The following is a 461,373-nucleotide window of genomic DNA, read 5'->3' on the forward strand; positions in this document are numbered from 1 at the left end:
GCGGCGGATAGATCGGCCAGTCGCCAAGTGAGGGAGACCGGAAAGCCCAGGTTGCTCATGGCATCATTCCCTCCAGACTAGGCGGCGGGGATCGCAAAAGCGGCGGGTCGGACCGGTTCTTCCCAGACTTCCGGCATTGCCTCCTGCGCGATTCGGTCAATCCGCCGCGCTTCCAGCGCCATCCGCGCCGCCATGCGCTGAACGAAGGCGGGATTTATGCGCTCTGGCAGGCGGCGGAACCGGGGGCCGGCCGCGAAGTATCCGGGTTCGATTGTCAGCAAAGCGTTGTACATCTCGGGTCTCCTCCTAAACGGTGAACTTTCTCTCGATAAAGCAATAGATATGCCATATAGAGAAGATCGGAAGACCACGTTGTGGTATTCTCTTACTGATGCTCAAGACAAGGAAATGAGTAACAGTAGAATCCTGGTAGAGCCGTTATGAAGGGGTTGGCATTCGACCCAGTGGGTCAAATCGAGTTGGCCCGGTGAGATTCAGCCGTTCAGAATGACCGGTAGGGTACAAGCGACTGACCAGAAGGGGCACATCAGTCGTTGTAGCGACAATATGTCGGATCACCAGTATGAATATACTCTGCGAGCGCAATTGGAAGATGGCGCAGTGCTTTTTCCAAAGCTCCCGAGCCGAAGCCTACTGCATCTTGGCATCGGCTACGCCTTTGGTGGCGGCGATCTGCTTGCGCGTCTGGAATTTCTCCACCGCCGTTTGCGTTTTATAGTTCAGGATAGCCCACAATAAATCGCACGTCCGTGGCCAGCATTCCGGCGCAACGGGCAGCTTCCAGACCGGAATCGGCATCCTCGAAGACCTGACAATAGCAAGGTTTGACTTGGAGGCGGCGCGCGGCCTCCAGAAACAGATCGGGTGCCGGTTTGGGCGGCAGGCCATCGTCCGCGGTCAGCGCTACGTGAAACAACGTCCACAATCCCGCCGCTTGCAGCGCCCGTTCCACATTGGCGTGGTTACTGCCGGAAACTACGGCCATCGGCAAATGTCCGTAGTATCGCCGGGCCAGGGCCGCGACCGGTTCCAGTGGCCGCGCCTGATCGAGCAGGGCGTAGGTTCGACGCTCCTTATTTTCCGTGAACTTTTCAATATCAAGCGCCTGGCTGAATTCAGCGTTGTACAGGGCAACAATCAGATCCGTCGGTTTGCCGTTGTGGCGGAGCAGGAATTCCAATGGGCACGACAGGCCCTGTTCAGCAAAGGTTTCCTCCCAAGCGGCGTAATGCAGGGGCAGGGTGTCCACCAGCGTCCCGTCGCAATCGAAGATCAGACCCCGAATCCAGGCAGGCACATCAAATTCCGGCAATGCGCCCCCTGTCGCCGTACTCATGCTCCCGCCGGTCTGGACAGGGCGCGCGGAGCAGCGGCGGGTGCCGCTGGTTTCTCCTCTTCTTCCTCGGGTTCGGCCAGCGCCTCCAGTGACAATCCCGAACCACCTGATTTTTCGGCGCCCGGCGCTCCGCTAGACAGATTAATACGCAATCGCAGATTGTTGGCGGAATCAGCATTCTTGATCGCTTCCTCGAAACTGATCTTGCCTGCTTTATGCAGATCAAACAACGCCTGATCGAAGGTTTGCATACCTATTCCGGTCGCTTTCTCCATAATTTCCTTAAGACCGGCTACCTCGCCGCGCTTGATCAGGGTTTCCACCATCGGCGAATGCAGCAGAATTTCGATGGCTGCAACCCGCTTGCCGTCCACCGTCGGAATCAGTCGTTGCGAGATAAACGCCCGCAGATTGGCGGACAGATCACTTTGCAATTGCGGACGCCGTTCTTCGGGGAAAAAGTTGATGATGCGATCCAATGCCTGGTTAGCGCTATTCGCGTGCAGGGTGGAAATCGCCAGATGCCCGGTTTCAGCGAACGCCAGCGCATGTTCCATAGTTTCCCGGTCGCGGATTTCGCCGATCAGAATGACGTCCGGGGCCTGGCGCAAGGTATTTTTCAGCGCATCGGCATAACTCAGGGTATCCACGCCCACCTCGCGCTGGTTAACAATTGAACGCTTATGGCGATGGACGAATTCAATCGGATCTTCAATAGTGATGATGTGTCCGCCGCTGTTGGTGTTGCGATGATCGATCAGCGCCGCTAGCGAGGTGGACTTGCCGGAACCGGTGCCGCCGACGAACAGGATCAGGCCACGTTTGGACATAATCACGTCAGTCAACACGGGTGGCAATCCCAGGTCTTTGACATTGGGCAGATCGGTCTTGATGTTGCGGATCACCATGGACACTTCGCCGCGCTGCTTGAAGATGTTGACCCGAAAGCGGCCAACATTGGGTTCGCTGATCGCCAGGTTCATTTCCAGCGTCTTCTCGAATTCCTCAATTTGCGCCTTGTCCAGAATGGAGTAGGCAATTTCCTTTACCCGACCATGCGGCAAGGGTTCCTTATCCAGCGCCCGCAGCACGCCCTGGAATTTGGCGCAGGGCGGCGCGCCCGTGCTGAGATAAATGTCGGACCCGTCGCGGCGGGCCAACAGTAGCAAATAGTCCTTGAGTTCCATGCCATGTCCTCTTGCGGATATTGGTTTTTGCGTAATTGTTCAATTCCCTCGCCCACTTGCGGGAGAGGGGTTAGGGGTTAGGGGAGAGGGGAGAGGGAGGTAGATTCAATCGTTGCTGCATGACCGCCGCGTCGGGGATCGCCTGCGCCTTGGCCATCGGGTGTCGCCGCATGAGTCCCGCCAAAGTAAACATCCTGGATCGGCCACTGATTGAGCGGCCAGCGTTTCATTAACACCGCTAGCGCCGCTTCGCTAAAGCCGGGTTCAACCTGAATTTGCTGGCCGTCCCAGTGCAGGCGCGGCGCTTCAACCGCCTGTCGGAGATTCATGCCAAAATCCACGCTGTTACTGATGACTTGCAGTAGGGCGGTGCGAATCCGCTTGCTGCCGCCGCTGCCCAGCGCCAGTCGAAGCTGGTCGCCCTCCAGCAGCAACGACGGCGCCATCATCGATGCAACTCGCACGCCAGGCGGACTGACGTGGAAGCCCTCCGGATGCAGGTCGTCCTCACCCATCATGTTATTGAGCATGATGCCCGTATCCGGCGCGAAGTAGCCGGAACCCTCGCCGTTGGACGTCGTCATGCTGGCGGCGTTGCCTTCGGCGTCGCAGATGCTGACATGGGTGGTGCCGCCCGAAACCTGACGCACCCGCTCCAGGCTTTCAGTCAAACCAGGCTGGCCCAGATCAGCAGGACTCAGATAACCCTCAGCGCGGCGCCGCTCGACTTCCTGCATCACCGCGGTTAATAACGCCAGATGCGCGGGCGAGCCAAATTCAAGTTCGCCCGCCTCGCGGGCTTCCAGCAGACGCAGCGATAAAGCGATGAGCGAACCGCCAAATGAAGGGGGTGGATTAGTGAGTAACCGGAAGCCGCGATAATCCGCAGGTAACGGTTCACGCTCAATGACCTGATAGGCGGCCAGATCGGCGGCGGTGAGCAATCCATTGCCCTCACGCATATCCTGGTCAATTCGCTGCGCCAGTTCGCCTTCATAGAAGGCGTGTTCGCCATCGCCGGGCAGCGTTTCCAGAAAAGCGGCCAGTTCCGGGTTGCAAAAAAGGTCACCCTCGCGCAAATAACGTCCTTCCGGCTGAAACAACGTCCGGCCTACGCCGGTCAATGTCATGACCGGAATCAGTAACGCGAGGAAATAGGCTTGGGCGCGATTAATCGTCACCCCAGTGCGCGCCAAGTCGATTGCCGGCGCGAGCACCTCGGTCAATGGCAAACGCCCCAGCCGACGGTGGATATGCAGGTAACCACGCAAGACGCCGGGCGTCGCCGCCGACCCCAGACCCACGTTAAAAATCTGTTCGCAACTGGGAAAACGCACGGTGATCGGCAGGAAATGCGGCTGCAGCTCACCGGCGCGCAAGCCGTGGCCGGGGGTGTTGACAAAGAAATCGAACAGCACCACCCGTCCCTGCGCCGTGCGCGCCAGCAAAAAACCGCCGCCGCCCAGGCTGGTCAGGGTAGGTTCGGCCACCGCGCCGGCAAAACCCGCGGCCACGACCGCGTCGAAGGCATTGCCGCCGGTGCGTAAGATAGCGCAGGCGGCTTCGGTCACCTGGGGATGGCCGCTGGCCACACTGCACTTGGAGGATGAAAGTGAAGTCATGAGCGTAGCGTTTCAATTGCGATTCGCCGGCCGCCGGTGATGAGGCGCGCGACCACGGCCGCGCGATTCGCCGCCAGACAAGGGCGGACGGCGGCGCTCCAGTCGCTTGGGCGGTTTATATTCCAGCAGCAAGTCTTCGGTAATTGGCAGCACGGGTATTTTCTGGCCGATGAATTCCTCAATCTCCGGCAGCGAGTACACATATTCCTCACAAGCGAAGTTGATGGCGTCGCCGCTGGCGCCAATGCGGGCCGTGCGGCCAATGCGGTGGACATAATCCTCCCGGTCTTGCGGCAGATCAAAGTTGATGACGTGGGTCACATCCGGAATGTGCAGGCCCCGCGCCGCAACGTCGGTGGCCACCAGGATGGGCAAATCGCCGCGCTGGAAGGCTTGCAGCAGGTGCAGGCGCTTGTTCTGGGGAATATCGCCGGACAAAACGCCTGCTTCGTAGCCATTGCCCAGCAGGTAGCCGGTCACCCGGTCTGCGGCGCGTTTGGTGTTGACAAAGATCATAGTGCGCCGGGGATCCTGCTGGCGCAGTATGCCCAGCAGTAGCGGAATCTTGTCGTGCGCGGAAACATGGTAAAGCGCCTGCCGCACATTTTCTGCAGTGACATGTTCAGACTCGATCCGAATCACTTGGGGATTGTTCATGTGTTCATAAGCCAGCTCCATCACCCGATTGCTCAGGGTGGCCGAGAATAGCAGGTTAATGCGTTGACCAGGCGCTGGCATCTTGCGCAACAGGTAACGGATATCGGCGATGAAGCCCAGATCGAACATCCGGTCGGCTTCGTCCAGAATCACCACTTCGATCTGGTTAAGCTTGTAGACGCCCTGTTTGTAATAATCGATCAGCCGTCCGGGCGTGCCGATGAGTACGTCGACGCCGGCTTCCAGTTGGCGGCGCTGGCTGTCATAACCGGTTCCGCCGTAGACGACCGCGAACTTGAGGCCGGTGTAGCGACCCAATAATTCAGCATCCCGGTGAATCTGCACCGCCAGCTCCCGGGTGGGCGCAATGACGATGGCCCAGGGGCCGACCGCGTCCTCGGCAACCGGCGTTTCCATCAGATGATGCAATGCCGCCAATAGATAGGCTGCCGTTTTGCCCGTGCCGGTTTGCGCCTGACCGGCAATATCCTGACCTTTGAGCGCGAGAGGCAGCGTGGCGGCCTGAATCGGCGTGCAATAGGCAAAACCGGCGTCCTCCAAGCTTTCCAGCAGCGAATCGGTCAGACCCAGCGAGGAAAACGGGACATGAGTGAGATGATCTTTTTGCATGATTGTGCGACTATCCCGAGTGAGCAGGGGTGAGTGGGGCTAACACGAGCGCTCATCCAGGCGCAATAGGAAGGAAAGATTTGTGCCCCGATAGAGTATTTTGCCACAATATGCCTTGTTGAACGCCGCGCGCCGCCGATTTTCGCCGGTTGCGTCCCGGCGGCGGTTCCCTCAAGTATGCATGACAGTTGCGCGCTGTACCTGTATCCCGCCTGTCCCGCCGCCTTGTTCCTACTTTTGCATCGGAGAAAATTCCATGAGCGAAAATATCATGCATGTCACCGACGACACATTCGAGGCCGAGGTTCTCAAGGCTGAGCAGCCCGTTCTGGTGGATTATTGGGCGGAATGGTGTGGCCCCTGCCGAATGATTGCGCCGATCCTGGACGAGATTGCCACGGAATACGGCGATCGCGTCAAGATTTGCAAGCTGAACGTGGATGAGAATCAGAATACCCCACCCAAGTACGGCATTCGCGGCATCCCGACCCTGATGCTGTTTCGTGGCGGCAATGTTGAAGCGCAAAAGGTTGGCGCGCAATCCAAGTCGCAATTGACCGCCTTTCTCGACAGCAATCTGCGCTGAGACGCGCAGCGCGGCGTCAGCCTCAGGCTGGACGCCGTTTCCCAACCGTGCTAGTTTTCATCTGCCAATCGCGGCGTTTGCCTTGCCTCAATTCTCGTTCCTTGTAATACCCCGGCTGTCCCCAGCCCATTTCCCGACTCCCTCCCCGCGGATGCGTCCTGCCGACGCCCGTCTGTTTCGAGCAAGTTTCCATGAATCTAACCGAACTTAAAAAGAAATCCGCCGCCGACCTGATCGCCATCGCGCAGGAACTGAAGCTCGAAGGCACGGCGCGGTCCCGCAAACAGGATGTGATCTTCGCCATTCTCAAGGCGTTGGCCAAGAGCGGCGAGGATATTTACGGCGATGGGGTGTTGGAGATTTTGCAGGATGGTTTTGGGTTCCTGCGCTCCGCCGACAGTTCCTATCTGGCCGGTCCTGATGATATCTACGTCTCACCCAGCCAGATTCGCCGTTTCAGCCTGCGCACTGGCGACACGGTGAGCGGCAAAATTCGCCCGCCGAAGGAAGGGGAGCGCTATTTCGCCTTGCTGAAGGTGGGCGATATCAATTTTGAACCGCCGGAAGCCTCCAAGAACAAAGTGCTGTTTGAGAATCTGACGCCGCTGCATGCGACCGAACGCATGCAGTTGGAGCGCGGCAACGGCAGCACCGAGGATATTACCGCACGGGTGATCGATCTGATCGCGCCGATCGGCAAGGGCCAGCGCGGTTTGATCGTCTCGCCGCCCAAGGCGGGTAAGACCATGATGTTGCAGAACATCGCGCAAAGTATCGCTGCCAACCATCCCGAATGCTATCTGATCGTGCTGCTGATTGACGAGCGACCGGAGGAAGTGACCGAGATGCAGCGTTCGGTGCGCGGCGAGGTGGTGTCCAGCACGTTTGACGAGCCGGCGACCCGCCATGTCCAGGTTGCGGAAATGGTGTCGGATAAGGCTAAACGGCTGGTGGAGCATAAGCGCGATGTCGTGATTCTTCTGGATTCTATTACCCGCTTGGCGCGAGCCTACAACACGGTAGTCCCGGCTTCGGGCAAAGTGTTGACGGGCGGAGTGGACGCCAATGCATTGCAGAAACCGAAGCGATTCTTCGGCGCGGCGCGAAATATTGAAGAAGGTGGTTCACTGACCATTCTCGCCACAACCCTGATTGACACCGGTTCGCGCATGGACGATGTGATCTACGAGGAATTCAAGGGCACCGGCAACATGGAGATTCATCTGGACCGGCGCATTTCCGAAAAGCGGGTCTTCCCGGCTATCGACATCAACCGTTCCGGCACCCGCCGCGAGGAGCTGCTGACCGAGCCGGATGATTTGCAGAAGATGTGGATTCTGCGCAAGTTGCTGCATCCGATGGATGAGTTGCAGGCGATGGAGTTTCTACTAGAGCGGTTGAAGAATACCAAGACCAATAAGGAATTTTTTGAATCGATGAAGCGCTGAATGAATGGAGTTAAGCCATGAATGCAGTGATCGAACCCCGCCGCCACTGGATCACGGTAGAGGAATATCATCAAATGGGCGAGGCCGGCATTTTTGATGAGGATGCCCGGATTGAGTTGCTGGAAGGAGAGCTGTTCGATATGGCCCCGATTGGAAGCAAACATGCGAATACAGTGGCCCGACTGGTGCATTTATTTTACGCTGCCAGGGATAGCGCAGTGGTGTGGGTGCAAAACCCCATTGCTCTAGCCCGTTCGGAGCCCGAACCTGATGTGGCCTTGCTTAAATCTGGAAATTATTGGGACCATTTGCCAACCGTCGACGACGTGCTGTTGCTGATCGAAGTGGCCGACAGTTCCATGCAATATGATCGGGAGAAAAAGATTCCGGTATATGGCCGTTGCGGAATTGCTGAAACCTGGCTGGTGGATGTCAACGCCCGACAAGTGGAGATTTACCGGGAGCCGAGTCCAGCCGGTTATCGCACGGTGCTGATTCGGAGTGAGCAGGATTGCATCGCGCTGGTGGCCTTGCCAGAGTTGGAAATCGCGTTGGGGGAGATTTGGAGGTCTTCATGAATCAGGCACCTGCGCCCTGTCCTTTGCCGGTGACCCGGTTGGAGTCCTGTGAGCAGAATCCGAGCGCTGGTTCAGGAGTATCTTACGATAGGATTTTTTCATTGAATCAATGTCTTCCAGGTTATCGATGTCATTGCCTAGTTTGATATAGGCGCCCGGATTTTAATAATGCGCCAGGAATTCATCGAACGACCGTTCATCCGCTGCTTCGATGGCCTGTTGTGCGCGCCGTGATTGTTCGGCTATTCCGGTGAGAAAGCGTATTCTTTCTTCGGCTAGGGGCAGCGACTCGAAGTGGCGACGATGTTGCTCCGATAGCCGTCGAGCGCAACGAAAAAAGTTTTCGCCGCTGGCGTGCATTTCCGCCAGCATCCGGGCCGAGGGCGTCCGGTCGGGATCAACCAGCGCTTTCCGCTGTTCCGCCAGCGTCGCTGCGTAAGGCCGTCCCTCCTGACCCCGGTCCAGCAACTCACTAACAGGTTGCATCTGCAAAAAAATCTCGTCCGCCCATTCGCGCATTAGCAGCGATGGACCGCGCCGCCGATGCAGAACCAGCGCTGGATCACGGCCAGTCAACGCCACCGCCATCTGATTGTCGTCGATCAGACTGCGCTCCTCAGCGTCCAGAGGCGGCGATTCAGCCAGCAAGCAAAACAGCAGAAAAATTTCCAGAAACTGCAATTGCGGGACATTCACTCCTAGTGGCTCCAATGGATTGATATCCACCGAGCGCAGCTCCACATAGCTTACCCCGCGCTCGCGCAACGCCAGGGTCGGTTTCTCATTACCCTGGGGCGGTTGTTTGGGCCGCATCGAGGCGTAATATTCATTCTCGATTTGCAGAATATTGACGTTGAGCTGACGGTATTCGCCGTCTACTTTGACGCCGATTTCCTCATAAGGCGGCCAGGGTGTGACCGTCGCTTGGGTCAGACTGGCGATATATTCGGCCAATGAGTTATAGCAGACATTAACGCCACTCTTCTTCTCGGTGCGGTTGGTGTAACCGACGTTGCTCATGCGCAGGGAAGTCGCATAGGGGCCATAACAGGTATGGTCATCGAATGCCGGCAAGGTCGTGGTCTTGCCGTCCAGGAATGACTTGCAGACTGCAGGCGATGCGCCAAACAGATAAAGAATCAGCCAGCCAACGCGTTGCAGATTGCGAATCAGCCCAAAATAGGATTCAGAGCGAAAATCCTGGAGCGTGCGCTGGTCGCCTTCCTGATCCTGGAAGGCGGCCCAGAATGCGTTAGATAGAGAGAAGTTAAAGTGAATGCCAGCGATCACCTGCATGATTCGCCCATAGCGCCAAGCCAGTCCGCGCCGATAGACATGTTTCATCAGGCCGAGGTTGGAGGAACCGTACTCGGCGATGGGAATGCTGGCTTCGCCCGCCAGGATACAGGGCATACTGGCCGCCCATAGCAGTTCATCGCCAATGTGTGGATAAACAAAACGATGCAGATCGTCCAGGAAACGCAGCGCTTCGCTGGCATCGGGCAAGGGGGGAGTAATAAACTCCAGCAGTGCCTCGGAATAGTCGGTGGTGATATAAGGATGGGTCAGTGCCGAACCCAGTGGCGCGGGATGGTGGACTTGCGAGATATAGCCATCCGGGGCAACCCGCAGCGCCTCCCGCTCCAGACCCAGCAGGCGACCGTCCAGCAAGGCGCGCGCATCGGCGTTGAACAACCGGGTCAGGCGCTGGTCAAGCATTCGGTACACAATTTTTGCCTCCACTATCATTAATCCTGGAATCCCGGTTAAGGGAGAGAGAAAAACATGGCTAGCATTCCTTTGCTTGCATTTGTGGTCGCCGCTTACACCGTACTGGCGCTGGCGGCGCCGGGTTGGCTGGCGGCGACGTTGTTTGGCCTGCCGCTGTTATCGGGCGTCGTTCTATGGTTCCGGGGCGGCGACTTGCTACTGGTCATCGGGTTGCTTCTGCTGTGTGTTGAGATTTATCGCGCGACCAGTAGTTCGACCGCCGCCATTCTCAATCACGTCCTGTCGCTGGTGGTGTTTATTATCGCATTGATCGAGCTGATCATAATGCCACAGATGGCGAATATGACTTTTTTTCTGATTGTGCTGATGACAGTGAGCGATGTGATCGCCGGTTTTACCGTGACGATCTCTACCGCCCGACGGGATATTCAACATTCGCCATAATCAAGGTCGTTTGAATGACCGGATACAGTGTTTGCCATATCAGCCAAGATGATCGCTGACAGGTTGAAAATTGCAGGCGCGACGGCCTAAAGTGACAAGGTCAGCAAATCATCCAGAGGAGCACGGTATGACCTCGATCATCAAAGCTGACTGGTTATTTATGGGGATACTTTGCTTGGGCGCGTCTTCCAGCGCTTGGGCGGCTTTACAGACGGCGCTTGAAGGGCCAAGCGATGAACAAACGGTCTCCGGCATCGAAGTAATCCGCGGTTGGGCGTTTTCTGATCTTGAAGGCGTGCAGATTCATCAGGTGACCTTGTCAATCGATGGCCAGGAGATCACCACGATCCCCTGTTGCAGCGCCCGGTCCGATGTCGCCAGCGCCTTTCCGGATTATCCTGCGGCGAATACGCGGCAGAGCGGCTATGGCTTGACCTTCAATTTCAATAGCCTGTCCACAGGGACGCATACCGTCGAAGTAGCGATTCGCGATTCCAGCGGAGCAGAGTTGCGCAACACTCATCAGATTCATGTGGTCAAGCCGGGGACTTTCCCCTTCATCGACCGCGTCGATTTATCGGTAGCCCGCGCCGAGTTACAGGGTCAGGACATTGTGTTGAATGGCGCGCGCATCCGGGATCAAGGCAGTCAACAGGAAGAATCCATTAGCGTTCGCTTACGCTGGTTTCAAAATATCCAGCGATTGGGGATCATCGATGCGGCTTCTTCTGCAGGTTTAAGCACGCGCGCGGGTACTGCCACCGCTAATGTCACCCCGGCCGCTTTTACCAAGACCCAGTCGGGCGATGTCTCCGGGATTCGCTATGCTGCGCTGGAGAGTCCCAACGAGGGCGATACGGGTTCGGGCATCGCCGTCATTCGCGGTTGGGCGATTGCGCCCGCCGAGCGCGCCATCAACCGAGTCCAGTTATTGATTGATGGCGAACCTTCCATCACGTTGCCCTGTTGCTCGCGACGGACAGATGTGGCCGCCGCCTTTCCCGATGAGCCGAATGCCGCCAACAGTGGGTTTGGAGCGACCTTCAACTACGGCAATCTCACGCCGGGCAATCACAGCCTGACCCTCGAAATCGAGGACAGCAGCGGCGCGGTTCGCACCTTTACCCGAGGTCTGCGGGTGCGCAATCCCGGCAATTTTGCCTTTCTGGAGAACCTGGATTTGGGTGCGGCTTCTGTTGACATTGTCGCAGGGCAATTGGCGGTTCGCAATGCGCAGGCCCAGGATCGGGTGAGTGGGCAAGTGGTTCGCCGCAACCTGCGTTATCAATGGGATGTTCCCTCCCAGGGCTTTGCTTTGGTCGATGAAGGACTCCGGGACGTCAGGATTGCCAATACCGGATGCGCGATGAACGGCGACACCTCCAGCCTCGATGCCTTACTCGGCGATTCTGGACCGGATGGAGTGTCGCTGGTCGAGTTGCTCACCGCGCTTCGCGTCTCGCCGGTCCTGGATCGGGTGCTGGCCGATTTTCAGGAAAGCGGGGTCGTGCAGTGCAGGGAGTCCTTGCCGTCCGTGCAAGGACCGCTGACCCTAAATGGCGATGTCAACGGCGATGGGAATCCCGATGTAGTGATCAATGGGACACGGGCTGAAGCAACCGTTCATGGAACCACACAAACCGGCGATACCCTGCCCTACGGATTGGAAATCAACGGAAACGATGTCACCGTTCGCGGCCTTTCCCTGACGAATTTCACCGGGACTGGGATACGAATCGCTTTGTCCGATACCCGCGAAGTAGCCAACATCGCGATTCTGGACAGTGCGATTTCCCACGCGGAGACCGGTGTCGGCGTTGGCTCTTTTATCGAAGGAATCGCTAACGCGAAACCGATTCGCGATCTTCTCATCAGCCAGAATCGCATCAACGATACTACAAATGGTATTAAGGTTGAGGTTGACGGTACGACTAACGCCCGATTGGAAAGGATTACCTTGGCAAGTAATCGGCTCGAAAATCTTATCGAAAACCCTGACAGCGCTTCATACGGCTATGGGATCGTCGTTGGCCCCGGTTGGGACAATCAAGGTAGTGTCTTCCATCAGATACATATCGTCGGTAATATGGTTAAAGCCGCAGCTAGTGATGGTATCCTGATTAAAGGAGGTGAAGGCGAATCAGAGAACAATCTGCTTGAGTCGTTCATCCGTCAAAATGAGATCAGTGACTGTAGCAACGGAATCGTGTCCGTCGGCGGGTTTTATGACAACGCCAACAACAATACTCTGCTGATGGATATCAGTGATAACCGCTTAAAGGGAAACCATGATAACGGGATTATCGTGATTGGCGGCATCGCGGGTGGGGCCCGAAACGCCATCGACATTACGATACAAGGCAACGTTTCGACGTTTGATGGAACAGGCGTTAGTGTTCGCGGCGGTAACGACGAAGGCGCCATGGAAAATCAAATCCTGACGGAAATTCGCGACAATGAATTACGTGAGAGTGGATACGCCGGGATTCAAATGGAGGGTGGAGGATCGGCTGCGGATGGCAATACGGTTGATGGTGCGGTGATAAATAACTGGGTTTCCAACAATTATGATGGCGTGGTTCTCAACGGAGGATTTGAAGCGACGAATAATCTGTTAAGCAGCCGGGTGGAGAGCAACACGCTGCAAGATAGTCTAGGAGCGGGCGTGGCGATGCGGGGGGGTTGGTCAGCTACCGCGAATGTGCTCAACGCCGAAGTCCGAGACAACACAGTCAGCGATACCCATGATGGCTTGTTTGTCTGCGGCGGATCGGCCAAGCAACGCGGAAGCAACACAAGTTCTGCAAACAATAATTCTGCCCTAGTCGATCTGCTGTCGAACGTCGTACAGCGCACTGCAGCCCTTGGCATCGCCGTGTTCGGTGGTTGTGAACCCGAAGTAGGTGACGTCGCCAATAATCGCGTTGAAGCTATTCTGGCGGATAATCAAGCGGACAGCATTGATTGCCAGAACAACATTGCGAGCAATACCGCTGATTGCACGCTTTCCGGCAGCGCTCAAACTCGTGACGGTGCGGTATCCGAACGGGCAATGAGAGAGCGAGTCACCTGGTTACCACGGCTGTCCACGGCTGCGGTTAATCGGGTGCGCAGTCATCAAATGTGGGTCCAGGCCAGGGAAAAGCGTTTGCGCGCCTTGGCGGCGGACGTCCAAGATCGCCGGTTGAGCCAGCGGTTGTTGCGGTTCAGCGACCGATTGCGCCGCTTGGACGACAGGCTGGGCGGCTTAACCGCTGCGATAGAACGTCTTAATCCTTAGCGCGCCTGATGCTGTGACGCAACTCTATAGTTTTGTCACTTTTTAATATGGCCTGTTCACGCGATGCTTCTCTCTGAATTCGCGCTAATTGATTGTTATTTTGCCGCACAGGATGTGCGGCGTTCTGACGTAGCGCTGGGCATCGGCGATGATTGCGCCCTGCTGGTTCCTCCGGTTGGCCAGCAGTTAGCGGCGACGGTGGATACTCTAGTAGCCGACGTGCATTTCTTCGCCGCTGCCGATCCAGAAAGGTTGGGTCACAAGGCGTTGGCGGTGAATTTGAGCGATCTGGCGGCGATGGGCGCAACTCCGGCCTGGGCGACCCTGGCGCTGACTTTGCCCAAAGCCGATGAAAAATGGCTGGAGGCCTTTTGCCGGGGACTGTTCGCTTTGGCGAATCGGTATGAAGTGCAACTGATTGGCGGTGATACAACGCGCGGTCCAGTGACGGTCATCACGATTCAAGCCCATGGCTTCGCACCGCCTGACCGGGCGTTGCGCCGCGACGGAGCGCGTCCGGGCGATTGTGTCTATGTGACTGGGACGCTGGGCGATGCCGGTTTGGCATTAGCGGTTGAGTTTGGCGAGGCCACGGTGGCTGACAAAGATGCTGAGTATCTGCGGCTACGGCTGGAGCGACCGGAGCCGCGCATCGCACAAGGTCTGGCGTTGCGCGGAGTGGCCAACGCCGCTATCGATGTCTCCGACGGCCTGGCGCAGGACCTGGGCCATATTCTGGAACGTAGCGGAGTCGGGGCGTGGCTTGATGTGGAGCAGTTACCCTTGTCGCCGGTGCTGTTGGCTTCTCTGGATCGGCAGGCGGCGATCACGACCGCCTTAGCCAGCGGCGACGATTATGAACTCTGTTTCACGGTCCCGCCGGAACAGGTTGAGCGATTGGAGCAGCTTGCCGTGAACTGGAATTGCCGTTGTACGCCGATTGGCGTTATCACGGCGGAGCCGGGATTGCGGTTGCTCCAGGCGGATGGTTCCGCTTTTCGCCTGGAGCAACCGGGTTATGACCACTTTGGCTAATGTCGTTGTCTCGTCTTCTTTTTTGCGCCTTCCGACGGCGACAGCGACGTCAGTTTCTGAGAATGGCTATATCACCAGCATCCCTACCACTGCCCCGCTCATCAAGGTCGCCAAGGTTCCCGAGAGAATGGATTTGGGACCCAGGGCGACAATAGCGTTTCTCCGCTCCGGCGCCATCGCGCCCAAACCGCCGATCAGAATGCCAAGACTGCCCAGATTAGCGAAGCCGCACAACGCATAGGTCATGATCAATCGGCTGCGCGGACTGAGCGCAGCCGCCGGTAGCCGCGCCAAATCCAGGTAGGCGATCAACTCGTTGAGTACGGTTTTAGTCCCCATTAATCCACCGGCGGTGATCGCCTCGCTCCAGGGAATGCCGATCAGCCAGACCACTGGGGCCATTAATCCCCCTAACAGTCGTTGCAAAGTCAATGGCTGTCCTTGCCACGCCGGCAACAGTCCCAGGATGGCGTTGATCAAGCTAACCAGCGCCACGAACACGATCAGCAGCGCGATAATATTCAGGAACAGTTCTATTCCGGCCAGCGTGCCCTGCGTCACGGCGTCCACGCTGGAAGAAGCGGTTTGAGGCGGGGTCAATTCCCCAGCGGTCGTCTGCGGGTCAGGAGGAACCATGATCGCCGCGATCAGAATCGCCGCTGGCACATTGATCAGCGAGGCGGTGAGAATATGGCCGATGGCGTCCGGCACTACTGGAGCCAGAAAGCTGGCGTACAGCACCATGACCGTGCCGGCGATGGTGGCCATGCCACAAGTCATCACGGCAAACAGTTCGCCGCGACTCATCGCTGTGAGGTAAGGGCGCACGAACAGCGGTGCTTCGACCATGCCGACAAACACGCTGGCCGCTGCTGACAGACCGACCGCGCCGCCGACGCCGAGGATTTTGCGCAGAATGGCCGCCGCCGCGCGCACCAGCCAGGGGAGAATGCGCCAGTGAAACAGCAGCGCTGACAGGGCGCTGATCACCAAGACCAGCGGTAATGCGCGAAACGCCAGGATGAAACTGGAACCCGCGCCGGTTTCGGCAAAGGGCAGGGGAGCACCGCCCAAGTAGCCGAATACCAAAGCGGTTCCCTCCTGTGTAGCGCGCTCCAGGGCCAGCAACGCCTCGTTCAGATGCAGAAAGAATTGCCGGAATGCCGGTATTTTGAGTAAGGCCGCCGCCAACAATACCTGCAATAACAACGCTGCGCTGGCTGTTCGCCACGGAAATCGGCGGCGATTTTCGCTGATCGCCCAGGCAAAGGCGATAAAGATGATGAGGCCGAGAAGGCTTTGCAGAATCGTTGGCATGACAGAATCTTCCGTAAGGCAGGATAATGACGACCGATGATCTCTTTCACGATAACGGGTAATCCACGATGAACCCCTGGACGCATTTCGAGCGTAGCGCGGGGTTGCTGCGTTCGGTGTTGATGTACCACGGCATTCCATTCCGCCGACGTCGGTTGACCCGGTTTTACACTCAGTTTATCCGTCCGGGCGATTTATGCTTCGATATCGGTGCGCATGTTGGCAGCCGCCTGCGGGCCTGGACGCCGTTGGGCGCGCAGATTGTAGCCGTGGAGCCACAACCGGCTTGCATGACGCTGTTGCGTCGCTGGTTTGGCCATCGGGCGCAGATTACTCTGATCGAACAGGCGGTGGGCGCTAAACCCGGCGTTGCCGAACTGCTGATCAGCTCCCGCACGCCGACCGTGACCACACTGTCGCCGGCCTGGATTGCAGTGGTGAAAAAGGACAAGGGATTTGCCGGAGTGCGCTGGAATGAACTGCTGCCGGTTCCAGTGACGACTCTGGATGAACTCATTGCTCGTTACGGGGCGCCGGCATTCTGCAAGATCGACGTGGAAGGTTACGAGTTGGAGGTTTTACAGGGGCTGTCCCAGCCTCTTCCAGCTCTATCCTTCGAGTATCTGCCGGCCTGCCTGGACACCGCACGCGCTTGCGTGGCGACGCTGACGGCGCTGGGGCCGCATGTCTTCAACTGGTCGGTGGGGGAAGCGCAGTGTTTGCGATCGGCGGACTGGCTGAGCGCGCCGGAGTTTCTGGAACAGCTTGAGGTCGAGGCCCGCACCGGTCGGTCCGGGGATATTTACGCCTGTTCCCTAAACAGCGGTTAGCAACAACAGCGGCGCAACTAGTGGGCTGACACAGAAGTTTTGACAGGTAGCGGTGGGTGCCCTATGGTTGAGATCAACAGGAGGAATCACCATGGCCCACAAGTATCTGGTTGATCTAACTGAAGAGGAGCGGGAAGACCTGCTGAAGGTCATTCATAAAGGCAAGGCAGCGGCGCGCAAGGTTGCCCGTGCCCATGTGTTGCTGCAGGCTGCGGAAGGGGCGACGGATGAGGCCATTGCCCAAAGCCTTCACTTGGGGATTTCGACCGTTCATCGTACCCGTCAACGGTTTGTCGACGAAGGGTTGCTGGCGGCGTTAAGCGAGCGGCCACGAGTCGGTTTGCCCCCGGCCTTGACCGGCAAACAGGCCGCCTTTCTGGTCGCCTTGGCCTGTAGTACCCCGCCCGCTGGCCGTTGTCAGTGGACTCTCCAATTGTTAGCGGACCGCTTCATGGAACTCCGGCCCATCGAAGCCATTTCCCGTGAGAGTGTGCGGCGCATCCTTAAAAAAACGACCTCAAACCCTGGCAACGTCAAGAATGGTGTATTCCCAGTGTCAGTCCCGATTATGTTTGGCATATGGAGGATGTGTTGGACCTGTACGCCGAACCCGATGATCCTCAATACCCCCAAGTGTGCTTCGATGAAAGTCCGGTGCAATTGACCAGCGAAACCCGCTGTCCTCAACCCGCCCGCCCGGGTCAACCGGCGCGCTATGACTGTGAATACAAACGCGAAGGCACCGCCAATTTATTTCTATTCGTACAACCCTTGCGCGGGTGGCGTCATGTTAATGTCACGAAACAGCGCACCAAACGCGATTTTGCCCAGCAAATGCAGCAACTCGTTGATGTGTACTTTCCGAAGGCGGAGCGAATCCGGTTGGTCGTGGATAACCTCAATACCCACACTCCTGCGGCCTTGTATAGTGTCTTTTCTCCAGAGGAAGCCCGCCGGATCACCCGCAAGCTCGAATTTCATTACACCCCCAAGCATGGCAGTTGGCTCAATATGGCGGAATGTGAGTTCGCTGTTCTCGCCGGCCAGTGTTTGAATCGCCGCATTGCGAACCTCGAAACTTTGCGGAAGGAAATCGCCGCTTGGCAAGGCCCACGCAACCTACGTCAGACCAAAATCCACTGGCAGTTCGGCACCGACTTGGCCCGGGTCAAACTCAAGCGCCTCTATCCTCCCTTGAAATCTTCTGAAACCCCGGTGGACCTAGAAACCTCTGAACCTGTCAAAACTTCTGTGTCAGCCCACTAGCAACAGCCACCCTTTTTTTACCCCTACCCCTCGCCTGCAAGCGGGCGAGGGGAGTGAAAGTTACTCGGTTAAACGAGCGGCAACTCCGGCAACGGTTGCAGTTTCCAGATTTCCGCGTTGTACTCGCGCATGGTGCGATCGGTGGAGAATTTGCCGCTGCACGCGGTGTTGAGAATACTCATCTTCGCCCATTTCTCCTGGTCCTGATAGGCCAGGGCGGCCTGATTCTGAGCGTCAATGAAGGCGCGAAAATCGGCAATGGTCAACCACGGATCGTGCGGGCTGGTCAGCGTGTGCAGGATCGGATCGAAGATGCCCTGCTCGAACTGATTGAAGTGATGGCTCTCCAGCAAATGCATGACCCGAGCGATATCAGAATCGCCATGGATGATCCCGACCGGATTGTAGTCCCGCCGCTGTTCTTCCACCTGTTGCGCGGTGAGACCGAACAGGAAGAAGCTATCGTCGCCGACTTCCTCGCGGATTTCGATATTGGCGCCGTCCAGCGTGCCAATCGTGACCGCGCCATTCATCATGAACTTCATGTTGCCAGTGCCTGACGCTTCCTTGCCGGCAGTGGAAATTTGCTCGGACAGATCGGTGCCGGGGCAGATGACTTCCATCGCCGTCACCCGGTAGTTGGGCAGGAAAGCGATCTTCAACTTGTCGCCGACTTCCACATCATTGTTGATCACCTTGGCGACGTTATTGGTCAGCTTGATGATCTGCTTGGCCATGTAATAGCCCGGTGCCGCCTTGCCGCCAATCAGTACGCAACGCGGCGTCCAGTTGGCGGCGTCGCCACGCTTGATGCGGTCATAAAGATGAATGACGTGCAGGATATTCAGCAATTGGCGCTTGTATTCATGCATGCGCTTGACTTGCACGTCGAACATGGCTTTGGTGTTGAAAACCACGCCGCTATCCGCCTCGACCAGGCTGGCCAGGCGGACCTTGTTTTCCTGCTTGACCGCCCGCCAGCGCGCCCGGAACTTGGCGTCGTCGGCGTAGGGAATCAGCTTGCGCAGTTCGTCCAGATTCGTGACCCAGCCGGGACCGATGGTTTCAGTCACCAGCTTGTTCAAACCGGGGTTACAGCCGGCCATCCACCGACGCTGGGTCACGCCGTTGGTTTTGTTATTGAACTTCTCCGGCCACATTTCATAGAAGTCGTGGAACAGTCCTTTCTGGAGCAGATCCGAGTGCAGCGCAGCGACGCCATTGACCGAGAAGCTGCCGACGATGGCCAGATAGGCCATGCGCACCTGCTGCTCGTAGCCTTCTTCGATCAACGACATGCGGGCCTGACGATCCATGTCGCCGGGCCAATGAGTAGCGACTTGGGCGAGGAACCGGGCATTGATCTCGTAGATAATATCCAGCAGGCGGGGCAGCAGTTGCCGGAAAAGCCGCACTGACCAGCGCTCCAGCGCTTCCGGCAGCAGCGTATGGTTGGTGTAAGCCATGACATTGCTGGTGATTTTCCAGGATTCGTCCCAACCGATGCCATGCTCATCCATGAGCAACCGCATTAACTCGGCTACCGCGATGGTCGGATGGGTGTCGTTCAATTGGAAGCAGTTTTTGGCGGCGAACTCGCTGAAATCCTCGCCGTGGATGCGCGTCCACTGCCGAAGGACATCTTGCAGGCTGGCTGAAGCGAGGAAGTATTGCTGGCGCAACCGCAATTCCTTGCCATTCTCGGTGGCGTCATTGGGGTAAAGCACCATGGTGATGTTTTCCGCCATGTTCTTGGCGCCCACCGCCTGGTCATAGCTTCCCGCGTTGAAATCTTCCAGATCGAACTCGTCAGTGGCCTTCGCGCCCCACAGGCGCAGAGTGTTGACCGCGCCATTGCGATAGCCGGGGATCGGGAGATCGTAAGGCACCGCCAGTACGTCATAGGTATCCAGCCAGCGCCAGCCCATATCGCCGTTGGCCTTGAGATAGCCCTCGGTGCGTCCGCCGAATTTGATGCGCTGCGCATATTCGGGCCGCTCCAGATCCCACAGGTTGCCGCTGCGCAGCCAGTGATCCGGCTCCTCGACCTGATAGCCGTTTTCGATCCTCTGCCGGAACATGCCGTAAGCGTAGCGGATGCCGTAACCGACGACTGGCAGCCGCAGCGTGGCACAACTGTCCATGAAGCAGGCGGCCAGGCGACCGAGACCGCCATTGCCCAAACCAGCGTCATTTTCGCATTCAGCCAGTTCTTCCATGCTCAGGCCCAACTCGTTCAAAGCCTTGTGAACTGGTTCGTCCACGCCAAGATTCAGCATGGCGTTGCTCAGCGCCCGCCCCATCAGAAATTCCATGGACAGGTAATAGGCCCGGCGTACGCCGCCATCTTCCTCGTAGGCATAGCGCGTGTTCTTCCAGCGCTCCCACAACCGGTCGCGCAGGGTCAATACCAGCGCTTCGTACATATAGTGCGCGTAATGGGTGTGCCGGTCACGGCCCAGGGTATGGCTGAAATAGCGCCGGAAATCGGAGGCGATGCTCTTAGCGTCCATGCCCAGGGGGGGAAGTTCCGTCAGCCAGGAGGCTGGAGTGCTCTTTTCCAGGATTTTAATCGACATAAGATAAGGTCCGTTTCTGGTGGCTTTGAAAAAGGAAAATGCCTGACATCGTAAACAACGATAGTCGGGGGATCGCCAAATTCAAGTGGCAAACGGAGATCGCTAGGATTCAATGAGTCGAAATGACTCAATGCGTCCACCCGAGACAGCAGGCCGCCTGCTCCCGAGTGTAGAAACAGCCACAATGGACAAAACCGGCGATTACGCTGGCTTTGACCGCGGCGACCCGACCGGTCGGATCGCGGGCAAGCACCAGATGATCGGGTAATCCATCAAGCGCATGGAAGGGCGCGGGGCGGCCGTCCGCCCAGCAGGAGAGGTAAACCTCGCCGGTGTCCTGATCCAGAAACCCAGGCCGGAAACCACTCTGTCGATTTTCCTGACTGACGCCGCCGGTGCCGGCGAAAAATCGGTTATCGGCGGCAAGTGTGTGCAAAGAGAGCGTCTGCGCCATAGTTGATGTCCTCGCGTTCGGGTGAATGAGGAGGTTGCGACGCCTATTTCCGTAAAATTTTCGTGGCTTAAAAACTACTAAAGCAATTTTTTGCCAAAACGAAACGGATTTGTTGTATTTTTAGTCTAGGCACTTCGAATCCATGAAGCAAGCGGCGCGGCAAAAAATTTACGTAGAGTGAAATGACCTGTAATTCGCATGTCTATCTGGCTCTGTCCGGGCATGGTTTCGGCCACCTGGCGCAAATTGCGCCGGTGCTGAATGAATGGCGACGGCGTTTCCCGGCAGGACGGCTGACCGTGCAAAGCGCATTGCCGGAAGCCGTATTGCGTAGCCGGATTAGTGGAGAATTCACAGTCGTTTGGGGCGTGGCGGACTTTGGCATGGTGATGGTCGATGCGCTGGAAGCCAAGGTTGCGGAAAGCCTGGCGGCCTATCGCGCATTCCATGCCGACTGGGACGCACGGCTAGCTTGGCAGGAACAGCTCCTGCGCGCTGCCGCCCCGAATGTGTTGCTGGCCGACATTCCCTATCTGAGCCTGGCCGCAGCGGCTCGACTGCACATCCCGGCGCTGGCGTTGTGCTCGCTCAACTGGGCGGATATTCTCGCCGGGTATGGCCGCCACGCAACGGATTTACAGGAATTGCGCGCGCCCATGCTGGCCGCCTACAACAGCGCAGTAGCTTTTCTGCAGCCGGCGCCGTCCATGCCCATGCCTGAATTGAGGAACACGCAACCCATTGGCCCCATTGCCGCACCGGGTCAGGATCGACGGATGGAAATTAACCAGCGGCTCGGTTTGCGTGGGAACGAGACACTGATGCTCATGGGGCTGGGAGGGGTCGACACGCGTCCGCCGCTCGAAGCATGGCCGCAACTACCGGGGGTGTGCTGGCTGACGCCGCCGGCCTGCAATGCAGCGCGACCGGATATGTTCGATTGGTCAGTGCTGGCTGATTTGAGCATGGTGGATCTGATCTGCTCCTGTGATGTGTTGTTTACCAAACCTGGCTATGGCACGTTCACCGAGGCGGTTTGCAACGGAGTGCGGGTGCTTTATGTCGCACGGGACGACTGGCCAGAGGAACCGTGGTTAAGCCGCTGGTTGCAGGAACATGGCAATGGGGTCAAGATCAGCCGCCAGCAACTGGCGACGGGTGAACTGGCTGAATCTTTAGGAGAATTATTGGCGCAACCCCGCCGGCCATGTTTGGCACCGACCGGTATTGACGAAGCAGTAGACTGGCTGGAAACGCTATGACGCTTAACTGGAGCGCCGGTGCTGATTCAAGTCAGATGAAGAGAGACATTGCGGCGATGGCAAAGGTCACCATGATTGTAAAAAAACAACATATTGATAGATAGTGAATTTATGATGATTGAAGCGATTTTGACCAAAATTACCTATAATTAAAAGATTTATTTGTGCATAACCCCCCTGAAGCGTGAGGAGCTTTAATGTCGGACGTTAAAAAAGTTGTGTTGGCCTATTCGGGCGGCCTGGATACTTCGGTGATCCTGAAATGGTTGCAGGATGTGTATCAATGCGAAATTGTGACCTTTACCGCCGATCTGGGACAGGCTGAGGAAGTGGAGCCGGTGCGACAGAAGGCGTTGCAGTTTGGCATCAAACCGGAAAATATCTTCATCGATGATCTGCGCGAGGAGTTCGTGCGCGACTTCGTGTTCCCTATGTTCCGGGCCAACGCTATCTATGAAGGCGAGTATCTGCTGGGCACCTCCATCGCCCGGCCCTTGATCGCCAAACGGCAGATCGACATCGCGGTGCAAACCGGTGCCGATGCCATTTCCCACGGCGCAACCGGCAAGGGCAACGATCAGGTGCGCTTCGAACTTGGAGCCTACGCGCTAAAGCCGGATATCAAGATCATCGCGCCCTGGCGGGAATGGAATTTACTGTCACGCGAGAAACTGCTGGCCTATGCGGAAAAACACGGCATTCCGGTCGAGATGAAGCGCGGAACCCAATCGCCTTACTCGATGGACGCCAATCTACTGCATATCTCCTACGAGGGCGGCGTGCTGGAAGATCCGTGGAACGAGCCGGATGAAGCAATGTGGCGTTGGTCGGTCTCGCCGGAAAAGGCCCCAGATCAGCCGCGCTCTGTCGAACTCAGCTACCGCAACGGCGACATCGTGGCGATTGACGGCGAGGCGCTCAGTCCAGCAGCGGTGCTGACCCGGTTGAATCAATTGGGTGGCGAGCATGGCATTGGTCGGCTGGACATAGTGGAAAACCGCTATGTCGGTATGAAATCGCGTGGTTGTTATGAAACTCCCGGTGGGACGATCATGCTCAAGGCTCATCGTGCGATGGAGTCGCTGACCCTGGATCGGGAAGCAGCGCATTTGAAGGATGAGCTGATGCCGCGTTACGCCAGTCTGGTCTATAACGGCTATTGGTGGAGTCCTGAGCGCAAGTTGTTGCAGACCCTGATTGACGCTTCGCAGGCACCGGTGAATGGAACGGTGCGGGTCAAGCTGTACAAAGGCAATGTGATTATCGCCGGTCGCCAATCCGATGACAGCCTGTTCGATATGAACATCGCCACTTTTGAGGATGACGCCGGCGCTTACGATCAGAAGGATGCCGGAGGTTTCATCAAGCTCAACGCCCTGCGGATGCGGATTGCGGCACTGAAGGGGCGGCAATGAGCCGTTGAAGGTTATCCATAAGAAAGCCAGCTTGCGCCGGCTTTCTTATTCAATGCCTGAAAAGAATCAGGCCGCCGTTACCGACTTCAACTCCCAGGTATCCGGGGTACGGTTGAGGCGCGAAATCAACCGATCACGTTCCAGTTCCATCTCGGGCGGCAGATGCTCGCCGACCTTGGTGAACCAGTCTTCTTGATCCACCACTTCCTGACGGGCCAATTCGCGGTTGATCGCCATAATTTCGTAGAACTTCTCTTTCGGGAAGTCCTCGAGACCGGTCCAGTTGAGTTCCTCATAGCTGGGCACCCAGCCAAGCGGGCTTTCGATACCCAGGCCGCGTCCGCGCACGCGATCGACAATCCACTTCAACACCCGCATATTATCGCCAAAGCCCGGCCAAATGAACTTGCCGTTCTCGTCCTTGCGGAACCAGTTGACGCGGAAGATACGCGGCGGGGTAGCGACATTGTTACGCCCAATCTTCAGCCAGTGCTTCCAGTAATCGCCCACGTTGTAGCCGCAGAACGGCAGCATAGCCATCGGATCGCGGCGCATGGCGGCCTGACCGACCGCAGCGGCGGTGGCTTCCGAACCCATCGTAGCCGCCAAATAGACGCCGTGATCCCAGTCGTAGGATTGGAAGACCAGCGGGAAGTTCTTGCTGACGCGACCGCCGAAGATCATGGCGCTAATCGGCACGCCTTCAGGATTCTCCCAACCGGGGTCAATCGATGGACACTGACCGGCAGGAGCGGTGAAGCGGGAGTTCGGATGGGAAGAAGGACGACCGCAATCCGGGGTCCACTCTTTGCCGGTCCAGTCGATCAGGTGCGCTGGCGGCTCCTTGGTCATGCCTTCCCACCACACATCGCCGTCATCGGTCAGCGCGACGTTGGTGAAGATGCAGTTGGAATGCAGGGTCAGCATGGCGTTCGGGTTGGATGACATGGACGTACCGGGGGCAACGCCGAAGAAGCCTGATTCGGGATTAATCGCGTAGAACTTGCCGTTTTTGGGCTTGATCCAGGCAATATCATCGCCGATGGTGGTAACCTTCCAGCCCTCGAAGCCTTTCTCCGGCGGGATCAGCATAGCAAAGTTGGTCTTGCCGCAAGCGCTGGGGAACGCCGCCGCGACGTAGGTCTTCTCGCCTTCCGGAGATTCCACGCCCAGGATCAGCATGTGCTCGGCCAGCCAGCCTTCGTCGCGAGCCATGACTGAGGCGATGCGCAGCGCAAAGCACTTCTTGCCGAGCAGGGCGTTGCCGCCGTAACCGCTGCCGAACGACCAGATTTCGCGGGTGTCCGGGAAGTGCGAGATGTACTTGGTGTCGTTGCAGGGCCAGGGTACGTCCTTTTCGCCCGGCGCCAGCGGTTTGCCCACCGAATGCAGGCAGGGCACAAATTCGCTGTCGCCCAGGATGTCCAGCACTTTTTGACCCATGCGGGTCATGAGGCGCATGTTGACCACGACATAGGGCGAATCGGTGATTTCCACGCCGATATGGGCGATGTCGGAACCCAGCGGACCCATGCTGAACGGGATGACGTACAGCGTCCGCCCCTTCATGCAACCGTCAAACAGACCGGTCAGGGTGGCGCGCATTTTATCCGGGGCCATCCAGTTGTTGGTCGAACCCGCTTCTTCCTTGGTCTTGGAGCAGATAAAGGTGCGGTCTTCGACCCGCGCCACATCGCCGGGATCGGAGCGGCACAGGAAGCTGTTGGGGCGTTTAGCGGGATTGAGGCGAATAAAAGTGCCGCTCTCGATCATCAATTCGCAAAGCCGGTCATTTTCTTCCTGCGAGCCATCGCACCATTCAATCTTGTCGGGCTTGCACAGGGCTGCGATTTCGTCGACCCAGCCTAACAACTTGGCGTTGCGGGTGCGGGTTGCGCCGTCATGAGTGATTGCCATCGATAAAATCCCCTCTGATGTTAGGTGATTCGGGTTGAAGAGCCTCTGGACGGGAGTCATTCACTCGCGCCCAAGGAGGAGTGTGATTGGAAACATTCCTCGTGGGAATGATCTTACCATTGAGATGTGAGGTTATCATTAAGCGATTCGGGTTACCACTAGGATTAAAGGGTTACCAGGGTGGAAATCGGCGGTTCATGGAGCGAATGCTCCCCAGGGCAATGCCCTGGGATGCTCTCATTCTTACTGCATCAAGCGGCCAGTTTGACCTTCTCGGCCACTTCGCGATATTCCGGTGTCTGATCGAAATTCAGATAGCGGTAGATTTCGGCGCCCTTGGCTCCAATTTCACCCATGTACTTCATATATTCGTCAAAGGTCGGAATTTTACCCAGCAATGCGCAGACCGCCGCCAGCTCTGCGGAACTCAGATAGACGTTGGCGCCCTTGCCCAAGCGGTTGGGGAAGTTGCGGGTCGAGGTGGACACCACGGTTGCGCCGTCCGCCACTCGCGCCTGGTTGCCCATGCACAGCGAGCAACCCGGCATTTCCATCCGCGCTCCGGCTGCGCCATAGATCGCGTAATAGCCTTCCTCGCTGAGTTGGTGCGCATCCATCTTGGTCGGCGGGGAAATCCACAACCGGGTCGGGATGTTGGCCTGACCGCTGAGCACCTTGCCCGCCGCGCGATAATGACCGATATTGGTCATGCACGATCCGATGAACACCTCGTCGATCTTGTCGCCGGCCACGTCAGCCAGCGTCTTGACATCGTCCGGGTCATTGGGACAGGCCAGCAGCGGCTCCTTGATCTGATCAATGTCGATGTCGATGATCGCCGCGTATTCGGCGTCGGCGTCCGGCTCCATTAACGTCGGATTAGCCAGCCAATCTTCCATACCCTTGATGCGCCGCTCCAGGGACTTGGCGTCTTGATAGCCGTTTGCGATCATCCACCTGAGCAGGGTAATGTTGCTGTTCAGGTACTCGATGATTGGCTCTTTGTTCAGCCGCACCGTGCAACCGGCGGCGGAGCGTTCCGCCGAGGCGTCGGACAACTCGAACGCCTGTTCCACTTTCAGATCGGGCAAACCCTCGATTTCCAGAATGCGGCCTGAGAAGATGTTTTTCTTGCCTTCCTTCGCCACGGTCAGCAGCCCCGCCTGTATCGCCGCGTAGGGGATGGCGTTGACCAGGTCGCGCAGGGTCACGCCGGGTTGCAGCTTGCCCTTGAAGCGCACCAGCACCGATTCCGGCATGTCCAGCGGCATGGAGCCGGTGGCAGCGGCAAAGGCGACCAGGCCGGAACCTGCGGGGAAGCTAATGCCAATCGGGAAGCGGGTATGCGAGTCGCCGCCGGTGCCCACCGTGTCAGGTAGCAACATCCGGTTCAGCCAACTGTGGATGATGCCGTCGCCGGGACGCAGCGCGACGCCGCCGCGACTGGAAATAAAGTCAGGCAGAGTGTGATGGGTTTGCACATCGACCGGCTTCGGATAGGCGGCGGTGTGGCAGAACGATTGCATGACCAAGTCCGCTGAGAAGCCCAGGCAGGCCAGGTCTTTCAACTCGTCGCGGGTCATCGGGCCGGTGGTGTCCTGGGAACCCACCGTGGTCATCTTGGGTTCGCAATAGGTGCCGGGGCGCACGCCCGCGACGCCGCACGCCTTACCCACCATCTTCTGCGCCAGCGTAAAGCCTTTGCCCGAATCCGACGCCGGAACCGGACGCCGGAAAACCTTGGAAGGCTCCATATCCTGCACTTCGCGCGCCCAGTCGGTCAGGCCGCGACCGATAATCAGGTTAATGCGCCCGCCCGCCTGCACTTCGTCCAGCAACACATCGGATTTGAAGCTGAAGCGGCTGAGTTCAGCGCCGGAGTCATGATTTTTGACGACGCCTTGATAGGGGTAGATGTCGATGACATCGCCCATGTGCATCTTGGTCACATCGCAATCAGTGATCGGCAATGCGCCCGCATCTTCTTGAGTGTTAAAGAAGATCGGCGCGATCTTGCCGCCCAGGCAGTAGCCGCCATAGCGCTTGTTGGGGACGTAGGGAATATCCTCGCCGGTCCACCACAGTACGGAATTAGTCGCCGACTTGCGGCTGGAGCCGGTGCCGACCACATCGCCCACGTAGGCTACGGGATGACCCTTGGTCTTGAGCGACTCGATCAGTTTCAGCGGGCCAAGCTTGCCGGGTTCATCGGGTTCGATGCCGGGGCGAGCCATTTTCAGCATAGCCAGGCCGTGCAACGGAATGTCGGGGCGGCTCCAGGCGTCCGGGGCGGGCGACAGATCGTCAGTATTAGTTTCGCCAGTGACCTTAAACACCGTAACCGTCACTTGCTCCGGCACCTTGGGGCGGCTGGTGAACCACTCGGCTTCGGCCCAGGACTGCATGATTTGCTTCGCGTAATCATTGCCAGCATCGGCTTTTTCCTTGACACCGTGCCGATAATCAAACATCAGCAGGGTATGCGACAACGCCTTGGCGGCGGCTGGGGCGCATTCCGCATCGTCAAGCAGGTCAATCAGCGGCTGGATGTTATAGCCGCCCAGCATGGTGCCGAGTAACTCGGTCGCGCGAATCCGGGAGATCAGCGGCGATTGGGCCTCGCCCTTGGCCACGGCGGCCAGGAAGGCGGCTTTGACGTAGGCAGCCTGATCGACGCCCGCCGGTACGCGGTGGGTCATCAATTCCAGCAGGAAATCTTCTTCGCCTTTCGGTGGGTTCTTGAGCAGCTCGACCAGGTCGGCAGTCTGCTGGGCGCTCAGCGGGAGCGCGGGAATGCCCATGGCGGCGCGTTCGGCGGCTTGTTGGCGGTAGGTATCGAGCACGGAGAAAGCCCCTTTAATAGTATGGTTGCGGTGAATTCCCGCGATGCGGGGAAAATCTTTAGAAAATTATACCTTGAAAGGGTGGTATCAGGATAGAAGAGTCATTTGCGACAATCATTCTCAATTCTCCAGGGCTGGTTCCAGCAACTCCCAACAGAGCTTCAGCACTTTTTCCGGCTGGAGTCCATGAAAACAGCTTCGCTCGTGTTCGGGCATCCGCAGCGCGTTGCAGGAACACCTTTTTGCATCTTCACGGGCAATGCGAAACTGTGGGCCTGTATGACCATACTTTTCGTGATCCGTCGGGCCAAAAATCCCTACGGTTGAAATGCCTAGTTCAAAACCTAGATGCATGACGGCACTGTCATTAGCCAACGCCAGCGTAGCTCTTGACAACAAGGCAGCCGTTTCATTAATACTGGTTTCCCCGCACAGCACAGCGGCCATTCCCGATAGTTCCCGCGCGACCGCTTCCGCAATGGGCCGCTCGTTTGGCGCGCCGACCAGCACAATGGGTCGGGAGGCGCGCTTGCTCAGTTCACCCAGCACGGACTGAAAAGATTCGACCGGCCAACGCTTTTTCTCGCTGGCCGCGCCCGGTGCGGCAACGATCCAGCCGCCGGTTTCCAGAATGCCCTTGGCGCGTAACTTCTCCAGACCCGCGTAAACGTCGGCTTCATCAAAAAATTGAAAGACTAGCGGGCGGGGCGAATTGAAACCCATCATTTCCAGGATTTCCCAATGGCGATCCCGCTGATTGGTTTTACGGAAGCGGCGAAGCAGCGGACTGCGTTGATTACAGCGCAGCAGCCAGGGAATCGGGGTATGGCGCAAGTCGACTACACAATCGTAGTGGACTTGGCGCAACTCGCGCAGCAAGAGCCATTTTCCGCGCCAGTCGGTTTTCTTGTTGTAAACCACGACCTGGTGAATCTGCGGGCTTTTGTTCAGCAGATCGCAGGCTTTCGGGCCGACCAGCACGGTGAGTTTTGCGGACGGGAACCGGGCGGCCAGCGCCATAATCACCGGCGTGGTCATGATTACGTCGCCCAGATTGCTAAGCGTGATAACCAGAATGTGTTGCATAGGTTTTTCAGGGCCGTAAGCTGTGGCTCAGCCCCAACGGATAGTGTATGTGGCCCCTTGGCCAGGCGACTCGTCGATGCGCAGGCTGACGGCAATGATCCGCTCCCGCCAGCACACCGAGCGGTCACAGGTCAGTTCGGTCCAGAACCGCTCGAACAGTACTTCGGCCAGATTCTCAGCAGTCACGTTCTCTATCGCCAATACTGCGACCTCATCAGCAGGCAGCACATACCGCTTGCCACAAAGCCGGAAGGCATACTCGCCTGGTTCGGTAGGCAAAGTTTCCATCCAGGGATTGTCGCCCGCGATGAGCACTTTCTCATCCCATTCCGCGCAAACGGTCCGTAACGCCTTTTTAAAAGCTTCGTAGCTGAGCATGCGCGGCAGCGCCGGTTCGGTCAATTCCACCGTCAGTTCCGCCTGGTAATTATGACCATGCAAACCTTCCTTCGCGCCATCGGGAAAGACCGTCATGTGCGCCGCCGCGAACTTGAGAGTGTCCTTGCGGATATGAATGATCCAGCTCCGCATGTCATGCCCAGCCATACCGTTGCTCCCGGTTAATCCATTAGTTGCGTAGCGACTGCCCACAGCCAACCATCAAGCGCCTTTGCTTAACCGCCGCGTTCAGCGAAGGGTTCGACGAAGCCAGGTTGGTCAGTGTACTTAAAGGATATTGGAAATAGTGTGTCAAAAGCAGGGGCAGTCCATCATGGGAAAAGTTCAAGGTACAATTTTCGTTCGCCCCCTATTCCTTAGTCCACGTCTGGCCCAATGCATGGCGATCTCTATTTCAATGCGCAAGTGAACCGCCTAATCGAATAGGCAAATCTGTTTCCGGGCAGGTTTTTATGAGAAAATGAGTCATCAATTTGACAAATTAATGACTATGACCGGCGTCAATGATGCCTGCTGACAACACAGTCGCTGCTCACGTTCGATCTGTGCGCCGAGTTTAATCATTCTTATAAGGACATGAATAGCATGGAAAAGACACCTTTGGTGGGCTTGATCATGGGGTCTACTTCGGACTGGAGCACTTTGGAGCATACTGCGAACACCCTGGACGCGCTCGAAGTACCTTACGAGGTTCGCGTTGTATCAGCCCATCGCACTCCTGATTTACTCTTTGACTACGCCGCCAGCGCCGAGGCGCGCGGTTTGCAGATCATCATCGCCGGGGCCGGCGGCGCCGCGCATCTACCCGGCATGGCGGCATCCAAGACGATATTGCCTGTATTGGGCGTACCCGTGCAATCCCAGGCGCTCAATGGCCTTGATTCGTTGCTGTCCATCGTCCAGATGCCGGGTGGCGTTCCGGTCGGGACGCTGGCCATTGGAAAAGCCGGCGCGATCAACGCGGCATTGCTGGCTGCGGCGATGCTGGGTCATCAATATCCCGCCATTCGCGAAGCCGTGCGCGCTTTCCGCGATCAGCAGACCGCAAACGTGCTGAGTCAGCCCGACCCCCGGAGCAGCGCACTGTGAACGTCGGCATCGTCGGTGGCGGTCAGTTGGCGCGGATGCTGGCGCTGGCCGGTTATCCGCTGGGCTTGCGTTTCCAGATCCTCGATCCGGCGGTGGATGCGTGCGCCGGGCAGGTCGCGCCCCTGATTCAAGGTGACTATGACGACCCTGTGCAATTGGAGCGACTCGCCGACTGGGCAGACGTAGTGACGTTTGATTTCGAAAATGTGCCGGCAGCAGCGGCCCACGTTCTGGCGGGACGGGTCGAGTTTCACCCGCCCGCCGAGGCGCTGGCGAGGGCGCAAGATCGGTTGTCCGAAAAAACCTTGTTCTGGGAGATGGGCATTCCAACGCCGAATTTCACCACGATTGATAGCCTGGAGGAATTGCAGGATGCGGTGACGCGGATGAGTCTGCCCGCCGTATTGAAAACCCGGCGGCTGGGTTACGACGGCAAGGGGCAGCGCATTTTACGTATCCCCGAAGATATGGAAGCGGCTTGGCGAGCGCTTGGCGGCGTTCCTCTGATTCTGGAAAGCTTCGTTCCTTTTGAACGCGAGGTGTCGGTGCTGGCGATTCGCTGCCGTGATGGCGCAACCGCTTTCTATCCATTGGTGGAAAACCATCATCGCGAGGGGATTCTGCGTTTGTCGCGAGCGCCCTATCTCATGCCGAAGCTGGAGCAGGAAGGTTGGGATTACGCCCACCGGTTGCTGGATCGGCTGAATTATGTCGGACTGCTGGCCATCGAGTTTTTCGTCCAGGCGGGTCGCTTAATCGCTAATGAAATGGCGCCGCGCGTCCATAATTCCGGGCACTGGACTATCGAGGGCGCTGAAACCAGTCAATTCGAGAATCATCTGAGAGCGATTCTCGGTCTGCCGCTGGGATCGACGACGGCTATTGGCCATTCGGTGATGTTGAACGCCATTAGCGATTTACCCGAACGGTCAGCGGTGCTGGCGTTGCCAAATGCGCATTATCACGACTACGGCAAAGCTTTGCGCCCTGGACGCAAGGTTGGGCATATTACCTTGCGTGGGGATGATTCCGATGCAGTATGGAAAGAGTTGCAGCAGTTGTTGCCGCGAGTTGGATTCGGACCGGAAGAGTTTGGTTAAAGGAATAGAAGGATTTCATCATCAGTCGACGAGGCGATGGCTACGGTGTGTTGGTCCCGCTGTTCAAGAGGAATCAGGTAGGGTGAAGCGGGTATGGGGTGACATCAACAGGCTGGAATGCTTCAGAGGTCGAGGATCCCGGGAATAGATGGGGCAGCATGGGCAGAGAAATCTCATTCATCGTTTTTTCGAGGAGTGAAAAGGGACGATAGACTAATGTCTTGCGATCAAACATGTCCCGGATCGCTATTGATCGCCGACACAGCGCCGTCCTGCTGGCCTGGACATCGAGGAGATAGGGTGTGCGCCAACCTCGATGTTCAACAGAAACGCCGGCCTGATGCAACACTATGCCTAATCGGCGCGATAAACGTGCGAGGGCGGCGGTGACTAATATATAGTAATGCTTGATCTCTCGATGAAGGCCATAAAGGATAAAAGCGCGAATAAGGCCAAGAAAGACTTCGGATTCACCATCTTTACTGACATGGCCAAAGTCCCAACCGAGGTACGGATTGAGTGCATGGGCATTGCAGGACCGAATGATGCATACTCGGGAAATTTCACCCAGTTCACGGCGAGGTAAATGGCGATTCGGATGAGTCGAGGTCAAACATTGCAAGGCTTCAAGGGGAAAGCAGGGCGCATTCGGGAGGATGACCCGCATGGCGGCGACCCATTGATCTGATCGGCGATGTCGGACAATGAAATGAGTGGTGTAGTGTTCATCATCCCAGCGATCGTGCTCTTCGCCAAAGGGAAAATCGTCAGGATTTTCAAAGCGGCGCTCCACACAATAAACATGATAACGAATCTTTCGATGGATGGCGCGAGCGGCTTCTGTGTCGGCCAGGATTGCTTCATAGGTGTAATCAAACATCAGTTATCTCGTGATTTGATGGTGGTGGCTATAGCTTTACTCACTGACAGCCTACATTCCGCAATTCCCTCCTTTCAAGAAGGAGTGGCGCGAAGCGCCGGGATAGTTTGGAATATAGGCTAATCTGATTGCGAGACTATAACGACTTGGCCTGTCAGCCGACAAACAGGCTCCTGAATAACAACCTGGTTAGCAACTAGGATTGTTACATGATTCGTAAACTTACGCAAATTTCACTCCATGTAACTGAACCTGTTCCTGAATATTTTTCTATTAGACTTGTTCAAATTGCACGCTGGCAAAAGGGAGACTGAACGGTTACTCCAGGATCATTCACCGAGCGCACGGGGAAATAAACATGACACGCGATTTCGATTATGCCGAGGCGTTCAGCCGCAATATCGGTTGGGTAACGGAAACCGAGCAGGCTTTGTTGCGCAGCAAGCGGGTGGCGATCGCCGGCATGGGCGGGGTCGGCGGCGCGCATTTGCTGACCTTGGCTCGGTTGGGCATCGGAGCGTTTCACATCGCGGATCTGGATGCCTTTGAATTGGCTAACTTTAACCGGCAGGCCGGGGCGATGCTCAGTACGCTGGGCGAGCCGAAGGTAGAGGTACTGGCTCGTCAGGCGCGCGATATTAACCCCCAGTTGGATCTCCAGCTTTTTTCTCAAGGAGTCAGCATCGAAAATATGGATGAATTTCTCAGCGATGTCGATTTGTTCGTGGATGGACTGGATTTCTTCGTGCCGGAGGTGCGTGCTTTGGTGTTTGGGCGTTGCTACGAGCTAGGCATTCCAGCCATCACCGCCGGGCCGATCGGGATGGGCGCGCCGTATTTGATTTTCTTGCCGGGTGGGATGAGTTTCGAGGAGTATTTCCGCTTGGAGGGTTTGCCGGTCGAGCGGCAGTATGTGAATTTTCTGTTGGGGTTGACGCCGAAAGCCTGGCATCGTTTTTATTTGGTGGATCCGCATCGGTTGGATTTAGCGCATCGGCGAGGGCCATCGACGCCGATGGCCTGTCAGTTGTGCGCCGGGATTGTCGGAATTGAGGCGCTGAAGATTTTGCTGCATCGTCAGCCGGTTTACGCAGCGCCCTGGTATCACCTGTTTGAATGTTACCGGGGGGAGTATGTGCGCAGTCGGTTGCGCTGGGGGAATCGAGGGCCGCTGCAAACCCTGAAACGGCGTTTGGCGTATCGGGCGGTCGGGCAGCGTCTGGCGCAGGAAGCTGTACGGCCACAGCGCGAGCCGGAATTTGTTCCACAAACCGAGTTGGAGCAGATCCTGGATTTGGCGCGCTGGGCGCCGAGTGGGGACAATACGCAACCGTGGCGCTTCGAAATTCTGAATGAACGGCGCCTGGTGGTGCATGGGTTCGATACCCGCGATGAAGTCGTTTATGACTTGCAAGGTCACGCTAGCCAACTAGCGCTCGGTGGGGTGCTGGAAACGATCAACATTGCAGCGCAAGGACAGGGTTTGCGGTGTGAAGCACAGCGGCGGGAAGGGTTGCCGGAAACCCGGCCTACGTTCGATGTAAAATTTTCCGACATTTCCCCTGAACGACATTTCCTGGAACACGCGATTCGCGCCCGGGTGACTAACCGTCGTTCCTTTAGCCGGCAACCTCTCGACGCGCAGCGACGGAGCATACTGGAAGCCTCGGTTGGGGCAGGTTATCGAGTGCTCTGGCTGGAAGGTCGCGGGACGCTGCGGCAGATGGCGCGTCTGTTATTCGACAACGCGGAAATTCGCCTGACGATGCCAGAAGCCTATTCAGTGCATAAAGCTATCATTGAGTGGAATGCGCAATTTAGCCGGGACCGTATTCCTGATCAGGCGGTGGGTTTGGATCCGGTGGCGCTGCGGCTGATGCGCTGGGCGTTGCAGAGTTGGGGACGGGTGCGTTTTCTGAATACCTATTTGGGGGGTACGCTGTTGCCACGCCTGCAACTGGATGTACTACCGGCTTTGAATTGCGCGGCGCATTTCGTGATTGTGGCGGAAACACCGTTGCAGACGGTGGATGATTACGTGGCCGGCGGGCGGGCGATGCAACGCTTTTGGCTGACGGCGACCGATCTTGGCTTGCAATTTCAGCCGGAGATGACGCCGCTGATTTTTGCTTCCTATATTTATAATGACGTTGCGTTCAGCGCGTCGCCGCGATCGTTGGAACGAGCGCGGCGGCTGGTGAAGCGAATGGAGAATCTGATGGGGCTGGAAGCCTGTCGGCAGGGCGTTTATATGGGACGGGTGGGTTTTGGGCCGGCACCAGTGGCGCGGTCGTTGCGGTTGCCGTTGGCGCAATTAATGGCGGCGAACTGATGAAATCCATGTCGCCCAAACGCATTCTCTTTGTCGGCGAGGCTGTGACCCTGGCGCATGTTGTGCGGCCGGTGGTGTTGGCGCGGGCGCTGGACCCGGCTTGTTGCGAAATCACCTTGGCTTGTGATGATCGTTATCTGAAGCTGTTTGGGGAATTGCCTTTCGCTTGGCGGCCAGTCGAGACCATCCCTACGGTAAAATTTCTCGACAATCTGGCCAAGGGGCGGCCAGTTTATGATCTCGATACGTTGCGGGGCTACGTCCAGGCTGATCTGGCGCTGCTGGATGCGGTGAAACCCGATATCGTGATCGGTGATTTCCGCATTTCGCTGGGGGTGAGCGCCCGAGTGGCGGGCGTACCCTACTTCACGATTACCAATGCCTATTGGGGACCTTATTCACAGCTGCCGTTCCCTTTGCCCGAGCATCCGATGACCCAGGCGTTCGGCGTGGGTTTGTCGCAGGCGCTGTTTAGTCTGGCGCGGCCCTTGGTGTTCGCGCTGCATACGCTGCCGTTGAACCGGGTGCGGCGGGAGTATGGGTTGCCCAAGCTGGGGTATGACTTGCGGGCGGTGTATACCGATGCCGATCAGACCTTGTATGCGGATATTCCAGAATTGATCCCCACCACGCCGCTGCCGTCGCACCACCATTGGTTGGGGCCGGTGCTGTGGTCGCCTACGGTCGAGCCGCCGGTGTGGTGGGATGCGTTGCCGAATGATCAGCCGATTATCTATGTCGCTCTGGGTAGTTCCGGGGAAAATGAACGGGCCTTGCCCGTGATTTTGCGCGGTTTGGCGGAATTACCGGTCACAGTGATGGCGGCGACCGCTGGGCAACCCTTGGGCAGCGCGCCGCCGCAGAATGCCTATGTGGCGGATTTCCTGCCAGGTGTCGAGGCAGCGGCCCGTGCGCAACTGGTGATCTGCAATGGTGGCAGTCTGGCGGCTCAGCAGGCGCTGGCGGCAGGAGCGCCGGTGTTGGGTGTGGTCAGCAACATGGATCAGCATTTGAACATGCTCTGTCTGGAGCAGGCGGGGGTCGGTGTGCGGCTGCGGGTGGGGCGATTGACCCCAGAAGTCGTTAAGACGGCAACCCGACGCTTGCTGGAGGATGCGCATTGTCGACAGGCAGCGAGCCGGTTCCGGCAGGTCATCGAGAAATGGGATACGGGGCGGGTTTTCGGGGAACAAATCGCTAAATAGCGTCGGTTGGGCAAAAGCGGAGCGTTGCCCAACATTCTGGACGGGAGCCAGCGATGAGCGAGGATGTAGCGGAAACTACAGGCGGAAGAAGAGGCAAGAAAGATGCAGTATGTCAGCAGTGTAGAGCGGATCGGGCGGCAAGAAGGTTTGCAACAGGACTTGCAGCAGGGCTTGGATTTTGAGCGGCAATTGCTGTTGCGGTTGGTGCAGCGCTGCTTTGGCGAAAGAGTGGCGGCGGACAGCGCGCCGTAGTTGGCGCAGATCAGTGAGCCGGCAGTGTTGAAGGATTTGGGCGAGGCGTTGCTGGATTGCGCCGATGGTGCGGCGTGGTTGGCGCGGTTAGAATCGGCGAGGTCACGAAACCATTGTGCTATGTTTTCGAAACCCATGCTATTTCTATTTGTAGATGGCATCGTCTTTCTGATTTGTGGAGTAAATTCACTTAATGAATCTCAGCCAGATGTATCTTTCAACAATGGAGCAATCGTGATGAGAGCAATTACCCCACCGCAGATTGCCTGCTTTTTCTCACTTCTGGCCATTATCCTGGTCCTGAGCATTGTAACTACCGCCTTGTTGCTTGGTTCCGCCCCACTTGGAGATTTCCGGGGTGTGACGTTGGTCATTGGCGCAGTGATATTTGGTTACCTCTGGGCTTTTGTGGTTTATCGGTTGTTTCTCCATTTTTTCCCCCTGGTGGAGGGTGAGATCCGCCCAGGCTCTCGAGAAGAATTTGCCGCCCAAGTCAATATTCTGTTTTATCTCATGTTATTTAATGCACTGATTCGCACCCATTTTCTTCCTGTTCCTATCATGCGTTTAGTGTATCTGGCGTTGGGCGCGCGACTGGGACAAAATACCTACAGCGCTGGCGCAATCCTCGACCCACCGCTCACCGAGGTGGGCGCCAACTGCATTATCGGTCATGATGCTGCTTTTTTCAGTCATGCCATTGAAGGTCAGCGCTTTGCGCTGTCCCGCATACGGATCGGCAATAATGTGACGATTGGCGCTACGGCAGTCATTATGTCTGGAGTGACCATTGGCGACGGCGCCATCGTGTCGGCTGGCGCTGTAGTGCGCAAAGATACACAGATTGGTCCGAATCAAATTTGGGGTGGGGTGCCGGCCAAGCGTTTACAATGAGACCGAGAGTCCGTTGATTGCACTCACCCTCAAATAGCCTCCTTATAAACTTTTGTTCAATCTTCTACAGATACCATAATTTAAGGAACTTGATGCTATGTATGATCTTCGCCGTTTTGCGCTTTTAGCAGTTTTGGTTCTTGCAGGCTTGTTTCAATTGGGCGGTTGTAGACAAAGTCTGACCCCCGCTGAGTATGTGAGCAAAGCTCAAGAGCATTTGCACAAGGGTGAATTACGCTCGGCCTTTATTGAATTATCCAATGCGCTCCAAAAAGATCCGAATACATTGGAAGCTCGGTGGTTGATAGCTAAGGTTGCTCTCAAACTGGGCGATGCGGCTAGGGCGGAAAAGGAAGTCCGACGGGCGATGGAACTGGGGTTGGCGCAAGCTGAGGCGCAGCCGGTTTTAGTCAAGAGTATCTTACTCCAGGGTGACTTTGATCGAGTGCTGGCGGAAACCGAGTCGCTGCCCCCTGACACGTCCCAGGCGAACCAGGCGCTACTTTTCAGTTTACGCGGCCAGGCGTATGTCTTGAAAGGACAATTCGAGCAAGCGCGCCTGGTTTTGGAACGGGCGTTGGAACTGGAGCCAAAGACCACGGAAGCGCTGGTTGGTATGGCGATCATGCAGGCCATGCAGCGGGAATACGACGCCGCGCGGCAATCGGCGGCGCTTGCCCTGGAGGCGGACCCAGACTCCCCCGAAGCGTGGAGTATCCTGGGAGAACTGGAATGGAGCCAGGGCAAAGCGGCGGAAGCGGAAACCGCGTTTGGCAACGCAATCCAGAATCGAGCTTATCCCACCCTGGATCGGGCGAAGCGCGCTTTGGCGCGCATCCAGCTTCACAAGTTTCCGGATGCCGAAGCTGACATTCAGGAGTTAAAGAAGAATGGCTGGAAGGACCATTCTTATGTGAACTATGTGGCGGGACTGATTCGCTTCCGGCAGAAGCAATACGCCGAGGCGGCTGATGCTTTTGAAGCCAGTTACAATGCAGACCCGAGTTTTATGCCCAACCAGATGTATCTAGCCATCAGTCGCTTCCTGCTCGGGCAGACGCAACAGGCGCGGCAACACGCGCAAGCGGTGTATGCTAAAGCTCCCCACGCGCAAGCGGTGGGACGATTGCTTGGGGCAGTGAACATCAGCCTTCAGGAATATGCCGCGGCCCAGGACGTGTTGCAAGCTACGTTGCGGAATGCGCCTGAGGATAAAGCGACCTTGCGCATGTTGACCACGATATCTCTGCTCGAAGGCGATGCCGCGCAAGGCATGGAGTATTCCAAACAGCTTGCCGCTCTTGAGCCAGAGTCCAAACAGGCGCAGGAAATGTTCATGGTGGCGAAGTTGATGGCCAATCAACCCATCGATGCGCCAGACGCCAAAAAGCCAGTGGACGAAGCGGGGGACTATTCGCGCGAATTTCTGCTGGCGCTCGAAGCGTTCCGCAACAATCAATTCGAAGCAGCCCTGGAGCAGGCGAAAAAACTACATGCGCTCTATCCGGATCGGATCGATCCGTTGAATCTGATAGCGGCCTGTTATCTGGCAACCGGCCAGTGGGATCAAGCGAAGGTTGAGTTGGACAAGGTCCTTGCGCTGCAGCCCAATGAACCTTCGGCGACCCGCAACTTGGCCAAGGTCGAAGCGCAACGGGGTCATCTTGATCAGAGTAAAACGCTTTTGCGGTCCCTGCTGAAAGAACAGCCTGGCGACGAGGAAGCAGCGTTGTTGCTCGCCGAGATTGAGACCCGCCTCGGAAATCCGGAGGCCAGTCTCGTGGCGCTGGAGCAGGCGCTGGAAAATAATCCGAGCGCGCTGGTGGTGCGCGCCAAGCTTGCGCAAGAGTATTTTCGCGCCGGTCGCCCAGCGGAGGTGCTGAGGTTAACAAAGGATTTGACCCACGCGCAGTTCCAGGCTCAGCCGGTGCTGCTGGAGCTTCAGGGCAAGTCACAAATGCAGTCCGGTGATTCGGTTTCCGCTAAGCACTCTTTTGAGCGCTGGGCCGCAGCGGCGCCGGACTCAGTAGAGGCGCACTTTCTGTATGGCGACAGTCTGGCGCGCAGTGGCCAAACTGAAAAAGCGGGTGAGGAGCTCAGGCGCGCGCTGCAGATCAATCGGAGCTATCTACCCGCGCGAGTCGGCGAAATCAAGCTGTTGGTCCATGAAAATCAACTGGAGCAGGCGAAAACAGCGCTTGGCGCGTTGCGCAAGGAATTCGGGGAGCGACCCGAGGTGTTGGGTATTGCGGGGTGGTTTGCTCTAGGTACGCGAGATTATGCAGGCGCGGTCACGAGTCTGTCGGCTGCCCGCGCCCAGAAGCCGGATACGGAGCTCACCCTTCTGCTGGTCCGGGCGCTGTGGGCGCAAGAAAAGCACGATGAGGCGATTGAGGTTATGCAACGTTGGTTGCAGACGCATCCACAGGATTTGGCGGTGCTGATGCACTTGGCCGGGGGGTATCTGACCCTCAAGCGCAACGAAGAGGCCCTGGCTACCTATGCCCAGGTGGTGGAACACTACCCCAACCATGTGCCGGCGCTGAACAACCTTGCTTGGCTGAGCCAGGATCGGGAGCTGAAGCAGGCTATTGAATACGCTAAGCGCGCCCGGCAAGCATCGCCGAACGATCCTTACGTGCAAGATACGCTGGGCATCTTGTTGGTGAAGAACGGCGACACCCTCTACGGAGCCGAATTGATCCGCAGCGCGGCGGAGCAGCTTCCGGAGGATCCGCAGATCCAATTGCACTTCGGGCGCGTCCTGGTTCAGCAGCAGCAAAATGTCAAGGCGCGGGAAGTCTTGGAGCGGTTGATTGAGAAAGCGCCTGACTCGGAGCCGGCTAAAGAGGCCAAGATGCTGCTTGAGTCGCTGCCGCCGATGGAGGATTAGGATACAATATAATCAACTTTTTATATCAGGTTATAATGGGGCAGTGGATTTCCATCCGCTGCCCATTATCATGCCCGCGCAGCGCCTGACTGCGACAACACAACCATCAGATTATAAATAAATTATACCTGCTACTGAGTATCCTGCCTTGCTCAACAACCGCCAGCTGAAGGCTGGTATGTTGAAGCTCAGCGGGCTAATGCCAAATGAAGGGAAGTAACAGAATAAAAGACATCAGTCGTACACCTCTTTGGAGCTACCGGTATTCGCCTGTTATGTTATGCTAAAGTGGTTCTGGAAAACAATAAGTTCGGGTGGAACGAATGGGAACTAGCTCATCTTTGTTAGTGTGTGTTTTAATCTCTTACGGGTCTAATTCCCCGCAGCTTGCTATGTACCATCTCGCTTTTGATACCCCGCAGCTTGCTGCGGGGTCTTTCATTAAAATGAAAGGTATTCGTTTTGGCTCAATATGGATTCCAGGCTGTTGAAGATGGCTCGCCCTGCCAAGGGACAGGAGCTACACTGAAGAGGTTTTGAACCGCCGCGCTCCAGGTTTCCCGTCGATGATCAACCTTCAGAATCTACTGGACGATGTCCGGTGTTACGAAACGGTCCGCCAACTGCGCTGGCCCGATGGGGTTCACTGCCCCCATTGTGGGGCGGCGAACATGACGAAGCAGGGTCACGACACGACCCAACCGGCGCGACAGAAATATCGGTGTGCCGGGTGCCATCGCTCTTTTGACGATCTAACCGGGACGGTGTTGGCCGGCCACCACCCGCCGTTACGAATTTGGATATTATGTTTATATTTTATGGGTTTGAACTTATCTAATGCCCAGATTGCCCAAGAGTTGGCGTTGAATCCGGACGACGTGCAGCGGATGACCGAGCAACTGCGCCAAGGTATCGTCGCCCGCCAACCCGAACCCACCTTGGCGGGGGAAGTGGAATGCGACGAGGTCTATATGGTGGCCGGGCATAAAGGGCATCCGGACGCGGTGAAAAAAAAGGCCGCCGCGGGCGGCGTCGCCGGCTGAAGGGGGCACGGGGTCGAGGCACCCTGGAGCAGGAAAAGCCGCCGATTCTCGGCATGATTGAGCGCGGCGGCGCGGTGGTCGTCCGGATGCTGGATAATGTCCAGCAAGCGACCATCCAACCGCTCCTTCAGACTTTCATCGCCCCGGGAACCCGGGTGTATACCGATGAATATGCAATCTATAACCCATTGAAGGATTGGGGCTTTGATCATCATACGGTGTGTCACAGCCGGGGTGAATACGCCCGCGACGACGATGGCGATGGCTTCCATGAGATTCATGTTAATACCGCTGAGGGTTTCTGGTCCCTGTTGCGTTCCTGGTTGCGACCCCATCGAGGAATTTCGCAAGAAAAGCTGCCGCTCTACCTGGGCTTCTTTCAGTTCGTGCATAACCGTCCGCATTCGGGGCAAAGGCTTGCTCAGACCTCTCTTGGAACTGCTGGTCGCCTAACAACGCCAACTGACTGGAATCCATATTGAGCCTTCGTTTATGCACGGATACCCTCTACTCATGGATTAAAGCATCTATGACGCCATATCAATGTTCCTGGGTGAGAATATGGAATAGTCTGGCGAATTTATTGCCTAGGCACATGAGTTCTCAGCTATTTTCCAGCGATGCGCTAATGCAGTCAGCACAAAAAGCTGCTGGATATTCTGATTTTGGCTGCACTACTTTCCTAGAACCGCTTCAAAAATTTTTAGAAGCATTGGAAGAAACTGGTGACTTACATCCTTTTGGAAGATTTTATGTAAAAAAAGTGATCACTGGGCTTCTGGTTCATCGGTTAAGGCTTACAGCCCTTTGGCAAGGTCATCCCCAGATATTTGATGAAACCATACGCAAGCCGATTATCATTCTCGGGTTACCGCGCACTGGCACATCGTTTCTATTTAATCTGCTTGCTCAAGACCCAGATCATCGGTTTCTATCGAATTGGGAGGCTACTATATCTCAAGTTCCCCCAGAAGGGAGCTATGTCTTTCAAAGCGACCCGCGACGGAAACAAGCCATGACGCTCATGAAATTACAAGACCGTCTGGCCCCAAACTTGAAGCATATACACACGTTTTATCTCGACGGTCCTGAAGAGTGTACTCCCCTTCTCCTGCAAGGGTTCACAACGCTGGCGCTCGTTGGTATGTTTAATGTCCCTCGCTATTCACTGTGGCTTGATACAGCATCACATCTTTCCACATACCATCACTACAAACGTATACTGCAAACTCTACAGTGGAAATACCCTGGAGAGAGATGGTTAGTGAAATCACCTGCTCATATCGAGGCTATAACAGCGATCCTGGACGTTCTCCCGGATGCATGCATTGTTCAGATGCATCGAGATCCAGTGAAGTCCATACCATCTTATGCAAGCCTTTGTGCGACATTTCGCGGCATTTACATGCAGCATATCGATGTTGAGGCATTGGGTTCTCAAGTCTTGACTCGCCTCGCTGCTGATTACGATAACTATTTAATACAGCGCCAGCAGTGTGACTCATCAAGATTCATGGATGTGCAGTACCATGAACTTATAGATGATCCATTTGGAACGGCATGTCGTATATATGAGCGGTTTGATTTGCAACTTTCGGCGGAAGCCGAGAAAAACATGGGTGCCTTTCTAGCCAAACAGCCCAAGGAGGGGAGTGCTCACAGGTACCGCCCCGAGGATTTTGGGCTCTCGCATCAACAGATTCGTGATCATCTGCGCGACTATATCCTTGCTTTTAATGTACCTGATGAGATTTAGTTGAAAACGGTTCAATAGTTAGGCAGCTAGCTTGGTCTTTTTTTTACTCAATAAAGATAAGGTAAATGGTTGTGAAGCATGATATAGCACGCATGGTTCATAGTTGCAGGGTTAACCGGTGTTGATGACCCATGGGGCTTGTCACGTCTACTTATAATAGATTGATTACACAATATAATTCATAGGTATATTGCTTAAAACAGCGCGAGGCTATCAGATGGCGGCGAGATGGATGATGCTTGTTTCTATGTTTTCTATTGCTGGTTTCGTACTGACTCGCGTCCTTGCTAGTCCAACCAGTTTAAGTATCTTGTTTTTTGGATGCGCCGTAACTGCGCTCGCGGTTCTGCTGGGTTGGACTTATGCATTAGTCGCCAGGACCAAGGATCAGGAAAATTGCGGAATCGTATTTTCAATGCGCGCTCATATTCTTTTGCACTTAGTGCCATTTAGTTATGTGGTCATGCAGTTTTTTATTGAGATGTCGCCGTTGACGAATGGACTCTTTCTCGGACCTCTCATGTTGTTTTTCCTGACTGGAAGAAACACTTGGAGAATAATGTCTGAGCAGTTTGACTGGAAAATGTACCGACTTTTCTATAGAGGCAACACGGGGCTATTAACCGTATTACCAATACTAGCAATATTGGGCGCTTTAATGCATGAAGGCTCTGTAGGCGGCGAAGCGTTCAAACGGGTAGTGCTTGTATATTCCTATGGTCATGCGCTGCTGATTGGCATTGCTGTCATCAGAATTGAGCAAGACATACGTAACCGATTTCAAGTTAGCACTCCTTAGCTTGTGGGTTAGTAAGGAGCAACCAAAGAAGGGAAGGCTAAACTGCCTTTCCCCCATCTTTGGCTCACTTGCTAAAAAGGGTTTAGAGTCACACGCGCTTGTTGCGGCGCTTGGCGGCTCCAATGCCGAGTAAACCTATCCCCAGAAGAGCCAGCGTAGCGGGTTCTGGTACTGATTCTATTTGCACTACACTCACGGACGAAGTGCCCGCCAAAGTAAGCGAGTAGGTTCCTGCACCAAGGCTACCGAGCGTTATGCTGAAGTTTGATAAACCATTGTCGTTACCACTCCGGATATCGCTGATGCCATCGCTTCCCGGAACAGAGGGAAGACCGACTGTGTTATTGAGGCTCTCATCGTCATCGTTCTCAGTACATGTGGCGCCAACACAACTGCTGAACCCACCCGCTAACCCATCAGGGTTCCATCTTACGTTAACGCCTGCGTTGGTGCTGCTAAGTCCGAAACTAAGACCTGTATTTGCTTGGGCAAGCGCAATGAGCGGGGTGGGTACGGTGTCATCCGACACGTAAAGAGATGGATTAGCCTGAAATGACAGTGTTAACGAAGCAGGTCCTACCGTCGTGAATACGAAATTCAAAGTAGTGTTTGATTGGACATTCGTGGAAGACTGTGCGGTACCTGTCCCCGCAATTTCAGCTTCGCTGATCTGAACCGTGCTGGTTGGAACACCGTTCACCAACTGAGCAGTTTGAATCTCGGAATCCGAGTTTGCATAGGTTTGAGCTACGCCCGGTCCGAAAAAATCCCAATTGTTTGCTGCACCATCAACACGTGACGGCGCACCACCTGGAGCATTGGCCGCATGAGCCGCTAGGGGAGGGGTGCCAGGAGTTGTGCTGCATGTAGTAACGGAAGTCGTGACGGAACCAAAGCAACTTGTACTGATTCCAGCGGTAGTATCGGACACGCCATTTAGAGTGGCCGTGTTGTCAAGATTAAAGCTGTAAGACGAAACTGCCGGCGCGTTAACACCCGTTATAACGATCGTAAGATCGCTGATCTCAAGTTTCGACCCTGCGTATACGCTAGCAGCTGCTTGCCCTGCTGCTCCCATCGCAAACACGCCTGCTATTGCTGCCGCTAAGGCGGTTTTTTTCAGGTTCATGAGGTTAATCTCCTAAGTTAGGACTGATAGGCTGTAAGTTAGTCCATCCGTTTTCTAAAGCTGGATGAGTCGCGATTTATATAAGCAAAGGTTAGGCCAAAAAAAAAATTATATTAAAATATATAGTTATGTTTCAATCAAATCAGCTAACCCAAAAAAATGTAAAATTTTCCGACATTGAGCTGATGCAGACATCGTCAGATTTTAGGGGGGATTTTTGCTATGCCGCTTAATATTATTATAAAATATTAAAAATATTCAGTCAGTTAACTTGTTGCTATGCTGATCAAAAAACCATAGAACCAGCTTCCCCCAAGCGAAAACGATCTATTAATGGTGTAAAGTTTTCTGACGCGGCTAATCTGGTCAGCCACGAACGCATAAGAAGATATCTTGAAACCCTCGTAGGATGGGTTGTTGTAGCCATATCTTCCAAAGAGACTTTTTTCTATATTTTCAAAGAGAAATATATCGTGGTTGGCTGTTTGCCGATTTCGCGACGGGTTAGCCATGTCATTCTGGGTAAAAAAATGCCTTCTAACTGTGTAAAATTTTCCGACAGCAATGCCATTTTGCTACGAGCATTACTCGGGGTCGAACGTCATTCTACCCTTCGACTAACTGTAGAATGTCGTCGAACGCTGTTATCGCCGGATATTGGCATAACGCACTTAACCCTCTTCCAATTCACAACTGATTGACCGGGGCAAAGTTCGTTGCACGCCTTCCAATACGGCGGTGATGCCGGTTAGGATGATGGTGGACGGATCCCAAACCAAATGACATACAACGCTGGCAGCGCTAAACGATCAAGAACGGTCGCAATCAGCAACCCACCTATGATAGCCGCCGCCATAGGCGCCCAGAAGGTACTCTGGGTTAAGGGAATCAAAGCCAGAATCGCCGTCAACGCGGTCAACATAATGGGCCGGAATCGACGCACCGTCGAACTGATCACTGCCTGCCAAGGCGGCAGCCCTGCCGCCTGATCCTGGTCAATCTGATCCAGCAGAATCACCGCGTTGCGCATGATGATCCCCGACAGCGCAATCATCCCTAGCATAGCTACAAAGCCAAACGGCAATTGCGTAATCAACAAAAATAGCGTAACGCCAATGATGCCTAGCGGCGCCGTAAGCATCACAATCAGTGTCCGCTGGAAGCTCCGCAGTTGGAGCATCAGCAGGGTCAGGATGACCGCCATCATCAGTGGCGCGACTGCAAAGATCGACCCTTGCGATTTGACGCTAGCTTCCTGGGCGCCGCCAATCTCGATGCGATAGCCATCGGGCAACCGGGCGCGCAATGGGCCTAGCATATGGTCAATCTGCAAGGTCACATCCGGCGCCTGTACTCCATCAACAATCCCGGCTAGTACGGTGATCGTCGGAAAACGGTCGCGTCGCCAAACAATCCCTTCTTCAAAGGCACGTTCAATATAAGCAATCTGCCCTAAGGGAACGAAGCGATGATTTTCAGTATAAATATAAAGATCCTTCAGATCACTCAAGTTGCTACGCTCCTCCCTGAGCGCGCGCAACACGATATCAATGACCTTGTCGCCTTCCCGGTACTGTGTGACCGATAAACCACTGACGAGGGCGCTGAGATTGCGCGAGAGATTCTGAATATTGAGACCCAGCGCGCGCGCCTTGTCCGGATCGATGCGCAATCGCACAACCTGAATCCGCTCTTTCCAGTCCGTGTTGATATCCCGTGTGTAGGGGTTGGCTCGCATGATCTCAATCAGTTCGTTGGCAATGGTTCGCAGCCGACGCGAATCGCGTCCCACAACTCGAAACTGCACCGGATAGCCGAGGGGTGGGCCATTTTCCAGCCGCGATACGCGAGCGTGCACCGTTGGAAAGCCCTGCTCAAACTCATGATTCAAGCGCTGCAGAACTGCCTCACGAGCATCCTCATCGCGACTCATGATGACAACCTGGGCATAATTGACGCTATCTTGCTGAATGCGCATCGAAAGATAGAAACGGGGAGAACCGCCGCCCACATAACTGACAAGATTTATAACATTTTCATCCCCTATGACCCGTGCTTCGAGTTGCCTGACTTGCTCTTCGGTTGCAGCGAACGAAGAGCCCTCTGGTAACCACATGTCTACTAACAACTCAGGGCGAGATGAGGAAGGAAAGAATTGCTTTGGCACGAAATGAAAGCCCAAGATGGCAGCGATAAAAGCCAAAAAAGTAAACACAAGTACCCTTCGATGGTGGAGCAAACACCATTCCACCAAACGCAATAACCCATCGTTGATCACCTCTTCCCAACGGATTACCCCGTCGCGGTAGCGTTGTACCCACTTTCCGAACCCGCCGCTACCTGAGAAAAAGGATTGAGGAAGTATCATCCCGTTGCCAGCAGGCTTTTCCTGCCTATTTAAAAATGTGTAAGCCAAATAGGGCGTGAAGACTACAGCAACGATCCATGACGATATCAAGGCGATGCTAACCACCGCGAAAATGGAAAAGGTGTATTCGCCCGCATTAGACTGGGCCAACCCAATGGGCAGGAAACCGGCTACCGTTACCAGTGTGCCGGTCAGCATCGGAAAAGCGGTGCTGGTATATGCAAAGGTGGTGGCCTTGGTCCGATCCCAACCTTGCTCCATTTTGCGATCGATCATTTCCAGGACAATGATGGCGTCGTCCACCAGCAAACCCAGGGCGATAATCAACGCGCCTAGCGAAATGCGATGCAGGTCAATGCCGAACAACTTCATACCCAGGAAAGTCATGGCTAGCACCAGTGGAATGCATAAAGTTACGACCACGCCAGCGCGCCAACCCAGGCTGAAGAATGTCACTCCTAGCACAATTACCAGTGCTTCAAGAAAAGTCTTCATGAATTCATTAATCGCCGCTTTCACGACGCGCGGCTGATCAGCCACTTGGTGAATGTCGATACCAATCGGTAGTTCAGCTTGTAGCTGATGTATGGCCTGGCGCAAGTCCGCACCCAATTTCAAGATGTTGCCGCCCTTGGTCATGGAAACCGCCAAACCAATGGCTTCCTGACCCATGTAGCGCATCTTGAAGATTGGGGGGTCTTGATAACCTCGCCGGATTTCTGCAATATCGCTCAGACGGAAAATCCGATCATTGACGCGAATACCGGTAGCGCGGATGCTGTCCAGGGAGGCAAAGTTACCGTCCACTCGCAGCGGTATCTGGATCTGCGAAGTCGCTATTGTACCGGCGGATTCCACCGAATTTTGCGTTGTCAATGTGGAAAAAATCAGCAGGGGATCGATTCCGATTGCGGCCAACTTCTTATCAGAGCCTTCAATATAGATTTTTTCCTGTTGAGCGCCGATCACGTCCACTTTACTAATGTCATTCAGCCCTAATAGTTTCTGACGTGCATAATCTACATATTCTTTGAGTTCCGCGTAGCTGAAACCATCTGCAGTAAAAGCGTAGATCGAGCCGAAAGTGTCACCAAATTCATCATTGAAAAACGGTCCTTGCACTCCGACAGGAAGTTTGTGCCGTATGTCGGCGACTTTTTTGCGAACTTCGTACCAGATGTCTGGCACTTCATCGGGAGGTACAGATTCCTTGAGTAAGATAATTAGGACCGCTTCTCCAGGTTTGGCATAGCTGCTGATAAAGTCCAGCCAAGGAGTTTCTTGCAGTTTTTTTTCAAGTGGATCAATAATCTGCTGCTCAGTCTCCAGACTTGTAGCACCTGGCCAGTAGGCTTGGATTACCATCCCTTTCATAGTAAATTCAGGATCCTCCATTTGCCCGAGGGTGAAATAGGCATAGAAACCGCTCAACAGCAACAAACCGATCAGATAACGAATGAACGGTTGATGGTCGAGCGCCCACGCTGAAAGATTTGGGCCAGTCATAAAGGGTTATCCAGGAAAACAGGCAATACCAGGATGGCAAGAGCGACAATTATCATTAGCAAATTTATGGCTTGATGCAGATATATAGAAGCTGATGGATCAATGGGCAATTGTAAAACCCTATTTCGAAGTATAGTGTAGTTAAAGGGATTCTCGACCGCCGGTTTCCTGCTCGCTTGGGCGATGTTCGCCGCCGCCGTACTCGACATGATGGAAAATTACGCGCTGTGGCGGCTCCTGCTCGGTTCAACGAACGCTCACTAGCCCGCGCTGGCAAACCTTTGCGCAACCCTGAAGTTCGGCATCGTCCTAGCTGGAGTCGGGTACATCATCATTAGCCTGCTGACCCTGATTGGGCGTGTGCATTGATAGAAATTATTTTAAAAACATCATCTTTTAGAGAAGAAGGCAGTACGCTGTTGTTCGTCAAAACCGATCTTAATTCTCAGAGGAGTACAACAAAGTGACCGTAGCCGAACGAGTTGATCATCTGGATGAAGCGCTGAGCGCATTCATCACCAGTGTTGGTATCGAATTTAACAAACTGTACAACTCGCAAATGCGCACCGAAGCCGAGTTGCGGGCATTCAAAGAAGATACCCAGGCTTTTAAAGATGAAATGCGCGAATTCAAAGATGAAATGCAGGCTTTTAAAGATGAAATGCAGGCTTTTAAAGATGAGATGCGCGCTTTCAAAGAAGAGGGCCGTCAGCAAAACCGTGAGATGAACCGGCGCTGGGGCGAACTCGCCAACAAGCTTGGCACACTGGTTGAGGATCTGGTCGCTCCCAGTCTGCCGCGTATTGTACAAGAAATGCTTGGACAGGAGGTCATGGATCTGTCCGTGCGGCGCAAGCGCAAGCGGGCCGATGGCCGGCAACAGGAATACGACGCCCTCGCTGTTACCCTGGAAACCGTTTGTCTGGCCAGCGTTAAGAGCACCCTGCGCAGCGCCGACATCGACCATCTCCTGAATGAAGAACTGCCCGCGTTTCGCACCTTCTTCCCTGAATACCAAGCCCTGCCCCTGGTGGGCCTGATCGCCAGCCTGGCCGTGGACGACAGCGTCCTGCGCCATGCCGAGCGCCAGGGCTTGATCGTACTGGCCATTGGCGATCAGATCATGGAAGTGAAAAACACCCCCGGCTTCGTCCCGCGCCGCTATTAAACGCTTTTGTTTACTGGGCGCGGCCATCATTCTCAGATTAACAAAACATAGCCATGAGCACCCTCGTTACCCTTGACGACATCTGGGCCTTGTTTCGTGAAACTGACCGCAAGTTCCAGGACACTCGCGAAGAAACCCCTCATAGCGCGATAGCGCGATTGCCTTGGCGGTTCATCCGTTTTTCGGGCTAAACCTAACGGGAATTGGTATAATATCTGCTTGACAGAAATCGCAACAGAACTATCCCAAAAATCCCTATCAGCTACGCACAGGTGCAAGCTGTACCCTTACAAACCTGAAACCCAAGCGCAGCTCGCGAGGTTTTTGGAAGAATATAGGTAAAGACCAAAAACTAACGTAGCAGTCGACAACCGCGGAGGGTTTAAAGTGGCTGAAGACGACTCACAGAAAATAGCAACATCTTTCCTAACAGGATCAAACCAAGCGAGTATCATTTTTATTCTCTTACTATTCGGTTTAAGCCTAGCTACAATCATTAGCTTGCTGGTATTAGTATCTTTTAAAATGGATAATTTGGCACAGAAAGATTTATACAATCGTGTCGAAATAGCTCTGAGTGTTGAGACCCGTCATCTACAGGATCTCATCCAGGAATATTCCTACTGGGATGAAGGTCACCAGAACTTAATTGTGCAACCAGACTACAAATGGGCTGACGAAAACATTGGTAGCTACTTAACTGACAACTATGGTGTGGATTTTTCAGGGGCAATCCTGAAGAATGGATCTCCTACCATTGGGTTTATTAATGGAGTCAAGGCGCCTCTACCAATTTCATTATGGATGGAGAATGGCTTAGGTCAAATCATTACAGAAGCTCGCAACAACTTATCTGGGCGATGGATTAGCAGCCATTACCTTGATATTGAAGGCGCCATTTATTTAGTCAGTGTCGGTCTGTTCCGTGACGAAAGCAGTGAAATGCCCAAGGGCGATGATTCTTTTTTATTAATTGCCCAGCTTTTGGACGACGCCTTCATACAGCAGTTATCTGATACTTATCAACTCAATAGTTTGCATAAACTAGAAGCAGGCGCCAAACGGGTAGATGCCGATATGTATCTACTCAATCCCATGGAAAAGCCGATTGTAGCACTCGCTTGGACCAAGCCAACGCCAGGCGAACATTACCTCAGACAGATTTTTTTACCGATAATCTCAGTTTTCATAGTGATGGCCACACTTACTTGGTCTATGCTGGTGCATGAGAGGAAAAGACAGGACAAATATATAAAACATCTCTACTTACTTGCTAGTAAGGATTATCTAACAGGTATCAGCAACCGAAGAGAATTTTTTTCTATCGCTAATCGGGAAATGGCGCGTGCAAAGCGCGCCGGCACTACATTATCGTTGATCATATTCGATATTGATTACTTTAAGCAGATTAACGACAAACTAGGTCACCACAACGGCGATGCAGTACTATCTGAGTTGGCTCGACGAATTAGCGAAAACCTACGCGATTTCGATGTTTTTGCCCGAATTGGTGGAGAGGAGTTTGTCGTATTGCTACCGGAAACGGGATGCCATACCGCGATGGAGATAGCTGAAAGATTACGACAGTTGATCCATGATAGCGATTTTTTCTCCTTCGACAATCATGAAACCATTAAATGTACAATCAGTTCTGGTGTTGCTGTCTGGAAGAACCAAGAGAGTATCGATGCTCTACTAAACCGTGCTGATGATGCGCTTTATGCCGCCAAGCGCTTAGGTCGCAACCGTACTCAGAGCGCCGAGATTTACTGCCCTACAGAGTATGCAGTTACGCCCGCATGTGGCGGATAAACTCCTACTTAGCTCTGGCAGTGAGTACGAAAGGCGGGTGAGTTACGCATTCCAGCAAACCCCGTTCGGAGAGGACGCCGCTTCACGGGTTACGATAATCGATCGTCACACCTTTGAATTCCATCCGCAAGATCGGATCGACGAGTTCCTGAAATGAGCGTGCGCCAAACTTCTGTCAAGTCGCTAGGCCGCTATTCAGAGCGCCCTGCGTTGCCGCATAAATCTCATGAATCGGTACGCCATGTTCCAGTGCCAGCCGCTTGCAGTCCTCATATTCCGGTTTACGGCGCAGCGTCCGGCCTTGATGGCAGGCCATCTTAACCCTGACTTCGCCATAAGGGGTCGTTACCTGCACGATCTCTCGAACCAACTCAGCGCGCTTGACTGGATAATGACGCACGCCCAGCGTTGTGGTTTCGATCAGCAGCAATTCTGCAAGATGCGGCGTCTTTTCCATCGCGCAAAGGACACTCAACAACGCACCGGGCCGGTTTTTCTTCATTTGCACCGGCGTCAGCCAGGCATCCAGAGCGCCTATCGTGAACAGCCGCTCCAGCAGATAGTCATACCACTCCGGGTTCATGTCGTCGATATTGCACTCCAGAACATGCAATTCCTCCTCCGCGCGCTCCGGCGCCGCTTGTTCGCCCAGGCAAGCCCGCAGCACATTAGGAATGGGGCCATCGCGATGACCGATGCCATAACCGATGCGCTGCACGGAAAACGCCGGTCGCTCCACAAACGCATCAACAAACGTGGTTAGCAATGCAGCGCCGGTCGGCGTGGTCGCCTCAAACGGAACGGCTCCCAGCCGCACGGGGACATCTTTGAGCAACTCCAGCGTGGCCGGGGCTGGCACAGGCAATACGCCATGTTCGCAATGCGCCACGCCACTGCCCAGTTCAACCGGCGAACACAGCACCCGATCCACTTTCAGCCAGTCCAGCGCGATAGCCCCACCCACAATATCCACGATCGCATCCAGCGCCCCCACTTCGTGAAAATGAATGCGATCCAGAGTGGTGTCATGAATACGTGCCTCGGCCTCCGCCAAGCGCCCGAATACGCCCATTGCCTGCGCCTGAATCGCGTCGGGCAAGGCGCTGCGACCGATCAGCGCCTCGATCTGACGCAAGTTGCGAGGTTCTGGCTGATGAGAATCAGCGATGACATGCACCTGAGTACCGCTAATCCCTTTGCGGTTGGCGCGGCGAATTTGCACCTGGTAACCCTCCAGGTTCAGCTTGGCCAGTTCCTGTCGCCAGGCATGGTGATCCACACCCAAATCCAGCAAGGCCGCCAAGTGCATGTCGCCGCTGATGCCGGCGAAACAGTCATAATAAAGGATCTTCATGGAGCAGGCATTAACTCTTCAGGGGAAGCCGGTCTACCGTTTACACTCTGATCAACTCGGTGCTGTAAACCATCGCTCAGTTGATACCAGTCCACTTTGCGGGTCAACACCATCGCCAGCGCCAGGAAGCCAAATAGGGTCAGCGACCCGGCCAGCAAGGCATAATCTTCGAGACTGATCAATACATACAGAATGCCGAATACGCCGCCGAGCAACGCGCCAAAACTCAGCCCCCAGCCGATGCCGCCCAGGACGTAAACCAGATAATAACTGACCAGGGCGACGCAGGCGGCGGTCGCAACCCCATACGCCAGCGCAAAACCCAGGTGTTCGGACAAGGACAGCAACAGCAGATAGAACAACACCAGCGCCGCGCCGGTCAACCCGTATTGCAAGGGATGGATCGCCAGTCGCTTGAGCACCTCGAACAGGAAGAAGGCGGTAAAGCTGAGACCGATAAACAGCAGACTGTACTTGAGTGCGCGGTCGCTTTGCACATAGCTGTCGGCGGGTTCGATGAAGCGCACCCCGATCAGCCCCTGCAGCAGACCCTGGTTACCGCGCAGATAAGTATTAATCTGGTGATCCATGTTGGCGGCCAGCCGGGTCGTGGCCCAGGTAGCGGTGAAGCCTTCCGGCGTAACCTGGCGGGTTTCCGGCAGAAATTGACCGAAAAAGCTGGGATGCGGCCAGCCGCCCTGCATAGCGATATGGGTCGCATCGCCGACCGGCGCGACACTGAAGGACTGGGTGCCGCGCAAATCGAGCGAAAAGGCGAACTCCGTCGTCCAGGGCTGTTGCGGGTCAACGCTCGGCAGGCGCGCCTGAATGCCGTTGGCCATGCGCTCTTCGCCCGTACCCGGCAAAAACTCCAGGCGCTGTTCCGCCCAGTGCAACGCTGGCGCGCGGAGGATGCCGCGTGGATCGCTGACGCCCACGATCAGGCGCGGTTCGCCATAGGTAATGCGCTCGTTTTCCCCAGGCTGGAGGGGCGCGCCCTCGGCGATAAAGCGGCCCTTGAAGGCGAGAGTGGCGCTGAACACCACCGCCTGGTAAAGCCCACGGCGAACTGTTTCCGTATTCAGTCGGGTCTGAATATCCAATTCGGCAGGCAGCAACAGTAATCGATCCGAACTACGCTTTTCCACTTCGATCATTTTCCCTTCCTCCTTATCAGCCGGTTTCAGGGTCTTGATGATGCGGGTATAGGGAACCACCAACACCGGTCCCACCAACACCTGACCGCGGGCGGTGGACGCGGCGATCTCAGCGACAACCCCGTCTCGCCGCGCCATGCGTTCGCTGACCAGGAAACTGATTTGCGCCAAGCCAATGGCTAGAACCAGCGTCACCAGAAAAATCAGAGCAATTTTGACAAACAGGCCATATTTCATGGCAAGACTCCTCATTATGTGGAATGGATAGCGAGAAGCCTATTCCTGTTGTTTGGGGCGATGATGTGCGGAAGATGGGGATTCGGTGGAAATTGCGTGAGGAACTGAACAGGACTCCCAGAATCCTCCGAAGGCTGTCGGAACCGTTAATCCTTAAGCGTCGCCAGAAATTCGATGATCGCCGTCCGTTCCTCAGCGTTCGGTAGACCCGTGATGGTTTTACTGGTTCCTGGCAGGAATCGGTCCGGTTTGGCCAAATACTGATCCAGCTCTTGTTTCGTCCAGACCCCGCCCGCTTTGGCCAGCGCCTGGGAATAACCATAACCGTTGGCTCGGGCTTTTGGCGCACCGACAATATTCCAAAGATTGGGGCCGACGCGCGGGAAACCGTCCTTCTCCAGGCTGTGGCAAACGACGCATTGTCTGGCAGGGCCGTTCCAGCCCGTGGGTTGCGCGGCATAACGCTCCTGCGTCTTCGCCGAGGCGCTCCAGAATGTCCCAGCTTCGGGAACAATCGTCCAGAACAAACTCCCTGTGCCCAGCAGGCTTATCGCGAGGGTCAGGCTCAGTGGTCGTAAATGTTTTGACATGATGTATTCCTCTTTACATTGTTCATGAACTATAGTTTATAAATCTTAAAACTTGGGTTTAATCCAGCTATCGTTGCTGAGAGTTTCTTTGCCAACGAGGTCAGAGAACTCAATAACGCGCATGATAAAAAAATAGAGCGGAAGGAGGAGTGGAGGATGGTCGAGCGACGTCAAGCAATGCCGGGCGCTAACTGTCTTGAGTGCCCAATGCGTCAACGCAATGAATGGCGCGTCCTGGCCAAAGAGGACGTCAAACTCCTTGCCCAGGCTCGCAAAAGTCGTCGGTACCGTGCGGGGGAAGCGATTTTTACAGCAGGAGAACCCAGTTACGGCATCTACTGCATTGTCTCCGGCGCGACAGCCATGCGTCGGATCGATGCCGAAGGCAACACCGTACTTATTCAAATCAGCTATCCCGGCGACACTTTGGGCTACCGGGGATTGCTGCTGGGAGAAAGACGCCGCTTCAACGCTGAGGCGCTCGGCCCGAGTCGGGTTTGCTTTATCGATCAGCAGGTTGTCAAAACTTTAATGGACCGCAATCCCGCGCTGGGGCTGCAATTCCTGCGACGCATCAACACGGATCTGGACGATGCGCACAACAAACTGGTGCAAAACGCTACCCTGTCTAATCGAGACAAATTCGTCCATCTCCTGGCTAACCTGATGGACCGTCACGGCCATGCGGCGCCGGATGGCAGTCGTGTTATTAATTTGCCGATCTCAAGGCGCGACATGGCGTCGATGATTGGCGCCCGGCACGAAACGCTGTCACGGATCATTAGCCGGTTGGAGGAAGATGGCGTAGCGCGGTTTTCCGGACGTACGGTCTGCGTCAGCCGACCGCATTCGCTGATGCAAGAGATTCGTCCATCGTAAGAAGCGGTCTCGACGACTATCGTTGAAGCGATGAACGGTTACAATAGCACTGAAAAACGGTCAATCGGATTTAATCCCCGGTGGAAACCGTCTTGGCGCGACGATTCGCCAACGCTTGTCTCGCCCGGTTTCGCCAGCGAGCAGCGTTATCCGACTCTTTGCCACGCCGAACAAGTCCGCAAGGAACGCGCGTAGATGCGCATTCGCCTGGCCATCCACAGGTGGAGCCGTGATGCGGACATGAAAACGATCCTCGCGCAAGCCCAGCCACTCATCGCGATGGGCGCGTGGTTGCGCCCGCACACGCAGGATCAGGTCCGCACCCTTCCAGACATAACCCGTTTCGGTCATGACGTCAGCGCGTCACTCCCCACAAACTGACGAAATCCTGCAGCAGCAAGCTCACGAAAATCAACGCAATGACCACCAGCATTGGCGCCAAATCCACTCCGGAAATTGGCGGCAGCAGGCGCTGAGCCGGACGCAACAACGGCGCGGTCAACTGGGTCAACACGCGCGCTGCCGGATGGTAGGGATCGGGATTGAACCAGCTCAGCACCGCCTGGATAATGACGCCCCAAAGATAAATGTTGATCAATAGCTTGAACAGTTCCAGAACGGTTAGCAGCAACAGACCGCCGATCCCGACCGGCTGAATGGACAAGGCGTTGAGCAGCACGATCTCGATGAGTTGCAACAGGGACGCCAACACTATCGCCGCAAGATCCAATCCCCGGTAACCGGGCACGATTCGGCGCAGCGGCAACAAAGGGGGGTTCGTGATGCGCACCAGGAATTGCACCAGGGGATTGTAGAAATCGGCGCGCACGCATTGCAGCAGAAAGCGCAGCATCACCGCCAGGATGTAGAAACCGAACAAGGTCTGAATCAGAAAAGCGACGGCAGTCACGGCTGCCCTCCCAATAGGTTTCCCAGTTCCTGAGAGCGGTGATGGGCGGCGTCCAGCGCTTTGCTCACCAGTTCATCCAATTGTTCGGTGAGCAGCGATGGCGTTTCCATGATGGCCAGCGATGCGGCCAGTGATCGGGCGATCAATTGGTCAAGTTGTTCATCCTGAAATACGCTGATCGCTCGTTCGGTAGTGCCGCCGGGCGAAGTGACTCGCTCGCGCAGAATGGCGGCGTTCTCCGGGCTTTCCAACGCCATTTTGGCGGCGCCGAACGCGGTTTGCACGGTCAGCAGGCGTGCGGTTTCCGGCGCCAGCCCGAGGCGGGTCCCGGTTTTTTCCAGCGCTTCCATGAGCAGGAAAAAGTAAGCGGGGCCACTACCGGACAAGGCGGTGACTGCGTCCAGCATCCGCTCGCTGTCCACCCAGACCGTCAGCCCGACCGAGCGCATAATTGATTCGGCGATTTGTCGCTGCTCGTCATTCACCCAGGCGTTGGCAAACAATGCGGTCGCGCCGCTGCCCACCAGTGCTGGCGTATTCGGCATGGTGCGAACGATGGCGGCGTCATAGCCCAGCCAGCGCCGCAAATCCGGTTCGCGCACACCGGCAGCGATGGAAATCACCAGGGGTTGGCGCTGCTGTACGCTCTCGGCCAGCTCCTCGGCGACCAGTCGCAAAATCTGAGGTTTGACCGCCAGGATGATCACCTGGCCTTTGGCCGCGATCTGACAGTTGTCAGCGCTGGTATGAACGCCAAAACGTCCGCGCAGCAGTTCGCGCTGGCCCGCGTCCGGTTCAGCGACCCAGATATGATCGGCATCGCCGCTGTTGATCAGCAGACCGCTAATCAGGCAGCGCGCCATATTGCCGCCGCCGATGAATGCCAAGGGGATGTTTTTCATCGCCACCTCTGTACTAAGCAATCCTGAATCAGTCATGGATATGAATTGGGTTTGCATACAACGCATAACCCAACGAGATTAAATTGTGCGTTATAACCTGTAGCCTCACCCAGCGGATCAAGCTATTCTGATTTGTTTCAAGGTTTGGCGCTCAGCAGTTGAATCACTTGTTCGCTGATACTCGCAAGCCGATTATCTTTCTGGTAGAACACATACACGGCTTGTCTGCGCGTTGCATCGAACTGCTGGTAAAGCGCATAAGTGCCCGGCAAGGTTTCGCGCAGCGCTTGTTCAAACTCTGTTTGATCCAGGCTGGGCGCCAATCGGTCTGCATAGATCTCCCCTGGCTTGGTCACAGGCGTTGCGGGTAGACTGGATGAGGTCTGATCAATGGTTAATGTGGCGGCCTGGCGTTTCGCTTCTTCTTCGATTTCACGCAGGTAGCCATCATTTGCGCCAAGCAGGAGAGGGATAGCCAACAACAACAGACTGGCCCACCCAGGATGAGCAATATCTTCTGAAAGAGGATTGAGTAACGACATGTTGGTGGGTTTCTCAGAATGCACAACGGCCTTGGGTGGTTGCCCGGCTGAATTGAAAAGCAAACCTTAGTAGCATACTGCAAAGCGACATTATCAGGCGCGTGGTCCGAATAGGGCGGCGCCAACTCGCACCAGAGTCGCGCCTTCGGCAATCGCAGCTTCCAAATCATCGGACATGCCCATGGACAGGGTATCCAGCGCCAGTCCGTCGTCGGCATTCAAACGGTCCCGCAGTTCTCGCAACCGGGCGAACGGTTGGCGCTGGCGGTCAAAATCGCTAGCGGGGGCGGGAATCGCCATCAAACCGCGTAATCGTAATCGCGGCAGCGCGGCGATCGTCCGGGCAGCCTCGGCAACCGCGCTCGGGTCCAGACCGTGTTTGCTGGGTTCCTGATCAAGATTGACTTCCAGGCAAATGTTCAGCGGCGGCAGCTCGTCTGGCCGCTGTGCATTCAAGCGCTCGGCGATTTTCAGCCGGTCTACGCTGTGGACCCAGGCGAAGTGCTCGGCGATGCCCCGGGTTTTGTTGGTCTGAATCGGCCCGATAAAATGCCATTCCAAATCCAGCGCCTTCAGTCCGGCCATTTTATCCAGCGCTTCCTGAAGGTAGTTTTCCCCAAAACGACGTTGACCGATAGCGGCCAGGGCGGCGATCGCGGTAGCCGGCTGGGTCTTGCTGGCCGCTAACAACTGTACCGAATCCACCGGCCGCTGGAAGCGCCGTTCGGCGTCGCGGATCCGGGTCAGCACGGTTTGCTGGCGCGTGGCGAAATCAATACTCATGGTCAATGCTCCTGATCGATGGCGGTGCAGCGATCATGGTTTTGCACGATATACTATTGGAAAGCCAGCTTAGCAGAACTGCCCGCTATCGGGTGCTTTCTCTTTCTTCCCTTGCTAGAGCAACCGCTATGAATCTCGACGAACTATTGACTTTTTCCGTACAGAATAATGCTTCGGATCTGCATTTGTCGGCGGGTTTACCGCCAATGATCCGGGTGGATGGCGATGTGCGCCGCATCAATGTTCCTCCGCTGGATCACAAACAGGTGCATGGACTGATCTATGACATCATGAACGACAAGCAGCGTAAGGACTACGACGAATTTCTCGAATGCGACTTCTCGTTTGAAATCCCTAAATTGGCCCGGTTCCGCGTCAACGCCTTCAATCAGGATCGCGGCGCGGCGGGCGTGTTTCGCACCATTCCCACGGTCATCAAAAGCCTCGAAGAACTGGGTTGCCCACCGGTATTTCGGGATCTCATCGCCGTCCCGCGCGGTTTGATTCTAGTCACCGGTCCCACCGGTTCGGGCAAGTCGACCACTTTGGCGGCGATGATTAATCACATTAATCAAAATGAATACGGCCATATATTGACTATTGAAGATCCCATTGAATTCGTCCATCAAAGCCAGCGTTGCCTGGTGAACCAACGCGAAGTTCATCGTGACACCCTGGGCTTTAGCGAGGCGTTACGCTCGGCGTTGCGTGAAGACCCGGACATCATTCTGGTTGGCGAAATGCGCGACCGGGAAACCATCAGTCTGGCGCTGACTGCTTCCGAGACCGGACACCTGGTGTTTGGCACCTTGCACACCAGTTCCGCGCCCAAGACCATCGATCGTATTATCGACGTGTTCCCCGCCGGTGAAAAGCCGATGGTGCGCTCGATGCTGTCGGAATCACTACGGGCGGTAATTTCCCAGGCGCTGCTTAAGAAAAAAGGCGGTGGACGGATGGCCGTGCATGAAATCATGGTCGGCGTTCCCGCTATCCGCAACCTAATTCGCGAGGATAAGGTGGCGCAAATGTACTCATCGATTCAAACCGGCGCTGCTTTTGGCATGCAGACGCTTGATCAGGGGTTGCTGGAATTGGTTAAGAAAGGCACGGTGACCCGTGAAGAAGCGATAACCTATGCCCAGAACAAGGCGTCGTTCAAGCAGCAGATGTGACGAATTCAGGGGATAGGGAGATAGAGTTATTAACCATGTTTCCCTGTCCCGCTCTTCACGAGGAGGCTAATGATGGCTGAAGTTCTGGCGCCGATCCATCGATGGACCCGGCAACAATACGACGACATGGTGCTACACGACATTCTTCGACCGGAAGAGCGGGTGGAATTGATTGAGGGAGTGATCTTTGATATGTCGCCGCAAAAAAGTTTTCATGCAACCGCCATCTCTTTGATAGAAGAAATACTAAGAAGCGTTTTCAGGAGCGGCTATATCGTTCGCACTCAGATGCCCTTAGCGCTTGATGAACACTCCGAACCAGAGCCGGATGTCGCGGTGGTTCCTGGCCAGGCGCGGGATTACACTCATGCCCATCCGACAAAGGCGGCGCTGGTCGTCGAAGTGGCCGACACGACATTACGGTTGGATCGTAAAATCAAGCAGGCCGTCTATGCTCGCAACGACATTGCCGAATACTGGATCGTTAATCTTCAGGACCACTGCCTGGAGGTCTACCGGAATCCTCAGGGAGAACAGTACCAATCCCAAACGGTTCTGCAACGAGGAGAAACCCTAGCGCCGCTGACCCGACCTGATTATCGGATTGCCGTGACTGATTTGTTGCCGTAGCGTATTCAGCTCTCGTCATAAACCACGCGCCCCTCCAGCAAGGTATGGGTGACTCGACCTTGCAATTCCCAACCGAGGAATGGCGTGTTCCGGCCTCGGCTGTGGAGAACGTCCAATTCCACCGTCCTGTCGATCTCGGGATCAAACACGCAGACATCGGCCAGCGCCCCTACGCCCAGATGACCGCAGTCCAGCCCCAGAATCCGCGCCGGTCCCCAGGTCAACCGTTCAATGAGCGCCGGCAGGGATAACACCCCATCCCGGACCAGCCGCAGGCTCAGCCCTAACAAAGTATCCAGCCCGGAAATACCCGGTTCGGTGTCACCAAATGGTGCTTGTTTCGCATCCGGTTCATGCGGCTGGTGGTCCGAGCAGATCGCGGTCAATACCCCACTGACTAGACCTGCACGCAATGCTTCAAGGTCACGCCGCCCGCGCAACGGCGGGCGAACATGGCAACGGCTGTCGAAGCGCGCCAGGTCCATTTCGGTCAAATGCAGGTGGTGAACCGCGACATCGGCGGTGACCGGCAGACCTTCCGCCTGGGCGCGAGCGATCAGCTCAACCGACCGACCGCTGGACAGTCGGCCAAAGTGCGCCCGCACCCCCGAATCATGAATCAGCTCCAAATCACGGGCGATCATCCCGGTTTCCGCCGCAACCGGGATGCCGGGCAGACCCATCCGGGTTGCGACCGGCCCCTCATGCGCCAGTCCGTTCCCCAATTCAACGTCGAGCGGGGTCAAAAATACCGTCAGATCGAATGTCGCCGCATACTCCAGCGCCCGGCGCAACACCCGGCTGTTAGCGACTGGACGTCCGCCATCGCTGACGCCGACGCAACCGGCTTCCCGCAACGCCGCCATTTCCGCCAGACGCTCGCCGAGCAGACGGTAGGTTAAAGCGCCCATCGCTAATACACGAGCGTGACCAGCGAATTTGGCGCGGCGGCGAATCCATTCCACCACTGCTGGTTCGTCGACCACTGGTTCGGTGTCGGGTGGACAGACCAGGGTCGTAATGCCGCCTGCCGCCGCCGCCCAGGTTTCACTGGCAATGGTGGCTTTCTGTTCCTGGCCGGGTTCCCGCAGGCGGGCGCACAGATCGATCAGTCCGGGACAAACGATGCAGTTGCGAGCATCGATAACCCGTTCCGGGATGAAGCTCGCGGGCGGCTCGCCAAGGCTGGCAATCCGGCCATCGGCGATGTACAGGTCAGTCACTTTGTCGATCTGGTGCGCCGGGTCAATCACCCGGCCGCCTTGAATCACCGTGCGCATCAGGCGTCCTCTCCGCTCGCTTGGGCGTGATGACCGAGTGTGATGGACATGATCGCCATGCGCACTGCAATACCATTGGTCACCTGCTCCAGAATCACTGAATGCGGTCCGTCGGCCACGCGGGAGTCGATTTCCACACCGCGATTGATCGGGCCAGGATGCATGACAATGGCGTCCGGTTTGGCCAGCGCCAGCCGCTCCTCGGTCAGCCCGTATTGCTGGAAAAATTCTTGTTCGCTGGGCAGCAGCGCGCCTTCCATACGCTCCCGTTGCAGGCGCAGCATCACGACAACATCCACATCGCGCAGACCTTCCGGCAAGCGGTAAAAGACCTGTACGCCCAGATCCTCCACGCGGGTCGGCAGCAGAGTCCGGGGCGCAATGACGCGGATTTCGCCCGCGCCCAGAATGCTCAGGGCATGAATCAACGAGCGCGCCACCCGCGAGTGCAGAATGTCGCCGACAATGGCGATGCGCAGGTTGGGAAAATCCGGTTTGTGGCGGCGAATGGTGAACACATCGAGCATGGCCTGCGTCGGGTGGGCGTGGCGACCGTCGCCGGCGTTGAGAACCGCGATATGCGGCTTGACATGGCGGGCCATGAATTCCGCCGCGCCGCTCTGGGAATGGCGCATGACGAACATGTCGCATTGCATAGCTTCAATATTGCGCAAGGTATCCAGCAGGCTTTCGCCTTTGACCGCCGATGAGGTAGCGATGTTGAGATTGAGTACATCGGCGGACAACCGCTTGGCGGCCAGTTCAAAGGTGGTGCGGGTGCGAGTGCTGGCCTCGAAGAACAGATTGACCACGGTTTTGCCGTGCAGCGTGGGCAATTTCTTGACCCGACGCTCGGCGACGCCGCGCAATGACTCCGCGGTATCGAGAATGTCGGTGAGATGGCGGTGGGTCAGTCCCTCGATGGTCAGAAAATGCAGGAGGCGACCCTGGGCGTCCAGTTGAATCGGCGTGGCGCTCATGGCTTGGCGGTTTGAATGATCAGTTGCAGGGGATCGGGACCGGTCAATTGAATGTGCTGGTCTGATGAAAGGGTCAGATGGGCGCCGACCACGTTGGCTTCGATGGGCAATTCCCTCCCGCCCCGATCCACCAGCACCGCCAGCAACACCGAAGCGGGGCGGCCATAATCGAATAATTCATTCAACGCGGCGCGCACCGTGCGCCCGGTGTACAGCACGTCGTCGATCAGAATGAGATGACGGCCATCGACGTCGAAAGGCAGTTCCGAGGGCCGAACCTGCGGGTTGACGCCGATCCGGCTGAAGTCGTCACGGTAGAAGGAGATGTCCAGCCGGCCCAGGGGGGCGGCGACGCCCAACCGTTCATGCAGCCGCTCCGCCACCCAGACACCGCCGGTATGGATGCCCACCAGGGCCGGTTCGGCCACCCCGCGCCGAGCGAGCAATTCCCGCAACTGGCCGGTCATCGCTTCAATCAGGAACTCGGCATCACGCATGGGGCAAGGCTCCGTCGGTGGTTGAACCAGCTTTCCAGAATCACTGCCGCTGCCTGGGCGTCCAGGGCGCTTGCATTTGCCCGGCGGCGGCCTGGCTTGGAAGAACGCTGCCCAGCTTCCCAGGAGGAAAGCCGTTCGTCGATCGTAGCGACCGGCAAATGAAACCGCCCTTGTAACTGGCGGCTGAAACGCAAGGCGGCTTCGGTGATGACATTCGCTGTTTCATCGGCATGGCGCGGCGCCCCGACCACCAGCAGATCCGGGCGCCATTCGGCGATCAATCGGGCGATGGCGTCCCAGTCGGGACGTTGCTGGCGGGTGGGCAGGATACACAGGGGGCGGGCTGAACCGGTAATGGCGTCGCCTACAGCGACCCCGATCCGTAACCGGCCAAAATCGAAACCCAGCGCCAGCGGTCCAGGCGTCGAAACGGCGGAGTTTTCAGGCATGACCCGCATCAGAGGATAGTAGCGTCAGGTCGATGCCCAGTAGCGCGGCGGCGGACAGCCAGCGCTGTTCACTGGGAGTTTGGAAGATAATATCGGGGTTGGCGGCCACCGACAACCAGGCGTTTTCCACGATTTCCCGCTCCAATTGACCCGGCCCCCAGCCAGCATAGCCCAGGGCGACCAGGAGTTGTTGCGGACCCTCGCCGCAGGCCACTGCTTGTAAAATATCGCGGGAAGTGGTGATGCCAATGTCGTCGGTAACCCGCAGCGTCGCCCCCCACTGACCGACCGGGCAGTGCAGAACAAAGCCCTGTTCCGGTTGCACTGGCCCGCCGTGATAGACCGGGATCGTCGCCAGTTCGGGGCTATCGGCAGCGAGTTGCAGATGTTCCAACAACTGGGCGAGCGTCAGGTTCAATGGCCGGTTGATCACCAGACCCAATGCTCCGTTCGCATTATGTTCACTGATATAAGTCACGGTCTGAAAGAAATTGGGATCGGCCAAGGTCGGCATGGCGATCAGGAACTGATGGGTCAGATAGGTCGGCTCGATCATGGACATGGTATCGACATTCGGTGGCCGCTCAATCGATCCTTACCAGGGTATCTCATGATCGGATTCACGGGCCAAGGCGCACATGGCGGCGTGGTCAGTTAACGGACGCGCATAATGGGCGTACGCAAAGGGGATATCGTCGTCGAACCCGTCGTTGTCCGGCCCCCCTTGCGGTGGAGATGAAGGCCGGGTCGCTGGTGCGGGTGTGGGTGATCGTGGTGCAGACGCATAATTATCTCCCGGACCTTCGGAGGCAAATGGGGCGCTGCCACCGGCATGATCGCCTTTTCTATCCAGCATCTTCATATCATTAACAACAATTTCCGTTGTGTAGCGATCCTGTCCGGTGTTCTTGTCCTGCCATTTGCGGGTTTGCAGACGACCTTCCACGAAAATCAAAGAACCTTTGCGTAGGTATTGGCCAGCGATTTCGGCCAGAGGACTAAAGAACACCAGATTATGCCATTCCGTGCGCTCCTGTTTTTCGCCGGTGTTCCGGTCTTTCCAGGTCTCGCTGGTCGCCATGCTCACATTGGTGACCGCCTTGCCGCTAGGCATATAACGCACTTCGGGGTCCTTACCCAAGTGACCAATCAGAATGGCTTTATTGATGCTGGCCATATTGTCTTACTCCTTAGAATAACTCTTGGATCGATTTTGGAATGAGCGGGAAATGGGTTTGAGTATGTCACGACTCACGGGTTACAAGCCAGGTTGGGCATTGGCCATCGTTAATTCCCGCAGCGCCGCCTCGTCCAGGATGCGCCGGTCTACTTTGAGGTAAGCCACACCCTCGGCGGCGATAACGACTGCTTCGGCTACGCCTGGCACCTGGCTTAAACGCGCCGCCAAATGCCGGGCTTCCACCTCGTCGCAAGCGCCGATATTGAGCAGGCGGTTGCTTAAATGACGCGGGTTGTCCATCGTCCAAGCTACCAACAACCAACTCAGCGCGCCGAGCGCAGCAAAGGCGAACACTCCTTGAAGTCCGAATCGTCCATGTAAAATACCGCCCAGCGCGCCGCCCGTAAAAGCGCCCAGAAACTGACTGCTGGAATAAATCCCCATCGCTGTACCCTTGGCGTCAGAAGGCGCCATTCTGGCGATTAATGAAGGAAGCGTCGCTTCCAGCAGGTTGAATGAGGTGAAAAACGCTATCAGCAGCAAGCCGATGTCCAGTACCGTGTCGCGCCAGGCCAACAACCCGAATTCGGTGAGCGCCAAGGTCAGGATCGCGCCTAGAAACACCGGTTTCAACCCGCGCTGCTTACCGGCGATGATGACAAACGGCGCCATCGCCACGATTGACAGAATCAACGCCGGCAGATAGACGCGCCAGTGCTGTTCGCTGGCCAGACCGGCATCGCGCAAGGCCAACGGGGTTGCCACAAAAGTGGCGGTCAGCAACAGGTGCAGGGTAAAGATGCCAAAGTCAAGTCGCAAGAGTTGCCCATCGCTGAGCACGCGCCCGAACTGGGAGGCGACCGGTTCGGCATCGCGGTGAATGCGGCTGACCACGGGATCAGGCACCCGAAACCGCACGATAGTGATGCCCAGCAACGCCAGCACACCGGTCAGCCAGAAAATGCCGGGTACGCCGATCCAGCCGTTTAGCGCCGGACCGAGCACCATCGAAACCGCAAAGGACAGGCCAATGGTGATGCCGATAAGCGCCATGACCTTGATCCGATGTTCCTCACGGGTCAGGTCCGCGACGAGCGCCATCGCCGCCGCCGATACGGCGCCGCCACCTTGCAAGGCGCGGCCCAGAATCACGCCCCAGATGGAGCCGGCCAGCGCCGCGACGACACTACCCAGGGCGAAGATCAGCAAACCAAGGTAAATGATACGCTTACGGCCATAGCGGTCGGACAGGAAACCGAAGGGAATTTGGAAAATCGCCTGGCTAAAGCCATAAACGCCAATGGCTAGACCCGCCAGCGCCGGCGTATTGCCTTGCAAATGTTCGGCATACAACGCAAACACCGGCAGGATCATGAACAGACCCAGCATCCGCAAGGAAAAGACTCCCGCCAGCCAAAACGCCGCGCGGCGTTCGCTGACGGTCATACGCTCGCCGGTTAAATCAGCCGCCTTCATTCTGCTTGAAGCCTCCACTCACTGTTCTGTTAAACCGTTCCAAGTTTCTACCAGTATGCCACTCTCCTCAAGCAGTTTAATCGGGTGGGATCAGTTTCTACCTCTTGTCGACGCCGGTTATAGCCCACCAGATTGCCGGATCATCCAGCTCGTCTGGTTGTCCTTGCTCAGCTTCGTCTGCCATGAAGGCATCCTGTGGCGGGTGGTGTTTCAGTGCCTCAACCTTCGCTGTCTTACCCGCTAAGGTGCAGACATGAATTAGGCTTTGGCGCCAGTGGCGATTCCAGGGGCAAACTTCCAGTCCTTTCTCCATCAGCGCAATGCCCTCCTGAAGGTGACCCTTGCGGGCATAGATCAGCCCTACCATGAAGTTGGCCGCCGCATGTTCGGGAAGATGGTGGAGGAGTTTTTTGAACTCATACTCCGCCTCGTCCAGTTTCCCCTCTTTGTAAAATGCAACCCCATCGGTGAACATGCCGGGTGTGGGCAGGGTCACCATGTCGTCAATCGGTTCCCAGGTGATTTTGGCGTTGGTTCCTTGAATAAGTGGAGCCAGATGGTTTCGGTAGCAACGCCATTTTTCTTTACTGGTTTGGTAGATAGGTTGTCGCACCTGCCAGACCGAAGCCGTTTTTACTGGACGGTCGAGGGTGTTAAAGGAGAGAACCTGTTCCTCCCATTCGACGCCGATATAGGCCAGCATCTTGCGCGCCGCCGCTTCGGTATTCTCAATCACGTCCTCGTAGCGAATCTCCAGGATTTCACCCGGAAAAAGTTGATGCCAGTGGTGCATGAAAAGGTTGTGATCGGCCAGTTGTTCACCAATCCAGGTAAGATGATAAGCAAAGCCCATTCCGCCGTGTTTGGCCTGGTAATCAGTGAAGTAATTAGAGAAGGCAATGTCGCGTGGATCCCGGCGCACCGAGATAATTTTAGCCTGGGGAAATAAATACTTGATCAGGCCAATATTCTCGAAGTTGTGCGGCAATTTGTCGACGATATGCCGGGCGGCGGGTTTATCGTTGGCGGCTAGTTCTTTGAGTTCAGTTAATATTCCTCTGGCGATTTTTTCGGTGACATAAGCGTTCAAGTCGTCCACGCAATCGGGGTAGCTACGACCGGAACCGACATGGCGTTCCCAGCGATTCAGCCCCTGAATAAGCGAGGGGATAATCCCTAACTCCCCGGCCCCAAAAATTTGACTATGGCCGGCGATGATCTGTTCGACGAGGGTGGTGCCGGATCGTGGCATACCGAGCACGAAGACCGGTAAGGATTCATCTTTGCCACGATACCCGCACGTTTTACGATGCTCGAATAAGGCTTTAGGGAAAGCATGGCGGATACGGGCGCAGCGTTGGCGGTGGATTTTAGGATCGTAGCGAGGAAACTGACGACTGGCTTCGTTCGCTTCGTGGGCCAAACTGATCGCCTTGTCATAGACTTTTTTCTTCTCCCAGGCACTGGCCAACTGAAACAGAAGACCGGAATGCACCCGGCCTTCAAGGCTCGGCTGACGCGCCAGTTTCTCCATTCGCTCAAGAATCGCTTCATCTTCCGGTATCTTGCGGGCATTGATGAGAAAGGTTGCTCCTTTGACTGGATCGATCACTTTGATGCGCTCAAAGAGCGTGATCGCCTCGTCGATCTTCCCTCGTTGCATCTGCTGTTGCCCCAATCCTTGCAGTGCGTTGAGAAGATAGGGGTTTTCCGCCAGGACATCGTGAAGGAGGGTCTCTGCCTCGTCATGGCGCCGGGATTCACTCTCGGCCAGAGCCAAAGCCGTTTTGGCATGCAGAGTGAGATGGCGTATCAGGGGTGCGGGGGTCAGTTCATTCTCCACCAACTCACCTACGAGTTGGTTGGCCTTTTCAGCGGCCTTATGCGCCTGTTCCGCGAGGGTGTGCAAGCAGGCTGTGGAGAGGCGTACCCAAAGTTCAATTTGTAGTGGGAGTGGCTCATTCCTTTGTTCTGCAAGTCGTATCGCACGGCGAAGCAGTTGGATGGCCTGCATCGGACGGCCCTGAATCTTGGCAAGCTCCACCCACTGGATGATGAGGTCGAAATTTTTCGGATAATGTTTCAACCCTTCGCGCAGGATGCTCTCCGCTTCAGTATGGCGATCCTTACCGGCAAGGAGAGTAGTATAGCCAATGAAATAGCTGACCCACTCTTCTTCCGGTATCTGTTTGCGCGTCTCTTCAAACCACGCCTCGATTTGGCTGGTTTGTTCACTGGCCAGCCAAATCTCCAACTGGAGTCCACGAAATTGGCGGGTACAGCGTTCTACGACCGGAGCCGGTAGCTGAGATGCCTGCTCCCGCAGGTGGGCTTGGGCGCTGTCAAGGATTTGCTGAGCTGCGTCAATCGCTCCGGTTTCAAGATGTGATCGAACCTGTTTACACCAATCCAGCAAGCGATGGGGTGCTATTGGGTTGGTGTGTTGGCATAGTTGCTCCTTTGCGCTATCCGATTCTCCGGTCCGAAACTTGTAAAAAACCATTCTCGCCAATGCCTCAGCCCAATCCTAATTGCGAGGTGATTAGTCCGTATGGCATTTTTGCCGTGTCGTTACCTTGAGAAGTATTAATGTCGAGTAAGTAATGATCGCCAGGGTGCGTCATGTTGCCCATGGTTCCGTTCCATAAATCCGGAGGGGATTGGAAAATATATGTTGTGCCAGTGTACTTACTATTATATGTAAGTTTACCGTTATTATGCAGGGTTATCCATGCGGACGTCATGGCACTGGAAATATACCCCTTTTCATGTGTGGTTTGGCGTATAGTAATCATGGACTTCGTCGCGGAGCCTAGCTGGTCTATGAACCGATAACTGTACCCTGATGCGCCCAGCGGATAGGTTGATGAACCCACCAGAATCACCATATCGTCCGACCCCAAATTTTCTGCGCCAGACCATTTGTTGTCTTCGGCTAAAGTGCCAATCCCACCTTCCCCGTCTTCATTGGGGAAAATGATGTAAATGGTGTAATTCGTGTCCGCGTCGAATATCCTGTCACTGTGGCATGAGGATCGTCCAGAACCAATATCAAAAATCACCACTGATTGGTCTGGGGTGATGGTATTGTTGGTGAAAGTGACAGTGACACTATTGTCCGACTGTGCGCTGAGATTGCCTGCGGCATCATCGGTGTAGACATGATAGGTTCCCGCAGCCAGTCCCATCGCAGTTAGATCGGTATCGGTATTGGCGCTGGTAATGGCCACCGAATTCCAGGTGTTGTCGGCTGCGCCGGTGATGTCGCTCACGTTGTTGACAGAAACGGAATCGCTGACCAGATAGGCCGTCCCCGTCTCACTGCTTTGCACTACCGCATGGCAATAGTCAGGAATGATTGCATGGGTTACCGTGGCGGTCGGGGGCGTGGTGTCGCTAGGCGCACTGCTAATGGTTACGCTATGAGCTGAGGCGGCGCTGAGATTGCCGGCGGCATCGACGGCATAGACGCGGTAGGTTCCATCGGCTAGGCCGGTGGCTGCTAAGTGGGTGTCGGTGTTGGGGCTGCTGATGGTTACCGAATTCCAGGCATCGTCGGCTGCGCCGGTGATGTCGCTCACGCTGTTGACCGTGACCGTGTCTTTGACCAAATAGGCCGTGCCGGTCTCACTGCTCTGCACCGCCGCGTGGCCGGTGTTTTGAATGGTGGCCGCGGCCACCGTGGCGGTCGGGGATGTGGTGTCGATTAGGAGGCTGTTCGTGGAGGCGGCGCTGAGATTGCCTGCGGCATCGACGGCATAGACGTGGTAGGTGCCGTCGGCCAGGCCGGTGGCCGCTAAATTGGTGTCGGTGTTGGGGCTGCTGATAGTTACCGAATTCCAGGCATCGTCGGCTGCGCCGGTGATGTCGCTCACGCCGGTGACCGTGACCGAATCCTTGACCAAATAGGCCGTGCCGGTTTCGCTGCTCTGCACCGCCGCGTGGCCAGTGTTTGGAATCGTGGCCGTGGTTACTGTGGCCATTGGGGCCGTGCTGTCGAGGGTCACACTATTCGTCGACGCCACACTCAGATTACCCGCCGCATCGACGGCATAGACGTGGTAGGTGCCGTCGGCCAGGCCGGTGGCCGCTAAATTGGTGTCGGTGTTGGCGTTGCTGATGGTGACTTGGTTCCAAGTATCGTCCGCCGCGCCGGTGATGTCGCTCACGCCGGTGACCGTGACCGTGTCTTTGACCAAATAGGCTGTGCCGGTTTCGCTGCTCTGCACCGCCGCGTGGCCGGTGTTTTGAATGGTGGCCGCGGCCACCGTGGCAGTCGGGGGCATCGTATCGATATAGACGCCCCGCGACGCTTGGGCTGTCGTGCTGTTGAGTGTGGCGCTGGCTACAATGGTCTCGCTGCCTTGCCCCATGGCGCTGATGTCGGTATCCGTCAGGGTGTAGCTCCAACTGGCGCCATTGACCGTTGCTGTTCGATTGTTGCTCCCGATACTGAGGGTCACCGTGGCGCCATCGGCGTTGGCGCCGGTAATCGTCGTGTGTTGCTCACTGCTGTTGATGATGTTGTCACCCGCCACGGCGTCAATGGCTATGGAGCTGGAGGACTGTTCTGTCGCATTTGATATGGCGCTAACCAACCCTTCGGTTTGGTCTGGATCGACTGTGTTAGCGCCATCGATTAGAACCTGCAGGGTGGTGGTGTCTAACGTGGCTGTTAAACCCGCTACTATGATGCTGGAAGTGAGGACATTGATAGTAGCCTGGGTGTTTCCGCTGAATTGTTGATCCACTCCAGACAGTGCCGCTAGAATTTGACCATAGGTATTGGCGCTCTGCGCATTGCCGCTTGAGTCGACAATGGTCTGAATGGAGTCGCCCGTCAGGTCTGTCAATCCGAAGGCTTGGGCGACCGCAGCGTTAGTATGACTAACAAGAGCCGCATCCAGCGGGTTGGTTCCGGCAGCCTCAACCGCTTTTTTGTAGGCTATCGTCGTCAATACATTGATATTTAAGGTCAGGGTAATGCCCTGAGCAGTGACAGTCCCGGTGCTGGAAAGCACCGCACTGTCCAGATCCTTGGGTTGGCCGGTGGCTTCGTCGAAGTAATCGGCTTGGCTCCCCGTACTCGCTACATGGATAACGACGACCCCAGTATAGGCGCCGACCTGCACCGTAACGCTACCATCCGCATTGATGACGCCTTCGCCCAGCAAAGTCGTGCCGTCCGCCGCATAGACCATCGCCTTGAGGTCGTTGCCGGCGACCACTGGTCCACCGATGACATGGCCCACGATGGCGTGACTCGGAGGTTCACCGCCGCCACCACCATCACCGCCGCCACTGTTAATGGTACTGACGATCACACGGTCGGTCGATGGTGAGCTGAGATTACCGGCCACATCGACGCTGTAGACCCGGTAGGCGCCATCGATCAGCCCTGTGGCCGACAGATTAGTGTCGGTGTTAGCGCTGCTGACGGTCACTGAATTCCAGGCGTTGTTGGCCGCATGGGTAATATCACTTACGCTGGAGACCGTGACCGCATCGTTGACCAGGTAGACCGTCCCGGTCTCGCTGCTCTGCACCACTGCATAACCACTGTTCTGGATCGTGGCCGCGGTCACCGTGGCAATTGGGGGTGTAGTGTCGATCGTGACACTATGGGCTGATGCCGCACTGAGATTGCCTGCTGCATCTATGGCATAGACGTGGTAGGCGCCATCCATCAGCCCGGCTGCCGACAGACTGATGTTGGTATTGGGGCTACTGAGGGTCACTGAGTTCCAGGCGTTGTCGGCTGCGCGGGTAATGTCCGTTATGTTGGAGACAGTGACCGCATCGTTGACCAGGTAGACCGTTCCGGTCTCGCTGCTTTGCACCACTGCATAGCCACTATTCTGGATCGTGGCCGGGGTCACTGTGGCGGTCGGCGCAGTGGTGTCGATCGTGACATCGGGCTGCAATACCCGATCATGAAATTCTTGGCTATTTAAGAACGTATCGATCACTTGGTCTCTGGTCTGAGCGCCGCTCTCCAGAGCACTCACCCAGTCGTTGTAAACTTGGGCGTCTCCCTCTCGATCAAGCAGGCCCAGATACAGCATATCCACCGCAACCTTTGAGGCCAGGGCGGCCCGGTTTTCCAGCGACTCGGTAAAGCTCAGCAGAACCGAAGCGCGGCTAACGCCATGCGCCAACTGTCCTTCCCAAAAGGCTTGACTTGCTGCATCAGGATCACGGCGCAACACCGTATGATAAAGGTGATCTACAAAGGCTGCATCGCTAGCAACAGCCAGCTTGGCCCATTCTAGCGATCCTAGAAAACTCGCGCTGATGGTCTCCAGGCTCGCGCCTTGCTGGATCTGTTGGACCCAGTAAGCAAAACCGGTGGCGTCCGGCATGCGGTCAAAGGCAGCATGGTAGAGGCGAGCAATGGCGCCTTCCTGACTCTGGAACTCCGGTGAGTCGAGATAAGCGGCTATCAAATCAGTACGGCTGATCACGCCACTCGTAAGCTGGCTTCTCCAGAAATCAAATCCACCCGTGTCTGCCTCCCGGCCCAGTAGATCACGGTAAATCTGCTGAATAAAGCGGGTGTCCGAGGTAAAGACATCGTTGTCCTTGACCAGAGGATTACTGCCCTGAGTAACTTCAATGGCGTCGGGCACCCCATCGCGGTCGGTATCAGTGGGTTTAAAGGGATTGTCTTCATTGCCGGTCGGCGCCGTCTGGCGGGCGACCGATAGGGTTTGAGATAAGGCGCTGGATACGGTGGCCGCATTGGCATCAGTGTGAACGGTGGTAAGCCCGTTCTGGATCGTCAGGGTCATCTGCTGGTTATCCTCAATATAAGTCGTGGCGCCGCTAATGGTGACCGTAGCGAAGGTTCACTGATATTAATAATATATATTCGACTGTCAAAATTTTTTGCTTGACAAATTTTGCCACATAAGACGGTCTGCTTGACCTGGGAGTGAGCTGGAACCTGGAAGTCAGGAATATTAATGGATATTTTTTGCAAACGAGGTACTTACCGTGTAATTGCGGGAATTTCGGCCCGATAAAGCTACACTATTAGGGAGAACCTTAATTCGCTGGGAGATTATTCATGCACGCCGACCTGATCCAGCACGCCCAAGCCGTCGGCGGTCACGTGCTTGTCCGTGGCCGCTATGCGACTTTTCTCACCGCCGCCGGCACAGGCTATTCAGCATGGGGCGACCTGGCGCTGACTCGCTGGAGCGCGGACCCGGTTGAGAACAACGACGGCCTGTTCCTGTATTTGCGTGATCTTGATAGCGGCGTCTTCTGGTCATTAGGCCAGCAACCGGCGCTGATATCAGCGGAGCGCTATGAATCCTGCTTTACCGCAAGCACTGCCGAGCTGCGCCAGTTTAATGAGGGTATCGAAGCCCGACTGGATCTCTGCATTGCCCCGGACGCAGACCTGGAGCTTCGACGGGTGATCTTGCGCAATCCTGGAAAAAGTCCCCGGCGCATCGAAATCACCAGTTATGCAGGAGTAGTGATCAATACCTGGGCGGCGGATGCGGCTCATCCGGCCTTTTCCAAGTTGTTCGTGCAAACCGAGTGGGTGGCCAAGCAGGGCGCGCTCGTGGCCCGGCGGCGACCGCGAACTCCTGGAGAAAAGGGCTGCTGGCTGGTTCATGCGTTGGCTGGCGAGGATGGAAATGAGAAGGCGCAACCGCCGCAGCACGAAACTGACCGCGCCCGTTTTATCGGTCGCGGTTATTCGCTGGCTGCACCCCACGCGCTGGTCGAAAAGGAACCATTGTCAGGCACTGTAGGTAACGTACTTGATCCTATTGTCAGTTTGCGCTGCTCACTGGAACTGGCTGCCGGCAGCGAGGTGTCGCTGACCTTCCTGCTCGGCGCGGCTATGGATCGGGAAACCGCTTTGGATCTGGTGGTTCGCTATGCTTCCGCAACCCGCATTGAAGCATCGTTCATGGCCGCATCGAGCGCCGCGTCGCTACTCCGTCCAAGCGCGCTGAATATGAATAGGGGTCGGAAATCTACGCGATATTATGAACCTGCGACTGAGTGCGCCGCCCATTCTTCCAAGAATTTTCTGCCCCTTCAGGGAGCAGAGTTAAGAGCAGGAGATGAAGAGCGCGGGAAAGGCGGCAGGTTTGAGTCTGACGCGGAATCCCTGCAATTCTGGAACGGCTATGGAGGGTTCAACGCCAGCGGTGATGAATATGTTATTCGGCTGACGCCGGACGCCAACGGCCGCTTGCGTCTGCCCCCGCAGCCTTGGGTTAACGTCATCGCCAATCCACAGTTTGGTTTCCTGACCAGCGAAAGCGGCGCGGGCTATACCTGGAGCCAGAACAGCCGCGAAAACCGGCTGACTCCCTGGTGCAACGACCCCATCCTCGATCCGCATGGCGAGGCGCTGTATCTGCGTGATGAGGACAGTCACCGATTCTGGTCGCTCACCCCCGGGCCAGTTCCACAACCTGTGCCCTACGAGATTCGCCATGGTTTCGGTTACAGCCACTATCGCCATGTCAGTCAGGGTTTGACGCAGGAAGTCTGGTTGTTCGCCGCCCGTGAGGAACCGGTCAAGCTGATCCTGATTCGGCTGCACAACCCTGCCCGTCAACCCCGATGCTTGTCCCTGTTCGCTTACGCCCGACTGGTGCTGGGAGTTTTGCCGGGCGACCATGCCCGAGAGCTGGCGATTGAGCAGGATAGCGCCACGGGGGCGTTGCTGGCGGAGAATCACAACCGTGAATTCACTGGCCGGATCGCCTTCGCTGCGGTTTCCCCAACGGACAGCGTACCCATTCATATCAGCGGCGATCGCGCGGCTTTCATCGGCAGACATGGCAGCCCTGCTTGTCCCGCAGCACTGTCTCGCGACAAAATCCTCGATGGACGACTGGGCACCGGTCTTGATCCCTGTTTCGCCTTGCAAGTGACGTTGCGGCTGGAACCCGGTGCGACCTTGGAGCGCGCTTTTCTGCTGGGCGAGGCGGGCAGTCGAGATGAGGTCCGCCGGCTGATCGGTCACTATAGCGAGGATGGAGCGGTCGCAGCGGCGCTGACCGAGGTTCGCCACGCCTGGCGGGAGCGACTGGCGGCAGTACGGATTCAGACGCCAACCCCTGCGCTCGATCTGATGATCAACGGCTGGGCGGCTTATCAAACCCTGAGTTGCCGATTATGGGGGCGTTCGGCTTTCTATCAATCAGGTGGCGCATTTGGCTTCCGCGATCAATTGCAGGACGCCGCTGCACTGATTTATCACGATCCCGCCTTGACGCGCCAACAGCTACTCCTGCACGCCGCTCACCAGTTTATCGAAGGCGATGTGCTGCACTGGTGGCATCCACCAGCCGGTTACGGCATTCGCACCCGATTCAGCGACGACCGGTTGTGGTTGCCTTGGCTGGCGGCATTTTATGGTCGGGCGACCGGTGACTGGAGCGTGTTTGACGAACCGGTGCGCTTTCTCCAGGCGCGAGAGTTGGAATCGGGTGAGAATGAAGCGTTTTTAACGCCAGAGGATTCTGGCAAGGCCGCCAGTCTGTACGAACACTGCTGCCGCGCGCTGGATAGTTCGCTGACCCAAGGCGCGCATGGTCTGCCGCTGATGGGCAGTGGCGACTGGAACGACGGCATGAACCGGGTGGGTCGCGAGGGGCGTGGCGAGAGCGTCTGGCTGGGGTTTTTTCTGTACGCCATCCTGGGCGACTTCATTCCGGTCTGTGGCCGGAACAGTGACTATAACCGGGCGCGGCGCTATGCGGCGTTTCGCAGCCATCTGGCTGAGGCGCTGAACGAACAGGGATGGGACGGCGAATGGTACCGCCGCGCCTGGTATGACAATGGCGAAGCGCTGGGTTCAAAAGCCAGCGACGAATGTCGGATTGACGCGCTGGCACAGGCTTGGGCGGTGATGTCCAGGGCCGCGCCGTGGGCCAGGGCGGAAGCAGCGATGGATGCCGTCGAGCGCCATCTGATTTCGGAACCGGACGGCTTAATCCGATTGCTGGCCCCGCCCTTTGCGAATACCCCGCAGGACCCTGGCTACATCAAGGGTTATGTCGCCGGAGTGCGTGAGAATGGCGGTCAGTACACCCACGCGGCCCTGTGGGTGGTGCGCGCCCTGGCGGAGTTAGGCAGGCGGGACCAGGCGGCGCGCTTGCTGGAAATGCTCAGCCCGGTCAGTCGCACGCTGACGCCGGAAGCGGTCGCGGTTTACCGGTTGGAGCCTTTTTCGGTGGCTGCCGATATTTACGGCGTTGAACCGCATGTGGGGCGTGGCGGCTGGAGCGGTTACACGGGTTCGGCGGGCTGGCTGTTGCGGGTTATGCTGGAATCCATTCTGGGTCTGGAGCTGGTCGAGGGACACGCCTTGCATTTGCGTCCCTGTATTCCCGATGAATGGCCAGGCTTTGATTTACGTTATCAGTTGCCGGATGGCGAAACCGCTTATGAGATTCATGTGCGTAATCCTGATGGCCGGGCCAGGCGAGTGGTCGCCGTGGAAATCGATGACCGTCCTGGGAGAATCGAATATGGCTCGGCCTATGTGCCGCTGTTCCAGGATGGTCTGGTCCACCAGGTGTTGGTGACCTTGACCGAGGCGACTGAAGATACGGCGACAACGGGTATTTCCCTGTAAAAACATTCCGAATTTGCTACATTTTGCACGGGCGACGGTCCGATCGCCCTTCATTAACATTGGCCATTGGGTTGCTCCGTTATGACTCCCGAATCTCTGGTGCAAGGCACCCATACCCTGTTTTCCCTGCCCGATGTGGCTTTTCGGGTCAATGAGCTGATTGATCAGCCCAATACTCGACCGTCGGACTTGGCTGAAGTCATTCTGTGCGATCCCGGCTTATCCGCGCGCCTATTGCGCCTGATCAACAGCGCGTACTATGGATTATCCAAGCCGGTGGATACCGTTTCGCAAGCCATTTATTTGATTGGCCAACGGGAATTGCGGGACTTAGTAGTCGCGACATCGGCAGTCAACTTGTTCAAGGGCTTGCCGCCGGAACAGGTGAACATGGAAATATTCTGGTTTCACAGTATCGCCTGCGGGATCGCCGCACGGGAACTGGCCCGGCGTTGCCGCCTACCGGAGGGTGAGCGGTTATTCCTGGCGGGGCTGCTGCATAGCGTGGGCAAGCTGGTTTTTTACAGCCAATGCCCCGATCAATATCGCCAGGTCTTGCAAAGGTTCGAACAGGAAGGGGTGGATACGGTCGCCGCCGAGCGCCAGGTCTTCGGTTTTACCTATGCGGATCTGAGTGCTGAGCTGCTCAAAACCTGGCGGTTTCCCGAGCGCCTGTGGGTCGCGGTTGCTCATCATTTGGAACCGGCCAAAGCTCCAAATTATTGGCTGGAAGCAGTGATTGTCCATGCTGCTGTCTATGTTGCGGACAGCCTGCAACCCAGCGCCAATGTGACTCCATTGACCGTGGATTCGCCGGATATTCTGGCGTCGCTCGCCGATATGCTCTCCCTGCCGCCAGAGTCCCTAGCGGCGCTCCCTACTGAAATCAACCTTCAGGTCATCGAGATTTTTGAGATTGTTCAGCCGGGTGCGACGCTGATTTACTGAACCGCATCGCCATTTTCCGAAAACCCAGTTCCAGGTCCCAGGCTTCCAGCCAGGTGCGGCGGTTGAGATAAAGCGCAAAACCGGCGGCGACATAGAACGGCTCCACTAGACTCAATCCACAGAACCCCACGACATTCAGCCAAAATTGTCCCCAGGCGTCGCTGTCATCGAGCAGATCAGAAAATTCCAGCGCCACGAAATCGGGGACCAACATCCACACCAGAGCGATCAGCGCGAAATCCAGAGCAATTTCCAGGTGCAGACCCACCACAGTCAACCACACCGCCGCCCCTCGGCCTGGATAACTCAAATCGCGCAACCGTTGCCGGCGGGCTTTGCCCGTCAATCCTTCCAGTTGTCCGATCGGCAACGTGAAGGAACGGGCGGAATCCAGACGCCGCCAGGTCAGCGCCGTCAGTGCCTGCCGTCGGCATAATAATCCCGGCAAGGCCCGCCAGAACTGGCGCTGATTCGGCGGATCGGCAAACAGGGCGTGACTGAACATATACAGCAACGGACGATCCAGCAGGGGTTTCAGCCACCACATCAGCCACGGCGCCAACCACCAGTGTCCCCAGCACGCCAAGTGCAACAGCACAAATAATGGCAGCGCGACCGCAAACCAGGCGGCATAGACCGCACTGAACCACTGACGCACCATCGCCATGCCCAGGTCGGTGGCTTCCCAGGCGTTGCGCCGGCGCAGTTCAGCGTTGATGGTTTCAAGCGCCACGCCGGCCCGCCCGCGTCAGATAAAGAATCACCAGTAACCAGCCACACGCGCCGACCGCGTATTTAATGTCCGCCGGAATCGCTCGATTGGAAGACCAGAACGCTTCGATAAACGCCGCCAGCAGCAGGAGCGCGACCGCGCCCAGAATCAACCGGACGCCGCCGGACGCCGCTTGCCGCAAGGCTTCCACCCGATGCAACCGGCCCGGCGCGAGAATGGCCCAACCCATTTTCAACCCCGCCACTCCGGCCAGCATAATACCGGTTAATTCAAAAGCGCCATGACCTGCGATGAAGGTATAAAAAGTCTCGATAAACCCTTGCGCCGTCAAATAACCGGACACCGCGCCAATGAAGAGTCCATTGAATAACAACATGAAAGCGGAACCTACGCCGAACAACACGCCGCCGGCGAAAGTGCGGAAACCCAAGCCGATATTATTGTGGATGTAGTAGCCGAACATCGCCAGATCACTCGCGGGGTCGCGGTCGTCAGCCGTCGGATCAGGCGCGTACATCGTTTCGAGATCGGCGACTGCATCTGGCGGCAGCAGACTGTAAATCAATTCCGGGGCCTGATAGACCGCCCAGCCCATGCCCAGCAACGGCAGATAGAACAGCGCTGCGCAGAGCCAGAACAGTTTGGCGTCGGCGCGCACTCGTTGTGGAAAGTCGGTGGTCAAAAAATCCAGCGCCACCTGCCAGCGCCGTTGCGGAGCGCGGTAAATCTGCTGATAGGCGCGCAAGGACCACTGATTCAGCCGCGCCAGTAGCGAACCGCTGTAGCGTCGGCAGCGCGCGATAGCCAGTTGCTGACAAAGCTGGCGGTAGGCAGCGGGCATCTCGGCGACCGGTAAAGGGGGTGTCGTGGGCGTATTCTTCGGCGCCCGCTGTCCCTCCAGACGATCCAGTTGCGCAGCGAACGCCTGCCAGCCAGCGGCATGGCGATCCTCGAAGGGCCGTTGCTTCATGTTTCCTCCCCCGCCAGCCAGCGGGCATAGGCGCATAGGCGTTCAACGCCAACCACGCCATAAAGCCCGGTTTGACCGGCCAACAGGTTTGCAAGCTCCGCCTGCCGTTCCGGGTTGAGAGTGGCGCTGCGTTCGGCGAAGTCGATGAGCAATTGTTGTTCGGCGGAACTTAACGGGAAAGGCGGCGGCAACGCGGGACCGGGTGGTAGTTGTGGCGCGGCGGTGGGCGGGTCACGGTAAATGACCAACGTACCCGCCGCCAGATCGCCTAACCGCTGAAAATCACGATTGCACAGCATGGCCGCCAGTCCAAAGCCATACAGAAAGGGCAGGAAATCCACTGCCCGCAGTAGGTTGCGAATCAACGCCCCCGGCCAATCGATGGGCGTACCGTTCGCATGAATAACCTTAAGTCCCAGGACCTTTTTGCCAGGCGTCGCGCCGCCGGTATAGACCTCGAACACTGCCGGATAGAGCCATTCCGCCAGGAACAGGATAATCAGCCACAGCCCCAGTCCGCCTTTTCCCAGCACCGCCAGCGCCATCAACATTACCCACAATGCGCCGTAACGAATCAGACTGTCCACGTTCCATGCCAATATTCGCGCGACCGGCCCCGCCACCCGCAGGCTCAATTCAATACCTTCCGGAGTTTCGATATGGCGGAGCGTGTCGATTGGCGCGGCGATGGACTGGGATATCATATTGATTTATCAAGTGTATTATCGAAGATGCATTGCTTGTCGTGGAACTATAGTTGTATTGCGACTCGGTTCGGTGGCTTCTACAATTCTTGCAAATCAATCATGGAGTATGCAATGAACAATCCCAGCCCCTATGAACCTCCTCGTAGCGCTATCAAGCCCCCGACATCTGAGGAATTTAGCGAAATCAAGATCTTCTCGGCACAAGGCCGAATCGGTCGAGTGCGCTACATAGGCTATTTGGTGGGATTGGGGTTATTGACTTACTTGATCACGGTATTACTGGGCCTGGCAGCCGGATTGCTTAAAGATTACCCCATCATGAGGTTGATCATGAGTGGTTTGATTCTCTTCGCAACGCTGTTGAGCATTGCCGTAACCATCCTGTTGGCGATCCAGCGTCTTCATGATTTTAACGCCAGTAGTTGGTGGTCGATATTGACGCTAATTCCGCTGGTTAATCTAGTATTGATGATCATTCCCGGCTCCCAGGGACCGAATCGTTTCGGCAATCCACCCCCGCCTAATACACTGGGCGTTATCCTGCTGGCGTTGATTATGCCGTTAATTATGGTGATTGGCGTCATTGCCGCCATCGCCATTCCCGCGTATATGGATTACACGAAACGCGCCCAGGAGGCGACGTCCAGCAGCGTGCCTTTGCCACAATAGTCATTCATCCATTCGATAATGAAATCCAGGTTATCTCTTTTTTCAATCCGTCGGAACGCCCTGTTATTCGGTGTAGTCATCAGCATTATTAGCCCGCTGGACGATGCATCTGCGGGTTCCGCCGCTGATGAAGCAGAAGTCTTCCTGGAACTGAGTCTTGAAGAACTCTCTCAAGTCATTGTGACTTCAGCCTCCCGTAAGGCGCAACCGCTTGCAGATACGCCAGCAGCGGTGTTTGTGATTAGCGCCGATGACATTCGCCGCAGCGGGGCGACTAATCTCCCGGAAGCGCTACGTCTCGCGCCTGGCGTACAGGTCGCTGCCCTGGGCAACAACAAGTGGGCGATCTCCATCCGAGGGTTTGCCGACCGCTATTCCAATAAGCTCCTGGTGCTGATGGACGGACGCAGTCTTTATTCACCAATATTTTCTGGAGTTTTTTGGGAAGCTCAGAATATCCCGTTGGAAATCATCGAACACATTGAGGTTATCCGTGGGCCGGCGCCATTGTGGGGTGCTAACGCCGTTAACGGCGTCATCAATATCATCACCGAATCGGCTAAAGAAACGCGGGGAGGGCAAGTGGTTGTCGCTGGAGGTACGGAGTTACACGCGGATGGCTTCGTGCAGCAAGGCTGGAAGATCAACGACGAAACGGCTGTGCGCGTCTATGCTAAAGCGCAGGACTATGGCCCTTCCCGACTAGTGGGCTGACACAGAAGTTTTGACAGGTTCAGAGGTTTCTAGGTCCACCGGGGTTTCAGAAGATTTCAAGGGAGGATAGAGGCGCTTGAGTTTGACCCGGGCCAAGTCGGTGCCGAACTGCCAGTGGATTTTGGTCTGACGTAGGTTGCGTGGGCCTTGCCAAGCGGCGATTTCCTTCCGCAAAGTTTCGAGGTTCGCAATGCGGCGATTCAAACACTGGCCGGCGAGAACAGCGAACTCACATTCCGCCATATTGAGCCAACTGCCATGCTTGGGGGTGTAATGAAATTCGAGCTTGCGGGTGATCCGGCGGGCTTCCTCTGGAGAAAAGACACTATACAAGGCCGCAGGAGTGTGGGTATTGAGGTTATCCACGACCAACCGGATTCGCTCCGCCTTCGGAAAGTACACATCAACGAGTTGCTGCATTTGCTGGGCAAAATCGCGTTTGGTGCGCTGTTTCGTGACATTAACATGACGCCACCCGCGCAAGGGTTGTACGAATAGAAATAAATTGGCGGTGCCTTCGCGTTTGTATTCACAGTCATAGCGCGCCGGTTGACCCGGGCGGGCGGGTTGAGGACAGCGGGTTTCGCTGGTCAATTGCACCGGACTTTCATCGAAGCACACTTGGGGGTATTGAGGATCATCGGGTTCGGCGTACAGGTCCAACACATCCTCCATATGCCAAACATAATCGGGACTGACACTGGGAATACACCATTCTTGACGTTGCCAGGGTTTGAGGTCGTTTTTTTAAGGATGCGCCGCACACTCTCACGGGAAATGGCTTCGATGGGCCGGAGTTCCATGAAGCGGTCCGCTAACAATTGGAGAGTCCACTGACAACGGCCAGCGGGCGGGGTACTACAGGCCAAGGCGACCAGAAAGGCGGCCTGTTTGCCGGTCAAGGCCGGGGGCAAACCGACTCGTGGCCGCTCGCTTAACGCCGCCAGCAACCCTTCGTCGACAAACCGTTGACGGGTACGATGAACGGTCGAAATCCCCAAGTGAAGGCTTTGGGCAATGGCCTCATCCGTCGCCCCTTCCGCAGCCTGCAGCAACACATGGGCACGGGCAACCTTGCGCGCCGCTGCCTTGCCTTTATGAATGACCTTCAGCAGGTCTTCCCGCTCCTCTTCAGTTAGATCAACCAGATACTTGTGGGCCATGGTGATTCCTCCTGTTGATCTCAACCATAGGGCACCCACCGCTACCTGTCAAAACTTCTGTGTCAGCCCACTAGCCACCGGCGGTGAAGGCGCAGATGACTGGCGAAATGAACGCATCGGCGTTCGTCTGGATCGTCACGCTGGAACCGATCGCCTGCTGGTCGAAGGCGAAATCTACAATAGCCAAACTGGCGATCGCGTCCTTCTGCCATCCGTCACGGGCGCTAATCTGCTAACTGACTTCGATCAGACCCTTCGCGGCGGCTATCTGCTGTCGCGCTGGGAACGGCAAACGAGTCAGGATACCGGTTATAGCTTGCAAGCCTATCTTGAACAGCAGCGTTTAGAGCATATCTGGTTCGACCAGGATAGCACCATCTTTGACCTGGAGTTCCAGCAGCGTTTCGCTATCAGCTCGCAGCAGGATGTCATCTGGGGGCTGGGCTATCGGCGCATCAGCGATGACACCACTCGAACTATCTATGTGACCGTCGATCCCGCCAAACGCACCGATGATCTGTTCAGCGCCTATCTCCAGGACGACATTACTCTAGTTCCCGGTCGCTGGCGTCTGACGCTGGGCAGTCGCTTTGATCATAATGATTACACCGGTTTCGAGATTCAACCCAATGTGCGGTTACTCTGGACGCCTGACCCGCGCACCAGCATCTGGGCGGCGGTTTCCCGAGTGGTGCGCACACCGTCGCGCGCGGAATCCGATGGGAACGTCTGGCTGATCAACGCCCCCATCGGCGAGTTTGTACAATCCCTGCCGCCCTTTGTCGATCCCGATTTGCCGATAGCGATCATTTTGCAAGGCAGTTCCGATTTCACTGCTGAGAGAATGACAGGGTTTGACATCGGATGGCGTCATCAGCACTCATCCACTCTGAGTTGGGATGTGGCCGGCTTTTACTACGACTACGAACGATTACGAAATCTTTCATCGGGTTCGCTTGATCTTCTTAACCCACCGCTGATCACTTTGAAACGAGCCGTAGAGAATGAGAGTGACGCACGGATCTACGGCCTGGAACTATCCGCCGATTGGCGCCCCCACGCCGATTGGCGCTTGCAAGCGAACTATGGCTGGATTAATAGCTTGGGACGCGGCGACAGCACCGCCCGTCCTCCGACTCACCAGTTTTCGCTGCTTTCATCGTGGGCGTTCCACCCCGCATGGCAATGGGATGCCTGGCTACGCTATGTCAGTGAGGTTAAAGGATCCGACTATACCATTCCAGCCTATGCGAATCTGGATATGCGGCTAGCCTGGAAAATCCAGCGCGATCTGGAAATCTCTCTGGTCGGACAAAATCTCTTCGACCAGACCCATCCTGAACTCGTTTCTCGATACATTCGATCGGCGCCCGCGGAAATCGAACGAGGCGTTTACCTGAAACTGGACGTCAAATTTTAGGCGCTCCGCTCATGAAGGCTCTTCATCATGCGATGAGAAGACAGGTTATTGTTCCCACGCTGGAGCATGGGAGCGATCTATCAGAATTCGCTGTTTTCCGTTTTCCCACGCCTTGAGATTTTGTCATGACAACCGGGGCAAAGGACAGGAATAAGACTATGTTGAGATTCCGTAAAAGATCATTAAAAATAGCTCAGCAAATTAAAAATATGGAAGATCACATGAATCATCCCAGCCCCTGGGGCCTCCCGCGCAGCGCCATCACGCCCGCCAAACCCAGTGAATTTAGCGAAACCAAGATTGTAAGCGTTCACTTCCCCCCTTTGAAAAAGGAAGGCCGGGGGGGATTGCGCATGGGCGACGGGGCCAAAATCCCCCCTAACCCCCCTTTGCCAAAGGGGGGGACTGAATGGTTACCCAAGATTTTCTCGACACAGGGCCGAATCGGTCGAGTGAGCTACATAGGTTATTTGGTGGGATTGGGATTATTGACTTACTTGATCACGGTATTGCTGGGCCTGGCAGCCGTGTTGCTTGAAGATTACCCCATCATAGGGTTGATCATGGGCGGTTTGGTTGTCTTTGCAACGCTGTTGAGCATTGCCGTAACCAGCCTGGTGCCATTGGCGCCATTCCCGCGTATATGGATTACACGAAACGCGCCCAGGAGGCGACGTCCAGCAGCGTGCCTTTGCCACAATAGTCATTCATCCATTCGATAATGAAATCCAGGTTATCTCTTTTTTCAATCCGTCGGAACGCCCTGTTATTCGGTGTAGTCATCAGCATTATTAGCCCGCTGGACGATGCATCTGCGGGTTCCGCCGCTGATGAAGCAGAAGTCTTCCTGGAACTGAGTCTTGAAGAACTCTCTCAAGTCATTGTGACTTCAGCCTCCCGTAAGGCGCAACCGCTTGCAGATACGCCAGCAGCGGTGTTTGTGATTAGCGCCGATGACATTCGCCGCAGCGGGGCGACTAATCTCCCGGAAGCGCTACGTCTCGCGCCTGGCGTACAGGTCGCTGCCCTGGGCAACAACAAGTGGGCGATCTCCATCCGAGGGTTTGCCGACCGCTTTTCCAATAAGCTCCTGGTGCTGATGGACGGACGCAGTCTTTATTCACCGCTATTTTCCGGAGTTTTCTGGGAGGCCCAGAATATTCCGCTGGAAATCATCGAGCGGATCGAGGTGATCCGTGGGCCGGCGCCATTGTGGGGTGCTAACGCCGTTAACGGCGTCATCAATATCATCACCGAATCGGCTAAAGAAACGCGGGGAGGGCAAGTGGTTGTCGCTGGAGGTACGGAGTTACACGCGGATGGCTTCGTGCAGCAAGGCTGGAAGATCAACGACGAAACGGCTGTGCGCGTCTATGCTAAAGCGCAGGACTATGGCCCTTCCCGATTGGCCACCGGCGGTGAAGGCGCAGACGACTGGCGAAATGAACGCATCGGCGTTCGTCTGGATCGTCACGCTGGAACCGATCGCCTGCTGGTCGAAGGCGAAATCTACAATAGCCAAACTGGCGATCGCGTCCTTCTGCCATCCGTCACGGGCGCTAATCTGCTAACTGACTTCGATCAGACCCTTCGCGGCGGCTATCTGCTGTCGCGCTGGGAACGGCAAACGAGTCAGGATACCGGTTATAGCTTGCAAGCCTATCTTGAGCAGGAACATTTCGAGCATGTCTGGCTCAGCCAGGATACCCATACTTTTGATCTGGAGTTCCAGCAGCGTTTTGCCATCGGCCAGCAGCAGGATGTCATCTGGGGGCTGGGCTATCGGCGCATCGACAACAACATCGCCAACTCGGCCTATTCAACCGCTGATCCCGCCAAGCGCACCGACCAGTTGTTTAGCGTCTATCTCCAGGATGACATCACCCTGGTTCCCGATCGTTGGCGTCTGACGCTGGGCAGCCGCTTTGATCATAACGATTACACCGGTTTTGAGGCGCAACCGAATATACGGTTACTCTGGACGCCGGATTGGCGCAACAGCGTCTGGGCAGCCGTCTCTCGCGTCGTGCGCACGCCGTCACGTGCGGAATCTGATCTGAGGGTCTGGCTGATCAACGCGCCTATCGGTGAACTTGTGCAACCACTGCCGTCCTTTCTCGATCCCGATTTGCCGGTAGCGATCATTTTCCAACATAATCCCGATTTCGCTGCTGAAAATATGACCGGGCTTGACATCGGGTGGCGTCATCAGCACTCATCCACTCTGAGTTGGGATGTGGCCGGCTTTTACTACGACTACGATGAATTACGCAATATTTTCTGGACGCCCGACTTGGGTAACCCATCGGCGCCTGCCGTAAAGCAATTTTTGACAAACGAAAGTGATGCCCGGCTTTACGGCCTGGAATTGACCGCAGACTGGCGTCCTCATACTGATTGGCGCTTGCAGGCCAGCTACAGTTGGATTAACTACTTGGGAGATGGGATTGGCGCTGCGGCTCCCCCGGCTCGCCAGTTTTCGCTGCTTTCATCGTGGGTGTTTCACCCTGCATGGCAATGGGATGCCTGGCTGCGCTATGTCAGCAAGATTGAAGGATCCGGCTTTGCCATTCCAGCCTATGCGAATCTGGATATGCGGCTGGCCTGGAAAATTCAGCGCGATCTGGAAATCTCTCTGGTCGGGCAAAATCTCCTCGACCAGACCCATCCAGAATTCGTTTCTCAATACATTCAATCAGCGTCCACGGAAATCGAACGAGGCGTTTACCTGAAACTGGACGTCAAATTTTAGGCGCTCCGCCCATGAAGGCTCTTCATCATGCAATGAGAAAAGCCCTGCTGGTTAGTTTAATCACCTTGCTGTTTCAGATAGTGAGCATTCGAGCCGATTCATCGGCAGAATATGGAGTTAAAGCCGGTTTTGTTTACAATTTCGCCAAGTTCGTTGAGTGGCCGGACAGCGTTTTCGCCTTTGCCGCCGCGCCACTGCGGCTCTGTGTTCTAGGTAAATCTCCACTGGACGGCAAACTGCAATTGCTCGCCCAGCGTCAAGCCCAGGGGCGTCCCATTGAAATTACAGACAATCCTTTAATCCAGGATTGGCCAAGTTGCCAGATGCTGTATCTCGGCGCTGACCAGGCGTCGCAACTGAAAGCATTGCGAGCTACACTGGCGCAAGTTCCAGTCCTCACTATCAGCGATATACCCAATTTTGCGGAAAAGGGCGGCATGATCGAATTGTACCTTGAGGAGGGTCGAGTGCGGTTCGCCATTAACCTCATGATTGCACAACAGACGGGCCTGAAATTGAGCGCCCAAATGTTGCGCATGGCAAAAATTGTGGAGTAGCCGAAAGATGATAGTGAACCTGCACGATTGGCCGCTGCACCGGAAATTCATTCTGATTCTGATGCTGACCGCTGGGATCGCCCTCATCGTAGCCTGGAGCATTTTCGCCGTCGGCGCCGCTTTCAAGCTTCAGAGAGATATGTTGACGCAACTGGCGACCCTGGCGCGGATGACCGCCATCAACAGTCAGGCCGCCGTAGCTTTCAACGATGAGCATGGCGCAAAAGTCAATCTGGAAGCCCTGCGGGTCGCGCCCAATGTCGTATTCGCCTGTATCATCCATGCTGATGGCGCACCCTTCGCCCATTACGCGACCACCTCGTCAGTTGGCGCTCATGAATCCTGCGACTGGGCGCTGCACGAGTATACCGGCTGGTTCAACGAGGTCCGCTTCCTCCATCTAGAGGAATCCATCATCGTCGATGGCGAGCAACTCGGCAAACTGTATTTGCTGGCGGATATCAGCGATTCCTGGCGAATTCTCGGCCTGTATCTGCTAGGCACCGGAGGATTGATCTTGGTTGCTCTGATTACGGCAGCCTGGGTTGGTTTGCGCTTTCGCCGTTATCTGACTGGTCCCATTTTGGCGCTGGGGCAAACCGCTGCGCAAATTACCGAAAATAAGGATTACTCGCTGCGTGCGCGAAAATTCAGTCACGATGAAGTCGGTCAACTCATCGACAACTTCAACGAGATGCTGACGCAGATTCAGGCCCGCGATCAACAACTGGCGCGCCACCGTGAACATCTGGAAGACGAGGTGGAAATGCGCACGGCGGAACTCAGACAGGCGAAGGAAGCGGCGGAAGCGGCCAGCTTGGCCAAATCCCAGTTCCTGGCGACCATGAGTCATGAGATCCGCACTCCGATGAATGGGGTGCTGGGTATGAACGAACTATTGCTGGATACGCCGCTTACCGCCACTCAGCGGCGCTATGTGGATAGGGTGCAACAATCCGGAGAAGCGTTGCTGGCGATTATCAATGACATCCTGGATTTCTCCAAGATTGAAGCAGGGCATCTGGAGTTGGAGCAGATCGACTTTGATCCTCGTCAAGTCATCGAAACGGTGGGAGAGATGCTGGCCGAACGAGCGCACATAAAGGGCCTGGAGTTCATTTGCCGGATCGCGCCTGAAGTGCCGGCTGCGGTGCAAGGCGATCCCACCCGGCTCCAGCAGGTGTTCATCAACCTGGTGGGCAACGCCATCAAGTTTACCGAGCAAGGCGAGGTGATAATGAACCTGGAGCGCGCGCCGGGCGGCATGGTCAACGAAATCGTGTTGCGCGGCACGGTGCGCGATACGGGAATTGGCATCAATCCAGTGGTGCAGTCCCGTTTGTTTAAGGTCTTTTCTCAGGCTGACAGTTCGCACACCCGCCGGTTTGGCGGAACGGGCCTAGGGTTAGCGATCGCCAAGCAGCTCGTGGAAATCATGGGCGGGACTATTGGCGTCAACAGCGAAGTTGGGCGCGGCTCCACCTTCTGGTTTACTGTGAAGCTGGCGCCGTCGGACCAGACGCCTGCTCCATCAAAAAGGGTTTGCCTGCCAGCGGGTTTTCGGGTGCTGGCGGTGGATGATCATCCTGTTAACCGGGAAATTTTGCAGCAGCACCTGGCGAGCTGGAATCTGCACACCGATAGTGCGTGCGATGGAACGGAAGCGTTAGCCAAGTTGCGCGCTGCGCGGCAAGCCGGCGCTCCCTACGACCTGGCTCTGCTGGATATGAATATGCCCGATATGACTGGACTCGATCTGGCGCAGGCCATCAAGGCCGACCCGGCCATTGCAGCGACGCGGTTGATTCTGCTGTCGTCCATGACGCTGAGTGGTGTTAGCGATCTGCGTCAGGCCGGCTTTATTTGCGCACTGAACAAGCCCATCTATCGCCGATTGTTGCATCAGAGCCTCACAGTCGCAACAGGCGCGGTGCCCGAACCCGTATCGAAGCCGTTAGTGAACGCCACTACAGTTCGCTGCCCAGCGCATGTTCTGCTGGCCGAGGATAACCTGATCAATCAGGAGTTGGCGCTGATGATGCTGTATAAGTTGGGTTGCCGGACCGAGGTCGCAGAGAACGGCCAGTTGGCGTTACTGGCTCTGGAGCGCGCGCATTATGATCTGGTGCTTATGGACTGCCAAATGCCCGAGATGGATGGTTTTGAGGCGACTCGCCGATGGCGGGCGCGCGAACAAGCGATGAACTACAGCCGGCTGCCGATTATCGCTATCACTGCCAATGCTCTGGAAGGCGATCGGGAAGCCTGTCTGGCCTGCGGTATGGATGATTTTTTGGCCAAGCCGTTCAGGCAAAAGGCGTTAGAGCAGGTATTGCAACGCTGGGCGCCAGCAACTTTTGACGAAAAGCCTGGTAGCCCATAGTAAAGGCATATCGGTTTTTTGGCCAGACACTCATGACGCTATGTTCATCGGTAATGCCGTCAATTGCAGTGCACCGGCAGCCCGCACTGGATTGGTCCCATACGGCGTTACTCCCAGCAACGGCGCTTCCAGGCGCGTACTGAGCGTTTCAACATTGGCCTCAAACCGCTCCATAGCTGGATCAATCCGGTTAGCGACCCAGCCTGCCAGGCGTAAATTCCGAGCCGCAATCGCCTCGGCGGTCAACAGCGCATGATTCAAACAACCCAGGCGCATGCCAACCACCAGAATGATGGGCAAATCCAGCGCCACGGCCAGATCAGCCGTGTCTGAACATTCGTCAAGCGGAACCCGGAATCCGCCAACCCCTTCCACCCAGATCACTTCGGCTAACTCACACAATTGTGTGAAAGCCGCCGTGATCACCGCGATATCGACGGGCTTGCCCGCCTCGTGCGCTGCGATGTGCGGCGCAATTGGTGGTATATACAGATAGGGATTAACCAACGCCGGAGGGGGTTGAATGGAACTGGCCGCCAGCAATTGCGTTACATCGCCGTTGCGTCCGTCATCCTCGACCCCCGCCGCGATGGGCTTCATTCCCACTGTCGTGGAACCTTGTTGACGAGTTGCATGCAGCAGGGCGCAGGTCACCAGGGTTTTACCGACGCCGGTGTCCGTGCCCGTTACAAAAAATGCCTGTTTCATCTGTATCTCCCCTCTCCCCTAACCCCTCACTGCCATTATCAAAAGGTACGCAATGCGTACCCTACATCGATCTGCATCTCCCCTCTCCTCCAACCCCTCACTGCCATTATCAAGGTACGCAATGCGTACCCTCCATCGATCATTCAATTGTAGGGTACGCATTGCGTACCTTTTGCAGCCGATGCGCAATCAGCCAGACCACATCGTAAGTCAGCGGCAATCCCTCGGGTTCGCGTAACTGCTCGTAACGCGCGGTGACCGCCTGCCAGGCGGTCCGCCCGAACGGGGCGGGTCGGCGCTGTTCCACCTCGCGGGCGCCCACCGCCTTAACCCGGCGCAGCAGGGTGCGCAGGTCGGGATAATGCCGGCGCACCGCTTGCTGCCGCCAGATATTCACGGTCCAGCCATCCGCCTGGCAATGCGCTAACAAGCGTTCGGGCGTTGGAATCGTCAGCACATGGCTGTAATCATCGATGGCAGCAAAAGCATGGCGCAACTCGGGAAAATTATCGGTCCCCAGCGTTGCGACCGCCAGCATCCCGCCGGGTCGCAGCACTCGTCCCGCTTCGGTTAAACACTGTTGCGGATCGTTCCACTGCCAAGCCAAGCTGGACCAGTAAAGATCAAACTGCTGGTCTGCAAAGGGCAATGTCTCAATGTCAGCGCAAACCTGCATCGTCCACGGACATTGCAAGCGTGAGGCAATCAGCATACCCGATGCGAAATCAACTAATGTTAGCTCAGCGCGAGGCCAACGTTGTCGCAACCACCGCACACCATAACCCGTGCCACAGCCGGCCTCCAAAACGGTTCCCGGTTGAAAGTCGCTGCCGGTCTGCTCGAAACATCGAGCTAGCCGGTCACAGACCTCGCGCTGCACATCAGCGGCTTCATCATAGGTGGCCGCCGCCTGATCGAAAGCCTGGCGAATGCGCCGTTTGGCGGGTAATTCTGGAGAGAGGCTGCTATCGTTTCTCAGTTGGTTACGAGTCATAGGTTCCCCCCTTTAGCAAAGGCGGGAGGGTTGGTAAGGGAGACCTGCGTATCCAGCTCAACACAGCCCCTTAGCGCCGTGAGTAAGGCGTCCACGTGCTCGGTGGTATGGGCCGCTGACAGGGAAATTCGCAGCCGCGCCGTACCTGCCGGCACGGTGGGCGGACGAATCGCGGGAATCCACAGACCCTTGGCAAGTAATTGTTCCGCGAGCGCCAGGGTTGTCAGATTATCGCCGATCACCAAGGGTTGAATCGCTGTCAATGACGGTAATAACTGCCAAGGCAACCCGTCCAGTCCTGCGCGTAACCGCGTGATCAGGTCGTGCAGGTGCGCGCGACGGTCATCGCCGGCGGCGATCAACTCCAGACTGGCCAGCAATGCAGCAGCAATTATTGGACTGGAGGCAGTAGTAAAAATATAGGGGCGTCCCCGCTGCATCAGCCATTCAATAACGCGCCGGTCGCCGGCAATGAAAGCTCCAGAAACGCCGGCGGCTTTACCCAGCGTACCCATCAGAATCAGGCGAGGTGACGCGGGAAGTTGAAAATGAGCCAGACTGCCCCGCCCATTGGGACCAAGAACGCCGAATCCATGCGCGTCATCGACCACCAGCCAGGCATCGAACCGTTCAGCCAGTGCAAACAGTTCCGGCAGCGGCGCCAGATCGCCATCCATGCTGAACACCGCATCGGTCAGGATCAATTTGCGCCGCGCGCGACTGCGTTGCAGCCGGTCGGCCAACGCATCCAGATCGCCATGCGGATAGCGGATATGTTCAGCGCGCGCCAACTGGGCGGCATCGATCAGCGAGGCGTGATTGAGCCGGTCGGCGAAAATGGCGTCATGGCGCTCCAGAAGCGCCGGCGCGATGGCTAGATTCGCCATGTAGCCGGTGGTGAAATACAGGGCCTGCTCCCGACCGACGAAGGCGGCCAGTCGTTCTTCCAGTTCGGCATGGGGACGCAGATGGCCACTGACGACATGCGACGCGCCGCTGCCAACGCCCCAGCGCGCCGCAGCTTCCTGCACCGCTGCGATCAGCGCAGGATGGCTGGCCAAGCCAAGGTAATCGTTGCTGCAAAAGGCGATGAAACGATGGCCACCGACCACGGCCTCAGGACCACAGGGCGCATCCAGCATCCGACGTCGGCGCAGTAAACCCTCGGTCGCCAGTTGCGCAAGACCGGTTTCCAGTTCGTCCCAGATCATTCCAACGCCGCGTTTAGCGCCGCGACCGCCCGTTCTGCGAGCAGCGCGGCCTCGTCATTATCGAGAATGTAGGGCGGCATGAAATACACGGTCGTACCAAGCGGACGCAGGAAAATCTCCCGCGCCAGCGCCTCGCGATAGAAACGCAACCGAAAATCAGGTCGATCGGTATCGATGTCCAGCGCCCAGATCATGCCGCGCTGGCGGAAATGCCGAACGCGCGGATGATTTGCCAAAGGCGCGAGCAGTTCGGTGAATTGCTCGGCAAAGGCCCGGTTGCGGTCAAGGATGTGATCCTCGACGAAAATATCCAGAGTCGCCAGCGCCGCCCGGCAGGCCAGCGGATTACCGGTAAAGGAATGGGAATGCAGAAAGCCGCGCGTCACGGCATCGTCGTAGAAGGCGGCATACACGGCGTCGGTCGTCAGCGCCACGGACAGCGGCAGATAACCGCTGGTCAGTCCTTTGGACAGACAGAGGAAATCAGGGCGGATGCTGGCTTGCTCGTGAGCGAACAGCGTTCCGGTGCGACCAAAACCGACCATGATTTCATCGGCGATCAAATGCACCCGATATTGGTCGCATAAGGCGCGCGCGCGCTGCAAATACTCGGGATCGTACATGGCCATGCCGCCGGCGCCCTGCACCAGCGGTTCGACGATCAAGGCGGAGATTTGATCATGTTGAAGCTTCAGTACGGCTTCCAATTCCGCCGCTGCCCGGTGCGTGAAATCGGCGGCGCTTTCCCAAGGCTTGGCCTGGCGGATATCGGGCGATTGCACGGTGATGGCGTGGCGCATCAGAGGCCCGTAGGCTTCCTTGTACAACTCGACATCGCTGACGCCCAACGTTCCCAGGGTTTCGCCGTGATAGCTACCGGTGAGGCAGACAAACCGGTGTTTGTCCGGCTGGCCGTGGTTGCGCCAGTAGTGAGCCGACATTTTCAGCGCAATTTCCACCGCCGAAGAACCATCCGAGGCATAGAAACAGTGGCCAAGCGTCCCGCCCGTCAGGGCTGACAGCCGTTCCGACAACTCCACCACTGGCGCATGGGTAAAGCCGGCCAGAATCACATGCTCCAGCCGATCCAATTGATCGCGAATGGCGGCGCTAATCCGCGGATTGGCGTGGCCGAACAAATTGACCCACCAGGAACCGATGGCGTCCAGGTAACGCCGCCCGTCGAAATCATATAACCAGGCGCCCTGACCACGAGCGACCGGCACCAACGGCAACGCGCCATCGTCGTGCCATTTCATTTGAGTGCAGGGATGCCAGACCGCTTTCAGACTGCGGTTCAACCAATCCGCGTTGCTGGTCATCGTGAATGATTTACCCTTAGCCATCCTGGGTAATGCGCGCAATCAACTCGGTCAATACGGTATTGGCCTGATCGTGACTAATCTGGCAGGTGCCGGCGTTTTCATGACCGCCGCCGCCATAGCGCAACATTAATTCGCCGATATTGGTTTTAGACGTCCGGTTCAGAATTGACTTGCCGGTGGCGAACACCGTGTTCTGTTTTTGAAAACCCCACATGACATGGATCGAGATATTGGTTTGCGGGAACAGCGCATAGATCGTAAACCGGTTGGTCGCCCATATCGTTTCTTCATTGCGCAAATCAAGCACGACCAGATTGTTATGCACCGTACTACAACGTTGAATCTGTTCCTTGGCCTTGGGCGCGTGTTCGAGGTAGATATTCACCCGTTCCTGAACATCTGGCAATTGCAAGATGTCGTCAATGCCGTGGCTGCGGCAATAGTCGATGAGATTCATCATCAACTGGTAATTGGAAATCCGGAAATTGTGAAACCGTCCAAGTCCGGTGCGGGCGTCCATGAGAAAGGAGAGCAGTTCCCAGCCTTTCGGTTCAAGAATGTCCTCTTTAGAGAACTGCGCCGAATCCGCTTTGTCCACCGCAACCATCATTTCATCGCTGATGGCGGAGAAACGGGCCTTGCCGCCGTAATAATCGAACACCACCCGGGCCGCCGACGGCGCATTCGGGTCAATAATATGATTATCATGCTCTTCGTTGCGCAGGACTTCTGACGAGTGATGATCAAACGCCAGGTGTACGCCAGGCACATAAGGCAGATTCGTCGTGATGTCGTGGTCGCTGATTTTGATCTTGCCATCCTGCATGTCCTTGGGATGCACAAACTTGATGTCGTCAATCAATTTCAACTCGTTGAGCAAAACCGCGCACACCAGGCCATCCATGTCGCTGCGTGTGACCAAGCGAAATCTTTCAGTCATCGGGGACTCCTGATTGTTAGTTTGGTTTTAAAGAGGCGATAGGTGACCTGGCCTCTCAGACGCCGTGCAGGCCCAGTTTCTGAAATAACCCATTATCGAGGGATGTCTGGGAATTGCTGGTGGTTAACAGATGATCGCCATAAAAAATCGAATTGGCGCCCGCCAGAAAACACAGCGCCTGTTCGGCTTCGCTCATTTGCTCGCGCCCGGCGGACAGGCGCACATAGCTGCTCGGCATGGTGATGCGCGCGGCAGCGATAGTGCGGACAAATTCGAAAATATCGATGGGATTGCTATTGGCCAGCGGCGTTCCTGGAATCGGCACCAGATTGTTAATGGGCACCGATTCCGGCGGTGGATCGAGATTGGCCAGTTTCGCAATTAACCCAGCGCGATGCTGGCGTGTTTCCCCCATGCCAACGATGCCGCCGCTGCAAATCTTCAGGCCGGCCTCGCGCACTCGCTGCAAAGTGTCCAACCGGTCCTGATAGGTGTGCGTCGTGACGATGTCGCCGTAAAATTCCGGGGCGGTATCGAGATTATGGTTGTAGTAGTCCAGGCCGGCTTCCTTCAGTTGTTCAGCTTGACCATCCTTGAGGATGCCCAGGGTGACGCAGGTTTCCAGTCCTAGCGCTTTGACGGCCTGCACCATTTCCATGACCGCCGGCAGGTCCTTCTCCTTCGGACCGCGCCAGGCCGCGCCCATGCAGAATCGGCCAGCGCCCTTTTCTTTGGCGGCCCGGGCCGCCGCCAGGACTTCCTCGGTGGAGAGCAGACGTTGCGTTTCCAGGCCCGTCTGGTAGCGCTTGGACTGCGAGCAATAGCCGCAATCTTCGGAGCAGTTGCCGGTTTTGACCGAGAGTAGGCTTGAACGCTGGATCGCGTTGGGATTGAAGTGCTCGCGCAGAGCCTGTTGCGCTCGAAAGATCAGGTCAGCGAAAGGTAATTCAAAGAGATCGAGCACGGTATCCACTGTCCAGGCGGGAGCATGGAAAACGGGCTGTTGTACGGGAGAAAGCGGTTGGGAGAGAAGGACTGGGTTGTTCATAGACTCTGTTTCCGGAGGGGGTTCTGAAGAAATGCTGACCCGCGTTAAGATAGCATTCCCGGCATGAAAAACCACGCTGCATTGGCTCTAATCGCGGGCATTGTTAAATTCAATCTTGTCGTATACCTCGGCCAGCGCCAGTTCGTAGTTGATCGAATCCAGCCGGAAGATGCTGTCCAGCTTGGCGCTTTCGGTCAACATCTGCTGTTTTAAGCGAAAAACCCGGCAAAACCGGGCTTTTTCATTGATCAACGAAATTACATATTCGGGTAATTCGGCCCATCGCCGCCCTGTGGCGTCACCCAGTGAATATTCTGGGTGGGGTCCTTAATGTCGCACGTCTTGCAATGAACGCAGTTCTGCGCGTTGATTTGCAAGCGCGGATTTTTCCCCTCGCTGTCCCGGACGATCTCGTAAACCCCCGCCGGGCAATAGCGCTGCTCCGGCGCATCGTACAGCGCCAGGTTGACCTGGATCGGCACGGTTGAATCCTTCAGCGTCAGGTGACAGGGCTGGTCTTCCTCGTGATTGGTGTTGGAAATGAATACCGAGGACAGTCGGTCAAAACTGATCACGCCATCCGGTTTCGGATACTCGATTTTCGGACACTCGCTGGCTTTCTTGAGTTTGGCATGATCCGGCTTGTGATGGAAAGTCCACGGGGCTTTGCCTCGAAATAGATAAGTATCCAGCGCCGAATAGACAATAGCCGCCCACAGGCCCCAACTGAACGACGGTTTGATATTGCGCACCTGGTAGAGTTCTTCCCACAGCCAGCTTTGCCGCAACAATTCGGGATAGGCGGTGATTTCGACGGGAGGTTCCTCAGCAGCGACAGCGGCGAAGACTGCATCGGCAGCGACCATCCCGGATTTCATCGCGGCATGGATGCCCTTGATCTTGGGCATGTTCAGAAAACCGGCAGTGTCGCCGATCAGCACGCCGCCGGGGAACGTCAATTTGGGAATGGACTGGATGCCGCCGGCGGAGATGGCGCGCGCCCCGTAGGCAATGCGTCGTCCGCCTTCAAATGTTGGACGAATATCGGGATGCGTTTTAAAACGCTGGAACTCCTCGAACGGCGACAAGTGTGGATTTTCGTAGCCCAGGCCAATCACGAACCCGACTGCCACCTGATTGTTTTCCATGTGATAGAGGAAGGAACCCCCATAGGTGCTGGCGGCCAGCGGCCAGCCCACAGTATGGACGATCTTGCCCGGCTCATGTTTCGCAGGATCGACTTCCCACAATTCCTTGATGCCAATGCCATAGGTCTGCGGGTCCACGCCCTCGCGCAGGTTGAAGCGCTCGGACAGCAACTTGGTCAACGAGCCGCGACAACCCTCGGCGAACATCGTGTAGCGGGCGCGCAGTTCCATGCCAGGCGTGTATTGGTCGGTCTGATGACCTTCCCGGTCGATACCCATATCGCCGGTGGCGACCCCGACTACCGTACCCTCATCGTCATAAAGCACTTCGGCAGCGGCGAAACCGGGGTAGATTTCCACCCCCAGTTCTTCCGCTTGCTCAGCCAGCCAGCGGCACAGATTACCCAGGCTGATGAGGTAATTGCCGTGGTTGTTCATCTGCGGCGGGGTCGGTAACCGGTACGAGGTCTCTCGGGTCAGCAGCAGGAAGCGGTCCTCGGTCGCTGGCGTCAGCAACGGCGCGCCCTGTTCTTTCCAGTCCGGGATGAGTTCGTTCAGAGCACGGGGTTCCACGACCGCGCCGGACAGGATGTGGGCGCCGACTTCGGAGCCTTTTTCGAGGACGCAGACATTGATTTCCTGATCCTTCTCCGCAGCCAACTGCTTCAAACGAATGGCTGCCGACAAGCCGGACGGGCCAGCGCCCACGATGACCACATCATATTCCATACTTTCGCGTTCCACCGGTCACTCCTTAAATTTGTCTTCAGGTTTGGAGTTGGCGGGAAGCGGCCTCTAGGAGCGGCTTTCCCGTGTTCAAAGAGATTGTAAAGGCAGTTGCCAGGAGCGGGCTAGTCTATTTCAAGGAAGGTATCAGCGTAACTAATTTAATTAAAGACAATTTTCTGATAAAACATATTTAAATCCGGGAAATCGAGTTATGCGTCGAGCGCTCGGCACCGCGCGGCGTAGCGCCGCCACACTACTGGTTCGGGGGTGCGCGTCAGACTGAGCAAGGCATCACCAAGAATCACCGGTATCAATTCACGCGCATTCTTCCGCGCCCAGCGCAGAAAACTACGTAGTCGGCGGCGCAGGCAGGCTCGCCAGAGCGCTGGTGGAATCAAGTCGCCATGCTGTTCAGCGAACTTGCCCAAGGTATCCCAGTTCGCCTCGAACATCATGCGTTGGCGACGGCTGGCGTTGCCCTCGTGTCGGCGATAACCGGCCAACAGGCCAGGAATCCGGGCGATCGCGTGATTGACCGATAAGCGCAGCCAACCATCCAGGTCCTCCAGCGGCAGCTGTTCATCAAAGCCGCCGATCGCCAGAAACGCCTCCCGACGCAATGCGACTGTAGCGTTGGCGACATCGTTATAGCGAATCAGGCGCAGATAGGCTTGGTGATCAAGTCTCGGCGGCGGCCGCTTCCGAGTGGAAGAGGACAGCACTCGCCCCTCAGCATCAATGAAATCGACGTCGGAATAGACGAGCGCCAGGCGTGGCTCGTTCCAGTCGGCAATCGCTTGTTGCTGGACTTGAATCTTTTCGGGATAGAGAAGATCGTCGGAGCCGAGCAGGTGGACCCATTCGCCCCGGCAGGCGGCGATGGCGCGGTTGGATGCGGCGCTGACACCGCGATTGGGCTGACGCAAAACGGTTAAATGTTCGAAACGCCCAGCATGGTCGGCGGCGAACTGCTCGGCAATCGTCAGAGTATCGTCGGTGGAGCCATCGTCGACAATAACCAACTCCAGCCGGGGATAGGTCTGGTTCCGCACCGATTCCAGGCAGGCCTGCAAAAAAGGCGCGTGGTTGTAAGTTGGCACTGCTACGCTGACCAGCGGACTCCTCGAATTATGTGCAGTCATAATCCTGCTTGATCCAGCCAGACCTTCAAACATTGCTGGCCTCGCGTTTCCGCTCCCGGCGCATAACGCATAGTTTCCGCGCGCAATATGGGGACCTTCAAGCCCGGCGTACCAGCGATCTCACAGGCATGGCCAATAAACCAGCGTTCCAGACCTTTTGCTGTGGTTTCGATATGGAACTGTAGGGCCAATACCTGACTTCCACACGTAAAGGCTTGATGTGGGTAGAGGTCGGTAGACGCCAGCAAGGTTGCGCCTTCCGGCAGATCGAAAGTATCGCCGTGCCAATGCAGCGCCGGCGCGCCATCAGCGAACGCTGCCAGCGGACTGGCGCGGCCTGCATCGGTCAAGACCAGCGGTTTCCAGCCAATCTCCTTATGGCCACCTGGATAAACCTTTGCACCCAAAGCCCGCGCGATCATTTGACAGCCTAAGCAGATGCCTAGCGTCGGGCGTCTCGCACTCAGACGCGCTTGCAATAAGCGTAGCTCGTCCTGGATGAAGGGATAAGCCTCTTCCTCGTACACCCCGATCGGGCCGCCGAGGACAACCAGTAAATCGGCGGCCAGTGGATCGAGCGCGGTCAAATCATCCCAACCAGCTTCCAGATATTGGATCGCGTAGCCACGATCCACTAAAATGGGCGCAAAACTGCCTAAATCCTCAAAAGCAACATGGCGAATGGCGAGAACAGTTTTCATGGATTCAACCTGCTAAAGTTAGAAAGTTCATTGTAATAAAGCGGCGCGCCAAGGGCCACGTCGAGATGCTGAAATGGACAATTTTGGAATCCTGCGAATGAACGAGCGTATTGTGTGGTGCCTGATCTCGCTGTGGACGGCGATTGTCGCCGTCTCGCTAGCATGGAGCTGGCGCCAGGTCGATATCTCCGTCTTCGAACTCGCCCGTGTCGCGGCGCAATCCCATTTCGAGAAGGACTTGGTCTATCGCCGCTGGGTCGCCATGCACGGCGGCGTCTATGTGCCGCCAACGGCCGAAACCCCACCCAATCCATACCTCTCCTATTTCGAGGAGCGGGATGTGATCACCACTTCGGGCAAGCGCCTTACTCTTATCAACCCAGCTTACATGACCCGCCAAGTGCATGAGTTGGGCGCCGAGCGCTCCGGCGTACAGGGCCATATCACCAGCTTAAAGCCCATTCGCCCTGAAAACGCGCCCGACGCTTGGGAGCGGCAGGCCCTGCAAAGTTTTGAACGGGGCGTCGAAGAAAAGGTCTCGTTGGAGACATTCGGTGGCAGCACTTATTTGCGTTTCATGCGTCCCCTGATCATGGAATCGTCCTGCCTCAAATGTCACGAAGCGCAAGGGTATCGGCGCGGGGACATCCGTGGCGGGATCAGCGTCTCGGTGCCTTTCGCGCCCTTCCTGGAAATCGAGCGCCATCAACATCGCAGCCTGCTGCTCGGCCACGGGGTGATCGGTGTCCTCGGGGTATTCGGCCTGTGGATAGGCGGGCGACGCCTACAGCAGTCCCGAGGCCGGTTGCTGCGCTCGCTGCAGGAAGCTGGGCGGCTGGCGACCAGGGATCGGCTGTTGCTTTCCAGTCTGGGCGAAGGCGTCTATGGCACGGACCGCGACGGGGTTTGCATCTTCATCAACCCTGCGGCGCTCGCCCTGCTGGGCTACAGCGAAGAGGAGGTGATAGGCGCGAATCAGCACCGGTTGTTCCATGCCCGCCGGCCGGACGGCTCGGTCTATCCGAGCGAGGAATGCCCCGTGTTTCAAACCCTGCGGGACGGACAAAGGCGGGAGATCGAAGACGCCTTCATAAACAAGGATGGCCAATCTTTCCCCATAAGCCTCCTGGTCACACCGATTCTAGAGCAAGAGATCATCGACGGGGCTATTGTATCTTTCCGTGACATCAGCGAGCGCAGACGTGCGGAACAGGCGCTCACCAGGAGCAGCGAGGAATTGCGTCAGGCCCAGGCTATGGCCCATGTGGGCAGTTGGCGGCTGGATATCGTCGCGAACGAGCTGAGTGGGTCTGAGGAAGCCTATCGCATATTCGGCGTTCCTCCCTATACGCCTCTCACACTCGATATGTTTATCGATATTTTGCACCCCGATGATCGCGAAGCGGTGTTGGCGGCCTGGCAGGCCGCGCTGCACGGCGAACCCTACGACATCGAGCACCGGATCGTTGCGGATGGGCAGATCAAGTGGGTGCGGGAGCGGGCCGAGATTCGACTCGACGCACATGGCTGTCCGATCGAAGGCATCGGTACGGTTCAGGACATCACACAACAGCGGAACACTACGGACCGGTTGCAAACTCTGCTCGACACCGCCAGCGATGGCATTCATATCCTCGATGAAGACGGCAATGTGGTGGAGTTCAGCCAGTCTTTCTCCCGTATGCTGGGATATGCCGCCGAAGAGACCGCCCTGCTGAACGTAACCGACTGGGACGCGATGATTCCGCGTGAAAAACTCGTCGAGAGGCTATGCGAGTTCATCAGGGCGCCGGCTACTTTTGAGACCAAACACCGCCGAAAGGACGGTTCAATCTTTGATGCCGAGATCAATGCCAAGGGAATCGAGCTGGGTGGCCGCTCCTATCTGTATGCCTCGTCACGGGATATTTCGGAGCGCAAGAGAATAGAAGCGGACTTGCGCGAGATCAGAAACCGCCTTTCGGTCGTGGTGAACACCATACCAGATTTGATCTGGCTCAAGGATATAGAAGGAACGTATCTGGCTTGCAACCGGGAATTCGAGGCCTTCTTCGGCGCCCGAGAGAACAAAATCGTCGGCAAGACCGACTACGACTTTGTTCCCAAGCCTCTAGCGGACTTTTTCCGGGAAAACGATAGGGCAGCCCTTGAGTCAGGCGAGGTACATATCAATGAGGAAGAAGTGGTTTATCGGTCAGATGGGCGCCGCGCCTTTCTAGAGACCCGCAAAGTTCCGGTGGCGGATGCCGATGGCAGGATCCTCGGCGTTCTTGGAATTGGGCGAGACATCACCGAGCGCAAGCAAGCGGAACAAAGAGCAATCGAGGCCAACCAACAATTGCGCTCCGCATTAAACCGGTTGGAGTTGGCCACCAAGGCAGCGGACATCGGTATTTGGTATTGGGATCTCGCCGACAACACGCTGACATGGGACGAACGGCTCTATGGCATGTACGCCGTGCCCGACGAAATCCGCGCAAGCGGTCTTTCCTATGAGTTCTGGCAATCGCGCTGTCACCCCGATGATCTGCCTCGTGTGGAACAGGAGCTGGCCGCTGCCGTAGCGGGTGATCGGGCTTTCGATAGCGCGTTCCGCATTCTGCTGCCCGATCAGACCGTCCGGCATATCCAAGCAGCCGCGATCGTCGAAAGGGATGAGTCCGGGCGAGCCGTGCGCATGGTGGGAATCAATCGCGACATCACGGAACCCAAGCAAGCCGAGGAAAAGATCGCTGGCCTAGCCAGCATCGTCGAGAGCTCGAGCGACGCCATCATCAGCGAAGACCTGGACGGTACGATCCTGACCTGGAACCGGGCGGCGGAGCAGCTTTTCGGATACACATCCGATGAAGCGGTTGGCCGCTCGATCACCATGCTGATTCCGGAAGAGCGTGGCAGCGAGGAGCAGACCTTGTTGGCGCAGGTCCGCCGTGGCGAGGCGGTGCCCCAGTACGAGACCTTGCGCAGGCCACGTGGTGGCAGCGACATCCCCGTCGCAGTGACCCTCTCGCCGATTGTCGATGCGCAGGACAGGATCGTCGGCGCCTCGAAGATCGTGCGCGACATTACCGAGCGCAAGCAGGCCGAATCGGCTCTGCAGGCGGCCAAGGAGGCCGCCGACTCTGCCAGCCGGGCCAAGAGCGAGTTCATCGCCAACATGAGCCACGAGATCCGCACACCCATGAACGCGATCATCGGCCTGTCGGGCCTGGGGTTGGGGCTGCCGGGACTCTCCACCCGCTTGCGCGAGTATCTGAGCAAGATTCAGTCTTCTTCCAAGGCGCTGCTATTTATCATCAACGACATCCTGGATTTTTCCAAGATCGAAGCCGGCCGTCTGGAGCTGGATTCCGCGACTTTCAATCTGGAAGATGTGCTGCACAACGTAGCCGATCTGTTCAGCATCGGGGCCGAGCAGAAGGGCGTGGAGTTGGTGTTCGAGCTGGCGCCCGACGTGCCCCAGCACTTGCAGGGCGATCCGCTGCGGCTGGGACAGATAATGAACAACCTAGTGGGCAACGCGGTGAAGTTCACCGAGGCCGGCGAGGTCCACGTCAAGGTGAGCTGTCTTTCCTCAACGAGTAGCGGAGGGGAGGAGTCTGCGAAGCTGAGTTTTGCTGTACGCGACACCGGTATCGGCATTAGCCTGGAGCAGCAAGAACACCTGTTCAAGGCTTTCCAGCAGGCCGACGGCTCGGTCACTCGGCGTTTCGGCGGCACCGGCCTGGGCCTGACCATCTCCAAGCATTTGGTGCAACGAATGGGAGGCGAGCTGACTTTGGATAGTGAGCTGGGCCAGGGCAGCTGTTTCAGCTTCGTGTTGGACCTGCCCGTAGCCGGACCACCCCTTGCCAACCGCACCCACGCCGGATTGCACGGCACACATGTGCTGGTGGTCGACGACCTGGACACTTCGCGGGAGATGCTCAGGGAAATCCTGCTCTCCTGGCATTTCAAAGTGGCGGAAGCGGCTTCTGGCCGCGAAGCCCTGGAGCGTCTGATGCAAGCCAGCGAGAGCCCGGATCAGGCGTTCGATCTGGTTCTGCTGGACTGGATGATGCCGCAAATGGACGGTGTGACGGTGGCGCGGCGGGTGCGCGAACTGGTAGCAGCCGGGGTATTGCCGAAGGCGCCCGTGGTCATGATGATCACGGCCTACAGCCGGGACCAACTGCTGCGGGAAATACACGAGCTTCCATTGGCCACCATCTTGACCAAGCCGGTAACGCCGTCACGCCTGTTTGACGCCATCATGGACGCGCGGGGTGGTAGTACGCAGAGCGAACCTGCGGTGGAGACTGAGGTGGGTCTGTCCGAGCGCGCCGCGCCGATCCGTGGCGCCCATGTGCTGCTGGTAGAGGACAATGACATCAATCAGACCGTGGCGCGCGACATGTTGGAACGTATGGGACTAGTGGTCACCACGGCCTGGAACGGGAAACAGGCCCTGGACTGTCTGGATGAGGGCGCCTTCGATGCCGTGCTGATGGACTTGCACATGCCGGAGATGGACGGCTTGGAAGCCAGTAGGCGCATCCGAGTCCAGCATAGATTCGATCGCCTTCCCATCATCGCCATGACCGCGGCGGTTTTTGAAGAGGATCGCGCCACTTGCGAGGCAGTCGGCATGAACGCTCATGTGGCCAAGCCGATCGATCCGCAGGACCTGTTGGACACTTTGCTACAATGGATCGAGCCACGCACCGAGGCGGACCGGCTAGAGAGTCCCCGTCTCCCGGCGGCCCCGGACCTCTCTGTTCCCGACCTCGGGATGTCAGGTATCGACAGCCGGCAAGCCTTACAACGCCTGGGCGGAAACCTCAACCTGTTCCATTCCTTGCTGCGGCTGCTGGCCGAGGAACAGGGGGATGCCGTCGAGATGGCGCGCGCGGCCCTGGCGGCAGGCCGGCGGGACCAGGCGGCGAGCCGGCTGCACACCCTGCGGGGGGTATTGGGAAATATCGGCGCCCAGGAGGCTGCCGACCTCGCCTTGACCCTGGAGAGGGATCTCAAGAGCGGGACCGATACCGGTATCGCCGAAGAACTCCAGCGGCTGGACCGGATGCTCCAGGGCTTGTTCGCCGTCGTTGGCAACTACCTGAGCGGTGTGGACGAAGCCTGCCCTCGAGATGGCGATGGGGTGCCCTTTGACCTTGACACAGACGCTATCGCAACGCTGTTGCAGGCCCTGAAAGAGTGGGATCTGGCCGCTGTGGAGCAGTTTGATGCCTTGTACCCCGCCATTCGAGCGCGGCTCGGAGTGGATCAGGCGCAACATCTGCGCACCGCCATGGACTGTCTCGAATTTTCTAAAGTGGAAAAGATTTTGGCCGATATAGAAACGCAATCATGAAACAACAACAGACAATCGTCAGGGAGTCCCGCATCCTGTTGGTGGACGATGATCCAGGCACGATCCGGGTGCTGGCCGAGATCCTCAAGGGAACAGGCAAGGTGCATTTCACCACCCGGGGCGCCGACGCATTGCCGCTTGCCCAATCGGTCGCCCCGGACCTGATTCTGTTGGATCTGGAGATGCCGGATCGCCATGGATTCATCGTATGCGAAGAGATCAAAGCCGATTCGTTGCTGTCCGACGTGCCAGTGCTGTTCGTCACCGCTCACACCGACGTGGAGTTAGAGGCTCGAGCCTTGAAGGCGGGCGCGCTCGATTTTATCCACAAACCACCGCATCCTCAGGTGGTGAAGGCGCGGGTCAGTAACTACCTGGCGCTCAAGCATCAAACCGATCTGTTGCGAATGCTCAGCTTGATCGATAGCTTAACCGGCATCGCCAATCGCAGGGCCTTCGACGAGGCAATACATAACGAATGGTGGCGCGCCTGCCGGAATGAGTATCCCCTGTCACTGCTGATCTTCGATATCGACTACTTCAAGCGCTACAACGATACCCACGGCCACCAAGCAGGCGATGATTGTCTGTGTACCGTAGCCGATTGTCTTGCCGCTAGGCCCCGGAGGCCGGGCGACGTAGTCGCCCGCTATGGCGGTGAAGAATTCGTGATGCTACTGCCTGGCTGCTCGCTGGAGCATGCCGTGACGTTGGGTGAGACGGTTCGCGCCCAAGTGTCGGAGCTGGAGATCGCCCACGCAAACTCCGACATCGTGGGGCAGGTGACTGTCAGCGTTGGAGCGGCTGCAAGCCAGACCTTGTGCGGACATGCGAAAATCTGTTGGCGCAATCTTGGCCGACATCATGGCAATGTCGCCTGTGGCTTGGCGCCTGCGAATCTCATAAAACTGGCCGACAAGGCCTTGTACCAAGCTAAGGAGGGTGGCAGGAACAGGGTCGAGGTAATCGATATCGAAACGGATTCAAGTGTGGCAGGGCATAAGAGCTGAGGTATTGCAGCAATCTTATTGGGATGGGAATCAGCGCCGGTAGGAATCAGGCATCATTAAGCCCTTGTCCGATTTTCGGATTTCACTGTACACCGTGCGCAACCGGTGCAAAGCCTCTTCGAAACGATAATCCATCGTGGCTTTTTCAATGGCCAGGAACGGTTCGATAGGCAAGGCTTCCGCCAGGACGCCCCGATGGGTGGCGAGATAATCCACTGCTTCGGCATCGTCATCGCTGAGCAGTTTCTCCAGGCGCATCAAGAGGGGGTTGAGTTGATCCCAATTCACCGTCAGCGCCGCTGACGGGGTGGACGGAGCGCTATCCAGGGCAGCGCGTAAATCAGTCATCAAGGTTTTCAACGCCTCACTGGTTTGCATTAATAACGGTTCCAGCTTGGCGCTATCCTTTTGTTCACGTAGCGCCTGTTCCAAGTCGCCCGCCAATTGCTGGATGGCGGTCGCGCCAATATTACCCGACACCCCCTTCAGGATATGCGCCAATCGTTCTGCGGTCACCCAATCGGCGCAAGCCAGCGCGGCCCGGATTTGCGTCACTGCCTCGGCTTGACCGGTCATGTATTTACCGAGCAATTCTCGATACAAGCGACGATTACCTGCGACTCGGCGTAAACCAGTAGCCGTATCCAAACCGAGCAAAGCTGGTAGTTCCAGTGCATCGCTGGATTGCAGCAAGGTGACCACCCGGCGCCGACGCAACCCCGGCAACCCCGGTTTAGCTGGATGCCATTGCTGGAGCGTGCGAAACAAGACCTCGGGTTCAATCGGCTTGGCGATATGGTCATTCATGCCAGCGTCCAAACAGCGTTGCCGTTCCTCGACTAGAGCATGAGCCGTCATGGCAATAATAGGCAGACCTGCAAACCGGGCGTCGGCGCGAATCTGGCGGGTCGCCTCGAAGCCATCCATCTCGGGCATCTGCAAATCCATCAATACTCCATCGAATAGCTCACCCTCTTCCAAGCTGGCTTCCAACTGCGTCACCGCTTCCTGACCATTATTGGCCACCACGACCTGCGCGCCGGCCGATTCCAGCAGCTCAACGGCAATTTGCTGATTGACTTCATTGTCCTCGGCCAGCAGCAACTGTAGCCCATCCAACCGTAGCAAGGGAAGATCCTGTCGCGCATGATAATGTTCCCGCACTTCACCGTTCGCCGGTGGAAATAGATTGAGCAAGGTATCCAGTAGCAGTGAGTAACTGATAGGCTTGATCAGAAAGCCATCAACCCCGACCGCCGCCGCATGGGCGCACACCTCCTCGCGCCCGAAAGCCGTTACCATCACCACGCGCGGCGGCGCCGTCAGGGTCTCGTCCTGTTTGATCCGCTGGCTGGTTTCGATGCCATCCATCGCAGGCATCTTCCAGTCGACAAATGCAATCCGATAGGGATCGCTCTGGTCGGCGGCCTGGATCTCAGCGAGGGCCTCCGCTCCCGAAGCAACGGCATTGACGCGCAAGGTCAGGGACGTTAATGCCTCCGTGAGAATATCGCGGGCAGCAGCGTTATCGTCCACTACTAAGGCGCGCAAGCTATTCAGCAGGGCAGGCAAAACCGGTCGCCACGCTGCGGGTTCCTCACCCACGCCGAACCAGGCCGTGAACGAAAAGGTGCTTCCTCTGCCGGGCGTCGAGTCCACCCAGATGACGCCGTCCATCAGTTCCACCAACCGCTTGGAAATAGTCAATCCTAACCCGGTGCCGCCGTATTTGCGGGTCGTGGAGCCATCCGCCTGGGTAAAGGCCTGGAACATCCGCCCACGCTGTTCTTCGGTCATGCCGATGCCGGTATCGCGCACCGCAAATTGCAGTTTGACCCTACCGTCGACGCGCTCCCGCTCCCGCACATCAACGATGACTTGACCCTGTTCGGTGAATTTGATGGCGTTATTGATCAAATTGACCAGAATTTGTCCCAGCCGCAAGGGATCGCCGACCAGATGCTGCGGCAGGGTGATTGGCTCGTGAAACAGGAGTTCCAACCCTTTGTCGTAAGCTTTTTGACTGACCAGGGTCGCGGCATTGTTGAGGACATCATCGAAGCGGAAATCGATGTGCTCCATATCCAGTTTACCGGCCTCGATTTTCGAGAAATCGAGAATGTCGTTAATAATGCCTAATAGCGATAGTCCGGCACCGTGGATCTTTTGCACATAATCGCGCTGTTTAGCGGTCAATTCGGTTTTCAACGCCAGGTGCGCCATACCGATGATCGCGTTCATCGGCGTGCGAATTTCATGCGACATATTGGCCAGGAAGGCGCTTTTGGCCCGAGTCGCTTCCTCTGCGCGCTGTTTTTCCCCAGCCAGTTCCAGGGTGCGTTCCGTGACCACCTCGCCCACCGCGATGGATGAGATCATGACCCGGGCGGATGCGGCGCCGATGGCTCCGGCCAGCAATTGCTCGATGTGGCGAATCAGCCAAGCATCGGTTTGCAACGGATAACCGCCATGATCCTGAGCATAACGGTCGAAGGCTTCGGTCGCGCGCTGTGGGCCGAGAAACCGGGTCAGCAGATCATACAGCTCGGTCGTTTCCACCACGCCCCGCCACAGCAGCGAATCGCCGTCATGGCGTTCGCGCTTGAAAATATCGACAAACTGGCTGCCCTGCACTTGTTCCAGAGGATCCGGCTGGCTCAGCATCGAGCCAAATACCAGCCCACCAATGTTGGCCAGCATGCTCCAGAAGACCGAATGCATGTAAGGATCGAGATGCTCCAAACCTAGCAGGGCATACGGTTTGAGTAGCTCCAAGCCCCACGGACCGATTTCCACGAAATTGGTATCGATCCAGCCGGAGCGGGCCATGGCCGGCAACAGCAGGGTATAGGCCCAAACGATGAAGCCGCCGCTCAGGCCGATCAAGGCGCCCCGCCGATTGGCGCGCTTCCAGTACAGCCCGATCAGAATCGGCGGCGCGAACTGCGCAGCGGCGGCGAACGACACCAGTCCGCTGGCAACCAGCGCGTAGGATTCGCCGACAAAGCGGAAATACAGGTAACCCAGCAGGATCAGGATGATGATGCCGACCCGGCGGATACCCAACAGCAAGCCGGATAAATCAGTCTGGCTGGCCAGCCAGCGCGGATTGGCACGCAGCAGGATCGGCATGACCAGGTCATTGCAGACCATGGTCGACAGGGTGACGGTTTCAAACATGATCATGCTGGCGGCGGCAGATAAGCCGCCCAGAAACACAAAGAGCGCCAGCAGGGGCATGTGTTCGGCCATGGGCAACGCCAGCACGAAGGTATCGGCGTCCACGACACCCTGGTTGAACAGCAATCGCCCCCCCAGGGCAATCGGTAACACGAAGAGATTAATGGCGAACAGGTACAGCGGGAATAGCCAGATGGCTTTGCGGATGTGCGTTTCATTGACATTTTCCACCACCAGCACCTGGAATTGCCGGGGCAGGAACAGGAACGCCATCATCGACAGGAAGGTCAGCGACAACCAGCCGCCGTAACCGCCCGGCACCGCTTCAAAGCGCAGCAACGGCGCTAAATCCGGGTGCGCGGCCGCCCGCTGAAATAGATCGCCGGGACCCTCGAAGATCAGGAAGGTGACCATGACGCCGACCGATAGGAAGGCCAACAGTTTGAACATCGATTCGAAGGCAACCGCCGCCACCATCCCTTCATGGCGCTCGGTGTTGTCAATGTGCCGGGTGCCAAACAGAATGGTGAACACGCTCAGCACCAGGGCGACAAAGAAGGTGGTGTCCATCCACACCGGATGCTGCGTGGAGATCGCCAGACGATTGACGTCCGGATATTGGCGCAGCAGGCTGAAACTGGCGGCGACCGCTTTCAGTTGAATCGAGATATACGGCAGAATGCCCAGCATCACGATCAGCGTCACCATCCCGGCCAGCAGACCGCTTTTTCCATAACGGGACGCGATGAAGTCGGCAATGGAGGTAATGCGATGCACCTTGGTGATGCGCACAATCCGCCGCAGCACGAACCAGAACAGCACCGCCATCAGGGTGGGACCCAGATAGACCGGCAGGAAATCCACCCCGCTGACCGCCGCTAATCCAACGCTGCCGTAAAAGGTCCAGGCCGTGCAGTAGATCGCCAGCGACAGCGTGTAAATATAGGGATTGGCGATGATCGAGCGCCCGGCGTCGGCGCGTTGATCGCCGTAATAGGCAATACCAAACATTACGCCCATGTAGGCCAGGGCGCTGGCAATGATAACACCATCGCTCAACATTCGAGCACTACCCCATAACCCCGTGTCTGAGTGTGGGTTTTAATTTCGCCGAACATCAAGAACTGGGCTTGCATCGTCGATCCTCTTCGCGGCGCGGGTCGGTGAATTAGTTAGACAACGGCCAGAACGGAACCACAATCAACATTTTGTCGGGTTGCCCACGTCAAACCAATCTACATTTTAGATCATAGGAAAATTGAGAGAGGAAGTGTACGATTATGAAAAATGAAGGAGATTGCGCATTGTCCGCGACGCGCGCTTCAAGAGACCGGGAATTGCTGCTGGCGTGGCGGGCGTTCCCGGATTGCGAATTGGCTAGGCCGTTTGAGGACCTTAATCGTCCGAGCATTCTGAACTAAATGAGGGGGAATTTTGGTCTCTCATCTAGGCCACGACCGTCACGGTCCGATCATTGCGCAGCGATTCGGTCACGCAGAACACCAGCTTTCGAATGCGGAGCGAATCCGGTTGATCGTAGACAACCTCAATACCCTCACTCCTGTGGCCTTGTATAGTGTCTTTTCTCCGGAGGAAGCCCGTCGGATCACCCGCAAGCTTGAATTTCATTACACACCCAAGCATGGAAGTTGGCTCAACATGGCAGAATATTGAAGTCATGAAAACCCGCACTTGACAGGTTGGGAAATTCAGAATGGAACGCAATGGACGGGAATTTGGCGGAGAGGGTGGGATTCGAACCCACGGACCCTCGCGGGTCAACGGTTTTCAAGACCGTCGCAATCGACCACTCTGCCACCTCTCCGATAGCCATCTTAAAGACTTAGCATATTACCAGCGTTTGAAACAGAGGCTTAGCCTCTTCAAAACACGAAGCAGATCATAGCACAATTACCCCGAGCAATGCGACGGACTCCTTGAGGTTTGTCCTGAAGTAACCGTTCGCGTCGTTTGAATCCCAATACCCTTGATGAGGATGTCACCCCTCGGAGGGGGCGTCGGATTCGCATGTTATTCCAACACGCAGCTCACTTTGCTAAGATACTGACTAAGTTCTTCAACGATCCTTGCCTCTAAATGCTTGAGCATCCCGCCCGCAGCGTAACCAATATGACCACGCTCTAAAGCCATGAACTGGGCTGATTACCTGATCGTCTTTCTTATCGCCCTTTCCATGATCATTGGATTCTGGCGCGGTTTGTTGCGCGAGGTGATTTCACTGGCGACCTGGATTACCGCTTTCGCTATCGCTTTTCTATTCGCCGAGGATAGCGCTGTTCATCTGGCGCCTTATATCGAACTCCCATCGCTGCGGATCGCAGCGGCTTTCGGAGTTCTGTTTCTAGTTACGCTGCTGATCGGTGGGTTGATCGGTATCGTCTCTTCCTATCTGGTCGATTACACCGGCCTGACCGGCACCGACCGACTGCTGGGTACGGCTTTTGGGCTGGCGCGTGGCGCGGCCGTTATCGTCGTCCTGGTGCTGGCGGCAGGACTGACTCCCTTGCCTAACGATTCCTGGTGGCAACAATCGCTGCTGCTAGGCCGTTTCCAGGAAGGAGCGCTCTGGCTCCGGGGCGTGTTGCCACCGGATCTGGCGCAAAACATTCGCTTCCCATCATGAACGGGCTTGCGAAGGAGGATGACCCATGTGCGGAATCATCGGGATTGCCGGACGGAGTCCAGTCAATCAAAGTCTGTTCGACGGTCTGACCGTTTTACAGCATCGGGGCCAGGACGCAGCGGGCATCGTCACTTGTGACGATAGCCGCTTGTATCTGCGTAAGGATAATGGTCTGGTCCGCGATGTGGTGCGCACCCGCCACATGCGCAACCTGCATGGCAACATTGGCATCGGCCACGTCCGTTACCCGACGGCGGGCAGCGCTGATTCCGCCGAGGCACAACCGTTTTACGTCAACTCGCCGTTTGGCATCACCTTGGCGCACAATGGCAACCTCACCAACTCGGTGCAGCTCAAGAACGAGCTGTTTCGCTCTGACCGGCGTCATATCAACACCCATTCCGATTCGGAAATCCTGCTGAACGTCCTAGCGCATGAACTTCAGCAACGTAGCGCCTTATCGATTGATCCCGAAGATATTTTCGCAGCGGTAGCCACCGTTCACCAGCGGGTGCGGGGCGCTTACGCCGCCGTGGCGCTGATCGTCGGCTTCGGGCTGGTCGCATTCCGCGATCCCTATGGCATTCGGCCCCTGGTGTTCGGGCGCCGCGAAACCGAGGATGGCATGGAATACATGGTCGCATCGGAAAGCGTGGCGCTGGACGTTCTGGATTTCCAGCGCATCCGCGATGTCGTGCCCGGCGAAGCCGTATTGTTCGACCTGGAAGGCCGGATGCATGCGCGCCAGTGCGCTGAACATCCCTGCTATTCGCCCTGCATCTTCGAGTTCGTCTATCTGGCCCGACCGGACTCCATTCTTGATCAGGTGTCGGTGCACAAGGCCCGCTTGCGCATGGGCGAACATCTGGCGGAAAAAATCCTGCGGGTCTGGCCGGAACAGGACATTGACGTTGTCATTCCGATTCCCGACACCAGCCGCACCGCCGCCCTGCAAATGGCTTCGATCCTGGGTATCAAGTACCGGGAAGGCTTTATCAAGAATCGCTACATCGCCCGCACCTTTATCATGCCAGGCCAGAAGACCCGCAAGAAATCAGTGCGCCAGAAACTGAACGCTATTGATCTCGAATTTCGCGGCAAAAATGTCATGCTGGTGGACGACTCCATCGTGCGCGGCACCACCTCCGAGGAAATTATCCGCATGGCCCGCGATGCCGGCGCCCGGCGGGTCTACTTTGCCTCCGCCGCACCGCCAGTACGCTATCCCAACGTCTATGGCATTGATATGCCTGCCGCCAGCGAACTGATCGCCCATGGCCGCTCCGAAGAGGAAATCGCCCGGGCTATTGGTGCCGACCACCTGATTTTTCAAGATCTGCCGGATTTGGAAGAAGCGGTGCGGCGCGGCAATCGCATGCTAGAGCGGTTTGACGCTTCCTGCTTTACCGGCGAGTATGTCACTGGCGACATCGACCGGAATTATCTGGACTGTCTGGCCCGCGACCGTTCCGATGGCGCGCAACACGCCCGGAAAAGCGCCAACAGCGCCATCATTGACCTGCATAATAACGCCTGAGTGTACAGAATGGATATTGACGACTCACCAGGACTGGGCTTCGCCAGTCTCGCGGTGCGCGCTGGCCAAGTACGCACCGCCGAGGGCGAACATGCCGAGCCGATTTTCGCCACCTCCAGTTTCGTATTCGCCAATGCCGCTGAAGCCGCCGCCCGGTTCAGCGGTGCGCTGCCCGGCAACATCTACTCTCGGTTCACTAATCCCACCGTGCGCATCTTCCAGGAACGGCTGGCGGCGCTGGAGGGTGGCGAAACCTGCATCGCCACCTCATCCGGCATGGCGGCGATCCTGGCGACCTGCATGACCTTGTTGAAAAGCGGCGATCATATCGTTTCGGCCAGTGGCGTGTTTGGCACCACGCTTTCACTGTTCAATCAATATCTGAGCAAGTTCGGCGTCGCTACAACTTATGTGCGGCTGTCCGATTTATCCGCCTGGGAGGCGGCGATTCGTCCGGAAACCCGGTTGTTCTATCTGGAAACGCCGTCCAATCCGCTAATGGAGCTGGCTGACATTCGAGCGCTGGCCGATCTTGCCCATTCCCATAATATTCTGTTGGTGGTGGACAATTGCTTCTGCACCCCGGCCTTGCAACAGCCGTTCAAACACGGCGCGGACCTGGTGATTCACTCCGCGACTAAATACCTGGATGGGCAAGGCCGTTGCGTCGGCGGCGCAGTGGTTGGCGATCAACAGCGGGTCGGTGTGGATATCTACGGTTTCCTGCGCACCGCCGGTCCCACCATGAGTCCGTTCAATGCCTGGGTGTTTCTCAAGGGTCTGGAAACCTTGCGCTTGCGGATGCAGGCTTGCAGCGAGTCCGCTTTGCATCTGGCGCAATGGTTGGAGACGCAACCGGCAGTGGAGCGGGTCTATTACCCTGGTCTGCCCTCGCATCCGCAGCACGAACTGGCGAAGCAGCAGCAGAGCGCTTTCGGCGGCATCGTCTCCTTCGATCTGCGCGGCGGGTGGGAGGCCGCCTGGACTTTGATCGACTATACCCAACTGATCTCGATCACCGCTAATCTAGGCGATGCCAAGACCACGATTACCCATCCAGCCACGACAACACATGGCCGCTTGACCTCGGAGGAGCGTGAACGAGCAGGGATTGGCGAGGGACTGGTGCGAATTTCCGTGGGCCTGGAAGACTTAGGGGATTTGCAACACGATCTGGATTGCGGTTTTCAGCGACTGGTTTGAGATGATTAAAGCGATTACCTTCGACCTGGACGACACCCTGTGGGACATCTGGCCGGTGGTCGAGCGCGCCGAGGAGTTGCTCCACGACTGGTTAATGACCCGTTATCCGCGTATTCCAGAACGATTTACTTCACTGGAATTGCGGGAATTATCACAAGAGGTGATTGCGGCCCGCCCGGAGATTGCTTACGATCGCACCCGCTTACGCAAAGAGGCGCTATGGCTGGCGGCGCAGCGAGCGGATTATGTGGAATTCGATGTGGAAAGCGCGTTTGCGGTGTTTTTTATCGCCCGCAATGCTGTAGAGCCGTTCGCCGATGTGCGCCCGGCTCTAGAGCGATTGGGCCGACGCTATACCCTGGCCTCGCTGTCCAACGGCAACGCCGATCTGCGGCTGATTGGCCTGCATGACCTGTTTGCTTTCTCACTGAATGCGATTGACGTGGGCGCGGCCAAACCGGAACCGTTGATGTTCGACCTGGCCCGCCAGCGGTTGGCGGCGCAGCCTGAACAAATTGTCCATGTTGGCGACGATCCGGAACATGATGTCCTTGGCGCAGCCCGCGCTGGTTTCCGCACGATCTGGGTCAACCGCGCTGGACGGGATTGGCCCGGCGGGTCCCGAGCCGATGCGGAAATCGCCAGTTTGATTGAACTGGAACAAATATTGGCGGACTGGGAAGTTTAAATTGAGGAATCCGGCGTGGCTTACAGTGATTTCAAGAACATTGACGATATCAAGCAACGTTTCCATCTTAAAATTGCATCGAGCGATTCCCTGTTTGCGAATATCCCGGAGGTTGCAGTCAGCGCACTGCTTCAGGAGACCCTGCGTGAAAATATCCCCTTGGCTTTAAACATCAATACCGAAAAGGCCCGCTCGGAACTGATGATTGCTCCGGTTCTAGTGGAAACCCGCAAGATGCTGGACCGAAAAATCAGCCTGTTTTCCGGTATTGAATTCAATGTTGATGAATCGCTCAATCTCACTGGCTATTGCGACTTCATCCTGAGTCAATCGCCGGATCAGATTTATCTTGAAGCGCCCGTTGCCTGCATTGTCGAAGCCAAAAACGAGAATATTAAATCCGGTTATCCACAATGCATGGCCGAAATGATCGCCGCCAAACTGTTTAATAAACAGAATGCTACGGCGGTTTCCAGCATTCTTGGCGTGGTTACGACTGGGAGTAACTGGAAATTTCTCAAGTATCAGAATGATATACTGTTCATCGACTTTGATGAGTATCTGGTTAATCAGCCGGGCAAACTACTCGGAATTTTCGCCGCCATGCTTGGCGGCGAAAAATTTTAATGATTTACCACGGGATCGGCTGCCCATCACGGAAAAAACCGCCGTTCGGTCCATTGTCCGGCAGGGTGGCGGCCCAGACAATGCCCGAAGCGCCTTGCTCGACGGTTCGTTCGGCGTTAGGCCCCCCTATGTCGGTGCGCACCCAACCTGGGCAAACCGAATTGACGAGAATATTAAAGCCTTGCGTCTCCGCCGCCAGAATACGGGTCAGCGCATTCAAAGCCGTTTTGGAAATCCGATAAGCGGGCGATCGCCCCCCCATATCGCTTAATTGACCCATGCCGCTGGAGACGTTGACGATCCGGCCATAGTGCTGCTGTTTCATCAATGGCGTCAATTCCTGAGCCAGCAGCAGAGGACCATACACATTGGTTTTAAGGGTCGCAGTCAGGGTTTCCAAACTGGCGTTAAATACACTGGCGCTGCTGGTATCCTCCGAGCCGTGTATATCAAGAAAAACGCCCGCGTTGTTCACCAGGATATCCACCCGACCGCAACGGCTATGAATGAACGCGCCCAGTTCGGCGATGCTACTTTCCGAAGTAACATCCAGCGGCTGAAACACGACATCGAGTCCTTCGGCTAGTAGGGTCTCGATCGCCATTTCACCCTTGCCGGCGTTGCGGCTGGTGACGATCACCTGAATATCGCGCTTTGCCAACTGCCGTGCAGTTTCCAAGCCTAATCCACGATTTGCGCCCGTAACAACTGCGACCGGTTTGGTATTCTTGCCACTTAACATGGTTTTTCCCTCCAGTGACTCTAACGCAAAGCCAACCCCGACAGGTTGTCGATATTTCGCCCGATTATTTTTAGTGGAATGCCCTCCCCTGCACCGGGGAGGGGGAGCGAAGAATGACGCTTATTACCTTGAAATCAGGTATTAATTTTGTGCAAGGCGCGGCCATGCACGGACAGCGCCGCCTCATGCATCGCCTCGTACAAGGTCGGGTGACCGTGAATGGTGCGCGCCAGGTCTTCACTGCTTGCATGGAATTCCATCGCCAGCACCGCTTCTTGAACCAGCTCGGATGCAAACGGGCCAATGATATGGCAACCGAGCAGCGTATCGGTTTCCGCATGGGCCAGCAATTTGATCATGCCCGCAGCGGCTTCCATCGCTTTGGCGCGCCCGTTGGCGCTAAATGGGAAGGTTCCAATCTTGTAGGGAATACCCTCGGTCTTCAACGCCTGCTCGGTTTTGCCCACCCAGGCGATTTCCGGGTTGGTGTAAATCACCCAGGGAATAGCGTCATAGTTCAGATGCCCGTGCTGACCAGCGATATTCTCCGCGACCATGATCCCTTCCTCGGAGCCCTTGTGCGCTAGCATCGGTCCGCGCACTACGTCACCGATCGCGTAGACTCCCGGCAAATTGGTCTCGCACTTATCGTCAACATGGATGCAACCGCGCTCATCCAGCAGCAAATCCGCCTCGGGCGCCGCTACATTGTCAATATTCGGTCGGCGACCGACCGAGACCAGTAGCTTGTCGAACGTGATTTCCTGTTCGCCATCCTTATCCTTGAACGATACCACCACGCCATTTTCGGTCTTTTGCGTAGCGGTCACCCGTGCGCCCAAGCGAATATCCAGCCCCTGTTTTTTGAACTGACGCAAGGCATCGCGGGCGATTTGCTGATCGGCCAAGGCCAGGAAATCCTCAACCGCTTCCAACATGATGACCTTGGAACCTAGTCGATTCCAAACGCTGCCCAGCTCCAACCCGATCACCCCGGCGCCAATCACGCCCAGCGTCTTGGGCACCTCGCGGAAATCCAGAGCGCCGGTTGAATCAACGATGAAGCCCTCGGCGTTATCGACCGGGGCAGCGCCAATCTCAATCGGCTTGGAACCCGTGGCGATGATGACGTGATCCGCGTTAACGACCTCTACCGAACCGTCCTGGGCGGTGATCTCGACTTGCCGATCCACTAACAGCTTACCGTGGCCCTGCAACCATTCCACACCGTTGGCTTTGAAGAGCGCACCGATGCCGTTGGTCAATTGCAGGACAATATCCTCCTTGCGCGCCATCATCTTATTCAGGTCCAGCTTGACGCTATCGACATAAATACCGTGGCTTTCAATTCCTTCCCTAATGTGATGATATTGTTCGGATGATTCCAGCAGGGTCTTGGATGGAATGCATCCCACGTTCAGACAGGTGCCGCCCAGGGCGGGATCGCCCTTGAAATTGATCCATTGCTCCACACAAGCGGTTTCCAAACCCAGTTGCGCGCAACGGATCGCCGCTACATAGCCGGCGGGGCCGCCGCCGATGACGACGACATCGTAAGTTTTAGCCATGCTTGTACCTTGAATAGGTTTCAGATTTCAGGTTTTAGGCTCCAGGTTTCAGGTTTCAGGCTCCAGGTCGATGCCTGACGCCTGAACCTTGATCCCTTCTTCACCCTCAGACGTTCAGAATCAGCCGCGCTGGATCCTCGATGCATTCCTTGACGGTTACCAAGAAGGTGACTGCTTCGCGCCCGTCGATAATCCGATGATCGTAGGAATGCGCCACATACATCATCGGACGGATGACGACCTGACCATTCTCCGCAACGGGACGGTCCTTAGTGGCGTGCATTCCAAGGATACCGCTTTGTGGGGGATTAAGAATCGGCGTGGACATCAACGAACCGAATACGCCGCCATTGGTGATGGTAAACGTGCCGCCGGTCATGTCCTCAACCGTCAAAGTCCCATCCTTTGCCTTTTGACCAAAATCGCCGATGGCTTTTTCGATTTCAGCCAAGCTCATTTGATCGGCGTCGCGCAGGATCGGCACGACCAGACCGCGTGGCGAGGACACGGCAATGCCAATGTCATAGTAGCCATGATAAACCACGTCATTGCCATCAATCGAGCCGTTGACCGCTGGATAACGCTTGAGCGCTTCGATCACCGCTTTGACGAAGAAGCCCATGAAGCCCAGCCGGACGTTGTGAACCTTTTCAAACTGGTCCTTGTAGCGGCTGCGCAGATCCATGACCGGCTTCATGTTGATTTCGTTAAAAGTCGTCAACATGGCCGTGCTGTTCTTGGCCATCAGCAACCGTTCGGCGATGCGCGCGCGCAGCCGGGTCATGGGCACCCGCTGCTCCAGCCGGCCTTGCGCGTCGGGCGGCAGCGCCGCAACGGCCGCAACGGGCGCAGCGGGCGGCAATCCGCCCTGTGCCCCTTTGCCAAAAGGGGAGGGTGAAACCTGATGGGTTTCGACTGTTGAAGCCGGCGCTGGACGGCCCTGCTTCTGCGCCTCGATGTAGGCCAGCACATCGGCCTTGGTAACGCGGCCATTGCGGCCACTGCCAGGGATCTTGGTGACATCCAGTCCATGCTCAGCAGCCAGTCGTCGCACGGCGGGACTGAGTCCTTCCACATCGACCGCCTCGCCTGGTACTGGCGGTGTGACCGGAGTTGGGGCGGGCGCTGGCACCGCTGCAGGAGTCTCAGTAGCAGGTTGAGCCGCGCCTTCCTCCAGGATGGCGATCGTATCGCCCGTTGTGACAATTTCACCTTCCTGGCGCAGGATCTGCCCCAGGACGCCATCGGTAGGAGCGGGAATGTCGAGCACCACTTTATCGGTTTCCAGATCAACGAGGTTTTCACCCCGCGTCACCGCGTCTCCCGGTTTTTTCTTCCAGTTAACCAAGGTGCCGTCAGAGACGGACTCGGGCAGTGTGGGGACTTTTACTTCGACAGTCATTTTATTTGTTCCCTATACTTTTTCGGGTTTTCAGTCTGGATCATCGTGACTACTGACCCAGGGCCTCGTTGACGAGTTTCTGTTGCTGCTCAACATGGACGCTGTAATAACCCACAGCCGGCGCTGCGGAGGGTTCGCGACCGGCGTAGGACACTTTTTGATGCGATTTCAAACTGCGCTCCAGATGGTGCAGGCTTTGATACCAGGCGCCCTGATTCTTGGGTTCCTCCTGACACCAGACAAGCTCGCTCAGGTTCGGATACTGGTCGAGCGTCCGGTTGTAAAGCGCCTGCGGGAAGGGATAAAGCTGCTCGATCCGGATAATCGCGACGTGCTCCAGATTCCGTTCGCGGCGCGCTTCCAACAGGTCGTAATACACCTTGCCGCTGCACGCCACCACGCGGGTGATCTTTTCCACATCGTGCGGATCGGTCTCGGGGATCACCTCCTGGAAACAGCCTTCGGTCAGATCTTCCAAAGCGTTAACCGCCATGCGATGCCGCAACAAGCTCTTGGGACTCATCGCAATCAAGGGCTTGCGGAATGGGCGCAGCATCTGCCGACGCAGCATGTGGAAACATTGGGCCGGCGTTGACGGTACGACCACTTGGATGTTGTTCTCGGCGCACAATTGCAGATAACGCTCCAGCCGGGCCGAGGAGTGTTCGGGACCCTGACCCTCGAAACCATGCGGCAGCAGCATCACCACGCCGCATAACCGGCCCCACTTGGTCTGACCGGAGGAGATGAACTGGTCAATCACCACTTGGGCGCCGTTGGCGAAGTCGCCAAACTGGCCTTCCCAGATGACCAGACCATTTGGTTCCGCCGTGCTGTAGCCATACTCAAAGCCCAGCACTGCTTCTTCAGACAGAATGGAATCAATGACGAAAAAGGTCGGCTGACCGGGATACAGATTCATCAACGGCGTATAACTGCTGCCATCTTTCTGATTATGCAATACCGAATGCCGATGGAAGAAGGTGCCGCGCCCGCAGTCCTGACCGGAGATGCGCACTTGGTAGCCTTCATGAAGCAGGGTCGCGTAGGCCAGGTTCTCGGCGAAACCCCAGTCCAAGGCCAACGCGCCCGCCGCCATTTTGCGGCGATCATCCATGATTTTGGCCACCCGAGGATGCATTTCCAATCCCTCAGGCACCTTCAGCAACTGATCGGATAGTTCGCGCACCGTCTCTGCCGAGACAGCGGTATGAACCTGGGCGTCCCAGTCTTCATGCTTGTAAGCGGACCAGTCAATAAAATACGAGCTTTTAACAAAGGGTAACGTGGGCCGCGATACTTGCTGGCCGGCATCGAGATCGGCGCGGTATTTCGCCTGCATTTCCTGGAAATCGGCCTCGGCGATCACGCCTTCCGCGATCAGTTTTTCCGCGTACAAGGCGGCGGCGGTCTTCCGCGCGCGGATTTTCTTGTACATCATCGGCTGGGTGGCTGCTGGTTCATCGGCCTCGTTGTGCCCCAGACGGCGATAGCAGATCATGTCGATGACGACATCCTTGTTAAAGGTCATCCGGTATTCAACCGCCAGCCGGGTGACGAACAGCACGGCTTCAGGATCATCGCCGTTCACATGGAAAATCGGCGCCTGTACCATCTTGGCTACATCGGTGCAATACAGCGCCGAGCGGGTATCCAGCGGGTTGCTGGTGGTGAAGCCGATTTGATTATTGATGACGATATGGATGGTTCCGCCGGTGCGATAACCGCGCACCTGGGAGAATTGCAGGGTTTCCATCACCACGCCCTGGCCGGCGAACGCGGCGTCGCCGTGGATCAACAGCGGCATAACCCGGTTGAACGGCGGGAAGGGCGCGCCCGGCTCGCGGCGGCGCTCCAGGCGGGCGCGCACCGAACCCTCAACCACCGGATTGGCGATTTCCAGATGGGAAGGATTGAACGCCAGGGCCAAATGCACCGGGCCTCCGGGAGTTTCCACATCGGAGGAGAAACCCATGTGGTATTTCACATCGCCGGTGCTGCTTTCCGCGACCCGGCGTTTGCCTTCGAATTCTTCAAACAATTCGCTGGGAGCCTTGCCAATGATGTTGACCAGCACGTTCAACCGGCCACGATGGGCCATGCCAATGATGATTTCCTGAACGCCCTGGGCGCCGGATTGCTGGATAATCTCATCCATCATCGGAATCAGGCTGTCGCCGCCTTCCAGCGAAAAACGCTTCTGACCCACGTAGCGGGTGTGCAGATAGCGCTCCAGTCCCTCGGCGGCCACCAGCCAACGCAACAATGCCCGCCGTTCCCCGGCGCTCAGATCAAGCTGGGCGCGTTGCCCCTCCAGGCGTTTTTGAATCCAGCGCTTCTCTTCCGTCTCGTTGATATGCATGTACTCGGAACCGATAGTGCCGACGTACACATCGCGGATCAGATCGAGGATTTCGCGCAGGGTCCATTGCGAGGGTGCGACCAGCGATCCGGTATTGAACAGGGTCTCCATGTCTGCTTCGCTCAGGCCGTGGTAGCCTGGCTCCAGATCGGGCACCGGTGGCCGGTCGCGAAGCCGCAACGGATCAAGGTCAGCCGCTTTATGGCCCCGGTGGCGATAGGCATTAATAATGCGCAAGACGGCGGCCTGTTTCTCCGCTGCGGCGGGACTCAGGACCTGCACTCGGCCCACGCCGGCTCCGGGTTGCAACGCCAGTTGCGCGAAGGAATCGCGGATCGGGCCGTGGGCGACATCCCGGGCGCCGGCAGTCTGGGCTTGCAGATCGCGGAAATACTGCCGCCAGTTGTCGCTGACCGATTCCGGGTCGGTCAGGAAACTCTCGTAGAGTTCTTCGATAAACGCCGCATTACCGCCGAACAGCGGCGAACTTTGGCGAAATTGCTCGATGAGGGTGCTCATTAGATAATGGTTGACTCCCGGGTATTGTAGGGATCGCCGGGAAACGCCCGTCACCGGCGGATTTCCTGGCGCGTGATTGAATATGCGCGGCTTGTGGCGCTCTCGCTGAATATTGATGAGGATGCGAAGTTATGGCGCTATGAAATTAAAGTTTAATTATAGCGACAGCAGGGATAGGGATAAACCCATGTTTCATTAGATTCAATTATCGTCCGGCTGTTGGATTTTTTGCCATGAGAAAAAGGGTGTTGTACATTTCGATCAATGACATCATGGGTTGTTGATGTCAGCGTTGCGGCGGATGCTCGATAAGAAACTTCGCTGCGCTGGTTTAGCTCCATTCAAGAGGGAATCGCGATGGCTTCCGCCCACCCACTCCCCCAGGAAACGCCTGCTTCCCAGCCGCCCGCTGAGGGTGAGGATTACATGAGCGACATTCAGTTGGCGCACTTCCGCCAGATGCTGCTCGATTGGAAGCAAAGTCTGCTGAACGAGGTGGATCGCACGGTCAATCACATGCGGGATGATTCCACGGCTTTCCCTGATCCTAACGACCGCGCTACTCAGGAAGAGGAATTCAGCCTGGAATTGCGCACCCGCGACCGGGAACGCAAATTGCTTAAGAAAATCAACGAATCCCTGGCGCAAATCGACAATGGCGAGTATGGCTATTGCGAGGCCTGTGGCATGGAGATTGGGTTGCCGCGGATGCAGGCTCGGCCAACGGCTACGTTATGCATTGATTGCAAAACGCTGGAAGAGGTCCGCGAAGGACCCCGTTAAATCCTGGTTCGTTCGATGCTTGCCGAACCCGGCCCGGTTTGCGGCCGGTTTGCCCCTTCGCCTACCGGTCCCCTGCATTTCGGATCGTTGGTTGCCGCGCTGGGCAGTTTTCTGGAAGCGCGCGCTCAGGGAGGTCAATGGTTAGTGCGCATCGAGGATGTGGATGCGCCGCGCACCGCGCCAGGCGCGGCGGAAGCCATCTTGCGCACCCTCGAAAGTTGTGGATTGTTCTGGGATGGTGCGGTGTGGTATCAAAGTCAACGGACCGAGCGTTACCAGGCGGCGCTGGAAGCATTGTCGCACGCCGGGCAAGTTTACCCTTGCACATGTACGCGCCGCGAATTGGCGGGATGTCCACGCGGGCGGGATGGCAGTTCCCTCTATCCTGGCCATTGCCGCACAGGTCCGCGCCGCCCAGGGCGGCCTCACGCCGTCCGCTTGCGGGTGACGAATACCCGACTGACTTTCCATGACGCCGTTCAAGGGGAATACCATCAGTACCTGGAAAGCGAGGTCGGCGACTTCGTGATCCGCCGAGCCGATAGACTGTTTACCTATCAACTGGCGGTGGTGGTCGACGATGCCGATCAAGGCGTAACCGAGGTGATTCGCGGCAGCGATCTGCTGGATTCCACACCTCGGCAGGTGTATCTACAAGGGCTATTGGGACTGCTAACGCCGCGCTATGGTCATCTGCCTGTCGCTGTGGATGAACGCGGCGACAAGCTGAGCAAGCAGACGCACGCGCCGCCACTGGATGAGCGCAACCCCGGCCCAGCGCTGTGGTATGCCTTGCGCTTCCTGGGACAGCAACCACCCGCCGAACTGTTGAATGCGCCGCTCGCTGAACTCCTGAATTGGGCGCGGGCGCATTGGCGACTGGAAAGGGCGCCGAGCGTGCGGGCGCAGTTGGAGCGGCAATCAGCTGGTTTTTCGCCCATACACCGTCGCTAACCAAATGCCCAAAGCAATTAAAGCAATGCCAGCGGCATGGAAAGCGTAAAGCCGTTCGTCAAGGAAAATCATCGCCAGTACCGCGCCAAAAGCCGGCATCAGATGCAGAAACTGGCCGGCGCGATTGGCGCCCAATTCGGCCACCGCCCGATTCCAGAAGATGTAGGCTAAAATAGAAGGAAACAACGCTAGATAGAAAATGCTGGCGAGAGTTGCGGTATTGAGAAGGAAAAATCGGTCATGGGTCAGATCCCAGCTATAGAACGGCGTCAGGATAATAACGCCAATAATCATGGTTATGGCCTGAAAATTCAGCGGATGCAGGTCCGGTGGCCGCCAACGCAAGCAGACCGAGTACAAAGCCCAACTCAACACCGCCGCCAGAATCCATAGATCGCCGGAATTGACCTGCTGAGCCAGCAAATTTCCTGGGACGCCGCGACTGACAATGGCCAACACGCCCGACAGCGACAGGGCAATGCCCAACATCTGCCAACGAGTCACGGTCTGGCGCAGCAGCAAAAATGACAGCGCGATGATCAAAACCGGCGTGATGGACAGCATGATGACTGCATTCGTCACGGTCGTGGTTTGCAGGCCGATATAGACGCAGGTGTTAAAATTCACCACGCCCAGCAGGCTAAGCCATAATAAAATCGGCCAATGGCGGCGCAGCAGCGGCCCCTGTTGACGCAGCGAACTCCAGACGAAGGGGAGTAGAATGAGTAGCGCCACCGCCCAGCGCCAGAACGACAGGGTGAAGGGCGTGAAGACGGTATGCACCGCTCGACCCAGTACAAAGTTTCCGGACCAGAACAAGGTCGTGAGCACCAGCAACACATAGGGTGAGAGATGCCAGGGAGATGGATTCATAAGGATGGACGATCAGTTATTTTTCAATGGGATTAATGCGCGTTCTGTTCATACCTTGCGCTTCTCCCGCCCAATCATACGCAACTTTCAGGAATAGCGATGCCCGAACCGACGCCACCGGCGCAATTTCCCTGGACCCCGAACCGTTGGCGGGATCGTCCTGCGGCGCAGATGCCGGATTATGAAGATGCTGCGGCGCTGGCCGAAGTCGAAGGAAGGCTGACGCATTCCCTGCCGCTGGTGTTTACCGGCGAAATCGACGCCTTGCGCGCACAACTGGCCGAGGTCGTCGCCGGGCGCGCTTTTCTGTTGCAAGGCGGCGATTGCGCCGAGAGTTTCGCCGATTTCAACGAGCGTGCTATCACCGACACGTTCCGGGTGCTGTTGCAAATGGCGGTGATTCTGACCTTTGCTGCGGCGTGTCCCGTGGTCAAGGTTGGGCGGCTGGCGGGGCAGTTCGCAAAGCCGCGCAGCGCCCCAGTGGAGACTCGTGAGGGAGTCAATCTGCCCAGTTACCGGGGCGACATGGTCAACGGCCTCGATTTTACCCCCGAAGCGCGCCGGCCTGATCCACGCCGCCAGTTGCGCGCCTACTCCCAGTCGGCGGCGACGCTGAACCTGCTGCGAGCGCTGGCCCAGGGTGGTTTCGCGGATTTGCATCGGGTTCAGCAATGGAATCTGGATTTTCTGCGGACCAATCCACAGGGCGCCCGCTACCGCGATCTCGCCGGGCGCATCAGCGAAACGCTGGCGTTTATCCGCGCCTGCGGGTTGGACGCCGCCACCGATCCACAGGTGCGGCAGGTTCAGTTTTTCACCTCGCATGAGGCGCTGTTGCTGGGCTATGAGCAGGCGCTGACCCGGCGCGATCCGCTCAGCGGCGCATGGTGCGATGGTTCTGCACACTTTTTATGGATCGGCGAGCGCACCCGGCAGATCGACGGCGCACACGTCGAGTTTCTGCGCGGTGTTGCTAACCCAGTCGGACTTAAACTGGGACCGACGGTCGACCCGGATACCCTGCTGCGCTTGATCGACACCCTCAATCCTGACAACCAGCCGGGACGGCTGACCCTGATCAGCCGAATGGGCGCCGAGCGGATCGAGACGGCGTTGCCGCCACTCATTCAGGTGACGCAACGCGAAGGTCGGCGCATTATCTGGTCCTGTGACCCGATGCATGGCAACACTCAGGAAACCGGCGCTGGCTATAAAACCCGATCTTTTAACCGTATTCTCGACGAAGTACGGCGCTTTTTCGCGATTCATCGCGCCGAAGGCAGTATTCCCGGCGGGATGCACTTTGAACTGACCGGCCAAGATGTCACCGAATGTCTGGGCGGCGCTCAGGACATTACCGAGCAGGGCCTGGCCGAGCGCTATCATACGCAATGCGACCCGCGCCTGAACGCCTCGCAGAGTCTGGAACTGGCGTTTCTGATTGCGGAAATGCTCAAGGATTCCCGGCGGGAGCGTTCGCTGGAGAACTCATCGAATCGGGAGGAGAATATCGCAACATGAGGCGTCAATCACCTCGTCCCCGGTTGCTGCTGGTCATGCAGACGCCTGACGCCGATGCCGGTCGTTGCGCGCGCAAACTGAGCAAGCGCGGTTACCGATTGGATTATTGCTACCCACTGTCCGGTCAACCCCTGCCCTCCGGGATGAACGGCTACGCAGGAGCGATTGTGTTCGGTGGGCCGATGAGCGCCAACGATGATGGCAAACGGCCAGGCATCCGCGCGCAACTGGATTGGATACCCAGAGCGCTCGATTCCGGGCAACCCTTTTTGGGGATCTGCCTGGGCGCGCAATTACTGGCGCGGGCGTTGGGAGCGACCGTCCGGCCCCACCCCGAGGGTTTGGCGGAAGTCGGCTATTTCCCGGTTGAACCTACGGCGACCGGTCAGAATCTGTTCGATACCTCGTTGCATGTCTATCACTGGCATCATGAAGGCTTTGCGTTGCCCGCCGGCGCGGAATTGCTGGCGACTGGCGAGCGCTTTCCCCATCAGGCGTTTCGATATGACGCTCATGCATTTGGCGTGCAGTTCCATCCGGAAGTGGATCAGACCATCATGGAAAGCTGGCTGGTGGAAGGCGCCGATGAGTTAAGTCATCCTGGCGCACAGTCCGCCGATGAACAGCGCGAACGGCATGTTCGCCATGACGCCGCGCTCGATGCATGGCTTGAGCAGTTTGTGGATCAGTGGTTGCAGGCGAGAGATCGGGAGACAGAGAGGTAGGGGATAGAAACGTTGCGGGAATCGTGAATTCTCTTTACCCGCAGCCCGTTTCAGACTATGTTCCGCGCCATTTGACCGTGGGGCTAAACTTGCATGATCAACGCCTTTGAACTTCAACATGGTCGCCTCCAGCAGATCCAAATCGAAAGCAAGGCTGACCTTGAACGCACCAAGCCCATCTGGATCGATTTCGACGAACCGGATGACGAAGAGCGGCTTTGGGCTAAGGAGCTGTTCAGGCTAACCTTGCCGGATGAGGACGACTTCGGCGATATCGAAGCCAGCGCCCGATGCTTCGAGGACGCCAGCGGCGCTTTGCAAATCCGCTCTGATTTTTTGATTAATAAGGACGATGAATCACGCAACATACCGGTCGCTTTTGTATTCAAGCAGGACATTCTGTTTAGCCTGCATGAGGAAGACTTGCCGGTCTTCCGTCTGCTGCGAATGCGCGCGCGCCATCAACCCGGTTATCTCGAAGACAGCCGCGATGTGTTGCTTGATCTGTACGCGACCAGCGTGGAGTATTCCGCTGATTCGTTGGAGGGCGTTTATGCCGCTTTGGAAGAGATCGGCAATCGGGTCTTAAAAGCGCGTTTGACGGACCAGGCGGCGGGCGACGTGCTCGCCCATATTGCTCGGGAAGAAGACTTGAATGGACGCATTCGCCGTAACATGATGGACACGCGCCGCGCCATTTCCTTCCTGATGCGCCGACGGCTGCTTTCAACCGATCAGATCGAAGAAGCACGGCAAATTTTGCGGGATATCGAATCGCTGGACGGACACACGTCGTTTCTGTTCGAGAAGATCAACTTTCTGATGGACGCAACTGTCGGTTTCATTAATATCAACCAGAATAAAATCATCAAAATTTTCTCAGTGGTTTCGGTAGCTTTGTTGCCGCCCACCCTGATCGCCAGCATTTACGGCATGAATTTCGAGTTCATGCCCGAACTGAAATGGGCGCTGGGCTATCCAATCGCCCTCGGATTGATGGCGGCTTCGGTCGCCGCGCCGTTCTGGTTCTTCTTCCGCAAAGGCTGGTTGAAGTAGATTTCCCGTTCCTGACCCATTGGAGACGCCATGTCCATCACGAATCCGACTGATCAGAATCTTTATGAATTGGCGACACAAGTGGGTAACGCCTTGCGCGCCCGTAAGCAGAAACTGGCCCTTGCGGAATCCTGCACCGGCGGCTGGATCGGTAAGGTAATCACCGACGTGGCAGGCAGTTCCCATTGGTTCGACTGTGGTTTTGTCACTTACAGCAACACCGCCAAGTCCGAGATATTGGGCGTTCAGGAAGCGACATTGGCCCACTACAGCGCGGTCAGCGCCGAAACGGTGATCGAGATGGCCATGAGAACATTGTCGCGCAGTCGTGCGGATGTTGCGGTGGCCGTCAGCGGCATCGCTGGCCCGGATGGCGGCAGTCCTCAAAAGCCGGTTGGGACGGTTTATCTGGCGTGGGCGCTACGCAGCGGCTCGATTCAGACGCAGGTTTGCCACTTTGCCGGCGATCGCGAGGCGGTGCGGCGGCAAACGGTTGCGATGGCCCTACAGGGCGTGTTGGAGGGGATTGATCCATAATTCCGAGCGGCAAAATGGTGAAACTTCCAAATCTACGCTTACCCCTTTGCGATAACTCGCCAGCAGAAAGCGCAGGCGCTTGACCGGTTCAACCAGCTTCGGTTTGACCAATCCTGGCCTTGGCGCGCTTGGTGTTCTGACGGAGCTGCTTTTTCAAGACTGGCGTCCGCCCTTCCCGCCAGACCAGCCGCTCCAGCCCCAGGGCCACCACGGCATGGGTGCGCAGGCGCAACTTTTTCCCATAATGGGCCTCCAGTTCCTGCCGGTAGCGGGCCAGTTGCCGATCCGCCTGCACCAGGGCCTGTTGCACCGCCGGTAGGGTCTGCAACGCCTCGCGATCCAACGCCTGGCTGGTTTCACTCGTCAGATCGACGTCGCTCCATTTCAGCGCCTTGAATTCCAGCACATGGTCAAGCAGGGCAAAGGCGCGCTGGTCTGGGCGGACGATTAGGGTTAAATCGGCATAACCCCGCGCTAGGGCGGTTTCCGAATCCATCATGTAAAAGGCGTCGTTGAACAACACGGCCAGAAAGGCCATTTTCACCACCAGTTCATTGCTCCAACGCAGGTCGCGGTTATCCAGAACGCCGAAGCGGTGCTCCAGCAGTTCGCACAATGGCCCCAGTTCGCCCGTGGCGTAAAACGTTCGGCAGGCCGCCTGGCGCGGATCCTCGGCGTCTGGCAATACGTGATGGCGCAGACGCTCAACATAGAGTTGGCGAACCACTTGATTCGGGATGGTCAGTTGCAACGCGCCGATTTCATCGCGCCCGGCCAGGGTGAGGACGCCGAAGTAGTACAACAGCGAGGCCATGAAGGCGGTGTCCTTGGGGGCGTTGAGCATCTCCTCGACGCCGAAGCGGTTGGACAACTGGGCAATGGCGAGCGGGGTTTCCGGATTCAGGGCTTCGGCGAGCAGGGTTTCGCCCTGCGGCAGGCGGGCGACATAGCGCAACCGGTTGCGGTCCATCGCTAAATTGTCGTCCAGCAGCCGGGCCGGGGGGATGCCCTGCCGAGCCAGATGCTTGAGAAAGTACAGCGCCAGGGTCGGGTTATAGACGCCGGCGGTCTGCGCCGGATGAAACCGGTAGCCGTTGTAAAAGACGCGCATCAGCTCACGGGCCTCGTCCACCTGCGTCGCGCTCAACCCGTGAGCCGTCGCGACCTGGTCGAGGGCGGTCTGCAATTCGGCCTCGGTGAATCCGCACAGGTCTTGAGCCGCCGGGTCAACGCCCAGGTCTTCGGCGATATTATAGCCGCTGGTGATGTCGCTGAGGACGACCGGGGAGACGCCGGTGAGAAACACCCGATCCAGCCCCTGACCCTCGCCAGCTTCCTTGACGGCTTTGAAAAAGGCTTTGAGCATTCCCTCGCCCTGGACCAGTTCACTGTAACGCGCCGGGCCGCGTTCGGGACTGATCATGACGTCGTTGGCGAAGTTGTCGTATTCGTCGATCAGCAGATAGAGTTTGTACGGAGTCCGGGAAATGGCGCTTAGCATTGAATCGAAGCTGACCTGAGCGTTGGCAGGGTCAATGTGCACCGGCTGAGTCAACCAGGCGGCGTAGCGGGCTAGCAGGTCTTCAATCCGGACGTTGATGTGGTCAAATAGCGATTGCCGGATGGCCTCATGATCACCGCGCGCTTCGATGCGTGAGAAGTTGAGTTTGAGGATGAAGTACTGGTTGTGGCGGGGCGTGGGATTCGGGCCGATGCGCAGGTCGCCGAACAGGCGCGGGAAGTCCTCGGCGCGGGCCAGGTCGTAGTAGTTTTCCAGGATGGAAAGCCAGAGACTTTTGCCAAAGCGGCGCGGGCGGAGGAACAATAACTGTTTGCCGGCGGCTTCTACGAGAGGAATGCGGTCGGTGCGGTCGACGTAGAAATAACCTTCCTCACGAAGGGTGCGGAAATCGGCGATGCCGTAGGGAAACTGCATGGCGGAGTCCTCGGGGCAGGGGCTGGCCGAAACTATAGCGGAAATCGGTAGATGCCTGGCTGGAGCCAGCCAGTAGGGTACGCATTGCGTACCCTACCACCACTACTCGCCGACACAGTGATCCGTCAGTAGGGTACGCATTGCGTACCCTACCACTACTACTCACCGACAGCCAGTAGGGTACGCATTGCGTACCCTACCACCACTACTCGCCGACACAGTGATCCGTCAGTTTGAGCGAGTCTTCAAGCCTCTCCCAACACGCTCTTCATGAAGTCCGTGAACTCCTGGGAATAGAGGAACCCCCGCATGGCGTCATTGCGCGACATGCCGCCCGCTAACTGACCCAGCCAGAACGCATAGCCGTCGTCATCCGGCGCGCGCTGGAAGAAGGTCCGGTACAGATTGGTGACGAACTGGCGGTCGGTGGTGTTGCGTCCGAGGTATTCTTCGCTGTTGAAGAAGAAGTCGGCCATTTGCCGGAATACTTCTTTGACATCCGCGCCTTGCGCCTGCTTCTCTTCCACCAGTCCCTTCCAAAAGGCCAGCCCGCCGTCATCCGGGGCGCGTTCGGTGATCGACACGTAGTAATGGGTAATGAGCCGGCTGATCGGGTCACCGGTGGTGAAGGCGGCAGAGACTGTCTTATTCCCGGTCATCGTGATCTGACAAGCGTCGGTACCCGTACAACTCCCTCCACCCCAGCCGGTAAAAGTTCCGCCAGCAGGCACAGCGGTGAGGGTGACCACGGTATTGGGCGCATAGATGCATTGTAGATCGCCCGTGGCGGACGCGAACGTGCAGTTACTTCCCACCGGGTCGCGGGCGATGCTGCCCTCGGGGTTGTAGGTCAAGGTCAAGGCGTAGCCGGTGGCGAACGCAGCGGTGACCGACTTCGCGGCGCTCATCGTGACGGTGCAAGCGCCCGTGCCGCTACAAGCCCCGGACCAACCCTGGAAGTAATGCGGGCCGACGCCGGGCGTAGTGGTCAACGTCACCTGTGTATTGGCGGCGTAGGTTTCGCTGCAATCGGCGGTGTCGCCGGGAATGTTGCTACAGGAAATGCCGCTCGGTTGGCTGACGACGCTGCCGACGCCGACGCCGCTTAATGCGACATTCAATGCATAGCTGCCGCCGGTAGATCCGCTGGTGAAGGTCGCCGTGACGTTCTTGGCCGCGTTCATCGTGACCGTGCAACTGAGGTTCGTGCCGCTGCACGCCCCGCTCCAACCCGTGAAGACCTGTTGACTACCTGTGGATAAGGGCTTTACATCAAAAGAAGACGGTTTGGCGGTCAGGGTGACCAGAGTGTTGGCGGCGTAGCTTTCACTGCAATCAGCGCCACAATCGATGCCCGATGGGTTGCTGGTGACCGTGCCGCTGCCTGTCCCTGCTTTACTGACCGTGAGCGTGTAAGTTACAGGGGAAGGGTTCGATAATAAAACGCTGACATTATCAATCAACGGTCCCCAAACACCGCTCATGTCAGGACTACTGAATGTGAGCGTCGTTTCCGATTGAGTCGCTGTGAATTCAAATGACTTGAGACTCCAAACCAATTGGTATTGCGGTGATGCTGTCTGCGAAAAAGTCCGCGCAACGCCATTCACAGTTACTTGTACTGCTCGTGGGTTTGTAAAAAAATCCACGCCAGCCATATAGAATGACACGGTGTAAGTAGTCCCGACATTGGTTGCGAATGTCTGTGAAAGAGTTCCCGTTGATTCGCCATCGAGGTTGAGATCGACTATTAAAGAACCGTCTTGAGCCGGACCCAAATGAGCGCCAATAAACAACGGATTCCGTGATGGATTCGGAGTTCCTACATGCCAATCGGCTCCACTGCCGCCAATTAACCAACCTGAAAGAGCGGTATCATTCGGCAAAAGTCTTTGGAACCCCTGAGCGTCATAATAATTACCCTCTTCAAACGATCCATTCACAATAAGATTTGTGCTGTTTCCTGCGCCACCACCGCTTGTGCCTTCGACCGCGCCGATATCGACGGTGCCGCCGACGATGCGCGGAAAGCCGTCGCCCCGCTGGTCGGTAGTGACACCGCTGGGAATCAGGCCGTTGTTGCCGGCGTCAAGGGCCGGGCTGCCTGCGACCAACGCATGGGTTTGCGTGGGGCCGCCATTATCCGCCAGCGGGCCAATCACGGAACTGAGCGGACCTGCGATGACTTCGGTGGCCGATGGAGTTAGACCTTGCACCCCAGAAACGCCATTTTCGCCAAACAGATTAGAGGTGCTTTCAGTGCTGGAATCGCCGTAAACCTCCGGGCCATTGAGTGCGGTATTACCCGCGACGATGCTGTTGTGGAGAGTAAGCCCGGCGTAGCTGTAAATGCCTCCTCCCTGCTGGGTCGCGAGATTAGCGGTGAGGGTGCTGTTGGTCACAGTCACGTAGCTGAGATGAACATAAATCCCGCCACCACTGTTATGAGCGACGTTACCCGACAAGGTGCTATTGGTAATGGTTGCTGTGCCAATTGAGACAACAATCCCGCCACCAATGCTGGGACTGCTATTGTTGGACAAGGTGCTGTTCGTAATGATCAACGTGTTGTAGCTACAAAGAATTCCGCCGCCATCGCCACCGCTGGTTTGATTACCATCAATAGTCGTGTTGGTGAGGGTAGCGGTCCCCTTGGAGAGGTAAATCCCGCCGCCGGAGTAAGCCTGGTTGCTTTTGACGATGCTGTCAGTGAGGGTAGCGGTCCCCTCGGAGAGGCTAATCCCGCCGCCGGAGTAAGCCTGGTTGTTTTTGACGACGCTGTCAGTGAGGGTAGCGGTCCCCCCGTAGAGGCTAATCCCGCCACCAGCGCCGTTCCCGCCACCAGCACCGTCGTCGGCAGTATTGTCTGACACGGTGACGTCAGTCAGGGTTAAGGAACCCGTGCTAAAAATCCCGCCGCCACTATGGGTGGCGGTATTGTCCGACACGGTGACCTGATTGAGCGTCAGATAACCGGCGTTGTAAATCCCGCCGCCATCGTAGTAGGACTTACCCTCTTTGATCGTCAGCCCGCTGATAGTGGCGCCCAAGCTGGAGACGTTGAACACCCGCGAAGCGTTATTGCCACTCACGGCTAAGAGGCCCGCTCCCGGTCCAGTAATGGTCATTCGTCCGATGATCTCAATTTCCCCGCTGGTCAGGGTAATCGTCCCAGTCAAACCGGATTTGAACGTGATGGTATGGATGGTTACCAAGTCAGCATTGGCATCCAGGATCGCCTGCCGCAATGAACCGGGGCCGCTATTGCTCAATGTGGTGACGGTGAAGGTGTTGGCCTGAACCACCGAGAAGTTCAGCGCCAGAATCAGAAACAGGCTCACGGTTCCGGCGCACCAGCCCAGCGAGGCCCGCGGTCGCCGAATAGAATGAATACTCATGGAATATTTTCCTTAATGGGTGGGACGAATACAGGCTTGTCCACTTTGAATGTGGACAAATATGAAGCATAAGAGATGGCCACTGCCTCAAAAGAGCAAATAGCACAAAACAGAGAAAAAGGCAAAAAATAATTTTATTATAAATAAGTTAAATTTTAATTAGACAGAATATTCAGGCAAGATCACAAAAGCAGTTTACATTCGATCCGGGAAAATCCGGTATTTTTCTTTATGAGTTTGATAAAGCAGGCTTCTTTTGCCGGATTTTCCAGGGAGACAAGGGTCTCTATCAAAATAACAAAACGGTTGATCAATGAATGGACAGTTTTTGTACTAACTGGAAGATCGTTTCACAACACAGAGCGGCGCTTCCCGCCAACCTCACCACCGGCCCATGTTATTTCTACTTTGTCAGAACACATGTTACTATTCATTAAGTTGTTGTTTACGATAGGCAGAATCGATAGTAGCTTGACGTTTTCGGTGGCGGACTTGCATCTGGCGAAGCACTTCCTCCAAGGTCGTGTCGCGCCGAGGCAAGAATTGATTCAACAATGCACGAATATCTCGGCCACTCAGTAACGGTCGCGTCTGCTGATGAAGCAGACGTTCTTCGAGCAGAAAGAGCATGGCCATCATGACCAACGTCATGTGGTGATGCCAGCCCCGCCATCCCCGAACTTGATAATCACCCAGTCCGACATCTTGTTTACCTTGTTGCAAAGCGCGTTCAACCCAATAGCGCTGGCCCTGCATGAACGCCAGTCGGGACATCCGCGTGTCGGCTGGGGCATTGCTCAAGCTGTATTTGATCTCGGTCGGCGTCTCGACCTCCCGGCGCACGATCAAGTGCCAGTGCCGCGCGCGGGTTTCCTGGCCATCCCACACCCACACGCGTTGGTGTAAAATCTCCACCCGCAACGGACCTTTGGTACTGTCCCGTAAGGTGACCGGTTGCCAGGCGGTTGCCGGTTTTTGTTGGATCCAGTGGTCGACCCGCAGGGCGGGGGTTTGGGCGTGAAGCACCGTCGGGGGATGACCATGAGAGGTCTTCGCCGGAGGGACGATGGGTTGCGGATCAGCCAGATAAATGCGCTGGTCCTTGTGAATATCCGCGACGAAGATTTCCCCTTGTGCCTCCAGCGCGCGTAAGAACGCGGGATCGCTGCCATAGAACCCATCAAAGCCGACCCAGGCAAAGCCGATGCCCTGCTGTCGGGCGTGGGTGACCATCGCCAACGCCAAGTCGGTTTTGCGTTGAAACCCCCGCTGGGCCTTCGGAATGCCCGCGGCCTGGCAACGGGCTTCGTCGGCGGTCCACGCCTCGGGCAAAAACAACCGTTCGTCAATTAACGTCGCCTCAGAACCCCGGCTCAGCGCCGCAAACACACCCACTTGGCAATTTTCGACTTTGCCCAACTGACCGCACCATTGGCGGCTGACCCCCACGGATTGCCGGCCTTTCTTCGGCACACCACTGTCATCAATGAGCAGGGCACTGTCCTCATGCCCGCCCAACAACCGATGAGCCTCTTGGGCCACCTGATCGAGTACCGCGCGTTCGGACCAGGCGGATTCACTCACCATGTGCTGCAAGGCTTGATGATCCGCCTCTGGAACCACCTCTTCCATGCGTTCCATGTTCTTGGTGTCCGCCTGGATCAAGCCACGGACATACTGTTGCGCCGTCGTCTCGACCGTTCGCGTCCCTTGGCGGAAGTGGCCTGCAAAGCGCCCACAAAAGTCCATGAATCGCTGACCGATTCCGGCTAGCAATCCGACTTCGGCAGCGCCAGTCAAGTTTTTTTACGGCTTCCGCGTGTGCGTGTGTCATGGACTATCTCACCCAGCTTGTTTTTTGATCAGGATTTCATTATCCTCATTTATTAATAATAATCAAATAGATGAATCTGACAAAGTAGAATTATACCGTTTCTCGATAAGTTTTGAATCATAGGTTCCCCCCTTTAGCAAAGGGAGGTGAGGGGGGATTTGAACGCCGTGGATGGAAGCCGCTCGTCAAAATCCCCCCCAACCCCCCTTTTTCAAAGGGGGGGCTTCTGCGCTGACCCTATCAGCTATATTCGCTAACATAACGAAAATTGGTATTAAAATATCAATTATTCCCACACTCTGGAGGGCTGCTCATGCCCAGTGCCCGCCGCAAATTGCCCATTGGCATACAGACCTTCGCCAAAATCCGGTCGGAGGATTACTACTACGTTGACAAGACGCCATTCGCTTGGCAACTGGGTCAGGAAGACGGTTACTACTTCCTCTCGCGCCCGCGCCGCTTCGGCAAGAGCCTGTTTCTCGACACCCTCAAAGAACTGTTCGAGGGGAATGAACCGCTGTTTCGCGGGTTGTGGATTCACGACCGCTGGGACTGGTCCGTGCATTATCCAGTGATTCGGATCAGCTTCGGCAGCGGGGTTCTGCACAGCCGTGCTGCACTGGACGAAAAGATCGGTGAAATCCTGGAGGACGAACAGCGCCGTCTGCATTTGAACTGTACCCACCTTAGCCTATCGGGTCGTTTCAGCCAGCTCATCCAGGGTGTCTATGAACAAACCGGTCAGCGCGTCGTCGTACTGATTGACGAATATGACAAGCCAATTCTGGACAACCTAACCGACCGCGAAACCGCCTTGACGATGCGCGAGGGGTTGAAGAATCTGTACTCGGTCCTCAAAGACGCTGACCCGTATTTACGCCTGGTGCTTCTCACCGGCGTCTCCAAATTCAGCAAAGTCAGCCTGTTTTCCGGGCTGAATAATTTGATGGACCTCACCCTGTCGCGCCCCTACTCAGCAATTTGTGGCTACACGGAAACCGACATCGATACCGTGTTCGCCCCGGAACTGGCGGGCTTAGATCGGGATGCGATCCGGCACTGGTACAACGGTTACCGCTGGCTTGGCGAGGCCGTCTATAACCCCTTCGACGTACTGCTGTTATTCGCCGAGCGCGAATTTCGGCCCTGGTGGTTCGAGACCGGCACTCCGACTTTTCTGGTCAACCTCCTGGCGGAACGCGGCTTTTTCACTCCGAACCTGGCCCGGCTGCGCACCGGCCCGGAATTGCTGTCGACCTTCGATGTCGATCACATCGCCACCGAAGCCCTGCTCTTTCAAACCGGTTATCTGACCATCCTGCACGCGGACGAGCCGATCCGGGGACACTGGATTTACACCCTGGGCTATCCCAACCACGAAGTCGAATCCAGTCTTAACATCAGTCTGCTCGGCGTCTATACCGGCGGCGATCCCAGTCGCAGCATGAACCAGCGCTTGCGCCTGTTGGACCTGCTATTGGCCCACGATCTAACTGGGATGAAAGACCTGTTCCAGTCCTTTTTCGCCAGCATCCCGCATCAGTGGTATGACAACAACCCGATCAGCCGCTATGAAGGCTACTACGCCAGCGTGTTCTACAGCTACTTTGCCGCCCTGGGGCTGGACATTATCCTAGAAGACGCCACGAATCAGGGCCGCATTGACATGACCGTCCTGTTCCAGAAACACATCTATCTGTTCGAGTTCAAAGTCGTGGAACTGAGCGCGGAGGGACATGCGCTCCAACAGATCAAGGATAAAGGTTACGCCGATAAATACCGGTCGCTGGGCCAACCGATTCACCTGATCGGCGTCGAGTTCAGCCGGGCCAGCCGCAATATCATCCGGTTTGAAGTGGGTTGAAAGGCGTCATAGATCAAACAGAATGGCCTCGATTTCCGAATGTCCTAACCCGATGTGATCAATCGCAAGGAACCTACCCATGACCGTAGAAGAGCTGAAAGCCCGCCTCCAGACGGAATTACCGGAATTGCTCAAGCAGGACCAGAGTTTCAAGCAATGGTTGGAGCAACTGATCCGCCAGACGGCTATAACGCCGGAATCTTTCGACGCCCGCTTCGAGCGCATGTTGCAGGAGTTCGCCGCCGACCGCGCCGAGCAAAGGCGCAAATGGGACGAGCAAAATCGCAAATGGGATGAGCACACACGCGAGTTCAATGAATGGGGTGCGCGCTTCGATGCCCATGTCACCGAGCAAAGGCGCAAATGGGATGAGCAAAACCGCAAATGGGATGAGCAAAACCGCAAATGGGATGAGCAAAACCGCAAATGGGATGAGCAAAACCGCACCAATCAAAAATTGCTCGATGAGATCGCTTTGTCCCGTTCCCGGCAAGAGCAAGGGATTAGCGCGCTCGGCTCCCGCTGGGGCCTCGCCTCCGAACACAGCTTCCGCAATGCGCTCAAAGGCATTCTGGAAAAAAGCTTTGGCGTTGAGGTATTGAATATTAACGAGTTCGACGATGAGGGGCTGGTGTTTGGCCGGCCTGATCAAGTGGAGATCGACATCATCATCAAAAATGGCGAGACTATTCTTTGTGAACTCAAATCCTCCATGTCCAAAGGCGACATGTATATCTTTGACCGCAAGGCCCAGTATTACGAACGACGTCATCAGCGCCCGATCCAGCGCAAACTGGTCATTTCACCGATGGTGCATCCGACTGCGCGCCCGGTTGCGGAAAAATTGGGAATTGAGGTCTTCAGCTATGTCGAGGACGCCACGGGTTTTTAACAAAGATCGCTCCTGCAACCGTGAGGTTAAGTCTCGATGGGTTCGACCAACAATGCCAAGGACCAACGCCGATTGTTTCTAGCGCTTTGGCCAGGTGAGACTGAACGTCAACAGATGGCTGAACTGGCGAAACAAGCGGCAGGTCGGCGGCGGGTGCGCGACGCGAATTTGCATTTGACCCTGGTGTTTCTCGGCGCGACCACGCCGGAACAGTTAGCGGGCTACGAAACTGCGCTAGAGAATCTAACGATGCCGACCCTGGAACTGACGCTGGACTGCTACGGCTACTGGCCGCAACCCCGCCTCCTGTGGCTGGGGTCCAGTTGTACCCCGCCGGAACTGTACGAACTGGTCGCAGAACTGCATCGACGCTTGCGCGACTGTGGCTTTGTCTCGGAACGGCGGGCGTTTCAGGCACATATTACCCTGGCTCGCAGATTTACCGGACGGATTCCCGCCGAACTGCTGGCAATGCCGGTGCGCTGGCGAGTCAGCGAGGTCAGTCTGGTTGAATCGCTGCCTTCGCCGGAGGGTTCCTGTTATGAAGTGTTGCGCTGCTGGCCCGTGGGATTAGGTTCAAACCGTTTATCTATGGGATAATCGTTACATTCTTATTTGACTGAAGGGGGAGATACGGGATGGATGACAACAAAAAAAAGGCGCTGGCGGGCGCACTGACGCAGATTGAACGCCAGTTCGGCAAGGGCGCGGTCATGCGCTTGGGCGACACCAGCGCGGCGGTGCGCAACGTAGCGACTGTCTCCACGGGTTCGCTGGGGCTGGACATCGCTCTGGGCATTGGGGGACTGCCGCGCGGACGGGTGACGGAAATTTACGGTCCGGAATCCTCCGGTAAGACGACTCTGGCTTTACAGGTCGTGGCCGAAATCCAACGGACCGGGGGATGCGCCGCGTTCGTCGATGCCGAACATGCGTTGGACCCGGTGTACGCCGCTAAGCTGGGCGTGAATGTCGATGATTTACTGATTTCGCAACCGGATACAGGCGAACAAGCGCTGGAAATCGCTGACATGCTGGTGCGTTCCGGGGCCGTGGAAATCGTGGTCATCGACTCAGTGGCGGCGCTGACTCCCAAGGCGGAAATCGAAGGCGATATGGGCGACTCCCACGTCGGCCTGCATGCCCGGTTGATGAGCCAAGCCCTGCGTAAACTCACCGCTAACATCAAACGCTCTAATACCCTGGTGATTTTTATCAATCAAATCAGGATGAAAATAGGCGTCATGTTTGGGTGCTTTGATTATGGAGCACGTGTAGTTCTAGCTGACGGTTCCACAGAAAAAATTGGCAAAATCGTCAATCAAAAACGACCCGTTGAAGTGTTGTCCATGGATCCTGAGACGGGTCGTATCGAACCTCGACCGGTTGTCAAATGGTTCCGCAATGGCGCAACCGATGAGTGGCTTTATTTTGAGGCGGCAGCGGGCGGTGGTTCGGGACGTCGTAAGTTCACCTGTACGGCTAATCACCTGATTTTTACTCCTAATGGCGAGCGACGGGCAGGCCAATTGCAAATTGGCGACGACGTATTAGTTGCCGCTAGGTATTACGATTTGAGTGAAGATCAGCGCCAGTTAATTTTGGGTAGTCTGTTAGGGGATGGATCTCTGCGTTATGCATCGGAGCAAAATGTGTCTTTCCGAGTAGGACATGGCGAAAAGCAACAGGCCTATTGCCAATGGAAGTGGGAAATGCTGGCTCCTTTCGCCAACAAGATCGGTAAAATCGGCAAGGGCTTCGGTTTCGATACGATTCCGATGCGCCAGCTTGCTGAATTGCACACGCAAGCCTATGGCGCTGAAGGTCGCCAGATTAGCGAAGCGATGCTGGCAGCCCTGGATGCCCGCGCAGTAGCGGTTTGGTATGGTGATGACGGTACTTTTTCCGGTAGTTACGAGCACTGGGGACATGGCAAGGCGGAAATTGGCTGTGTCAGTCTCTCCATGGCAGATAAGGAACGACTCGCAGCCCGGTTGGGCGAATTGGGTATGGGACATCCTACTGTGCGTGAGCGTTCATTGCTTTTCAGCGGAGAAAGGGCGCGCGCACTTCATGAGAAAATTGCTCCCCATTTGCATCCTTCCCTGGATTACAAACTACATCCAAGTTTCCGAGGACAATTTTGCTGGTCGCCGGACAGCGTTGATGCTCATTCCAATGGTCACTGTCTTGCTGCGCGTACTGAATTACGCGCGGCGCCCATGCAGGTCACTCGTAAAGAAATTCGTCCGGCCTTGCCACGCCATCGCATCCGTTTCGATTTGGGCGTCAAGGGACGCCATACTTATCTGGTCGATCATGTCGTTGTCCACAACTCCCCCGAAACCACAACCGGCGGCAACGCGCTCAAATTCTATGCTTCGGTGCGCCTGGACATTCGCCGCATCGGTTCGATTAAGAAGGGTGACGAGGTCATCGGCAACGAAACCCGAGTCAAGGTCGTCAAGAATAAGCTGGCGCCGCCTTTCAAGCAGGCCGAGTTTGAAATCCTGTACGGCGAAGGCGCTTCCCGGTTGGGCGAGATTATCGATTTGGGCGTCAAAATCGGGCTGATCGACAAATCCGGCGCCTGGTACAGTTGCCAGGGCACGCGCATCGGTCAGGGCAAGGAAAATGTCCGCGCCTATCTCCGCGAAAATCCGGAACTGGCCCGCGAACTGGAAGAAAAAATACGCGCCCACTTTTTGATCCGTCCTGATGCGGTGCCGGTTACCTCTGAACAAAGCGAAGAGAACGAGGACGACCTGCCCGATTCCGCCGATGAGTTGGACGCGGACCTCTAAAACCCGCGCAGCCGCTAACCGGGAGGCGGTGGAGCCGCCGGTCATTCGCGCCAAGGCCTTGGAGTTACTGGCCCGGCGCGAACACTCCCGGTTGGAGTTGCGACAAAAACTTGCGCAGCGCGGCTTTCCCGTCGAGAACATCGACCCTGTGCTCGATCAACTCACCGAGGAACGTCTCCTGGACGAAGGCCGTTACGCCGAGCTGTATGCCTGTAGCCGGGCCGACAAGGGCTATGGACCCCTGCGCATCGCCCAGGAATTGCGCGAACGCGGCATCCCGCAAGAACAGGTTAGCCAAACACTGGCGGAACTGGAAAACGATTGGTTGCCTAAGCTACGGGAATTTCATCGCAAGCGCTTCAAGTCCCTAATCCCGGTTGACGCCGCCGGGCGCATGCAGCAAACCCGCGTTTTGCGCCAACATGGTTTTACCCTGGAGCAGATCCGGCAATTGCTTGACAACGATAGACGATGACCGGCGATTCCGGGCATGACCGCATCGCAAAAGTTTTGGCTTTTATTCGCCAGGGAGAAAAAGTTCGATGAAAACCCCAGAAGCAGAATGGGCCTCTGGCCTGTTTAGTTACAGCCGATCGCTATACGCCACGATCTTGGTTTTACCCCGGACGCTGTCCAGCAATCCGTCGAACTGACCGGCGCCGGCTTGCTGGGCCAACTGCCGAGCCAGTGCCTTGCGCTCGTCCTCGGACACTGCATCCAGTTGGCCCGGCTTGACCTGTGATACCTCCAGCACGGACTGATCGCCGTTGGCCAGGGCCGCCGAACCCAGCGCCACCTGACCGGCTTCCGGTTGTGGCAGACGAAAGGCAGCGGTCAGCACGGCGTTGTCCACCGACGGCGCATCCCGGTTGACAAGTCCGATGTCTTTGAACTCGCCGCCAAATTCCTGGGCCAGGGTCTGTAAACGCTCGCCCTCGACCGCCCGGACCTTCAGGGCTTCGATATCCTTCGCCAACGCTTCGCGACCCTGTTGCTCACGCAAGGTTTTGACAATCTCGTCGCGGGATTCCTCCAGGGTGCGCGGCGTCGCTTCCTTATGCTCCTTCACCCGCAGCAGCACTACATGACCTGGCTCCAGTTCCAGAGGCTCGCTATTCAGGCCGCGCTTGAGCACATCCTCGCTAAAAGCGCTGTCAATGACCTTTGCTTGCTTGGTAATCCCTTCCCCACCCTGACGATCAAACCAGGCGCTCTCCTGAATCGGCGCATCCAGCGCCTTTGCCGCGGGTTCCAGACTGTCAGGGTGTTCGTAACCAAAATTGGCCAGCGTCTGAGTAATCTCGTAAAAATGGTTTTCAGCTTGTTGTTGACGCAATTCCTGGGCAATGCTGTCGCGCACCTCTTCAAACGGCTTGATTTCTGCCGGCTTGATCTGATCCAGCCGAATCAGATGGAATCCGGAGGGCATCCGCACCGGTTCGCTCACATCGCCGACTTTCTCCAGCGCGTACAAGGCGCGTTCAAACGCGGGACTATCGAACATGCCCTTGGTGATTAACCCCAGCTCACCGCCTTCGAGTCGGCCCGAGGCATCCGCCTTAACAGCTTTCAAAGCCTGGTCAAAGCTTTTAGCGCCAGAGTGAATCTCCTCGGCAATTTGTTGCGCCTGGGCCTCTGCCTGGGTGACTTGTTCCGGAGTTGCGTCTGGCGCCAGCTTGACCAGGATGTGAGAGGCTGAGCGTTCCTCGGGACGACCATAGCGGTCTATCTGGGTTTCATAGGCCGCCTTCAATTCGTCTTCGCTAACCGTGGTTTGCCCGGCAAGATCCGCCAGTTTCAGCTCAAGAAACTGGATTTGCACCTGTTCAGGATGAATAAAGCGATCCGGGTTTTTCTGGAAGTAGTCCTGGATCGCGTTCTCTTCTACCGTGGCCTTGGCGATATACTGGGCCAGGGGTAGCGTCAGGTATTCGATTTCCCGCTGCTGCTTGAGCAGGGCGATGATGTTGTCGAGTTCGGCCGATGTTGCCAGGGCCGAAGCGACGATTCCATCGCGCAGCTGTTCAGTCGCCAGTGATAGCCGCAAACCTTCCTCGAAAGCCGCTATGGTATACCCCTGATTGCGCAATAGCCGCTCATACAACTCTTTATTAAAACCGCCGCTTTGCTGAAAGACCGGCAGAGCCAGCAGGGCCTCGCGCAACTGCGGGTCGCCGACGCGCAAACGCTGGTCATGGGCCAGTTCATTCAAGACCCGTTCATCGATCAGTTGCCGCAACACATCCTGTTTCAGGCGTGGCCCTTCCAGCAAGGCCGGATCCAGATTGTCACCCAGCATGGCCTGCAAGCGTTGACGTTGCTGCTGATAGGCACGCTGGTATTCCTGCAGCGAGATTTTACTATCGCCGACCACGGCGGCATCCAGCGGCCCACCTCCCTCAAAATAATAATTAATGCCCCACACCGCAAATGGGATGGTCAATAAACCAATTATCGTATAGGCGAACCAGCCTTGAGCATGATCACGGATTTTCTGTAATAACATAGAGGCACTCGGTTTCAGAGCGGATCACTAAATAGGGAATCGAGCAACAAAACGGCGGCTGCGCGAAAATCACCCAGCGTATGCTCATAAAAAAGGGCGTCTGGATGACGCCCCTGGAAGTTGGCGGAGCGGACGGGACTCGAACCCGCGACCCTCGGCGTGACAGGCCGATATTCTAACCGACTGAACTACCGCTCCAAACCGGAAATCCGGCTTTGATCAACAGGGCTTGGCATGCACAGAAACACAAGTGGCGGAGCGGACGGGACTCGAACCCGCGACCCTCGGCGTGACAGGCCGATATTCTAACCGACTGAACTACCGCTCCAAATTCCAAACTGTGGTGGGTGCTGAGGGGTTTGAACCCCCGACCCTCGCCTTGTAAGGGCGATGCTCTCCCAACTGAGCTAAGCACCCCCAAAAAAGAACAATTATTTTACCGCATCCTTAAGCGTTTTACCAGCCTTGAAAACCGGCGCCTTGCTGGCCTTAATTTCCATGGGTTCACCGGTTTTCGGGTTATGGCCCGTCCGCGCCGGACGCTCTCGTATCGAAAATGTGCCAAAACCGGTTAACACGACGGTTTCTCCCCCCTTAAGGGCTTTGCTCACCGCATCGAGCACCGCGTCAACCGCTTTGCCTGCCGCGGCTTTGGACAGGTCAGAAGCTTGGGCGACCGTTTCGATCAGTTCAGTCTTGTTCATATCCTTTCCTTTGCAATGTTATGTATTGTTCAGCAAGACGCCATGGTGCAGAATATAGAGACTGCCGCCCGGCGAGTGCAATGAGAAAGCGCCTTATAACAGGGCGCTTAAAGCAGTGTCAATTAGCGTGCTAAAACATTCTCTGAGTGTCTCAGTGAGCACGCACTCCCTCCAATGCGTTACCCGTTTTGACCGCGGGTTCTGGCGTTGCCGGTTCCTCTGGTTCGGTCGTCTCACGGGATCGAGGTTGCGGTATGGTTAACAGGGCGATCTCCAATACCTGATCGATCCAGCGTACCGGACGCACATCAAGTTTTTCCATAATATTTTTAGGAATTTCAGAGAGATCTTTGCGATTTTCCTCGGGAATCACCACGATCGAGAGGCTGCCTCGATGCGCCGCCAGCAGTTTCTCTTTCAAGCCGCCAATCGGCAACACTTCGCCGCGCAAGGTGATTTCGCCGGTCATGGCCACGTTGGCGCGTGCGGGAATGCGGGTCAGCGCCGAAACCAGCGCCGTACACATGCCGATGCCGGCGCTCGGGCCATCCTTGGGCGTTGCCCCTTCCGGGACATGGATATGCACATCGAATTTCTGATGAAACTCCGGATCGATGCCCAGCGCTTCGGCGCGGCTGCGCACCACCGTCATTGCCGCCTGAATGGATTCCTGCATCACCTCGCCCAGGTGACCCGTATGAATCAGCTTGCCCTTGCCGGGCACCAGCGCCGCTTCGATGCGCAGCAGTTCACCGCCCACCTCGGTCCAGGCCAGTCCGGTGATCTGTCCAACCTGATCCTCTTCCTCGGCCAGACCGTAACGGAAGCGACGCACACTCAGATACTTCTCCACATTATCCGGCGCAATGACAATAGTGTTTTCAGTCGGCTTCAGGGTGACTTCTTTAACCACTTTACGACAGATCTTGGCGATCTCTCGCTCCAGATTACGCACCCCCGCCTCGCGAGTGTAGAAACGGATGATATCGAGAACCGCTTCTCCAGTAATTTCCAGTTCGCCTTTCTTCAACCCGTTGTTCGTCATCTGCTTGGGAACCAGATAACGTAAGGCAATATTGAGTTTCTCGTCCTCGGTGTAGCCCGGAATGCGGATTACTTCCATGCGATCCAGCAGTGGCGGCGGGATATTGAGCGAGTTGGCGGTCGCAACGAACATCACATCCGACAAATCGAAATCGACTTCCAGATAATGGTCGCTGAACGTATTGTTTTGCTCGGGGTCGAGAACTTCCAGCAGTGCGGATGAGGGGTCGCCGCGAAAATCCATCGACATCTTGTCGATTTCATCGAACAGGAACAGCGGATTGCGCACCTCGACCTTGGCCAGGTTCTGAATGATCTTACCAGGCAACGAACCAATGTAGGTGCGGCGATGCCCGCGAATTTCCGCTTCGTCGCGCACGCCGCCCAGCGACATCCGCACAAATTTCCGGTTGGTGGACCGGGCGATGGAGCGTCCCAGCGAAGTCTTGCCCACTCCGGGTGGCCCTACCAGACAGAGAATAGGACCCTTGAGCTTACGCGCCCGCTGCTGGACCGCCAGATATTCGAGAATCCGCTCCTTGACCTTTTCCAGACCATAGTGGTCGGTTTCCAGAATACCCTCGGCGGCGACCAGATCCTGGTGAATTTTGGTGCGCTTTTTCCAGGGGACGCTGACCAGCCAGTCTACATAGTTACGCACGACGGTCGCTTCGGCAGACATCGGCGACATCATTTTCAGCTTGTTGAGTTCAGCCTGCGCCTTGGCCTTGGCTTCCTTGGGCATCCCAGCCTTTTCAATCCGTTGCGCCAGATCCTCGATCTCGTTGGGCACGTCTTCCAGATCGCCGAGTTCCTTCTGGATCGCTTTCATCTGTTCATTCAGATAGTACTCGCGCTGGGTTTTTTCCATCTGTTGCTTGACCCGCGAGCGAATGCGCTTTTCGACTTGCAGGATGTCGATCTCGCCCTCGACCAGCGCCAGGAGGTATTCAAGCCGTTCGCTCAACTCCGGGATTTCCAGAATTTTCTGTTTCTCATCCAGTTTCAGGGTCATGTGCGCGGCAATGGTATCCGCCAGTCGGCATGGATCCTCGATGCCGGAGATCGAGGTCAGCACTTCGCCGGGAATTTTCTTGTTCAGCTTGACATACTGATCGAAAGTGCCGAGTAGCGAACGCACCAACGCTTGTGCTTCCTGAGTTTCGCCTTCCTCGGGGATTGCCTCCAGCATCGACACGCTGGCAATAAAACACGCTTGGGTTTCGGTATAGTGGTGAATGCAGGCGCGCTGGCTGCCCTCCACCAGCACTTTGACCGTGCCGTCTGGCAGGCGCAGCAGCTGCAGGACATTGGACAAGGTGCCGATGTCATACAAATCATCGATGCCCGGATCGTCGACTTCCGCGCCGCGCTGGGCGACCAGGACAATGCGTTTATTGCTTCGCATAGCCAGGTCGAGGGCGTGAATGGATTTTTCACGGCCGACAAACAGCGGGATGACCATGTGCGGATAGATGACCACGTCGCGGAGAGGCAGAACGGGCATCAGCGCGGGACCAGGCAAAGGGTCGAATTGGGTATTCTGCTTCATGACAGGCAGTTCCTGGTGCGGTTAACCAGATCGCCGACCGGCGCGGCCATCTCGGTCGTGGGCAATTCGGTCGTGGGCAATCCGCCGCTCACGCTGGCGAGCGGTCGGTAAACGATATCAGTCTTGACCGGCGGCGCGCCGCTCAACATTCTCGTAGATGAAATAGGGTTTGGCGCGACCGTCCACCACGGAATCATCGATGACCACTTTATGCACACTTTGCATACTGGGCAAATCGTACATAGTGTCCAGCAAAATGTGTTCGAGAATGGTTCTCAGACCCCGCGCCCCGGTCTTGCGTTCCATCGCGCGGCGCGCTACGGCCTTGAGCGCGTCATCGCGTAGCTCGAGTTCGCTGCCTTCCATTTCAAACAGCTTTCTAAACTGCTTGGCAATGGCGTTCTTGGGTTCAGTCAGAATGCGCACTAGGGCATGCTCATCCAACTCGGTCAGGGTCGCGACGACCGGCAACCGACCAACAAATTCCGGGATCAGGCCGTACTTGATCAAGTCCTCCGGCTCCACCTCCATCAACACTTCACCGACCGTCTTGCCGCCGTCCTTGCTCTTGACTTCGGCGGAGAAGCCGATGCCACCCTGCTCGGAACGGCTGCGGATTACCTTGTCCAGTCCCGCGAACGCGCCGCCGCAGATAAACAGAATATTACTGGTGTCGACTTGCAGAAATTCTTGCTGCGGATGTTTGCGCCCACCCTGTGGCGGTACCGAGGCTAGCGTTCCTTCGATCAGTTTCAGCAGGGCCTGTTGTACGCCTTCACCGGAAACATCGCGGGTAATGGACGGATTGTCCGATTTACGAGAAATCTTATCAATTTCATCGATATAGACGATACCAGTCTGGGCTTTTTCGACATCATAATCGCACTTTTGCAGCAGTTTCTGGATGATGTTTTCTACATCCTCACCGACATAACCGGCCTCGGTCAGGGTCGTCGCGTCAGCGATGGTAAATGGGACGTTCAGCAGACGCGCCAGGGTTTCCGCCAGCAGGGTTTTGCCGGAACCTGTTGGGCCGATCAGCAGAATATTGCTTTTGGTCATCTCGATCTCAGGAGGTCGGCCCCGGCTGGCGCGCTGCAATTCCTGGCGTTTATAGTGATTGTAAACGGCGACTGATAACACCTTCTTGGCGCGTTCCTGGCCAATCACATACTCATCGAGAACCAGTTTGATGTCGTGCGGCTTGGGCAACCGGCTGGCGGCAGCCGGCGCACTCTCCTCCATTTCTTCGCGAATGATGTCATTACACAACTCGACACATTCATCGCAAATAAAAACATTCGGTCCAGCAATCAGTTTACGCACTTCATGCTGGCTTTTACCACAAAAGGAACAGTACAACAGTTTGTCGTCGTCGCTCCGGTCACTTCGGTTTCTACTCATTTTGCCATTCCTCATCGTCGCGCGGTTATTGGCTGCGACGGTCCCTCGCCTGCGTCACCGGTATCGTTGAAAGATCGGAATCAGCTTGCCGCTGTCGTCGCGAGCAGGCGCTGGCTGAGCACGGCGTCAATCAGCCCGTACTCAACAGCCTCTGCGCCGCCCATGAAGTTGTCGCGGTCGGTATCCACCGCGATCCGCTCGACGGGCTGACCAGTGTGCCGGGCCAGGATGCGATTCAGCCGGTCGCGAACCAGCAGGATCTCCCGGGCATGAATATCGATATCGCTGGCCTGGCCCTGGAAACCGCCCAGGGGTTGGTGAATCATGACGCGCGAATGCGGCAGGCAAAATCGTTTACCTTTGGTCCCGCCCGTCAACAGCAAGGCGCCCATGCTGGCAGCCTGACCCACACACATGGTGCTAATGTCCGGCTTGATGAATTGCATGGTGTCATAGATGGCCAAACCGGCGCTGACCGATCCACCCGGCGAATTGATATAGAGATGGATGTCCTTGTCCGGATTTTCAGCCTCCAGGAACAGCAACTGCGCAACCACCAGATTAGCAGCGTAATCCTCAACCGGTCCCACCAGGAATACCACGCGCTCTTTGAGCAAGCGGGAGTAGATGTCATAGGCGCGCTCGCCGCGCGCGGTTTGTTCGACGACAATCGGAACCAGATTGAGCGCCCGGGTGACGGGTAAAGACGCGCTTTCATTCATGAAGAAAGCTCCTGACCGGTTGAAATGGCCGGTTGCTCAAGAGAAGAGAGCATCTCTGCGTCGGCGGATTGCTGATTTGCCAGGATCGCAGGGTGTTGCAGGGGAGCTGTCACCTCAGCAAAGGTGCTGGGTTTTTCGGTGATCTGCGCGCGCGCCAGCACCCAGTCGATGACTTGATCTTCGAACACCAGACCTCGCACATTGTCCATGGTCTTTGGATTTTGCTCGCACGCGCTCATCCACTTCTCCGGCTCTTCGTAGGCCGCCGCCAGCGACTTCAGAAAGGCGCGCACTCGTTGTTCGTCAAGCTGGATATGATTGCGGGTCGCCAGATCGGTAAGCAGAAGCCCTATCATGAGTCGACGGCGGGCCTGGGCGCCAAACAAGTGGTTCTTGACCGGTTGCAGGGCTTCTTTGTTCTCGGTGTTGACAGAGAATCCCATTTGGGTCGCCATTTGGTCGACTTCCTGGTCAATCAGCGCTTGCGGCAGCGCGATTGGGTTGGCTTGCAGCAGGCCCTCAAACACTTGATGTTTGATTGAGGTCTTGATGCCCTCGCGTAGCTCGCGCTCCATGTTATCGCGCAGCGATTGACGCAATCGGGCCATGCCGCCTTCTTGGATGTCGAATCGCTCAGCAAAGGCGTCGTCAACGTCGGGCAGTGTGGCTTCCTCGACGAGATGGATTTTGACCTGCAGGTGGACCGTTTGACCCGCGACGGCTCTAGCGGAGTAGTCCTGCGGGAAGGTTACATCGAATTCCGTTTCGGCACCGGAACTCAGACCGATCAGTTTTTGCTCCAACTCCGGGAGCGTCATCTTTCTGCCAAGAATCAGGGAAGCGTTTTTCGCCTGGTGGCCAGGGAAAGATCGGTCATCGATAGCGCCGTCGAAATCGAGTTGCAACCGGTTGTTCCATTCCGCCGGATGTTCCACCGGGTTCCAGCTTGCCTGCTGCCAGCGCAGGTTTTCGACCATTTCGTCGATATCCTGTTCGGTGACTTCCGCCACGGGCCGTTCGATCTGAATCGTCTCGAAACCGGTCGTTTGAAAGGCGGGCATGACCTCGAAGGTGACCGAGTATTCGAAGTCCTGTCCTTCCTCGAGAGGCTTGGGTTCGATCCTGGGTAGGCTGAGCGGATTGAGTTTTTCCTGCATCAGCGCATCGCGCAGGCTTTGCTCCATCAGCTCGCCAGCGACCTCAGCCTGTACTTTGCCTCCATGCAATCGCTTCACTATTTTGAGCGGCACCTTGCCCGGACGGAAGCCCGGCATTTTAACCTGCTTGGACAGTGCTTGCAGCCGGCTCTGGATTTCCCGGGTCACCTGTTCGGCAGGCACCTGCACGGTGACCCGGCGCTCCAGATCGCTCAGCGCTTCAACTGAAACCTGCATCGATACACCTCAAAAACCGGTTATTAGAATGATATTAGGCGAATCCATCCATGCAGATACGCATCTAGGCGCCATGAACAGGTCCATCGTATCCTGGATGTGTGGTGTGCATGGTGCGAAAGGGGGGACTCGAACCCCCACGGGTTACCCCACTGGAACCTAAATCCAGCGCGTCTACCAGTTCCGCCACTTTCGCAGTGGGAATATAATCCGCCACGACAAGCCATAAAATCCTTGCGTAGGAAATGGCCAGTACAGTAAAACACCTGTATACAATTATACAATACACAAACAGCGCTGCTTCCGGCACAGGAACTGGCTTGCAGCAGGAGTCAGAGCGGTCGGCAACCGAGGAAGGAGTGCGCTTGGGATGTTTAAAGGTGGTGGGCCGTGTAGGACTCGAACCTACAACCAATTGATTAAGAGTCAACTGCTCTACCAATTGAGCTAACGGCCCAAAGCCGGTTGTGCATGGAACCAAGGGTTGTTCCGAAAAAGCCTCATTATGGGGTGGACGATGGGATTCGAACCCACGACGACCGGATCCACAATCCGGGGCTCTACCAACTGAGCTACGCCCACCATTAATCTGATCATTGACCTGACCGGGGATTGGCGCGCCCGGCAGGATTCGAACCTGCTACCCTCAGCTTAGAAGGCTGATGCTCTATCCGCATGAGCTACGGGCGCATCGTTTTACGCCGTCAACCAACCCGCGTGATGGTCGGGGTAGGGGGATTTGAACCCACGACCCCCTGCTCCCAAAGCAGGTGCGCTACCAGGCTGCGCTATACCCCGTATTTGCTCAGTGGATGCTGACGATCTCGCGCCTCCATGCAGGAATATAGAATTTTATTGGTGAAACCGGGCTATCGTCAAGCCGGTTTTTATTCCCGACGCCAAATTGTGCCTTTTGGCGTGTCTTCGAGAACAATTCCCACCTCTTGTAATGCTCTGCGAATGCGATCGGCCTCGGCCCAGTTCTTTGCCTGACGGGCGGCGGTACGTTCAGCGATCAATTCATCGATCCTACTGTCGAGCAGGGTCGAGACTGCGACAATGGCCACTGAATCACCTTGTCCAGTCGCTTGTATGCTCCCTCTAACAGGCAACAAACCTTTACGATACTTTTCCGGGTCTTCCTGAAGCAATCCTAAAAACGCTCCCAACTGTTTGAGAGTCGCACTCAACCGGGTCGCTATTGTTTCATCGTTAGCGCGCAGGCGATTGATTTCGCGCGCCAGATCAAACAACACCGCCAGCGCTTCGGGGGTGTTGAAATCATCATCCATGGCCTGAGTAAAACGCATCCGCCAGTTTTCTTCGAGCGGTGCATCCATCACCGGGAGGCCGTAGAGCGCAGTATAGAGCCGATCCAGCGACGCTTTGGCATGATCCAGATTTTCATCAGTGTAATTGAGTGGCCCTCGATAATGACTGGACAGGATAAACAGCCGCACCACTTCCGGTTGATAGCGTTGCAAGACATCTCGCACCGTGAAAAAATTGCCTAATGATTTGGACATTTTCTCTTCGTTGATTTGAACGAAGCCATTGTGCATCCAGATATTCACATAAGGCTGGCCGCTGGCGGCCTCGGATTGGGCGATTTCATTCTCATGGTGCGGGAATTTTAGATCCATGCCGCCGCCATGAATGTCGAAATGCTCGCCCAGGCAATGTGTGGACATAGCGGAGCATTCGATATGCCAGCCGGGCCGGCCCGGTCCCCACGGCGATGGCCAGCTTGGTTCACCCGGTTTAGCCGCTTTCCACAGCACGAAGTCCAGCGGGTCGTCCTTGGCTTCTTCGACATCAATCCGCGCGCCGGCCCGCAGATCCTCCAGTTTCTTATTGGCGAGTTGTCCATAACGCTCAAAGCGGCTTACGTCATAGTACACATCGCCGCTGCTGCCGACGTAAGCGAAACCCTTATCTACCAGGGTTTGAATCATAGCGAGTATGTCGGCCATCGCTTCGGTGGCGCGCGGCTCCCAGGTTGGCGGCAGAATGCCCAGCGCGTCCAGATCTTCATGCATGGCCTGGATAAAGCGATGGGTTAAGGCGTGGAAATCCTCACCGTTTTCCTGCGCGCGGCGGATAATTTTGTCATCAATGTCGGTAATGTTCCGCACATAGGTGACGTCATAGCCCTTGATCCGCAACCAGCGCAACACAATATCAAAGACGACCATCACCCGGGCATGGCCGATATGGCAATAATCATAGACCGTCATGCCACAAACGTACATCCGCGCCTTGCCAGGTTCAATGGGTCGGAATTCTTCTTTTTGACGGGTCAGGCTGTTGAAAATCTGGAGCATAGAGAATTCTCTCAAAAAGTCAGGAAGGGCGGTAAACCTCCAAATAAAAAGGGCCGGGCAATGAGGCCCGGCCAAAAACCACCAAAGGAGGATGTGCAGTAGACTAAGCAGAAGCTATAGCGCCCACTACACGAGGATCATTTTAACAAAAAATTTAGAGTAAACATACTATTTCTCGTTGTTTTTCGGCAAAAAACAACATTTGTTGTGCAAACAATAAGTTATCCTCCATTATTTTGCTGCACCGCCAAAAAAACCGGCGGTTCCGGCAAGGGCGGCAACGCAGAGTCATCGGACAGCGCCAAAATTGCGTCGATCAACCGGTCTGCCTCATGCACGCCGCCATAACTCATTAGCATTCGCGCTTTGGCGATCAATTCTACAGGCGACAGCGGAGCCTCAGGATCACCCTTGGCGTGAGTCCGTTGCATCGTCAACCGTTCTCCGTCGTGAGTGATCACAGTTACCGCACTGCCCCAGGCGTGGGGATAGGCTGAAGCGTAAGGTTCAGCCAGACGCAGCGTGACTCGCTCCCGCAACGCCGCCAGCCCCGTCCGGGCTGGTTCAGCAAAAGCATCGAAATTCATAGACTCACGCGTCAGCGCCGCTGCAACGCAGTGCTGAAGTGAAAACTTGGCCTCATAATCACTCTGCGGCAAGGGCCGGTCGCAGACTTCCAGAGCCGCAGCGTAGGTTTCCACTTCGATCTGTTCAATCGCTTCAGCAGTGACCTGGCGACGCAGTTCGCGTGCGGCGTCGACCGCTGGATGAGTATGCCGGCAGGACGGCCAGGGCTTAATCGACGTTTGCAATAACTGCCAGGGCGCATCAGGATCACGGATCACCGCTTCGGGGTCGGCGTCGGGGCAGGTTGCGGTAAACCAGCCTTTGGCCCCTTCCAGGATATTCGGCGGTCCAGTAAAGCCAAAGCGCGCCAGATCCGCCGCTAACACCCCGGCTTCGGCCGCGCATCCGGCATGTAGATGCTTGGTCATGGCGCCGGCCTCCAAAAACTGCCAGAGGCCGGCGGACTGGGCACCGGCATTGCCCAGGGCGTGAACCGTCGTTGAGGGGTCAAGGCGCAACAACGCTGACGTCGCCATCGCCGAGCCATAGGGTCCACAAGTGCCGGTGTTATGCCAGATGCGGTAATGGGAAGGACCGACCGCCATCCCCACCCGAGTCGTGGCCTCGAACCCCCACAACACCGCCTTGAGCATGGCGTGGCCGCGAATGCCCTCCCGGCCAGCCACCGCCCAGGCTGCTGGTACGACGACGCAACCGGGATGCACGACCGAGGCGCGATGCAAATCGTCGGTTTCCAGAATATGAGTCAGCGATCCAAGCAGAAAGGCGTTACGTTCAGCGTCAGTTGCCTCGGTCGCGCCTGCCCAACGTAGCAGAATCGAGCCAGGTTCGCTGATCCGCCCCGCCATGGCATTAGCCATGGCATCCAGCGTCAGCAAGGCGGCCTGTTGCAGATCGGTCGCCGCGACAGGCTTGGCCATAATCAGTTCGGTCAGTTGCTGGGTGAGGGTCGGTTTGGACATGATGCGGCGCTCCGGAATCAGATGAAACGAAACAGGTTTTCTCTCCTTAATTATAGTCTTCTGATCGGAGCGCCTCCTCAATCCTTCCAGGGACGCTCACATTGCCGGTATTGTTCCCAAATTTCCTTGAACTGACGTTCATGCTGGTCCAGCCGGCAGCCATACCAGCCTTCGATGACTTGCCGAGCCGCAGAAATAGCGTTCAGCTTCGCTTCATCCAGTAAACGGCGTGCCACGCTAATGTCATTCATAATCCCCAAGCAGTCCTGCAAGCGGGACATGGCGCTCAGATACGCCTTGACCGCAGGGGCAGGGTACAGACTGGCGAAAAAATCCAGGGCATAGCGTAATTCCTTGATGCGGATGCGCAAGGCGTGCCGTTCTGTGGCCGACAACTCCGCGAATGCTTCGCCACGACTCACCACTTTACGGTGATTTTTTTCGAGCAAGGATGTGGAAAATCGTAGAATCGGCTCCGTCAGCTGCTCACGCTGTTCATCGCTCAAGCTTTCCCGCCAGGCGCGGTGATCCAGCCACTCGGCGAAGCGTTGCCGCAACAACGGATAGCGCGGCTGTTTCAGCGCCTCATGTAGCGTTTGATAGTGATGTTGACGGATTGTCGCCGCCTTGGCGCGAAACAGGAGCAGGCCGCGTTTGCGTGGAAAATGGGCAAAAACCGGCGCCATGCCTTCTTCCAGGAATACATCCCAGTCCCGAGCAGATCCCAGGTGCTTATTTAACCAGCGAATATCCTCGACCAGCGCGGCGCTGCCCTCGCGCGGGATTAAGGGACGGAAGGTTTTAAGGCTGGAGCGCAGCCGTCGGAAAGCCACCCGCATTTGATGGACCCCTTCAGTTTGGCCATCCAGCACTGCCGCACGATTGGCCTCAGCATGGCTCAAACAGGCGCTGATGATAGCGACAAAAGCCTCTTCGCCGGGGGTTTCGATCGTCAATTCAACGGGACTGGCCTTGACGTGGCGCGGCGCGTCCGCCGACAGGCGTTTTTTTGGAGGGTTAGTCATAATATATTCAATTTATTAAATAAAATAAACAGGATACTTCATGAGCAACCGTCTGCGCCCCTTCCTCAGTCCTTCCCTGCTAGAAAGCGGGTGAACACTGACTTCTAAAGCAAGATAGTCGCGACGCTTAGACCGCAATACAATACCGTTTTTATTCCTTACCCTAAACTGATCATTTGAATTCCACTGAGTCCAAACGCCGACGGAGCCGTGACGTTGTGAAACTGCAAATGTTGCTGAGTGTTGTTGTGTTGGTGAGTGTTTGTGCGAGTCCAGTAGCCAGTTGGAGCGCGCCGAATGTGCCGGAGGCGACCCCAGCCGCCACGCCTCCGCCCAAGCGATTCAATTTCGCCGATGTGCGTCGTCGCGCCGAGGTGTTGGCTACGCAACCCTTCAAGGTGCCAGGTAATAACTTGCCCGAATTTTTCCAGGTGCTGGATTACGATCAATATCGGGATATCCGATTTCGCGCGGATAAAAGTCTATGGCGCAACGAAGCCCTGCCTTTCGAGGTTCAGTTCGTTCCACTAGGATTTTTGTTCAAACAGCCCGTCATTGTTAATGTCGTTGAGGAAGGCGAAAGTCGGCCGATTGAATACGCCAATGATCTATTCGATTTTGGCAAGAATCAGGTGCCTGACAACCTGCCCAAGGATTTGGGGTTCTCGGGTTTTAAGGTGCTTTATCCCCTTCACATCGATGGTCGCTACGATGAGGTTGCGGTGTTTCAGGGCGCAAGCTATTTCCGCGCCGTCGGCCAGAATCAGAACTATGGCATTTCCGTGCGTGGCCTGGCGATTGACACCGGTCTGCCGAAGCTCGAAGAATTTCCCTTTTTCCGTGAATTCTGGCTGGAAAAACCCGGCAAGGACGCTACCGAACTGACCGTCTACGCGCTGCTTGATAGCCAGAGCGTGACTGGCGCTTACCGGTTTGTCATCAAACCGGGCGTCAACACGCAGATTGAAGTGAGAGCCAATCTGTTTGTTCGGGAAGAGGTCCAGAAATTCGGGATTGCGCCGCTGACCAGCATGTTCTTTCACGGCGCATTGAACGAACGATTCTTCGACGATTTCCGTCCCCAGGTGCATGACTCGGACGGCCTGCTGATGGTCAATGGCAACGGGGAATGGATCTGGCGGCCTTTGAATAACCCGACCCGACTGCGGATCAGCGCCTTTCAGGATCAAAATCCGCGCGGTTTCGGTTTGCTGCAACGCGACCGGGACTTTGACGATTATCAGGACCTGGAGGCGCATTACCACATTCGTCCCAGCGTTTGGGTTGAGCCACAGGGCGAATGGGGCAAAGGGTCGGTGCAGCTGATCGAAATTCCCAGCGACGCCGAGCGCTACGATAACATCGCCGCATTCTGGGTTCCGGAAAAACCGGTCCAGCCAGGTCAGCAACTCGAATACAACTACCGGCTGTACTTCTTCCTGGAGATACCCAGTTTGTCGCCGGGCGGGCGCACCCTGGACAGTCGAGTGGGCGCGGGCGGCGCCGGCGACCTGGATTCCTCGCGCCGTCGCTTCGTGATTGATTTTGGCGGCGAGCGCCTGGCGCAGCTGGCGGATGATGCGCCGGTCGAGGCGGTGGTCACTGGCTCCAGTGGCCAGATCGAAAATGTGGTGACCCACAAAAATCTACATACTGATGGTTGGCGGGTGTCCTTTGAACTGCTGCCACAGGGAGAGAAGCCCGCTGATTTACGCTGTTTCCTGAAACTCGGCAATGACGTACTGACCGAAACTTGGAGTTATCAGTGGACCGTAGCAAAGTAGGCGCGGCGCGATCGTATTGGACGCCATCGACGGCGGCGCCGGCCATATCTGATGAAGCGTGCCTGGATTGCCTGAAGGACTACTGGAAAGCGCTGGGCGTGAGCGATCCCTATCTGGCGCTGGCCTTGAGCGAGCAAACGCTACGACGCCTGGTGGAACCGGCAAGGGATGAGGAATCCAGGCTGGCGCGCGCCATTATCGCCGCCGGCGAATTGCTGGACGACTGGCTGGCGAACGCGCTCGAACTCCCCCGCCCCTCGCGGATGCTCACGGCGGCGCGGGCGGCGTTGTTGAGTGGAGCGGCGCCGGATTGGCCGGCGGCGCTGTTTGCTCCGCCGGGTGCGGCGGGGCCAGCGTTGGAGCAGATACGCCTGGCCATCGCCGAACCGACCCCAGCGTCCAGTCCCAGCGCCATGCCTGCGCAACGGATTGAACTGTTTTCATGGCTGAGTTTTTTGCGCCTTCGATCTTAAAACCTAAAACTTAAAACCCAACGGAATCTGTTATGGCGCAATCTCTCCGACCCGTAGTAACCGGACATACCCTACGACGGTTCATTTTTTTTCTGCTGGTCATTTTGACATCGCTGATCGCGCTGGGTCTGTTAATCAGCGTGTTTCAAACCGACGGCTTCAGCCCGATGGAATTGCTGTTGCTGTTCCTGTACACGATCCTGTTTGCCTGGATCTGTATCTCTTTCTGGACCGCTTTCATGGGTTTCTGGGTGATTCTGTTCGGGCGCGACTGCTGGGCGATTTCCCGCCAACCACCGGATATCCCTTCTCACTTCACTGCATCGCCGCCGCGCACCGCCATTTTGATGCCCATTTATAACGAGGATTCGGAACGGGTATTTGCCGGGCTGCGCGCCATCCACCAGTCGCTGGAAGACATCGGTCAACTTGACGGTTTTGACTTCTTCATCCTCAGTGACACCCGCGATCCAGAGGTCTGGGTTGAGGAAGAACTGCGCTGGCGGGACATGGTGCAGGCGCTGGATGGCAAGGGCCGCATTTTCTATCGCAACCGACCGGAGAACACCAGCCGCAAGAGCGGCAACCTGGAGGATTTCTGTACGCGCTGGGGCGGGCAGTATCGCTATATGATCGTACTGGACGCCGACAGCATTATGCAGGGCCGAACTCTGACGGAGATGGTGCGGTTGATGGAATTGCATCCGTGCGTGGCGCTGATTCAGACCCCGCCGGTCCCGATCAATCGCGAGTCGCTGTTTGCCCGGATTTTACAATTCGCCAGCAGTCTTTATGGGCGCATGTTCACCGCCGGCCTGAATTACTGGCAACTCGGTGAGAGTAACTATTGGGGCCATAACGCGATCATTCGCATCCAGCCCTTTCTGGACCATTGCGGCCTGCCCAAACTACCGGGCCGCGAACCGTTCGGCGGCGAAATTCTCAGCCATGACTTCGTGGAAGCAGCGCTATTGCGCCGGGCAGGCTGGGAAGTGTGGCTGGCCTATGACCTGGAGGGCAGCTACGAGGAAATCCCACCAACGTTGATCGACTACGCCAAGCGCGACCGGCGCTGGTGTCAAGGCAATCTTCAGCATTTGCGACTAGCGTTCGCCCGTGGTTTCAATTTCCTGAGCCGGCTGCATTTCCTGATGGGCGTGATGTCCTATGCCGCCTCCCCACTGTGGCTACTGTTTCTGGTCGCGACCGGCATCGAAGCGTTCATTCAGACTCAGCAGGACCCCGTGTATTTCTTTGGGGAAAATTGGATGCCGGTATGGCCGGTATCGTTCGCGGTGGAGATGACCACGGTGCTGCTGGTCACCCTGACCATGCTGTTTCTGCCGAAACTGCTGGCCTTGCTCCTACTGCTCAAGGAGAAGCGACTGCGCTGCGCCTATGGCGGTATACTCAAGGCATCGCTGAGCGTGGCTCTGGAAACAGTGTTTTCGGTGTTGACCGCGCCGGTGCTAATGCTGTTTCAGACCAAGTTCGTGCTGGCGATTCTCATGCGGCGGGCGGTGGGTTGGCCGCCCCAGCAACGCGGCGATCATCAGACCGGCTTGGTGGAAGCGGCCCTGGCCCATGGAGGCCATACTCTGATGGGTATCGTGGCGGGAGCCCTAAGCTATTTTTACGTCCCGGCGTTTTTCTGGTGGTTTACGCCGGTACTACTGGGACTGGTATTGTCGATACCGGTATCGATGTTGTCCAGCAGCATGACCCTGGGTCGCCAGGCGCGCGTGATGGGCCTGTTTCTCACTCCGGAAGAGACCGATCCGCCGGCAGTGTTGCACCATTTGACGGATGACCTGCAAGAAAGCGAAACGGTATTGCCAGCGCTGCGAGATAAAACCGCCAGCCGCTTCCTGCAAGCGCTGATCGATCCGTATGTGAATACTCTGCATCGATCGCTGTTGCCGGAACGCGAACCGCCTGGCAAACGCCGCCGACACTATCTGGAAGGATTAATTCATCAGTTGGAAGAAGAAGGAATCGACAGTTTGAGTCCAGCCCAGAAGCGTGAGTTGATCGCCGATCCCGAAATCCTGCTGCGGTTGCATGCCCTGTTCTGGACACGGCCATTGACTTAACCGATAGCTTTTGCAGGCAGAGTTTGAGCCTGATGGTTGAATTGGAGCATGTCCGTGAACACCCTGCGCTTGACGCCGACTCCAAGCGCGTCTGAGCTGCATGGCGCGATCACTGCGGTGCGCGGCAGCGTGGTCGATGCGCGATTCCCCGGCCACTTGCCGGCCCTGCGCCAGCAGCTGCGCGCCGGGCGTGAGGGTTTGGTGATCATTGAAGTCAGCGCCCATCTGGCTACCGACACGGTGCGCGGCATCGCCCTGACGCCTACGCAAGGTCTGGCGCGCGGCGATCCGGTGCGCGACTGCGGCAGCCCACTGACCGTGCCGGTCGGAGCGGAATTATTGGGGCGAATGATTAATGTGTTCGGTCAAACCATTGACGAGGGTCCAGCGCTGGCTGGAGCGGAACGACGCTCGATTCACCAGCCGCCCATCCCGCTGGCGCACCGCCGAGTCGGTTTGGAAATGTTCGAGACCGGCGTCAAGGTCATTGATTTGCTATGCCCGCTGGAACGCGGCGGCAAGACTGGCCTGTTCGGCGGCGCTGGCGTCGGCAAGACGGTGATTATCACCGAACTGATCCATAACATGGTGGGACGCTACCAGGGCGTCAGCTTATTCTGCGGCATTGGCGAGCGTTGCCGCGAAGCGGAGGAGTTGCACCGGGAAATGCGCGATGCCGGTGTGCTATCCAACGCCGTGCTGGTGTTTGGTCAAATGGACGAGCCGCCGGGCGCGCGTTTTCGCGTGGGTCACGCCGCATTGACCATCGCCGAGTACTTCCGCGATGTCGCCCGCCGTGATGTATTGTTGTTGATCGATAATATTTTCCGGTTTATCCAGGCCGGTTCAGAAGTGTCAGGATTAATGGGCCGGATTCCGTCGCGTGTCGGTTATCAATCGACCCTAGGCACGGAACTGGCAGAGCTGGAGGAGCGGATTTGCAACGCAGCGGGCGGGTCGATCACTTCGGTGCAGGCGGTTTACGTGCCTGCCGACGATTTCACCGATCCGGCGGCGGCGCACACCTTTGCCCATTTATCCGCCTCCCTGGTGTTGTCGCGCAAGCGGGCCAGTCAGGGTTTCTACCCTGCGGTGGACCCCTTGGCTTCCGATTCCAAACTACTGACGCCAGTGCTGGTGGGCGAACGGCACTACCGGATTGCCCAGGCGGTGCGCCGGACTCTGGCGGAGTATGAGGAACTCAAGGACTTGATCGCCATGCTAGGGTTGGAAGAACTGTCACTGAACGACCGGCGCACGGTCAATCGCGCCCGGCGTCTGGAACGTTATCTGACCCAACCGTTTTTCACCACCGGGCATTTCACCGGTCGTTCCGGGAAGAGCGTACCCTTGCCGTGCGTGCTGGACGATTGCGAGTCCATCCTTAATGACGACTGCGCGAACTGGCCGGAAGCGGCGCTGTACATGATCGGCGATCTGAGCGAAGCGCGGCGCTGATGCGACTGAAAGTGCTGACCCCGACGCAGACCCTGGTGGATGAGCCAGTGATTCGGGTTCACGCCGAAGGTCTGGAAGGTTCCTTCTGTCTGTTGCCGCGCCACCGCGATTGGGTGGCGGCGCTGCAACCGGGCATCGTCAGTTTCACCACGACCGAGGGTCGGGAGCGGTTTCTGGCGGTCGATCAGGGAGTGCTGACCAAGCGCGGCGCTGAAGTGTTGATTGCGGTGCGCCGGGCGGTGCGGGAGGATGATCTGGACCGGCTGCGACAGGTAGTGGACAACGAGTTTCGCCGACTGGATGAACAGGAAAAAATTGCGCGTAGTACGCTGGCGCGGCTGGAAGCGGGCATGATGCGGCGGTTTCTGGAATTAGGCGCGGGGGATTCCCGCAGAGAAGGTAGATGAGCGAACAACTTGCGGTGCTTCAAAGCATTCGGTTGCATCGTTGGGTTGGACGTACTTGCGTTACTGGCCGATCAGTTGGACATTCGACCACTGCTTGAGGAGGTCATCACACCATGAACGATACTTCGCCGGAAATTGGATAAGCTGATCGACGCCCTGGGCGTTCGCCATGCGCCTGCGAAAACGCCCGCCCGCATTGTATCCCTGGTGCCCAGCATCACTGAATTGCTATTCGCGCTGGGATTGGAAGAACAGATCGTGGGCCGCACCCATTATTGCATTCATCCCCAGCCGGCGGTCGCTGCCATTCCCAGCGTTGGCGGGACGAAAAAGCTCAAATATGCGCGATTACGAGCGCTGCAACCCACGCACGTTATCCTCAACATCGACGAGAATCCCCGGGAACTGGCGGAGCGACTGATAGCCGATGGTTTTCAGGTCATTGTCACCCATCCGCTGGCCCCGGAGGATAATCCGCCGCTCTACCGCTTGTTGGGCAGGCTTTTTCATCGTAAAGCAGAGGCAGAGCGCCTGGCGGCGGATTTTGAACGGGCGCTGGCTGCGTTGCGTCAGGAAGAGTGGCCCGTGCAGAAGGTCTTGTATCTGATCTGGCGAAAACCGTGGATAGGCGTCAGTCGCGAGACCTACATTGCCCGGATGCTGGCGCTAGTCAGTTGGGAGACGCTGCCGGCAGAGTCGGCGGCCCGCTATCCAGAGCTGGAACTGGATCGCTTCCTGCTGGATGCTGCTGATCTGATCCTGTTCAGCAGCGAACCGTATCGCTTCGAGGCGGCTGATTTGGAACGCTTCGCCCATGAGCACGACTGCCCGTTGGAGAAATTACGACTGATCGACGGAGAAATGACCTCGTGGTATGGCAACCGGGCCATCGAGGGACTGGCTTACCTGGGACGTTTCGCCAGGACGGCGTGCAATCCTGGTTGGGTTACCCAAAAAACAGATCACCCGTAGGTCGGGCACAGGACGCGCCCGACATGCAAGCTGTTGTCGGGCAACGTTTCGCTTATGCCCAACCTACCACTACCACTGTCTCTTTCACGGGCAGAGGGGATAGCGAATAAGGCGTGCGATGTTCCGTTCAGGCCGCCATAGCGCGAATATGATGGATCAGGCGGCTCTTGTGGCGGGCGGCTTTGTTGGGGTGGATTAAACCCTTGCGAGCCATACGATCGATGATCGGCACGGCGATTTGGTATTCCGACTCAGCTTTCGCCTGGTCGCCGGAGCCGATCGCTTTGATCACCCGCTTGATATAGGTGCGCAGCATGGACTTCATGCTGGCGTTGTGCTGACGATGCTTCTCCGCCTGGCGGACGCGTTTCTTTGCTTGGGCTGTATTGGCCAAAATCAGGACTCCTTAAAAACTCACACATCATTAGGATATAAAAAAGTCGATTACTATTGATGTTTCCAATCGGCCTGTCAATCCCCAATCCGGTGCTAACCGCTGACAGTTCCAGCCAATCCAGCTATCATCCGCGCCTTTCCACCCCCGGTAAAACCGTCATGAGCAAGGCTCTTCTCAAATCCACCGGCGTGGTCAGCGCCATGACGTCATTGTCGCGCGTCACCGGCTTTATCCGCGACATGATTTACGCGCAATTGTTCGGCGCTGGCGCCGGCACCGATGCCTTTTTCGTGGCCTTCCGCATTCCGAACTTCCTGCGTCGCCTGTTTGCTGAGGGAGCGTTCTCCCAAGCCTTCGTACCTGTGTTTTCGGAATATCAGACGCAACGCTCGCCAGAAGAACTGCGGGAACTGCTCGATCAGGTCGCCGGCACCCTCGGCGCGATCCTGATGTTCATCACCGCGATAGGCGTCCTGGCTGCGCCGGTGTTGATCCTGATTTTTGCGCCAGGCTTCACCGATGACGCTGACAAATACGAACTGACGGTAGAAATGCTGCGCATTACTTTTCCCTATCTGCTGTTCATTTCGCTGACCGCCCTGGCTGGCGGGGTGCTGAACAGTTGCGGGCGTTTTGCCATTCCCGCTGTGACGCCGGTGTTGCTGAACCTGACAATGATCGCCGCCGCTCTGTGGCTGGCGCCGCTGATGGAGCAGCCGGTAATGGGATTGGCCTGGGGGGTGTTCATTGCCGGAATCATTCAACTGGGTTTCCAAGTTCCGTTTCTACGCCAGGTTAAATTGTTGCCCCTTCCGCGCTGGGGGTGGGCGGCGCAAGGTGTGCAACAGGTGCTGAAATTAATGCTACCTGCCGTATTCGGTTCGTCGGTCGCTCAGGTCAACCTATTGATCGACACCCTGCTGGCCTCGTTTCTGGTGTCCGGTAGCGTCAGTTGGCTGTATTACTCCGATCGGCTGGTGGAATTTCCACTCGGTATTTTCGGAGTTGCGCTCGGCACGGTGATTTTGCCCCGGTTATCCCGGCAACATGCGAATGCCGCTCAGGGGGATTTCTCCCGCACTCTGGACTGGGCGCTGCGTTGGGCGCTACTGATTGGCGTACCGGCTACCGTGGCGCTGATCCTGCTGGCCGGCCCCATACTGTCTGCGCTGTTCCAGTATGGCGAATTCGATGCGCGTGATGTCGAGATGTCGGCCCGCAGCCTGATGGCGTTCGCCCTCGGTCTGGTGGCTTTCATGCTGATCAAGGTGCTGGCACCCGGTTTCTACGCCCGTCAGGATACCCGCAGTCCGGTCAAGTACGGTGTGATCGCTATGGGTGCCAACACGGCCATGGTGCTGATCCTGATCTGGCCATTGGCGCACGCCGGTCTGGCGCTGGCGACATCGCTGGCGGCGTTTCTCAACGCTGGGTTGCTATTTTTTAACCTGCGCCGGCGGGACATTTATCAGCCGCAACCGGGCTGGATGCGGTATTCGCTGCAATTGACGCTGGCCAATCTGGCGATGGGTGTGGTGTTGTGGTGGGGAACCGGCGATCTGGAAAGCTGGATTCAGGCCAGCGCCCACGAGCGGTTATGGCGTCTCGCCGGACTCATCGCGGCTGGCGGGGGAAGTTTCCTGCTGACGGCGCTGGCGGCAGGGATACGTCCCAGAGATTTGTTGCATGGGTAATGCCGATACGAACCCGGCTTTTGCATGAAATTCGCTGTCAACTCCGTATAATCACGAGCTTCGTGAATGTAAGGGCAGCGTAAACGGCATGGAATTCATCCGTGGTCAACACAATCTTCGTCCTCGACATCATGGCTGCGTGGCCACGATCGGTAATTTTGATGGGGTACACTTGGGGCATCAGGCGATCCTGGCCCAACTCGCCGAGCTAGCCGGGCGGTTGCGCTTGCCCCGGCTGGTGATTACCTTTGAACCACAACCCCAGGAATTTTTTGCAGGGCCTGCGGCGCCGCCCGCCCGGCTGATGCGGCTGCGCGAGAAATTGCTGGCCCTGGAGGGACTGGGTATCGAGCGCGTGCTGTGCCTGGCCTTCGACCAGCGGTTAGCGGCGATGCCAGCGGAGACATTTATCGAGGATCTGCTGGTGGCCCGGCTGGGCGTTCGTCATCTCGTAATTGGCGATGATTTCCGGTTCGGCTACCGCCGCGCTGGCGATTTCGCCATGCTGGTCAGCGCCGGTCAACAACACGGTTTCGAGGTCGTCGATAATAACAGCTATATGGTCGACGGCGAGCGGGTCAGCAGCACCCGAGTCCGGCAAGCGCTGGGGTGGGGTGATCTGGAACTGGCGGCGCAACTGCTGGGCCGGCCCTATGACATGTGCGGACGGGTGGCGCATGGCGACCGGCGGGGGCGCACCCTGGGTTTTCCAACCGCCAACATCTATCTGCACCGCCGGGCGACGCCGGTTTATGGCGTTTATGCCGTGGTCATGAGCGGGCCGGGCCTGAAGCTCTGGCCGGGCGTCGCCAACGTGGGCCGTCGTCCCACTGTGCAAGGCGTTCGCGAGCAACTGGAAGTTCATCTGCTGGATTTCCAGGGAGACCTCTACGGTAAGCATGTCAAAGTCGATTTCCTGCACTATTTGCGCCCTGAGCAACGCTTCGCCTCCCTGGACGCGCTGCGCCAGCAAATCCAGCAGGACGAGCAGGAGGCCCGCAACTGGTTTGCGGCGCGCGGGATTCTACAGGCTCCCTCCTCACCCTCAACCCCTCTTCCACCTGGGGAGAGAGGGGCAAATTCCTCATCCCCAACCTCTCTTCCATCCAGGGAGAAGGGGGTTCATCCTTCATCTTCCGCTGCTCTCCCGCAAGGAAAGAGGAGCGCCTGAGTACTGGTTTCCAGAGGTTCATCGTGGCCGATTATAAAGACACTCTCAACCTGCCCCAGACCGCCTTTCCCATGAAGGCTGACCTTGCCAGACGCGAGCCGGATTTGCTGCGTTATTGGCGGGAGCTGGATTTGTACCCTCGTCAGCGTGTTGAATTTGCGGGCCGGCCTAAATTCGTGCTGCACGATGGCCCGCCCTACGCCAACGGGGTGATTCATATCGGCCACGCTGTCAACAAGGTGCTTAAGGACATCATTGTTAAATCCAGGACGCTGAGCGGCTTTGACGCGCCCTACGTGCCGGGCTGGGATTGCCATGGACTGCCGATTGAGCAGGTGGTGGAAAAGAAACTGGGCAAAGTGGGCGTTAAAGTGGACGCTCATCAGTTCCGCGACGCCTGCCGGGCGTTCGCCGCTGAGCAGGTGGCCAGCCAGAGCGCGGATTTCCAGCGCTTAGGCATCCTCGGCGACTGGGCGAATCCCTATCTGACCATGGATTTCCGCGCTGAAGCCGACATCGTGCGCTCGCTGGCGCGTATTATCGCTAACGGCCATCTCTATCGCGGCTCGAAGCCGGTGTATTGGTGCATTGACTGTGGTTCATCGCTGGCGGAAGCCGAGGTTGAATATGAAGACCGCGAGTCGCAAGCGATTGACGTGCGCTTTCCGGTAGCGAACTCTGAAGCGCTACTGGCGCGGCTGCGGCATGTCGAGGGCCACACCGGTCAGGGACCTTTATCAGTAGTGATCTGGACGACGACGCCGTGGACCTTGCCGGCAAATCAGGCGGTGGCGCTCAATCCGGGGCTGGAATATGTGGTGGTTCAGGTCGAGACTGACCAGGGTCGAGAACGGTTGGTGGTTGCGGAGGCGCTATTGCAAGACTCACTGGCGCGCTGGAGGATCGACGATTATCTGGTATTGGCGCATGGCCTGGGCAACGATCTGGAAGGGCTGGCCTTGCGCCATCCGTTCTATGACCGGGAAGTTCCGGTGATTCTTGGCGATCATGTCACCACGGAAGCCGGCACGGGCGCAGTGCATACCGCCCCGGCCCATGGTCAGGAGGACTATGTGGTCGGGTCCCGCTACGGATTGCCGGTGGAGAATCCCGTCGGCCCGGATGGCAAGTTTTTGGCTGATACCCCACTGTTCGCCGGGCTGCATGTCTTCGCCGCCAACGAACGGGTGATCGACGCGCTCAAAGCGCACGGCATGTTGTTGCGCGTGGCTGGGTTGAAGCACAGTTATCCACATTGCTGGCGGCATAAGACCCCAGTCATTTTCCGCGCTACGTCGCAATGGTTCATCGGCATGGATCAACACGGACTGCGCGCCCGCGCCCTGGAAGAGATCAAAAAAGTTCGTTTCACTCCGGACTGGGGCGAGGCGCGACTGCAGGGCATGGTCGCTAACCGTCCGGACTGGTGCGTCTCCCGCCAGCGCTATTGGGGCGTACCGATGACCTTGTTCACTCATAAAAAAACTGGGGAGTTACATCCGCGCACCCAGGAACTGATGGAGCAGGTCGCGCAACGTATTGAACAGGGCGGCATCGACGCCTGGTTCGGGCTGGACCCGGTGGATTTACTGGGCGAAGAAGCGGCGGAGTATGACAAGGCGCCGGATACGTTGGATGTGTGGTTCGACTCCGGCACGACCCATCTTTCGGTGCTGGAGCGGCGTTCCGAACTGCATTTTCCGGCGGAACTGTACCTGGAAGGCTCGGATCAGCATCGCGGTTGGTTTCAGTCCTCGCTGCTGGCGTCAACCGCCATGCGCGGAGTTGCGCCCTATAAAGGGTTATTAACGCATGGTTTCACCGTCGATGCCCAGGGCCGCAAGATGTCCAAGTCGCTGGGCAATGTGGTCGCGCCGCAGAAAGTGGTCAATTCGCTGGGTGCTGACGTGTTGCGCCTGTGGGTGGCGGCGACGGATTATCGCGCTGAAATGGGCGTTTCTGACGAAATTCTCAAGCGCACCGCAGACTCCTATCGGCGGATGCGCAACACCGCCCGGTTTCTGCTGGCGAATTTGAACGGCTTCGATCCGGTGCAGCATCAAGTGCCTCCGGAACAGATGCTGGCGCTGGATCGCTGGGCGGTGGATCGCACCCGGCGCTTGCAGGAGGAGATTCTGGAGGCTTACGATCAGTATGTTTTCCATCTGATTTATCAGAAAATTCATAACTTCTGCTCGGTAGACATGGGCAGTTTGTACCTGGACATCATCAAGGATCGCCAGTACACCACCGGTCGCGACAGCATCGCCCGGCGTTCAGCGCAGACCGCCATGCACCATATTCTGGAAGCGATGACCCGCTGGCTGGCGCCGATTCTCAGCTTCACCGCTGAGGAAATCTGGCGGAACCTACCCGGCGAACACGGTCCTTCGGTGTTCCTGGCGACCTGGTATGAAGGCTTGTTCGCCGTGGATGACGCAGAGTCGTTGAACGCCGCCTGCTGGGAGCGCCTGATCACCGTGCGCGAGGCCGTGAGCAAGAAGCTGGAGCAGGCGCGGGTCGCGGGTGATATTGGCTCGTCGCTGGACGCCGAGGTGGATGTGTACTGTGATGGCGAACTGGCGGCGGATCTGGGACGGCTGGCCGATGAGTTGCGGTTCTTTTTGATCACATCCTACGCCCGCGTTCGTCCCTTGACCGAAGCGCCGGCAGACGCTGAAACGCTGTCTGTGAACGGTCAATCACTGGTGGTTCAAGTAACAGCCAGCGCGTATGACAAGTGTGTCCGCTGCTGGCATCATCGCAAGGATGTGGGGCAAAACGCCGAACACCCGGAACTGTGCGGGCGCTGTGTGGAGAATGCGTTTGGGATCGGAGAGGACAGGAGGTTTGCTTGAGAGAGAAGCCCTCTCTCAATTTATAGGAACCGGTTATGAATACGCTCACGCTGACCCGCCCCGACGATTGGCACCTTCATGTTCGCGATGGCGCTGCGCTGCGCGCGGTTGTTCCGCACAGCGCTCGGCAATTCGCCCGCGCGATCATCATGCCCAACCTGCGCCCTCCGGTCGCCACGACCGAACAGGCGTTGGCCTACCGAACGCGCATTTTGGACGCGGCGCCCACTGGGATGGATTTCCAGCCCCTGATGACGTTGTATCTAACCGACCATACATCGCCCGCCGAGATTGCCCGCGCCCAGGATTCGGGTCATGTCCATGCGGTTAAGCTTTACCCGGCGGGCGCTACCACCAATGCCGACGCCGGCGTCACTGCCATCGAAAAAGCGAGTCCCGTACTGGAGGCCATGCAGGCTCAGGGCATGCCCTTGCTGGTTCACGGCGAGGTTACCGACCCTGCGGTCGATATCTTTGACCGTGAGGCGGTATTCATCGCGCGGGTATTGATCCCACTACTCCATGATTTCCCGGAGCTGAAAGTGATCATGGAACATATTACCACGCAGGAAGCAGCCGATTTTGTAAGGGATGCGCCGGCCATGGTGGCGGCGACCATCACCGCTCATCATCTTCTCTACAACCGCAATGCGCTCTTTCAGGGCGGGGTTCGCCCACACTACTACTGTTTGCCGGTGCTGAAACGCGAGCGGCATCGCCAGGCGCTGATTAAAGCAGCGACCAGCGGCAATTCCAAATTCTTTCTCGGCACTGACAGCGCCCCGCATCCGCGCCAAGGCAAGGAAACCGCCTGTGGTTGCGCCGGTTGCTACACCGCTCACGCTGCGCTGGAACTGTATGCCGAGGTTTTCGAGGCCGCCGGCGTGCTGGACAAACTGGAAGCCTTTGCCAGTTTCCATGGCGCGGACTTTTACGGTCTACCGCGTAATACTGCAACAATCACCCTGCAACGCCGGGCAAATCCAATTCCCGAATCTTTCCCGTTCGGCGAGGACGAATTGATTCCACTGCGGGCCGGGGAAATTCTGAATTGGCGACTGGCGGATTGAATGGCTTGCCTGGAGCCTGATGCCTGGTTTCAATAGTATGTTCGCTCTAATTTTGCTTGCTAAAGTAACCTCAACAAAGGTTGAAACCCGCCGGGAAACATGAGAAACCGGCATCTGAATCAAGACCTTGAGTCGAGGAGAGTATCATGGCAAGCGTGGCGTTGAAGAATATTACCGAGGCTCCGGCCGTCGCCAATATCCGCGAATCAGCCAATCGCATCTGGCTGGCCGGTCTGGGGGCTTTTTCGAAGACCCAGGAAGAAGGCGAAAAATTGTTCCAAGCATTAGTCAAGGAAGGCGAGCAGGTTGAAAAACGAGCCAGAGAAATGACTGAGGCTCGGGTCGAAGAAGCCAGGGGCAAGGTCGTTGAACTCCAGGGAAAGGCGAGTCAACAGTTTGATCGCCTGGAAGAGCTGTTCCAGGAACGGGTTGCGCAAGTGCTTCATCGCTTGGGTGTCCCCACCCAGGAAGATATTCAGGAATTGACCCGGCGCGTCGAGGAGCTGAATCAAAGTGTTCTGGCGCTGAAGAAGTAATACCGTTTCTCGATAAGTTTCGAACCCTGGATTCCCCCCTTTAGCAAAGGGGGGTGAGGAGAGATTTGAACGCCGTGGATTGCCCTGGGGCTGGCAGTCATTGATGGTGCCGTTGGAGAAATCAGCCGTTATGGAATAAGAAAGTGATTTTCGATACGCTACCTGGCTTTGTAGTTTGACGCTTTTTTATCCAGAGGTTGACTCCCATTATGGCCCTTGACGCCCAGGCCGCCACCCATGTGGCGCATATTCTTACCGAATCTTTGCCCTATATCCGCCGCTTTGCCGGCAAAACTTTCGTAATCAAGTACGGCGGCAACGCTATGGAAAGCGACGAGCTGAAAAACAGTTTCGCCCGCGACATCGTGCTAATGAAGCTAGTCGGGTTTAACCCGGTTGTGGTGCATGGCGGTGGCCCGCAGATCAGCCAACTGCTCAAGCGCATCGGCAAGGAAAGCCGTTTCGTCGATGGCATGCGGGTCACGGACAGCGAGACCATGGATGTGGTCGAGATGGTCCTCGGTGGCCTGGTCAACAAGGAAATCGTCAATAACGTCAACCGGCATGGTGGTCGTGCGGTTGGATTGACCGGCAAGGACGGCGACCTGATCCATGCGCGCAAACTGACCATTTCCCGCAAGAGTCCCGAACTGGAAGCCCCGGAAATTATCGACATCGGTCATGTCGGTGAAGTGGCCAGCATCGACGCAGCAATTATCAACACACTGATTCACGATGATTTTATCCCTATCATTGCGCCCATCGGAGTGGGCAATGAAGGCGAGTCCTACAACATTAACGCTGATCTGGTCGCCGGTAAGATCGCCGAAGTGTTGCACGCCGAGAAGCTGATTCTGCTGACCGATACAACCGGCGTACTCGATCAGGAAGGCCATTTGTTGACCGGTCTTGGCGCTCGTCAGGTGCAGGCGCTAATCGATGACGGCACAATCCACGGCGGGATGCTGCCCAAGATCGCCTGCGCCCTGGATGCCGTGCGCGCCGGCGTCAAGGCGGCGCATATCATCGATGGGCGGATCGAACACGCGGCGCTGGTGGAGTTGTTCACCGACGCCGGTATTGGGACGCTGATTCGCGGGTAACTGCTTCTAATGTAAGTTCGCAACGGCTGAACTAAAGTTTAGGGGACTCCCGAACTGCGAGATCGCCGCCATGAACGACCCATCCCCTGCATCCATTCCCCGTCCCGGCAAGGTTTATTATTTCGGCACTTGCGTCATCGATGCCTGCTTTCCCCAGGCGGGACTGGCGGGCATCGAGTTGTTGCAACGGGAAGGCGTACACGTCATTTTTCCCCAGGCGCAATCCTGCTGCGGTCAGCCGGCGCATAATTCCGGCTTCCCTGACGAAGCCCGCCGGGTCGCGCGCCATCAGTTGAAGGCATTTCCCAAAGACTATCCGATTGTGGTTCCTTCCGGCTCCTGCGCGGGTATGTTGAAACACCAATATCCTCACCTGTTCGCTCATGAACCCGACCTCGATGAAGTGCGCCGTTTTTCCAGCCGCATCTATGAGTTGAGCGAATTCATGGTCAAGGTGCTCCAGGTGCGCCTGGAGGATCGCGGCGAGCCGATCAAAGTGACCTGGCATTCCTCCTGCCACGCCCTGCGGGAAATGGCGATTATCCCCTATGCCAAAACGTTGCTGGGGCAACTGGAGCGGGTGGAGTTGGTGGAGTTGCAAAATGAGCGGGAATGTTGCGGTTTCGGCGGCACGTTCTCGGTCAAGCAACCGGCGATTTCGGCGGCGATGGCTGGTGACAAAGTCAATGACATTGTGCAAACCGGCGCAGCGCGGGTGCTGTCCACCGATTGCGGTTGTTTGCTGAACATCGCAGGTACGCTCGGTTACCGCCAGTTGAATGTTCCCGCCCAGCATCTGGCTGAATTCATTCTGGAGCGCATCCAATGACCAAAACCGCCGATGTCGTCGCATTTGAACGCAGTGTCGCCAAGGCCCTGGACGACGGGCAATTGCGCCGCAATTTGCGCAGCGCGATGACCACCCTGAGTCAGCGCCGCCGCGCCCTGTTCGCCGATGCCGAAGCTTTTGAGCAATTGCGAACCCAGGGTCAGAGCATCCGCCGCCGAGCGTTAAGTCGGTTACCGGAATTGCTGGAACAACTGGAGGCGCGCTGCACCGATAATGGCATTCAGGTGCATTGGGCGGAAACGACTGCGGAAGCGAACGCGATTTGCCTGGACATCATCCGGCGGCATGGCGCGCAGCGGGTTATCAAGGGCAAGTCGATGGTGTCCGAGGAGATGCATCTTAATCATTTCCTGGAAGAGCAGGGCATCGAGGCGCTGGAGACCGATCTGGGCGAGTACATCATTCAATTGGACGGTGAGACGCCTTCGCACATCATCGTGCCGGCCATTCACAAAAACAAAGATCAAATCGCCCATTTGTTCCACGACCGCATTCCGAATGCTCCTTATACCGAGGTTGTTGAAGAGCTGAACGCCATCGCTCGCCAGGAGTTGCGTGAAAAGTTCCGGGCCGGTGAAGTGGGTGTCAGCGGGGTCAATTTCGCGGTTGCGGAAACCGGTACGTTGTGCCTGGTGGAAAATGAAGGAAATGGCCGGATGTGCACCACCGTGCCGCCGGTGCATATCGCGTTGATGGGTCTGGAGAAGGTGGTGGAGAAGTTGCAGGATGTCCCGCCTCTCCTGCGTCTGCTCACCGGGTCCGCGACCGGTCAGCCGATCACCACCTATTTCAACATGATCACTTCACCGCGCCAGCTGGATGAACGGGATGGCCCGCAGGAAGTGCATTTGGTGATCCTGGACAACGGACGCTCCAGCATCTACGGCGATCCCGAGCGCCGCGCCACCTTGCAATGCATCCGTTGCGGAGCCTGTCTGAATCACTGCCCGATCTATACCCGGCTCGGCGGCCATGCCTACGGCCATGTTTATCCCGGCCCCATCGGTTCGATCCTGACGCCGCAACTGGAAGGGTTGGATGAGGCCGGGGTGATGGCCAGCGCCTCCACCTTCTGCGGTGCGTGCGAAGAGGTCTGTCCGGTCAAAATCCCCTTTACCGAAATTCTGCGCATGTTGCGTAACGAGGCTTACGCACGGGGTGAATCCGAGCATGATGTCAAGGGCCACGGTTACCGCTATACGACGGTCGAGGCGCTGAGCTGGAAAAGCTGGGCGCTGTATAACACCAGTCCCGGTCTGGCGCGGATCGGCTCCCAAATCCTGGGTAAGCTTGGCCAGCACCTGCCGATGATCGGGCCACTCAAGGAATGGACCCGCACCCGCACCTCGCCGCCGTTTGCCCCGAAGAGTTTGCATCAACTGGCCCAGGAACGAGGACTCGACCATGACCGCTAACGCCCGCGCCAACATCCTGTCCCGCTTGCGCGCTACGACCGCCCAAGGTTCCTTTGAAGTCCCCGATGCGCCCGTAATCGCCGGGTTAGTGCTCAGTCAGGAGGAACGCATCGACCGCTTGCGCCGGATGCTGGAGACCATGCACGCCGAGGTGTGGGTTGTGTCCAGCGCCGCATGGCTTGACGAATTGAAAGCTCGATTGCGCGTCCGCGCCTTGAATGGGTTACTGTACGGGCCGGGGACGCCGCTGGGTCAAGCTTTGGAAGCGGCCTGGGAGGAAGATTTGCCGCCACTGGTTCCCTATAGCGAACCGGTCGAGCAATGCCAGGAGCGACTGTTCAACATCGATGCCGGCATCACTACGACGCGGAGCGCGATTGCCGAGAACGGCGCGTTGATCCTGTGGCCCAGCGCGGCGGAACCACGTTTGCTGTCACTGACGCCGGGCCTGCATATCGCCGTGCTGGACGCCGGGACGATTTTCAATACCTTTGCCGAGGCCATCGACCAGCAAGGCTGGCTGGAGCAGGGGATGCCGACCAACGCTTTGCTGATTTCCGGCCCGTCCAAGACGGCGGATATTGAGCTGACCCTGACCTTCGGGGTGCATGGGCCGAAGGAATTAGCAGTGTTGATTGTGGCCTGATAACGGGAGAATCGTGGGATGACTGAAACCCTGGTCTTGCCGCGCCACAAATTGACGGGTAGTGTTCTAAATTTGGATATGCTATCTCTTAGCCTAATCTTTTTTAATGAATTTCAGTATGGTTTTAACTCCTGTCTTCGCGATGCGCCAGAGGAAAGCGAGGCGCTGAACTTCATCGAAACCGCCGCAGATTGGGGCTATGAAACACGATGACATCGTTACTGTTGCTTTTCGATGAATGCCATTCCGGGTATTCTTTACAGTTCGATTTTGCCATCGGGCTGAATAGAGGCATTTCCTGAAACGTTTTGCCCCCCCGATTCCGCAAGCACCCGACAAGGAAAACGGTCACCTTCCTTTATGAAACTGATTCTGAATGTCGATGCCATCACCCACCCCCTGACTGGCATCGGTCAATACGCGCTGCGACTGGCCCGGGGGTTGCGCGCGCATCCAGCGATTGAGGAAACCCGCTTTTATTCGGCGTACCGCTGGATCGATGATCCCGAGCAGGTGCTGGCCGCGAATCGACCGATTGCTCGCATCCGCCGCTGGATTCCCTTCAAGCCCCTCGCGTTGAATATTTATGGCGCGGTGCGCAGTCGCGCCTTTCTTTGGCAAACGCGAGCGTTAAAACATTACCTGCTACATTCCCCCAACTACATTCTACTACCCTTCGACGGGCCGGCCGTCGCTACCATTCACGACCTGTCCTACCTGCATTATCCGCAACATCATCCCCGCGAGCGGATTCTGTTCATGGAGCGCCACATGCCGCGCACCTTGACTCAAGCCTCCGCCATCATTTGCGATTCCGAATTCATCCGCCAGGAGATTATCAACATTCTTGGCGTGCCGGCGGGCAAAGTGGTCGACGTGCCACTGGGCGTTGACCAGGTCTTTCATCCACGCGACCTGACGACTCTGCGTCCAGTGCTGAGCCGCTACCACCTCGACGGACTGACCTACCTGCTGGCTGTATCGACCTTGGAGCCGCGCAAGAATCTGCCGAGGCTGCTGATTGCCTATGCCCGATTGCCCGAAGCGCTACGCGCGCGCCATCCGCTGGCGCTGGTCGGAGCGAAAGGCTGGCTAAACACGGAACTGGAACGGCATCTGGCGCCCTTGGAGCGCACCGGTCAGCTCCGGCGGCTGGGCTATGTACCGCAGGATGATCTGCCAGTCCTATACGCCGGCGCTCATGCTTTCGCCTATCCCTCGCTTTACGAAGGTTTCGGTCTGCCGCTGCTCGAAGCCATGGCCAGCGGCCTACCCGCACTGTCCTCGCACCGTTCCTCACTGCCACAGGTCGCAGGCGATGCGGCGCTGCTAATCGATCCCGAAGACATCGACGACCTTACTGCTGGTCTGGAGCGCCTGCTCAGTGACGAACCGTGGCGCGCTGTTGCCCGTGACCGAGGCATGGAACAAGCCCGGCGCTTTTCCTGGGATCGCTGTGTTGAAGAGACCATTGCCGTCTACCGACGCCTGCTGGAGGAACCGTATGGCTGAGCAGCCCCCGTTTACCTATGACTCCGCGCAAAGGCCGCCACCTTTTGTGGATGAGTTCGTTCAACTTCTGCGCTATCGCGATCTGATTTTCCTGATGATCGGCAACATTCTGAAAAACCGTTACAAGCGCTCCATGCTTGGCGTTTTCTGGATGTTGTTGAATCCCCTGTTGCAAACCATCGTGCTGGCGGTCGCCTTCGGCGCCATGTTCAAATCGGCGCTGCCTCATTACCCGGTCTATCTGCTCAGCGGGCTGCTAGCCTGGAGTTTCATGACCCAGACCACACAGTACGCTATGGGCGTCATGGCCACCGGCAGTGGACTGCTCAAGCGTATTTACATCCCTCGCGCCACCTATGTCGTCGCCGTGGTCGGCAACGGTCTGGTCAATTTCCTGGTCTCGATTCTGCCGTTGACTCTGATCGTATGGTTTCTTGGTCACCCGGTGAGCGCCAGTTGGCTGTTCCTGCCCGTGAGCATCGTGATCCTCGCCCTCTTTACGCTCGGTCTGGCGCTGCTGCTGTCCACGGCTTCCGTTTTTTTTACCGATTCTATCGACATCTATCAGATTTTGGTGCAAGCCGGGTTCTTCCTGACCCCGATTATGTACCCTCTCGCGGTGTTGCCCGAATCTCTGAGCGGCTGGATGGTGCTCAACCCGTTTTTTCTGTTCATTGAGCTATTTCGGACGCCTATCTACGCCAACGCCGTTCCCGACGCCGGTTTGATCGCTGCCACGGCTACACTGGCCCTGCTTACGCTGTTGGCCGGCTGGACGGTGTTTACCCGCAAAGCTGATCTACTGGCCTATCGGCTTTGAGTATGGACGCACCGATGATTCAACTCGACCAGGTGACGGTCCGCTTCCGTATCCCACATGAGCGGATTCCCACTTTTCAGGAATACGCCATTCGCTGGCTGCAGCGGCGCGGGGTCCGTTATTCCAACTTCAACGCACTCAACAATCTGAGCTTCTCGGTTGACCAAGGCGAAACGGTCGGCGTTATCGGCCCGAATGGCGCAGGCAAGAGCACCCTGCTCAAGGTGATCGCCCAGGTCATTCGCCCAACGCAGGGCCGGGTTCGCCTGCGGGGTCGGGTCGCGCCGTTGCTGGAACTGGGCGCCGGCTTCGATTACGAAATGACCGGACGCGAGAACGTGTTCCTGAACGGGGCCGTACTCGGCTTCAGCCGCCGAGATATGGTGCGTCGTCTTGATCGCATCGTGGATTTCTCGGGGATTGGCGATTTCATCGACGCGCCGGTGCGCACCTATTCCAGCGGCATGGTGGCGCGTCTGGGCTTTGCCGTAGCGACCGATGTACAACCCGAGGTGCTGATCATTGACGAGGTGCTGGCGGTAGGCGATGCCCATTTTCAGCAGAAATCGGCGGCGCGCATCCGCAAATTCCGCCAAAGCGGTTCGACTATTCTGGTGGTTTCCCATAACCCGGCGTCCATTAAAGCCCTGTGCAGCCGCGTACTCTGGCTGGAGCGCGGCGTGATTCGTCTGGTCGGTCCAGTCGAGCAGGTCATGCAGCAGTATGCACCTGACGCACCGTCCCTATTCAACAAATGAAGTGACGCTATGCAAATCATCGTTCTCGGCATGCACCGCGCAGGAACTTCCGCCGTTACCGGTCTGATTAACCTGATGGGCGCTTATCTGACGCCTGAGGAACAACTGTTGCCGGCGACGCCGGACAATCCAAAAGGTTATTGGGAACGAATCGACGTTCTCCAGCTTCACGAATTCGTTCTGGAGCGACTGGACGCCGACTGGGATCGGGTTTCCGCGGTTGATATGGAGCGTGTCGGTCCCGAACTGCGCGAGACATTTATGCAGCGCGCGCGCGGCATCCTGCAAGACCTGAACGGCCACCGGCCCTGGGTCATGAAAGATCCGCGACTCTGTCTATTGTTGCCGTTATGGCGACCTCTGCTCGACGCGCCGGTTTGCGTCCATGTAGCCCGCCATCCGCTGGCGGTCGCCCATTCGCTCGCCGTGCGTGACGATTTTCCGTTGCATTTTGGCATCACCCTCTGGGAACACTACAATGCCTGCGCGTTGACCGTTTCGTCTGGTCTTCCCCGGTTTTCAGTCTGCTATGAAGCCCTGATGGCGCAACCGGTAAAAACCGTCAGGACGCTGTATGAAACACTTTGTCGTGTTGGCGTCTCATCCCTGCGTCTGCCCACCGAACTGGAAATTGAGACGTTTCTGCAAAACGATTTGCAACACCATCGCGCCTTGGAGCAAAAGGACGACCCGCAGTGGCTGACCCCGAATCAAATTCTGATTTGGGAGGCTCTACGAGAATCGAAGCTAGAGTTGAGTCACGAGATTTTGGCGGCTCCTCCACGCATCGTTCAGCTCGCCACTTATGAGACCCTGCTACAGGAACGCAGCGAGTTGCTCCGGCAAAGGGATTCGCTGGTGAAAAAGAACGCGGACGATCTGCAATCGCTCAGACGGCTGTTTGAAACGCTGCACCATGACGTGCAGGTGACCTTCGAGTCGCTGACCTGGCGGGTGGGATTCGCCATCGCCGAGATGGGCCGCAAACTGGGTTTGTTACGAAGAACTTTCCTGGTGCAGGACCATCTCGCTCATATCGCTCGTCATTATCAATCCTGGCTGAGTCGTCAGTACAGCCCGTTAACCGAGGAAAATTTCGACGAAAAAGCTTACTTGGCGCAATATCCAGATGTGCGGGCCGCCATTGAGCGCGGCGATTTCGCCAGTGGATTTGAACACTTTGAACTGCGCGGGCGCGATGAGATTGCCAGCGGCAACCGCATTTACATCCCTGGCCTTCTATCGAAGGATTATCAAAATTATCAAAAGCCGGTTGATCTCCAGAAGTGTCGGAAAGAAATCGTTTTCTGGCTCCGGCAACCGTTGATTTCCGTGATTGTGCCGGTCTATAACGTCGAAGCGCGTTGGCTGGAAGCAGCCATCCAATCCGTCAAGCAGCAAGTCTATTCAAACTGGCAGATCTGCATTGCCGACGATGGTTCAACCCAGGAGGAAACCACAGCTTTCCTACGTCAAATTGATGATCGGCAAATCAGGATCGAGTTTCTGGACAGCAATCGGGGCATTGCCGGCGCTTCCAACGCGGCTCTGGCCTTGGCTGAAGGGGAATATATCGCTTTTCTGGACCATGACGACGAACTGACGCCAGACGCCCTTTACCATGTCGTCAAGGCGATCAACGAGCACGATCCCGACCTGATTTATTCCGACGAAGACAAACTGTCGCTGGAAGGCGATTGTCTGGGTCCCCATTTCAAACCGGATTATTCTCCCGATCTGATCCTGTCGAACAACTATATCTGCCATTTAAGCGTTTACCGGAAGACACTGCTGGATCAGCTTGCCGAGGAAGGGCGCTATGTGCGCGAAGGATTCGAGGGTTCGCAGGATCACGACCTGGTGTTGCGGGCGCTCGATTACACCGACCGGATTCATCATATTCCCCGGGTTCTTTATCACTGGCGCATGATTCCGGGTTCGACTGCTGCTGAATACAGTAGCAAGCATTATGCCTGGGAAGCTGGCCGCCGGGCCATTGAAGACACCTTGCGGCGGCGCAAGATTGCCGGTGAGGCGCTATTGAGCCGGTTTCCCGGCACTTATCGGGTCAGGCGCGCAATCCAGGGTCAACCGCTGATCAGCATCCTGATTCCGTTCCACGATCATCCGGACCTGCTGCGCCAGTGCATTGATTCAATTATGGAAAAGACCACTTACGCGAATTTCGAGGTGCTGGGCGTTTCCAATAATAGCGAGGAACCCGAAACCTTTGCCCTGATGGAGCGCTACGCTGCTGATGAGCGCATTTGTTTTCTTCATCACAATGTACCCTTCAATTATGCCGCGATTAACAATTTCGTAGCGAAACAGGCTCGCGGCGAACATCTGGTGCTGTTGAACAACGACACCGTAGTTATTACTCCGGACTGGCTGGAAACGCTGCTGGAACATTCCCAGCGGCCAGAGGTCGGCGCGGTCGGCGCGAAGCTGTGCTACCCCGACAATACTGTTCAGCATGGGGGAGTGATCATCGGCGTCGGCGGTATTGCCGGGCATGCACACCGGCATTTGGAGGCTGGTAATCCGGGCTATTTCGCGCGTCTCCAGGTTATTCAAAATCTGAGCGCGGTGACTGCGGCTTGTCTGATGATCAAAAAATCGCTTTATGAGGTCATGCACGGCATGGACGAGCAGCATCTGGCCGTCGCATTTAATGATGTAGATTTGTGTTTGCGCCTACGCGAACAGGGTTATCTCAATGTCTTCACGCCTTTTTGCGAACTCTATCATCACGAATCCAAAACACGCGGCTATGAAGACACGCCGCAAAAAAAGCAGCGGTTCATTCAGGAAATCGCCTACATACGAAAACGGCATGCCGGCATTTTGGAAAAGGGCGACCCCTACTACAACATTAATCTGCCCCTAGACCGCGACGACTTCGGAATACTGTGAATGCCGATCACTGACATCATCCTGCCGGTTCATAACGGCCTGAGTCATTTGCGTGACTGCCTGGATGCGGCGCTGACTTATACGCCACACCGTGATGCGCGGTTGTTGGTCGCGGATGACGCCAGCGACTCAATGACCGCCGCATGGTTGCGTGAGCAAGAGGCGTTGTTGCATTCATGCTGGATGACGTTACAGCGGCAGGATGAGAATCTGGGCTTTCTGGCGACCTGCAATCGTATGATGGCCGCATCCCTCGCTTCCAGTCCTTCCCCCGATTATCTGTTGCTGCTGAATAGCGACGTATTGGTGAGTCCCGGTTGGTTGGAGCGCTTGTTGAATTGCGCCGAATCCGATCCGCGCATTGCCGCGGTCAATCCACTCAGCAACCGCGCCGATAACATCGACCTGCCGATGGCGCCAGGCGCCAGTTATCTGGCGATGAATGCGTTTTTAGCGACCCGGTGGCAAGGGCGCTGCCATGACGTCGTGACGGGGGTCGGTTTCTGCCTGCTGTTGCGTTGCGATGCCCTGCGCCAGGTGGGGCTGTTCGATCCGGTTTTTGAACAGGGTTACTGTGAAGAATCGGATCTCTGCATGAGATTGACCACCGCCGGCTTCCGCACCGTGGTTGCCGAGGATGTCTACGTTTATCACCGGGGCGGCGGTTCTTTTAATGACAGTAACACTCGTTACCTGCGCAATCGACGCTTGTTTGATGAGCGTTGGGGAAAGGAATATCGCCGGCAATTCCGTGCGTTCCGTCGTGCAGATCTACTCAAGTCGATTCGCCGACTTTTTGCATTGCCTACCCGCTGGGATCCGCTGCCGGTTCTTTGGGAAGGCGCTCGTGAAGGGTTAGCGGAATGGCGGGGACGGCGTTCCGCTAACCGCCTGGCGCGCATCGCCCTGCGTCGTGTATTTCAACTAGCGACCGCACGCCGTCCTTGCCCACGCCGGGAATTGACACAGCGCTTGACCCTGCCGGGACGGTTGCGAGTCACCTATGTTCTGGATCGGCTGGTCGTTGCTGGCGGCGTACTATCCATCCTGCAACTGGTGAATGAGTTGATCCGGCTGGGCGTTGAGGCGAGGGTAGCCGCGCTTTATGAAGACCCGCTGATTCACGACTGGCGCCCCTTGTATACCCAGCCGCTGATTTACCGCAATATCGCGGAATTGCTGGCGGAATGTCCTGACAGCGATGTGATCTTCGCTACGCACTGGAATACCGCCGAATGGGTGCATCAGTTGTGGAAAAGTGGGCGGACTCGCACAGCGGCCTATCTCATTCAGGACTACGAACCCTGGTTTTTCCCGGAAATGGCAACGGACCAGCGCAGAACGGTCGAAGCCACCTACGCCCTTCTGCCGCATCGGATTGTTATGTCAGACTGGCTGCGGGATTTGCTGGCGGCAAAAGGACATGACAGCGACAAAATTCCCCTGGGCATGGATTTGGGCCAGTTTTATCCCCGGACAACGCAGCGCCGATCGCCACTGGTCGTTTTGGCGATGGCCCGGCCCGGCACGCCGCGCCGTGGTTTTCCTACTACCATTGCAGCGTTGACTGAAGTCAAACAGGCGCGGCCGGATATCGAAATTGCGCTGTTTGGCGACAGGTTCCTGGATCGGCAGTTGATTCCCTTTGCATTTCGCAACGAGGGACTGGTGATCCGCCAGGATCGGCTGGCCGAACTGTATTCCGGCGCCGACATCTTCCTGGATGGCTCCGAGTTTCAAGGCTTCGGGCGCTGCGCCTTGGAGGCGATGGCCTGCGGCGTGGCTTGTGTCCTGACCGACTTGGGCGGCGTTCTGGATTATGCCTGCCATGAAGACAATGCGCTGCTAGCGTCGCCGGGACAGCCGTTGGCACTGGCGGCGGCAATCCTGCGTCTGCTGGATGACGCCGTACTGCGCCAGCGCCTGATCGCCAATGGCCTGAGTACGGCAAAGCAATTTTGTCACCGGCGCGAGGCGCGCGATACCTTGACCTGGATTGAAAATGCGCTGACCCATGGGGCCGCCGTATGACCGGGAGGATCGCGCTTATCGTCATCAACTATCGGCGCATTGCTGACACCGTAGAGTGTCTGGATTCGCTGTTGCGGGTTACTGCGCCGGCGTTTGACATTTTCCTGATCGATAACGGCTCCAGCGCTGGCGATGTTGCGCAATTGACCGATTATGTGGCGCGCCATCCCGAGCGCATTGCCTTTACCGCTTATCCCGAGAACCATGGGTTCACTGGCGCGCATAATCGATTGTTTGAGGAGTTGATTCCCAGTGGACGTTATGAGTACTTCCTGCTGCTGAACAACGATGCGGTCGTCGAGCCGGATTTTCTGGAGCAAATGCTGGCGCGCATCGATTGTTCACAACGCATTGAAATGGTCGCGGCGCGGGTCATGAAATACGCCGACCGCGAGCAAATCGATAATCTGGGCATCACTTTTTACAAGTGCGGACTGGCTTCCAACCGCAAGTCGCTGGACGATCCGCTGCTTGGCCCCAGCGGCAATTGCGCGTTGTATACCGCCGAATTGCTGCGCCAGGTCCATCAGGTGTCGGGGGAATACTTCGACGATGAATTTTTCTGCTATGCCGAGGATACCGACCTGGCCTGGCGGGCGGTGTTGCTCGGCTACCGGGCGGCCTATGCTGAGGAGGCCCGTGTCTATCATAAGGGTTCGATTTCCAGCGGCGGTCCTAACAGTGATTTCGTACTCTATCACGGTATCCGCAATTCCTTGTTTGTGCTGGTCAAGGATGCGCCGGTTCGCGTGTTATTGCTGAAGCTGCCCTGGATGCTGGTGCTGCATGTCGCTATTTTGCTGCGATACACGATCAAGGGCAAGTTGGGCGTGGTGTTTCGCCTGTACCGGGATTTTCTGCGCGGCATTCCAGCCATGCGCTGTAAGCGCCGATCGATTCAACAGCATCGGGAAATTTCGTTCCGCGAAATTGAGCGGCGCATCAGCCCGTTGTTCTATGAACGGGGTTACGCGCTGGGGGCGTTGCGGGATTTGTATTGAATGAAACAGGATAGTCGGCTTTTACCGTATCTCTCTCTTTCGGCTCTCTTGATCCTGACGGCGGTGCTGGCTGGATATGCACGGTTTATGCTGGGCTATCCCATTTGCGGGACGGACGAGCAAAATTATCTGGACATCTTTAACTGGCTGGATGCGGGCGGGGTTTGGCCCATTTCCGGGCCGGGTTATGTCGAATTGATTCTCGATCTGCGGCGCTGGACTGGACTGGAGACTCGCGCACTGGTCATCGCGGTGGCCGTCGTGAACAGCACCCTGATTTTGCCGCTGGGTTTATGGCTGTGGTATCGGCTCAGCTTTGGTGATGCGCAATGGGCCTGGCGATGTCTGCCCTGGCTGTTTGCCGGTAGCTACTTTATCGGTTCCTGGCTGGAAGGTCGGCCCCAGCAATTCGGCATGTTACTGGCTGCGACCGGAGCCTGGATCGCGCATCGGGATTTGGGAAAGCAGGGATATTGCGGTATTGGTTTCTTTCTAGTCTGGCTGGCGTGTTTTGGCTACCATGCCCTGAGTTTCGTGGTGCTGACCGCCCTGGTTTTCGGGTTCTGGGCGCGGCGTTTTGTGCAAGGTCATTCCGATTATCCAGCACTTGCAGCGCTACTGGTGGGATTAGCGGGCTGTTTGGCGCTGGGTGCGTTATGGTGGTATCCGCTAATTTGGTTGGATATTCGCATTAACCATATTCGAGGCGCTCATGTGAGTGGTTTTTTTGGCGCGCTTGCCTTGGGTGCGGCGGCGATATTATGGTTGCTGCACAGATTGCGTCGCGGTGGGACTGGTTCGCGCTGGGTTCACAAATTGCGCGTTGGACTTACGCTGCCGTGGGTTCACGGCCTGATGGCGGGCGGCGCTATTGTGGCCTTGATTTGGCAATACGTCTGGTTAGGCCATCTTTATCAAGGACTCGAGCTGGGACAAATCGCCTGGTATCAGGGGGGAAATATCCTGTTAGCTGTACTGTTTCTGTTGGGATTATGGAGGATTGGTCAGGAATCCCGCCTGGAGTTGGAGTTCTTCGTCGAATCCTGTTTGATCCTGATGGCTTTTGGCGCGGTCTTTCTGGCGCTCGCTCCCTGGTTACGCGACCAAAATTGGACGTTGCGGATTCTGAGTTACTGGACTTGGTATGCGGCGCCGCTGGCTGCCTGGGGTTGGTGCGGTTTGCCCAGGCGCTGGCGTTGGGGGTCGTTGTTGCTATGTCCATTGTTCTTGGCCGGTGGAGTGCAACATATATTGTATGCGCCGACGTGGGGTTGCTCGATTGATAGCTAATACCGTTTCTCGGTAAGTTTTGAACTCTGGATTTCCCCCTTTAGCAAAGGAGGGTGAGGGGGGATCTGAATGTCATGGATTAACGTGGCCTGTCGAAATCTCTCCCGCCCCCCTTTTTTAAGGGGGGAGATTCAGCAGTAACGTCATTTAACATAATGAGAATTGGTATGATCCTTTACCGATGGCCCGTTCATCGGCCCTGCTGACTCTGCTCTGATTCGGTGCTACAGGCATAGGTCGGAAACAGATATACGGCGCTCATCTCGATGCAGTTCCAGTGGATGATGATCGCTTTGAACATGGGTTAGTCTCCAATGTAGGGTTGAATGGTTGCTTCAAAATCTGCTAATAGTTGGTCCAGTGTGCTAAAACGGTAGGGTTGTTCAATGTCGCCGACATGGATGTGATAGACCTTGCCAGTTTCATTGATTGCTTTCCCGATTTCTAAGCAAAAGCTGGAGAAGGGAAAGCGATCACCGGATTTTCATTGCTTTTCCTGGTTAGCTTGTCTATACCTAAATCATTTTGAATGGAACCCTGCGAAATGGGTTGTTGTTTTACAAAAAAGTTGTATTTATGAAAATAAAGTTGTATTAATGCGATGGAGAATTAGTGAATCCGGCTCGGAATAGGGTGCAAAATTCGATGGTGTTGTATTTCTATTCTTGAATATGAGGTTAAAAAAAAACTTTTTAAATTATTTACTTGTTATAAAATTCAGATAAATAATGCTTTTATGATTGACATTGTGGCAAAAAACGGTTAGCTTGTTGCGCGAATCACACAAATCATTTTCATCAAGTCCACCTAACTCCATGAGGTCGATAGTGTATTTGATGTGTTGCTTGGTCGTCGCCCTGCTGTTTTTGCCGGCGATGGCGGTTTCTGAGCCAGATCAGGAAGTTAGGGAGGCGACGGCAACTGAAGCAAACGCTGCGCGACGGGCAGCGGTGGAAAAGCGTGTCGCCGCCAAATGGGATGCGTTGATCCGCAGGGATTTTGCAGCAGCTTATGAATTCACTTCACCGGCTTATCGCAAGGTTTCGTCGCTTGATGCCTTCAAGCACAGTTTTGGCAATGGGCGGGTCGTTTGGCGACGTGTTGAGGTGGTTTCAGTCGAGTTCGAAGACGATAAGGCTGCAACAGTCGGCATCAAGATTCATATCTTGTATTATGCTCCGCAATCCCAGCAGCCAGTTGATATGGCAACCCATGATCAAGAATCCTGGGTTTATGAAGATGGGCAATGGTGGTATGTGGTGAAACAGTGATTTGGTCAAAAGTTTAGCTCGAACTTCGAGCTGATTGTTCTGTTCGTTTGTCCTGCTTAGGAGCATCCAAAGATGGCGAAATTCAAGATGAAGCAACTAGCCCTGGCAATGGGTACGATACTGGGTGGCATGAGTCTGGTGCCGTCCGTACAGGCAGTAAACCTGGCCACCGATGGTCTGGGGCAGGTGCTGATCTTCCCCTACTACACGACTCGCGTTGGTTGGAACACCCTCTTTAACATCACTAACACTAGTGATGAAGTGGTAGCTATCAAGGTGCGCTTCCACGAGGGTTACAACTCGCGCGACGTATTCGACTTCAACGTAATCCTGTCACCTCACGACGTATGGAATGGCACCTTGTCTAACGGTGCTGGGGATGTGCCAAACTTCTCGACGTCGGATACGACTTGCGCGGTGCCAGCGATCCCGGCGGGTGGTCAGCTCTTCCAAGGCAGCGGAGCCAATGGTTTGCTGGCTTATACAGGCGCTGCCGCTGATGGTGGCCCGATCACCACCGATCGGATGCGCGAAGGTTATGTCAGCGTCATCATGATGGGCACATCGCCAGTTGTCGGATTGGCTGCTGATGCGGTGCATACGGCAGCCGGCGTTCCTGCCAACTGTGCGGCGCTCGTCAATGCTTTCAGTTTGAACGGCACGACTATTGCCGGACTTAGGGCGGCCTTCCCCAATTACGCGGTTAATCCGTTGAAGGGCGCTTTCAGTCTGGTCAACGCCACCAGTGGCTGGAACGCCAGTGGCGAAGCCGTTACTCTGGCTGATTTCTGGGTGCCGCCGGTGCCAGGCACCAACCTGATTACCGCACAATTGCCACCTGCCCAGGTTGGGAATGTATATACCGATTCGTTCCATCAGCCGGAATTGAGTTCTGCCAATACCTCCGGTGAGGTGCTCCTGGCAAACGGCGCGCCTGTATCAACTGATGCACCTACCACCGGCGCTGACGCAGTCAGCTTTGTGCTACAGCGGAGCAGCGTGGTGAACCAGTGGGCTAATCTCCCTGCAGGAGTCGCTCCTTGGACGGTTATGTCTGATCAGATAGTCACTTTCCCGACTAAGCGGTTCTATGTGGATGAGGCTACTCACGAGTTTGCGGGCCGCGCTGCGGGTCGTCCCGGTCTGCCTGCTGGCCGTGCTCCATTCACCAATGCTTTTGCTGGCAAATCCTGTGATGCCGTGAGTTACAGCATTTATAATCGGGAAGAGAAACTGTACAGCCCAGTTACTGGTCCGGTCTTCTCACCGGCGCCCACCCCCGAGGGCAACACGCTTTGCCAGGAAGTTAATGTGTTGACTTTCGGCGCTGCTACTGATGCTACGCAGACTAATGTTCTGGGTTCGCCGATGCCTAATGCCTTATCTGGTAATATCCCGGCTGCTAACCTGCCCGGTGAAAACGGCTGGATGCAGCTTAACTTCCTGAATGCTGCGACAGCTTTGCCTGTGGTAGGTTTTGCTGTGATCAATCGCACCGACAGTGCTGGCGGATTGTTGAACGAGTCTTTCGTGGTCAACAATGCGTATATTCGGTGATTTCTTATTGAAAATCATGCATCTACCAATGCACTGATTTTGCAGGTTGTTTAAATTTGCGCCAAGCCCGCGTTCTGCGCGGGCTTTTTCATTGCCTCTCAGGAAAACTGTTTTCACTATCTGGCCATTACACCCCATGCTTCATTTTTTGGGAATCGGCGCCCAGAAAGCGGGCACCACTTGGCTGTATGAGCAGCTTAATCACCATCCACAGGTGACATTTCCACTCGGCAAGGAAGTTCACTTCTGGAATCGCCCACATGACGCGGCGGCTGTTAATCTTTACTTGAACAGTTTCGTCCACATCGACCGAAATCCGCGAAAATCATTCCTACTCGTCGACTGGATCACCCGCTGCCTGATCCGGCCTGTCCCTGTCGCCCCTTCAGTCGCTGGCGAAATTACCCCTGCCTATGGCATGTTGCCCCTCGAGACGATTCAGGAAATCCATCGCTATGCACCTTGCCTGCGCTTGATTTACTTGATCCGTAATCCTATCGAGCGTGCCTGGTCATCGGCGTTGATGGCCCTGGAGCGGGCGGAAATGATGATCGACGAAGCCAGCGACCAATGGTTCATTGATCATTTTCATTCCGCAGGTTCACGCCAGCGCGGTGATTACCAGACCTGTTTGCAAACCTGGCGCGAGGTTTTTTCTGAAGAACAACTACTGATCTTACGCTTCGAACAGATCATCACCGAACCTGAATCGCTCCTAAACCGCTGCTTTCAGCATCTCGGCGTATCGCAACAAGTCCCGGAACAACTGCACCAATGGGGTTGCCAGGTACCGGTTTTTGCCGGACCTGGCTACAGCCTGCGCCCTACGCTTAAACCGGCATTACAGATGTTGTACCAAAAGCAAATCGAACAGTTGGCGAAATATCTCAATATGGATTTGGATACATGGCTGGGCGGTTAAGGCGCATCCAGGCGGCATGGTCGGCGCGGGTTCAGGCGATGCACTGGAGACGCTGGAAAAATGCGATGACATCGAAGCAAATGGTATTGTTCTATCGGGATTTTCGTGGCTTCACCGGAGGGCATTTAAAAGTCTGGCACTATTTCAATCATGTACGCTATTCGAACCGCTATCAACCTTGTATCGCCTTTTCAACTGATACGGTTTGGAATGATGCTAATCCGTGGCTGCCGGTCCGCCAGCAGGCGTTGCCTATCTGGGATGCCGAACAGGCAAGCATTCTTTTCTTGGCGGGAATGGACTGGACAGTTCTCAATGAGGCGCAACGCCATTCTCCCACCAAACCCGTGATTAATCTGATCCAACATGTGCGCCACGCTGATCCTGACCAACCGCTTTATCAGTATCTTGCTCATCGAGCCGTGCGTATCTGCGTCAGCGAACCTGTCTCCCAGGCGCTACATGCCACCGGGCGAGTTAATGGCCCACTCTTCACCATACCCAATGGCATCGAACTTGTTGAATCACCATTGCTGGTTAAACCCTGGGAAGCTCGTCACCTCGATATCCTGATCGTAGGAATTAAACAGCCTGTCTTGGCCAACGAAATCCACAGATTTTTGAACGTATCCGATCAACGCGTCGAAATGTTGACTCAGCCCCTGCCCAGACCGGTTTTTCTGCAACGCTTGGGCGATGCCAAAATTACTGTTTTTTTGCCTCATGCTACTGAAGGATTCTATCTACCTGCTCTGGAAGGATTTGCTCTTGGAACACTGGTAATTTGTCCGGATTGTATTGGCAATCGCACATTTTGCCTGACTGGGGAGAATTGCCTGCAACCGCCTTACACCGTTGAATCTTTGCTTAACGCCGTTCAAAAAGCTCTATATATGTCATCTCATGAAAGGCAATTTTTTTTAAAATCAGCACAACAGATGGCGCAGCAATATTCTCTCTTGGAGGAGCGTCGATCTTTTCTGAAAATTCTTCAGCAAATCGAAGCAATTTGGTAATCTGCGTCCTAATCGCAGGAGTATCTGCACTATCAACAGCTGTCCCACGCCGGTTTGCAATCACATCTCGCGGTAATCTCTTTTCTCAGAGGTTAGGGTACTGACCGAATGAAGAGCAGAGCGTCCATGACTTTCATTGTGAAATCGCTGCGATGGAATTGCCTGAACGAAATTCGATCTTTCTGACCCAAATCGGCATTCCCTGAACAACTTTCGAGAAAAGTGAACAAAAAATCGGGGCAAACGCCTGTGAGGCTAATAGGATTTGGCCCGTCGGCCACCCATCACATCAATCCGGACTGACGCCTAACTCCCGCAAGCGTTGCGCCAGACGCTCCGCACGCTGATGTTCCTGCTCCTTCTCGCGTTGAGCCTGTTCGGCCCGCCGACGTTCCTGCTCAGCCCGCTGGCGTTCCTGCCTTGCCTGCTCCCTCTCCCACAGCGCCGTTTCTTCCGGCCCCAGCACCAAGCCTTCATCTGCGTCAAAATACCGCAACCATCCGCCCTGCGGGCCAAGATACAATCCCAATTCCGCGCTCCACCGCCAGCCCCGCTCATTGGCCTGAATCGCTTGGTACTGCCGATCGACGAGGCGAAATCCGGCGAATTCCCCGGTAATTGGCGAGAACCAGAAATACTCTGGCGTCCGAAAAATATTCTGGTACAGGCTTTTCTTGTCGGTGCGATCCACCGAGGCAGTGGAATCCGACAATAACTCAATGATCAAATCGGGATAACGGCCCTCTTCCTCCCAAACCACCCAGGAATTGCGCGGCTCGCGCGTTACCCCTTGCACCAGAAAGAAATCCGGCCCGCGAAATTCACGACGGCGTAGTTGCTGATGGGTGTAGTACACCGTCAGATTCGCGCCAATGAAAAAATCGTTGCGCTCCCGCCAACGCCACTCCAGATGGCTGACCAGCAAAGCCAGTTGTTGGTAATGTTGCGTACTTTCCATTTCCGGTTCATCACTAAGCAGTTCCCGAGCGTCCGGCATCCGCTCGGCCAGTTGTTGCGCTGTAAACGCCATCATCAAACCTCCAGATCATGAATGATAACCGGATTGGCCAGAAAATCGGCGGGACAATCCTCGCCTTTGTCCACCCCGAATCCATTGATTGTCATCGTACCGCACTTTAAAGAGAATGTTATCATCACTATATTATGATCACTGCTGACCACCTCATTGCCCTCATCCCGGCCCACAACGAGGCTGCCACCGTGGGCGAGATCGTGGCCCAGGTCCGGAAACAGTGGCAATGTCCTGTGGTCGTGATTGACGATTGCAGCGCCGACGCCACGGCCCAAGTCGCCCAAAACGCCGGTGCCATCGTGTTGCCGCTGACTATTCAACTCGGCGCATGGGGCGCGATTCAAACCGGATTGCGCTACGCTCTGCGGCAAGGCTACCGCACCGCCATCACCCTCGATGCGGACGGTCAACATGAACCGGCCAGCATTGGCGCCCTGCTCGAACCACTCGTCCGGGGGCAAGCCGACGTCAGCATCGGCGCATTTCCAGAGCGAGCCAGCCGCGCTCGACGCTTCGCCTGGAGCTACTTTCGCTGGCTGACCGGACTCAAGCTGGAAGACATCACCTCTGGCTTTCGCGCGTACAATCAACCGGCCATGCACGTACTTGCCTCCAGCGAAGCCAGCCTGCTGGATTATCAGGACGTCGGTGTGCTACTGATCCTGCGTCGCCAGGGACTACGAACCGTAGAGGTGCCGGTTCCGATGCAGGCCCGTGCGAATGGCGCATCGCGCGTCTTTCGCTCCTGGTTGATCGTGGGAAAATACATGCTGCAAACCAGCCTGCTCTGCATCGCCCGGGTCGGCTATAACCATTCGCCACCGGCTGACGACTAATCCTCCACATTATGATTACTTATCAAATCACTTCGATGGCGATGGGAATCGCTATCGCCGCTGTCATTTTGTTTCTGGTGCGCCGTGACCATCTGCACGGCCCTTACGCCATTTGGTGGATCGGCGCCGCCGCTACGGTTGTTGCGCTGGGTTTCTTTCCCCGACTGTTCGACTATCTGGCCGTGTACCTGGGCGTTCGCTACCCACCGATTCTAGCCATCGTTCTGGGGCTGGGTCTGCTGCTGGTCAAAATCCTGACTATGGATATGGAACGCTCGCGACAGGAGCGGCTGATTCGCCGGTTGGCGCAACGCCTGGCCATGCTGGAAGCGCGAGAACCCGCTGTACCTCCCCAAATCCCTTCTCCCATCAGAGGACCAGGCGAAGATTGAACAAGAATATCCGCGTCCTGCACATCGGCAAATACTACCCGCCCTTCGCCGGCGGCATTGAACATTTCCTGGCCGATCTGCTACCCGCTTTGCAACAACAAGGGGTTACGGCAGCAGCGCTGGTGCATGACGAGCAACCCCGCCGGGGAGGCCAACGCCCGGTCGCGACCGATCACCCGCCGATCTACCGCGCTCCCAGTTACGGACGATTGCTTTACGCTCCCGTCAGTCCGACCTTTCTCTTCTGGTTAAGTCGCGCCATCCAGGAATTTCAACCGGACCTGCTGCATTTGCATTTACCCAATACCTCCGCCTTTTGGGCGCTGATGCTTCCTGCTGCCCGGCGTTTGCCCTGGGTGATTCACTGGCATGCCGATGTCGTCGCTTCGACGCTTGATCGACGATTAGCCATAGCCTATCGACTATATCGGCCATTCGAGCAACGTCTATTGGCTGCTAGTCGGGCGATCATCGCCACTTCCCCAACCTATCTTGCCGCCAGCGCCGCGCTGGCCCCGTGGCGCGAGCGTTGTCATGTCGTCCCATTGGGTCTCGACCCAGCGCGTATCCCTGATCCCGATCCGGTTGTGCTGGAGTGCGCGGAAGCAGCATGGGGCTGTGAAAGCGAGGGTTACCGCAGATTCAGAGTGCTGGCTATTGGCCGCCTGACTTATTACAAAGGCCACGATATTCTTATTCAAGCCGCTGCTGACCTACCGAATACCCAGGCGCTCATTGTCGGAACCGGCGAACAGCGCAACCGGCTGGAAGCGTTGATTCAGTCGCTGAGCCTCAATGAAAGCGTGCGCTTACCCGGTTTTCAGTCCGAAGCGGATCTCAACGCCCTACTAGCCACCTGCGATGTGTTGTGCCTGCCATCGTTGGAGCGTACCGAAGCTTTTGGGTTAGTGCTGCTGGAAGCCATGCGTTTTGGTAAACCAGTGGTGGTCAGCGACATTTCCGGTTCTGGCGTCGGCTGGGTGGTAGACCAGGCCGGACAGGGCTTAAAGGTTCCCGTTGGGGATGCACAAGCGCTGGCGGCAGCGTTGCGGGCATTGCAAAACGATTCGGTAAAGCGAACAAAACTCGGTCAGGCCGGCGCAACCGCGCTGCGGGAACAGTTTGGTATTGAACCGGTCGCAGCAGTAATCACGAATTTGTATGGTTGGCTAACTCATTCAGCCAACGGATTCCACCCCAGCCAATAACCGCTGAATCACCACTCCCGCCAGCATCACGCCAAACAGCGCTGGCATATAGGAAATCGTGCCATTCACCGCTCGTGGCCGACCGGGCGTATCGCTGCTAACCGGTTGATGTGGCAAGGGCGGACGGCGCAGTTCATCGCTGTAAACCACTGGGTAATTCAGTGGCGCGCCTCGTTCCCGTAACTGACGACGCAATTCGCGGGCCAGTGGGCAAACGTGCGTTTGGTTCAACGTTGCTACCTGCACCCGACGGACATCCAGACAATTACCCGCTCCCAGTGCGGAAACCACTGGTACGCCGTGGCGATGACAGGCCGCGACCAAAGCCGCTTTGCAAGCGATGCTGTCGATGCAATCAGCAACGTAATCGAAGGGTAAGCATTCACCTCCCCCCTTTGAAAAAAGGGGGGCGGGGGGGATTTCGCCAAGATGACGGGACCCAAATCCCCCCTCACCCCCCTTTGCCAAAGGGGGGGACTGAACGGTTACGTCGAAGGTAGTAGCGGACACCAGGGACTCCGCCCCATCCGGTTGTAGAAATTCCCCAATCAGCGTCAATTCCAACGTCGGGTCAATATCGCGCAATCGCTCGGCCATGACTTCAATCTTCGGTCGGCCCAGCGTCGAATGTAGCGCCAGCAACTGGCGATTGAGATTAGATGGCGAGACTACATCATGATCCAGCAAAGTCAGCCGACCAATCCCGGCCCGGCCCAGCGCCTCAGCGACATGGCCTCCGACTCCACCCAGCCCAGCTATCAGCACCCGCGCCGTGCGCAACCGGGCCAGCCCTTTAGCGCCGATCAGGATTTCAGTGCGCGCCTGCGGGTAGGGCATCGGGCAACCGAAATAAGCGGCGGGCGTTTTCCGTCGTCGCGGCGGCGATTTCGACGGGATCAGCGCCGCGCAATTCGGCAATGCAATTAAGCACCTCGGCCATAAACGCCGGTTCATTGCGCTCGCCGCGATGGTTACTCAACGGCTGATCCGGGGCATCAGTCTCTAACATGAAACCATCCAAAGGCAAATAGCGGATCAGATTGCGCAGACGGGTGGCGCGCGGATAGGTCAACGGACCGCCAAAACTGAGCAGGATACCCATATCCAGCAGCCGCCCTGCTTGATCCTCACTCCCGGAAAAGCTATGCACCATGCCGCGCACTCCGGAAAAGCGCCGTAGAAACTTGATGACCTGATCCACCGCATGACGGGCATGGATCACGACAGGCAAATCGTGACGACGAGCCAATCGCAGTTGTTCGGAAAAAAACTCGGCTTGAGCATTCGGATCGAGATCAGGCAGGTAATAATCTAGCCCACATTCGCCAATGGCTACCGGCCGTTCCCGATGCAGCCAGTTCGCCAGCGCGTCCAGATGCTCCGGTCGATGTTCCGCCAGATAAGCAGGATGCAGGCCATAACAGGGATACAGTCCAGGATATTGTTTTGTCACGGCCTTGAGCTTGGGCCATAGACGGGCGCTGACCGCCGCCAGCACCTGCGCGCCTACGCCCGCATCTCGCGCCCGATAGTAAGCCGCCTCTCGATCAGGATCGAAACTGGCCTCGTCGAAATGATTATGACTGTCGATAAGCGTAAGCATCTTGCGCCCAATCAAGCAAGTTCAATCTGAACATTAGCGGCGCGGCCAAACACCGAGGACGGCGTGATGCCGAACATGTTGCGGAACGCCCGGCTGAAATGCGAAGAATCGGCAAATCCGGCATCTAGCGCCGCGTCGGTTAGGGTCAGGTTTTTGGAAACCAGCGCTGCCACCACACGCATTCGGTGCCATTGCCGAAAGCGGCGAATCGGCACTCCCACTTCTTCCTTGAACAGATGCACCAGTCGGGTTGGCGACAGGTTGATGTACTCGGCCAGTTCGTTCATTGAGTAGCTGCGGGTTAAATCCTCTTTCATTAACTGAATGACTTTCTGAATCCGCGCATCCAGTGGTTGTGGACGATTCTCCGGATTCGGCGGAGGAATCAACCGGTCCAGCAAATCATGAATCACAGCAGCGTCCGGCTGTTGCTCCCAGGCTGTGCTCAATGCGGTCAGCACTTCCTGCTCATGCGTCAGTTCATACAGACATTGCCACTCGCCATCGAGCATGGCGTTTTGAATCGCCGGATAGTCGGGACTCTCCGGTTCGATGAACAGAATCGCCATAAGGGCGCCACCGACCTGGATTGCGTGCAGACAACCCGGCGGAACCAGGACGCTGCGGCATTCCCGCCAGCCATGGCTTTCGCTTTCCAGCACCTGGAAGGGTCGGTCGATGCCCACGCACAGCGCCGCCGAACCAAGCCGGTGTTCGGAAATATCGGGCAAGCGGCCCATGAAAAAGCCGCGATTTTGCCAAACATACAACTTGTTCAACGCATTGCCTTTCTTGGGATGATTTTTCGGAACATTGAAAAAGTGTAGTTCTCTCATCCGCCATTAGCCAGTTCCGACAAATCGTTGCCATTTCCGACAAGCCCCGCCTCGCTAAAGTTATTAGCCTTGCACTCAGTGGCGATGAAAGAAGGTGCGGGTTAATGTACGACAATATTATTGTGGGCGCGGGTTCGGCGGGCTGTGTGTTGGCTCATCGCCTGTCTGCCGATCCAAACCGGCAGGTTTGTTTGCTGGAAGCAGGTCCCGAGGATAGCAGCCCGTGGATTCACCTGCCGGTGGGTATCTTCTTCACCATGCGCAGCCGGACCTTAAACTGGCGCTACCAGACTGAGCCGCAGTCCGAATTGTATAACCGTCGGCTGTTCTGGCCACGCGGCAAGACCCTGGGCGGCAGCAGTTCCATTAACGCCATGGTGTATACCCGTGGTCATCCTCGGGATTACGACTACTGGGCGGAACTGGGCAATTCCGGCTGGAGTTACGCCGACCTGTTGCCGCTGTTCAAGCGCAATCAGCATCAGGAACGCGGCTCGTCCGACTATCATGGCGTCGGTGGCCCGCTCAACGTCGCCGATTTACGTCAGCACAGCGAAATCAGCCAGGTTTTCATCCGCGCCGCCGCCGAGGTCGGCTATCCGCTCAGCGACGATTTCAATGGCGCCGAGCAGGAAGGCATCGGTTTCTATCAGGTCACCCAGAAAAATGGCCAACGGTGCAGCAGCGCCCGCGCTTACCTGCATCCGGTTCGCCAGCGTCGCAATTTGACGGTGATGACTCATGCGCTGGCCAGTCGGGTGCTGTTCGAGGGTCGGCGGGCAGTGGGCGTGGCCTATCTGGACCCGGCGGGAAAAACGGTGGAATTGCCGGCGCGGCGCGAGGTGATTCTGTCCGGTGGGGCGATTAATTCGCCGCAACTGCTCTTGTTGTCCGGGGTTGGACCGCGCGCGGAACTGGAGCGGCATAGCATCCCGCTGGTGCATGAATTGCCCGGCGTCGGGCAAAATTTACAGGATCACCTGGATGTGGTCGTCGCCCAGCGCGATCGCCGCCGGGCTTCCTATGGCTTTGCCTTGTCGTTTCTGCCACAGGTATTCAAAAGCATTATTGAATACCAGATGTGTCGGCGCGGCTTCCTGACCAGCAATCTGGCCGAAGCGGGCGGTTTCGTCAAATCCGATCCGGCGTTGCCCATCCCCAACCTGCAATATCACCTGACCTCAACCATTCTCGACGATCATGGCCGGCGCATCTGGCATGGCTACGGTTATTCGCTGCACGTTTGCGACCTGCGGCCCAAGAGTCGCGGCGTCCTGACCCTTAGAAGCGCTGACCCGCGCGATCCGCCTTTACTGCAACCGCGTTATCTCAGCCACCCCGATGACCTGGAAACCCTGCTGGCTGGTGTGAAGACCTGCCGGAACATTCTGGCGGCGCGCGCGTTCGACGGCTACCGGGGTGAAGAACTGTTTCCCGGTGAGGCGGTGCAAAGTGACGATGAGCTTCGCGAGTTCATTCGCCGCCGGGCCGAAACCATTTATCACCCGGTCGGCACTTGCAAAATGGGTCATGACCCCCTGGCGGTGGTGGATGACCGGCTTCGCGTCCATGGGTTAAGCGGTTTGCGGGTGGCGGACGCCTCGATCATGCCCACACTGATCGGCGGCAATACGAATGCTTCGACTATGGTAATCGGCGAGAAGGCGGCGGAATTGATTTCGCACAATCTCTAAGCATTGTTCTCCGCCCCCTTCGCCGGTTCGGTCGGCGGCAATAGACTGATGAGCGTCCAACCTGCATCCAGGTGCGGGGTCTCCCGAGTCGAAAACACCCGCAACATTCCCTTGGGATCGAGTGCAAATAGGGGAATGGCTTCCTCGCCCCATTTGTCGCGGAAGGCAGCGAAATCAAAACTCGCGGTGAGCGGCGTGGCGCGGATCGCGTGACCCTGCGCCAGCCGATCATGAATGCGGGCGTAAGTGACCTGTTCGCCAAAGAGCCGGGCCGTGCGATAGGACAGGACCACCTGGTTACGGTTGATGCTGTCCCGCTCCTCGTCCAGGCGCAGACTGTAGATATGATCCGCGCCGAACAGCGGGCGGTAATACAGACTGACCAGCGTATTGCGCTCCATCCACACTGACATGGCTAACAGCGTGCCGATGCTGTCGAGGTCCAGATAAGTATCAGCATGTTCGGACAGGATGTTGCCGTGATAAACCGGTATTCCATCCATGCGGGGGGAGCGGAGGTTCTGCCAAACGGGATCGGCCAGAATCACCGGAATCTCGCGTTGATGGAGTGTCCGGGCCACGGCGCGCGAGACCGGATTGCTGCCGGCGATGAGCACGCCATGCGGCGGCGGCGCAGCCACGCCCAGTTTCTGCACCACGATCCGGGCGGTCAGGCTCTGCAGGATCACCGTGACCAGAATCACCAGAAAAGTCAGCGCCGCCAGGGTTCGCGCCTCATCATAGCCCAGGCGTTCCAGTTGCAGCGCAAACAGCGCGGAGACGGCGGCGGCGACAATGCCGCGTGGCGCAATCCAGGCCAGCACGGCCTTTTGTCGCCAATTCAGGCTGGAGCCAATGCCTGCCAGCCAGATGGCGACTGGCCGAGCAATGAACAGAATAGCCAACAGTACGCCCACGGCGCTCCAGCCGACCCCCGCAAAAGCATTCAGATCGATTCGCGCCGCCAGCACGATGAACAGTACTGAAATTAGGAGCAGGGTCAGGGTCTCCTTGAAGTCCAGAATGTCCTCGATGAGCAGATCGGGGGTGTTCGCCAGCCGCATACCCATGACGGTCACCGCCAGCAAGCCGGATTCGGCGGCGAGCGCGTTGGAAAAAGCGAACACACTGAGCACCAGAGCCAGACTGGCGACCCGATGCAGGTATTCGGGCAACAACTGTCGGCGCATCAGCGTCGCCAGCAGCCATGCACCGGCCAGACCCAGGAGGATGCCGGCAGTCACGGTCACGCCGAACATCAAGACGGTGTGCTGATGCTGTTCGGACACGGTGAATTCGAATACCAGCACGGCCAGTAGCGCGCCAATCGGATCGATCAGAATGCCTTCCCAGCGCAGGATGCTGGCAATCTCCCGCTGGGGGCGAACGCTGCGCAACAGGGGCGCGACCACGGTCGGTCCCGTAACCGTGACCAGCGCGCCAAACAGCAGGGCCAGCGACCAGGGCAGATCCATGCACAGCCGGGTGGCGAGGGCGATCAGCAGGCCATTGACCAGTGCGCCGAACGTGACCAGATTGCGCACCATGCGGGCGCGACCGCGGATCTCCTTGAAACGCAAAGTCAGCGCGCCTTCAAACAGAATCACCGCGACGCCCAGCGAGACCATCGGGAACAGCAAATCGCCGAACAGTTGATCGGGATGCAGCCAGCCGGTGACGGGGCCTGCGAGCAGACCGGCGGCCAGCAGAGGAAGAATAGCGGGCAGACCCAGCGCCCAGGCCAGCCATTGCGCGCCAACGCCCGCCAGCAGAATGATGGCGAGGGTCAGGGGAATGAAGTCGTGCAAGGGCGAGCCTTAATGATCGTCGGTCGGTTTGGCGTTGCTCTCGCTATGTCGCTCCAGAAAGGCTTCCACATCAGGCCAAACCTCACGGATCACCAGCAGCTTTTTCAACCCCAGGCTGAACGGACGAAACGCGCCCTCAAAGGTGAGCGTGGGATGACCCTTATATTCGGTTTCAGTGACTGTAGGTTTTGCAGGTTTCGTTGCGCTGCGCAGTCGCGCGTTTTCCTCCTCCAACTCACGTAGGCGTTTGAGCATATCCTGTTCATCTTTCGATGGCATTGTTGGGGTCTCCTGATAAAAAAACCTTTAACTTTCAATCTTAAAAAACTTCATTAATTCATTCAATTCCTTGGCTTGGGTATTGACGATTTCCCCCGATGCCGTTGCTTGACTGGCCAAGGTGACGTTTTGTTGAACCATGCCATCCACTTTCGCTACCGCCTGACTCACCTGCTCGATGCCAATAGTCTGTTGTCGGTTGGCGGAAGCAATTTCCGCCACGATACTGTTAACTTTCTGCGTCGCAAGGACAATCTCGTTCAGGGTCCTACCGGATTCATTGACAAAGCGTTCTCCCTCAGCGACCTTGGCGACACTATCCTGAATCAGCGTTTTGATTTCCTTGGCGGCTTCGGCGCTGCGCTGCGCCAGTTTGCGCACCTCTCCAGCCACTACGGCAAAACCCCGCCCATGCTCTCCGGCGCGCGCCGCTTCCACGGCTGCATTCAATGCAAGAAGATTGGTTTGGAAAGCAATCTCATCAATGACGCCGATGATATCCGCCACTCTGCGGCTGGCGGTATTGATTTCGGTCATAGCGGCAACGGCTTGACCCACCACCTGACCTCCTTGTTCCGCCTGGGCGCGAGCGCCGGCGGCCAGCGAATCGGCCTGTTGCGCATGGTCAGCATTCTGTTTGACGGTAGCGGTCAGTTGTTCCAGCGTAGAAGCGGTCTCTGCCAGTGCGGAAGCCTGTTCTTCGGCATGGTGGGTCAGTTGTTGATGATTTTTGGTAATCTCTTCAATGACGCTATGCATGGAGGAAGCCGTTTCGCGGATTTGCGTCGCCATGTCAGTCAGATTGCTGGCAATCTCCCGGACGGCCTCCAGAAGGCGACCAATCTCATCCGTTCGTTGGTGATGCAGGGGGGCCTGCAACTCGCCTTGGGCCAGACAGTGAGCCGCCTCCATGGCGATTTTCAGAGGTTTACTAACTAGTGGGCTGACACAGAAGTTTTGACAGGTAGCGGTGGGTGCCCTATGGTTGAGATCAACAGGAGGAATCACCATGGCCCACAAGTATCTGGTTGATCTAACTGAAGAGGAGCGGGAAGACCTGCTGAAGGTCATTCATAAAGGCAAGGCAGCGGCGCGCAAGGTTGCCCGTGCCCATGTGTTGCTGCAGGCTGCGGAAGGGGCGACGGATGAGGCCATTGCCCAAAGCCTTCACTTGGGGATTTCGACCGTTCATCGTACCCGTCAACGGTTTGTCGACGAAGGGTTGCTGGCGGCGTTAAGCGAGCGGCCACGAGTCGGTTTGCCCCCGGCCTTGACCGGCAAACAGGCCGCCTTTCTGGTCGCCTTGGCCTGTAGTACCCCGCCCGCTGGCCGTTGTCAGTGGACTCTCCAATTGTTAGCGGACCGCTTCATGGAACTCCGGCCCATCGAAGCCATTTCCCGTGAGAGTGTGCGGCGCATCCTTAAAAAAACGACCTCAAACCCTGGCAACGTCAAGAATGGTGTATTCCCAGTGTCAGTCCCGATTATGTTTGGCATATGGAGGATGTGTTGGACCTGTACGCCGAACCCGATGATCCTCAATACCCCCAAGTGTGCTTCGATGAAAGTCCGGTGCAATTGACCAGCGAAACCCGCTGTCCTCAACCCGCCCGCCCGGGTCAACCGGCGCGCTATGACTGTGAATACAAACGCGAAGGCACCGCCAATTTATTTCTATTCGTACAACCCTTGCGCGGGTGGCGTCATGTTAATGTCACGAAACAGCGCACCAAACGCGATTTTGCCCAGCAAATGCAGCAACTCGTTGATGTGTACTTTCCGAAGGCGGAGCGAATCCGGTTGGTCGTGGATAACCTCAATACCCACACTCCTGCGGCCTTGTATAGTGTCTTTTCTCCAGAGGAAGCCCGCCGGATCACCCGCAAGCTCGAATTTCATTACACCCCCAAGCATGGCAGTTGGCTCAATATGGCGGAATGTGAGTTCGCTGTTCTCGCCGGCCAGTGTTTGAATCGCCGCATTGCGAACCTCGAAACTTTGCGGAAGGAAATCGCCGCTTGGCAAGGCCCACGCAACCTACGTCAGACCAAAATCCACTGGCAGTTCGGCACCGACTTGGCCCGGGTCAAACTCAAGCGCCTCTATCCTCCCTTGAAATCTTCTGAAACCCCGGTGGACCTAGAAACCTCTGAACCTGTCAAAACTTCTGTGTCAGCCCACTAGATGGCGAATCGCCAAGTAAAGGAAGAGCGTAGTGACAATAACCGTAAAAAGTCCAAGCCAAGCCAGTTGGCGAGACTTGGCGTTGGCCGCGTGGGTGATCTCGTCGACGAAAGCGCTGCCCGTGATAATCCACTCCAGGCTGCTGGTGAAATCGAATACCGCGATTTTTTCACGAGGCGCTGTTCCCCCCGCTTTTGCGTCGATTCGGGAGTAGCGGATGACGCCGCGCTGTTTTTGAAGCACCTGTTTGATCGTCTCTGCAACAGGGTCATTCCCGGACTCCAATAAATTTACTCCCTCCTGAGTAGGGTGCAGAACAAACCGGCCATAATCTTTACCGGGTTTGGCGTCGATGACGTAGTAGTAGCCGGTTTCGCCGATTTTGAGCGCCTTGATTCGGTCTTTGATACGGGTTCTCAACGGCGCGCTAATATCGACGCCCACAAACAATACGCCGATCACTGCGCCATTTTCTCCCTGAATCGGCTGATACTTGGTCATGTATTCCCGGTTAAACAGCGTCGCGATCCCGTGATAAGATTGACCTTTGAGAAGTTGTTGGTAGCCAGGGTGCTGACGATCGAGGAGAGTGCCGATAGCTCGTTCGCCGTTTTCCTTCTTCAGTGAAGTACTGATGCGGATGAAATCATCGCCTTGCCTGACGAAGACTGTAGCGACCCCGCCGGTTTGTCGAGTAAAGGCATCCGGCATCGAGAAGTCCAGGTTAATCGGCTGATCGCCGCTTTTCAGCACGGGTGTAGGGCGACCGGCAATGTCGACCGTGGCGGAGGAATCGAGGATAAAGGGATCGGGAAAGTTTTGCGCAAACAGCTGCAAGGCGTAGTCGGTTTCCGTTTTGAATCCTTCCACGGCAGTAGCGACCATATCCAGTAACCCGTCGATTTTCGTTTTTATCTCGGCAAGCGCCTGTTCCTCGATCAGCATCGTGGTCGAGACCGAAATCAGCCAGGCGGGAACAGTAAATACCAGGGAAATGACCAGCGGAACCAGCAACGCCAGTTTTGTTCCGACGTTAAATGACCTTATCTTGCTAATTATAAATCGCATTTTTTCTACCCCCCATTGAAAAACAAGCCATTCTATAGCTCGATCTTTCAATTTTAATTTTAATTTCAATCGGGTATAGGAAAGTGAGATTATCGCTAGACAATTGGCCTGTTTCACTCCTTTTTCACCCAGAGTCTAACCCGCAATTCTTCTCCTGCTAATGCAAATTCCGGTTCCCGTCCCGACAACAGGCGCGACAGTCGGATGATCAGTCGGGGAATATCAGTGCCAATGTTGGCGAAGGCCACGATTTCCCCAGCCACGCTTTCTGGGTTTTCCAATTGACGCTCGAGTTCCCAGCGCTGATTTTCTGCCTTGAGCAAGCGCCGCTAACAGGTCTTCTCATTACATCGTGTGCTTTAACGCCCGGGAGACCGTCCCCGCAGCCATGCCACTAGCGTCTCCCGCGCAACCTGTATGCTTTCCGCATCACGCCGGCCACGATATTCCACCTGTCCCGCCTTCAGATTGCGCTCGCTGATCACCACCCGATGCGGAATGCCGATCAACTCCATGTCAGCAAACATCACGCCGGGCCGGGCGTCGCGATCATCCAGTAAAACGTCGATACCGGCGGCCAGCAATTCCTGATACAGCGCCTCGGCGGCCTCGCGCACCACGACAGAACGGTTCGCGCCAATAGGCAGTACCGCAACTTCAAACGGCGCCATCGCCGCTGGCCAGATAATGCCGCGCTCATCGTGATTCTGTTCAATGGCCGCTGCGACCACTCGCGATACGCCGATCCCGTAGCAACCCATGGTCACGGTTACCGGTTCGCCATTTTCACCCAATACTTCGGCCTTCATAGCCGCGCTGTATTTGCAACCGAGTTGGAAAACATGACCGACCTCGATACCCCGGGCAACGGCCAGTGCGCCCTGCCCGTCCGGACTGGGATCGCCTTCGACCACATTGCGAATATCGGCGACCAGCGGCTCGAGACAATCACGGCCAAAGTTGACCCCCGTTACATGCCAGTCGTCCTGATTGGCGCCGGTGACGAAATCCGCCATGTTGGCGACGGTGCGGTCGGCAATGACCGTTCCAGCAAACCCGACCGGTCCCAGCGAGCCAGGATGCGCGCCAAACGCCGCGTGAATCGCTTCGGGGCTTGCAAAGGCCGGCGGTTCTTTCACTTGCGGCAGTTTTCCCGCCTTGATCAAATTCACCTCATGATCGCCGCGCACCAGCAGCAAAACGGGTTGCCCATCCTCCCCATCCACGATGACCGCTTTTACTGTGCGTTCAGCGGAAATTTCGAGGAAGGCGCACAATTCGGCAATGGTTTTAATGCCGGGCGTGCGAACTTGGGTCAGCGTTTCTTTCGATGCGGGTCGCCCGTCTGGAGGCGCCAGCGCCTCGGCCATTTCGACATTAGCGGCATAATCGCTGCTCGTGGAAAAGGCAATGGCGTCCTCGCCGGAATCGGCCAGGACATGAAATTCGTGGGAGCGCGCGCCGCCGATGCTGCCCGTGTCGGCCAACACCGCGCGGAATTTGAGATCGAGCCGACTGAAGATGCGCGAATACGCCTGATACATGGCCTCGTAAGTTTCCTGCAACGAGGTCTGGTCGATGTGGAAGGAATAAGCATCCTTCATCAGAAACTCACGCGCCCGCATCACGCCGAAGCGGGGGCGAACCTCATCACGGAATTTGGTCTGAATCTGGTAATAATTGACCGGCAACTGCCGGTAACTTTTGATCTCGCGGCGGAACAGATCGGTGATCACTTCCTCGTGCGTCGGCCCGAAGCAAAAGTCGCGCTCATGGCGATCCTTGATTCGTAACAACTCGGGACCGTATTTTTGCCAACGACCCGATTCCTGCCACAGCTCCGCCGGCTGCACGGCGGGCATGGACAATTCCAGAGCGCCGGCACGGTTCATCTCCTCCCGCACCACCGCCTCGGCCTTGCGCAACACACGCAGACCCAGCGGCAGCCAGGTGTAAATGCCCGCAGCCAGCTTGCGGATCAGACCGGCCCGTAACATGAGCTGATGGCTGACGACCTCGGCGTCAGCCGGGGTTTCTTTGATAGTAAATAGCGGAAAACGGGATACGCGCATGAATCATCGACCTTGTAAAACGAAATATCAGGGATTGCAGAAATAATCCTGGTCTTTTTGGGCTTTCTGCAACTCTGTTGCGCGCTCCTCAGCGCTCAGAGTCACCTTGTTACCCTTGGCGTCGGCTCTCACGACCGGCCGGTCGCCTTGCAGGACTTCTACATTTTTCTTGGCGATTTCGCAGTTTTTGGCGCGTTGATCTTCCGCTTCTTTTTTCGCCTGTTCCTGTTGTTCCTGAGTCTTGGCCTCCTCCTCGGCCAATTTCCGGGCCAGTTCCTCCTGCTCCTTGGTCAGGTCGCGGCCAGCCTCGGCCCCAGACACCGCGCCGCCGGGTTTACGCACCGTTTCGTAGGGGACGCCAGTCGGCGGCGGCAACTCGGAATATTGTGGCTGGCCCTGGTCGTCCATCCACTTATAAATGAATTGCTGAGCCTGGGCGCCGGTCATTAGTCCGCAACCACCCATCAGCACCATGCATAACAGTGTTCGTTTCAACATCACAAAATCTCCCATCACGTTGAAATTTTGGGAAGGCGGTCGCCACGCCGGGGCGGTTAACGCCTTGCGAGCATTCTCCAATAATCCGACGGGATTTTGCTGGAAAATAAACTTGTGTAGTATAGCGAGTCCGCAAGGCCCGCGCTTGACGTGTACTTGACGGTTCACGGCGGGTTGCGCCCGCTGGGGATACCCCTACCGCACGGCGGCGATCCCGCCCAGTCGCGACCCCGGCAGCCACCTTGAGACCACGCCATGACGCCCTGTACCTTGGCAAAGGTGTATCTTGTTGACTAGCAAGTTTAAATTAACCCTGCATTATGAGGAGTCCACCCCGTGGAACCGATCACTGGCGCTGAAATTCTGGTCCGCTGCCTTCACGAAGAAGGCGTTGAATGCATGTTTGGCTATCCGGGCGGTGCTGTCCTGCATATCTACGACGCCCTGTACGCCCAGGAAAAAATCAAGCATGTCCTGGTCCGCCATGAACAGGCCGCGGTCCACGCCGCCGAGGGCTATGCCCGCGCCAGCGGCAAGACCGGCGTGGTGCTGGTCACATCCGGCCCCGGCGTCACCAATGCCGTCACCGGCATCGCCGACGCTTACATGGATTCTATTCCGCTGGTGATCTTCTCCGGTCAGGTGCCTACCGCCCTGATCGGTAACGACGCCTTCCAGGAAGTCGATGCGGTCGGCATCACCCGGCCCTGCGTCAAGCATAACTTCCTGGTCCGGGACATCAAAAATCTGGCGGAAACCGTTAAGAAAGCCTTTTATATCGCCAGCACTGGCCGTCCTGGCCCGGTATTGGTCGACCTGCCAAAGGACATCACTATCGGCAAGGCCGAGTTTCATTATCCCAAGAAAGTCAAGTTGCGTTCGTACAATCCGACGATCAAGGGTCACGCCGGGCAAATACGCAAAGCGGTGGATTTGATCCTGTCCGCCAAGCAACCGATGATCTACAGCGGCGGTGGCGTCATTCTGAGCGAAGGCTCCACGGAATTGGTGGAACTCGCCCAACTGCTCGGTTACCCGATCACCAACACCCTGATGGGGCTGGGCGCTTATCCAGCCACCGACCAGCAGTTCATCGGTATGCTAGGGATGCATGGCACATATGAAGCCAACATGGCGATGCATCATTGCGACGTGTTGATCGCCATTGGCGCGCGTTTTGACGACCGAGTGACCGGTAAGATCGACCGGTTCTGCCCGGAGGCCAAAATCGTTCACGTCGATATTGATCCGTCGTCGATTTCCAAGAATGTACTGGTCGATATTCCCATCGTCGGCTCGGTGCCGAATGTGTTGCGGGCCATGATCAGCGTGATCCGCGACGAGAAGCTCAAGCCTGACGCCAAGGCATTGGAGCACTGGTGGCGACAGATCGACGAGTGGCGGGCGATGAAGTCGTTGAGCTATCGCCAGAGCGATGAAGTGATCAAGCCGCAGTACGTGATCGAGAAGTTGTATCAGGTCACTGAAGGCAAAGCGATTATTACTTCGGATGTCGGCCAGCATCAGATGTGGGCAGCGCAGTATTATCATTTTGACCGGCCGCGCCAATGGATCAATTCCGGCGGTCTCGGCACCATGGGTTTTGGCTTGCCGGCGGCGATGGGCGCCAAACTGGCGTTTCCTGATCAGGATGTGGCCTGCGTGACCGGCGATGGCAGCATCCAGATGATGTTGCAGGAATTGTCGACCATGAAGCAGTACTACACGCCGGTCAAGATTGTGAATCTGAATAACGGCTATCTCGGCATGGTGCGGCAGTGGCAGGAGTTTTTCTACCAGAAGCGCTATAGCATGACTTATCTGGAAGCGCTGCCGAATTTTGTCATGCTGGCCGAAGCGTATGGCCATGTCGGGATGCGCATCGAGAAACCGGGCGATGTGGAAGGCGCGTTGCGCGAGGCGTTCGCCATGAAGGATCGCACAGTGTTCCTGGATTTTATTACCGATCAAAGCGAGAACGTGTTCCCGATGATTCCCTCGGGCGGCGGCCAGAACGAGATGCTGCTGGCCGAGCGCGACGAGATGGTTTCGACTCATGAAGAAGGGATGGTGCTGGTGTGAGCAATAATAGCAATCGTCATGTGATTTCCATTTTGATGGAAAACGAGGCCGGCGCGTTGTCGCGGGTGGCCAATCTGTTCTCGGCGCGCGGCTATAACATTGAAAGTCTGACCGTCGCCCCGACCGATGACCCGACCCTGTCGCGGCTGACCTTGGTCACTTCCGGCAATGAGCAGATCATCGAGCAGATTGTCAAACAGCTCAACAAGCTGATTGATGTAGTCAAGTTGATCGACCTGAGCGAGACCGATTCCATCGAGCGGGAGTTGATGCTGATCAAGACTAAAGCGATTGGCGAGCAGCGCGCCGAGATGATGCGCCTGTCGGAAATTTTCGGCGGACACATTCTCGACGTGACCGAGTCGACCTATACCATCGAGTTGACTGGTACCGGTGGGAAACTGGACAACTTCCTGAACGCGGTTGAGAAGGACGCCATTCTGGAAGTAGTGCGCTCCGGCGCAACGGGTATTGCGCGAGGGCAGAAGGCGCTGCACGTTTAATTCAGGGTATTTCTCACGCTTTGTTGCTTTGACAGGGGCCGCAATCGGCCCCTGTCGTTGATTTCAAGTCATTCGCCGATATCGATAAGCTTAAAGGAAAAGTAGATGTCTTACAGTGACTTTACTCTCGAAAAAATTCAACAAAGCTTTGCGTTAAAGATGGTTGAAGATCAGGATTTATTTTCTTCCATTCTTGAAATCGAAATCAGCAATATTCTCAAGCAAAATCTTGAGCTGAAGGTTCCTTTGGCGTTAGCGATCAACACCGAAAAAGCCCGCTCAGAGTTCATCATTGCCGAAGTTTTAGTTGAACTGAAAAGAATATTAAATGGCAAAATTAGCCTGTTTTCCGGTATCAATCTGGATGTGGATAAAGAGAAAGGTTTGAATGGATATTGCGATTTCATTGTCAGTCAATCATCTGAACAATTTTTCCTGAAAGCGCCGATCATTACGATTGTGGAAGCTAAAAACGAGAATATACCCAGTGGCATCGGTCAATGTATCGCGGAAATGATCGCTGCCCGTTTATTTAATGAACAAGCCGCGCAACCCATTGAAAGACTCTATGGCGCTGTGACGATTGGCAACATCTGGAAATTTTTGAAATATGAACAGGGCGCTGTTTATATTGATCAGCAGGAATACCATATCAGCCAAGTCGGCAAAATCGTCGGCATCCTGGCGGCGATGGCGACTGAAATGGCCTGAGTGAAACAGATGTAAAAAACATGTCTTTCAGCGATTATAAAACACTGGCCCAAGTGCAGCGGGAATATCAGATTAAATACGCTGAAGGGGTTTTTATTGAAAAAAATCTGCTTCCTCCAGCCGACACGTTCCTGGTTGAGTTCGATTTCAACATCAACACGATGGACGCCTTTTCGTCGGAAGCCGCCCGTTGCGAACTGTTGATCTTTCCAGTTTTGCGGGAGGCTTATAAAAAGCTTTCCACGGAAATGGAACTGTGGATTCAAAAACCGATTGCTTATGATGAAAAACTCAATGGGACGCCCGATTACCTGTTTGCCAAGCGTTCACCCTTGGGCAAAACGGTGCTGGAATTTCCACTGCTCGCCGTGGTCGAGGCCAAAAAGAGCGACTTCGAACAGGGCTGGGGACAATGCTTGGCCGAACTGGTGGCCATGCAGAAATTGAATAATGATTCTATAAGCACTGTGTATGGGATTGTCACGGATGGCAAATACTGGGAATTTGGTCAATTAACCGAAAATCTCTTTACCAAAAATCGCGAAAGCTTTTCCATCGATGCCCTGCCCGAACTCCTGGGCGCATTGGATTTTCTCCTGAGCGCTGCCCGCCAGCCAACCTGAAGGTATCATCAAAAATGAAGGTTTATTACGACAAAGACGCCGACCTGTCCTTAATCAAGGCTAAAACCGTTGCGATCATTGGTTATGGTTCTCAAGGCCACGCCCATGCGCTCAACCTGCGCGACTCCGGCGTGAACGTGATCGTTGGGTTACGTCCGGGTTCTACCTCCGCCGTCAAAGCTGAGAACGCTGGATTAACGGTTAAACCCGTTGAAGAGGCCGCCGCCGCTGCAGATGTAATAATGATCCTCGCGCCTGACGAGCATCAGGGCGCCATCTATCGGCAGATCGAACCTAAGTTGAAGCAGGGCGCAGCGCTGGCCTTCGCCCACGGTTTCAATATTCATTTTGGCGCAGTGATGCCACGCGCCGATCTCGACGTGATCATGATCGCTCCCAAGGGACCGGGTCATCTGGTTCGCTCCACTTATACGCAGGGCGGCGGCGTTCCCTCGCTGATTGCCGTGGCGCAGGACGCTTCCGGTCAGGCCCGCGACATTGCGCTGTCCTATGCTTCAGCGAATGGCGGCGGTCGCGCCGGCGTGATTGAAACCAGCTTCCGCGAGGAATGCGAGACCGATCTGTTCGGCGAACAGGTGGTGCTGTGCGGTGGTTTGACCTCGCTGATTCAAGCCGGATTTGAAACGCTGGTGGAAGCCGGTTACGCGCCGGAAATGGCCTATTTCGAGTGCCTGCACGAAGTGAAGCTGATCGTGGATTTAATCTACGAGGGCGGCATCGCCAATATGCGCTACTCGATCTCCAACACAGCGGAATATGGCGATCTCACGCGCGGGCCGCGCATTGTGACCGAGGACACCAAAGCGGAAATGCGCCGGATTCTCAAGGAAATCCAGACCGGCCAGTTTGCCCGCGAATTCATTCTGGAAAACCAGGCCGGTGCGCCGGTGTTGAAGGCCAACCGCCGCATCAGCCGCGAGCATCAGATTGAGCAGGTCGGCGAAAAGTTGCGCGGCATGATGCCGTGGATTAAAGCCAATCGGCTGGTGGATACCAGCAAGAATTAACCAGTGAACGAAGAGTCCCCGCAAGCGCGCCGTTCGCGCGGCGTCTATCTGCTGCCCAATCTGTTCACGACCGCCGCGCTGTTCTGTGGCTTCTACGCGATCATTGCCGCTTTGCGGGGACGCTTTGAAGTCGCCGCCATCGCCGTATTCGTAGCTATGATCCTGGACGGATTGGACGGGCGGGTGGCGCGCATGACCCATACCGAAAGCGAGTTTGGCGCACAGTATGACAGCATGGCCGACCTGGTGTCCTTTGGCTTGGCGCCCGCGTTGATCATGTATGAATGGGCGCTCGGCTCCATGGCGGACATGGGCGGTTTCCTGGCCAAACTCGGCTGGCTGGCGGCGTTTTTCTACACGGTCATGGCGGCGTTACGACTGGCCCGGTTCAATGTGCAACTGGGCAGCACCGACAAACGCTACTTTATTGGCCTACCCAGTCCTTCGGCGGCGGCGATCATGGCGGGGATGGTCTGGTTCTGCACCGACCTGGGACTGGACGGTCCGCACATGCGATGGCCTGCGCTGATCGTTACCATTGGCGCGGGCGCGCTCATGTTCAGCAATATTCTTTATTTCAGCTTCAAGCAGTTCGATTTGCGCGGGCGCATGCCATTTATGACGGCGCTGCTGGTGGTGCTGATCTTCGTGTTCACTTCGATCGATCCGCCCAAGGTGCTGTTTCTCGGCTTCCTGATTTATGGGTTATCGGGTCCGGTCCTGTATCTAACGCGGCGGTTGCGCGCCCGCCGCCGCGCGCAGGAATCGGAGCGGACAGAGTAATGCCGTTAAGAGGCTACAGCGTCTTCAAATACCCTTGAATTTTCCGAAACTCCTCTGGTCTGGGCGCTGGTTCAGTAATATTCTTCGATAACATAGTTAAGTAAGATCAATAACAAGCGCATCAATCGCTTCCTGAACCTCCAGCCATTCCGTTTCCAGCGCTGCCAGCTCTCGATCTACTTCACCCTTGCGCAACAGCCATTCCTTGAGCCGGTTCTTATTGACTTCCTCGTAACTAGCCGGATCGGCGAGAGCCATATCCAGGGTTTTCTGTTCCTGGTGCAACCGATCCATGCGCTGTTCAAGCGTGCGGATTTGCTGATCCAGCGGCTTGCGTTTAATCGCCAGTTGCTGACGACGCTCCGCATCCTGGCGCTTCTGTTCGCGGCGCTCTACTGCGCTAATCCCGGCGCTGGCATTGCTCGCAGTCGCATCGCGCTGGACCGCACGCTGTTGGGCATTCAACCAGTCCCGATAATCCTCCAGATCGCCGTTGAACGGTTGCGCTCCGCCGTTCGCAACCAGCAGGAATTCATCCGTCACGGTGCGCAGCAAATGGCGGTCATGCGAAACCACGATCAGCGCGCCCTGATAATCCTGCAAGGCCAGCGTCAGGGCGTGACGCATTTCCAGATCGAGGTGATTGGTCGGCTCGTCCAGCAACAGCAGATTGGGCCGTTGCCAGATGAGCAAGGCCAGCGCCAGGCGGGCTTTTTCCCCGCCGGAAAAGGGCGCGACTGCTTCCAGCGCCCGGTCGCCGGCAAAACCGAAGCCGCCGAGGAAATTGCGCAAGTCCTGATCGCTGGTCCGCGCGTCGAGTTGCTGTAAATGCCGCAGCGGACTCCAGTCCGGTCGCAGTTGCTCCAGTTGATGCTGGGCGAAGTAACCGATCATCAGCCCCTGGCCGGTTTCCATCCGCCCGGCTAGTGGGGACAGTATGCCAGCCAGCAGTTTGATCAATGTGGATTTGCCAGCGCCGTTGTGACCGAGTAACCCGATCCGCGCGCCGGAACCGATCACCAGATGAACCCGCTCCACTACGGGCCGTCCGTCGTAACCTGCCGCCACGTTTTCAACCGTCAGCAAGGGATTCGGCAATCGTTCCGGCGGCGCGAACTGGAATTGAAAGGGTGAATCGACGTGAGCGGCGGCGATGCGCTCCATGCGCTCCAGAGCTTTCACACGACTTTGCGCCTGCCGCGCTTTGGTCGCCTTGGCGCGGAAGCGGGTGATGAAACTTTCCAGATGGGCGATTTCCCGCTGCTGCTTCTCATACGCCGCCTGTTGCAGCGCCAATCGGGCGGCGCGTTGTTCCTCGAAGTCGGCGTAGTTGCCTGGATACAAGGTTACGCGCTGTTGATCGATATGGACAATGTGATCGGCGACGTTGTCCAGCACATCGCGGTCATGGGAGATGAGCAGCAACGTGCCGGGGTAGGCGCGCAGCCATTGCTCCAGCCACAGCACCGCGTCCAGATCGAGATGATTCGTCGGTTCGTCCAGCAACAATAGATCGGAGCGGCACATCAGCGCCCGCGCCAGGTTCAAGCGCACCCGCCAGCCGCCGGAAAATTCCGCGACCGGTCGCTCCAGTTGTTCCGCGGAAAAACCCAGTCCCGCCATCAGCTTGCCGGCGCGAGCGCGGGCGCTGTAACCGCCAATCGCATCAAAACGGGCGTGCAACTCCGCCTGGTGCGTTCCGTTGTGAGCCGCTTCGGCGACCTGGATATCCTGTTCAATCCGGCGCAGTTCGGCATCGCCATCCAGCACATACTCCAGCGCTGGAGTGGGCAACGCCGGGGTTTCCTGGGCGACATGGGCAATCGTCCAGCGGGCCGGCAGGTCGAGATCGCCAGTATCGGGATGCAATTCGTCGCGCAACAGGGCGAACAGACTGGATTTGCCACAGCCATTGGGGCCGACCACGCCGACTTTCCAACCAGGATGGACGGTCAACGAGACGTGATCGAACAGCGGCTTGCCGCCGCGTTGCAGGGAGAGTTGGCGAAGGGTGAGCATGGGCGGCAAGTTTAGCAATTTACCGGCCATCATGGGATTCAATTCTTACCGGGACTCACTACAATCATTTTCTGAGCAACCTTCCCTTACTGCGCCCCGCATCCCATGACCGATCAAGAGCTTCTACGCTACAGCCGGCAAATTTTGCTACCGGAATTCGATATTGCCGGTCAGGAACGCTTGCGCGACTCTCATGCGCTAATTATTGGTCTGGGCGGCTTGGGATCGCCAGTCGCGATGTACCTGGCTGCCGCTGGCGTGGGCCGCTTGACCCTGGTTGATTTCGACACGGTCGATCTGTCCAATCTGCAACGACAGATCATTCACTGCACAACAGACATCGGTCGACTCAAGGTTGAATCCGCGCGGGACACCCTGCGGGCGCTTAACCCGCTCATCGAAGTTGAGACCCTGGCGCGGGCGCTGGGTGAAAAGGAATTGCTGGAACAGGCGTGGGGGGCGGATGTGGTCATCGATGCCTGCGACAATCGGTCGGCGCGACTGGCCATTAACACTGCTTGCGTCCAAACCGGAACACCGCTGGTAACCGGCGCTGCGATCCGGCTGGAGGGACAGGTGCTGGTCTGGCGACCAGGCGGAGAGAACGCCTGCTATCATTGTTTGTATCGGGAGGCTGCTGTGGAGCCGGAAACCTGCGCCCAAACCGGCATCCTCGCTCCAGTCGTCGGCATCATCGGCAGCATCCAGGCGACCGAGGCCATCAAGGTTTTGACGCAGCTTGGCGAACCGCTCGATGGCCGCCTGCTATTGCTGGACGCACTGCACATGGAGTGGCGGACCATCAATGTGCGACGCTGGCCAGAGTGCCCAACGTGTGGATGCCGGTAGCACGCTGGATTTGATAAAGGAGGCTATGCTGATGGCAGCCGCTTCGAATACGTTGAATTTGACCCGTCTGGAACACTCCTCGCAAAAAGTCGCTGAAATGCTCGACGCTACGTCTTGGGCAAAGGATTTTTCCTGGCAACAAATGCTGTTGATGGGTAACTATTTTAAACCCTGTTCGATCGACGCAGGATTGCTCCTGTTCGATGAAGGCGGTCCGGGCGGTTCCATGGGTATTTTGATCAAAGGCTGCATTGAAATTTATAAGAAAAACAAATTAATCGCTACTCTGCGGCCCGGCAGAACCTATGGCGAGATGTCCTTGATTGACCATCAGCCCCGCTCGGCGAAAGCCATCGCTAGAGAAGAGAGTGAATTGCTGATTATCGACGATGCGCTGTTTAAGAAACTGTCGGAAGACCATCCGCGCCTAGCGTTGCAGATCATTTTCAAGATCGCCTATTTCCTCAGTCAAAACTTGCGTAAAACCAGCGGAGATTTAAGTGACCTGTTGGCGGAGCACTCGGAATGACATCCGCGGCCAGGATCGCTATGCTTGCGCATCATGAAAGCAACCACGACTTCCCGTTGGCGACGCCGTCGGCGCTACGGGCGTTTGGCATTCGATGCGCTGGCCTTCCTGGCCGTCTTGCTGGGATTAGGCTGGCTTCTCGTTGAAGGCGCGAGCGCCCTGCATTACAACTGGCAATGGTACCGGATTCCGCAATACCTCTACCGCATCGAGGAGGGCGTGTTTTACCCCGGCCCCCTCTTGCGCGGACTGGGCGTGACGCTGGAACTAACCGGCTGGAGTTTGCTGCTGACTCTGATTTTCGGTTTGGCGGCGGCGTTGCTGCAACGCTCCTCCTCTTGGGCGGCCCACGCTGTGGCGCGCATCTATGTTGAAATCGTGCGCAACACCCCCCTGCTCGTGCAGCTTTACCTGGTTTATTTCGTTCTCGCGCCTATTTTGGACCTGGATCGTTTCGTGGCGGCGGTGCTGGCCCTAGCGATTTTCGAGGGCGCTTTCGCTGCGGAAATTTTCCGCGCCGGCATCGAGGCGATTCCCAAAGGCCAGTGGGAAGCCGCCCGCGCGCTCGGGTTGTCGTCCCCTGCCGTTTACCGCCTGGTCATTCTGCCCCAGGCCATCCGTCTGGTGCTGCCGCCGCTGACCGGCTTGGCCGTGTCGCTGATCAAGCATTCCGCCCTGGTCAGCGTAATCGCTGTGGCCGATCTGACCACTGAGGGGCGTAATCTGATCGCCGACACTTTCATGACTTTTGAACTCTGGTTCATGGTCGCCGCGCTGTACCTGACACTGACCATCAGCCTGTCCTTAGTGGTGAGCGAACTGGAGCGCCGCCTGCCGGTGCGCGGTGCCGGGCATTAAAATGCCGCCGCGCAAGTTGCGTTTTGGTCGACTGGACGCCCTCATTCTGGCGGTCGTTTTCGGACTGATCGGCTACATTTCCTATCGAGCGCAATTCCATTTCCACTACAATTGGAATTGGCAGCTCATTCCCGGTTATTTCGCGCGCCATGACCCCGATTCCGGGCGCTTGGCGCTTAATCTGCTCGGACAGGGTTTTCTGGCGACCGTGCGACTCGCGATCTGGGGTGGACTACTAGCGGCGCTGATCGGCGGGGTGATAGGAGTCTGTCGCGTAGCCAACAGCCTGTTTTTACGGCTGCTCAGCCTGACTTATGTTGGACTGATCCGTAACATCCCGCCTTTGGTGTTCATCTTCATCTTCTACTTTTTCATCAGTGGTCAGCTGATGCCGTTGCTGGATATAGAAGGACGGATCAGCAACGCGGATTCAGAAACGCTGAACGTGCTGGCGATCCTCTTCGGTCCGCCAGCCTTGCTACCCAATTTTCTGTCCGGATTGATCTGCCTGGCGCTGTTCGAAGGCGCTTACGTGGCGGAAATCATCCGCGCCGGCATTGAAGCGGTGCCCAAAGGCCAATGGGAGGCGGCCAGGGCGCTGGGGATGCATTCCGGTCAGACGATGAGCAAAATTGTGTTGCCCCAGGCGCTAACTAAAATGGTTCCGCCACTCGCCGGCCAATTCATCTCACTGGTTAAAGATTCATCATTAATTTCATTGATTTCTATTCAGGAGCTGACCTTTGCAGGAACCGAACTAGCGGTGTCTTCCGGACGAGTATTCGAGGTGTGGCTGACGGTGGCGGCTCTCTATTTCCTATTATGTTTTGGACTGGCGCGGCTGTTTGGCGAGGTGGAGCGGCATTTAAGCCAACATCGTTAATGGTTCATATTTGCTGATGACGCCGATGCATAGAACAGGCTGTAATGAATTGCGATAGAAATAATATATTTTTAAATTAATAACTTTGATCTTAATCTGCGCGAACGGGCCGAGGCGTTGCTCAAGCGGTCGCGCGAGGAGCAGATTGATTTCTCCCCGGGCGAAATTGCGCGCTTGCTTCATGATCTCTCAGTACATCAAATCGAACTGGAACTCCAAAACGAGGAATTGGGTACTGGTTCAGTCCAGTTGTAATTTAACCTCTTATTTTTATAATTAAAAGCCAAAAATAGGTAGGCTTTGAATTCGAAAGATCTGTTCTCATGAAAGCGCCTTCTTCAGGATGCCCAAAGCCACGGCGGGTACTTGCTGAGTCGTGAAGTGTGTACGAATAAAATGATGAACGATCTAAAATAGATCTAAAGTTCTTTGTAAACCGGTCTTCTTTTTAGCATAGGTATTGGTTTTCCGTCGATAAGCGGAATTACGTCGCCGAAGTGAGGCATTAAACGCCTCGGCATGATTCGCGTGAATCTCGGGATCGGAGAGATTTTGTGAGGTTTCGGGATGCTCTGCGCAAGGGGCCTCATATTTTGGGTGTTTACGGCCTCGCCAATTGCCGCCTAGCCCAGTGGCGATCAGGGCTTTCGCTGATTCTGCTAGTGGGCTGACACAGAAGTTTTGACAGGTTCAGAGGTTTCTAGGTCCACCGGGGTTTCAGAAGATTTCAAGGGAGGATAGAGGCGCTTGAGTTTGACCCGGGCCAAGTCGGTGCCGAACTGCCAGTGGATTTTGGTCTGACGTAGGTTGCGTGGGCCTTGCCAAGCGGCGATTTCCTTCCGCAAAGTTTCGAGGTTCGCAATGCGGCGATTCAAACACTGGCCGGCGAGAACAGCGAACTCACATTCCGCCATATTGAGCCAACTGCCATGCTTGGGGGTGTAATGAAATTCGAGCTTGCGGGTGATCCGGCGGGCTTCCTCTGGAGAAAAGACACTATACAAGGCCGCAGGAGTGTGGGTATTGAGGTTATCCACGACCAACCGGATTCGCTCCGCCTTCGGAAAGTACACATCAACGAGTTGCTGCATTTGCTGGGCAAAATCGCGTTTGGTGCGCTGTTTCGTGACATTAACATGACGCCACCCGCGCAAGGGTTGTACGAATAGAAATAAATTGGCGGTGCCTTCGCGTTTGTATTCACAGTCATAGCGCGCCGGTTGACCCGGGCGGGCGGGTTGAGGACAGCGGGTTTCGCTGGTCAATTGCACCGGACTTTCATCGAAGCACACTTGGGGGTATTGAGGATCATCGGGTTCGGCGTACAGGTCCAACACATCCTCCATATGCCAAACATAATCGGGACTGACACTGGGAATACACCATTCTTGACGTTGCCAGGGTTTGAGGTCGTTTTTTTAAGGATGCGCCGCACACTCTCACGGGAAATGGCTTCGATGGGCCGGAGTTCCATGAAGCGGTCCGCTAACAATTGGAGAGTCCACTGACAACGGCCAGCGGGCGGGGTACTACAGGCCAAGGCGACCAGAAAGGCGGCCTGTTTGCCGGTCAAGGCCGGGGGCAAACCGACTCGTGGCCGCTCGCTTAACGCCGCCAGCAACCCTTCGTCGACAAACCGTTGACGGGTACGATGAACGGTCGAAATCCCCAAGTGAAGGCTTTGGGCAATGGCCTCATCCGTCGCCCCTTCCGCAGCCTGCAGCAACACATGGGCACGGGCAACCTTGCGCGCCGCTGCCTTGCCTTTATGAATGACCTTCAGCAGGTCTTCCCGCTCCTCTTCAGTTAGATCAACCAGATACTTGTGGGCCATGGTGATTCCTCCTGTTGATCTCAACCATAGGGCACCCACCGCTACCTGTCAAAACTTCTGTGTCAGCCCACTAGGGGAAAATCCGACTTGAGAGACGATATCATCCCGCCTAGCGCCTCCAGCAAAGCGATGCTATAGTTTTTCGCGTTTTTATCGTTTAATTCCTGCCATGACTCGCAAACTCTATATCCAGACCCACGGCTGCCAGATGAACGAATACGATTCCGCCCGGATGGCGGACGTATTACGCGCAGTCTGCGGTCTTGAACGCACCGATCAGCCGGATCAGGCGGATGTGCTGCTGCTCAATACCTGCTCGATCCGCGAAAAGGCCCAAGAAAAGGTTTTCTCGCTGCTGGGAACTTGGAAGGCGCTGAAAACCCGGCGGCCGCATATCGTCATCGGCGTGGGCGGCTGCGTAGCGAGCCAGGAAGGCGAAGCGCTGCGTGAACGCGCCCCTCAGGTCGACGTCGTGTTCGGCCCGCAAACTCTGCACCGCCTGCCGGAAATGCTGGCTTCCGTCTGGGCCAACCGGCAACCCCAGGTGGATGTCTCTTTCCCAGAAATCGAAAAATTCGACCGCCTGCCAGAGCCGCGCGCCGAAGGGCCGACCGCTTTCGTATCGATCATGGAAGGTTGCAGCAAGTACTGCACCTTCTGTGTCGTACCCTATACCCGAGGCGAGGAAGTCAGTCGGCCCTTTGATGATGTGCTGGCCGAAGTCGTGGCGCTGGCTGAGCAAGGCGTCCGCGAGGTCAACCTGCTTGGGCAAAACGTCAACGCTTACCGAGGGCCGATGAGCGACGGCGATGTAGCCGATCTAGCGTTGCTGATTGAACACGTCGCCGCCATCGACGGCATCGACCGCATCCGCTACACCACCTCGCATCCGGTGGAGTTCTCCGACCGATTGATCGAGGTTTACGCACGCGTTCCGCAACTGGTCAACCACCTGCATCTGCCGGTGCAAAGCGGCTCTGATCGCATCCTGTCCATGATGAAACGCGGCCATACCGCCCTAGAATACCAGGCCAAAGTGAATAAGCTGCGCGCCGTGCGTCCCAATCTCAGCTTGTCCTCAGATTTCATCATCGGCTTCCCCGGTGAAACCGACCAGGATTTTGCAGCCACGATAGCCTTGATCGAGGAACTGGCTTTCGATCACAGCTTCAGCTTTATCTACAGCCCCCGGCCCGGCACGCCCGCCGCCAATTTGCCCGATCCCACGCCGATGACCGTTAAAAAAGAACGGCTGGCGCAACTTCAGGCCCGACTGGAAAGCGGCGCTCGCGCCATCAGCCAACAGATGGTCGGCACGGTGCAACGGGTGTTGGTGGACCGCTTCTCGCGCAAGAACCGCCAACAATTATCGGGGCGCACCGAAAATAACCGGGTTGTCAATTTCGACGGACCCGCCAGCCTGATCGGCGGTTTCGCCGAGGTCGCCATCACTGAAGCGTTGCCTAACTCGCTGCGTGGCCGGTTAGTCGCCTGCCTGGAACGGCCCAGCGCTGAATACGCCTGCTGAGCCACTCTTATCCCCCTTGAATACCCCAACCTATTTTCAGGATTTGTTGCTCGAACCTACCGATAACGCCCGCTTGGCCAATCTTTGCGGGCATCTGGACGAGCATCTGCGCCAGATCGAACGTCGGCTCGGTGTGGAAATCAACAATCGTGGTCACGAGTTCCGGGTCATCGGTGATCCGGCGATCGTGACCATGGCCGTCGCCGTGTTGGAAGCCCTGTACCGTAGCACCGGCGAAGAAACGCTGACCCCAGCCCAGGTTCACCTATTCTTGCAAGAAGCGGGTGCGGACGCACTGGCCGAGATTCAGGATCTGGACACCGATGAAGTACTGATCCGCACCCGGCGTGGGTTGATTCGCGGGCGGGGTCCCAACCAGCAGCGGTATCTGTGGAATATTCAGCATAATGACCTGAATTTTGGCGTGGGTCCCGCTGGCACCGGCAAGACTTACCTTGCCGTCGCCTGCGCGGTGGATGCGCTGGAAAGAAACGCTGCCCGGCGGTTGGTTCTCGTGCGCCCGGCGGTGGAAGCGGGCGAACGGCTCGGTTTTCTGCCTGGCGACATGGCGCAGAAAATTGATCCCTACCTGCGTCCGCTCTACGATGCTTTGTACGAAATGTTGGGTTTCGAGCGAGTCACGAAGCTGATTGAGCGCAATATCATCGAAGTCGCGCCGCTGGCGTTCATGCGTGGTAGAAGCTTGAATGATTCCTTCATCATTCTCGACGAAGCGCAGAATACGACGGTGGAACAAATGAAAATGTTCCTGACCCGCATTGGCTTCGGCTCGACTGCTGTGGTCACCGGCGACGTGACCCAAGTCGATTTGCCGCGCCACATTCAATCCGGACTACGCCAGGTTCTACAAGTACTCAAAGAGGTAGAAGGCATCAGCATCACCTTTTTCAACGCCCGCGATGTGGTGCGCCACCCACTCGTTCAGCGCATTGTTAATGCCTACGCCCGCTATGAACAGGATAACCCCACATGACTTTGGAACTGGATCTGCAAATTGCTTTGGAAATGCCTGGATTGCCGGCTGAAATTGATTTTCGCTGCTGGGCCGAAGCGGCGCTTACCGGCGCGGGCTATCGAAAAGACGCGGAACTCACCATTCGCGTGGTCAACGAAGCGGAAATTACCGCACTGAATGAGACCTACCGTCACAAGCAGGGGCTAACCAATGTGCTGTCTTTCCCCTTTGAAGCGCCGTTCGGGATTGAAAGTGCGTTGCTGGGCGACGTGGTGATCTGCGCGCCGGTAGTGTTGCGTGAAGCAGTCAGCCAGGAAAAATCTCCAGAAGCGCATTGGGCGCATTTGACGATTCATGGCGTTTTACACCTGCTGGGCTATGATCATGATGAGGCGCAAGGTGACATCATGGAGTCCCTGGAAATTCGCATTCTGTCCGATCTCGGCTATGCCGATCCCTATGGAGACCCCCCAGACCGATCATGAACGACGAACGATCCGAACCAAGCCCTAAATCGTGGCTGGAACGTTTAAGCCTCGCCCTGATGGGCGAACCCAAGGACCGGGATGCACTGATGGGTATGTTGCGCGACGCGCAACAACGAGAGTTGCTGGACATCGACGCCCTGACCATGATGGAAGGCGTCATAAAGGTGTCGGAACTCCAGGTGCGGGATGTGATGATTCCCCGCGCGCAAATGGTCATTCTGGAGAATGATTGGAGCCTGGAACGGCTCATCGCCGAAATCGTCGAATCCGGCCATTCCCGCTTGCCGGTTATTGACGAAAACAAGGACAACATCATCGGCATCCTGATCGTCAAGGATTTACTCGCACACGCCTTCGACCGGCGTGAGGATTTTAACCTGAACGCCTTGCTCCGCCCCGCCAAGTTCATTCCCGAAAGCAAACGACTCAATACGCTGCTCAAAGAATTTCGCGGCAATCGCCTGCACATGGCGATTGTCGTTGACGAGTACGGCGGGGTAGCGGGTTTGGTCACCATTGAGGATGTGCTGGAGGAGATCGTTGGCGAGATCGACGATGAGCATGACATTGAGGAAGAAGGCGCTTTCATTCGTCCGCAAGGCGAAGCCTTTGTCGTCAAGGCGCTGACCCCGGTTGAAGATTTCAACAAGTATTTTCACGCCCAATTAAGCGATGAACGAGCGGATACGGTTGGCGGATTGGTGATGACCGAGTTAGGCCGCTTACCTAAAGGCGGCGAGAGTGTTGACCTGGATCGTTTCCATTTTCAGGTGCTGCGTGCGGATAATCGGCGGATTCATCTGCTGGAGATGACCTTTCGGGACAGTCAGGAATCCGTACCGCCTGCTTCTGAGGCGGATACTTGATTCCATTCATGAACCTTGTCGTTCAGCGATCCGGGGCAGCCCGCAGCCAGAACGTTACCGGCCCGTCATTCACTAGACTCACCTGCATGTGAGCGCCAAATTGGCCCATGGCGACTGGGGTGTGTTGCCGAGCGGCCTGCTCAACCAGATAATCAAACAACCGTTCGCCCTCTGCTGGTGGCGCGGCGGGGGTAAAACTGGGGCGCATCCCTTTGTGCGTGTCGGCGGCCAAGGTGAACTGCGGAACCAGCAACAGGCCGCCGCTGGTCTCCCGCAAACTCAGGTTCATCTTGCCTTCGGGGTCGGCGAACACCCGGTAGCCGAGCAGCCGTTCCAGAAGACGATCAACCTGGGCCTTACTATCGCCGCGCTCAACCCCGACCAGCGCCAGCAATCCTGCGCCGATCTCGCCCACAACTCGCCCGTCGACCGCAACTCGCGCCTCGCTGACCCGTTGCAGCAACCCGATCATGTCAGCCGATCTGCGAAATGCTCGGTGGCGTCGATCAATTCATGAACAATCCCCGGTTCGCTGGCGGCGTGCCCAGCAGTTGGCGCGATCCGCAATTCCGCCTCCGGCCAGACCTGATGCAGCGCCCAGGCGTTATCAAACGGGCAAATCACGTCGTAACGACCGTGGACAATGAAACCAGGAATATCGCGCAACCGGTGGGCGTCACGCAGGAGTTGATTCGCTTCCATGAAGCAGTGATGGATGAAGTAGTGGCATTCGATCCGCGCCAAGCTCAGGGCGCGATGGGCTTCTCCGAACTGTTCGACTACTGTGGGATTGCTTTCCAGGGTCAACGTCGCGCCTTCCCAGGTCGCCCACGCCTTAGCGGCTCGCATTTGCTCCAATTCATTGGCGCTGGTCAGCCGGCTGTAATAGGCGCGAACCAGATCATAGCGCTCTGCCGCTGGAATCGGGGCGATAAAGCGCTCCCATGGATCAGGAAACAAGCGGCTGGCTCCTTCCTGGTAGAACCAGTGAATGTCCCAGTCCCGGCACAGGAAGACGCCGCGCAGGATCAGTCCGAGCACACGTTCAGGATGGGTTTCGGCATAAACCAGCGCCAGCGTTGATCCCCAGGAACCGCCAAACACCAGCCAGCGGTCGATGCCCAGATGTTCGCGCAGCTTTTCAATATCTGCCACCATATGTCCTGTCGTATTGTCGCGTAGCTCGGCGTGCGGGCTGGACTGGCCGCTGCCACGCTGGTCGAACAAAACGATGCGATAGCGATGAGGATCGAAGAAGCGCCGGTGTATCGGCTCGCAACCGGCGCCTGGGCCGCCGTGGAGGAACAACACGGGTAGCCCGCTGGAAACGCCACATTCCTCGACGTAGAGCGTGTGTAGATCATCTACGGCCAGACGTTGCGTGGCGTAAGGTTTGATGTCGGGAAACAAGACGCGCATGAGGACTCCGATTCAGTGCGGAAAGATCGTGAGAAAGTCGATGCAGGCGGATTCTACCCAGAATCCGCAGAGTTTAGAGAATGTAATCGACGACCGCGTCCAGATCATCGAACACGCGCCCGCCTCGGGGTTCGACCTTGGGTTCATCGCCATGACGGTATTTGCCGGTGCGCACCAGCGCGCCGCGCAACCCGGCAGCCAACGCGCCGCAAACATCCATTTCCGCGTCATCGCCCACCATCAGCACATCGTGCGGCGGCAGGCCCAGGCTATTGACAGCCGCCAGGAAAAACTCGGTCGATGGTTTGCCCAATACCACTGCCTCCAGTTCGGCGGCGTATTCCAGCGCCGCCATAAAAGGGCCAATATCCAGGCTTAGGTCGTTGCCTTCCCGAAAGTAGCGGTTGGAACCCATCGCCAGCAGGGGCATACCGTCCAGCAACAACCGAAAGCATTGATTAAGCGCTTCATAAGTAAAGCCGGGACCGGCGTCGCCCAGCAGCACTGCGCCGGGCGCTGGCCCCAGCAGATCGGCGAACTCATCCTCAATATCGGGGTGGACCAGCAGGTGTGGAGTCAGTTGGCGAGCGATCAAATAGTCACGGGCGGCGACCACCGGGGTGAACAGGTGCTCGATCTCGACTTCCAGTCCCATGTGCGCCAATCGGTCAACGATGGCGTCGCGGGTCAGTCGGGTACTGTTAGTGATAAAGCGCATCGGAATGCCGGCGGCCTGCAAGCTCAGCAAGGCTTCGCGGGAGCCAGGCAAGGGATAGTCGCCAATGTACAACACACCTTCCAGATCAAACAGAGCGCCGTGGATCATGTCTTTCTCATGGGATTGAATGCGGAACCACACCGCAAGGATCGCGGAGGCTACCATTCACATGAGTATAGAAGGCGATTCCACAAGGGAGACTGGAATTAGGAAATCCCTCAATTGAAAATATCAGGAAGTCTCCCGGCAAGTTGACGTCTCGTGATCCAATGTGACGAACTCTGGTCTTTTGTCGGAAATGAGAATGATAAACAATGGGTTTGGTTGGTCATCGATCAAGGAGCCGAATAACAAAATTTTGCCGATCTCTGCTGTATAAAGGTTCACTACAATCTGCAGGACTACCATCGTGCTTTCATGGATCTGATCTGGGTTGTTCATCCGGACGCGACAGGGCCACGCCGGATGTGAGGGATTACTTGACCATCTTCTTGGCGGCTTCCGTCGCCTGGTCTTTACCCATCTCCATTGCCTGATCCTTGGCCATCTCCGTCATATCGCCGCTCGTGGCTTTTTGCATCGCCGCGGCCCCAGCCGCGCCTTCCATTGCGCCTGCGGCTCCACTGGGCGCGACTTTCATCGCCGCCCCAGCATCCGGTTGGGGCATCATTGCTCCAGTTTTATCTTTTACCATGTCTGTAGCCTGCTCCTGGGCCATCTTGCCAGCCTGATCCTTGACGGCATCGGTCGCCATCTCTTTCACATCGGCGGCCCAAGCGCCGCTGGACAACAGCAGGGTCAGGCCAGTGGCCAGCATCATTGATTTATGGGTCATATTCTTGGCTCCTTTAAGGATTTGCGAGTGGGAAGCCGATCCGCGTCAATGATTGCGCGGGCGCCGTTCGGGATTTCCCTTTACTGAGTGTAGCCGGTTTGGATCTAGGCGTGGCGTGGTGATCAGTGCTACGCTTTAAGTCATCATTCACGTTAGCGAAAGGTCGATCCGCGTTCCTGTCTTGCTCGAACGGATCGGAGGAAATCAGCGTAACGATGCATCTCATTGACCGGATTGCCGAGACCCGCATTCAAGAAGCGATTGATCAGGGCGAACTGCGCGGCTTGCCCGGCGAAGGTCAACCGCTGCATTTGGAAGATGACTCGGCCATTCCGGAAGAATTACGTGCGGCCTATCGTCTGCTCAAGAATGCCGGATTTTTGCCGCCGGAATTGCAATGGCGTCGGGAATTGAGTGAAGCCGAACAGCTGTTGCAGCAACTTCCCGAATGCGAGCGGAGCCGCGCCCGCGCCCGTCTGGAACTGCTGCAACTCCGCTTGGCCGCTCATCGTCGCCAACCGATGAATCTCTTGCTGGAAGATCAGTACCGACAACGCTTGCTGGAGAGGTTGAGTGAATCCGATCCTTGAGCTGGCTGAGTGGAGCGATCTTCAGTCAAAATAGCCGCGTTCTCCAACATCCCGGACGGTCGGTCGAGCACACCGGGTTCTCTCCATATTTTAGCGAGGTCATCATGCGAATTCTTCATACCATGTTGCGCGTGGGCGATCTGGATCGTTCCCTTCGTTTTTACACCGAAATCCTGGGCATGAGATTACTGCGTCGCCAGGATTATCCTGCCGGTGAGTTTACCTTGGCGTTTGTCGGCTACGGTGATGAGTCGGCGCAGGCGGTCATTGAACTCACCTATAACTGGGGCGTGGATCACTACGAACTCGGCACAGGGTATGGGCACATCGCCCTGGAAGTCGACGATGTGTACCAGGCCGCTGCGGACGTGAAGGCACGAGGCGGGCGTATTCTGCGCGAAGCTGGGCCGATGAATGCCGGGACGACGATCATTGCCTTTATCGAAGACCCGGATGGTTATCCGATCGAACTGATCGGGAAAAAGTCGTGAGTAGGGCCAGGAAGAACCTGGGGCGCAGCCGGCCAAGAGTCCTCTAATGCCTTTCGTCACGACGGGCGGCGCGTATGCGCCTGGTTGTTGACCACGGTCAGCAACGCGGCCGCTCCCAAGCGATCCTGGGTATCAATTTCGATGATCTTCTCCAGTAAAATGGTGGCTTGCTCCGGTTCGCCGAGCCGGGCATACAGATAAGCTTCGCCTTTCAGGCACAGTAAATAGAAGCGGATCATGACCCGGCTCTTTTCATCGCCGGATAGATGAGCTTCGCTGAGTGTGCGCCAATCGTGGGGCAAGTCCAGGGGTTGTCGAATCACCTCCCGCGCGTGCTGACTGATCGCCAGGGCTTCCAGAAAACGTTGTCGATAGACGTAATAGCGAAAGAGGGCGACTAGCACCATGAGATGGTCCGGCGCCAACTGATAGGCGCGCTGCAGATCGGCTTCCGCTTGTTCGTCACCGTAATTTTCTGTGGCTTGCTGGAGGAGTTGAACGACCTCGTCCGCGGGCGGGGTGTCGAAAAACAGTGGTTCGGCATCGAAAGACAATAAATCCATCCGATAGGTCCTCAGTGAATAGGCATAGACCAGGAAGCAGGGCAGGCGGAGTTGCAGGTTCCAGCATAGGCCCGATACACCGGGGATGCAATCGTTGGGTGATCGAAGCCGGATGCTCTGTTTCAATTTGAAATACTCAGCGTTTTGGTTGTTTCATTTTGAAACATTCGTCGGTTTTCCACGGCCCGCGTTCACGTTTTCCACAACTGACGTTCGCGTTTGTAAGAACGTCACCTCATATTAATTTCCTTCCACCAAATAAGTAGTTGGTAACCGTCGCTTAGTGTGACGCATCCTCCTTGCTCAGATTGGTCCGCTGGATGCTATACGATGCGGGCCTTCTTCCTCTTCCCCTTGGTGCGTCATACACCAAGGTGTGTAATTTTTATAATACATTTATGATCATTCAACCGACTGACTGTTGGGGCAAGGCGCGTCTTGACCCCAGAAGCGGTGTCCTGCTCGCTTGGCATCCCTTGCCAGAACATTGTCTCGATGTAGCGATGACCTTTCGAGCCTTGATCGCCTTGCCGATCATCCGGCGACGTCTGGAAGCGGCTGCCGGACGGCCACTGACGAAATCTGATTTAGATCGCTTGGCGGTGTTCGCTATGTTGCATGATCTGGGCAAATCGAATCGGGGCTTTCAGGAAAAAATCCTGCGCCCGGATGCGCCCCGAGTAGGTCATATCCGCGAAGTGGCCCCGCTGTTCTTTGAGGCCGATCTCTCGGAACAGTTGGCGGCGGCAATGGGTGTCAATACCTTGATTTCCTGGTTTGCGGACCCTGATGAGGGTGAGGCGTTATTGATCGCCGCGCTGTCGCATCATGGAACGCCGCTTCGCTTTGACTCCAGTGATCGCACCGGCCCCTATCATGCCGCTAAAACGCAATGGTGGCGACCGAAAAACGGACGAGATCCCTTCCAGGGAATTGCCGCGTTGTGGACGATGGCGCAACAAGCCTTTCCTAGCGCATTCGTCACCCGTGGAATGCCCTTGTCCGCCCCCCCGGCGCTACAACATCGTTTTGCTGGACTAGTCATGCTGGCTGATTGGCTCGGTTCGCATGAGGGCTTCTTTCCTTTTGCTCAGGCCCCAGGTGACCGTTTGACCTTCGCGCCGGGTGCGGCTGATCGAGCGTTGCAGGCGGTGGGATTGGATGCGCGACCATATCGAACCGCACTGGGTGGTCAAGTTCCTGCGTTTGCCACCGTATTTGGTTTCAAGCCTCGCCCCTTGCAAGAGATCTTGGCGACCTGGCCGGTGATTGGCGATGACCGCTTGTTGATTCTGGAAGCAGAAACCGGTTCTGGGAAAACCGAGGCCGCCCTGGCGCGTTTTCTGACGTTGTTTGCGGCAGGGGAAGTCGATGGTCTGTATTTCGCCCTGCCGACGCGGGTGGCGGCGCGCGAACTCTATGGCCGGGTGCTGCGCATGGTGAAAACCGCCTTTCCTGACCCGAGCGTTCGCCCGCCAGTGCTGTTAGCTGTGCCGGGTTATGCGCAAGTGGATGGAGTCGACGCGAAAACTCTGTTGCCCGGCCCGGAAACCCGCTGGGAGGATGATGCAACACACGCTCAACAGGAACGGGCCTGGGCGGCAGAACGCCCGAAACGCTTCTTAGCGGCGACCGTGGCGGTGGGTACTCTCGATCAGGCGCTGTTGAGTGTACTGCAAGTTCCCCATGCCCATTTACGCTCGGTGTGTCTGGATCGACAGCTACTGGTCGTGGATGAAGTTCACGCCAGCGATCCGTATATGCGGCAACTCCTGACCCAGTTGCTCGCCCATCATCTGAGTATCGGCGGACACGCCTTACTGTTGTCGGCCACCTTGGGCGCTACGGCCTGCGCCGGTTTCGTCCGGGCAAGCGCGATACCCGCCCCACCTCCGGATTGGGTAACGGCCCAGGAAATGCCCTATCCGGCGTTGACGGTCGCTGGGCAACCGCCACAGGCGATTCCGGTGGCTACAACCGATAAGACGGTGCAGATCGAATGCGTATCAGCGTTGGCCGACCCGGTGACGCTGTTGTTGCGGATTCAGACGGCGGTGGCGACGGGAGCGCGGGTGTTGGTGGTGCTCAATACCGTGGCGCGCGTGATGGCTTTGCAGGCGGCCAGCGAGACCGCTTTGTCTCCTGAAATCCTTTTCCAGTGTCAGAGAGCGATTGCCCCGCATCATGGCCGTTTCGCGGCGGTGGACCGGACGGTGTTGGATGCCGCGGTCAGCGCCCGCTTTGGACAAGGTTCTGCGCCAGGGCCAGTGGTCTTGATCGGAACCCAGACCTTGGAGCAAAGCCTCGATCTGGACGCCGACTTATTGATTACGGACCTGTGTCCGATGGATGTGTTGTTGCAGCGCATTGGACGCTTGCATCGACATAACCGGGTACGGCCTGCCGGGTTTGAGACGGCGCGCTGTGTGGTGCTGATTCCCGAAGATGCGACCTTGGAGAGCCTGTTGCGCCCGGATGGTCAGGTGCGCGGAGTGGCGGGGTTGGGCAACGTCTATGCAGATTTGCGGGTGGTGCGCTTGACGCTGGATTTAATGCAGAGTGCACCCACTTGGGCGATTCCCCGCGATAACCGCCGCTTGGTGGAAGGGGCCATGCATCCCGAGGCGCTGGCGATGCTTGACAACCCGGTGTGGCAACGCCACGGCCAGAAGGTGGAAGGTGAAGCGTTGGCGCTGGCGCTGCAAGCGACGCTGGTCGGGATTCAACCGAAACCGTTTGGTCAGTTTACCTTCAACCCGCTGAACGCCCATCTGCAAACCCGGTTGGGACTGAAGGACTGGCGGGTGCGCTTGGAGCGGGCGGTAACCAGTCCGTTTGGGCAACGCTTGATAGAAATCGTGATTCCGGGGTATCTGGCACCGGCCACGCCCGAAGAAACGGCTACGGTACTGAATGAACATCCAGATGAATTGATTTTCCAGTGCGGCGAACGGCGCTATCGCTATACCCGCCTGGGTTTGCAAGGGGAGGATGGCGAATGAATTTACTGACTGAACCGGTGTTTCGGGTGCAAACCCCGATGGGTCCGCAGGCGTTGAGCTTGCCGGGGTTGTTGGCGGCGCTGGGGGCCGATACGGTCGAGTCATTGCCGGGTCTGCAACGCCATCAAGAGGATGCGTTTCATATTTTCCTGTGTTACCTGGCCGGGGCGGTGTTGGCGCGAGCCGATCTGCACGACCCGGTGCAGTCGGAAGGCTTTTGGCGCGATGGATTGCGGCAACTGGCCGGGCGCGACGATGACTGCGCCTGGACGCTGGTGGTGGAGGATGTGATGCAGCCGGCGTTTATGCAGGCACCCTTAGCCAATAAAACGGACTGGGCGGCCTTCAAACCCAAGGCGGATACGCCGGATTCCCTGGATGTGCTGCAAACGGCTAAGAACCATGATGTAAAAAGCCAACGAGTTCATGAGGATTATCCAGAGTGTTGGGTGTACGCCCTGATCAGTTTGCAGACGATGACTGGGTTGATGGGGCGCGGGAATTATGGGATTGCCCGGATGAATAGCGGTACCGGGAGTCGCGTCTGTGTTGGATTGCGCTATGACGAAACCTTTGGTGAACGCTGGCGACGAGAGACCCGCAAGCTCCTGAACTATCGTGCTGAATTGTTAGTGGAACCCTGGCCCTATCGTCCGAACGGGCAGGTGTTGCTCTGGTTGTCTGCTTGGGATTTGCAAACGGCATTGCCGCTCAACGAACTCGATCCCTTTTTCATTGAAGTGGCCCGGGCGGTGCGATTGATCATCGACCATGGACGGATTCAGGCATTGGGAGCAGGTACGGCGGGTATGCGTCTGGTGGCCAAAGAGCAAAAAGGTATTGTCGGTGATCCGTGGACCCCACTGGTCGATGATGGCAAGGAGAAAAAAGCCTGGACGGTGATGGCACCGTTCTTTTCACCCCAACGCCTGCGCAATCTCATTTTTGAAGAAGAGGGATTCATGGCGGCGGTGATGCAGCAACCCGATCCCGATCGTCAAACTCAAGCGTGTTGGTTACAAGCGGCCGTGCTGGCACCGGGCGGTATGGGCAAGACAGATGGCTTTCATGAAGCCACCGTGCGCATTCCAGCGCAAGCCACTGCGCGTCTGTTCGGCAGGGGAGCGGCGCGCGAGCGCTTGGCGGAACTGAGTGGTTTGGGTCTAAAAGATGCCGCGACCATGCAGAACAAGGTGCTCAAGCCTGCTTTGTATGCGTGGCTGGAAGCGGGACCGGAACAAATCGATTGGGAAAAACGCGAAGTGAGCGCCTGGGTCGAACAAACCGCCCGATCTTTTACGACCGTCTGGCACCCCTTATTTTTCGAATGGCTCTGGCGTTGTGTCGATCAGACCGACACGGATGCCGCTCGCCTCCTCTGGCTGCAAGCCTTGGAACGGCATGCCCGTCAAACTCTGACTGATGCGATAGCCCGTTTTCCAGCACGCACCGGCCGCTATTACCGGTCGCGCGTGCGCGCGAAGGGGATGTTCAACGGTTGCTTATTCAACACCTTTCAACAACTGAAGGAGCTTGCTCATGCTGAACGCCGCAACGGCATCACCGCCGATGAATGCTGAACCTTTCTCTCTGGCGCGCTTGATCGGCAAAGTGGCTGCGATCATCGGTAGTGAGAATTTTCCGACTGGGGAACGGGCCGCGCTGAAACGCCTGACCCCGGATCGATCACCGTCACTAGTGTTTTACCGGTTCTGCTTCCAGCACTTACCCGACGGTTGGCAACGCCAGATGAGCGCCTGGCAAGCCGCACTCGCCGGATTGGCCTTGATGGGAACGTCAGCGCATAACCCAAAGCGGCCACTGGGTCAGGCGCTGGCCGAACAGCGCTATAGCGAGGCGCGGCTGGAACGGTTGCTCGCGGCCCAGGATGATGTGTTGTACACCCTGACGTTGCGCGTTGCCCGCTTTCTGGCGGCCAAGGGGGAAAGCGTGAATTGGCTGGATTTATCCCAACTGTTATTGGCCCAGGACCGTGAAAAATGCGAAGCCGTGCGCCTGAGAATAGCTGGCGACTATTACCGTTACTACAACAATGAGAAGGATTAACTCTATGTTTCTGCAAATTCATACCCTCACGTCCTATCACGCCAGTCTGTTGAATAGAGATGATGCCGGGTTGGCTAAGAGAATTCCTTTCGGTAACGCCACTCGTTTGCGTGTGTCCTCGCAGTGTCTCAAGCGGCACTGGCGGGAGCGCCTGCACGAGACCATACCCCTACCAGGGGGCTTGCGAACTCGACATTTCTTTGAGCGGGTGATTATCAAGCGTCTGGTGGAACAGGAAGAGGTGCCCGCTAATCAAGCGCAGGAGCTGACCTTGGCGCTGGTGGCGTTGCTGTTGCAGAAATCGGCAAAGGCCGACAAAGCCGCCAAGGTGGAAAAAGGTAAGAAGGGAAAGAAAGCTAAAGAGGAAACGGAACAGTCGGAAATGGATTTAGGCGAAGAGCGGGAGGCGGTGGATACGACCGAAACTACTGGGCTGCTGGTCAAGCAACCGATTCTGTTTGGCCAACCGGAAGCTGATTTTCTGGTGGCCTTGCTTAAAGAGTGCGCAGCGAAGGGAGCCGATGCGGAAAAATGTTTACAGGAACGCTTGAAGAAGGACAAGGACAATTTCAAGGCGATGTTGGCGCAAGCTGGACACGGTCATCTTTATGCGGGATTGGAAGGGGCGTTGTTTGGGCGGTTTGTAACCTCGGATATTTTGTCGCGCAGTGATGCCTGCGTGCATGTCGCTCATGCCATGACTGTGCATCCTCTGGATACGGAAGTGGATTATTTCACGGTGGTGGATGATTTGAACCGCGATGATGAAACCGGTGCGGCTCATGCTGGCGATATGGAGTTAGGGGCTGGTTTGTTCTATGGCTATGTCGCGGTGGACGTACCGGGGTTGCTATCGAACCTGACCGGTTGCGACCGTCAGGACTGGAAGGCGCAAGATACGCACGATGCCCGCCAGGTGTTGCAAGGTTTGGTGCGCACGATTGCCGAAGTGACGCCGGGGGCCAAACTGGGATCGACCGCGCCGTATGCCTGGGCCGATTTCGTATTGTTGGAAACCGGGCCGCAGCAACCACGCAGTCTGGCTAATGCCTACTTGCAGGCGCTGAAACCGCGTGGCGATGGAATGGAACAGGCCATCATTGCCCTAAAACAGTATCTGGACGCGCAGGAGCAGATGTATGGGGCGACGGCGGCGTTTCGGGCGGTCGCGGCCACGAAAACCCTGGATTGGGGAGCGGTGCCGGTGTTGCCTTTGGCGGAGGCGAGTGATCGGGCGCTGGCGGCGTTGTTTGAGTAGGCCGTGATGGAGATTCTCTTACTCCGGTTCGATGCGCCACTGATGAGTTTCGGCGATGTCATCGTGGATCATCACAATGTCACGGATCGATTTCCCCGTTTGTCGTTGTTGACGGGATTGTTTGGGAATGCGTTGGGCTACCGACATGGCGATGCGGCGGCGCTGGAACGCTTGCAAGAGCGGATTGAATTCGCGGCGTGTTGGGATGTGGAGCCGACGGCGCTGGTGGACTACCACACGGTCGATCTTGGTCAGCTAAAAATGGCCAATAAGGGGTGGACGACCCGGGGCGTAGCGGAACACCGGGAGGGTGGGCCGGGCGCCAAGTTAGGCACCCATATCCGCTACCGGCATTACTGGGCCAATGGGTTGATGACGGTGACGGTGACGCTGACCGGCGGTGCCGAACCATCGGTCGCGGCGCTGGCGGCGGCGTTACGCGAACCGGCGCGGCCATTGTTTCTAGGCCGCAAGACCTGTTTGCCCGCAGCGCCATTACTTCGGGAAGTGGTCGACGCGCCCAACGTGTTGGCGGCATTGCAAGCGATGCCTCGGGAGACTGGCCTACGCCCAGACGCATCACGATCAGCCAGCGCCTGTTGGCCGGCGCACTTGGGGACGGCGTTGCCCAGTCGTGTGGTGTCGATTTATGACCAGCGCGATTGGCGCAATCAGGTTCATACTGGGCGGCGCTTGCGTCGAGAAGGAATTTTACCCAATGCGGAGGCGCTATGAGCGATCGCTTGTATATGGTGCAACTGCGATTGAACCCGGTCGCGTTGATGCAGTTTGCCCAGGATCAGGGCGTCAACCGATCAGCGGATGAGGATTTAGGGTATGGCGTTCATGCCTGGCTGGCGGCGTTATTTGGGCCGTTAACGCCTAAGCCGTTTCGATTGTTAGATCCTGGTGTGGCGTGGCGCAAAGATCAGCCATTGCAGTGGTTGGGTTATAGTGGACACGATGGCGTGACACTGCGCGACCAGGCGGAAACCTTTGCGCTGCCGTTGGCGTTGGCGGTGTGTGACGCGGCGGAATTGATGGCCGCTAAACCGATGCCAGCGATGTGGCCGGTCGGTCGGCGCTTGGGCTTTGAGGTGTTGACATGTCCTGTTAGTCGGCGCGAGACGGAAAAGGATGTGTTCTTGCGTCGAATCGAGCAATCGGAAACAGAAGACGAGCCGGTGGAGCGTGCAACGGTCTATGGCGAATGGCTGGCCCGGCAGGTGGAAGGAGCGGCGATGTTGGAGTCGGTGCAGTTGGCAGGCTTTCGCTTGGTGCGCGTGTTGCGCCGTTCGCAGCGAACGGTGACCCAGGAACGGCGTTTTGGACGACCGGTGGTATTGCCGCAAGCGTTGTTGCGTGGCGTGATGACCGTGCGGGATGGGGCGGCTTTTGCGGCATTGCTGGCGCGTGGCATCGGGCGGCATCGGGCGTTTGGCTATGGCATGTTGTTATTGAGGCCGCCAACATGAGTTTGCTGGTCGGGCGGTTAGGGTTGGCGGCAGCGCGGATCCCGCAGATGGATCGCCACGGGTTGATCTGGTTGGAGCGGGGCGGATTGACGGTTGAGGAGGGGACGCTGCGGTTTCGGGCGGCAGCATCGGAAGCTCTGGAGTCCGGGGATTATGCGGTGCCTTATCAGGGGGTGTCGATGATTCTACTGGGGCCAGGGTCAACGGTGAGCCATGATGCGTTGCGGTTATTGGCGCGACATGGGACGTTACTGGCGGCAGTCGGCGAAGGTGGGGTGAAGATTTATACTGCGCCGCCCTTGGGGCCGGGATCGTCAGCCGTGGCGCGGGCGCACGCCCGGTTATGGGCGGATGAGAAGGCGCGTCTCGATGTAGCGCGGCGGATGTATGCATTCCGCTTTGGGCGGATTTTGCCGCACAGGGAGATTGAAGTGCTGCGTGGCATTGAAGGCGCGCGAATGAAGGAGACGTATCGGATTGCCGCGGAACAGCATGGCATTCTGTGGCAAGGCCGCCGATACAATCGGCAGAATCCAACAGGCGCAGACATTCCGAATCAAGCCCTTAACCATGCAGCGACCTTTGTAGAGTCGGCGGCGGAGATTGCGGTGACGGCAGTAGGCGCGTTGGCGCCGTTGGGATTTATTCATGAGGATTCGAGTAATGCGTTTACCCTGGATATTGCCGATTTGTACCGGGCGGAGCTGACGGTGCCCTTGGCGTTTAGTGTAGCTAAACGGGCGTTGGCCGATCCAGAATTGCTCTTGGAACGGGCGTTGCGTAAGGAAGCCGCACAGCAGTTTCGTAAGCAACAGGTCATTGCGGGCATGATTGATCGTGTCAAGGAGTTGCTTCGTGTCAATGACAGTAGTCGTAACACGTAATGTATCGGATCGTATCCGGGGCTTTCTAGCGTCATCGATGTTGGAATTGGGGCCAGGGGTATACAGTGCGCCACGTTTGTCGGTGGCGGTGTGCGAGCGGATTTGGGATGTGGTGTCGGAGTGGTTTTTGTTGGAGCGCGAAGCGTCGGTGGTGATGGTGTGGGCGGATGCTCAGGTACCCGGTGGGCAAAATGTTCAAGTGTTGGGTGTGCCGCCTGTTGAATTGGTGGAAATCGATGGGTTGATTGTGACGCGCCGACCCTTGAAGCCAGAAAAGCCGATCCATGCTGTGGGAGATTCAGCGACCGATTAGGCTTGTGTTCCTTAAAAATTTGGTTTATGAAGGAGTTGTTTGCTAGAGTTTCCCCCGTATGCGCGGGGATAGACCTATCGACATGGAGGAGATCATCATCGAGACCATGTTTCCCCCGTATGCGCGGGGATAGACCTCGAGCGTGAGCCGTGGCCGTCGCTATGCAGGAGTTTCCCCCGTATGCGCGGGGATAGACCTCACCTGTGACTTAGCGTATCCCCTGACCTATGGTTTCCCCCGTATGCGCGGGGATAGACCTCCGATCCACCACTGACCCGACCGACTTCCTTTGTTTCCCCCGTATGCGCGGGGATAGACCGTCGGCTGATCAAGACGATCCAGCAGCTTACCCGTTTCCCCCGTATGCGCGGGGATAGACCTGTTGTTTGCTGTTGTTTTCTTTCCTTTCTTTCGTTTCCCCCGTATGCGCGGGGATAGACCGTAGCACCTTCCAGGAAGGATGCATCTAAGAAGGTTTCCCCCGTATGCGCGGGGATAGACCTACGGAGACCATCAACAACACCGGAAGAGCACTGTTTCCCCCGTATGCGCGGGGATAGACCCGACTACAGCATCAAAGTATCGGGCGGCTTATAGTTTCCCCCGTATGCGCGGGGATAGACCCGGGGAATGGAAGATCATCCCGACAACACTGCCGTTTCCCCCGTATGCGCGGGGATAGACCTTGATAATAAGTATCTGCGAGTTGGACGCGCCCGTTTCCCCCGTATGCGCGGGGATAGACCGCACGAGCAGAAGCCGCCCGGCTGGCAGGAATCGTTTCCCCCGTATGCGCGGGGATAGACCCCGATTATCTGGAAAACAAACTGATTGACTTTGGTTTCCCCCGTATGCGCGGGGATAGACCTGACCACTGATCAGGCCGAGATGGCTTGCGATCGTTTCCCCCGTATGCGCGGGGATAGACCTGAACGCCGAACCGCCAAGCGCCAATCACTGGAGTTTCCCCCGTATGCGCGGGGATAGACCTCCATACGCGCCAGAGAAGGCGCAATCATTGGAGTTTCCCCCGTATGCGTGCGTATTTCACGGGATGACGGCAGGTCGTTTCACGGGATGACGGCAGGTCGTTTCACGGGATGACGGCAGGTCGTTTCACGGGATGACGGCAGGTCGTTTCACGGAAGGCGGCAGGCCATTACACGGAAGGCGGCGGGTTGTTTCGCCAATGAGCAGCGACGCAGGTTAACAACTTGTAGGCTGGTTCCTTTTTTTCCGAGGAGGAACTCATGCCGACTGAGAGGTTATCCATGCGCAAGATTCAAGAAGTGCTTCGTTTGCAGGCGGCGGGCCATAGCCAACCACAAATTGCCCGGAGTTGCGGGATCGGCCGTAGCACGGTCGGAGAGTATCTGCAACGCGCCCGACGAGCGGGCCTGGGTTGGCCCCTGCCCAAGGGCATGATGGCCGATGAATTGGAACGACGGTTGTTTCCGCCGCGCCCCGCCGCTGGGTCTGCGGATCGCGGAAAACCGGATTGGGCCACCGTCCACCAGGAATTACGCCGCCCCGGCGTCACCTTGTGGCTCTTGTGGGAAGAGTACAAAGCCACGCATCCCCAGGGCTATCAATACACCTGGTTCTGCCAGCAGTATCGGGCTTGGGTGGCGCATACCGATGTGGTGATGCGCCAGACCCATCGGGCCGGTGAGAAGGTGTTTGTGGACTACGCCGGTCCCACCGTGCCCATCGTGGACCGCATCACGGGTGAACTCCGCCAGGCCCAAGTGTTTGTTGCGGTGCTGGGCGCCAGCAATTACACCTATGTGGAGGCGACCTGGACCCAAGGACTGGATGACTGGCTCATGGCGCATGTCCGGGCCTTTGCATTTTTCGGCGGTGTCCCGGAAATTGTGGTTCCAGATAATTTGAAAACCGGCGTCCAGACGCCGCACCGCTATGAGCCCGACCTCAACCCCAGTTATCTGGAGTTAGCCGCCCATTATGGCGTCGCGGTGATCCCCGCGCGTGTCCGAAAACCGCGTGATAAAGCCAAAGCGGAAAGTGGCGTGCTCGTGGTGGAACGCTGGATTCTGGCCCGCTTGCGCCATCGGACTCTGTTCAGTCTCGACGAACTCAACACGGTCATCCGCGAACTGCGCGACGCCCTCAATCAGCGCGCCTTCAAAAAACTCCCCGGTTCCCGTCAGCATTGGTTTGCAACGCTGGAACAACCGGCGTTGCGTCCCTTACCGGCCGAACCCTACGTGTTCGCGCAATGGAAAAAAGCGCGCGTCAACATTGACTATCACATTGACATCGAGCGCCATTACTATTCGGTCCCCTACCTCCTGGTGCGCCAGGAAGTGGAGGTGCGCCTGACCGCCACCACGGTCGAGGTCTTCCATCAACGTCAGCGGGTGGCTTGTCATCGCCGCCATCCGCAGCCTGGTCGCCATACCACCGTAACCGCCCACATGCCCAAAGCCCATCGGGAGTACGCCGAATGGACGCCCGAACGGTTAGTGCGCTGGGCTCACCAGACCGGCCCCCACACGGCGACTCTAGTGGAACGTATCCTGGCCACGCGGCCCCATCCTCAGCAGGGCTACCGCTCGTGCTTGGGCATCTTGCGTCTGGGCAAAGCCTATGGCGCCGACCGCTTGGAGGCCGCCTGTCAGCGCGCGTTAGCCATTGGGGGACTGAGTTACAAGAGCATCGAGTCGATTCTCAAGCATGGCCTGGACCAGCAACGCCTCCCGGATGCGGGGACTTCGCCACCGCCCATCCCTTCGACCGCGACCCACGCGAACGTGCGCGGCGCACGCTATTACCAATAACCCAGGAGCCTCCGCCATGCTGAAACAACCCCTTCTCGATCAACTGCACACCTTGAAACTCAGCGGCATGCGTCAGGCCTTGCACGAGCAACTCCAGATGCCCGATAGCGATCAGCTCAGCTTTACGGATCGCTTGAGTCTCCTGGTTGATCGCGAACTGACCGAACGCGCGAATCGTCGCCTCCAGTACCGCTTACAGCAAGCCCGTTTGCCCCAGCAAGCCTGCCGGGAAGACCTGGATTACCAACATCCCCGGGGCCTGGATAAAACCCTCATCCAGCATCTGCTCGGTGAACGCTGGCTTGTGGAGCATCTCAACTGCCTGATTACCGGCCCCACCGGCGTGGGGAAAACATGGATTGCTTGTGCCTTGGCTCAGCATGCGTGTCGTCTGGGCTATACCGCGCGCTATGTCCGTTTGCCCCGCTTGCTCCCTGAACTGGCGTTGGCCCGCGCCGATGGCCGCTATCCCAAGCTGCTACGCGAGTACGCTAAAGCACACGTGTTGGTCATCGATGACTGGGGCTTAACACCGCTCACCAGCGAGGGCCGCCGTGATCTTCTGGAAATCCTCGATGACCGGCATCACCGTCAATCCACCCTCGTGACCAGCCAGTTGCCCGTGGCAAGCTGGCACGCCTATCTGGACGAACCCACTCTGGCTGATGCCCTCCTCGATCGGCTCGTCCATAACGCCTACACCCTCAACCTGACCGGAGAATCCTTACGAAAACGTAAAACCCCCTTGACGAACTCCATCACGGAACAGTAAACACTCATCCACTGCGTCGCTGCGCTCCGACCGAGTGAAATACGCTGCCGCCTTCGACTGAACTCGCCGGCCGTCATCCCGTGAAATGGATGGCCGGCATCAGTGAAATACGCACGTATGCGCGGGGATAGACCTTCCGGCTTGATTGTGCGAATGCGACTCATAGCGTTTCCCCCGTATGCGCGGGGATAGACCTGTCTTTCTGTAGATCCCGCTCAGCGTCCATGCGTTTCCCCCGTATGCGCGGGGATAGACCTTTTCATGTCGGTCTCCTTTTTCTGGTCAGAACGTTTCCCCCGTATGCGCGGGGATAGACCTCTTGCAGGCTCGCGAACAGCGCCTCGTCGTCTGTTTCCCCCGTATGCGCGGGGATAGACCGCCAAGGCGTTCTTCCCGAAAGACGCCGCCGACGTTTCCCCCGTATGCGCGGGGATAGACCCATCAAAAAAGCCCGCGCCCGCGCCCGCTCCAAGTTTCCCCCGTATGCGCGGGGATAGACCCTCCAAGAGCCGCAGCATGACTAACCCCCCCTCGTTTCCCCCGTATGCGCGGGGATAGACCTGGTCAGAGTCCATTTACAAGAAATATCCGTTTGTTTCCCCCGTATGCGCGGGGATAGACCGGGAAATGCAAATAGCCTGGCCCCGGCTCAGTGGTTTCCCCCGTATGCGCGGGGATAGACCCTGGGTCTGCATCAATTGGATAAATTGCTCATTGTTTCCCCCGTATGCGCGGGGATAGACCTCCTCCTGCTGATGAAAGGCGGTAATGCGGTCAGTTTCCCCCGTATGCGCGGGGATAGACCCGTAACAACCCTGTAAACAGGTGGGTGCTATGCGTTTCCCCCGTATGCGCGGGGATAGACCTGCGGCTCGCCCGTCGTCGTGTCGGCTTTCGGCGTTTCCCCCGTATGCGCGGGGATAGACCTTCACCACGGAAATCGTGAATCCCAATTTCGCCGTTTCCCCCGTATGCGCGGGGATAGACCTTGGTCACGACGATACGGGCATCCATTGCCAGCGTTTCCCCCGTATGCGCGGGGATAGACCCCCCGGCGGTATCGCACAGTAGCTCGTGGACAAGTTTCCCCCGTATGCGCGGGGATAGACCCGGAAGTCATCATCAGTCGTGGCCCCTGGATTGGTTTCCCCCGTATGCGCGGGGATAGACCCGATTGGGGTGGTTCATGTCTCGCCTCGTTGCGGTTTCCCCCGTATGCGCGGGGATAGACCCAAGCTCAGTCTGGAAGAATCCGTTACCCTCCAGTTTCCCCCGTATGCGCGGGGATAGACCCGCCGTTTCTGCGCTCAGGGCGTTGATGGCGCTGTTTCCCCCGTATGCGCGGGGAACCCACGCTGGCGGACGCCATTCTCGACCGGCTTCTCCATAGCGCTTATCTTATTCACTTAAAGGGAGAATCCCTGCATAAAACTCGAACCCCATTGACGGCAACCCTTATCAGCGCGTAATAAGAGCATGCCCTGCGTCGCTGCGCTCCGTCGGTCCGGCCAAATGGCCCGGAACCGGTGGCCGAATCATCTCGGAATGGGTGGCCGAATCGACTGGAATACGCACCCTATAAGACTATGGCTCTATTCTATAAAGTACTAACGCCATTCAAGCAGGTTGGGATAGCCCTTTTCATTCTGAGTCTGCTTTGGGCTTGGACCAATCCGGCTCAAGCCGTTGCAGCAAACGCCTCACCCTCCACTGCACAGACTGCCGACTCAGTCCACCCGGCTCCTTTGACTAAAGTTTCCCTGCAACTGATCTGGAAGCATCAGTTTGAATTCGCTGGCTTCTATGCCGCGATCGAAAAGGGCTTCTATCGGGATAAGGGCCTGGAGGTTGAATTACGGGAATATGAGCAGGGACTCGATGTCCGCGATGAGGTGCTGTCAGGCCGGGCGACCTATGGCATTGCCAACAGCAGCGTGATCAACTGGCGGCTCATGGGACAACCGGTCGTGCTGCTAGCGAATTATTTTAAAAAGACGCCCTTGGTCGTATTGGGCCAGCCTGGGATTCGCACGCTTGATGATCTCGTGGGCAAACGACTGATGATTGCCGATAAGGACCTTCGTTCGCCGCTCTTTCAGGCGGCTTTGCAGGAAGCAGGATTAGTCCCTGGAGTCAACCTGACCATCATACCCCACACCTTTGATAGCGGACCTTTCATCCGTGGGGAAGTGGAGGCGATGACGGCTTTCCTGAGCAATGAACCGTTCTACTTACAGCAAAAAGGCGTGCTCTTTCAAATCATCGAGTTGACCGGTTACATGCCGGGGTTGGGCGATGTTTATCTGTTCACCTCCGCTGCTCAGATCGCCGCTCACCCGGAACAGACCAAGGCGTTTATCGAAGCCAGCAACGCCGGATGGCGTTATGCCCTGGATCACCCTGATGAGATCATCGAGCTGATTCTTGAGCGTTATTCCCGGCGCAAGAGCCGGGAGGCGTTGCGTTATGAGGCGGAGAAAACCCGGCAACTGGTCATGCCGCGCTCTATGCCTGTGGGTTCCATCCCCGACGAACGCCTCCAGTTGGCGGCCAGAGCCCTGCTGCGTGCCGGTCAGGAAGGCGATTTACGGAATCTGCCAGGATTTCTATTCCAGGAAGACCAGGCTACAGCTGCGCCGGTCAAGACCGCTGCTGCGCTGATGCTCACCCCGCAGGAACAGATCTGGCTGGAACAGCATCGTCACGTTATTTTCCAGGTGGACGACAACTTTGCTCCTTATACCTTTGTTAATGCCTCGGGTGAAGTCAGTGGAATCGTCGTCGATCTGGTCCGTGCTCTAGCCGATGCTGCTGGTCTGGACATCGAAATGGTCCCCAAACCATTTAATGAGATGGTGAAGGCGCAGAAGTTGCCTGGACTCTACGGTTACATCAACTTCGATTACCATTTCTCGGAAACACCGGATGCGTTCCTGAGCATTGCAAGCCCCTTTCCCTCAATGCAAGCCCTGTTTGCGCCAAAACCGGAACAGTTTACCGCCAAAACCCTTGAGGAAATTCAAAATAAGCGCATTCTGTTTTATGAAGGCATAGACCCTATGGATTTCGGTTTTCCCCGCACGGGAAACCAGTACCTTCATGTCCGTGACCCGGCGCAGGCGTTTGCCCTGTTGCTGAATGATCAGGCGGATGGCTATTTCGATAATTTCGCCTATGTTCAATGGCATATGCGCGAGCAGTTCGTCACGGGCCTGACCTCGCTCTATCTCACCGACCGCTTTCCCGATTCCCTGGTTGCCGTCTTCAACGACTATCCTGAGTTGCATAGCATTCTGAAAAAAGCCTACTACCATGTAGCGCCGATGATTCCTTCCCTCCTGCGAAGATGGCAAATCAAATACAATAAAAGCGCCAAACTCATCCTCAGTGATGCAGAGCGCCTCTGGCTTGCGCAACATCCGGTTATTCGTTATGCCGTAGATCCGGATTCGGCGCCGATCGAATATATTGACTCACAAGGCCAACCGGCGGGCATCACTTCGGAGTATCTCCAGCGCCTGGAGGAATTGCTGGGAATCCGTTTTGAGGCGATTCCGGCGGCGACTTGGGCAGAAGCCTTGCAAAAGCTCGATAATCGGCAAATCGATTTGTTGCCGGCCATTGTTCAGACCACAGACCGCCAAGGGCGCTTTCGGTTTACCGCACCCTATCTTACTTTCCCAGTGGCGATTTTTGCGCTGGTCGACGCACCCTTTCTGGGAAATCTGGAGGCGCTGGCCGGGAAGCAGGTCGCGGTCGTAAGCGATTACGCCATTCATGAATGGCTGCAACAGGATCACCCGGAGATCGGCCTGACGCCAGTAACTACCATGACGGCAGCCTTGCACGCGGTAACCGAACGACGGGCCGATGCTTTTGTTGACAATCTGGTCACGGTCAGTTACGCCATCGGTCGCAAAGGAGTCCTTCAGGTGCGAATGGCTGGAAACACCCCTTATGAAATCGCCCTAAGTATGGCAGGGCGCAAGGACTGGCCAATTCTGGTTGGCATTCTGGAGAAGGGAATCGCCGCTATTCCTAAGAATGACCGGGACAGCATTTACAATCGTTGGGTTCAAGCCCCGCAACCCCCCAACACAGACTACCTCCTGCTGGGTGAGATATTGACTCTGGCAGCCATCGTGCTAGCCATCCTGCTGTATTGGAATCGGAAGCTAGCTCGGGAAATCACGCTGCGTCTAAAGCTGGAAGAGGAACTGCGCCAAGCGACTAAAAGCGCGGAATGCGCAAGCCAGGCCAAAAGCGAATTCCTGGCTAACATGAGTCATGAAATTCGCACCCCCATGAACGCCATCATGGGCATGATTCATTTTTGCCTCGACACCTCCCTGGATCACGAACAACGGAATTACCTGGACAAGGCTTATGGCGCGGCAAAATCCCTGCTAGGCTTGCTCAACGACATCCTGGATTTGTCAAAGGTCGAGGCCGGCCACCTGGAGATAACCTGCGTTCCTTTCACGCTCCATGAGGTCATAGAGCATTTTGTTACCCTGGTAGGGCACAAGGCTGAGGACAAAGGGCTGGAGTTCCAACTCGACATCGCGCTTGGCGTACCCAATGTTTTCATGGGCGACCCGTTGCGCCTGAACCAGATTCTGATCAACCTGGGTAATAACGCCGTCAAATTTACTGAGAAGGGTGAAATCGCCATCGCCGTTCGCTTGCTGGAATCCCAGGATGAGCGGCTTCATCTGGAGTTTACGGTGCGGGATACGGGCATCGGCATGACTGCTGAACAGATCCAGACGCTATTCCAGCCCTTCCACCAGGCCGACAGTTCTATCACCCGGAAATACGGCGGAACGGGACTGGGGCTTTCCATCAGCAGACGGCTGGTGGAAATGATGGAAGGAACCATCAATGTAGAAAGCCGCCCCGGTGCGGGCAGCATCTTCCGTTTCGATGTCTGGTTAAAAGCAGGAGAAGAAGCTAAACCAGTTTCCACGGTCAAAGACCGCGCTGCGGATTCTATTGACGCCCATGCGCCGCTGGCTGGCGCATGGGCTGGGCGTCGCCTGTTAGTGGTGGAAGATAACGACATTAATCAAGAGATCGTCTGTCGCTTGCTGGAGCGGTCCGGGGCTATCGTGGAAATAGCGGTCAACGGCGTAGAATCAGTGGCCCTCCTTAAGCGACAAGGAGCCGAGGCGTTCGATGCGGTGCTCATGGACATTCAGATGCCGGAGATGGATGGCTACGAGGCGACCCGCCGGATCCGTGCGTTGCCTGGATTCGATCGCTTGCCCATCATTGGACTGACGGCCCATGTGCAACGACGAGAGACTGAACGAATGCAGGCCGTTGGCATGAACGACCATGTCGGTAAGCCCATCGATCCGCAGTCATTGTTTACGGCTTTAGAGCGCTGTCTAGCCTCGACGGCGATCCCTATGAGTGAGGCGTCGGTAGCGCCGACAGTCTCGGTTTCGCTGGAAAACGCGGCGCAGGCTGAATCCTCTATTCCTGCCACGCCCGGCATTGATGTGGCGGCGTGTCTTGATCGCCTGGATGGCGACATGGCGCTCTTTCGGGAATTATTAACTCACTTTTCAAATAGCTATCGAGATGTCACCCAGACTCTTCGTGATCTTCTCGCTACCGGATCGCGTACCGACGCCATCCGTTTAGCCCACAGTGTGAAAGGGGTAGCGGGCAATCTGGGCATCGTTGCCGTTCAACAGGCCGCAGCACAGCTTGAATCGACTCTGACTGAATCCGAGGGGGAAAAGACCGAACAAATTGATGCCCTGGAAAAGGCAATACAATCGGTCTGCGCGGTCATCGACGCGGAATGGTTAGCGCCCGCCGTGGAAGAAAATGCTGTTGATCGTTGACGCCAACCCGGCGTTTTCATGATGTGGTCCCCTCTGCTCAATACTCCCATGAAATCTATTGCTTATCCTGCTCATCCTGTCCTGGTCGTTGACGATGACACGATCAGTTTAGCCATCACGCATGCCGCCTTGCGCAAGGCGGGCCTAAACAACATTATGACCTGCACGGACAGTCGGCAGGTCATGGCTCTGGTTTCCCAGCATACAGTGGGCATGGTTTTTCTAGACCTGGTCATGCCCTTCACCGGTGGGGAGGAGTTACTGGAAACGCTGTCCAGAGATTATCCCGAGATACTGGTCATTATTTTAACCGCCACGGAGGAAGTCGATACGGCGGTGCGCTGTATCAAGGCGGGCGCCTTTAACTATCTGACCAAGCCGATTGACTTCGAACGACTCTTCTCGACCGTCAAAAACGCGCTGGCGCTTCAGGAACTCCAGCAGGAAAACCGGGCGCTCCGGCAAAGCGCTTTCTCTGTGAGTCTGAGTCACCCCGAGATTTTTGCCAACATTATTACGCACAACCCTAGAATTTTGCAGATTTTTCATTATGTGGAATCTATTGCGACAACCAGCGAGCCGGTATTGATTACCGGCGAAACCGGCGTTGGCAAGGATCTGATCGCTCAGGCGATTCATGCCCTGAGCCGACGTCAAGGGCCTTTGGTCGCGGTTAATGTTGCCGGGCTGGACGATACGATTTTCTCGGACACCCTATTCGGACATCTGAAAGGGGCGTTCACCAGTGCGGAGCGAGCGCGAAAAGGTCTGATCGAGCAAGCGAATAGCGGTACGCTGTTTCTGGATGAGATTGGCGATCTGACAGCGGTTTCCCAATCCAAACTGCTGCGCCTGCTGCAGGGCGGCGACTACTTCCCATTGGGCAGCGACGTTCCCAAACACAGCGACGCCCGGATAGTGTCCGCCACCAATCAAGACCTGTGGCGATTGACCAAAGAAGAAAAATTTCGTAAGGACTTGAATTTTCGGTTACGCACGCATCATATCAACATTCCGCCGTTACGCGAGCGGTTGGACGATATTCCTCTACTGGTCGAGCACTTTCTGGCAGAAGCCGCGACGCAATTTGGCAAACCCGGTTTTCAAGCGTCCAAGGCATTGCTAACCTTGCTGGGGGAATATGATTTCCCGGGCAATATTCGGGAGTTGCGAACCATGATATTTGACGCCGTCAGCCGAACTGACACGACTATGCTCTCCCCGCGCCTGTTGGAGTCCTATCTGAACCAGAGCCTGACCCACACTGTGGTTGCAGCCGGGGCAAACGGCGATGATGCGCCGCTTGGTTTTACTTCTCGCCTACCTACCCTGAAACAAGCGGCCGATCTTCTTATTCAAGAAGCCCTGCGCCGCTCCGACGGCAATCAGACCGCTGCCGCCAGACTGCTGGGTATCTCTCAGCAAGCATTAAGCAAACGTCTTAAAGCTCCGAGAAATTAATTCTCAGCTACAATAAAAGTTGTCAAATCATCACTATAGGTTGTTAATCAATTTTATTGAATAAAAAGATAAAACTTTGTTAAGGGGCGGTTTTCTATAATTTAAGTTGTAATCAAGGAATCCTCTATTCTTAGGCGTTGTATTAATGCTATTTGAAAACAAATAATTATATCAAACTTTATTGGCATCATAGTTGCTAAGTAAGGCGCATCAAGTTTCTACTTCATCTGATCAAGATGAATCCTAATTAAATACGAAAGGAGCGCCTTGCATGTTTAGTCAACTGAAAATCGGCGCCCGCATTGGCTTGGCGATCAGTTTGTTGCTGATCTCTGCCGTGCTGGCGATCACGATCACAGCATTTCTCCGCTTTGACAAGTTACTGTTTGAAGCGGAAGAGCGCGAAGCTCGTGAAACTTTTAAGCTACTGAATACGGAAATCGCGGCTCGGGGCCGGACGGCAGAAACGTTAAGCGTCCTGCTGGCGAATCTTCCTGAAGTGCAACAGGCGATGACCGACCAGAACCGCCCCCAGCTATTGACGCAATTGCAGAGCGTTTATCAGATACTCGCCACGCAGTATGGCGTCGATCAATTCCAATTTCACACATCGCCTGCGACATCGTTCCTGCGCCTGCACAAGCCTAACAAATTTGGCGATGATTTATCCGCGATTCGTCCGGCGGTTGTGGACGTAAATCATTCAGGTAAAACAGCAAGAGGACTTGAAAATGGTGTAGCGGGTCTCGGTATCCGGGGCATCGCGCCCATTGCCCGGCAGAACAAGCATTTGGGTTCGGTGGAATTCGGCATGGCCTTTGATCAAGCATTTCTCGAAGCCTTCAAAGCCGAGCATGGGGTAGAAATGATGCTGCTAATCCCACAAGACCAGGGTTTTAAGACGCTTCATTCGACTCATGGCGAGCGTTCCCTGCTCTCCGAATCACAATTGCATGCCGTATTGAAGGGGGAGATCGTCGCGCAATATGCCAAGTCCGCCAATCAGCCAGTGATTGTCTATGCCCAGGCGATCAAGGATTATTCCGGCCAACCCATCGGGGTGCTGGAGATGCTGGTGGATCGTAGCGGCTATGTAGCGCAAATGGCGTATACCCGCAATTTGATCCTGCTGATCGTGGGATTGACCTTGGCCGTCAGTGCGCTCGTCATTGGCTGGATTGTGCGTTCTATCCGTCGCCCTATTGGCGGTGAGCCGGCGGAAATGGCGGCGCTGGCCCAGCGTATTGCTCAAGGAGATTTAGCTGTCGAGTTGACCCATACTGGCAAGGAAACCGGCGTATATGCCGCAATGGGCGACATGACGCTGCAATTAAAGGAGATGGTGAGCAAGGTTTCCCAAGCGACCGATCAGGTCAATGCAGCGGCATCGGAAATTGCGCAGGGCAGTGCTGACTTGGCGCAGCGCACTGAGGAGCAGGCGTCTGCCTTGGAGCAAACCGCTTCCAGCATGGAAGAGTTGACCAGCGTGGTGCAGCAAAGCGCGCAGAATGCCGAGCAAGCGAATCGCCTGGCTCAACATACCCGGCAGCAAGCTGAACAGGGCGGTCAGGCAGTAGACCAGGTTATAGCCGCGATGGCGGCGATTGATCAAAGCAACCGCCAGGCCGCTGACATTATCGAGGTCATTGATGAAATCTCCTTGCAAACCAATCTATTGGCGTTAAATGCAGCAGTAGAAGCCGCGCACGCCGGCGAGCAGGGGCGCGGTTTTGCAATCGTCGCCAACGAGGTGCGCAGACTGGCGCAACGCAGCGCCGAGGCCGCCAAGCAAATCGAAAGCCTCATCAGCGACAGCGTCAGTAAAGTTGAGGCGGGCAGCCGACTGGCTGAACAGTCTGGCCAGACGCTGGGGAGCATCATCGTTTCAGCCAAAAAAGTCAGCGACATCGTCGCGGAGATGGCGGCGGCCAGCCAGGAACAGGCCAGCGGGATCGAGCAAATTAATCAGGCGATTTCACAGATGGATCAAACGACCCAGCAGAATGCGGCGTTGGTCGAAGAAACGGCGGCTACGAGTCAGTCCATGGGCGATCAGGCAGCATATCTGCATGAGTTAATGGGCTTCTTCAGATTGGATGAGACGCTCATTGCCGTCGCTGCTACGTCTGGGCACACTCCGCAATCGTCGGTTGAATCACCCCTGGCGCCCGTCATACTCATTGACCGGTATCATACCCGGTCACGGCGAACAGTGGCGAAAGCACACCATACCTCGACCCGGCCACGGTATGTCGCCGGTCCACCGGCCCGGGTAGCAGGCGGCGAGGAATGGGACAGTCTTTAATCCTCTCAACGCATCCACTTCCTCTTTAGCTGTGAGGAAGTGGTTCAAACCAGCGACCCTGCACGTGATCATTTGCCGACTTGCTCCTAACTCTCCTGCTTGTTAGGATTAGCGCCTTTTGACGAACTGGACTTTCGACAACATGTTCAAATGGTTGCGCGGTAAGTTTTCAAGCGATCTTTCGATCGATCTGGGGACGGCTAACACATTGATTTACGTTCGGGGAGCGGGCATCGTCCTCAATGAACCCTCGGTGGTCGCCATCAATCAAGACCCAGTGCGCGGCGTCCGGACGATTGCAGCAGTAGGTACTGACGCCAAGCGAATGCTGGGTCGCACCCCCAACAATCTCTCGACCATTCGACCGATGAAGGATGGGGTTATCGCTGACTTCACCGTCACCGAGAAGATGCTCCAGCACTTTATCCGCAAGGTCCATGCTCGCAAATTTTTCAATCCCAGTCCGCGAGTGCTGGTTAGCGTGCCCTGCGGCTCCACCCAGGTCGAACGGCGGGCGATCCGCGAATCGGCGATGGGCGCCGGCGCGCGCGTGGTGTATCTGATTCCCGAACCGATGGCCGCGGCGATTGGCGCAGGCGTTCCGGTCGAGGAAGCGCGCGGCGCGATGGTGCTGGATATCGGCGGTGGCACTTCCGAAGTCGCAGTCATCTCGCTCAATGGCATCGTGTACGCCGGCGCGGTGCGCACCGGCGGCGACCGGTTTGACGAGGCGATTACTAACTATGTGCGCCGCAATTTCGGCGTACTGATCGGCGAACCGACAGCGGAACGCATCAAGCACGAAATTGGCAGCGCCTATCCCACCAGCGAAGTTCGCGAGATCGAGATCAAGGGCCGCAACCTGGCGGAAGGCGTGCCGCGCAGCTTCACGCTGAACAGTAACGAAATCCTGGAAGCCCTGCAGGAACCGCTGTCGACCATTGTGGGTTCGGTGAAAATGGCGTTGGAGGCCACCCCGCCGGAACTGGCCGCCGATGTCGCCGAACGCGGCATCGTACTGACGGGTGGCGGAGCGTTAATGCGCGATATCGACCGGTTGATCATCGAGGAAACCGGCTTGAACGTGGTCATTGCCGAGGATCCGCTGACCTGCGTGGCTCGGGGCGGTGGCCGGGTGCTGGAGTTAATTGCCAAGGATGAACGCGCGGTCGACGCTTTTGCTATCGAATAGCGCGATTGGCCACTCTCAAACCCAGCCGGCGTATCCGCTACTTGTTCGCGGTTAACCCAACAGCCGTCCTGCGGCTTGGCCTGTGGGGCGCGCTGTCCATTATTCTGATGACGGTGGATCATCGTTATCAGACGCTGGATGATATGCGCGACGTTTTGTCGACGATGGTCTATCCGTTGCACTACCTGGTGCGTCTGCCCACCGATGCCGGCAACTGGCTCAGTGAAAATCTGGCGAATCGCGACGCCTTGCTGGAAGAAAACGCCCGGTTGCGCGAAAAACAGGTATTTCTCAATGTTCAGTTGCAACGGTTAACCGTTCTGGAGGCGGAAAACCGCCGGTTGCGCTCCCTGTTGGAATCCGCAGTCAATACCCCGGAACGGGTGCTGATTGCCGAGTTGTTAGCGGTGGATTTCGACCCTTATCGACATCATATCCTGCTCAATCGCGGTCGCCGGCATGGCGTCTACGTCGGACAACCGGTGCTGGATCAGCATGGGGTCATTGGCCAGATTATCCGGGCCGATCCCCTGACCGCCACGGCGATTTTGATTACCGATCCTAATCATGCCCTGCCGATCCAAATCAACCGCACCGGGGTGCGCACCCTAGCGCTCGGCACCGGTGATTTCCAGAAACTGGAACTGCCGCACATTCCAAACAACGAAGATGTCAAGGTTGGCGATCTGCTGGTGACTTCGGGGATGGGCGGCCGGTTTCCACGCGGCTATCCGGTCGGCACAGTCACGACCGTGGAATTCGATCCGGGCAGTCCGTTTGCCCACATCATCGCTAAGCCGGTTGCGCAACTGGATCGTATCCGCGAAGTGATGTTGCTGGAAAGCGAATCGCCGACCCTGAAGCCCGAACCCGGATCAGCGGTCGCCACGGTTCAAGCGCCATGACGACTGCGCGCCCGACGGGTCGCTGGGTCATCGTGATCAGTTTTCTGGTTGCATTCCTGTTGGCAGGCATTCCACTACCGAACGAACTGCAGCAGTTCCGTCCAGATTGGGTGACCATGGTGCTGATTTATTGGTGCATGGCGCTGCCCCATCGGATCGGCATTGGCATCGGTTGGAGCGTGGGATTGCTGCTGGACATTGGACGGGGGGCGCTGCTCGGCCAGCACGCGCTGGCCCTGGCCGTGGTCGCTTATCTGACCCAGCAAACCTATCGACGCATCCGGGTCGCGCCGCTTTGGCAGCAGGCGTTCAGCGTGCTGGCGTTTCTGCTGGTTGAACAAATTCTGATTTTCTGGATCAGCGGCGTGATCGGCTACCCACCGCGTGATTGGTGGTATCTGGCGCCGGCGATTGGTGGTATGGCGTTGTGGCCCCTGTTGTTTGTGATTCTGCGCGACGCCCGCCGGTATTTTCAGGTGAGTTAAGAGCCTTATCGATCATGAGTCTTGAAGAATGGCTGGACCGCCCGTCTGGGGAAGACTTACTGGCCCGGGAAAAGGATAATACTGCGGAAAGCGAACTGTTTTTCCGTCGCGCTCTGGTGTTGCTGGGGGTCGTCCTGGCGGCCTTCCTGGCCGTGGCGAGCCGACTGGTTTATTTACAAGTGCTCCATCATGAGCAGTTTAGCACGCTGTCTGAAAACAACCGGGTGCGGTTGCAACCCTTGCCGCCAACGCGTGGTTTCATTTTCGATCGTAACGGCGTCTTGTTAGCCGACAATCTGGCCTCCTATCATTTGGAAATTACCCGCGAGCAGGTCGAGGATCTGGATGCGACACTGGCGGAACTGGGTGAGCGTATTGAGTTGACTGATGCCGATATCGAACGTTTCCAAAAACTGAGTCGGCGCAGTCCACCGTATGCCGGGGTGCCGTTGCGCTTCCGGTTGACTGACGAAGAAATTGCCCGGCTGGCGATTGATCTGTACCGGTTGCCGGGCGTCGAAATCAAGGCCGACCTGACCCGGCGCTATCCACTGGAGTCGCGGGGCGCCCATATTCTGGGTTATGTGGGCCGCATCAATGAAGATGAGTTAAACCGGATCGACCCTGGTCAATACAGCGGCAGTACGCATATTGGCAAGGTGGGCGTTGAGAGTTTCTACGAGGATACCTTACGCGGGCGCACCGGATGGCAGCAGGTCGAAACCAACGCCGAGGGCCGGCCTTTGCGTATTCTCAGCCGCACCCCTCCGGTCCCCGGCCAGCATCTCTATCTCACCATCGATATGCGCTTGCAGGCCGTGGCGGAAAAGGCGCTGGAAGGCTATAACGGCGCCATTGTCGCCCTGGACCCGCGCAATGGCGAGGTGTTAGCCCTGGCCAGTCAGCCCACTTATGACCCGAATCCGTTTGTCAACGGGATCGATTACGCTTCCTACCGCAAACTGAATACTTCCAAGAATCGGCCATTGCTCAATCGCGCCCTGCGCGGGGTCTACCCACCCGGTTCGACCATCAAACCCATGATGGCGCTCGCCGGATTGGAATATGGCGTCGTCAATCGCTATAGCGGGGTGTATTGCCCAGGCTTCTACCGATTGCCTGGCTCCAGTCATCGTTTCCGCGACTGGAAGCGCGGCGGGCATGGCAGTGTAAGCATGGATCGGGCCATCGCCCAGTCCTGCGATGTGTACTTCTATGACCTGGCGTTCAATTTGGGCATTGATCGTATTCACAAGTTTCTCGACAAATTGAGTTTTGGCCGGCAAACCGGCATCGATCTATCCGGCGAAAAGGGCGCGTTGCTGCCTTCCCAGGAATGGAAGCGTCGGATGCATAAACATGGCTGGTTTGCTGGCGATACCCTTAGCGTCGGTATTGGCCAGGGTTATTTCCTGGCTACACCGCTACAACTGGCGCACGCCGCCGCCGTCGTCTCGCAGAAGGGCATCGATTTCAAGCCTCGGGTACTGTTGGCTACCGAGGATCCAGGCGCGCGGGTCAAAACCCTGGAAGCGCCGCGCTCCCTGCCGCCGATTAAAGTAAAAAACCCCCAATTTTGGGACACGGTCATCGCTGGGATGATCCACGTCGTTGAGGGCGGCACTGCTTATCGCATCGGCATTGGGGCCAAGTATCGAATTGCTGGCAAAACCGGCACCGCTCAGGTCTTTACCTTGGGACAGGGTGAGAAATATAACGCTCGACAGCTGGCCAAACACCTACTGGATCATGCGCTGTTCATCGCGTTCGCCCCGGTTGACGATCCGCGCATCGCCGTTGCGGTGATCGCCGAGCATGGCGGCGGCGGCAGTAAAACGGCGGCCCCCATCGCCCGCAAGGTCATGGACGCCTGGCTGCTGAATAAATATGATGAAGTCTCGATTGCGCCGGAACCTCCATCTGCTCCGGATGAGGACGCGCATGGAACGGAATAATGATGACGGTAAGTTGTTCAAACTGATCCGTCTGGATGCGCCCTTGTTGTTGGGTTTGCTGACGCTGTCGGGACTGGGATTAATTGTGCTGTACAGCGCGGGACAGCAAAATATGGACTTGGTGCTGGGACAAGGTATGCGCCTGGGCCTGGGATTCCTGATCATGCTGGCCTTGGCGCAAGCTCCACCCCGTTACTTCCGGCTCTGGTCGCCGTGGATTTACCTGACCGGTATTCTGCTGCTGCTGGCGGTTATGATCGTCGGCGATATCTCCAAGGGCGCCCAGCGCTGGCTTGATCTGGGCGTGGTGCGGTTCCAGCCCTCGGAAATCATGAAATTGGCTGTACCGATGATGATGAGCTGGTTTTTTGCCGACAAGCCCCTGCCGCCGCGCTGGTTGCATCTGCTGGGCGGGGTGATGATCACCGCGATTCCGTTTATCCTGATCGCGGAACAGCCGGATTTGGGCACCGCTCTGGTCGTAGGTTCCGCGGGCGCCTTTGCGTTGTTTCTGGCCGGGCTGAGCTGGACGATTATGCTCGGACTGATCCTGCTAGTGGGTGGGGCGGTCCCGTTGTTTTGGACTTTCGTTATGCATGATTACCAGCGCCAGCGGGTATTGACTTTCCTGAATCCAGAAAGCGATCCCCTGGGCAGTGGTTATCATATTATTCAATCCAAGATCGCCATCGGTTCCGGCGGCATCTATGGCCAGGGTTGGCTGAACGGCACCCAGTCGCATCTGGACTTTTTACCGGAAGGTTCGACCGATTTTATTTTCGCCGCATTTTCGGAAGAATTTGGCCTGGTCGGGGCCTGCCTGCTGCTGGCGCTGTATTTTTTCATCATCGCCCGCAGCTTGTACATGGCTGCTTGCGCGCCGGATACGTATACCCGGTTGCTTGCCGGCAGTCTTACACTAATCTTCTTCCTGTATGCGTTCGTTAACTCCGGAATGGTCTCCGGGCTGTTGCCGGTGGTCGGTTTGCCGCTGCCATTGTTCAGCTATGGAGGAACTTCCCTGGTGACGATCATGGCGGGCTTTGGTACCCTGATGAGCGTTTATTCGCACCGCCGGACCCCAACGCGGTAATCGCCGCCTTCACTTACGACGAGAATCTGCGCGTGAAAAGCCCGTATTTACTTGGCGTCGCTCTGCTGCTGAGCGCCTGTGCGCCGACCGCAGCCATTCGCCCCCCTGTGCAAACTGTGGAAACGCCGGTCGTAGCGCCGCCATCGGAACAGACGGACCCGTCGCCGACCTCAGAAATTATTGTCGCTCGATCCACTCCCAGGGTGGGCCCGTCGTTGGCGCAGCGGGCGGATGTGCAAGTTTTTATCCGCGAGATGGCGACGAAACATGGCTTTAACCCCAACCGCTTGCAAGCGATTTTCAGTCGAGCGCGCACCCAACCGAGCATCATCCGGGCGATGTCGCGGCCTGCCGAAGCCAAACCCTGGTACGCCTATCGGGACATTTTCATCAACGACCGGCGCATTCGCGGCGGGGTGAAATTCTGGCGCGCACACGCGGCGACTTTAGCGAAAGCCGAACGGATTTATGGCGTGCCGCCGGAAATCGTGGTCGCCATTATCGGCGTGGAAACCCAGTATGGCGGCAACATGGGCAATTACCGCGTTCTGGAGGCGCTGTCCACCCTGGCTTTTGACTATCCCCGACGCGCCGACTACTTCCGCAAGGAGTTGGAAAATTACCTGCTGCTGACCCGCGCCGAGGGGATTGATCCGCTGGCGTTGCGCGGTTCCTATGCCGGCGCCATGGGTCTGGGCCAGTTCATGCCCAGCAGTTTTCTGTCCTATGCGGTGGATTTCGATGGCGACGGCCATCGCGATCTCTGGGACAACCCGCGCGACGCGATTGGCAGCGTCGCCAACTATTTCAACAAACACGGCTGGCGCGGCGGCGAGCCAATCACTGTACCCGCATCGGTCAGCGGCGTCCGTTATTCCCAATGGGTCAGCCGCAAGCTAGCCCCACCGACAGACAGTGTGGCCAGCCTGCAAGCCCAGGGTATTTCACCGAGTAGGCCAGTCCGCGGCGGCCAGTCTGCGATGCTGTTGGAATTCGAGGGCCGCAACGGCCTGGAATACTGGCTCGGCTTTGCCAATTTCTACGTCATTACCCGTTACAACCACAGTCAGTTGTATGCGATGGCCGTGCATCAGCTCGGTCAGGCGATTGGCGAACAATATGCGCATTTCGACGCGAGCGCGTTCCCTTGGGCAAGGGTCGCGCTTATTGACGAAGTCTTTTGGTAGTTCCTCACCTGTCTCGAACTTCAATAACCATCGCACGATCCGGCGCACTGATTCGTGTTGCCGGTGCAAGGGAGGTCTTTTATGTCGAAATCCTGGAGCCATGCTTTGCTCTTCGCGTCCTTGGCGGGCGCGCTGGCCGGTTGTGCTACGGCGCCCGACCCACAACAGCGGTTAGCGCGCCCGTCAACTGATGTCACATATAGTTCTGGCAGTGTTGCTTCTTCCGAGCCGGTTCCGCACGCCGAACCCCCCAGTCGCAGCGGCAATCCCGATAGCTATGTGGTGTTCGGACGGCGCTATCGCGTCAAGGAGACCAGTGAGGGTCACCGGGAAATCGGCACGGCATCCTGGTATGGCTGGGATTTCCACGGGCGCAAGACCTCTAGCGGGCCGCCGTTCAACATGTTCGAGCTGACCGCCGCCCACAAGAGTTTGCCCATCCCAACCTACGCCCGAGTGACCAACCTGGAAAATGGCCGCAGCGTAGTTGTCAAGGTTAACGACCGAGGGCCCTTCGTGGGTGAACGGATTATTGACCTGTCCTTCGCCGCCGCCGCTCGGTTGGACATGCTGGATCATGGGACGGCCCAGGTGGAAGTGGTCGCTTTAGAGCCGTATCAATATCTGCCGCAACTGGCGGCGCGGCGGGCCGAGGCGCAGGAACGGCTGGCCCGGCGCGCGGTCGAACCCGTGCCTGACAAGAAGAAGACGCTATCGCGGTTAGCGAGGAATACTGACCCGGTCAAGAGCAATCTGCGAGGCAAGCCTGCGGCAAAAACGCAGTTAGCCTCGGCGGCCCCCATTGCTAAACCGGTCAAGAATCAGCGCGAGACGGCCAAGAGCAGCGCCGCGCCAGTGGCGAGCAAGAGCAATGCGCTTTACGTGGTAGGGACCATCACTGAACGCAATAACGTCCGGCAGGTGCAAACCCGGCTGAGTAACCAGTTGCAACGCAATGTCCAGGTCGGATCTGGCAAGGGTCAGCAATACGAAGTGCGGGTGCCGCTGCGTAATCCCGGCGAAGCCCGACAGGTCACGATTCGTCTGGCGAGCTTGGGGGTGAGCCGTTCCCGGATTGTCGCGGATTAACTGGCATTGTAGAGGCGCCGCTGGCCTGTCGTGTCGCCCGCCGGCCAGACAGTTTGCTTCCCCTGGACTTCTGGCTAGAATCGTTGCTCATCATTTTTTAACTACGGGACTTGTCACGGATCATGTCGTACTCGATTCCAGTTCGTCTTTTTAGTCTGCTCGCGATTCTGATGTTTACCTGGTTGATGCTGGGCGGCGCAGGCGCTCAAGCGCAAACCGAAACCCAGGCGATTCCCCCACCGCCGCAGGTTCCAGTGCGCGGCTATATTCTGATCGATTATCAGAGTGGCAATATTCTGGCGGAGATGAACAGCGGGGAGCGGATGGAGCCGGCCAGCATCACCAAACTGATGACCGGTTACATCATTTATAAGGCGCTGAAATCAGGTAAGATTACCTTGAATGACCAGGTCACTATCAGTGAAAAGGCCTGGCGGATGCAGGGTTCCAAAATGTTTGTCAAGGTCGGCAGTCAGGTGTCGGTGGACGATTTACTTATGGGCATGGTGGTGCAGTCCGGCAATGACGCGACCGTGGCGCTGGCTGAATATGTGGCGGGTTCGGAGGAAACCTTCGTTAGTCTGATGAATCAGGAAGCGGAGCGGCTCGGTTTGACCAGTAGCCACTTTGTCAATGCATCCGGGATGCCCGATCCCAACCACTACATGTCGGCCCGCGATATTGCTTTATTGACTCGGGCGATCATCCGGGAATTTCCTGAGCAATACGTCCGCTATTCCGTGCGCAGCTTCAAGTACAACAATATCGAACAGCAGAATCGCAATCGATTGATGTTGACTGATCCGACGGTCGATGGTGTTAAAACCGGCCACACTGAATCAGCGGGTTACTGTCTGGTGTCCTCTGCCAAGCGCGGCGATACGCGGCTGATTAGTGTCGTGTTAGGCGCGCAGAAGGAGCGCGAGCGCTTCCAGGCTAGCCAAGCTTTGCTGAATTATGGATTCAGTTTCTTCGAGAGCCATAAGCTGTACGATGCGGATACGCCCATTGTGACAGAACCGCTTTGGAAGGGCGAGGAAAGCGAATTGCCCCTGGGAGTAGCGCAGGGACTGTATGTGACTGTACCCAAAGGTCAAGCGCAGCATGTCAGCACCGTGACCTCGGTGCAACCGACCATCGTTGCGCCCATTCAGAAAGGTCAACCGTTTGGCGAGATTGTGGTCCGGTTTGGCGAACAGGATGTTAGCAAAGCGCCGCTGGTTGCATTGAAGGACGTGCCGGAAAGCGGTTGGTTTGGGCGCATGATTGACTCGATTCTGTTGTTCTTCTATTCGTTATTCCATTGAAGGGCGCCGCCGGGATGAATAATGAGTCGCTGTTGCAGTTTCCCTGTGATTTTCCAATCAAAATCATGGGGGCAGGCGGTGCCGATTTTCGTCCGCTGGTGGTGGATCTGGTGCGTCGACACGCACCCGATCTGGATGAAACCCGTATTACCTTGCGGGATAGCCGCGCCGGGCGTTATCAGTCGGTCACTGTCATTGTCTGGGCACGCGACCGGGAACAACTGGACGCCATCTATGAGGACCTCAGTGGCCATCCACGGGTGACGCTGGTGTTGTGATTTTCTTTCGCCGACTGGGACGCTGCGAATACCTGCCAGTCTTTGACGCCATGCGGGCGTTTACCGATGCCCGTGATGCGGATACCATCGATGAACTCTGGCAGGTCGAACATCCGCCGGTGTTTACCCAGGGACTGGCCGGCAAGGCGGAGCATCTGCTCAGTCCCGGCAATATTCCAGTCATCAAAGTCGATCGCGGCGGACAGGTTACCTATCACGGTCCGGGGCAGGTCGTGATTTACTGTCTGCTGGATGTGCGACGGCTGAGGCTCAGTGTGCGGGGACTGGTGACAGCTCTCGAGCAATCGGTGATCGAGTTGCTGGCGGCGCATAGGATCACGGCTCAAGCCCGGCCCGATGCGCCAGGCGTTTATGTCGATGGCGCTAAAATCGCTTCACTGGGTTTGCGCATTCGTCAGGGTCGTTCTTATCATGGTCTCAGCTTGAACGTGGACATGGATCTCGAACCGTTCGGTCGTATCAACCCTTGTGGATATCCCGGTTTGCGGGTTACTCAGTTACGCGATCTGGGTGTTCATCTGACCCCGGACGCCGCTGCTGAAGCCTTGTTGGCTCGTCTGGGTTGTAATTTGAGCCATGCAAATTTTGGCTCCTGATACCTGGAACCTCTATCAGTGAGGAACCGAAAGATCGGCTCCGATGGCCGCCTCCAGCCGATGCGCGGTCACATCCACCGCGCTGCCAATGCGCTTAATCCATGGATCGGCGTAGAGTCCAACGCCAATCATTACCGCGCAGAGCAGGCCAGCCATCAGCAGTTCCCGATGGCGCAGGTCGGCGAAAAACGGTGCCGCGCCCCGTGGATAGCGGGCGAGAAAGATGCGCTGATACGCCCACAGCAAGTAACCGGCGGCCAGCACATTGCCCACTGCGGCCAGCGTGGCGATCCCCCAACCCTGCGTCTCCAGCAATCCTTCCAAAGCCAGATGCGCCGCTTCAAACCCAGGCGTACCCGGCATGGCGATGCTGCCCAACACGACCACCAGGAAGGTCAGCCCCAGCAAAGGCGCGGTTTCGAATAGGCCGCCCAACTGATGAAAGCGCGTCGTCCCCAGGCGTCGGTAGAGCAGTCCGGCAACGATGAACAGGCCGGAAGCGGCCAGTCCCAGGTTTAGAGCGAGCAGCAGACTACCCCGTAGACCCGCGGGGTTCAGTGAAAACAGTCCAGCCACCAGTACGCCACTCTGACTGATCACGGCGAACGCCAGTAATCGTCGCAGATCATGCTGGCGAAAGGCCAGCAGCGCACCGTAGAGCATTCCGGTCAGGCCCAACGCAATTACACCTGCATCCCATTGCCAGGCGGCTTCGGGCAAGAGCGGGAACACCCAGCGCAACAAGGCGTAAACGCCTACCTTGACGCCGACCAGAAACACGATGCCAATGGCTACTGTGCCATGTCGAGCCACGATGGGCAGCCAGGCATGGAAGGGGAACAACGCCAGGCGCACGGCTAGACCTGCGAATAACAGAATAAAGATCAGCGATTGTTGACCTGCCGCCACTGGCGTTTCCAGCAAAGCCGACCCGGCGAAAGACCATCCTTCATGAGTCACGGTGGCATGATTCCAGCCCAGCAACAGGATTCCGGCCAACAACGCCGCTAAGCCGCCGAGCATGAAATGTAGGAAGTAGCGCGCCGCTTGGTCACGGGCCGGACTGGTTCCATAGCGCGCAATCAGGAACGTCGCCGGTAGGACTTCCGCCAGGGCGAAGAGCCAGAATTGCAGCAAGTTCAACGCCGTGAACATGCCGATCAACACCGTTTCCAACGCCAGAAGATTGGCGACGAACACGCCGGGGCGTTCCTGCTGTTGGCGGTGCGACTGGGTGTACAGCAACACAAACAGGGTCAGCAATGCTGTCAGCGGCAGGAACAGCACGCTGACGCCGTCTATGCCCAAGTGAATGCCAAGCCACGGCAGAATTTCGTATTGTTCAACGAACTGGGCGCCTGGAATCTCTGGCTGAAAATGGCTCAGTAACTGGATCGTCAGCATTAATTCCACTGTCGCTGTGGCCAGGCCCAACGCAAAGGCGGTATGCGCCTGCTGCGTCCGAAACGCGGCGAGCATTCCGGTCAGGGGGACCGCCAATAACAGGCTTAATAGCAGGAAACTGGTGGATGCCGGGCCGGGTTCTCCGCTGGCCATCATGCCACCGACTCCTGCGAGCGTTGCCAGCAGGGCGGCTGCCACGGCGATTCCGATCCAGGAACGGCCCATCAGGCGTTCCAGGCGATTCAAACCCCGTCCCAACTGCTGGCTTAGAATCGCCAGCCCTTGACCGGCGGTTTTCAACATCAAGCGTTCTTCAACCCAGTGGAATGTCGCTGCCGCCCATTCCGTCGCCCGTCCCACCAGACCCGGTTCCTGATCGATGGCGCTGGGCGCACGCTCCAGGGTGCGTCCCGTACCGAGTTGGCGTTCTTCCCATTGCGCCACAGAAGACAGGGCGTTGACGGCTGGCGCGGGTAACCCCGTGGCGCGATCAATCACTCTGGCGTCGAAGTGTCTCATTAGCCCGGCCAGCCGTTGTACGGGACGGACGATCAGCGCGTCAGCGGCTTCATCCAGCCAAAAGCGTTGCAACGCTGCTGTGTAGATGCCTCGTCGTTGCGCGAGAGCGTCGGATACTGGGCGGGTGCGTTCGCCGTGGAGTTGGCGCAAAATCGAAGGGGCGGTAAAAAATTGATAACCACGAAAAATGGCGTGGCAACACAGATAGATCAGCGTCAGTCGCCAGAATCCCAGACCGCAGGCCAGAAACATCAACCCGAGTTGGCCAGTGGTCGAGAAAATCAGGGCGCTCTTGATATCGGTCTGCGTCAGTCCGGTTAGAAACCCATACAACGCGGTCGCCAGCCCAATGAGCGTCATGACCGCCATTACCATCGGCGATTGCTCGAACAAAGGATGCAACCGCAGCAGCAGATAAACGCCGGCGTATACCATGACCATGCCGTAAAACAGCGCGCTGGAGGGCGTCGGTCCTTCCATCGCCCGGGCCAGCCACGGCGCCAGCGGAACCTGGGCCGATTTGGCGATTGCCGCCAGTAGGAAACAACCGGCCAGTATGCTGATTTGCCCGGAATTCAAACCGATCGCTCCGGCGTTGATCATGGACCAGTCCACACTGCCCAGCCAATAGAACGATAAAGCGATGCCCAATAGAAACCCAGCGTCGCCCACCCGGTTAGCAACGAAAACTCGGGTGGCGTTGCCGGCGGCAACCGGGCGATCCTGGAAAAAGGAGATCAACAGGTAGGAACAGAATCCGGCGATTTCCCAGCCGATGAAGGTCAACACCGCATTCCCGGCCATAACCAGCACGGTCATAGCTGCAGTGAACAGGCTAAGGAGCATGAAGAAGCGATGAAACCCAGCTTCCCGGTGCATGTAGTTCACAGCAAACCGGGTAACGAGTAGGCAGCCCAGCGTCGTGATCGCCAGCAGCGCGAGCGTCAGGGAGTCGGCGATAAAGTTGAGATGGATTTGATAACTGCCACTGGTGAGCCAGCTGCCCAAGGTAGTTTGATCGGGTAACCATCCCATTAGCCGCACGGCGATGAGAGCGAGCGTTACCACCAGCGAACCGACGTTGGCGGTCAGCGCAATCCGGCTGGTGCGCGGTTCATGAGCTTCGCCGCGCGTCTGGCCAAACAAAATCGTCAGCCCGATCCACACGGTGGCGGCCAGCGGCAGGGCGGGAATGAGGGCGATGATTCCTTGAAGCATGGTAAGTCCTCGATCAGCGTTCAGACTTTGAGACTTTTACTACTTTATGCGGTTTTTTTATAGTAATACATTGTCCTACATGGTTTTTATGATTGCTTTTTTTATGAATTCTCGCTTACTCCCTGGATAATGACTCAATCATCTCCCGACTCAACCCGGTCTTCTCGGCAATCACCTCGATGCTGAGCAGGCCGATCAGGCTCCGGGCCAGCGCCAGAGTGGCTTCCTGACGCCCTTGGTCAAGGCCCTGCTGTAGGCCCTGCTGTAGGCCCTGCTGCAGACCCTGGTCGATGCCCTGCTGCCGGCTCTGTTCCATGCCTTCCTGCAATCCTTCTTTACGCCCCTCATGGAATCCATCGCCATACGACGATAGGAACATACTCGCCTGATAGTGCAGGTCTTCCGCGTACCGTTCGTAGGCCACCCGTTCCTCCGGGGGCAGTTTCAGAATGTCCAGCTTCTCCCGCGCTGCCTGCAACCCTCGCGCGGTGAAATTTTCCTTGATCTCTTCATGCTTGAGAAAGTAAATCCACTCATCCAGCGGGTCCTTCGCGACATCGTTAAACTGATTGATCTTGATCAGATAGTATTCCGGGTACAGAGCGCTCACCGTGGTCTGCGCGAACAGTTTCTGCTGCTTTTCATTGAGCTGGAGTTGATCGTGCTTATGGATGCCGGTGAATACGGTCTGGCCGTGATAGACGTAATCCTCGCCCTGCCCGAGGTCAAAATACAGAATGTTGACCGAGATGACTTTCACAATGTCGGCATACGGCTGACCTTCCGCTAAATGTTCAGTGACCGCCCTGGCCGCCCCGTAGAACATGCGCTGGAGATAGTCATATTCCCGGTCATATTGAATTTCAATCAGAATGATCTGCTGGCGGCGGTTGCGAACTTTCAGATCGACGCGATTGAACTTGTCCGCGATCCGGTCTTTATTGCTCTCACTTTCCAGCACTTCAACGATCTGGATATCATCCTTGAGCAATTCGCTCAGGAAGCCCTCCAGCACGTCAAAATTGGCCTTGCTGCGCAGCAGGCGTTTGATGGCCCAGTCAAAGGTGATCAGTCGGCGCATAGTGGTCTTTCTCCATAAAACTCTTCAAGAACCAAAATTGTAGCCTGGATGGAGCGGAGCAGAATCCGGGAAAGTCTGGTTCGAGTCGTTGGGTGATACAGGGAACTGATCAACGTAGACAAAGCTTTCGGTGCGCATCTCGCACCGGTTTTACTGGCTGATGGGGAGTTTTTTCATGGATGGGGAGGCGCCGGATTCTGAGCGTCAACGGGTTGTCCCTGTAATTCCTCACGAATGACCCGTCTGAGTGTGTCTTCCAAATGTTCTTGCTGGATGGCTTGTTTGAGCGTTTCGTTGAGCAGTGTTTGGTAGCCGCGCCCGCCAGCGCGTTGTTTGAAATGCTCAACAATCTCCCGATCGAGATAGATGTTGACCCGTTGCTTGAACGGTAATATCCGTCCTTGTTGTCGCTGTCGCAGAATCAGCCGCCCCGCGTCAATGTCGGCCTGAGTGATCGGCGGGCTATCTTCCAACAGTTCGGAAATAGAGGGTTTGTTCATGATTTGTAGCCTTGCGCATGGAAATGATGCGAGCTTCTTGATCGGTTTCGGTGGTGACGACAACGACGACCTCGCCATTCAGAAGGCCCAAGGTGATGAATCGTGGTTCTCCATAGTCGAAACGTCGATCCTCAAAGGTCACATTGGCTTCGGATTCAATAACTTTTGGCGCATCATCAAAGTCAAGTCCGTGTTTTTTGAGGGTAAGCGTTCACCTCCCCCCTTTGAAAAAGGGGGGGGCGGGGGGGATTCTGTACGGGCGACGGAGCCAAAATCCCCCCTAGCCCCCCTTTGCTAAAGGGGGGGACTGAATGGTTACTTTTGAGGTTTGCGGTTTTCTTGGTGGGGTCGTAGAGATAATGCATCGTTTGGGTATTATACACAAATTAATACATATATTGTATCCAATGAAATTCGGGTGTGCATCTCGCTCCGGTTTTGCAGGTCGATGGGGAGTTTTTTCATAGGCGGCCGTTCGACGAGAAATGGTAATGCACTGATTTTACGGGACTGTCGATATTTTTTACACCCTGTTGGGCGAAATCCAGGATTTTCGGGGGAAGCCTGTCGGAAAATTTTACAGCGCCGTTTTTTCCAGGTCGCAAACCGGCTCTTCTTAATTTGAGTTGATATAGTAGAATTTTCATTATTGATATGAATGGGTTAATATGTAAACTTTGTTAATTGTGATACACAATTATTGATAAAACGGCGAATTTGTCACTGAATAGGACATGTAGATTTTTTACAATGGTTATTGACCGATGGTTTTTATCGGTTTTTAACTATTGATTAAGATAAAATATTTTTATTATGGTGTAATTCTTGCCGTAAATTATTCGGTGTTTCATACGAATCATGACGGGTGGCCACTAAACCAACTGAGAAGGAGATTTGAAGCATGAACAAGAGAACGTTATCGGTGCTGGCCTTTACGGCGGCGTTGGGTTTTTCCGGGGCGGCGAACGCGCTGTTATTCGACAGGGGCAACGGGCTGATTTACGACGATGTGCTGGATATTACCTGGCTGGCGGACGCTAACCTGTTCAAAACCCAGTATGACGCTGACAACACCGTTGTGAATCAGATTATCAGCGCTGTGCCGACGATTACGGACAGTACTGGCACTCACAATGTAGTAGCTGGCGATTTTTTCACCGGTGGGGGTGGCATGACTTGGTGGGGTGCGATGGCGTGGGCGGAGTGGCTGAACTTTGGTGGCTATGACGACTGGCGCTTGCCGACGACGCTGCAGCCCGATTCAAGTTGTGAATATCAAAGTGGTGGAGTTTCTTATGGCGATAACTGCACGGGCAGCGAAATGGGTCATATGTTCTACAACAACCTGGGAGCGACGGTGGGTAGTAGTATTCTGAATGGCTCTAATACGGCTAACTTGTCTTTGTTTAGCGGTATCCAGAACTTCGTGTACTGGTCCGGTACCGAGTACGCGCCCGGTACCTATAGCGCGTGGTTCTTCAACGCCGATTTCGGCAACCAGTTCGCCCTCAATAAGGACATCGAGAACTTCGCGTGGGCCGTGCGCTCCGGCGATGTCGCCGCTGTCGATCCTTCCATCCCGGAACCGGGCAGTCTTACGCTGGTCGGGTTAGGACTGGTGGGATTAGGATGGGTACGGCGGCGGCGTGGGTGATTTGGTGATTCGGGTGATTTGACCCTGTCAATTTTTAAGTGTAACTTAATTATTACGATAGCGCGTTACGAGCACTTACCGATCTACAAGCAGGCCATGGACGTGGCGGTGCATTTCGAGCGGGTGGTGGCCAGGTTCTCCCGCTACCACAAATACACGCTGGGGACGGAACTGCGCAACACCAGCCACGAGATTGTCGGCCTGATCATCCAGGCTAACTCGGCGCGGGACAAACCACCGGAATTGCTCCGCGTGCGCGAGCGGCTGGAAGCCCTGCTGGTGCTCATGCGTCTGGCCAAGGAAGTGCGCGCCTTCAAAAGTTTCGCCGCCTACGTCCACATCGTGGAAATGGTCGGCTCGGTTTCCAGACAGAACGAGGGGTGGTTGAGAAGCGTAACGCCGGGGACTTCCAGGAAGTAAGTGGGGGCCAGAAGCCTCCGGTTTCCGAACCGGAAGCGCGTGCCGAGAAACATCATTCCCAGTGGAATATTTGGTTTATCAATCAATAAATCGAATGGTGGATATTCCGCATCCCTGTCCGTCACAACTAGCAAAACGATTTCATCCAAATCACTCAAATTCTGGATTTGTGAAGCGGAAAGCGGCAGGGAATCCAGCCGGTCGCGCTGCTCGCGTAATCCTGGAGCTACCCCTTCCTCAAGTCCATGCCGAACCATTTCACGGTACCAGATCAAGGGGTCTTGAACTGGATCAGGTTGCTTAAAGTCTGCCATATAGCCTCCAACTGAGTTCCATCCCTACGCCCCGCCAATCAATGCCGGCGGCAATGGCCCGGTATGTCCCCGATACCAGTCGCCTGAACGGCGACAAACGGGCAACGGTTTGACCGGCCCGGTCCATGGTACAAACCCTTGCGCTGGATCGAAAATCGCAAATTCCCCCGTGTCCGGGTCTTTGGCGATGATCTGCACCCAACCATTGCCAATCAACTCCCGCAAGGGCGGTTGTCGTCCGTAGATCGCACCCAGCGTCTCAAGATGCGCTTCGACCACGATTTGCAGGCGCAGCGGTTCGTGAATCTCGATCATCTGCCGGGGCAATCCGGTGCGCAGGTCGCTACTGGCCCCTTCCATGACCGCAAACAGCCCGGTGACGTTATGCGGAGTCTTGGTTCCGCAACCGAACCGTTCATTGTTCACCGTGGAAAAGTAGTATTCCAGGTTGATCCCCGCGCCGACCGGCCCTACGGCCAACAGAATGCCTTCCAGCACCGTCCCGCTGGGGTCCTGAGTGGGATCATAAGACACCAGGAATGCCCGTCGATCCAGAAACACCCCCTGGCTCATCGACCGCCGTCCCACCAACGCGGCGGCATTGGTCGCATGACCCAGCTCCGGGCGGGCTTGGCTAAAATCGCGGGAACGCTCGATGACATGGCGTAACGCCTGGGCAGGGGTCGGATGGCGTGGGGCGGAGGCAAAGCGCCGACAGCGTTCATGGGCCGATAGCATGCACGCCTGATCCAGAATCCATTGCAATTCCTTGAGTGCCGGTTCTACATCTGCCGGTAGCTCGCTTTGGTCGTAGAAGGTGATCGCTTCATCACAGGTATTGTGTTCCGCGCCGATGAACCAGGTATCCGCCGGAATGATTATGCCGCGCTCTATCAGCAGTTTGCGAACTTCCGGACGGTTGGCCATGGCGGCGAAGGCTCGGGCATTCGGCCCGCCATGCCGCCCGCCGCAGGCCCCACAATCATACGCGCCCAGATGCGGGTTGTTCTGACTCATCGAGCCATGCCCCATCAAAATCACCAGCGGCGCAAACTGGGAGGTCAGGCCGATATTGCGCAACAACGCCGCCACCCGGTCGACCTGTTCGATATCGGTGAATCCTGGACGCGGCTGTTCCGGAGTTGCTGGAATCGCCGGATCAGCGGCGTTAATCGCCGCCTCGGTCGGCGCGTCGGGAACCCAGCGCGTGGCCAGCGTCTCGGCCAGCTGACCTTGGCGGAAAGGCGCGAAAATCTTGCCAACGAGGATCGGTAATACCCCGGGGGCCAGCGTTGCGATCAGCGGAGCTGAGGACAGCAGGTTGCGCCGAATTTCATGGTAGAAGGCGCGCAATCGGTCGCGCCGCGCCCGCCGTCGATTACGGAAAGCATGTTGAGGTTCCGCGCCAGGCCGAGGAACTTCCCGCACCTCATGCGCCGGCGTAACCACGACCGGGCAGAGCGGGGTCGCTGCACGATCATCCAGTCCTCGCCAGTTCATTGCCACACCAAAAAAACCCGCTGCGCCCAGGGTTTCAATCTCCGGGTTCAACTCTTCCAGATGCCGGCGGATGCCTTCCTCGCGGTCATCGATGCAAAACACCACCTGCGCCTTGGGTCGATGTTCGCGCATCACCCAACGTCCCCGTCCATGATTGCTGGCCAAGGCATTGATGAGCGCTTCCCGGTAATGATGTTCATAAGCGCATTGCCAGATTGCACCGCGCAGACCGGGCGGTAGTTCATCGAGGGTTGCCAGCAGGCGTTCCCGGTCGCTGGGGGAAAGCGCGCGCACCTGGTCGCCGGAGAGTCCCAAATGCTGAGCCAGGCGAAATAGCCGCCAGACGTCGCCATGCACGGTGGGCACACCGGGCTGACCAGCAACTGGGCTATGCCGCCAGGTCCAGATCATATCGGCCAGCGTATTCCAGGAGTCTTTCTCTTCTCTATTCCCCTCCTCCTTAGCCAAAGAGGGGTGGCGCGCAGCACCGGGGTGGTTTGCACCCTCAATCAATCCACGCGCCCGGCTGGCCAGATACTCCGGCAGACGCCCTTCATACAGGGCATAACGCACCAACGCTTCGGCTGAATGAGAAAGTAAATAATCGCGCAGCACCGGCAGCGCGGCCTCCAGCCCCCAGGTGTCATGACACAGACGTTCGCTCCACAGGCGATCAAGCCCGAGCCGCACCGCCAGATAGTCAGCCAGGGCGACCGGCGTTTCCTCATTCGCCGGGTAATCCGCATGGTGCTGCCGCCAATTTATCATCCCCGACCAGCCAGGCAACTCCAGCGCCAGACGGGTGAGATAACCGGCCCAGCGCGACTCGGGAAGGCCCAATCGGCGTAGTTCGGCAACGATCGCGGTGACCGGTTCATCCGGCCAGTGGGTGACTGTTTTGCGTTCATCCGCCAGTCCCGCGCAAGTCCAGGCGAAATCATGCTGCATGAAATGACGCCAGGCCGCGTACAAGCCCGCGTTGCGATTCGGCAAATTCCATGCAGCCAGCCCTTCGTCCAAGTGCGCTGCGCAACAGCGAATGAGCAGGGGGCGGACCTGATCCAGCAGGTCCTGACCGGTCAGCGCCCGTAGCAGGCCACGCAGCGTAGTTCCCGCGCCGACATCAGTGAATAAACGCTCGATCAGCGCCCGAGATTCGGCCTGCATCTGCTGATGGACGACTGGACGTCCGGTATCCTCCACCGTCCCGGCTTTGAACCGGGCCAGCAGCGACTTGGCCAGGGTCAGTTGCAGATCCACCAGTTCCTCGGGATGAAGACTGGTCGCCGGTAATTGGAAGCTTTCCAGGCCGGCCCGCCACAGGTCTTCCAAAGCCGCCCCGGTATCCTGCGCTGACGCATTTAGCAGGCGCTGACGCGCTGTTTCCGGAACATCGTCCTGAAAGCGGCGCGTCGCATCGAGTTCTTCCATGCGCCAAACCAGTTGACTGGGCGTCAACGCTTCCACGCCGTAAATCAGCGAAATGCGCAAAACCTCGCCGCGCTGAATCCTTCGTTCAGCGACTTGCGCCAGCGTTTCCTCCGCCAGCAAAGTGGGACGTTGGGCAAAAGCGGCGTCGAGATCGGCATCGCCGATCCGTCCGGCTTGGTACAGCTTGCGGAACTCTTCTTCCGGCAGATAGGCGCGAATCCCGGTGAGTTGTTCGGCTTCGGTCAGCGCCTGTTCAAAAGGCAGGTGCTGGTAACCATGCAGGGTGTTGTGATGAACAAAGTTCAGAATCGGCGCTTGGCCGGGCAGCACATGATCCAGGTGAGCAATGGCGTGTTCGACCGTTTGGCGAGGGGTAAGCGACGCTTGCGGGATAGCGTCGGTTGGCGTATTAACGAGCGCCGTTGTGGTCATGGTCATCGTTCCTACGGCAGTGGGATGAAAATGGCGGTCAATTCCGTCACTGTGGCGCTGATCAATTTGATGACCGGCGCAGGCATTATGCCCAGAATCAGCACCCCCGCCGCCAGGGGAACCGCCGCTAACAGCTCGCACGGCTGTAAATCGCGAAGATCCGCCATCTCCGGGCGCACCGGACCCGCGAATAAGCCGCCGATCGTGCGCACTGCGTAAGCGGCGCTGATCAACACGCCAAGACTGGCCAGGGTCATCCACCAGCCCCACTGTTGAAAACCGCCAATTAAAACATGCAGTTCGGCGATAAACCCGACCAAACCCGGCATCCCCATGCCGGCCAGCAGGGCCAGAGTAATGAGGAAGGCAAAGCGCGGCGTCACCCGGATCAGCGCCCCGTAATCGGCGACCTCGCGGGTATGGGTGCGTTCGTAGAGCAGGCCGATCAGCAGGAACAGCGCGCCAGCGACCAGGCCATGGGCGGTCATCTGCAGAACCGCGCCGAGCAGGCCGATCTCGTTCAGCGTGGACAGACCCAGCAGCACGACTCCCATGTGGCTGGCTGAGGAGTAGGCGATCATCGCCTTTAGATCAGTTTGTCGCCAGGCCAGCAAGCCGCCATAAAGAATGCTGACCAGGGCGATGCCGACCAGCAGCGGTTGTAAGGCCAGTGCGCCCTCCGGCAGTATCGCCATGACGCGCAGCAGCCCATAAGCGCCCATTTTCAGTAACACGCCGGAGAGCAGAATACTGACTGGACTGGGCGCTTCAACATGGGCCAGCGGCAACCAGCCGTGCAAGGGGAAGATGGGGATTTTCACCCCGAAGCCGATCAGGAAGGCCAACAGCAGCCAGATTTGCTCCTGACGAGGTAAACCTACGGCAGCCTCGGCGATGGCGGTCATGGCAAACGATTGAGTCGGCGTCAACCGGTAGATGACAATCAGGCCGATCAGGATGAAAATCGCCCCGCCCATGGTGTACAGCACGAAATTCAGGCTGGCGACATGACGTTTTTTACCGCCCCACAGATCAATGAGAAAAAACAGCGGGATGAGGGTCAGTTCCCAGAACATGAAGAACAGCGACCAGTCGCGGGCCATGAACACCCCGAGCATCCCGAATTCCAGAATTAGCATCCAGGCGTAGTAGCCTTTGACGCCAGTGGTTATCCGGTCGGAAGCCAATAGCGCTACGGCGACCAGCAAGGTTGTTAGCAACACCATCGGCAAGGCCAGGCCATCAACGCCCAGGGCGTAGGAAACGCCGATGGTAGCGCTCCAGACAACCTGCTCGGTGAATTGAATAGCGGACGTACTGTGATCAAACGAGGCCAGCAAGCTCCATGACAATGCCAGGGTCAGTCCGGCATGAACCAGGGCCAGACCGCGAATCAGTCGCTGCTGAGCGGCTGGCAGCAAGGCGACCAGCAAGGCGCCAAAGAAGGGAACCCATAGAATGAGGCTGAGCATGTGCATGAGAAAACGGCTCTGTTCTTTAGTATTCTGTTGGGATTATATCTTGTGGCCAGTAGCCAGTGTCGTTAATGAGCAGCTTTTGATTCTTATGGAGAAATCCGATGCAGTGTTCGATCTATAAAAGCAATAAAAAACAATATACTTATCTTTATTTGGCCGCCAAGGATGATTTTTCCCACATCCCCGAGGCGCTGCTGAAATTGCTGGGCGAGCCAGTGCATGTTATGGATCTGGACCTGCATCCCGAACGGCGACTGGCGCAGGAAGACGTGGTGGAGGTATTGCGTAATCTTGAGGAGCGAGGCTGGCATTTGCAGATGCCCCAGTGCGAGGAAGGGTTGGGGATCGAGGTTAGGCATTGAAGAAATGCTGAGACACTCTATGCTTAACTCACTCCAATGGAGGGGTGATCGGAATATCGTTCCGTAGAACCGCAGCGGCATTCCGTCAAACAGATCTGATTAAACCAATAATGAGCTCGTGAGTCATAAGTTCTCAATAACTTGTTGAAGTTGTTAAAATTCGCCTATTCGACAAGTTATTGCCATAGGAGTAAGAAACCAATTATCCTTCAAAGGGATATATGCTGTTCAACCCCAATGCTTCATGAGAACTTGTGACTCTCGATCTGGGTAGGCGAACACATGATTCTCTGCTTGGGGATCACCGCTTACGCCCACGCGGCTTTGCCCCTCAGCTGACCGATAGCGAAGTGATCACGATGGAAGGGGTCGGCGAGTTTTTGGGTTTGGATACCGATGTGGGCATTTGGAAGTACTTCGGTCGCCATGGGGGTGATCAAGCAGCACCTTCATCAGCAACTGCGGATCGAGGTGGGGGTGGCGACCGACCCGATTCGCTTGGCGGATGGCTGCCCGATGCCGATGTGTGTGGCCGCCGGGTGGAAATCGTCATCGGGCAGATCAGCGAACAGTTTCATTTCGCAAAAATCCGGGCGCGTGATGTTTGGCGCTTAACCCGTCGGCTTACCCGAAAAATCCTGGCGCACACCTTGGGGATTTTCATGAATCGGCAACTAGATCGGTCAGACCTGCAGTTTGAGGGCTTGATCGCCTGAAAGTCGGAATATCGCGTTAAAACTATGATATATTTTTAAAATTCCATAACCTGTAAAGGACTGCTATATCCTTGCAAGCGCGCGGGATGCGCTTCATCCGCTCACCGCACCCAGTCACTACAGTGATTTTGACGAAAGCTCATTGCGCGGCTTTGCACGTTTCTACTCTACTGTCACCGACTTAGCCAAATTGCGCGGCTGGTCAACGTCGGTGCCTTTGAGCACCGCTGCATGATAGGCCAACAGTTGCAGGGGGATGGTAAACACGATCGGCGCAATCGATTCCGGCACTGCGCCGAGCGATAAAACGTGGGTATCGACCCCGCTAAGTTGGGTATCCACTTCACGATCCGCAAACAGGAATAACACGCCGCCACGCGCCCGCACTTCCTGAAGATTGGAGAGCACTTTCTCCAGCAAATCATCTTTAGGCAGCACACAGACAACCGGCATATCAGCATCCACCAACGCCAGCGGCCCATGCTTGAGTTCACCTGCTGGATACGCCTCGGCGTGGATATAGGAAATTTCCTTGAGTTTAAGCGCCCCCTCCATGGCGATAGGATATTGAGCGCCACGCCCCAGGAACAGGGCGTGATGCTTCTCGGCGAAATGCTCGGCCAGCCGTTCGATAGCGCTGTCCAATAACAGTGCTTCCTCCAATGCGCGGGGCAGCAATTCCAAATCCCGTACGAACGCCTCTGCATCTTTTTCGCTCAGACCGTGGCGTCGACCCAGCATCAAGGCAAGCAAGCGCAAGGCCACGAGTTGGGTGGTAAACGCCTTGGTGGACGCGACGCCAATTTCCCGGCCTGCACGGGTCAACAGAGTCAGTGCTGATTCACGGACCAGCGAACTCTCAGTGACATTGCAGATCACTAGTGTGGACAAATAACCGCGCTGTTTTGCCTCACGCAACGCTGCCAAAGTATCAGCGGTTTCGCCGGATTGGGAGATGCTAACGAACAGAGTGCCCGATGGCGTGACTCCGCGCCGGTAGCGATACTCGCTAGCTACTTCGACCGTGCAGGGGACTCCCAGATTTTCCAGCCAGTAACGGGCGACCAAGCCCGCATGATAGCTGGTGCCGCACGCCACGATGTGAACGCCCTGTACCTGGTCAAACAATGCGCTGGCTTCCGGCCCGAAGCTGTCTTCCAACAAATGGCCTTGATAGATACGCCCTTCCAGAGTCTCGGCCACGACCGCAGGTTGCTCAAAGATTTCCTTGAGCATGAAATGCCGATAGCCGCCTTTGCCGGCCGGTCCGCCCTGCTGAGCGGCATAGGACAGCGGCCGCTCCACAGACTGTCCTTCATGGTCGTAAATGGTGAACTGTTCACGTCGCACTTCGGCGATATCGCCTTCTTCCAGGAACACAAAGGTCTGGGTAACCGGGGCCAGTGCGAACACGTCAGAAGCGATGAAGTGCTCTTCAATCCCAATACCCAGCACTAGCGGACTGCCGGCTCGCGCTACGATCAAGCATTCCGGGTCTTCGCGGCAAATCACCCCCAGGCTGTAGGCGCCGGTCAGTCGTGTGATGGCCTGCTGAACAGCGACACGCAAATCACCCGTTTCGCGCATCTGCTGTTCGACCAAATGCGCGACAACTTCGGTATCAGTGTCGGACTCAAAACGGTAACCCGCCGCGATGAGTTCCTGCCGAAGCTCCTGATGATTCTCGATGATGCCGTTATGCACCACCGCGACCGAACTGTTGCTGATATGGGGATGAGCGTTGCGTTCGCAGGGTTCACCGTGCGTGGCCCAGCGGGTGTGGGCGATGCCGAGCGGGCCGCGCACCGGCTCCTCGCGTAAGCGATCGGCGAGCATTTGCACCTTGCCAACGGTGCGCAACCGGTGAAGTTGACCGTCCTGGTTATCGAGAGTAACAATGCCCGCCGAATCGTAGCCGCGATATTCTAGCCGCCGCAGCCCTTCAAGCAGAATGGGGGTGACATTACGTTCAGCGATAGCGCCTACAATTCCGCACATGGCAATTTCCAGTCGATCGATTGAATGGATGGTAGAGAGTGTTGGAATCAGATTAGCGGCTTGCTTGCTGAGGGACAAGTCATACTTATCCGATTCGTTTTGAATATTTTGGCCGTGATCCGGTTTGCAAGATCGAGCGCTTTTTTTTGATCGACCTTAGCAACTTCAATGACTTCCAGTGCTTCGGCTTCACTGGAGCGGTCAAACTGGCTCATGGAAGGGCAACCGCCATCATTTAAGTCGCTTGGCTCAAATTTATCCAGATTTCCACCATACCGGCGCTTGTTGGTCATGACAATATTCTGACCGATATCGCTCATTAAATAAACAAACAGCCGATTAATATAGTTTTGTCCCAACGGGTTGGGGTAGAAGGCGTGAAAACAGGTGAAGTTGATAGCGTTCGTGAAATTGCGGATGATTTTGAGTCGTCCCCGATTAAAGACTCCGGCTAAAATCGGCGCTGGAGAACGGGATTCGATCTTGTACCAGGGATTTCTGTGTCGGGTCAGGAAGCGTTGATCAAATCCCTTGCGAATGCCGTAATCCAGATAAGCAACGACTTTTTTATTACCCTGTTCCCTGATATTCAAACAGTAAACGGGTGCGCCATTGGTTGCCAGCGCATTGAAATCCTCATCAGTAAAGACTAGTTTGCGAATTTGCGGACTCTTGGTAATGCAAGGGCAATAATTTTCTGGTTCAAGCTCCCAATGACTTATTTTTTGACTACTTAACGCAAAGAATTCATTTGCGCCGGTAGCGATGCCCCGGACAAATTTACCATATTCTGCAATTCTGGATAATCCACCGGGTATTGTCATTGTTTCATATAAGCCAGAAATAACCGTCGACCACTTTTTATCGTATGACAACAGGTCAGGCGCTAACTCGTGCTGAAAAAAATCTTCAAAACTTGCAATATTTTCCAGTTGATCAATATGATTGATACGAGCAATTTTTATAGGATCAACAACGCCATCTTTCCGGCAGAGAAGAATGCAAACTGTGGTGATGACCTCTGAAAAAATATCCTTTTCTCTTGAGAAAAAGATAATCTGTTTAAGCAAACCCCTTTCCAAAAGGGAGCTTTTTACCTGCTTTCCATAACCGGTGTTAAAAAACTCGAACGGCATGATATAAGCCAGTCTGCCGCCAGCATTCATTTCCTTTAGCGACCGGATAAGAAAAACCGACGCAATATTGGCATAACCATCAAGCTTGACACCGATTTTCTTCTCAATTTCCTGGAGAACGCGATGGCGGTTCAGGAATTGCTGAAACCGCATATAAGGGGGATTGCAAACAATGGCGTCATAACCTTGTAGATCGGCCTCCAGATAATCGGCAATCTCGATGATAGGGCGCGGGCTGTTGCCATAATCCAGATAACTAATAATGTTTGGGTCGATCTCGTAGGCTTTGTAAATGATATTGGCAAGTTGCAGGGCGTCAATTTTAGAAAGCGAATCAAAGAACACGCCGAGACCAAAAGCCGGATCGAGTATCGATTTGGGATTATCTTTGATAATCCATGAAATCATTAAATCAGCAATATTGCATGGAGTAAAAAACTGGCCAAACTCTTTCCGACGCCTGATGGGCGTTGAAGCAACATACTTTGCTTCATGCATTTATAGCGGAAATCACACATTAAACCGGAAATGCATGACATCGCCCTCCTGCACAACATATTCCTTACCTTCCAATCGCCACTTACCGGCCTCGCGAGCGCCCGCTTCGCCATTGCAGGTGATGTAATCGGCGTAAGCAATGACCTCAGCGCGAATGAAACCACGTTCGAAATCGGTATGGATTACCGCCGCCGCTTGGGGAGCCGTCGCGCCAACCCGCACTGTCCAGGCCCGCGCTTCCTTTGGGCCAGCCGTAAAATAGGTTTGCAGTCCCAATAACTTGTAAGCGGCGTGAATCACCCGGTCCAGTCCCGGCTCGGATAGCCCGTAATCAGCCAGAAACTCGGCTTTATCCGCATCCTCCAGTTCCGCCAGCTCCGCCTCAATCGCTGCGCACACCGGCACGATCTCGGCCCTTTCCCGCGCCGCAATCTCCCGCACCTGCGTCAGAAACGGATTATTTTCGAAACCGTCCTCGGCCACATTGGCGATATACAAAACCGGTTTCCCGGTCAGCAGAAACAGATCCCGCAACAGCTCGCGCTCACTGATTTCCAGCGCCAGGGTCCGCAACGGCGCGCCAGTATTCAGATGCGCCTGCACCCGCTCCAGCAACGCCTTACGTTCCAGCGCTTCCCGTCCGCCCGCTTTGGCCGCCTTTTCCGCCCGTTGCAACGCCTTATCCACTGTCGCCAGATCGGCTAACGCCAGTTCGGTGTTGATAGTCTCGATATCTTCCCCAGGATTAACCCGCCCGGAAACGTGGATGACATCGTCATCCTCGAAACAGCGCACCACCTGCGCAATCGCGTCAGTCTCGCGGATGTGGGCCAGGAACTGATTACCTAGCCCTTCACCCTTCGACGCCCCAGCGACGAGTCCGGCAATGTCCACAAACTCAACCGTCGCCGGAATAATCTTTTGTGGCTTCACAATCGCCGCCAGCGCCGCCAATCGAGGATCCGGCACGGGCACTACCCCGACATTCGGATCAATGGTGCAGAATGGATAATTTTCGGCCTGAATGCCGGCCTTGGTGAGCGCATTAAACAAAGTGGACTTGCCGACGTTCGGCAGGCCGACAATGCCGCATTGGATACCCATGGAATACCTTGAAAATTCAGTTTGCGGAGGGAGGAGAAGAGGATTCAATCTTCCGGCTATGCAGGGCGTGCGTGGCGCGTTCCCACTGGCCGGCCAACATCCGGGGCAGCTCGCGCAAAGCGTCGGCAATCGCCTGCTCAATTAGCTCCTGTTCCGAGCGAGGCGCACGGCGCAGCACATGATCCAGCACCTCCCGGCTATCGCCAGGATGACCAATGCCCAGGCGCAACCTGGCAAAATCGTTACCGCCCAAATGAGCGATCAGGTCGCGCAGCCCATTGTGCCCGCCATGCCCGCCGCCACGTTTCAGCCGCACCGTACCTGGCGGCAAATCCAGATCGTCATGAACCACCAGAATCGCCGACAGTGGAATTTTGTGAAACCGGGTCAATGCCGCAACCGCTTGGCCGCTGCGATTCATATACGTCATCGGCTTTAGCAGCCACAGTTCCTGACCAGCGAGCGCGATGCGGCAGGTTTCACCGTGATACCGGCCTTCGGGACGAAAAAAACCACTTTGCTGGCTGGCCAACGCATCGACCAGCCAGAATCCGGCATTGTGGCGGGTCTGGGCGTATTCGGGACCCGGATTGCCTAACCCAACTACTAACCGCAATATCGGCGCTTGTTCCGCCATGATCGGCGTCCTGTTCCAGGAATAAATAGTCACTCCTCCCCTCGCCCTGCTTGTGGGAAAGGGGCTAGAGGAGAGGGTGTTCGCCAATCAGGTTGCGGCCTCTTCGGATGTTTCCCCACCGCCGTGGGCATGATGAATGCCGACCACAATCGCATCATGCTCGGAGCCAGGAGCAACATGGGTAGCCAGCTCCACGCCAGGCGGCAGCGGAATCTGTGAAAGATGAATCGTCTCGCCTACGCCCACCTCAGCCAGATCGATCTCGATAAATTCTGGCAAATCTTTGGGTAAGCAGGTGATTTCAATTTCAATGAGGGTATGACTGACCGCACCGCCCTGCTGTTTGACGCCCTTGGAAGTACTCTCATTGAGAAAATGCAGCGGTATATGAGCGCGTAATTTGCGATCAGCGCTGACCCGCAGAAAATCCAGATGAACGAGCGTCGGCTTGAACGGGTGGCGCTGGATATCGCGCAGTATGGCGTTTTCAGTGCGGTCACCAATTTTCAGGGTCAGAACATGAGAATAGATCGCCTCGTTCTTCATCTGATTGATCATATCCATTTGATCCAGCAACAATGGCATCGACTCCTGGCCATCGCCATACAGAATAGCTGGAACTTTGCCAGCGCGGCGCAGGCGGCGGCTCGCACCTTTCCCCAGATCGCTGCGCGGGTCGGCTTGCAGTTCAAAAGTAATACTCATTCTCTTTTCTCCAAACGGTGAACATAAAAATGCGACGCGCCCGCGACCAGACGCGCCGCTTTCAGTGATTCCACCTTTGAACCAGGCGGGATGGTGAAAATTTTACAGGAACAACGAACTCACTGACTCTTCGAGATGAATCCGGCGCATGGACTCAGCGAGTAGCCCCGCCACGCTGATCTGGCGAATATTCGGGCACGCCGCCGAATCAGGACGCAGGGGAATGGTGTCGGTCACGACCAGTTCGTCCAGCGCAGATTCGCGGATGTTCGTGGCCGCTGCGCCGGACAGTACCGCATGAGTACAGTAACCGCGCACCGAAGCTGCGCCCCATTCCTTCAACGCCTTGGCCGCCAAACAAAGCGTGCCGGCGGTATCGACCATGTCATCCACTATAATGCAATGCTGCCCCTCGACATCGCCGATGACATGCATCACCTGCGCCTGATTGGGCGCGGGCCGGCGTTTGTCAATGATCGCCAACTCGGAATCGGCCAATCGCTTGGCCAGAGCACGGGCGCGCACCACACCGCCTACATCCGGCGAAACCACCATGAGATCGCCCAGGTTTTGGGACTGAATATCGCTCAACACCATCGGCGTGGCGTAGATATTATCCACCGGAATGTCAAAAAATCCCTGGATCTGATCCGCGTGCAAATCCACGGTCAGCACCCGATCTACGCCAACGCTGGTGATCATGTTGGCAACCACTTTGGCGGAAATCGGCACGCGCGCTGAACGGGGCCGGCGATCCTGCCGGGAATAGCCAAAGTAGGGAATGACTGCTGTGACCCGCACCGCCGAGGAGCGCCGCAACGCATCGGCGATCACCAGCAGTTCCATGATGTTGTCATTGGTCGGATAGCAGGTGGGCTGAACAATGAAGACATCCTTGCCCCGTACATTCTCCATTAACTCCACCATCACTTCGCCATCGCTAAAGCGACTGACGATGGCCTGACCTAGCGGCATTTGCAGATGATTGACGATATCGTGGGCCAGTTGCGGGTGGGCGTTGCCTGCAAACACCATCATTCGACTTTCATACACGACCTGTTCCCCCGCTATCATCGGTCTGCTCTATTAAAGATGGCTGGGCCGCCAGGATTCGAACCTGGGAATGCTGGAGTCAAAGTCCAGTGCCTTACCGCTTGGCTACGGCCCAAAAAATCAGAAGCGCTTCAAACAGATTCGCGTCTGGCTTGCGCCAGGCGATCATGCAGCGGCGAACAGTTATGCCCTCGGGCAATAAACCCTGACCAACCTGCCGGCAATTGCCTGAGCACTTGCCTAGCGTTGACGACATCCGGGAAAGCGGCGAACACCCCAGCGCCGGTGCCGGTTAACCGCGCATCTCCGTAACGCTCTAACCAGGCAATTGCAGCGGCCACTTGCGGGTAGCGACGATAAACCACCGCTGCGCAATCATTACCGCCCATGCCCTTCGCAAAGTCCGCTATTGTGAGGAGTGGGGAGTTTCTTGTCAATTCCGGGTCGCTGAACACCGCGCCCGTGGCGATCGAACAAGCCGGGACTAAGACCAGGAACCAGGGTTCGTCAAGCGTGATCGGCGTCAGCTGTTCACCTACACCTTCCGCCCAGGCGGCACGACCGTGGACGAAGACCGGCACGTCAGCGCCCAGTCGCAAACCCAGTTCCGCCAATTCCGCCAAGGTCAATCCGGTTCGCCAATACTCATTTAGCGCTACCAGCGCGGTCGCTGCGTCGGAACTGCCGCCGCCCAGCCCTCCGCCCATCGGTAACCGTTTAACAATGCGTATTGTCGCGCCTAACCGGGTTCCGGTGGCCTGCTGCAATGATCGGGCGGCGCGCACTATTAAATCCGCGTCCGGGGCAACGCCAGCGACTTCACCCTGGCGCTCGATCACGCCATCATCACGCCGGTCGAACCACAACCAGTCGCTGTAATCGAGAAACTGAAAGACCGTTTGGAGCAAATGGTAGCCATCCGGGCACCGGCCCACGATGCGCAACATGAGGTTGAGTTTGGCCGGGGCTGGCCAAGCCGTCGCGTCAGGTGGCGACGTTACAGCGTCCACTGCTGGATGACCAGTTTGATGTTCAGATCCCCGTGTTGCGCAATGACGCGCTCCGGCAGATCCAGGTCGGGAATAGAGGTCGGCGCATAAATCAAGTACTCAATCACCCAACCGTTTTGTTCCAGCCGGGTCAGTCGACCTTCAGTGTCGGTTTGCAATACCGGTGCCGGGCCGGGTGCTGGCAAGCCGCGCACCCAGTACCGCAAGCCGTTGACCGGCAGACGCACTCCCAGAGTTTGTTCGAGTAGATCATCGGGATCGGGCGCGGCCCAGCTTTGACCCTCCTGGGTCTGGACCCGCACTTCCTCGCCATCGCTTTCAATAACAACTCGACCTTGACCGAGCGGACCCAGCAGATCGATACGGTAACCGGGTTTCCGCTGCACCCACTGGAAAGTGGCGTGCCAGCCTTCCTGGCCGCTGATGACGCCAATGCGTCCGTCCACCTGCCAGTTTGCCAATTGCATGAGCCGGGTTTGCCGGGCGCTCCAAGCCGTCGCCTTCGGCACAGAAGGCGGTGGAGTAGCGCACCCGGTCAACAGGAAGGTTGGAATGAATAGTGCGATGATCCCAATAAAAAACCGGTTCTTGCTATTGCGCCTGACTAACCGGCTCATGGCGACGGTTGCGGGGCGGTGAAACCTGCATTGGCGGCAGCAGCAGGCATCGGGTTGTCTGCTTCTTCATCCCGCAGGCAATGAATCAGACCCAAAGCATTTTGGATATGACGCGAGGCGGCGCCAAGCTGATCCTCGGGCTGCGCCGCCAACGCTGATGAGGCCAGAACCGCGGCGACGCTGACCAGAAACGATGAACGCTCCAGTCCCGCCTCATCCGCGTAACGGAGAATGTAAGCGCTCACTTCCTTGGCGCAGGCGGCAATGAAATCGCTTGCGCGTTGCTCGTCTTCAGTCATTAACGTCAATCCTCTACCAGTTAAACCGTTCCTGCAATTTGCGCAAGTGTATATTATCTGGGTCGCGCGCCAGAGCTTCCCGCCAGACTTTCCGGGCTTCGTCCCGCTGGCCGTTGACCCAGAGCACTTCGCTCAGATGCGCGGCAATTTCGGCGTCCGGGTTAATCCGGTAAGCCTGGCGTAGATACTCCAGCGCCCGGTCCCGGTTGCCGAGTCGATAGTGCACCCAGCCCATGCTGTCGAGCACCGCTGCATCATTGGGCATTTGCTCCAGCGCCTGTTCGATGTAGCCGAGCGCCTCCTGATAACGGTCCGTGCGGTCCGCCAGCGTGTAGCCCAGCGCATTCAGCGCTTGCCCATTTTTGGGATCAGCCGCGAGAATCGCGCGTAAATCCCGCTCCAGCAGATCCAGCCGGTCCAGTTTTTCCGCCGCCAACGCTCGAGCGTACAGTAAATCCTTGTCGTTGGGGTGCGACGCCAGCGCTCGATCCAAACCGTCAAAGGCTTCCTGATAGCGTCCGGCCTCGCGCAACGCTTCAGCCTCGGCCAGATACAGGGTGATGTCGTTTTGCGGATTATCACGGCGCAAGGCATCGAAATGCTGGCCAGCGCCGGCGATATCACCCGATTTGGCCAGCACCACGCCCATGCGCATCTGGGCGCTGAGATAGCGATCCTCGTCCTTGACCCGTTCATACCATTCCCGGGCCTTGGCGTAATCACCGCGCTGCTCCTCGATGCGGCCCAGTTCAAAGTAGGCGTCCGCCAGTCGCGTATTGCGCTTGATCAAATCCAGAAAATAGGTTTCGGCCAGGTCAAACTGGCGAGTTTCCGCCGCCAGCAGGCCCAGTGCGTACAGCGAATCGGTATCCTTGGGATTCTGATTGAGCAGGATAGCGAATTCCCGGCGCGCCTTGTCCAGTTGACCCGCATCGATCAGCAAGCGTGCGTAGCTCATGCGCAGGTTGCGGTCGCGTGGAATAGCAGCCACCGCCTTGGCCAACCCGGCCAGCGCCGCCTCTCGATCACCACCCTCCAGCAACAAACGAGTGCGCAGCAGATGCGCGGGAACCAGCTTTCGATCACGAGCCAACGCCCGCTCCAGCCCGGTCAGCGCCTGTTCGCGTTCGCCGGCGGCGGCGGCTAGCATGGCATAGTAGTATTGAGCGAAGGCGGAACGGGGGTTGCGGTCGCGGAATTGTCCCATCACGCGCAGAGCCAACTGCTTGTCGTCCGCCTGACTGAGCAGCGAGGCGATGGTCGCGTAGCCCTGTTGCTTGTCCTTGTTCCGGGCAACACGGCGCACCGTTTCCAGATATTCAGCCGCTTCTTCCAAACGACCATTACGCAAATAAGCCAACGCCAGGGTTTGTTGCGCCTGCTCGCTGGCGGGGTCGAGCGCCAGCCAGCGTTGCGCCAGCGCCAACGCAGCAGCGTTTTCCTTCATGATTAAAGCCAACACCACTGCGCGTTCAGTTACGCGCGGGTCGTTGCTGACAATGGCTGCTTGCTGGTAGTGGTTCAACGCTACATCGAGTTGGTCGCGTTTACCTGCCAGTTCCGCTGTCAGAACCTGGTACATCAACTCGGCCCGGGGACTGGGTTCCAAAACGGGACGGATCTGGAATTCCGGCTCAATGGGCGCCTGTGCATCCACGACAGTGACGCAACCACTGAGGAGCGGGCTGCAAAAAACCAAGGCTTTTAGGAGTATGTTCATTACCAACTTTTAAAAATCGTTCAAGCAGAATCAGCAGGTTTCAGGTTCCCTGGTACAAATATCTTGCTCGCTATGAACCTCACTCTGGAAGCGTAGGGCACAGCGCATCGCGATATGAAGTATGACCTTGTCACAAGCTGGTTTTATCCCGCACAATTCAACATTTTTCAGCCCAATCCTGATTGCATCCCATGTCCCTGCTGGCTCTTGGCCTCAATCATCAAACCGCGCCGGTCGGCGTCCGCGAACGGGTGACGTTCGCGCCAGACCGCCTGTATCCAGCCCTGCGGGATTTGCGTGAACGGGGCGGTGTTTATGAGGCGGCCATTCTGTCCACTTGCAATCGCACTGAACTGTACTGCGGCCTGAAAGATGGCGATAGCCAGCGCGTAGTAAAGTGGCTGGGCGACTATCATACGCTGCCGGCTGCAGATTTGCGGCCCTATCTTTACCAACACGCTGAGGGCCGAGCGGTGCGGCATATTCTGCGGGTCGCCTCCGGGTTGGACTCAATGGTGTTAGGCGAACCGCAAATTCTCGGGCAAGTCAAGAGGGCTTATCAGGCGGCCAGTCGGGCCGGAGCCTTGGGGACCCTGCTGGAGCGATTATTTCAACACACCTTCTCGGTGGCCAAGCAAGTGCGCACCGATACGCACATTGGCGCCAGCCCGGTCTCGGTCGCCTTTGCCGCAGTCAGTTTAGCCAAACAGATTTTTGCCGATCTGCCACGCCGCACCGCATTGCTGATCGGCGCAGGCGACACAATTGAACTGGTGGCCCGCCACCTCCATGAGAGCGGAATTGGCCGGTTGGTGGTCGCCAATCGGACCCTGGAGCGGGCGCATGCCTTGGCGGCTTCCTTTGCCGGTTATGCAATCGCCCTGGAAGAAATTCCCCTGCATCTTGGAGAAGCGGACATGGTGATCGCTTCCACCGCCAATCCCGGCCTGATGCTGGAAGCCGCACTGGTTCGCCGTTGCTTGAAACAGCGCCGCCATCAACCGATGTTCATGGTCGATCTGGCCGTGCCGCGTGATATCGATCCAGCGGTGGCAGATCTGGATGACGTATACTTGTACACAGTGGACGACCTCAAGGATATTATTCAGGAGAACTTGCGATCAAGACAGGCGGCCGCCCGGCAGGCGGAAGAGATTATTGACAACCAGGTCGAACGCTTCATGGCCTGGCTGCGTGCGCAGGACAGCGTCGACAGTATCCGCGCCCTGCGGCAACGCGCTGAAGCGGCGCGTGATGAGGCGCTGGCCCGCGCCCGACGACAACTTGCCCAAGGCCAGGATCCCGCCGAAGCACTGAATTTTTTGGCTAATACTTTGACAAATAAGCTTATTCATCCGCCCTGCGCCGGTCTGCGGGAAGCCGCGGCTCAAGGCGATTTGGAAATGTTGACTCTGATTCAGAACTTATACCGTCTGCATGACGGAAAACCGCATCCATGAACCCCTCAATGCTGGCTAAGCTGGAACAACTGGCGGCTCGTCACGAAGAAATTAGCGCTTTACTGGCGGAGCCGGAGATCATCAACGACAATGACCGCTTTCGCGCTCTGTCCGTGGAATACGCGCAACTGGAGCCGGTAGCCAGCGGGTTCCATGCCTACCGCCAGGTGTTGGACGAACTGGACAGCACGCGTGAAATGGCCCAGGACAACGACCCGGAAATGCGCGCGCTGGCCCAGGCTGAACTGCTTGAAGCAGACCAGCGGCGCATGGAGCAGGAGCAAACCTTGCAATTTTTGCTGCTGCCGCAAGATCCCCATGATTCTGGCAACGTCTTTCTGGAAATCCGCGCCGGGACTGGCGGCGACGAGGCGGCGCTGTTCGCTGGCGATTTATGGCGGATGTATGGCCGTTATGCCGAATTGCGTGGCTGGACCTTGGAAATCCTTAGCGAAAGCCCTGGCGAACATGGCGGTTATAAGGAAGTCATTGGCCGGATTATCGGCCAGGGCGTCTACTCCAAGCTGAAGTTTGAGTCCGGCGCCCATCGGGTGCAACGTGTGCCGGTGACCGAGGCGCAGGGACGGATTCACACCTCGGCGGCGACCGTGGCGGTTATGCCGGAACTGGAGGAAGTAGAGCAAATCGACATCAATCCTGCTGACTTGCGCATTGACACCTACCGCGCTTCCGGGGCGGGGGGGCAGCATGTCAACAAGACGGATTCAGCAATTCGCATCACGCACTTGCCCAGCGGCATTGTGGTGGAATGCCAGGACGAGCGCTCCCAGCACAAGAACCGCTCGCGGGCCATGTCCCTGTTGCAGGCCAAATTATTGACGGCGGAACAGGAGAAACAGACCAGCGCTCAGGCGCAGACCCGCAAGTTGCTGGTGGGCAGCGGCGATCGCTCCGAGCGCATCCGCACCTATAATTTTCCGCAGGGACGGGTGACTGACCATCGCATCAACCTGACATTGTACAAGCTGGGCGAGGTGCTGGAAGGTCATCTTGATCCGGTGATCGAACCGCTGATTCAGGAACAACGACTGCTGGACCTGAATTCGCTGATGGATGCGCTATAACCAGGCAATGGAATTTACTCCCGATCAGGTTTGGCGGTTGCTGCTCGAACTGCGCTGCGCATCACGAACGCTGGAGACGCTTCCCGATCCGGTGATCTGTGGATTGACCGGAGACGGTCAACTGGCGCTGGTTCCCGCCGGAGACGCCGCTACCCTCATTGAGATCGCCAGCAACGGTTTCTGGACCGCCAGGGTTCCGGTTCCGCAAACCAGCGCGGAACTGCTGGATCTCTATCTACCAATGGCCTTGGCCAATCGGCAACGACCGTTCACCCTGGCCCATCTGGGGCAAAGTCTCGATGGCCGCATTGCAACAGTCTGCGGCGCATCCCGCCATATCAACAGCCCGGAAAATCTTACGCATCTGCACCGATTACGCGCACTGTGCGATGCGATTCTCGTTGGCGCAAGCACGGTGGAGTGCGACGATCCACAACTGACTACCCGGCGGGTTACGGGACCGCAACCGGTGCGAGTCGTCATCGATCCCCACCGTCGTCTTACTGCTGAGCGCTATCTATTTCAGGATCAAACCACGCGAACGCTGCTGGTTTGCGCTGAAGGGCTGGCTCATCAACCGGGGCCAGGTCATGCAGAGGTCATGGGCATTCCCCATGATGGCCCACATTTGCCGCTTCGAGAGGTTCTACGGCAGTTGCACGAGCGGGGTCTGTTTGGGTTGTTTGTCGAAGGGGGTGGGCTGACGGTGTCGAACTTCCTGGAAGCGGGCTTGCTGGATCGGTTACAGATTGCTATCGCGCCGCTGGTTATCGGCTCTGGTCGGCCGAGCATTACGTTGCCGACGATTGAAGATTTGTCGCAGGGACTGCATCCTCGCCATCGCCGCTATGTGATGGGTGAAGATGTGTTGTTTGATTGTCACTTGCGGGATTGAGATACCCGTTTTCAAAAGATTATATGTAGTGTTTTATTCTGGTCGTGATCGGATCCTTTTATATAACTCGGTAATATGGCGATTTATATCAGCTTGTTCTGATTTGATAAAATATATTTCGTTTTCCAGTTGTTCAATGCGGGTCAAAGCTAAATAAAGCGCATCGCGCATTTTTTCAGGGTCTGGACTGGTAATAATGGCTTCCAGTGAGTTCATCGCTTCATCTAAGGGGTTCATCGCATTGTCTCCTGATTCAGTGTTTATATTTAAATCAACAACCCACACTGGTAAAAGCCCGTCGCACCTCGGTAATCGTCGCCAACCGTTCGCGTCGCAAGGCTTCGGCCAGCGCCAAGCCGCTTAAACCTTGCTCCATCAATGGTCGCGCCTGGATGCCGGATATTGCCTGATAAATGCGTCGCAGCAAATCTGCCTGCGGATAATCACGATTCTCCAGTCCTAGGCGGCCTCGGGCATCCGCCTCACAGGCCAGCAGGAATTGTTCAAAGCGCTGCGGTTTGCGCAAGGTATCCAGAGCTTGCAGAATTTTCAACAGGGTTCCCGGACGCAATTCCAGGGCGCGATGGCAGTGTGTGTGATAACGGGCGGTCAATACCCCCAGTTCCCGATGCAGGTTGGGAACCCTCAGTCGCTGACAAAAGGCGCGCACCAGTTCGGCGCCACGATCCTCATGGTCGAGATGACGCGGCCATTCTTCTGGCGGAGTTGCTCCCTTGCCAAAATCGTGAACCAGCACTGCAAAACGGGTCACCACATCCGCGCCCAATCGCACCGCCTGAGTCAACGCCATCAGTGTGTGAAGGCCCGTGTCGATTTCTGGATGATGAACGGGAGGTTGCGGCACGCCGAACAGGCGATCCAGCTCTGGGAAAATGCGCGCCAGCGCGCCACAGTCGCGCAAGGTTTCAATAAACCGCTCGGGACGCGATTCGCCCAGTGCGCGCACGGTTTCCGCCCAGACCCGCTCCGGCGTCAAGTGATCGACTTCGCCACTGACGACCATGGCGCGCATCAGATTCAGAGTTTCCGGCGCAACCCGAAAGCCCAGCGAGGCATAGCGGGCGCTAAACCGGGCCACGCGCAGAATCCGCACCGGATCTTCGGCAAAAGCGGGCGAGACATGGCGCAACCACCGCGCTTCAAGATCGCGGGCGCCGTGATAGGGGTCGATCAGTTGGCCTTGCGCATCGCGCGCCATGGCGTTAATGGTCAGATCGCGGCGCTGCAGGTCATCCTCCAACGTGACCTCGGGGGCCGCGTGGATGTGGAAGCCATGATAGCCCGGCGCGGTCTTGCGTTCAGTGCGCGCCAAGGCGTATTCGTCACGGGTCTCCGGATGCAGGAACACCGGAAAATCTTTGCCCACCGGACGAAAGCCGCGCGTGAGCAAGTCATCCGGCGTCGCGCCGACCACGACCCAGTCGCGTTCCTTAACCGGCAGATTCAACAACTCATCGCGCACCGCACCGCCGACCAGATAGGTTGTTACTGTGTCTGTATTCATCCGACCAAGATTAGAACCCGCTGCTATGATCTGCACACACCACAAACATCCTTCAGTGAAGCAGAATGATCGGTGCTGTCAACCTTAAGTGGTTTTCCGGGTGATGCGACAAATTTCACAGAATTTTTTCATCATACTGACAATCATAATGGCCCTCCCCGGTTGCGCCGATCTGGCTTATTACCAACAGGCGGCGGCGGGCCAATGGAAGCTTTGGCAAGTTCGACGACCTGTAGCGGACGTGCTGGCGGATTCAACAACCTCGCCGGAATTGCGTCAGCGCCTGGAAACCGCTCAGGCTTTGCGTGACTTCGCCGCCACCGAGTTAGCGCTACCAGATAATAACAGTTACCGTGACTATTCCGATCTCCAGCGGAGCTGGGTGGTAAAAAACGTCTTTGCTGCGCCGGAGTTGAGTCTGGAGCCACGTCAATGGTGTTTCCTGGTGGCCGGTTGTCTGAGCTATCGCGGTTATTTCGACGCTGAGGCGGCCAGCCGGTTAGCAGCGGAGTTGCGCGCAACCGGCGACGATGTTTACATGGCCGATATTACCGCCTACTCGACGCTTGGCTGGTTTGACGATCCCTTGCTTAACACGTTCATTGACTGGCCTACTGGGCGATTGGCGGAATTGATGTTTCACGAACTGGCGCATCAACGGTTATATGTGGCTGACGACACGGCTTTCAACGAAGCGTTTGCGACTGCCGTGGGCCAGTTGGGCGCGGAACGCTGGCTGGAACGGCGGGCTGTAGCGCATGAACGCGAGGAGTATGCGGCAGACCTGCGCCGACGTGAGCAGTTTTTGCAACTTACGGTGCAGGCCCGTGAATCATTGGCAGTGCTTTATGTTTCTCCCCACCGCGAGTCGGAAAAACGCACCGGCAAGCAGCGCATCCTGGGGGAATTGCAGGCGCGTTATCAAGCGCTCAAACAAGATTGGGGAGGTTATGCGGGTTACGATCGCTGGTTCATGCAGGACTTGAATAACGCCAAACTGGCCGGCGTCAGCACCTATTACCGGCAGGTTCCGGCGTTTCTGGCCTTGTTTGAACGGGAAGGGCGAGATTTCGCAAGATTTTACCAAGCGGCGGAAACCATCGGTCAATTACCGCCTGTGGAACGGGAGGCGCGTTTGCGGGAACTATTGCCAACACTAGCGCCCTTCCAACGCATCCACACTGATGACTTTTAAACCGCTCCACGCTGAAGGCAACCTATGCAGATCCATTCCGAAGCGACTGAATCCACTCCCCTTCTCGAAGTCCGCGATCTCTCCGTTTCCTTCGGCGCGATACCGGCAGTCAAGCAGGTTTCCTTCGCGCTCCGGCGCGGCGAGACGCTGGCGCTGGTGGGCGAAAGCGGCTCCGGAAAATCGGTGTCAGCGCTGTCGCTGCTGCAACTGCTGCCCTATCCTCACGCCCGCCATCCCGGTGGCAGCATTCGTCTACGCGGCGAGGAACTGCTGGGCGCGACGCCCGCCCGATTGCGCGAGATTCGCGGCAACCAGATCGCTATGGTGTTCCAGGAACCGATGACCTCGCTTAATCCTCTGCATTCCATTGAAAAACAGATTGGTGAAACATTGTTGCTGCATAAGGGATTAAGCGGCGCACGGCTCAAGGCGCGCATTGTGGAACTGCTGGAGTTGGTCGGGTTACCCGATGCGGCGCATCGATTGAATGCGCTGCCGCATGAGTTATCCGGCGGCCAGCGGCAACGAGTGATGATCGCCATGGCCTTGGCGAATGATCCTGATATTCTCATCGCTGACGAGCCAACGACTGCGCTCGATGTGACGATTCAAGCACAAATCCTGAAATTGCTGAAGGACTTGCAGGCGCGACTGGGCATGGCCATTCTGTTCATCACCCATGATCTGAGCATCGTGCGTAAAATGGCTGATCGCGTTTGCGTGATGCAGGCTGGTGTGGTCGTAGAAACCGGTTCAGTCGCCGGGATTTTCAGCAATCCCCAACATCCCTATACCCGGCAACTGCTGGCCGCCGAACCGCAGGGCGAGCCGCCCCCCGAAAACAGTGAAGCGCCGATCGTCATGGCTGGCGATGATCTCAAGGTCTGGTTCCCACTCAAACGCAGCCTATTTGGACAAGCCACAGAGCATGTCAAGGCCGTCGATGGCGTTAGCGTGAGTGTGCGCGCTGGGCAAACCCTGGGCGTGGTTGGCGAGAGCGGTTCCGGCAAAACCACCCTGGGGCTGGCGTTGCTGCGCCTGTTGTCCAGCACCGGCGCGATTCGCTTCGAGGGGCAGCGCATCGACCATCAGCCGGACAAGGCGTTGCGCCCATTGCGCCAGGCCATGCAGATCGTCTTTCAGGACCCTTATGGTTCATTGAGTCCCCGGTTATCCGTAGGCGAAATTGTCGAAGAAGGTCTGCGGGTTCACGGATTAGCGGGTGATCACAAAACCCGCCGCACCCGGATTGCCCAGGCGTTAGAAGAAGTCGGACTGGACCCGGAGACTCAGGATCGCTATCCGCATGAATTCTCTGGCGGTCAGCGCCAGCGCATCGCCATCGCCCGCGCTCTGGCACTGCAACCGCGCCTGTTGATCCTCGACGAACCGACTAGCGCCCTGGATGTCTCCGTGCAGGCGCAGATTGTAGATTTATTGCGCGACTTGCAACGCCGCTACCGATTGGCGTACCTGTTTATCAGTCACGATCTGCGCGTCGTGCGGGCGCTGGCCAATCATTTGCTGGTGATGAAGAATGGCCGGGTGGTGGAAGAAGGGCCAGCGCGGCAGGTGTTTGAGCGTCCTCAACACCCCTATACTCAGGCTTTGCTGGCCGCCGCCCTGAATTTGGAAGCCGTGGGAAATGGTTCAGACCGTTTTTAGCAGCTGGGAAATAAATGAGGCCGTACTGGCGCGCGATCACTCATCTTCAAGATCAATAAACTGTTCGCCCACATCCCGGTTGCGATACCGGGAGAGCTTCAGCGCGCACAACTGGGTGTCTTGAACGATCATTTCCGCTAATTCGTCGGCTGCCTGCTGCAACGCTTCGCAGACCAGATGCGAGGTGGAGTCCGTGTTCACGTTCAAGGCGCCGATGCATCGTAAAAGCGTGCCGTGCAAAACCGTCAAGCGGTCAATCCGGGTTTCCACCTGGGGGATGAGAGTGGCGTCCTGAATCGAAATCTTCATCTCTCTAAGAATCTTCCAACAGCGCCAGCAAACCGGCCTCGTCCAGAACCGTTACATTCAACGCTTGCGCCCTCTCCAGTTTGGAGCCGGCGTCGCGACCCGCCACCACATAATCGGTTTTCTTCGACACGCTGCCACTAACCTTGGCGCCCAGCGCTCGCAAGCGATCAGCCGCCTGATCGCGGGCCAGGGAATCCAGCGCGCCGGTTAAGACGAAGGTTTTACCCGCCAGTGACGAAATCACCGCCGGTTTCCTCGCACCATCAGGCCAATGTACCCCTGCCGCTCGCAGGCGGGCGATCGCTTGCTGATTATGCGGTTCCTGAAAAAAGGCGCGAATCGCCGCGGCAACCACTGGCCCCACATCCGGCGCCTGTTGCAACGTTTCTTCCTCAGCCACCACCAATGCCTCCAGCGCGCCAAAATGCGCCGCCAGCGTCATGGCGGTTGCTTCGCCGACCTCGCGAATGCCCAGCGCGTAGAGAAATCGCGCCAGGGTCGTGGTCTTGCTGCGCTCTAGCGCCGCTGCCAGATTGGCCGCCGATTTTGCGCCCATTCGTTCCAAACCCGCCAGCGTTGTTACGTCCAGTGCATAAAGATCAGCGGGACCCCGCACTAACTCCTGATCGACCAACTGCTCCACCAGCTTATCGCCCAACCCTTCGATGTCCATTGCCCGCCGCGAGGCAAAATGACGCAGCGCTTCCTTGCGCTGGGCGCGGCAGTAAAGACCCCCCATGCATCGCGCCACGGATTCCCCTTCCGGGCGAACGACATGCGAGCCGCATACCGGACAGGTTTCCGGCATCACGAATGGTTGCGCATCGGCAGGCCGCCGATCCCGCACGACGCTCACGACTTCGGGAATCACATCGCCGGCCCGGCGCACGATCACGGTATCACCGACGCGTACATCCTTGCGCGCAATTTCATCGGCGTTATGCAAGGTTGCATTGGTCACCGTGACCCCGCCCACGAACACGGGTTTGAGTCGCGCCACCGGGGTGATTGCTCCCGTGCGTCCAACCTGGACTTCGATGGCTTCGACCACCGTCAGCTCCTCCTGAGCCGGAAATTTGTGGGCCACCGCCCAACGCGGCTCACGAGTGCGAAATCCGAGTTGCCGCTGCCAATCCAGGCGATTGACTTTGTAAACCACGCCGTCAATGTCGAAAGGCAGCGCGTCACGCTTTCCGGCAATGGCGTCATGAAACGCCATCAGCCCATCGGCGCCTTGCACGACCGCTCGTTCCGCGCTCACCGGCAAACCCAAAGCCGCTAGAGCATCCAGCGTCGCGCTGTGCGTGGCTGGCGGCTCCCAACCCTGCGTTTCACCTAGGCCGTAAGCAAAAAAGGACAGCGGGCGCTTCATTGCCTGACGAGAATCCAGTTGCCGGATCGCGCCTGCTGCGCCATTGCGGGGGTTAACCAGCGCCGGCAAGCTGGCAGCCCGTTGCTGAGCGTTATAGCGTTCAAAATCCGGACGGCGCATGTACGCTTCGCCACGCACCTCCAACACCTCGGGTGCAATGCCTTGCAAGCGCAGTGGCACGGTCTTGATAGTGCGCACATTTTGCGTTACATCCTCGCCGGTCTCGCCATCACCGCGCGTGGCCGCCTGCGTAAGCACTCCCTGCTCGTAACGCAGGTTGATGGCTAAACCATCGAATTTCAGCTCACAGGCATACTCAACCGGCGCCGCGTCTTCACTCAGCTCCAATTCGCGCCGCACTAGGGCATCAAACGCTCGGGCGCCATCCGGACCTGTATCGGTTTCAGTGCGGATGGACAGCATCGGTCGCTGATGACGGATTGGCGCGAACGCTTCCAGGGGCTTGCCGCCCACGCGCTGAGTCGGGGAATCCGGCGCGATCAGTTCAGGATGTGCGATTTCCAGCGCCTGCAATTCCTGAAATAACCGGTCATACTCGGCATCGGGGATTTCCGGGCTATCCAGAACATAATAGCGATAGCCATACCTATTCAATTGTTCGCGCAACTGGACGGCGCGGACTTTTAAATCATCAGGGATATTTTGAGCCTTCATCAGCCTTCATCCTTTGCCCTTTAGCCTCCATCCTTCATCTCCGAAGACTGCATCCAAAACCGTTGCTTGCGCCGGAATTCGACGACTTCGTTGCGCAGGTGCAAGAGTCCCTGGTTCGTCAGTCGGTTACGACGCTCATCACAGATCATGCCGCCCAACCGCTGCGCCAATTGGTCGGCAGTGACCACCAGCAAATCCAGCGCTTTCATCTCTTCCATTGGACCCGGCAGGCTCATAAATAACAGTAATCCTGGCGTTGTCAGAGCATCCAGCGAAGGCGAATCGAAGGCGCCCGGCTTGCGTAAATGGGCCATACTGAAAATCGGCTCGCCGCTACTGTGGTCCGCGCAGCGATCAAACAGTCCACTTGCGCCCAGTTGGAAATCCAGATCAAGGGCCACTGTCTGAATATCCAATCCTTTAAAGGACGATTGACCGACTGGCACCGCCACTACGGTCAGGGCCACAGTCATTTTAGGCGACTTGGCAATCGCTGGTTTCTGGGGTGAATCATTCGGCGGCTTAGCCTCCGCGACAGGTTCCACCTTGGGTTCCGCGTCCACCGCATCCCTCTCGGTAACTGGCGGTTCCTCAACGACGTCCACTGCAGATGTTTCATCGTCAGGCGCTGATCTTCCGTTGCGATAGATCGGTCGAATTTCGACATCGATCAGCGCTTTTTTGGCCAGGGGATGATCCGGGGTGATCAACATCCCGCCAAAGTCATGCCCATTGCTGACCTCCTCGGAAGGTTCCGGCGCCAGGGAATCGCCAAATATCGGTTCTTTCTGCTGCGAAGGCTGGCGCCGACGTTTGCGGATACCCTCACGGATACGGACGCGCATCCCCCAAAGATAGATGAGGACCACGACCACGGCGCCAATGCCCGCCAATAACCACTGCAACTGTGTTTTATCCAACATTTCCATGAATTCAAAGCCCCGGATTGCGCCTGCCGCATTCTGCTATGCATCTTAGTAATGATAAACCTGTTCAGCCCCTACAGGGCGAACGGAAAACGACACACCGCCGTTTATACTGAAATCGCCCTCTATTAACAAATACCTTTTGTCATGTTGGCGAAGCATTCTCTCTCAGGGAGGTTGTTACCGTTATCATTAACCTACCCCGGCCAGGCGAACCGCCGCTTCAACATCAACCGCCACCAACCGGGATACGCCAGGCTCCTGCATGGTCACCCCGGCCAGATGATCCGCGATTTCCATGGTGGCCTTGTTGTGGGTGATAAATACGAACTGCACCCGACTCGCCATGTCCTGCACCAGCGCGCCGAAGCGCCGCACATTCGCCTCGTCCAGTGGCGCATCCACTTCGTCCAGCAGACAAAAGGGCGCAGGATTGAGCTGGAAAATGGCGAATACCAGCGCTACCGCCGTCAACGCCTTCTCGCCGCCGGACAGCAGGCTGATGGAACCAATCCGCTTGCCCGGCGGCTTGGCCATGATCGCGACCCCGGCATCCAGCACATCTTCGCCCGTCAGTTCCAGATGCGCCTCGCCGCCACCGAATAAACGGGGGAACAAGGTTTGCAGCCCTGTATTGACCTGTTCAAATGTCTCGCGAAACCGGGCGCGGGTCTCACGATCCATTTGCCGGATGGCTGTTTCCAATGTCGCCAGCGCTTCCAGCAAATCAGCGTTTTGCGCATCGAGATAGTCCTTGCGCTCGGACAGTTCGGCGAACTCCTGAATCGCCGCCAGATTGATCGCCCCCAGCCGCTGAATACGCCGCTCAATCTGCTCCAATCGGTTGAGCCAGTCGCTTTCGAACGCCTCGGCGGGCAGCGTAGGCATCACGGTTTCCGGGTCGGTCTCCAACTCGGCTAACTGCTCGCGCAAACTCTGTTGACGCACCCGCCCCTCGCTCGACGCCAGGCGTTGCTCCTCAATTTGTCGACGTTGCGCCTCGGCCTGCCGTTCGCAACGGCTGCGCGCCTGCTCACCTGCCGTCAGTTCAGCATCTTGGGCCTCCAGGCGTTGCCGCGCATCGGTTAATTCCCCTTCCACCGCCAGCCGGGTCTCCAGCCAGTCCGCCAGTTCGTCTCCCGCAGTCTGCAAAAGTTCGTCGCTATCCGTTACCCGTTCCGCCGCTAGTCGATCCCGCCGCTCCAATAACTGGCGGTGCTGCAAATCCAGGCGTTCGAGCGCCCGGTCAGCCGCCGTGACCCGAACCCGCAACGCCTCCAGGGCTGCGGCCTGACGGGCCGCTTCCTGGCGAGTGGTCTCGGCCCGGGCGCGGCATTGCTGATACGCCTCCTGCAACTGCTCGCGCCGCTCGCTCAATTCTGTCTGTTCCGTTTGCAAGTTCTCCAGGATCAACAGCGCATCCTCCAACCGCATCCGGGCCAGTTGCACTTGCTCCCGATCCTGTTCGCATTGAGCGTCGAGTTCCGCCTGTTCTTCGGCCAGTGTCTCGCGGCGCGCGCACGCCTGTTCCCAACGGGCCTGGGCGGTTTTGATGTCACTCTGTGCGTGAGCCTGATTGCGGTGTCCCTGATTGACAGCCTGCTGGGTTTCGCGGCGCTGTTGCTCCAATTCGCGTTGCCGGTCGCGGAGCTGGTCGAGTTGAGTGGTCTCCCGCTCGACGTCTACGGCATTGCCGTCCAGCCGCGTTTCCAGTTGGCGAATTTCCCGTTCCCGAGCCAATACGCCATCTTCTTCGCCGCCGCGCGCCAAACGTAGCCAATGACGACCGCAGAGCACGCCATCCGGCGTCACCAGGATTTCGCCAGGTTGCAAGTGCATACGGCTGGCCAAGGCTTCCGTAATGTTGGCCACCGTGCGCATTCGGTCCAGCAGCCCGGCCAGTGGCCAGGGGGCCTGGATGCGGGCCGACAGAGACCATCGCTCATCTCTCCCAACCCAGCTCGCTCCCGTCAATGAGGATGGCGTTTCATTAGGTAGAAGATCGGGAGCAGAGGAGACTGGGTCGCCGGGGGGTTCAAATAGAGTCAATCGGCCTTGGGAAAGCGACGCCTTAGCGGCAAGCGCCGGATCATCAAGCTGCGCCACGCAAATCGCATCCAACCATCCGGCCAGCGCGGCTTCGACGGCGACCTCCCAGCCCGCTTCCACATCCAACTGCTCGGCCAGACGCGGCGCATCGGTCAAGCCCTGAGTGTGCAACCAGTCTTGTAAACCGCTTGCCTGGCGTCCCAGCGCCGCTTCCTGCAAAGTCTGCAACGAGGCCCACCGTCCACGACCGGTTTGTAACCGTTCCTGGGCCGAGCGTAACCGCTGTTCGACTTGCTGACGCATCTCCCGTGTCGCGTTCAAGTCTGCTTCAACGCGCGCCAATTGTTCCTGAGCGCTGCGCAGGTCCTCAGTAATGCCCTGTTCGACTTCCCGTCGTTCGGCCAAGTCCTGTTCAAGGTCACTGTTAGCCAGTTGCTCCTGTTCAAAGCGCAAGCGCTCCAACCGCCGTTCGCCTTGCAGCAACTGATGGTCCAGATGTTCAATGCGGGTGCGTTCCACCTCGGCCTGACGCTGCGCTTCGCCACGGCGTCGACTAAAATCTTCCCAGTCCGCCTGACCTTCGCGCAAGGCGTTTTCGGCGGCGGACAACGCCGCGCTGGCCTCGGTTTCAGCGGTCAGCGCGCTTGCCAATTGCGGTTCAGCTTCCATCAAAGTAGTCGCCCACTCATCACGCTGTTCTCCATCCAGCGCCCGTTGCGTTTCGACCTGCTCCAATGCCGCCGAGGTCTGCCGCCAATCCTCCTCACGCCGCCGCCGCAACTCCTGTTGGTGCTGAAGGTATTGCTCCAGCCGGCTAATCTCGGCGCCCGCCTGGTAATAGCGCCCTTGGGCCGCGTTAAAAACCTCATTCAGCTCTAGCCGCCGCGCTCGACCGGTTTCCAGAGCAGCCTCTAACCGTCGCTGTTCCGCCAGCGTGGCTTCCAGCGCCGTTTCTTGCTGACGCTGTGCGTGTTCAAATTCAAGGATTTCGTTTTGCAACCTGCGCCAACGCAGAGTCAGCAGTTCCGCGCGCAACTGGCGCTCCTCAGCGCGAAAATCGCGGTACTGCTCCGCTGCCCTGGCCTGGCGTTGGAGATGTTGAAGCTGCCGGTTCAATTCCTCGCGCACGTCATTGAGCCGGTCAAGATTCTCCCGGGTATGGCGGATGCGGGTTTCGGTTTCGCGGCGCCGTTCCTTGTATTTGGAAATACCGGCGGCTTCCTCCAGAAAGAGACGCAGATCTTCTGGCCGGGCTTCAATCACCCGCGAGATCATGCCCTGTTCGATGATGGCGTAACTGCGTGGTCCCAGGCCCGTGCCCAGGAACAGATCGGCAATGTCGCGGCGCCGACAACGGCTGCCGTTCAGGAAATAACTCGACTGGCTATCGCGGCCCACCAGACGCTTGACGGCGATTTCAGCATAACTAGCCCAGGGACCGCCCAAGCGTCCCTCGCTGTTGTCGAACACTAATTCGATAGACGCCTGGCCGACCGGCTTGCGGCTGGCCGAGCCGTTAAAGATGACATCGGTCATACTCTCGCCGCGCAGGCTGCGCGCCGAGCTTTCACCCATCACCCAACGCACCGCGTCGATAACATTGGATTTTCCGCACCCATTCGGGCCGACGACGCCCATCAGATTACTAGGCAAATGCAATACAGTGGGATCCACGAAGGATTTGAACCCCACCAGCTTGATCTTACTCAACCGCATGGAAACGTGGGATATTCGCTCCGGACGGACTCAGGCGCGCCGGACCAGGGGGCGCAACACGGCTTCAATCGCGTCCATGTCGGGAATCACCACCAGCTGATCCTGATAACTGGCCCAACTCAGGACACCAAGCCGATCACGCTCGGCATCCGGGATTTCCCGGTCAAAGTCGAGATCCTCGCGTTGCAGATTCAGGGGGCGCGGCGCCGCGGTGCCGAGAAGGCCAAAGTGCGGCAAACGGGAATCCGTACTCAGGGTATTGACGATGATAATCCGGGAATTGAGATCCGCGTCAGGCGTGATCCGAAAGATTAGCCGCCCGAGACTCGCCAGCGGTGTGGTCAGATTATGCCACAACATGGCGCCGACGACCCAGTGCGGCGCAGCCTCGATCTGTAAGGGCGTAGCGAAGGGTAGCACTTCAACGACCAGACTGTTGGGCAGGATAACCTGTCCGCCCTGAACGGTTATCAGCAGGCAACGCAGGCTAGGGGAGGCATCCATTAAGTCATCAACTCCAGGGCGCGTTCGCCCAGAATATTACGGATCGATTCAATCAATTGATCTTCCTGATAAGGCTTGGTCAGGTAATCGTTGACGCCAAGGCGCATCGCCCGTTCACGATGCTTCTCGCCGCCGCGCGAAGTCACCATGATGATCGGTAAATGTCGTAAATTGCTCTGGTTGCGAACATGGGCCACGACTTCAAAGCCGTCCATGCGCGGCATTTCGATGTCGAGAATGGCGAGATCGGGCACCTGGGTCTGCAACATAGCGACCGCATCCATGCCATCTTTGGCAGTAATCGCATGAATGTTATGGCGCTCCAGAATCCGCGAGGTGACCCGGCGCATGGTGATTGAATCGTCGATCACCATAATGTTGAGCTTCTCCTGGCGGGCTTCCTGACGCGCCATCCGCAGCGCCCGACTTTCGGCCTGCTTCTGGCGCTGGGAACCGATATTACGCACCAGCGCCGCCAGCTCCAGCACCACAATCACCCGACCATCGCCCAGCACGGTAGCCCCGGAAATGCCGGACACCCCATTAAACTGGGGGCTGATCGGTTTGACAATGATTTCCTGATTGCCGAGCACCGCCTCGACCTGCAGTGCAGCGCTCGCTTCTGCGCTGCGGAACAGCAGCGCCGGCGGTTTCCGGTCCTTGACTTCCTCAAAAGGCAGAATCCGCTCGCTGTTGGCCAGAATGCCCAGATTATGCACGGGATAACGCCGATCGCTGTATTGATGCAGGATCTGTTCGCCGGTCAGATAAGCTTGAAACTCGCTTTCCTTGAGCCGGGTCACGACCTCGATGCTCAACAGGGGAATTGCAAAGATACCTTCGCCGGCCTGCACCAGCAACGCTTGCGTGACCGCCAGCGAGAACGGCAAGCGCACAATAAACCGGGTGCCTTGACCGGGTTCCGTATGCACCAGCAGTGCGCCGCGCATGGCTCGAATCGCTTCATTCACGACGTCCATGCCCACGCCGCGCCCGGAAACCTGGGTCACCGAAGCCGCCGTGGAGAACCCGGGGCGCAGCAGCAGGGAAATCAGTTCCTCCTGGGTGGCCGGTTGTCCCGGCTCCAACATGCCCTTTTCCTCGCCCTTGACGCGGATGGCTGCAAAATTGAGGCCCGCGCCGTCATCGCCCAATTCCAGCACCAGCTCCGCACCTTCCCGGCGCAGACTCAGGGTGATGGTGCCAATCTCGGGTTTGCCCGCTGCTCGACGTTGATCAGGCGACTCAATGCCATGCGCCAGCGAGTTACGCAACATATGTTCTAAAGGCGCGACCATGCTATCCAACACGGTGCGGTCAACTTCTGCTTCCTCACCGCCTACCAGCAGTTCAGCTCGTTTACCCAAATCCTGAACGGCTTGCCGCACCACGCGTCGCAGACGAGGAATAATGCTGCCAAACCGGACCATTCCGGTGCGCATCAAGCCCTGCTGAATTTCCTTGTTCACCTTGGCCTGTTGATCCAGCAGCGCCGTGACTTCCCGTGAGTGTTCGCCCAGCGTGTTGCCGATATTGCCCAAGTCATCGGCAATTTCCATCAGCGACCGGCTGAGTTGCTGCAACTCGGTGAAACGGTCCAGTTCCAGCGGATCAAATTCTTGCAGATGGGCTTTGGCGCCCTGATCCTGCCGGGATTGAATGCGCGCTTCGGCTTGAGTGGAAAGATGCGTGACCTGACGACGCAACCGGGTGATCGTCTGCTCCAGTTCGTTCAGGTTGAAACTCATCGCGTTGACGCCCTGGTCGATGCGGGCGCGGAAGATACTGCTTTCGCCCATTTGATTGACCAGAGTATTCAGCAATGCAGCGCCGACGCGAATTGTATCGGACGGGGCAGCCGCCGCCGGCTTCCCCGCGAGTTGCGCGACCGGCGCTCTGCTCGGAACTGCCGCCAGCGCCACCGCCGCCGACGTAGGCGGAACTCGTTTGACCCGCTCCACCGGCTTACCGCCCAACACGTCGTGTAATTCATCGATCAGTTCCTGACGCGCCGCCGGTTGCTGGCCGTCATGGATGTCCGTCAACATCTGATGCAAGCTATCCAGCGCTCTCTGGAGTTTATCCAGCACCGGGGTCGATAACTGCAGAGTTTTCTCTTGCAGAGCGCCTAGCACCGACTCGGTAGCGTGGGCGACTTCGCCGACGGTCATGAAGCCAGACATTCGCGAACTACCTTTAAGGGTATGTATTTCGCGATACAAATCGCGGTACAAATCTCCTAGCAATTCAATATTATCTGATTCTTCTCCCAATCGACGCAGGATAACATCACAGGATTCAAGGACTTCAGAGGCTTCGGTTTGGAAAACCGCGACTAACTCTTGGTCGAGTTCAGTCATGGTCTGGAACGAGGGCGTTTCGGAAATCGTAGAAACAGATTCCGGTATGCCCACCGGACGTGTTTCCACTCGTTCACTGCCGACTGCCGTTTCGGCTAACCGCTGCAGGTCCTGGATCAAGTCCGTTGCGGGCGCTAAACCTGCGCCGCTGGCCGCTTCCGCCAACATCCGGTTCAACCGATCCAAGGTGTGCTGCAAGGTATCCAGCACCACCGGCGTCGCCTGACCCAGGCCTTTGCCCAAGGTATCCAGCACCGATTCAGCAGCATGAGCCAGATCACCGACGGTCATGATGCCGATCATTCGTGCGCTACCCTTGAGGGTATGCATACCTCGGCGCAAGTCGTTCAGTAAAATGGTATTTTCAGGTTCATCGGCCAGTTGCTGCAGGATAGCATCGCTGGCGTCGAGAATTTCCGTAGCCTCGTATTGGAAAACGCGCGCCAGCTCCAGGTCCACAGGCGCAGCGGTTACTGGCTCCGGGGTTGGCGTGGAAACGGCTGCTTCGGGAGGCTGAGCTTCCGCAGACGGTATCTTGCTGGTCACCGGCGGCGATGGAACCACCACGGGCGCCGGAGCAGTGATTTCAGGAATGGGCGGTGGAATTACTACGGACGCCGGCGTCGCCCCATCAAGAGATTGCGTCTCGGTAGGCGGCGCCAGCTCTTCACCCGTAACCGGTTCAGCGGGCGCCTCCGGTTGCTCGATTTCCAAAGGTTCAGCGGCAGGAGCGGCAACCGGCAATTCCTTCGCCAGCGCCTCGGCGCGTGCGGTCAGTCCTGGCAACAGCGCCAGTGTTTCATCAGCAAGCGCAGCTTCGCCGAGCAGCGCTTCCAGCGCAGAGACAGCTTCTTCAAACAATTCAGCCATCACCGGCGTGGCGATCTGCGTCCCGTTGATCACTTGATTCAGCAAATTTTCGAAACACCAGGCAAAATCACCCAACACCGTTGCGCCAACCACGCGCCCACTACCTTTGAGAGTGTGAAAAGCCCGGCGCAGGATGGTCAGCACCTGGCGATCCTCGAAATTCGCGCGCCAAAGCACCAGTTGTTGGCGAATGACCTCCAATTCGCCGCGCGCTTCTTCAAGAAACACCTCGACAAATTCTGGATCGACTTCCAGCGAGATGACCCGGCTGGAAGGAATTTTCCGGGATTCCGGTTCGGCTGTTGCAGGAGCGGGTTGTAGCTTAGCCACCACCGCTGCTGTGGGCGTAGCTTCCAGCGCGGTGGAAGACCGATCTTGTAGCACTGCTTTCAATCGCGTCGTCAGTGCTGACAGCGCCTCCAGTTCGCCGCCCCGCAGTGGCGTTTCCCCAACTAGCGGCGCCAATGTTTCAACAGCGGCGGCTGTAGCGTCGACGATCTCCATACTAGGCGGCAGGCTGCCATCCAGCACACGGTTCAGCAGGTTTTCCAGTTCCCAGGCAAAATCGCCGATCACCATAGCGTTGACCATGCGCCCGCTCCCCTTGAGGGTGTGGAACGCCCGACGGATCGTGGTCAGCGCTTGTCGATCCGTCAAATCCACTCGCCAGCGAATCAGTTGCTTGCGAATCACATCCAACTCGCCACAGGCTTCTTCGAGAAAGACTTCCGCAAATTCGGGATCGGTATCCGTCAGCCCGATCAGATGGATCAGACGCTCCATATCGACTTCACCGGCTTCACCGGCTCCGTCCAATGCGTCCCCGGACTCATTCGTTTCCCGATCCACTTCTATCGCTATTCCATTGCCTGGCTTGGCATCGATTTCCGGTAATTCCATGTCAATGCTTATTGAATCCAGCAATTCAATATCAAGCATCGGTGGGGAGGATTGTACGGTTTGAGTCGCAGTTACTGGAAATCCCGGCAGATCAGGCAGATGCAAATCGAGTTCTGGCAACGCAGTCAAGGGTTCATCGGTTTTTCGCGCTTCCGGCATCTGTAAACGGGATGCCGGCAGGGGGGCATGGAGATCGGCAGGCAGTCCCAGCAGGGTATCCAGTTGCGCTAAGTGCTCCTGTGCGCTATCCAGAACCGCCGCCGACATTCGAGCATCCTGACTCATGGATTCCAGGGAGTAACTGAATCCGGCCAGAATCTCTGCGCAGACGCCGCTGACCAATAATCCATAGTGCTCGGCGTCACCAGCCGCCAACACATCGACGATCCGGTTCAAACGGTCCAGCACCTCGATAGCGCGGGTCCAGTTTCGTTCGACGAAGCATTGGCGGAGAACGGCCAGATCGTCCCGTAACGCCTCCCAGGACACCGTTTGGTCAGCGGCGGTTTCTAGCTGATCATGCATCGTCCGCTGGAGCCGCGCCAGCACATCGCGCACATCGTACAAGTCCATCGAAGACTCCAGCCAGTCGTCCTCCGAAGCGGCGACCGGCTTGTCATCGTCCGCGAAGCCGTGCATGCGGGCCTGACGCAGGGCAGCGGCTGTCTCCACCAGTAAACTCGAATTCGCCTGTCGGCTACCCGGAGACAAGTAGGCTTCCAGATAGTCTGTTAGCCGTTCGGCGGCTTGGCGCAATAGCGTTGGATCCAGCGACGCAGCGGCATCTTTGGCTCGTTTCAGGACCGTCGCGCGCATTTCCTCAAGCAGTGCCACCGCCTCCCGATGCTCCAGCACCACTAGTGGGCTGCGGATTTGTTCGACGGCGTCGACCAGCGTTTCCAGCGGGGCCGGTTCGGTCAGATTTTCCTCGTAAGCATCCAGATCAAGGTGGATCCGCCGCAGAGCCAGCAGCAGATCATCCTTGAGAAAACTCAAAGGATTATCGGCGATGCGATGCGACGTTATCATCGTTACCTCCGCGCAGGAAACTCGCCTGGTCTATTGCCGCTATCCGGAACCTGTCGGGTGCAAATCCAGCGGCGCCGGTTTAATCCAGCCATGGTTCTCGTGAATTCACAGAGGCAACCGGAAGCCCGCCACCGATTGACGAAGTTCCTGGGCCAACTGGTGCAGTTTGCCAATCGCGGAAGCGGTTGCGACACTGCTCTCGGCGGTCTGGCCAGTAATTTCGTTGATCGAAATCATTGCGCTCGACACGCGCGAGGCCATCTCCGACACCTGACCGGCGGATTTGGAGATTTCATCGATCAGTTCAGCCAATTTAGCGGATACCTTTTCGATCTCTTCGAGGGCTTCGCCGGCTTTCTCCGCTAGACCAGCGCCGCCGACCACTTCGCTAGTGCTCTTCTCCATGGAGATGACCGCTTCGTTGGTGTCGGCCTGAATGGTTTTGACCAAAGTTTCGATGCGCTTGGTGGCGTTGCTGGAGCGCTCGGCGAGCCGCTGTACTTCGTCGGCGACCACCGCGAAACCGCGCCCGGCTTCGCCGGCTGCGGAAGCCTGAATCGCCGCGTTCAGCGCCAGGATGTTGGTTTGATCGGCAATGTCGTTGATCAGCGCGACGATGTCGCCAATCTCCTGGGAAGATTCGCCCAGTCGCTTAATGCGCTTGGAGGTATCCTGGATATGTTCGCGGATGGTGTTCATGCCGCTAATGGTGCGGCGCACCCGGTCGCCGCCCTCGTGCGCGATGCCCACCGATTTCTCGGCGACCTCGGCGGAGGCGGCGGTCTTCGACGATACATCGTCCATGGATTGCGCCATCTGCATGACAGTGGCGCTGGCGTTTTCGATCTGCCGGGCCTGAATTTCGCTGGATTTAGCCAATCGGTCGGCAATGGCGCTGGTTTCCTGCACAGCGGCAGCAACCAGTCCCGAGGTGCTGTTAATGGTGGACACTAGATCGCGCAAGGCTTCGATGGCGTAGTTGACCGAATCGGCGATGGCGCCAGTGATGTCTTCGGTCACGCTGGCCTGCACGGTCAGGTCGCCCTCGGCCAAGTTGCCCAGTTCATCGAGCAGCCGCAGAATAGCGTCCTGATTACGGCGGTTCTGCTCTTCGGTTTCCTGCTTGCGCTGTTCGGCGTCAACCAGTTGCTGGCGGCTTTCGCGATTCTGGACGAACAACAGCGTAAGCAGCAGAATCAGGGCGATGATACCCAGGGCGTAGGCGGCCGGATAACCAAGTGGGATGCCGAACAAGGCGATCTGCCGGCTCTCGATGACGATGGCCTCCAGAAGCTGGGTAGCCGCTGTCAACAATCCATCGCCCTTGTCAGCGATCCCTTGGGCGGCATTCTGTATTTTAACCAGTTCCGGCGCCCTCTGAATAATACGATCGGTTTCCGCCCCAAGCGTCTTGAACAGTTCAGTAAGGTCGGCCAGTTTGCTGGCGCTGTCGGGAATGGTGACCCGCTCGATACCTGGTCCGCCTTCACGCATACCGCGCAAAATCTGTCCAAACAATTTGACATTACGACTGAAGCGGTCGGCTGCGGTGGCGGCGCCCAAACCGCTTTCGCTCAACATTCGCTTGAGGTCAATGACGATTTGCTCGCCCAACTGCAGCTGCTTGGTGGCCTGATAAACCTGACGCGGATCGGCCCGATTGCTGGCCAGACTCTTGGCAATCTCATCGGACAGGGTATTCATCTGCGTCAGCGAGCTTTCCAGCAACGGAACAAAATTGTTGACCGACACTACCGGTTCGCGCCCCGCTAGAATGATGTCGATTTCATCGCGGATCGGTTTCCAGCGGTTGAGCAGTTCATCCAGAGCTGAACGCGCGCCCTGTGGCGTCGGGGACAATCCGAGGGTATCGTTGCCTTTTTGTTGACCATTTAGAATGAGTTCAAAACGGTCGCGACTCTCCTTAAGTTGGCCAAACGCACTGTCTTTACCCTGCCTCGCTTCGAGCGCCTCCGTCACGATGGCGCGCGATAGCAGGCGCTGCTCGCTGGCCAGGTTAACCTGGGTTTCGTTTTGTTCGCTTTGTCCCGCCAGCAGGATAAAAATAAAGCCCATCAGCATGATGGACAGTACCAGCGCCCCCAGCAATGACAGATAGGTGACAGAAAAGCCTTTTAACGCCGAATGATCTCGCGAGTCACGCATTGTTATTTCTCATCAAACAGAATCTTATGGTCCCCGTCCATGTAGCTGACGGGAAAATCCCCAGCAATGCCTAGCTGGCTGCATTCAGAAATCGTGGATCCGCCAGCAGCTTACCGGTATCGAAAGCCAGCCAGTGCTGATTGTCGTTCAGGAACGCCTCGATCACATAGAGTCGCAAATTCGCCTCGATCGCCTCCAGCGAGGGGACACGATGCTGGGGTCCGAAGTGCCGCATGCCAATAATTTCATCCACCAGCAAGCCATAATCCCACTCACCGGCCCGAACCACCACAATCTGGCTACCTGGGAGTCGCGGGGTGGGACGGTCGATCAGAAAATCCCTTAAATCCGAGACGGAAATCACCTTGCCGCGCAGGTTGGCGATCCCCAGCAACCAGCGCTTGACGCCGGGCACCCGCGTAATATTGCGGGGCACCGGGATGATTTCAGCGACGTCATCCATGGAGAATAGCAGGTTCCAGGAACCGAGGCGTAGCGCCAGTCGCCCGCGAATCTCCGACAGCTGCGTACCTGCTGTTTCAACCGGCGCCCGCTCCCGGATGCGCTGATCGAGTTTCAGCAACACATCGAAGGGATGCAACGGCGACGCAGGCGCCGCAGGAGAGGTTACTTCCGCATCTGCCACATCACTATCCTCTGACGAAATTCGGACCCAATCATCGCGGATTGAATCCATGCAAGAGCCAGCGCCCAGGTTCGCAGTTTTCCGGCGACAGCGTCACACTACAATAGAACATTGGTTTTTTGAGTGTGATATTTAGCATACTAACAACCTTGACGCCATGACAAAATCGGTAATCTTAAATCATAGTCGCGGTTTATTCCGTATGCCGGACTTTTGAACCCACTTGCCTAACCTGACGGATAGCGCCCATGACCCTCAAACTCGGCGTGGTAATGGATCCCATTAGCGCCATTACCATTAAAAAGGATACAACGTTCGCCATGCTGCTGGCCGCCCAGGCCCGAGGCTGGGAACTGCATTATTTCGAACAGGCCAATCTTCATGCGCGCGGCGACCAGGCTTTTGGTTATTCCCGGCGATTGAGCGTTAAGGATGAAAAAAATGGCTGGTTCACTTTTTATAACGAGCGCGATCTGCCCTTGACCGAACTCGACGTGATTTTGATGCGCAAGGATCCGCCTTTCGATATGGAATACATTTATACCACTTATTTACTGGAGTTGGCTGAAAGGGCGGGGGTATTGATTGTCAATCGACCGGGTAGCCTGCGCGATGCCAACGAAAAGTTTTTTGCCCTGCATTTTCCACAGTGTGGACCACCAACCGTGGTCGCCCGGCAACCGGCGCGGCTCAAGGCGTTTCTGGAGGAGCAGGCGGATATCGTTGTCAAACCGCTGGACGGTATGGGGGGAGCGTCGGTATTCCGGTTGCGGCAAGGCGATCCGAATTTGAACGTGATTCTGGAGACGCTGACTGACCATGGTCGGCGTTTGACCATGGCGCAGACCTATGTACCGGAAGTCACCGCCGGTGACAAGCGTATCTTGCTTATCGACGGCGAGCCGGTTCCCTACGCGCTGGCGCGCATTCCCCAAGTGGGTGAAACGCGAGCCAATCTGGCGGCGGGTGGGCGGGGCGAGGGCGTCCCGCTTAGCGATCGCGATCGCTGGATTTGCGGTCAGGTTGCGCCGCGCCTGCAAGAGATGGGACTACTGTTCGTTGGTCTGGACGTGATCGGAGACTATTTGACCGAGATCAATGTCACCAGTCCCACTTGCGCACGGGAACTTGATGCTCAGTTTGGATTGGATATCGGCGGGGATTTGATGGCGGCTATTGCAAAACGATTGCAGCGCTAGCGGTCGTGGAGATATGACTTGATTCGTTTCGCTCATCTGGCTGCCGACGATGCAAGTCATCGCTGGGCGCTGGCGCTGGTGCTGGCGCTGGGTCTGCACATAGCGTTGCTGTTCGGCGTACCGATTGACCCGTGGACGTTTCGCTTTCCCGCATTGCGACAGTTCGATGTAGTGCTGTTGCCGGCTAAAACAGTCGCGCCGCCGCCCAATCTAAAATCTGTTTCCACACCGGCGCCTGAATCGGAACCCGAGCCAGCGCCGGCTCCGAAGCCTGAACCCAAGCCAGCCCCAAAACCTGAACCCAAGCTGGTACCAAAACCTGAACCCAAGCTGGTACCAAAACCTGAATCCAAGTTGGCACTAAAACCTCGCGCTAAGACAACTACGTCAGTCGCTAAAACCAAACCCTCTCCCCCGCCCCCTCTCCCGCAAGCGGGCAAGAGGAGTAAAAGGTTAAAACCTAAACCAATTGACTCGGTCAAACGTCCTAAGATGCTCCCCTCTCCTCCGCCAGATCGGCTAAACAGCACAGCGCTGCTAAGCCAGGTTGCTCGTCTTGAAACTGAAAAGCAGCGCCAGCAACTGGCGGGAGTTCGCACGAAGCGCGTTACTTTGGCTGATACACGCTCGGTGGCCGGCTTTTATGCGGCGGACTGGGCGCGAAAGGTGACACGGGTGGGAGAAATGAACTTTCCTGATGTCGCCCGACGACTCAGTCTGAGTACTGGACCGTTGCTAGAGGTTGCTATTCGCGCTGATGGCAGTCTGCGAGACGTGCGAATTCTCCGTTCCTCAGGCAATGCTGAACTCGACCGCGCTGCTCAGCGTATTGTGAAACTGGCCGCGCCTTATCCGCCTTTCCCCGACAATCTTCGCCAACAAGCGGATCTACTGCGCATCGAAAGCCCGTGGCGCTTTGATCCAGTAGGTCGGGTGCGGGCGCGATAGAGCCAAATCATCGGGTGGCTTGACGTGCATACAAAAACGGGCGCCGAGCGGGATTTTGTGCAAAATCTAAACCCTTTGGCGAACATGACGCCGGAGATGCTGACTATTCTTATGAGTAGCAAGGTTCTTTTACCGACGCGTTGCTTGGCCAGCATTTCAAAACCTTCAGTCATTTCAGGAGAAAAACAGCGATGACGGGTTTCGATCCTCTACCGAGTCAGATCGGGCGCAAAGCGTCTCGCAAGCAACGCGCGCGGCAGGCGGATCGACCCAACATCTGGTTCGGGCTAGGCCTCTTTGGCGCCGTAGGCTGGTCGGTGGCCTTACCTACCGTGCTGGGTGCATTGCTGGGATTGTGGCTGGACCGGAATTGGCCAGGCCCGCATTCCTGGACGCTGACGCTGTTAGCCGCTGGACTTGCGCTCGGCTGCGCTAATGCCTGGCGATGGTTGCATAGACAGCGTCCGAAAGATCGGGAGCAACGTAATGACTGAATTCCTGAGCGGGCTGCTGGCTGCGCTGGGAGGGACCGTGCTGGGTCTGTTTTACTTCGCCGGTCTGTGGTTCACTCTGCGCCGGTTACCGGGACATCCACATCCAGCATTATGGATCGCGGGGAGTTTCATTTTACGCTTGACAGTCAGTTTAAGCGGGCTTTATGTGATCCTAGGGTCGGACCGCAGTTTGACCCGGTTGGGGATTGCGCTCTTGGCGTTTCTAGCGGTCCGGGTGGTGCTGACTCAACGCTTGCAATTGGCTGAGAAGTTACGATCCTAATTTTTTTGCTGCTACAACCGAAGATGTATAGCAATCTTATACAGATTGTTGAATATTTATAATACCAATAAAATCTCATCAAAATTTTTACAAAAATTATAAATTTTTTTAAAATTTAATAACATGTAAATGGTTGCTATAGCGATTAACATTATTCGCCAGAATGACTTTGAATCAATTAAGGCAGGTTCGATATTTTTGCATCAAACATCAAAAAATTGTTAGAAATTATTGTGGTTCTTCGATACTTTTTGTGGAATTGATGCAGCAATCCGTAGCAATCTGTAGGTCGGGCACCGGACGTGCCCGACATGGGCTTTCTTGTCGGGCAACGCTACGCTTTTGCCCGACCTACAGTGTGAGTTCCACAAGAATCTTCGAAGAACCATTATTGTGGCTTGATGAAAACTTAACAGCCCTGCCTGGGTCTGGGAGGGAGATTTGACGGACAGATAGGTGGGGGAATAATAGAATCCCATAAGCTTAATCTCCCGAATCCTGTTAAACTGCCTCATCGCGGCATTGCTCCAGTCTCCTGCGCCGCGCCCCATCCTGGTTAACCTCATTTCATCCGCCGCAGACTGGCGCCGAATCCCGGCGGCAGGCCGATGTTGTTTCTATTTCTGGAGTCTCATGTCGTTTTCATCACTTGGACTTTCCGATGCTCTCGTTCGCGCCGTTACTGAACGTGGCTACACCGTTCCTACCCCGATTCAGCGGCAGGCGATCCCCGCTGTGCTGTCGGGCGGCGATCTACTGGCCGGCGCGCAAACTGGCACCGGCAAGACTGCTGGTTTTACCTTGCCGATCCTGCATCGCCTCGCCGCTGATAGTGGCAATAATAAAAATGGCCGCGCGCCGATCCGCGCTCTGATTCTTACGCCAACCCGTGAACTGGCCGCACAAGTCGAGGAGAGTGTGCGTGAGTATGGCAAGTATTTGAATTTAAAATCGATGGTCATGTTTGGTGGCGTGGGCATCCAACCGCAGATTCAACAATTGCGCAGCCGGGTAGATATCCTGGTGGCGACGCCGGGCCGCTTGTTGGACCATGTCGGACAAGGGACACTCAATCTGTTACAAGTCGAGGTGTTGGTGCTGGATGAAGCCGACCGGATGCTGGATATGGGTTTCATTCACGACATTAAAAAAGTGTTGGCGCTGTTGCCTCGACAACGCCAGAATCTGCTGTTTTCCGCAACCTTCTCCGACGAGATTCGCACCCTGGCCGATAGCCTGCTCAACCGCCCGGCCTTGATCGAAGTCGCACGCCGCAATGCGCCCGCTGAGGCGGTCAGCCAGCGCGTCCATCTGGTGGATCGCGAACGGAAACGCGAATTGCTGGCCCATCTCATTCGTGAGAATCGCTGGCGGCAGGTGTTGGTCTTTACTCGCACTAAACATGGTGCTAACCGCTTGTCCGAACAACTGACCAAGGGCGGTATTTCCGCGCTGGCGATTCACGGCAACAAGAGTCAGTCGGCGCGCACCCATGCCTTGGCGCAGTTCAAAAGCGGTGCATTGCCGGTGCTGGTCGCGACCGATATTGCCGCCCGGGGCATCGATATCATTGAATTGCCGCATGTGGTCAATTTTGAATTGCCCAATGTGCCGGAGGACTATGTCCATCGCATCGGACGCACCGGTCGCGCTGGCGCTGAGGGCGAAGCGGTCTCGCTGGTCTGTGTGGACGAATATAAATTGCTGGCGGATATCGAGAAGGTGCTCAAGCGCTCTGTACCCAGGGAAGTCATTCCCGGCTTTGAACCCGACCCGCGCATCAAAGCCGAACCGATCCCGAACGGACGCAATCGCGGCTCTATGCCGGGTCGCGGCCCCTCCAGAGGCCATGCATCCTCCCCTGCCCGTACTGAACCTGCTGCAAGGCCGCACCATTCGCGGGAGGCGTTTTCTGGACGAGGACGCCCGGCAAAAACGACTGTTCAGCCTCCCCGGAAAACCGTTAAGATTCCCGCTTCGATGAGGTAATTCAGCGTCATCGTTCGCTCCCTCTCCCGCTGGCGGGGGAGGATTGAAGGATAGTAGGGTATGGCATACAAAGGCATCATTCTGGCCGGCGGTTCCGGCACCCGGTTGCATCCGCTGACCGTTTCCGTCAGTAAACAACTCATGCCGGTTTATGACAAACCGATGATCTACTACCCGATCGCCACGCTGATGCTGGCGGAGATTCGGGGCATTCTGATTATCACAACTCCTCACGATCAGGAGGCGTACCAGCGTCTACTCGGTGATGGCCGCCAATGGGGAATGAGCTTCCATTACGCGGCGCAGCCTAGTCCCGAGGGGCTGGCGCAAGCCTTTCTGATCGGCGAGACCTTTATTAGCGCGGATCCGGCCTGCCTGATCCTCGGCGATAATATTTACTACGGTCAGGGTCTGTCCACGGTGCTGCGCCGGGCGACAGCGCGTCAGCAGGGCGCTACGGTATTCGGCTACTACGTGCGTGATCCCGAGCGTTACGGCGTCGTCAGCTTTGACGCCCAGGGCCGAGCCATGAATATCGAGGAAAAACCAAAACAGCCCAAGTCGCACTATGCGGTAACCGGGCTGTATTTCTACGACAATGATGTAGTCAATGTTGCCAAGAACATTCGGCCTTCGGCGCGCGGCGAGCTGGAGATTACCGATGTCAACAAGGTCTATCTGGAGCGCGGCGCGTTGAATGTCGAATTGCTGGGACGTGGTTACGCTTGGCTGGATACTGGTACTCATGAATCGTTGCTGGCGGCGGCCAATTTCATGCAGGTGGTCGAACAACGGCAGGGTTTAAAGATTTCCTGTCCGGAAGAGATTGCCTGGCGCATGGGCTATATCGACGATGAGCAACTGGCGCAACTGGCGGCACCGCTGGCCAAAAATGGCTATGGTCAGTATTTACAGGAACTGCTGCAACCGGGGAGCGTGTCATGAAAGTGATTGAAACCGGCCTGCCGGGCGTGTTACTGCTGGAACCTAAAGTCTTTGGCGATGCGCGCGGCTTTTTCATGGAAACCTGGCAGGCGGCGCGTTACCAGGAAGCTGGAATGCCGGAGCGTTTTGTTCAAGACAATCATTCCCGCTCCCGGCGGGGCGTACTGCGCGGTTTGCATTATCAATTAGTGCAACCCCAGGGCAAGCTGGTCTGGGTGACCCGTGGCGCGGTGTTTGACGTTGCGGTCGACATTCGCTGGGGTTCGCCGGCGTTCGGACGCTGGTATGGTTGTGTGCTGGACGATGTGGATCACCGGCAATTGTATATTCCGCCTAGCTTTGCCCACGGGTTCTGCGTGATGTCGGAGGAAGCGGATTTCTTCTACAAGTGCACAGACTACTACCATCCGCCGTCCGAGCGCGGCATTGCCTGGAATGATCCAGAGATTGGCATCGCTTGGCCGTTGAGTGACGTATCGCTGTCGGGCAAGGATCAGCAGAACCGGCGGTTGACTGAGCAGACGGTTGAGGATTTGCCGGTTTACGAAGGATAAGTCCATGCGAATCATTGTCATTGGCGCACAAGGTCAGGTCGGCTGGGAATTGACCCGGCGCGCGCTTGCGTTAGGTCACAACGTGCTGGCCTGGGATCAGGCGGAACTGGACATTACCGATGCCGCCGCCGTGGATCAGGCTCTGAACGCCAGCAATGCAGACGTTGTCATCAATGCAGCGGCCTACACCGCAGTGGATAAAGCTGAACAGGACCCGGAACAAGCATTTGCGGTTAACCGTGATGGCCCCGTCCATCTCGCTGCCGCCTGCGCCCGATTGAACCTTCCATTGCTGCATATTTCCACCGACTACGTGTACGACGGCGCGAAAACAAGTCCCTACGTCGAGGATGATCCAACCGCGCCAATGGGCGTTTATGGCGCAAGCAAGCTGGCTGGCGATGAAGCAGTGCGCCCGTTATGTCCACGTCATCTGATTTTGCGGGTCAGTTGGGTATTCGGTGTTCACGGCCACAACTTCGTTAAAACCATCCTGCGACTGGCGCGAGAACGTGAGGCATTGCGCGTGGTCGCTGATCAGTACGGCTGCCCGACGTTCGCCGGCGACATTGCCGACGCCTTGCTGGAACTGGCGGGACGCATCACCGAAATCGACGCCAGAGCCGCTTGGGGTACTTATCATTACTGTGGGCACCCCGCGACGACCTGGCATGGTTTCGCCAGCGCGATTGTCGAAATGGCTCGCGAACAAGAGCCGCTGCCAGTTAAAACCGTGACGGCTATTACCACTGCTGATTACCCAACCCCCGCGGCCCGTCCGGCCAATTCGGTGCTGGATTGTTCGCGCCTGGCCAGAAACTTTGGCATTCAGCCTCGTCCCTGGCAGGAAGGCTTGAGACAGCTTTTGTCGTCTAATTCCTAAGCCCTGATTTCCACCCATGTCCGTTGATCTTGGCGAACTGCTGGTTAACCACCAGAAACTGGCTGATACCGACCTGCAACGCGCCCGGCGCGTACAGGAAGGTACCGGCGAAAACCTGGATACTCTTCTGCTCAAGCTGGGCTTGGTTTCCGAGCGTGATCTAGCCGAAGCGCTGGCGGCGCAACTCGGGTTGCCACTGGTGCGGCCTGCTGACTATCCTGATGCGCCAGCGATTAATGGCGCGGTCTCGCCACGCTTTCTCAAGGAGTCGCGCACGATCCCGTTGGCCGATGAAGAACAGGGATTAGTCGTAGCGATGGCCAATCCCACGGATGAATATGTGCTTTCGGCCTTGCGGCTGGCTACCGGCAAAACGATCTTGCCGCAAGTCGGCATTCCCTCGGAATTGGAAGTCGCTTTTGAACGGTTGTACGGCAGCGGACGTTCGGCGATGGGCCAAATCGTGGATTCCATCGGTCTGGCCGACGATCTTACCGACGAAGAACAGATTCAACATCTCAAGGACTTGGCCAGCGAAGCGCCGGTTATCCGCTTAGTGAATCTGATGATCGCCCGCGCGGTCGATTCAAGGGCTTCGGATATCCATATTGAACCCTTTGAGAACCGGCTCAAGGTGCGTTACCGGGTGGATGGCGTGTTGCGCGAGGTGGAATCGCCGCCGTCCCGGCTGTCAGCCGCCGTCATCTCCCGCATCAAGATTATGGCCAAGTTGAACATCGCCGAACGGCGGTTGCCACAGGATGGGCGAATTCAACTGCGGGCGCAGGGCAAAGAGATTGATCTGCGCGTCTCCACCGTGCCAACCTTGTGGGGGGAAAGCGTGGTGATGCGTATTCTCGACAAGGCCAGCATGGTGCTGAACTTCGAGGCGCTCGGTTTCAGCCCGCGCACCCTCAAACGCTTCCTGGACGTATTGATGATGCCGCATGGCATTATCGTGGTCACTGGCCCGACCGGAAGCGGCAAGACCACAACGCTGTATACCGCCTTGTTAACCTTGAACACCCCGGAGCGGAAAATTCTCACCGTCGAGGACCCGGTGGAATACCAACTGGAAGGCATCAACCAGATTCAGGTCAAGCCACAAATCAACTTAACCTTTGCCAACGCTCTACGCTCCATCGTCCGCCAGGACCCCGATGTGATCATGATCGGCGAAATGCGCGACCTGGAAACGGCGGGCATTGCAGTGCAGTCGGCGCTGACGGGTCATTTGGTGCTGTCGACCCTGCATACCAATGATGCCGCTGGCGGCGTGACCCGGCTGCTAGACATGGGCGTGGACGATTATTTGCTGACTTCGACGATCAACGGCATTCTGGCTCAGCGCCTGGTGCGATTGCTTTGCCTGCATTGCCGCGAACCTTATCCGGCTTTACCGGAACTGGTCGAGGAAATGCGGTTGCAGCGGTTTGTTGAGACGGAGGACAGAGGGAGCGGCATCACCTTGTACAAGGCGGTTGGTTGCGAACAGTGCGGCGGAACCGGTTATCGGGGCCGGGCGGCGATCATGGAATTTCTGATCATGAGCGATCCCCTGCGGCGGCTGGTGCTGAAACATGCGGATGCGACGGTGCTGCAAGCCGAGGCTCAAAAAGAGGGTATGGACACCCTGTACGAGGATGGGTTGCGCAAGGTGGTTGCGGGTCACACAACCATTGAGGAAGTCCTGCGGGTCACGACGCAACAGGAACAGGAGGGCTGATATGCCCCGCTATCGCTATGAAGCGGTGGACAATACCGGCGAAGTGTTGCGCGACGAGATCGAGGCGCCTACTCCGGAAGCAGCGATTGAGCGACTGCGCGATCAGGGATTGTTGCCGTTATCGGTCAACGAGGCTAAGAGCGGCTTCCTGCGCGGTGGCCTCGGTCAGCCGTTGTTCAGCAAACGCCGGGCACTCTCCCGCAAATCGATCATGCTGCTGACCCAACAATTGGCCAGCTTGCTTCATGCCGGTATGCCGCTGGATCGGGCGTTCACTATTCTGATCGGCGTGGCCGATGACGAACAGGCGCGAACCCTGTTGGAGCGAGTGCAAGAGAAGGTGCGCGGCGGCTCTTCGCTGGCCGATGCCTTGGAGGCGCAGGGCGCGTTCTCGCGCTTCTACTTGAACATGATCCGCGCTGGCGAAGCAGGCGGCGCGCTGGAAGTTGTGTTGAAACGACTGACCGAATTCCTGGAGCGGTCGCAGGCGCTGCGGGAAACCGTGACATCGGCGTTGATCTACCCAATGATTTTGCTGACGGTTTCGGCGTTATCGGTGATCATTCTACTGACCTTCGTGGTGCCGCAGTTCCAGCGACTGTTCGCTGACGCTGGCAAGGCGCTGCCGTTGGCGACGCAAATCGTGATCGCAGTTGGCGATGGCTTCCGTCATTACTGGTGGGCCGGGGCGCTGTTCATCATGCTGGCCGTGGCAGCGGTGCGCCGGCAATTGAACCAACCCGAGAGCCGCGCCCGCTGGGATCGCTGGCTATTGCGCCTGCCACTAGTGGGCGATCTGATCGGCAAGGTAGAAACCGCTCGACTGTCGCGGACCTTGGGAACCCTCCTCGGCAATGGGGTGTCGCTATTGAACGCGCTGACCATCGTCCGGGAAACGCTCAGCAATCAAGTGATGGCGACCGCGCTTGGTGAAGTCGCCGAACACGTCAAGACCGGAAGGGGACTGGCTGAACCGTTGCAGGATGCTGAGAGCTTTCCCAAACTGGCGGTGCAGATGATTCGGGTCGGCGAGGAAACCGGCCAATTACAGGAAATGCTGATCCAGATCGCCGATGCCTACGATGGAGAGGTGCAAACGGCAGTCAAGCGGTTGCTGACCCTGTTGGAGCCGGCCATGATTTTAGGACTGGGCGTGATCATCGCTGGCATTATCATGTCGATTCTGGTCGCAATTCTCAGTTTGAATGAATTGGCTTTTTGAAAGGTATCTGATGAAAAAAGAGAGTCTTAGCCGCTCGCGCGGTTTCACCCTGATTGAGTTGCTGGTCGTGTTGGTGATTCTGGGGCTATTGGCCGGGTTGGTGGGGCCACAGGTGATGAAATATCTGGGTGGCGCCAATACCAAGACCGCCAAGTTGCAAATTGAAGATTTCAGCACGGCGCTGGACGCTTTTCGACTGGACATGGGGCGCTATCCCACGACGAACGAAGGCTTGCAGGCGCTGGTTGTCCAACCACAGGGCGCGAACCACTGGAACGGTCCCTACCTGCGCAAAAGCATTGTCCCCAAGGATCCCTGGGGCAATGATTATCAGTATCGCGCACCTGGTCAGCAGAGTGGCGGCGGTTTCGATCTTTACTCGCTGGGCGCCGACAATGCTGAGGGTGGCGATGGCGAGAACCAGGATGTGGTCAGTTGGATGTGAATGAAGGAACGGCTCAACACCTCCCCCCTTTGAAAAAGGGGGGTCGGGGGGGATTGCGCACGGGCGACGCAGCCAAAATCCCCCCTAACCCCCCTTTGCTAAAGGGGGGGCTGAATGATGACCAGGGTTTTACTTTACTGGAAGTGTTGGTGGCGCTGGTGATTGGCGTATTGCTGGTCGCGCTGACGCCGCCCTTGCTGTCGGGGATGAGCGGCTCGACGGAACTGCGCAGCGCAGCGCGGCAATTGGCGGCTGGCTTGCGCAACGCTCGCAACGCCGCCATCACTCATCAGCGTGAAGCCGTGTTAACGCTGAATCTGGCGGAACATCGCTTTGCGGTCAGTGGAGATACCCATGAGATCGCCTTGCCGAACAGCGTTGCCCTCCATCTTTATACTGCGCAATCCGAATTGCTTGATGGTGAGAGGGGCAACATCCGTTTTTTCTCGGATGGTAGTTCTACGGGCGGCGCTATCACGGTCAGCAGCACTAAACTGGCCTATCGAATCAACGTAGACTGGCTGACCGGCGCGATTGCCATTGCTGAACAGGATGTGCAACCGCAATGATCCCCGGTCGTCAGCACGGCTTTTCTCTGCTGGAAGTGCTGGTGGCCTTCGCCATTCTCAGCATTTCCCTAGGCGTATTGCTGCAAGTCTTCGCGACGGGCTTGCGCAATGCCGGCGTCGCTGATGACTATACCCGGGCGGTTTTGTACGCTGAGTCGATCCTGGCGGCTATCGGCCGGGAAGTTCCGCTGGCTGAAGGCGAGCATAGCGGCCCGGTCAATGAGCAGTTTTCCTGGCGCAGTGTGGTAAGCGCCTATACCGAAGGAATGCCGGAATCGGAACAACCTCGATTTCGGGCTTACCGAATCAGTGTCGAGGTGTACTGGCCGGGGTTGGTCCAGGATCGTTCAGTCGTATTGGAGACCTTGCGACTGGCGCCGATTGAGCCACCGGGCCGGGGTTGAAGATAATGCCGCTCGCCACGCGCCAAACGGGCTTCACGCTGCTGGAACTGGTCGTCGCCATCACCTTGATGGGATTGGTGCTGGTGGTGCTCTATAGCGGCTTGCGGCTGGGGCTGAATGGCTGGGAGAGTGGCGAGCGACGCGCCGAAGCCACTAACCGGTTGCGGCTGACCCAGGAATTCCTGCGTCGACAACTCATGCAGTCGATCACAGTTCGTCAAATCACCGAGGAGCGGAAAAGCGTTGTGGTGTTCACCGGGCAACCGGACAAAATTGAGTTTGTGGCGCCAATGCTGACTCAACTGGGTCAGGGCGGTTTGTATCGGGTGCGGGTTGAAGCCAGCGACCACCGGTTGTGGATTCGCTGGCGCCCCTATCTGTCGGACAATTCCGGCGCTGACAGGGGTTCTGATGTGGATAAGGAAACCGTGCTCCTGGAAGGGGTGACGGGTATTGAATGGGCTTATTTCGGCACTGAACGGAATTATGATCCAGAACCGCCGCGCTGGCGTTCTGAATGGACGAGTTCCGAGCAACGCCCCCAGTTGGTGCGCCTGAATCTGAGCCTGACGGGCGAGTCCTGGCCGGACCTGGTCGTCGCTCTGACGGAGGCGCTTTAGTCATGATGGATTGCACTGTAAGCATTCACCTCCCCCCTTTGAAAAATCTCCCCCGTTACCATCATCATCTCCCCCCTTTGAAAAAGGGGGGTCGGGGGGGATTGCGCATTGGCAACTCGCACAAAATCCCCCCTAGCCCCCCTTTGTTAAAGGGGGGGACTGAACGGATGCGCGGCATGGTATTGGTGATCGTCCTGTGGATTGTGACCCTGCTGACGGTGATGGCGGGCAGCTTTGCCTATTCGATGCGGGTTGAAACCCGCTTGGCGACCACCATGATCGAGCGCGCTCAGGCTCGGGCGCTCGCTGAGGCGGCGGCAACCTATGTGCTGGCTTGGCAACTGGATTTTGCAGCGCAGAAACAATGGCCGGCTAACGGGGATGTCCATGAGTGGGCGTTCGGCGGCAGCCGAGTGCGAATCAGCATTGAAGATGCGGCTGGCCGAGTCAGTCTGAATAATGCCAATACCCTGTTGCTGAAGGAAACGTTGTTGGGAATCGGCGTAAACGAGGCGGATGTGGATCATCAGGTTGCCGCCATTGAAGACTGGCGCGATCCCGACGATCAGACGCGACCGGATGGCGCGGAAAGCGCTGAATATCGCGCTGCCGGGCGGCCTGGCCCCAAAAATGGCTCGTTCGACAGTCTTGAAGAATTACAACAGGTGCTGGGCATTGACCCGGAAACGGCCCGGCGCTTTGCCCGCGTAGCGACGGTCGATACCCGGATTTCCGGTATTAACCCAACGCTGGCGTCCATCGATGTGCTGCGCGCTACAACCGGACTCGACGAGAAAACCATTGCTGATTATGTCAACGCGCGCGCTCAGACCGCTCGCGAGGACGCTCCGCCGCCGCCACTGCCCGCAATGGATGGCCGCTCGTTCTTTTCCGGTAGCCGTTCGGGTGTTTATCATATCGCTGCCATGGTCGAGACCGAAACCGGAACAACGGTGCGTGTGGAAGCGGTCGCCTCAACCCAAAATCCACCGCCGGGACAGATGGTGCGATGGCTGTCCTGGCGACTGGCGCCCTGACTAGGCAAATATGCTATGGCAACATCGAAACTTCCTGCTATTAACGGCCTTACCGCCATTTGATTGTGATCCGTGACTGCACTTTACCCGCAAATTCTGAAAAGTAACGTCCAATGGAGTCCGTTGACCCTCTGGCGTTGGTGGCGCGAGGGCTTATTGGGTTGGCTGCCACTGACGATTCGCAGGAAGCTTGCGGGTTCACAACGACAACTGATCATTGAACCCGACACCAATGGACTGGCATTATTTCGGCAGGAAAGGGACGAACGGGAGGAAGTAACCCGGCAACCCTGGGAATCCTTGAGCCGGGAAACCCTGCGCAAGTTGGTGCGAACCGAACGGCCCACCGCCATCGTTTTGCGGATGCTGGCCAATCGGGCGCTAACCCGAGTGGTGACGTTGCCCATCGCCGCTGCTGGCAACCTACGTCAAGTACTGGGTTACGACATGGACCGGTTAACGCCGTTCAGCGCCCAGCAATTGTATTACGATACCTTGATCCTTGAGCGTCAACCGGAGCAACGGCGAATTCGGGTCGAACTGTCCGCATTGCCGCGCGCGGAGGTGGATGCAACCCTGGAAGCATTGGCCGGACTCGGAGTAACGCCGGATATCGTCGATGTGGGCGGCGGTCGGAAGGGCATTAATCTGCTGCCCGTTGAAAAACGACCGCGCCGCGGCGTTTGGCCCCGGCGTCTGCGAAATAGCCTGGTGGTCGTCAGTCTGAGCCTGATGCTAGCTGCGGCCTTGTTGCCGTTGTGGCAGCAACGGACGTTGGTGATTCGCTTGCAAAAGCAGGTCGATATTTTGCAGCGGGATTCCAGCCAGGTGCTGGATTTGCGCGAACAACTGGAAAAAGCGGTTGAGTCATCCCGGTTTTTATTGCAAAAGAAGCAGAGCAGACCGCCGGTCATCGATTTGCTGCGTGAGCTGACCGTTCTTTTACCGGATAATACTTGGCTGGAGCGCTTACAAATTAATGGCGATGCGTTGCAATTGATCGGTCAGTCATCGAGTGCGTCGGCGCTGGTCGGGTTAATCGACGAATCCAAATTACTGGGGGGCGTCGCTTTTACTTCCCCGGTCACCAATGATCGTCGGACAGGCAAGGAGCGTTTCGTGCTGAGCGCACAAGTGGTGTTGGAGCCTTGATGAATCCCGTATCTTCTCCATCACTCGGCCATCGCTGGTTCGCCCTGCTTTTATTGGCGTTGGCGGTGGGCCTGTTCTATGTGGGCGTGGATCAACTATGGATGGGCCGATATCGCTATTATCAGGATAACGCTGAACGATTAATGAGCCGCTTGCAGAACCTGGAACGGTTGGCCGCGGCCCGCCCGGAACTGGAAAAAGCGATTCAGGCTATTCGTAATGATCAACGCACTGCTGCTTATTTTCTCCCGCAAGCGGCGCCTGCGCTGGCCGCGGCGGATTTGCAACAGCGCGTCAAAAATCTGGTGGAAGGCGCGCAAGGCAGTTTGCTAAGCGTTCAAGCATTACCGGTCATCGAGGAAGGCGGCATGGTGCGCGTAGCGGTCAGCGCTACGGTGCAGAGCGATGTGGAAGCGTTGCAAAAAGTGCTTCATAGTTTGGAATCGCAAGTGCCGCTGCTGTTTGTCGATAACCTCCAGGTCACAGCGCGCCAATTTCGACCCCGGTTGCCCGATGGGAAAATCGCGCCTTACACGCGCGTACAACTGAACAGTCAGATGGAAATATCCGGTTACCTGCGCAAGGAGCATGGCTAGATGTTCGCCAAGTGGGTAGGGCCGTTGTTTTGGCTGGCGATGGGCGCAGCGGCAGTAGGTGCGCTGTACATGGAATGGCGGCATCCGCCACGCCTGCCAACGCCGATTGTGGCCGATGCGCCGCCTGCGGTGACCGTTCCGCCGCCCAAGCCGTTTAAACCGCAACCCTTGGTTCACTACGCCGAGATCGTAGCGCGTCCGGTTTTTATCGACGCCCGCCGGCCAGAGGAGGATGAACCGCTCGAACCGCCGGCTGCGCCGCCGCCCGAACCTGACCATCCGCTTGATTTGATTGGCGTATTACTGGTTCCTGGGGCGGCGGCGGCGCTCCTGCGCCCCACCGAACCCAAGAATGCGCCAGTATTGCGCATCGCCCAAGGCGAAACGGTGGATGGTTGGCAGTTGCAGTCGGTAAGCGCGGATCGGGTGGTGCTGCGCAAAGGCCCACAGGTTCGCGAGCTGGTGCTCAAACGCGAACCCTCTCCGCCACGACCGCCCACGCCGGGTCGGGTTATTCCACCACGAGGCCAACCTGTGGCCTCTCCGCCAAGGCCAGCGTCAAGGTCTTGATAAGAAATAAGCGTTCACCTCCCCCCTTTGAAATAAGGGGGGTCGGAGGGGATTTCGCATGGTCGCTGGGGTCAGAATCCCCCCTCACCCCCCTTTGCTAAAGGGGGGGACTGAACGGTTACGATAAGAATTTGCAGAGTACAGTCCATTGAGTAAAACCTGGGTTAGATCGTTAATAAGCGGAGGATTACTGGCGCTGCTGCTAGGCGCGTGCGCGACTCCTCCAGAGAGCGGTGATAGCGCTCCCCTTGAAGCGGCGCGCACGGAGCAGGTGACGGTTAGCGCAACGCCGGCGCCTTCGCGCAATGCGCTGCAATTGAGCGCTCGGTCGGAATTGAACGGGGATATGGGAATGCGTTCGTCGGACTCCTCCGCGGTTTCCCCATCCCGGAGGACAGAGATCTTTCCCGGCACCGGCAACTTTATCGACTTACGCGAGGCCAGCAAGCCATTAGCTCGTGCAGCACCGGTTACGCCAGCGCCGGGCCACGGTGTCACGCTGAACTTCGAGGGTGCCAGCATCCGCGATGTGGTCAAGGTCGTGTTCGATACCTTGAAGGAGAATTACGTCATTGATCCTCAGGTGCAGGGCGAAGTGACGGTCCAGACCAGCCGACCGCTGACCCAGGATCAATTGCTGCCCACCCTGGAGACCTTGTTGCGTGCGAGCAATGCGGTGTTGGTGCGTGAAGAGGGTGTGTACCGGATTATCCCGGCTGCGGGCGTGCTGCGCCAGGGCAATCTGACCCCGCGTCTGAGGGGTGGCCGTGTGGGTTACAGTGTGCGTATTGTGCCGCTGAGCTATGTCAGCGCGGTCGAGATGCAAACGATCATCGCGCCGTTTCTGCCTGAAGGCAGTATTCTTAAGGTCGATCCCACCCGTAATCTGTTAATACTGGCCGGCACTCCCCAGGAGTTGAACAGCGTTCAGGACACCATTGACACCTTTGACGTCAACTGGCTCCGAGGAATGTCAATCGGCATGTTTCGGCTGCGCAACGTCGAAAGTCAGGCGTTGGCCAACGAATTGAATCAGTTACTGGGCGAAAACTCCGGAACGCCCATTGCCGGGCTGGTGCGGCTGGTGCCGCTCAGCAAGCTGAACTCGGTGCTGGTCATTTCCCCACAGCGCGAATATCTGCGCGAGGTGGCGGTCTGGATCGAACGGCTGGATGGCATCGGTGGCGAACGCTTATATGTCTATCCCGTCCAGAACAGCCGGGCGGACTATATTGCCGAATTGCTGAATGGTCTGTTCAATCTGGAAGGGGGAGGAAAGGGCGCGGAGCGCGGCGGCGAACTGGCCCCTGGATTGAAAGGCGCGCAATTGTCCAGTAGCGGCGGATTGAATACAAGTTCAAGTTTGAGCAGTAGTCTGTCTTCCACATCAGGGAGTTCATCCGCCAGCGGCTTGTCGGCGCCGGGTAGTTCAACGTCTGCTTCGGCGGGCAAAGCCTCTGGTGGAATTGGCACTGTCTTAGGATCGGGGGGACCCAGCGCTGGCATGGAAGAAGTGCGAATTGTCGCGGACTCCGATAACAATTCACTGCTGATCTGGGCGACCAGCCAGAATTACGAACGGATTCTCAATACCCTGCAAACGATCGATGTCGCCCCCCGGCAGGTGCTGATCGAAGCCACCATTGCCGAGGTGACGCTGACTGGCCAGTTGCAATATGGGCTGCAATGGTTTTTCAATAACTCAGTGGGTAGAGACTACACGGGGACAGGTTCGCTGGGTCTCCCCACCGACCTGGCCCTGACAGACGCGCTCAGTAGTATCCCATCCGGCCAGTTCTCTTATGCGATTACCGGCAGTGACGACATCGTCAAGGTGCTGCTGAATTTGCTGGCGAAAGATTCCAAGGTCAAAGTGCTCTCTTCTCCACAAGTCATGGTGGTAGACAATCAGCAGGCGACGATTCGAGTCGGCACGCAGCAGCCGATTCCGTCCGGCACCAGTACAGTGAACAACGTGACGACCAGCGGTGGAGTCACCTATAAAGACACTGGCGTGCTGCTTGAGGTATTGCCTCGGGTCAACTCCGGCGGCATCGTCAACATGGAAATCAAACAGGAAGTGGTTGATGTGGGACCTCTGGTGGATGTTAGCCAGGCGGGTACGACTGCCCGGCAAGAGCGCGCGTTCCTGCAGCGCACTGTGACGAGCAAAGTGACGGTCAAAAATGGCCAGACCCTGGTATTAGGCGGTCTGATCCGCGACAATCGCACTGAGGGTCAGAATGGCATTCCGGTGCTTTATAAGGTTCCCGTGCTTGGCGCGCTGTTTGGCAATACCAGCGAGCAGGTGGATCGCACTGAATTGATTGTATTGATCACCCCGCGAGTGGTGCAGAATACCGATGAAATTGATGCGGTTACTGACGAAATTAAACGCAAGATGCGGGCGGTTGAGCCGGTGCTTAATAATGCGGGTTAAGAATTTTCAAAGGAGCGATTGATGCAACCGGAAGCTCAGGCCGCGCTGCGTCGCGTATGGTTGAATCAGGAATTGGCCCGCTACCGGCAACGCAGCGCGGCGCAACCGGATAATTTTGAAGCCTGGCGTCATATCGGACGGCTTTATTGGGAACTGGGCGAGATTGAGCAAGCCATCGAAGCGCTTGAAAAGGCGCTGGCATTACAGCCGGATGATCGTGAATGTCTGTTCGGTCAAATAGTTGCCTGCTTGGCGCTTAACCGAAATGAAGCGGCGTTAACGGCATCCACTCGTTTACTGGAGCGATTCCCCAACGATGCCCAGATTCTGTTGCGCCAGATTGAGGCGTTGCGCCGGTTGAAGCGTCCGCAGGAAGCGCTGACCGCCTGTGAACGGGCGCAGACCTTGCCGTTGTCAACTGAACAATGCCTGGAGGTGCTCCACCATCAGGCGAGTCTGGAATTTCAGCTTGGTCAATGGGAAAAATCGCTGGCGTTCATTGATGATGGGTTGGCGCTGGCGTCGGTAAATGCCGATTGGCGTCTGAATCGGGCGCGCCTGTTGAACCGGTTGCGCCGCTGTGAGGAGTCCCTGGCCGAACTGGAGCCGTTGATCGCCGTTCCCGCCGTCGAGTTCGCCGCCCGGTGCGCTAAGGCGCGGGCGCTGGCCATGCTGTGGCGATTTGATGAAGCGGATGCGATTTTGAACGATTTGCAGGCGCATTATCCTCATGCCGCCCTGGAGCGGGAATTCGAGCCGTGGCGGCTGCCAGATGAGACGTTGCCGGACAGTCTGCATAAGCGATATACCGGGCGCGGGTTGTATATGATGCAAACTTTCGAGGCGCAGAAAGAGTGTGACTGGACCGATTGGGAAGCGATGACCGCCCATTTGGATGAGTTGCTGGGAGATGCGCTCCGCTATGGTTTTGTCGCTGGCCTGGAGCCACATCGTCTGTTGAGCCTGCCGATGGATCCGGCCCAACATTTGGCGGTAGCTCGGGCGCAAGCGACCGCGGTAGACACATTGATGGCGCCAGCTCGCCAAAAGCTGGCTATTCATTGGGCGCCCCGACAAGATGATGAACGGTTGCGCATCGGCTATGTCTCAGGGGATTTCCGTGACCACGCGACTGCGCACCTGATCCGCAAGCTGTTTCGGGTACATGACCGAGCGCGGTTCGAGATTTTTGGTTATAGCCTGCGCCCTGGCGATGGCAGCTATTATTGGCAAGACATTTCCCAGACCTGCGATCGATTCGTGGAGTTGCATGGTCTGAGTAATGCTGAAGCAGCAACCCGAATTGCGGCGGACGGCGTTCATGTACTCGTCGATTTGCATGGTTACACTCGTTTTGCCCGCCCCGAAATTTTTGCGTTGCGGCCAGCCCCGGTGCAGGTGGCCTTCCTGGGATATCCGGGTACGCTAGGCGCAGACTACGTTCCTTACATGATTGCCGATCGTGTGGTATTGCCCGAGGAATCGAGACCATTTTTTAGCGAGCAGCCGGTCTATCTCGATTGTTATCAAATTAATGATGATGAACAGCCGATTGCTGAAGCTGGGTTAACGCGAACCGCTGCGGGTCTTCCGGAAGAAGGTTTTGTTTATTGTTGTTTCAACAATACTTATAAAATCGAGCCGCGCATATTCGGTATCTGGATGCGAATTCTGCGACAGGCGCCGGGAAGTGTGTTATGGTTGCTGGCTAATACGTCACGCACTGCTGTTCACCTGCGCAGTGCGGCGGACGAGCAAGGCGTCGATCCTGGGCGGTTAATTTTCGCCCCGCGTTTACCCAAGGCGGAGCACTTGGAGCGACACCGGTTAGCGAATCTGTTTCTGGATACTTTCGTAGTCAATGCCCATACTACGGCCAGCGATGCGCTTTGGGCGGGTTTGCCCGTATTGACGCAACCAGGCTTAAGCTTTCATTCGAGAGTTTGTGCTAGTTTGTTGAGCGCATTAGGATTAAATGAATTAATAGTTGGAAGTAACCAGGAATATGAAGAACGAGCCGTCAGTCTGGCCAGCAATTCAGATCGCTTGAAAAAATTACAAACTCAACTAATGCATTGCCGTGCGACGCGGTTGCCTTTTTCAACTGAAGAGTTTGCGCATGGTCTGGAACACATTTACCAGGAATTATGGTTTGGTTGGCAGAAAGGCGGGTAAGCCAATTGAAGGGAGCTTTGCTTTACTAAACGAAGTTGCGAAGTAAAGTCTGATAATATCGCTTTGAAGTGTGTTTGTTGTTTTATTGAAACAACCATAGATTAGATTGATACCGGGCAAGACGCCCAAAATTTCGCCGTTTTAAGGTATGTTTTAGGCATATAAAGCAATTTTTTACCTTGAGACTAAGGAAAGGTTTAAGTATACTGATTTTGAGTCGAGTTTTTGTGGTTTCGTGTATTGACAACAACAAACTGTTGTGTAGAATCCACAGCAGGTTAGTTTTCTACCGTTCTAGCAGGAACCTTTGTTACCTTAACCCTCTGTCGGAAGTTTCAGATAGGAGCTAAATCATGAGATTCAAGATGAACAAGCTTGCAGCCGCCGTAGCGGCGACCATGGGCGTGTCGGCGGTTGGCATTGGTACCGCCCAGGCTGATGAGATTCTCTTTCCCTATGTGGTGGCCAGTGACACTGTCACTACCTTGATTTCCACGATCAACATTTACGAAGATTTCTTTCAAGGTCCTGCTTCAAACCAGTTGCATTACCGCTATTACTACAAGAATGGCAGCAACGCGGAGAACAACCTTGCGTCTTGCGCCGAGGTCGACGACCGGTTGCCATCTAGCCCAAACGATATCGTTACGTTTGACGTAGCAGAGCGCTTCGGGATCGACAACCTAGGCATTCTGTTTGAGGATGTTGCAACATCCAGTAATGTTGACTATGGCAGCAAAACCTTTTCGTTGTTAAACATCGCCCTGCCGGTGCGCGCGTTTCTGATCGTTGACAACAACGATACCTTAACAGGGGCGGGCTTGGTTAGCACAGCTAATTCGGTGGCTGGCGAAGCGATTATCTTGGAGTTTGCGGCTGGCGCTGCATGGGGCTATTCCGCTTATAACGCCGCTGGTCTGTACTCCGGAACCGCTGGGGGTGGGGCTGTTGTTAGCAATCCCTACGACTTCTCCGATTCGGTTGAAACTGCTGGCGAAGTGATCGCCAACAGTTTTGTCCCTGTAGCCTTGATGCCTTTCACGGCTACTGGAGGCGAGTTTGTCACCAAATTCTTCGTGACGCCGATTGCGACGAGAGCGATGGGCAGCGGTACCCCTCAGTTGCGGGGTGATCTGAACGCCCGTGTTCGGTTAGCAGTTCAGGACCCGGCTTCGGCTACCCAAGATGTGATGTTCGACCGTGATGAGTTGCCAGTGTCAGGTCAGGTTCCGCAAAATGTAGTGTGCGTGGGTGCTGTCGAAGCATCAACCATGCTGACCGAAGGCGCTCTGAACCGAGTGCCGAACGGCGGCTGGTCGAACCTGCGAGTGAGTAGTGGCACCGTCGCCGGTACTACTGGCACAGTCACCTCTGGTTCTACTGATCAAGCCATTGTGTTCAAACTGGAATATAACCCGTCCGCACTGGAGCTTGATACAGACTCTAGCACTGCCCCGGTCGTCGGCATTGTCAACAATGCGATCTGGCTGCGCAAGGGTATCCGCGAGTCGTATCTAGCCCCAGCCTTAGCCACCCAGCCACGTGTAAGCGTGTTTGCTGCTGACCTTGACCTCAATTCTCCGGCTCCAATTGGCACTAGTGGCGTCCAGTAAGGCAATTGGGTTCGTTATAGTCGTTTAGTCGACGCTTGTCCTCAGAAAAGGGACTGCTCTCTCGAGCAGTCCCTTTTCTATTCTTTGGAGCTTACTTGTTAATCAATTTTCTGCTGCGGTCCTGCAAGGTACCTTCTTAATGAAGCTGTTCACTCTTTTTTTCACTTTTCTGATGATGATTTCGGGCGACATCCACGCCGAAATCATGAACGATCCGAAAGCGCTTAATCAACATCCATTGGGTAGCAATGCATCTTGGGAATATGCACTCGATAGCCAAAGCGAATTGTGGCTCGCCTATTACGGTGACGACAAATTGCTCTATGTACGCCGACCCGATGGATCGGAAGTCAATTTCAGTAGCCAAAATCGCGATCAGTATCTGTCAGGATTGGCGATTGATTCTGGAAAAGACACCCTTTCCATAGTGTGGAGAGATAAACTTCCCGAGAAAGACCTACGGCTTTTACCTGGATTGCCAACGACCGGACCAATACCACAATCGTTGTCAGTCGGCGGTAGCGAATCCGAGCCATTGCCACGACTGAAAATAGCACAGCGCGGCGACTACTATTATTTACTGTGGCTCGGCGAAAAACCCGATCTTGAAACGAAACAGACCTATCACCAGTACTTTCGCTATTCCGAAGATGGGGGTAAGACTTTTTCAGAAGTAGAACGGGTAATTCCTGGCATCTACCCCATGTGGATTGTCGATGATCAAAGCATCGCTATCTTCAGCTGGATCAGGTCGAAAGAACGACAAGTTATAGCGATGCGTCGCTTCGACCGCGCTGCCAAGCATTTTGGCGCACTCGTCGAGATTGCGGAAACTCCTGAACAGATCAGCCCGATTTATCGTGCTTTCGAATCCGCCGGACGTTGGTTCGTAACCTGGTTATCCCAGTACGGGGATGGCCGGGATTTTCTACTGGAGGGCGCCTATTCTGAAGACCAGGGTCAAACCTGGAAGCGCTTTGCCTTTGAGACTATCAAGGGCCTGGATCTTTCGCACTTGGTAGCTGCCGCCGACGGCAAGGGTCATATCGCGTTAGCGTTTAGTGGCTCGCATCGCCTGCGCGACAACAATCCGCAGGCCAAAAATGATGTCTATCTAACCTACTCCACGGATAACGGCTCAACCTGGTCCGAACCGCGATCCCTGCGAACCGATGAACAGAAGATCACTCACGCCAAATTTCCCGCAATCACTTTCGGATCAGAGCCAGGGGTACTGCTTATTGCCTGGGAAGACTGGCGTGATATCCGTCCTAATGTGTATATCGCTTATTCAAAGGATTATGGTGCAACCTGGGAGAGCACCATCCCATTGGGCTTGCCTGGACGAGTCAATTTGGGTATGGAATTCGATATGGAACACGAGCTACGCAACCACAATGGGAACTATCACCTAGTAGTGAAGCGTTTTGAGAACGACAACCTGAATCAGGCTGAGTTGGTTCATTATACGTTCACACTGGATGATTTGAAGCAACTACCGTTGTTGCCACGAGGAATTCAATTGGAAAAAGCGCGCCTTAACGATGATCGTTTACGCCAAAGAGTCAAGTTTTACTGGGACGCCATGCAAAGAAAGGACTACGCGGCCAGTTATGCTTTGCTCGATCCGTTTTTTCAGGCCAAGGTTGGCCGGAAAGCCTATTGGCAAAAGATGGGAACCATCAAATATCATGGTTTCCGTATTGAGAAGACTGAACGGATTGGCAAAATCGCTAAGGTCAAGATTACTATTGAAGCATCGGTGCCCGAATTTCGGACGGCTAGCGGTAAGGAATACAGCAAGCCGAAGCAGGAATACACGTTCATCGAGACCTGGTTGTTTATCGGTGGTGACTGGTATCGCGAATACTATGAGGAAAACTCCGGGGTCCGCTACACAGGCTACTAGAAAGGGCGATGCAGCAATCATCGGCTTTAATGCTCCACTGCCTGTGGGGTTCCTGGCGTCTCCTCCCGCCCTTTATTGGGCGGGAGCTGCGCGAGCAATATGCTGGTTCGTTGCTCGGCGTGATGTGGAGCCTGTTGCAACCCCTGTTGTTTATTTTGCTGTATTGGTGGGTGTTCTCAGCGGTGCTGCGCACCCGCTTTCCCCAGGATTCCGCGTTTGCTGAAACGCCTTTCATCGTCTTTCTACTATCGGCGCTGTTGCCTTGGTTTGCTTGGCAGGAAGGGTTAAGCCGTTCCGCCAACGCCATTATCAATCGCCGCGACATGGTGCGTAAAATTCATTTCCCGGCGCAGGTTTTCCCACTGGCCGCTACTGCCGCCGCTTATGTCGTGCATGGCATCGGCTACGGCCTGTTTTTACTCGCCCTTGCCGGGTGGCAGGGTGGGTTATCGTTGACCACGATGGGCGCAGTTTTCATGCTGCTGATGCTGCAATTCGCGGTCACTGCCGGAGTGGGTTTGCTGCTGGCCGCGTTTACCGTCTATCTGCGCGATACCGCGCAGGTCTTAGGTTTAGTGCTGACCGCCCTGTTCTACACCGCGCCCATTCTCTATCCGTTGACTCTGGTGCCAGAAGATTTCCGTGGATGGGTGCATCTCAATCCTTTTACCCTCTTCGCGGAAGCCTATCATAATGCGGTGTTAACCGGCACCTGGCCAGAACCGGTCATGCTCTTCGGACTGCTGCTGTTCGCTGCTGGCGCATTAAGCTTTGGCGCTTATGTCTTTCAGCGATTGGAACCTGGCTTCGCCGATGTGCTGTAGGAGTCGCTCATTCACCTGCTGATCCTGCATATCGCCTATGTGTTTGGCGGCGCTGAGCGAACTACGGCCAATCTGCTGGACCATCTCGACCGGCAACGGATCACGCGAATCACGCTGGTCGCACCTGGCGTGTTGCGCGCCTGCCTCCCGGAACGCTATGACCACTTTGTCGACGCTGCACACCATCATCTGGAAGGCGGTTTTGCTACGCCACGCTCGCTGTATCAACAAGCGCGGGCAGCCGGCGAATTGCTGCGGGAACTCAAGCCGGATGTAGCGCTCGGCATGATGCATTATTCTGCAGCGTTGCTGGCACTTGGCGCACGGTTGGCCAAGGCGCGGACGTGGACAATAGCCAGCTATCGCGGTCCCTTTTACGAATACATGCGCTATTACGAGCGTGGATTTCGTCGCCGGTTGTTCCTGCGCGCCGCGGTGGCCGGAACTGCGCTGCTGGCGGATCGGGTCATCGTACCGTCTCATGGCACCGCACTGGAGCTGCGTCAGCGGTTTTTCACGCCGCTAAGCCGAACCGTCACGATCCCCAATGGTATTGATCTGGAAACGGTCGCGACCCTCTCCCATCAGTCTGCCCTGGAAATGATCGGCCTGGAAGCGGAAAAAATACCAGTTATCTGCGCCATCGCCCGACTGGCCCCAGAGAAAAATCTTGGGCTGCTGCTTGAGGCGTTTCGGCGAGTGCGGGTAACGCAACCCGCAGTGTTGATCATCCTGGGCGATGGCCCGGAACGGACTGCGCTGGAGGCGCGTATTGTCGAGTGGGGCCTGAGCGATGCCGTGCGCTTGCTAGGACATCGTGAAAATGTCTATCCTTATTTGCGCTGCGCCGACCTGTTTGTCCACACCTGCCAGTTCGAGGGTTTCGGCTATACCCTGCTGGAAGCCTTGGCCTGTAACGTAGCGGTGGTCTCTATCGACTGTCCCTACGGTCCGCGAGAAATTCTAGGCGACAACGTGTATGGCATCCTCGTGCAACCCGACGATCCAGCGACGCTGGCGGCGGCGATCCTGCGCCTGCTGACCGACTCCAATCAAAGAAAAGCACTGGCAGCCCGTGGCTTGGAACGGGCCAAGCAACTATCCATTGAACAGATGGTGAAAGCGTATGAGCGTGTATTTATCGGTTTGGCTGGGTCTGGCTAATCATCACTCGCGCTGTGCTTTGTCATGAATAACGCCAAACCCGCTCTGCGGATCAGCCATCTGAGCAAAGTTTACCGACTGTATGATCAGCCCATTGACCGGCTCAAGGAACTACTGTTCCGGCAGCGGCGCCATAGCGATTTTGTGGCGCTGCAAGAAGTAAGTTTTGACTTGCCCCATGGACGCACCCTGGGCGTGGTTGGGAATAACGGCGCCGGTAAAAGCACGTTGTTGCAGATGATTGCCGGTACGCTGACACCCAGCTCGGGAATGATCGAGCGTGATGGAACCGTGCTGGGTCTGTTGGAACTGGGTGTTGGCTTTCATACCGAATTTACCGGTCGGCAAAACATCTTCCTGTACGGCGATGTACTCGGTCTGTCGCGGCGATTGGTGCAAGCCCGTTTCGATGAGATTGTTGCTTTCGCTGAATTGGAATTGTTCGTCGACCGTCCGCTGAAAACCTATTCCACCGGGATGCGGATGCGACTAGCGTTCTCGCTTATTGCCTCCTTGGACCCGGATATTTTGATCGTAGACGAGGCCCTATCGGTCGGTGATGTGTACTTCCAGAAAAAGTGCATCGACCGCATGATGGAATTTCGCAATCGGGGTCGCGCCATCCTTTTCTGCTCTCACAGCCTGTACCAGATCAGCATGTTTTGTGACGAAACGCTGTGGTTGGAAGCAGGACGGGTTCGTCAATATGGCGAGACCAGTCGGGTGTTACCCGCCTACGAAGCTTGGCAGGCGCAGCGCAACGCATTCCGCGAACAGGCGGAAGCCGACGCGCGTCCGGAAATGCCAGCACGCATTGTCAGCCTGGAACTGTTGAATGAACTACCCTGCCGACGCGGTGACGATCTCTGTTTCCGGCTGCAATTGGAGTGTAGTCGTGATGACCTGCCCTACCATCTGACGCTGTCGATCAAGATGGACGATGGGCGTGGCATCTATGTCACCGGCACCCACTTGGCAGGGCGTCCGCCGCTGCGTGGCCGACAACGCGAGGTGCGGATCACCTACCCTCAGGCGCCGCTGCTCGGCGGTCTTTACAGCGCCCACGCCCGCATTTTCGATGACCAAGGATTGATGGTCTATCACGAGAAAATTTTGCCGGAACTGGAAGTGTGCAAAGATTCGCGTGAGTTAGGAATTTGTTATCTGGAAAATTTCTGGGAGATCGCTTGATCCCGAAGGCATCAGAAAATGTCCAGATCGCCCATGGTGTAGTACAGGTCCTTTTGCACCTCACTGGTCGGAATCGGCAACCGCCAAACCATATTAGCGACGACGACTTCTGTCGATTCAACCCGGCCAAGAATCTCATCTCGCCAACCCGGCGGCAGCCAGATTTCCAGTTCATGATCGCCGCGATCCGCAGCCAGCCGTTCCAGCGCGATCAGCGCCTGATTCAACAAGTGATGGGGAACGAGTAAATCGATGACGCGCAACTGATGTTCTTCCTGTTGAATCACCACCCAGCCCAGGAGTCCAGGATTCGACCGGGTGGACAGACTAAAGAGCTGATAACGCCGAAGCGGATGGGTTGCATAGCGCCAGTTCAGGTAAGCACGATCGCGCACCAGCGCCAAAGGCAATTCAGGCGCGCAGCGGTCCCATAAGGCGTCGAGTCGAGGGTCATCCCACTTCAGTGGACGGACGCCTAGCCACGACCCCAATGCTTTTTGGGCGGCTCGATGCAAACTGGAAGCGCGCTCCACTGCGCCATAAACCCGGGCATATTCGCCGAGCCGGAAAGGTCGCCGCCCTGGAAAACCATAGGCAAACGCCGTAGGCCAGCGTCCCGCTAATCCCTCTAACAATTCCCGGACCAGTTGGGTAAACAGGTTGCGCCTGCCGAGTTGCCCGCGCGCGGCGGGATGCACCATGACATCGCAAATCTGGAAGAAGGGCGCTGATCGACACTGCCGCCAGCCGCGCAGGGAAATTGCGCCTGCATGTCCCACCAGTTCGCCCTCCGCGTTGAAAGCCAGGCGCGCAATCGGGGACGTTGAACTTGCATCCAGGTATTTCCATCGCCAGTGCGCCTCGGTCAAAACCTGGCCAAACACCAGGCCAAAGAGCGTGGTAATGGCGGTTTCGTCGCCGGGTTGGTAATCCCGGATATAATAAGGATCGTCTTTACGTTCGGGCATAGCGGATTACTTTACGATAAAAATCGAATGCGGATGAGCACTGAAAGCGAGTTAATCCCGTATCATGCGGCGCCGATCCTGGGAAAGGGTCCGAGCCTGGCGTTGGCGCCGCATCCGGACGATGAAGTCTTCGGTTGTGCAGGCGCGATTATGCGGCATGTCGCTGCCGGTGATCCGGTCACCGTGATTATTCTAACTGATGGCGGTGGTTTTCACCCGGACGGTCCAGATCGAGCGGCTTATGTGGCGCAACGCCGTCAGGAAAGTCGAGCTGCCGCCGCCGTGCTTGGCTATGGCGAACCGGTCTTTTGGGAATACCGGGACCGGGAACTGTGCTATGACGAAGCCCTGGTCAGACGACTCTGCGACGCCATAGCGATGACTGGCGCCTGCTGGTTGTATGCGCCTTCTCCTTATGAATTGCATCCTGATCATCGTCATCTGAGTTTGGCCGCCCTGGAGGCCGCTCGCCGGCAGAGTGGCGGTTTAACGTTGGCGTTTTACGAAGTCGGCGCGCCGTTGCCGCCCAATCGCTTGCTGGATATTTCCGACCTTCTGGAGCGCAAAAGCCAGGCGATGCGTTGTTTCACCAGCCAGTTATCCGTACAAGCTTATGACCGGCATGTCGAGGCGCTGAATCGTTACCGCACGTACACGCTGCCCCGTGAGGTCGAAGCGGCTGAAGGTTACTGGGTCATCGCTGGCGATGCGGTCGCGGAAAGTTTGCGCATCCTGCGTCCCGTGATGGCTGAACGGTGGCGGATGATCGATGCTTCAGCCGCCGTACTGGGGCCGCGGGTCTCCGTGATCATGCGCACCATGGACCGTCCCGAGTTATCTGAAGCCCTCCACTCGGTCGCCGCTCAAACCTATCCCGACATCGAAATTGTGGTGGTGGATGCTCGGGGCGCGGGTGAATTAATGCTGGAGAAAGCCCAGTCTCGTTTTCCACTGCGCATAATCAGCGCTGGCCATACCCTGGGCCGGAGCGCCGCCGCCAATCAGGGATTGGACGCCGCTCAGAGCGAATATCTGATCTTTCTGGACGATGATGATTGGTTCGAGCCGGATCATATCGCTGGACTGGTGGAAATCCTGGAAAGGGAATCCGGGATCATAGCGGCGTATGCGGGCGTTCGCTGCGTCCGCCGCCTGGCGAAAGACCACTGGGAAACGGTGCAAATTTACAATGATCCCTTTGACGCCGCCCGATTGCGGCTGGAAAATTTTATCCCCATTAACGCCCTGCTATTTCGACGAGCCGCACTGTCCAGCGGGCGTCCCTGTCGCTTTGACGAAGAAATTGATCTTTATGAAGACTGGGATTTCTGGCTGCAATTGTTGCAACACGGTGGATTTCAACACCGACCAGCGCTTTCCGCGAACTACCGGATTCACGAAAGCGGCGGACTGGGAGTAAGCGCCGACGAACAGCAGGCGCTGGCGGCTTTTGAAACCTTGGTCGGAAAATGGCGCTCGCAATGGAGTGATCGCCAGCTCATGGATATGATGGCCCGCGCCCGGCATCTGGACCGATTACTGAAAACCACTGAGGAACAGCGCGCTCTTGCCGTGCGCAAGCTGGATGAAGCCGGTTTAGCCGTGCAATCACTGAAAGCCGCGTATGACAAAATTCAACAACAAGTCGAAGACCGAGATCGACAATTGGAGCAACTGCACAGTCGGCTTGAACAGCTTGTTGCAGACCGGGACCGCCAACTTGAGCAATCGGAAAACCGGATTCAACAGCTTGATCAGGAGTGGAAACGCCGCTGTCAGGAACTTGAAATTCGATTGGAAGCCCAGCAACTCGAAATTGCGCAATTGGATCAGGACTGGCAATCCCGTTATGCCTGGGTGATGAACTCGCGTTCGTGGCGGTTGACCGCGCCACTGCGTGATGGCGCTCGCTGGCTGCGCGAACGGCGAGACCGCCTGTCGGTCATGCTCGCGGACAGCGCCTGGCGGCTGGGCTTGATCGTTTATCGGGGTCCCGGTGGCGGGTTATTGCGTCGTTTGCCCTTTAACTGGAAGCAGGGAGCGCGCCGGTGGTTGCGCCAAGGGGTTATCACTGCGCCTGGAGGAAGCGCCGTTGCCCGCGCATCCAGTGATAAAAATGCGCTAGTCAGCATTATCGTACCCATCTACAACCATGCTGATTATCTGGAACAGTGCCTGAGCAGCGCGCTGAACCAGACCTATCCCGAAATCGAAGTGATCGCGGTGGATGATGCATCGACCGATCCACGGATTCAGGAAATATTGAATCAATGGGTGAATCATCCACGGCTCCGGCTATTCGCCAACCCGGTCAATCGAGGCATTGCCGAAACCCAGAACCGGGCGCTCATCGAGTCGCGCGGCGACATTATCGGATTTCTCGACTGCGACGATTATTTACGACCGGATGCGGTGGACACCTGTTTGCGTTATTGGCGCGAAGGGATTATTTACGCCCACTCGGCCCGCATCAATGTAGATGAGAGCGGACGGGAAGTCAGTCGCATTTCCTTTGAGCATTTGCCGCGTCAGGACTATTTTGCCGAAAACCTGGAGCGGATGTACGCGACGCATTTCAAGCTGATCGGACGGGAAGCGTTCGCCCGGGTCGGCCTGTTCGATCCGCGCTTTGACGCCGCGCAGGACTATGATTTGTTGATGCGAATCGCTTTTCACTATCCTGGTTCGGTGTTTATTCACGCTCCGGAATTCGTGTACTACCATCGCTTTCACGACCGGCAGGCGACCGAAACCTACAGCATCTCCCAGCGGGAAGCCACAAAGATCATTCAAAACGAGGGACGCTTGCGGCAAGCTATTCGGGAAGGCCGGTTTGACCGCTTTCTGTCCATTATCATGTTGTCATTTGGCAAGCAACGGCAGACATTGGCGGCGCTGGCAAGCCTGCAAGCAACCGTAAAGCCGCCGCACGAAATCATTCTGTTCGATAATGGCTCTGATTCCGAAACCGTCGCGTTTTTACATGAGCGCATCGATGGCCATTTCCCAACCGTTCGAGTCATTTACCATCCCACCAATCTGGGGCCAGCCGCCGGTCGCCGGGAAGCTTTGAAGCAAGCGCGCGGTGAGTGGTTTTTGATCTTTGATAATGACGAGATCGCTGAACCTGGCTGGCTGGAGGAGCTGCTCATCCGGGCGGTGAGCCAACCTGATGTCGGAGCGGTCTGCTGCAAGGTAGCGTTTCCCAATCGGCGCCTGCAATTTTCCGGGGGATTTATTCGGCAATTCGATGAAGAACTGATCGAATTGGGGCTGTACGATCGCGACCAGGATGTTGCCGATCTGGCCACCGCGGTCTTTCGTGAGTGCGACTGGTGCCCGATTGGCGCTACCTTGTTCACCGTCAATCCCGGGCCTTTTTTGCACGAGGGTTATCCCAATGCTTTTGAGGACGCCGGCGTTTCCATGGCGCTGCGCCGTCAGGGGTTGCGCTTGCTGAACAGCCCCGCTTCATGGGTCTGGCACGAGCATTTCCTGTTTCAGGAAAAAATGGACATGAGAGAACGCTACGTCCGCCACCGCTATAATCCAAAGCGTATGTTGACCAGCATCGCCAGTTTTTACGCTGAAACCGGGATGATTATCCAGGATGAGTATGTCTGGCGCGAGAACGGATTATTTGCCCTAAGCCGCGTGGAGTTAAAACAATTGCTGGATCGATCCCGGACTGTGGCGTGACCTGTCTCGATGTCTCAATCGTCACTTATGCGCCCAACTTGACGCTATTGGCAGCTGTGTTGGAACGGCTTGACCAGGCGCTGGCTCATGCTCGTCATCGAGGATTGTTGTTCGGGATGCGACTCACCGTGGTGGATAATGGCCCGGGTTCCAAATGGCGGGAACCTTTGCGGGATGTGCTGGATACGGCGTGTTCGGTGAAAGCGGTCGAGTTGCTGAGCGGACAGGGCAATATCGGTTACGGCGCCGGGCATAATCTGGCGCTCCAGCGCAGCAATGGCGACATTTACCTGATTCTGAATCCTGATGTGCTGCTGGAGGAAGATGCAATCAGCGAGGGTTTGATATTTCTGGCGGTGCATCCCGATGTTGGTCTGGTTGCACCGGTGGCCTGGGATGGAGCAGGGCGACGGCAATATCTTTGTAAGAACTATCCGACAGTTTTTGACTTGGCGCTGCGCGGATTTGCCCCAGCAACACTCCGGCGCTGGTTTCGCAAACGCCTGGATCGCTATGAGTTGCGTGAACGAGTGAATGAAACCGTGCTCTGGGATCCGCCCATCGCCAGCGGTTGTTTCATGTTATGCCGGCGGACGGCGCTGGAGCAGGTGGGTGGATTTCGCCCGGACTATTTTCTGTATTTCGAGGATTTCGATTTGAGTCTGCGGCTGGCGGCGGTTACGCGCCTGGCCTGCGCGCCCACCGTGCGGATTGTTCATCAGGGTGGCCACGCGGCTCGCAAGGGAGTTCGTCATATTGGGCTGTTCCTGCGCGCTGCGGTATTGTTTTTCCATCGGCATGGGTGGCGGTGGTGGTAACCAAGGATTTCTTCCAGGATCATCCCGTACTGGTGACTGGAGGAACCGGTTTCATCGGTCGCCGACTGGTTACGGCGCTGCTGGAACAGAAAGCGCGAGTACGGGTTCTGGTCAGGGGGCAGGTATCAAGTATCGAGCATCAAGGAACAGGCATGGAACCAGCAACCGGAAGTCTGGAGCGAATCGTCGGCGATTTGACCGATGCCGCCAGCCTGGTTCGGGCTTGCGCCAGAATGAAAACGGTCTTTCATATCGCCGGCTTTGCCCATGCCGATGCCGGGAGCACCCCCGAATTTGCGGCCCGGCACTGGGCGGTGAATGCGGAAGGGACGTTTCATCTATTGGATGCGGCGCGAGAGGCTGGAGTAAGCCGGTTCATCTTTCTAAGTAGCGTCAAAGCCGTAGGCGATCCCGGTACGCATTGCGTGGATGAGCGCTGGGCTGCGCCGCCAGAGACGTCTTATGGTCAGGCGAAGCGGGCCGCCGAGGAACGCGTGCTGGCAATGGGGCGCGAATCGGCAATGCATACGGTCAATCTGCGGCCAGCGCTGGTCTATGGTTCAGGGATGAAGGCGAATTTGTTGCGATTGGTCAAAGCGGTGCAACAGAACTGGTTGCCGCCTCTGCCGGAAACCGGTAACCGTCGTTCGCTGGTGCATGTCGATGATGTCGTGCAGGCCCTGCTGCTCGCCGCTCGGCATCCTGCTGCAGCCGGTCAGACCTATTTCGTGACCGATGGCCGGACGTATTCAGGACGGGAGTTGTATCGGCTGATTCGCCAGGCGTTAGGGCGACCGATGCCCGGTTGGACTGTTCCCGCCAATGTGCTGTGCGGCTTGGCGCAAATGGCTGATGGCGTTCGCAGGCTGGCCGGTCGCCGCGATCCCAAGGCTCAGGCCATGTTGGACAAGCTGCTGGGCTGGGCCTGCTATGATTCCCGCCGGATTATCGCTGAATTAGGCTATCAACCGGTCTGGGATTTGGAACGCGCGCTGCCTGAGTTATTAAGGGGAAGTCAGAATAATGCAGACTGATCCAACCAAGCGTCCAATGAAATTTCTGCCATGGTTGGCCGCATTGTTTGTCGGCGCGGCGCTGACATTGCTGGCGGTGGTGCTGTATTACCAAACCGGCGGCTATAGCGAAGCCAATATTCCATTACGCTGGAATGGCGCTGATTTACAAGTGGCGCGTGGTCAGGCTACAGCGCTGCCCGATGATCCAGGCGCTTTCACGATCCAGGCGGCGGATGCGCGCGGAGTGATATTATGGACCCCGCCTCGATGGATCAGCGCCGGTTTATATGGGAATCTGCTTTGGAAGATCACGGGTCTTGATGATCGGCATCCGCTGTATCCGATTTGGCGAACGAACGACGGTAAAGTGGGCCAGGCCAAACAGGCAACGAAAATTTCTTCTAATCTTCTCGATTTACGAACCGAGCCGGACTGGCAGGGAACGATCATGACCCTGGGTCTCTTTATTCCCGGTCCGTTGGCATCGCCTCTTATCGTGCGCCAGCTTGAATTGCGCCCGGCGGCATTAACTGCCAGAGAATGGTTGGAGCAGTTATGGCGGGAGTGGACGGCGCGGGAGGATTGGAGTCAACGTTCAATCAATTTTGCCTCCGGCGCTACCGCAAGACCCTTGGGATCGCCGGTTTTGTTGATAGCAATCTGGATGGGTCTGAGTGGGTTGCTTTATGGGGGGTGGGTGCTTGCGGCAGGTCAGCGGTTACGACCCACGCCGTTCGTAGCGCTGTTTCTGCTGGGTTGGTTGTTGCTCGATCTGCGTTGGCAGTGGGAGCTGAGCGGGCGTCTGGAGCATACGGTGGAACGCTTTGCGGGTAAGGATGCGACTAGCCGGCGACTCGCGGATCTGGATGGCGAGCTGTACAGGTTTCTGCTAGACATCGGGCAACGCCTGCCGAAGCGCCCGGTGCGATTGTTTATTGTCAGCGCCGATCCTGGCGGATTTCTGGCTGGACGCGCTCACTATCATCTCCTGCCTCATAACAACTACATGGGGTTTTTGCGACCGCCGACCGCCGCGCATGAAGGTGATTATGTGCTGATTCTATCCCCGTTGCCTGAAGTGCGATTTAATCCGGCTCCAGCGAAGTTGGAATGGGAGGATGGACAATTGGCCGTGGAAAGGTTGTATGAGGCGCCTCTGGGGGCACTATTCCGGGTAACAGGGAACTCATAGTTGATGGAAGGGTTCCGGGTGGGGTTAGCACTGATTATCCCGTGGTTGGCTGGGACGTTATGGGTGCGGGCGCTTTGGCGGGATGCGCGACCGGGTGTTTGGCCACTGGCGCTGGGTTATGGTTATTTGTTGGGCGGATTGGCGACCGTGTTGCTGCTGCGTGCGCAGGCTGCCGCAGGTTTACCGATGGACTTTGCCGGTCCCTTGATCGTTTTAGGACTGCTGGCGCTGGCGGGGAGCGGGTTGGCGTGGCGGCGCATCCTATCCGCTCATCCTGACCTTCCTCCACAAAAGGCGAAGGCGCCTGATGAAACCTGGCAAACCCTCCTGTTCATTTTGCTGCTGGGCTGGCTGAGTTGGCGGTGCTTTGGATTGGCGCAGGAAATCGAGTGGCGTCCCCTGTATCCCTGGGACGCCTGGACAACCTGGATGGTGCGCGCCAAAGTCTGGTCGGAGTTGCAGCAATGGGTTCCGTTCGTCGATCCGCAAACCTGGCTTACGAGCGCTCACGGTTCGGCCTATACCCTTGCAGCCTGGAATTATCCTGAAACCGTGTCGTTGCTGGCGTTGTGGCCAACGCTGGCGTTTGGCGCATGGAATGAAACGGTTGCCCTGCTACCCTGGTTGGGAATTGCTGTCGCGCTCGGTTGCGGATTTTACGGTCAGGCGCGACTCTGGGGCGTGTCGCCACTGGTTGCGCTGATTTTCGTCTGGCTCTTGCTGTCGCTACCGATACTGGACACGCATGTCGCCCTGGCCGGTTATGCCGATTTGTGGCTGGCGGCAACCTTCGGATTGGCGGTTTGCGCGTTCTTGCAATGGGCGCGGACCCGCGATCCGTGGCAAGGCATATTGGCGTTGCTGTTAGCCTTGGCCTGTCCCTGGATCAAGCATGAGGGTCTGGTCTGGGCGTCGCTGTTATTACCGGCGGCGGTCTGGGTATGGACGCCGCGTCGCTACTGGCCGTGGCTGATCGGTGGATTCATCCTGTTGCTGGTAGGCTGGTGGGCGGCGGGCGGGTTTACTTTTAACATTGCGGGCTTGGGTAAAATCCAGTTGACCCCGAATATCATCCGATTGCCGCTGGTGGGCCGGTTCGAGCTGCATTACCACGATGTCTGGGGACCTGTCATTCGTAACCTGCTGTTGCTCGGCAACTGGCATTTATTCGGCTATCTGTTGCTGGCCACCTTACTGATGAGTCTTCCAGGCATCTTCGCGGAGCCGTGGCGAATGGCGGGAGCGATGCTGGTTATTGCCGGGCTACTGGTGTTATTTATCCTATTCTTTCTTACGGACGCTCATCATTGGGCGCGGCAGTACACCAGCATTAACCGAGTATTCCTCCATTTCGTCCCAGCTTTGTTATTCTGGATCATGACCATGTTGCATATCAAGGTTCCGACAACCCCGACCGAATCCCTATGAACTGGCCTAATACTCCCCTTACCGAGCGACTTCACATTCGCTATCCCATTATCCAGGCGCCCATGGCTGGCGGTCCTGGCGCCCCTCATCTGGTTGCAGCAGTCTCTAACGCCGGGGGATTAGGTTGCCTGGCGGGCGGCTACCTGTGGCCCGACGCCCTGCTTCAGACCATTTCCGAGGTGCGCAACCTGACGGATCAACCGTTTGCAGTCAATTTATCGGCGGGACATCCGGCTAAAGTGGATGCTGAACGCATCGCCCGCGCCGGTGAGTTACTGGCGCCCTATCGCGCTGAATTGGGTTTATCAGCCGAATTGCCTCCTTTGCCGGAATTGCCGGGGTTCGATGAGCAACTCGACGTGATTCTGGAAACCCGGATACCTGCGCTGAGCTTCACCTTCGGCATACCTGACGCTCAGTGTTTGAACCTGCTGCGGGAAGCGGGCATTACCCTGCTGGGCGCTGCTACTCACTTGTTGGAAGCGATTGTCCTAGAAGAAAGCGGCGTCGATTTCATCATCGCCCAGGGCGCTGAGGCTGGCGGACATCGCAGCACTTTCATTGGCCACCCCGAACAGGGTTTGGTGGGTACTTTGACATTGACGCCGCTGTTGGCCAAGCATGTTTCAACACCGATTATCGCGGCGGGCGGCATTATGGATGGACGCGGCATCGCCGCTGCATGGATGTTGGGCGCAGCCGGAGTACAAATGGGCACGGCTTTTCTGGCCTGTCCGGAAAGCGGCGCTCATCCCGCCTATAAGGCGCTGTTGAGTCAAGGCAGCGAAATCGCCACCACACTCAGTCGGGTCTTTACTGGCCGTCATGGTCGGGTGCTTCGCAACCGCCTGGTCAACGAGTTGCACACCTGTGAGGCCGATTTGCCCGGATTTCCGCTGCAACTCTTTCTAACCCAGGATTTGCGGCAAGCCGCTGCTGAACGGGGCCTGACGGACTTTATGGCCTTGTGGGCCGGCCAGGGATGTCATCTGTGCGAAGAGCGATCCGCAACCGAGTTGATCGCCGCCTGGGTAGAGCAAACATCAAATCTGCTAGGCAGGAACGAACCGCCCCTGGAATCTGTTCATGCATTGCAACCCATTGTCGATCAGGAGAAAGCGGTCGATAACGATCCCGTCGATCCCGGTTGCTTCATTTAATCGGTCTGTTCCTCCAGCAGCCGGCGCAACCGTCGCCAGTCGAATGCCGGACCGGGATCGGTCTTGCGGCCTGGCGCGATGTCGGCATGACCCGCTAACCGGTTCGGCAGGATAGCAGGATAAGCTTCCCGCAACGTGCGAATGACGGTGGCCAGCGCTGGATATTGGCGGTCATCATAGGGAAGAGTGTCAGCGCCTTCCAGTTCAACGCCAATACTGAAGTCGTTGCAACGGCGGCGGCCCGCGTAAATCGATTCGCCGGCATGCCAGGCCCGATGATGACAAGATACATATTGCGTTAATTGACCGTCGCGGCGGATCAATAGATGCGCTGAAACCCGCAAGCCAGCGATGGCGGCGAAATAGGGATGCGCTGTTGGATCAAGCGTATTGGTAAACAGCGCATCGATCCAGGAACCGCCAAACTCTCCAGGCGGCAGGCTAATGCCATGCACCACGATTAAGTCGATGCGACAACCTGCTGGACGCTCATCCCAATTTGGGGAACATACGTGCCGCGCGGCGTCCAGCCATCCGGTCAGTGCATCAACCCGCATCCCTTACAACACCGTCTGATCGAAGTCGTAGCTCATGTCGGTATGGGGTCTCTGCAGGAAAAAGCCCTGGACATAGTTGATGCCGGACGACCAGAGCACTGGCAGGGTCATGGCGTCCTCAATGCTGGTTACGATGATCGTCATGCCCAAGGCGCTCAGGGTGCGCGCCAGCTGAGTGAGTTCCTCCTGGCGAGCCTTGTTATTGAGCAGGTCATCGGTAAACCGCGCGTCCAGCTTGATGTAGTCAGCCTGCAGAGTCTGAGCAAGCGCCTGGGAGTGTTCATGACCGCTAAAATGATCCAGGGAAACGCCACAACCCAGCTTTTTGAGTTCAAGCAGGAATGGCTGCAGAACGGGCTTATACACCTCAGCCGTGGTTTCGGTCATTTCAAATACCAGACTGGCCGCCGGAACCCCGGTTTTTTGCAACCCCCCCTGCAACCAGTGCAGAAACTCCTCATCCTGCAAAATAGTCGGGGAAATATTGATGAACAAGACCACCGACTGACCGCGCTTCTGCCGCTGGCGCAAGACTCGAATTGAATGCGCAATCACCCAACGATCGAGCACCATGCCAATCCGGTGGCGCTTGACCAGGCTAAATACTGTCTCTGGCAGAATTTCCCAGCCCTCATGATTACGCATCCGCAGTAACACTTCGTAGCGTTCGGTCGTATCGCCGCGCAGGCTGACAATCGGCTGGAATAGCAGGTTCATCCGCTGCTGCTGCACGGATTCGCGAATTTCATCCAGCAACCGGCGCTGCTGCGGGCTGGTCGTATCCTGTTCGACACTGCGGCCATGATGCACATGAATTCGAGTGTCCTTACCCTCTCGGGCCATGCCGCAAGCCAGATCCGCCTGTTGAATTAGCACCGCCGCCTCGCGCAAGGCGGGACCGGCAATGCTAATGCCAATGCTGGTGCGCAACTCAAAATTCCCATTGTTTAACCGATAGGGGTCGGTTTCCAATGCAGTTTGCACGGCTTGAGCCGTTGCAGGCAGCGCCTCCTGACCTGTAAACCCGAGCAGGACTGTGAAGACCGCATCGCTGAATCGTGCGGTGATCGCGTCAGTTCCCAGGGTGGTTTGCAGGCGTTTGGCGGCCTGCTCAACGACATCATCGGCCGCGGCCACATCGTGGCTTTCGAGTGATCGCAAGTTATCCAATGTAATTAACATTATGGCTGTTGATTGTGCATTGGCGTAGGTCGCAACCAGCGCCCGCTCCAGGTAGGCCAGAAAGTAGGGACGATTGTATAGACCGCTTACGGTATCCCGATGGCTGAGCTGGCTGAATTTGTAATGGAGGCCACGACCCTGTCGTAGCCGCTTGGCTACCGCAGTGGAAAGCAATTCCGGATTGGGGGGGTTGCCAAGCAACGCCTCGCCGCTGAGGTTCGTGGCGGACAGGCGCTGAGCCGTTTCCGGCTGCGCTGACATGAGCACGACTGGCAACTCGCGAAACAATTCATGTTGCCGGATGGCCTGAGCCAGACTCAGGCCATCCAGATCCTTTAGATCGAGACTCAGGATCAGGAGATTAGGTTGGAAATGGCGCAGCGCTGGCAAAACTTGCAGGGGTTGAGCCAGCACTTGGGTCGCCATGCCGCGAATTTCCAACCAGCGGGCGATTTCACGAGTAGCCGGCAGTTGATCGTCAACGATCAATACGCGCTGGCTCAAGGGTTTCAATACGCGCTCATCCAGCGCTTCCAGGAGCATGGGAATATCCACCGGCTTGGTAAAGTAGCCGGCGCCGCCTGCTTTGACTGCTTCAATTCGGGCAGTAATATCGCCGCGATCAGCCAGAAAGAACAACGGAATATCCGGCGTCAGCAACGACCGTAATTCCATGATCTCGCGGAAAGTGGTCTGCTGATCAGCGGCGTAATCCAGATCAACGATCAAAGCCGCCGGTTTTTCTGACTGTTCCAGCAGGGGGCGAACTTTGCTCAGATTCGCGAAAAACCGGGTCTGAAAACCACCTCGTTGCTCAAGTTTGCGTCCCAGGTCGTGCATCGGTTCCTGAGCCGTTAGCCAGAGCGCCGGCGGTGCAAACACAGGTGTGCCGGTCGAGGATGAAAGTCCGCGTCTACGACTGTTAATAAATAGTGGTGTGGTGATGGTCTCAATTGGGCGGTGGGTTTCCGGTTCGTTGGCGCGGGCGCTGCCCATGGGCGCCGCGCGACAGAGCGCATCCAGCACCGCCATCAACCGTTCCCGCTCGGCGCCTCTTGGCAGCTCGCCTTTCTCCAGACCGGCTTTGATCTGCTCTTCGAGCCGTCCGGCCAATGTCGTGATGCGGTGGCATTCCGGCAATGGGCGGGCCAGAGTCAGGATATCCTGGGCCGCCCGCAGCAATAGCACAAAGAATTCCTGGCTCCATTTAATGTAAACAAGCTTTTCGGCGAGATCACCGATGCGTTGTAACTTGCTGGTCAGCGCTTCTGGAAAAGCGGGTTTCGATTCCATGAGAGGTCCTGGCGACAGGCATGAAGCCATTATCAGCTCTTGATGAGCTACTTTATAGTTATTATATCGACTCAGTATGGATGTTTCAGATTTTCGAGCAGGCTAGTGGGCTGACACAGAAGTTTTGACAGGTTCAGAGGTTTCTAGGTCCACCGGGGTTTCAGAAGATTTCAAGGGAGGATAGAGGCGCTTGAGTTTGACCCGGGCCAAGTCGGTGCCGAACTGCCAGTGGATTTTGGTCTGACGTAGGTTGCGTGGGCCTTGCCAAGCGGCGATTTCCTTCCGCAAAGTTTCGAGGTTCGCAATGCGGCGATTCAAACACTGGCCGGCGAGAACAGCGAACTCACATTCCGCCATATTGAGCCAACTGCCATGCTTGGGGGTGTAATGAAATTCGAGCTTGCGGGTGATCCGGCGGGCTTCCTCTGGAGAAAAGACACTATACAAGGCCGCAGGAGTGTGGGTATTGAGGTTATCCACGACCAACCGGATTCGCTCCGCCTTCGGAAAGTACACATCAACGAGTTGCTGCATTTGCTGGGCAAAATCGCGTTTGGTGCGCTGTTTCGTGACATTAACATGACGCCACCCGCGCAAGGGTTGTACGAATAGAAATAAATTGGCGGTGCCTTCGCGTTTGTATTCACAGTCATAGCGCGCCGGTTGACCCGGGCGGGCGGGTTGAGGACAGCGGGTTTCGCTGGTCAATTGCACCGGACTTTCATCGAAGCACACTTGGGGGTATTGAGGATCATCGGGTTCGGCGTACAGGTCCAACACATCCTCCATATGCCAAACATAATCGGGACTGACACTGGGAATACACCATTCTTGACGTTGCCAGGGTTTGAGGTCGTTTTTTTAAGGATGCGCCGCACACTCTCACGGGAAATGGCTTCGATGGGCCGGAGTTCCATGAAGCGGTCCGCTAACAATTGGAGAGTCCACTGACAACGGCCAGCGGGCGGGGTACTACAGGCCAAGGCGACCAGAAAGGCGGCCTGTTTGCCGGTCAAGGCCGGGGGCAAACCGACTCGTGGCCGCTCGCTTAACGCCGCCAGCAACCCTTCGTCGACAAACCGTTGACGGGTACGATGAACGGTCGAAATCCCCAAGTGAAGGCTTTGGGCAATGGCCTCATCCGTCGCCCCTTCCGCAGCCTGCAGCAACACATGGGCACGGGCAACCTTGCGCGCCGCTGCCTTGCCTTTATGAATGACCTTCAGCAGGTCTTCCCGCTCCTCTTCAGTTAGATCAACCAGATACTTGTGGGCCATGGTGATTCCTCCTGTTGATCTCAACCATAGGGCACCCACCGCTACCTGTCAAAACTTCTGTGTCAGCCCACTAGCTGGGTATTTCGATATTGTGGTGGATGTTGCGATGCAACATATTTTCTGCTATAAATGAACTTTGTATGTCGTCAAAGGAGATAACATGATGAATAAAATACCTGTGGGGTTAGGTCAGCCGCTTAAGCCATTGATTGAGCCATTGACAAAGTTCAACCAGCTGATCAGTTCACAGATGGAGAAATGGGTCGCGCTGAACATGGACAGTTTGAAAGCCTATATGGATTTAGGTATGGCTCAGTTCAAGATCGTCTTGAAAGTCCATGACGCGCACAGCTTGAGTGAATTCGCGGACAGCCAGTTTGCGATGCTGAGCTTCGTAGGTCATCGTATGTTGGACGATAGCCGCGCGCTGAACGATTGGGGATCCGATTACTGTTATCAGGCTAACCGTCTCACGAGATCCAACTTGTTGAACCTCATACTCAAGTAGGAGCATCGATTTGCTTCAACCTCAGGCCGACTACAAAACGCCGCCATCAAGGCGGCGTTTTGCTTCCAGCTGTTTGAAATTTAGATGCTCAAGAGCGATTGGGTGGGTATAGTCCCTGTATTGACAAATTTTTGTTACAAAAAAACAGTAGCTTTTATTAAAAATAATACATAATGTTATATAATAAGTATGTTTAAATTCAAGAATTAACTGAAAACAGCTTTGCATTGAGACGGCTATAGACTACCTTGATACCAGTTTCATTTAGAGATTATGCATGATCTCAAATGGTGGATATCTCTATGGCGCTATTACACATGATATTAATTTTCCTGATTTTAATCACATTGCCTGCGTTAGGTCAGACGGATTACCTGGGCGGTATGGCTGCCTTCGCCCAGAATGATTATCAGACCGCATTCTCGGAATGGCGTCCACTGGCCGAAAGCGGTCAGGCCGATGCGCAATTTAACCTGGGCGTCCTGTATGACAAGGGATTGGGCGTTAAACAGGATCAGACGCAGGCTGCGGATTGGTATCGGCGCGCGGCTAAGCAAGGACACGCCCAGGCGCAATATAATCTGGCGGTGCTATATGCTAGCGGTTTGGGCGTTACGCAGAATTATGCTGAAGCTGCAAGCTGGTATCGGCAGGCAGCGCTCCAGAATCTGCGGGAAGCCCAGTTCAATCTGGGTGTACTCTATGAAAACGGCTTCGGGGTTAATCGGGATTATGCGGAAGCTGCACGCTGGTACCGGCGGGCGGCCGAGCAGGGGCATGTCGCAGCCCAGAACAATCTTGGCGTCTTGTATGTGCATGGGCAGGGCGTGCCCCGCGATCCGGTCATCGCCTACGCCTGGTATGAAATCGCCGCGGCGCGCGGTAACGCCAAGGCCCGCGCCAATCGGGATCAACTGATTCGCAACCTGGAGCTGGATCAGTTACGGGAAGGCCAACAACTGGCTGAAGAGTACGCCCAGCGCTACCGGACGCCATTGCCCTAAGTTTGATTCGCTATCTCTGTAAAGGGATACAAACCCAGAGGGCGCGGTCTCAATTCCTGGAAGTATTTTTTGGAATAAGCTATACAGAATCGGTGATTTTCTGTCTGCTGTTGGAGGTCCGTTCATGTCCATGCATGTTTGTAATGGCGCTATGTTGAAATGCATGTTCGCTGTGCCGCCGGGGATTAGCACACTTATCGTGCTCCCTATCAACAGAGTGATGACCAGCAATCAACCGGCGGCGAATATCATGGACAACAAACCCATCGTCAACATCCCGACTTTCGGGATGTGCATGTCGCCGACTAACCCTGCTTTTGTGTCTGCAACCGCCGCTGCCTTGGGAGTGCCCACGCCCGTGCCTTGTGTGCCGGCCACCCCCGCGCCCTGGATAACCGGAGCGCCGACCGTGATGTTGGGCAATATGCCGGCCTTGAACAATACCTCTGTGCTGGCCTGTGTCCTGGGCGCTCCGGGTTGCATCACGATTACTATGCCGGGTCAGTTTACTGAACAGATTCCCTAAGAGATCGCTGTTTCCTGTGGCGATCTTCCATAAATTATGGGAGTTTCTCCTCGATCCTGTCTGACTTCCGACTACGCGCTATTGCATCGGGAATTGAGTAGGATTGCATTGAGCATGACGACCAACAGACGCAGGGGCAAGCTCAAAGGTAAAAGGAGTATCATAGCGGCATAACAACCGAGGAGATTCCTATGTCCGCCGTGATCAGCCCACTGCGCCAACCCCTGCCTGGCGTCGACAAAGTTCACCCCCGCTACAAAGTCCGTTTCGTCACCGCCGCCAGCCTGTTCGACGGCCACGACGCTTCGATTAATATCATGCGCCGCATCCTGCAAGGCAGCGGCGCGGAGGTCATTCATCTCGGTCATAACCGGTCAGTCGACGACATCGTCACTGCTGCTTTGCAAGAAGACGCCCAGGGCATCGCCATCAGCTCCTACCAGGGCGGCCACGTCGAATTTTTCAAATATATGATCGATCTACTGCACGAGCGCGGTGGCGCCAACATTAAAGTCTTCGGCGGCGGCGGCGGCGTGATCGTGCCTGAAGAAATCCGCGAATTGCATGAATATGGCGTGACCCGCATCTTTTCCCCGGAAGACGGTCAGGCGATGGGTTTGCAAGGCATGATCGACCACATGATCACCGTGTGCGATACCGATCCCGCGCAACATGCACCGCAGACGCTCGACGGCGTTAAAGCGGGCGACTGGCGCGCTTTATCCAGAATCATTACCGCACTCGAAAACCAGGTTCTCACGCCAGCGTTGCGTCAACAACTCCTCAACGAAGCGCAGGCTCACACGGTTCCGGTGTTCGGCATTACCGGAACTGGCGGCTCCGGCAAATCCTCGCTAACCGATGAGCTGGTGCGGCGTTTCCGGCTCGATCAGGACGACCGGCTGAAAATCGCAGTGATCGCCGCCGATCCCTCGCGGCGCAAGACCGGCGGGGCGCTGCTCGGCGACCGCATCCGCATGAACGCCATCAACGGTCCAAATCTGTACATGCGCTCGCTGGCAACCCGCGCGACGGGCAGCGAGGTGCCGGAAACCTTGGGCGATATTTTGGCCGCCTGCAAACTGGCCGGCTTTGACCTGCTCATTGTGGAAACCTCCGGCATCGGCCAGGGCGACGCCGCCATCGTGCCGCTGGTGGATCGCTCGTTGTACGTGATGACCCCGGAATTCGGCGCGGCCTCGCAGCTGGAAAAGATCGATATGCTCGATTTCGCCGATGCGGTGGCGATCAACAAGTTCGACCGCAAGGGCGCAGAGGACGCGCTGCGCGACGTGCGCAAGCAGGTACAGCGCAATCATAAGGCGTTCGACCGCGCGCCGGACGACATGCCGGTGTATGGCACCATCGCCGCCCGGTTTAATGACGACGGCGTAACGGCGCTCTATCATGGTGTGACCCGCCTGCTGCGCGACAAAGGGTTAAAACTGGAGTCAGGCCGACTGGCCACCGTGGAAGACAAGGCGTCCAGCGGCAAAACGGTGATCGTGCCGGCGGCGCGCGCCCGCTATCTGGCGGAAATCGCCGACACGGTGCGCGGCTACCACAAACGGATCGAGGAGCAGGTCAAGCTGATCCGTCAGCGCCAGCAGTTGCAGGCGGTCCAGGCGCTGCTGCAAGCCGAGAACAAGACGGTCGCCGACCTGGGACCGTTGCTGGAGCGCGTGGAAGCCCAAATCGATCCTCATGCTCGCAAGCTGGTGGACATGTGGCCACAGGTGCGGGAAAGCTACCTGGGCGATGAATACGTCGTGAAAATTCGCGACAAGGAAATCCGCACACCGCTGACCCGCCGTTCTCTGTCCGGCACGCGCATTCCCAAGGTCGCCATTCCCCGTTTCGAGGAACACGGCGAACTGTTGCGCTGGATGATGCGCGAGAACATGCCGGGCAGTTTCCCCTATACCGCTGGAGTATTTGCGTTCAAGCGCGAAAATGAAGACCCGACGCGCATGTTCGCTGGCGAAGGCGACCCGTTCCGCACCAATCGCCGCTTCAAGAAACTGGCGGAACATGCTGAGGCAACCCGCTTATCGACAGCATTTGACTCGGTGACGCTCTATGGCTGCGATCCCGACGAGCGGCCCGACATCTACGGCAAGGTCGGCAACTCCGGGGTCTCCATCGCCACGCTGGACGATTTGAAAGTGCTGTATTCCGGCTTCGATCTGTGCTGCCCGACGACTTCAGTCTCCATGACCATCAACGGTCCGGCGCCGATCATTCTGGCCATGTTCTTTAATACCGCGTTCGATCAGCAAATTGAGAAGTTCGAGCGCGACAACCATCGTCCGCCAACCGACAACGAGATTGAGAAAATCCAGGAATGGGTGTTGGCGAACGTGCGCGGCACAGTGCAGGCTGATATTCTCAAAGAGGATCAAGGACAGAATACCTGTATCTTCTCTACCGAATTCGCGCTGAAGATGATGGGCGACATTCAGGAATACTTCGTCCACCACGGAGTCAGGAACTTCTACTCGGTATCGATCTCCGGCTATCACATCGCCGAGGCCGGGGCCAATCCCATTTCGCAACTGGCCTTCACCCTAGCCAATGGCTTCACCTATGTCGAAGCGTATCTAGCGCGCGGGATGCACATCGACGATTTCGCCCCGAATCTATCGTTCTTTTTCAGCAACGGTATGGACCCGGAATACTCGGTGATGGGCCGGGTGGCGCGGCGCATCTGGGCGGTCGCCATGCGCGACAAGTACAGCGCGAACGAGCGCAGCCAGAAATTGAAATATCACATCCAGACTTCGGGCCGGTCGCTCCATGCCCAGGAAATGGATTTCAACGACATCCGCACCACCTTGCAGGCGCTGATCGCCATCTACGACAACTGCAATTCCCTGCACACCAACGCCTATGATGAGGCGATCACCACACCCACCGAGGAATCAGTGCGCCGTGCTATGGCCGTGCAGTTGATCATTAACAAGGAATGGGGTCTGACGAAGAACGAGAACCCGAATCAGGGAGCGTTCATCATTGAGGAATTGACTGACCTGGTGGAAGAAGCGGTCTTGCAGGAATTCGAGCGTATCAGCGAGCGCGGCGGCGTGCTGGGCGCGATGGAAACCGGCTATCAGCGCAGCAAGATTCAGGAGGAATCGCTGTACTACGAAACCCTCAAGCATGACGGTTCATTACCCATTATTGGCGTCAACACCTTCCGCAATCCCAACGCCAAAGGCGATCAGCTCAAGATCGAGCTGGCCCGCTCCTCCGAGGAGGAGAAACAGAGCCAATTGCAACGCTTGCGGGTGTTCCAGGAACGCAACCGCCCGGACGGTGAGCGGCTGCTGGAGCGGCTGAAACAGGCGGCGATCAACAACGAGAATCTGTTCGCGGTGCTGGTCGGTGCCGTGCGCTACTGCTCGCTCGGGCAAATTACCAATGCGCTGTTCGAGGTCGGCGGGCAGTATCGGCGGAATATGTGAGGGAGTGTAAATTTTTCGGTAATGACGGTTATCTGTCGCTTTCTGCACCGAAATTCGACGCTGACCTAACCGCCGTTCGTGCTAGAATGCGTTTCTGCGCACGACTGCCCGGCCGGGCAGGGCCAGCGTTGCTCTGAGGTTGCTAATGACTGAAATTGCGAAAGAAATCCTGCCGGTTAATCTGGAAGACGAGATGCGTCAATCCTATCTCGATTACGCGATGAGCGTGATCGTCGGACGGGCGCTGCCGGATGTGCGCGATGGATTGAAACCGGTGCATCGGCGGGCATTATTCGCCATGAGCGAACTGGGCAATGACTGGAACAAACCGTATAAAAAATCGGCGCGCGTGGTTGGAGACGCTATCGGCAAATACCATCCACATGGCGATGTAGCCGTTTACGATACAATCGTGCGCATGGCGCAGCCCTTTTCCCTGCGTTATATGTTGGTGGATGGGCAGGGAAATTTTGGCTGTTTTACGGGCGATACCAAGATCAAGTTAGTTGATGGAAGCGAAAAGAGTTTCGCCGACCTGGCCCAATTGCCTTCAGATGAAGTTTTTTATGTATATGCGGTTGACAATAGTGGAAAAATTATCATTGCTGAAGGCCATTTTTCAAGAATTACACGCCGTCAAACACAGTTATTACAAATAATATTGGATACTGATGCAGTAATACACTGTACTCCTGATCACCGCTTTATGTTACGCGATGGAACATACAAAGAGGCCAAAGATCTGACGCCAGAAGATAGCTTGATGCCGGGAATTTTCGATACAGCCCCAATCAAGGAAGGCTTAAACGACTATTTGCGAGTATTTCAACCTAATTTAGGTGAATACCAGTTTGTGCATCACCTCGCCGATGAATTTAATGCTCATCGGGGGTTAGCTCCAAAATTGAATGGGCCATTTGTCCGTCACCATATTAACTTTAACCGGTGGGATAACACACCGTCTAATATTCAACGCTTGGCTTTTCTTGAACATTTGCATCTCCATGCAGCGCATATTGGTGAGTTATGGAATCAACCTGCTTTTCGCGAAGCACACAGAGAAGGTGTACAACGCTATTATGATGAAAATCCTGATGTCCGGGAAATACGTCGGCAACGTTTTATTGCACAAAACCAGGACGAGACTTTCCGCCAGCAAAATGGACCGCGTGTAGCAAAAAAACTTAAGGAGCTTTTTGCTGAAAATCCGCAACTCGGAAGGGCTATTTCTGATCGGATGCAACAACTGTGGCAAGATCCTGATTATCGGCTAAAGATGTCTGAGGCTTTAGCTGGGATTGAGAAAAGGCCGCTCTCACCAGAAGAAAAACTGCGTGTTGCAGAAATTATCTCACAGAAAAGTCGAGCCATGTGGAGCGATCCAGCTAAGCGGTTGGAGATTACAGAAGCCATCTGCCGTGCGCTATCCTCAGAACATATACGAGCCAAAATCAGTGAGCGGGTTCGCCAGAATTGGCAGAATCCTGATTATCGAGCAAAGTTTGGTGATTATCATTTTTCTGATATGGCTAAAACCCTATGGGAAAAACCCGAAGCCCTGGCCTTGCACCAGGAAAAGATCAGGCAACAATGGCAAGATACTAATTTTCGTGAAGCGCAAAGACAAGGCGTTCGACGCAGTAATATCTGTCGGTTACAAAAAAATCCCGATATGATGAAGGAAATTAACGAAAAGGCAGTATCTGCTCTGCACAAAAACTGGCAAAAACCAGAATATCGGCAACAGGTTGTGCGCCAGAAAATTGCTTGTTATATGCAGAGTCTTATAAACGCATTTCCTGACAAGGATATTACTCCAGATATCTACGAATCAGAGCGCTCTCAAAAATGGATTCCACGTTTGCAAAAAGCGCTGGAGTATTTTAGCAGTTTTGAAACAATGATTGAGGCTGGACGGAATTATAATCATCGCATCGTTTCTAAAAATATTCTTGATGAAGCTGCTGATGTTTATGATATTACAGTAGATAAGCATCATAATTTCCTTCTAGCATCAGGTGTTTTCGTCCATAACTCTGTCGACGGTGATTCACCTGCCGCCATGCGTTACACCGAAGTGCGTATGTCGCGCATTGCGCACGAATTACTGGCCGATATTGACAAGGAAACGGTCGATTTTGTCCCCAACTATGACGAATCGGAACGCGAACCCACGGTTTTCCCCACCCGTCTCCCCAATCTGTTGGTCAATGGCTCCTCGGGCATCGCCGTGGGCATGGCCACCAACATCCCCCCGCACAATCTGGGCGAAGTGGTCGACGCCTGTATTGCTCTAATCGACGATCCGGCGCTGACCATTGCCCAATTGATGCAACATCTACCGGGACCGGATTTCCCTACCGCTGGATTAATCAATGGGGTGAGCGGTATCCGCGACGCTTATGAGACGGGGCGCGGTCGGGTGCGGATGCGCGCCAGGACTGACATTGAAATCGACGAAGCAAAGGGTCGCCAGGCCATCATCGTCACCGAACTGCCCTACCAGGTGAACAAGGCTCGACTCATTGAAAAAATCGCTGAGCTGGTCAAGGAAAAGAAAATCGAGGGCATCAGCGAGCTACGCGACGAATCCGACAAAGACGGCCTGCGCATCTACATCGAACTGCGGCGTGGCGAAACTGCCGAAGTGGTGCTGAATAACCTGTTCCTGCACACCTCCCTGCAATGCGTGTTTGGGGTCAACATGGTCGCGCTGGTGGAAGGCCAGCCCCGGCTGTTGAACCTCAAACAGGTGCTGGAAGCCTTTCTGGCGCATCGCCGCGAAGTCATTGTGCGACGCACCGTATTCGATTTGCGCAAGGCCCGGGAGCGCGCCCATATCGTCGAAGGTCTCATGGTTGCGCTGGCTAATCTTGATCCTCTGATCGCCCTAATTCGTGCTGCCGCCGACTCTGCGGCCGCGCGCGCGGCGCTACTAGAGCGCGTCTGGGCACCGGGACTGGTGACCGAACTACTGGCGCAATCCGGAGCGGCTTTGTCGCGCCCGGAAGACTTGCCGGCAGAATTTGGACTCAGCGAAGCCGGTTACCGATTGTCTCCTGCGCAAGCCCAGGCGATTCTGGACTTGCGACTGCACCGGCTGACCGGTTTGGAACAACGCAAGTTACTGGACGAGTATCAAGAGCTGCTGCGTCGCATCGAGGACTATCTGGAAATTCTGACTGTGCCAGAGCGCCTGACCGCGGTAATCCGCGCAGAACTGACCGAGTTGCGCGCCCAATACAGCGACCCCCGCCGCACTGCGATCCTCCCGGATGAGCAGGATCTGAATCTGGAAGACCTGATCAACGAAGAGGCCATGGTAGTCACGTTGTCCCATGCCGGCTACGTCAAAGCGCAGCCATTGTCGCTGTACCGCGCGCAACGGCGCGGCGGGCGCGGGCGCGCAGCCACTACGATCCGCGAAGAGGACTTCATCGACAAGCTGTTCATCGCCAGTACGCATGACACCCTACTTTGCTTCTCCAACCGCGGCCGAGTCTACTGGAAAAAGGTTTACGAATTGCCGCAGGCGGGACGGATCGCGCGTGGGCGACCAATCATCAATTTGCTGCCGCTGGAGGAAGGCGAGCGCATTAATGCTGTATTGGCAGTACGGGAATTCAGCGAGGATCACTATGTGTTCTTTGCCACTACCAGCGGTACGGTCAAGAAAACCCCGTTGTCGGAGTATTCCCGGCCGCGCGCCAGCGGCATCATCGCCATTGACTTGCGTGATGGCGACCAATTGGTGAACGTAGCGCTGACCCACGGTCAATGCGACATCATGCTGTTCACCGATGCGGGCAAGGCGCTGCGTTTCGCCGAGACCGATGTGCGAAACACAGGGCGCTCGGCATGCGGGGTGCGCGGCATTCGGTTGGAGGATGGCCAGAAGGTCATCGCGTTAATCGTGATCGGGGAAGGCGCCGTGTTGACCGTCACCGAAAAAGGTTTTGGCAAGCGCACGCCGGTCGATGACTATCCCCGGAAGGGGCGCGGTGGTCAGGGCGTGATTTCGATTCAGACTTCCGAGCGCAATGGCCAGGTCACCGGCGCTGTTCAAGTGGAAAGCGACCAGGAGATCATGCTGATTACCGACGGCGGCACCCTGGTGCGCACTCCGGTTGAGGGCATTTCCCTGGTGGGCCGCAATACCCAGGGCGTCAAATTGATCAGTTTGCAAGGTCAGGAAAAACTGATTGGCGTGGAAAAGATCGAAAGCATTGGCGAAACCGACGTCAACAGCGATTTGCCGGCCAACGACGAAAGTGATGACGAGGGAACCGAAGGCGAAGAACCGGCATGAATAACGAAGCCGACCGCTTACAGGCGCTGCGCGAGCGTATCGATGCGCTGGACGGGCAGATTCAAACCCTGATCTCCGAACGGGCGCGCTGCGCGCAGCAAGTAGGCGCGATTAAACAAGCGGCGGGCGCTACCGGCAATTTCTACCGCCCGGAACGCGAGGCGCAGGTCTTGCGGCGAGTCATCGAGGCCAATCCGGGACCGTTAAGCAACGAGGAAATAGCTCGACTGTTTCGCGAGATCATGTCCGCCTGTCTGGCGCTGGAGGAGCCGCTGAAAATCGCCTTTCTCGGCCCGGAAGGCACTTTTACCCAAGCGGCGGCGCTCAAGCATTTCGGCAAGTCCATTCACAGCATTCCGCTGCGAGCTATTGATGAAGTGTTCCGTGAAGTGGAGGCCGGTTCCGCAGACTACGGCGTGGTGCCCGTGGAAAATTCCACCGAGGGCGTGGTCAATCACACCCTGGACATGTTTCTGCAATCGCCGCTGCGCATCTGTGGCGAGGTGCAGATGCGGATTAACCACCATCTGATCACTCGTGCGACCGCGCTGGGCGAAATTCACCGCATTTACTCCCATCGGCAGTCGCTGGCGCAATGCCGAGAATGGCTGGACCTTAATCTGCCGCGGATTGAGCAAATCGAGGTCAGCAGCAATGGCGAAGCCGCGTTGCGCGTGCGAGACGCGGCGGATACAGCGGCGATTGCCGGACAATGCGCAGCGGATATTTACCAATTGCCGACGCTGGTGCGAAATATTGAGGATGAACCGAACAACACCACCCGCTTCCTGATCATCGGCAGCCAACCGATTGCGCCCTCCGGCGATGACAAGACTGCGCTGCTGGTCGCTTCGCTCAATCGGCCCGGCGCATTGTTCAAGCTGCTGGAACCCCTGGCCCGCCATAACGTCAGCATGAATCGCATCGAATCGCGACCCTCGCGGCGCGGAATGTGGGATTATGTGTTTTTCATCGATCTGGACGGTCACGCGCAGGATGCACCGGTCGCGGGGGCGCTCGCCGAATTGCGCGACCAGGCCAGTTTATTTCGGGTGTTGGGGTCGTATCCGAAAGGCGTGCTTTAAGCGGTCCACTCCATTTCCTCCCGGTCCCAAGGATAAACGCCAATACCAGGGCGGGGCCATTCCGCCAAGGGACGCAAATCCACCGGATGCGGCTTCACCCCAAGCGTGGGCAACATTGCTTCAATCTGTTCCGCCAACAGCGGCGCCAGCGCCAGCTTGGTCGGCCAGGCGGCAATCACGCGCCCATCGCGGAACATCCCCGTTGTGGCGGGCCGTCCGCCATGAGACTGGTGCGCCTCGGCGCGCTGAATCGTGAAGGTAGCGAACTCCACCGCATTCCAGTCCGCCCAGGGCAACAGGGCCTGCAATTCCCGCCGGGCGGCGCGGATTTGCGCGCGCCGATCGCGGCGAACGCCTTCTTCCGCCAGTCCGCCGCCGAGATACCAGATCAATCGGCCACTGACATCGTAATGACTGGTCACGGTGAGCCGGGGAACCTCGCTGGCGCCCACGCAATGCGCATAGAGTGGCCCGGGAAGATTAACGCCACGCGCCATCACCATATGCAGGGGACGCAATTGCAACGTCGCCCACGGCAATCCGGCGTTGCCCGCTCCCGCGGTGAATACAGTCACTGACGGTCGGACAACCCATTGCAAGCGTTCGGGATGATGCAGAGTCAGATTGCCGTCGGCCTTGAGAATGGCGGGTCCCTGATTGCGCACGATGGCGTCCTGATAACGTTCGGCCAACACGTTCAGCACTGTGGCGACATCCAGAATCGGTTCATCCAGGCGGTACACGGCGCCGTGAAAATCAGGATGGCGCAAAACCGGTGGATAGTCGCTGGCGTCCATGCCGCCGCCGTTCGCCACCTTCTCGACCTGGCCGCGCATCAGCTTGCTGGCGAAGAAGGCGGCCAACCGTGAGGTCGGCGCACGGGTTGCCCAAAGGTATTGATGTTCGGCCAACAGCGCCGCGCCCCGCAAATCAATCTCATCCTCGCCGTTCAGACAGCGCCGCCATAACGCCGGCATCCCGGCCACTGCATCGGCGGTTGGACCCGCGTAGCCGCGCAGACCGTACTTGGCGCCGCCGTGAATGATGCCTTGGGCGCAAAGGGTCTGACCGGCCCCCAGCCGATCGCTCTCGATCAACAGCGCGCTATAGCCGTGTTGGCGCAATCGCGCTAACAGCCACAAGCCGGCAATGCCACCACCGATGATCGCGATATCGATGTTAAAGGTTGGATTCATGAGGCTCCCAATCGGTTAAGAATGCGGGCGATGGTGCCGGTGGTCGAGCAGCCTTCAATATAATCCATGACGACAACTTGGCCGCCTGACTCCCAAACGGCGTGGTTGCCAGCAATGTGCGCAGGGTCATTGTCGCCGCCTTTGACGAGATAGTCCGGTTGAATCGCGCCAATCAACCGTTCCGGCGTGTCCTCACTGAAAGACACCACCCAATCCACCACCGTCAGCCCCGCTAGAACCCGCATCCGTTGCCATAATGCGTTCACCGGTCGATCGGCACCCTTGAGCCGGCGCACCGATTCATCGGCGTTGACCGCGACGATCAGCCGATTGCCAAGGCGCTTGGCCTGCTCCAGATAAGTCACATGACCGGCATGCAGGATGTCGAAACAGCCGTTGGTCATCACAATGGTTTCCCCATGCGCCTTGGCGTCGGCGACCGCTTGCAGCAGTTGCGCTTCATCCACGATCCCGCGCGGTGGTTCATCATGCGCATATAGCGCCCGGCGCAGTTCAGAGACCGTGACGCTGGCCGCGCCCAGTTTGCCGACGACGATCCCGGCCGCCAGATTGGCTAACACCGTTGCCGCTGGCAGATTCAACCTCGCTGCCAGTCCGACTGCCAGAGTAGCGATCACGGTATCGCCCGCGCCGGTCACGTCATAAACCTCACGGGCGCGGGCCGCCAAATGTAAAGGTTCCGCGTCCTTTTGCAACAAGGTCATACCCTGTTCGCCCCGGGTGATCAACAGCGCCTCCAGTTCGAGTTCACTGCGGAGCATTTCTCCTTTGCCCACCAACTCCTGTTCATCGCGGCATAGACCCGCGACGGTTTCGAACTCGGCTAGATTCGGAGTGAGCAAGGTCGCGCCCCGGTAGCGGTTAAATTCCTGTCCTTTGGGATCGACCAGCACCGGCTTACTGGCGGTGCGGGCGCATTCAATACAGGTTTCGATTTGGCGTAATGCGCCTTTCCCATAGTCGGAGAGCACTACTACGTCCGTTTCCGGCAAACGGGCGGCGAACCGCTCGTGGAGCAGAGCGGGATTGAAATCAGGGAAGCCATCCTCGAAGTCAAGCCGCAACAATTGTTGATTGCGGCTCAGCACGCGCAGCTTGGTGATGGTCGTATGACCCGGTTGGCGAAGCAGATCGCAGGTGACGCCCAGCCGGTGCAATTTGGTTTCTAATAAGGTAGCGGCTTCGTCAGCGCCGGCCACGCCGAGTACGCGCACCTGACCGCCGAGGGTAGCGATGTTGACTGCGACGTTGGCCGCGCCGCCAGGCCGTTCTTCGACTGTCTCGACCTTGACTACCGGTACCGGCGCTTCCGGCGAGACGCGGGAGGTCAGACCATACCAGTAGCGGTCGAGCATCACGTCGCCGACAATCAGCACCCGGGCAGGTTCAAAATGGGGAATGTGCAGGGTCATGGGCGGATGAGAGGCTGCTTAATGAGAGCGGCATGATAGCATGGCTATAAATCGGATCAGGAATGAGGTGTTTATTTCAACCTCGAACCTGGCGCCTGGAACCTGGAACCCAATGAATAGTAGAGACCTTTATTTTCGGTTGTTGCGCTATGTCCGGCCCTACATCCGCATTTTCGCGCTGTCGATTCTCGGCACCGCCGCCGCCGCTGCGACCGAGCCGATGATTCCTGCCTTGATTAAGCCCTTGCTGGATGGCAGCTTTGTTGAAAAAGATCCCCACACTATCCGTCTGATGCCGGTGTTACTTATCGCGGTGTTCATTGTACGCGGCGTCACCGGCTTCATCGGTTCAGTCGGCATGCACTGGATCGCGCATCGAGTGGTCATGGATTTACGCGATGCGATGTTCAATCGCCTGCTCACGCTGCCAACCCGCTATTTTGACGACCACTCCGCAGGTAACCTGCTCTCCCGCCTGACCTACGATGTCAGCCAGGTGATGACCGCCACCACTCAGGCGCTGGTGACCTTAGTCAAAGATGGGCTGGCGGTCATTGGCCTGCTGGGCTGGATGTTGTATCTCAACTGGAAACTGTCGCTGATGGCGTTTCTCATTGCCCCCGGCATCGTGATCATTATCCGGGTGGTCAGCCGGCGGCTGCGGCGGCTGAGCCGGGAGTTGCAGGAATTGATGGGCGAGCTGACTCATGTCATCGACGAAGTCTTGCAAGGCCACAAGGTCATCAAAATCTTCGGCGGCCAGGATTATGAGCGGGAGCGCTTCCACCGCGTCAACAACCGGGTGCGCCAATTCAGCATGAAACTGGTGGCCGCCGCCGAAGCCAGCGGGCCTTTGGTGCAATTGCTGGCGGTGCTCGCCCTGGGTGCGGTGATCTATTTTGCTTCCCTGCAATCGATGGCCGACCAAATCACGGTGGGCGGCTTTGTCTCGCTGTTCGGAGCCATGGCCATGCTGCTGGCGCCGATCAAGCGCCTGACCAAGGTCAATGAGCAATTACAGCGCGGCCTGGCGGGAGCGGAAACCATTTTCGCCCTGCTGGATCAGCTGCCGGAACCGGATCATGGTCGGCAAACCCTCGGTCGTGCCCGGGGTGAAGTGCGTTTTCATCAGCTTAGCCACCGCTACCGGGACGAAGGTGCTGAGGTCATCGAGAATCTGAGCCTCGATGTACAACCGGGAGAAACCATTGCCTTAGTAGGACCTTCGGGCAGCGGCAAAACCACGCTGATGGCGCTCGTACCCCGGTTTTATGAACCTGCGGCGGGCGACATCCTGCTCGATGGCCTACCGATCCGTGAACTGCGGTTGGCCGATCTGCGCGCCAATATCGCCTATGTCAGCCAGGATATTGTCTTGTTCAACGACACGGTTGCCGCCAACATCGCCTATGGCGCAGGTTTTCAGGTCAGCGAAGCGCAGATCATTCAGGCTGCTGAGCATGCCCACGCCCTGGAATTTATCAACGAGCTGCCCGAGGGATTGCATACCCTGATCGGGGAGAACGGCGCGCGTCTGTCCGGCGGCCAGCGCCAGCGGATCGCCATCGCCCGCGCCCTGCTGAAAGACGCGCCGATTCTGATCCTGGACGAAGCGACCTCAGCGCTCGATACCCAGTCCGAACGCAAGGTTCAACAAGCGCTGGACGCTTTACGTCAGGGCCGCACCGCCTTTGTCATCGCCCATCGATTATCGACCATTGAGAACGCTGACCGTATCGTCGTCCTCAACCGAGGCCGCATTGTCGAAATAGGCCATCATACTGAATTGTTGGCAAATAATGAGCTTTACGCCAATCTTTACCGGATGCAGGCCGATGGCAATAGTACAACAAAGTTGCAAAATGAATAAAAATGATGTCAAATAGACAACAAGATTCTCTTCAACGATTGAAAACCTGGCGTGGTTCACGAAAACGGCTCATGCGCACTACCCCTATTGATGCTTCCAGAAAACTGGCTCCGCTCTTGCGCCAAGCCTTTCGGCAAGGTATCGAAGCAGCCAGCCGGGGCGAGGACCGCAATCCTTATGTCTCCAACAGTCACCTTTACCATGCCTGGATGGCGGGGTGGGCTTCGCTGGCCCGCGCCTGGAACAATAACGACGATCTGCGCTGGGCCTGAGTCGTTCATTGCCCGCCCTACGAAACCCATTCTGATGCAGGTTTTCCTTGATCTCCCCGAAAAGGGGCAAACCGTTTTCATCCATTCGTTGCGTGAGCGAGTATCCCCCGCATGAAAAAAGCGTTATTTCTGGCGTTAGCCGGCAGTTTGCTGAACGCTGCTCCGGTTTGGGCCGCTGAGGGCGACTGGGAGCAGGCCAAAATGGCCCACGAACGCGGCGATTACGCAGCCGAGATTGCGATTGTCCGGCCCCTCGCTGAACAAGGCTTCGCTTTTGCCCAGTTCAATATGGGCGTGCTTTACGACGAGGGCCACGGCGTGCCACTGGATGACCTGCAAGCGATGGACTGGTATCGCAAAGCTGCCGAGCAGGGCCTGCCACAGGCGCAGATTAACCTGGGTATCATGCATGAGCAGGGCGAGGGGGGGCCAGTGGATTACGTCCAAGCCTATTTCTGGTACGCCATGGCTAACAGTCAAGGTGACAGCCAAGCGCCCCAGGCCCTGCGGGAGATCAGCGAAAAAATGACTCCGGCCCAAATCGGGGAAGCCCAACACAAGGTCAGGGAATGGCAGGCGGCCCATACTTTTACCATTCCACCGCTGCCGGCGCTTGAATCCGAACCTGCGAATCATTGAAGCCTTCCCGGCGCGCAACGGACAAAAATAATCGTTGCCGGCGCTCATCGTCCGCTGGCGTGAGATTTGCTTAAAAACTTTAGCTATATCCAGCGCATCGTGTTGCAGTGCAGCGATTGCGGGGCAACCGCTACAGTCGCGGCAACCGCTGCCGATAATCCAATTACAACCTAAGCAAACGTAAGGGTTGACAACTTCGAGGGGCACAGCCATGAACGTGAACACCATTCAAAGTAAAGCGCTCGATCGGGCCAGCAGCACCATGAAGATCGCCGAGCGCATTGGTTTGCGCGGCTATTCCCTCCAATCCTACGCGATCTTTGGACCGCAACACGCGCATGGCTGGAATTTTACCCGCAAGGGAGACATCGAAGTCATCCGCGTCGAACCCGAAGCATTGGAAGCGCTGTACTCGGATAGTTTGGCGGACGCAAGCCACGACCTTTGACTCCATCAGAAGGCCATTGACCTCACTGCAAAACTCCAGGTCGATAGGATCGATAGGATCGCGTGATCAAAACTATAATAAGTTTTGTCCCTGAATGAGGGAGCCTGTCAAATCGACCTATCCACCTGGAGAATTCCGCGATGAGCGCCAGCGTCCACAACATCTATGAGATAAACCTGGATCCCAATCCCGCCAATTACGTTCCTCTCACCCCGTTAACCTTCATCGAACGCGCCGCTTCGGTTTATCCCCAACGCACCGCAGTGGTGCATGGCCCAGTCCGGCGTACCTGGGCGGAAACGTACGCGCGTTGCCGACAACTGGCTTCTGCGCTGCAACAACGCGGCATCGGTCTGGGCGACACGGTAGCGGCGATGCTGCCCAATATCCCGGAGATGTTCGAGGCGCATTTCGGTGTGCCGATGACTGGCGCAGTGTTAAATACTCTGAACATCCGGCTGGATGCGGAAACAGTCGCATTCATGCTGGAACACGGCGAGGCGAAAATCCTGCTCACTGACCGCGAATTTTCCGAAACCATTGGCAAAGCATTGCGGTTGATGCCGGCGGAAAAACGACCGCTGGTGATTGACGTTGACGATCCCCAATTCGAGGGCGGTGAAAAACTGGGGACGCTGGATTACGAAACATTATTAGCCGAAGGCGATGCCCAATTCGCCTGGCAGACTCCCGCCAACGAATGGCAGGCGATTACGCTGAACTACACCTCCGGTACCACCGGCAATCCCAAGGGGGTGGTCTATCACCATCGCGGCGCTTACCTGAACGCCATCAGCAACGCCTTGGTCTGGGATATGGGTCTGCATCCGGTCTATCTGTGGACCTTACCGATGTTTCATTGCAATGGCTGGTGCTTCCCATGGACGATTGCCGCGACGACTGGGACCAGCGTTTGCCTGCGGCAGGTGCGCGCCGATTTGATTTTCGATTTGATCCGAAACGAAAAGGTCAACTATTTCTGTGGCGCGCCGATCGTGCTGAACCTGCTTAGAAACGCGCCCGATCACCTGAAAGCCGGCATCAGCCACCCGGTCAAGGTGATGACCGCCGGCGCTGCGCCGCCCGCCTCCGTGATCGAGGGCATGGAACAAATGAACTTTGCGGTCACGCACACCTATGGCTTAACCGAAACCTATGGCCCCTCGGTCGTCTGCGCCTGGCATGATGAATGGGATGCATTGAGCCTGGAAGAACGCGCGGCCCTGAAATCCCGCCAGGGAGTGCGCTATCCGATGCTGGAAGGGCTGATGGTCGCTAATCCCCAGACCCTGGAACCTGTGCCGAGGGACGGTGGGGCCATTGGCGAAATTTTCATGCGCGGTAATAACGTCATGAAGGGGTATCTCAAGAATCCCGCCGCCAGCGAGGAAGCCTTCCAGGGCGGCTGGTTCCACAGCGGTGACCTGGCCGTATGGCACGCGGACGGCTATATCGAGATCAAGGACCGCTCCAAGGATATCATCATTTCCGGCGGCGAGAACATCTCCACCATCGAGGTCGAGGACGTGCTGTATCGCCATCCGGCGGTCATGGAAGTAGCGGTTGTGGCCCGGCCTGATGAGAAGTGGGGGGAAACGCCCTGCGCCTTCGTAACGGTCAAGTCCGGCATGGAACACGTCACCGAGGAGGAAATTATCGAGTTCTGCCGCAGCCAGTTGGCGCGCTTCAAAGTCCCCAGAACCGTAGTGTTCGGCCCCCTGCCCAAGACTTCGACCGGCAAGATGCAGAAATACATCCTGCGTGAACGGGCCAGGCAGCTTTAGAAACCGCACAACGCGCCTCTCTCCTACCGGGGAGAGGGGCTGAGCGCTGTGTCGTCTTTGAACTTGTGATGTAGGATGTTTCGCTCACTCCTCTCAACCAAGACCGGACATCCCCCTTTCCCATGACTCTCGGAACTCTGTATATCGTCGCTGCCCCATCCGGCGCTGGAAAAACCAGTTTGGTCAAAAGCCTGATCGAAACCACGCCGGGCGTTGCCGTCTCGATCTCGCACACCACCCGCCCACCTCGCCCTGGCGAATGCGAGGGCGAGCACTACCATTTCGTGACTCCCGCAGCGTTCGAGGCGATGATCGCCCAAGGCGCATTCCTGGAGCACGCCCAGGTATTCGGTAACCGCTATGGCACCAGCCGCGCAGCCGTCCAGATCCAACGACAGGCTGGCCTGGATGTGATTCTGGAAATCGACTGGCAGGGCGCCCGGCAAGTGCGCGAGCGGATGCCGGACAGCCCGAGCATTTTTATTCTGCCTCCCTCGCGCGAAACTTTGCGGCAACGTCTCACCGGTCGCGGTCAGGACCAGGTCGAGGTCATAGAACGGCGCATGGCGGCGGCGCTGGATGAGTTGTCGCATTACACCGAATTTGATTATTTGGTCATTAATGATGATTTTGCGACTGCCCTGGATGCCTTGCGCGCCATCTTGATCGCCCATCGTCAGCACCGGATCCTGCAAATTGAACGACAGCGGGAACTTTTGCAGTTGCTCTTGTCTTAACTGATTGTTTTAATTAAAATGACAAGTTCAATATTTTAGTCCGTCATTGACCCGGCAGCACTCGTTGCCGAATCTGGAGAACCGCCTGAATGGCTCGAATTACTGTTGAAGACTGCCTCGACCGCGTGGACAATCGCTTTGAACTCGTGTTGATCGCCGCGCGGCGCGCCCGTGAACTGGCCTTGGGCCGCGAGCCGCTGGTGCCTTGGGAAAACGATAAACCCACTGTGGTCGCTTTGCGAGAACTGGCTGACGGCAAGATTGATCATCTGCTTCAGGAAAAATATCGTCGTCGCGGCCAGGCTTCGCGCGATGCATCCACTTCTAATGACCATAATGCGCCGGTGACGTCGGCTTAGGCGTCTCCGGGCTGCCGGAGCCGGGAGCTCGAGCATGATGATGAGCGTACCCTTGCGGGAAATGCGCAATGAATTTCAGCCTGGTCACCAGTTGGCTGTCGATGACGAGTGGCTGGATGATTTGCATCTTCGCATTGATGATTTATGCGCTATCGCGAGCGAGTATCTGGAGCCGGTACAGGTTGATGAGTTACGCGAAGCCTGCTATTTCGCTGCCGAGGCTCATGCTGGCATTTACCGCAAGAGTGGTGAGCCGTATATTTTTCACCCCTTGGCCGTAGCCCGTATCCTGGCCAACGTCCGCTTTGATCATGAAACGCTGCAGGCCGCTATCCTGCACGATGTGATCGAAGACACCCATTATAACAAGGAACAACTCAGTCACCGCTTCGGACCTGATGTAGCCGATCTGGTCGACGGGGTCAGCAAGCTGACGCAGATTCAGTTCAATTCCAAATTGGAGGCGCAAGCCGAGAATTTCCGCAAGATGTTCCTGGCGATGGCCAATGATCTGCGGGTGATCATGATCAAGCTGGCCGACCGTCTGCACAACATGCGCACTCTGGGGGCGATGCGTCCTGAATCACGCCGGCGCATTGCGCGGGAAACCCTGGAGATTTACGCGCCGATCGCCGGTCGGTTGGGGATGAACCATCTGCGTCAGGAACTGGAGAATCTCGGTTTCAACCATTTGTATCCATTGCGCTTCCGGGTTTTGCAAGACGCCGTGCGCCGGATGAGTGGTAACCGGCGCGAAATCGTCGGGCAATTGGAAACCCGCATTCAAACCCGCCTGCATGACGAAAGCATTCAGGTCCGGGTTATGGGACGCAGCAAGCACCTGTGGGGTATTTATCGGAAGATGCGCAGCAAGCGTCTCCCATTCAAGGAGGTCTATGATGTTTACGCAGTGCGCGTGATCGTTGAAACGGTGGATATGTGTTACCGGGCGCTGGGGGTGATGCACAACCTGTACAAGCCGATCATGGGCCGGTTCAAGGATTATATCGCGATTCCCAAGGCTAACGGCTATCAGTCGCTGCACACCGTGCTGTTTGGGCCCAATGGCGTCCCTATTGAGGTGCAAATCCGCACGGAAGATATGCATATCATGGCCGAGGTCGGGGTCGCCGCGCACTGGCGCTATAAATCCGGCGGCGACGGCCAGGGTAGTCATGCCCAGCAACGCGCCCGCGAGTGGTTACGCAAATTGCTGGACATGCAACGCCGGGCCGGCAATCCAGTGGAGTTTTTGGAAAGCGTCAAGGTTGATCTGTTCCCCGACGAGATCTACGTCTTCACTCCTCGCGGCGAAATTATCGAATTACCGCGCGGGGCGACCGCAGTGGATTTCGCTTACGCCATCCATTCCGATGTGGGCAACACCTGTGTGGGCGCCAAGGTCGACCGTCGGCTGGTGCCGTTGCGCACGTCTTTGAGCACCGGCCAAAGCGTGGAGGTCATTATTACTCCGACGGCCCGGCCGAATCCGGCTTGGCTCAACTTCGTGGTTACCGCCAAGGCCCGCTCCAGTATTCGCCATTACCTCAAGAACTTGCAACGTGAAGAGGCAATCTTGCTGGGTAAGCGGTTACTGGAAAAAGCGCTGGCCGGCCATGTCAGCAGCTTGAATGAGCTTCCAGGTGGGCGGGTTCAGGGATTGGTTCAGGAACTGGGTCTGGATGGCTTCGACGATCTTTTAGCCGACATCGGGTTGGGAAACCGGGTGGCGGCGTTGTTCGTCAAACGCCTGTTGCCGAATGAGAATGAGATTACCCCGACGGATGCAGGCGCTCGGCCCTTGCTGATCAAGGGCACCGAGGGCGCCGTGGTTAGTTTTGGCAAATGTTGCCGACCCTTGCCGGGCGATACCATCATCGGTTATCTCAACACGGGACGCGGGATCGTTATTCACCGCGATAACTGTAAAAATGTCGTAAGCTACAAGAAAAATCCTGACAAGTGGATCGAAGTGGAATGGGAGCAGTACACCAGCGTCGACTTTACCGCAGAGTTGCGGCTCGATGTCACCAACAAGCGCGGTGTTCTGGCCACCATCGCCGCCGCTATTTCCGCAACCGATAGTAATATTGAAACCATCAATACCTCGGAGCGGGATGGCAACACCACCACGGTCCACTTGCTGCTCGATGTGCGCGACCGCAGCCATCTGGCGCGAGTAATTCGTCAGCTACGCACCGTGCCGGAAGTGCTGAAAGTAGCGCGGCGGGGTTGATGACAATGAAAAACAATCCGCTACGTAAACAGCAAAGCGCCGACGATAGCGTAAACCAGCGCTGGCAATAAATTGCCAACGTGAATGCGGCCAATTTCCAGCAGATTAACGCCAATCCCCAGAATCAGCAGACCGCCAGTCGCGTTGACCGCATCCAGCACGGCAGGTTGTGACAGAAAAGTCAGTTGCGCTGCGAGCAAGGTGATACTGCCCTGCACCAGCAGCACGGGTAATGCCGAAAACATCACCCCGATCCCCAGCGATGAGGCCAGCGTCACCGAGGCCACGCCATCCAACAACGATTTAATCAGCAAAACGCTGGGATCGCCGAGGGTGCCATCCTGGATCGAGCCGACAATGGTCATCGCCCCGGTCAGATAGAGCAAGCTGGCGGTGACAAAGCCTTCGACAAACCGGCTGGAATCAGAGCGCAGCATCCGCCGCAAGGCTTCGGCCAAAGTATCCAGGCGCTGTTCGATGCGCAGCAATTCGCCCGTAACTCCACCTAGCAACAGGCAGCCGATTGCTAGCAAAGCGTGTTGCGCTTCCAGGGCCATGCGCAGACCAATAGCGACCACCGCCAGCCCTAGCGCCTGCATAAGAATTATCTTGATCCGTTCCGGCAATCGCGCTCCCGCCGTTAATCCAACGGTGCTACCCGCAACTACCGCGCCGGTGTTGACCAGTGTTCCCAGCATCCTTCATTCCTGCTCTTGTAGATAGGGGCTATATTGTTTGTCGGTTTTCTGGATGTGGTTGACCAACCAATCCTTGAGAAACTGCATCAGCTCCATATTGATTTTTTTGCCGCGCTTAAACTTGTCATAGAGCGCACCGACCTGGTTGAGTAAATCAGTATGAAGCCGCTGATGTCTGGCGAGATGAGGATAGTTCGCCGACCTCATTCGCTCTTCCTCATAACCAAAGTGCTTCTGGGTATACTCAACCAGACTATCCAGCAATTCCTTAATTTGAACCTGGGCGCTCTGCGTTGCCATGGCATCGTGCAAGGTATTGATCATTTCCACCAGTTTTTGATGCTGTTGATCTAACATGGCGTCGCCGACACTCAGCGCAGGACTCCATTCGATAAACGCTCCTTTTCCGCTCTTCTGCACTTTACCATCTGTTGGTAACCGGGCAGACAAGGATTGAGTAGGCGGCTGTTGTTTGGAAGAAGATACTGTCACCTTTTGGTCATCGGGCATGACGTGTGCGGCTTGCTGCTCATCCAGCCTGAAGAACGTCATCAGCGCTTGTAGTTCCTGAGCCTGCTCACCCATCGATTGACTGGCGGCGGCGGTTTCTTCCACCAGCGCTGCATTCTGTTGCGTGACCTGGTCCATCTGTAAAATGGCCTTGTTGACCTGCTCAATGCCCGACGCCTGTTCGCGCGCCGCCGCCGCCATCTCGGCCACAATGTCGCTGACTTTCTTGACCGCGGTGACAATCTCGCGCAGGGTCTTGCCGGACTGTTCGACCAGCTTGCCGCCCTCCTCCACCTTGGCCACGCTGTCGGTGATCAGCGCCTTGATCTCCTTAGCGGCGTCCGCGCTGCGCTGGGCCAGTTTGCGCACCTCCGCGGCGACCACGGCAAAACCCCGGCCCTGTTCGCCAGCCCGCGCCGCTTCCACGGCGGCGTTCAAAGCCAGCAGATTGGTTTGAAAGGCGATTTCGTCGATGACGCTGATGATGTCGGCAATCTTGCGGCTGCTGGCGCTGATCGCGCTCATCGCCGTAGTCGCCTGATCGACCACTTGTCCGCCCTGTTCCGCCTGGTTCCGCGCCGCGTCGGCTAGTTGATTGGCCTGTCCGGCATTATCGGCGCTTTGCTTCACAGTCGAAGTCAATTCTTCCATGCTGGAAGCCGTCTCTTCCAGAGCCGAAGCCTGCTCCTCGGTGCGTTGCGAGAGATCCGCGCTGCCTTGGGCGATCTCGGCGGCGGCTGAACTGACTTGCGCCGTGGCTTGTTGGACATCCCCGACAATCTGCCGTAAGTGTTCGCTCATGTCTTGCATAGCGCTGAGCAGTTGTCCGGTTTCATCCTTAGAGGTCGCCTCAACCTTGACCGTCAGGTCGCCCGCAGCAATCTGGCTCGATGCTGCTACTGCGGTGCGCAAAGGGCGAGTGATCTGGCGGACTACCCACCAGGCCCATAGCGCGATAAGACCGAAGCTGATCAGTAGAATCACGCCAGTCCACCAACGCAAACGGTAGACGGCAGCCAGTGCTTCTGCTTCATCAAGCTCGGCGATCAATGCCCAAGTGAATTCTCCAATATTGATGGGCGTATAAGCGGACAGCACTGAACTCCCTCGATAATCAGCAATGATTCTGGCGTCAGTTTTGCCCGCCAGCGCCTCGCGGGAAGCCTCAGTGTCCACGCCGTTTTCTTCGATAGTTCCAGCAAACGAGGCTTTGACCGAACGATTTTTCGCATCCAGGAAGGAGTCAGAACGCATCCGCTTGTCAGGACCGACCAAATAAGTTTCGCCGGTTTCGCCTAAGCCGTCACGGTGCTGCATGATAGCGTTAATGTCATCGAGGGAAAATTGCAGGGCGAACACATATTGGACTTTATCATCATGCACCAATGGCTTGGCGACAAAGGCGGCGGGTTCATTATTACTCGGTTCGTAAGGCTCAAAATCCTCAAACTCAAATTGTCGAGTTTCCATCGTCTTACGAAATACTTTACCCAGACCGGAGTCTTTGTAAGGGCCATTCAGCAAATTCGTGCGATAGTCACTTTCCTTGGCTACGGTATAAAAAACCTGACCATTGGGATGAATAAGAAAGAGATCATAAAATCCCAGTTTCTCCTTATAAAAAGCCAAAAGATCCTGGGTGGTTCCTGGTAATTGTTGTGTCAGTGCTTCCTCCAAATCCATTTTAGTCACGGCTGCCCATGACAAACCCTTAATGTCGAGAGGATCGGCGATAACTATCACTAATTTGCCGGCGCTGTCGGTATAGATATCACTGACGGCCTGCCCCGATAAAGCCTTGCGCAGATAAGCAGGGGCGCGCTCAGCAAGATCGTAACCGACGACATATTGCCCCCCACCCATGGTTTGCATGTTGCTACGGAACTCAAATCGATCGCCGACCTTGGCTGCGAAGTAGGTTTCGCCGCTTTTACCCAGATCTTCGCGATTTGCCACAATTGCGTTTAATGCGGCTGGCGACCACTTGAAAACCAGCACGCCCAAAGTATTCCCATCCTGGATGATCGGCGCGCTGAAAAAAGCGAATTGACGGCCATCACTCGGCGCATAGGGCGCAAAATCTTGTATCGAAACACCGGAAAGTCCCTGCTGAAACGCTCTAGCAAGCGCGCTGTCCTTCAGAATGTCATCGGTATAAACCTGATGACCTAATACGGATTGACTGGCTGTGCTATAGACTACGATGCCTTCCTGGCTGATCAACAATAAATCGTCATAGCTGTGGTCTTGGGCATAAGCAGCTAAAGCACTGCTATTTTCTGCGCCGGAAGCGCGTGTAAATGCTTTCAATGCATCCGCAATATCAGCACTCCGCGCCATCGCTTCGATCATCTCGAGTTGACGCTGGACGGTTCGCTCCGCTCGATCTTTCGCATCCTTTTGAATACGGTCAAGATCTTTTAATGCATAGCGCCAAAAGTACTTCTGAGAGTCGATTAGCACATCCATGTCAATCTTAGCGTTTTCAAAGACACCTTCGACCTGCTTTTTCTTGGTCTCGCGTAAGCTCTCCAGTTGTTGAAAAGCCTGCTGTGAGAGTGAGTTGCTAGCTTCGTACAAAGCGATCAATCCAACAATCAAGGCAGGTAGCACGCCAATTAGAAGAAACGCTGCGGACAGCTTGACTCCCAGTTTCAAATTTCTAATGTTTAGCGTCATGATTTTTCTCCGTGGGATATTGCATCTATAGTATTACATTTTCGCCATTTTCTACACGAGAAGTGTAGCCTATCTTTGTGGAGAAAAAATCCTTTATTTATGCGTCAGTTCAACAGCATTCGGGCGCCGATAATTGCCAGGAAGACTGCGAACACCTTTTTCAGCATTTCAGTTGGTAAAGTGTGCGCCAACCGCGCGCCCAACGGCGCCGACAACGTACTGGTCACCGTGATGCCCAGTAGCGCTGGACCGTAAACATAACCCAGACTCCAGGCGGGCAAGCCGGCGGCGTTCAGCCCGGTCACGACAAATCCGAATGCGCCAGCGAGCGCAATCGGCAGACCACAAGCGGCGGAGGTCGCAACCGCCTGGCGAATCACCGTGTTGCACCAAGTCAAAAACGGTACGGTCAGCGAACCACCGCCAATGCCAACAATCGCAGATACGGTGCCGATTATCCCGCCAACAGCGGTCATGCCCACCGTACCTGGCAATTCGCGGTGCGGGGCCGGCTTCGCGCCAAACCCCATCTGTGCAGCGACGGTGAGTACGAAAATCGCGAAAACCTTGCTTAAAACCGCGCTAGGTAACGCATCGGCGATAGCCGCTCCCACCCACGCCCCGACGATGATGCCCGGCGTCAGCCGCCAGAATACCGGCCATAGCACCGCCCCATGTCGATGATGGGCGCGCACCGAGGAAATGGAGGTCACAACGATGGTCGCCAGCGAAGTGCCAATCGCCAGATGCATGATGACCGCGTCGCTGATGTGTTGATGGTGAAAAATCCAGGCCAGCACCGGCACGATGATCAAGCCGCCGCCCACCCCAAGCAGTCCGGCCATGACTCCAGCAAACGCACCGAGAGTTAAATACAGCAGCAAAGTCGATAACATCGATTCCACGAGAGGGTTATCCTTATGGTTAAGGCTTCAGCCGTTTTGGCAAGAAGCGCGTAAACAATCTGTGGTAAATTTTGCCTTGGAACAATGGCCAGGCGCAGTACGGCAAACGGCTATTGCAAAGGGTAGATCACTGGACATTCCCCGTCCCGATCACGAACCATTCCACGGCGCGGTTCGCCGTGGACGGCACAAGAACAGCGAGGAGCAGGCAAGGCATGAACATTAAAAAAATCTGCGTGTTGGGCGGCACCGGTTTCGTTGGCCGGCATCTGGTGACACGCCTGGCGAATCATGGGTATGCGGTTCGGGTGCCCACCCGTCATCCGCAGCGGCATCGGGAAATTGAAGTGTTGCCCGGCGCAGAGCTGGTAGGTGCTGACATCCACGACCTCCAGTCTCTCCAGGAACAGTTAGCCGGTTGCGATGCCGTCATTAACCTGGTTGGCGTCCTGCACGAATACGCCAACCAGGGTTTCCGCAAAGTCCATGTCGAATTGCCCGGTAAGATTGTGGACGCCTGTCGGGCAATTGGCATTAAGCGGCTACTGCATACGAGCGCCCTGCACGCCGACGCCGCTAAGGGTCCAAGCCAATATCTGTTCACCAAAGGCGAGGGCGAACAAACAGTTCTGCGAGCTAAAGACCTAGCCGTCACGGTCTTCAAACCCTCCATCATCTTTGGACCCGACGATGATTTCTACAACCAGTTCGCTGGCCTGTTAAAGTTTAGTCTGGCGCTGCCGCTGGCCTGTCCGAACAGTCGTTTTGCGCCGGTCTATGTCGGCGATGTGGCGCGGGCGTTCGAGACGGCTCTGCAGAATGACGCTACGATTGGTCAGAGCTATGAACTGTGTGGGCCGCGCGTTTACACGTTCAAAGAGATCGTCGAGGAGATCGCCCGGATGCTGGGCTTGAAACGCAGGGTAGTGGGTTTGCCTGATTCGCTAGCGCGGTTGCAAGCTAAAATCTTCGGAATGTTGCCGGTAAAAATTTTCACGATGGATAATTATCTTTCTCTGCAAGTGGATAGCATTTGTTCCTCCAACGGACTGGAAGCGCTAGGCATTACTCCACACTCGGTAGAGGGGATCATGACGGCGCATTTTGCCGACGATCCGTATGATACGTTGCGCCAAGCGGCGCGACGGGGTTGAATTTTTCTTAAAAAAACTCACCCCAATCCCTCTCCTACTTGGGAGAGGGACGTTTATGTCGCGGTTAAGCGCCCTTGAGCGACTCGACCAGGTCGACATATTGCTGCATGGCGTCTTCCTGCGGAGTGCCTTTAAGCTTGGCCCAGGCATCGTATTTGGCGCGGCCAATCAGGTCGGTGAAACCGGGGCGTTTGCCTTCGATATCGCCGTTCGATCCCTGCTTAAAACAGGCATACAATTTGAGCAAGGTATCACTGTCAGGCCGTGAACTGAGTTTTTTACTGTCTTCGACGGCGATCTGGAAACGGGTAGCAAGATCGGACATGGATGGTATTCTCCGGTGGGTGATTTCATTACGATACTGGCTTAAAACATAAACGAATTTGCCGGATTGTCGATAGCATGTAGTGGCTAAGCCTATGCATAGCGATGGATGCGGAACTGATCCACCTCGCGGATAATGTCGCCCACATGCAGATGAAAGGCGCCAGCCCGGCGTTCAGCGAAGTATTGCTCAAGGGTTTCGCGCACCACGGTGAAAGCGATGTCCTCCCAAGGGATTTCGTGCTCGGCGTAAAAACACACTTCCAGACTCTCTTCACCGGGACTGGCTTGCCCCTCCCTGAGTTGGCCGCGAAACATCAGATAGACCTGACTGACGTGTAACAGCGAGTACACGCCATACAGACTAAGATTTTCCACCACTGCGTTGGCTTCTTCCAGCGCTTCGCGCGCGGCGGCGGTTACGGCGGATTCATGATTTTCCATGAACCCGGCGGGCAACGTCCACAGACCATAGCGGGGTTCAATCGCGCGCCGGCACAGCAGAATCCGATTTTCCCATTCGGGAATGCAACCGGCGACGATCTTCGGATTCTGATAATGAATGGTGTCGCAAGCATCGCAAACATGGCGAGGCCGGTTATCCCCTGCGGGAACGCGCACGCTAACCGGAGCGCCGCACTGGCTGCAAAATTTCATGGAAGAGATTCCTTGGAAAAGAGTGCCTGATTCTGGAAACGAACGATTTGAGCATTCCAGCATGAATACTATAACTTTAGAACCCCAATCCGCGACTGAACTCCGGTTTGTTGACGAACGCCAGCGGCGCTGGCGACTGATTCTCGGCGGCGGCGCAGCGAATGGCGTGGGTTGTTCCCTGGCCGGCGCTGATCTGGGCATAGATCGCTGTCTGGAAAATCTCTACGACGAGGAGTGCAAGGGCGGCTTGGGCGGTTCTGCGCCGAAAGTCGCCCGCTGGCTTGGCGATATCCGCAGTTATTTCCCGACCTCTGTGGTGCGGGTTTTACAACAGGATGCGCTGGAGCGCTACGGCCTGCAACGGATGTTGCTGGAGCCGGAAATGCTGGAAGCGGTCGAGCCGGATGTCCATTTAGTCGCTACCCTGTTGTCATTAAGCGGGGTGATGCCGGCCAAGGTGAAAGACGCTGCCCGGCGCGTGGTGCGTCAAGTGGTTGCCGAATTGGAGCGCAAGCTGGCTAATCCGTTGCGCCAGGCGATCAGCGGCAGCCTGAACCGCAGCGTCCGCAATCGCCGTCCGCGTCATGCGGAAATCGACTGGCATCGCACCATCCGCGCCAATCTGCGTCATTACCAACCTGAGTATCGCACGGTGATTCCCGCGACCCGGATTGGTTTTGGCCGCCGCAATGCAGCCTTGCGCGATATTATTCTCTGTGTCGATCAAAGCGGGTCAATGGCCGCTTCAGTGGTCTACGCTGGCATCATGGCGGCGGTCATGGCCTCGATTCGCTCGGTGCGCACCGCACTGGTGGTTTTTGATACGTCGGTCGTTGATCTGACCGAGCAACTGGATGACCCGGTGGAGGTGCTGTTCGGGACGCAACTGGGCGGCGGCACCGATATTCACCGGGCGCTGAGCTATTGTCAGGGCCTGGTGCGCGCGCCGCACGACACCATCCTGGTGCTGATCAGCGATCTATATGAAGGCGGCGACCGTCAGCAGATGCTGAAACGCGCCGCCAGTCTGACCGCAGCCGGGGTGCGGATGATTGCCTTGCTAGCGTTATCTGACAAAGGGGCGCCAGCCTACGATCACAGCATCGCCGGGGCGCTGGCCGGGATGGGAACGCCGGCCTTTGCCTGCACGCCCGATCAGTTTCCCGATCTGATGGCGGCGGCTATTGAACGGCGCGATCTGGCGCAATGGGCGGCGGCGCGGGGCATTGTCACGGCGGGACAGGAAGTAAGGCGTTGAGTATAAAAGAATGATTATGCTCTATAATGTCCGCCGATGCCGCCAGAATCGCCAGCGGGCGGCGCCGGTCAATGAGTAGCAATAACCATCGTCACCATAGAGATACAAGGTTTTGAGTTGGCCGGTTTGCAGCAACCGCTGGCAGGGTTCGAACCAGTTCCGTTCCAGCATCGCAACATGATCAGCCCAGGCTAGAGGATCGCCATCTGTCCGGTCATAGCGCGCAAGGTCCAGTTTGACCAAGCTATCCGCTTCATCCGCAGCGGCTTCCCGCCAGTCATACGCGTTCTGAGAAACAGGACTGATCGCAGCCTCCGCCAGCCAGGCCAGGCCCCGGAGCAAAGGGTCGTGGGCGTACAACCCGATTGTCGGTGAACGAGCGCCTGATGGGAGTGGGCCGCTACCCCAGAACCAGACGCTGTTGATCATGGGTTGATTGCGCTGTTCGCGGGCCTGATTAACCGGGTGGTTATGAAACAGCATCTGTACCTCAGTTAGCAAAGCATGCCAGCGCCGAGCGTTCGGTCCATGAGGTAACAGCGGATTAATATCGCGGCCAATAGCGCTGGACAGTGCGTGGGTGCGGATACCCGGATCAGCGGGCAAGCGCAGATACCAGCGCTCGGGGCAAGGAACGCGAAGTTGCAGTCCATCACTGGCGAAGGTCTGGTCGAACGCCGCCGCCAGCGCCGCCGCCTCGACCGGTTCAATGGCCAAGGTTCGAGCATCCGCCAGAAACACTCCACGCAAATCGGGGCGCAGATGCACAGGATCGGCCCGTAGCCACCAGTCGTTACCAGGGTTATAGCCATCCGCCAGTTGCGTGACCGCCGCGATCGGTAAGTCGGCTTCAGCAGGAATGGGCGCCTCGAATAACTCGAACAGCAGGGTGTCCATGGTCGGTTGCGTCTTGTGCCGGTCTGCCCGCGTCAGCAACCATTCCAGCGCCGGCGCGGTCGGGCGGGGCGCCGCAAATTCATCAGGCCACGTCCCTAACAGACCTGGAATCAATAAGGACAGGATGGTTGCCATTTAACGTACAACTAAATTTTCCCGCAGGTAAGCCGCCGCGTTCGTCGTGCTTTCCTGGCACACCCACAACCCCAACTGCTCAAAACCGCCAACTTCCTGGGTATGGGCCAGGAACTCCAGATACAAACCTGCGCCCGGTCCATTATTGATAGTCATATTAAAAGCCGGTTCGCGCCCTAGCAGAGGCATGATGTGGATTAATGCGCGAATGGCGTCCTGAATCCCTTTAGTGACAGCACGAATCTCGGCGTCGGTCAATTCATGCAAATATTGTCGCTCGGTATTTTTTACAACCAGCAACATGTTGTAGGGTCGCCGCATGAAATAGGGCACGAGTAAGACAGCCTCGCCGTAATCCCGCACCTGTAATTCCATCGGATTTTCCCGCAGCAGGTAATGACTGAAGTTTTCACCGTCATGCCGTTGGGCGAAACACCAGTTATTGTAAAAATGGCTGGGCATGATATTGCTGTAGCCGATTTGCTGGTGACCATGCGCCAGCGATCCGCCAGCCAGGCGGCCATGGTTCTTGATGATCGAGACAAACCCGTGGGTAGATTTACGCGGCGGCGGCATTTCGGAAGGTGGCATCAACGCCTCGGATTCATAGAGCAACTTCTCTTCCAAAGCGGCCAGACGCTGCAAAACAATGATCCCATCATCCAATGACAAGGTCTGCCAGTCCTGATCATGTTGCGTAGAAGTCCATTGCAGGAAATGAAAGCCGTAGGAAACCCGTCCGGTGTGCATGGGATCAGGATAAAGCGGTTGCTGGCGGTATTCTTCCAGAATGTTCTGCAAGGGGTAGATGATCGGGAACAGATTTTTATTGATAAAAGTCGCGCCTTGACTCAGTTGCGCTACATCCACTACGCCTGTGGTTTTTCCCTGGCAAATGATGCAGGGTTTTTCATCAATCGCTGATACAGCATCGTGGATTCCCGAATCGTGCGGTCGGCGCGCTCGGGTGGAGTTATAAACAATCAATTCGCCATTGCGTGGATCAATTTGGCAAACGGAATCCGGTAGAAAGGCCATCATGTCCTTTTCGGCATGGAATAATTCATCCAGTTGCTGCATGGACAATTGCTCGATGGATTGCGACTGCACGATGGACTGCAATACTTCCCAACTAAGTTGTTGTGTCATAGTCCTTACCAATGGATATTTGGGCATTTTAGGCTGGAGCCCTAAAATGCCTATAGGCTCTTGGAGAGTTTCTGTGGAATTAGCTCAGGCGGCCAGAGATCAAACTAGCCAAGCTAACCTTGCTTCTTTGATGATCAGTTAAATCAATAGTGCCCATTACACTAAGTAGAAGTGTCGATAATCCATAACGCGCAGTTTACGAAATCATTACACTTGCAATCCTATTCTAGATTATTCTCTGTTAGATTGCTCGATACATCGGTATCTGCTGGTCTATTGCGCCTTAGCATCGAGATGCCGTGTGAAATTACAGCAAGTAATCCAGCAAAATATTTCAATATTACTTTTTCGTTTGTAATAGTATCGGGTTCAGTAAACCATAAATAATCCAAGAACATTCCGAAAACACCGACTGAACCTGCAAAAACAATAAGTAGCTTAGCAATTACTACAAAAATGGCCTTAGTACTTTTTTGTAATATCCTTATGTCCTTTTTAAAGCATAGCGCCGCAATCACCCGCCGACGAAGGATGGGGATAGGTGAAGTTATTGGTTAGGTCTTCTCATGCACCTTGGCCCTGCGCGAGGGAATACCTATTCTGATACCGCCAAAAATCAGCGGGAAACCAGTTGCAACCATGCCGGGCCACCAGTACGAATAAAACCCAATAGCCACCGCAACCCACCCTAGAACAACCCGCGAGAGCGCTGCCACCTTTCCATCAACAAGCAATAGAGCCAGCATCGAAACCGCAATGAAGCCATGAAGCACCGCCACTTCTGGATGATCTAGGAGACGTCCGTATCCGTTCTTCGGCTGGAGCAGCCACTCCAGCCCGATTGATGGAGCCGCATACACGACAACCAATAGGATAGGCACAAGCCAAAACCAGAATGCTTCAATGCTCCACCAGGCATGCAATCTCGTAAGCACGACGATTCCTTTTCAGGGTATAACGACTAAATCAGCTGCCGACGAAGGAGGTCAGCTGGATTTTTTTGTTATGCGAAGAATCATAATCATAATTCATCTTCTTCAATGCCTGCGGCCATCATTAAGTGGCGCTGTAAGCCGATTTTCAATGGCATATTCCCGTGAACAGGAATAGAAATGCGTGCATTTTTTCCAGCCTTAGCATAAATATGATGGCTACCGTTGATGCGCTTTAGTTCCCAACCTTTGTTTTCGACAAGTTTACAGAAGTGCTTGCCACTGACTGCTTTCAAACGGCTATCTCCATTACCTTATCTTTTTCAGATACCGAGATGTCCTGAACATCTACAGATAAACAACCTTCTACTGCTTCATAAATGTTGCCCAATAATTCATCAAAGGTTTCACCTTGCGTTGCACATCCAGGTATAGACGGCACTTCAGCCCAATAGCCTCCTTCCTCAGCTTCGTGAACTACAACTTTCAATTTCATGATACTTCCTCTCTAGTGAGTACATAAACTTCACTATTAACTTCGATGCCCTTGATTGTAACAATACTTTATTTGATTCTATCAACACAAAAAAGCTGTGGTAGGCAATAGTTTGATCAGGTATATCTTTCCAATCTGTTGAACTCTTGTTCGTATGGCGCATAACGCCGAGCTAAAGGGTGCCAATGAAGCGCAGCGGAATTGGCGTCCAATTTGAGTGCTGTGTTATGTATCATCTCAATGAACGCACCCACTTTATTGTCATTTGCTCAGTAAAATTGGCTGAACTCTTTTCTACCGAATTTAGCCAACCGTTTAGCTCTGCCTTAGATAGTGCCAACCCTGAATAAATTAAAGAGCGTCTATCCCACGGAGATAAATGGGACATATTTGCTTTTTGCCCCCTAACCCAGTGGGTCATATTCCTATTCCTTGCCATTGAAGCCTGATTTCTGATACTAGCAGTAGACATTACCAATTCTCTAATTTCTTGAATCTCAAGAAGCTTTGGATCATTTGCAATATAATATTCTATCCACTCCTTTATAAATGGCACCTCTGAGGCCATTACATTTTGAAATAAGGAAACCAGCTTATCTTTATTTCTTTCAACAAACGTTGCATTTGCCACTTTACTCAAATATAAAATAACATCACTTATAACTGGAGATAGAAACTCAAAATTATCTAAAACTTGATTTGATATCGCTCTTATTTTATACATTCGACATTTTCTCAATATATGACGAGCTAGACCTAAATCAAGCTTATCGCTAGATAAAACTCTTTCCATAAGTTCGGTTAAGACCGTAGGTCTAACTTTTCCTTCATCGGCGGCGGACTCCTCTTCAAACGAACCACTATAGGCATCTACGGGCGAATTTATTTCGCTAAGAGCGCCATGAATTTCAGCCTTTTCCACCTCTTCAGGACTATTAAGATATTTTTCACAAAACTCTGCAACTGGAATGATTTCTGTCTTTCCAGATGCTATAGTGAGCCGATGGTTTTCATACAGATACTTAGTGATTATTTCTAGAAATAATCGGAGATCCACCTCTGAATTTCCGAATATTCGGAAGTCATCCACATACCTAGAGTGAGGATATTTGGCATCCCTTATATAATTATCTACATCAATCAGAACTGCCTCAGCCATAATAATACTTGCAGCCGGTCCTACGGGAACCCCCTGTGAAACAGAGCCGTTTAGGTCTAGTAAAAATCTTTCTGTGTTATTTGATAACTCAAAGAGTTCGGGACTAGCATATTCAATTGCGTTTTGTAATCTATGAACATAAATCTGGTTGTAAAAATCAGTTATATCGGTAACTAGAACATAGGAATTCTCTTCGGACAATTCTCTACATTTTTCAATAAACCCTGAATACCCTGCGCCGTTTGAAAAGAAAGTTCCTTTATCTTTACCTATGCCTATCCGATATGAACAAGCCACCCTTTCATCTTCAGGGATTCTTGCTGCCTCTACTTTTTCCGATATGAGAAATGCAATTGATGTATAAATTAATGTATTTATCGGATCTAGTTGGTGCACCATCCTATTGTCTTGCTAATAGTTATCCCCACAAAAATCATGCTGGAGCTTTTTCAGGATTAGCGTATTGAGTATCAGGGAGCCTAAAAAATGATTTGACCCTTTCCTGAAATTCTTTTAGCTTTTCCAAAGCAGAATAAACGCGCGCTCTGAAATCAGCCCGGTTTTTAATTGGCTCCTTTTCCAGATGATCATTTTTGATCTCATTCCAAACCTGTTCATCCGGATTTAACTCTGGCGAGTGGGGGGGAAGAAAGAACAAGCGGATTTGTTTTCGATGCGTCTCAAGAAAGGCTTTGACTTCTTTCGAGGTATGATAAGACGCATTGTCCGTGATGACAATTAATGGGCGCTCTCGACCCTCTAATGCCTTCTCTAAAAAGGCAATGAAAACCCCACTCACTCATTTTTGAGTGGTCACTTCAAATATTAACTCGCCCGTCGCCGTAACCATCGATAAAATGTGAAACCCACCCCGGTCATCACTCACTTTAATTTCAGGCGGATGACCGACTAAGCCCCACGTCCGTCCAGAACGCGTATGGCCTTGAACCCATGACTCATCCTGAAACGCAATATCCGCTCCAAGTTCTTGAGCCCGCTTCTGAATCTCTTTAAATTCTTCATTAATAAACTTTTTAACTTCCTCCTGATCCTGGTTTAAGGCATGATAACAAGGTTTTTGACAACTCAGTCCTAATTGATGTAAATGCAGACGAACCGTGGCATCCGATACCCATAAACCAAAGTACTCTTTCAATAAATTAACCATGATCTCTAAAGTCCATAAAACCGTATCATAGCCATGATCCGCCGGCGTCGTATTGAGTATCGTTTCTTTTAACCATCGATCAATATCCGGAGTCATCACACACGTGGCGCCGAGCGCTTTCCGGGTATCCAGGGCTTCTTCTCCTTCATAACGATAGTTGCGAAGCCAATCATAAATACTCGTTCGGTCGATACCCAAAAAATCAGCAACAAGCTCCGGACCATAATGCTTCTCTTCGACCGCGCGAACCGCAATACGCCGGATGTAATTCATCACTTCATCCGGTATTTTACGTGCATCAAACATCCATTCCGCGTTCATTGCCGCACCTCCTCTATAAATTTAGAGTCTCTAAAGAGGTCTTCTATAGTTATTAGACAATTTGATTAACGCTCAGTTCGTTGATAATGTAGGGATAATCGTTGGCAAGCCTATAAATGTTCCATCCGGCTTTGGAGAGCCAAAGACTCTAGGCTGTTCGATAGGATACCCGTCAATTTCGTTACAGGTTAAGTGAGTTACGACTTCGTCCCAATTGGCCCACAATGCTTCATATTCAAATGGCTTTGGAAAGAAATCAGAATCATAGAACTTAATGATGTGATTTTTTGCAAATTCTAGTGATTCTCTACTTAGCCTTGCCACTCAATTTCCCTCTGATTTGATACATAACGACTTCGTTCACCTGCCGTGCGCAGCACGGTCAGGTGCAATGTCCAGTTAGGCTGCTTGTCTAGGCAATGGGAGTTGAAATCTTCCGGCAACTACACCAGCTACGGTCAAGTCTTCGTCAAGCTTTTCCCATCTGAGTGCATGTCCGCCTACCTCTACCTGAACTTCTTTAAGCTGATTTTCAGAGGCTTGGCTGAGAATCTTAAAGCGATCAGCAGGGAAACCCACTATCCGTCCATCCGTTAATTCAAGATAAATCATCCGTTTCTTGGCCCAAGCTCTGATAGCGACAGGTTCTATTTCAACGATTGTGGTATTCATGGTATTTATTAATCAAGGTTTGCCTATTTTCAAATACAAGTCTTTCAATTTCTCGTAAATCATGGGGAGGTACACCGCGATTACGAGCTAAGGCTACAGGGACAAGCCAAAACTTACATTCACCACTGGAACAGCGTACATGAATGTGAGGAGGTTCGTCTCCTTCATCTGAGTAAAAGTGGAAGCGAAAACTTCCAATTCTCAGAACTGTTGGCATATTTATCCTGCTTCGATAGAAGTTCGGGGCCGCACCTTGCCGTACTTCAAATCAACCACAACACTCAATGGCGCGGACTCCGGTGCAGCGGCCAGTTAGGCTTGGCTGAATGTTGGGTTGCCAAAAGGGCGGCAACCCAACCTACGATGCTCAGCCGCCGCGAGCGTAGCGAGCGGTCGGCTGGAGGCGCATGTTAAGCAATTGTGTGTATTCTTTGGTTGCATCCGACCCGGTTCAAGGCATGCGTCGGGCACGATGAGGCCGTGCCCGACCTACCCGGCTTTTGCGCTTCGTCCAGGCGACGGGGAAAATGTCCACCGTTCGCCGCCGTCCAACCCACTCATAATAACTGAACTAAACCAGCACCATAACAATAAGAGTGTAAAATCAGCAGGCGCTTGGGCTGAATCAGGGATTCGAATGAAACCGTCTGCGGCATCCTGGTTGCTGCATTGCCTGTTCCCGCCATCATGAACCCAAAAAGTAGCAAAGACAGGAACACAATGGCTTGCGCATAGAAGGGAGTTTCTTGGATTGGGTTAGGTTTTCTGATCGCTGGAGCGTGGATCACCGGGCAAATATATTCCGGTGAGTCTATGAAACGCATCAGAGGCGCGAGGTCCAGCCTGGCCATCCACTTTCACGTAAATTCCAGGCAGGGTGTTCATAAAACGTTGCAGCGCCTCAATCCAGAGCGAGGCGGCGCTTTCATCGTAGCGCAGTAATGGTTCATCAAGCAGCTCCTCTGAATGATCGAATGCAATCAGGCCACGTTCCACCAAGCGCCGCAGCAGCACTGCTGCACCACAATGCTGGGCAACGCCAGTCTCGCTCCAGCTATCGTCGGTAACGTACTTGCCATGAGTATAATGGGTTGAGTAATTCCATAAATAGGGCGAGGGAACTTCAGGATGGTGCAGGCGATAGCCCCAACCGCCCCGTCCTTCCAACAAAAACAGGATGCTGGCGATGCTCCAATCCTGGCAAAGATCAAAGTGATATAGCCGTAAAGCATCAATAGCGCTGTCCTCCCAGCGAAAGGGCGGCTCGCCTTCGACGGGTCGCCCATCCGGCAAGTGCCGGGTGCGCTCGGTCAGTGGATCGCCGTTATGCAGGTGAACATTGAAATCGCGACCTGCATCGGCTTCATGCAGCACGGCGACAACAAACCAGGGTATATTCAGCCGCTCACCCACGCTTTGATAGCGCTTCCGTTCCGTTATCAGGACGTTCGCGATTTTGTCTACCTCGGCAGCCCGTTCCGGGTGAATCACGCAGGTCATGAACAATTGCTGATAGTCGTGGCGTACTTCATCGGTCAGCACGATGCGGCTCATGGTCAAATCTCACTCCAGGGAGTTGGAAACAGGGAACAGGGAACAGGGCGCTCCTCTGGCTAAATCTGGTTCAGGCTAGACGCCCGCGGAGCGCAATGCCAGCTTGACCGCAACTAGCACCCCAAAAATAAACAGCAAAGTCATAATCAATCCGACCAGAATGTAATGAATTGGACGGCCATGCTGGAAATCCCGCTCGCGGTTTTTCTCGCTTTGCACCCCGAAGAACGCCGACAGTACACTGAGGACGATGCTCAGCGGCCCGGTCGAACGACTATTGGATGGAGGATTGGAATGATCGCTATCAGGCTTGGAAGGCATCGGATTTCTCGCAGGTAAACTCTAGTAAATTAAAGGGTTGGTGACGGTGCAGCCTATTGCGCTGTCCGGGTAAAACAGGCGCTTTCGTCACAGTTCCCACCGGCTTTTTCAATATTGCCAAGTCATTTTGCCATTATGCCAGCCAAATGGCCTTTGCTGTCACCCAGCGTCATGAATTCCCCAATGGCCTGTTAGCAGAATCGCGCGATGAGTCTACGACATTAGGTCGGTAACGGTCTGTCAGGCGCCTATCAGTCAGAACCCATACCCATTGGGCGATGTCATTGAGATTATTCGTGACGCAGTCAGCATGACACGTTGAACTCCTATTCCTGAAGGAACCCATGCAATGAAACTCGAACTTTTTTGCAAAAAACTCGCGATCCATCACTGGGTCATTGGTCTGATGTTTGCGCTGACCTGGAATACCGTTATCGCTGCACCGCCTTCTCAGACCGCTTCGGAAATCGAACGCGCCCTGAGCGGCGCTTCAGACTCTGCACAACCCGGTCTGCAACTGCGTGGAGGGCCAGGTTCCGGCAGTCCAGGTTTGGGGAGATTGCGGGGTCCAGCCGGTATCGTCGATGATCCCGTACCGGTTCAAGCGGCGCCGTCTCCGCCGGTCAAGCCAGCAGCAACCATGAATTATCCAGATCTGATTCGGGATCGTCCCAAAATTGCGGCCTTGATCCATTTTGATTCGAACTCCGCACGCATCCGCGATGACGCCTACCCACTTTTGAATGAGTATGTGGCGGCTTTACAAAGCCCCACGCTGGCTAACGCCATGCTGCTGATTGCCGGTCATACCGATGCTGCCGGTTCTAATAAATATAATCTAATATTATCCGGAGAGCGGGCGCAGGCAGTCAGGGCGTATCTGATTGAACATGGAGTTTCCCCCGATCGGCTGATCGCCAAAGGGTATGGGGAAGCATATCCCGTTGCGTCGAACGCTACAGAGACTGGCCGCGAGGAGAATCGCCGGAGCGAGTTTATTCGTTTGGATGTATCAACCAGAGTCAGTCCATAAGTGTGGAAATGCGGTAAAAATCATGTTGAATACCGACTGATGTTGATATTCACTATCAATTAACTAGAAATAAGCTTGCCAATTCACTTTCGTAGGGGCGCACAGGCGCTCGCCTACACCGGTGCGAGGAGGAAGGACGTATGGCTCACGGTGAGCGCCACTATGGCGTGGTATTGCTACTGGTTGGCGTTCTGACGCTGTGGGGATGTGCTACTGGAGGAAATAGACGTTCGACGGCCGCTCCCGAAGGTTTGCCGGTTGGAACACGGATTGCCTTGCCGGAAGACGCCAAAGCTTTGGGTGATGTCGCCTGCGAGTTTTACAAATCCGGTAGCGACGAGGGTCTGGAACAGTTCGAGGTCCGTTGTCCGGGTTGGGAGCGCCCTGCTGGACAGGTCTGGCGGGGAAACCTCCCCCGGCCAGCAGCGCAGTGGGAAGAGCGGTTTCTCAATCAAGGCGCGCTAGCTAAAACCGTGCAGACCGAGGCGGATTGCGGCGATCCGGAATCAACGCGCATCTTGAACGAGCAACCTGCCTATCTGCGTCGCTGCACCAGTTACAATGGCGGCTTCCCCTACTTGCTCATCGCGGCGGGCGTCGATAATCGTGCTTTCATCCTCTGGGGGCCGGCCCATCTTGCGCCCTTGTTCGAGAGCTTTATCCAAGCATCGCTTCGCGGAACAGCACAGGAAACGCTGCCTGGCAGTCGGTCGCAATTGATCGCTCTGGCTGAACAGGCCATTGCTCCGGAAGGTCGATCGATTGGCCTGGAGGATATGGGACAGTTCACCGCTCTGGATGAACTGAGCACCTTGTATAACTCGGCGAAAAATCATCAGCGCGCCCTTGAACTTGCGCAACGCGCCCTGGAAATTCACGAGCGCATCAAAGGCGCCAACCATCCGAGCGGTGGTTATCTGGCGGCGCGGATAGGGCGTGAACTCAGCCGCTTGCAGCCGGGCGCAGCGGAGGCCATGTTCCAACGCGCTGAACCCTTGGTCAAAGCCTCGGCCGATGCCTCAGACTGGCCGGAGTTGCTGGTTTATTGGGCCTGGTACGCCCTGGATCGGGGCGAGGAAGCGCGCGCTGAACAGTACGCGCAGCAATCGTGGGAACTCAGCCAGGCGGCGGCGGCGCGCTCCCAACAAGGCGCCATGAATCCGCGCATCGCTCATTCCCTCATTGGCGTCGGCGATGTCTATGTTGAGCTGGGCAAACTGGCGGAAGCGGAAGCCGCTTACTCACAAGCGCTCACGATTTTCGATACGGTGCGGGGCGGCGACTATCACTGGGTGGGCCAAAGCCACCAGCGCCTAGCGGAAGTTTATCGCCGTCGCCAAGCCTATGGACAGGCCCGTGACCATGCTCAAGCGGCAGTTGAATTAAGCCGCGCTTTGTTTGGCGAAGGCCGGGCATTGGCCGAAGCGCTGATGACCCAGGCCCAGGTCGAACGATCTGCGGGTCAACCTGAGCGCGCTTTGGAACTCTGGCGTGAGACCCGGCGAATGCTGCTGAGCGATCCGACGGCGTTAGCCCAAATGCAGACGCAGGACGTGGAAGGCTACCTCGAATTATTGTTTGAATTGATTGACAGCAATGCTGCTGGCGACCAATCCGCCTTGCTGGATGAGGCGTTTACGGTCTCGCAATTGGGCCAGACTCCAGCGGCTGGGCGGGCGGTGACCCAAGTCGCGGCGCGTCTGGCCGAGACCGATCCCGAGGTGCGGGAAACGGCGCGGGCGTTGCAGGATGCGTTAAAAGCCCGACAGGATATTCAATATGAATTAGGCGTGGAGCAGAGCAGGCCCTTTCTGGAGCGGGATACGGCCAAAGAGGAAGCGCTCAAGGCCAAATTGCGCACAGCGGCGGAGGAATACGCGCTTCGCGAACAACAACTACAGGCCCGGTTCCCGCGTTATGGCCGCTTGGTCACCCCCACGCCGCTGAATGCAGCGGAAGTGGCGAAGTTGTTGCGGAGCAATGAAGCGCTATTGCGGGTGCTGCCGGGGCAACGGGAAACCTGGGTGTTTCTGGTGAAAGCCGATGGAACTTTGCGGGGCGCAGCGGTGAAAGTGCCCGCGCCGCAGCTCACTGTCGAGGTAGAACGTTTGCGCGCTGGGGTCAACGCCAGTTCTGGCCGCTTGCCTGATTTCGATCTGCTCCTCGCCTATCAGCTCTACCAACAGCTGCTCGGTCCGTTGGAATCGGCGCTGGTTGGAGTCGAGCATTTAATCGTGGCGCCCTCTGGAGCGTTGCTTAGCCTGCCACCCGCGCTATTAGTGCGTCGGCCTCCCGATCCTGGCGACTACCGGCAAGCCGCCTGGCTGGTGCGCGACATGGCCTTTAGCCTGCTGCCTTCGGTGGTTGCTTTGGAGCAATTCCGTCAGGTTGCCGGTTCTTCGCAGGCGCGTTTGCCGTTCATCGGTTTTGGCGATCCGGTCTTTTCAACTGGATCGGCGGGTACGTTGCGCGGTGGCGGCAGTAATGTCGATCAAGTGGTTCAGAATTGCCAGTTTGACGCCAAAGCGCTCAGTCAGTTGCCGCAACTTCCGGAAACGGAAGTTGAGTTGCGTACTCTGGCGCGCACCTTGGGCGCCAGACCGGAGCAAGCAGTTGTGCTGGGTCAACAAGCTACAGTTTCTGCAGTTGAGACCCGCAATTTGCAGAATTACCGGATCATCGCTTTTGCCACTCATGCCCTGCTGCCCGGCGAACTCGATTGCTTAAAGGAACCCGCGCTGGCGTTGACGCCACAGGCAGCGGCGCAGGGGGAGGATAATGGGCTGCTCAGCGCCAGCACGATTGCCAGTCTGAAACTGGACGCCGAATGGGTCTTATTGTCAGCCTGTAACACGGCGGGCGGCGGGAGCGGGCGTCTGCGCGGCGAAGGATTATCGGGGTTGGCAACGGCGTTTTTCTACGCAGGTTCAAGAGCATTGCTGGCTTCTCACTGGTATGTGGTTTCGGAACCGACAGTTTTCTTGACCACGCACACCTTTGACGCTTACCAAAAATCGCCAAGTATGGGAAGGGCTGAAGCATTGCGGCAGGCGCAATTGGCCCTGCTGGAGCAACCCAACATGGCGCATCCGATCTTTTGGGCGGCGTTTACCTTGATTGGGGAAAGTAGTCCCTTGCAATAGCGTTTGTTAAACAGGGGGAGGTTGCTATTAAAAGCAACCAATGAGCACTACCCGTGATAAAGGCAGCATCACCATGAATAATCGATCATTACAGCACTGTGGGTTTTGGGTTAAGGCCGTTGCGTTGATGCTCGCCGGTCTCTTTTTGATTTTCTTGCCAGACTGGGGAATTAATCTGAGGGCGCAAACCTCTGGGGCGGGTCTAACCCCTGCTACGATCGATTTTGGACAAGTCGCCGTTGGTACAACCAGTTCACCGCAAACCGTGACGCTGACTAATAATGATCCTCAATTGCCTGTTGCAGTTAATAGCATTACTGCAACAGGCAATTTTTCTGCAAGTGGGTGTCCACTTTCTCTTCCTCCATCGTCATCTTGTAATATCAGTTTGACTTTTTCACCGGGAGCTATTGGACTACAAACTGGACTGTTAACTGTAGTCGTTGATACATGTTCTGATGGTTGCATTGAAAGCTTAACTACGCGCCTAACGGGAAATGGCGTTGCGCTGTTAGTCGCTTTGGACGACACCGCCACCACTACCGCTGGCGCACCGGTCACCATCAACGTACTGGCCAATGACACCGGCACCGGGTTGACGGTGACGCAAGTCAGCGCGCCCGCGCATGGCAGCGCGGCGATCAGCGGCACTGCCGTCACCTATACGCCCGCCGCGAACTTCGCCGGAACCGACACCTTCATCTACACCCTCACCGACAGCTTCGGCCAAACGGACACGGCGACGGTGACAGTGACGGTCAATCCGCCGAGGCCGATTGCGGTGGATGATACGGCTATCACCGAGGCGGTCACGCCGGTCACGATTAATGTGCTGGCCAATGACACCGGCGCGGGGTTGACGGTGGCCCAGGTAAGCGCCCCGGCGAACGGCACGGCTATGATTAGCGGCAATACTGTGATCTACACGCCAAATCCCACCTTTGTTGGCGGCCTTGACAGCTTCACGTATACGATCATCGACAGTTTCGGCCAGAGGGCTGCCGCCACTGTCACAGTAGATGTGATTCCGCCGATCATAAATGCAGTCGATGACACGGCGACCACGGCGGCGACCACGCCAGTCACGATTAATGTGCTGGCCAATGACACCGGAACCGGGTTGACGGTGACGCACGTCAGCACGCCCGCGCATGGCAGCGCGGCGATCAGCGGCACTGCCGTCACCTATACGCCCGCCGCGAACTTCGCCGGAACCGACACCTTCATCTACACCCTCACCGACAGCTTCGGCCAAACGGACACGGCGACGGTGACAGTGACGGTCAATCCGCCGAGGCCGATTGCGGTGGATGATACGGCTATCACCGAGGCGGTCACGCCGGTCACGATTAATGTGCTGGCCAATGACACCGGCGCGGGGTTGACGGTGGCCCAGGTAAGCGCCCCGGCGAACGGCACGGCTATGATTAGCGGCAATACTGTGATCTACACGCCAAATCCCACCTTTGTTGGCGGCCTTGACAGCTTCACGTATACGATCATCGACAGTTTCGGCCAGAGGGCTGCCGCCACTGTCACAGTAGATGTGATTCCGCCGATCATAAATGCAGTCGATGACACGGCGACCACGGCGGCGACCACGCCAGTCACGATTAATGTGCTGGCCAATGACACCGGAACCGGGTTGACGGTGACGCACGTCAGCACGCCCGCGCATGGCAGCGCGGCGATCAGCGGCACTGCCGTCACCTATACGCCCGCCGCGAACTTCGCCGGAACCGACACCTTCATCTACACCCTCACCGACAGCTTCGGCCAAACGGACACGGCGACGGTGACAGTGACGGTCAATCCGCCGAGGCCGATTGCGGTGGATGATACGGCTATCACCGAGGCGGTCACGCCGGTCACGATTAATGTGCTGGCCAATGACACCGGCGCGGGGTTGACGGTGGCCCAGGTAAGCGCCCCGGCGAACGGCACGGCTATGATTAGCGGCAATACTGTGATCTACACGCCAAATCCCACCTTTGTTGGCGGCCTTGACAGCTTCACGTATACGATCATCGACAGTTTCGGCCAGAGGGCTGCCGCCACTGTCACAGTAGATGTGATTCCGCCGATCATAAATGCAGTCGATGACACGGCGACCACGGCGGCGACCACGCCAGTCACGATTAATGTGCTGGCCAATGACACCGGAACCGGGTTGACGGTGACGCACGTCAGCACGCCCGCGCATGGCAGCGCGGCGATCAGCGGCACTGCCGTCACCTATACGCCCGCCGCGAACTTCGCCGGAACCGACACCTTCATCTACACCCTCACCGACAGCTTCGGCCAAACGGACACGGCGACGGTGACAGTGACGGTCAATCCGCCGAGGCCGATTGCGGTGGATGATACGGCTATCACCGAGGCGGTCACGCCGGTCACGATTAATGTGCTGGCCAATGACACCGGCGCGGGGTTGACGGTGGCCCAGGTAAGCGCCCCGGCGAACGGCACGGCTATGATTAGCGGCAATACTGTGATCTACACGCCAAATCCCACCTTTGTTGGCGGCCTTGACAGCTTCACGTATACGATCATCGACAGTTTCGGCCAGAGGGCTGCCGCCACTGTCACAGTAGATGTGATTCCGCCGATCATAAATGCAGTCGATGACACGGCGACCACGGCGGCGACCACGCCAGTCACGATTAATGTGCTGGCCAATGACACCGGAACCGGGTTGACGGTGACGCACGTCAGCACGCCCGCGCATGGCAGCGCGGCGATCAGCGGCACTGCCGTCACCTATACGCCCGCCGCGAACTTCGCCGGAACCGACACCTTCACCTACACCCTCACCGACGGCTTCGGCCGGACCGCCACTGCGACGGTGACAGTGACGGTCAATCCGCCGAGGCCAATTGCGGTGGATGATACGGCCATCACCGAGGCGGTCACGCCGGTCACGATTAATGTGCTGGCCAATGATACCGGAACCGGGTTGACAGTGACGCAAGTCAGCACGCCCGCGCATGGCAGCGCGGCGATCAGCGGCGCTACGGTCAGCTATACCCCGGCAGCGAACTTTGCTGGAACCGACACCTTCACCTACACCCTCACGGATAGCTTCGGCCAAACCGCCACCGCGACGGTGACGGTGACGGTCAATCCGCCCGGATTGAATGCCGTCAATGATACCGCCAGCACGGCGGCAGGTACGCCGGTCACCATCAACGTACTGGCCAATGACACCGGCACCGGATTGACGGTGACGCAAGTCAGCACGCCCGCGCATGGCAGCGCGGCGATCAACGGCGCTGCCGTCACCTACACGCCCGCCGCGAACTTCGCGGGGAGCGACACCTTCACCTACACCCTCACCGACCGCTTCGGCCGGACCGCCACCGCGACGGTAACGGTGACGGTCAATCCGCCGAGGCTGACCGCGGTGAATGACACCGCCAGTACGGCGGCGGGTGCGCCAGTCGCCATCAACGTACTGGCCAATGATATCGGAACGGAACTGACCCTGGTGGACGTCAGCGCTCCGTCCAACGGCAGCGCGATCATCGCTGGTAACGGCGCCGTCACCTACACGCCCGCCGCGAACTTCGCCGGGACCGACGCCTTCACCTACACGATCACCGACCGCTTCGGCCAGACCGCTACTGCTACCGTGAGTGTGCGGGTTACGCCGCCGAAGTTGGACGCCGTGGACGATACAGCCACTACTCCAGCCAGAACGCCTATCACCATTTCTGTACTAGCTAATGATGTGGGCGAGGGATTAGCCATCATCCAGGTCGGCGCACCTGCTCGTGGCGGCGCAACACCCAATGCAGACGGTACGATCGCCTACACGCCCGCCGCGAACTTCGCCGGGACCGACGCCTTCACCTACACGATCACCGACCGCTTCGGCCAGACCGCCACCGCGACAGTGCGGGTTACAGTCATTGCGCCGGCGCTCGAAGCGCTGGATGATGCAGTCACTACCACGACCCGTGCGCCCGTATCCATTGCGGTGTTGGCTAATGATATTGGTACGAACTTGACTGTCATCCAGGTCAGCAGTCCAGCGCATGGCAGTGCGGCAGCTGGCGTGGACAGCGCGATTAACTACACGCCATCGCCCAACTTCATCGGTACGGATTCCTTTACTTACACCATCACCGATGGCATCAGCACGGACTCAGCGACCGTCACTGTCGAAGTGACGCGCAGTAAGAAAGAGGTCCAGCAACTCCTCGAAGACGCCACCGATGATCCTGCGGCAAAGACCGTGGGACGCGCCATTGGCGGGCTATGCTTCGATCGATCGGCAGGCGCCAGCTTCCTGCGAGATTGTGATGCGCTTATCAACGCTGCTGAAAGCGGTGACCCCAAGGTCGGTTCCGCTTTGGAGCAAATCACGCCCAAGAGTCTGAGCACCGCCATTGATGCCTCGCAGACCAGTGTACAGTCCCAGATGTTGGGCATTCGAACTCGCATGGCTGCATTACGCGCGGGGGTGATGGGTATTAATATCGACCAGTTGAATATCCAGCGCGGTGGATGGACGCTTTCCGGCCCGGATTTGCGCTATTTATTGGCCAGCACTGGAGACGAGGCCGGGGTGCCGAGCGTCAATGAAGGCTTTATGGAATCAGGCCCCTTTGGCGTGTTTGTCAGTGGCGCCATCAATCTCGGAGGGCGGGATGAAACCACAAATCAAACCGGATTTGATTTCAGGACCCTTGAACTGACGTTGGGCGCTGATTATCGATTTAGCGACCAGTTCATCCTGGGCGTCGCCCTTTCCTACACGTCCATTGATACCGATATCGATAGCAATGGTGGTTATCTGGATACCCGAGGTCTGGGCCTGACCTTGTACGGAGTCTATTACCCTTCCGACCGGTTCTACGTCGAAGGGATGGTCAATTATGGCCGGAACGATTATGACCAACGGCGCAACGTCGCCTATGAGTTGCAAAATGCCGATGTTAAGCAAGGCTTTGATAGCAGCTACGAAGGGCGGCAAGTGTTTGCTGATCTAGGCGTTGGCTATCAATTCACACGCGGCAACTTGACTTTCGGTCCCGAAGCCCATCTAAGCTATCTCGACATGCAGGTTGATCCCTTCCAGGAACAGGTATCGGGTAATAATCCGGGTTCGGGCTGGGCGGTGGCCATAGATCAGCAAAATCTGCAATCACTGGTTTTCAGTTTGGGTGGGAGAGCCAGCTATCTATTTGACCAATCTTGGGGAACATTGGAGCCACAGTTCGAGTTTAGCTGGTTGCACGAGTTCAAGGATAACAGCCGGGTGGTGAGTGGCCGTTTCGTGGAAGGCGCAGCAGTCCCCGATAATATCTTCCAGATATTTACCGACCCGGTAGACAAGAACTATTTCAGATTTGGTCTTGGGTTGCAGGCGCGGTTTAATCAAGGGCCATCTATCCTGATCCAATATCGCACCTTGTTCGACTATGAACATCTTGAGATGAATACGATTTCAACGCAGTTGCGATGGGATTTTTAACGCAGCGCGTTGGGCGAGTATGGGGGAATGTGTTCAATACTCCATGAGTAACGATTGATGTCCTATCCTGATAATGCGAAGCCTTACGGCAATAAAGATATTGCGATAGACAATATCATCAAGGTTATTGATACGGTTCCTGTTATTCCTGGCTATAAGGTTGAAAAACTGATTAGCGGGGGCGCTATGGGCCAAGTGTATTTGGCAATCCAGGAAGCCCTCGAACGCCCAGTCGCGATCAAGGTGATTAATCCTTCCCTGAGCGTTGACGCTACATTTCGTCAGCGTTTTCTTAAAGAAGGAAAAATCGTTGCTCGTCTCAGGCATCCGCATATTCTGACGATTCACGATATTGGGGAATGTCTGAACCAGTACTACATGGTCATGGAGTATGTGGAAGGCGGCACGTTAAAGAATCGTATTCAAAAAGGCTTGTCCGCAGAACAAGCTGTTAATATTCTGCGGCAACTGGCCGGCGCTCTGGGCCATGCCCACCATCAGGGTTTTGTTCATCGAGATATTAAACCCGCTAATATCCTGTTTCGTGATGATAGTAATGCAGTGCTCTCGGATTTTGGCATTGCCAAGGCTTTTGAAGACACGGCCCCTCTTACCGCAACGGGCCTGGCGATTGGCACGATCCTTTATATGAGTCCCGAGCAGGCTCAAGGTAAAGTGCTTGATGGTCGTAGCGATCTGTATTCTCTCGGTTTAGTATTCTTTGAGATGCTCACTGGATACCGCCCCGATCGAACTCCGGATGGCGCAACAGAATCCTTGCCGACAGAATTCAATCACTATCAGGGTATTTTGGACAAGTTGCTGGCGCGCAGTCCAAATGATCGCTTTAAGACAGCCGAACAACTCATCGAGGCTCTTGACGGTATTAGCGAAAGCAAGAATAAAAATAAAGATAACGTAATTGATCAAAAAAACGATAAAACCATCGTTTTATCTCAAGCAAGGAAGGAGAACAAAGTCAATCATCAATTCAGACTCAAAAAATATTTCATTGGTATTTCTCTTTTAATCGTCGTTATTGTTTTACTCGCTGGATTGGGATACTTTTTGAAGCAGCGCTCACTCGATGATATCCTTCCCATCGAGATTTCGTATTCTTATAAGCCAGCGGATCAGCTTAATTTCCGTCCATTGCTGAATAGCGGAGTGATGCGCTCCGGAGATTACTACCAGATTCATTTTACGCCCAAACAGCACGGCTATGTCTATATTTTCCAAATCGACAGTAGCGGAGGGGTTTATCGTCTATTTCCAGCCGACAGTAGCAATCCTTCGCAAATGGCAGCTAATGCAAACCCCGTACAGGCAGGCGTAACTTACTTCATGCCGGCCCAGGATGAAGCGTTCCAACTGGATGACCAAATTGGTCAGGAACAAATCCACGCTTTGGCTTTCCACAATCGTAATGCTGACTTGGAGGATGAATATACAGCGCTGGTTGAAGCGCGTCGCTCAGAGGACCCGTCGCGAATCCAGGAAGCGCAAGCCCGGTTGACTGATGGCTTGCAGAAAACCCAAGTGGGCGCTATGCCCGTGTTAAATTTCAAACATACAGCGAGAGGCAGTCATGATCTATAAGCTCTGTTGGTTCAATTCCTTGCCATTAATCGTTGGCAGCTTGTTGTTAAACGTCACGGGTGTTGTGAACGCGGCCGAACCTGCATCCGAAACCGACCTGACAACCCGAGGACCGGCTGGAACGGTCAAGATCACTCCTCAACCGGGCGATGCAACCCCGAAACCGGCGTCAATGCCCCCCACACCTCAAGCTGCTGAGGTCAAGCCGCTAAACTTTAAAGTGAATTATGTTTACCGTCCCGGTGGCCAAGGCGCTTTGAAGCCACTGGTCGAGGGGAGCGCGCTAAATTCCGGCGATCATTACAAGGTCCAGTTTACTCCCGAGGAAGACAGTTATGTTTACATCTTCCAGGTTGATAGCAGTAAGGCAATTTTTCAGCTCTTCCCAATGCGGGATTTTGGAGGCGTCAGAGTTGACAATTTCAATCCAGTGAAAGCCGGCGTTGTTTATCATCTGCCCGCCAAGGACAAATCCTTCCAGCTCGATAATAACGTGGGTTCGGAAAGTATTCTCTTTCTAGCGTTCCGGCAACGCAATCAAGCGCTGGAAGAGCAATATGAGGCGTTGATCAAGGCCCGGATGTCAAAAGATAAAACGACAGAAAATAACCTGCAGACAGCTATTAAAAGCAATTTCAAAACCCGGGGATTGGCTGGTATTGTGGACGATCCCCAGAAAAAAACCGCTACAGTGACATGGACGTCAACGGAATCCTTTACTGTGCCGGTCCGGCATTTAAATAATTTATGCGCTGACTGCATTAGCATGATCACTTTTGAGCATCATTGATCAAGAGGTTAAGTGATCCTAACATTGTGCATTTTCTGATGGTGGACGGTATAAAAACATGTTCCTCAGTCTGTTCTTTGGTCTGGTCATCGGTTTTTCACTCGGTTTAACGGGCGGAGGCGGCTCCATCTTTGCGGTGCCGTTGCTGGTTTATGGTCTGCATACACCGGCCCATCAAGCCGTGGTCATTTCACTGGCGGCGGTTGGCGCAACCGCATTCGGCGGTGGATTGGCCCGGTTGCGCGATGGCGATGCCGAACCGCGCACCGCCATTATTTTTGGTCTGTCCGGCATCATGGGCGCGCCACTGGGCGCTTGGCTGAATCCGCGTTTTCCAGCAACCATTCTACTGGCGGGCTTTGCGTTGCTAATGCTGGCGGTGGCATTCCGCATGTGGCGGCAAGCCAGCCGTTACCCCGAGGAAACCCGACTGATTCGCGCCAACGGTCACACCGACGGCGATAATGCTGGACCGGCTTGTCGCTACGATCCTGGCGGCCGCTTGCAATTCACTTCGCGCTGCGCCCTGCGTCTAGCCGTAGCGGGAACGTTGACCGGCTTGCTGTCGGGTCTGTTTGGGGTGGGCGGCGGGTTCCTCATCGTACCGGCGCTGGTCATGCTGGCCTCGCTGCCCATGCGACGGGCGGTCGCTACGTCGCTTTGGGTGATTGCCATCATCAGTGCTATTGGATTTCTGTCCCATCTCGCGGTCGGACATCACCTGAACGTCGGCATCACTCTTCCTTTTGTTTTTGGCGGACTGGGCGGCATGGCGCTGGGCATCGCCGTGGGGCGGTATATCGCGGGGCCAATGTTGCAGAAACTGTTTGCCGGCATGGTCGTGGTAGTGGCCGTGTTTATGTTGAGTAATCTGCTTTTATTTCCCCATTGATTGAAACGATTACCGCTGGATCGCGGTCATGCCTGCCTTTCGCTATCTATTAAGTGGTTGAAAACTGTCCTCATCCCCAACCTCCTCTCCCCGTAGGAGAGGAGAGTTTTATACAGGCGACGTTAACGATTAACCCGATAAATGACCAACGTGCCGCTGACTTCGTGGCTAACCAGCAACAAGGGATGGCCATCGGGACTTTCGCTGGCCGGCACGAAGGCCAAACCTTCCGGCGAGACATGTCCTGGGTTATAGGCCCATTGCTGGAAGATCGGTTTGGCTGGATTAGTCACATCGTAAACCATGACCCCGCCTGCGCGCTCCAGACCGATAAAGGCATAGGTGCGCCCCCCCGCATCGCCAACGACCACGCCCTCTGGCTCAGGCCCCTTGTCGTCACTGCGGCCTTCACTGTCCGGATTGATCCAGACGCCATTCTTTTGCGTATTGCGCTCAAAATCCGCAGCGCTGTCAAACACCAACCGGCCCTCGCTGCTCCAGATGCTGAATGACCGTCCGCCAAAACTATACAACGCGCTGAAGACGCCATCGCCATCGGGATCACCGTTCGCGGTCGTGATCTTGAGCCGGCCCAACTGATCTTCGCGCTGAAGGACGTCAATATTCGCAAAGTAGAGCGGATCAAGCGTTACATCGCCTACGCGGGTCTCCTCGGAGTAGCCGGAATAGTCGCGGGCATCGCCTTCGTTGGCGGTAACAAGGTAAGTTTCGCCATTCACTGTAAAGTTGGCGATCCCGTCCGGCTGATACATGCCCACGACCGGCCAATAGGCCAGATGCGGACCGCCATCCCGGTCGCTGGCGTCGATCATCTGCTTCTTGATGGTTATCAGACCCAATTGCACTGGCGCCAGAGGGTTTTGAAAATTCAGGAATCCATCAAGACGAATAGGTTTATCGCTTAAGCCAAAATCATTGTCGTTAAGCACTGCCAAGACGATTTCCTCGTCGTTTTCGCCGACCAACGCCAATCCTTCCGGTTTGTCGTTAGGCAGATAACCAAGCGCGGCTAAATCGACGACCAGGGTCTTGCGTGCGGTAACGATGCCGGCGGTGGCCAGATCAGCGGCGCTCATCGTTTCCAGCGCCCCCCCCGGACCGACGATGTCATTGGACAGCGTTTCCAGATTGGTAGCCCCATTCAAGTCAAGGCGAAAGATATACTTGCTGGATGTGGCGTCCGAACCGGAATCGCGTTCCAACACCAGAAAGCGACCGCCGCCCAGCGCCACAGCGTCGCCGATCTTGTCTGTAAGATTGCCCTTGGACCAGGGGCCAACCTTGTATTCCATCGGGTAAACATACTGGGCTACCGTGCGCTGGCGCTTCGTGTCGAACACCACGACCCGGCTCCAGCGACTGGCCTTGCTGTTAGCGTCGTCTGTAGTATCCGGATTATCAAGGGGACTTTGCAGAAAAGCGTAAAGCAGACCGCCAGCGTAGGCGATGGCCTCAAAACCGCGATTGATGCGGCGTTGCCCTAGTTCTGCGGGTAGAGCGGAACTGCCGGTCGTTTGCGGACCCTGATTAGCGCCCGCAGGTACGAAGCGTTGCAGCATTCGGCCATCGGCGTCGAAGTGATAGATCGATGGCCGGTACTCATCGGCCATCCAATACGTGCCATCCGTAGGATCGCGGACAATGCCTTCCAGGTCTGCGCCGAGTGGATCAAGACGCAGAGGCGCCCCGAAGAGCGTAACGGGTTTCTCATCGCTGTTGGCCAGCCCGGCTGGTCCCGACAGATTCGGCAGTCCCGTCAGCGGTGCGCCGTTGATTTGCGTCAATGGCGTTCCTTTTTTCAGCTCGATCTCGCCCGTGGTCAGGTTAAGAACGAAGCGTCGCCATTGCGGCTGAAATTCGGGCAGGGCAAAGGGTCGTTCGGCCACGCCGTCGCCATCGACGTCCAGCGGCTCGGCGTTGGGACCGCGATCTGTATGGGTAATGAAATGTAATTCATCCGTCTTGCAGCTTTCGTAGCATCCTTCGAAAGCCAGGCCGGAGAACCCTCCTAACCGTAAAATTTCGTGACAGACTTCCGTGATGCCGATCACCGGCAGTTCTGGGAAATTGAATTTCTTGAGCGTCGCTGGCCCACTAAAGTAATAAGATTTGACGCCAAGCGGCACGATATCGCGGACCGTAGCCGAGGGAATATCCACAACCGCCAGGGCATTGTTCTCCTGCAATGTCACCCAGGCGGTGTGGCCATCATCGGAAACGGTGATATATTCCGGCTCAAGATCCTGCGCGACGCTGGCGTTTGGACCGTAAATTCGCACCCCGATTTTACGGAGTCGGGTTATCTGGTCGTTGAAAGCGCGAAAATCGGCCGTGCGCGCGGTCGCTCGCCTAACGCCTCGACTGAGATCAATGAGGGTGATCGAACCCTCCGGATCATTCAGGTAATCGTCACTGGGTTCGCCTTCGTTGGCGACCAGTAAGGTCTGGCCGTCCGGGGTAAAAGTCACCATATCCGGAAGCGCCCCAACTTCCACCGTACCTAAAAACCGTAGAGTATCGGCTTTATAGAAGGCGATCAGACCTGAGTTCTGCTTGGGATCGGCTTCGATAGCGACCGCGACCAGGTTGTTTTTGACCGCTACGCTGTTGGCGCTGCCCAAATCGGGCGCGACCGCACCGACTCGCAAGGAGCGGATCTTGCGCGGTCTCTCGGGGTAGAGCAGGTCAAGGACGTCCACAGTGGCGTCTACCGCGTTGACCACGAAAGCTCGCCGGGTTTCGGGATCGTAAGCGACGATTTCCGCTGCGCCCTCCCCTCTGCCGGAGTTATAGCTACCCAACATGCTCAACACCGGCGGGTCAACGGCAGGATCGGGGTCGAGCGCACTGCCATGCGCGGTGTAACTGCCGAAGGCGGCGGCAACCGCTGCGCTGAGCGTCAGCGGTAGAAATTTCTTATTGGAGATAGGCATTGCTGAAAACTCCCTGGGTTGTGGCGCGGGCCACCGGAACCGGCGCCGAAGCAAACATCATGGCAATAATAATAGGGTAACCGTTCAGTCACCTCCTTTGGCAAAGGGGGGTTAGGGGGGATTTTGGCTCCAACGCCCGTGTTAAATCCCTCCCGACCCCCTTTTTCAAAGGGAGGAGGTGAATGCTTACATAATAGGCAGGTTTGAACTGCATTTTGCGCGGTTTTATATCCAATAGGTGGTTCCAGTCATGACTTTGGCCACGCCTTTCATGAGCACGCGAACCGGCAATGGCAACCGGGCGCCGCCTGCGGCCAGCGCATGCGTTGCGTGCCGTGCTTCGTCTTCCTTCATTTGCTCCAGAATGGCCCGGCTGGCCTGATCGCGCTCCGGCAGACGCTTGAGATGCGCGTTCAGATGGTCAACCACCTGATGTTCGGTTTCCGCAACGAAACCCAGGCTCCAGCGATCGCCGACTTTACCTGCCAAGGCGCCGATGGCGAAAGCGCCGGCGTAAAATAGCGGATTTAGCACGCTGGGATGGCTGTCCAATTCCTTCAGTCGCGTTTCGCACCAGGCGAGATGATCGTTCTCCTCAATGGCGGCCTGCTCCATGCGGTCGCGCACGGCATCCAGTTGGGCGGTCAGCGATTGACCCTGATAGAGAGCCTGAGCGCAGACTTCGCCAGTATGATTGACGCGCATTAATCGTGCGGCCTCGCGTTGTTCCGAGGATTGCAAATCAGCGAATGGCGCGTTAACCGCAGGGTTGGGACGGCCGGTGGTCTTCGGCTGTCCGAAAACCGTGCGCAACGCCTGATCGAAGTTGATGAGAAGGGTGTCGGCAGGGGTATAGTGACGGTTCGTCATGGCTATCAACTCGTATCCAGGAGGAATGATTCGTGTCCTATTATCGCTATCACGTATTTTTTTGCACCAACCAGCGCGAGGATGGCTCGCAATGTTGTCAGCAATACGGCGCTCAGGAAGCCCGCGATTATGTCAAGCAGCGGGTTAAGGAACGAGGAGCGGCCATTCCTTGTAAAGTGCGCATCAACAATGCCGGTTGTCTCGACCGTTGCGCGGAGGGACCGGTTATTGTGGTTTATCCAGAAGCAACCTGGTATACCTACATTGATCACGCGGATCTGGATGAAATTATCGAGGAGCATCTGGTCAATGGCCGCGTGGTGGAGCGATTGCGCATTTAGCAGTGCTTCGCCCCTTGTCAATCTTCCGTCGCTTGAGTAGAATCTCCGCTTTTCCAAGCGAACACGGACTTTTCGGAGCACGTTAATAAATGAAAACTTTCAGCGCCAAGCCGGCCGAGGTCAAGCGCGACTGGTACGTGATCGACGCCACGGACAAGGTTCTGGGCCGGCTGTCATCGGAAATCGCCCGTCGCTTGCGCGGCAAACACAAACCCGAGTATACGCCGCATATCGATACGGGTGACTATATCATCGTGGTCAATGCGGAAAAAGTTCACACTACGGGCCGCAAGACCGAGGACAAGTTTTATCATCATGTGACGGGCTACGTCGGCAACCTCAAATCCATTTCCCTGGAAAAGATGTTGCAACAAACCCCCGAGCGCGTCATCGAGATTGCTGTCAAGGGTATGTTGCCCAAGAATCCGCTGGGTCGCGCGATGTTCCGCAAACTGAAAGTCTACGCCGGGCCGGAACATCAGCATACTGCTCAACAACCTATCCCGCTGGAGCTGTAATTCAGCGCACGCGTTCACTAGAGTTGGAATAAACCGGAATGATCGAAAATCAGCATTATGGCACGGGGCGGCGTAAGACCGCGACGGCGCGGGTTTTTCTGCGGCCAGGCACAGGGAAAATCACAGTTAATCAGCGACCCTTAAATGAGTACTTTGGGCGCGAAACCTCTTGTATGGTGGTGAACCAGGCATTGGAAGCCGTTGATCTTAAGGAGCGGTTTGATATTTATGTCACGGTCAAGGGCGGCGGTATGACTGGACAGGCCGGCGCTATCCGGCACGGAATTACCCGGGCGTTGATGGAGTATGATGACAGTCTGCGCCCCTCGTTGCGCAAAGCCGGTTTTGTAACCCGCGACGCCCGCGAGGTCGAGCGCAAGAAAGTTGGTTTGCGTAAGGCGCGCCGCGCTACGCAGTACTCGAAGCGTTAAGAATTTCGTTTGGGGGATCGTCTAACGGCAGGACAGCGGACTCTGACTCCGTCAATCTAGGTTCGAATCCTAGTCCCCCAGCCATACCCACCCACCGTATTGGTGGGTTTTTTGTGTCTAAAGCAACAATTTGTTGTATTCATGATCAAAACTATAAAAATTTGTGTTTTTTTTGAAAATATCAGTTGCATTTTGGCTTCTGAATGCGTATAAATCTCTTCAACGAATTGTAAGCGCCCTTTTGTTGTGTACATACAACACAAACCTAGGAGTTTAATCATGAAAAAGTCTACTCTTGCGCTGGCTGTGGCGGCTGCGCTGACCGGTTTTGGTTCTGTTGCCCATGCCGACACTACTCTCTATGGCTCGGCCCGCGTGTCGGTTGATTATGTGGATAACGACTCAACCTATACCACGGACCGCCGCGGTAATCTTACCCGGATAATCCCGGGCTTTGATACTTGGGATGTCGTTAACAACGCTTCGCGGCTGGGCGTTAAGGGCGAAGAAGACCTCGGTGGCGGGTTGAGCGCCATCTACCAGTATGAGTTCGGTGTGGATCCGACCGAAGGCGGCAATCTTAATAGTAACCGTCCGAAGTGGGTTGGGTTGAAGGGCGCCAGCTGGGGTTCGGTTACTTTGGGCACTCAATGGACTCCTTACTACAATGTAGCCGGCGTTGGCGATATTTTTAACAGCAGTGCCCATACGTTCACTGCGGGCACCTATTTGGGCAACGATTTTGGCATCCGCATGGATAACACCGTGTTGTACACCTCGCCCAACTGGAGTGGCTTTGGCTTCCAGGCCATGTTGGTCGTGAATGGGGATGCCAGCGCGGCTGATCCGACAACCCCCGACGAACTGGTTACCTGCGTTTCCACTAATAAGCTCCCATGTAATGTGTCTGATACCGTTGACATGTACCAGCTTAACGCAACCTATAAGAATGGACCTTTCTTTGTAGGCGCCGGCTACATGGCGTTGGACGGTCCAGGTTTTGGCGCGTTCTTTAATGATCCCAGATTCGGAGGTACTGATGGTGATGTTAAGTATACTGCGCCGACTTGGGATGGCGACCAGTTTGTTCTGGCCTTCGGCTACAACGCAGGTCCTTTCGCGGTAAGCCTGAATTACGAAAACGGTGACGTGAATAGGCTGTATCTCGGTGATTCCGATAATATTTATCTGACGGGTTCGTACACATTCGGTAACAATATTATCCGTGGCCTTTATGGTCACATTAGCCCCGATAAGGGTCGGGTGCCAGTCTTCCGTAACGGTCGCCAGTTGGATTCTTCCTTTGACGTTATACAGGATGACATTGATAACTGGGGGCTGGGTTATCAGTACAACTTCAGCAAGCGCACTCGCGTTTGGGCTGAGTACATTGGCCGCAGCGTGGACAGCGATCTGATCGGCGACAAGAGCGTGCTCTCCATTGGCACCCGCCATGACTTCTAATCGTCGCTGCTGATTGTTTGTAGCGAAATAAGCGGACGCCTCCGGGCGTCCGTTTGCGTTTATGGCGTTGGAAAATATGTCGGTTGATGTTGATTGTTGTTATTTTAATAATAACTGTATCGTTGTCGGCTAACAGTTGCTTTTTTGCCGCAATGCGTATATAAAGAGATTAAGTGTTCTTGAGTCTGTTTTCCCATCAAAGAGCGTAATTGATAGGAAAGCTGCATTCAACTTATTGATCAATTAGTAATTACCTTAGAGATTGCGCCATGAAAAAATCCATTCTTGCTCTGGCTGTTGCTGCATCGCTTGCTATTCCACTCGTTGTCGAGGCTGATACGATTCTCTATGGTTCTGCGCGGGTATCGGTGGACTATAACGACGAGAAAGTAGGGGCGCTTGACAAGGCGCTAGGGATTGCTGATCCCGATGGAAACTGGAATATTGTCAATAACGCCTCGCGTCTGGGGGTGCAAGGTTTCGAGGAATTAGGCGGTGGCCTGAGCGCGGTTTACCAATATGAATTTGGAGTCGATGCGACTGAAGGCGGTAATTTTGAAGGCAACCGTCCTAAGTTTGTCGGTCTCCGGGGCGATTTTGGAACTTTGACGGTAGGCACCCAGGATACTCCCTACTACAACGTTGCGGGTATTACCGATATCTTCAATACCGATAAATCATTTGGTTCTACCGTTTGGCTAGGCGGTTCCTTCAACGGCTTTGATATCGATCTTAGCACGGGTCGGGCGGTCGGTGGGGGCGCATTATTTCGTCTCGAAAACAGCCTCTATTACATTACGCCGAATTTCAATGGTTTCACTGCTGAAGGCATGCTGGTCATGAATGGCAGCGACAACGATGCGCAAGGTTATTCAAATGGTATCGATATTTGGAATCTTGCGGGTAAATATGTTAATGGTCCTTTCTTTGCCGGCGTTAGCTATATCAAGTTGGAAGGAAAGAACAATATTGCATTGACTGATGGCACTCTGAGCACCCTGGATTTGGATCAGTGGGTTTTAGGTCTGGGTTATTCTCAAGGTCCGTTTGCCGTCGGTTTTATCTATGAACGAGGTGATTTCAACACGTTTAGTCTGTTAAGCAAAACGCAATTTAGTGGCGAATACCTGTTCGGCAACGATGACGCAGATAACTGGTATCTCACTGGCCAATATAGCTTCGGCAATAATACCGTGCGGGCGGCTTATGGTCGGATGAATACCAGCCTCAAATCGAGTCAGGCAATCGAAGCTCTCGGAATTCATGATGACGACACGATCGATAATTACCTGATTGGCTATGAGTACAATTTCAGCAAGCGCACCCGCGTATGGGCTGAATATATTGGTCGTGACGCCAATACCTTGTTGAATGGCGACCAGAATGCCTTCTCTATAGGCACGCGCGTCGATTTCTGATTTATCAGGCCTGGGCAAACAACGGGCGTAAGGGCGAACGGGCGCTACCGTGAGGCAGCGCCCGTTTTTTTATATTCAGGACTTTCGCTTGGCTACCATATAAAGCATGGTAATGATCAATAAATATCTATATATAGTAAAAAATAGCCCATAAGCGAAAGTCCTGATATTTTGTAAGAGACGTTAAGCCGCCATATCAACGACCTCAACACTTATCTGCTTTTTTACGGGGTGCGCTGTCAAAAGATGACGATCAATCGCATCGAGAGTGGCAGCGTGAAAATAACGTTCTCCGCATTCCTGGCAAACCTCCGCCTCGACATTCTCAATAATATAAAGGCGGTCTCGCAACCAATGCTGTCTTTTGACCTTTTTTATGCGGGTTTCACCGCCACAAAATTCGCAGATCATGATTCCTCCGTCAAAGCATATACAGTGATAATCACCAGATTGGCATCCTCCCTGAATCGGCAAACAACATGGATGTAACCGTTCAGTCCCCCCCTTTGCCAAAGGGGGGTGAGAGGGGATTTTGGCCTCGTCGCCCGTGCGTAATCCCCCCCCGGCCCCCCTTTTTCAAAGGGGGGAGGTGAATACTTGTACATGGATTAGCCGTCTATTTCTGGCTGGACCTTCAATACGATATCGCGTACCTCGGGCATTCTTTGATAGTTTCTTTTCAATACGCCCTTTGAATACTGCATATTCGATGTCATCACGCTCCAGGTTATCATCAAGCATCTCCTCTTCTGCATGAGAAGAAAGATAATAAGCCCGATCAATAAGCTTCTGGCGAATTTTCTGAATGTTGGCCATGAGCCGTCCCGCTTCAAATCTTTAATACCTTTACGCTACCATCTGCCATTCCCAACAACAATACATCCGCCGGTCGCTGGGCAAATAACCCGACCGTTACCACGCCCGCGATATTATTGAGTTCCGCTTCCAATTTAGACGGCTCCAGAATCGTCAGGTTATAAACATCCAGGATCAGATTGCCGTTATCCGTGATAAAATTCTCCCGTAGCACCGGCTGGCCGCCGCGTTTCAACAATTCGCGCCCGACATAACTGCGCGCCATCGGGATCACTTCAATCGGCAAAGGAAACGTCCCTAATATATCGACCAATTTGGATTGATCGGCAATACACACAAACCGTTCGCTGGCGGCAGCTACAATTTTTTCCCGGGTCAACGCCCCACCGCCGCCCTTGATCATTTGTAATTGATGGTTGACCTCATCGGCACCATCGACATACAACAGCAACGGCCCGGCGGCGTTTAAATCCAACACTGGGATTTTGTACGCCTTCAAGCGTTGCGTCGTGACTTCGGAACTCGATACCGCGCCTTCAAGCCGATGCTTGATCCGCGACAGGGCGTCAATAAAATAGTTGACTGTTGAACCAGTGCCGACGCCGATAACCGTGTCATCTTCGACATACTCCAGGGCCGCTGCCGCGGCGCGCTTTTTCATCTCATCGCTGGACATAGCGGTCTTTTCTCCTGAGTCTTTCAAAATCATTATGCACGACTACATCAAAAAAATTCTCACCGCGCGCGTTTACGACGTCGCCATTGAATCACCGCTGGAGGTGATGAATCGCCTCTCCCGACGCTTGAACAACCGGATATTGCTCAAACGCGAAGACCTGCAACCCGTGTTCTCTTTCAAACTGCGCGGTGCATATAACAAGATTTCCAAACTGCCGCGCGCGGCTCTGGACAAAGGCGTGATCTGTTCGTCAGCCGGTAACCACGCCCAGGGCGTTGCCTTAGCCGCGCAACGGCTAGGGATTAAGGCCACCATCGTCATGCCGCGCACCACGCCGGCGATTAAAGTGCAAGCCGTGCGCGACCGGGGCGGCAAAACCGTGTTGTATGGCGATACCTACGATGAAGCCTATCAACATGCCCGGCAACTGGAAGCGGACAAGGGCCTGACCTTCATTCACCCTTATGACGATCCCGAGGTCATTGCTGGCAATGGCACCATTGGCATGGAAATCCTGCGCCAACATCCCGATCCCATCGAAGCGGTCTTCATCGCGGTCGGTGGCGGCGGTCTGGTCGCCGGGGTCGCCACTTATATCAAATTCCTGCGGCCCGAGATCAAAATCATCGGCGTCGAGCCGGATGACGCCGCCTCTATGCATCAGGCGCTGGAGCATGACCAGCGGATTACGCTGGATCAAGTCGGCATTTTCGCCGACGGCGTAGCGGTTCGCCAGGTGGGCGAGGAAACTTTTCGCCTGGCGCGAGAACTGGTAGACGAAATCATCGTCGTCTCCACTGACGAAATCTGCGCCGCCATCAAGGATATTTTCGACGATACCCGCTCGATTGCCGAACCCGCCGGGGCGTTGGGCGTGGCCGGAGTGAAGAAATATGTGGAGCGCGCCGGCGTCACGGGCGCGAATTTAATTGCCATTAATTGTGGGGCTAACATCAACTTTGACCGGTTGCGCCACGTCGCCGAGCGGGCCGAGTTGGGCGAACGGCGTGAGGCGCTGCTGGCGGTGACGATCCCGGAGCGGCCTGGCAGCTTCCGCAAGTTCTGCCAGACCATCGGCAAGCGCTCCATCACCGAATTCAACTATCGTTATGCCGACGACCGGGAGGCGCAGGTGTTTGCCGGCATTCAGCTCAGCGAGGGCGAGGAGGAGAAGAACCGGATTATCGATGCCTTACGCGAACAGGACTATCCGGTCATCGACATGAGCGACAACGAGATGGCCAAGCTGCATGTGCGCTACATGGTCGGCGGCCATGCGCCGGGCATCCGCGATGAAATTCTCTATCGCTTCCAGTTCCCAGAACGGCCCGGCGCGTTGCTGAAATTCCTGACCGGCATGGCGCAGGGCTGGAATATCAGTCTGTTCCATTACCGCAATCACGGCTCGGATCATGGCCGGGTGCTGGTCGGCATCCAGGTGCCGGAGGCGGAGCGGCCGCAGTTCCATCAGTACCTGCAGGAACTAGGTTATCCCTTCTGGGAAGAGACAGATAATCCGGCTTATCGGTTGTTTCTGGATGGACGGGGTTGATTTATTTGAATCCATTGCTGGCGAACACGTACCGATTTTTCTCGGTTATCGCCATGTCCAGCGGCACGTCCCAAAGCTGCCGGATGAGCGCATTAACCCGTTGAAATTCATAACCCAGTCCGATGAGTCGGGGGCGATGGCCTCGCCAATTCGGGTCCAACAGGAAGGCGAAACTGCGATCGTAAAATCCTCCACCCATGCCCAAGCGCGTCCCAGTGACATCGAATGCTGTTAATGGCGTCAATACCCAGTCCATATCGAAGGGCTGCCGCCATGCAGTGGGAGAAACCTGGGGTTCGGGGATGTTGAAACGATTACGACGCAGTGGAGCATCGCATTGATAAGGGGCGAACCGTAGCGCCTCGCCCGCCAGCACCGGCAAATAGATCTTCTTATCTGCGAGCCAGGCGTGTTTCAGTAGTAGCGCGGGATCAAGCTCGCCCTGACAGGCATAGTAACCGGCGATAGCAGCTACGTTGGCAAAATCGGGTTCATCAGCGAGCCGTTGAGTAACAGCCAGCGCCGCTGTCTGCTGCTCGGCAGCCGAAAGGGCGCGACGTCGAGCGCGTAGGGATTGACGCAGAATATCCTGGGGCAACACCGGGGGGATCACGCTGGCAAAAGAAAAACGGGCAAGCCGCCCGTCCCAGAAGTTAAAGAGGGCGTTTTCCGCCTGTGCCGTCTCGGACCTTGCCCTTGAACCACGGCGGTTCAAGTGGGGAGCAGCGCGATGCATCAGGCTTTCCACAACGCGGCAGACATGCACACCTGCACCAGCAGCCGCGCCCCTGGGTATAATCAATTAGGATCAAGGGGTTACCCAGTCCACTACTCGAACACCGCAGAAAACGCCCAAACTGAAAATCGTTCACGCACCAGGATTATAACTCAATTAACGCTGCTTGCTAAAGCACGGCGTCAACTTTCTGCAATAAATCCCGCACCTGATGGCTGATGATGGCTTCCGCTTCCGCTGTATGACGTTGTTGCTGAAGTAAATCATGGCTAAGATTCAAAGCGGTCATCACGGCAATCGCCTCCAGACTTAAATGCTTGCCTTGGTTGCGAATCGCTCCCATCCGTTCATTCAGATAACGGGCCGCTTCTAGCAATTCATCCCGTTCCGATGGCTGGCAGGCAAACCGGTATTCGTACCCGATCAATTGAACGACGACACTATGGGTTTCCTGGTTCACGGGGCTTGCTCCAGATCTCTCAGGCGCACAATCATGGTTTCGATACGGGAACGGGATTGCTCGTTCTTGTCATGCAGGGCATCGCGTTCGGTCTGCAAGGCGGTCGTTTGCTGACGCAATTCCTGATTTTCCCAAGTCAGCTGCTCGCACCGTCGCACCAGTTGTTCGACCCGTTCGGCGAGAATGGCTAAATCGGTCACCACCGTTCCGGAGGGATCATCGAAATCCTCGGTCGTGAAGGGTGCTGTATTTTGTTCAAAGTTTTCGCTGTCCATAAAAACACTATAACTCGATTCTCAAGTTTTTAGAACTTGACAAAGTGATGAAACGGGCAGCGGGTCATTCTTGCCAGACTCGGGTTCCCGCCTGGGCTGGAGCCGTCACGGTACTGACCCAGTGGCCCGCTACCGCTGGGTAGTCTAAGGTAGACTTCAGCATCATGGCCAGTGAGCTGATCGAGGAACCGACTCTGTTGATCCGTCAACCCTTACTGTTTGTTCAAGAGTTTGTCGCCGCGCTAGACGAGGCGTTGCGGGCACACGATAGGGCGGGTCGGGGGCTCTCGCGGTTGCAGCAACGGTGGTTAAGCTTTTGCCTGATGGCGATCATGATCACCCATCGTCTCTGCTGGGCGCGCTTTGAGCGCGTGGGACTGGGGCGCTATTCGCAAGCGGTGCTGTCGTGAGTCTTTTGCCGGGCCAAACTGCCGTGGGAAGGGCTGTTGGCGCTGAGTGTCCGGGTGATTCTGCACCGTTATGGGATCACGAGCGGCACCGCTGGTGGCGGATGATAGTGACCGGGCGCGCAGTAAGGTCACGCGGCGGTTCACAAGCTCAAGGACAAGACCAGCGGTGGTTATGTCATGGGCCAGTGTCTGGTATTCCTGCTTTTGGTCACGGCCACGGTGACATTCCCGGTGGGGGTGGCCTTCCATCAACCCGATCCGGCCCTGCGGGCCTGGTGCCGGCGGGATGACGAACTCAAACGGCAAAAGATCGCCAAGCGGGCACGCCCGGCGGGCCCCGGCCCGAGATCCAGCCTACCCGACCAAGAGCGCGCTGTGCCTGCAGCTCTTGGAGCGGTTTGCCCGCGAACACCCGACCGTGCAGGTGCAAGCCGTGCTGGTGGACGCGTGGTATGGTACCCAGGCCTTTCTGGAGCAGGCCAGCGCCCTCTTTGGTGGTGTCCAGGTCATCAGTCAGCGTCGCCACAACCAGAAGGTGCGCTTTCGCAACCGCAGCCTGACGCTGGAGACCTTTTCATCCGCTATCCCGGCGTCGCCCAGCGCTATCCACGGCGTGGTGATGAACCCGTCGACGTCATCATCAGCAGTGCGCGTTTGTGGGTAGAAGTCCATGGACGTAAGCAATTGATCGTGGCTGTGAAGTATGCCGGGGAAACCGAGTATCGTTATTTAGTCGCCACCGACTTGAGTGGGCGAACCGAAGATGTCTTCCGGACCTTTACCTTACGCTGGCTGGTCGAGGTCTTCATCCAGGACTGGAAAGGCCATCAAGGCTGGGGCACCTTGGCCAAACAGCCAGGCGTTGAGGGGTCAAGCCACGGCCTGATCTTAAGCCTGCTGGTGGACCAGGGTCTCCTGCTGCATCCGGCCCAGCTCGCCCGGTTGAAGAACCGGCAACCGGCGGTGACCGTCGGGAGCCTGATCGAGCGCATCAAGGTCGAGAGCATTCCCCAGAGTTAAATCCGGATGAACAGGTTTGGGTGGTGTCCCTCAGTTTACGTGATGAGCATCGTCGAGTGCGGGGAACAAGTGTTTGATGGTTTCCAAGGTATTCAGAAACGGTGCGGGTACCCGAAAGCCCAGCAACTCCGCCGTGGTCCAGATATGATCGGTCATCCCCGCCGCCATGGCCGGCGTGACAGGCCGCCATTTACGGGGCGATCCGTTGCCTCGGGTCGGTTCCGGGGTGGGCAATTCCTCACGCAGGCTCAGGTGGGGCAAGCAGAAATGGTAGTAAGCCAACGACAGCCACACCTGCTTTTCCATCCACGACCGTTGCTTGGAAAACGCGGTCGTCTTGCGAGCCAACCGCCGATTGTGTTCGCGCCAGGCCAGGTTATCCCGCTCCACAAAGCTCGTGTTGATCGTCGTGCTGGTGGCGGATGCGGCCAATCGCGCCTGAAGCTCGTCCGCGCTTCCCCAGACCCTCTTACGGGTCACCTCGACCACCCGTCCTTTTTCACGTCGCTTAACCACTTGAGCATACAGCAAATTCGGCGGTGGGCGGCACCGTGGGGCCGGATATCGTCCTCGCGTCCCTTGGCGCTCGGGCTGATACCATTCCCCATAGGCATGGAGCAAGGCGCTGGGATAGCCCGGCCATTGGTCGCTAGTAAAGAAGGGGACGTGATCGTCGGTCACATACACCACGCGCTCCAGGAGCAGGTTCGCCTGAGCCTGCGTGCGCTGGCCCACGACAAACCCTACCACCAGGCGCCATTCGGGCGCAAAGGCGACCCACACCCAAGCATCGCCATCCGTCTCGCACCATTGCTGCGCCATCGGCAGATTCTGGTCCTTGGTATGGACAAAGCTCCACAATTCATCCAGTTGACACTCGGTCACCGTCAGCTCGCGCCAATGGGACAAAACCACCAAACGACATTGCTGGGCGGCCCGAGTCAACCACGCACAAACCGTATCCTTGTCGATCTGGACGATTCGTGCCGTACCCTGGATGGAATTTCCCTCCGCCAACGCCCGCATCGCCAGTTCGAAAACGGCGGGGTCGGCCTCGAGGTCAAAATACGCAGTTCCGTACGTCAAGGACACTCTCCTCCCGCACGAACGACACAACGCCTGCTTTTTCCCGTGACTGGAACCATTTTTGACCAACAACCCTTGACCAAAGGGCCGACCGTAGTGGTGACAGGAACGATTGGGGCAGTAGAGCGTTTCCCACTTCATAAGATCCCCGGTCAGTGATTAACACCACAATCACAATGAGGATACATGTTGTCGTCGTCACTGGCTTAGCTCATCACGTAAACTGAGGGACACCACCCAGGTTTGGAATGAGATCAAAAATGGTCATCTGGAAAAGGAGCCGATTAAAAACAGAGCTCCTGAGTCATCTCGATGTTGAACTCGCGGCTCACGGAGCGATGTGGTTCAAACGAAACATCTTGGATCTCACGGCCACATCAGCGCGAGAACTCCTTCGAGGCCGATCCGGCAACCGGGCACAGGTCGATGATGATCGGCTTGATGCCTACTATCGTTTCGCAGGTTTGGAGACCGTTCAGAGACCGGAGGAAACCATCGCATCGGTTTCAAACAACCTGCATGAGCGGGTGTACAGCGAATAGTTAAAAATAGAATTTGACTCAATTTCACCCGAAACGCTGGAATCCACCGAAAATCCGATCGGACCAGATGCCTCCTAACCTGTCAAAACTTTTGCAACAGCCCACTAGCAATCTCCTTCCGCTCTTCCGGCGTGAGTTTCTCTGCTCGCGCCTTCCCCCCCTTCTTTCCACCAAGGCGGCCAAGCGCCACCGCCGCCGGATTCTTATTCGGCTGTTCTGGTTCCTTGGTTTCCTCGTCCGTCGCTTGATCTACAATCGACTTGGCGAGTTGGTTGAGGTCGAGCCGACCTTTGCTTGAGCGTTTAGGCATGGTGGAGTCAGTATGCTTAGGCTCCCGCTGACCGTCAAGATGCTAAATTTCAAACTGAGACACTACCCAAACCCGATTCCGCATAGAAACCGGACAAATTCAAGAGTAACTACCCGTTCCTGTTTCTGATGCCTGAAACCTCTATATCAGGCTTTCAGATTATGCTTACTCAACAGGGTGTACAGGGTGGGCCGGGTAATGCCCAGCAACTCGGCAGCCTGGGAAAGATTGTTCTGGGTGTAATTGAGCGCTTGCAAAATAGCATGCCGCTCAGCTTGCTCGCGCGCCTGGCGCAGGTCAGGCGGAGGTTCGATGGCAACCGCCACATCTTCATCGTCCGTTTCCAATTCCAGGTCCTGGGCAGTCACCTGACCCGATTCGCTCATGATCAATGCTCGCTTGAGCCGATTTTCCAATTCCCGAATATTGCCCGGCCAGCGATACCTCTCCAGCGCCCGCACTGCATCAGAAGCAAAATTCAGCCGGGCCTTGCCCAGCGATTCTCCAAAGGTATTCAACAACGCACGGGCAATCAGCAATACATCTCCCTCCCGTTCGCGCAGCGCAGGAATCTGGACCGTGATTTCGCTGATCCGGTAGTAGAGATCTTCACGGAACTGGCCTTCATCGATCAAGGCTGAAAGATCGCGGTGCGTTGCACACACCACACGGACATCGACCGGGATCATCTCGCGGCCGCCGACTCGCTCGATCACCCGTTCCTGCAAAAAACGCAACAACTTAGCTTGCAGTGGGAGCGGCAAATCGCCTACTTCGTCGAGCATCAGCGTCCCACCGTCCGCATACTCGATCTTCCCTCGATTCTGCTTGACGGCACCGGTAAAGGAACCCTTTTCATGGCCGAATAACTCGCTTTCCAACAGAGCGTCGGGAATCGCCGCACAGTTAATGGCCACAAACGCGCCCTGGGATCGGCAACTCAGTTCATGCAGCGCTCGCGTCAACACTTCCTTGCCAGTACCGCTTTCCCCCAGTAGCAATACATTCGCATTGGTCGGCGCGATTTTCCGAATTTTCCGGCAGATTTTGAGCATCTCCGGGCTACCGGCGATCATACCCGGTAACGGCATGGTCATCTGGTGAGCCAGCAATTCCCGGTTCTCCTGCTCCAGCGTATACAGGTTATAGGCGCGATCCACCAATAAGCGGAGCACGTCGGCATCCACTGGCTTCTGGTAAAAATCGTAAGCGCTCATTGCAATCGCTTGAAGGGCGTTTTTGCGCTCGTCATTGCCGGTGACCACGATAACCTTAGCTTCCGGGGCCAGTGCGCGAATTTGTTCAAGCGCTTTCAACCCTTCTGAGGCATTGGCTGGGTCCGGCGGCAACCCCAGATCCAGCAGCACAATCGACGGCGTATGCCGCCGCACCTGGGCCAAACCCGTCTCACGATCCTCGGCCATGAGTACTTCATAACCGTCAAAGCACCAACGCAATTGGCTGCGCAAGCCGGAGTCGTCCTCGATGATTAATAACTTTCGGCTGGATTCTGCCATTCGCGGGTCTCTGTTTCGATGTTTGCCACGTTCGGATTCTCAATCAACGGCAACCGCAGAAAAAAGGTCGTACCCTGACCAGGCTGGCTGTTGACCGTCAACTCGCCACCGGCGGCGTGGGCGAATTCACGACTTTCATAAACGCCGATGCCCATACCGGCGTTGCCTTTGGTAGTCGTAAAAGGACGGAACAACCGCTCGCGAATAAACTGTTCGTCCATACCGCAGCCATCATCATGCACTGCTGCTACCGCGATTGATCCTTCGGAGTAAACCGTCACTTCAACCATGCCTTCCGCACCGGTCGCTTCCTGGGCGTTCTGAATCAGATGTTCCAGCATCGCGACCAAGCGTTCCGGGTCAGCCTGAATCCAGGGTTCATCATCGGCCACGAATCGTGCGACGGGCGCCGGACGTTGTACCGCACGCGCTTCGACTGCGCGCTTCACCACGGTTTTTAACGCCATTGAACGTGCAGCGCTGGCCAGCGGTTCCTTGCGCAGCTGCGCCAGTAGCCGGTTCATGCGCTCAGTGGCATTGGTCACGGTCTGAAAAGCGTCTTCAACAAACGCCGGATTTTTCCCGTGGCGTGCGGCATTGGCTACTACCAGCGCCAATTGGGCAGCGATATTCTTGAGATCATGGACCACATAAGCCGATAACCGGTGAAACGCCTCGAACTGGCGCGCTTCACTTAACGCTTCACTAGTTTCCAGCAGAGCCACGTAACTGGCTACCTGACGACCGGCCGTTTTGAGCAAGTCGCGATCCTCCCAGTTGATCTGCTGCGGGGCGCGCGCTTCGGCGAGGACCAGAAAACCCTGTAAATGATCACCCAGCAACAAGGGTACAATCAACCAGACCCGGCGCGCTTTACGCAGCCAGTCCGGCAGAATTAAATCACCGTACAGTTCCGGTTCGCGCCAATACTCATCCAATTCAACTACCCACTGGCGTTTTTCCAGAAAACGCGCCAATGATGAATCGACGGGTTCGACCTGAATCGCCGGTTCATTACGGTCACGCATATTATGGCAGGCGATCAGAGTGAAGCCGTCCGGTTCTCGCCGCGCCCAGAGCGCGCCGCCGGTGCTATGGACAATTTCGGCCACCGCACGGATGATCCGTTCCTGGGGAGACTCACTGGGATCGCCGGAGGACAGGGTGCCGATGAACTTCAACCATTCTTCCCGATAGTCATATTTATAGCTAAAAAAGTGCTTGTTCATCAGCACCAGCGCCCTAGCGCGCACTTGCCCGGAAAACAATAGCGTTGCCAACAGGACGCCCGCACCGGTCAGAAACGCCAATTGCAAGGTTGCCCCCCAGGTGCCGCCGTAAGCCCGGACGTAATAACCCGCGCCCGCCATCGTCAGCAGATAAACGCCCGCGCCGAAAATAGTCGCCGAATGCAGCACAGCTCGTCGCGAAACAAACACCTCCATCGACCATTCCGGATTGCGCGCCGCCGCTAGGGCGATCATAGGCGCGGCGAAGGCGCTTACCAATCCGCGCGCCTCCCAGATGACCGGATCCAGCCGTTTGAACAGCAGCGCATCGGCATACAGGAAAAAATCATAAGCGAACAACAACCCTAACCCTAGATAGAGGAATTTGGTGGCCCAGCGCCGTTGGGGATGAGTATTACGGAAGAGTTGTTCAATCAGCGCCAATCCCGCGATGGCCAAACCAATATGCCCCAGAATCCCGGCATCCGCGGGTAGTTCAAACTGGGAACTCCACAAGGGTTGCAGGTCGACCGCGAACAACACGGTTGCGTAGCTCGCCAGTCCGGTCCAGAACCATTGAACCCAACGGTTCGTCCAGGTTTCGCGAACCAGGGGTTCGAGCAATGCCGCCAGAAACGCCAGCCATGCCACACTATGGATGATTTCCAGCAATTGATACAGCCAGTCCGGCGCCAGCACTTCGGCGCTGGCGTACATCGCCGCCCGCAATGCCCATAACAAGGTGATCAACACAGCGGTCACCAGCAATCCCCCCTGCAAGCGGCCGCGCCAACTGGTCAACAACAACAGGAAGAGAATGAGCCAGCCGGCTGCCGCCATGCCATAACCAATCACTCCCAACAAGCTCATAGATACTCTGTCCTGTAGCTAGTGCGCGCCCCGGCCCCACAGCACGGTATGCACCGTCTGCAACAGGATCACGATGTCGAAAAAGAAACTGTAATTCTTAATGTAGTACATGTCGTACTGCAATTTTTCGCGGGCGTCTTCCTCGGATGCGCCATAGGGATAACAAATCTGCGCCCAGCCGGTGATGCCGGGCTTGACCATGTGGCGCATTGAATAGAAAGGGATTTTTTTGGCCAGTTCGGCAACAAATTGCGGTCGTTCCGGGCGCGGCCCTACAAAGCTCATATCGCCGCGCAATACATTAAACAGCTGCGGCAACTCATCAATGCGGGTATCGCGCAGCACAGCGCCGACCCGGGTAATCCGACTGTCGTTGGCCTGCGCCCAGCGCGCCACGCCATCTTTTTCCGCATCGGTTCGCATACTACGAAACTTGATCACCTCGAACAGATCATCATTCAAACCAACCCGGGTTTGCCGATAGAGAATCGGTCCGCGAAATCCCGACTCGATCCAGATCGCCAGGGTCGCGCCCAACATCAACGGCCAGGCCAATGCGAGCAGGATTAAACTGACGGCAATATCGAACAACCGTTTCAAAGTTTCCTCGATCAAGGCCCGGCGAAACCCATCCGCGAAAATCAGGTTGCTAGGTCGCAAGGCATCGAGTTGGATCTTGCCGGTCTCCTGCTCGTAGAAATGCAGGAAACCGCTAATGCGAAATCCCTGAATTTTACATTCCAGAACCTGATCGATGGGAAACCCTTTGCGCCGATCGTCCAGCGCCACTACAATTTCGTCAATCCGCAAGCGATCTGCTAAATCAGACAGATGGCCAGACGCTTCAAGCAAATCACTTGCTGGAACACGTAAATTCTCGTCTTCATGAAGCCGCACATAACCGGCGATCAGAAAACTGGTATTCGCATCCTGTTGCATCTCCTGGATACGACTAGCGTTTTGACCTACGCCCAGCACCAGTACCCGGCGTTTGAGCGCTTCGCGATCAGACGCTTCAAAGAATAAAAAACGCAACAATAAAATACCGAAAAAGGCGATGACAAAGCTCAGACTGAACTCACCGCGCCCCAGAGACAGGTCTGGAAACAAATAATACGCCAGCGTCATCGTAAACAGGCCGACCAGAAAGCTGACGCCAATGCGCAACAGCATATCCCCCCGGCCGCTCCAGAAGTTGCGCTCATACAAACCCATCGCGGTCATAATGGATAACATGACCCCAACAAAAACCAGCGCGCTTGGAGCTACTTCGCTCAGAGGCGGCGCGATGCTTTGCTCGGTGAGCGCCATCAGGCGCAAGGAGCGGCCAAAATAGATCGACCAGAACAGAAAGAGCATCTCGGCGGCTAGTAGCGTCAGGAATGCCCGGGAAACATAATGTCTGAATAGACGGATCATAGGGTGCTTGATGCAAATTGATCGGAATCGGTTAGAGCCGGTCGAAACCCGCATTTTGGTGGAAAGCAGTTACGCTCCCGCCATTATTCCTCTCCTGTGTACGTTCTATACTAATCCTATACTCGTACTAATTAAATCATTGTGAATGGAGCATGATCGATGTTTGACCTCGCTACGACCCGTATCGGGATTATCGGCCTCGGTTACGTAGGGTTGCCGCTGGCCGTCGAATTTGGCCAGCATTTTCCTACCTTCGGCTTGGACATCAATCAGGCGCGCATTCGAGAATTACAGGCGGGAGTCGACAATACGCTGGAAGTGACGACTGAGGAACTCCGTCAGGCCCACCAGCTGCGCTATACCGACAGCCCGGAGGATTTGGCGAATTGTAATGTGTATATCATTACCGTTCCCACCCCCGTGGATGAGTATAGACGTCCCGACTTTGCTCCGTTGATCGGCGCCAGCACCACAGTGGGCCGGTTGCTCAAGCCCGGTGATGTAGCGATTTATGAATCAACCGTGTACCCGGGGGCCACCGAGGAAGTGTGTGTGCCAATCCTGGAGCGGGAGTCAGGATTGCGCTTCAACGGCGATTTTTTCGCCGGCTACAGTCCCGAGCGCATCAATCCTGGTGACAAAGAGCATCGCCTGACCACCATTCGCAAGATTACCGCTGGCTCCACGCCTCAAGCAGCGGAATTCGTGGACGCTTTATATCGATCCATCATTACCGCCGGCACCCATCCGGCCTCCAGCATCCGGGTAGCGGAAGCGGCCAAAGTGATTGAAAACACCCAACGGGATGTCAATATCGCCCTGATCAACGAGTTGGCGCTGCTGTTCAACCGATTGGGCATCGACACTGAAGAAGTGTTGCTGGCGGCGGGCAGCAAATGGAATTTTCTGCCGTTCCGCCCAGGTCTGGTCGGCGGTCACTGCATCGGCGTCGATCCCTACTATTTGACGCACAAAGCCCAGGAGATCGGTTATCACCCGGAAATGATTCTGGCTGGGCGGCGAGTTAACGACGGCATGGGCGCCTACGTCGTGCAGCGAGTGGTCAAGCTGATGAACCAGCGGCGAATTCCGGTCATGGACGCCAAAGTTCTGATCATGGGTTTGACCTTCAAGGAAAATTGTCCCGATTTGCGCAATACCCGGGTGGTGGATATTGTCCACGATCTGCGCGACTACAACGCCCAAGTGGATGTTTACGATCCCTGGGTCAATCCCGAGGAAGCCCGGCATGAGTATGGCGTTGAGTTGGTCAGTCAACCGCAAGCCGGGCATTACGACGCTATCATCCTGGCGGTCGCTCACCGGCAGTTTCGAGAACTGGGTGCTGAGGGCATTCGGGCGCTGGGCAAGCCGGGGGCGGTGTTATTTGACGTGAAATACCTGTTGCCTATGGGTTCAGCGGACGGGCGGCTATGAAAATCTTGGTGACTGGCAGCGCTGGTTTCATCGGTTCAGCGTTGTCCCAGCGACTGCTGGAACGCGGCGATGAGGTCGTCGGTTTTGATAATCTCAATGATTATTATGACGTAAACCTGAAGCAGGCGCGGTTGGCCCGCTTACAAGCGTATCCGGGATTCACGGAGGTGCGGGCCAATCTGGAGGACCGGACGACGCTGACAGAGACGTTTGCCCAGCGTTGCCCGCAGCGAGTCGTGAACCTGGCGGCTCAGGCCGGAGTGCGTTATTCGATTCAGAATCCGCACGCCTATGTCGATTCCAACCTGGTCGGCTTCGTCAATATCCTGGAAGCCTGCCGCCATCACGGGGTCGAGCATCTGGTCTATGCCTCGACCAGTTCGGTTTATGGCGCTAATACCCGAATGCCGTTCTCGGTGCATGACAACGTCGATCATCCGGTCAGCCTATACGCCGCGACCAAGAAGGCGAATGAGTTGATGGCGCACACCTACAGCCATTTATACCGTCTGCCGACCACCGGCTTGCGGTTTTTCACGGTTTATGGTCCTTGGGGCCGTCCGGATATGGCGCTGTTTCTGTTCACTCGCGCCATTTTGGCGGGTGAACCTATTGATGTCTTTAATTACGGTCACCACCGGCGCGATTTCACGTATGTTGATGACATTGTCGAGGGAGTGATCCGGGTGCTGGATCGAGTGGCGACGCCCAATTCCGAGTGGTCCAGCGATGCACCTGATCCCGCCACCAGTTTAGCGCCCTATCGACTCTATAACATCGGCAGTAACCGACCGATTGAATTAATGCGCTATATTGAAGTGCTGGAAGAGTGTCTGGGACGCAAGGCCACCAAGAATCTGTTGCCGATGCAGTTAGGCGACGTGCCGGATACCTACGCTGATGTCGAGGCCCTGGTGAAAGATGTCGGTTATCAGCCCGATACGCCGATTGAGGAAGGCGTAGCGCGTTTTGTGGCCTGGTATCGGGAGTATTACCGGGTTTAGAGGGCCTTGCCGAATTTCATGTTGTCTCCAATCGCCGCCACACGCATGACCCGCCGCTGGTCTTGTCCAGCATTTCCAGATAGCGGGCATGTTCTGTCTGTTCCTGGGTATCGGCATGGAGCACCGGCAACGGCGAACGGTTGCGGGGTCGCGTCGTCCGTCGAGTCGACTCATGGCGTTGCGCCGTTGCCGCACTCTCCCGAATAAACAATGAATCCTGCTGGCGGGTCATCGCCAGATACACGTCGGCCAGAATCTCCGCATCCAGCAATGCGCCATGCAAAGTACGCTGGGTGTTATCGACGTTGTAGCGCTTACACAATGCATCCAGGTTATTGCGCTGACCCGGATGGCGCTGCCGGGCCAACAGCAAAGTGTCCTCAACCTTGCAAAGATTCTCGATCAGAAGGTGACCACGCCCACAGCGTTGCAACTCGTGGTTAAGGAAACCCACGTCGAAAGGCGCATTGTGAATAATCAATTCCGCATCCCGGACGAACCCCAGGAATGCATCGGCGACATCGGCAAAACGCGGTTGGTTGATGAGAAATTCGTTGGTAATGCCATGAACCTTGATCGCTTCCTCATCGATCAATCGATCCGGTTGCAAATACACATGAAAACGTTGGTCAGTCGGTCGCCGGTTCAAGAGTTCCAGACAGCCGATTTCAATGACCCGATGCCCTTGATTGGGATCGAGGCCGGTTGTTTCCGTATCGAGGACGACTTGTCGGGTTGGCATATCAGTTCACCGCTGAAGTCATGGTCAATCGCGCTGGGGAAATCGCTGCCCGCGCCAGCGCGTCCACCCGCTCGTTTTCCGGATGCCCGCTATGGCCACGCACCCACTCCCACTCGACCTGGTGTGGAGTCAGCGCGGTTTCCAAACGCTGCCAAAGATCGATATTTTTGACCGGCTGGCGGTCGGTGGTTTGCCAGCCGCGCCGTTTCCAGCCCGCCAACCATTCAGTAACGCCTTTCATCACATATTGGCTGTCGGTGCAAATCCGCACCCGCACCGGACGCTTTAATGCTTCCAGACCGTGAATGACCGCCAGTAGCTCCATGCGATTGTTGGTGGTCTGTGGTTCGCCGCCGGACAATTCCCGTTCCTTCCTTTTATAACGCAACAATGCCCCCCAACCACCCGGTCCGGGGTTGCCAGAGCAGGCGCCATCGGTAAACAATGTCACCTGCTCGCTGGAGAAATCTGCGATTGCATCGTTCAATTTGTTTGCTTTTCGCTACGTTATGACAAATTTTCTGGGTGAATTTGAATGCCGGCTCGACGCCAAGGCTCGAATGGCCCTACCAGCAGCACTGAGAAAACAGCTTCCCCCGGAAGCCGGAGAGCGTTTTGTCATCAATCGTGGATTTGAGCAATACCTCGCGCTGTATCCATTCACCGAATGGCAAAGAATTACCGCTGAACTTAACCGGCTCAATCTGTTCGTCAGAAAAAATCGTGAGTTTGTCCGCTATTTCCACCGGGGCGCAACAGAGCTTGAGCTGGATAGTCATGGCCGTTTGCTGTTGCCCCGGCGACTGCTGAGCTATGCCGGCATTCAGGATACCGTGATTTTACTAGCCTATGCCAACCGTATTGAATGCTGGGATCCGGCCCTGTACGAAAACCTGTTGTCCGATGAGCCAGCGGATTTCGCCCGGTTGGCCGAGGAAATTATGGGGAATGCGGATCATCCAGAGCAAGAGGGATTGCCAGGGTTCGGCCAGTTCCCGTTGATGCCGCCGGATTCGCGGCATTAAGTTGGACAAATCGGTTCTGCTCAACTCACGGCCCCTAGCGTCAGCACGTAACCCCCCGCGACCAGCAGCTCACCCGGTTTCGCCTCGGTTGCGGTATTCACGCCCGGCGCCAGCACATCGAGCAGATCGCCGGACGGCGTCAGTCGGTAAACGGGCATGTTCTGGCTTTCCAGCTGCGCCCACCAGCCATCGCGACGCACTTGCAGGCGCAGGTGGCGGCGCGACAGGCCCAGATATTCGGCGCTAATCCCGACCGTTTTAGCTGGGTTGCCGTCCCAGCGCAACGACCGAGGGTCCGCCAGCAGCCGTGGAGCGATATCTGCTTCCGAACCGCGTCCAAAACTGACGGCCCGTTCTCGCGGCACGGGCAGCGTTAATGGCGTTGGCAAGCGTAACCAGCCCAGATAATGCGCGGCCATCGGGCCAGGAACGCCATACAGTTCCAATTCCAGTTCTGGAAAAGGCCGCCATACGCTGGGCAAATCCAGCGGCGTCGACAGTCCCGCGACTTCGCCAAAAACCTGATCAGCGCTGTCAATGCGCAACCAGGCCACTGCCTCCGGATGATGGTCCGGCGCCAAGCTGCCTGCCCGGTTGAAGCTCAGCCGCCAATCGCTGATTCCAGCGGACGCATAGGTCGACAGGCGTTGCAAGGCGACTCCGGACACTTGCAGAGAGGCAGCCGGTCGTCGGGGAATCCAGGTCTGTTGATCTACTGCTGGCGCGGGCAACGGTAGTGTCGGGTGCGGAGCGGGAGGCTCCAGGGGGTTTTTAGGTTCATCCTCCCTCCCTGTATCTTCTGCTATCAGGGGGGCAGGCGTGTTGACTGACGATGAAGCAACGATTGGCTCTTCGAACTCGACTGGGATACCGAAAACCGGTTCGCGACGTCCCCAGGGGTCGATCCGGGGATAATCCTCGTCGGGTGGTAACCGTTCAGTCCCCCCCTTTGGTAAAGGGGGAAAGTGAACGTCTACGTCGGGTGAATTTACATACTCCACGGATTCCACAGCGGATTCTGACGGTTCCTGCTCCGGGGCATCCACGGGTTCATCATCGAGTTGCGGGAGCGACAGCGTTTGCTGGACCACCGGCTCCTGTTTGACGGGTGACTCCTCAACGCCGGACAATGCCGCGACCCATAACCGTAAACCGCGACCCCGCCGATCGCGCGCCAGAAAGCGACCACTACCATCTCCGGTCACAGTCAGACACGCTGGTGGTTCCGCCACTACATCCACGGCGATCGGCGGCCCAGGCCGTAACATCAACAGCACGGATTCGCCACTTATAAAAGGCCAGGCCGTAACCACCATACTGCTGGCCCGCCGGTCGCCATTTAACAACGTCAAGCGCTGACCGGGATAGATCAGTCCCAGTTGCCGCCATTCACTCTGACGATCGGTCGCCGTATCGATGCGAAACAAGGGGCTTTCGCCATACACCGGAATGTGGATCGCCCGACCGAACAGAAATTGCACTTCGCCGGACCGTAAGCTTGTATCCGGCTCCACCCGATAGCGAATCGCGGTCTCTTCGGCCAGATAGCGGCCTAGTTCCTGCTCGTGCAGACGCTGCAACTCGCGCAGCAGCGTACGCCGCCCGAAACTGTCCTCCAGCCGGTCATCGCGGATGTAATCGCGTTCAGGAATCCGGATAACGATCTGGCTGTAGCGGGTTTCCTTGCGTTGACGGGCGCGGGGGGTGCGGGGATGACGCTTGAGCGCTTCCATCAAGCATACGCCCTCCTGCCCGCCGCGAACCCGCTCCCAGAGCAGTTCAGCGTTGAAGACGTCCGGAACCTTGCGCAGAGTCGCGCAAATCACATAGTCGGATGCAACCAGCGCATCAAGATGGGTGGCCATGATTCTCTCAATCGTAAGCTGGGCGTCAAAATGGATTCGATTCGTCCCTGTCCGACCGGGTTCGCAACCAAACTCGCATGAGGTCCGCCGCAAGAGCGCCAGGGTCTTGATTAAAGGGCGGATCAGACCGCTTCCAGCGTCGGAATCACCTGGGCCAGCAACCGTTTAACCTGGTCCATACCGCTGGCCAGATTCCGTTCGATTTCCGCCATGGTGATTGGCCCGGATGACTTGCCTGCCGCCCAGTTGGCCACCACTGCGCAGGCGGCGTAAGATAAACCCAACTCGCGGGCCAACGCTGCTTCCGGCATTCCCGTCATGCCGACCATATCGCAGCCATCCCGCTCCATCCGGCGGATTTCCGCCGCCGTCTCCAGGCGCGGCCCTTGAGTTGCGCCATAAGCGCATGATTCATGAGCAGTCATCCCCAGGTTGCGGGCGGTCTGAATCAGCTTTTCCCTGAGTGCAGAGCAGTACGGCTCGGTAAAGTCGATATGAGTGACCTCCTTCAGATTATCTTCGAAGAAGGTGCTATGCCGGCCCCAGGTGTAATCCACGATTTGATCAGGAAAAGCCAGCCTGCCAGGTTCCATGTCGGCGCGAATGCCGCCAACCGCCGCAGTCGCGAGCACCTGTTTGACGCCAATGTGATGCAAAACCCAGAGATTAGCCCGGTAATTGATCCGGTGTGGCGGCAAAGTATGGTGTTGGCCATGCCGGGACAGAAACACCACCTTCCGTCCGCTGAGTTCACCGTAAATCAACGGACTGGAAGGTTCGCCATAGGGAGTAGACAAGGTTTCCCGGTGAGTGATCTTCAGGGTATCCAGAGTTGTGAGGCTAGTGCCTCCGATAATAGCGATCGTCGGTGTCATAGCGTGATACCTCGTTAGGCAACGATTATGCGCTCAATCACGAATCGCGTAGATCCCCGGCAGTTGCCGCCAATACTCTTTATAGTCCATGCCACAACCGAACACGTAGCGGTCCGGGATTTCCAGACCGATGAAGTCGACCGTTAATCCTGCAACCTTCCGATCATGTTGCTTATTGACCAGCACCGCGCTATAGGTCTCCATCGCGCCTTGCCGACGCACTTCTTCAACGATGGCTTTGAGGGTATCGCCTTCATCGAAAATATCGTCGACCACCAATACGACCCGACCCTCTACAGCCGGACGTGGCTGGGCAACCCAGTCAATCTCGCCGCCCCGAGTGCCGCTGCGATAGCGGGTGGCATGCACGTAACCGACTTGCAAAGGAAATGGCAAGCGCGCCAGGAGTTGCGCGGTGGGAATGAACGCGCCATTCATCACCATCAACACCAGCGGATCGCGCTGTTCCAGACGGGCGGTCACTTGAGTGGCCAAGCGATCCAGGGCGGACTGCACCTGTTCGGGCGAAAAGAGCCGCTCTGCATCGCGTAATACGGCAAGCGCCTGTTCAGGGGTAATAGTCGAGGACATAGCGAACTCCGAAAAGCAGGATAGATGGCAAACGCCAGTTTAAGCCTGCTTCAAATCAAATATCCATTTCCAGCAGGGGCGACGCATCATAATCCTGAACCAGGCGAACGGCGCGTTGCCAGACAGGATTGTAATGCAATCGTTTGAGATTGGGACGGCCACGCCCATGCAGGCGGATCAACCGCACCTGACTCACCGGATCAGGCTTTAGACCCAAATGATCGAGAATCGCTACGGCGGCCCGGCGATCATTACAGGCCAGCGCCATATCGCAACCGGCCATCAACGCGGCCCGCGCCCGCTCCGGCGGAGCGCCCGCTTCCTGAGCGCCCGCCATATCCAGATCGTCGCTGAAGACGACTCCATGAAACTCCAGTTCCTGACGCAGGATATCCTTGATCCAGCGCTCTGAGAAACCAGCCGGTCGGTCATCCACTTGTGGATAAAGCACATGGGCGGGCATCAGCGCCGCCAGACCGTAATGGATCATCCGTTCAAACGCCAGCAGGTCAGCCGTCGCCAGATCGACATAAGGGCGCGGGTCCACGGGCAACTCCAGATGCGAATCGGCGGCGATCCCGCCATGCCCTGGAAAATGCTTACCCACCGCTTCCATGCCGGCTTTCTGCATCCCGCTGACATAGGCATGGGCCAGATCAGCGACGACTTCGGGATCGTGATGAAACGCCCGGTCGCCAATGATGCCGCTCACGCCATGATCCAGGTCCAGCACCGGCGCAAAGCTGAAGTCGACGCCTACCGCCCGTAATTCGGCAGCCATCAGCCAACCGGTAATGCGCGCCAGTTGCTTGGCGCGCTGTGGATCCTGATCATGGATCTCGCCCAATCGCCGCACCGCTGGCAAGCGGGTGAATCCTTCGCGAAAGCGTTGAACCCGGCCGCCTTCATGATCCACGGCAACCAGCAGGCGTGGTTGCCGTAAGGCGTGAATGGTGTCGGTCAACGCCGCAACCTGCTCTGGCGACTCGTAATTGCGGGCAAACAGAATGACCCCGCCAACCAAAGGGTGTTTTAATAACTCACGTTCCTCGGCGGTCAGCGCCAAGCCTTCCAGTCCCAGCATCACCGGTCCCAACGCCATCAATCCACACTCCAAGTTCACAATTTCCACTCATGAATAACTGCAATGATAGCGGCTAATTCCATAATCGTCAGTTACCATGTTGGATGATTGATTTTGGGCTATATTGACGCCAGTCAGTCAAACCCCGACAATCGCTTTCCTGTTTGCTCCGCCGGTTTCCGGTAAAACCAGGCGGCGCGCTAACCGCTTTCGCATTCCAGCCCTACGGACCCCATGGACCCCTATAAACTGACTCATCTCAAGCAACTCGAAGCCGAGAGCATCCACATTATCCGTGAAGTCGCTGCGGAATTTGAAAAACCGGTGATGCTCTACTCGATTGGCAAGGATTCTTCGGTGATGTTGCGCCTGGCCTTGAAAGCCTTCCATCCAGGCAAGCCGCCGTTTCCGTTGTTGCATGTCGACACGACCTGGAAGTTCAAAGAAATGATTCGCTTTCGCGACGAACAGGCCAAGCGCCTGGGGCTGGAACTGATCGTTCACATTAATCAGGACGGATTAAACCAGGGCATCAACCCTTTCAGCCACGGCTCGCAAGTCCACACGGATATCATGAAAACCCAGTCGCTTAAGCAGGCGCTGGAGCGACACGGTTTCGACGCTGCGTTTGGCGGCGCACGGCGCGATGAAGAACGCTCGCGGGCCAAGGAGCGGGTCTACTCGTTCCGTGATCGCAACCACCGCTGGGACCCCAAGAACCAGCGTCCGGAATTGTGGAATCTTTATAACGGTCGAGTGCGCAAGGGCGAGAGTATCCGGGTCTTCCCTCTGTCCAACTGGACCGAGCTGGATATCTGGCAATACATTCATTTGGAAAATATTCCCATCGTACCTTTGTATTTTGCCGCGGAACGTCCAGTCGTCGAGCGGGATGGAACGCTGATCATGGTCGATGATGAACGGATGCCCCTGGAGCCAGGGGAAACGCCTCGGAAGGAATGGGTCCGGTTTCGCACCCTCGGTTGCTATCCGCTGACGGGCGCTATTCGTTCCCATGCAACGACTTTGCCGGAGATCATCCAGGAAATGCTGCTCACCCGCCACTCGGAACGCCAGGGCCGGCTAATTGATCACGACGCCGCCAGTTCCATGGAAGAGAAAAAGCGGCAGGGGTATTTCTAACATGTCCCACGCTTCCCCCCTGATCGAATCCGATATCCAGGCTTACCTGGAAACCCACGAGCGCAAGGATTTGCTGCGCTTTATTACCTGTGGCAGCGTCGATGACGGTAAGAGCACCTTGATCGGCCGGTTGTTGTACGACACGCAATTGATCTATGAGGATCAGCTTGCCGCGGTGCGCCGCGACACCACGAAATATGGAACGACCGGCGAGGAACTCGATCTGGCGCTCCTGGTGGATGGATTGCAGGCCGAGCGCGAGCAGGGCATCACGATCGACGTAGCCTATCGCTACTTCTCCACCGAAAAACGCAAATTCATCATTGCCGACACCCCGGGCCATGAGCAGTACACCCGGAACATGGCAACCGGCGCTTCCACTGCGCAGTTAGCCATTTTGCTGGTCGACGCCCGCAAGGGCGTACAAGTCCAGACGCGCCGCCACAGTTTTATCGTTTCCTCGCTCGGTATTCGCCATTTATTGCTGGCGGTGAACAAGATGGATCTGGTCGGCTTCGACCAAGCCGTGTTCACTCGGATTAGCGAAGAGTACCAAGACTTCGTAGACAAGCTTGGGGTGCGCGATGTGCGTTGCGTCCCCGTGTCGGCGCTGCGCGGCGATAACGTCGCTCAGCCCTCCACCGCCATGTCCTGGTATACGGGGCCGACCCTGTTGGATCTGCTGGAAACAGCAGAGGTCTCATCCGACCGGAATTTACGCGATTTCCGCTTTCCCGTGCAGTATGTAAATCGCCCGCACCTGGACTTCCGGGGGTTCTGCGGAACCATCGCCGCTGGCATGGTTCATCCTGGCGAAGAAATTGTTGCCCTGCCCTCAGGCCGGCGGTCTCGGGTAGCCACAATTGTCACCGCCGAGGGAAATCTGTCGGAAGCCTTCGCCGGCCAGGCGGTGACTTTGACCTTGACCGATGAAATCGACGTCAGCCGGGGCGATTTGCTGGTTCATCCCGACCGCTTGCCGGCAGTGGCCGAGGCGTTTGACGCGCGGGTGGTGTGGATGGCCGATGCGCCGTTGCTGCCCGGTCGCCAGTATGATCTGAAGTTGGGAACCCGAATGCTGTCGGCCATGCCGGAGGTCCTGCACCACCGGATTGATGTGAATACCCTGGAGCATCAGCGGGCTGAGGAGCTGGGGTTGAACGAGATCGGCCATTGCCGCTTCAGTCTGAATCAGCCAGCGCCGTTCGATGCCTACGAAGAAATTCCCGGCACAGGTGGTTTCATCGTTATTGATCGGGTCAGCAATGCAACGGTCGGGGCCGGCATGATCGTGCGTCCCGTTATCCGGCCATTGGTGGACAAGTCGCGCAATGTCGTCTGGCACGAACATAAGATCACCAAAGCGCAGCGGGCGAATCAGAAGGCGCAACGGGCCTGCGTGATCTGGCTAACGGGTTTATCCGGCTCCGGCAAGTCCACCCTGGCGAATGGTCTGGAGCAACGCTTGTTACAACGTGGGTACCACAGCTATCTGCTGGATGGCGACAATGTTCGCCACGGTCTGAATCGCGACCTGGGTTTCTCCAAGGACGACCGCATCGAGAACATTCGCCGGATTGGCGAGGTGGCGTCGTTGTTCGCCGACGCCGGGTTGATTGTAGTGACCGCTTTTATTTCGCCGTTTCGCGCCGACCGGGCATTGGTGCGGGCGCTGGTGCCGGAGGGTGAGTTCATCGAGGTGCATGTCCATGCTTCGCTGGAAGCGTGCGAGCGCCGCGATCCCAAGGGCTTGTACGCCAAAGCACGCGCTGGGGTGATCCGTGATTTTACTGGCATCGACTCGCCTTATGAGCCGCCGGAACGCCCTGATCTGGTGCTGGATACCGAGCAGGATTCGGTAGAAACCTGTCTGGAGCGGCTGATGGGTTATTTAAGCGAGCGGCGCATTCTGCGCGGCGCTTGAGCAACGGACAGCAATCTCTATGGGATGGGAGGCTTGGTTTACCGGCGGTTTGATCGTGACGCTGATGGGTATACTGGCGACGACTCGGGCGGCGCCGGACATGGTGTTCCTGGGCGGACTGATTTTGTTGGTCCTGGTGGGCATCGTCCCGGCGCCCCAGGCTTTTGAAGGCTTGGCGAATCAGGGCGTAATTACTGTTGGGGCGCTCTACGTGGTGGTCGCGGGGTTGCGGGAAACCGGCGGGGTGCAGTGGCTGGTGCAACGGGTGCTGGGTCGACCCGAGTCCTTGTCCCGTGCGCAATTGCGCCTGATGTTACCGGTGACCGTGCTCAGCGCGTTCCTGAACAACACGCCGGTGGTCGGTATGCTGATTCCAGCGGTCAGCGAATGGGCGCGCAAATATCAATTGCCGGTTTCCAAGTTGATGCTGCCGCTCAGCTATGCTGCGATCCTGGGCGGCACCTGTACGCTGATCGGCACCAGCACCAATCTGGTGGTCAATGGCCTGCTGATCGACAGGGCCGCCATTAATTTGCGAATGTTCGACATTACCGCCATCGGCCTGCCGGTGGCGATCGCTGGTCTGGCATTCCTGATCCTGACCAGTCGCTGGTTGCTGCCCAGCCGACAGCCGCCGGTATCGCCCAACGACGATCCGCGCCGCTATACCCTGGAGATGTTGGTTGAGCCGAATGGCCCCTTGGTCAGTAAAACCATTGAATCCGCTGGCTTGCGTCACTTGCCGGGTTGCTACCTGATGGAAATTGACCGGGATGGCGCGGTGTTGCCGGCGGTATCGCCCCGGGAAACCTTGCGGGGCGGTGACCGTCTGGTGTTTGTCGGGGTCGTCGATTCGGTCGTAGATTTACAGCGCATTCGCGGGTTAACTCCGGCGGCTAGTCAGGTCTTTAAACTGGCTGAGCGGCGCAGCAACCGCTTGTTGGTCGAAGCGGTGGTGTCCAATACCTGTCCCCTGGTCGGGCATAGCATTCGCGATGGGCGGTTTCGCAATCGCTACAAGGCGGTGGTCATCGCCGTTGCGCGTAACGGCGCGCGATTGCGCGGTAAGATTGGCGATATCGTGCTGCGGCCCGGCGATATTCTGTTGGTGGAAGCGGGTATCGGTTTTCTGGAAGTCCATCGTAATAATCAGGATTTTTTCCTGGTCAGCCCGGTGCCAGATTCGACGCCGCTGCGTCATGAACGGGCGTTGCTGGCGCTGAGTATTCTGGGGGCGATGGTGTTGCTGGCTGGCGTGGGGTTATTGGACATGTTCGAGGCGGCGCTGAGCGCCGCAACATTAATGCTCCTCACCCGTTGCGTCAGCATTATTGGCGCCCGGCAGAGTATCGACTGGTCGGTGTTACTGGTGATCGCCGCGGCGTTTGGCATTGGCGGGGCATTGCAGAGTACGGAACTGGCGCTGAATATTGCTACAGCGATGGTGAATCTGGCGGGCGATTCACCGGTGTTGAATCTGGTGATGATTTATCTGGCGACGGTGATGTTTACGGCGGTGATCAATAATAATGCGGCGGCTTTGCTGATGTTTCCCATTGCTCAGGCGGCCACAGCCAGTTTGGATACCAGCATCATCCCGTTCGCGATGGCGATCATGATGGCGGCTTCGGCAGAGTTTTCCACGCCGATCGGTTATCAAACGAATCTGATGGTGTATGGGCCGGGCGGGTACCGGTTCAGCGATTATCTGCGCGTGGGGTTGCCATTGAATGGGGTGGTGGGCTGCGTGTCGCTGGGGATGATCTTGTGGTTGTATTTTTGAACATCCGGCTATAGGGTGGTTCAGCTTTATTTTGATTTCATCTTAAAAAATCATTCCAAATCAGTATGTTTTTCGAACTCGCCCTACAACTTGGAGGAGATAATGAGATGTCCAATTTTTCCATTCGCCTCAACTGGCAACGCACAACGCCGGATTTCGACTATAAGACCTTTGATCGCAGTCACACTTGGCGTCTCGCTGGTGGACAGACCGTAAACGGATCGGCCGCGCCGGAGTATTCCGGCAATCCCGAGATGAGTAATCCTGAAGAGGCCCTGCTGGCATCACTGTCGAGTTGCCACATGCTGACCTTTCTGGCTATTGCAGCGCTCAAGAAACTGGTGGTGGACAGTTACGAGGATCAACCGACAGCCGAGCTGGGCAAGAATGAGAAAGGCCGGACCATGATGAGCCGTTTGACCCTGCGGCCTCGAGTGGTTTTTAGTAGCGATACGGTTCCAAGCACCGAAGCGCTGATGGATTTGCATCGCAAAGCCAAGGAAAATTGTTTTATCGGTAATTCCCTATTAAGCCAAGTGGTCCTAGAGCCGGTTGTTTAATACTACCGAAAACGATTGGCCCATATTGCATCGCTGCTTCGCCTATCTTATAAATTTGTCTCTGATGAAATCTTGCTTGGGAGGCGAAGGTTGGTATGTGGAAGTTAGGCAAACGAGTTGTGCTTGTCGGGGTCATGCTCGGGTTGAGCAGCGGATGTGTTCCAAACACCGTCCAGGAAAAGAAGCAGTCTCCCCCCGCACTAACTACAATTTCTGATCCAGCGCTGCGCGAACCCTGGCTGTTGATAGACACCAAAGCGGACAAACTGATGGTGATGCAATACAATCACCCGCTTGAAGTCTTCCAGTCGATTGCCGTGGGTAGCAGCGGAGCTGGACTTAAATACCAGCGTGGGGACAATAAGACGCCGCTGGGCGTATTCCGGGTCGGCTGGGTCAATGATCATAGCCGGTTCAAAAAATTCATTGGCCTCGACTATCCCAATACTGACTATGCCGAACGGGCGCTGCGTGAACATCGGATCGACCACTCAACCTATGAGCGTATTCGATCTGCCTGGATCACTGGCCATACCCCCCCCCAAAACACGCCACTGGGTGGGCACATTGGCATTCATGGCGTTGGCGCCGGCAACCCTCAGGTGCATGAAGCCGGCATCGATTGGACTAGCGGTTGTGTGGCGCTAAACAATGCGCAAATTGATGCGCTTAGACCGTGGGTGAAAATCGGAATGCGGGTTGAAATCCGTTAGTGGTATCATTCTTGCTACTATTCGCAAATTGAAATTCCGTTATATAATGTCATTTGTTGTGTATCGGCAATCATTGAGTTGCGCTGAAACAACAGTGTAATGATCCAGTCCGTTACTTTGTTTGCAGTGATGCCAAGGAGTTGAAGATGTCCATGAATACCCTGACCAAAAGTTCTACGTTGGCCCTGATTGCTGGCCTGAGTGTCGGTTGCGCCAGCACCAGCGATTTGAAAGTGGTGCAACAGGATGCCAATGAAGCCAAGTCGATGGCGCGCAATGCCATGGACACCGCCAACGATTCCAAGTCCATTGCCATGGAAGCGAAGTCCATGAGCATGTCGACTGAGGAAAAAATCAATCGTATGTTCAAGCGTTCGATGTATAAGTAAACCGAACGCCTGACAAAGGTCGCAAAAACCCCACGACCATGAATCGTGGGGTTTTTTATTGCCTGATCTACAGGCGATTGATGGTTGTTGAGGTTTCTGACGGCGTGATGGGGACGGTGCGGCTGTTCGAGGGCCGAACCGGTGGTGGCGGAACAGCGGGATTAATGGAGGGTGGCGTCACTGGAAGCAGTGGATAGGTCCGGTAAGCAGGCGGTGCGCCAATCAGCGGCGGTTCAGCCGGCGCTGGATAGGTGGGAGAACGTGGCGCGATCGGCGCCGCATATCCAGGCGCTTGGTTATGATTGTTATAAGGCGGAGCATATTCAGGCCGATAGGCGGGTCTAGCTTCTTCAACCGGCGACGGATGATCGTAGCGCTGAAGATCGTCATCGTAGACCAGGATGTCAGAAGAGTTTTCAACCGGCAAGGAATCCGGTTCGGTCAATTCAGTCGGCAGAGCTTTCGATGCCATTGGCGTTTTGATTGCGGGTATAGCTGGGGCCGAACTGGCTACTGGTCCGAAAGGCATTGATCCTGGCCGGGCGCCAATGGAAACGGGAATACCGCTGACTTGCTCCATCGCGGCTTGCAGCGCCGCTTGATCCACGCCAGGCATGTCAGGACCCGTCTTGGCGATCACGGCCTGTTCGGCTTGCTCCAGAGTGACCTTGATCGGAATATTGTCCTCTTCCAACGGCTCATGGGCCTCCATGAACCATGCGCCATTCAACCGGCCCACCTTAACCGGTTGGTCAATAATGCGCACCGGTATCCCGACCGGAACCATGCCGAACAACCGTTCAATATCTTCAGGGTACATCCGCACACAACCGTGGGTGACGTGCATGCCGATCCCATAGGGGCGATTGGTGCCATGAATCAGATAGCTGGGCAACGCCAGACGCAAGGCGTAGCGGCCCAATGGATTGTCCGGACCACCGGGAACCACATCGGGCAGGATGTCGCCTTGCGCAGCATGCTCCGCCTTGATCGAAGCAGGGGGTCGCCAGGCCGGGTCAGTTTCCTTGCCGGTCACGCGGGTGACGCCCAGCGGAGTTTTCCAGTCCATGCGGCCAATGCTGACGGGATAGGTATAAACTACCCGCTGTTCACCCTCTTTGGCGCTGGGATAGTAATACAAGCGCAACTCGGCGATATTGAGAATGATCCCTTCACGCGGGGTATCCGGCAGGATGTAACGAGTTGGCAATACAATAGGCGTTTCCTCGCCGGGCGCCCAGCGGTCTACGCCAGGATTGGCGTGAACGATTTCATCATAGCCCAGGCTGTGCCGGCGGGCGATGTCGATCAGAGTATCGGTCTTGGTTGCGTAAACGACTTTAACCTGGCCGATCACATCCGTATCCGGCGGTGGCAGAGGATAGACTGTCGCCTGGGCGGCGCCGGCGAACAGCCATCCGAGAAGCAACCAGTGGGCGGGTTTCAAGCATTGGCTCGACATAGGAACATCTCATTCTGCGGTAGTGGGGGTGGGTGAGCGAAAAATGCCATATTGTCCAGTAAAAGTCATTGCGGGTTCGCCATCGGCGCGGACGACGACCTCTACAGTCCAGCGCGCCTTGCCGCGCTGACGGTAGCTTTGGATGAACCGGTCGACCGCCTGTGCATCCGGTCGCGAGCACTCTGTGATAATCGCGCCGCGCACCGGACGCAGAAATTTCTGGGTGCTGTCGGTGATGACGATTTCTGAGGCCTCGCCGTATTCATTCAAGGTGATCCGGGTCAACGCCCAGCCGGTCAACGCGGCCAGCGCCGCCATCGAACCGCCAAAAGCAATGCCTTTATCGTTGATATTGGGTTCCAGTGGCGCGACGATACTTAACCCGGTATTGTCGCAACGATCCAGTCGCGCCTGCATCGCCTGAAACAGAGGCACATAGCGGTTAAGATAGTCGTTGATTTCCTGAATGACCTGCGCTTGGGACATGATGGATTTCCTTGGATGGGGCAAATTCTGAAAAATGCAGTCGCTATTATCATAAAGGAACGAACGCATGACCCGCGCCGTTGTTTTTGCTTATCACAATGTTGGAGTCCGTTGCCTCAAGACGCTGCTGGCTGGCGGTTTCGATGTGGCGCTGGTTCTCACCCACGAGGACAGCCCGAACGAGCAGATCTGGTTTGACCGCGTCGGGGCGGTGGCCGCCGATTATGGCATCCCGGCAATCACTCCCGAAGACCCGAATTGCCCGGAGATCGTGCAACACATTAATGATCTGGCGCCTGATTTCCTGTTCTCGTTCTATTATCGCCGCATGTTGTCTCCGGAACTGCTGGCGATCGCACGGCACGGCGCGCTCAACCTGCATGGTTCGCTGCTGCCGAAATATCGGGGGCGAGCGCCGGTCAACTGGGCGGTTCTGCACGGTGAAACGGAAACGGGCACGACCTTGCACTACATGACCGCCAAGCCGGATGCCGGTGATATTGTCGCCCAGACCGCCGTGCCGATTCTGCCCGATGACACCGCCCGCGAAGTGTTTGACAAAGTCACGGTGGCTGCCGAAATGACCTTGCACCGCGTCTTGCCTGCCCTGATCAATGGTACAGCCCCGCATCTTCCCCAGGACCTCAGCCAAGGTAGCTACTTCCCTGGGCGCAAGCCGGAAGACGGGCGTATTGACTGGAACTGGCCCGCGATACGGATTCACAATCTGGTTCGGGCGGTCGCTCCGCCTTATCCGGGAGCTTTCACCACTGTTGCGGGCCAGCCGGCGCGGATTTTGCGAACGCGGGTTGTGCTAAGCTCGCCTCCCCAGCCCGACTCTCCGCCGCCGAGAGGACATCAGTCTGTTCTGGCGGAAATCAGCGGACGACTGATTGCCTCTTGCACGGGCAGCGAAGCATTGCAAATTCTGACATTAGACATTTCCGGTCAACCGGTGTTCCCTGAGCAACTGACTGACCGGCTTGGCCCAGGACCCTGGCGACTGGGCGATTAGGTCAGGTTTCTTCAACGATCAAAATTCTCCACACTCAATGAAAAGCATCCTCATTCTTGGCGTCAACGGCTTCATTGGCCATCATCTATCCCAACGTATCCTGGCCACGACCGGCTGGCGGATTCACGGCATGGACATGCAGGATGACCGGGTTCGCGACCTGATCGACCATCCCCGTTTTCACTTCTTCGAGGGCGATATCACCATCAACCGCGAGTGGATCGAGTACCACATCAAGAAGTGCGACGTGGCGTTGCCTCTGGTGGCCATCGCCACGCCTGCAACCTATGTACGCGAACCGCTGCGGGTCTTTGAACTCGACTTTGAGGCGAATCTGCCCGTGGTGCGATCCTGTGTCAAGTACCGAAAACGCCTGGTGTTTCCCTCGACTTCCGAAGTGTATGGCATGTGCGCGGATGGGGAATTCGATCCTGAACAATCGCCGCTGGTCTATGGACCGATTAACAAACCGCGCTGGATCTACGCCTGCGCCAAGCAGATGATGGATCGGGTGATCTGGGCCTACGGCATGGAGCAGGGACTGGATTTCACTCTGTTCCGCCCTTTCAACTGGGTCGGGTCGGGTCTCGATTCCATTAACACGCCGAAAGAAGGGAGTTCCCGGGTCATCACCCAGTTCCTGGGGCAAATCGCCCGTGGCGAGTCCATCAAATTGGTCGATGGCGGCGCTCAGCGGCGATCGTTCACTTACATCGATGACGGCATCGATGCGCTAATGAAGATTATCGCCAATCCGAACGGCGTGGCCAGCGGCCAGATTTACAATATTGGCAACCCGCACAACAATCTGTCAGTGCGTGAACTGGCGATGCGAATGCTGGAGTTGGCGGCGGAATACCCAGAATATCGTGACAACGCAGCTAAGGTGCGGCTCGTGGAAACTACGGCGCATGACTACTATGGCCAAGGTTATCAGGACGTACAGCAGCGGGTGCCGAAAATTGCCAATACCTGCACCGATCTGGATTGGCAGCCGACCGTGACGATGGACGAGGCGCTACGGAAGATTTTCGAAGCGTATCGGACCCATATCATGGATGCGGGCGATCTGGTGGACTAAGCGATGATCACGTCCCTGCTGGCGCTTAAAGTCGATGTCGATACCCTGCGCGGAACGCTGGAGGGCGTCCCTCGCCTGGTCGAGCTGTTTCAGCGCCACCGGACCGACGCAACCTTTCTATTCAGTCTCGGCCCCGATCATACCGGTTGGGCGATCCGCCGGGTGTTCCGTCGAGGGTTTCTTGGCAAGGTGCAACGCACCTCGGTGCTCGAACACTATGGGTTGAAAACGCTGCTGTATGGGACGTTGTTGCCGGGGCCGGATATCGGACGGCGGGCAGGAGACGTGATGCGTTCGGTCCGTGACGCAGGTTTTGAGACCGGCATCCATTGCTGGGATCATGTGCTCTGGCAGGATCACGTCGCTCAAGCTGACCGGGAATGGACGATGGAACAGATGAACAAGGCGGTTGACCGCTATCGGGAAATCTTTGGCGCGGCGGCGACCGTGCATGGCGCGGCGGGCTGGCAAATGAATGATCATGCGTTACGGCTGACCGGGGAATTGGGCTTTGCCTGGTGTTCCGACAGTCGAGGCGCGCACCCGTTTTTACCGGTGGTGGACGGCGCAACTATCGCCTGTCCTCAGTTCCCCACCACCTTGCCGACATTGGATGAACTGATTGGCGTCGATGGAATCACTCCGGATCATGTGGCTGATCGCTTGTTGGCAATGACGCAGACAAAGCCCAATACCGGCCACGTTTTTACCCTGCATGCTGAACTGGAAGGCATGAAGTTCCTACCGATTCTCGATCGCTTGCTGACCGGCTGGCGAAAGCAGAGCTATTGCCTTGGGGCATTGCGAACCCTGGCGGGGGAGATAAACCTGGATGCCTTGCCGCATCATGCGGTGACGGAAAGAACGGTTCCCGGACGGACGGGAACCTTGTTGGTTCAGAGGTAAGGTTAAAGTTGCGCTTGCAGGTAACTGGGCAAGCCCAAGTGTCCTATCAATCCTAGCTGCATTTCGAGCCACTGAATATGCACTTCCTCGCTGGCAAGGATGGCGGCCAGCAGGTCGCGGGTGACGTAGTCGCTGCAACTTTCGCAGTAACCTATCGCTTCCCGATACAACGGATGCGCCTGATGTTCGAGTTTCAGATCGCCACGGAAAATTTCCTCAACGTTCTCACCAATATAAAGCTTGCCAAAGTCTTGTAGATTGGGCAGTCCCTCCAGATCCAGAATGCGCTTCACCAACCGGTCGGCATGCTTCATTTCGTCAATCGATTCGTCATACTCATGTTTGCCGAGCTTGGCGAAGCCCCAACTATCAAGCATACGGGCGTGGAGAAAATATTGGTTGATCGAGGTCAATTCGTTCTTGAGCGCCTGGTTCAGGTACTCGATGACTTTGGCGTCGCCTTTCATTGAGCAATATTCTCCCTGGAGATTACAGATCAACCGCGAACCAGGGCCGCTCGGGAGCAGGCTCAACGGGTTTGCGCGGTGGAGGAGTTTCCGTAGCGACAGGCGGCATAACCTCGGTTATGCCTGTTGGTGATGGAGCGGCTAGACACGCATCGAGAAATTCCTGGACGCTGTCAGTGCATTTACCGCAGTCGGCGCTGATTCCCAGACGAATGTTCAAATCACCGATCGTCCGGGCTCCCAGTTCGACCGCTTCACGAATTTGCCGGTCAGAGACCGACTTGCAGATACATAAATACACGATGGCAATCTCCTGGTCAAAGTTATTGAAATGAATTCATTCATAACCCCATCCGATCCTCCCTCTAGCGGGCAAATAATATGCCCGAACTCTGGAGGGGGTTCACAGACATCTGGTGTTAATTGCCCGCCACTGTACAATGATTACGCACTCGATGAAATGACCTCATTCCACCACCGTACAGAAGATGGCTGCCGTGCCCGATTCCTCCCAACCTCTTGGCTTCGCTACCCGCGCCATTCACGCTGGTCAATGGCCCGATCCGAGCACCGGCGCGATCGTGACGCCCATCTACGCTACTTCAACCTATGTCCAATCCAGTCCAGGCGTCCATCAAGGTTTCGAATACTCGCGCAGCCAGAACCCGACCCGCTTTGCTTATGAGCGCTGCCTGGCCGATCTGGAAGGCGGTGACGCCGGTTTTGCTTTCGCTTCCGGGCTGGCGGCCAGCTCCACAGTGCTGGAACTACTGGATAGCGGCGATCATATTGTGGCCCTGGATGACCTGTACGGCGGCACCCGACGGTTGTTTGAGCAGGTGCGACGGCGCAGCGCCGGATTGGATTTTTCCTACTCTGATTTGCGCGACCGGGCAACTTTGGAAGCGGTGTTGACCCCGCGAACCCGCATGATCTGGATCGAAACGCCGAGCAACCCGTTGTTGCGGCTGGTCGATTTGGCCATGATCGCCAATGTGGCCCGTGAGCACGGAATTTTGGCCGTGGCGGATAACACTTTCGCTACCCCCTGGGCGCAGCGCCCGCTGGAGCTAGGTTTTAACATTGTGGTGCATTCCGCGACCAAATATCTAAACGGCCATTCCGACATGATCGGCGGTGTGGCGGTGTGCCGAGGTCAGGCGTTGGCCGAGCGCCTGGGTTATCTGCAAAACGCCCTGGGCGCGGTGGCCAGTCCTTTCGACAGTTTCCTGGCCTTGCGCGGACTGAAAACCCTGGCGCTGCGCATGGAGCGACATAGCGCGAATGCCCGACAATTGGCGGAATGGCTGGAGCGACACCCGAAGATTGAACGAGTCATTTATCCCGGTCTGCCGAGCCATCCCCAGCATGAACTGGCGTGGCGACAAATGTGCGGTTTCGGTGGCATGGTCAGTGCGGTGGTGCGCGGCAGTCTCGCTGAAGTCACCCGATTCCTGACCGGTTGCCAGGTGTTCACGCTGGCGGAAAGCCTGGGCGGCGTGGAGAGTTTAATTGAGCATCCGGCCATTATGACTCATGCCTCAGTGCCGCCGGAAGTGCGCCGGGAACTGGGCATCGACGACGGACTGGTGCGGCTGTCAGTGGGCATTGAGGATGTGGAGGATTTGATTGCCGATCTGGCGCAGGCGCTGGAACACGAGGCATGATTGCGAGCAGGTCAAATGGTTTGCTTATCGCCATTTGAGGCAGAACGGGATGAGCGCTGTCCGTAGCGAGAGGAACATGCCGTTGATTGGTGAGAATGTGCGCTAAGCGCTTGGTGCCGGGAGAGAGACTCGAACTCTCACGAGGTTGCCCCCGGTGGATTTTGAGTCCACTGCGTCTACCATTCCGCCACCCCGGCACGGGAGGGAAGCGGGTAATTATAAGGATTTTCCATCGATGGGCAAGCCAGCAGCGCATTTTCCGGTTAAAAAAGCGCAAGATCACGAATCCGCTGAATTTCATCCCGCAATTTCGCCGCTTCCTCGAATTCCAGATCGCGGGCATGGCGGTACATGGCCTGTTCCAGCTGCTTGATCTTTTTCGCCAACGCTGCCGGGGAGGTGCGAGCGTAGGCGGGGGTTTTCTCGGCAACCCCGACCCACTGTTCGGCGGGAACCGGTGCGCCGGGATAAGCGCCTTCCAGAATATCAGCAATTGCCTTCTGGATGCCGCGCGGGGTGATGCCGTGGACTTCGTTATACGCGCGCTGTTTCGCGCGCCGCCGTTCGGTTTCCTCCAGCGCCCGGCGCATCGAACCGGTGATTTGATCGGCATACAGAATCGCTTTGCCGCGCAGATGGCGGGCGGCGCGGCCAATGGTCTGAATCAGCGACCGGTCTGAACGTAAAAAACCCTCTTTGTCGGCGTCGAGAATGGCGACCAGCGACACTTCGGGTAAATCCAGCCCTTCCCGCAGCAAATTGATGCCGACCAGCACATCGAACTGCCCCAGGCGCAGGTCGCGGATGATTTCGACCCGCTCCACAGTGTCAATATCCGCGTGCAGATAACGCACCTTGACCCCGTTTTCCGCCAGGTAGCCGGTCAAATCCTCGGCCATGCGCTTGGTCAGCGTCGTCACCAGCACCCGCTCCTGGTGATTGACCCGCTCGCGGATTTCGCTTAGTAAATCATCGACCTGATGCAGCGCCGGGCGGACTTCCACCTCGGGGTCTACTAAACCAGTCGGTCGCACCACCTGCTCCACAATCGCGTCCCCGGAATGTTCCCGCTCATATGCACCGGGGGTTGCGGAAATAAAAATGGTCTGGCCGCTCAGCCGTTCAAATTCCTCGAAGCGCAATGGCCGGTTATCCAACGCCGAGGGCAGGCGGAAACCGTAGGCCACCAGGGTTTCCTTGCGGGAGCGGTCGCCCCGGTACATCGCGCCCAGTTGCGGTACGGTGACATGGCTTTCGTCGATGAAAATCAGAGCTTCCGGCGGGAGATAGTCGAACAGGGTTGGCGGTGGTTCGCCAGCCTCACGCCCGGACAGATAGCGGGAATAGTTCTCGATGCCGCTGCAATAACCCAGTTCCTGAATCATCTCCAGGTCGAACCGGACCCGTTGCTCCAGACGTTGCGCCTCCAACAGCTTGCCGGCGGCGTGGAGTTCGGTCAGTCGCTCCTGGAGTTCGACCTTGATGCCTTCCAAAGCTTGTAAAAGTTGTTCGCGGGGCGTGACGTAGTGAGTTTTGGGATAAACGGTGTAGCGCGGCGTTTTGCGCAGGGTATGACCCGTCAGGGGATCGAACAGGGTGAGAGTTTCAATTTCGTCGTCGAACAGTTCCACGCGCAAAGCTTCCTGATCGGACTCGGCGGGATGAATGTCGATCACATCGCCGCGCACCCGAAAGGTTCCCCGCACCAATTCCAGATCATTGCGCGTGTACTGCAAGTCCGCCAGCCGGCGCAGAATGGCGCGCTGGTCGATTTTTTCGCCGCGCACCAGATGCAGCAGCATTTTCATGTACCACTCGGGATCGCCTAAACCGTAAATGGCCGATACGGTGGCGACAACGATGGTGTCCGGGCGCTCCAGAATCGCCTTGGTGGCCGAGAGCCGCATCTGTTCAATGTGTTCGTTGATCGAGGCGTCTTTTTCGATATAGGTATCGGAGGAGGGGACGTAAGCCTCCGGCTGGTAATAGTCGTAATAGGAAACGAAATACTCGACCGCATTCTCCGGGAAAAACGCCTTCATTTCGCCGTACAATTGCGCCGCCAGGGTTTTATTCGGCGCCAGCACCAGCGCCGGACGCTGCACGGCGGCGATGACATGGGCGACCGCGAAAGTTTTACCGCTGCCGGTAACGCCGAGCAGGGTCTGGTGCGCCAAACCATCATTCAGGCCAGTGACCAGGTTGCAAATAGCCTCCGGTTGATCGCCGGCGGGTTGAAAGGCGGCTTGGAGGGTAAAGGGTTTAGCGTTTTGCATGGGATTTTGGCCAAGCGGAAATTCCAGTATCATCCGACATCGTGTTGAGTCCGCGTGTTCAACTCGTCCTTCCCTTCTCAACCATCATTCAGGAGTTTGCCGTGAGCACCCCGCTTTCCGAACGTGTACAGCGCATTAAGCCCTCCCCCACTTTGGCGGTCACCGCCAAAGCCAATGCCTTGAAAGCTGAGGGCAAGGATGTCATCGGCCTCGGTGCGGGCGAGCCAGATTTCGATACTCCGGACTTTATTAAGGAAGCCGCCATTAAGGCGATTCACGCCGGTTTCACCAAATACACGCCGGTGGACGGTACGGTCGGCTTGAAAAAAGCCATTATCGCGAAATTCGAGCGCGACAATGGTTTGACCTATGAACCCAAGCAGATTCTGGTGTCCTGTGGCGGCAAACAAAGCTTTTATAACCTGGCCCAGGCGCTGCTGAACACCGGAGATGAAGTAATTATCCCGGCGCCGTATTGGGTGTCGTATCCCGACATGGTGCTGTTGGCCGATGGGACGCCGGTCATTGTCAACGCTGGCGTCGAGCAGAATTTCAAGATCACTGCAGCGCAACTGGAAGCCGCGATTACCCCCCGCACTCGGCTGCTGGTCATTAACAGCCCTTCCAATCCGACCGGCATTGCCTATAGCGCGGCGGAATTGACCGCGCTGGGCGAAGTATTGCGTCGCCATCCGCAAGTATATATTGCCACGGATGACATCTACGAACATATCCTGTGGGCCGGGGAAAAATTCCATAACATCGTAAATGTTTGTCCGGATTTGTATGACCGGACGATTGTGCTGAATGGCGTGTCCAAAGTGTATTCGATGACCGGTTGGCGCATCGGCTACTGTGGCGGGCCAAAGGATTTGATCAATGCCATGACCAACATTCAGTCGCAGAGCACGTCCAATCCAACCTCGATCTCCCAAGTTGCAGCGGAAGCCGGGCTGAATGGCGATCAGTCCTGCGTAACCATGATGGTCAAGGCGTTCAAAGAGCGTCATGACTATCTCTATGCCGCCCTGAAAGCGATGGATGGGGTGGAGGTGGCGCCGGCGGACGGGACGTTCTATTCCTTCCCCAGCTTCCAGAAGGTAATCGAGCGCATGGACCTACCCAATGATATTGCCTTCGCCGAATGCTTGCTGAGCGATGTGGGCGTAGCGGTGGTGCCGGGTTCAGCGTTTGGCGCGGAAGGGTGCGCGCGGCTGTCGTTCGCCACCAGCATGGATAATCTGACCAAGGCCCTGGAGCGCATTGGCCGGATGATCGCCGGTTGATCGGGGATTGACAGCATGACTGGGGATCAATAAAATCCTCGTTTCTTTATTCCCCAGTAGCTCAGTCGGTAGAGCAGGTGACTGTTAATCACCGGGTCCGTGGTTCGAGTCCGCGCTGGGGAGCCAGATGAATCAAGGGCTTGCAGAAACGCAGGCCCTTTTGGTTTTTGAGTCTGTGTAATTCCGCACATTGTGACGGTTAGGGGGATTTGAGCGTCGTCACTCAATGCAGTCCTGCGCTCATTAGTTTAGAATGCAAGCTCTAACCTCGTCTGCTAATGTCCGACTCTGAGAACGAGTACAGAGGACAGTGCATAATGAAAACTGATTTACCCGAAGAAAATCAATACACTCGCAATATCCAGGACTTCACCCGTCAAATCTGGCTGGCGGGATTGGGAGCATTCGCTAGGGCGCAAAACGAAGGCGGCAAGGTTTTCGATACGCTCGTTCAGCAAGGCCAAACGATAAATGCCCGGACAAAAAAGGCCGTCCAGGAGAAAACGGTGCCATTGCAGGAAGGTGTTGAAGCAGCTCAGGAAAACGCCGCGGCGATTCGCGGCAAGGTCGCAGGAAGCTGGAGCAAGCTGGAAGAAGTGTTCCAAGCCCGGACCGCCCGCGCCCTGAGCCAGTTGGGAGTGCCTACCCAGGAAGATATTCAACAGTTGTTCCAGCAAGTAGAGCAACTCAATCAAAATATTCAGGAATTGACCCGAGCGGCAGAATCGGAAGCCAGTACTGGGAAAAAGCCGCTCGCCAAGGTTGCCGAATCAGCAACGAATACTAAAGACGTTTCATCGTCGGAGACATGACCTTAGCGCGTTTCACACTACCACCAGATTATCCCGGTGAATCAATTCCGGATCGTCGAGTGCACCCAGCAGTTCCTCAATCCGGCGGGTCGTCTTGCCGATCAACAGCAGCGCCCGCTCCGTATCGCAATTCACCAAGCCACGCGCCACTTCAACGCCGTTCGGATCCAGACAGGCCACTAGATCGCCGCGCTCAAAGTGGCCTTCAATCGCGGTAACACCGACAGGCAACAGACTCTTACCGGCGGAGCGGAGCGCGCGCACTGCTCCGGCATCCAGATGCAAACGGCCCCGGACTTGTAGTTGCACCGCTAGCCACTGCTTGCGCGCCGCGACCGGACTCTGGCTGGGCCGCAACAAGGTTCCCAGCGCTTCGCCAGCCGCCACTCGGCGCAGCACATTCGCTTCCCGGCCCCAGGCCAGCAAGGTAAATGCCCCGGAGCGAGCGGCTTTAGTCGCCGCATTCAATTTAGTTAACATGCCACCGCTGCCTAAACTACCCGCACCACCCCGCGCCATGTTTTCTAAAGCCAGGTCACCCGCCCGGCCCTCACTGATCAGCCGGGCATCGGGAAATTGGCGCGGGTTCTTGTCATACAGCCCCTGTTGATCGGTCAGAATCACATACAACTCGGCTTCCACCAGATTCGCCACTAATGCGCCCAGCGTGTCATTGTCGCCAAAGCGGATTTCCTCGAAGGCCACGGTATCGTTTTCGTTGATAACCGGCACCACCCGTAAACGCAGCAGGGTGCGCAAGGTATTGCGAACATTCAAATAGCGTTGCCGGTCAGAGGCGTCTTCATGGGTTAGCAGGATTTGCGCGGTGCGAATGCCATGACGTTGAAAGGCCGATTCCCAGGCTTGCACCAGGCCCATTTGCCCGACTGCCGCCGCCGCCTGCAAATCCGCCAGACTGACAGGACGCTTGGGCCAACCCAGTCGCTGCATGCCCTCGGCCACCGCGCCGGAGGTAACCAGCAACAATTCCCGGCCAGACCGATGCAATTCCGCCATCTGCGCGACCCAGGCGTCGATGGAAAAATTGTCCAGCCCATGCCCTTCGTTCGTGATCATCGCACTGCCGATTTTGACCACCCAGCGATGGGCTGCGCCCAGTTGCTCGCGTGTTTTATTGAACATAGGCAAATTTTTAGCCTTCAGTCTCTTCCAACCGCATCATGACCGCCTGAATCAGCGCATCGGTACCCTCCCCACTCACTGCGGAAACGCCAAACGCCGGTCCCATCCAATGCAGGGCAGCGACGATTTTCGCCATGCGTCCTTCCCGTTCCTCTTCAGGCAGCAAATCCAGCTTGTTCAACACCAGCCAACGCTCGCGTTCGGCCAGTTCGGCGCTGTACCGCCCTAATTCACCGAGAATGATCTCGACATCCCGCACCGGATCGCCGCTGTCGCTATAGGGGGAGACATCGACCAGATGTAACAACAGCCGGGTGCGCGCCAGATGCCGGAGAAACTGCATCCCCAGTCCAGCGCCTTCCGAAGCGCCCTCGATGAGTCCGGGAATATCCGCCATCACGAAACTTTGCAGCGGACCCACTCGCACCACGCCCAGATGGGGATGCAGGGTAGTAAACGGGTAATCGGCAACCTTGGGCTGAGCGGCAGATACGGCGCGGATCAGCGTGGATTTACCGGCATTGGGCAAGCCCAGCAGACCTACATCGGCGATGACCTTGAGTTCCAGTCGCAGATTGCGCGCTTCACCGGGCGTTCCCGGTTTGAACTGGCGCGGGGCGCGATTGGTGCTGCTTTTATAACGGGTGTTGCCGAGACCGTGAAAGCCGCCGTGCGCGACCAACAAGCGTTGCCCCGGTTCGACCAGATCGCCGATCAATTCATCGGTATCGGCATCCCAGACCAGCGTGCCAACCGGCGTGAGAATATCCAGATCGGCGCCACTGCGGCCGGTGCGATTGGCGCCCATGCCCTTTTGACCACGCTCGGCCTGAAAGCGCTGGGTAAAGCGAAAGTCCGCCAGGGTGTTCAGTTCCGCATGGGCGACCAGGTAAATGCTGCCGCCATCGCCGCCATCGCCGCCATCAGGACCACCAAAGGGAATGTATTTTTCCCGCCGGAAACTGACACAGCCATCGCCGCCATCGCCGGCCTCGACTCGAATCAGCGCTTCATCGACGAATTTCATGCGGCTCTCTGCGAATCATGGACAAAACAAAAGCCCCGGACGGGGCTTTCAGCACATCCAGCCAGTCTGCATTCACGACGCCACAGGTTGGATACTCACATACCGGCGATTTAACGGTCCCTTGATGGCGAACACCACATGACCTTCAGCTTTGGCGAACAGGGTGTAATCCTTGCCACAACCGACGTTTTCACCGGGATGAAACTGGGTGCCGCGCTGCCGGACAATAATGCTGCCCGCCTTCGCCAACTGACCGCCAAACAACTTGACGCCCAGACGTTTAGATTGGGAATCGCGACCGTTGCGGCTGCTGCCGCCTGCTTTTTTGTGCGCCATATTCAGCCCTCCTGATGCACAGTCTCGGTGAAGACCGCCGGCGCTGCGAGACCGCTGATGCCGTTGATCCGCAATTCGGTATAGCTTTGCCGGTGGCCCTGCCTCTTGAAATAGTGTTTGCGGCGCCGGAATTTGATGATGCGGACTTTGGGGCCACGCCCCTGGGATTTGACGGTGGCGGTAACACGAGCGCCGTCGACATAGGGCGCGCCCACCTGGATTTGGTCGCCGTCAGCCAACATCATTACCGTGTCAAACTCCACGGAAGCGCCTTCCTCGACTTCGAGTTTCTCAACCTTGAGGGTCTGGCCCTCAGCTACCCGGTATTGTTTGCCCCCGGTTTTGATGACAGCGTACATATTTCTCGATCCTGATTATCCTGAATGAGCCGTTAAGGCAATAAGGGGGCGGATTTTAGTCGCACACCCGGACAAGGTCAAACGCATTCCAGGCTGACGAGAACGCAATACCCGTCTTGACCCTGCCGGAGCTAAACCGTAGCATGGTCAATGTTTTCTCCAGATTCCGCTAATTCTCATGGATATTGAACACATCCGCGCACCTATCGCGGACGATTTACAGGCTGTCAATCAACGGATTCGCCGCGAACTGCATTCCGATGTCGTTCTGATCAATCAGGTAGCCGGTTACATCATTGACAGCGGCGGCAAGCGCCTGCGGCCAGTGACCGTGCTGCTGGCGGCGCGCGCCTGCGGTTATCCTGGCGACCAGCATATTGCCGCCGCAGCGATTGTCGAGTTTATCCACACCGCGACCCTGTTGCATGATGACGTGGTGGATGAATCCGATCTGCGACGCGGGCGGGAAACCGCCAATGCGATCTGGGGCAATCAGGCCAGCGTTCTGGTCGGCGACTTCCTCTATTCCCGGGCATTCCAGATGATGGTCGGCATCGGTTCCATGCGGTTGATGGAAATCATGGCCGATACGACAAACACCATCGCTGAAGGCGAAGTCATGCAATTGCTCAATTGCCATGATCCCGACACCACGGAAGAACGCTACTTAAAGGTGATTCACTGCAAGACCGCCAAGCTGTTCGAGGCCGCTGCGCAACTGGGCGCAATTCTGGCCGGTCGACCGCGCGAAGAGGAACTGGCGCTCAGCCGCTATGGATTGCATCTGGGTACGGCTTTCCAATTGATTGATGACGCTCTGGATTACAGCGCTTCCAGCGCGGAACTCGGTAAAAATATCGGTGATGATCTCGCTGAAGGCAAGCCCACCCTGCCCCTGATTCACGCGATGCGTCATGGCAGTCCCGCCGAAAGAAAAATTATTCGCGAGGCCATTCAACGAGGCGGATTGGATCAGATCGAGTCCATCACGCGAACTATTGAGTCAACTGGGGCCTTGGATTATACTGCCTCTCTTGCCATGAAAGAGGCTAAGAGAGCATCTACCCAGTTAGAGCGGTTTCCGGTTTCGCCTGCGAAAGATGCCTTGATCGAATTGGCTGAATTCGCGGTTAAGCGTCGTTATTAAGTCTCTTCTCAAACATCGGGGTGTAGCTCAGCCTGGTAGAGCGCTGTCTTCGGGAGGCAGAAGTCGCAGGTTCAAATCCTGTCACCCCGACCAAAAAAGTAACCATCCCCCGGCAGAGCCGCACAGGGCCGCTCCAGCGGCCCGCGACTGGTCAGATCGCGCCCACGCTGGAGCATGGGAGCGATCTGATTTCATGGTTGCCCATCTTCATCCAAGGCAGGAATCCTCTCCATCAACGCAGCATTTGCGCCTGTCGTCCACTCTGACCCGGATCCAACGACCGCGTTAACCCAACCAGGGTTAGAAATTCACTGCGATAACCGAAGGGATCGGCGCCGCGCGCATCACGAGCTAAGGCCAGCACCTTGTCATAACTGAAGCTGCCGGTATAACGCCCCCCACGCAATTTTTGCCCGAAACCGGCCACTGCTGCGGCAAAGCGAAATCGTTCACTTGCCTCCCGCCAACTGCCGATCATTTGATCGCGTTGAATCGGCCATTCCAGCAATTGGCTGACCTCGCTGTCCGGCTGCTTGTAGCGCAACCGCAGGAAGGCGATTTCATCGCCGTGGGGCGTCGCATCAGTCGCCGGTTGGCCATAGCGCAGCGGTTCGGTCAATGCGCCGCCGCTGTCTTTCAGGGCGATTTCGTAGAGAGCAGTCACGGTATGTCCCGCGCCAATGTCGCCTGCGTCAACGGCGTCATTGCTGAAATCTTCCCGTCGCAACATTCGGTTTTCGTAACCGATCAGGCGGTATTCCTCGACCTGCGCCGGGTTGAACTCGATTTGAATTTTCACATCTTTGGCGATCGTCAACAGGGTGGCGCTCATCTGTTCAACCAGCGCTTTGTTGGCTTCCTGCAAGGTGTCGATGTAGGCGTAGTTACCGTTGCCAGCGTCGGCCAATTGTTCCATTAGCTGGTCATTGTAGTTTCCAGTTCCAAAACCGAGGGTGGTCAACGCTACGCCGCTTTTCCGCTGGGTCTCCACCAGATCCTTCAACGCCTCGAAATTGACTGTGCCGACGTTGAAGTCACCGTCGGTGGCCAAAATCACCCGGTTGATCCCACCGTCGACAAAGCCTTCCCGCACCAGATTGTAAGCTAATTGAATGCCTGCTCCCCCATTGGTCGAACCACCGGCGCTCAACCGATCCAGCGCAGATTCAATTTTGGCCTTCTGATCGCCGGGCGTTGGCTCCAACACCATGCCCGCCGCGCCAGCGTAAACGGCGATGGCGACCTTGTCCTCAGGACGTAGTTGCCGAACTAGTAATTTCAGCGCTGGTTTGAGCAACCCGATCTTGTCAGGCGAGTTCATCGAACCGGATACGTCGATCAGGAACACCAGATTGGCTGGCGGTAGTTGAGTTTTGGGTAGATCGTAGCCCTTGACACCAATCGCCAGTAGCAGGGTTTTCGGATTCCACGGCGTCGGCGCGAGTTCTGTGCTGACCCGGAAGGGTGGCTGGCGACCCTCCGGCAAGGGGTAGTCGTAGTCAAAATAGTTGATCAATTCTTCAACGCGCACCGCATCTTGGGGCGGCAGGCGCCCTTCATTAAGAAAGCGCCGGACGTTGGCGTAGGCGCCGGTATCGACATCGATGCTGAAGGTCGACACCGGTTGCTCGGCGGCGCGTTTGACCGGGTTATCTTCCTGATGGGCATACTGTTCCCGGTCAGTAGGTTCGCTGGGCGCGCGCAGGGCATCTAGGCGTCCCTGCCCGACAAAGTTGCTAAATTGGGCCACTCGTCCCGCTTCCCCTGCAGCTTTTGCTCGTTCCACGGATACGGCCTGGCGCTGCGGCGCGAGAGCGGGACTTGCTGGCGGGGGAGGAGCAGGTTGCGGTTTTGCTTCAGCTAGCGGTTCTGGCATTGCCGCGTCACGCTCTTCCATTTGGCGTTTCGCTGCTTCACGGGCGGGCTGCGCCATTGGTTTGGAATCAGCCGCGGCTGATCCCGCTGGTGATTCCGCATTAGGCGAGCATCCTGTCAATAGGATGACGACAACGGTAGAAAGAGCAATCAGTAAGGTTCGATTCATGATGTTCTCCACGGAGAATTGAGAGTTCATGCAGGGCAATCGCGCTATGCAGCAGCCGGACTGGGTTGACCGAAGAGGAGGCGCAACCGATAGTCATCATTGAGGGCGGCGCGGAGTTTGCGGCGGCGGAGGCTATCGCGTGAGGGACCATTATGACGTAGCCCATTGAGGGCGATGCGGCGGATGAGGGCTAAGTTCTCGGCCGAGTGATCAGTGCGTGTCCGACACGCATCTTCCCCAAACTGTACGTCCAAAACCCAGTGCTGTTGGTTTTCGATACCCCAGTGCCCGCGCACACGGGCAGCAAACCGTTCTAGATCGGTGAGCGAACAAAGAAAGTAGCGATGTTCGGTACTTGTTTGGTCGCCGATGATCCGGATGGATTCCACCCGGCCGACGGTTTGGAGTCCGGCCCAGTCCGGTTTCGCCTCCAGCCAATCCATTTGGTTGCTGAGCGTATAACGACGGATCTCGATCCGGCCGTGATCCTTCTCAAGGGTTTCCTAGATCGGTAGGCGCTCGCAGGCCACTTTGGTATCCAGCCAAAGCTGGACGTCCTCACAACGTGTTGGATGATTCTCCTTCAGCGCTAGGACGTCATCAGCGCCCGCATCGATAAGCATTTGGGCAATGGCTTTTTGACAGCCCATTGCATCGATGGATACCACCGCACCCTGCAGATCAAGCAACGCCAACAAGTTGGGAATCGCAGTGATTTCATTGGATTTCTCAGCGACTGCCTGCTGGGCCAACACCCAACGGGCGTGTCCGGCAAAGGCACTCACTCAATGTACTGCCGGGCTCTCGCCGTCGCGACTCCCACGCCCGGTCTTGCCATCCACACCGATCTGCTCACCGGCGAGATTCGGTAGTGCGGCGGTCGCCCCTGTGGTAAAAGCCGCCCGGAACGCTTCCGGATCAATCCGTCCCATCACGTCGCTCAACGTATCGTGCGAGGGAATCCCGTTGGGCAGATCCAGAAAACCTCGCAACCAGGCCTCTTTTTCTTCCGCAAACGCCTCCATCCCCACCCAATCCTCCACGCCACTGAGTATGGCACAGAGCACCATTATCAAACTATCCTGCAGGGGATGCAGTTTGTTCCGGGTCACCCGTTGGGGGTCGGGAAGATGGGCAAAATACGGGCGGGGGTCGAGTAAGCACGGTAACATGAGGGGCATCCACAGTGTGAGTTCTTACCACTACATACAGTCACTTCGCCATTTATCAACCCCCCACATAGCGCGATTGCCCTGGCCCGCGAGCCCATTACCTTGACCAAAATCGGGCTTACTAGTTATCCTCTTTCGAATTGCCAGCTCAATTGCTGCGATATCGTTCTGCACCGTGAACTTCTCCGCTATAGTTTTTGGAATCCCTAATCCGCTATCACATATGACCATTGCCAACCTATGCTGTTCGCGGAAAGTTGTAACTTGAATCTACCCTGCCGCCCCTCCGGCATGAACCAAGATATTGCCAGCCAACTCATTTAGCGCCCACTCGAATGCCTGAGGCACTCCTTTGCCGAAAACAAGCTGCTGTAGGCAGATATCTACCGCCTTGTTGACAAGGCTGTTTAGCTGGTTATCGTCATTGAGGCGGTACAGTGCCAAATGCATACCCGAACCAGAATCGTCGAAAGCTCGATACTTCCTTGGATCGAGATAGTGAAGCCAAGAATTTGACGTGAACAGCGACGCTACATCGCTATTGCTCGGAGGAATGACTTCGAATTCGATTCCGGCATCTTTGTAGGCAGTCACTTCTGCAATGATTGGGACAATACCGTTTGGGTAGACTTTTTCGGTTCCCGATAGATCAAGAAGCAATTCTGAGTAGCCTCTTTCGCTAGTGGCGTTGAAAGCAGCTTTTCGAAAATCTATTGTTGCTGCCCAATCGACCTTCTCGCCAAAAATCAGGCGATTGTCTCGTCGGTTAACACTTCTCGGTCGCCGGTTTATCGGTTTCTTAATCTAACGTGAAGCCTCAGCGGCGCGGCCTTATCGCACGTTCGCTGTAGGCGCTTGTTGGGGGTGCAGCTTCTTTCAATTTGCATCTTGCGTTTGGCACAAGCCTTGTACCAGCCGTATTCTATAGTTGTTTGAAGGGCAACGGTGCCCTTTTTGAGTGACTGCACTAAGCTAAGCCTCTCCTGCATATCGTCTTCCAGCCTCGGATAGTTCCTCAAATGAGGTTTCGAATGTATCTGGCAGGCATTCAATTGGTGTAAAGAACCATCGAACATGCGGATTTTCTATCTCTAAACGTTGCCAGAAATCTGGTGTTTCGACCACAAAATAACCCGTGTCTCCGGCTGTTACATGATTTAAGTACCTAATCGAGTAGTTGTTTCCGTAGACTTGCTGGAAAACCATCAGCATGGAGTGTTGAGCAGAAATTTCATTTCCTCTAGGAATGGGTAGGATCTTGTCATGGTATGTGAACTTCATGAGTTGAGCTTCTTCATCCCAGACTAGCTGAGTGTTTTCATTTGATAATTCGGCCGCCTCAAAGAACCGCTCCATCATGTCATTTTCCGCTTCTTTCCAATCAACAATAAGTAAATGTGGATACTCAAGAAAATCATCAAATGGGAAGGCATCATTGTCGCGACTGGTGATCTTGTCGAATGGATGCATTGTGGTTCTCCCGAAGAAGTTTAACGTGAAAGCTCGGATTTTTCTTTGTTTGATCAAATGGCAGATAATTTTGTGCCGCCTTTGAATTTTTAGAATGCAGTATTCGAAGCTTGTTTGAAAAGCGACAGTGCCTTTTTTTGGGGACTGCACTACGCTAAATGTAATTGGTGCTTCAATCTTCCGAAATTTGCCTTCTCCCAACGTCCAAGCTCAGCGGCGGCGGAACGCTGTCCGCTGAAGCGCCTTGTTGGGCGCAATTGCAAGGAGATGCCGTCAAACATGCTTTTTCTCTCTGGCCACCTCCGAGACAAAGTTCGCTATCGCATTTCTTGCGCGATGTGCCGACCTTGACGAATAGACCAAGCGCGCAGCTGGATCGGTGCCAGCTTCCGGATTGTCGAAGGCGTGGTGTGTTTGGGTGTAAAGCTCGAAGCGCACGTCATTTCCAGCCGCATCCATCTCGCTGATGACTGAATTGATCATTTCCATCGGCGATACTTGGTCCTGTGTTCCTTGGAGAATCAAGACAGGAGCCTTGATGCGGGTACCTGCCCCCGGCGCAGCAGTCTTCAGTAGCGCAGAACACAAAATGATGCCCGCGACGTCTGCGCCACTACGGGCGTAGTCCAACGCAATCATTCCTCCTGCGCTGTACCCAAGGCAAATTACGGGTGTTTCCGATGGGACCTCTTGTTGAAGCCGCGCCACGCACGCGGCAAGCGCCTCGACGCCTTGAGTTCTATTTTCCAGCAGGCGCTTCACCATCGGGCCCACTTGCTCCGGACTATCAGGATTGAAGCCGTTACCGTAAAGATCGGCAACAACCACGGCACAGCCCAGCTCCACCAGATACTCGGCATGATCGCATGCAAGGACACTTTGGCCCCGCCAATCTGGCAATAGCACAATCGCGGCAGTGGGCACGACGGCTGACCCTTTGTACATCGCGCCTGCGTAACGCTGCTCACCAACTGCGTAATCGAAACGGTTGCTTCTCGGATCACTCATCCAGACTTCCTTCCTAAGTTTTTAATTGCAATGGGGACTCGGGTTTTACGCCCAACGACAAACATCAGCCGACCGCAAAAGCGTCGCTTCGCTATGCTTTTGCGGTCGGCTGATGTAATTGTTATATTTGATATTTTCATTAAAACCCTTGACAATAAACGCCGTTATATTGACAATATTAAAAGATAACATTGACAAGGAGCAAATTGATGGTTGGCGTTAGAAGTCGTGGGGAAACAATCCGACAGTTCATTGTTGACAATGTTTCTGCGCACCCAACTTCAATTGTAGCTCTTACATCCGAGAAATTCGAAATATCGCGGCAGGCCGTTAACAACCATATACAACGGTTAGTCACCCAAAGGGCCTTGGTTGCAGAGGGCAATACGCGGAATCGTGTGTACAAACTTCACCCAGACATCGTCACCTCAGAGAGTTTTCAACTATTGGGTTTAGAGGAAGACTTGGTCTGGCGGGAGTTTGTTCTACCGAGGCTTGGAATACTACCAGACAACGTCATTGACATATGGGGCTATGGTTTCACGGAAATGCTCAATAATGCTATTGATCATTCCCAAGGTCAGCATGCCTTCGTTTCTATAGAAAAAAATCCTGCATTTACGCAGATTTCGATCACCGATGATGGAGAGGGAATATTTCTGAGAATTCAACGCCTCATGGGGCTACATGATGAAAGGCATGCCGTACTTGAGTTGGCAAAGGGCAAGCTGACTACTGACCCCAAAAACCATACCGGAGAAGGTATCTTTTTTTCCTCAAGAATGTTTGATGAATACGCGATTTTGTCGGGCGGAATCTACTTTTCACATGAATTTAGCAAACCGGAAGACTGGATCATGGAACGGGAAAACCCCAGAAGCGGGACAACGGTTTTTATGCAGCTATCCAACAACTCTTCAAGAACAGTAAAATCTGTATTCGACAAGTATGCTTCCGGTAACGAGTATGGATTCGATAAGACCGTAGTACCTGTAAGCATGGCTCGGTACGGTAATGAGCTTTTGGTGTCCAGATCACAGGCCAAAAGATTGCTTGCTCGCGTTGATCGATTCAAGATCGTTATTTTTGATTTTTCAGGAATAGACCAGATTGGCCAGGCTTTCGCGGATGAAGTTTTTCGGGTTTTCAAGAATAAACACCCCGAGATGCAACTCTATTTCTCTCAAGCAACACCTATGGTCGAAGACATGATTATCCGGGCGCTTCGCTCTGATGAAATATAACGTGGTAGCTCAGGGGCGCGCAGCCGGCTTGCCGGCGGAGCGTCCCACTGGAGCGGCGGGTTGGGCGGCGGGGTCACACCATTACCTTGAAAGTGCGCGCTCGATCTGAGCCACGACGGTGTCAAGTCCGTTGTGAGTATCTGCGGCCAGTCGATCGGCGAGCGCAGGTGAGTACCGCAGCAACATTTGCTTGTCCAGATCATGCCAAACGGGCAGCAGAGCTTTCTGGCCGCTGTCGGTCTCTCGTGCAACGAGGCCGTCCAACTCTCGCTGGGGCCATTCCTTCTCGAGAAATCGGGGGCTTAGGATAACGATACCGAACCGACACCTAGCCAAGCCATTGTCGATCTTTCGGCGAAGACTGTCACCGAGGGTCAACTCAGCTTCGTCGAACCAAACTGATAGGCCGCGTGCCTTCAGTGCTTCATATAGGGGCCGAGTGATCGCTTCCTTGTCTTTCGAAGCATGTGAAATAAAGAGGTCATATAGTCTCGCTAGCAGTGATCCCTACATTCCAAGGGATGTATTTTTTAATAATTTATAAAAATCAATTATATGACGAATATTTTAGTGAATTTCTCTATTAGCAGGACAATAGGAGGCTGGTTCTCTGGACAAGGCAGGCGTCGGCGTCCTGGGCTGTGCCGGTCCTATGTACGACGACCCATGCGCCCGGATTTGAGCTGCTACTTTCAGCCATGAAGCGTCGCCTTCACCCATGTTGACCCAGTAATGCAGGAATTCGCTGACTAGGACAGGATCGAGCCCGACCTTGCGTCCGGCGGCCAGGGCATCGGCTTCATCGAGTTCGCGAGTCCAAAGCTGGGTTACTTCGAGAAGGACGTCCCGAAACTGCTCTTGCTTTCGACGAATCTGAGCGAGCTTCTCGTCCGAAATCGGCATGATTGACTCCGAGATTTATTCAAAAGCTGTGGGTTATGGCCTTGATAAGCGGAGCGCGAAGCGCTCCGCTTATCGCTAGCCTCAGCCGCCGCCCAAAGTGGCGCGAGCGAAGCGAGCGGCGCTTTGGGCGGTCGGCTGGAGGCATTCGTTAGGGGTGCAATTGTTTGTACACAGCGAATATGTGATTTTCAATTTCGGCATACGCTCGATTGATAAAGCCGAATAGTTCTAAACCATTTGCACTCGCAATCATATCTGGTTCATCATACGGGTTGTCGGGTAAGTGGACGGTCGCAAATGATCTAACATTAACAGGCCGAATGGAATCCAAATGCACTGATTCAAACTCACCCATTGTTACCATCATTGGCAGCCGACGGTGCTGCAAAACGTTCCTCAATTTGTTCAAGTACGAATACGTTTTTTCGCCCCTAAAAGAACTAATAATAGTTGCTATGCTACTGTTATTAGTTGTTAATTTTTGATCGATACTCTTATATTCAATATCTTTTTCGTTGTAATTATGCAAGCAAACGGATGCGACTTCTTGAGCAAGCATGTCTAATGCAGATCTTAAATTGTTTATAAAACCGAATACATTTTCATGGAACTCATGATCAAATGGAGTGCGCATCTTTTGTTGTATATTTTGGTTTGGGGAATTTGAAAGGCTAAACGGAGAGTACCATTTTTCCTTAATCAAATAGTCTAAAGACTTCTTCGCCGACTTCATCCGCACCCCTACAGAATGATGTCGTAGTGCAATACTTTTTTGAAGTTCTGATGAACAGTTCTGTCTTATCTTGCCTAAATAAAGTTTTTCATCAACAGAGGATGACCATTGAGAAAGCGAAGGAGTGTAACTAGCGATACTCATAAGAGTAGGGCGCCAAGTTTCTTTTTTTCTGTACAGAGATGCCTTACAACTCGGGCATTTCGCTCCTTCGGGAGTTGTAAGAAGTTCCCACTCTTTATCATCGAATCCCGTTGTCTGTCCACAGCATGGGCAACGAAAGAATGCATAATATGTATCGCAATTATTGCATTTATGACCCACACCACCGAACGCTAATTCCCTTTGTGATTTCTTGGTAGCTTTAACGATTTCATTGCAATGAGAACAAGGAAACTCTAGCCAGAAATCTCCTAAGCTTTCCGAAAATGGCTGAAGTATTATTTCGTATCGTTCCATTGCGATATCATCAAGCCCCTAACGCCTAGTTAACCGGCAGAGCGGAGCCGGCCTGCCGGCGGAGCGGTTTGCAGCGGGGCGTAAAATTTGCGGAGCAAATGCCCCGCTGCAAACTGTCCGCGTTGAACGCCTGGTTAGGCATTTACCGAAATATTGCTCTGTGCCTATCAATAGCCATATTGAGTTGTTTATTTACCGCCGCAATGAGCTGATATCTTGACGCTACATATAAGTCGATCAACTCAATGCCTTTATCATCCAAAGGTTTAAAATCGTGATTGTTTCTGGGGCCCGTGAGCTCTTCGGCATTTTCTGCATCCTGAATTGCA

General features: G+C 56.4%; 375 protein-coding genes, 14 tRNA genes, 1 other RNA gene, 9 pseudogenes and 2 CRISPR repeat arrays (2 of these 401 only partly in view). Of the genes and pseudogenes, 216 read left to right on the forward strand and 183 right to left on the reverse strand.

Features of this window, described 5'->3' with window-relative positions; all coding sequences use genetic code 11:
* From H6973_06125 to H6973_06150, 6 genes are all read right to left on the reverse strand, one after another.
* On the reverse strand, nucleotides 1-59 hold the beginning of the coding sequence (locus H6973_06125; protein MCP5125214.1) for a hypothetical protein. It extends 79 nt beyond the left edge of the window; only the first 59 of its 138 coding nucleotides appear in the window; its start codon is at nucleotides 57-59; its stop codon lies beyond the left edge, outside the window.
* Between the two features lie 18 nt (nucleotides 60-77).
* The gene (locus tag H6973_06130; protein MCP5125215.1) at nucleotides 78-293 is read right to left on the reverse strand and encodes a hypothetical protein; all 216 of its coding nucleotides are present in this window, start codon (nucleotides 291-293) and stop codon (nucleotides 78-80) included.
* Nucleotides 294-733: 440 nt separating this feature from the next.
* On the reverse strand, nucleotides 734-1,357 hold the full coding sequence (locus H6973_06135; protein MCP5125216.1) for an HAD family phosphatase: 624 nt from the start codon (nucleotides 1,355-1,357) through the stop codon (nucleotides 734-736).
* Nucleotides 1,354-2,544 carry a PilT/PilU family type 4a pilus ATPase gene (locus H6973_06140; GenBank protein MCP5125217.1) on the reverse strand — a complete coding sequence of 397 codons (1,191 nt, stop codon included), beginning with the start codon at nucleotides 2,542-2,544 and terminating at the stop codon, nucleotides 1,354-1,356. Before H6973_06140 ends, H6973_06135 begins: the two co-directional genes overlap by 4 nt.
* Before the next feature lie 77 nt (nucleotides 2,545-2,621).
* On the reverse strand, nucleotides 2,622-4,166 hold the full coding sequence (locus tag H6973_06145; protein MCP5125218.1) for a gamma-glutamyltransferase: 1,545 nt from the start codon (nucleotides 4,164-4,166) through the stop codon (nucleotides 2,622-2,624).
* A 12-nt stretch (nucleotides 4,167-4,178) separates the two neighbouring features.
* On the reverse strand, nucleotides 4,179-5,453 hold the full coding sequence (locus H6973_06150; GenBank protein ID MCP5125219.1) for a DEAD/DEAH box helicase: 1,275 nt from the start codon (nucleotides 5,451-5,453) through the stop codon (nucleotides 4,179-4,181).
* A 256-nt stretch (nucleotides 5,454-5,709) separates the two neighbouring features.
* Here H6973_06150 and trxA point away from each other — a divergent pair, with 256 nt between their 5' ends.
* From trxA to H6973_06165, 3 genes are all read left to right on the forward strand, one after another.
* Complete coding sequence (gene trxA, locus H6973_06155) at nucleotides 5,710-6,039, forward strand: thioredoxin TrxA (GenBank protein MCP5125220.1); 330 nt, start codon at nucleotides 5,710-5,712, stop codon at nucleotides 6,037-6,039.
* A gap of 191 nt (nucleotides 6,040-6,230) precedes the next feature.
* Nucleotides 6,231-7,487, forward strand: a complete 1,257-nt coding sequence (gene rho, locus H6973_06160) for a transcription termination factor Rho (protein ID MCP5125221.1) — start codon at nucleotides 6,231-6,233, stop codon at nucleotides 7,485-7,487.
* A gap of 17 nt (nucleotides 7,488-7,504) precedes the next feature.
* Complete coding sequence (locus H6973_06165) at nucleotides 7,505-8,065, forward strand: Uma2 family endonuclease (protein MCP5125222.1); 561 nt, start codon at nucleotides 7,505-7,507, stop codon at nucleotides 8,063-8,065.
* A gap of 162 nt (nucleotides 8,066-8,227) precedes the next feature.
* Here the strand turns inward: H6973_06165 and H6973_06170 are convergent, their stop codons facing one another.
* Complete coding sequence (locus H6973_06170; protein ID MCP5125223.1) at nucleotides 8,228-9,784, reverse strand: glutamate--cysteine ligase; 1,557 nt, start codon at nucleotides 9,782-9,784, stop codon at nucleotides 8,228-8,230.
* Nucleotides 9,785-9,850: 66 nt separating this feature from the next.
* On the opposite strand from H6973_06170, the gene H6973_06175 reads away from it, so the two are divergent.
* The 3 genes from H6973_06175 (at nucleotide 9,851) to thiL (ending at nucleotide 14,555) form a co-directional block, all read left to right on the forward strand.
* On the forward strand, nucleotides 9,851-10,240 hold the full coding sequence (locus H6973_06175) for a hypothetical protein (GenBank protein ID MCP5125224.1): 390 nt from the start codon (nucleotides 9,851-9,853) through the stop codon (nucleotides 10,238-10,240).
* Nucleotides 10,241-10,367: 127 nt separating this feature from the next.
* Complete coding sequence (locus tag H6973_06180) at nucleotides 10,368-13,520, forward strand: hypothetical protein (GenBank protein ID MCP5125225.1); 3,153 nt, start codon at nucleotides 10,368-10,370, stop codon at nucleotides 13,518-13,520.
* A 63-nt stretch (nucleotides 13,521-13,583) separates the two neighbouring features.
* Entirely contained in the window at nucleotides 13,584-14,555 is a 972-nt protein-coding gene (thiL, locus tag H6973_06185; protein ID MCP5125226.1) for a thiamine-phosphate kinase, read from the forward strand.
* Nucleotides 14,556-14,621: 66 nt separating this feature from the next.
* On the opposite strand, the gene H6973_06190 is transcribed toward thiL, so the two are convergent.
* The gene (locus H6973_06190; protein ID MCP5125227.1) at nucleotides 14,622-15,872 is read right to left on the reverse strand and encodes a nucleoside:proton symporter; all 1,251 of its coding nucleotides are present in this window, start codon (nucleotides 15,870-15,872) and stop codon (nucleotides 14,622-14,624) included.
* Nucleotides 15,873-16,027: 155 nt separating this feature from the next.
* On the opposite strand from H6973_06190, the gene H6973_06195 reads away from it, so the two are divergent.
* Together H6973_06195 and H6973_06200 are read left to right on the forward strand one after the other, a co-directional pair.
* Nucleotides 16,028-16,702 (forward strand): FkbM family methyltransferase, encoded by a 675-nt coding sequence (locus H6973_06195; protein MCP5125228.1) that lies wholly within the window; start codon nucleotides 16,028-16,030, stop codon nucleotides 16,700-16,702.
* A 91-nt stretch (nucleotides 16,703-16,793) separates the two neighbouring features.
* Nucleotides 16,794-17,968, forward strand: a pseudogene (locus tag H6973_06200) (IS630 family transposase).
* Between the two features lie 68 nt (nucleotides 17,969-18,036).
* On the opposite strand, the gene H6973_06205 reads toward H6973_06200, so the two are convergent.
* Both H6973_06205 and H6973_06210 read right to left on the reverse strand, forming a co-directional pair.
* Nucleotides 18,037-20,547, reverse strand: coding sequence for a glycogen/starch/alpha-glucan phosphorylase (locus H6973_06205; protein ID MCP5125229.1), 2,511 nt, complete (start codon nucleotides 20,545-20,547; stop codon nucleotides 18,037-18,039).
* A 127-nt stretch (nucleotides 20,548-20,674) separates the two neighbouring features.
* Nucleotides 20,675-21,001 (reverse strand): hypothetical protein, encoded by a 327-nt coding sequence (locus H6973_06210; protein MCP5125230.1) that lies wholly within the window; start codon nucleotides 20,999-21,001, stop codon nucleotides 20,675-20,677.
* A gap of 182 nt (nucleotides 21,002-21,183) precedes the next feature.
* On the opposite strand from H6973_06210, the gene H6973_06215 reads away from it, so the two are divergent.
* Together H6973_06215 and H6973_06220 are read left to right on the forward strand one after the other, a co-directional pair.
* Entirely contained in the window at nucleotides 21,184-22,263 is a 1,080-nt protein-coding gene (locus tag H6973_06215; GenBank protein ID MCP5125231.1) for a hypothetical protein, read from the forward strand.
* A gap of 197 nt (nucleotides 22,264-22,460) precedes the next feature.
* Nucleotides 22,461-23,678 (forward strand): argininosuccinate synthase, encoded by a 1,218-nt coding sequence (locus tag H6973_06220; protein ID MCP5125232.1) that lies wholly within the window; start codon nucleotides 22,461-22,463, stop codon nucleotides 23,676-23,678.
* Nucleotides 23,679-23,744: 66 nt separating this feature from the next.
* On the opposite strand, the gene H6973_06225 is transcribed toward H6973_06220, so the two are convergent.
* From H6973_06225 to H6973_06240, 4 genes are all read right to left on the reverse strand, one after another.
* Nucleotides 23,745-25,595, reverse strand: coding sequence for a phosphoenolpyruvate carboxykinase (GTP) (locus H6973_06225; protein MCP5125233.1), 1,851 nt, complete (start codon nucleotides 25,593-25,595; stop codon nucleotides 23,745-23,747).
* Between the two features lie 251 nt (nucleotides 25,596-25,846).
* Nucleotides 25,847-28,438, reverse strand: coding sequence for a bifunctional aconitate hydratase 2/2-methylisocitrate dehydratase (gene acnB / locus H6973_06230; protein MCP5125234.1), 2,592 nt, complete (start codon nucleotides 28,436-28,438; stop codon nucleotides 25,847-25,849).
* Between the two features lie 120 nt (nucleotides 28,439-28,558).
* Nucleotides 28,559-29,524, reverse strand: a complete 966-nt coding sequence (locus H6973_06235; GenBank protein MCP5125235.1) for a glycosyltransferase family 9 protein — start codon at nucleotides 29,522-29,524, stop codon at nucleotides 28,559-28,561.
* Nucleotides 29,525-29,551: 27 nt separating this feature from the next.
* Nucleotides 29,552-30,070 carry a 6-carboxytetrahydropterin synthase gene (locus H6973_06240; GenBank protein MCP5125236.1) on the reverse strand — a complete coding sequence of 173 codons (519 nt, stop codon included), beginning with the start codon at nucleotides 30,068-30,070 and terminating at the stop codon, nucleotides 29,552-29,554.
* Nucleotides 30,071-30,508: 438 nt separating this feature from the next.
* Here H6973_06240 and purE point away from each other — a divergent pair, with 438 nt between their 5' ends.
* On the forward strand, nucleotides 30,509-31,012 hold the full coding sequence (gene purE / locus H6973_06245; protein ID MCP5125237.1) for a 5-(carboxyamino)imidazole ribonucleotide mutase: 504 nt from the start codon (nucleotides 30,509-30,511) through the stop codon (nucleotides 31,010-31,012).
* A complete protein-coding gene (locus H6973_06250) occupies nucleotides 31,009-32,112 on the forward strand; it encodes a 5-(carboxyamino)imidazole ribonucleotide synthase (protein ID MCP5125238.1) in 1,104 nt (367 codons plus the stop codon). The genes purE and H6973_06250 overlap by 4 nt, the downstream gene beginning before the upstream one ends.
* Before the next feature lie 73 nt (nucleotides 32,113-32,185).
* On the opposite strand, the gene H6973_06255 is transcribed toward H6973_06250, so the two are convergent.
* Entirely contained in the window at nucleotides 32,186-32,992 is an 807-nt protein-coding gene (locus H6973_06255) for a PEP-CTERM/exosortase system-associated acyltransferase (protein MCP5125239.1), read from the reverse strand.
* A gap of 358 nt (nucleotides 32,993-33,350) precedes the next feature.
* Between H6973_06255 and H6973_06260 the strand changes: the two genes are divergently transcribed.
* From H6973_06260 to H6973_06295, 8 genes and pseudogenes are all read left to right on the forward strand, one after another.
* Nucleotides 33,351-35,324, forward strand: coding sequence for a ThiF family adenylyltransferase (locus tag H6973_06260; protein MCP5125240.1), 1,974 nt, complete (start codon nucleotides 33,351-33,353; stop codon nucleotides 35,322-35,324).
* 8 nt (nucleotides 35,325-35,332) lie between these two features.
* Complete coding sequence (locus tag H6973_06265) at nucleotides 35,333-36,529, forward strand: glycosyltransferase (GenBank protein ID MCP5125241.1); 1,197 nt, start codon at nucleotides 35,333-35,335, stop codon at nucleotides 36,527-36,529.
* A 102-nt stretch (nucleotides 36,530-36,631) separates the two neighbouring features.
* On the forward strand, nucleotides 36,632-36,781 hold the full coding sequence (locus H6973_06270) for a hypothetical protein (protein ID MCP5125242.1): 150 nt from the start codon (nucleotides 36,632-36,634) through the stop codon (nucleotides 36,779-36,781).
* A 237-nt stretch (nucleotides 36,782-37,018) separates the two neighbouring features.
* A complete protein-coding gene (locus tag H6973_06275; GenBank protein ID MCP5125243.1) occupies nucleotides 37,019-37,675 on the forward strand; it encodes an acyltransferase in 657 nt (218 codons plus the stop codon).
* Nucleotides 37,676-37,772: 97 nt separating this feature from the next.
* Nucleotides 37,773-40,568, forward strand: a complete 2,796-nt coding sequence (prsT, locus tag H6973_06280) for a PEP-CTERM system TPR-repeat protein PrsT (GenBank protein ID MCP5125244.1) — start codon at nucleotides 37,773-37,775, stop codon at nucleotides 40,566-40,568.
* A gap of 566 nt (nucleotides 40,569-41,134) precedes the next feature.
* A pseudogene (locus H6973_06285) lies at nucleotides 41,135-42,064 on the forward strand (IS1595 family transposase).
* 76 nt (nucleotides 42,065-42,140) lie between these two features.
* Nucleotides 42,141-43,367, forward strand: coding sequence for a sulfotransferase (locus H6973_06290; GenBank protein ID MCP5125245.1), 1,227 nt, complete (start codon nucleotides 42,141-42,143; stop codon nucleotides 43,365-43,367).
* A 217-nt stretch (nucleotides 43,368-43,584) separates the two neighbouring features.
* Entirely contained in the window at nucleotides 43,585-44,166 is a 582-nt protein-coding gene (locus H6973_06295) for a hypothetical protein (GenBank protein ID MCP5125246.1), read from the forward strand.
* Nucleotides 44,167-44,254: 88 nt separating this feature from the next.
* Here H6973_06295 and H6973_06300 read toward each other — a convergent pair whose 3' ends face one another.
* A complete protein-coding gene (locus H6973_06300; protein MCP5125247.1) occupies nucleotides 44,255-45,295 on the reverse strand; it encodes a PEP-CTERM sorting domain-containing protein in 1,041 nt (346 codons plus the stop codon).
* 748 nt (nucleotides 45,296-46,043) lie between these two features.
* Complete coding sequence (locus H6973_06305) at nucleotides 46,044-49,169, reverse strand: efflux RND transporter permease subunit (protein ID MCP5125248.1); 3,126 nt, start codon at nucleotides 49,167-49,169, stop codon at nucleotides 46,044-46,046.
* 463 nt (nucleotides 49,170-49,632) lie between these two features.
* Here H6973_06305 and H6973_06310 point away from each other — a divergent pair, with 463 nt between their 5' ends.
* Together H6973_06310 and H6973_06315 are read left to right on the forward strand one after the other, a co-directional pair.
* Complete coding sequence (locus H6973_06310; GenBank protein ID MCP5125249.1) at nucleotides 49,633-50,337, forward strand: hypothetical protein; 705 nt, start codon at nucleotides 49,633-49,635, stop codon at nucleotides 50,335-50,337.
* A 387-nt stretch (nucleotides 50,338-50,724) separates the two neighbouring features.
* A complete protein-coding gene (locus tag H6973_06315; protein MCP5125250.1) occupies nucleotides 50,725-52,149 on the forward strand; it encodes a diguanylate cyclase in 1,425 nt (474 codons plus the stop codon).
* A gap of 175 nt (nucleotides 52,150-52,324) precedes the next feature.
* Here H6973_06315 and larC read toward each other — a convergent pair whose 3' ends face one another.
* The 3 genes from larC to H6973_06330 form a co-directional block, all read right to left on the reverse strand.
* A complete protein-coding gene (gene larC, locus H6973_06320) occupies nucleotides 52,325-53,503 on the reverse strand; it encodes a nickel pincer cofactor biosynthesis protein LarC (protein MCP5125251.1) in 1,179 nt (392 codons plus the stop codon).
* Nucleotides 53,500-54,897: a cell envelope integrity protein CreD gene (gene creD, locus H6973_06325; GenBank protein MCP5125252.1), complete on the reverse strand. Its 1,398-nt coding sequence runs from the start codon at nucleotides 54,895-54,897 to the stop codon at nucleotides 53,500-53,502. The genes larC and creD overlap by 4 nt, the downstream gene beginning before the upstream one ends.
* Nucleotides 54,898-55,043: 146 nt before the next feature.
* Nucleotides 55,044-55,487 (reverse strand): c-type cytochrome, encoded by a 444-nt coding sequence (locus H6973_06330; GenBank protein MCP5125253.1) that lies wholly within the window; start codon nucleotides 55,485-55,487, stop codon nucleotides 55,044-55,046.
* Nucleotides 55,488-55,694: 207 nt separating this feature from the next.
* Here H6973_06330 and H6973_06335 point away from each other — a divergent pair, with 207 nt between their 5' ends.
* Nucleotides 55,695-56,366: a Crp/Fnr family transcriptional regulator gene (locus H6973_06335; GenBank protein ID MCP5125254.1), complete on the forward strand. Its 672-nt coding sequence runs from the start codon at nucleotides 55,695-55,697 to the stop codon at nucleotides 56,364-56,366.
* Between the two features lie 60 nt (nucleotides 56,367-56,426).
* Here H6973_06335 and H6973_06340 read toward each other — a convergent pair whose 3' ends face one another.
* From H6973_06340 to H6973_06360, 5 genes are all read right to left on the reverse strand, one after another.
* The gene (locus tag H6973_06340) at nucleotides 56,427-56,717 is read right to left on the reverse strand and encodes a YggU family protein (protein ID MCP5125255.1); all 291 of its coding nucleotides are present in this window, start codon (nucleotides 56,715-56,717) and stop codon (nucleotides 56,427-56,429) included.
* Between the two features lie 4 nt (nucleotides 56,718-56,721).
* Nucleotides 56,722-57,219, reverse strand: a complete 498-nt coding sequence (locus H6973_06345) for a YggT family protein (GenBank protein MCP5125256.1) — start codon at nucleotides 57,217-57,219, stop codon at nucleotides 56,722-56,724.
* Between the two features lie 53 nt (nucleotides 57,220-57,272).
* Nucleotides 57,273-58,178 carry a pyrroline-5-carboxylate reductase gene (locus tag H6973_06350; protein MCP5125257.1) on the reverse strand — a complete coding sequence of 302 codons (906 nt, stop codon included), beginning with the start codon at nucleotides 58,176-58,178 and terminating at the stop codon, nucleotides 57,273-57,275.
* Between the two features lie 137 nt (nucleotides 58,179-58,315).
* On the reverse strand, nucleotides 58,316-58,720 hold the full coding sequence (locus H6973_06355) for a hypothetical protein (GenBank protein MCP5125258.1): 405 nt from the start codon (nucleotides 58,718-58,720) through the stop codon (nucleotides 58,316-58,318).
* A gap of 93 nt (nucleotides 58,721-58,813) precedes the next feature.
* A complete protein-coding gene (locus H6973_06360) occupies nucleotides 58,814-59,503 on the reverse strand; it encodes a YggS family pyridoxal phosphate-dependent enzyme (protein MCP5125259.1) in 690 nt (229 codons plus the stop codon).
* Nucleotides 59,504-59,631: 128 nt separating this feature from the next.
* Here H6973_06360 and H6973_06365 point away from each other — a divergent pair, with 128 nt between their 5' ends.
* Both H6973_06365 and H6973_06370 read left to right on the forward strand, forming a co-directional pair.
* The gene (locus H6973_06365; GenBank protein ID MCP5125260.1) at nucleotides 59,632-60,678 is read left to right on the forward strand and encodes a type IV pilus twitching motility protein PilT; all 1,047 of its coding nucleotides are present in this window, start codon (nucleotides 59,632-59,634) and stop codon (nucleotides 60,676-60,678) included.
* A gap of 72 nt (nucleotides 60,679-60,750) precedes the next feature.
* Nucleotides 60,751-61,308 (forward strand): Uma2 family endonuclease, encoded by a 558-nt coding sequence (locus H6973_06370; GenBank protein ID MCP5125261.1) that lies wholly within the window; start codon nucleotides 60,751-60,753, stop codon nucleotides 61,306-61,308.
* Between the two features lie 5 nt (nucleotides 61,309-61,313).
* Here H6973_06370 and H6973_06375 read toward each other — a convergent pair whose 3' ends face one another.
* From H6973_06375 to H6973_06415, 9 genes are all read right to left on the reverse strand, one after another.
* The gene (locus H6973_06375; GenBank protein MCP5125262.1) at nucleotides 61,314-62,588 is read right to left on the reverse strand and encodes a dihydroorotase; all 1,275 of its coding nucleotides are present in this window, start codon (nucleotides 62,586-62,588) and stop codon (nucleotides 61,314-61,316) included.
* On the reverse strand, nucleotides 62,588-63,568 hold the full coding sequence (locus tag H6973_06380; protein ID MCP5125263.1) for an aspartate carbamoyltransferase catalytic subunit: 981 nt from the start codon (nucleotides 63,566-63,568) through the stop codon (nucleotides 62,588-62,590). The genes H6973_06375 and H6973_06380 overlap by 1 nt, the downstream gene beginning before the upstream one ends.
* Nucleotides 63,565-64,065 (reverse strand): bifunctional pyr operon transcriptional regulator/uracil phosphoribosyltransferase PyrR, encoded by a 501-nt coding sequence (pyrR, locus tag H6973_06385; GenBank protein ID MCP5125264.1) that lies wholly within the window; start codon nucleotides 64,063-64,065, stop codon nucleotides 63,565-63,567. The genes H6973_06380 and pyrR overlap by 4 nt, the downstream gene beginning before the upstream one ends.
* A complete protein-coding gene (gene ruvX / locus H6973_06390; protein MCP5125265.1) occupies nucleotides 64,044-64,514 on the reverse strand; it encodes a Holliday junction resolvase RuvX in 471 nt (156 codons plus the stop codon). Before ruvX ends, pyrR begins: the two co-directional genes overlap by 22 nt.
* On the reverse strand, nucleotides 64,507-65,070 hold the full coding sequence (locus H6973_06395) for a YqgE/AlgH family protein (GenBank protein ID MCP5125266.1): 564 nt from the start codon (nucleotides 65,068-65,070) through the stop codon (nucleotides 64,507-64,509). Before H6973_06395 ends, ruvX begins: the two co-directional genes overlap by 8 nt.
* A gap of 39 nt (nucleotides 65,071-65,109) precedes the next feature.
* A complete protein-coding gene (gene ssb / locus H6973_06400) occupies nucleotides 65,110-65,691 on the reverse strand; it encodes a single-stranded DNA-binding protein (protein ID MCP5125267.1) in 582 nt (193 codons plus the stop codon).
* Nucleotides 65,692-65,772: 81 nt separating this feature from the next.
* Nucleotides 65,773-67,170, reverse strand: coding sequence for an MFS transporter (locus tag H6973_06405; protein ID MCP5125268.1), 1,398 nt, complete (start codon nucleotides 67,168-67,170; stop codon nucleotides 65,773-65,775).
* A gap of 97 nt (nucleotides 67,171-67,267) precedes the next feature.
* Nucleotides 67,268-69,673 carry a sulfotransferase gene (locus H6973_06410; protein ID MCP5125269.1) on the reverse strand — a complete coding sequence of 802 codons (2,406 nt, stop codon included), beginning with the start codon at nucleotides 69,671-69,673 and terminating at the stop codon, nucleotides 67,268-67,270.
* A 13-nt stretch (nucleotides 69,674-69,686) separates the two neighbouring features.
* On the reverse strand, nucleotides 69,687-73,961 hold the full coding sequence (locus H6973_06415; protein ID MCP5125270.1) for a DUF4214 domain-containing protein: 4,275 nt from the start codon (nucleotides 73,959-73,961) through the stop codon (nucleotides 69,687-69,689).
* A gap of 278 nt (nucleotides 73,962-74,239) precedes the next feature.
* Here H6973_06415 and H6973_06420 point away from each other — a divergent pair, with 278 nt between their 5' ends.
* Nucleotides 74,240-77,788 (forward strand): glycosyl transferase, encoded by a 3,549-nt coding sequence (locus H6973_06420; GenBank protein MCP5125271.1) that lies wholly within the window; start codon nucleotides 74,240-74,242, stop codon nucleotides 77,786-77,788.
* 81 nt (nucleotides 77,789-77,869) lie between these two features.
* A complete protein-coding gene (locus H6973_06425) occupies nucleotides 77,870-78,736 on the forward strand; it encodes an HDOD domain-containing protein (GenBank protein MCP5125272.1) in 867 nt (288 codons plus the stop codon).
* Here the strand turns inward: H6973_06425 and H6973_06430 are convergent.
* Genes H6973_06430 through H6973_06440 form a run of 3 tightly spaced genes read right to left on the reverse strand, consistent with a single transcriptional unit; the run spans nucleotide 78,687 to nucleotide 81,128 of the window.
* A complete protein-coding gene (locus H6973_06430; GenBank protein ID MCP5125273.1) occupies nucleotides 78,687-79,469 on the reverse strand; it encodes a hypothetical protein in 783 nt (260 codons plus the stop codon). The genes H6973_06425 and H6973_06430 overlap by 50 nt on opposite strands.
* Nucleotides 79,459-80,439 carry a stage II sporulation protein M gene (locus H6973_06435; GenBank protein MCP5125274.1) on the reverse strand — a complete coding sequence of 327 codons (981 nt, stop codon included), beginning with the start codon at nucleotides 80,437-80,439 and terminating at the stop codon, nucleotides 79,459-79,461. Before H6973_06435 ends, H6973_06430 begins: the two co-directional genes overlap by 11 nt.
* On the reverse strand, nucleotides 80,436-81,128 hold the full coding sequence (locus H6973_06440; protein ID MCP5125275.1) for an RDD family protein: 693 nt from the start codon (nucleotides 81,126-81,128) through the stop codon (nucleotides 80,436-80,438). The genes H6973_06435 and H6973_06440 overlap by 4 nt, the downstream gene beginning before the upstream one ends.
* Nucleotides 81,129-81,257: 129 nt before the next feature.
* On the opposite strand from H6973_06440, the gene H6973_06445 reads away from it, so the two are divergent.
* Together H6973_06445 and H6973_06450 are read left to right on the forward strand one after the other, a co-directional pair.
* Nucleotides 81,258-81,815, forward strand: coding sequence for a DUF805 domain-containing protein (locus H6973_06445; GenBank protein ID MCP5125276.1), 558 nt, complete (start codon nucleotides 81,258-81,260; stop codon nucleotides 81,813-81,815).
* 18 nt (nucleotides 81,816-81,833) lie between these two features.
* Nucleotides 81,834-82,529, forward strand: coding sequence for a TonB-dependent receptor plug domain-containing protein (locus H6973_06450; GenBank protein ID MCP5125277.1), 696 nt, complete (start codon nucleotides 81,834-81,836; stop codon nucleotides 82,527-82,529).
* On the opposite strand, the pseudogene H6973_06455 reads toward H6973_06450, so the two are convergent.
* Nucleotides 82,518-83,692, reverse strand: a pseudogene (locus tag H6973_06455) (IS630 family transposase). The gene H6973_06450 and the pseudogene H6973_06455 sit on opposite strands and share 12 nt — an antisense overlap.
* On the opposite strand from H6973_06455, the gene H6973_06460 reads away from it, so the two are divergent.
* The 5 genes from H6973_06460 to H6973_06480 all read left to right on the forward strand — a co-directional run bounded on the left by H6973_06460 (nucleotide 83,691) and on the right by H6973_06480 (nucleotide 90,804).
* Entirely contained in the window at nucleotides 83,691-85,112 is a 1,422-nt protein-coding gene (locus H6973_06460; GenBank protein ID MCP5125278.1) for a TonB-dependent receptor, read from the forward strand. The pseudogene H6973_06455 and the gene H6973_06460 overlap by 2 nt on opposite strands.
* Before the next feature lie 221 nt (nucleotides 85,113-85,333).
* Nucleotides 85,334-85,834 carry a hypothetical protein gene (locus tag H6973_06465; protein ID MCP5125279.1) on the forward strand — a complete coding sequence of 167 codons (501 nt, stop codon included), beginning with the start codon at nucleotides 85,334-85,336 and terminating at the stop codon, nucleotides 85,832-85,834.
* Entirely contained in the window at nucleotides 85,834-87,864 is a 2,031-nt protein-coding gene (locus tag H6973_06470; protein ID MCP5125280.1) for a TonB-dependent receptor, read from the forward strand. The genes H6973_06465 and H6973_06470 overlap by 1 nt, the downstream gene beginning before the upstream one ends.
* Before the next feature lie 11 nt (nucleotides 87,865-87,875).
* Complete coding sequence (locus H6973_06475) at nucleotides 87,876-88,421, forward strand: YfiR family protein (protein ID MCP5125281.1); 546 nt, start codon at nucleotides 87,876-87,878, stop codon at nucleotides 88,419-88,421.
* A 7-nt stretch (nucleotides 88,422-88,428) separates the two neighbouring features.
* Nucleotides 88,429-90,804, forward strand: a complete 2,376-nt coding sequence (locus H6973_06480) for a response regulator (GenBank protein MCP5125282.1) — start codon at nucleotides 88,429-88,431, stop codon at nucleotides 90,802-90,804.
* A gap of 30 nt (nucleotides 90,805-90,834) precedes the next feature.
* Here H6973_06480 and bioD read toward each other — a convergent pair whose 3' ends face one another.
* The 9 genes from bioD to H6973_06525 form a co-directional block, all read right to left on the reverse strand.
* Complete coding sequence (gene bioD / locus H6973_06485) at nucleotides 90,835-91,512, reverse strand: dethiobiotin synthase (GenBank protein ID MCP5125283.1); 678 nt, start codon at nucleotides 91,510-91,512, stop codon at nucleotides 90,835-90,837.
* A gap of 139 nt (nucleotides 91,513-91,651) precedes the next feature.
* Entirely contained in the window at nucleotides 91,652-92,506 is an 855-nt protein-coding gene (gene bioC / locus H6973_06490) for a malonyl-ACP O-methyltransferase BioC (GenBank protein ID MCP5125284.1), read from the reverse strand.
* A complete protein-coding gene (gene bioF, locus H6973_06495; protein ID MCP5125285.1) occupies nucleotides 92,503-93,717 on the reverse strand; it encodes an 8-amino-7-oxononanoate synthase in 1,215 nt (404 codons plus the stop codon). Before bioF ends, bioC begins: the two co-directional genes overlap by 4 nt.
* Complete coding sequence (locus H6973_06500) at nucleotides 93,714-95,063, reverse strand: adenosylmethionine--8-amino-7-oxononanoate transaminase (GenBank protein ID MCP5125286.1); 1,350 nt, start codon at nucleotides 95,061-95,063, stop codon at nucleotides 93,714-93,716. The genes bioF and H6973_06500 overlap by 4 nt, the downstream gene beginning before the upstream one ends.
* Entirely contained in the window at nucleotides 95,056-95,982 is a 927-nt protein-coding gene (locus H6973_06505) for an exopolyphosphatase (GenBank protein ID MCP5125287.1), read from the reverse strand. The genes H6973_06500 and H6973_06505 overlap by 8 nt, the downstream gene beginning before the upstream one ends.
* Before the next feature lie 55 nt (nucleotides 95,983-96,037).
* Nucleotides 96,038-97,030, reverse strand: a complete 993-nt coding sequence (gene bioB / locus H6973_06510; protein ID MCP5125288.1) for a biotin synthase BioB — start codon at nucleotides 97,028-97,030, stop codon at nucleotides 96,038-96,040.
* 257 nt (nucleotides 97,031-97,287) lie between these two features.
* Nucleotides 97,288-98,922, reverse strand: a complete 1,635-nt coding sequence (locus tag H6973_06515; GenBank protein ID MCP5125289.1) for an electron transfer flavoprotein-ubiquinone oxidoreductase — start codon at nucleotides 98,920-98,922, stop codon at nucleotides 97,288-97,290.
* 194 nt (nucleotides 98,923-99,116) lie between these two features.
* Nucleotides 99,117-100,049 carry a glycosyltransferase gene (locus H6973_06520; GenBank protein ID MCP5125290.1) on the reverse strand — a complete coding sequence of 311 codons (933 nt, stop codon included), beginning with the start codon at nucleotides 100,047-100,049 and terminating at the stop codon, nucleotides 99,117-99,119.
* Nucleotides 100,046-100,750, reverse strand: a complete 705-nt coding sequence (locus H6973_06525; protein ID MCP5125291.1) for a glutamine amidotransferase — start codon at nucleotides 100,748-100,750, stop codon at nucleotides 100,046-100,048. The genes H6973_06520 and H6973_06525 overlap by 4 nt, the downstream gene beginning before the upstream one ends.
* Before the next feature lie 97 nt (nucleotides 100,751-100,847).
* On the opposite strand from H6973_06525, the gene H6973_06530 reads away from it, so the two are divergent.
* Nucleotides 100,848-106,103 carry a PAS domain S-box protein gene (locus H6973_06530; protein ID MCP5125292.1) on the forward strand — a complete coding sequence of 1,752 codons (5,256 nt, stop codon included), beginning with the start codon at nucleotides 100,848-100,850 and terminating at the stop codon, nucleotides 106,101-106,103.
* Nucleotides 106,100-107,113, forward strand: coding sequence for a diguanylate cyclase (locus H6973_06535; protein ID MCP5125293.1), 1,014 nt, complete (start codon nucleotides 106,100-106,102; stop codon nucleotides 107,111-107,113). The genes H6973_06530 and H6973_06535 overlap by 4 nt, the downstream gene beginning before the upstream one ends.
* Before the next feature lie 30 nt (nucleotides 107,114-107,143).
* On the opposite strand, the gene H6973_06540 is transcribed toward H6973_06535, so the two are convergent.
* Nucleotides 107,144-111,355: a response regulator gene (locus H6973_06540; GenBank protein MCP5125294.1), complete on the reverse strand. Its 4,212-nt coding sequence runs from the start codon at nucleotides 111,353-111,355 to the stop codon at nucleotides 107,144-107,146.
* A gap of 372 nt (nucleotides 111,356-111,727) precedes the next feature.
* On the opposite strand from H6973_06540, the gene H6973_06545 reads away from it, so the two are divergent.
* Nucleotides 111,728-111,967 (forward strand): transposase, encoded by a 240-nt coding sequence (locus H6973_06545; protein ID MCP5125295.1) that lies wholly within the window; start codon nucleotides 111,728-111,730, stop codon nucleotides 111,965-111,967.
* 63 nt (nucleotides 111,968-112,030) lie between these two features.
* On the opposite strand, the gene H6973_06550 is transcribed toward H6973_06545, so the two are convergent.
* A tRNA-Ser gene (locus H6973_06550) sits at nucleotides 112,031-112,118 on the reverse strand.
* Between the two features lie 324 nt (nucleotides 112,119-112,442).
* On the opposite strand from H6973_06550, the gene H6973_06555 reads away from it, so the two are divergent.
* From H6973_06555 to H6973_06575, 5 genes are read left to right on the forward strand one after another with little or no spacing between them, the layout of a single operon-like run.
* On the forward strand, nucleotides 112,443-112,937 hold the full coding sequence (locus tag H6973_06555; protein MCP5125296.1) for a CvpA family protein: 495 nt from the start codon (nucleotides 112,443-112,445) through the stop codon (nucleotides 112,935-112,937).
* 25 nt (nucleotides 112,938-112,962) lie between these two features.
* Entirely contained in the window at nucleotides 112,963-114,474 is a 1,512-nt protein-coding gene (purF, locus tag H6973_06560; GenBank protein ID MCP5125297.1) for an amidophosphoribosyltransferase, read from the forward strand.
* Nucleotides 114,475-114,483: 9 nt separating this feature from the next.
* Nucleotides 114,484-115,677 carry an O-succinylhomoserine sulfhydrylase gene (locus tag H6973_06565; GenBank protein ID MCP5125298.1) on the forward strand — a complete coding sequence of 398 codons (1,194 nt, stop codon included), beginning with the start codon at nucleotides 114,484-114,486 and terminating at the stop codon, nucleotides 115,675-115,677.
* Between the two features lies 1 nt (nucleotide 115,678).
* Entirely contained in the window at nucleotides 115,679-116,365 is a 687-nt protein-coding gene (locus H6973_06570) for an HAD family hydrolase (protein ID MCP5125299.1), read from the forward strand.
* A 15-nt stretch (nucleotides 116,366-116,380) separates the two neighbouring features.
* The gene (locus H6973_06575; GenBank protein MCP5125300.1) at nucleotides 116,381-116,992 is read left to right on the forward strand and encodes a hypothetical protein; all 612 of its coding nucleotides are present in this window, start codon (nucleotides 116,381-116,383) and stop codon (nucleotides 116,990-116,992) included.
* Nucleotides 116,993-116,996: 4 nt separating this feature from the next.
* Here the strand turns inward: H6973_06575 and H6973_06580 are convergent, their stop codons facing one another.
* The 4 genes from H6973_06580 to H6973_06595 all read right to left on the reverse strand — a co-directional run bounded on the left by H6973_06580 (nucleotide 116,997) and on the right by H6973_06595 (nucleotide 123,585).
* A complete protein-coding gene (locus H6973_06580) occupies nucleotides 116,997-117,734 on the reverse strand; it encodes an SDR family oxidoreductase (GenBank protein MCP5125301.1) in 738 nt (245 codons plus the stop codon).
* A gap of 134 nt (nucleotides 117,735-117,868) precedes the next feature.
* Nucleotides 117,869-119,302: a dihydrolipoyl dehydrogenase gene (lpdA, locus tag H6973_06585; protein MCP5125302.1), complete on the reverse strand. Its 1,434-nt coding sequence runs from the start codon at nucleotides 119,300-119,302 to the stop codon at nucleotides 117,869-117,871.
* A gap of 106 nt (nucleotides 119,303-119,408) precedes the next feature.
* Nucleotides 119,409-120,704, reverse strand: coding sequence for a 2-oxoglutarate dehydrogenase complex dihydrolipoyllysine-residue succinyltransferase (gene odhB, locus H6973_06590; protein MCP5125303.1), 1,296 nt, complete (start codon nucleotides 120,702-120,704; stop codon nucleotides 119,409-119,411).
* A gap of 49 nt (nucleotides 120,705-120,753) precedes the next feature.
* A complete protein-coding gene (locus tag H6973_06595) occupies nucleotides 120,754-123,585 on the reverse strand; it encodes a 2-oxoglutarate dehydrogenase E1 component (GenBank protein ID MCP5125304.1) in 2,832 nt (943 codons plus the stop codon).
* A gap of 357 nt (nucleotides 123,586-123,942) precedes the next feature.
* On the opposite strand from H6973_06595, the gene dksA reads away from it, so the two are divergent.
* Together dksA and gluQRS are read left to right on the forward strand one after the other, a co-directional pair.
* Nucleotides 123,943-124,368, forward strand: coding sequence for an RNA polymerase-binding protein DksA (dksA, locus tag H6973_06600; GenBank protein ID MCP5125305.1), 426 nt, complete (start codon nucleotides 123,943-123,945; stop codon nucleotides 124,366-124,368).
* A gap of 15 nt (nucleotides 124,369-124,383) precedes the next feature.
* On the forward strand, nucleotides 124,384-125,322 hold the full coding sequence (gene gluQRS, locus H6973_06605) for a tRNA glutamyl-Q(34) synthetase GluQRS (protein ID MCP5125306.1): 939 nt from the start codon (nucleotides 124,384-124,386) through the stop codon (nucleotides 125,320-125,322).
* Here gluQRS and H6973_06610 read toward each other — a convergent pair.
* A complete protein-coding gene (locus H6973_06610; GenBank protein ID MCP5125307.1) occupies nucleotides 125,290-126,195 on the reverse strand; it encodes a DMT family transporter in 906 nt (301 codons plus the stop codon). The genes gluQRS and H6973_06610 overlap by 33 nt on opposite strands.
* Before the next feature lie 99 nt (nucleotides 126,196-126,294).
* On the opposite strand from H6973_06610, the gene H6973_06615 reads away from it, so the two are divergent.
* The 4 genes from H6973_06615 to pncC all read left to right on the forward strand — a co-directional run bounded on the left by H6973_06615 (nucleotide 126,295) and on the right by pncC (nucleotide 130,034).
* Nucleotides 126,295-127,716 carry a 3-deoxy-7-phosphoheptulonate synthase class II gene (locus H6973_06615; protein ID MCP5125308.1) on the forward strand — a complete coding sequence of 474 codons (1,422 nt, stop codon included), beginning with the start codon at nucleotides 126,295-126,297 and terminating at the stop codon, nucleotides 127,714-127,716.
* Complete coding sequence (locus tag H6973_06620; GenBank protein MCP5125309.1) at nucleotides 127,713-128,441, forward strand: gamma-glutamyl-gamma-aminobutyrate hydrolase family protein; 729 nt, start codon at nucleotides 127,713-127,715, stop codon at nucleotides 128,439-128,441. The genes H6973_06615 and H6973_06620 overlap by 4 nt, the downstream gene beginning before the upstream one ends.
* Nucleotides 128,442-128,534: 93 nt before the next feature.
* Nucleotides 128,535-129,497 carry a magnesium/cobalt transporter CorA gene (gene corA / locus H6973_06625; GenBank protein ID MCP5125310.1) on the forward strand — a complete coding sequence of 321 codons (963 nt, stop codon included), beginning with the start codon at nucleotides 128,535-128,537 and terminating at the stop codon, nucleotides 129,495-129,497.
* A 30-nt stretch (nucleotides 129,498-129,527) separates the two neighbouring features.
* Entirely contained in the window at nucleotides 129,528-130,034 is a 507-nt protein-coding gene (pncC, locus tag H6973_06630; GenBank protein MCP5125311.1) for a nicotinamide-nucleotide amidase, read from the forward strand.
* Between the two features lie 88 nt (nucleotides 130,035-130,122).
* Here pncC and H6973_06635 read toward each other — a convergent pair whose 3' ends face one another.
* The 3 genes from H6973_06635 to H6973_06645 form a co-directional block, all read right to left on the reverse strand.
* On the reverse strand, nucleotides 130,123-131,970 hold the full coding sequence (locus tag H6973_06635; protein MCP5125312.1) for an AAA family ATPase: 1,848 nt from the start codon (nucleotides 131,968-131,970) through the stop codon (nucleotides 130,123-130,125).
* A gap of 245 nt (nucleotides 131,971-132,215) precedes the next feature.
* On the reverse strand, nucleotides 132,216-135,368 hold the full coding sequence (locus tag H6973_06640) for a DUF4214 domain-containing protein (protein ID MCP5125313.1): 3,153 nt from the start codon (nucleotides 135,366-135,368) through the stop codon (nucleotides 132,216-132,218).
* A 426-nt stretch (nucleotides 135,369-135,794) separates the two neighbouring features.
* On the reverse strand, nucleotides 135,795-137,168 hold the full coding sequence (locus tag H6973_06645) for an IS701 family transposase (GenBank protein MCP5125314.1): 1,374 nt from the start codon (nucleotides 137,166-137,168) through the stop codon (nucleotides 135,795-135,797).
* 347 nt (nucleotides 137,169-137,515) lie between these two features.
* On the opposite strand from H6973_06645, the gene H6973_06650 reads away from it, so the two are divergent.
* The 5 genes from H6973_06650 to H6973_06670 all read left to right on the forward strand — a co-directional run bounded on the left by H6973_06650 (nucleotide 137,516) and on the right by H6973_06670 (nucleotide 143,237).
* Complete coding sequence (locus H6973_06650; protein ID MCP5125315.1) at nucleotides 137,516-139,066, forward strand: ATP-binding protein; 1,551 nt, start codon at nucleotides 137,516-137,518, stop codon at nucleotides 139,064-139,066.
* Between the two features lie 79 nt (nucleotides 139,067-139,145).
* Nucleotides 139,146-139,958 (forward strand): DUF3782 domain-containing protein, encoded by an 813-nt coding sequence (locus H6973_06655; GenBank protein ID MCP5125316.1) that lies wholly within the window; start codon nucleotides 139,146-139,148, stop codon nucleotides 139,956-139,958.
* A gap of 36 nt (nucleotides 139,959-139,994) precedes the next feature.
* Nucleotides 139,995-140,558: an RNA 2',3'-cyclic phosphodiesterase gene (gene thpR, locus H6973_06660; protein MCP5125317.1), complete on the forward strand. Its 564-nt coding sequence runs from the start codon at nucleotides 139,995-139,997 to the stop codon at nucleotides 140,556-140,558.
* 38 nt (nucleotides 140,559-140,596) lie between these two features.
* Nucleotides 140,597-142,762 (forward strand): recombinase RecA, encoded by a 2,166-nt coding sequence (gene recA, locus H6973_06665; protein MCP5125318.1) that lies wholly within the window; start codon nucleotides 140,597-140,599, stop codon nucleotides 142,760-142,762.
* A complete protein-coding gene (locus tag H6973_06670) occupies nucleotides 142,740-143,237 on the forward strand; it encodes a regulatory protein RecX (GenBank protein MCP5125319.1) in 498 nt (165 codons plus the stop codon). Before recA ends, H6973_06670 begins: the two co-directional genes overlap by 23 nt.
* Before the next feature lie 108 nt (nucleotides 143,238-143,345).
* On the opposite strand, the gene H6973_06675 is transcribed toward H6973_06670, so the two are convergent.
* From H6973_06675 to H6973_06760, 18 genes are all read right to left on the reverse strand, one after another.
* Nucleotides 143,346-145,268: a SurA N-terminal domain-containing protein gene (locus H6973_06675; GenBank protein MCP5125320.1), complete on the reverse strand. Its 1,923-nt coding sequence runs from the start codon at nucleotides 145,266-145,268 to the stop codon at nucleotides 143,346-143,348.
* 121 nt (nucleotides 145,269-145,389) lie between these two features.
* Nucleotides 145,390-145,466, reverse strand: a tRNA-Asp gene (locus H6973_06680).
* Between the two features lie 53 nt (nucleotides 145,467-145,519).
* Nucleotides 145,520-145,596 (reverse strand) — tRNA-Asp (locus tag H6973_06685).
* A gap of 13 nt (nucleotides 145,597-145,609) precedes the next feature.
* A tRNA-Val gene (locus tag H6973_06690) sits at nucleotides 145,610-145,685 on the reverse strand.
* A gap of 14 nt (nucleotides 145,686-145,699) precedes the next feature.
* Nucleotides 145,700-145,972 carry an HU family DNA-binding protein gene (locus H6973_06695; GenBank protein MCP5125321.1) on the reverse strand — a complete coding sequence of 91 codons (273 nt, stop codon included), beginning with the start codon at nucleotides 145,970-145,972 and terminating at the stop codon, nucleotides 145,700-145,702.
* Between the two features lie 151 nt (nucleotides 145,973-146,123).
* Complete coding sequence (gene lon / locus H6973_06700) at nucleotides 146,124-148,568, reverse strand: endopeptidase La (protein ID MCP5125322.1); 2,445 nt, start codon at nucleotides 148,566-148,568, stop codon at nucleotides 146,124-146,126.
* Nucleotides 148,565-148,717 carry a hypothetical protein gene (locus H6973_06705; GenBank protein ID MCP5125323.1) on the reverse strand — a complete coding sequence of 51 codons (153 nt, stop codon included), beginning with the start codon at nucleotides 148,715-148,717 and terminating at the stop codon, nucleotides 148,565-148,567. Before H6973_06705 ends, lon begins: the two co-directional genes overlap by 4 nt.
* Nucleotides 148,686-149,972: an ATP-dependent Clp protease ATP-binding subunit ClpX gene (gene clpX / locus H6973_06710; protein MCP5125324.1), complete on the reverse strand. Its 1,287-nt coding sequence runs from the start codon at nucleotides 149,970-149,972 to the stop codon at nucleotides 148,686-148,688. Before clpX ends, H6973_06705 begins: the two co-directional genes overlap by 32 nt.
* A gap of 80 nt (nucleotides 149,973-150,052) precedes the next feature.
* A complete protein-coding gene (gene clpP / locus H6973_06715; GenBank protein ID MCP5125325.1) occupies nucleotides 150,053-150,694 on the reverse strand; it encodes an ATP-dependent Clp endopeptidase proteolytic subunit ClpP in 642 nt (213 codons plus the stop codon).
* Nucleotides 150,691-152,088 (reverse strand): trigger factor, encoded by a 1,398-nt coding sequence (locus H6973_06720; GenBank protein MCP5125326.1) that lies wholly within the window; start codon nucleotides 152,086-152,088, stop codon nucleotides 150,691-150,693. Before H6973_06720 ends, clpP begins: the two co-directional genes overlap by 4 nt.
* A 111-nt stretch (nucleotides 152,089-152,199) precedes the next feature.
* Nucleotides 152,200-152,284 (reverse strand) — tRNA-Leu (locus H6973_06725).
* Between the two features lie 185 nt (nucleotides 152,285-152,469).
* A tRNA-Lys gene (locus tag H6973_06730) sits at nucleotides 152,470-152,545 on the reverse strand.
* Between the two features lie 49 nt (nucleotides 152,546-152,594).
* A tRNA-His gene (locus H6973_06735) sits at nucleotides 152,595-152,670 on the reverse strand.
* 31 nt (nucleotides 152,671-152,701) lie between these two features.
* Nucleotides 152,702-152,778, reverse strand: a tRNA-Arg gene (locus tag H6973_06740).
* Nucleotides 152,779-152,809: 31 nt separating this feature from the next.
* Nucleotides 152,810-152,886, reverse strand: a tRNA-Pro gene (locus H6973_06745).
* An 89-nt stretch (nucleotides 152,887-152,975) separates the two neighbouring features.
* Nucleotides 152,976-154,412, reverse strand: coding sequence for a cysteine--tRNA ligase (locus H6973_06750; GenBank protein MCP5125327.1), 1,437 nt, complete (start codon nucleotides 154,410-154,412; stop codon nucleotides 152,976-152,978).
* Nucleotides 154,413-154,633: 221 nt separating this feature from the next.
* Nucleotides 154,634-155,962 carry an MmgE/PrpD family protein gene (locus tag H6973_06755; GenBank protein MCP5125328.1) on the reverse strand — a complete coding sequence of 443 codons (1,329 nt, stop codon included), beginning with the start codon at nucleotides 155,960-155,962 and terminating at the stop codon, nucleotides 154,634-154,636.
* Between the two features lie 77 nt (nucleotides 155,963-156,039).
* A complete protein-coding gene (locus H6973_06760) occupies nucleotides 156,040-156,987 on the reverse strand; it encodes a CHAD domain-containing protein (protein ID MCP5125329.1) in 948 nt (315 codons plus the stop codon).
* A gap of 230 nt (nucleotides 156,988-157,217) precedes the next feature.
* Between H6973_06760 and H6973_06765 the strand changes: the two genes are divergently transcribed.
* From H6973_06765 to H6973_06790, 6 genes are all read left to right on the forward strand, one after another.
* On the forward strand, nucleotides 157,218-158,771 hold the full coding sequence (locus tag H6973_06765; protein ID MCP5125330.1) for a glucan biosynthesis protein: 1,554 nt from the start codon (nucleotides 157,218-157,220) through the stop codon (nucleotides 158,769-158,771).
* The gene (locus H6973_06770; protein MCP5125331.1) at nucleotides 158,753-159,244 is read left to right on the forward strand and encodes a hypothetical protein; all 492 of its coding nucleotides are present in this window, start codon (nucleotides 158,753-158,755) and stop codon (nucleotides 159,242-159,244) included. Before H6973_06765 ends, H6973_06770 begins: the two co-directional genes overlap by 19 nt.
* Nucleotides 159,245-159,276: 32 nt before the next feature.
* Entirely contained in the window at nucleotides 159,277-161,337 is a 2,061-nt protein-coding gene (mdoH, locus tag H6973_06775) for a glucans biosynthesis glucosyltransferase MdoH (protein MCP5125332.1), read from the forward strand.
* Between the two features lie 48 nt (nucleotides 161,338-161,385).
* Entirely contained in the window at nucleotides 161,386-162,795 is a 1,410-nt protein-coding gene (locus tag H6973_06780) for a F0F1 ATP synthase subunit beta (GenBank protein ID MCP5125333.1), read from the forward strand.
* Nucleotides 162,795-163,202, forward strand: coding sequence for a F0F1 ATP synthase subunit epsilon (locus tag H6973_06785; GenBank protein MCP5125334.1), 408 nt, complete (start codon nucleotides 162,795-162,797; stop codon nucleotides 163,200-163,202). Before H6973_06780 ends, H6973_06785 begins: the two co-directional genes overlap by 1 nt.
* Before the next feature lie 135 nt (nucleotides 163,203-163,337).
* Nucleotides 163,338-164,174, forward strand: coding sequence for an ABC transporter substrate-binding protein (locus H6973_06790; GenBank protein ID MCP5125335.1), 837 nt, complete (start codon nucleotides 163,338-163,340; stop codon nucleotides 164,172-164,174).
* A 127-nt stretch (nucleotides 164,175-164,301) separates the two neighbouring features.
* Here H6973_06790 and rpsT read toward each other — a convergent pair whose 3' ends face one another.
* Nucleotides 164,302-164,568, reverse strand: a complete 267-nt coding sequence (rpsT, locus tag H6973_06795) for a 30S ribosomal protein S20 (GenBank protein MCP5125336.1) — start codon at nucleotides 164,566-164,568, stop codon at nucleotides 164,302-164,304.
* Nucleotides 164,569-164,729: 161 nt separating this feature from the next.
* On the opposite strand from rpsT, the gene murJ reads away from it, so the two are divergent.
* The 21 genes from murJ (at nucleotide 164,730) to H6973_06900 (ending at nucleotide 191,008) form a co-directional block, all read left to right on the forward strand.
* Complete coding sequence (murJ, locus tag H6973_06800) at nucleotides 164,730-166,265, forward strand: murein biosynthesis integral membrane protein MurJ (GenBank protein MCP5125337.1); 1,536 nt, start codon at nucleotides 164,730-164,732, stop codon at nucleotides 166,263-166,265.
* A gap of 88 nt (nucleotides 166,266-166,353) precedes the next feature.
* Nucleotides 166,354-167,436 carry a bifunctional riboflavin kinase/FAD synthetase gene (gene ribF / locus H6973_06805; protein ID MCP5125338.1) on the forward strand — a complete coding sequence of 361 codons (1,083 nt, stop codon included), beginning with the start codon at nucleotides 166,354-166,356 and terminating at the stop codon, nucleotides 167,434-167,436.
* Between the two features lie 23 nt (nucleotides 167,437-167,459).
* Nucleotides 167,460-170,294 carry an isoleucine--tRNA ligase gene (gene ileS / locus H6973_06810; GenBank protein ID MCP5125339.1) on the forward strand — a complete coding sequence of 945 codons (2,835 nt, stop codon included), beginning with the start codon at nucleotides 167,460-167,462 and terminating at the stop codon, nucleotides 170,292-170,294.
* A 35-nt stretch (nucleotides 170,295-170,329) separates the two neighbouring features.
* The gene (gene pyrC / locus H6973_06815) at nucleotides 170,330-171,364 is read left to right on the forward strand and encodes a dihydroorotase (GenBank protein MCP5125340.1); all 1,035 of its coding nucleotides are present in this window, start codon (nucleotides 170,330-170,332) and stop codon (nucleotides 171,362-171,364) included.
* 146 nt (nucleotides 171,365-171,510) lie between these two features.
* Nucleotides 171,511-171,900 (forward strand): phasin family protein, encoded by a 390-nt coding sequence (locus H6973_06820; GenBank protein ID MCP5125341.1) that lies wholly within the window; start codon nucleotides 171,511-171,513, stop codon nucleotides 171,898-171,900.
* Between the two features lie 209 nt (nucleotides 171,901-172,109).
* A complete protein-coding gene (gene argB, locus H6973_06825) occupies nucleotides 172,110-173,003 on the forward strand; it encodes an acetylglutamate kinase (GenBank protein ID MCP5125342.1) in 894 nt (297 codons plus the stop codon).
* 70 nt (nucleotides 173,004-173,073) lie between these two features.
* Nucleotides 173,074-173,832 (forward strand): (Fe-S)-binding protein, encoded by a 759-nt coding sequence (locus H6973_06830; protein ID MCP5125343.1) that lies wholly within the window; start codon nucleotides 173,074-173,076, stop codon nucleotides 173,830-173,832.
* A complete protein-coding gene (locus H6973_06835; GenBank protein MCP5125344.1) occupies nucleotides 173,829-175,268 on the forward strand; it encodes an iron-sulfur cluster-binding protein in 1,440 nt (479 codons plus the stop codon). The genes H6973_06830 and H6973_06835 overlap by 4 nt, the downstream gene beginning before the upstream one ends.
* Nucleotides 175,258-175,914 carry a lactate utilization protein gene (locus tag H6973_06840; protein ID MCP5125345.1) on the forward strand — a complete coding sequence of 219 codons (657 nt, stop codon included), beginning with the start codon at nucleotides 175,258-175,260 and terminating at the stop codon, nucleotides 175,912-175,914. Before H6973_06835 ends, H6973_06840 begins: the two co-directional genes overlap by 11 nt.
* A gap of 18 nt (nucleotides 175,915-175,932) precedes the next feature.
* A complete protein-coding gene (locus H6973_06845; GenBank protein ID MCP5125346.1) occupies nucleotides 175,933-176,127 on the forward strand; it encodes a hypothetical protein in 195 nt (64 codons plus the stop codon).
* Between the two features lie 147 nt (nucleotides 176,128-176,274).
* Nucleotides 176,275-177,426 (forward strand): glycosyltransferase family 4 protein, encoded by a 1,152-nt coding sequence (locus tag H6973_06850; protein MCP5125347.1) that lies wholly within the window; start codon nucleotides 176,275-176,277, stop codon nucleotides 177,424-177,426.
* Nucleotides 177,419-178,246 carry an ABC transporter permease gene (locus H6973_06855; protein ID MCP5125348.1) on the forward strand — a complete coding sequence of 276 codons (828 nt, stop codon included), beginning with the start codon at nucleotides 177,419-177,421 and terminating at the stop codon, nucleotides 178,244-178,246. The genes H6973_06850 and H6973_06855 overlap by 8 nt, the downstream gene beginning before the upstream one ends.
* A gap of 14 nt (nucleotides 178,247-178,260) precedes the next feature.
* A complete protein-coding gene (locus tag H6973_06860) occupies nucleotides 178,261-179,004 on the forward strand; it encodes an ABC transporter ATP-binding protein (protein ID MCP5125349.1) in 744 nt (247 codons plus the stop codon).
* A gap of 9 nt (nucleotides 179,005-179,013) precedes the next feature.
* Nucleotides 179,014-181,920 carry a glycosyltransferase gene (locus tag H6973_06865; GenBank protein ID MCP5125350.1) on the forward strand — a complete coding sequence of 969 codons (2,907 nt, stop codon included), beginning with the start codon at nucleotides 179,014-179,016 and terminating at the stop codon, nucleotides 181,918-181,920.
* Complete coding sequence (locus H6973_06870) at nucleotides 181,921-183,951, forward strand: glycosyltransferase (protein ID MCP5125351.1); 2,031 nt, start codon at nucleotides 181,921-181,923, stop codon at nucleotides 183,949-183,951.
* Nucleotides 183,948-184,952, forward strand: coding sequence for a glycosyltransferase family 2 protein (locus H6973_06875; protein ID MCP5125352.1), 1,005 nt, complete (start codon nucleotides 183,948-183,950; stop codon nucleotides 184,950-184,952). Before H6973_06870 ends, H6973_06875 begins: the two co-directional genes overlap by 4 nt.
* Complete coding sequence (locus H6973_06880) at nucleotides 184,953-186,242, forward strand: hypothetical protein (GenBank protein MCP5125353.1); 1,290 nt, start codon at nucleotides 184,953-184,955, stop codon at nucleotides 186,240-186,242. It abuts the gene before it with no gap.
* Between the two features lie 845 nt (nucleotides 186,243-187,087).
* Complete coding sequence (locus H6973_06885) at nucleotides 187,088-187,513, forward strand: hypothetical protein (GenBank protein MCP5125354.1); 426 nt, start codon at nucleotides 187,088-187,090, stop codon at nucleotides 187,511-187,513.
* 72 nt (nucleotides 187,514-187,585) lie between these two features.
* Nucleotides 187,586-189,070, forward strand: a complete 1,485-nt coding sequence (locus tag H6973_06890; GenBank protein MCP5125355.1) for a hypothetical protein — start codon at nucleotides 187,586-187,588, stop codon at nucleotides 189,068-189,070.
* Nucleotides 189,071-189,206: 136 nt separating this feature from the next.
* The gene (locus tag H6973_06895; GenBank protein ID MCP5125356.1) at nucleotides 189,207-189,992 is read left to right on the forward strand and encodes a sulfotransferase; all 786 of its coding nucleotides are present in this window, start codon (nucleotides 189,207-189,209) and stop codon (nucleotides 189,990-189,992) included.
* A complete protein-coding gene (locus H6973_06900) occupies nucleotides 189,977-191,008 on the forward strand; it encodes a glycosyltransferase family 1 protein (protein ID MCP5125357.1) in 1,032 nt (343 codons plus the stop codon). Before H6973_06895 ends, H6973_06900 begins: the two co-directional genes overlap by 16 nt.
* A 289-nt stretch (nucleotides 191,009-191,297) precedes the next feature.
* Here the strand turns inward: H6973_06900 and H6973_06905 are convergent, their stop codons facing one another.
* Nucleotides 191,298-192,038: a Uma2 family endonuclease gene (locus H6973_06905; protein ID MCP5125358.1), complete on the reverse strand. Its 741-nt coding sequence runs from the start codon at nucleotides 192,036-192,038 to the stop codon at nucleotides 191,298-191,300.
* A 134-nt stretch (nucleotides 192,039-192,172) separates the two neighbouring features.
* Between H6973_06905 and H6973_06910 the strand changes: the two genes are divergently transcribed.
* From H6973_06910 to H6973_06920, 3 genes are read left to right on the forward strand one after another with little or no spacing between them, the layout of a single operon-like run.
* Nucleotides 192,173-192,877: a glycosyltransferase family 2 protein gene (locus H6973_06910; protein MCP5125359.1), complete on the forward strand. Its 705-nt coding sequence runs from the start codon at nucleotides 192,173-192,175 to the stop codon at nucleotides 192,875-192,877.
* Nucleotides 192,878-192,888: 11 nt separating this feature from the next.
* Entirely contained in the window at nucleotides 192,889-193,269 is a 381-nt protein-coding gene (locus H6973_06915; protein MCP5125360.1) for a DUF2304 domain-containing protein, read from the forward strand.
* 8 nt (nucleotides 193,270-193,277) lie between these two features.
* Nucleotides 193,278-194,477: a glycosyltransferase gene (locus H6973_06920; protein ID MCP5125361.1), complete on the forward strand. Its 1,200-nt coding sequence runs from the start codon at nucleotides 193,278-193,280 to the stop codon at nucleotides 194,475-194,477.
* Here the strand turns inward: H6973_06920 and H6973_06925 are convergent.
* The 3 genes from H6973_06925 to H6973_06935 are packed head-to-tail and all read right to left on the reverse strand — an operon-like array spanning nucleotide 194,448 to nucleotide 196,859.
* Nucleotides 194,448-195,314: a tRNA threonylcarbamoyladenosine dehydratase gene (locus tag H6973_06925; protein MCP5125362.1), complete on the reverse strand. Its 867-nt coding sequence runs from the start codon at nucleotides 195,312-195,314 to the stop codon at nucleotides 194,448-194,450. The genes H6973_06920 and H6973_06925 overlap by 30 nt on opposite strands.
* Nucleotides 195,289-196,080: a TatD family hydrolase gene (locus H6973_06930; GenBank protein MCP5125363.1), complete on the reverse strand. Its 792-nt coding sequence runs from the start codon at nucleotides 196,078-196,080 to the stop codon at nucleotides 195,289-195,291. The genes H6973_06925 and H6973_06930 overlap by 26 nt, the downstream gene beginning before the upstream one ends.
* An 11-nt stretch (nucleotides 196,081-196,091) precedes the next feature.
* Entirely contained in the window at nucleotides 196,092-196,859 is a 768-nt protein-coding gene (locus H6973_06935; GenBank protein MCP5125364.1) for a helix-turn-helix transcriptional regulator, read from the reverse strand.
* 161 nt (nucleotides 196,860-197,020) lie between these two features.
* Between H6973_06935 and H6973_06940 the strand changes: the two genes are divergently transcribed.
* The gene (locus tag H6973_06940) at nucleotides 197,021-198,610 is read left to right on the forward strand and encodes a choline dehydrogenase (GenBank protein ID MCP5125365.1); all 1,590 of its coding nucleotides are present in this window, start codon (nucleotides 197,021-197,023) and stop codon (nucleotides 198,608-198,610) included.
* Here the strand turns inward: H6973_06940 and H6973_06945 are convergent.
* Genes H6973_06945 through H6973_06955 form a run of 3 tightly spaced genes read right to left on the reverse strand, consistent with a single transcriptional unit; the run spans nucleotide 198,607 to nucleotide 201,768 of the window.
* On the reverse strand, nucleotides 198,607-200,406 hold the full coding sequence (locus H6973_06945; protein ID MCP5125366.1) for a sodium:proton antiporter: 1,800 nt from the start codon (nucleotides 200,404-200,406) through the stop codon (nucleotides 198,607-198,609). The two genes, H6973_06940 and H6973_06945, sit on opposite strands and share 4 nt — an antisense overlap.
* Nucleotides 200,407-200,427: 21 nt before the next feature.
* On the reverse strand, nucleotides 200,428-200,697 hold the full coding sequence (locus tag H6973_06950; GenBank protein ID MCP5125367.1) for a hypothetical protein: 270 nt from the start codon (nucleotides 200,695-200,697) through the stop codon (nucleotides 200,428-200,430).
* A gap of 27 nt (nucleotides 200,698-200,724) precedes the next feature.
* Nucleotides 200,725-201,768 carry a hypothetical protein gene (locus tag H6973_06955; GenBank protein MCP5125368.1) on the reverse strand — a complete coding sequence of 348 codons (1,044 nt, stop codon included), beginning with the start codon at nucleotides 201,766-201,768 and terminating at the stop codon, nucleotides 200,725-200,727.
* Between H6973_06955 and H6973_06960 the strand changes: the two are divergent.
* Nucleotides 201,707-202,881: pseudogene (locus H6973_06960) on the forward strand (IS630 family transposase). The gene H6973_06955 and the pseudogene H6973_06960 sit on opposite strands and share 62 nt — an antisense overlap.
* Here the strand turns inward: H6973_06960 and H6973_06965 are convergent.
* The 4 genes from H6973_06965 to H6973_06980 form a co-directional block, all read right to left on the reverse strand.
* Complete coding sequence (locus H6973_06965) at nucleotides 202,870-203,949, reverse strand: Cache 3/Cache 2 fusion domain-containing protein (GenBank protein ID MCP5125369.1); 1,080 nt, start codon at nucleotides 203,947-203,949, stop codon at nucleotides 202,870-202,872. The pseudogene H6973_06960 and the gene H6973_06965 sit on opposite strands and share 12 nt — an antisense overlap.
* A 113-nt stretch (nucleotides 203,950-204,062) precedes the next feature.
* Nucleotides 204,063-204,212: a hypothetical protein gene (locus H6973_06970; protein MCP5125370.1), complete on the reverse strand. Its 150-nt coding sequence runs from the start codon at nucleotides 204,210-204,212 to the stop codon at nucleotides 204,063-204,065.
* Between the two features lie 96 nt (nucleotides 204,213-204,308).
* Nucleotides 204,309-206,021 (reverse strand): proline--tRNA ligase, encoded by a 1,713-nt coding sequence (locus tag H6973_06975; protein ID MCP5125371.1) that lies wholly within the window; start codon nucleotides 206,019-206,021, stop codon nucleotides 204,309-204,311.
* Nucleotides 206,022-206,048: 27 nt separating this feature from the next.
* Entirely contained in the window at nucleotides 206,049-206,519 is a 471-nt protein-coding gene (locus tag H6973_06980; protein MCP5125372.1) for a DUF4124 domain-containing protein, read from the reverse strand.
* 336 nt (nucleotides 206,520-206,855) lie between these two features.
* On the opposite strand from H6973_06980, the gene ilvB reads away from it, so the two are divergent.
* From ilvB to pssA, 6 genes are all read left to right on the forward strand, one after another.
* Nucleotides 206,856-208,601, forward strand: coding sequence for a biosynthetic-type acetolactate synthase large subunit (gene ilvB, locus H6973_06985; GenBank protein MCP5125373.1), 1,746 nt, complete (start codon nucleotides 206,856-206,858; stop codon nucleotides 208,599-208,601).
* A complete protein-coding gene (gene ilvN, locus H6973_06990) occupies nucleotides 208,598-209,104 on the forward strand; it encodes an acetolactate synthase small subunit (protein MCP5125374.1) in 507 nt (168 codons plus the stop codon). Before ilvB ends, ilvN begins: the two co-directional genes overlap by 4 nt.
* Nucleotides 209,105-209,209: 105 nt before the next feature.
* Nucleotides 209,210-209,815, forward strand: coding sequence for a hypothetical protein (locus tag H6973_06995; protein MCP5125375.1), 606 nt, complete (start codon nucleotides 209,210-209,212; stop codon nucleotides 209,813-209,815).
* 20 nt (nucleotides 209,816-209,835) lie between these two features.
* Nucleotides 209,836-210,438, forward strand: a complete 603-nt coding sequence (locus tag H6973_07000) for a hypothetical protein (protein ID MCP5125376.1) — start codon at nucleotides 209,836-209,838, stop codon at nucleotides 210,436-210,438.
* A gap of 14 nt (nucleotides 210,439-210,452) precedes the next feature.
* A complete protein-coding gene (ilvC, locus tag H6973_07005) occupies nucleotides 210,453-211,466 on the forward strand; it encodes a ketol-acid reductoisomerase (protein MCP5125377.1) in 1,014 nt (337 codons plus the stop codon).
* Between the two features lie 3 nt (nucleotides 211,467-211,469).
* Complete coding sequence (gene pssA / locus H6973_07010; protein ID MCP5125378.1) at nucleotides 211,470-212,249, forward strand: CDP-diacylglycerol--serine O-phosphatidyltransferase; 780 nt, start codon at nucleotides 211,470-211,472, stop codon at nucleotides 212,247-212,249.
* A 96-nt stretch (nucleotides 212,250-212,345) separates the two neighbouring features.
* Here pssA and H6973_07015 read toward each other — a convergent pair whose 3' ends face one another.
* The gene (locus tag H6973_07015; protein MCP5125379.1) at nucleotides 212,346-214,268 is read right to left on the reverse strand and encodes an ATP-binding cassette domain-containing protein; all 1,923 of its coding nucleotides are present in this window, start codon (nucleotides 214,266-214,268) and stop codon (nucleotides 212,346-212,348) included.
* Nucleotides 214,269-214,373: 105 nt separating this feature from the next.
* On the opposite strand from H6973_07015, the gene moeB reads away from it, so the two are divergent.
* From moeB to H6973_07035, 4 genes are read left to right on the forward strand one after another with little or no spacing between them, the layout of a single operon-like run.
* Complete coding sequence (gene moeB, locus H6973_07020; protein ID MCP5125380.1) at nucleotides 214,374-215,117, forward strand: molybdopterin-synthase adenylyltransferase MoeB; 744 nt, start codon at nucleotides 214,374-214,376, stop codon at nucleotides 215,115-215,117.
* Between the two features lie 31 nt (nucleotides 215,118-215,148).
* Entirely contained in the window at nucleotides 215,149-215,646 is a 498-nt protein-coding gene (locus tag H6973_07025; GenBank protein ID MCP5125381.1) for a cyclic nucleotide-binding domain-containing protein, read from the forward strand.
* A gap of 33 nt (nucleotides 215,647-215,679) precedes the next feature.
* Nucleotides 215,680-216,504: an amino acid ABC transporter permease gene (locus tag H6973_07030; protein ID MCP5125382.1), complete on the forward strand. Its 825-nt coding sequence runs from the start codon at nucleotides 215,680-215,682 to the stop codon at nucleotides 216,502-216,504.
* Nucleotide 216,505: 1 nt separating this feature from the next.
* Nucleotides 216,506-217,387 carry an amino acid ABC transporter permease gene (locus tag H6973_07035; protein MCP5125383.1) on the forward strand — a complete coding sequence of 294 codons (882 nt, stop codon included), beginning with the start codon at nucleotides 216,506-216,508 and terminating at the stop codon, nucleotides 217,385-217,387.
* A 659-nt stretch (nucleotides 217,388-218,046) separates the two neighbouring features.
* Here H6973_07035 and H6973_07040 read toward each other — a convergent pair.
* Nucleotides 218,047-219,221: pseudogene (locus H6973_07040) on the reverse strand (IS630 family transposase).
* Nucleotides 219,222-219,390: 169 nt separating this feature from the next.
* On the opposite strand from H6973_07040, the gene miaB reads away from it, so the two are divergent.
* The 4 genes from miaB to H6973_07060 are packed head-to-tail and all read left to right on the forward strand — an operon-like array spanning nucleotide 219,391 to nucleotide 223,079.
* The gene (miaB, locus tag H6973_07045) at nucleotides 219,391-220,749 is read left to right on the forward strand and encodes a tRNA (N6-isopentenyl adenosine(37)-C2)-methylthiotransferase MiaB (GenBank protein ID MCP5125384.1); all 1,359 of its coding nucleotides are present in this window, start codon (nucleotides 219,391-219,393) and stop codon (nucleotides 220,747-220,749) included.
* A gap of 16 nt (nucleotides 220,750-220,765) precedes the next feature.
* Entirely contained in the window at nucleotides 220,766-221,743 is a 978-nt protein-coding gene (locus H6973_07050; GenBank protein ID MCP5125385.1) for a PhoH family protein, read from the forward strand.
* Nucleotides 221,740-222,210, forward strand: a complete 471-nt coding sequence (gene ybeY / locus H6973_07055; GenBank protein ID MCP5125386.1) for an rRNA maturation RNase YbeY — start codon at nucleotides 221,740-221,742, stop codon at nucleotides 222,208-222,210. Before H6973_07050 ends, ybeY begins: the two co-directional genes overlap by 4 nt.
* Entirely contained in the window at nucleotides 222,207-223,079 is an 873-nt protein-coding gene (locus tag H6973_07060) for a CBS domain-containing protein (GenBank protein ID MCP5125387.1), read from the forward strand. Before ybeY ends, H6973_07060 begins: the two co-directional genes overlap by 4 nt.
* Nucleotides 223,080-223,101: 22 nt before the next feature.
* Here H6973_07060 and H6973_07065 read toward each other — a convergent pair whose 3' ends face one another.
* The 4 genes from H6973_07065 to H6973_07080 form a co-directional block, all read right to left on the reverse strand.
* Entirely contained in the window at nucleotides 223,102-223,551 is a 450-nt protein-coding gene (locus H6973_07065; protein ID MCP5125388.1) for a D-tyrosyl-tRNA(Tyr) deacylase, read from the reverse strand.
* A complete protein-coding gene (gene pip, locus H6973_07070; protein ID MCP5125389.1) occupies nucleotides 223,548-224,498 on the reverse strand; it encodes a prolyl aminopeptidase in 951 nt (316 codons plus the stop codon). The genes H6973_07065 and pip overlap by 4 nt, the downstream gene beginning before the upstream one ends.
* A 73-nt stretch (nucleotides 224,499-224,571) precedes the next feature.
* On the reverse strand, nucleotides 224,572-225,324 hold the full coding sequence (locus tag H6973_07075; protein MCP5125390.1) for a TIGR01458 family HAD-type hydrolase: 753 nt from the start codon (nucleotides 225,322-225,324) through the stop codon (nucleotides 224,572-224,574).
* A 367-nt stretch (nucleotides 225,325-225,691) separates the two neighbouring features.
* The gene (locus H6973_07080) at nucleotides 225,692-226,051 is read right to left on the reverse strand and encodes a hypothetical protein (GenBank protein MCP5125391.1); all 360 of its coding nucleotides are present in this window, start codon (nucleotides 226,049-226,051) and stop codon (nucleotides 225,692-225,694) included.
* Nucleotides 226,052-226,266: 215 nt separating this feature from the next.
* On the opposite strand from H6973_07080, the gene H6973_07085 reads away from it, so the two are divergent.
* Nucleotides 226,267-226,641 carry a DUF1992 domain-containing protein gene (locus tag H6973_07085; GenBank protein ID MCP5125392.1) on the forward strand — a complete coding sequence of 125 codons (375 nt, stop codon included), beginning with the start codon at nucleotides 226,267-226,269 and terminating at the stop codon, nucleotides 226,639-226,641.
* Between the two features lie 104 nt (nucleotides 226,642-226,745).
* Complete coding sequence (gene gloA, locus H6973_07090; GenBank protein ID MCP5125393.1) at nucleotides 226,746-227,132, forward strand: lactoylglutathione lyase; 387 nt, start codon at nucleotides 226,746-226,748, stop codon at nucleotides 227,130-227,132.
* A gap of 56 nt (nucleotides 227,133-227,188) precedes the next feature.
* On the opposite strand, the gene H6973_07095 is transcribed toward gloA, so the two are convergent.
* Nucleotides 227,189-227,821, reverse strand: coding sequence for a hypothetical protein (locus H6973_07095; GenBank protein MCP5125394.1), 633 nt, complete (start codon nucleotides 227,819-227,821; stop codon nucleotides 227,189-227,191).
* Nucleotides 227,822-228,093: 272 nt separating this feature from the next.
* On the opposite strand from H6973_07095, the gene cas3 reads away from it, so the two are divergent.
* From cas3 to lipB, 23 genes are all read left to right on the forward strand, one after another.
* Complete coding sequence (cas3, locus tag H6973_07100) at nucleotides 228,094-230,697, forward strand: CRISPR-associated helicase Cas3' (GenBank protein MCP5125395.1); 2,604 nt, start codon at nucleotides 228,094-228,096, stop codon at nucleotides 230,695-230,697.
* Entirely contained in the window at nucleotides 230,694-232,277 is a 1,584-nt protein-coding gene (gene casA, locus H6973_07105) for a type I-E CRISPR-associated protein Cse1/CasA (GenBank protein ID MCP5125396.1), read from the forward strand. Before cas3 ends, casA begins: the two co-directional genes overlap by 4 nt.
* Nucleotides 232,237-232,764 carry a type I-E CRISPR-associated protein Cse2/CasB gene (casB, locus tag H6973_07110; GenBank protein MCP5125397.1) on the forward strand — a complete coding sequence of 176 codons (528 nt, stop codon included), beginning with the start codon at nucleotides 232,237-232,239 and terminating at the stop codon, nucleotides 232,762-232,764. The genes casA and casB overlap by 41 nt, the downstream gene beginning before the upstream one ends.
* 4 nt (nucleotides 232,765-232,768) lie before the next feature.
* A complete protein-coding gene (cas7e, locus tag H6973_07115) occupies nucleotides 232,769-234,022 on the forward strand; it encodes a type I-E CRISPR-associated protein Cas7/Cse4/CasC (protein ID MCP5125398.1) in 1,254 nt (417 codons plus the stop codon).
* A gap of 6 nt (nucleotides 234,023-234,028) precedes the next feature.
* Nucleotides 234,029-234,757 carry a type I-E CRISPR-associated protein Cas5/CasD gene (gene cas5e, locus H6973_07120; GenBank protein MCP5125399.1) on the forward strand — a complete coding sequence of 243 codons (729 nt, stop codon included), beginning with the start codon at nucleotides 234,029-234,031 and terminating at the stop codon, nucleotides 234,755-234,757.
* Nucleotides 234,754-235,497: a type I-E CRISPR-associated protein Cas6/Cse3/CasE gene (cas6e, locus tag H6973_07125; GenBank protein MCP5125400.1), complete on the forward strand. Its 744-nt coding sequence runs from the start codon at nucleotides 234,754-234,756 to the stop codon at nucleotides 235,495-235,497. The genes cas5e and cas6e overlap by 4 nt, the downstream gene beginning before the upstream one ends.
* On the forward strand, nucleotides 235,494-236,381 hold the full coding sequence (cas1e, locus tag H6973_07130; protein ID MCP5125401.1) for a type I-E CRISPR-associated endonuclease Cas1: 888 nt from the start codon (nucleotides 235,494-235,496) through the stop codon (nucleotides 236,379-236,381). Before cas6e ends, cas1e begins: the two co-directional genes overlap by 4 nt.
* A complete protein-coding gene (gene cas2e / locus H6973_07135; protein MCP5125402.1) occupies nucleotides 236,353-236,694 on the forward strand; it encodes a type I-E CRISPR-associated endoribonuclease Cas2 in 342 nt (113 codons plus the stop codon). The genes cas1e and cas2e overlap by 29 nt, the downstream gene beginning before the upstream one ends.
* 47 nt (nucleotides 236,695-236,741) lie before the next feature.
* Nucleotides 236,742-237,745: direct repeats of the CRISPR family, unit length 28 nt; unit sequence GTTTCCCCCGTATGCGCGGGGATAGACC.
* A gap of 220 nt (nucleotides 237,746-237,965) precedes the next feature.
* Nucleotides 237,966-239,495 carry an IS21 family transposase gene (locus H6973_07140; protein ID MCP5125403.1) on the forward strand — a complete coding sequence of 510 codons (1,530 nt, stop codon included), beginning with the start codon at nucleotides 237,966-237,968 and terminating at the stop codon, nucleotides 239,493-239,495.
* Between the two features lie 16 nt (nucleotides 239,496-239,511).
* A complete protein-coding gene (locus H6973_07145) occupies nucleotides 239,512-240,267 on the forward strand; it encodes an ATP-binding protein (protein MCP5125404.1) in 756 nt (251 codons plus the stop codon).
* 106 nt (nucleotides 240,268-240,373) lie between these two features.
* Nucleotides 240,374-241,621: direct repeats of the CRISPR family, unit length 28 nt; unit sequence GTTTCCCCCGTATGCGCGGGGATAGACC.
* Nucleotides 241,622-242,012: 391 nt separating this feature from the next.
* Nucleotides 242,013-246,125, forward strand: coding sequence for a transporter substrate-binding domain-containing protein (locus H6973_07150; GenBank protein MCP5125405.1), 4,113 nt, complete (start codon nucleotides 242,013-242,015; stop codon nucleotides 246,123-246,125).
* Nucleotides 246,126-246,173: 48 nt separating this feature from the next.
* Complete coding sequence (locus H6973_07155) at nucleotides 246,174-247,586, forward strand: sigma-54-dependent Fis family transcriptional regulator (GenBank protein MCP5125406.1); 1,413 nt, start codon at nucleotides 246,174-246,176, stop codon at nucleotides 247,584-247,586.
* Between the two features lie 271 nt (nucleotides 247,587-247,857).
* The gene (locus H6973_07160; protein ID MCP5125407.1) at nucleotides 247,858-249,891 is read left to right on the forward strand and encodes a hypothetical protein; all 2,034 of its coding nucleotides are present in this window, start codon (nucleotides 247,858-247,860) and stop codon (nucleotides 249,889-249,891) included.
* 142 nt (nucleotides 249,892-250,033) lie between these two features.
* Nucleotides 250,034-251,083, forward strand: coding sequence for a rod shape-determining protein (locus H6973_07165; GenBank protein MCP5125408.1), 1,050 nt, complete (start codon nucleotides 250,034-250,036; stop codon nucleotides 251,081-251,083).
* 41 nt (nucleotides 251,084-251,124) lie between these two features.
* A complete protein-coding gene (gene mreC, locus H6973_07170; protein ID MCP5125409.1) occupies nucleotides 251,125-251,988 on the forward strand; it encodes a rod shape-determining protein MreC in 864 nt (287 codons plus the stop codon).
* Complete coding sequence (gene mreD / locus H6973_07175) at nucleotides 251,985-252,473, forward strand: rod shape-determining protein MreD (GenBank protein ID MCP5125410.1); 489 nt, start codon at nucleotides 251,985-251,987, stop codon at nucleotides 252,471-252,473. The genes mreC and mreD overlap by 4 nt, the downstream gene beginning before the upstream one ends.
* Before the next feature lie 14 nt (nucleotides 252,474-252,487).
* Nucleotides 252,488-254,428 (forward strand): penicillin-binding protein 2, encoded by a 1,941-nt coding sequence (gene mrdA, locus H6973_07180; protein MCP5125411.1) that lies wholly within the window; start codon nucleotides 252,488-252,490, stop codon nucleotides 254,426-254,428.
* Nucleotides 254,403-255,521 (forward strand): rod shape-determining protein RodA, encoded by a 1,119-nt coding sequence (gene rodA / locus H6973_07185; GenBank protein MCP5125412.1) that lies wholly within the window; start codon nucleotides 254,403-254,405, stop codon nucleotides 255,519-255,521. The genes mrdA and rodA overlap by 26 nt, the downstream gene beginning before the upstream one ends.
* A gap of 254 nt (nucleotides 255,522-255,775) precedes the next feature.
* Entirely contained in the window at nucleotides 255,776-256,708 is a 933-nt protein-coding gene (gene mltB / locus H6973_07190; protein ID MCP5125413.1) for a lytic murein transglycosylase B, read from the forward strand.
* An 81-nt stretch (nucleotides 256,709-256,789) separates the two neighbouring features.
* Nucleotides 256,790-257,797 (forward strand): septal ring lytic transglycosylase RlpA family protein, encoded by a 1,008-nt coding sequence (locus H6973_07195; protein MCP5125414.1) that lies wholly within the window; start codon nucleotides 256,790-256,792, stop codon nucleotides 257,795-257,797.
* Between the two features lie 122 nt (nucleotides 257,798-257,919).
* The gene (locus H6973_07200; GenBank protein MCP5125415.1) at nucleotides 257,920-259,104 is read left to right on the forward strand and encodes a D-alanyl-D-alanine carboxypeptidase; all 1,185 of its coding nucleotides are present in this window, start codon (nucleotides 257,920-257,922) and stop codon (nucleotides 259,102-259,104) included.
* Between the two features lie 14 nt (nucleotides 259,105-259,118).
* Complete coding sequence (locus tag H6973_07205) at nucleotides 259,119-259,382, forward strand: DUF493 domain-containing protein (GenBank protein ID MCP5125416.1); 264 nt, start codon at nucleotides 259,119-259,121, stop codon at nucleotides 259,380-259,382.
* Nucleotides 259,379-259,999 carry a lipoyl(octanoyl) transferase LipB gene (gene lipB, locus H6973_07210; protein ID MCP5125417.1) on the forward strand — a complete coding sequence of 207 codons (621 nt, stop codon included), beginning with the start codon at nucleotides 259,379-259,381 and terminating at the stop codon, nucleotides 259,997-259,999. Before H6973_07205 ends, lipB begins: the two co-directional genes overlap by 4 nt.
* A 15-nt stretch (nucleotides 260,000-260,014) precedes the next feature.
* Here lipB and H6973_07215 read toward each other — a convergent pair whose 3' ends face one another.
* From H6973_07215 to H6973_07230, 4 genes are all read right to left on the reverse strand, one after another.
* Nucleotides 260,015-263,140, reverse strand: coding sequence for an NADH-quinone oxidoreductase subunit M (locus H6973_07215; GenBank protein ID MCP5125418.1), 3,126 nt, complete (start codon nucleotides 263,138-263,140; stop codon nucleotides 260,015-260,017).
* A gap of 115 nt (nucleotides 263,141-263,255) precedes the next feature.
* Nucleotides 263,256-264,221 carry an Rpn family recombination-promoting nuclease/putative transposase gene (locus H6973_07220; protein MCP5125419.1) on the reverse strand — a complete coding sequence of 322 codons (966 nt, stop codon included), beginning with the start codon at nucleotides 264,219-264,221 and terminating at the stop codon, nucleotides 263,256-263,258.
* A 173-nt stretch (nucleotides 264,222-264,394) separates the two neighbouring features.
* Nucleotides 264,395-264,721 carry a BrnA antitoxin family protein gene (locus H6973_07225; protein ID MCP5125420.1) on the reverse strand — a complete coding sequence of 109 codons (327 nt, stop codon included), beginning with the start codon at nucleotides 264,719-264,721 and terminating at the stop codon, nucleotides 264,395-264,397.
* On the reverse strand, nucleotides 264,684-264,881 hold the full coding sequence (locus H6973_07230; GenBank protein ID MCP5125421.1) for a BrnT family toxin: 198 nt from the start codon (nucleotides 264,879-264,881) through the stop codon (nucleotides 264,684-264,686). The genes H6973_07225 and H6973_07230 overlap by 38 nt, the downstream gene beginning before the upstream one ends.
* Nucleotides 264,882-265,622: 741 nt before the next feature.
* On the opposite strand from H6973_07230, the gene H6973_07235 reads away from it, so the two are divergent.
* Together H6973_07235 and H6973_07240 are read left to right on the forward strand one after the other, a co-directional pair.
* Complete coding sequence (locus H6973_07235; protein ID MCP5125422.1) at nucleotides 265,623-266,375, forward strand: DUF1566 domain-containing protein; 753 nt, start codon at nucleotides 265,623-265,625, stop codon at nucleotides 266,373-266,375.
* A gap of 126 nt (nucleotides 266,376-266,501) precedes the next feature.
* On the forward strand, nucleotides 266,502-266,795 hold the full coding sequence (locus tag H6973_07240; GenBank protein ID MCP5125423.1) for a four helix bundle protein: 294 nt from the start codon (nucleotides 266,502-266,504) through the stop codon (nucleotides 266,793-266,795).
* A gap of 338 nt (nucleotides 266,796-267,133) precedes the next feature.
* Here the strand turns inward: H6973_07240 and H6973_07245 are convergent, their stop codons facing one another.
* Both H6973_07245 and H6973_07250 read right to left on the reverse strand, forming a co-directional pair.
* Nucleotides 267,134-270,472 (reverse strand): DUF2309 family protein, encoded by a 3,339-nt coding sequence (locus H6973_07245; GenBank protein ID MCP5125424.1) that lies wholly within the window; start codon nucleotides 270,470-270,472, stop codon nucleotides 267,134-267,136.
* Nucleotides 270,473-270,483: 11 nt separating this feature from the next.
* Nucleotides 270,484-271,950, reverse strand: a complete 1,467-nt coding sequence (locus H6973_07250; GenBank protein MCP5125425.1) for an NADH-quinone oxidoreductase subunit M — start codon at nucleotides 271,948-271,950, stop codon at nucleotides 270,484-270,486.
* A gap of 101 nt (nucleotides 271,951-272,051) precedes the next feature.
* Here H6973_07250 and H6973_07255 point away from each other — a divergent pair, with 101 nt between their 5' ends.
* Together H6973_07255 and H6973_07260 are read left to right on the forward strand one after the other, a co-directional pair.
* Complete coding sequence (locus H6973_07255; GenBank protein ID MCP5125426.1) at nucleotides 272,052-272,312, forward strand: YcgL domain-containing protein; 261 nt, start codon at nucleotides 272,052-272,054, stop codon at nucleotides 272,310-272,312.
* A 308-nt stretch (nucleotides 272,313-272,620) separates the two neighbouring features.
* Nucleotides 272,621-272,731 (forward strand): annotated as a pseudogene (locus H6973_07260) (IS982 family transposase).
* A 459-nt stretch (nucleotides 272,732-273,190) separates the two neighbouring features.
* Here the strand turns inward: H6973_07260 and glmS are convergent.
* The 11 genes from glmS to H6973_07315 form a co-directional block, all read right to left on the reverse strand.
* Nucleotides 273,191-275,026 carry a glutamine--fructose-6-phosphate transaminase (isomerizing) gene (glmS, locus tag H6973_07265; GenBank protein MCP5125427.1) on the reverse strand — a complete coding sequence of 612 codons (1,836 nt, stop codon included), beginning with the start codon at nucleotides 275,024-275,026 and terminating at the stop codon, nucleotides 273,191-273,193.
* A 47-nt stretch (nucleotides 275,027-275,073) separates the two neighbouring features.
* Nucleotides 275,074-276,660: an N-6 DNA methylase gene (locus tag H6973_07270; GenBank protein ID MCP5125428.1), complete on the reverse strand. Its 1,587-nt coding sequence runs from the start codon at nucleotides 276,658-276,660 to the stop codon at nucleotides 275,074-275,076.
* A 12-nt stretch (nucleotides 276,661-276,672) separates the two neighbouring features.
* Nucleotides 276,673-277,764 (reverse strand): redox-regulated ATPase YchF, encoded by a 1,092-nt coding sequence (gene ychF / locus H6973_07275; GenBank protein MCP5125429.1) that lies wholly within the window; start codon nucleotides 277,762-277,764, stop codon nucleotides 276,673-276,675.
* A 16-nt stretch (nucleotides 277,765-277,780) separates the two neighbouring features.
* Nucleotides 277,781-278,401, reverse strand: coding sequence for an aminoacyl-tRNA hydrolase (gene pth / locus H6973_07280; protein MCP5125430.1), 621 nt, complete (start codon nucleotides 278,399-278,401; stop codon nucleotides 277,781-277,783).
* A gap of 87 nt (nucleotides 278,402-278,488) precedes the next feature.
* On the reverse strand, nucleotides 278,489-279,106 hold the full coding sequence (locus H6973_07285; protein MCP5125431.1) for a 50S ribosomal protein L25/general stress protein Ctc: 618 nt from the start codon (nucleotides 279,104-279,106) through the stop codon (nucleotides 278,489-278,491).
* A gap of 102 nt (nucleotides 279,107-279,208) precedes the next feature.
* A complete protein-coding gene (locus H6973_07290; protein ID MCP5125432.1) occupies nucleotides 279,209-280,144 on the reverse strand; it encodes a ribose-phosphate pyrophosphokinase in 936 nt (311 codons plus the stop codon).
* 55 nt (nucleotides 280,145-280,199) lie between these two features.
* A tRNA-Gln gene (locus H6973_07295) sits at nucleotides 280,200-280,274 on the reverse strand.
* A 16-nt stretch (nucleotides 280,275-280,290) separates the two neighbouring features.
* Complete coding sequence (gene ispE / locus H6973_07300) at nucleotides 280,291-281,106, reverse strand: 4-(cytidine 5'-diphospho)-2-C-methyl-D-erythritol kinase (protein MCP5125433.1); 816 nt, start codon at nucleotides 281,104-281,106, stop codon at nucleotides 280,291-280,293.
* 50 nt (nucleotides 281,107-281,156) lie between these two features.
* The gene (lolB, locus tag H6973_07305; protein ID MCP5125434.1) at nucleotides 281,157-281,786 is read right to left on the reverse strand and encodes an outer membrane lipoprotein LolB; all 630 of its coding nucleotides are present in this window, start codon (nucleotides 281,784-281,786) and stop codon (nucleotides 281,157-281,159) included.
* On the reverse strand, nucleotides 281,783-282,085 hold the full coding sequence (locus H6973_07310; protein ID MCP5125435.1) for a hypothetical protein: 303 nt from the start codon (nucleotides 282,083-282,085) through the stop codon (nucleotides 281,783-281,785). Before H6973_07310 ends, lolB begins: the two co-directional genes overlap by 4 nt.
* A gap of 13 nt (nucleotides 282,086-282,098) precedes the next feature.
* Entirely contained in the window at nucleotides 282,099-283,805 is a 1,707-nt protein-coding gene (locus tag H6973_07315) for a tetratricopeptide repeat protein (GenBank protein ID MCP5125436.1), read from the reverse strand.
* Between the two features lie 191 nt (nucleotides 283,806-283,996).
* Here H6973_07315 and H6973_07320 point away from each other — a divergent pair, with 191 nt between their 5' ends.
* The 3 genes from H6973_07320 (at nucleotide 283,997) to H6973_07330 (ending at nucleotide 287,245) form a co-directional block, all read left to right on the forward strand.
* Nucleotides 283,997-285,265, forward strand: a complete 1,269-nt coding sequence (locus H6973_07320) for a glutamyl-tRNA reductase (protein MCP5125437.1) — start codon at nucleotides 283,997-283,999, stop codon at nucleotides 285,263-285,265.
* Nucleotides 285,262-286,350 carry a peptide chain release factor 1 gene (gene prfA, locus H6973_07325; GenBank protein MCP5125438.1) on the forward strand — a complete coding sequence of 363 codons (1,089 nt, stop codon included), beginning with the start codon at nucleotides 285,262-285,264 and terminating at the stop codon, nucleotides 286,348-286,350. Before H6973_07320 ends, prfA begins: the two co-directional genes overlap by 4 nt.
* Before the next feature lie 241 nt (nucleotides 286,351-286,591).
* The gene (locus H6973_07330; protein ID MCP5125439.1) at nucleotides 286,592-287,245 is read left to right on the forward strand and encodes a RibD family protein; all 654 of its coding nucleotides are present in this window, start codon (nucleotides 286,592-286,594) and stop codon (nucleotides 287,243-287,245) included.
* Between the two features lie 33 nt (nucleotides 287,246-287,278).
* Here H6973_07330 and H6973_07335 read toward each other — a convergent pair whose 3' ends face one another.
* Both H6973_07335 and H6973_07340 read right to left on the reverse strand, forming a co-directional pair.
* Nucleotides 287,279-287,482, reverse strand: coding sequence for a hypothetical protein (locus H6973_07335; GenBank protein MCP5125440.1), 204 nt, complete (start codon nucleotides 287,480-287,482; stop codon nucleotides 287,279-287,281).
* A gap of 34 nt (nucleotides 287,483-287,516) precedes the next feature.
* Complete coding sequence (locus tag H6973_07340; protein ID MCP5125441.1) at nucleotides 287,517-288,770, reverse strand: multifunctional CCA addition/repair protein; 1,254 nt, start codon at nucleotides 288,768-288,770, stop codon at nucleotides 287,517-287,519.
* 103 nt (nucleotides 288,771-288,873) lie between these two features.
* On the opposite strand from H6973_07340, the gene H6973_07345 reads away from it, so the two are divergent.
* Nucleotides 288,874-289,965, forward strand: coding sequence for an aminopeptidase (locus H6973_07345; GenBank protein ID MCP5125442.1), 1,092 nt, complete (start codon nucleotides 288,874-288,876; stop codon nucleotides 289,963-289,965).
* Between the two features lie 24 nt (nucleotides 289,966-289,989).
* Entirely contained in the window at nucleotides 289,990-291,630 is a 1,641-nt protein-coding gene (locus H6973_07350) for an ABC transporter ATP-binding protein (GenBank protein MCP5125443.1), read from the forward strand.
* 36 nt (nucleotides 291,631-291,666) lie between these two features.
* Here H6973_07350 and H6973_07355 read toward each other — a convergent pair whose 3' ends face one another.
* The 8 genes from H6973_07355 to H6973_07390 form a co-directional block, all read right to left on the reverse strand.
* Nucleotides 291,667-291,939, reverse strand: a complete 273-nt coding sequence (locus H6973_07355) for a hypothetical protein (GenBank protein ID MCP5125444.1) — start codon at nucleotides 291,937-291,939, stop codon at nucleotides 291,667-291,669.
* Nucleotides 291,940-291,943: 4 nt separating this feature from the next.
* On the reverse strand, nucleotides 291,944-293,986 hold the full coding sequence (ligA, locus tag H6973_07360; protein ID MCP5125445.1) for an NAD-dependent DNA ligase LigA: 2,043 nt from the start codon (nucleotides 293,984-293,986) through the stop codon (nucleotides 291,944-291,946).
* A gap of 20 nt (nucleotides 293,987-294,006) precedes the next feature.
* Nucleotides 294,007-294,909, reverse strand: a complete 903-nt coding sequence (locus H6973_07365; protein ID MCP5125446.1) for a hypothetical protein — start codon at nucleotides 294,907-294,909, stop codon at nucleotides 294,007-294,009.
* A 195-nt stretch (nucleotides 294,910-295,104) separates the two neighbouring features.
* Complete coding sequence (gene smc, locus H6973_07370) at nucleotides 295,105-298,677, reverse strand: chromosome segregation protein SMC (GenBank protein MCP5125447.1); 3,573 nt, start codon at nucleotides 298,675-298,677, stop codon at nucleotides 295,105-295,107.
* A 30-nt stretch (nucleotides 298,678-298,707) separates the two neighbouring features.
* Nucleotides 298,708-299,181, reverse strand: coding sequence for a chemotaxis protein CheW (locus H6973_07375; GenBank protein MCP5125448.1), 474 nt, complete (start codon nucleotides 299,179-299,181; stop codon nucleotides 298,708-298,710).
* A complete protein-coding gene (locus tag H6973_07380) occupies nucleotides 299,181-304,340 on the reverse strand; it encodes an Hpt domain-containing protein (GenBank protein MCP5125449.1) in 5,160 nt (1,719 codons plus the stop codon). Before H6973_07380 ends, H6973_07375 begins: the two co-directional genes overlap by 1 nt.
* A gap of 105 nt (nucleotides 304,341-304,445) precedes the next feature.
* Nucleotides 304,446-306,506: a type IV pili methyl-accepting chemotaxis transducer N-terminal domain-containing protein gene (locus tag H6973_07385; protein ID MCP5125450.1), complete on the reverse strand. Its 2,061-nt coding sequence runs from the start codon at nucleotides 306,504-306,506 to the stop codon at nucleotides 304,446-304,448.
* 70 nt (nucleotides 306,507-306,576) lie between these two features.
* A complete protein-coding gene (locus tag H6973_07390) occupies nucleotides 306,577-307,152 on the reverse strand; it encodes a chemotaxis protein CheW (GenBank protein ID MCP5125451.1) in 576 nt (191 codons plus the stop codon).
* A 248-nt stretch (nucleotides 307,153-307,400) separates the two neighbouring features.
* Between H6973_07390 and gshB the strand changes: the two genes are divergently transcribed.
* The 25 genes from gshB to H6973_07515 all read left to right on the forward strand — a co-directional run bounded on the left by gshB (nucleotide 307,401) and on the right by H6973_07515 (nucleotide 334,104).
* Nucleotides 307,401-308,351 carry a glutathione synthase gene (gshB, locus tag H6973_07395; GenBank protein ID MCP5125452.1) on the forward strand — a complete coding sequence of 317 codons (951 nt, stop codon included), beginning with the start codon at nucleotides 307,401-307,403 and terminating at the stop codon, nucleotides 308,349-308,351.
* An 18-nt stretch (nucleotides 308,352-308,369) separates the two neighbouring features.
* A complete protein-coding gene (locus tag H6973_07400) occupies nucleotides 308,370-309,299 on the forward strand; it encodes a TonB family protein (GenBank protein ID MCP5125453.1) in 930 nt (309 codons plus the stop codon).
* Between the two features lie 191 nt (nucleotides 309,300-309,490).
* Entirely contained in the window at nucleotides 309,491-309,793 is a 303-nt protein-coding gene (locus H6973_07405; protein MCP5125454.1) for an AtpZ/AtpI family protein, read from the forward strand.
* Nucleotides 309,786-310,076: an ATP synthase subunit I gene (locus H6973_07410; GenBank protein ID MCP5125455.1), complete on the forward strand. Its 291-nt coding sequence runs from the start codon at nucleotides 309,786-309,788 to the stop codon at nucleotides 310,074-310,076. Before H6973_07405 ends, H6973_07410 begins: the two co-directional genes overlap by 8 nt.
* A 633-nt stretch (nucleotides 310,077-310,709) precedes the next feature.
* Nucleotides 310,710-312,065, forward strand: coding sequence for a DEAD/DEAH box helicase (locus H6973_07415; protein MCP5125456.1), 1,356 nt, complete (start codon nucleotides 310,710-310,712; stop codon nucleotides 312,063-312,065).
* 60 nt (nucleotides 312,066-312,125) lie between these two features.
* Nucleotides 312,126-313,010, forward strand: a complete 885-nt coding sequence (rfbA, locus tag H6973_07420; GenBank protein MCP5125457.1) for a glucose-1-phosphate thymidylyltransferase RfbA — start codon at nucleotides 312,126-312,128, stop codon at nucleotides 313,008-313,010.
* Nucleotides 313,007-313,564: a dTDP-4-dehydrorhamnose 3,5-epimerase gene (gene rfbC, locus H6973_07425; protein ID MCP5125458.1), complete on the forward strand. Its 558-nt coding sequence runs from the start codon at nucleotides 313,007-313,009 to the stop codon at nucleotides 313,562-313,564. The genes rfbA and rfbC overlap by 4 nt, the downstream gene beginning before the upstream one ends.
* 4 nt (nucleotides 313,565-313,568) lie before the next feature.
* Complete coding sequence (rfbD, locus tag H6973_07430) at nucleotides 313,569-314,447, forward strand: dTDP-4-dehydrorhamnose reductase (protein ID MCP5125459.1); 879 nt, start codon at nucleotides 313,569-313,571, stop codon at nucleotides 314,445-314,447.
* Nucleotides 314,448-314,463: 16 nt separating this feature from the next.
* Nucleotides 314,464-316,173, forward strand: a complete 1,710-nt coding sequence (gspE, locus tag H6973_07435) for a type II secretion system ATPase GspE (protein MCP5125460.1) — start codon at nucleotides 314,464-314,466, stop codon at nucleotides 316,171-316,173.
* A 1-nt stretch (nucleotide 316,174) separates the two neighbouring features.
* Entirely contained in the window at nucleotides 316,175-317,395 is a 1,221-nt protein-coding gene (locus tag H6973_07440; protein ID MCP5125461.1) for a type II secretion system F family protein, read from the forward strand.
* 10 nt (nucleotides 317,396-317,405) lie between these two features.
* Nucleotides 317,406-317,840 (forward strand): type II secretion system major pseudopilin GspG, encoded by a 435-nt coding sequence (gene gspG, locus H6973_07445; GenBank protein MCP5125462.1) that lies wholly within the window; start codon nucleotides 317,406-317,408, stop codon nucleotides 317,838-317,840.
* Nucleotides 317,837-318,409 (forward strand): GspH/FimT family pseudopilin, encoded by a 573-nt coding sequence (locus H6973_07450; GenBank protein ID MCP5125463.1) that lies wholly within the window; start codon nucleotides 317,837-317,839, stop codon nucleotides 318,407-318,409. Before gspG ends, H6973_07450 begins: the two co-directional genes overlap by 4 nt.
* Nucleotides 318,406-318,813, forward strand: coding sequence for a type II secretion system protein (locus H6973_07455; protein ID MCP5125464.1), 408 nt, complete (start codon nucleotides 318,406-318,408; stop codon nucleotides 318,811-318,813). The genes H6973_07450 and H6973_07455 overlap by 4 nt, the downstream gene beginning before the upstream one ends.
* 5 nt (nucleotides 318,814-318,818) lie before the next feature.
* A complete protein-coding gene (locus H6973_07460; GenBank protein ID MCP5125465.1) occupies nucleotides 318,819-319,433 on the forward strand; it encodes a prepilin-type N-terminal cleavage/methylation domain-containing protein in 615 nt (204 codons plus the stop codon).
* Between the two features lie 2 nt (nucleotides 319,434-319,435).
* Nucleotides 319,436-320,470, forward strand: a complete 1,035-nt coding sequence (locus H6973_07465) for a general secretion pathway protein GspK (GenBank protein ID MCP5125466.1) — start codon at nucleotides 319,436-319,438, stop codon at nucleotides 320,468-320,470.
* 72 nt (nucleotides 320,471-320,542) lie between these two features.
* Nucleotides 320,543-321,622 carry a PilN domain-containing protein gene (locus H6973_07470; GenBank protein ID MCP5125467.1) on the forward strand — a complete coding sequence of 360 codons (1,080 nt, stop codon included), beginning with the start codon at nucleotides 320,543-320,545 and terminating at the stop codon, nucleotides 321,620-321,622.
* Nucleotides 321,622-322,218 carry a hypothetical protein gene (locus H6973_07475; GenBank protein ID MCP5125468.1) on the forward strand — a complete coding sequence of 199 codons (597 nt, stop codon included), beginning with the start codon at nucleotides 321,622-321,624 and terminating at the stop codon, nucleotides 322,216-322,218. The genes H6973_07470 and H6973_07475 overlap by 1 nt, the downstream gene beginning before the upstream one ends.
* On the forward strand, nucleotides 322,219-322,788 hold the full coding sequence (locus H6973_07480; GenBank protein MCP5125469.1) for a hypothetical protein: 570 nt from the start codon (nucleotides 322,219-322,221) through the stop codon (nucleotides 322,786-322,788). It abuts the gene before it with no gap.
* Nucleotides 322,789-322,936: 148 nt separating this feature from the next.
* Complete coding sequence (gene gspD, locus H6973_07485) at nucleotides 322,937-325,228, forward strand: type II secretion system secretin GspD (protein ID MCP5125470.1); 2,292 nt, start codon at nucleotides 322,937-322,939, stop codon at nucleotides 325,226-325,228.
* 21 nt (nucleotides 325,229-325,249) lie between these two features.
* Nucleotides 325,250-327,403: a tetratricopeptide repeat protein gene (locus H6973_07490; GenBank protein MCP5125471.1), complete on the forward strand. Its 2,154-nt coding sequence runs from the start codon at nucleotides 325,250-325,252 to the stop codon at nucleotides 327,401-327,403.
* 365 nt (nucleotides 327,404-327,768) lie between these two features.
* Nucleotides 327,769-329,016 (forward strand): hypothetical protein, encoded by a 1,248-nt coding sequence (locus H6973_07495; protein ID MCP5125472.1) that lies wholly within the window; start codon nucleotides 327,769-327,771, stop codon nucleotides 329,014-329,016.
* A gap of 139 nt (nucleotides 329,017-329,155) precedes the next feature.
* Nucleotides 329,156-330,925: an exo-alpha-sialidase gene (locus H6973_07500; protein ID MCP5125473.1), complete on the forward strand. Its 1,770-nt coding sequence runs from the start codon at nucleotides 329,156-329,158 to the stop codon at nucleotides 330,923-330,925.
* 8 nt (nucleotides 330,926-330,933) lie between these two features.
* Nucleotides 330,934-331,749: an ABC transporter permease gene (locus tag H6973_07505; protein ID MCP5125474.1), complete on the forward strand. Its 816-nt coding sequence runs from the start codon at nucleotides 330,934-330,936 to the stop codon at nucleotides 331,747-331,749.
* Nucleotides 331,750-331,788: 39 nt separating this feature from the next.
* Entirely contained in the window at nucleotides 331,789-332,913 is a 1,125-nt protein-coding gene (locus H6973_07510; protein MCP5125475.1) for a glycosyltransferase, read from the forward strand.
* A 24-nt stretch (nucleotides 332,914-332,937) separates the two neighbouring features.
* Nucleotides 332,938-334,104, forward strand: a complete 1,167-nt coding sequence (locus H6973_07515) for an ABC transporter ATP-binding protein (GenBank protein ID MCP5125476.1) — start codon at nucleotides 332,938-332,940, stop codon at nucleotides 334,102-334,104.
* A gap of 11 nt (nucleotides 334,105-334,115) precedes the next feature.
* Here H6973_07515 and H6973_07520 read toward each other — a convergent pair whose 3' ends face one another.
* Nucleotides 334,116-335,072, reverse strand: coding sequence for a GNAT family N-acetyltransferase (locus H6973_07520; protein ID MCP5125477.1), 957 nt, complete (start codon nucleotides 335,070-335,072; stop codon nucleotides 334,116-334,118).
* Between the two features lie 27 nt (nucleotides 335,073-335,099).
* On the opposite strand from H6973_07520, the gene H6973_07525 reads away from it, so the two are divergent.
* The 6 genes from H6973_07525 to H6973_07550 are packed head-to-tail and all read left to right on the forward strand — an operon-like array spanning nucleotide 335,100 to nucleotide 344,385.
* The gene (locus H6973_07525) at nucleotides 335,100-338,771 is read left to right on the forward strand and encodes a glycosyltransferase (protein MCP5125478.1); all 3,672 of its coding nucleotides are present in this window, start codon (nucleotides 335,100-335,102) and stop codon (nucleotides 338,769-338,771) included.
* Nucleotides 338,753-339,589 carry a glycosyltransferase gene (locus tag H6973_07530; protein ID MCP5125479.1) on the forward strand — a complete coding sequence of 279 codons (837 nt, stop codon included), beginning with the start codon at nucleotides 338,753-338,755 and terminating at the stop codon, nucleotides 339,587-339,589. Before H6973_07525 ends, H6973_07530 begins: the two co-directional genes overlap by 19 nt.
* Nucleotides 339,583-340,623 carry an NAD-dependent epimerase/dehydratase family protein gene (locus tag H6973_07535; protein MCP5125480.1) on the forward strand — a complete coding sequence of 347 codons (1,041 nt, stop codon included), beginning with the start codon at nucleotides 339,583-339,585 and terminating at the stop codon, nucleotides 340,621-340,623. Before H6973_07530 ends, H6973_07535 begins: the two co-directional genes overlap by 7 nt.
* A gap of 16 nt (nucleotides 340,624-340,639) precedes the next feature.
* Nucleotides 340,640-341,797 carry a hypothetical protein gene (locus tag H6973_07540; GenBank protein MCP5125481.1) on the forward strand — a complete coding sequence of 386 codons (1,158 nt, stop codon included), beginning with the start codon at nucleotides 340,640-340,642 and terminating at the stop codon, nucleotides 341,795-341,797.
* A 3-nt stretch (nucleotides 341,798-341,800) separates the two neighbouring features.
* A complete protein-coding gene (locus H6973_07545) occupies nucleotides 341,801-343,225 on the forward strand; it encodes a hypothetical protein (protein MCP5125482.1) in 1,425 nt (474 codons plus the stop codon).
* Complete coding sequence (locus H6973_07550; protein ID MCP5125483.1) at nucleotides 343,222-344,385, forward strand: nitronate monooxygenase; 1,164 nt, start codon at nucleotides 343,222-343,224, stop codon at nucleotides 344,383-344,385. Before H6973_07545 ends, H6973_07550 begins: the two co-directional genes overlap by 4 nt.
* Here the strand turns inward: H6973_07550 and ampD are convergent.
* From ampD to H6973_07565, 3 genes and pseudogenes are all read right to left on the reverse strand, one after another.
* Nucleotides 344,382-344,942, reverse strand: a complete 561-nt coding sequence (gene ampD, locus H6973_07555) for a 1,6-anhydro-N-acetylmuramyl-L-alanine amidase AmpD (protein MCP5125484.1) — start codon at nucleotides 344,940-344,942, stop codon at nucleotides 344,382-344,384. The two genes, H6973_07550 and ampD, sit on opposite strands and share 4 nt — an antisense overlap.
* 3 nt (nucleotides 344,943-344,945) lie before the next feature.
* Nucleotides 344,946-347,417 (reverse strand): EAL domain-containing protein, encoded by a 2,472-nt coding sequence (locus H6973_07560; protein ID MCP5125485.1) that lies wholly within the window; start codon nucleotides 347,415-347,417, stop codon nucleotides 344,946-344,948.
* 102 nt (nucleotides 347,418-347,519) lie between these two features.
* Nucleotides 347,520-348,694 (reverse strand): annotated as a pseudogene (locus H6973_07565) (IS630 family transposase).
* 163 nt (nucleotides 348,695-348,857) lie between these two features.
* On the opposite strand from H6973_07565, the gene H6973_07570 reads away from it, so the two are divergent.
* The 6 genes from H6973_07570 (at nucleotide 348,858) to pheA (ending at nucleotide 359,590) form a co-directional block, all read left to right on the forward strand.
* Entirely contained in the window at nucleotides 348,858-349,202 is a 345-nt protein-coding gene (locus H6973_07570) for a phasin family protein (GenBank protein MCP5125486.1), read from the forward strand.
* A 302-nt stretch (nucleotides 349,203-349,504) separates the two neighbouring features.
* On the forward strand, nucleotides 349,505-350,206 hold the full coding sequence (locus H6973_07575; GenBank protein ID MCP5125487.1) for a sel1 repeat family protein: 702 nt from the start codon (nucleotides 349,505-349,507) through the stop codon (nucleotides 350,204-350,206).
* A 124-nt stretch (nucleotides 350,207-350,330) separates the two neighbouring features.
* Nucleotides 350,331-350,732: a DUF4280 domain-containing protein gene (locus H6973_07580; GenBank protein MCP5125488.1), complete on the forward strand. Its 402-nt coding sequence runs from the start codon at nucleotides 350,331-350,333 to the stop codon at nucleotides 350,730-350,732.
* A 191-nt stretch (nucleotides 350,733-350,923) separates the two neighbouring features.
* A complete protein-coding gene (locus tag H6973_07585) occupies nucleotides 350,924-354,196 on the forward strand; it encodes a methylmalonyl-CoA mutase family protein (protein MCP5125489.1) in 3,273 nt (1,090 codons plus the stop codon).
* A 145-nt stretch (nucleotides 354,197-354,341) separates the two neighbouring features.
* Nucleotides 354,342-358,505, forward strand: coding sequence for a DNA gyrase subunit A (gene gyrA / locus H6973_07590; GenBank protein MCP5125490.1), 4,164 nt, complete (start codon nucleotides 354,342-354,344; stop codon nucleotides 358,503-358,505).
* Complete coding sequence (gene pheA, locus H6973_07595; protein MCP5125491.1) at nucleotides 358,502-359,590, forward strand: prephenate dehydratase; 1,089 nt, start codon at nucleotides 358,502-358,504, stop codon at nucleotides 359,588-359,590. The genes gyrA and pheA overlap by 4 nt, the downstream gene beginning before the upstream one ends.
* On the opposite strand, the gene H6973_07600 is transcribed toward pheA, so the two are convergent.
* Nucleotides 359,587-360,786 carry an FAD-dependent oxidoreductase gene (locus H6973_07600; GenBank protein ID MCP5125492.1) on the reverse strand — a complete coding sequence of 400 codons (1,200 nt, stop codon included), beginning with the start codon at nucleotides 360,784-360,786 and terminating at the stop codon, nucleotides 359,587-359,589. The genes pheA and H6973_07600 overlap by 4 nt on opposite strands.
* The gene (hldE, locus tag H6973_07605) at nucleotides 360,783-362,219 is read right to left on the reverse strand and encodes a bifunctional D-glycero-beta-D-manno-heptose-7-phosphate kinase/D-glycero-beta-D-manno-heptose 1-phosphate adenylyltransferase HldE (protein ID MCP5125493.1); all 1,437 of its coding nucleotides are present in this window, start codon (nucleotides 362,217-362,219) and stop codon (nucleotides 360,783-360,785) included. The genes H6973_07600 and hldE overlap by 4 nt, the downstream gene beginning before the upstream one ends.
* Nucleotides 362,220-362,331: 112 nt before the next feature.
* Here hldE and msbA point away from each other — a divergent pair, with 112 nt between their 5' ends.
* The 8 genes from msbA to spoT all read left to right on the forward strand — a co-directional run bounded on the left by msbA (nucleotide 362,332) and on the right by spoT (nucleotide 370,564).
* Nucleotides 362,332-364,089, forward strand: a complete 1,758-nt coding sequence (msbA, locus tag H6973_07610; GenBank protein MCP5125494.1) for a lipid A export permease/ATP-binding protein MsbA — start codon at nucleotides 362,332-362,334, stop codon at nucleotides 364,087-364,089.
* A 71-nt stretch (nucleotides 364,090-364,160) separates the two neighbouring features.
* Nucleotides 364,161-364,361 (forward strand): hypothetical protein, encoded by a 201-nt coding sequence (locus H6973_07615; protein ID MCP5125495.1) that lies wholly within the window; start codon nucleotides 364,161-364,163, stop codon nucleotides 364,359-364,361.
* 111 nt (nucleotides 364,362-364,472) lie between these two features.
* Nucleotides 364,473-365,000 carry a sel1 repeat family protein gene (locus H6973_07620; GenBank protein MCP5125496.1) on the forward strand — a complete coding sequence of 176 codons (528 nt, stop codon included), beginning with the start codon at nucleotides 364,473-364,475 and terminating at the stop codon, nucleotides 364,998-365,000.
* 211 nt (nucleotides 365,001-365,211) lie between these two features.
* Nucleotides 365,212-365,448, forward strand: a complete 237-nt coding sequence (locus H6973_07625) for a hypothetical protein (GenBank protein ID MCP5125497.1) — start codon at nucleotides 365,212-365,214, stop codon at nucleotides 365,446-365,448.
* Nucleotides 365,449-365,588: 140 nt separating this feature from the next.
* Nucleotides 365,589-367,232, forward strand: a complete 1,644-nt coding sequence (locus H6973_07630; protein ID MCP5125498.1) for an acyl-CoA synthetase — start codon at nucleotides 365,589-365,591, stop codon at nucleotides 367,230-367,232.
* Nucleotides 367,233-367,354: 122 nt separating this feature from the next.
* A complete protein-coding gene (gene gmk / locus H6973_07635; protein MCP5125499.1) occupies nucleotides 367,355-367,969 on the forward strand; it encodes a guanylate kinase in 615 nt (204 codons plus the stop codon).
* An 89-nt stretch (nucleotides 367,970-368,058) separates the two neighbouring features.
* Complete coding sequence (rpoZ, locus tag H6973_07640) at nucleotides 368,059-368,328, forward strand: DNA-directed RNA polymerase subunit omega (protein ID MCP5125500.1); 270 nt, start codon at nucleotides 368,059-368,061, stop codon at nucleotides 368,326-368,328.
* A 61-nt stretch (nucleotides 368,329-368,389) separates the two neighbouring features.
* On the forward strand, nucleotides 368,390-370,564 hold the full coding sequence (gene spoT, locus H6973_07645; GenBank protein MCP5125501.1) for a bifunctional GTP diphosphokinase/guanosine-3',5'-bis pyrophosphate 3'-pyrophosphohydrolase: 2,175 nt from the start codon (nucleotides 368,390-368,392) through the stop codon (nucleotides 370,562-370,564).
* Between the two features lie 20 nt (nucleotides 370,565-370,584).
* On the opposite strand, the gene H6973_07650 is transcribed toward spoT, so the two are convergent.
* The 3 genes from H6973_07650 to H6973_07660 form a co-directional block, all read right to left on the reverse strand.
* Nucleotides 370,585-371,262: a DUF554 domain-containing protein gene (locus tag H6973_07650; GenBank protein ID MCP5125502.1), complete on the reverse strand. Its 678-nt coding sequence runs from the start codon at nucleotides 371,260-371,262 to the stop codon at nucleotides 370,585-370,587.
* A 3-nt stretch (nucleotides 371,263-371,265) separates the two neighbouring features.
* Entirely contained in the window at nucleotides 371,266-374,451 is a 3,186-nt protein-coding gene (locus H6973_07655; protein ID MCP5125503.1) for a bacteriohemerythrin, read from the reverse strand.
* Between the two features lie 104 nt (nucleotides 374,452-374,555).
* The gene (locus tag H6973_07660) at nucleotides 374,556-375,347 is read right to left on the reverse strand and encodes a sulfite exporter TauE/SafE family protein (protein MCP5125504.1); all 792 of its coding nucleotides are present in this window, start codon (nucleotides 375,345-375,347) and stop codon (nucleotides 374,556-374,558) included.
* Between the two features lie 224 nt (nucleotides 375,348-375,571).
* Between H6973_07660 and H6973_07665 the strand changes: the two genes are divergently transcribed.
* Nucleotides 375,572-376,510, forward strand: coding sequence for a complex I NDUFA9 subunit family protein (locus tag H6973_07665; GenBank protein MCP5125505.1), 939 nt, complete (start codon nucleotides 375,572-375,574; stop codon nucleotides 376,508-376,510).
* 64 nt (nucleotides 376,511-376,574) lie between these two features.
* Here H6973_07665 and H6973_07670 read toward each other — a convergent pair whose 3' ends face one another.
* Nucleotides 376,575-376,835, reverse strand: a complete 261-nt coding sequence (locus tag H6973_07670) for an acyl-CoA-binding protein (protein ID MCP5125506.1) — start codon at nucleotides 376,833-376,835, stop codon at nucleotides 376,575-376,577.
* A gap of 92 nt (nucleotides 376,836-376,927) precedes the next feature.
* Entirely contained in the window at nucleotides 376,928-377,491 is a 564-nt protein-coding gene (locus H6973_07675; protein ID MCP5125507.1) for an NUDIX hydrolase, read from the reverse strand.
* A gap of 61 nt (nucleotides 377,492-377,552) precedes the next feature.
* Here H6973_07675 and H6973_07680 point away from each other — a divergent pair, with 61 nt between their 5' ends.
* Nucleotides 377,553-378,749, forward strand: a complete 1,197-nt coding sequence (locus tag H6973_07680) for a VWA domain-containing protein (GenBank protein MCP5125508.1) — start codon at nucleotides 377,553-377,555, stop codon at nucleotides 378,747-378,749.
* Nucleotides 378,750-378,770: 21 nt separating this feature from the next.
* On the opposite strand, the gene H6973_07685 is transcribed toward H6973_07680, so the two are convergent.
* From H6973_07685 to H6973_07740, 12 genes and pseudogenes are all read right to left on the reverse strand, one after another.
* Nucleotides 378,771-379,781: a hypothetical protein gene (locus H6973_07685; GenBank protein MCP5125509.1), complete on the reverse strand. Its 1,011-nt coding sequence runs from the start codon at nucleotides 379,779-379,781 to the stop codon at nucleotides 378,771-378,773.
* Entirely contained in the window at nucleotides 379,782-380,930 is a 1,149-nt protein-coding gene (locus tag H6973_07690) for a hypothetical protein (protein ID MCP5125510.1), read from the reverse strand. It lies immediately after the preceding gene.
* A gap of 554 nt (nucleotides 380,931-381,484) precedes the next feature.
* Nucleotides 381,485-381,865 (reverse strand): hypothetical protein, encoded by a 381-nt coding sequence (locus H6973_07695; GenBank protein MCP5125511.1) that lies wholly within the window; start codon nucleotides 381,863-381,865, stop codon nucleotides 381,485-381,487.
* An 86-nt stretch (nucleotides 381,866-381,951) separates the two neighbouring features.
* Entirely contained in the window at nucleotides 381,952-382,158 is a 207-nt protein-coding gene (locus H6973_07700; protein MCP5125512.1) for a type II toxin-antitoxin system HicA family toxin, read from the reverse strand.
* On the reverse strand, nucleotides 382,155-382,358 hold the full coding sequence (locus tag H6973_07705; GenBank protein ID MCP5125513.1) for a type II toxin-antitoxin system HicB family antitoxin: 204 nt from the start codon (nucleotides 382,356-382,358) through the stop codon (nucleotides 382,155-382,157). The genes H6973_07700 and H6973_07705 overlap by 4 nt, the downstream gene beginning before the upstream one ends.
* A 232-nt stretch (nucleotides 382,359-382,590) precedes the next feature.
* A pseudogene (locus tag H6973_07710) lies at nucleotides 382,591-383,919 on the reverse strand (RNA-directed DNA polymerase).
* 31 nt (nucleotides 383,920-383,950) lie between these two features.
* Complete coding sequence (locus H6973_07715; protein MCP5125514.1) at nucleotides 383,951-384,316, reverse strand: transposase; 366 nt, start codon at nucleotides 384,314-384,316, stop codon at nucleotides 383,951-383,953.
* Nucleotides 384,317-385,006, reverse strand: coding sequence for an IS630 family transposase (locus H6973_07720; protein ID MCP5125515.1), 690 nt, complete (start codon nucleotides 385,004-385,006; stop codon nucleotides 384,317-384,319). It abuts the gene before it with no gap.
* A gap of 399 nt (nucleotides 385,007-385,405) precedes the next feature.
* Nucleotides 385,406-385,678: a DUF2442 domain-containing protein gene (locus H6973_07725; protein MCP5125516.1), complete on the reverse strand. Its 273-nt coding sequence runs from the start codon at nucleotides 385,676-385,678 to the stop codon at nucleotides 385,406-385,408.
* A complete protein-coding gene (locus tag H6973_07730; GenBank protein ID MCP5125517.1) occupies nucleotides 385,659-385,895 on the reverse strand; it encodes a DUF4160 domain-containing protein in 237 nt (78 codons plus the stop codon). The genes H6973_07725 and H6973_07730 overlap by 20 nt, the downstream gene beginning before the upstream one ends.
* A 539-nt stretch (nucleotides 385,896-386,434) precedes the next feature.
* Entirely contained in the window at nucleotides 386,435-387,232 is a 798-nt protein-coding gene (locus H6973_07735) for a hypothetical protein (protein ID MCP5125518.1), read from the reverse strand.
* A gap of 75 nt (nucleotides 387,233-387,307) precedes the next feature.
* Nucleotides 387,308-387,553, reverse strand: a complete 246-nt coding sequence (locus tag H6973_07740) for a DUF2970 domain-containing protein (protein ID MCP5125519.1) — start codon at nucleotides 387,551-387,553, stop codon at nucleotides 387,308-387,310.
* 349 nt (nucleotides 387,554-387,902) lie between these two features.
* On the opposite strand from H6973_07740, the gene H6973_07745 reads away from it, so the two are divergent.
* The 6 genes from H6973_07745 to H6973_07770 all read left to right on the forward strand — a co-directional run bounded on the left by H6973_07745 (nucleotide 387,903) and on the right by H6973_07770 (nucleotide 400,489).
* Nucleotides 387,903-388,586: an OmpA family protein gene (locus H6973_07745; protein ID MCP5125520.1), complete on the forward strand. Its 684-nt coding sequence runs from the start codon at nucleotides 387,903-387,905 to the stop codon at nucleotides 388,584-388,586.
* A gap of 140 nt (nucleotides 388,587-388,726) precedes the next feature.
* Nucleotides 388,727-391,729 carry a CHAT domain-containing protein gene (locus H6973_07750; protein MCP5125521.1) on the forward strand — a complete coding sequence of 1,001 codons (3,003 nt, stop codon included), beginning with the start codon at nucleotides 388,727-388,729 and terminating at the stop codon, nucleotides 391,727-391,729.
* A gap of 73 nt (nucleotides 391,730-391,802) precedes the next feature.
* Nucleotides 391,803-397,208, forward strand: a complete 5,406-nt coding sequence (locus H6973_07755) for a tandem-95 repeat protein (GenBank protein MCP5125522.1) — start codon at nucleotides 391,803-391,805, stop codon at nucleotides 397,206-397,208.
* Nucleotides 397,209-397,265: 57 nt separating this feature from the next.
* Nucleotides 397,266-398,807 carry a protein kinase gene (locus H6973_07760; GenBank protein MCP5125523.1) on the forward strand — a complete coding sequence of 514 codons (1,542 nt, stop codon included), beginning with the start codon at nucleotides 397,266-397,268 and terminating at the stop codon, nucleotides 398,805-398,807.
* Nucleotides 398,797-399,597 (forward strand): DUF4384 domain-containing protein, encoded by an 801-nt coding sequence (locus H6973_07765; GenBank protein ID MCP5125524.1) that lies wholly within the window; start codon nucleotides 398,797-398,799, stop codon nucleotides 399,595-399,597. The genes H6973_07760 and H6973_07765 overlap by 11 nt, the downstream gene beginning before the upstream one ends.
* A 58-nt stretch (nucleotides 399,598-399,655) precedes the next feature.
* Nucleotides 399,656-400,489: a sulfite exporter TauE/SafE family protein gene (locus H6973_07770; protein MCP5125525.1), complete on the forward strand. Its 834-nt coding sequence runs from the start codon at nucleotides 399,656-399,658 to the stop codon at nucleotides 400,487-400,489.
* A 122-nt stretch (nucleotides 400,490-400,611) separates the two neighbouring features.
* On the opposite strand, the gene H6973_07775 is transcribed toward H6973_07770, so the two are convergent.
* A complete protein-coding gene (locus tag H6973_07775; protein ID MCP5125526.1) occupies nucleotides 400,612-403,443 on the reverse strand; it encodes an esterase-like activity of phytase family protein in 2,832 nt (943 codons plus the stop codon).
* Nucleotides 403,444-403,668: 225 nt separating this feature from the next.
* Complete coding sequence (gene coq7 / locus H6973_07780; GenBank protein MCP5125527.1) at nucleotides 403,669-404,313, reverse strand: 2-polyprenyl-3-methyl-6-methoxy-1,4-benzoquinone monooxygenase; 645 nt, start codon at nucleotides 404,311-404,313, stop codon at nucleotides 403,669-403,671.
* A 32-nt stretch (nucleotides 404,314-404,345) separates the two neighbouring features.
* Between coq7 and H6973_07785 the strand changes: the two genes are divergently transcribed.
* From H6973_07785 to H6973_07810, 6 genes are all read left to right on the forward strand, one after another.
* A complete protein-coding gene (locus H6973_07785) occupies nucleotides 404,346-404,654 on the forward strand; it encodes an NAD(P)H-dependent oxidoreductase subunit E (protein ID MCP5125528.1) in 309 nt (102 codons plus the stop codon).
* Between the two features lie 89 nt (nucleotides 404,655-404,743).
* Nucleotides 404,744-405,172, forward strand: coding sequence for a 50S ribosomal protein L13 (rplM, locus tag H6973_07790; protein ID MCP5125529.1), 429 nt, complete (start codon nucleotides 404,744-404,746; stop codon nucleotides 405,170-405,172).
* A 38-nt stretch (nucleotides 405,173-405,210) separates the two neighbouring features.
* On the forward strand, nucleotides 405,211-405,603 hold the full coding sequence (rpsI, locus tag H6973_07795; GenBank protein ID MCP5125530.1) for a 30S ribosomal protein S9: 393 nt from the start codon (nucleotides 405,211-405,213) through the stop codon (nucleotides 405,601-405,603).
* A gap of 10 nt (nucleotides 405,604-405,613) precedes the next feature.
* A tRNA-Gln gene (locus H6973_07800) sits at nucleotides 405,614-405,687 on the forward strand.
* A gap of 195 nt (nucleotides 405,688-405,882) precedes the next feature.
* Nucleotides 405,883-407,067, forward strand: a complete 1,185-nt coding sequence (locus tag H6973_07805) for a porin (protein ID MCP5125531.1) — start codon at nucleotides 405,883-405,885, stop codon at nucleotides 407,065-407,067.
* Nucleotides 407,068-407,336: 269 nt separating this feature from the next.
* Complete coding sequence (locus H6973_07810; GenBank protein MCP5125532.1) at nucleotides 407,337-408,485, forward strand: porin; 1,149 nt, start codon at nucleotides 407,337-407,339, stop codon at nucleotides 408,483-408,485.
* Nucleotides 408,486-408,668: 183 nt separating this feature from the next.
* Here the strand turns inward: H6973_07810 and H6973_07815 are convergent, their stop codons facing one another.
* The 3 genes from H6973_07815 to rpiA all read right to left on the reverse strand — a co-directional run bounded on the left by H6973_07815 (nucleotide 408,669) and on the right by rpiA (nucleotide 409,977).
* Nucleotides 408,669-408,896 carry a YgiT-type zinc finger protein gene (locus H6973_07815; protein MCP5125533.1) on the reverse strand — a complete coding sequence of 76 codons (228 nt, stop codon included), beginning with the start codon at nucleotides 408,894-408,896 and terminating at the stop codon, nucleotides 408,669-408,671.
* Nucleotides 408,897-409,061: 165 nt separating this feature from the next.
* Complete coding sequence (locus H6973_07820) at nucleotides 409,062-409,301, reverse strand: DUF4258 domain-containing protein (GenBank protein MCP5125534.1); 240 nt, start codon at nucleotides 409,299-409,301, stop codon at nucleotides 409,062-409,064.
* Between the two features lie 13 nt (nucleotides 409,302-409,314).
* Entirely contained in the window at nucleotides 409,315-409,977 is a 663-nt protein-coding gene (gene rpiA / locus H6973_07825; protein ID MCP5125535.1) for a ribose-5-phosphate isomerase RpiA, read from the reverse strand.
* A 34-nt stretch (nucleotides 409,978-410,011) separates the two neighbouring features.
* On the opposite strand from rpiA, the gene ilvA reads away from it, so the two are divergent.
* Nucleotides 410,012-411,532: a threonine ammonia-lyase, biosynthetic gene (ilvA, locus tag H6973_07830; protein MCP5125536.1), complete on the forward strand. Its 1,521-nt coding sequence runs from the start codon at nucleotides 410,012-410,014 to the stop codon at nucleotides 411,530-411,532.
* Nucleotide 411,533: 1 nt separating this feature from the next.
* Here ilvA and H6973_07835 read toward each other — a convergent pair whose 3' ends face one another.
* The 4 genes from H6973_07835 to H6973_07850 form a co-directional block, all read right to left on the reverse strand.
* Complete coding sequence (locus tag H6973_07835; GenBank protein ID MCP5125537.1) at nucleotides 411,534-412,133, reverse strand: 5-formyltetrahydrofolate cyclo-ligase; 600 nt, start codon at nucleotides 412,131-412,133, stop codon at nucleotides 411,534-411,536.
* Between the two features lie 61 nt (nucleotides 412,134-412,194).
* A non-coding RNA gene (gene ssrS, locus H6973_07840) (6S RNA) lies at nucleotides 412,195-412,383 on the reverse strand.
* A gap of 54 nt (nucleotides 412,384-412,437) precedes the next feature.
* On the reverse strand, nucleotides 412,438-412,728 hold the full coding sequence (locus tag H6973_07845) for a cell division protein ZapA (protein MCP5125538.1): 291 nt from the start codon (nucleotides 412,726-412,728) through the stop codon (nucleotides 412,438-412,440).
* Entirely contained in the window at nucleotides 412,725-413,003 is a 279-nt protein-coding gene (locus H6973_07850) for a TIGR02449 family protein (GenBank protein ID MCP5125539.1), read from the reverse strand. Before H6973_07850 ends, H6973_07845 begins: the two co-directional genes overlap by 4 nt.
* Before the next feature lie 164 nt (nucleotides 413,004-413,167).
* On the opposite strand from H6973_07850, the gene H6973_07855 reads away from it, so the two are divergent.
* From H6973_07855 to H6973_07865, 3 genes are all read left to right on the forward strand, one after another.
* Nucleotides 413,168-413,413, forward strand: a complete 246-nt coding sequence (locus tag H6973_07855; protein MCP5125540.1) for a hypothetical protein — start codon at nucleotides 413,168-413,170, stop codon at nucleotides 413,411-413,413.
* Nucleotides 413,414-413,699: 286 nt separating this feature from the next.
* Entirely contained in the window at nucleotides 413,700-414,077 is a 378-nt protein-coding gene (locus H6973_07860) for a transposase (GenBank protein MCP5125541.1), read from the forward strand.
* 26 nt (nucleotides 414,078-414,103) lie between these two features.
* Nucleotides 414,104-414,433 carry a hypothetical protein gene (locus H6973_07865; GenBank protein ID MCP5125542.1) on the forward strand — a complete coding sequence of 110 codons (330 nt, stop codon included), beginning with the start codon at nucleotides 414,104-414,106 and terminating at the stop codon, nucleotides 414,431-414,433.
* 30 nt (nucleotides 414,434-414,463) lie between these two features.
* Here H6973_07865 and H6973_07870 read toward each other — a convergent pair whose 3' ends face one another.
* On the reverse strand, nucleotides 414,464-415,549 hold the full coding sequence (locus H6973_07870; GenBank protein ID MCP5125543.1) for a helix-turn-helix domain-containing protein: 1,086 nt from the start codon (nucleotides 415,547-415,549) through the stop codon (nucleotides 414,464-414,466).
* Nucleotides 415,550-415,779: 230 nt separating this feature from the next.
* On the opposite strand from H6973_07870, the gene H6973_07875 reads away from it, so the two are divergent.
* The gene (locus tag H6973_07875) at nucleotides 415,780-416,061 is read left to right on the forward strand and encodes a hypothetical protein (GenBank protein MCP5125544.1); all 282 of its coding nucleotides are present in this window, start codon (nucleotides 415,780-415,782) and stop codon (nucleotides 416,059-416,061) included.
* 82 nt (nucleotides 416,062-416,143) lie between these two features.
* On the opposite strand, the gene H6973_07880 is transcribed toward H6973_07875, so the two are convergent.
* The 4 genes from H6973_07880 to H6973_07895 all read right to left on the reverse strand — a co-directional run bounded on the left by H6973_07880 (nucleotide 416,144) and on the right by H6973_07895 (nucleotide 421,406).
* Nucleotides 416,144-416,371, reverse strand: coding sequence for a histone H1 (locus tag H6973_07880; GenBank protein MCP5125545.1), 228 nt, complete (start codon nucleotides 416,369-416,371; stop codon nucleotides 416,144-416,146).
* 146 nt (nucleotides 416,372-416,517) lie between these two features.
* Complete coding sequence (prsR, locus tag H6973_07885; protein MCP5125546.1) at nucleotides 416,518-417,888, reverse strand: PEP-CTERM-box response regulator transcription factor; 1,371 nt, start codon at nucleotides 417,886-417,888, stop codon at nucleotides 416,518-416,520.
* Nucleotides 417,861-419,987 carry a PEP-CTERM system histidine kinase PrsK gene (gene prsK, locus H6973_07890; protein ID MCP5125547.1) on the reverse strand — a complete coding sequence of 709 codons (2,127 nt, stop codon included), beginning with the start codon at nucleotides 419,985-419,987 and terminating at the stop codon, nucleotides 417,861-417,863. Before prsK ends, prsR begins: the two co-directional genes overlap by 28 nt.
* Nucleotides 419,988-420,005: 18 nt before the next feature.
* A complete protein-coding gene (locus tag H6973_07895; GenBank protein ID MCP5125548.1) occupies nucleotides 420,006-421,406 on the reverse strand; it encodes a TIGR03013 family PEP-CTERM/XrtA system glycosyltransferase in 1,401 nt (466 codons plus the stop codon).
* 159 nt (nucleotides 421,407-421,565) lie between these two features.
* Here H6973_07895 and tviB point away from each other — a divergent pair, with 159 nt between their 5' ends.
* On the forward strand, nucleotides 421,566-422,843 hold the full coding sequence (gene tviB, locus H6973_07900) for a Vi polysaccharide biosynthesis UDP-N-acetylglucosamine C-6 dehydrogenase TviB (protein MCP5125549.1): 1,278 nt from the start codon (nucleotides 421,566-421,568) through the stop codon (nucleotides 422,841-422,843).
* Complete coding sequence (locus H6973_07905) at nucleotides 422,840-423,847, forward strand: NAD-dependent epimerase (protein ID MCP5125550.1); 1,008 nt, start codon at nucleotides 422,840-422,842, stop codon at nucleotides 423,845-423,847. The genes tviB and H6973_07905 overlap by 4 nt, the downstream gene beginning before the upstream one ends.
* 16 nt (nucleotides 423,848-423,863) lie before the next feature.
* Here the strand turns inward: H6973_07905 and dnaQ are convergent, their stop codons facing one another.
* Entirely contained in the window at nucleotides 423,864-424,589 is a 726-nt protein-coding gene (dnaQ, locus tag H6973_07910) for a DNA polymerase III subunit epsilon (GenBank protein MCP5125551.1), read from the reverse strand.
* A gap of 1 nt (nucleotide 424,590) precedes the next feature.
* On the reverse strand, nucleotides 424,591-425,076 hold the full coding sequence (gene rnhA, locus H6973_07915; protein MCP5125552.1) for a ribonuclease HI: 486 nt from the start codon (nucleotides 425,074-425,076) through the stop codon (nucleotides 424,591-424,593).
* 22 nt (nucleotides 425,077-425,098) lie between these two features.
* Between rnhA and mraZ the strand changes: the two genes are divergently transcribed.
* Complete coding sequence (mraZ, locus tag H6973_07920; protein MCP5125553.1) at nucleotides 425,099-425,614, forward strand: division/cell wall cluster transcriptional repressor MraZ; 516 nt, start codon at nucleotides 425,099-425,101, stop codon at nucleotides 425,612-425,614.
* A 20-nt stretch (nucleotides 425,615-425,634) separates the two neighbouring features.
* Here mraZ and H6973_07925 read toward each other — a convergent pair whose 3' ends face one another.
* The 4 genes from H6973_07925 to nagZ all read right to left on the reverse strand — a co-directional run bounded on the left by H6973_07925 (nucleotide 425,635) and on the right by nagZ (nucleotide 430,047).
* Nucleotides 425,635-427,479 (reverse strand): hypothetical protein, encoded by a 1,845-nt coding sequence (locus H6973_07925; GenBank protein MCP5125554.1) that lies wholly within the window; start codon nucleotides 427,477-427,479, stop codon nucleotides 425,635-425,637.
* 122 nt (nucleotides 427,480-427,601) lie between these two features.
* Nucleotides 427,602-428,354, reverse strand: a complete 753-nt coding sequence (locus H6973_07930) for an S-methyl-5'-thioinosine phosphorylase (protein MCP5125555.1) — start codon at nucleotides 428,352-428,354, stop codon at nucleotides 427,602-427,604.
* A gap of 33 nt (nucleotides 428,355-428,387) precedes the next feature.
* Entirely contained in the window at nucleotides 428,388-428,945 is a 558-nt protein-coding gene (locus tag H6973_07935; GenBank protein MCP5125556.1) for a hypoxanthine-guanine phosphoribosyltransferase, read from the reverse strand.
* Between the two features lie 55 nt (nucleotides 428,946-429,000).
* The gene (gene nagZ / locus H6973_07940; protein ID MCP5125557.1) at nucleotides 429,001-430,047 is read right to left on the reverse strand and encodes a beta-N-acetylhexosaminidase; all 1,047 of its coding nucleotides are present in this window, start codon (nucleotides 430,045-430,047) and stop codon (nucleotides 429,001-429,003) included.
* A gap of 216 nt (nucleotides 430,048-430,263) precedes the next feature.
* Between nagZ and cysD the strand changes: the two genes are divergently transcribed.
* The 6 genes from cysD to H6973_07970 all read left to right on the forward strand — a co-directional run bounded on the left by cysD (nucleotide 430,264) and on the right by H6973_07970 (nucleotide 436,541).
* Nucleotides 430,264-431,172 (forward strand): sulfate adenylyltransferase subunit CysD, encoded by a 909-nt coding sequence (gene cysD, locus H6973_07945; GenBank protein MCP5125558.1) that lies wholly within the window; start codon nucleotides 430,264-430,266, stop codon nucleotides 431,170-431,172.
* 1 nt (nucleotide 431,173) lies between these two features.
* A complete protein-coding gene (gene cysN, locus H6973_07950) occupies nucleotides 431,174-433,096 on the forward strand; it encodes a sulfate adenylyltransferase subunit CysN (GenBank protein MCP5125559.1) in 1,923 nt (640 codons plus the stop codon).
* A 19-nt stretch (nucleotides 433,097-433,115) separates the two neighbouring features.
* Complete coding sequence (locus tag H6973_07955; protein ID MCP5125560.1) at nucleotides 433,116-434,879, forward strand: SLC13 family permease; 1,764 nt, start codon at nucleotides 433,116-433,118, stop codon at nucleotides 434,877-434,879.
* Between the two features lie 107 nt (nucleotides 434,880-434,986).
* Nucleotides 434,987-435,439: an OsmC family protein gene (locus tag H6973_07960; protein ID MCP5125561.1), complete on the forward strand. Its 453-nt coding sequence runs from the start codon at nucleotides 434,987-434,989 to the stop codon at nucleotides 435,437-435,439.
* 134 nt (nucleotides 435,440-435,573) lie between these two features.
* Nucleotides 435,574-436,152, forward strand: coding sequence for a L,D-transpeptidase (locus H6973_07965; GenBank protein ID MCP5125562.1), 579 nt, complete (start codon nucleotides 435,574-435,576; stop codon nucleotides 436,150-436,152).
* Nucleotides 436,153-436,298: 146 nt separating this feature from the next.
* Nucleotides 436,299-436,541 (forward strand): hypothetical protein, encoded by a 243-nt coding sequence (locus H6973_07970; protein MCP5125563.1) that lies wholly within the window; start codon nucleotides 436,299-436,301, stop codon nucleotides 436,539-436,541.
* A 67-nt stretch (nucleotides 436,542-436,608) separates the two neighbouring features.
* Here H6973_07970 and H6973_07975 read toward each other — a convergent pair whose 3' ends face one another.
* The gene (locus H6973_07975) at nucleotides 436,609-438,003 is read right to left on the reverse strand and encodes a L,D-transpeptidase family protein (protein ID MCP5125564.1); all 1,395 of its coding nucleotides are present in this window, start codon (nucleotides 438,001-438,003) and stop codon (nucleotides 436,609-436,611) included.
* 9 nt (nucleotides 438,004-438,012) lie between these two features.
* Nucleotides 438,013-438,489 carry a YiiD C-terminal domain-containing protein gene (locus H6973_07980; protein MCP5125565.1) on the reverse strand — a complete coding sequence of 159 codons (477 nt, stop codon included), beginning with the start codon at nucleotides 438,487-438,489 and terminating at the stop codon, nucleotides 438,013-438,015.
* Nucleotides 438,490-438,556: 67 nt separating this feature from the next.
* Between H6973_07980 and H6973_07985 the strand changes: the two genes are divergently transcribed.
* From H6973_07985 to H6973_07995, 3 genes are read left to right on the forward strand one after another with little or no spacing between them, the layout of a single operon-like run.
* The gene (locus tag H6973_07985) at nucleotides 438,557-439,504 is read left to right on the forward strand and encodes a formyltransferase (protein MCP5125566.1); all 948 of its coding nucleotides are present in this window, start codon (nucleotides 438,557-438,559) and stop codon (nucleotides 439,502-439,504) included.
* A 37-nt stretch (nucleotides 439,505-439,541) separates the two neighbouring features.
* Entirely contained in the window at nucleotides 439,542-440,585 is a 1,044-nt protein-coding gene (locus H6973_07990) for a bifunctional UDP-4-keto-pentose/UDP-xylose synthase (protein MCP5125567.1), read from the forward strand.
* Between the two features lie 3 nt (nucleotides 440,586-440,588).
* Nucleotides 440,589-441,491, forward strand: coding sequence for a polysaccharide deacetylase family protein (locus tag H6973_07995; GenBank protein ID MCP5125568.1), 903 nt, complete (start codon nucleotides 440,589-440,591; stop codon nucleotides 441,489-441,491).
* A gap of 2 nt (nucleotides 441,492-441,493) precedes the next feature.
* Here H6973_07995 and bfr read toward each other — a convergent pair whose 3' ends face one another.
* Nucleotides 441,494-441,958, reverse strand: a complete 465-nt coding sequence (bfr, locus tag H6973_08000; protein ID MCP5125569.1) for a bacterioferritin — start codon at nucleotides 441,956-441,958, stop codon at nucleotides 441,494-441,496.
* A gap of 22 nt (nucleotides 441,959-441,980) precedes the next feature.
* A complete protein-coding gene (locus H6973_08005) occupies nucleotides 441,981-442,259 on the reverse strand; it encodes a (2Fe-2S)-binding protein (GenBank protein ID MCP5125570.1) in 279 nt (92 codons plus the stop codon).
* 187 nt (nucleotides 442,260-442,446) lie between these two features.
* Here H6973_08005 and H6973_08010 point away from each other — a divergent pair, with 187 nt between their 5' ends.
* Nucleotides 442,447-443,625 carry a PLP-dependent transferase gene (locus tag H6973_08010; GenBank protein MCP5125571.1) on the forward strand — a complete coding sequence of 393 codons (1,179 nt, stop codon included), beginning with the start codon at nucleotides 442,447-442,449 and terminating at the stop codon, nucleotides 443,623-443,625.
* Nucleotides 443,626-443,736: 111 nt separating this feature from the next.
* On the opposite strand, the gene H6973_08015 is transcribed toward H6973_08010, so the two are convergent.
* A tRNA-Leu gene (locus tag H6973_08015) sits at nucleotides 443,737-443,822 on the reverse strand.
* Between the two features lie 66 nt (nucleotides 443,823-443,888).
* On the reverse strand, nucleotides 443,889-445,934 hold the full coding sequence (gene uvrB, locus H6973_08020) for an excinuclease ABC subunit UvrB (GenBank protein ID MCP5125572.1): 2,046 nt from the start codon (nucleotides 445,932-445,934) through the stop codon (nucleotides 443,889-443,891).
* 68 nt (nucleotides 445,935-446,002) lie between these two features.
* Between uvrB and H6973_08025 the strand changes: the two genes are divergently transcribed.
* The 3 genes from H6973_08025 (at nucleotide 446,003) to H6973_08035 (ending at nucleotide 447,999) form a co-directional block, all read left to right on the forward strand.
* Nucleotides 446,003-447,187, forward strand: a complete 1,185-nt coding sequence (locus H6973_08025) for a pyridoxal phosphate-dependent aminotransferase (GenBank protein MCP5125573.1) — start codon at nucleotides 446,003-446,005, stop codon at nucleotides 447,185-447,187.
* 50 nt (nucleotides 447,188-447,237) lie between these two features.
* Nucleotides 447,238-447,313 (forward strand) — tRNA-Asn (locus H6973_08030).
* Between the two features lie 191 nt (nucleotides 447,314-447,504).
* Nucleotides 447,505-447,999, forward strand: coding sequence for a phasin family protein (locus H6973_08035; protein MCP5125574.1), 495 nt, complete (start codon nucleotides 447,505-447,507; stop codon nucleotides 447,997-447,999).
* A gap of 12 nt (nucleotides 448,000-448,011) precedes the next feature.
* Here the strand turns inward: H6973_08035 and H6973_08040 are convergent, their stop codons facing one another.
* From H6973_08040 to rplU, 4 genes are all read right to left on the reverse strand, one after another.
* Nucleotides 448,012-449,142 carry a glutamate 5-kinase gene (locus H6973_08040; GenBank protein MCP5125575.1) on the reverse strand — a complete coding sequence of 377 codons (1,131 nt, stop codon included), beginning with the start codon at nucleotides 449,140-449,142 and terminating at the stop codon, nucleotides 448,012-448,014.
* A gap of 10 nt (nucleotides 449,143-449,152) precedes the next feature.
* Nucleotides 449,153-450,169, reverse strand: coding sequence for a GTPase ObgE (obgE, locus tag H6973_08045; protein ID MCP5125576.1), 1,017 nt, complete (start codon nucleotides 450,167-450,169; stop codon nucleotides 449,153-449,155).
* Nucleotides 450,170-450,241: 72 nt separating this feature from the next.
* Nucleotides 450,242-450,505, reverse strand: a complete 264-nt coding sequence (rpmA, locus tag H6973_08050) for a 50S ribosomal protein L27 (protein MCP5125577.1) — start codon at nucleotides 450,503-450,505, stop codon at nucleotides 450,242-450,244.
* 2 nt (nucleotides 450,506-450,507) lie between these two features.
* A complete protein-coding gene (gene rplU / locus H6973_08055; GenBank protein ID MCP5125578.1) occupies nucleotides 450,508-450,864 on the reverse strand; it encodes a 50S ribosomal protein L21 in 357 nt (118 codons plus the stop codon).
* 178 nt (nucleotides 450,865-451,042) lie between these two features.
* Between rplU and ispB the strand changes: the two genes are divergently transcribed.
* Both ispB and H6973_08065 read left to right on the forward strand, forming a co-directional pair.
* Nucleotides 451,043-452,011 carry an octaprenyl diphosphate synthase gene (ispB, locus tag H6973_08060; GenBank protein MCP5125579.1) on the forward strand — a complete coding sequence of 323 codons (969 nt, stop codon included), beginning with the start codon at nucleotides 451,043-451,045 and terminating at the stop codon, nucleotides 452,009-452,011.
* Nucleotides 452,012-452,027: 16 nt separating this feature from the next.
* Nucleotides 452,028-452,104, forward strand: a tRNA-Pro gene (locus H6973_08065).
* Nucleotides 452,105-452,243: 139 nt separating this feature from the next.
* Here H6973_08065 and H6973_08070 read toward each other — a convergent pair.
* The 5 genes and pseudogenes from H6973_08070 to H6973_08090 all read right to left on the reverse strand — a co-directional run bounded on the left by H6973_08070 (nucleotide 452,244) and on the right by H6973_08090 (nucleotide 457,705).
* Entirely contained in the window at nucleotides 452,244-454,055 is a 1,812-nt protein-coding gene (locus H6973_08070; GenBank protein ID MCP5125580.1) for a VWA domain-containing protein, read from the reverse strand.
* Nucleotides 454,056-454,099: 44 nt separating this feature from the next.
* A pseudogene (locus H6973_08075) lies at nucleotides 454,100-455,227 on the reverse strand (ISAs1 family transposase).
* Between the two features lie 270 nt (nucleotides 455,228-455,497).
* Nucleotides 455,498-455,887, reverse strand: coding sequence for a hypothetical protein (locus H6973_08080; GenBank protein MCP5125581.1), 390 nt, complete (start codon nucleotides 455,885-455,887; stop codon nucleotides 455,498-455,500).
* A 312-nt stretch (nucleotides 455,888-456,199) separates the two neighbouring features.
* Complete coding sequence (locus H6973_08085) at nucleotides 456,200-456,697, reverse strand: hypothetical protein (GenBank protein MCP5125582.1); 498 nt, start codon at nucleotides 456,695-456,697, stop codon at nucleotides 456,200-456,202.
* A 273-nt stretch (nucleotides 456,698-456,970) separates the two neighbouring features.
* Entirely contained in the window at nucleotides 456,971-457,705 is a 735-nt protein-coding gene (locus H6973_08090; protein ID MCP5125583.1) for an alpha/beta fold hydrolase, read from the reverse strand.
* 209 nt (nucleotides 457,706-457,914) lie between these two features.
* On the opposite strand from H6973_08090, the gene H6973_08095 reads away from it, so the two are divergent.
* A complete protein-coding gene (locus tag H6973_08095) occupies nucleotides 457,915-458,949 on the forward strand; it encodes a DUF4325 domain-containing protein (protein ID MCP5125584.1) in 1,035 nt (344 codons plus the stop codon).
* Nucleotides 458,950-459,030: 81 nt separating this feature from the next.
* Here the strand turns inward: H6973_08095 and H6973_08100 are convergent, their stop codons facing one another.
* The 4 genes from H6973_08100 to H6973_08115 all read right to left on the reverse strand — a co-directional run.
* The gene (locus H6973_08100; protein ID MCP5125585.1) at nucleotides 459,031-459,450 is read right to left on the reverse strand and encodes a toll/interleukin-1 receptor domain-containing protein; all 420 of its coding nucleotides are present in this window, start codon (nucleotides 459,448-459,450) and stop codon (nucleotides 459,031-459,033) included.
* 66 nt (nucleotides 459,451-459,516) lie between these two features.
* A complete protein-coding gene (locus H6973_08105; GenBank protein ID MCP5125586.1) occupies nucleotides 459,517-459,852 on the reverse strand; it encodes a hypothetical protein in 336 nt (111 codons plus the stop codon).
* Nucleotides 459,853-460,000: 148 nt separating this feature from the next.
* Nucleotides 460,001-461,044, reverse strand: a complete 1,044-nt coding sequence (locus H6973_08110) for a hypothetical protein (GenBank protein ID MCP5125587.1) — start codon at nucleotides 461,042-461,044, stop codon at nucleotides 460,001-460,003.
* 142 nt (nucleotides 461,045-461,186) lie between these two features.
* Nucleotides 461,187-461,373, reverse strand: partial view of a hypothetical protein gene (locus H6973_08115; GenBank protein MCP5125588.1) — the 3' end only. It continues 374 nt past the right edge of the window; only the last 187 of its 561 coding nucleotides appear in the window; the start codon falls outside the window, past its right edge; its stop codon occupies nucleotides 461,187-461,189.

The sequence above is a fragment of the Gammaproteobacteria bacterium genome, assembly GCA_024235095.1.
Classification (GTDB): Bacteria; Pseudomonadota; Gammaproteobacteria; order Competibacterales; family Competibacteraceae; genus UBA2383.

Bases quoted from the DNA above. Each gene is read 5' to 3' on its own strand.
- H6973_06130 (MCP5125215.1), bottom strand. From the start codon at position 293: ATGTACAACGCTTTGCTGACAATCGAACCCGGATACTTCGCGGCCGGC.
- H6973_06135 (MCP5125216.1), bottom strand. From the start codon at position 1,357: ATGAGTACGGCGACAGGGGGCGCATTGCCGGAATTTGATGTGCCTGCC.
- H6973_06140 (MCP5125217.1), bottom strand. From the start codon at position 2,544: ATGGAACTCAAGGACTATTTGCTACTGTTGGCCCGCCGCGACGGGTCC.
- H6973_06145 (MCP5125218.1), bottom strand. From the start codon at position 4,166: ATGACTTCACTTTCATCCTCCAAGTGCAGTGTGGCCAGCGGCCATCCC.
- H6973_06150 (MCP5125219.1), bottom strand. From the start codon at position 5,453: ATGCAAAAAGATCATCTCACTCATGTCCCGTTTTCCTCGCTGGGTCTG.
- trxA (MCP5125220.1), top strand. From the start codon at position 5,710: ATGAGCGAAAATATCATGCATGTCACCGACGACACATTCGAGGCCGAG.
- rho (MCP5125221.1), top strand. From the start codon at position 6,231: ATGAATCTAACCGAACTTAAAAAGAAATCCGCCGCCGACCTGATCGCC.
- H6973_06165 (MCP5125222.1), top strand. From the start codon at position 7,505: ATGAATGCAGTGATCGAACCCCGCCGCCACTGGATCACGGTAGAGGAA.
- H6973_06170 (MCP5125223.1), bottom strand. From the start codon at position 9,784: ATGCTTGACCAGCGCCTGACCCGGTTGTTCAACGCCGATGCGCGCGCC.
- H6973_06175 (MCP5125224.1), top strand. From the start codon at position 9,851: ATGGCTAGCATTCCTTTGCTTGCATTTGTGGTCGCCGCTTACACCGTA.
- H6973_06180 (MCP5125225.1), top strand. From the start codon at position 10,368: ATGACCTCGATCATCAAAGCTGACTGGTTATTTATGGGGATACTTTGC.
- thiL (MCP5125226.1), top strand. From the start codon at position 13,584: ATGCTTCTCTCTGAATTCGCGCTAATTGATTGTTATTTTGCCGCACAG.
- H6973_06190 (MCP5125227.1), bottom strand. From the start codon at position 15,872: ATGCCAACGATTCTGCAAAGCCTTCTCGGCCTCATCATCTTTATCGCC.
- H6973_06205 (MCP5125229.1), bottom strand. From the start codon at position 20,547: ATGTCGATTAAAATCCTGGAAAAGAGCACTCCAGCCTCCTGGCTGACG.
- H6973_06210 (MCP5125230.1), bottom strand. From the start codon at position 21,001: ATGGCGCAGACGCTCTCTTTGCACACACTTGCCGCCGATAACCGATTT.
- H6973_06215 (MCP5125231.1), top strand. From the start codon at position 21,184: ATGACCTGTAATTCGCATGTCTATCTGGCTCTGTCCGGGCATGGTTTC.
- H6973_06220 (MCP5125232.1), top strand. From the start codon at position 22,461: ATGTCGGACGTTAAAAAAGTTGTGTTGGCCTATTCGGGCGGCCTGGAT.
- H6973_06225 (MCP5125233.1), bottom strand. From the start codon at position 25,595: ATGGCAATCACTCATGACGGCGCAACCCGCACCCGCAACGCCAAGTTG.
- H6973_06235 (MCP5125235.1), bottom strand. From the start codon at position 29,524: ATGCAACACATTCTGGTTATCACGCTTAGCAATCTGGGCGACGTAATC.
- H6973_06240 (MCP5125236.1), bottom strand. From the start codon at position 30,070: ATGGCTGGGCATGACATGCGGAGCTGGATCATTCATATCCGCAAGGAC.
- purE (MCP5125237.1), top strand. From the start codon at position 30,509: ATGGAAAAGACACCTTTGGTGGGCTTGATCATGGGGTCTACTTCGGAC.
- H6973_06255 (MCP5125239.1), bottom strand. From the start codon at position 32,992: ATGTTTGATTACACCTATGAAGCAATCCTGGCCGACACAGAAGCCGCT.
- H6973_06260 (MCP5125240.1), top strand. From the start codon at position 33,351: ATGACACGCGATTTCGATTATGCCGAGGCGTTCAGCCGCAATATCGGT.
- H6973_06265 (MCP5125241.1), top strand. From the start codon at position 35,333: ATGTCGCCCAAACGCATTCTCTTTGTCGGCGAGGCTGTGACCCTGGCG.
- H6973_06270 (MCP5125242.1), top strand. From the start codon at position 36,632: ATGCAGTATGTCAGCAGTGTAGAGCGGATCGGGCGGCAAGAAGGTTTG.
- H6973_06275 (MCP5125243.1), top strand. From the start codon at position 37,019: ATGAGAGCAATTACCCCACCGCAGATTGCCTGCTTTTTCTCACTTCTG.
- prsT (MCP5125244.1), top strand. From the start codon at position 37,773: ATGTATGATCTTCGCCGTTTTGCGCTTTTAGCAGTTTTGGTTCTTGCA.
- H6973_06290 (MCP5125245.1), top strand. From the start codon at position 42,141: ATGACGCCATATCAATGTTCCTGGGTGAGAATATGGAATAGTCTGGCG.
- H6973_06295 (MCP5125246.1), top strand. From the start codon at position 43,585: ATGGCGGCGAGATGGATGATGCTTGTTTCTATGTTTTCTATTGCTGGT.
- H6973_06300 (MCP5125247.1), bottom strand. From the start codon at position 45,295: ATGAACCTGAAAAAAACCGCCTTAGCGGCAGCAATAGCAGGCGTGTTT.
- H6973_06305 (MCP5125248.1), bottom strand. From the start codon at position 49,169: ATGACTGGCCCAAATCTTTCAGCGTGGGCGCTCGACCATCAACCGTTC.
- larC (MCP5125251.1), bottom strand. From the start codon at position 53,503: ATGAAGATCCTTTATTATGACTGTTTCGCCGGCATCAGCGGCGACATG.
- creD (MCP5125252.1), bottom strand. From the start codon at position 54,897: ATGAAATATGGCCTGTTTGTCAAAATTGCTCTGATTTTTCTGGTGACG.
- H6973_06330 (MCP5125253.1), bottom strand. From the start codon at position 55,487: ATGTCAAAACATTTACGACCACTGAGCCTGACCCTCGCGATAAGCCTG.
- H6973_06335 (MCP5125254.1), top strand. From the start codon at position 55,695: ATGCGTCAACGCAATGAATGGCGCGTCCTGGCCAAAGAGGACGTCAAA.
- H6973_06340 (MCP5125255.1), bottom strand. From the start codon at position 56,717: ATGACCGAAACGGGTTATGTCTGGAAGGGTGCGGACCTGATCCTGCGT.
- H6973_06345 (MCP5125256.1), bottom strand. From the start codon at position 57,219: ATGCTGCGCTTTCTGCTGCAATGCGTGCGCGCCGATTTCTACAATCCC.
- H6973_06350 (MCP5125257.1), bottom strand. From the start codon at position 58,178: ATGAAAAACATCCCCTTGGCATTCATCGGCGGCGGCAATATGGCGCGC.
- H6973_06355 (MCP5125258.1), bottom strand. From the start codon at position 58,720: ATGTCGTTACTCAATCCTCTTTCAGAAGATATTGCTCATCCTGGGTGG.
- H6973_06360 (MCP5125259.1), bottom strand. From the start codon at position 59,503: ATGAGTATTGATTTCGCCACGCGCCAGCAAACCGTGCTGACCCGGATC.
- H6973_06365 (MCP5125260.1), top strand. From the start codon at position 59,632: ATGAATCTCGACGAACTATTGACTTTTTCCGTACAGAATAATGCTTCG.
- H6973_06370 (MCP5125261.1), top strand. From the start codon at position 60,751: ATGGCTGAAGTTCTGGCGCCGATCCATCGATGGACCCGGCAACAATAC.
- H6973_06375 (MCP5125262.1), bottom strand. From the start codon at position 62,588: ATGCGCACGGTGATTCAAGGCGGCCGGGTGATTGACCCGGCGCACCAG.
- H6973_06380 (MCP5125263.1), bottom strand. From the start codon at position 63,568: ATGAGCGCCACGCCGATTCAACTGGACGCCCAGGGTCGCCTCCTGCAT.
- pyrR (MCP5125264.1), bottom strand. From the start codon at position 64,065: ATGCGTGATGCCGAGTTCCTGATTGAAGCGATGACCGGCCAGTTGCGG.
- ruvX (MCP5125265.1), bottom strand. From the start codon at position 64,514: ATGCCTGAAAACTCCGCCGTTTCGACGCCTGGACCGCTGGCGCTGGGT.
- H6973_06395 (MCP5125266.1), bottom strand. From the start codon at position 65,070: ATGATCGAGCCGACCTATCTGACCCATCAGTTCCTGATCGCCATGCCG.
- ssb (MCP5125267.1), bottom strand. From the start codon at position 65,691: ATGGCCAGCATCAATAAAGCCATTCTGATTGGTCACTTGGGTAAGGAC.
- H6973_06405 (MCP5125268.1), bottom strand. From the start codon at position 67,170: ATGAAGGCGGCTGATTTAACCGGCGAGCGTATGACCGTCAGCGAACGC.
- H6973_06410 (MCP5125269.1), bottom strand. From the start codon at position 69,673: ATGGTTTTTTACAAGTTTCGGACCGGAGAATCGGATAGCGCAAAGGAG.
- H6973_06415 (MCP5125270.1), bottom strand. From the start codon at position 73,961: ATGACCCTGACGATCCAGAACGGGCTTACCACCGTTCACACTGATGCC.
- H6973_06420 (MCP5125271.1), top strand. From the start codon at position 74,240: ATGCACGCCGACCTGATCCAGCACGCCCAAGCCGTCGGCGGTCACGTG.
- H6973_06425 (MCP5125272.1), top strand. From the start codon at position 77,870: ATGACTCCCGAATCTCTGGTGCAAGGCACCCATACCCTGTTTTCCCTG.
- H6973_06435 (MCP5125274.1), bottom strand. From the start codon at position 80,439: ATGAAGCAACGGCCCTTCGAGGATCGCCATGCCGCTGGCTGGCAGGCG.
- H6973_06445 (MCP5125276.1), top strand. From the start codon at position 81,258: ATGAACAATCCCAGCCCCTATGAACCTCCTCGTAGCGCTATCAAGCCC.
- H6973_06450 (MCP5125277.1), top strand. From the start codon at position 81,834: ATGAAATCCAGGTTATCTCTTTTTTCAATCCGTCGGAACGCCCTGTTA.
- H6973_06460 (MCP5125278.1), top strand. From the start codon at position 83,691: ATGGTGATTCCTCCTGTTGATCTCAACCATAGGGCACCCACCGCTACC.
- H6973_06465 (MCP5125279.1), top strand. From the start codon at position 85,334: ATGAATCATCCCAGCCCCTGGGGCCTCCCGCGCAGCGCCATCACGCCC.
- H6973_06470 (MCP5125280.1), top strand. From the start codon at position 85,834: ATGAAATCCAGGTTATCTCTTTTTTCAATCCGTCGGAACGCCCTGTTA.
- H6973_06475 (MCP5125281.1), top strand. From the start codon at position 87,876: ATGAAGGCTCTTCATCATGCAATGAGAAAAGCCCTGCTGGTTAGTTTA.
- H6973_06480 (MCP5125282.1), top strand. From the start codon at position 88,429: ATGATAGTGAACCTGCACGATTGGCCGCTGCACCGGAAATTCATTCTG.
- bioD (MCP5125283.1), bottom strand. From the start codon at position 91,512: ATGAAACAGGCATTTTTTGTAACGGGCACGGACACCGGCGTCGGTAAA.
- bioC (MCP5125284.1), bottom strand. From the start codon at position 92,506: ATGACTCGTAACCAACTGAGAAACGATAGCAGCCTCTCTCCAGAATTA.
- bioF (MCP5125285.1), bottom strand. From the start codon at position 93,717: ATGATCTGGGACGAACTGGAAACCGGTCTTGCGCAACTGGCGACCGAG.
- H6973_06500 (MCP5125286.1), bottom strand. From the start codon at position 95,063: ATGGCTAAGGGTAAATCATTCACGATGACCAGCAACGCGGATTGGTTG.
- H6973_06505 (MCP5125287.1), bottom strand. From the start codon at position 95,982: ATGACTGAAAGATTTCGCTTGGTCACACGCAGCGACATGGATGGCCTG.
- bioB (MCP5125288.1), bottom strand. From the start codon at position 97,030: ATGAACAACCCAGTCCTTCTCTCCCAACCGCTTTCTCCCGTACAACAG.
- H6973_06520 (MCP5125290.1), bottom strand. From the start codon at position 100,049: ATGACTGCACATAATTCGAGGAGTCCGCTGGTCAGCGTAGCAGTGCCA.
- H6973_06525 (MCP5125291.1), bottom strand. From the start codon at position 100,750: ATGAAAACTGTTCTCGCCATTCGCCATGTTGCTTTTGAGGATTTAGGC.
- H6973_06530 (MCP5125292.1), top strand. From the start codon at position 100,848: ATGAACGAGCGTATTGTGTGGTGCCTGATCTCGCTGTGGACGGCGATT.
- H6973_06535 (MCP5125293.1), top strand. From the start codon at position 106,100: ATGAAACAACAACAGACAATCGTCAGGGAGTCCCGCATCCTGTTGGTG.
- H6973_06540 (MCP5125294.1), bottom strand. From the start codon at position 111,355: ATGTTGAGCGATGGTGTTATCATTGCCAGCGCCCTGGCCTACATGGGC.
- H6973_06555 (MCP5125296.1), top strand. From the start codon at position 112,443: ATGAACTGGGCTGATTACCTGATCGTCTTTCTTATCGCCCTTTCCATG.
- purF (MCP5125297.1), top strand. From the start codon at position 112,963: ATGTGCGGAATCATCGGGATTGCCGGACGGAGTCCAGTCAATCAAAGT.
- H6973_06565 (MCP5125298.1), top strand. From the start codon at position 114,484: ATGGATATTGACGACTCACCAGGACTGGGCTTCGCCAGTCTCGCGGTG.
- H6973_06570 (MCP5125299.1), top strand. From the start codon at position 115,679: ATGATTAAAGCGATTACCTTCGACCTGGACGACACCCTGTGGGACATC.
- H6973_06580 (MCP5125301.1), bottom strand. From the start codon at position 117,734: ATGTTAAGTGGCAAGAATACCAAACCGGTCGCAGTTGTTACGGGCGCA.
- lpdA (MCP5125302.1), bottom strand. From the start codon at position 119,302: ATGGCTAAAACTTACGATGTCGTCGTCATCGGCGGCGGCCCCGCCGGC.
- odhB (MCP5125303.1), bottom strand. From the start codon at position 120,704: ATGACTGTCGAAGTAAAAGTCCCCACACTGCCCGAGTCCGTCTCTGAC.
- H6973_06595 (MCP5125304.1), bottom strand. From the start codon at position 123,585: ATGAGCACCCTCATCGAGCAATTTCGCCAAAGTTCGCCGCTGTTCGGC.
- dksA (MCP5125305.1), top strand. From the start codon at position 123,943: ATGGCTTCCGCCCACCCACTCCCCCAGGAAACGCCTGCTTCCCAGCCG.
- gluQRS (MCP5125306.1), top strand. From the start codon at position 124,384: ATGCTTGCCGAACCCGGCCCGGTTTGCGGCCGGTTTGCCCCTTCGCCT.
- H6973_06610 (MCP5125307.1), bottom strand. From the start codon at position 126,195: ATGAATCCATCTCCCTGGCATCTCTCACCCTATGTGTTGCTGGTGCTC.
- H6973_06615 (MCP5125308.1), top strand. From the start codon at position 126,295: ATGCCCGAACCGACGCCACCGGCGCAATTTCCCTGGACCCCGAACCGT.
- H6973_06620 (MCP5125309.1), top strand. From the start codon at position 127,713: ATGAGGCGTCAATCACCTCGTCCCCGGTTGCTGCTGGTCATGCAGACG.
- corA (MCP5125310.1), top strand. From the start codon at position 128,535: ATGATCAACGCCTTTGAACTTCAACATGGTCGCCTCCAGCAGATCCAA.
- pncC (MCP5125311.1), top strand. From the start codon at position 129,528: ATGTCCATCACGAATCCGACTGATCAGAATCTTTATGAATTGGCGACA.
- H6973_06635 (MCP5125312.1), bottom strand. From the start codon at position 131,970: ATGCAGTTTCCCTACGGCATCGCCGATTTCCGCACCCTTCGTGAGGAA.
- H6973_06640 (MCP5125313.1), bottom strand. From the start codon at position 135,368: ATGAGTATTCATTCTATTCGGCGACCGCGGGCCTCGCTGGGCTGGTGC.
- H6973_06650 (MCP5125315.1), top strand. From the start codon at position 137,516: ATGCCCAGTGCCCGCCGCAAATTGCCCATTGGCATACAGACCTTCGCC.
- H6973_06655 (MCP5125316.1), top strand. From the start codon at position 139,146: ATGACCGTAGAAGAGCTGAAAGCCCGCCTCCAGACGGAATTACCGGAA.
- thpR (MCP5125317.1), top strand. From the start codon at position 139,995: ATGGGTTCGACCAACAATGCCAAGGACCAACGCCGATTGTTTCTAGCG.
- recA (MCP5125318.1), top strand. From the start codon at position 140,597: ATGGATGACAACAAAAAAAAGGCGCTGGCGGGCGCACTGACGCAGATT.
- H6973_06670 (MCP5125319.1), top strand. From the start codon at position 142,740: ATGAGTTGGACGCGGACCTCTAAAACCCGCGCAGCCGCTAACCGGGAG.
- H6973_06675 (MCP5125320.1), bottom strand. From the start codon at position 145,268: ATGTTATTACAGAAAATCCGTGATCATGCTCAAGGCTGGTTCGCCTAT.
- H6973_06695 (MCP5125321.1), bottom strand. From the start codon at position 145,972: ATGAACAAGACTGAACTGATCGAAACGGTCGCCCAAGCTTCTGACCTG.
- lon (MCP5125322.1), bottom strand. From the start codon at position 148,568: ATGAAGCAGAATACCCAATTCGACCCTTTGCCTGGTCCCGCGCTGATG.
- H6973_06705 (MCP5125323.1), bottom strand. From the start codon at position 148,717: ATGTTGAGCGGCGCGCCGCCGGTCAAGACTGATATCGTTTACCGACCG.
- clpX (MCP5125324.1), bottom strand. From the start codon at position 149,972: ATGAGTAGAAACCGAAGTGACCGGAGCGACGACGACAAACTGTTGTAC.
- clpP (MCP5125325.1), bottom strand. From the start codon at position 150,694: ATGAATGAAAGCGCGTCTTTACCCGTCACCCGGGCGCTCAATCTGGTT.
- H6973_06720 (MCP5125326.1), bottom strand. From the start codon at position 152,088: ATGCAGGTTTCAGTTGAAGCGCTGAGCGATCTGGAGCGCCGGGTCACC.
- H6973_06750 (MCP5125327.1), bottom strand. From the start codon at position 154,412: ATGCTCCAGATTTTCAACAGCCTGACCCGTCAAAAAGAAGAATTCCGA.
- H6973_06755 (MCP5125328.1), bottom strand. From the start codon at position 155,962: ATGTCCAAACCGACCCTCACCCAGCAACTGACCGAACTGATTATGGCC.
- H6973_06760 (MCP5125329.1), bottom strand. From the start codon at position 156,987: ATGACTAACCCTCCAAAAAAACGCCTGTCGGCGGACGCGCCGCGCCAC.
- H6973_06765 (MCP5125330.1), top strand. From the start codon at position 157,218: ATGTTGCTGAGTGTTGTTGTGTTGGTGAGTGTTTGTGCGAGTCCAGTA.
- mdoH (MCP5125332.1), top strand. From the start codon at position 159,277: ATGGCGCAATCTCTCCGACCCGTAGTAACCGGACATACCCTACGACGG.
- H6973_06780 (MCP5125333.1), top strand. From the start codon at position 161,386: ATGTCCGTGAACACCCTGCGCTTGACGCCGACTCCAAGCGCGTCTGAG.
- H6973_06785 (MCP5125334.1), top strand. From the start codon at position 162,795: ATGCGACTGAAAGTGCTGACCCCGACGCAGACCCTGGTGGATGAGCCA.
- murJ (MCP5125337.1), top strand. From the start codon at position 164,730: ATGAGCAAGGCTCTTCTCAAATCCACCGGCGTGGTCAGCGCCATGACG.
- ribF (MCP5125338.1), top strand. From the start codon at position 166,354: ATGGAATTCATCCGTGGTCAACACAATCTTCGTCCTCGACATCATGGC.
- pyrC (MCP5125340.1), top strand. From the start codon at position 170,330: ATGAATACGCTCACGCTGACCCGCCCCGACGATTGGCACCTTCATGTT.
- H6973_06820 (MCP5125341.1), top strand. From the start codon at position 171,511: ATGGCAAGCGTGGCGTTGAAGAATATTACCGAGGCTCCGGCCGTCGCC.
- argB (MCP5125342.1), top strand. From the start codon at position 172,110: ATGGCCCTTGACGCCCAGGCCGCCACCCATGTGGCGCATATTCTTACC.
- H6973_06830 (MCP5125343.1), top strand. From the start codon at position 173,074: ATGAACGACCCATCCCCTGCATCCATTCCCCGTCCCGGCAAGGTTTAT.
- H6973_06835 (MCP5125344.1), top strand. From the start codon at position 173,829: ATGACCAAAACCGCCGATGTCGTCGCATTTGAACGCAGTGTCGCCAAG.
- H6973_06840 (MCP5125345.1), top strand. From the start codon at position 175,258: ATGACCGCTAACGCCCGCGCCAACATCCTGTCCCGCTTGCGCGCTACG.
- H6973_06845 (MCP5125346.1), top strand. From the start codon at position 175,933: ATGACTGAAACCCTGGTCTTGCCGCGCCACAAATTGACGGGTAGTGTT.
- H6973_06850 (MCP5125347.1), top strand. From the start codon at position 176,275: ATGAAACTGATTCTGAATGTCGATGCCATCACCCACCCCCTGACTGGC.
- H6973_06855 (MCP5125348.1), top strand. From the start codon at position 177,419: ATGGCTGAGCAGCCCCCGTTTACCTATGACTCCGCGCAAAGGCCGCCA.
- H6973_06860 (MCP5125349.1), top strand. From the start codon at position 178,261: ATGATTCAACTCGACCAGGTGACGGTCCGCTTCCGTATCCCACATGAG.
- H6973_06865 (MCP5125350.1), top strand. From the start codon at position 179,014: ATGCAAATCATCGTTCTCGGCATGCACCGCGCAGGAACTTCCGCCGTT.
- H6973_06870 (MCP5125351.1), top strand. From the start codon at position 181,921: ATGCCGATCACTGACATCATCCTGCCGGTTCATAACGGCCTGAGTCAT.
- H6973_06875 (MCP5125352.1), top strand. From the start codon at position 183,948: ATGACCGGGAGGATCGCGCTTATCGTCATCAACTATCGGCGCATTGCT.
- H6973_06880 (MCP5125353.1), top strand. From the start codon at position 184,953: ATGAAACAGGATAGTCGGCTTTTACCGTATCTCTCTCTTTCGGCTCTC.
- H6973_06890 (MCP5125355.1), top strand. From the start codon at position 187,586: ATGGCGAAATTCAAGATGAAGCAACTAGCCCTGGCAATGGGTACGATA.
- H6973_06895 (MCP5125356.1), top strand. From the start codon at position 189,207: ATGCTTCATTTTTTGGGAATCGGCGCCCAGAAAGCGGGCACCACTTGG.
- H6973_06900 (MCP5125357.1), top strand. From the start codon at position 189,977: ATGGCTGGGCGGTTAAGGCGCATCCAGGCGGCATGGTCGGCGCGGGTT.
- H6973_06905 (MCP5125358.1), bottom strand. From the start codon at position 192,038: ATGGCGTTTACAGCGCAACAACTGGCCGAGCGGATGCCGGACGCTCGG.
- H6973_06910 (MCP5125359.1), top strand. From the start codon at position 192,173: ATGATCACTGCTGACCACCTCATTGCCCTCATCCCGGCCCACAACGAG.
- H6973_06915 (MCP5125360.1), top strand. From the start codon at position 192,889: ATGATTACTTATCAAATCACTTCGATGGCGATGGGAATCGCTATCGCC.
- H6973_06925 (MCP5125362.1), bottom strand. From the start codon at position 195,314: ATGCCCTACCCGCAGGCGCGCACTGAAATCCTGATCGGCGCTAAAGGG.
- H6973_06930 (MCP5125363.1), bottom strand. From the start codon at position 196,080: ATGCTTACGCTTATCGACAGTCATAATCATTTCGACGAGGCCAGTTTC.
- H6973_06940 (MCP5125365.1), top strand. From the start codon at position 197,021: ATGTACGACAATATTATTGTGGGCGCGGGTTCGGCGGGCTGTGTGTTG.
- H6973_06950 (MCP5125367.1), bottom strand. From the start codon at position 200,697: ATGCCATCGAAAGATGAACAGGATATGCTCAAACGCCTACGTGAGTTG.
- H6973_06955 (MCP5125368.1), bottom strand. From the start codon at position 201,768: ATGACCTTCAGCAGGTCTTCCCGCTCCTCTTCAGTTAGATCAACCAGA.
- H6973_06965 (MCP5125369.1), bottom strand. From the start codon at position 203,949: ATGCGATTTATAATTAGCAAGATAAGGTCATTTAACGTCGGAACAAAA.
- H6973_06975 (MCP5125371.1), bottom strand. From the start codon at position 206,021: ATGCGCGTATCCCGTTTTCCGCTATTTACTATCAAAGAAACCCCGGCT.
- H6973_06980 (MCP5125372.1), bottom strand. From the start codon at position 206,519: ATGTTGAAACGAACACTGTTATGCATGGTGCTGATGGGTGGTTGCGGA.
- H6973_06995 (MCP5125375.1), top strand. From the start codon at position 209,210: ATGTCTTACAGTGACTTTACTCTCGAAAAAATTCAACAAAGCTTTGCG.
- H6973_07000 (MCP5125376.1), top strand. From the start codon at position 209,836: ATGTCTTTCAGCGATTATAAAACACTGGCCCAAGTGCAGCGGGAATAT.
- ilvC (MCP5125377.1), top strand. From the start codon at position 210,453: ATGAAGGTTTATTACGACAAAGACGCCGACCTGTCCTTAATCAAGGCT.
- H6973_07015 (MCP5125379.1), bottom strand. From the start codon at position 214,268: ATGCTCACCCTTCGCCAACTCTCCCTGCAACGCGGCGGCAAGCCGCTG.
- moeB (MCP5125380.1), top strand. From the start codon at position 214,374: ATGACCGATCAAGAGCTTCTACGCTACAGCCGGCAAATTTTGCTACCG.
- H6973_07025 (MCP5125381.1), top strand. From the start codon at position 215,149: ATGGCAGCCGCTTCGAATACGTTGAATTTGACCCGTCTGGAACACTCC.
- H6973_07030 (MCP5125382.1), top strand. From the start codon at position 215,680: ATGAAAGCAACCACGACTTCCCGTTGGCGACGCCGTCGGCGCTACGGG.
- H6973_07035 (MCP5125383.1), top strand. From the start codon at position 216,506: ATGCCGCCGCGCAAGTTGCGTTTTGGTCGACTGGACGCCCTCATTCTG.
- miaB (MCP5125384.1), top strand. From the start codon at position 219,391: ATGACTCGCAAACTCTATATCCAGACCCACGGCTGCCAGATGAACGAA.
- ybeY (MCP5125386.1), top strand. From the start codon at position 221,740: ATGACTTTGGAACTGGATCTGCAAATTGCTTTGGAAATGCCTGGATTG.
- H6973_07060 (MCP5125387.1), top strand. From the start codon at position 222,207: ATGAACGACGAACGATCCGAACCAAGCCCTAAATCGTGGCTGGAACGT.
- H6973_07065 (MCP5125388.1), bottom strand. From the start codon at position 223,551: ATGATCGGGTTGCTGCAACGGGTCAGCGAGGCGCGAGTTGCGGTCGAC.
- pip (MCP5125389.1), bottom strand. From the start codon at position 224,498: ATGCGCGTCTTGTTTCCCGACATCAAACCTTACGCCACGCAACGTCTG.
- H6973_07075 (MCP5125390.1), bottom strand. From the start codon at position 225,324: ATGATCCACGGCGCTCTGTTTGATCTGGAAGGTGTGTTGTACATTGGC.
- H6973_07080 (MCP5125391.1), bottom strand. From the start codon at position 226,051: ATGACCCATAAATCAATGATGCTGGCCACTGGCCTGACCCTGCTGTTG.
- H6973_07085 (MCP5125392.1), top strand. From the start codon at position 226,267: ATGCATCTCATTGACCGGATTGCCGAGACCCGCATTCAAGAAGCGATT.
- gloA (MCP5125393.1), top strand. From the start codon at position 226,746: ATGCGAATTCTTCATACCATGTTGCGCGTGGGCGATCTGGATCGTTCC.
- cas3 (MCP5125395.1), top strand. From the start codon at position 228,094: ATGATCATTCAACCGACTGACTGTTGGGGCAAGGCGCGTCTTGACCCC.
- casA (MCP5125396.1), top strand. From the start codon at position 230,694: ATGAATTTACTGACTGAACCGGTGTTTCGGGTGCAAACCCCGATGGGT.
- casB (MCP5125397.1), top strand. From the start codon at position 232,237: ATGCTGAACGCCGCAACGGCATCACCGCCGATGAATGCTGAACCTTTC.
- cas7e (MCP5125398.1), top strand. From the start codon at position 232,769: ATGTTTCTGCAAATTCATACCCTCACGTCCTATCACGCCAGTCTGTTG.
- cas5e (MCP5125399.1), top strand. From the start codon at position 234,029: ATGGAGATTCTCTTACTCCGGTTCGATGCGCCACTGATGAGTTTCGGC.
- cas6e (MCP5125400.1), top strand. From the start codon at position 234,754: ATGAGCGATCGCTTGTATATGGTGCAACTGCGATTGAACCCGGTCGCG.
- cas1e (MCP5125401.1), top strand. From the start codon at position 235,494: ATGAGTTTGCTGGTCGGGCGGTTAGGGTTGGCGGCAGCGCGGATCCCG.
- H6973_07140 (MCP5125403.1), top strand. From the start codon at position 237,966: ATGCGCAAGATTCAAGAAGTGCTTCGTTTGCAGGCGGCGGGCCATAGC.
- H6973_07145 (MCP5125404.1), top strand. From the start codon at position 239,512: ATGCTGAAACAACCCCTTCTCGATCAACTGCACACCTTGAAACTCAGC.
- H6973_07155 (MCP5125406.1), top strand. From the start codon at position 246,174: ATGAAATCTATTGCTTATCCTGCTCATCCTGTCCTGGTCGTTGACGAT.
- H6973_07160 (MCP5125407.1), top strand. From the start codon at position 247,858: ATGTTTAGTCAACTGAAAATCGGCGCCCGCATTGGCTTGGCGATCAGT.
- H6973_07165 (MCP5125408.1), top strand. From the start codon at position 250,034: ATGTTCAAATGGTTGCGCGGTAAGTTTTCAAGCGATCTTTCGATCGAT.
- mreD (MCP5125410.1), top strand. From the start codon at position 251,985: ATGACGACTGCGCGCCCGACGGGTCGCTGGGTCATCGTGATCAGTTTT.
- mrdA (MCP5125411.1), top strand. From the start codon at position 252,488: ATGAGTCTTGAAGAATGGCTGGACCGCCCGTCTGGGGAAGACTTACTG.
- rodA (MCP5125412.1), top strand. From the start codon at position 254,403: ATGAGGACGCGCATGGAACGGAATAATGATGACGGTAAGTTGTTCAAA.
- mltB (MCP5125413.1), top strand. From the start codon at position 255,776: ATGGCGACGAAACATGGCTTTAACCCCAACCGCTTGCAAGCGATTTTC.
- H6973_07195 (MCP5125414.1), top strand. From the start codon at position 256,790: ATGTCGAAATCCTGGAGCCATGCTTTGCTCTTCGCGTCCTTGGCGGGC.
- H6973_07200 (MCP5125415.1), top strand. From the start codon at position 257,920: ATGTCGTACTCGATTCCAGTTCGTCTTTTTAGTCTGCTCGCGATTCTG.
- H6973_07205 (MCP5125416.1), top strand. From the start codon at position 259,119: ATGAATAATGAGTCGCTGTTGCAGTTTCCCTGTGATTTTCCAATCAAA.
- H6973_07215 (MCP5125418.1), bottom strand. From the start codon at position 263,140: ATGCTTCAAGGAATCATCGCCCTCATTCCCGCCCTGCCGCTGGCCGCC.
- H6973_07220 (MCP5125419.1), bottom strand. From the start codon at position 264,221: ATGCGCCGACTGATCACCTTTGACTGGGCCATCAAACGCCTGCTGCGC.
- H6973_07225 (MCP5125420.1), bottom strand. From the start codon at position 264,721: ATGAACAAACCCTCTATTTCCGAACTGTTGGAAGATAGCCCGCCGATC.
- H6973_07235 (MCP5125422.1), top strand. From the start codon at position 265,623: ATGAACAAGAGAACGTTATCGGTGCTGGCCTTTACGGCGGCGTTGGGT.
- H6973_07245 (MCP5125424.1), bottom strand. From the start codon at position 270,472: ATGACCACAACGGCGCTCGTTAATACGCCAACCGACGCTATCCCGCAA.
- H6973_07250 (MCP5125425.1), bottom strand. From the start codon at position 271,950: ATGCACATGCTCAGCCTCATTCTATGGGTTCCCTTCTTTGGCGCCTTG.
- H6973_07255 (MCP5125426.1), top strand. From the start codon at position 272,052: ATGCAGTGTTCGATCTATAAAAGCAATAAAAAACAATATACTTATCTT.
- glmS (MCP5125427.1), bottom strand. From the start codon at position 275,026: ATGTGCGGAATTGTAGGCGCTATCGCTGAACGTAATGTCACCCCCATT.
- H6973_07270 (MCP5125428.1), bottom strand. From the start codon at position 276,660: ATGCATGAAGCAAAGTATGTTGCTTCAACGCCCATCAGGCGTCGGAAA.
- ychF (MCP5125429.1), bottom strand. From the start codon at position 277,764: ATGGGTATCCAATGCGGCATTGTCGGCCTGCCGAACGTCGGCAAGTCC.
- pth (MCP5125430.1), bottom strand. From the start codon at position 278,401: ATGGCGGAACAAGCGCCGATATTGCGGTTAGTAGTTGGGTTAGGCAAT.
- H6973_07285 (MCP5125431.1), bottom strand. From the start codon at position 279,106: ATGAGTATTACTTTTGAACTGCAAGCCGACCCGCGCAGCGATCTGGGG.
- H6973_07290 (MCP5125432.1), bottom strand. From the start codon at position 280,144: ATGATGGTGTTTGCAGGCAACGCCCACCCGCAACTGGCCCACGATATC.
- ispE (MCP5125433.1), bottom strand. From the start codon at position 281,106: ATGTTGCGCATCGTGGGCCGGTGCCCGGATGGCTACCATTTGCTCCAA.
- lolB (MCP5125434.1), bottom strand. From the start codon at position 281,786: ATGAGCCGGTTAGTCAGGCGCAATAGCAAGAACCGGTTTTTTATTGGG.
- H6973_07310 (MCP5125435.1), bottom strand. From the start codon at position 282,085: ATGACTGAAGACGAGCAACGCGCAAGCGATTTCATTGCCGCCTGCGCC.
- H6973_07315 (MCP5125436.1), bottom strand. From the start codon at position 283,805: ATGAACATACTCCTAAAAGCCTTGGTTTTTTGCAGCCCGCTCCTCAGT.
- H6973_07320 (MCP5125437.1), top strand. From the start codon at position 283,997: ATGTCCCTGCTGGCTCTTGGCCTCAATCATCAAACCGCGCCGGTCGGC.
- prfA (MCP5125438.1), top strand. From the start codon at position 285,262: ATGAACCCCTCAATGCTGGCTAAGCTGGAACAACTGGCGGCTCGTCAC.
- H6973_07330 (MCP5125439.1), top strand. From the start codon at position 286,592: ATGGCCTTGGCCAATCGGCAACGACCGTTCACCCTGGCCCATCTGGGG.
- H6973_07335 (MCP5125440.1), bottom strand. From the start codon at position 287,482: ATGAACCCCTTAGATGAAGCGATGAACTCACTGGAAGCCATTATTACC.
- H6973_07340 (MCP5125441.1), bottom strand. From the start codon at position 288,770: ATGAATACAGACACAGTAACAACCTATCTGGTCGGCGGTGCGGTGCGC.
- H6973_07345 (MCP5125442.1), top strand. From the start codon at position 288,874: ATGCGACAAATTTCACAGAATTTTTTCATCATACTGACAATCATAATG.
- H6973_07350 (MCP5125443.1), top strand. From the start codon at position 289,990: ATGCAGATCCATTCCGAAGCGACTGAATCCACTCCCCTTCTCGAAGTC.
- H6973_07355 (MCP5125444.1), bottom strand. From the start codon at position 291,939: ATGAAGATTTCGATTCAGGACGCCACTCTCATCCCCCAGGTGGAAACC.
- ligA (MCP5125445.1), bottom strand. From the start codon at position 293,986: ATGAAGGCTCAAAATATCCCTGATGATTTAAAAGTCCGCGCCGTCCAG.
- H6973_07365 (MCP5125446.1), bottom strand. From the start codon at position 294,909: ATGTTGGATAAAACACAGTTGCAGTGGTTATTGGCGGGCATTGGCGCC.
- smc (MCP5125447.1), bottom strand. From the start codon at position 298,677: ATGCGGTTGAGTAAGATCAAGCTGGTGGGGTTCAAATCCTTCGTGGAT.
- H6973_07375 (MCP5125448.1), bottom strand. From the start codon at position 299,181: ATGGATGCCTCCCCTAGCCTGCGTTGCCTGCTGATAACCGTTCAGGGC.
- H6973_07380 (MCP5125449.1), bottom strand. From the start codon at position 304,340: ATGATAACGTCGCATCGCATCGCCGATAATCCTTTGAGTTTTCTCAAG.
- H6973_07385 (MCP5125450.1), bottom strand. From the start codon at position 306,506: ATGCGTGACTCGCGAGATCATTCGGCGTTAAAAGGCTTTTCTGTCACC.
- gshB (MCP5125452.1), top strand. From the start codon at position 307,401: ATGACCCTCAAACTCGGCGTGGTAATGGATCCCATTAGCGCCATTACC.
- H6973_07405 (MCP5125454.1), top strand. From the start codon at position 309,491: ATGACGGGTTTCGATCCTCTACCGAGTCAGATCGGGCGCAAAGCGTCT.
- H6973_07410 (MCP5125455.1), top strand. From the start codon at position 309,786: ATGACTGAATTCCTGAGCGGGCTGCTGGCTGCGCTGGGAGGGACCGTG.
- H6973_07415 (MCP5125456.1), top strand. From the start codon at position 310,710: ATGTCGTTTTCATCACTTGGACTTTCCGATGCTCTCGTTCGCGCCGTT.
- rfbA (MCP5125457.1), top strand. From the start codon at position 312,126: ATGGCATACAAAGGCATCATTCTGGCCGGCGGTTCCGGCACCCGGTTG.
- rfbC (MCP5125458.1), top strand. From the start codon at position 313,007: ATGAAAGTGATTGAAACCGGCCTGCCGGGCGTGTTACTGCTGGAACCT.
- rfbD (MCP5125459.1), top strand. From the start codon at position 313,569: ATGCGAATCATTGTCATTGGCGCACAAGGTCAGGTCGGCTGGGAATTG.
- gspE (MCP5125460.1), top strand. From the start codon at position 314,464: ATGTCCGTTGATCTTGGCGAACTGCTGGTTAACCACCAGAAACTGGCT.
- H6973_07440 (MCP5125461.1), top strand. From the start codon at position 316,175: ATGCCCCGCTATCGCTATGAAGCGGTGGACAATACCGGCGAAGTGTTG.
- gspG (MCP5125462.1), top strand. From the start codon at position 317,406: ATGAAAAAAGAGAGTCTTAGCCGCTCGCGCGGTTTCACCCTGATTGAG.
- H6973_07455 (MCP5125464.1), top strand. From the start codon at position 318,406: ATGATCCCCGGTCGTCAGCACGGCTTTTCTCTGCTGGAAGTGCTGGTG.
- H6973_07460 (MCP5125465.1), top strand. From the start codon at position 318,819: ATGCCGCTCGCCACGCGCCAAACGGGCTTCACGCTGCTGGAACTGGTC.
- H6973_07465 (MCP5125466.1), top strand. From the start codon at position 319,436: ATGATGGATTGCACTGTAAGCATTCACCTCCCCCCTTTGAAAAATCTC.
- H6973_07475 (MCP5125468.1), top strand. From the start codon at position 321,622: ATGAATCCCGTATCTTCTCCATCACTCGGCCATCGCTGGTTCGCCCTG.
- H6973_07480 (MCP5125469.1), top strand. From the start codon at position 322,219: ATGTTCGCCAAGTGGGTAGGGCCGTTGTTTTGGCTGGCGATGGGCGCA.
- H6973_07490 (MCP5125471.1), top strand. From the start codon at position 325,250: ATGCAACCGGAAGCTCAGGCCGCGCTGCGTCGCGTATGGTTGAATCAG.
- H6973_07495 (MCP5125472.1), top strand. From the start codon at position 327,769: ATGAACAAGCTTGCAGCCGCCGTAGCGGCGACCATGGGCGTGTCGGCG.
- H6973_07500 (MCP5125473.1), top strand. From the start codon at position 329,156: ATGAAGCTGTTCACTCTTTTTTTCACTTTTCTGATGATGATTTCGGGC.
- H6973_07505 (MCP5125474.1), top strand. From the start codon at position 330,934: ATGCAGCAATCATCGGCTTTAATGCTCCACTGCCTGTGGGGTTCCTGG.
- H6973_07515 (MCP5125476.1), top strand. From the start codon at position 332,938: ATGAATAACGCCAAACCCGCTCTGCGGATCAGCCATCTGAGCAAAGTT.
- H6973_07520 (MCP5125477.1), bottom strand. From the start codon at position 335,072: ATGCCCGAACGTAAAGACGATCCTTATTATATCCGGGATTACCAACCC.
- H6973_07525 (MCP5125478.1), top strand. From the start codon at position 335,100: ATGCGGATGAGCACTGAAAGCGAGTTAATCCCGTATCATGCGGCGCCG.
- H6973_07540 (MCP5125481.1), top strand. From the start codon at position 340,640: ATGAAATTTCTGCCATGGTTGGCCGCATTGTTTGTCGGCGCGGCGCTG.
- H6973_07545 (MCP5125482.1), top strand. From the start codon at position 341,801: ATGGAAGGGTTCCGGGTGGGGTTAGCACTGATTATCCCGTGGTTGGCT.
- H6973_07550 (MCP5125483.1), top strand. From the start codon at position 343,222: ATGAACTGGCCTAATACTCCCCTTACCGAGCGACTTCACATTCGCTAT.
- ampD (MCP5125484.1), bottom strand. From the start codon at position 344,942: ATGCGGGTTGATGCACTGACCGGATGGCTGGACGCCGCGCGGCACGTA.
- H6973_07560 (MCP5125485.1), bottom strand. From the start codon at position 347,417: ATGGAATCGAAACCCGCTTTTCCAGAAGCGCTGACCAGCAAGTTACAA.
- H6973_07570 (MCP5125486.1), top strand. From the start codon at position 348,858: ATGAATAAAATACCTGTGGGGTTAGGTCAGCCGCTTAAGCCATTGATT.
- H6973_07575 (MCP5125487.1), top strand. From the start codon at position 349,505: ATGGCGCTATTACACATGATATTAATTTTCCTGATTTTAATCACATTG.
- H6973_07580 (MCP5125488.1), top strand. From the start codon at position 350,331: ATGTCCATGCATGTTTGTAATGGCGCTATGTTGAAATGCATGTTCGCT.
- H6973_07585 (MCP5125489.1), top strand. From the start codon at position 350,924: ATGTCCGCCGTGATCAGCCCACTGCGCCAACCCCTGCCTGGCGTCGAC.
- gyrA (MCP5125490.1), top strand. From the start codon at position 354,342: ATGACTGAAATTGCGAAAGAAATCCTGCCGGTTAATCTGGAAGACGAG.
- pheA (MCP5125491.1), top strand. From the start codon at position 358,502: ATGAATAACGAAGCCGACCGCTTACAGGCGCTGCGCGAGCGTATCGAT.
- H6973_07600 (MCP5125492.1), bottom strand. From the start codon at position 360,786: ATGAATCCAACCTTTAACATCGATATCGCGATCATCGGTGGTGGCATT.
- hldE (MCP5125493.1), bottom strand. From the start codon at position 362,219: ATGACCCTGCACATTCCCCATTTTGAACCTGCCCGGGTGCTGATTGTC.
- msbA (MCP5125494.1), top strand. From the start codon at position 362,332: ATGAATAGTAGAGACCTTTATTTTCGGTTGTTGCGCTATGTCCGGCCC.
- H6973_07615 (MCP5125495.1), top strand. From the start codon at position 364,161: ATGCGCACTACCCCTATTGATGCTTCCAGAAAACTGGCTCCGCTCTTG.
- H6973_07620 (MCP5125496.1), top strand. From the start codon at position 364,473: ATGAAAAAAGCGTTATTTCTGGCGTTAGCCGGCAGTTTGCTGAACGCT.
- H6973_07625 (MCP5125497.1), top strand. From the start codon at position 365,212: ATGAACGTGAACACCATTCAAAGTAAAGCGCTCGATCGGGCCAGCAGC.
- H6973_07630 (MCP5125498.1), top strand. From the start codon at position 365,589: ATGAGCGCCAGCGTCCACAACATCTATGAGATAAACCTGGATCCCAAT.
- gmk (MCP5125499.1), top strand. From the start codon at position 367,355: ATGACTCTCGGAACTCTGTATATCGTCGCTGCCCCATCCGGCGCTGGA.
- rpoZ (MCP5125500.1), top strand. From the start codon at position 368,059: ATGGCTCGAATTACTGTTGAAGACTGCCTCGACCGCGTGGACAATCGC.
- spoT (MCP5125501.1), top strand. From the start codon at position 368,390: ATGCGCAATGAATTTCAGCCTGGTCACCAGTTGGCTGTCGATGACGAG.
- H6973_07650 (MCP5125502.1), bottom strand. From the start codon at position 371,262: ATGCTGGGAACACTGGTCAACACCGGCGCGGTAGTTGCGGGTAGCACC.
- H6973_07655 (MCP5125503.1), bottom strand. From the start codon at position 374,451: ATGACGCTAAACATTAGAAATTTGAAACTGGGAGTCAAGCTGTCCGCA.
- H6973_07660 (MCP5125504.1), bottom strand. From the start codon at position 375,347: ATGTTATCGACTTTGCTGCTGTATTTAACTCTCGGTGCGTTTGCTGGA.
- H6973_07665 (MCP5125505.1), top strand. From the start codon at position 375,572: ATGAACATTAAAAAAATCTGCGTGTTGGGCGGCACCGGTTTCGTTGGC.
- H6973_07670 (MCP5125506.1), bottom strand. From the start codon at position 376,835: ATGTCCGATCTTGCTACCCGTTTCCAGATCGCCGTCGAAGACAGTAAA.
- H6973_07675 (MCP5125507.1), bottom strand. From the start codon at position 377,491: ATGAAATTTTGCAGCCAGTGCGGCGCTCCGGTTAGCGTGCGCGTTCCC.
- H6973_07680 (MCP5125508.1), top strand. From the start codon at position 377,553: ATGAATACTATAACTTTAGAACCCCAATCCGCGACTGAACTCCGGTTT.
- H6973_07685 (MCP5125509.1), bottom strand. From the start codon at position 379,781: ATGGCAACCATCCTGTCCTTATTGATTCCAGGTCTGTTAGGGACGTGG.
- H6973_07690 (MCP5125510.1), bottom strand. From the start codon at position 380,930: ATGACACAACAACTTAGTTGGGAAGTATTGCAGTCCATCGTGCAGTCG.
- H6973_07705 (MCP5125513.1), bottom strand. From the start codon at position 382,358: ATGAAATTGAAAGTTGTAGTTCACGAAGCTGAGGAAGGAGGCTATTGG.
- H6973_07720 (MCP5125515.1), bottom strand. From the start codon at position 385,006: ATGAACGCGGAATGGATGTTTGATGCACGTAAAATACCGGATGAAGTG.
- H6973_07725 (MCP5125516.1), bottom strand. From the start codon at position 385,678: ATGAATACCACAATCGTTGAAATAGAACCTGTCGCTATCAGAGCTTGG.
- H6973_07730 (MCP5125517.1), bottom strand. From the start codon at position 385,895: ATGCCAACAGTTCTGAGAATTGGAAGTTTTCGCTTCCACTTTTACTCA.
- H6973_07735 (MCP5125518.1), bottom strand. From the start codon at position 387,232: ATGAGCCGCATCGTGCTGACCGATGAAGTACGCCACGACTATCAGCAA.
- H6973_07740 (MCP5125519.1), bottom strand. From the start codon at position 387,553: ATGCCTTCCAAGCCTGATAGCGATCATTCCAATCCTCCATCCAATAGT.
- H6973_07745 (MCP5125520.1), top strand. From the start codon at position 387,903: ATGAAACTCGAACTTTTTTGCAAAAAACTCGCGATCCATCACTGGGTC.
- H6973_07750 (MCP5125521.1), top strand. From the start codon at position 388,727: ATGGCTCACGGTGAGCGCCACTATGGCGTGGTATTGCTACTGGTTGGC.
- H6973_07755 (MCP5125522.1), top strand. From the start codon at position 391,803: ATGAATAATCGATCATTACAGCACTGTGGGTTTTGGGTTAAGGCCGTT.
- H6973_07760 (MCP5125523.1), top strand. From the start codon at position 397,266: ATGTCCTATCCTGATAATGCGAAGCCTTACGGCAATAAAGATATTGCG.
- H6973_07765 (MCP5125524.1), top strand. From the start codon at position 398,797: ATGATCTATAAGCTCTGTTGGTTCAATTCCTTGCCATTAATCGTTGGC.
- H6973_07770 (MCP5125525.1), top strand. From the start codon at position 399,656: ATGTTCCTCAGTCTGTTCTTTGGTCTGGTCATCGGTTTTTCACTCGGT.
- H6973_07775 (MCP5125526.1), bottom strand. From the start codon at position 403,443: ATGCCTATCTCCAATAAGAAATTTCTACCGCTGACGCTCAGCGCAGCG.
- coq7 (MCP5125527.1), bottom strand. From the start codon at position 404,313: ATGACGAACCGTCACTATACCCCTGCCGACACCCTTCTCATCAACTTC.
- rplM (MCP5125529.1), top strand. From the start codon at position 404,744: ATGAAAACTTTCAGCGCCAAGCCGGCCGAGGTCAAGCGCGACTGGTAC.
- rpsI (MCP5125530.1), top strand. From the start codon at position 405,211: ATGATCGAAAATCAGCATTATGGCACGGGGCGGCGTAAGACCGCGACG.
- H6973_07805 (MCP5125531.1), top strand. From the start codon at position 405,883: ATGAAAAAGTCTACTCTTGCGCTGGCTGTGGCGGCTGCGCTGACCGGT.
- H6973_07810 (MCP5125532.1), top strand. From the start codon at position 407,337: ATGAAAAAATCCATTCTTGCTCTGGCTGTTGCTGCATCGCTTGCTATT.
- H6973_07815 (MCP5125533.1), bottom strand. From the start codon at position 408,896: ATGATCTGCGAATTTTGTGGCGGTGAAACCCGCATAAAAAAGGTCAAA.
- H6973_07820 (MCP5125534.1), bottom strand. From the start codon at position 409,301: ATGGCCAACATTCAGAAAATTCGCCAGAAGCTTATTGATCGGGCTTAT.
- rpiA (MCP5125535.1), bottom strand. From the start codon at position 409,977: ATGTCCAGCGATGAGATGAAAAAGCGCGCCGCGGCAGCGGCCCTGGAG.
- ilvA (MCP5125536.1), top strand. From the start codon at position 410,012: ATGCACGACTACATCAAAAAAATTCTCACCGCGCGCGTTTACGACGTC.
- H6973_07850 (MCP5125539.1), bottom strand. From the start codon at position 413,003: ATGGACAGCGAAAACTTTGAACAAAATACAGCACCCTTCACGACCGAG.
- H6973_07855 (MCP5125540.1), top strand. From the start codon at position 413,168: ATGGCCAGTGAGCTGATCGAGGAACCGACTCTGTTGATCCGTCAACCC.
- H6973_07860 (MCP5125541.1), top strand. From the start codon at position 413,700: ATGACGAACTCAAACGGCAAAAGATCGCCAAGCGGGCACGCCCGGCGG.
- H6973_07875 (MCP5125544.1), top strand. From the start codon at position 415,780: ATGGTCATCTGGAAAAGGAGCCGATTAAAAACAGAGCTCCTGAGTCAT.
- H6973_07880 (MCP5125545.1), bottom strand. From the start codon at position 416,371: ATGCCTAAACGCTCAAGCAAAGGTCGGCTCGACCTCAACCAACTCGCC.
- prsR (MCP5125546.1), bottom strand. From the start codon at position 417,888: ATGGCAGAATCCAGCCGAAAGTTATTAATCATCGAGGACGACTCCGGC.
- prsK (MCP5125547.1), bottom strand. From the start codon at position 419,987: ATGAGCTTGTTGGGAGTGATTGGTTATGGCATGGCGGCAGCCGGCTGG.
- H6973_07895 (MCP5125548.1), bottom strand. From the start codon at position 421,406: ATGATCCGTCTATTCAGACATTATGTTTCCCGGGCATTCCTGACGCTA.
- tviB (MCP5125549.1), top strand. From the start codon at position 421,566: ATGTTTGACCTCGCTACGACCCGTATCGGGATTATCGGCCTCGGTTAC.
- H6973_07905 (MCP5125550.1), top strand. From the start codon at position 422,840: ATGAAAATCTTGGTGACTGGCAGCGCTGGTTTCATCGGTTCAGCGTTG.
- dnaQ (MCP5125551.1), bottom strand. From the start codon at position 424,589: ATGCCAACCCGACAAGTCGTCCTCGATACGGAAACAACCGGCCTCGAT.
- mraZ (MCP5125553.1), top strand. From the start codon at position 425,099: ATGACAAATTTTCTGGGTGAATTTGAATGCCGGCTCGACGCCAAGGCT.
- H6973_07925 (MCP5125554.1), bottom strand. From the start codon at position 427,479: ATGGCCACCCATCTTGATGCGCTGGTTGCATCCGACTATGTGATTTGC.
- H6973_07930 (MCP5125555.1), bottom strand. From the start codon at position 428,354: ATGACACCGACGATCGCTATTATCGGAGGCACTAGCCTCACAACTCTG.
- H6973_07935 (MCP5125556.1), bottom strand. From the start codon at position 428,945: ATGTCCTCGACTATTACCCCTGAACAGGCGCTTGCCGTATTACGCGAT.
- nagZ (MCP5125557.1), bottom strand. From the start codon at position 430,047: ATGGCGTTGGGACCGGTGATGCTGGGACTGGAAGGCTTGGCGCTGACC.
- cysD (MCP5125558.1), top strand. From the start codon at position 430,264: ATGGACCCCTATAAACTGACTCATCTCAAGCAACTCGAAGCCGAGAGC.
- cysN (MCP5125559.1), top strand. From the start codon at position 431,174: ATGTCCCACGCTTCCCCCCTGATCGAATCCGATATCCAGGCTTACCTG.
- H6973_07955 (MCP5125560.1), top strand. From the start codon at position 433,116: ATGGGATGGGAGGCTTGGTTTACCGGCGGTTTGATCGTGACGCTGATG.
- H6973_07960 (MCP5125561.1), top strand. From the start codon at position 434,987: ATGTCCAATTTTTCCATTCGCCTCAACTGGCAACGCACAACGCCGGAT.
- H6973_07965 (MCP5125562.1), top strand. From the start codon at position 435,574: ATGCTCGGGTTGAGCAGCGGATGTGTTCCAAACACCGTCCAGGAAAAG.
- H6973_07970 (MCP5125563.1), top strand. From the start codon at position 436,299: ATGTCCATGAATACCCTGACCAAAAGTTCTACGTTGGCCCTGATTGCT.
- H6973_07975 (MCP5125564.1), bottom strand. From the start codon at position 438,003: ATGTCGAGCCAATGCTTGAAACCCGCCCACTGGTTGCTTCTCGGATGG.
- H6973_07980 (MCP5125565.1), bottom strand. From the start codon at position 438,489: ATGTCCCAAGCGCAGGTCATTCAGGAAATCAACGACTATCTTAACCGC.
- H6973_07985 (MCP5125566.1), top strand. From the start codon at position 438,557: ATGACCCGCGCCGTTGTTTTTGCTTATCACAATGTTGGAGTCCGTTGC.
- H6973_07990 (MCP5125567.1), top strand. From the start codon at position 439,542: ATGAAAAGCATCCTCATTCTTGGCGTCAACGGCTTCATTGGCCATCAT.
- H6973_07995 (MCP5125568.1), top strand. From the start codon at position 440,589: ATGATCACGTCCCTGCTGGCGCTTAAAGTCGATGTCGATACCCTGCGC.
- bfr (MCP5125569.1), bottom strand. From the start codon at position 441,958: ATGAAAGGCGACGCCAAAGTCATCGAGTACCTGAACCAGGCGCTCAAG.
- H6973_08010 (MCP5125571.1), top strand. From the start codon at position 442,447: ATGGCTGCCGTGCCCGATTCCTCCCAACCTCTTGGCTTCGCTACCCGC.
- uvrB (MCP5125572.1), bottom strand. From the start codon at position 445,934: ATGATACTGGAATTTCCGCTTGGCCAAAATCCCATGCAAAACGCTAAA.
- H6973_08035 (MCP5125574.1), top strand. From the start codon at position 447,505: ATGAAAACTGATTTACCCGAAGAAAATCAATACACTCGCAATATCCAG.
- H6973_08040 (MCP5125575.1), bottom strand. From the start codon at position 449,142: ATGTTCAATAAAACACGCGAGCAACTGGGCGCAGCCCATCGCTGGGTG.
- obgE (MCP5125576.1), bottom strand. From the start codon at position 450,169: ATGAAATTCGTCGATGAAGCGCTGATTCGAGTCGAGGCCGGCGATGGC.
- rpmA (MCP5125577.1), bottom strand. From the start codon at position 450,505: ATGGCGCACAAAAAAGCAGGCGGCAGCAGCCGCAACGGTCGCGATTCC.
- rplU (MCP5125578.1), bottom strand. From the start codon at position 450,864: ATGTACGCTGTCATCAAAACCGGGGGCAAACAATACCGGGTAGCTGAG.
- ispB (MCP5125579.1), top strand. From the start codon at position 451,043: ATGGATATTGAACACATCCGCGCACCTATCGCGGACGATTTACAGGCT.
- H6973_08070 (MCP5125580.1), bottom strand. From the start codon at position 454,055: ATGAATCGAACCTTACTGATTGCTCTTTCTACCGTTGTCGTCATCCTA.
- H6973_08085 (MCP5125582.1), bottom strand. From the start codon at position 456,697: ATGCATCCATTCGACAAGATCACCAGTCGCGACAATGATGCCTTCCCA.
- H6973_08090 (MCP5125583.1), bottom strand. From the start codon at position 457,705: ATGAGTGATCCGAGAAGCAACCGTTTCGATTACGCAGTTGGTGAGCAG.
- H6973_08095 (MCP5125584.1), top strand. From the start codon at position 457,915: ATGGTTGGCGTTAGAAGTCGTGGGGAAACAATCCGACAGTTCATTGTT.
- H6973_08105 (MCP5125586.1), bottom strand. From the start codon at position 459,852: ATGCCGATTTCGGACGAGAAGCTCGCTCAGATTCGTCGAAAGCAAGAG.
- H6973_08110 (MCP5125587.1), bottom strand. From the start codon at position 461,044: ATGGAACGATACGAAATAATACTTCAGCCATTTTCGGAAAGCTTAGGA.